This window comes from Bacillus sp. TH13 (genome assembly GCF_016651175.1).
GTDB lineage: Bacteria > Bacillota > Bacilli > Bacillales > Bacillaceae_G > Bacillus_A > Bacillus_A thuringiensis_S.
In genome coordinates this window covers 115,344-576,716 of the sequence record NZ_JAEKEJ010000025.1, presented here as the reverse complement: position 1 = coordinate 576,716, position 461,373 = coordinate 115,344, and the positions used below count along the sequence as shown (strand labels likewise).

The window sequence follows — 461,373 nt, the reverse complement described above, 5'->3', positions numbered from 1 at the left end:
TTAAAAATATTGTGATATACATATCATTAGCAATTGGATGTACAGTATTAACCTTTTTTGCTGTATTTTTACCCGTTGGAGAAGGACTTGTTGTAGCGGCAATTGTACTTGGGATTTATAGATTACGTTTGCGTCAAGCGAAACAACAAAAAGCAGGATGAGGAAGGGGGAGTTTTTATGCGTTCAGTACAAGATGCACTATATAATTGGTTAACAATTAAAACAGTTGCTGAAGCACGTCCAGATGATAGTGCTGCAAAAGAAACGTATTTGTTATTTCAAAATATGATATATGAAGAACATAAATTAAAAAATGTGGAAGTCGAAAAGAACGAGGAGATGTATTTAATTACATATGAAATGAATGGGGAAAGGAAGTCTGCAAGGTTTCCGCTAGAAGCCATTGATTGTTTTTTGGATCAGATGAATCGTGAACCAGAAAAATATAAATAAGTCCTTATCTATATGAGTAAGGACTTATTTACATTTTACCAATCGTCTTCGATTTTTTTATCACGATATAATCGGAAATTACCACTTGCATGACGTTCCATTGTACGTTCTGCAATTCGTTCCGAACATTCCATGCACATATATGTATGAATAGGGCGATTACGCAGTTTTTTTGCCATAGGATTTTCATCATCTAACATATCTTTTTTATCACAAATCATACATTTGACTCTCATTTCGTCACCTCAATACGAATTCTATCAGTATAAGTATATCATGGAAGTATAATTTTTTTGAATAATAGTGGGAAAAAATAATATTTTCGCAATTCAAAAAATAAGTTATGATAAGGATATACCAAGTATGTTTGGAGGTGAAAATATGGCGAATGTAGTAGAGCCTACCTTAACAGAGGATTTAGTACAAACGTTGCGTAAAGAGTGTATTGTTATGATAGCAACGACAGATTTCGAAAAACAAGTTCCTAACGTAAGTGCTATTTCTTGGGTGTATGCAGTGAGTAAAACTAGTATTCGATTTGCAGTAGATCAACGTTCACGTATTGTGGAAAATATACGGCATAATACAGGTGTGGTATTGACTATAATGGCGAATGAATCCGTATTTTCCATAAGTGGTGCAGGTGAAATTTTGACAGATAGAATGGAAGGTATTTCTTTAAAATTAACTGTAATAGAAGTAAATGTGCAAGAAGTGCGTGATGTTATGTTTTATGGAGCGAAACTTGCAATTGAACCAACATATGAAAAAACATATGATCTTCGGGCAGCGAAAAAGCTGGATAACGAAGTGCTAGTAGGGATAAGAGAATTATAAAGATGCTAAATAAGAAATTCGTTTATTCACTTTTGTAATCGGTTATTGTGATTTAACGTTAATAATTATAATAAAAGGTAATATATTGAATAGAAATGAATAAAGAATAAATAAAAGGTTTAATGACTATGATTTTCGATTCTACCTCGTTTACACGGTACATATAATTATAACAATGGTTCGTCCATATTTTATGGATGAAACCCTTGTTCTACAAATTTAAAAGTGGAGTCAGGGGGTAACAGGTTGGATAAAATTTATGTGTTAGATACGAATGTACTTTTGCAGGATCCTTTATCTATTTTTTCATTTGAAACCAATGAAGTAGTGATTCCAGCAGTTGTATTAGAAGAGGTTGATTCGAAAAAACGTTATATGGATGAAGTAGGACGAAACGCTCGTTATGTATCTAAGTTAATAGATAAATTTCGTGAAATAGGAAAGCTGCATGAAAGTATCCCGCTAGAAAACGGCGGAACATTTCGTATTGAATTGAACCATCGTTCATTTGTGCAACTACAAGATATTTTTGTAGAAAAAACAAATGATAATCGAATTTTAGCTGTAGCAAAAAATCTATCTTTAGAAGAACAGGAAAAAGAGGACGGGAAGTCTGTTATTTTAGTAAGTAAAGATGTACTCGTAAGGGTAAAAGCTGATGCAATTGGTTTGAAGGCTGAAGATTATTTAAGTGATCGCGTAATTGAAGTAGAAAATATATATTCTGGCTTTTTAGAAGGATATATATCAAAAGAACAATTGGATTATTTTTATGAGAAAGGTGAATTGCCTCTATCTGAAATTGCGAATCATCCTTTTTATCCAAATCAATTTGTAGTAATGAAAGATGCATTGGGGGGCTCTAGTTCTGCGCTTGGCATCGTGGATCACTTAGGTAAGAAGGTAAAGAAACTTATTTTTCACAATGAACAAGTGTGGGGGATACGACCACGAAACGTGCAGCAAATCATGGGATTAGAATTGTTGCTTCGTGAAGATATTCCGCTTGTAACGTTAACAGGGAAAGCCGGCACAGGAAAAACGTTACTTGCATTAGCTTCGGGACTTATGCAAACAGAAGACTTAGGGTTATATAAAAAATTACTCGTTGCAAGACCGATTGTCCCAGTCGGAAAAGATATCGGTTATTTACCAGGAGAAAAAGAAGAAAAGTTAAGACCATGGATGCAGCCAATTTTTGATAACCTAGAGTATTTATTTAATACGAAAAAGCCAGGAGAGTTAGATGCTATTTTAGCTGGAATGGGTTCGATTGAAGTAGAAGCCCTTACTTATATACGCGGGAGAAGTATTCCAGATCAGTTCATTATCATTGACGAAGCACAAAATTTAACAAAGCATGAAGTGAAAACGATACTAACTAGGGTAGGGGAAAAGAGTAAGATTGTATTGATGGGAGATCCTCAGCAAATTGATCACCCATATTTAGATGAATATAATAATGGCTTAACGTATGTTGTAGAGAAGTTTAAAGAACAGCGCATTAGTGGTCATGTGAAGTTTGTTAAAGGGGAGCGATCTAATTTAGCTCAACTAGCAGCAGATTTATTGTAAAAAGGAGTGAGCTTAAGCTCACTCCTTTTCTTTAAATAATTGTAAATTTACGGATGTTCCGGATTGGATTTTGTTGATTAGATCCATCATTGAAATAGAGATGAACAGGTCCGTCTTCTTTTAATGGTTTTCCTTCTTTTGAAAAGCCTAGTATAGCATTTTTGACAGTTTCTAATGGAAGTGTCATTGTATGATCTACCGTTTCAATTTCAACTTGCGTAGCGTCCTCTAAAATTTCAGCGTTAGCAAGGAATGGATGAAATGGTATACCAAATGTTCCAGTAATCAGCTGTTCTTTTTTATATTTCTTCACACTTTGTTGTATTGGAGGAAAAGCGGCACCATCACGGATTTCGCGATCCCAATGTTCTGAAGTGTTTTTTAAATAAGTTTCTAGTTCAGACGTGTTTTCTCTAGTTTCATCAAAGTAAGTTGTCAAATCTACTTTTCGATCGTCAAAGATCCAAACAGTTGGATCAATAGTGATTGGAAAACGTACTTTTCCGTTAATAAATAAAATTTCGCTCATTGTTGTTCCCCCATTTGTGTTATACTCCCACTTTTCAGTATAATAGTATTAGACACTGTTGTCACAAAAAATGTTTCTATTGCAATTTATGAAAACTATCGCTAATATTAATAGATAGGATAGAGGAGAGTAGGACGGAAACGGAGGGAATCAATTTGGCGTCTGAGACAGTAGCAAATCATCAGGAAAAGGCACTAGCCCTTCTACAAGCGGATGCAGAGAAGATTTTAAGACTTATTAAGGTGCAAATGGACCATCTTACAATGCCGCAATGTCCATTATATGAAGAAGTGTTAGACACACAAATGTTTGGACTATCCCGCGAGGTCGATTTTGCAGTTCGCCTTGGTCTTATTGCAGAAGAACAAGGGAAAGCAATGTTAGGTGAGCTCGAACGTGAGTTATCTGCACTTCATGAAGCGTTTACAAACAAACAACAATAACGGGTTCAAATAAGGGGGCTCAAACTAAATTAGTTTGAGCTTTTTATTTGTATAATAAAGCAGGAAGAATCAATGTACATATGGAATACAACAATAATTAAATTGAAACAGAAAGAGGAAATGAAATGAAAAAAGTATGGAAATCAATGGATTATTCATTATTACTTCCTCTTGTTATCTTATGTGTGCTGGGAGTAATAATGGTATATAGTTCTAGTTCCATTGCTGCGATTTCGAGGCATAACTGGCCGGCAAATTACTTTTTAAAAAACAATTAATAACTTTAGCTATTGGAACGGTATTGTTAGTAATTGTAGCCTCGTTACCTTATAAGTTTTGGAGGAAACGAATAATTTTATCGGCGATGGGGCTAGGGAGTATTGCTTTACTAGCAGCAGCCTTGATTTTTGGTAAGGAAATAAATGGTGCAAAAGGTTGGATATTAGGTATACAGCCCGCTGAATTTGTTAAACTATCGATTATTATAATATTAGCTCGCTTTTTTGCAAGAAGACAAGAGACAAATACACCTGTTTTTAAAGGGTCGGGACTTACACTTGGTTTTGTTGGAATGGCAATGTTTTTAATTTTAAAGCAAAATGATTTAGGTACCGATTTGTTAATTGCAGGAACAGTAGGAATTATGTTTCTTTGTTCAGGAGTACGGATTAATTTATGGATTAAACGAATTGTTTTAACTTCTATAGTATGGATTCCAGCGCTATATTTTCTGGCTAATTATAAATTAAGTGGGTACCAAAAGGCCCGTTTTTCAGTTTTTCTTGATCCATTCAATGATCCTCAGAATGATGGATTCCAATTGGTAAATTCTTTTATTGGAATTGCTTCAGGAGGGCTAAACGGTCGAGGATTAGGAAATAGTGTGCAAAAATATGGATATTTACCAGAACCGCAAACAGATTTTATTATGGCTATTATATCTGAAGAGTTAGGTTTTATTGGTGTAGCTATTATTTTAATTTGCTTGCTACTTATTATTATTCGTTCATTCAGGATTGCTCAAAAATGTAAAGATCCGTTTGGAAGTTTAATTGCAATCGGAATTGCAAGTTTAATGGGAGTACAAACTTTTGTTAATGTTGGTGGTATGTCTGGATTAATACCGCTTACGGGAGTACCTTTACCGTTTATTAGTTATGGCGGGAGTTCCTTAATAGCTAATCTACTTGCGATGGGAATACTACTTAATATTGCTAGTCATGTAAAACGAGAAGAGAAACAGCAGAATGAGGGAATAAAAGAAAGAGAACAAAATGGACCACATCTTGTAGTTGTAAAATAAAAACACATTGTGCTTTAGAGCATGATGTGTTTTTATTTTTAAGTAGTTTTAAATGTGATGTATTAATTTCTCTTTTAGTTAAAAAATGTATCACATTAGTTAAAATGTGATATACAATTAAGTTGTTAGAAAAGGAAGAGGTATGCTATACTATTTTTGTGAAACAAATTGAACAGAAAACTTATCATTTGTTAAAAAATAAGGTATGATGGATAAAAATAAAGTGAAGCTTTCTAAGTATAATATAATGTGGAAAGTGAAGAACTTCACGCTTTTTAAGGTGTGTATATATTTTATCTCTAGAGTGGTAGGAAAGTAGAGGGGGAAAATCATGACAAAGCTGCAACGTATTCAAAAAGTATTGGTAGCTAACCGTGGAGAGATTGCAATTCGTGTGTTTCGAGCTTGTTCGGAACTAGGATTAAAAACAGTTGCAATCTATTCTAAAGAGGATAGTGGTTCTTATCATCGCTATAAAGCCGATGAGTCCTATTTAGTTGGGGAAGGAAAAAAACCAATTGATGCTTATCTAGATATTGAAGGCATTATTGAGATTGCAAAAAGTAATCATGTAGATGCAATCCACCCTGGATATGGTTTCTTGTCAGAAAATATTCAATTCGCGAAACGTTGCGAAGAAGAAGGAATTATCTTTATCGGTCCGAAAAGTAAGCATTTAGATATGTTTGGAGATAAAGTGAAAGCAAGAACACAAGCGCAGCTAGCACAAATCCCAGTTATACCTGGTAGTGATGGTCCAGTAGATTCATTAGAAGAAGTCGAAAAATTTGCTGAAAAGTATGATTACCCGATTATTATTAAAGCGTCCCTTGGTGGTGGCGGTCGTGGTATGCGTATTGTGCGTACTAGTGAGGAATTAGGAGAATCATATAATCGAGCGAAATCAGAAGCGAAAGCAGCCTTTGGTAATGATGAAGTTTACGTCGAAAAATTCGTTGAAAAACCTAAACATATAGAAGTACAAATTTTAGCAGATGAAGAAGGCAATGTTGTTCATTTATACGAGCGTGACTGTTCTGTACAACGTCGTCATCAAAAAGTTGTAGAAATAGCACCGAGTGTATCACTTTCAGATGATTTGCGTCAGCGTATTTGTGATGCTGCTGTGAAGTTAACGAAAAATGTAAACTATTTAAATGCAGGAACAGTAGAATTCCTTGTAAAAGATGATGAGTTTTACTTCATTGAAGTAAATCCACGTGTTCAAGTAGAACATACGATTACAGAAATGATTACAGGAGTAGATATCGTTCAATCACAAATTTTAATAGCTGATGGACATTCATTACATAGCAAAATGGTAGGTGTGCCGAAGCAAGAGGAAGTAGTTGTGCATGGATTTGCAATTCAATCTCGTGTAACAACTGAAGATCCTCTAAATAATTTTATGCCGGATACAGGAAAAATTATGGCGTATCGATCAGGCGGTGGTTTTGGTGTGCGTCTTGATACAGGAAATAGCTTCCAAGGTGCAGTTATTACACCGTACTACGATTCTTTACTTGTAAAAGTTACAACTTGGGCACTTACTTTTGAGCAAGCAGCTGCAAAAATGGAACGTAACTTAAAAGAATTCCGTATTCGTGGTATTAAAACAAATATTCCATTCCTAGAGAATGTAGTAAAACATAAAAACTTTTTATCAGGAGAATATGATACTTCGTTTATTGATGTGTCACCTGAACTATTCTTGTTCCCAAAACGTAAAGACCGCGGAACGAAAATGTTAAATTATATTGGTTCAGTAACAGTAAATGGCTTCCCAGGAGTAGGGAAAAAAGAGAAACCAATTTTTCCAGATGCTCGTATACCGAATGTACTACACTCAGAGCCAATCCAAAATGGCACGAAACAAATTTTGGATGAGCGTGGAGCGGACGGATTAGTAAATTGGGTACAGGATCAAAAACGTGTACTTTTGACGGATACAACATTCCGTGATGCACATCAGTCATTACTTGCAACTCGTATTCGTACAAAAGATTTACATCAAATTGCAGAGCCAACAGCGAGAATGTTACCGAACCTATTCTCAGCGGAAATGTGGGGCGGTGCAACGTTTGATGTTGCGTATCGTTTCTTAAAAGAAGATCCATGGGAACGATTACTAGATCTTCGTGAAAAAATGCCGAACGTGTTATTCCAAATGTTACTTCGTTCTTCAAACGCAGTTGGATACAAAAACTATCCAGATAATTTAATCCAAAAATTTGTGGAATGTTCTGCTCAAGCTGGCATTGATGTATTCCGTATTTTTGATAGTTTAAATTGGGTAGAAGGCATGAGAGTTGCAATTGATGCTGTACGAGATACTGGTAAAATTGCAGAAGCAACAATGTGCTACACAGGAGATATTCATGATCCATTACGTAGTAAATATGATTTGAATTATTATAAAAACTTAGCAAAAGAGTTGGAAGCATCGGGAGCTCACATTTTAGGTATTAAAGATATGGCTGGCTTACTAAAACCAAACGCAGCATATGATTTAGTTTCAGCATTAAAAGAGACGGTATCAATTCCGATTCACCTGCATACGCACGATACGAGTGGAAATGGTATATTAACGTATACGAAGGCAATTGAAGCAGGTGTTGATATTGTCGATGTAGCGGTGAGTTCTATGGCTGGTCAAACGTCACAACCGAGTGCGAACACATTATTCTATGCACTAGGTGGAAATGAAAGACAACCAGATGTTAATATCGATTCTTTAGAAAAGCTATCTCATTATTGGGAAGATGTACGCAAATACTATGCACCGTTTGAAAGTGGTATGAATGCACCTCACACAGAGGTATATATGCATGAAATGCCAGGTGGACAGTATAGTAATCTTCAGCAACAAGCGAAGGCGGTTGGTTTAGGAGATCGCTTCGATGAAGTGAAAGTAATGTACCGTCGTGTGAATGACATGTTTGGAGATATTGTAAAAGTAACACCGTCATCAAAAGTTGTTGGCGATATGGCATTATTTATGGTTCAAAACCACCTGACAGAACAAGATGTTTTAGAGCGTGGACATGCTTTGGACTTCCCGGGATCTGTTGTTGAAATGTTCTCTGGTGATTTAGGTCAACCGTACGGTGGTTTCCCGAAAGAATTGCAAAAGATTATTTTAAAAGGGAAAGAGCCGTTAACAGTAAGACCAGGTGAACTACTAGAGCCAGTAGATTTCGACGCGTTAAAAGAAGAATTATTCCATAAACTTGGACGCGAAGTAACAATTTTTGATGTAGTTGCATATGCATTATATCCAAAAGTATTTATGGACTATGAAAAAGTTGCTGAGCTTTATGGAAATGTATCTGTACTTGATACACCGACGTTCTTCTATGGTATGAGACTCGGTGAAGAAATTGATGTGGAAATTGAACAAGGTAAGACATTGATGGTTAAACTTGTATCAATTGGAGAACCACAGCCGGATGGAAATCGTGTCCTTTACTTGGAATTTAATGGTCAACCACGTGAAATTGTCGTGAAAGACGAGAATGTGAAAGCAACAGTTGCACAACGTGTGAAAGGAAACCGTGAAAATCCAAATCACATTAGTGCAACAATGCCAGGAACGGTAATTAAAGTAGTTGTAAAAGAAGGCGATGAAGTGAAAAAAGGCGATTCTATGGCAATTACAGAGGCGATGAAAATGGAAACGACAGTTCAAGCGCCGTTCAATGGTAAAGTGAAAAAAGTATATGTTAACGATGGTGATGCAATTCAAACGGGTGATTTACTTATTGAATTAGATCACTAAAATAAAGAAAAGAGCTGTGTAAATACAGCTCTTTTCTTTATTGCAAAAAATCCCTTGCCGAATTGGCAAGGGATTTTAGTTTTAAATTATTTTGTTTGTTTAGAAGTTGATCCGGCTTCTTTTGCATTCACTTTACTTCTTGTTCCTAACATAACTAAATAGCATAGTACGGCAAACAAGCAAGAAATGAATAGAGAATGTAACAATGCCATCGCTAAACTAGCGTTTGTAAATACAACTAAAACTCCTACTACAGCTTGAAGTGTAACAAGGATAAATGAAATGATCCATCCCCAATATACTACAGGTTGCTGCTTGTAATGGCGAATAGCGAGAACCATCGCGTATAGTATCCAAGCGAAAATTAACATCGCTGCAACCCTATGGCCCATTTGAACCCATTCATGTAGTTGAGTTGGCATAGGTCTGTTTTTGCTACATAAAGGAAAATCTGGACAAGCTAAGCTAGCTCGTTCGTGACGTACTAAAGCACCTGTGTAGACGACGATATAACTGTAAATTGTTACACCATAAATATGAAATTTCATTTTTTTGTCCATAATAAGTGAACGTGCATCAAATTTTTGGTCAATTTCAAAGATAAGACACGTTAATAAAATGACAGAAGCAAATGAAATTAAGGAAATACCGAAATGGATAGCAAGTACAGCTGGCATTTGTCCCCAAACAACTGCTGCTGCTCCCATTAATGCTTGTGCAACTAAAAATACGAAGGATAAAATTGCTAACGTTTTTGTTTCACGCACATGTTTATAATATTTCCAGGACAAAATACAAAGGAGAGTGACAAGAATTCCAGCTGATCCTGATGTTAATCGGTGGCTAAGTTCAATAATAGTTTCCATTGATAAATTAGATGGAACAAATTCACCGTTACAAAGTGGCCATGATTTACCACAACCTTGACCAGAACCTGTTTTTGTAACTAAAGCGCCTCCTAATAAAACTATTAATAAATCAAGGCTTGTAATGACTGCTAACCATTTAATAAAGCGTTGCAATCTCTTTCACCATCTTTCTGCTATGAAGTTATTGCGAAATATTTTCATTCCATTATGTATAGAATAAAACGCGCTAGTTCCTATGATATATAAAAAATAATAAAATAGCAAAGAAATGGAGGAGGAAGACAAGGGAGAGAAAATAGGTGTGAAAACAGGGTTCGCAAGGAAAAATTTAGGTGAAAAATAGGCTATTTTGAAAAGAAATGGGGAGAATACGTGTTAAATAGGAGAAAATAGTTTATTATAGAATGTAACATCATGTTATGATAAGGACAAGTCAGAATGAAGTTTTTTATATTCGACACAAAAAGTTCATGTTTTCTTCACAAAATGTTCGGGAAATATGATTTAATATATTGGAGTATGGGCGTAGATTAGTAGTAGAATGGGTTAACAATGTTTCTACTGTAATAATATTGCTATATAGAAGCGAATTATTTCATTTGAAATAGGCGCAAAAAGAAAGATGAAAGTTTTAAGAGGGGGTTAGAGTGATGAACCATGCAACAAGTGAGCTGCATGATGAGTCCGCTGTTACAAGTGTACCGGAAACAACTCGGTTACAAGATTTATCAGCACTCGTTAAAATGGGGATTGTAAACTCAAATACACTTACTGTATTTACAGGATTTTGGTTGGCGTTACACTTTAATGGATTAAGTGTGATGGACAATCTGGATAAGCTATTTTTTACAATCGTTGGTTCTGGATTAATTATGGCGGGGGTATGTTGTTTAAATAACTACATCGATAGAGACATCGATCCGTTAATGGAAAGAACAAAGACTCGTCCAACGGTTACTGGAAAGTATAAACCAGGATTTGCACTTACATTTGGACTAGTTATATTACTTCTTGGATTTGTATTCTTATTATTAACAACACCAATGGCAGTTTTAATGGGATTTATTGGTGCTTTCACATATGTTGTCCTATATACTTTATGGACAAAGAGAAAGTATACACTAAATACTGTTGTAGGTAGTATATCTGGAGCAGTTCCACCTTTAATTGGATGGGCAGCAATCGATCCATCTTTAGGTCATCCAATTGCTTGGATGTTATTTTTAATTATGTTTATTTGGCAAATCCCACATTTCCTTGCATTAGCGATGAAACGTGTTGATGAATATCGAAATGCAGGAATTCCAATGCTTCCTGTAGTTCATGGATTTGAAATTACGAAACGCCAAATTATGATTTGGACAGTATGTTTATTACCACTACCATTTTATATGAGTGGACTAGGGATAACATTTATGGTAATTGCAACACTGCTTAACATCGGATGGATCGCTTTAGGATTTTATGGCTTCCGTAAGAAAGATGACATAAAATGGTCCGTGCAAATGTTTGTTTATTCCCTAAATTATTTAACAATCTTATTTGTATCAATGATTGTAGTTACATTCTTCTAAGACAACGACATAATTGGATTTCTTTACGTTGAGATTTACTTTACTTAACTATAAAGTACAATCTAATTCACAAGGAAAGTGGGGGTTGTTTGTATGAAGAAACAGTGGCGACTGCTTTCGTTCGTTTCACTGCTGGCTTTACTGTTAGGGGGATGCGGTAAAGCCTTTCAATCTACTTTAATTCCGCAAGGAGAAGTAGCAAAAATGCAATATGATTTACTTCTACTGGCGAGTGCAATCATGGTAGGAGTAGTACTAGTAGTTACTATTATTTTCTTGTATGTAATTGTGCGTTTCCGACAAAAGAAAGGTCAGGAAGATTATATTCCAGAGCAAGTTGAAGGGAATCACAAACTAGAAATTATATGGACAGTTATTCCGATTATTCTTTTACTAATCTTAGCTGTTCCAACGGTTACATATACATTCAAACTTGCTGATGTAAGTGCGATGGAGAAAAAGAATATTGATAAAGATACTATCGTTGTTGATGTAACAGCGAATCTTTATTGGTGGGAATTTTCTTATAAATCAGAAAAGATAGTAACTTCGCAAGATTTAGTCATCCCCACAGGTAAGAAAGTATATTTAAATTTGAAGGGTGCCGATATTAAACACTCATTTTGGGTTCCATCTTTAGCTGGGAAAATGGATACAAATACAGACAATGTGAACAAAATGTGGTTAAAGGCAGATAAATCGGGCACTTATAATGGTTTTTGTACAGAATTTTGCGGCCCATCACATTCTTTAATGCAATTTAAAGTGAAAGCTTTAGATGAAAGCGAGTACAAAAATTGGCTTGCTGATATGAAGAAGATTGATGGGAAGAAAGAAGTAGCTTCAACAAAGGCGCAAGAGGGCCAAGAAATATTTAATAAAAGCTGTATTGGTTGTCACGCAGTTGGATCTAATGATAGTAGACCACCTTCCGCTCGTATCGCACCAAACTTAGCAAACTTTGCGGATCGCGATATGGTTGCCGGTATTGCCGAAAACAATGAAGAAAACTTAAAAAAATGGCTGAAAGATCCTGAAAATATGAAGCCAGGAAACAAAATGACTGGCAAATATGGCAACTTAACGGATGATCAAATTGATGCATTAAATGCATACTTACAAACGTTAAAAGTTGAAAAGTAAAGAGGGATTATTCGCGAAGGGGAGGTTGAAAACGTGAGTTCTGTAGCAAAAAAACAGGGGATGGGTGCTGTCATATGGGATTATTTAACGACAGTAGACCATAAAAAGATTGCCATTCTCTATTTAATTGCAGGTGGATTGTTTTTTGTAATAGGCGGAATAGAAGCTCTATTTATTCGCCTTCAATTAGCGATTCCTAACAACGCTTTTCTTGTTGGGGATGCTTATAATCAAGTATTGACGATGCACGGTACAACAATGATTTTCCTCGCAGCTATGCCACTCGTGTTTGCATTTATGAACGCCGCTGTACCACTTCAAATTGGTGCACGTGATGTAGCGTTCCCGTTTTTGAATTCACTCGGATTTTGGTTATTTTTCTTTGGTGGAGTATTTTTAAATTTAAGTTGGTTTTTAGGTGGAGCACCTGATGCAGGATGGACATCTTATGCATCTTTAGCTTTAGCCTCTAAAGGTCATGGTGTTGATTTCTATGTACTCGGTTTGCAAATCTCAGGTATTGGTACATTAATTGGAGGTATTAACTTCCTTGTAACCATTATTAATATGCGTGCGCCAGGAATGACGTATATGCGTATGCCGATGTTTACATGGACGACATTTGTAACATCTTCGCTTATATTATTCGCTTTTCCACCGTTAACTGTAGGATTAGGACTTTTAATGTTAGATCGTTTATTTGGAACAAGTTTCTTTAATCCAGCATTGGGCGGGAATACAATTATATGGGAGCATTTATTCTGGATTTTCGGTCATCCAGAAGTATACATTCTTATACTCCCAGCTTTCGGAATATTCTCAGAAATATTCGCGACATTTTCGAAAAAACGATTGTTTGGTTATTCATCGATGGTGTTTGCGACTGTATTAATTGGATTTTTAGGATTTATGGTATGGGCGCATCATATGTTTACTGTTGGACTTGGTCCAGTTGCTAATGCTATTTTCTCAGTTGCAACAATGGCGATTGCGGTTCCGACTGGTATCAAAATATTCAACTGGCTCTTTACAATGTGGGGCGGAAGTATTCGTTTTACGACACCAATGATGTGGGCAGTAGCTTTCATTCCATCATTCGTAATGGGTGGAGTTACAGGGGTTATGCTAGCATCTGCACCAGCTGATTATCAATTTCATGATAACTATTTCGTAGTAGCACATTTTCATTATGTAATCGTTGGCGGTGTTGTATTTGGTTTACTTGCAGGAGCTCATTATTATTGGCCACTGATGTTTAATAAAGTATTAAATGAAACATTAGGAAAGATAACGTTTTGGCTATTCTTTATTGGTTTCCATTTAACGTTCTTTATTCAGCATTTCCTTGGCTTGATTGGTATGCCGCGCCGTTACTACACATATCTTGAAGGGCAAGGGTTGGAAATGGGGAATATGATTAGTTCTATTGGAGCGGTGTTTATGGCTCTTGGGACTATTGTTCTTCTATTCAATGTAATTAAAACGACAGTATCAAAAGAAAAAGCTGGTCGTGATCCGTGGGATGCACGTACATTAGAATGGACAATGCCAGCACCGACACCAGAATATAACTTTAAACAATTACCATTTGTTCGCGGATTAGATCCGTTTTGGATTGAAAAACGTGAAGGTAATAAAGAGATGACAGCAGCGGAACCAGTTGGTGATATTCATATGCCAAATCCTTCGTTTTCACCATTTGTCATTTCTTTCGGATTGTTTATAGCGGCATTTGGTGCAATGTATATGCAGGGTGGAAAAGATAAGTTCTGGTTATTAGTAGCAATTATTGGTTTAATCATTACATTTGGCGCAATGTTCCTACGTTCAGTAATCGATGATCATGGATATCATATTCATAAAGAAGATTTAGATGATAAGGGGGGCAAGGCATAATGCATGTAGATGAAAAATTAACGAATGAAACATTTCCAGCAGAGCCTGAAAAAGCAACCCTTGAAGGGAAAAATAAGTTTGTCGGTTTTTGGTTATTTCTTGGAGGCGAAACAGTGTTGTTCGCTTCCTTATTTGGCACATATTTAGCGTTAAAGAATTCTACAAATGGTGGACCAACATCTCAAGAGATGTTCCAAATGCCACTCGTTTTCATTATGACGATGCTTTTATTAACGAGTAGCTTAACGAGTGTATATGCGATGTATCACATGAAAAACTTTAACTTTAAGAAAATGCAACTTTGGTTACTAGTAACTGTATTGCTAGGTTTAGGGTTTTTAGGGTTTGAGATATATGAGTTTTATCATTATACACATGAATTTAAGCATACTATGAGAAGTAGTGCGTTTGGCTCTGCGTTTTATGCTCTTGTTGGTACACATGGACTCCACGTATTGTTTGGGTTATGTTGGATTTTAACATTAATCTTTAGAAATGCGAAGAGAGGTCTAAATTTATACAATGCACCGAAGTTTTATGTTGCATCGATTTATTGGCACTTTATTGACGTAGTTTGGGTGTTTATTTTCACTGTAGTATATTTAATGGGAATGGTGGGATAAACAATGGCGATAAAGCAAACGAATAATCCTAAAGTTGATCTTGTTTATCGGAAGAGAAAAAGTGCGGAGGAAATGAAGCATCAAGTTATTACGTTTGCATTAATGATTTTTTTAACATTAGTTGCATTTGTAGCGGTGGCGTATCCAAAAACTTTTAGTCCGACTTTCTCTGTTCCATTTATTTTACTATTAGCAGTCGTACAAGTAATTTTTCAATTGTATTATTTTATGCATATGAGTCATAAAGGACATGAAGCAGCAAGTTTCTTTCTATACTCTGGTCTGCTAATAGGGTTAATTACAATTTTAGCATTTATGACAATCGTCTGGATTTGAAAAGTGAAAAATAAGGGAGCTTGTGTTGTCACAGCTCCCTCTTCATATTATGGATAACCTTACGAAGGTAGGTGTGAAAATGAGTAACTTGTGGATATTTGGTTTTCAGGCTTTATGGAGTCCAATCTTTTTAATATTTATGCTGTCGATTCTTATTGGGTACTTCTTAATTGTTGGTCCATATAGAATGCGATTTGAAAATGCGACGAAGGTAAGTAAGAAGCAAATTTTTTATTTTACGACTGGTATTGTTCTTTTGTATTTTGTAAAGGGAGGGCCAATTGATTTAATTGGCCATATTATATTTAGTGCTCATATGTTTGAAATGGCGGTCATGTATATTGCAGTGCCACCGTTACTGTTGCTTGGTATACCGATTTGGTTATATCGTTACATTACTTCTTTTAAGTTCGTTCAAATTATATTAAAGGTATTTGCTAAACCACTTATTGCGTTGTTTGTATTTAACGGCCTGTTTTCTTTTTATCATTTACCAGTTGTTTTTGATACGGTAAAACAAAGTCAAATAGCTCATCCTATTTGTCTCGCTATATTGTTTTTTACAGCAATCATGATGTGGTGGCCGATGTTAAATCCATTACCAGAATATCAAACGTTAAGTGATATAAAGAAACTTGGTTACATGTTTGCTAATGGTATATTATTAACGCCAGCTTGTGCGTTAATCATTTTTGCGACAGCCCCGTTATTTGCAACGTATACGGATCCGGCTGCTTGGATGAAAGCGATGGAACTATGTGTACCAGCGGGCACTTTATCAGATTTAAATATAACGGGACCGGAATTTTTGCACTGGATGCCAGTCGTACAAGACCAGCAAACTGGTGGTATCATAATGAAAATTGTCCAGGAAATAGTGTACGGTACAATTATAGGCTATGTATTCTTTAGATGGGCACGTAGAGAACGTGAAAAGGATAAGGAGCAGTTGCAACAATTGCCGCCGTATTTACAAACTAAGTAAAAAAAGCGTATGGGATTCCATACGCTTTTTCTTTTTAGTTTTACCGTTTATAAAAGATTGAATTTTCTAATTATTTATGTTAAGTTAGTGTAGGCGTGTACTAAAAGTGGATATAAAATTTACTACTAGCTTTCATGCGTAATAATTCCATATGTAGTGCAAGTTTTTTAGAGAGTTACAAATATATATTGTTATCTTTAATAAACACGAACTATTTTAAGGGGGAATTTAAATGGGTAGTAGTGGAAGTATGGTAAAGCCGATTAGTGGTTTTTTGACAGCGCTAATTCAATATCCAGTACCAGTAGTAGAGTCACGTGCAGACATTGATAAACAAATTCAACAAATCATAAAAACAATTCATTCGACCAAATCAGGTTACCCTGGATTAGAATTGATAGTATTTCCTGAATATAGTACACAAGGGCTCAATACAAAAAAATGGACTACAGAAGAATTTTTATGTACAGTGCCTGGGCCAGAAACCGACTTATTTGCTGAGGCATGTAAAGAATCTAAAGTATATGGTGTTTTTTCGATAATGGAAAAAAATCCTGGTGGTGGAGAGCCATATAATACAGCAGTTATTATTGATCCACAAGGTGAAATGATTTTGAAGTATCGTAAGCTAAATCCTTGGGTACCAGTCGAGCCTTGGAAAGCTGGAGATTTAGGCTTACCTGTTTGTGATGGACCTGGAGGAAGTAAATTAGCTGTTTGTATTTGTCATGATGGCATGTTCCCTGAAGTAGCTCGTGAAGCGGCCTATAAAGGTGCAAATGTCTTAATTCGTATTTCTGGATATAGCACACAAGTTAGTGAACAATGGATGCTAACTAATCGTTCAAATGCATGGCAAAATTTAATGTATACATTGTCGGTAAACTTAGCGGGTTATGATGGTGTATTTTATTACTTTGGTGAGGGACAAGTATGTAATTTTGATGGGACTACTTTAGTACAGGGACATCGAAATCCTTGGGAGATTGTTACTGCTGAAGTATATCCAGAACTAGCAGATCAGGCTAGATTAGGGTGGGGATTAGAAAATAATATATATAATTTAGGCTCAAGAGGTTATGTAGCAACTCCTGGTGGGGTGAAAGAAAATCCATATACGTTTGTAAAAGATTTAGCTGAAGGTAAATATAAGGTTCCTTGGGAAGATGAGATTAAAGTAAAAGATGGATCTATTTATGGATATCCAGTAAAAAAAACGATTCATTCTTAGGGAAGGGAAATAAAACAAGCGCATCATATTGATGCGCTTGTTTTCAGAGTGTTGGGAAACCCTTTAGGGTTCCCCACACTCTGGAATCATTTTGATTTTAGCGAATAAAAACAACATAAAATAATAGAGTTTCAAAAAAATAGCCCTCCACCAGACCTTTTTTGGTCAGATGGAGGGCTATTTTTTTCATGTTTTGACAAGTTGCGGTAAGATAAGCCTGCATTTGGACAGACTTCAGCCCCCGAAATCGAGCATATCGATAGCCATGTAGTTCTTTGGCGTCCGCAAAGCTTCGCTCTATAGTTGAACAGCGTACTTTGTACAACTTTTTCCCTGTAACTGTTAGTTTGTTTTTTCTAGCGATATCCTTATATTTCTCCCATATATGATGAGTGATAACTTTTTGTTTTTGTTTCTTTGAAAAACATACCTCACGTAGCGGACAAACAGCGCAGTCTTCTGGGTTGGATTTATAGTGACGATATCCTTCACGATCCGTTGTCGCATACTCTAAAATACACCCCATCGGACAAGCAAATGCATTCATTTCTTCTACATATTTAAATTGGCTTTTTGGTACTTCTTTATTTCGTTTTCCAAATCGGCGATACCCCATCACCATAAATATATTTCTCTCCGATAATTTCTTACAGATATACCCTGTAAAATAGCCTGCATCAAGAGCTACAGCTTCCACTTTAAATCCGAATTTATCAATTTGAGCTTGTAGACGTGCTAAATATGGCTCGGAATCTGCCATATTTCCAGCCGTTACATAAGTATCTGTAATAATATTGTACTTCGCATCAGTCGTACGATGGTCTAAGAAATGAAAACCGTTCGGTTTTCCATCTCTCATTAAAAATCCACTATCTGGATCCGTAGTACTTATACGAGTTTTTTTAGTGGGAGTATCACTTTCCTTTCTAGGTTTTAATTCTTTTTTTCGTGTACCTCACGATCTTCAATTACCGCAGCTTCTAGTTCATCTATATAAAACTTTGCCTTTTCTTTTTTATATTTATGTACAAACTTATTTTTATTAGCATTGGCCTTAATGTGCGTAGAATCTGTCATCAGCGCACGTCCTCCCACCATCCGGTGCTCTGTCGCTTGCCTCACGATCTCATCAAAAATTTCTTCGAAAATATTTGTATGAATAAAGCGAGTACGACGATTCCAACTGATTGTAGAATGATCTGGAATAGTATCTGATAGAGAAAACCCTAAAAACCAACGGTAGGCGATATTCGTTTTAATCTCTTTTTCCAATTGACGCTCCGAACGAATACCGTAAAAATATCCAATAAACATCATTTTAAATAAAACGATAGGATGGATTGACGGACGTCCATTGTTTTCACAGTAATAAGGGCGTAACTTCTCTTCAATAAAATCAAAACTAATTGTCGCTTCGATCGCACGAAGGAAATGATTTTGTGGAACCAACTCTTCTACAGAAACAGATACACGTTCATCACGATGATTTTTTAAAGCACCCATCATAAAAAATCTCTCCTTTACCTCTTTTTATCAGTGTTGACACATAAAAAGAGGTTCAGACACAAAAACAGGCTGTGGAGAAGACTTTCTCCACAGCCTGAAAACAAGCGCATCATATTGATGCGCTTGTTTTTGTTAATCAATAATTTGAAATTCTTTTAACTCTTTTTCGACATTTTGTAGGAGTTGTTCGCTTTTTTGAAGTACGTTCGTTGGGAAAGTCTCATCATCACCATATTCAACGCCGTGAGGATAATAATGTTTTCCTAATAAGGGGGGGAGTAGTTTTACTTCAGCGTGTCTACTGCCGATGTCACCTTCAACAGCAACTCCTTGCACTCGTAAATAATAAATATCCTTTAATATTTCAAATTTATAATCGTATGTAACCCGTTCATAATCCCACTGTCCAGCAAGTACGAAGTGGTTGTTTTCCATGATTTCAGTTAAAAGAGTTAATTCAACGACGGCTCCATTAAATTTCGTATTTGAAAATTGCATATAATACCTCCTTTTTTAATGTTACACCATTATTTTTATAATAGTATGAATAATGAGAAAGTGCAATTCATATTGAGAGAAAAGGGATAATCCAGACTTTTTTCACGAAAATATGATATAGTGAAAAGAGTACGGTACACACAAAAAGAAAGAAAAGGATTTGTGTATATCTCAATTTTATGTTTTGTTCAGGAGGTATATCGTTTGAAGAAATTATTGCGTATCGTAATGATTACATTTTTAATTTTAGCTGTTGATTTATACGGAAAATTACTCGTTTCACAATATATATTAACCCCATCTCAATCAAAGCAAGAAAATAAAATTGTGAAAAAGAAAAAGCAAATTAAGGAAGACTCCTCAGATACTGTTTTAAATATGATTGGTGAAGACTCTGAAAATTTATTGGCGAAGTGGGGAGAACCCTCTCGAATAGAGCCGTCTGCATACGGATATGAATGGTGGGTATACAATCAGGATTTAACTCAGTATGCTCAATTTGGAGTTTCTGAACGTAAAGTTGTAACGGCGTATGCTGCTGGTGAACAAGTTAAGGTTCCACCTTATTATATAAATGAAAAATATGAAGAAGTATATAAAAAAAGTCCGCCTTCGCATGAAATTTCATTAAAAAGAGGGAAAAATAATTATCAATTTGAACTATCTGATACCGAAGTCATGGAACAACCGTTAATACCTGTAGAAGATGGATGGGCGCAATTGTATTTTGATCAATTTACACATGAGCTTGTGGGTGTTCGTTATATGGATGATGAAACATTATTACGCCAAAAACCGTATCAGCTCGTTTATTCAGGTGAATTAATAGCAGAACAACCATTGACTCCAGAAAAAATAAAACAAGTAGAAAATGGGAATATGCAACAAATTTTTGATTTAACAAATATCATTCGAAGTCGTCATAAATTATCATTATTAACATGGGATCAGGAAACAGCAGATGTTGCTGTTGGTCACAGTAAAGATATGAAAGACAATAATTATTTTTCTCATGACTCACCTACATTAGGTACGCTAGGAGATCGTTTGCAACGCGGGAAAGTAGGATTTCAACTTGCTGGTGAGAACATAGCGGCGCAACATAGTGATGGAATTGCGGCAGTGCAAGGTTGGTTAAATAGTGAGGGGCATAGAAAGAATTTATTAAATGAACAATTTACAGGATTAGGTGTTGGTGTATACGATAAATTTTATACACAAAACTTTATTCGAAAATAAAGCGAAACTGTAAGCGGTGGGGTGTTATATCACCTAATTAGTTACTTCGTATTCACTGAATTGTAGGTGGGAATCTGACCGTATGCAAATAGCAGAAAAAAAGGTGCATGAATCGTCTGAAAATAGGCGAACCATGTGCCTTTTTTTTCTTACTATATAGTAGATATACATGGAGAGGTGAGGATTATGCCAACAACAAAAGGACCGTTACATCCATCGGTTCAACAGTTTAAAGAATTTGTAAACCATCACCCTAAAATGGTTCATGAGGTTAGAAGTGGTCACAAAACATGGCAACAATTTTATGAAGAATGGTACTTACTTGGTGAAGAAGATCCAATATGGGCAACTTATAGACCGGATGGAGCGCCTGCGTTTTCTTCGGTAAAAGAAAATAAAAAAGAAAAAGATAATCGAACTGAAGAGGAAAAAACTGCTGATGTGATGGGGCAAATGCTTTCTTTTTTTAAAAAGTTGGACGTGGAACAAATGCAGAACCATTTAGCCAATGTGACGAGTGCTATTGGGAGCGTGCAACAAGTTATTCAGCAATTTCAAGGTAACCGTACGCAGCAAGAACAAAGTACTTCAGAAAATAACCCGTTTTTCTTTCAAAAGGATTAGGGGGAAAGATGATGAGAGCAGAAATTATGGAGTTTATAAAGGCTGATGAGGATTTATCTCGCTATATTAGAGAGCAACCGTACTGGTATAGAAAATTAACACGAAATCCTGAAGAAAAAGAGGCTTTTGAGTTAGCGGCGATGCAACATTTCAAAAAAACAATACCAGATAAAGTGGAAAAGTTTCAAAATCAATTGGCCGTTGCTTCGATTATGATTGATATGTTTCAGTATATGAAGCAACAAAATGCAACCTAATTGGAAGTGAAAAATATGTCCGTCATGCAGAACTTTTGTTACAATAGAGGTTGATTATTTAAAAAGGAGTTGCAGCATGACGGAAATTTGTTTAGTACGACATGGACAAACTGATTGGAATTTTCAAGAAATTATTCAAGGGCGAGAAGATATTCCGCTTAATGAAGTTGGTAAGAAGCAAGCGAGTCAAAGTGCAGCTGCTTTACAAGAAGAAACGTGGGATATCATTATAAGTAGCCCATTAATTAGAGCGCAAGAAACGGCTAGTGAAATCGCAAAGGCGGCTGGATTACAATCGATTTTATTAGATGAGCGATTTGTTGAACGGAATTTTGGAGAAGCTTCAGGGAAGCCAGTTGCGGCTGTTAGAGAGTTGATTGCTGAGGGGAAAGTAGAAGGTATGGAGCAAGATGAAGAGATTGTAGCTCGTTGCTTTGCTGCTTTAGAAGATGTTGCAACAACTCATTTTGGCAAACGTATTATTATTGTTGCTCACTCACACGCGATAAAAGCGATTTTACATGCCATTGAACCAGATGAAATTACATTTAAGACACCATTAAAAAATGCGTGTATTAGTTATGTGAAACAAAATAGTGGGAAATGGGATGTTCTTAAATATAATATAGCGGAACATATTAATGTATAAGTGTGTACGGATATAGTGTGAAAATAGTTTCATTATATCTTTCTTTTGAGTAAGTCACTTCAATTAGTAGTTCTAATCTAAATGTGGTATGATGGATACTCGGAGGTGTCTCTCATGATTGTAGCGACGCTAGAAAGCGTATTAATATTAGATAAGGCAGAGCAGCTTGCAAAAGCGATTATCTGTTCAGATATAGCAGAAGATTATCGTAAGTATTATAGAGAATTACATGAAGATATGGAACTTCAGACGTTAATTCAGCAATTTACAGCGATGAAAGAACGGTATGAGGAAGTACAGCGTTTTGGAAAATACCATCCTGACTATACTACCGTGTCGATGAAAATGAGAGAATTAAAGCGTTCTGTGGACTTACATGATAAGGTTGCAGCTTTTAAAAGAGCAGAAACTGCTTTGCAGAAGTTATTAGACGAAGTTAGTGTAGCAATCGGTTCGGAAGTGTCTTCTTCCATTAAAGTGCCAACAGGAAATCCATTCTTTGATGCTGGTGGTTGTGGTGGAGGTTGTGGTACTGGCGGAGGTTGTGGTTGTAAAAAAACGGGGTGATGTACCCCGTTTTTTAGAAGTTGGAAGAAAACGTATACAGAGTTTGTCCTGTAATGTTATAAATTTCTGATTGGTTTTCATAGAATATAAAATATATGTTTTTAAAAGGAGAAGATGGAGAAGATTATGTTCGGGCAACGACAAAGTATGATTGTTTATTTACATTCATTGAAACATGCCAAGATTTTAAGGAAATATGGTAACATACATTACATATCAAAACGATTAAAATATGCTGTAGTATATTGTGATATGGAACAAATTGAGCATATGATGCATAAGTTGAACAAACTTCCTTTTGTGAAAAAGATAGAACAGTCGTATCGCCCGTATTTAAAAACGGAATTTGAAAATTCCCGTCCTGATCGAGCAAAAGAATACGATTATAGCTAATAGAAAAAATCCCCTGCTAAATTTAGCGGGGGATTTTTCACTTGAAATATAGTGTTATTTCATCGGAGGAATGAAATTATTCATTCGTAAAATACCAATTAAATGATTAAAAAATAGTTCTTTTTCTGGGAAAGTTGTAGATGGTTTTACAGTAAAGGTAGCCACTTTTTTCTCAAGTTGTTCTGCCGTTTCTTCAAATAAAACGACACGTTTACTTTTTTTATTTTCAAATACAGGAATGCCTTCACGACATATGTATAATGGCTGGAAATCACCAGTAGTAGTTGGTTTTAATATTACAACAAGCGAACACACTTTTTTATCGTTTTTTATCGTTTCAAATTGTAACATATGTGCTATACGTTCTTGATTTGTTTTGGCAATTTCAAGTAATTCATATAAATCAGAGTAGCCTTCTCCAAGTTCTATAAAGCGCTGAATCATATTTTTTCCTCCTCTTTCTTTTACTGTACCATTTCACTTTTTAAATGAAAAGCACACAAAGAAAAAAACCCTGCATAGCAGGGCCCTTCTTATACTAGCATGTGCTAGTAAGAAGGCAAAGGGAGAGGAGAAACCGGAGGAAGAACTTATGGGGAAACGTAAGTCTTCTCCGCGGTTGGCAACAACATCGAAGGTGATGTTGTTATAATTATTTATGTCCAATCTAAATGAAGATATACATAATGAAATTAAATTTTATGTTGGGCTTTTTATTTTTCTTTTTTTTATTTTGTGATAGGATAAAAAAGATAAAGTGGAACTAATATACATATTGGATTCACTTTAGTGAATGATGAGATGAATACATAAAAATAACGAGTGGTTATTTGATGCTGAGTTTTCTAATATTTAGGTGAATGTAATTTGTTAACGGTTACCGAAGTAGAAATGGCTTTCAATAATCGCTCGATAGATTGAAATAAAGGTAGTGACAACAGATGAGAGTAGTTTCAGGAAAATGTAAAGGACACCCACTTAAAGCGGTTCCTGGTAATACAACACGTCCAACGACAGATAAAGTAAAAGAATCTATTTTTAATATGATAGGCCCTTATTTTGATGGTGGTATCGCCCTTGATTTATTTGGCGGTAGTGGTGGTCTTGGAATTGAGGCTTTGAGTAGAGGGATCGATAAAGCAATTTTTGTTGATAGGGATAGTAAAGCGATAAAAGTGATTCATCAAAATTTAGAAAGCTGTAGAATACAGGAACAAGCTGAAGTATATCGAAATGATGCGGAACGTGCAGTAAAGGCGCTAATAAAACGTGAAATGTCATTCGATCTTATATTAATAGATCCTCCATATAAAGAGCAAAAAATTGTATCTTTAATTAGTGTAATGGATCAACATGGATTACTACATAGTGATGGATTAATTATGGCAGAGCATGGTAATGATGTGGTTTTACCGAATTCAATAGGCAGGCTTGTGAAAGTACGAGCTGAGAATTATGGGATTACTGCAATATCGATTTATAAGTATGAAGGTGAGGGGACAGAATGACAAGTATAGCTATTTCTTCAGGAAGTTTTGATCCAATTACCCTTGGGCATCTGGATATTATTAAAAGGGGAGCAAAAGTATTTGATGAGGTGTACGTAGTCGTTTTAAACAATTCATCAAAAAAACCATTCTTTTCAGTTGAAGAGCGATTAGAACTAATTCGAGAAGCGACAAAGGATATCCCGAATGTAAAAGTAGATTCGCATAGTGGGCTGTTAGTAGAGTATGCAAAAATGCGTAATGCAAATGCAATATTACGTGGTTTACGAGCAGTTTCTGATTTTGAATATGAGATGCAAATTACTTCTATGAATCGAAAATTAGATGAAAATATTGAAACATTTTTTATTATGACAAACAACCAATATTCATTTTTAAGCTCGAGTATTGTGAAAGAAGTTGCGAGGTATGGAGGAAGTGTAGTAGATCTTGTACCTCCTATTGTGGAGCGTGCTTTAAAAGAAAAGTTTCAAACCCCGTTAAAGTGAACGGGGTTTTTCTTTATACGTGCGCAAAAATAATAAAATAATATATAAGTATAGACAAAATAATGTAAAAATTGGTCCGTAATGTATAAAAGATGTCCAAATTTCATGTAGTATAGAAGGATGCTTGGATAAAAATACAGGAATATCTTTTGGTATAGGTGAGAAAGAACTCACTTTCTCATAAAATGGTGTCCAAAATACAAATGTAAAAATAGGGGCAAGAATACTTTGAATAATTCGTGCGAAAAAATAGGGTTTAAATCGGATATCTGTTTCAGCTAATATGCTAGCAACTTGTGCCTGAATAGAAAGACCGCTAAATGCTAAAATGAAGCTTGTTACCATAGCTTGTTGTAAGAGCGGTGTTTCATTTATTTGACTAATCATTTGGCTTCCGAGTGTCATTTCGAAAATACCTGATAATATAGGTATACTAAAATCTGTACTTAGTTGGAAGAATGATAAAATATGTTGCATAATAAAAGAAAGAGCTGCTGTAATGTGGAATACAGTAATCATTTTATTTAACACAGAGAATAAAATAATAAATCCGCCAATCATAAGTAATGTTTGAATAGAAGAAACGATAGCATCCCCAAGTAATTTACCGATTGGCCTTTTTTCTTGTAAGCGTGTCTCGTGAAGAATTAAAAAAGGATTTTGAAAGCGGCGTTTTTTTGTAGTGTGTGTGTTATTTTTGTAAGCGGTATTATGTCCGTAAAAACGCATAATTAATCCGACGGCAAAGTTACTGAAATAATGGGCAGCCGCTAATATAATTCCTAATTTCGGATTATTAAAAAAACCGATAGACACAGCACCGAAAATAAAAAGTGGATTAGAAGAATTTGTGAAAGAAACGAGGCGCTCCGCTTCAATCTGAGTTAAAAGATTGCTTTTTCGTAGTCTAGCGCTTAATTTGGCGCCTGCAGGGAAACCAGAAGCCATTCCCATGGCCCAAACAAATCCACCTATCCCTGGAACGCGAAAAAGTGGGCGCATGAGTGGTTCTAATATAACGCCAATAAATTTTACAACACCGATACTAATTAGAAGTTCCGCAATGATGAAAAACGGTAGTAGTGAAGGGAATACAACTTCCCACCATATATTTAACCCGCGAATAGAAGCTTGCAAAGCGGCTTGGGGGTGGAGTACAAGAGAAAAGGTTAAAAATAGCGTTGATATGGTAAGGAAAGCGGTTTTCCATTTTTCATACATGTAAGTAAATCCCCCTTTGTCCCAAAAAACGTTCATTTCAGTATACGTGGATACGTAGTGAATTTAGACCATAAGTATGAAAAAGGAATGAAAAAAATTAAAGGGTGAGAAAAATGAAAGAACCAAAGATTGGTTTAGCACTTGGGTCTGGAGGAGCGAAAGGGTTTGCTCATATTGGTGTAATAAAGGTTTTAAGGGAAGCGGGTATCCCTATTCATATGATTGCAGGAAGTAGTATGGGGGCGCTAATAGGTACGTTTTATGCGGCAAGTAGTAACGTTGAAAGATTGTATAAATTGGCATCTGTTTTTAAGCGGAAGTATTATTTAGATTTCACGGTACCAAAAATGGGATTTATTGCTGGAAAACGTGTCAAAGATATGATTAAAATGTTTACATATAATAAAAATTTAGAAGAGTTAGATATCCCGACGGCTGTTGTGGCTACTGACATACTGAAGGGGGAAAAAGTGGTTTTTACAAGTGGGCCAGTTGCAGATGCGGTGAGGGCTAGCATATCTGTTCCTGGAGTGTTTGTACCAGAAAAAATAGATGGACGATTATTAGTGGATGGTGGAGTTATTGATCGCATCCCAGTATCGGTTGTGAAAGAGTTAGGGGCCGATATTGTTATCGCTGTTGATGTATCTCCAATTAAGGTGAATGGAGATGTTACGTCCATTTATGACGTAATCATGCAAAGTATTGAAATTATGCAGCATGAGCTTGTAATGAATCGGCAAATTGCATCGGATTTAATGATGCGACCAGCTGTAGAGCAATTTAGTTCACGTGCTTTTACGAACATTGAAGACATTATTCGAGTTGGAGAAGTAGAAGCGGAAAAACATGTTTCAAATATTTATTTATTAATTGAGCAGTGGAAGGAGAAACATAATGTTTAAGCGTTTTCGGTTTATATATGCAATCTTAATAGGGGTTATATTGGCGATGTTACTTGTTTACGTACGTTTACCGTATTATGTAACAAAACCAGGAATGGCTGCCAAATTAGAGCCTTACGTTCAAGTTGAGGGTGGAACGAAAGAATCTGGTGATTTTATGCTTGTTACGGTTTCAATGGGGCCAGCAAATGTGGTGAATTTAATAGCGGCACAGTTTAATAAATATACACATATTTCGAAAGCGGAAGAAATATTGCAAAAAGGTGAGAGTGATGAAGAATATCAATTTCGCCAAAATTATGCGATGAAAGATTCACAAAATGCAGCAATTTATAATGCATATAAACGTGCAAATCGCTCTGTTTCTTTTGAAAATAAAGGTGTATTAGTTGCTGGTGTGGCAAAAGGAATGCCGTCAGAAGGAAAGCTTAAGCTTGGTGATGTTATTATAGCTGTTGACGGAAAAACATTTGAAAAGACGGAGCAATTTATTGAATATATGACTGGGAAAAAAGAAAGCGATGCTGTAAGTATTGAGTACATGAGAAATGGAAAACAATTGAAAGAAAATTTAAATGTAAAGACGATTCCTAATGGAAATGGACGTGTCGGTATAGGTGTTTCTATCGTTACGGAAAGAGAATTAGTGGTCGATCCGAAAGTGAAAATTAATTCTCATGAAATTGGTGGACCATCCGCAGGTTTAATGTTCACATTAGAAATATATAATCAACTTGTGGAAGAAGACTTAACAAAAGGACATGAAATAGCTGGAACAGGTACAATTAATGAAAAAGGAGAAGTGGGCCCAATTGGTGGTATAAATCAAAAAGTGGTGGCTGCTAGCGATGCCGGGGCTGAAGTGTTCTTTGCGCCAAATGAAAAAGGTGCGGAGAAATCGAACTATAAAGATGCACTTGAGACTGCAAAGGATATTAAAACAAAAATGAAAATTATACCAGTGGATACGCTGGATGATGCGTTAACATATTTAGAAAAGATGGATAAGGAAAAAACTTCTCTGAAATTGAAGTGAACCCGAATAGTGGTACATGAAAAAACACCTCCTGAATTCGCATACTAAGTATGCAAATTCATTGGAGGTGTTTTTCGTTTGAAGACAAGAGTTCATTACCCAGAAGAAACAAAGTGGAAAGTCATTGAAATGAAGAAAGACGGTTATTCAAATCGTGCAATTATGGAGAAACTCGGAATTAAAAATGTTTCCCAAATTAAGACATGGATGAAATGGTATCGTACAGATCAAACGTATCGTTTTCAACAACCTGTAGGAAAACAATATTCTTATGGAAAAGGACCAAAAGAGCTCAGTGAATTAGAACAGCTACGTTTAGAAAATAAACATCTAAAAACAAAATTACTTGTATGGGGAAAGTATCTGGAAATCGAAAGGGGCTGAAACCAGAAACTGTAGTTACTTTATGGAGAAATGTACAAACAAAAATAACGGTAAAAGACTTGTGTAACGTATTAGAATTACCCCGTTCTACATTTTATCGTTGGTTACAACGAACGGAAGATCTGAAAGATGATATAGAAGAAAGAGTAAAGGACGTCTGTCTTAGGCATAAATTCCGGTATGGATATCGAAGAGTGACCGCTACTCTTCGAAAAATGGGACTGTGTGTCAATCATAAAAAAGTATTACGAATCATGAGACAAAATCATATTCTTTCAAAAGTGCGTCGGAAGAAAAAGAAATATATCAATGGTGCGGAACCAATGGTAGCCCCTCATCGATTGGAGCGCCAATTCGATGCATCCAAACCAAATGAAAAGTGGTTTACGGATGTGACGTATCTCTTATTTGGAGAGCGTACCTTGTATTTATCAACGATCATGGATGCCTTTAATCGTGAAATTATTAGTTGTGTCATCAGCGAATCACAAACACTGACATTAGCGATGAAAACATTGAAACAAGCAATGAGAGGGCGAAAAGTAAAAGATGTCCTTCTTCACTCGGATCAAGGAAGTATTTATACAGCAAAAGAATTTCAAGCGTATGCCAAAGAAAACGGCATGATCACCAGCATGTCCCGGAGAGGAAATTGCCATGATAATGCCGTCATGGAAAGCTTCTTTGGTCATTTAAAAAGTGAAGCTTTCTATTCACAAAAGATAACAAAAGTATCCAACACAACTGTGCGAAAGATTGTGCTAGAATACATTCATTACTACAATTGTGTGCGAATTCAAGAAAAATTAAACCACCTATCCCCTAAAGAATTTAGGGAACAAGTGGTTTAGGTGTTTTGATTGGTGTCCCGTTTTCGGGGTTCACTTCAAATAGAGAGGTTTTTTTTATAGGAATTTTGTAGTTGTTTCATCATAGCGAATAGGATGGTGTGTTATATCCTGTTTTAATAGTTGCGTGCGTAACGGTTCGTGCATGATGGAGAAATATACAGAGTTTGCTTTTTTCTCTATATCTAAAGCGGCATGGTCAAATGTTTTTGTATGAGTAAGGATTGGAAGTTCGATTTTTTTCTTGTTTTTTGAAAGATAAGTTTGTCCTTTTTGTGACATGCCTAACAGGCGGATATATGGTGCGTGTTGTTCTATATTTGCGCTACGTATTTCTTCTTTTGTTGTGTTTGTTAAAATGTGTGTACAAGCTCTTTGTAATCTAGTCCATGTATAACGTTTTGTTTTTAATGCTTCCATGAATGAATAGAAGGAGGAACTGTTTTGTATTTTTGATAAAATACGATGCTCTAAACCTTCTTCTATTTCATATATATGTCGTAAGTCCCCTGGAGACATCGTCATGAGTTTATATTTAAAAAATGAAAAGTATTGTTCCCAATTATGTAATATCCCGTAGTTTTGTTTGTAATTTGCTAAAAGCGAAGTGGTTGCCTGTGGGAGAAAAGGTTCGATTGTTGTAAATGATCCTTCTTCGCTAAAGAGTTGTTTTCGGATGCTTGTCGCGCTTGCAATATATTGGTCATTAAATGTTTCATCATGATAATGAGAGGCAAATCTTTGTATAGTCTGAGCTTGTATAGAACTATTTTGTGACAGAATTGCTTTCATATATTGGAAGCCTAAAATATTATTTGGTTGTGACATATCTATGTTGTTTTCGGATGTTAAAATGTGTGAGAAAGCATCTGATGTTGCTTTTGCATAACTATTACCAGCGTCCATGAATTGTTTTACAAGGCAGTTAAAAGTCTCTTCTTCGTTTTTTTGTACGGAGATGGTATTATAAAAATTTTTGATTTGTCCATCCTCACTACCGAAACAAATTTCAGAAACACGTAGGGCATTTAAAATGGAAATAGCACCATGTGCGAAGGTTTCAGCCTTCTGTGTTGCAAAAACGTATGGAAGCTCTACAACAAGGTCTACGCCGTTTGCTAAGGCCATTTTAGTGCGATACCATTTGGAAATGAGTGCGGGCTCACCACGCTGTAAAAAAGGACCACTCATAACGGCAATTATTATATCGGATTGTGTTAACTTTTTTGTCTGTTGCACATGATAAAGATGACCGTTATGAAAAGGGTTATATTCAACAACAATACCACCAGCTTTTATGGTAATCTCTCCTTTCGATGTAGCATCTTTTTGAAAAACGTGATACTCTATATATTATTTACTATGATGACTTCATTATAGTGTAAAGAAAAAACATTGACAAATATAAAATGGCTAGCTATAATTTTGTTTGTTGCCTTGAGGTGATATGATATGAAATGGTCCATCCATCAATTGAATAAATTGAGAAATAAAGGATTGACATTGGATGAGATGGTAGATGTAAGTGAGCTAAAAGAGGTCGAGAAAGATATTCGTGAAATTAATCCTGTGCATGTAATGGGAAGAGTTGATTTTGGCTCCGGTAAGTTTACGTTTCATCTACATATAACTGGAAGCATGGTTTTACCATGTTCTCGCTCTTTAGTAGATGTGACATTACCATTTGACATTAAAACAACTGAGGTGTTCCAAACTTCACAAGAAGAATTTGAAACTGAAGCTGAAATTCATTCTTTAGAAGGAGAAGTACTTGACTTACTGCCCGTAATCAAGGAAAATATACTTTTGGAGATTCCAATGCAAATTTTCAGTGATGATGTTTCTGGTGGAGCACCGACGCAAGGTCAAGACTGGCAAGTGATTTCGGAAGAAGACAAAGAAAAGACTGTTGATCCAAGATTGGCAGGACTTGCAAAGTTTTTTGACAAATAATCGGAAGACTGGTTCAGGCCTTCATATGAAAATAACTATTTCTTTTAAGGAGGTGGGAAGAATGGCTGTACCTTTTAGAAGAACTTCTAAAACAGTAAAAAGAAAGCGTCGTACGCATTTCAAATTATCAGTACCTGGTATGGTAGAGTGCCCAAGCTGTGGTGAAGCGAAATTAGCTCACCGTGTATGTAAAGCATGCGGTACTTACAAAGGTAAAGAAGTAATCAGCAAGTAATTGCGGGAAAATAAACGCAGAAGATATCTTCTGCGTTTATTTTTTTTGTCTTAATCTTTAGTTGTTGTATTCTATCTTTTCTAGTAACTGCATATGCTTAATAAAAAATGCATAGGGAGGACTAGAGAGATGGCGACAACAAGACAAGATGCTTGGACTGATGATGAAGATTTGCTTCTGGCAGAAGTAGTACTCCGGCATATTCGAGAAGGTGGAACACAACTTTCTGCCTTTAAGGAAGTGGGGAAAAATTTATCACGTACACCAGCAGCATGTGGATTTAGATGGAATTCTTACGTAAGAAAGCAATATAAAGAACGTATTGAGGAAGCAAAGCAACTTCGTAAAGTAGAAAATTATGAAGTGAAAGAGACGAAGGTGTTAGAACCTACGTCAATTACGTTGAATGATGTTATTGATTTCTTGCAAAATTATAAAGATGAAAACTCTTTAACGGTGTTGCAACAACAAGTTGAATCATTACAAACAGAAAGAGAGCGTCTTCTGGAGCGATTATCAGTATATGAGGAAGAGTATAGAACATTACTTGATTATATCGATCAAAAAAGAAGTGTAATGGTAGTGGAAAGAAACAATGCTCGCTCGAATGAGAAGTTAGAGAAGCTTAAGAAATAAAAAACAGCTGTTATACAGCTGTTTTTTTATTTATTTCTTAAGCCGATTCTTCGTTTGTAACCGTATTCAAATTTGTTTCTGGATGCCAAATATAAAAATCTCCATCAGTTACTGATACGGGGTTGAAATTTAATTTATCCCAAAAACCAGATGAATGAATACGCGCTATCGTTTTAATAGGAAATTGCATTTGTTTCGCATGATTTACAAGCATTTGCCCGAATCCTTGTTTTTGAAAAGTTGGTAATACTTCAAGTTTATAAAGTTCTAGGTAAGGACCTGTAATTTCGAATGGTTCTCCGCCGTTTCTTTTCATATATAGACTCATACGTGCAATTAGTGATCCGCCATAATAAATACCGTAAAATGGAGATTCACTGTCGTTTTCAATAATGTTTGCTTGCAATTCTTCCAGCATAGATAGTTCTTGGGCTCCGCACCCTTTAAATTTTTTAAATTCATCTAACGTTTTATAATTGATGAGCAAGCGCTCAACTTTTGGGAATCCCATTACATCACATCCTTTTCTTATCTCGTTGAATGCAGAAAAGTAAAAATATTTACAATAATAGTATAACTCATTTTTTTATTTTTATGAAGAAGATAGTATATTTCTTTTATTATTTTTTTGAGTATTTGCTAAACTAAGAGTATAAGTGTATTAATAGGCAGTATATACGTAGTGAAAAATGAAAGTGTATTTGTTTGGCAGAGGACAACGAAATTATAGGGCGTGCTCATGTACTTTAAAAAGATATAAAAAAGGGGGGAGGCAAGGGCGCTTAATGTGAATCCCTTGTGTGAAAATGAAAATTGGAATTGTCGGACCAGGTGCTATTGGTCTATTGTATACATTTTATTTACAAAAAAGTAACCAAAATGTTACGTTGTTTACAAGAACAGCTAAGCAGGCTGAAGAGTTAAATGAAACAGGTGTAACTTGTATTAGAGATGGAACATGTGAAACAGTATATCCATCTGTTTTACCGATAGAAAGTATGGTAGCGCAAAATTTAGATTATATATTTATTGCTGTGAAGCAATATCATATAGATGACATACTACCGTTTGTGGAAGGGGCATCATCATTAATCTTTTTGCAAAACGGAATGTCACATCTTCAAAAGATGCTGAACATAGGGAGTGAAAATATAGCTGTTGGTATTGTAGAACATGGTGCGAAAAAAGAGGGAGGGCATATCGTTCATCATACTGGAGTTGGGGTAACAAAATTTGGAGTGGTTTGTGGTCAATCTATACATTTTGAAAGTGTATTCCATTCTTTTCCTGTTTCTTATTTTCCAGTTCAAATAGAAACGGATTGGAAAGAGATTATGCATAAAAAATTAGTAGTAAATGTATGTATCAATCCGTTGACGGCGTTATTGGGAGTTAAGAATGGTGAATTAATCAAGAATCGTTTTTTTTATCAAATGATGGAGCAAGTGTTTCAGGAGGTCGTATTTCTTATTAGAGGAGAAAAAGAAATGGTATGGAAAATGGTACGCAATGTGTGTGAAGGAACGTCTCGTAATACATCCTCTATGCTAGCGGATGTAAGAGCGAATAGACAGACGGAAATTAATGCGATTGTTGGATATGTATTAGAAGAGGCTAAAAAACAGCAACGACCAGTTCCGACACTTCAATTTTTGTTCGATGCAATAAAAGGTTTAGAAACAAGAGTATAAGTGTTATTCTTTGCTTTTACTTGAAACATTGACTACAATGTGGATTGGTGAGAGAACTGGATACGAAAGGAAGAATTATATGGAGATAAAAGAAATCTCTGTTCCGCAACAAGGTGTTGTAGCGGACTATATGAACGGTAAAAAAGAGATACAGTCATGTTTTGATTATATGTTAACAGAAGATGCTTTTAAACAGCGTTTACATGATTTGCGTGAAAGGGAGTTTTTCCGCCAAGATTTAGTAGCGCATTTATTAGAATATAATACAAAATTACAAGCGGGAGAATCTACACTTCAAAATGTAAAAGCGCTTGGAGATGAAAATACATATGTTGTAATAGCTGGACAACAAGCGGGGTTATTAACTGGACCGCTTTATACAATTCATAAAGTTATTTCAATTTTAAAGCTTGCAAAGGAAAAAGAAGAAAGTTTAGGGGTGAAAGTTGTCCCTGTCTTCTGGATTGCGGGTGAAGACCATGATATGGATGAGATTAACCATACTTTTGTAGCGAAAAATAAAAAGATGAAAAAAACTATTTTTTATGATCGTAATCCGAAAAAGGCGAGTGCTTCTGAGTCTGAACTTTCTGTTGAAGATTGTAGAAATTGGATTGAAGAGATTTTTAAAACATATCCAGAAACAAATTTTACAAAGGATGTATTAAAATTTGTTGATGATGCTTTGGAAAAATCGAATACGTATGTAGATTTCTTTGCTCATCTTATTACGAAAATCTTTGCTAATTCTGGTTTAATCCTTGTTGATTCACATCATCCTGAATTAAGAAAGTTAGAAATTCCATTTTTAAAGCGAATTATAAGTAAGTATAAAGAGGTACAAGAGGGCCTTCGTAATCAGCAGGAAGTAATTAAAGAACTAGGATACAAACCGATTATTGAAACGAAGTCTCATGCAGTGCATATATTCATGGAAATAGATAATGAACGAGTATTGCTTGAAGAGCATCAAGGTAAGTTTGTTGGAAAGGATGGGGCGCATTCATTTTCATACGAAGAGTTGATTGAAGAGATGGAGAGAAATCCGGCACGTTTTAGTAATAATGTTGTAACACGTCCTCTTATGCAAGAGTATGTATTTCCTACGCTCGCATTTATTGGAGGTCCAGGGGAATTAGCTTATTGGAGTGAATTACAACAAGTATTCCATACTGTCGGTTTTCAAATGCCACCTGTCGTTCCTCGTCTTACAATTACTTATGTGGAGAGATATATAGCGACAGATTTATTCGATCTGCAATTGAGAGAAAGTGATCCGTTTTTAAATGATGTAGATAAACTGCGTGAAAACTGGTTGTCTAATCAAATAGAGGAACCGATTGATGATCATTTTGAAAAGGCGAAAAAAGAAATTGCCGATATTCATACATCTTTACAGCAATTTGTAAAGAAAATAGAGCCGGGGTTAGGTGCGTTTGCAGGGAAAAACGAATTGAAAATTAATGAACAAATTGAACTGCTGGAAAGAATGTTGAAAAGAAATGTTGAGAAAAAGTATGAGGTTCAGCTAAATAAATTTCGCCGTATACAATTCGCACTTCGTCCATTAGGTGCGCCGCAAGAACGTGTGTGGAATGTATGTTATTATTTAAATCAGTTTGGTTTGGATTTCGTTGATCGTGTAATGGAAAACCCTTTTTCTTGGGACGGAAAACATCATGTTATAAAACTATAAAATCTTGCTCTTTGGAGCAGGATTTTATTTTTATTCCGTTGAATTTACTGTGAAGTGATTTTTTTCTGAATTATCAATCAAAAAAATAGATATGGTAATTGTGTTGGATACTTAAATATATGACAAAATAGCACAAAATGTAAACGTATTATTCGCTTTTTCGACAGTTTTTTATTTAAATTCCCGCAAAAGATGATAAAATTTAGTATATAATAAAAGAAAATAGCGATTTGTATAGTATGTTGCCTTTATTGGTAAGTTAAATGAGTCGTTTTTTCGTATTATTTCATTCTCTAAGCATGAAAGATGTGTTTAGAGGAAGGGATACATTCAACATAATTAATTGGAAAAAGAGTAGGTGCAACAATGTTTAAACACGTAACAGTGCTTTTAAAGGAAACAGTAGACGGCTTAGATATAAAGCCAGATGGTACATATGTAGATTGTACACTGGGGGGGGGAGGACATAGTTCTTATTTATTATCCCAATTAACTGAAGGTGGAAAATTAATAGCGTTTGATCAAGATGAGATAGCGATTCAAAACGCGAAAGAAAAGTTCTCTTCATACGGTGAACAGTTTATAACAGTAAAGAGTAACTTCCGCTATTTAGCTGAAAAACTGCAGGAAATAGGTATAACAGAAGTAGACGGTATTTTATTTGATTTAGGTGTTTCATCCCCACAATTAGATACACCAGAGCGAGGCTTTAGTTATCATCATGATGCACCGTTAGATATGCGGATGGATCAAGATGCCCCATTAACAGCATATGATGTTGTAAATAGTTGGTCATATGAACAACTTGTAAGGATTTTCTTCCAATACGGTGAAGAGAAATTTTCAAAACAAATTGCAAGAAAAATTGAAGCTTATCGTGAGAATAAAGCTATTGAAACGACAGGAGAATTAGTAGAGCTAATTAAAGAAGGTATTCCGGCTCCTGCTCGTAGAACTGGTGGGCATCCTGCTAAGCGAGTGTTTCAGGCAATTCGTATAGCTGTAAATGATGAATTAAAAGTATTTGAAGAAGCATTGGAATCTGCTATTGAGATGGTTAAGCCAGGTGGAAGAGTTAGTGTTATAACATTCCATTCATTAGAAGATCGCATTTGTAAAACAACGTTTAAGCGAAATAGTACAACGCCACAATTGCCGCCAGGATTACCGATTATTCCTGATGAATTTAAGCCGAAATTAAAGCTTATTACAAGAAAACCGATTTTACCTTCTGATATAGAGCTAGAAGAAAATAATCGTGCGCGTTCTGCGAAGTTGAGAATCGCTGAAAAACGATAAAAGGGAGAGAGAGGTATGACTAATTTAGCTGTAAAGTACAAACAACAAGCGCAAGAAGAGGTGCAAATTCAAACGCCCCCACAGCAGATGGTTAAGCCGAAAGCTAAAGCGAAAATTACAAGAATCGAAAAACTGTTGTATGTAGCGTTTATTGGCTTTTTATTGTATGCCTGTGTCGCGTTTATTGGAAATAAAGCAGGCCTTTATCAAGTTAATGTAGAAGCAGCGACGATAGAAGAAAAAATTGTACAGCAGCAAAAAGAAAATCAAGAATTACAAGCTGAAGTAGAGAAGTTAAGTCGCTATGAACGAATCGCTGAAGTTGCAAAAAAACACGGGCTAGAAATTAATGCGAATAATGTGAAAGGCCTCAAATAAGGCAATAGGTGTGAAGGAACGATGAAGAAGAATATGACTAAATTTCATACCAATAAGGGAGCAGGTTATTTTATGATATTTTTCCTCCTGCTCTTTTTGCTGTTATTAGCCCGATTTTTTTACATACAATCAACAGGAACAGTTCATAATCAAGATTTAGATGAACTTGCTAAACAAAAGCATAGTAAAACAGGAGTTCTTGAAGCGAACAGAGGAACCATTTATGATCAAAACGGTCATGTGTTAGCGCAAGACGCAAATTCTTATAAAATAGTAGCCGCCCTAAAAGGTGCTAACTCTGTTGAGAATAAAGAAGATACTGCAAAGAAAATTGCAGGAGTACTTGGAAAAGGCGAAGAGGATATTTTAGCTTCTTTAAATAAGGAAGGTAGAAGTCAAGTCGAATTTGGAACGTTAGGTAAGGATTTGACGAAAGAAAAGAAGGAACAAATAGAAGCGTTGAAGTTGCCGGGAATATCTTTTATTACAGAAAATGCAAGGGTGTATCCAAACGGTGATTTCGCATCTTATGTTATAGGTCATGCAAAACCAAATGAGAATGGAACCTCGGTAGGTCAATTTGGCATAGAGAAAAGCTTGGATAAATATTTAAGTGCTTCTAACGGAGAAGTAGCATATACAGGTGATCGTAAAGGTGTGTCTCTTGATGGTGGAAAAGTTAATGTAAAGGCACCTAAAAATGGAGATAATGCGTATTTAACAATTGATCAACGTGTCCAAAGTTATTTAGAAGACGCGATGAAAGCAGCAAGTAAGCAATATGAACCAGAAAGTTTAATAGGGATTGTTGCAGATCCGAAAACTGGAAAAATATTAGCGATGTCTACTAAACCTAGTTATGACCCTAATGATCGTCAAATTAAATATTTCTTCAATGACGCAATTGCCAATGCATTTGAACCTGGATCAACAATGAAAATTTTCACGCTAGCGGCAGCTATTAATGAAGGTGTGTACAAAGGGCAAGATTATTATCAGTCTGGGACATATCAAGTCGGAAATAGGAAAATAAAAGATCATAACGGCGGTGCTGGTTGGGGCTCTATCACGTTTGATGAAGGGGTAGAACGTTCTTCAAACGTAGCGTTTGCAATTTTAGGAGATCAAAAACTTGGTCCAGAACGTTTCCGAAAATATATTCATAGTTTTGGATTAGATGAAAAAACGAACATTGATTTATCAGGTGAAGGATCGAATACAATTTTATTTGATCAGCAAATACAACAAGTGACAACAGCTTTTGGACAAGGTTCCACTGTAACACCAATTCAGCTTGTACAAGCTGCAACAGCTATTGCAAATGATGGGAAAATGATGAAACCTTATGCAATTGATAAAATTGTAGATCCGATAACAGGGAAAGTAAAATTAGAACATAAGCCAGAAGAAGTAGGAAAACCTGTTACAAAGGAAACAGCAGCGCAAGTAAGACAGTTATTAGAACGTGTTGTTACATCTCCGAAAGGTACAGGGACAGCTTATAAAATTGATGGATATTCAGTTGGTGGTAAAACAGGTACAGCGCAAATTCCGGATGGAAAAGGCGGCTATATGACAGGAAGACAGAATTATATATTCTCATTCTTAGGTATGGCACCAATGGACGACCCACAACTTGTTGTTTATGTAGCTGTAAAACAGCCGAAATTAAAAGATGATGAGAACGGTGCACAGCCTTTAGCTGATATTTTTAAATATGTAACAAAAAATAGTTTAGAGTATTTAAAGATTAAGCCAAATGAAGTGAAAGATCCGAAAAAACATCTGAAAGAGCAACAAACTACTGTTCCAGATGTAACTGGTAAAACGATGGCTGAAGCGGGGAAAGCAATTGATAAAGCAAAACTTCGTCCAATCGTATTAGGTGAAGGGAAAGTACAGCAACAAGTACCAAAAGCGACTGAACAAACATTGAAAGGCGACCGAGTCTTCTTGGTAGGAGATAAGCCTACAATGCCAAATATACAAGGATGGGCACTGCGTGATGTTATGAATTTAGCGAAGACATTACAGCTTAACTTGAAGCCTTCTGGTACAGGATACGTAACAGAACAAAGTGTGGCGGAAGGAACATTATTACAACCTGGTACAGAATTAGGTGTCACACTCGTACCGCCACTCGAACCACAACAAGAAGCAGAAAAGCCGTAATGGTAAAAGAGAAGAAGTTCTAATTAAATAAGTACAAGCATATATTGGAACAAGCTAGGCGTAAGGGAGGCTTGTTCCGATATGCGTGTATCAAATGTAACAGTTAGAAAACGACTTATTTTTATACTTATATCAGGTATACTTATCTTCACTATTATCGATATTCGTCTTGGATATGTGCAATTTTTTCTTGGGAATATGTTAACGGATCGTGCGAAAGATTCATGGAGTCGTAATATTACTTTTGAACCCGAACGTGGGAAAATTTTAGACCGAAATGGTGTGGAACTTGCCACGAATAAAAGTGCTCCAACTGTCTTTGTTGTACCGAGGCAAATTGAAAAACCAGCAGAGACTGCAGAGGAGTTAGCTGCAGTATTAGGTGTGGAAAAAGATGAGATTTATAAGAGGATTACAAAAAAAGAATCGATTGTAAGGTTAGATAAAGGCGGAAGGAAAATATCACATGACAAAGCGAAAGAGGTACGAGGCTTAAGTTTGAAGGGCGTGTATATCGCAGAGGATTCTATCCGGTACTACCCATTTGGGAATTTTTTATCACATGTATTAGGTTTTGCAGGTAGCGATAACCAAGGTCTTATGGGACTAGAAAAATATTATGATAAGGAGCTAAATGGGGACAAAGGTCATGTGCGTTTTTTTGCAGATGCGAAAGGACAAAGGATGCCTAATGTTGGTGATGATTTCAAAAAACCAGAAGCTGGTTTAAATTTAGGATTAACAATCGATGCGCGTATTACAAGGATTATGGAAAGAGAAATGAATATTGCGGAGTCAACTTATAATCCAGACGGTATGATTGCGATTGCAATGAATCCTAAAAATGGTGAAATTTTAGGTATGTCTAGTCGGCCGAGTTTTGATCCAGCGGATTTTCAAAGTGTCTCTCCAGAAGTGTATAACAGAAATCTACCTGTGTGGAGTACGTATGAGCCTGGTTCAACATTTAAGATCATTACATTAGCTGCAGCATTGAATGAAAATTTAGTAGACTTAGAGAAGGATACGTTTTATGATGATGGAGCAGCTGAAGTCGGTGGAGCTAGATTGAAATGCTGGAAAGCAGGAGGTCATGGCAGTCAAACGTTTTTAGAAGTCGTTCAAAACTCATGTAACCCGGGATTTATTGAACTTGGTGATCGCCTTGGTAAAGACCGATTATTTAAATACATTCGTAATTTTGGTTTTGGGCAGAAGACTGGAATTGACTTGCAAGGTGAAGGCAGTGGGATTTTATTTAATTTAGATAAAGTTGGTCCAGTAGAGCAAGCAACAACTTCATTCGGCCAAGGGGTTTCTGTTACACCAATTCAACAAGTAGCAGCTGTAGCGGCGGCTGTAAATGGTGGAACATTGTATCAGCCGTATATAGCTAAGGAGTTTATTGATCCAAAAAATAATCAAGTTGTTAGTAAAAAGACACCTGTTGAGAAAAGAAAAGTTATTTCCAAGGAAACTTCAGAAAAAGTTCGTTATGCATTAGAGAATGTTGTAGCGAAAGGTTCTGGTAAAGGAGCTTATATTGATGGATATCGTGTAGGTGGAAAAACGGGTACTGCTCAAAAGGTGAAAGATGGTAAATATTTAGAGAATAATTATATTGTATCTTTTATCGGATTTGCTCCAGCGGATGATCCAGAGATTGTTGTGTATGTTGCTGTTGATAATCCAAAAGGGGTTACACAGTTTGGTGGAGTGGTAGCAGCTCCAATTGTCGGGAATATCCTTCGAGATGCGCTTCCTGTTATGGGAGTGAAACCGAGAAAAGAACAAGTTGAGAAAGAATATAAATGGGGCGATACACCAACTGTGGAAGTTCCGAATTTAATTGGAATGAAAAAGAAAGACTTACAAACACAACTCGTCGATTTGCAGCTTGATATAAGTGGAGATGGAGAGAAAGTAATTAAGCAATCACCAGAAGCGGGAGCTAAAGTAAAAGAAGGCTCAAAAATTAGAATTTACTTCGGGAATTAAAGGTAACATAGTACGTTTTATGGTACAATTGGTGGAAGTGAGTTCTTTATAGAACAGTTACTTAATGTGAGACAATAAGTGTCTCATTCATAAATAGGCTAGTAGCACTTACCTCCTTATATAGGAGGTAATGTGTTGCTTACTGAAAAAAAGATAAATAAACAATGTAGAGAGGGTTTAGTGAAATGAAGTTGCATACACTTTTATCATGTTTGCATGATTTTCCAGTTGTTCCAAAAGAAAATCCAGAAATCACATCTATAGAAGCTGATTCACGTAAAGTGAAAGAGGGAAGCTTATTTGTATGTATGAAAGGATATACGGTTGATAGCCATGATTTTGCTAAGCAAGCAGCGGCACAAGGAGCGGCTGCTATTGTTGCGGAAAGACCAATTGATGTTGACGTTCCAGTTGTACTTGTGAAAAATACTTTTCGTTCGTTAGCGGTTTTAGCTGATTATTTTTATGGTCAACCGACACACAAGTTACATTTAATCGGAATTACAGGTACAAATGGAAAGACAACAACATCGCATATTATGGATGAGATTATGCGAGCACATGGTCATAAAACAGGGCTAATTGGAACGATTAATATGAAAATCGGTGATGAAACATTTGAGGTGAAAAATACAACACCAGATGCACTAACACTTCAACAGACGTTTTCAAAAATGGTTGAACAAGGTGTGGACAGCACGGTAATGGAAGTTTCGTCACATGCGTTAGATCTTGGTCGTGTACACGGATGTGATTACGATGTAGCGGTGTTTACGAATTTAACACAAGATCATTTAGACTATCATAAAACGATGGAAGAATATAAACATGCAAAAGGGTTACTATTTGCACAGCTTGGCAATAGTTATAATCATAATCGTGAAAAGTACGCTGTGCTGAATAGCGATGATAATGTAACAGAAGAGTATATGAGAAGTACTGCAGCAACAGTTGTAACATATGGTATTGATACAAGAAGTGACATTATGGCAAAAAATATCGTTATGACGAGTGGCGGGACTACATTTACGCTTGTCACACCATATGAAAGTGTAAATGTTACGATGAAATTAATAGGTAAATTTAATGTATATAACGTACTTGCAGCAACAGCAGCAGGACTTGTTTCGGGTGTGAAATTAGAAACAATCATTGCTGTTATAAAGGAACTAGCTGGGGTTCCAGGACGTTTTGAAGTTGTTGATGGCGGACAAAATTATACAGTTATTGTTGATTACGCGCATACGCCGGATAGTTTAGAAAATGTATTAAAAACTGCAAAACAATTTGCAAAAGGTGATGTGTATTGTATCGTTGGTTGTGGCGGCGATAGGGATCGAACAAAGAGACCGATAATGGCAAGTGTTGCAACGAAATATGCAACTCATGCAATTTATACATCAGATAATCCAAGAAGTGAAGATCCAGCGGCTATTTTAGATGATATGGTACAGGGTGCAAGTGGGAATAATTATGAAGTGATTATTGATAGAAAAGAAGCGATACACCATGCAATCGCTAATGTGAAAGCAGATGATATCATTATTATTGCTGGTAAGGGTCATGAAACGTATCAAATTATTGGTAAAGAAGTTCATCATTTTGATGATCGTGAAGTTGCCAAAGAAGCAATTACAGGGCGTTTAAACAACGAAGAGTAACAACGTGAGAGGAGGACTACATGTGCTTGAGCAAGGTTTATTAGTAACGGCTGGGGTAGCATTCTTAATTTCTGTTGCCCTTTCGCCATTGTTTATTCCATTTTTAAGAAAATTAAAGTTCGGACAGAGTATTCGTGATGAGGGACCAAAGTCACATCAAAAAAAATCAGGGACACCGACAATGGGTGGTATTGTCATATATGTATCTATGATGGTCACTTCACTTATTATGGCGATTAAGTTTAATCATTTAGGTGCAGAAGTTTCGTTATTATTATTAGTGACATTTGGTTATGGATTGATTGGATTTTTAGATGACTACATAAAGGTAGTTAAGAAGAGAAATCTTGGTTTAACATCAAAACAAAAATTAGTAGGTCAGCTTGTTATTGCTATTGCGTTCTTTTTAATTGGAAAAGGGCAAGCATTTCACACATATATCATGATTCCAGGTACGGATGTTAAGTTTGAATTAGGTTGGGCGTATTTTGTACTTGTACTATTTATGCTAATCGGTGGCTCGAATGCGGTTAACTTAACTGATGGTTTAGATGGTTTATTATCAGGAACAGCGGCTATTGCATTTGGAGCATTTAGTATTATTGCAGTAGCACAAGAACAATTTGGAGTTGCGATATTCTGTATGGCAGTTGTCGGAGCAGTACTTGGATTTTTAGTATTCAACGCGAATCCAGCAAAAGTATTTATGGGGGATACAGGTTCCTTAGCTTTAGGTGGAGCTATCGCAGCTGTAGCAATTTTATTAAAACAAGAATTACTACTTGTAATTATTGGTGGAGTATTCGTAATGGAAACTTTATCTGTTATTATTCAAGTTATTTCGTTTAAAACAACAGGAAAACGTGTCTTTAAAATGAGTCCATTACACCACCATTATGAATTATGTGGTTGGTCAGAATGGCGCGTTGTTGTAACGTTTTGGTCTGTAGGATTTTTATTAGCTGTGTTAGGAATTTATATCGGGGTGTGGATGTAATTGAAAACTGTAACTGAATTTCAAAATAAAAATATTCTTGTATTAGGCATTGCAAAGAGTGGTTATGCAGCAGCTACTTTGTTGCAAAAATTAGGGGCGAATGTCATTGTAAATGACGGAAAGCCTTTAGCAGACAATGTACTTGCTGCAGAATTACAAGCAAAAGGAATGGACGTTGTATGCGGTGGCCATCCTTTAGAATTATTAGAGAGAAATATTTCTCTTGTCGTTAAAAATCCAGGAATCCCGTATTCTAATCCAATATTAGTTGCTGCGAAAGAAAAAGAAATTCCAATTGTTACGGAAGTTGAATTAGCATATCGTATTTCAAAAGCACCATTTGTTGGAATTACAGGGTCTAATGGTAAAACGACGACAACAATGCTGACATTTGAAATGTTAAAAGAAGGACAAAAGCATCCTGTTATTGCAGGGAATATAGGAACTGTAGCTTGTGAAGTAGCACAGGATGCAAAAGAAAATGAAGTTGTAGTTACAGAGCTTTCATCGTTCCAATTGATGGGAGTAGAATCGTTCCAACCTAAAATTGCAGCGTTCTTAAACTTATTTGAAGCCCACTTAGATTATCATGGGACGAAGAAGGAATATGGTTTAGCAAAAGCAAATGTCTTTAAAAACCAAACAGAAAACGATTATAGTGTAATAAATGCGGATGATGCAGATGTGATGGAGTTATCTGCGGATACTAAAGGTCAAAAAATCCTGTTTTCGACAACGAAAGAAATTGAAGATGGCGCGTGTATAAAAGATAACGCTCTTTATTTCAAAGGTGAAAAAGTTGTTGAAGTAAGCGATATCGTTTTACCTGGTCAACATAATCTAGAAAATATTTTAGCTGCGATGAGTATTGCGAAATTATTAGGTACTTCTAATGAAGCAATTACGGTCGTGTTAAAACGTTTTACGGGTGTAAAACATCGTTTAGAATATGTAACAACGATTAACAACCGTAAGTTTTATAATGATTCAAAAGCAACGAATATGTTAGCGACTGAGAAAGCACTATCTGCGTTTACACAACCGATTGTGTTACTAGCAGGTGGGCTTGATCGTGGAAATGAATTCGATGATTTAATTCCGTATTTCAAAAATGTAAAAGCGATTGTAACATTTGGACAAACAGCTCCCAAACTAGTAAGAGCGGCAGAAAAAGCGGGATTAGATATAATTGAAAGTGTCGATACTTTAGATGAAGCAGTGGTGAAAGCTTATGCTCATTCTAAAGAAGGTGATGTTGTTCTTCTTTCTCCAGCGTGTGCAAGCTGGGATCAATTTAAAACATTTGAAGAAAGAGGAGACATTTTTATACAAGCTGTGCATAAACTTATATAAAGTAAATCAAAACATCAGTAGGCTAACACCTACTGATGTTTTGTTACATAGGGCAAAAGGTTCTGCCTAAAGAGGTGGTGTTTGTGGGTAATGAAGAAAACGCCTGATTTTATTCTCATCATCGTAACACTTTCATTGTTGACAATCGGAATGATTATGGTTTATAGTGCGAGTGCAGTTTGGGCCTCTTATAAAATGGGGGACTCATTCTTTTTTGCCAAAAGACAATTACTGTTTGCGGGTCTTGGTGTAGTAGCTATGTTTTTTATTATGAAAATTGATTATTGGGTGTGGCGTACGTATTCAAAAGTAATTTTGCTAGTTTGCTTCATTCTTCTTATTCTCGTTCTTATTCCTGGAGTAGGTCTTGTTCGAGGAGGAGCACGAAGTTGGATTGGTATCGGAGCATTTTCGATTCAACCGTCAGAATTTATGAAGTTTGCGATGATTATTTTCTTGGCAAAGTTTTTAGCGGAACGGCAAAAATTGATTACATCTTTTAAACGTGGTTTATTACCGGCTCTTAGTTTTGTGTTTCTTGCTTTTGGGATGATTATGTTACAGCCAGACCTTGGGACAGGAACGGTAATGGTTGGGACATGTATCATTATGATATTTATTTCGGGAGCGAGGGTCTTTCACTTTGCGATGTTTGGTTTGCTTGGTGTAGCAGGGTTTGTAGGGTTAATCGCATCAGCACCGTATCGAATGAAGCGCATTACATCATATTTAGATCCGTGGGCAGATCCGCTTGGAAGTGGATTTCAAATTATCCAATCATTACTCGCAATTGGACCCGGTGGATTATTTGGGCTTGGACTTGGACAAAGTAGACAAAAATTTCTTTATTTACCTGAACCACAAACTGACTTTATATTTGCAATCTTATCCGAGGAATTAGGTTTTATTGGTGGTTCATTTGTGTTATTATTATTTAGTCTATTATTATGGCGCGGGATTCGTATCGCATTAGGAGCGCCAGATTTATATGGTACGTTTTTAGCAGTAGGTATTGTGGCGATGATTGCGATTCAAGTAATGATTAATGTTGGTGTTGTAACAGGACTGATGCCTGTTACGGGTATTACCTTGCCGTTTTTAAGTTATGGTGGATCAAGTTTGACATTAATGTTAATGGCAGTAGGTGTATTATTAAATATAAGTCGCCATTCTCGCTACTAAACCCTGTTTATAAGACAGGGTTTTTCGTATGTGTGTAAAAATGCAATATGTATATAGAAATAAATATAATGGAAATAAGAAAAGAGAAGCGGAGGAGTTAGTAGTGCGTGTATTAGTGAGTGGTGGGGGTACTGGTGGTCATATTTATCCAGCTCTTGCTTTAATTAGAGAAATAAAAAAGTTAAATCCAGAAGCAAGATTTTTATATATTGGTACGGAAAATGGACTAGAGAGTACAATCGTTCCAAAAGCAGGTATACCATTTCAATCTATTGTTATAAGTGGATTTAAACGAAAAATATCATTAGATAATGTGAAGACAGTAATGCGTTTTCTAAAAGGTGTACAGGATAGTAAACGATATATTCGTCGTTTTAATCCGGATATCGTAATTGGAACGGGTGGATATGTATGTGGACCAGTTGTATACGCTGCAGCCAAATTAGGTATTCCAACTATTGTACATGAACAAAATAGTGTACCAGGTGTAACGAACAAATTTTTAAGTCGTTATGTTGATAAAGTTGCTGTTTGTTTTGAAGCAGCTACAGAGCATTTTCCAGAGTCAAAAGTGGTAATGACAGGTAATCCGCGAGCATCAGAGGTAATGGATCAAAATGGAATGAAAGGGAAACGTTCAGTTGGGCTTTCTCTTCCTAAAAAGTCTGTACTTATATTTGGTGGAAGTCGTGGCGCTAGACCGATTAACGATGCCTTCGTTGAAGCAATTGAACAGTTTGGGAACAAAAGCTACGAAATACTATATGTAACAGGTGAAGTACATTATGACAAAGTGATGGAAGCCGTGAAGCAAAAAGGGAACCCGAACAATGTTATTATTAAGCCGTTCATTCATAATATGCCAGAGGTACTAACTGGTGTAGACCTTGTTGTTTCAAGGGCTGGGGCAACAACACTTGCAGAATTAACAGCGTTAGGAAAACCAAGTGTGTTAATACCGAGTCCGTACGTAACAAATAACCATCAGGAAAAGAATGCACGTTCAGTTGTTGATAAAGGAGCGGCAAAAATGTTACTTGAAAAAGATTTAACAGCTGAAACGCTTATTCGTGATATTGATGAGATTTTATTGGATGCACAAACATTACAAAATATGAAGCTAGCTGCTAAGAAACTAGGTATTCCAGATGCAGCAAATAAGCTGTATGAAGTAATGAATAAGCTTGTAAAAAAATAAAGTGAGGTTTTAATCAGTGGGGAGTGATTCTCTCTCGTTGATTATTACCTTTCACTAATCGGATGTTTACTGGCATCCCGATACCGCCTAACTTCTTTGTTACTGCCGAATTTTGATTTAGGAGCTGTACTGCCCGTAAATAGAGGGATAACGTTAGGTGAACGCCCTGCATATTATTGTCATAAGAAGACTTAATATGGGGGAGATTGTCTATGGAACAATTAGTAAATGAGCTTATAGAAGCAGACGTTGGTCGTGTTTTAGTTAACGAGTCGTTAGCACGTTATACAACTATGAAAATAGGTGGACCAGCGGATATTTTAATTGTGCCTAAGCATGTAGCCGGTATTGAAAAAACATTACAGTTAGTAAAGCAATACAAAACGAAGTGGACTGTAATTGGGCGCGGTTCAAACCTTCTTGTATCTGATCAAGGCATAGAAGGTGTTGTTATTCGTTTAGGAGAAGGATTAGATCACTTAGAGGTCGAAAAACATAAGGTAAGAGTTGGTAGTGGATATCCTCTTATTAAATTGTCAACTTTACTTAGTCGTCAAGGGTTAGCTGGATTGGAGTTTGCAAGCGGTATTCCAGGAAGTGTCGGTGGTGCAATATATATGAATGCAGGTGCACATAAATCGGATATATCGAGTGTATTATCGAAGGCTCTCATTCTGTTTGAAGACGGTACAATTGACTGGTTAACGAATAAAGAACTGGAGTTTTCTTATCGGGCATCTGTATTGCAAACGAAACGTCCTGGTATTGTTTTAGAGGCGGAGTTTCAATTACAGGCGGGAAAACGTGAAGAAATTGTACGTAGCATGCAAAATAATAAAGATTACCGCCGTGAAACGCAACCATGGAATCACCCATGTGCAGGAAGTATATTTCGGAATCCAATCCCACATTTTGCAGGCGATTTAGTAGAAAAAGCAGGGCTTCGTGGTTATAGGATTGGTGGAGCTCAAATTTCTCAAATGCATGGCAATTTTATTGTTAATACCGGGGGGGCTTCAGCGCAAGATGTATTGTCCTTAATTGAATTAATAAAACATACAATTAAGGATAAATTTGATGTAGATATGCACACAGAAGTAGAAATCATTGGAAGATAACGGTTATTCGTTCCGCTCATTATCATTTATGTTATAATAAGAAGATAAGAACGGCATGAGGAACATGCCGTTCTTTATGTTACATAGGGGGATCGTACATGAATAATAGTAAAGTGATTAAACTACAAGATCGTGTACCAAAATTGAAAAATCAAAAGAAAAAAAACAAAAAAAATGTTAATCATCGATTGATTTTATACATATCAATTTTATTTTTATTAGTGCTCTTTTTAATTTATTTTCGGTCTCCGCTTAGTAATATAAAAAAGATTAGTGTGTTTGGAAATCACTATATGACGGATGAGCAAGTAATGAAGGATTCAGGCGTGACATATGATACAAGTTATTTCCGAGTGACAGCACATAAAGCTGAAGAAAACTTAACGAAGCGAAAAGAAATTAAAGCAGTAAATGTAAAAAAACGTTTTCCAAACAAGATTGATGTTCATATTGAAGAATATTTAACGATTGGTTATATAAATAAAGAGGGAAAATTACAACCGTTATTAGAGAATGGAAAAACACTTGATGTACTACCTAATGGAAAACTTCCTGTTGCAGCACCGATTTTCGAACCTTTTAAAGAAGAGAAAATGAAGGAGTTAATCGCTGAACTAGAAAAGTTAACACCAGCTATTTTAAAATCTATTTCGGAGATTCGCTATTCTCCAACGAATGCGAATGAAGATCATCTTACTTTATATATGAATGAAGGTTATGAAGTGAGCACTACGATTCAAAATTTCGCAAAACGTATGGAAGCCTATCCGCTTATTTTAAAAACAATTGAGCCAGGTAAGAAGGTATTAATTGACTTAGAAGTAGGTGCATATACGAAAGAATTAGGTGCGGAAGAAAAAAAAGAATAGAATGGTAGTTTTCGTTGCTTATAGCAGAAAAAACAAAACAAACGTTCTATTATATGCATACGAATTTAGAAGAATGGTTCATTTGATGAAAAATATGTAAAAATTCTTAGATTCATACTAGTATTGGTACAAGTTTCACTTTTCTATGAGTACATCTTAGTGTAGACTTATACTTGGCGGTAAACTTTACACTCGAAATAGAATTATTTCAAGATAAGCAGTTATTCATAGTTTACTGCGATATTCTTAATTGAATGCTAAATAAAAATAAGAAAAATATAGGGTTAAAAAAGGGAAACGTATAAAGACGTTGAATATTTTTCTTATAAATAGTAAAGTTGCGATTGTTGTTCCATATATTGAGTTGTATGGTATAAATAAAGAAGGAGGTGCCAAAGAATGAACAGCAATGAAATATATGTTAGTCTTGACATCGGTACATCCAATGTTAAAGTCATCATTGGTGAAATGGTTAATGACAGCTTAAACATTATTGGTGTTGGAAATGTAAAATCAAATGGTTTAAAGAAGGGATCGATAGTTGATATAGACGAGACTGTTCGATCAATTAAAAAAGCAATTGAACAAGCTGAGCGCATGGTGGGAATCCACATTGAGCAAGTTGTAGTAGGTGTCAATGCAAACCAGGTACAGCTACTTCCTTGTCACGGAGTAGTCGCTGTTTCAAATGAAGATCGTGAAATCGGGAATGAAGATGTCTTACGCGTTCTAGATGCAGCACAAGTTGTGTCAATTGCTCCAGAACGTGAGTTTATTGATGTGGTACCTCGACAGTTCATCGTAGACGGTCTTGACGAGATTAACGATCCACGCGGGATGATCGGTGTAAGATTAGAAATGGAAGGTACACTTATTACAGGCTCGAGAACTTTACTACATAACCTACTTCGTTGTGTAGAAAAAGCAGGTCTTGAAATTGTTGATATTTGTCTTCAACCTTTAGCGGCTGCAACAGTTGCTATATCTTCAGATGAAAAAAATAGAGGAGTAGCCCTTGTTGATATGGGGGGAGGATCTACAACTTTATCTATTTTTAAAGACGGAGAGTTACAAGCGACGAGCGTATTACCATTAGGTGGAGACCATATAACGAAGGATATTGCAATTGGGTTGAAAACTTCAACAGAAAATGCAGATCAAATTAAGTTGAAATATGGACATGCTTTTTATGATACAGCATCTGAAGAAGAGATGTTTACGGTTCCTATTATGGGAAGTGATCAAACAGAACAATATTCTCAGTTGGAATTATCGGATATAATAGAGGCTCGTGTAGAGGAAATTTTAATGTTTGTTCAAGATGAAGTGCGTAAGTTAGGAGTAAAGCAAGTGGCTTCTGGTTATGTACTAACTGGCGGAATTGCTTCTATGCCAGGTGTTCTTGATCTTGCATATGATATTTTACATGAAAATGTTCGTGTAGCAACTCCTGATTATATTGGTGTGCGTGAGCCCCAATATACAAGCGGAGTTGGATTAATTAAACATTCTTATCAAAAAGCTAAATTACGTGGGAAAAATGTGCAGGAAAAGCAAGAGCATTTTGAACCAGTACCAGCACCAGCACCAACGCCGGTACAACAGCAACCCGCGAAACAAAAAACTCGTAATCAAAACAATAATAATCAAAATGATGACCGTATGATGTCAAAAGTAAAACGTGTATTCCGTTATTTATGGGATTAAAATTGGACACGAAAAATGAGGTTCTAGGGGGATTTCGACATGTTAGAGTTTGATACTACTCAAGATCAATTAGCGAATATAAAAGTTATCGGTGTCGGCGGTGGCGGAAACAATGCTGTAAACCGTATGATTGAACACGGTGTACAAGGTGTAGACTTTATCGCTGTGAACACTGATGCACAAGCATTAAATCTATCAAAAGCTGAAACAAAAATGCAAATTGGTGGAAAATTAACGCGTGGACTTGGTGCCGGCGCAAATCCTGAAGTAGGGAAAAAAGCTGCAGAAGAAAGTAAAGAACAGATCCAAGAAGCACTTCGTGGTGCGGATATGGTCTTCGTAACTGCTGGTATGGGCGGTGGAACTGGAACTGGTGCAGCTCCAGTTGTTGCTCAAGTTGCAAAAGAATTAGGTGCTTTAACAGTTGGTGTTGTAACACGTCCATTTACTTTTGAAGGACGTAAACGTGCAACGCAAGCAGCATCTGGTATTGCAGCATTTAAAGAAAATGTAGATACTCTTATTGTAATTCCAAACGATCGCTTATTAGAGATCGTTGATAAAAATACGCCAATGTTAGAAGCATTCCGTGAAGCTGATAACGTATTACGTCAAGGTGTTCAAGGTATTTCGGATTTAATTGCAACGCCAGGTTTAATTAACTTAGACTTTGCAGACGTAAAGACAATTATGTCTAATAGAGGTTCTGCTTTAATGGGTATTGGTTCTGGTAACGGGGAAAATCGTGCTGCAGAAGCTGCGAAAAAAGCGATTTCTAGTCCATTACTAGAAACATCTATTGATGGAGCTCAAGGTGTTATCATGAACATTACGGGTGGCGCTAACTTAAGCTTATATGAAGTACAAGAAGCGGCAGATATCGTAGCTTCAGCTTCAGATCCAGAAGTAAATATGATCTTCGGTTCTGTTATTAATGAAGGATTAAAAGATGATATCGTTGTAACTGTAATTGCAACTGGTTTTGATGATAGCATTGCAACTCAACCACCAAAACCAATTATTCGTCCGAATGCGAACCACACGCAACAACAGCAACAATCAGTAGCTCAACCTTCAAAACAACGTGAAGTAAAACGTGAAATGAAGCGTGAAGAGCCAGTTGTACATGAGCGTCATTCAGATTCAGATGATATCGATATTCCAGCATTTTTACGTAACCGTCGTAGACGATAAAAAAAAGGAGCTTTCATGCTCCTTTTTTGTTTTTTAAATGAAAAAGACCTGCTTAGCAGGTCTTTTTTTATTTCGTATATTTCAATATATTTTGTTGGTGAAAATAAGAGTATATCATTCTATGAATTTGTACTTTTATTTTTTACCGACAGATTATGTCTAGAAATCACAAAATAACAAAAAAACACCTCCGCAAATTGACACACTTTCCTATTGGATATGCATTATACTAGTCTCAACTTGAAAAAAGAGGTGAATTGTTTGGTTGTTTACGCCGACGTTGTTTGGTTGTTAAACGCCTGCATTGATTTTCTTTTGCTTTTATTAACAGCTACCGTGTTAAAAAAGAAAATCAAAAGATGGAGGCTTGTGTTAGGGGCATTTATAGGTTCAACTATTGTTATTTTTGCCTTTACTCCTTTTGCTTCTATGATGACACATCCAATTATGAAACTACTGTACTCGTTACTTATTGTGTATACAGCATTTGGGTTTACAACGTTTAGAAATTATGCACAAACTGTTTTTACTTTTTACTTTGTAACCTTTATGGTTGGCGGAGGATTAATTGGAACTCATTTCTTTTTGCAAACGAATGAAATGGTAAATGGATTGGTTCAATCTCAGTCAATTTCTTACGGCGATCCAATTAGTTGGTTATTTGTTATTTTTGGTTTTCCGGTAATTTATTATTTTTCTAAAAAGCGTATTGAAAGCGTAGAGGTCACGAAAATACACTATGACCAAATTGTGAAAGTAAAAATTCAATTGGCCGAAGAAGAACTAGAACTGGCAGGTCTTATTGACAGTGGGAACCAACTTTACGACCCATTAACAAAAACACCCGTTATGATTATGCATGTTTCATCATTAGAACATTGCTTACCATCTTGGTTAACAGAACAAATTTATTCCAAAACAGAAATTCCTCAAATACCAGAAAATGATTCTGGTTGGGCGACAAAATTACGTTTAATTCCTTTCCGTGCAGTAGGAGTAGAAAGTCAATTTTTGTGGGCAATTAAGCCTGACAGTGTGCAAGTTGATCATGAAGATAGTTCTATTGTTGTAAACAAAGTATTAATTGGATTAAATACACAACAACTGTCTACAAATGGGGAGTATCAATGTATTGTGCATCCAAAAATGTTGATTTCACAAAAAATGGTGATTGCTTAATAATGAGAGGCGGGATAATATGATGAAATTAAAATTTTATTTAGTATACCTTTGGTATAAAGTATTGCTGAAATTAGGAATTAAGACCGATGAAATTTATTATATTGGTGGAAGTGAAGCGTTGCCACCACCGTTAACGAAAGAAGAAGAGGAAGTTCTTTTGAATAAATTGCCAAAGGGAGATCAGGCAGCAAGGTCATTACTTATTGAACGTAACTTAAGGCTCGTTGTATATATAGCAAGAAAGTTTGAAAATACAGGGATAAATATTGAAGATTTGATTAGTATAGGAACAATCGGCCTTATTAAAGCGGTAAATACATTTAATCCAGAAAAGAAAATAAAATTAGCAACATATGCATCGCGTTGTATAGAAAATGAAATTTTAATGCATTTACGTCGAAATAACAAAAATCGTTCGGAAGTTTCTTTTGATGAACCGCTAAACATTGATTGGGATGGGAATGAACTGTTGTTGTCTGACGTGTTAGGTACAGATGATGATATTATTACAAAAGATTTAGAAGCTACTGTAGATCGTCACCTTTTAATGAAAGCATTACACCAATTAAATGATCGTGAAAAACAAATTATGGAACTTCGGTTTGGGCTTGCTGGAGGAGAGGAAAAGACGCAAAAAGATGTGGCGGATATGCTTGGGATTTCACAGTCATACATTTCGCGTTTAGAAAAAAGAATTATAAAAAGATTACGAAAAGAATTTAATAAAATGGTGTGAAGAATAAGACCAGCCGTTATGTAGGCTGGTCTTATTCTATTTAGTTGTATTAGGAAAGATAATTTAAATAAAAAATCGTGAAAAAACCACATGCATAAAATCCCCTTCAAAGGAAATACTTTACACTGTACAGCAACTCCCGATAGGAGGGAACACTTTGACGAGAAACAAAGTAGAAATTTGCGGTGTTGATACAGCTAAACTTCCAGTATTAAAAAATGAAGAGATGCGGAAATTATTTCGTGAAATGCAAAGTGGAGAGATAAGCGCAAGAGAAAAATTAGTGAATGGAAACTTACGTCTTGTACTGAGCGTCATCCAAAGATTTAATAACAGAGGAGAATATGTTGACGATTTATTTCAAGTTGGTTGCATCGGACTTATGAAATCAATTGATAATTTTGATTTAGGCCAAAATGTAAAATTTTCAACGTATGCTGTGCCGATGATTATTGGGGAAATACGCAGATATTTGCGTGATAATAATCCGATTCGCGTATCGCGCTCATTGCGAGATATTGCGTATAAAGCTTTGCAAGTAAGAGAAAAGTTGATTGCAGAAAATTCAAAAGAACCAACAGCAATGGATATTGCAAAAGTGCTAGAAGTAACTCATGAAGAGATAGTATTTGCTTTAGATGCGATTCAAGACCCAGTTTCATTATTTGAACCTATTTATAATGATGGAGGAGATCCTATCTTTGTTATGGATCAGTTAAGTGATGAAAAACAAAAGGACGAGCAGTGGGTTGAAGAACTAGCATTGAAAGAAGGAATGAAGCGTTTAAATGATCGAGAGAAAATGATTATTAGAAAACGTTTCTTCCAAGGAAAGACACAGATGGAAGTTGCAGAAGAAATTGGGATTTCCCAAGCTCAAGTATCACGTTTAGAGAAGTCAGCCATTAAACAAATGAATAAGACGATTCAAGGATAAGGTCTCACCAATTATGGTGAGACTTTTTTATATGTAATATGGTTTACGCTCATAGTAGGGGATTAGTGTTCATATAATGAAACTAGCATGGTGTTTCGTATAGGTGACTTCCTGTAAATATGAGAAACAGCTTCCAATTCGTCATATAAGGGAGAGGATAAAAATGGTGATACGAATTTCAGAGTTACAGATGAAGGATGTTATAAATATTTCAGATGGAAAAAGGATTGGGAATATTGGAGATATTGAAATTGATATGAACACAGGGAAAGTTTGTTCTGTTATTATTTCCAAACAGACACGTATGCTAGGTATTTTTGGAAAAGATGTTGAGATTGTAATTCCTTGGAAGGAAATTGTGAAAATTGGGGAAGATGTCATACTTGTAAGAGTAAATCCTGTTAATACTGTAACAGAATCAATACAAACACCGACAATTTCATAAAGAATATTACAAATTCCTCTTTTTTTCTGTTAGGATTATGAAAAAATAAAAGTATGGTAAAATAGACAGGAAGTACCATACTTTTTTCTGTTATTTTAATTAAAAGGAGCCGCTTTATGAGAGAACCATTTAAATATGTGGACGGTATACTGTATTTACAAGCATGGAAAGAACTTGGAAACATTACTGCTGGATTTACGACAAAAGATGGTGGGATAAGTACGGGCTCCTTTCATGCGATGAATTTAGGATTACATGTGAATGATATCGTGGAGAACGTTCATGAAAACAGACGCATTTTAGCAAATAAGTTACAAAAACCATTAGAAAACTGGATTTGCTCTGAACAAGTTCATGATCATCATGTTGAAAAAGTAGGGCAACAGGAAAAGGGAAGTGGCGTCTATTCATATGAGGACGGTATTTCAAAAACAGATGGCATTTATACGAGTAATGAAGATGTTCTGTTAACGTCTTGTTACGCGGATTGTGTTCCGCTCTATTTTTATGCACCATCACATGGTATGATAGGACTTGCGCATGCTGGATGGAAAGGCACTGTACAAGAGATTGCAAAGGAAATGATTCAAAAGTGGAATGCAGAAGGTATTTCAAGTGATGAAATTCATGTTGCAATTGGGCCGTCGATCGGATCTTGTTGTTATGTTGTGGATGATCGTGTATTAACAGCAGCACAGAAAGTAATTAACGGTGCTGTTCCTCATCAAAAAATTTCTGACGGGCAGTACGCAATTAATTTAAAAGAAATTAATCGTATATTATGCGTACAAGCAGGCATAAAAGAAGAGCATATTGTAATGTCATCTCTTTGTACAAGCTGTGAAGAGCAACTATTTTTCTCTCATCGTCGTGATCAAGGTAAGACAGGAAGAATGTTGAGTTTCATAGGTTTTAAGGAGGAAGGAAGCAAGTGACAGTACAAGAAAATTTAGTAATTGTAAACGAAGCTATTAAAGAATCTTGCGCTCGAGCTGGACGTTCGTTGCAAGATATTAAACTTGTTGCAGTGACAAAAACTGTAGGGATTGAAAAAACAAACGAAGTAATTGAAACTGGAATTATCGATTTAGGTGAAAATAGAAATGAAGGTTTCTTACAGAAATATGAGCATTTCGGTTCAAAAGTTAATTGGCATTTTATTGGCTCATTACAAACGAGAAAAGTAAAAGAAATCATTAATGAAATTGATTATTTACATTCGTTAGATCGTCTTTCCCTGGCGAAAGAAATTCAGAAACGTGCTGATAAGAAAGTGAAATGCTTTATTCAAGTGAAAACCTCATCTGAAGAATCGAAGCAAGGATTGGCAATAGAAGAGGTTGTTTCTTTTATTCAAAGTTTGCAAGAATTCGATAAAATTGAAGTGGTTGGACTAATGACGATGGCTCCATTTACAGAAGAAGAGGAAGAAATCAGACGCTGTTTTAAGGAATTACGTATGCTACAAACAGAGGTGCAGGAGCTAGAGTTATTACATGCGCCATGTAAAGAATTATCAATGGGAATGTCCAACGATTACACGATTGCAATTGAAGAAGGGGCTACATATATTCGTTTGGGAACGATTTTAGTAGGAAAAGCGTAAAAGGAAGGAGAATCTTATTATGAGTTGGTCAAAAGTAAAATACTTCTTTTTTGATACACCGGAAGAAAAAGAAGCAGCTCAATATGGTTATGAAAAGGAGCAAACAGACATGAAAAAGCAGCAAGATCCACCAGAACAACAAGATGTTACGTTTCCGAAAGCGCAACCGAAGCAAAATGTTGTAAGTATTGAAACAGCAAAACAATCTTCAAAAGTTGTTTTATTAGAACCACGCACATATTCGGAAGCACAAGGGATTGCGGACCACTTAAAAGGTAGACGAGCTGTTGTAATTAATTTGCAGAGAATGTCTACTGATCAAGCGGTACGTATCGTTGACTTTTTAAGTGGTACTGTATACGCTATAGGCGGGGATATTCAAAAAATAGGACCGAAAACATTTATGTGTACACCTGAAAATGTTGATATTGTTGGTGCAATTTCAGAGTTATTCGGTGAAGAAGAAGAAACAAATATAAAGAGGTGGTAATACGCCATGACAACAGTTTTAATGGTGTTAAGTTCTGCTATCGAGATTTACTCGTGGGCACTGATTATTTACATTCTCCTATCATGGTTTCCTGGTGCAAAGGAATCATCTTTTGGAGAGTTCTTGGCGCGAATTTGTGAACCGTATTTAGAACCATTCCGCAGATTTATTCCGCCGCTGGGTATGATTGATATTTCTCCACTCGTTGCGATTTTTGCGTTAAAACTTGCTAAAAGTGGTTTGTTCAGTTTGTTCAGCTATTTCTTATAGTAAGAGGTTAAATACATGAGCATTTATGAACATTTTAGGCCTGATGAAGAGGTCTTTGTAGATAAAGTGCTAGAGTGGAAGCGAACGGCGGAGTACCATCAAGTGAAATTAACAGATTTCCTTGATCCAAGACAGCAACAAATTGTTTCTATGGTAATTGGACAAGGAGATGTTGCTGTGCAATTTGGTGGTGCAACGCCTAATGCAGAGCGTAAAAGAGCACTCATTTATCCAGACTATCTAGAATTAAATGAAGAAGAATTTCAAGTAGAAGTATTAGAAATTGACTATCCTTCCAAGTTTTATACGCTAGAACATAGGCAAATATTAGGTACATTTATGTCTCTTGGTTTAACGAGAGAAAAATGTGGTGATATTTTGCTGCAAGAAAATCGTGCCCAAATTGTAGTTGCGAAAGAAATCGTATCGTACATTGAGATGAACTTACAAGCAATAGGAAAAGTAAAAGTCTCCTTATCAGCAGTACAAGGAGAACAAATTCTACAGATACATGAAATGTGGGGGGAGAAATCTGGAACGGTTTCTTCACTTCGTTTAGATGTTATGTTAGCTGAAATGTTACATTTATCTAGACAGAAAGTGCAACCTTTCATTAAAAATGGTTTAGTAAAAGTTAATTGGAAAATAGTGGAACAAACTGCTTATGAATGTTATCCAGGAGACGTTTTTTCTGTTAGAGGATATGGACGAAGTAAATTATTTTCTGTAGAAGGTAGAACAAAACGCGACAAATGGAGAATTTTGTATGGTATACTAAAATGATTGGTTTTTTAGAAGGAAATCCTCCTATTTTGTCGAAGAAAAGATATAATTGAAAGAGGAAATTTAGATAACTACTTGGAGGTGGCGTTGTGCCGTTAACACCATTAGATATTCATAACAAAGAATTTGGTCGCGGATTCCGTGGCTATGATGAAGATCAAGTAAATGAGTTTCTTGATCAAATTATCAAAGATTATGAATTGGTCATTCGTGAGAAAAAAGCTTTAGAAGAAAAAGTTGCGCAGTTAGAAGGGAAGTTAGATCATTTCTCTAATATTGAAGATACGTTAAACAAATCTATCGTTGTTGCGCAAGAAGCAGCGGAAGAAGTAAAACGTAATGCGCAAAAAGAAGCGAAATTAATTGTGCGTGAAGCTGAAAAGAATGCTGATCGTATTATTAACGAAGCATTAGTAAAATCAAGAAAAGTTGCTTTTGATATTGAAGAGCTAAAGAAACAAGCGAAAGTATTCCGAACTCGTTTCCGTATGTTATTAGAAACACAGCTTGAAATGTTAAACAACGATGATTGGGATAAACTAATTGAGTTAGAAGACGAAGTAGATGAACTGTTGAAAAAAGAAGAAACAGTGTAAGCTTGACGTTTTTCTCATTATTACATATAATTTTAAACAACATATTTATTAAGAAAAACGAAGATAGGGATAAGTACCTTTTCAAACCTTATATAGCGAACTGAGGACGGTGTAAGCTCAGGATAAGGAGATAGTGGGAATATCACCCTGGAGTTCCGCGCTGAACAAATAGAGTAAGCGTAGGCGTGTATTCGCGTTAAGAATATAAGAGGATTCTATACATATGTATATGATCTACTAGGGTGGTACCGCGGGAGACTTTCTCGTCCCTTTTTGGGATGAGAAAGTCTCTTTTTTATTCCGTTTTTTAAGTATTTCTTTTATACATGTAAGGAGGAATTGAGCATGGAGTACAAAAATACATTACTGATGCCGAAAACAGAGTTCCCAATGCGTGGGAACTTACCAAAACGTGAGCCTGCAATGCAAGAAAAATGGGCTGAAATGAATATTTACGAAAAAGTACAAGAACATACAAAAGGTCGTCCTTTATTTGTATTGCATGATGGGCCTCCATATGCGAATGGTGACATTCATATGGGACATGCATTAAATAAAGTATTAAAAGACTTTATTGTTCGTTATAAATCAATGACTGGTTTTAGTGCGCCATATGTTCCAGGATGGGATACGCACGGTTTACCAATTGAACAAGCTTTAACAAATAAAGGTGTAAAGCGTAAAGAAATGACAGTTGCTGAGTTCCGTAAGTTATGTGCAGAGTATGCATATGAACAAGTAGAACGTCAACGTGAACAATTTAAGCGTCTAGGTGTACGTGCAGATTGGGATAATCCATATATTACTTTAGAGCCCGCTTATGAAGCACAACAAATTAAAGTGTTTGGTGACATGGCGAAAAAAGGTTATATCTATAAAGGTCAAAAACCAGTTTACTGGTCTCCAACGAGTGAATCTGCTTTAGCAGAAGCTGAAATTGAATATCAAGATAAAAAATCAGCATCTATTTACGTAGCATTCCCTGTAAAAGATGGAAAGAACGTATTAGAAGGTGATGAAAAGTACATCATTTGGACAACAACACCTTGGACATTACCTGCAAACTTAGGTATTTCTGTTCACCCAGAGCTTGAATATAGCATTGTAAAAGTAAATGATGAGAAATATATCATTGCTTCTGAGCTGTTTGAGACAGTTGCAAAAACGTTAGAGTGGGAAAATGCTGAAGTTGTGAAAACAGTAAAAGGTAGCGAACTGGAGTACACAGTTGCAAAACATCCATTCTACGATCGTGATTCATTAGTAATGCTAGGAGATCACGTAACAACAGATGCAGGTACAGGTTGTGTTCATACAGCACCAGGACACGGGGAAGATGACTTCGTTGTTGGTAAAAAGTATGGATTAGAAGTACTTTGCCCAGTTGATGATAAAGGTGTATTAACAAATGAAGCACCTGGATTTGAAGGCTTATTCTATGATAAAGCTAACAAGCCAATTACAGAAAAATTAGAAGAAGTAGGCGCGTTACTGAAACTAACATTCATTACGCATTCATACCCACATGATTGGAGAACGAAAAAACCAATTATTTTCCGTGCGACAGCACAGTGGTTTGCATCTATTGAAGCATTCCGTAAAGAATTAATAGAAGCTGTAGCGGAAACAAAATGGGTACCAGCATGGGGAGAAACTCGTCTTCATAATATGGTTCGTGACCGTGGTGACTGGTGTATTTCTCGTCAGCGTGCATGGGGTGTGCCAATTCCGGTATTCTATGCTGAGAATGGTGATCCAATTATTACGGATGAAACAATTAACCATGTAGCAGATTTATTCCGTGAACACGGTTCTAACGTATGGTTTGAGCGTGAAGCGAAAGATCTATTACCAGAAGGATTTACACATCCAGGTAGCCAAAATGGCGAATTCCGTAAAGAAACAGACATCATGGATGTATGGTTCGATTCAGGTTCTTCTCACCAAGCTGTATTAGAAGAGCGCGAAGATTTACAGCGTCCAGCTGATTTATATTTAGAAGGATCTGATCAGTATCGTGGTTGGTTTAACTCTTCATTATCAACAGCAGTTGCTGTAACAGGTAAAGCTCCATATAAAGGCGTACTAAGCCACGGTTTCGTACTAGATGGTGAAGGACGTAAAATGAGTAAGTCGATTGGAAACATCGTCGTACCGAAGAAAATCATGGATCAATTAGGTGGAGACATTTTACGCTTATGGGTATCTTCTGTTGACTATCAATCTGACGTACGTATTTCAGATGATATTTTAAAACAAGTAGCAGAAGTGTATCGTAAAATCCGTAACACATTCCGTTTCTTATTAGGAAACTTAGACGACTTTAAGCCAAGTGAAAATGCAGTAGCTGTAGCTGAGCTTCGTGAAGTAGATCGTTACATGTTAGTGAAATTAAATGACTTAATTACAAAAGTTAAAGAAGCATATGAGACATACGATTTCGCTGCTGTGTATCATGCAATTCATAACTTCTGTACAATTGATTTAAGTTCATTCTACTTAGATTTTGCAAAAGATATTTTATACATTGAAGGTGCAAACCACGAAGATCGTCGTGCAATTCAAACTGTATTATATGAAGTTCTTGTTGCGTTAACGAAACTTGTAACACCAATCTTACCGCATACAGCTGATGAAGTATGGCCATACATTCCAGGCGTAACAGAAGAAAGTGTACAATTAACTGATATGCCAGAAGCTGTACAATTAGATGACGCGGAAGCATTAAAAACAAAATGGGATGCATTTATGACATTACGTGATGACGTGTTAAAAGCACTAGAAGTAGCTCGTAATGAAAAAGTAATCGGTAAGTCATTAAATGCGAGCATTACGCTATATCCAACTGCAGAAATGAAAGCTATGTTAGAGTCTATTAGCGAAGACTTAAAGCAATTATTCATCGTTTCTGAGTATAAACTTGGTGGTATGATGGAAGAAGCGCCAGCAGATGCACCGAAGTATGAACATACAGCGGTTATTGTTGCTCAAGCAACTGGTGAAACATGTGAACGTTGTTGGGTAGTTTCAGAAACAATTGGTAAAGATGCTGAACATGAAACATTATGTGAGCGTTGTGCAACAGTTGTGAAAGAAAACTATGTAAAATAATAAAAAAACTGACTGCTATTTATGCAGTCAGTTTTTTTATTTTGATGATATATCAAAATAACTTTCAGGCTCTTTCCTGTGAAGGAAAAATGTGTGTGAGGTAAGCAAATAAATTTCGGACACACTAACTGTACATTACAGCTAGGAGGAATGTACACGTGAATGAAATCTACATGGAAATAAAAGAAGAATTGCAATTGATGAGAAAAGAGTTGCAAGAGAGACTAGCTAAAGAAGTAATGCACAAATATGATGTCGAGTTCAGCCAAGAGCTTGGATATGAAATTAAGGAAGAGATAAAGAAAAAATTGCTATTACATGATATAAAAGAGGATTTAAAGGATGTAGAACGCGCATTATTTAAAATGGAAATAGACATGTACGGTATTTGTGAAGAGACGGGGAGATTAATTTCGACAAAGCAAATGAAAACAATGCCGACTGCCCGAACAATTCATGAATTTTTCTATGAAAAGGTAAATGTATGAATACGCACAACGATATTATATTACCTTTTTTTAATTTATTTTATTCTTCTATAAAGGTTCATTGTGAAAAGGTAGCAGCTATGCTAAAATTTTGAGGTACACTGTCTTTGTGGGGGAAATGAAAATGATATATTATGTAATAGCGTTATTTGTCATTGCTATCGATCAAATATCGAAGTGGTTAATTGTAAAGAACATGGAATTGGGTACGAGTATTCCGATTATCGACAATGTATTATACATAACATCACATCGAAATAGAGGCGCTGCCTGGGGTATTTTAGAAAATAAAATGTGGTTCTTCTACATTATTACAGTTGTTTTTGTAGTGTTTATCGTATTTTATATGAAAAAGTATGCGAAAACAGACAAGCTTCTAGGTATTTCGTTAGGCCTAATTTTAGGCGGGGCAATTGGTAACTTTATTGATCGTGTATTTAGACAAGAAGTAGTGGATTTCATTCACGTGTATATTTTCTCGTACAACTATCCAGTATTCAATATAGCTGATTCAGCATTATGTATTGGTGTTGTATTAATTATTATTCAAACATTATTAGAAGGCAAGAAAGCGAAGGAGTAATTGAATGAGTGAAGTAGTACAAGTAACAGTTGTAGAAGAGCAAAAAAATGAGCGAATTGATAAATTCGTTGCAGGAATAAATAACGAATGGTCACGTTCACAAGTACAGCAATGGATTAAAGATGATGTTGTGACAGTAAACGGGAAAGCAGTAAAAGTGAATTATAAAGTAAAAGAAGAAGATGAAATTACAGTAACGATTCCTGAGCCGGAAGCGTTAGATATTCAACCAGAAGATATGAATTTAGAAATTTATTATGAAGATGCAGATGTGCTTGTTGTAAATAAACCACGTGGTATGGTTGTACATCCAGCGCCAGGGCATACAAGTGGTACGCTTGTAAACGGCCTTATGCACCATTGTACAGATTTATCAGGTATCAACGGTGTAATGCGTCCAGGTATCGTGCATCGTATTGATAAAGATACATCTGGATTATTAATGGTTGCTAAGAATGATATGGCGCATGAATCACTTGTAAATCAACTTGTAGCAAAAACAGTAACAAGACGTTACAAAGCAATTGTGCACGGTGTTATTCCGCATGATAAGGGGACTATCGATGCACCAATTGGTCGTGATAAGAAAGAGCGTCAAAGTATGACAGTTGATGAAAATGGTAAAAACGCTGTTACTCACTTCCAAGTGTTAGAACGCTTTAAAGACTTTACACTTGTAGAATGTCGCTTAGAAACGGGACGTACGCACCAAATTCGTGTTCATATGAAATATATTGGCTATCCACTTGCGGGAGATCCGAAGTATGGTCCGAAGAAAACGTTAGATATGAATGGACAAGCACTTCATGCAGGCATTTTAGGCTTTGATCATCCTCGTACTGGTGAATATATTCAGTTTGAGGCACCGATTCCAGAAGTATTTGAAGAAGCATTAAATATTTTACGGAAATAGTATTGACAAATCATAAGAAAACTGAGATACTGATAACAGTTAAATAATGATCCTTTAACACAGCCCCGTGAGGTTGAGAAGGTAACGGTTTGAAATACTTAGGGTATGCTGTACCCTTTTTTCAAAAGTCCTCTCGCACACGCTGAGAGGACTTTTTTTATACCATTACTCTCACGCAAGAAAAAAAGCTTGGAGGTGTAGAGCATGCAAGAGAAAGCTGTCGTTTTAGATGACCAAATGATTCGCCGCGCTTTAACACGAATTAGTCATGAAATCGTGGAACGAAATAAAGGTGTCGATAATTGTGTTCTTGTCGGAATTAAAACTCGTGGAATTTTTATTGCACAACGTTTGGCAGAACGAATTGGTCAAATTGAAGGAAAAGAAATGGAAGTTGGAGAGTTAGACATTACGTTATATCGTGATGATTTAACACTGCAATCCAAAAATAAAGAACCACTTGTAAAAGGTTCTGATATCCCTGTAGATATTACGAAGAAAAAAGTTATCCTTGTGGATGACGTGTTATATACAGGAAGAACAGTTCGAGCAGCAATGGATGCTCTTATGGATTTAGGTAGACCATCTCAAATCCAACTGGCGGTTCTTGTTGATAGAGGTCATCGTGAACTACCAATTCGCGCTGATTATGTAGGAAAGAACATTCCAACATCAAGTGAAGAGCGTATCGAAGTTGATTTGCAAGAGACAGATCAACAAGATCGAGTAAGCATATACGATAAGTAAAGCCCTTTTAAATGTAGTCCTGTGAGGCTGCCAAAGGGTCTTGGCTTTCATATGTCAAATTTGGCATACGAAAGTGTAGGACTCTTTGTGCACAGGCACAAAGAGTTTTTTTATTGCAAAGATTTAAACTGAAGGAGGATGTAACAATGGAACAAAAGCCAGTGTTAGACGTTAATGAAGTACCGAAACCGGGAAAATGGTTATTTTTGAGTATACAACATTTGTTCGCGATGTTTGGATCAACAGTGCTTGTTCCGTTTTTAACAGGATTGAATCCATCAGTAGCATTAATATCAAGTGGATTAGGAACGTTAGCGTTTCTTCTTATAACGAAAGGTCAAGTACCTGCCTATCTAGGATCATCATTCGCCTTTATCGCACCGATTATAACAGCGAAAACGGCAGGTGGACCGGGAGCAGCAATGCTTGGTGGTTTGCTAGCAGGGCTTGTGTACATCTTAATCTCACTCGGAATTAAGAAATCAGGATCAGAGTGGATTATGAAATTACTTCCGCCAATCGTAGTTGGGCCGGTAGTAATGGTAATCGGTTTAGCGTTAGCACATACAGCAGTTAACATGGCGATGAACGGTGCGGATGGCAAATATAGCTTTATACACTTTTCAGTAGCATTAGTAACATTAGCAATTACAATTATATGCTCGATATTCGGAAGAGGGTTCTTCAGTATAATACCAGTTTTACTCGGTATTATCGGGGGGTACATCTTCGCATACTTCCAAGGATTAGTCGATTTAAAACCAGTAGCTGAGGCGAAATGGTTTGTTGTACCAGACTTCACAGTACCATTTGTAACATATACTCCGGAGTTTTCATGGAAGATAGTACTCTTGATGGTACCAGTTGCACTAGTAACAATTTCAGAGCATATCGGACATCAAATTGTACTTGGAAATGTTATTAAAAGAGATTTAATTGAAAAACCAGGTTTACATCGCTCAATCTTCGGTGATGGAATAGCAACATTGATTGCATCACTAATAGGTGGACCACCGAATACAACGTATGGTGAAAACATCGGTGTGCTAGCAATTACGAGAGCATACAGTGTATACTTATTCATCGGTTCAGCAGTATTCGCAATCATGTTCGGATTTATCGGTAAGATTTCTGCGCTGATTCATTCGATCCCAACACCAGTTATGGGTGGGGTATCAATCTTACTATTCGGTGTAATTGCATCAAGCGGATTACGCATGATGGTAGATGATAAAACAGATTTAAGTGACAAACGAAACTTAATGATTGCATCAGTAATACTAGTAATCGGTATTGGTGGAGCGGTACTTCACGTAGGAGAATCGTTCCAAGTAGAAGGAATGGCACTAGCAGCAATTGTAGGTGTACTGTTAAATCTACTACTACCGGAAACGAAACAAATAAAACAACCTAAGCAGATTGCTTCATAATAATAACCTTTTAATTCAGTCCTGTGAGACAGAAAAGGGTGGCTTCTTCCTTGCACCCTAGTCTTACATGATTAGGGTATTTTTATACAAACGTTGTTATAAAAATACAAAAGTGGTAACATAAAAATCAGAAAGATGAGGGATGACGATGAGCCATTTGTTAACGATGAGTGAATTATCGGAAGTAGAAATTTCAGAAATCCTAAAAGATGCAGAAGATTTTGCGAATGGAAAAGAGAGCAAAACGACAGAGCAAACTTTTGTTGCAAACTTGTTCTTTGAGAATAGTACGAGAACGAGATTTAGCTTTGAAGTTGCTGAGAAGAGATTAGGACTAGATGTTTTAAACTTTTCAGCTGATGCATCTAGCGTACAAAAAGGAGAAACTTTATACGATACGATAAGAACACTAGAATCAATCGGAACAAAAGCAGTGGTCATCCGCCATGAGCAAGATCGCTACTTCGATGAACTAAAAGATCAGGTGAATATCCCGATCTTAAACGCTGGAGATGGATGTGGAAACCACCCAACGCAGTGCCTACTCGACCTTCTTACAATTAAACAAGAGTTTGGAAGATTTGAAGGTTTGAAGATTGCAATAGTAGGAGATGTTCGTCATAGCCGAGTAGCACGTTCTAATGCAGAAGCATTAACGAAGTTGGGTGCAACAATTTACTTTGCCAGTCCAGAAGAGTGGAAAGATGAAGACAACACATTTGGAACATACAAACCATTAGATGAACTTGTTCCAGAAGTGGATGTAATGATGTTACTCCGTGTACAACATGAGCGTCATGATCATTATGAAACAGACATTATGAAAGAATATCATGAGAAACACGGATTAACAGTAGAAAGAGAAAAGCGTATGAAAGAAGGAAGCATTATTATGCATCCAGCTCCTGTAAACCGTGATGTTGAAATTGCAAGTGAACTTGTTGAGTGTGAGCGTTCACGCATATTTAAACAAATGGAAAATGGGGTTTACGTAAGAATGGCTGTACTAAAACGCGCCTTACCAAATGTATTAGGAGGAATGAAACATGAATTATTTGTTTAAAAATGGTCGTTATATGAATGAAGAAGGAAAAATCGTAGCAACAGATCTTCTCGTACAAGACGGTAAAATCGCTAAGGTAGCAGAAAATATTACGGCAGATAATGCTGAAGTAATCGAAGTGAACGGAAATTTAATCGCACCTGGATTAGTAGATGTACACGTACATCTTCGTGAACCAGGTGGTGAACATAAAGAAACAATTGAAACAGGTACACTAGCAGCGGCAAAAGGTGGATTCACTACAATTTGCTCAATGCCAAATACACGCCCAGTACCAGATTGCAGAGAACATATGGAAGACCTGCAAAAACGTATTAAAGAAAAAGCGCATGTTAACGTACTACCATACGGAGCAATTACAGTACGTCAAGCTGGTTCTGAAATGACAGATTTCGAAACATTAAAAGAACTTGGAGCATTTGCTTTCACAGATGACGGCGTAGGCGTACAAGATGCTAGCATGATGTTAGCGGCTATGAAACGTGCAGCGAAATTAAATATGGCAGTAGTTGCGCACTGTGAAGAGAATACGCTTATTAATAAAGGTTGTGTACATGAAGGGAAGTTTTCTGAGAAACACGGATTAAACGGTATCCCATCAGTATGTGAATCTGTACATATTGCAAGGGATATACTGCTTGCTGAAGCAGCAGATTGTCACTATCACGTATGTCACGTAAGTACAAAAGGTTCTGTACGTGTAATCCGTGATGCGAAACGCGCTGGAATTAAAGTAACAGCAGAAGTAACACCACATCACCTAGTGTTATGTGAAGATGATATCCCATCAGTTGATCCTAACTTTAAAATGAACCCACCGCTTCGTGGAAAAGAAGACCATGCAGCATTAATTGAAGGTTTATTAGATGGAACGATCGATATGATTGCAACTGACCATGCACCGCATACAGCGGAAGAGAAAGCACAAGGAATTGAAAGAGCACCGTTCGGAATTACTGGTTTTGAAACAGCATTCCCGCTTCTATACACAAACCTTGTGAAAAAGGGAGTTATTACGCTAGAACAGTTAATTCAATTCTTAACAGAAAAGCCAGCTGATACATTCGGCTTAGAAGCTGGTCGCCTAAAAGAAGGTAGAACAGCTGATATTACAATCATTGATTTAGAACAAGAAGAAGAGATTGACCCAACAACATTCTTATCAAAAGGAAAAAATACACCATTTGCAGGTTGGAAATGCCAAGGATGGCCGGTAATGACAATCGTTGGTGGTAAGATCGCATGGCAAAAGGAGAGTGCATTAGTATGAAAAGACAACTTATCTTAGAAGATGGAACGGTATTAATTGGAAAAGGTTTCGGAGGCGAAATTGAAAAGTCAGGTGAGGTTGTATTTACAACAGGAATGACTGGATATCAAGAAACATTATCTGATCCATCATATTGCGGTCAAATCGTAACATTCACGTACCCATTAATCGGAAACTACGGCATTAACCGTGACGATTTTGAATCGATTCACCCATCTGTAAATGGCTTAATCGTAAACGAAATTTGTGATCACCCATCAAACTTCCGTAATGAAATTTCGTTAAATGATTACTTAAAAGAAAGAAACATCCCAGGCTTAGCAGGAGTTGATACGAGAAAATTAACGAGAAAAATTCGTCAATACGGTACATTACGTGGACGTCTATGTAACATGGATGCAGATGTAGAATACATCGTGAGCCAATTAAAAGCGACAGTATTTACAGATCACGTGAAACGCGTATCAACGAAAGATCCATACCCAAGCCCAGGCCGTGGACACCGAGTTGTACTTGTAGACTTCGGGATGAAACATGGTATTTTAAGAGAATTAAATAAACGTGATTGTGATGTAATTGTAGTACCTTACAATACAACAGCAGAAGAGATTTTACGCCTTAGCCCAGATGGAATTATGTTAAGTAATGGACCTGGAGACCCGAAAGATGTACCAGAAGCAATTGAAATGTTAAAAGACATTATCGGTAAAGTTCCTTTATTCGGAATTTGCCTAGGACATCAATTGTTCGCTCTAGCATCTGGTGCGAATACAAGTAAGTTAAAATTCGGTCACCGTGGTTTAAATCATCCAGTAAAACATCTTGCAACTGGAAAAGTAGCAATTACATCTCAAAACCATGGATACGCAGTAGAAGAAGAATCAGTTAAAAATACAGAACTTGAAATTACACATGTCGCTTTAAATGATGGAACAGTAGAAGGTCTTCGTCATACGAAGTTCCCAGCATTTACAGTACAATATCATCCAGAAGCTTCAGCAGGACCAGAAGATGCAAATGATTTATTCGAAGATTTCTTAGCGATGATTGAAAACTTCAAGAAAGAAGGGGAAGAGTTATGCCAAAACGCCTAGACATTAACACAATTTTAGTAATCGGATCAGGACCAATTGTAATTGGGCAAGCAGCAGAGTTTGACTACTCTGGTACACAAGCTTGTCAATCTCTTAGAGAAGAAGGTTACAAAGTAATCCTTGTTAACTCTAACCCAGCAACAATTATGACAGATACTGCAACAGCAGATAAAGTATATATAGAACCATTAACACTAGAATTCGTAAGCCGTATCATTCGTAAAGAACGTCCAGATGCGATCTTACCAACATTAGGTGGTCAAACAGGTTTAAACATGGCTGTTGAACTTGCGAAATCAGGCATACTTGAAGAGTGTGGAGTTGAAATTTTAGGAACGAAATTATCAGCAATTGAGCAAGCGGAGGATCGTGATTTATTCCGTACATTAATGCAGGAATTAAATGAACCAATTCCATCTAGTACCATCATTCATACGCTAGAAGAAGCACATGAATTTGTAAAAGAAATTGGATATCCAGTTATTGTTCGCCCAGCATTTACAATGGGGGGAACAGGTGGCGGAATCTGTAGTAATGAAGAAGAACTAATTGAAATCGTATCAGGTGGATTAAAACATAGTCCAGTAACACAATGTTTATTAGAAAAGAGCATTGCTGGTTGTAAGGAAATTGAATATGAAGTAATGCGTGATTCAAATGATAACGCGATTGTAGTATGTAATATGGAAAATATCGATCCAGTTGGAGTTCACACAGGTGATTCTATCGTAGTAGCACCGAGCCAAACATTAAGTGACCGTGAATATCAAATGTTACGAAACACTTCATTACGAATTATTCGTGCATTAGGAATTGAAGGTGGATGTAACGTTCAGCTTGCACTTGATCCACATAGCTTCCAATACTATGTAATCGAAGTAAACCCGCGTGTAAGTCGTTCATCTGCACTAGCATCTAAAGCAACTGGATATCCAATTGCGAAGCTAGCGGCAAAAATTGCAGTCGGTCTAACATTAGATGAAATTATAAATCCAGTAACACAAAAAACATACGCTTGTTTCGAACCAGCATTAGACTATGTTGTTTCAAAAATTCCGCGCTGGCCATTTGATAAGTTTGAATCAGCAAACAGAACACTGGGTACACAAATGAAGGCAACTGGTGAAGTTATGTCAATCGGACGTAACTTAGAGCAATCATTATTAAAAGCGGTTCGTTCTTTAGAACTTGGCGTTTATCACTTAGAGTTAGAGCATTTAAAAGAAATTGATAAAGAAACAATGAAAAAACGCATTATAAAAGCTGATGATGAGCGACTGTTTATTGTAGCAGAAGCAATTCGTCAAGGTGTAACGAAAGAAGAAATCAACGAATGGTGTGAAATGGACTTCTTCTTCTTACAAAAAGTTGAAAACATCGTAAATATGGAACGTGAAGTAAAAGCGAATGTAGGAAATATGGAAGTACTACAAACTGCGAAAGAAATGGGCTTCAGCGATCACTACGTTGCAGCAGCTTGGAATAAAACAGAGCGTGAAATTTACGATATACGTAAAGAAAGCAATATAACTCCTGTTTATAAAATGGTAGATACTTGTGCGGCAGAGTTTGAATCTGCAACACCATACTACTACAGCACATATGGTGACGAGAATGAATCGGTTAGAACAGATCGTAAGAGTGTGGTTGTACTAGGATCTGGTCCAATCCGTATCGGTCAAGGTGTTGAGTTTGACTACGCAACAGTTCACTCTGTATGGGCAATTAAAGAAGCTGGATATGAGGCAATCATTGTTAATAACAATCCAGAAACAGTTTCAACAGACTTCAGTATTTCTGACAAATTATACTTTGAACCATTAACAATTGAAGATGTAATGCACATTATCGATTTAGAAAAGCCAGAAGGTGTTATCGTTCAGTTCGGTGGACAAACGGCAATTAACTTAGCGGCGAAATTAGAAGAACACGGTGTGAAAATTTTAGGAACATCACTTGAAGATTTAGACCGCGCAGAAGATCGTGATAAGTTTGAAGCAGCTCTAACACAGCTTGGTATCCCGCAACCAGTTGGTAAAACAGCAACAACTGTAGAACAAGCAGTAGCAATCGCTGAAGAAATTGGTTATCCAGTATTAGTAAGACCGTCTTACGTACTAGGTGGACGTGCGATGGAAATCGTATATCGTCAAGAAGAATTACTGCACTACATGAAAAATGCAGTTAAAGTTCATGCAGAGCATCCGGTATTAATTGACCGTTACATGGTTGGTAAAGAAATTGAAGTAGATGCAATTTCAGACGGTGAGAATGTATTCATTCCAGGTATTATGGAACATATTGAACGCGCTGGAGTTCACTCTGGTGACTCAATTGGAGTATACCCACCACAAAGCTTATCTGAAAAACTAAAAGAACAAATCATTGAACATACAATTGCACTTGGAAAAGGTTTAAACATTGTTGGATTACTAAATATCCAGTTTGTAGTATTCAAAGATCAAGTGTACGTAATTGAAGTAAACCCACGTGCGAGTCGTACAGTACCGTTCTTAAGTAAAATTACGGGCGTACCGATGGCGAATGTTGCAACGAAAGTTATTTTAGGTCAAGACTTAGTAGAGCAAGGATACGGAACTGGTTATCACCCAGAAGAGAAAGAAGTATATGTAAAAGCACCGGTATTCTCGTTTGCGAAACTACGCTCAGTTGATACAACATTAGGACCTGAAATGAAGTCAACAGGGGAAGTAATGGGTAAAGACTTAACGCTTGAAAAAGCATTATACAAAGGATTAGTTGCTTCTGGAATTAACATCCCAACGCACGGATCAGTAATCATCACAGTAGCCGATAAAGATAAAGAAGAGGCAATGGAAATTGCAAAACGTTTCCACGAAATCGGTTATAACTTATTAGCAACAGCTGGAACAGCACAATCGTTAGCAGAGCAAAATATTCCAGTGCAAGTGGTAAACAAAATTGATTCTGAAGACTATAACTTACTTGATATTATCCGTCAAGGAAAAGCACAGTTTGTAATCAATACATTAACAAAAGGCAAACAACCAGCGCGTGATGGTTTCCGCATTCGCCGTGAATCAGTAGAAAATGGTGTGGCTTGCTTAACATCACTTGATACAACAAGAGCAATCTTACGAGTATTAGAATCTATGACATTCTCAGCTCATTCAATGAAAGAAATTACGCAAACAAAGCGTCACGAGGTGGTACATGCATGATGCAAAAGCAAAATATGATCGTCGTTAACCAAAAAGAAATCGCAAAAAACATTTACGAATTAGTGCTTCAAGGAACGTTAGTACAGCAAATGAACGAACCAGGGCAGTTTGTACACATTAAGGTAGCAGAGGGCATTGCGCCCCTTCTGCGCCGCCCAATTAGTATTTGTAATGTAGATCAAGAGAAGAACGAATTTACAATGCTATATCGTGCCGAAGGACAAGGGACAAAAACATTAGCAACTAGAAAACAAGGTGAAATGGTAGATGTACTAGGACCATTAGGACACGGTTTTCCTGTAGAAGAAGCAGAAGCTGGTCAAACAGCTTTACTAGTAGGCGGGGGAATTGGTGTACCACCACTTTATGAATTATCACAGCGCCTCGTTGCAAAGGGTGTACGTGTGATTCACATCTTAGGTTTTCAAACGAAAGATGTTGTTTTCTATGAAGAAAAATTTGCAGAACTTGGTGATACGTACGTTGCGACAGTAGACGGTACACACGGTACAAAAGGATTTGTCACAGATGTAATTGATAATTACGGAATCGACTTTGACATTCTTTATTCATGTGGCCCGTTAGCGATGCTTCGTGCATTAGAAGGACGTTACAAAAAGAAAAAAGCCTATATTTCATTAGAAGAGCGTATGGGTTGTGGTATTGGAGCTTGTTTCGCATGTGTATGCCACTTACAAGAAGATCCAAGTGGACATTCTTACAAGAAGGTGTGTAGCGACGGACCAGTATTTCCAATCGGGGAGGTTGTACTATGAACAGATTGCAAGTTGAGTTACCAGGATTATCATTAAAAAATCCGATTATACCGGCATCTGGATGCTTTGGGTTTGGTCGTGAATATGCACAGTTTTACGATTTAAGTGTACTAGGATCAATCATGATTAAAGCGACGACAGAACAACCACGTTATGGAAATCCAACGCCTCGTGTTGCTGAAACACCAGGCGGCATGTTAAATGCAATCGGACTTCAAAACCCGGGATTAGACAAAGTAATGAATTCGGAATTACCATGGTTAGAACAATTTGACCTTCCAATTATTGCGAACGTTGCAGGCTCACAGGCTGAGGATTACGTAGCGGTTGCGAAGGAAATTTCTAAAGCGCCTAATGTCCATGCACTAGAATTAAATATTTCTTGTCCAAACGTAAAAACAGGTGGTATCGCCTTTGGTACAAATCCTGAAATTGCTGCTGATTTAACGAAGCGAGTAAAAGAGGTTTCTGAAGTACCTGTATACGTGAAATTGTCACCTAACGTGGCAAACATTGTGGAAATTGCAAAAGCGATTGAAAATGCAGGTGCAGATGGTTTAACGATGATTAATACATTGCTTGGTATGCGTCTAGATTTAAAAACAGCTAAACCAATTTTAGCAAACCGTACAGGCGGATTATCAGGTCCTGCGATTAAGCCAGTAGCAATTCGTATGGTACATGAAGTAAGTCAAGCGGTTAACATTCCAATTATCGGAATGGGCGGTATTGAAACAGCGGAAGATGTAATTGAATTCTTCTACGCTGGCGCAAGCGCAGTTGCAGTAGGTACAGCGAACTTTATCGATCCGTTCGTATGTCCGACAATTATTGAAGAGTTACCAGCATTACTAGATGAATTAGGATTTGATCATATTTCGGAATGTCAAGGAAGGAGCTGGAAGCAAACATGTCACAGTCGTTAATCGTTGCACTAGATTTTCCAGGGAAACAAGAAGTAGAACAATTCTTACACCACTTTGAAGGGGAAGAGTTATTTGTCAAAGTAGGTATGGAGTTATTTTACAAAGAAGGCCCTGCAATTATTACGTACTTAAAAGAAAAAGGACATAAGATTTTCCTAGATTTAAAACTTCATGATATTCCGAATACAGTAAAAAGCGCTATGCGTAGCCTAGCTAGTCTAGATGTTGATATGGTAAATGTTCATGCTGCTGGGGGAAGTAGCATGATGAAAGCTGCGATTGAGGGATTAGAGGAAGGTAAGCAAGAAGGAAAAGAGAGACCGATTTGTATTGCAGTTACACAACTAACAAGCACTTCGGAAGCTATGATGAAAAAAGAGATTGGCATTGAGAAAACGTTAGAAGAAGCGGTTGCTCATTATGCAAAATTAACGAAAGACAGTGGACTTGATGGCATTGTTTGTTCAACACTTGAAGTTCCAAAATTACGTGAAGTATGCGGAAATGAATTTGTAACAGTAACACCGGGCATTCGTCTTGCAAGTGATGATGTTAATGACCAAGTGCGCGTAGCAACACCGAAACGTGCGAGGGAACTTGGCTCAAGCTACATCGTAGTTGGACGCAGTATTACGAAAGCAGAAAATCCGCTTGAAGCGTATAAAACAGTAAAACAACAGTGGGAAGGTGTAACAGTATGAAAAAAGAAATCGCATCGCATTTATTAGAAATTGGAGCAGTATTTTTACAACCGAATGATCCATTCACTTGGTCTTCAGGTATGAAATCACCAATTTATTGTGATAACCGTTTAACCTTATCTTATCCAAAAGTACGTCAAGCGATTGCAGCTGGATTAGAAGAGTTAATTAAAGAGCACTTCCCAACTGTAGAAGTTATTGCAGGAACAGCAACTGCTGGTATTGCGCACGCTGCATGGGTAAGCGATCGTATGGATTTACCAATGTGCTACGTACGTAGTAAAGCAAAAGGCCACGGTAAAGGAAACCAAATTGAAGGAAAAGCTGAAAAAGGTCAAAAAGTAGTAGTAGTAGAAGACTTAATTTCAACTGGTGGTAGTGCAATTACGTGTGTAGAAGCACTTCGCGAAGCTGGTTGTGAAGTATTGGGGATCGTATCAATCTTCACATATGAGCTTGAAGCAGGAAAAACAAAACTAGAAGCAGCTAATGTAGCATCATACTCTTTAAGCGACTACAGTGCATTAACTGAAGTAGCAGCAGAAAAAGGTATGATCGGACAAGCTGAAACGAAAAAATTACAAGAGTGGCGTAAAAATCCAGCTAACGAAGCTTGGATCACAGCGTAACATGAAAAAAAACGACCGCGGGGGAACGCGGTCGTCTTTTATATTATTGTTAAAACTTCATGTAAAGAACAGATAGTAGGAATATCGTACTTGAGTTGTGAGTTATCCCGATTTAACCATATCCCTTGCATCCCAGCTGCTGTACTACTAATCGCATCAGTCTCTAATTGATCGCCAATATAATAGCAATCTTTCATTTCAAGATTCAATTGTAATGCAGTTCTATGAAAAATTTCAGGGTCTGGTTTAGATATACCAAGTTCACTAGAAGTAAATATATATTTGAAATATTGTAGAATGTTTAGGGCAGTTAATTTTTTGACTTGTTGTTCATAGTCACCATTACTAATGATACCTAATGAGTGACCCCCTTGCTGCAAGGTCTGTAATGTATAGTGTACATCTTCAAACGCGGTCCAGTTGTTCTTATATAGTTCTATATATTGCTTGAATCTGTGCTGAGATTCCCAAGGTGATAAGTTTACTCCGTATGCTTTAAATAAATGATACATTCGCATCCCTTGTTGTTCTTCAAAAGATAATTCCTTGGATAAAAATTTGTTGAAATATTTCTCGGATAATTCATGCCATAGCTTCATAGCCTCTAATTCGTTTCCTGAAAAAATATCATTATACTTTTGGAAGAAATGTGAGATACCATTTTTCTCAGCAGTATCGTAATCAAGTAAAGTTCCATCAATATCAAAGAAAATCATATTAAAATCTCCTCGCTAATAACTATTTAGCGTTTTCCGCAACTTCATATCCTCTTACAAATAATAGCGTCATATAAGAAACGATAAATGAAAAGATGCTGTACATACCAACCCAAAAGAAAAATTTTGGAGTAAAGGCGATAACACCTATTATTAAAAAACTAGCAAACGTTACAAGCGGCATTACGTAATATGTTTTCGTCTTGCGTGTTCCAATAACAGAAACGATAAAGATAAGTAACGGACAAATTAATAAGACGAAAATCAATTCATTCATAGGTATGTCCCCTTTTCTAATTGAAGTAATCTGTTTCTCGTAAACGTTTTGAAAAAATTACTCTCCTAATATAATTTCGCTAAGTGATAACGAATCCCTCTTGAAAACCAGTAATTCATGATGAATTTTACAAGAAAAAATGTAAGCAAGAGAACACTTGCTTACGTTATAAAATAAATATCGCAAAGATAGTGGTGACAATTAAACCGATAACAACCGGTAAAAAGTTTCGGCGTGCAAGTTCAAATGGATCTACCTTGCAAATCGCAGCAGCAGGAATAAGCGCCCAAGGAATTAACGTTCCGCCCCCGGTCCATATAGCCGCAATTTGTCCGAGTGCTGTTAATGTAGCTGTTCCATGACCTAAAGCTGTTCCGAAAAGGTTTGCAACCGAACCAGCAAGTGATATACCGGAAAAACCAGATCCATCTAAGCCTGTTATAACACCTACGATAGCTAATGTTCCCGCCGATACGTATTGGTTTAAAGGGACCGTTTGAGATAAGGCAATCCCTAAGTCGTTAATGATTCCATGTGAACCTTTCGGTAAATAGTCTCCAATAATTTTCACAAAGCCGCTATCTCCTAAATAAAAGAGTGCAGCAATTGGAATAACTGGACCAAAGATTTTGAATCCAAATTGGAGCCCTTCTATAAAATAATCGGTCGTTTTATTTAGTCCATTACCTTTGTAGGCGATGAGAGAAATGATGATAATCATAATAACAGTCGTTCCGCCGATCAGTGCAGTTGCATCACTTCCTTGTAGTTTAAATTGAATCATGCAAAGAATATCGATGACATATACGATTGGAATACAAATAGCGAGCCATTTTTTTGTCCGAGGAGATAAGGAAGTGAGCGCTTTAGAAGACCCAGTTGATGGAATAGACTCTTGTATAGATAAGCCTGTATGAAATTCTTTACGTAAGAAGAAAAATGCGACGGAAGTTGTCACAATACCCATAACAATTACAAGAGGAACACTGGCAGAAACAACGCTGGAAATGGGGAGTCCAGCCGCATCTGCAGTTAATTTCGGTGCACCTTGAATAACGAAGTCGCCAGATAAGGCGATGCCGTGTCCGAATAAGTTCATAGCAATGGCAACCCCAATTGGAGGAAGACCGACGCGTACAGCGACGGGGAATAAAATAGCTCCCATTAAGGCGACAGCTGGAGAAGGCCAAAAAAAGAAAGAAATTGTCATCATTAAAAGGCCGATGATCCAGTAGGCAAGTGCAGGGGTACGAATCATCTTTGTAAATGGTGAAATCATCGTATCATTTATGCCAGTATGAACGAGTAGATTGCTCATTGATACGATAATAGAGATGATTAATATAGTTGGTAATAGCTCAGTAATAGCGTAAATGAAACTTTGAAAAATACCGCTAACGGCAAGAGGGATAGAGCTTGTAGCGGTTAATGCTAATAAAAAGATAAAAACGATACAAATAATCGTCGTATCTTTCCGGAGAATAAAAAAGGTAATAATAGTGAGTAAACAAAGAATATAGAGAGCGTGTAATAGCGTTAATTCAACTCCCATAACATTCACATCCTTAGGCATTCGTGTAGTTTATTGTATGAAAACAGTGAAAGTATGTGAGTATAGGAAAAGAAAAAATGAAATTTCATGTACTGTAATGGTAAGGGGGGGATGGATGATAAAATACAATTAATCCTAAAAATGGAATTTCAGGAGAAGGAGAATGAGGGAGAAAATAGGATATTATGGTGTGCTCGTTTGTTTACTATTATCAGTTATTTCAGGGCAATTTCTTAAAAGTGAATGGGTACCAGTTATATTATGTATAGGAGTATTGATTTTTGCTCCTATGTATCGCTGGGATGAATGGAAAGCATATAGCCGAAAAAAGAAAATTGTTTTCAGCATTGAGTTTGTCATTATAATTAGTACGATTCCGTTTTTGTTATGGAAAGGAAATAAGATAATAGATGGAATTGTAATGTTTCAAGGGTGGTTGTTTATTGCGAAATTGCTATATTTGATATGTATTTTAATGTCGGTAGCGGTACTCGCTAAAAAAGTAAACGAAAAGTTATTCGTTAATGAATAGAAGGAAGTGCCACTTTATTCGGTGGCACTTTCTTATTTTACTGAATGAGCTTTTTGCATCTTCTTAATTAAGCGAATTTGTCCGCGATGATTGATTTCATCTTCAAATACGTGAAACCATTTAAAGTGGTTATTTGCTGGTTTGTCATGCCAAAAGTTTGTCTTTTTAAACAGCCATTCATCAGGTAATGATTGAAAACTTTCAATTGTTTTAGAGCGTACTTCTTGTAATGTATGGATGTAAAATTCTATAGAGTTTCCTTTTATTTTCTCGCGTCCAAGGCTCCCTAACTCAATAGCAGGTAACCAATGTTCTAATTCAGTCTCCGTTGGTTCACGGTCTTCAAAAGTATGAATCTGGTAGTAAAATTCAACAGCAGCCATATGATACAATAACATGCCAATTGAATTTGCTTCCTTATCATATAAATAATCAAGTTCTTCAATTGTTAAACCTTCCACTGCTTGCATTGTTGTATAGCGAGCGTAATTCATCATGCAAACAAGCTTTGAAAATTCTACATGTAAACCCTCTAATTTATCAATTACAAAATTCAATTTAAATTCCCCCTCTTTAAATGAATACTCCAGAGAATGAATTCTATGTGCAAAGAAAAAGTTTTGTTTAAACCTTCATAATATTAACAAGGGATTACAATTAGTTCTCTATTTGATTTTGTAATAATGTCATAACCATCTTTGGTGATGACAATATCATCTTCGATTCTACAACCGCCCCAGTTCGGTATGTAAATGCCCGGCTCAACTGTAACAACCATACCTTCTTGTAAAGTTGCCTTACTTTCTTGGGATAGGCGAAGTGGTTCATGTATTTCTAACCCAAGACCGTGCCCGGTAGAGTGGCCAAAGTATTGACCGTATCCATGTTCTGTAATGTAATCCCTCGTTATATCATCGATACTTTTCGCAGTTTCTCCAGGCTTAATCGCTTCAGTCCCACGTTTTAACGCTTCTCGTACAACATTGTATATTTTTTTGAATTCTTCCGAGGGTTCCCCAATTGCTACGGTACGTGTTATATCGGAACAATATCCGTCGTAAAGTGCACCGAAATCTAATGTAACGATATCGCCTCGTTCGATTATTTTATTTGATGCAACTCCATGGGGAAGTGAAGAACGAACGCCTGAGGCTACAATGATTTGGAATGAAGAAGATGTAGCTCCTTTTTTTCGCATGAAAAATTCTAATTCATCTCGAACGTCAGTCTCGCTTATTCCAGGCTTTAGAAATGTAACAATATGGTGAAATGCTTCGTCAGCGATCGTAGCTGCTATTTTCATTGTTTCTATTTCAGATGTGTCTTTAATAAGTCGAATGTTTTCAATGATCTCACACACTGGAACCATTTCTGTATGTATATATTTTTGTAGTTTCTTAAATTGTTGCAAAGTTATATTATTGTCTTCTATACCAAGTTTTTGAATGTTTAATTTTGATACTTGATTTGCAACTTCTTCCTCTAAATTTCCTTTATGCATAATAATTTCTGCTGCTTTTATTTCCGTTTTTGCTTGATCTACGTAACGGAAATCGGTAATGAAAATAGCTTTATGCACAGTAATTAAGACAACGCCTGCGCTACCTGTAAAGTTTGTTGCGTATTGACGGTTTTCTTTTTTTGTAATAAGTAACCCGTCGATTCCGTAATTATGTAGTTGTTTTTGGATGTTAGTTATTCTTACATTCATTTTAATTCCTCCTTTTTACATTAATAAAGCAAGAATTGTGCCAGTATATTTATTTAGAATAAAAGAAAAGAGGATAGCTGTGTGTCAAAAAAACTAGACGAATGTAAAATAAATATATATAAAATTTTTTACAGTAAGTGTTTATGTGACTGAACAATAATGTAAACTTGCAAACAGAAATCCTCTTAATTTAAATATTATATTTTTTGTATAAATAAATTAAAACAATTGGTATAATAAGGGGTTGTTACGGTTTGTTTGTAGGTAAAGGGATGTAACGAAAAAATTGGGTTAAAGAATGTGAGTATATGAAGAAATTAAGTAAAGTAATGTCATTTTGTTTGGCCGCTAGTATGCTTGTTATAACGGGGTGTGAAACAAGTGAACACAAAGTTCAAGTAAATGAAACGATTGAACAGCTTGATGAAGCGCCAGAAGTGACAGAAAAAGAAGCGAAAAAGATTGTAAGAAAGAGTGTAGATGGAATAGCAAATGCGTTTAGTGAGATGGAAAAAGAAAATGGATGGAGCCGAAATAATCCTGGGGATTTAGAGACAGCTAAAAAAGGAGTTAAAGGATTGGTTTCAGAAAAGTTTGTAGAAAATCAGCTTCCTAAGTCGCTTGCAACATTTAATCGATCAAGAGAGACGGATATGCTACCATTCCCTATTAATATTGAACCGAACATGAGATTAACATATTCACAGAAAAAAGATATTTTAACGATTGAGACTATCACACCTTCAAATGATATGGGAAATGAAGCAGAGATATGGGAATTTATTTTCGTTTATAAAGATGGAAAATGGTTAATGGATAAATGGTCATCTCATACACCGAGCGATTTAAAACTTACGAAGGAAGAAGCTAGTGAATTTCTGAAAATTCAAGGCTTTAAGAATGTTGATTTTGTTAAAGAAGAAGACAGCGGTGACAAAAAATATATTTTTAAAGAAAATGCTAGATTAATTGCTGTAGATGCAAAAACATCGGTTATTACATATGATTTAGATGAGCAAAAACAGGAAAAGGTAGCGAAAGAAAATAGTAGTTCAGGTCAAGAAACGGTTAAGGAAGATAGTGTAAGTTCACAAGTTATTTCTAAAGAAGAGAAGGAAACTACAAAAGAATCTTCAACAGCTTCAGGTAAAACTAAGGCTCTAAATGAATTATCTACTCTAGAAAATCAAGAAAAACATACAAATACCATGTCCGCAAGCGATATAGTAAATGAAATAGAAGGAAATTATCAACTGTGGGATAATAAACTAAATGAAATTTACAGTACATTAAGAAGTACGATGTCAGTTGATGCGTTCCAGTCGTTAAAAACGAAACAAATTGCGTGGGTTAAAGAAAAAGAAAGTAAAGTTAAAGTAATTGGTACTGATACAAATAACGGAACGATGAGACGTATAGAAGCTTCAGAAGAGAAATACAAGATGACAAAAGCAAGATGTTATGAATTAGTAAATGGGTATATGAACTAGTGTGAACGAATATAAAAAATGCGTTGCTTATAAGCAACGCATTTTTGTATTTACGCTTTTAATTTCATTACAATATCAGCATCTGGTGTTACATATACGGTTTGCTGATTGTCGTACGTAACAAAACCAAGTTTTGCACCACTCGGTTTTTTGACATGGCGTATTTTGGTGAAATCAACAGGTACAGAGCTAGACTCTTTCGCTTTACTGTAATAGGCAGCAATTTTGGCAGCTTCTAGTAAAGTTTCTTCAGCAGGCTCTAAAGAGCGAATGACAACGTGAGAGCCAGGTATGTCTTTCGTATGTAACCAAATTTCATCACGGCGGGCAAACTTCGTTGTTAAATAATCATTTTGTTTATTGTTTTTACCAACGAAAATCTCTGTGCCATCACTTGCTAAATATTTATCTAATACTGGTTTAGTAGGTTTTTTCTTTGCGTTTTTCGTTTTGCGATTGCGCACATAACCTTCTTCAGCTAATTCCTCACGAATTTCTTCAATATCTTTTGAAGAAGCAGCTTCCATTTGTTGAAGTAAGCTATCAAAATAAAGAATTTCTTCATTTGTTTTTTCGATTTGTTCTTCTACAACAACAACTGAATTTTTCGCTTTTTGGTACTTTTGGAAATAGCGTTGCGCATTGTCAGATGGTGTTTTTAAAGGATCTAATGTGATTTTTACAGTTCCGCCATTTTCGTCGTAATAGTTAACGACTTCAATATCTTTATCCCCTTTTTTCAAAGCGTACATATTGGCTGTAAGTAGTTCTCCAAATAGTTGATATTTATCTGCTTTTCCGGCATCTTGCAGTGTTTTTTCGAGTTTAATGAGTTTTTTCTCGTTTTTATTTTTTTCGTTTTGCATAAAGCGTTCTAAATCATGAGCTTGTTGTTTTACACGATCACGTTCTGCTTTGCCAAAGAAGAAACGATCTAACAATTCGCTCACTGATGAGAATGTTTTTTCTTCTCCTTGCAAGTGTGTAAGAGGGAAAAGATAAAAGAATTCTTTTCCATTTGCAGTAATCATTGCTGGTGTATATGCATGAGATAGTAATGGTGTTTGTATAGAGAAAAATGCTTCTGATAATGCTTTCTCGTTTACCATACCGGCTTTCTTTACTACTTCTTTTGCAAATAATGGGGATATTCCCATGAAAGCCCCGACGAGTTGTTTATCCATATTTCCAGATAGAAAGTCTAGCGGTCTAATAAAATCATCTGCGGTTTCAATTTGCAGAGGATTGATTTTATGTTGGGCTGGTGGCGCGACGTACTCAGCACCAGCATATACAGTTCGGTGACGGTTTACGGCTAATGAAACGTGTTTTAAGCTATCTAAAATCACGTTTGTTTTCGTATCTAATAAGATAATGTTGCTATGTCGTCCCATTATTTCAATTACTAATGTTTTTAATGATTCGTCTCCGATTTCATTACGACTGCGAACTGTAATTTGGATAATCCGTTCTAAGTCGATTTGTTCAATTTTTTCAATAAATCCACCTTCTAAATGTTTGCGAAGAAGCATACAAAACATCGGCGGTATTGCTGGCGAATCGTAGTTTTGATTCGTTAAGTGCATACGAGCATATGTAGGATGAGATGAAAGAATTAGTTTTTTGTTCTTTCCATTCGCTCGAATATGTAATAAAATCTCGTATTTTGAAGGTTGGTATATTTTAGAAATCCTTCCCGTGTAAAGAGAATTTTCAATTTCATGTGTAATCGCTCTTGTAAATAGTCCATCGAATGCCATTAATGAACACTCCTTTCTAACTAAATGTTAATTATAGCATTTTTTTGGACGAGGCTGAATAAGCTTTCAATAGAGTATGTCTGGAATCAGGAGGTCGATGGCAGGATGAACTGGTATGGAATGCGAGCACATGAAGTGGAAGAAAGAACGAATACGAATGTAAAGGTTGGACTTACAGAGAAAGAAGCAGAAGGGCGAATTAAGAAATTTGGTACAAATGAATTAGAAGAAGCAAAAAGGCCTTCTGCACTAATGGTATTTTTAGCGCAATTTAAAGATTTCATGGTACTCGTTTTGTTTGGAGCAACAATTGTTTCTGCGTTTTTAGGTGAATACATTGATTCTATTGCTATTGTTGCCATTGTTATTATCAATGGTATTCTCGGCTTTTTTCAAGAAAGAAAAGCTGAAAAATCATTGGAAGCTTTAAAGGAACTAGCTGCTCCACAAGTTACTGTAATGCGGAATGGAAAGTGGGTAAAAGCACCATCTAAAGCACTTGTTTTAGGTGATATTATTAAGTTTTCCAGTGGTGATCGTATTGGGGCTGATGTGCGTCTTGTTGAGGCATCAAGTTTATATATTGAAGAGTCTGCTTTGACAGGGGAGTCCGTACCTGTGCAAAAGAAGGTAGAAGCATTGCAAGGGCAAGAGCAAGAGGTTGCAATTGGTGATCAAAAAAATATGGCTTTTATGGGGACAATGATTACGCGAGGATCTGGAACAGGTGTCGTTGTAGCAACTGGTATGAATACAGCGATGGGTCAAATTGCAAATATGTTACAAAATGCAGAGCAAATGGAAACACCACTGCAAAGAAGGTTAGAGCAGCTCGGAAAAATATTAATTATTGTGGCTCTTATTTTGACAGCGCTCGTTGTATTAGCTGGGGTGTATCAAGGGAATGAAGTATATCATATGTTTTTAGCTGGTGTGTCTCTGGCTGTTGCGGCTATTCCAGAAGGGTTGCCAGCAATTGTTACAGTAGCTTTATCACTTGGTGTACAGCGTATGATAAAAAAGAGAGCAATTGTACGAAAGTTACCAGCCGTAGAAACGTTAGGTTGTGCTTCCGTTATATGTTCTGATAAAACGGGGACAATGACGCAAAACAAAATGATGGTAACACATATGTGGTCAGGCGGAGAATTGTGGAAAGTGACAGGGCAAGGATATGAACCTAATGGCTCTTTTATGAAAGGTGAAATAGAAGTGAATCCAGCTAAGACAAAAGCACTTTATCAGCTACTTACATTTGGTTCACTATGTAACAATGCAAATATTATTCAAAAGAAAAAGACGTACGTATTAGATGGAGATCCAACAGAGGGAGCGCTTGTAGCTGCAGCAATGAAAGCTGGGATTACACGTGAGGCATTGAAAGGGAAATTTGAAATTATTCGTGAATTTCCATTTGATTCAACTCGAAAAATGATGAGTGTTATTGTACGAGATCGAGAGGGGAAAAAGTTTATTGTTACGAAGGGAGCACCGGACGTTCTTTTGCAAATGAGTCAAACGATTTTATGGGGGGATAAGCAGCAGCCGTTAAGTGAGTTATATAGAAAAGAAGTACAGGCGGCTATTCATAGCTTAGGTAGTCAAGCGCTTCGAACAATTGCAGTTGCGTTTAAACCTTTAAAAGTCACGGATTCTATTGAACATGAAAGAGACGTTGAAAAAGATTTTATGTTGGTTGGGATACAAGGTATGATTGACCCGCCAAGGCCAGAAGTGGCGCAGGCGGTAAAAGAGTGTAAAGAAGCTGGTATTCGAACAGTAATGATTACAGGTGATCATAAAGTGACAGCAATGGCGATTGCTGAACAATTAGGAGTTTTGCCACCAGATGGGCGCGTTGTTGAAGGCGTAGAACTCGCAAATATGGATGTGGAGGAATTAGAAAATGTTGTAGAAGATACGTATGTATTCGCTCGTGTATCACCTGAGCATAAATTAAAAATTGTTAAGGCACTGCAAAATCAAGGACATATAGTAGCCATGACAGGTGATGGAGTGAACGATGCTCCAGCTATAAAAACAGCGGATATTGGGATAGCGATGGGAATTACAGGGACAGATGTTGCGAAAGAGGCCTCTTCACTTGTTTTACTAGACGATAATTTTGCTACAATTAAATCAGCAATTAAAGAAGGAAGAAATATATACGAGAACATACGTAAGTTTATTCGCTACTTATTGGCGTCAAACGTTGGAGAAATTTTAGTCATGTTATTTGCGATGTTACTTGCATTACCACTGCCGATGGTTCCCATTCAAATTTTATGGGTGAACTTAGTTACTGATGGTTTACCAGCGATGGCATTAGGTTTGGATAAGGCAGAAGGAGATGTGATGAAGAGAACGCCGCGCCACCCGAAAGAAGGGGTATTCGCTAGAGGGCTTGCGTGGAAAATAATAAGTCGAGGGTTTTTAATTGGGGCAGTGACGTTAGTAGCATTTATTATTGCGTATAACCAACATCCAAATGAACTGAAATATGCACAAACTGTAGCGTTCGCGACGTTGGTACTTGCTCAGCTTATTCATGTATTTGATTGTCGTAGTGAGCATTCTGTCTTTCACCGTAATCCATTTGGGAACGTGTATTTAGTAGGGGCGGTTATCATTTCGTTACTACTCATGCTAGTGGTTATATATTATCCACCGTTACAACCGATCTTTAGCACAATGCCGATACAAGCAAGAGATTGGTTATTAATTGGAGGTTTGTCATCAATTCCGACTTTCTTACTAGTAGGTTCTTTATTAACAGGGAAAAAGGCGAAAAAGAAAAAGCCAATATTATATAAGAAGGGATTAAACTTGAAATAGTCAATGTTATGAAAATGTGATATAATTTACAGAAGGTAGTAGAGCCTTGTCTCTATTACCTTTTTCATTGAGTTATTTTATGGCTTGGATGTGATAAAAATGATTTCTAGTATGACAGGGTTTGGAAGATCGAAAGTAGAAAGTGATACTTTTCAAATTACAGTAGAAATGAAATCGGTGAACCACCGTTTTTTAGAGATGAGTATTCGACTTCCTAAGCAAATGATGGTATTTGAGGACAAAATTCGTAAAATAATTGCAAAACAAGTTCGACGTGGACGCATTGAAGTGTCTATTAGTATAGCAGGTGAAGGACTTGTTGAAAGAAAATTAAGTGTGAATTGGTCACTTCTTGAGCAGTACCAATCGATGATGGAAGATATAAAAGGGAAATTTCAATTACAAGATTCTATTACACTCGAGCAATTAATGGCAATGCCAGAAGTAACAGCAATTGAAGAAATAGAAAATATAAATGAACATTTTGAGAACAGTTTATATGAGGCTGTTCGTCAAGCTGCTCATATGTTGAAAACGATGAGAGATGGCGAAGGAGAACGATTACATAAAGATATAGCGTATCGTTTACAAGAGATTAGCAATTGTGTAAATGCAATTATTCCACATGCACCAATTGTTACACAAAAATATCGTGAACGATTAGAAAATCGCTTAAAAGAATTACATAATCAAGAGTTAGATGAACAAAGATTGCTAACAGAAGTCGCAATCTTTGCAGAGCGTTGTGATATTCATGAAGAGTTAGTTCGTTTGCAAAGTCATTTAGAGCAATTTCATGAAACATTGCAGATTGAAGAGCCTGTTGGAAGGAAAATGGATTTCATCGTGCAAGAGATGCATAGAGAAATTAATACGATTGGTTCTAAGGCAAATGACTTAACAATTTCAAAATATGTTGTAGAAATGAAAAATAACCTTGAAAAAATTCGTGAACAAGTACAAAATATTGAGTAGCTTTCAAAAAATATATAAAGTTATACGTGGTGGAGAAATCGGATAGACTTACTAGGAGGCGCAAACTATGGCCATGCGGTTTTTAAATATTGGATACGGAAATATTGTATCTGCTCATCGAATTATTGCTATTGTAAGTCCGGAGTCAGCTCCTATTAAACGAACAGTACAGGAAGCACGCGAACATAATGCTTTGCTTGATGCTACGTATGGGAGAAAAACAAGGGCGGTTATTGTTATGGATGATGGGCATGTTGTATTAAGTCCAATTCAACCAGAGACGATTGCACATCGTTTGAATAATAAAGAAGATTTAAGTGAGGAAGGGTAGGTTTTACATATTTATGAGAAGTAGAAGAGGATTGCTCATCGTTCTTTCAGGGCCTTCTGGGGTTGGAAAAGGAACGGTTCGTAAAGAGCTGTTTAGCCATGAGGATACACGTTTTCAGTACTCTATTTCAGTAACGACACGTAAGCCGCGTGAAGGTGAAGTAGATGGTGTGGATTATTTCTTTAAAGAAAGAGAAGAATTTGAGGAAATGATTCGTAATGAAAGATTACTTGAGTGGGCTGAGTTCGTAGGTAATTATTACGGAACACCGATTGACTATGTTGAAAAAACATTACAAGAAGGAAAAGATGTATTCTTAGAAATTGAAGTGCAAGGAGCAATTCAAGTTAAGAAAGCTTTCCCAGAAGGTGTATTTATTTTCTTAGCACCTCCGAGTTTATCTGAACTAAAGAGCCGTATTGTTGGCCGTGGTACAGAGACTGAAGATGTTATTGAAAATCGTTTAACTGTAGCGAAAGAAGAAATCGAGATGATGGACGCTTACGACTATGTAGTAGAAAACGATCAAGTTGAATTAGCTTGTGATAGAATTAAAGCGATTGTGGTTGGCGAACATTGCCGCCGCGAAAGGGTAGCAAAATATTATAAAGAAATGACGGAGGGTCTATAATTATGTTAAATCCATCAATTGACTCATTACTACAAAAAATCGATTCTAAATACACACTAGTAACAGTGGCTGCAAAGCGTGCACGTGAAATGCAACTTGCTAATAACTGTGTTGTAGAGCAACCGGTTTCTCATAAGTGTGTAGGTAAAGCGTTAGAAGAAATCGATGCGGAAGTATTAAGCTACGTACCAAGTGAAGATAAAGTAGCTGAATAAGCCTTTGCCTTCGACAAAATAAAACATAGACTTTATAATTTTCTATGTAACGGTAACAACCTATTTACAAGTAGGTTGTTATTTTTTTACGAAAGGAATGAAATATTGGTACTGACGAGCTGGGAATTCTATTTCAGTATTATAAGTTTGAAAAAGAAAGAGGACGAGTCATATGCTAAAAGGGAAAAAGATACTTCTATGTGTAACAGGAGGCATTGCGGTTTTTAAAGCAGCTGCGTTAACGAGTAAATTGACACAATCTGGCGCGATTGTAAAAGTAATGATGAGTGAGTCGGCAATGAAGTTTGTTACGCCTCTTACATTCCAAGCACTTTCTCGCCATGATGTATATACGGATACATTTGATGAGAAAGACTCGGCTGTTATTGCTCATATTGATTTAGCAGATTGGGCGGATATTGTACTTGTCGCACCTGCTACTGCCAATTGTATTGGAAAGTTAGCTGGTGGTATTGCAGATGATATGATTACAACTACTTTGTTAGCTACTACAGCTCCGGTATGGATTGCGCCTGCTATGAATGTGCATATGTATGAAAATAAAATTGTTCAAAAAAATATGATGACATTGAAAACGCTAGGATATACATTTATTGAGCCTGGTGAAGGCTTTTTAGCATGTGGATATGTAGCGAAGGGACGACTAGAAGAACCTGAAGCGATTATTGCACGGTTAGAGGAAGCTTTCTCAGAACACAAACCATTGCAGGGAAAAAGAATATTAATAACTGCTGGCCCAACACGTGAAAAGGTTGATCCAGTTCGTTTTATGACGAATTTTTCTTCTGGAAAAATGGGGTATGCGATTGCAGAAGTGGCGGCGAATCTAGGCGCTGATGTTATACTCGTTTCAGGACCGACAGCATTAAATCCACCGTTACATGTAACGACAGTGCAAGTGGAATCTGCACAAGATATGTTAGAAGCAGTTCTTCAACATTATCAAAACGTAGACGTTGTCATTAAAACAGCAGCAGTTGCAGATTATCGTCCGAAATATGTTCATGATAATAAAATGAAAAAGCAAAATGGTGATGCTGTCATTGAGCTCGAAAGAACGGTGGATATTTTAAAAACGTTAGGTCAGAAAAAGGATAAACAGTTACTTATCGGTTTTGCTGCTGAAACGACAAATGTAGAGGAATATGCAACGAAAAAACTACGTGAGAAAAATGCAGATATGATTGTCGCTAATGATGTAAAAGCGCAAGGAGCTGGCTTTGGCACGGATACGAATATTGTAACGATGTATAGAAAAGATGGAAAAGTTATTGAGTTGCCACTTTTAATGAAAAAAGAGGTAGCTCGTGAAATATTAAAGCAAATTGAAATGATGTTAGAAGATGATCGTTTATGAAATTTGCAAGTGTAATTGTTGATGTACCTGCCCGTCAGACAGATCGACCATTTGATTACATTATCCCTAAAAAATGGGAAGATATTGTACAGACAGGAATGCGGGTAGTAGTTCCGTTTGGGCCAAGAAAATTGCAAGGTTTTATTATTGGGATTAAAGATTCGGTGGATGTAGAAAGTAAGAAGTTAAAGACAATCCATGAAATATTAGATGTAACACCGGTTTTAAATGATGAATTATTAAAACTTGGATATTGGCTTACAAGTGAAACGTTATGCTACATGATTTCAGCTTTTCAAGTGATGCTTCCAACTGCGATAAAAGCAACGTATAAAAAACGTCTACAACTTTGTAAACAGGAAGAAATAGCACCTGAAATACTATATTTATTTCAGGATAAAGAAGCAATTGATTTTGAAATAATCGAGCAACAGCCACATTTATACCGGACTATTCAACAAGAAATTAAAAATGGTACGGTTGAAGTCGTTTATCAAGTGAAAGATAAAGTACAAAAGAAGAAGCAAAGAGTTGTTCAGCTGGAGTTGCCAGAAGATAAATTAGAATTAGCGGCATTTGAACTGAAAAGTAAAAAACAACAAGATGTACTCTATTATTTTGTGGAAAATCATAAAAGTGTACCGTTGAAAGTAATTACAGAAGAGTTACAAATAACAGATGCTCCAATAAAAGCACTTGTTAAAAAGGGATTCATTTCAGAAAAGTATGTGGAAGTATACCGAAATCCGTATGACGATGATGATTTTGAACAAACGAAACCATTTCCACTTACGGAGGAACAAAAACAAGTTATTACACCGATTTTATCATCAATTACAAATGAAACTTATAATCCATTTTTACTATATGGTGTTACAGGAAGTGGAAAGACAGAAGTATATTTACAATCTATAGCAGCAGTGCTCGAGAAAGGAAAAGAAGCTATCGTTCTTGTTCCTGAAATTGCACTAACACCCCAAATGGTGGATCGTTTTAAAGGTAGGTTTGGCTCGCAAGTTGCAGTTCTTCATAGTGCGTTGTCTGTTGGAGAAAAGTATGACGAGTGGCGTAAGATTTTAAGAAAAGAAGTGAAAGTTGTAGTTGGTGCGCGTTCAGCCGTTTTTGCGCCTTTTGAGAATTTAGGGATTATTATTATTGATGAAGAGCATGAATCAAGTTACAAACAAGAAGATAATCCAAGGTATCATGCAAGAGATGTGGCTGTCTGGAGAGGGCAATATCATAAATGTCCTATCGTTCTTGGTAGTGCGACACCAACACTTGAATCGTTTGCAAGGGCGAAAAAAGGTGTTTATGAACTACTAACAATGGAAAAACGTATGAATGAACAAGCTTTACCAACGGTAGAGATTGTTGATATGCGAGAAGAACTTCGTGACGGGAATCGATCAATGTTTTCTAAGGCGCTGCATGAAAAAATAGCAGATCGATTAGAAAAGAAAGAACAGATGGTACTCTTTTTAAATAGAAGAGGTCATTCTACATTTGTTATGTGCCGTGATTGTGGGTATGTTGTACAATGTCCGCATTGTGATATTTCATTGACATATCATAAAATGAATCATCGTTTAAAATGTCATTATTGTAGTTACGAAGAAAATATGCCAACTGAGTGTCCAGCTTGTCAAAGTACATACATTCGTTTCTTTGGTACAGGTACACAAAAGGTAGAAGAAGAAATTACAAAACTATTTCCAGAGGCGCGAGTCATTCGAATGGATGTAGATACGACAAGTCGAAAAGGAATGCATGAAAAATTATTAAAGGCGTTTGGGGAAGAAAAAGCAGATATATTACTTGGAACACAAATGATTGCTAAAGGATTAGATTTTCCGAAAGTAACGCTTGTTGGGGTTTTAACTGCAGATACGATGCTTCACTTACCTGATTTTCGGGCAAGTGAAAAGACATATCAGTTATTGACGCAAGTAAGTGGACGAGCGGGTAGACATGAATTGCCAGGGGAAGTTGTGATTCAAACGTATACGCCAGAACATTACAGTATAGAGTTAGCGAAGAACCAACAATATGATGTGTTTTTTGACCAAGAAATGCAAATGAGACGAACAAGACAATATCCTCCATATTACTATGTTGTACTCGTAACCGTATCTCATCCTGAATTATTAAAAGCGGTACAAGTGACGGAAAAAATTGCCTCGTATTTACGAACGCATTGCTCGCAGCAAACAATGGTGTTAGGACCAGTTGCTTCAGCAATTCCAAGGATAAAAGATAGATATCGTTATCAATGCATGATAAAATACAAACGGGAACCAAACTTAAAGAACGTGCTCAAAATGGTAAATGAACATTATCAAGCAGAAATGCAAAAAGAGCTACAAATCTCAATTGATTTTAATCCAACAATGTTAATGTAGCGGAGGGAAATATGGCAGTTTTAGAAATAGTAAAGCATCCAAATGAAGTGTTAGAAACACCATGCGAAAGAGTAATTAACTTTGATAAAAAGTTAGTGAAATTGTTGAAAGATATGCATGAAACAATGTTAATTGCGGACGGAGTCGGTTTAGCTGCGCCTCAAGTAGGTGTAAGCTTGCAAGTAGCGGTTGTTGATGTCGATGATGATACTGGGAAAATCGAGTTAATCAATCCATCAATATTAGAAAAACGTGGTGAACAAGTAGGTCCCGAAGGATGTTTAAGTTTCCCGGGACTTTATGGTGAAGTAGAACGTGCCGATTATATTAAAGTAAGAGCGCAAAATCGCCGTGGGAAAGTATTTTTATTAGAAGCGGAAGGATTTTTAGCGCGTGCAATTCAACATGAAATCGATCATTTACACGGTGTTTTATTTACATCGAAAGTGACAAGATATTATGAAGAAAACGAACTAGAATAGGTGTTAAAAGGAGCGGTTTTTAAATGATAAAAGTAGTGTTTATGGGAACACCGGACTTTTCAGTGCCGGTGCTTCGTCGTCTTATTGAAGATGGCTATGAGGTAGTAGGTGTTGTGACGCAACCTGATCGTCCAGTAGGTAGAAAAAAAGTATTAACACCTACACCTGTTAAAGTTGAAGCGGAAAAACATGGTATTCCTGTTATACAGCCGTTGAAAATTCGTGAAAAAGATGAATATGAAAAAGTATTGGCATTAGAGCCAGATTTAATTGTAACAGCTGCATTTGGTCAGATTGTACCAAATGAAATTTTAGAAGCACCAAAGTATGGATGTATTAATGTCCACGCTTCTTTACTTCCTGAACTTCGTGGTGGTGCACCAATTCATTATGCAATTATGGAAGGTAAAGAAAAAACAGGTATTACAATTATGTATATGGTAGAAAAATTGGATGCTGGTGATATCTTAACACAAGTGGAAGTGGAAATTGAAGAGCGTGAAACGACAGGCTTATTATTTGATAAATTAAGTGAAGCAGGAGCACACCTTCTATCTAAAACAGTACCTTTATTAATTCAAGGTAAGCTAGAACCGATTAAGCAAAACGAAGAAGAAGTAACGTTTGCGTACAATATAAAACGTGAGCAAGAGAAAATTGATTGGACAAAAACAGGTGAAGAAGTATACAATCACATTCGCGGATTGAGTCCATGGCCAGTTGCTTATACAACTTTAGCAGGACAAGTTGTTAAAGTATGGTGGGGAGAAAAAGTACCTGTAACTGAACCGGCTGAAGCAGGTACGATTGTTGCAATCGAAGAAGATGGTTTTGTTGTAGCGACTAGTAATGAAACAGGTGTTAAAATTACTGAATTGCAACCTTCTGGTAAAAAGCGTATGAGTTGTTCACAATTTTTACGTGGAACAAAACCTGAAATTGGAACGAAGTTAGGAGAAAATGCATGAGACAAAATGTTCGTGAATTAGCTCTTGATGGTTTAATTCAAGTGGAAAAAAGTGGTGCATATAGCAACTTACTTTTAAATAATCTAATTGAAAAAAGTGCAATTGATAGAAAAGATATTGGTTTATTAACTGAAATTGTATATGGAACGATTCAACGTCGTGACACATTGGATTATTATTTACAGCCTTTTTTAAAAAAGAAAGTTGAGGCGTGGGTAAGAGTATTGCTTCGCTTATCTTTATATCAAATGATTTATTTAGACCGAGTGCCAGAAAGAGCGGCTATTCATGAAGCAGTTGAGATTGCAAAGCGTCGCGGGCATAAAGGAATTGCTGGTATGGTGAACGGTGTATTACGTTCGATTCAGAGAGAAGGTGTACCTTCTGTAGATGAAATCAAGGATCCAGTAGAACGTCTTGCAATTGCGACGAGTCATCCAATTTGGCTTGTACAAGAGTGGACTTCTGCATATGGCTTAGAAACTGCAGAGAAAATGTGTGAAGTAAACATGTTACCTCCTGTACCTACAGCACGTGTGAATGTTGATAAGGTAACGGTAGAAGAAGCGATTGAGTTGTTGGCAAGTGAAGGTATAGAAGCAAAACGTGGTGACTTGTCAGATGATGCAATTCAGATTGAAAGAGGAAATGTAGCGCATACAGAAGCGTTTAAAAAAGGATTTCTTTCTATTCAAGATGAAAGTTCTATGCTTGTAGCACGCGCTTTAGAACCAAATGAGGGAGAGGCAGTTCTTGATAGTTGTGCGGCTCCTGGTGGTAAAACTACGCATATAGCTGAGCGTTTAAAGGGAACTGGTAAAGTAATGTCCCTTGATTTACATGCACACAAAGTACGTTTAATTAAACAGCAAGCAGAGCGACTTGGGCTAGAAAATGTCGAAACAAAAGCGCTAGATGCTAGAAAAGTGCAAGAGCACTTTTCAAATGAAACGTTTGATAAAATATTGGTAGATGCACCGTGTTCTGGATTTGGTGTAATTAGACGTAAGCCTGATATTAAGTTAGGAAAAGATAAGGGCGATAGTGAAAGATTATCGACGATTCAACTTGCGATACTAGAAAAAATAGCACCATTATTAAAACAAGGCGGTCGTCTTGTTTATAGTACGTGCACAATTGAGAAAATAGAAAATGAACAAGTAATAGATAAATTTTTAAAAGAACATCCTGAATTTGAATGGGATACCACGATAAAAGAACGTATGCCAGAAAAATTAAGTCCGTATATTAATGAAGGTCAAGTACAAATTTTACCACATTATTTTGCAACGGATGGCTTTTATATTGCTTGTTTAAGGAAGAAGGTGTAGCATCATGGAAACGACTGTAAGAAAACAAAAGAAAAATGTAGAAACGAAGAAACCATCAATTTACTCTTTACAAATTCATGAAATGCAAGATTGGTTAAAGGAACAAGGAGAACCGAAGTTCCGCGCTGGACAAATTTTTGACTGGCTATATAAAAAACGTGTAAAAAATTATGAGGATATGTCAAACCTTTCTAAAGGATTGCGTGATAAATTGTCGAATTCCTTTGATATTACTACTTTAAACACGTTAGTAAAACAAACGTCTTCGGATGGAACGATTAAATTCTTATTCCAATTATATGACGGGTATTCTATTGAAACGGTATTAATGCGACATGAATATGGAAATTCCATTTGTGTAACAACGCAAGTTGGTTGTCGTATTGGATGTACGTTCTGTGCTTCGACGCTTGGTGGACTAAAACGAAACCTAGAAGCTGGAGAAATCGTAGCGCAAGTAGTAGAAGTTCAGCGTGCGCTTGATGAAACGGAAGAACGTGTAAGTTCTCTTGTTGTTATGGGAATTGGAGAACCATTTGATAATTACGATAATTTAATGGGATTCTTACGTATCACTAACCATGAAAAAGGACTTCATATTGGTGCTAGACATATGACTGTTTCGACGAGTGGAATTATCCCGAAAATTTATAAGTTTGCTGAAGAAGATCTACAAATTAATTTTGCGATTTCATTGCATGCTCCGAACTCAGAATTACGTTCAAAATTAATGCCGATTAACCGTGCTTATAAATTACCGGATTTAATGGAAGCTATTAAATACTATGTAAATAGAACAGGGCGCCGTATTACTTTTGAATATGGATTATTTGGAGGAGAAAATGACCAAGTTGAGCACGCTGAAGAGCTTGCTGCGCTCTTAAAAGGTGTAAAATGTCATGTAAACTTAATCCCGGTAAACTACGTACCTGAACGTGATTATGTACGTACACCACGTGAGCAAATTTTCTTGTTCGAGAAAACGTTAAAAGATCGTGGAGTGAATGTAACGATTCGCCGTGAACAAGGTCATGATATTGATGCAGCCTGCGGTCAGTTGCGTGCGAAGGAGCGCAAAGAAGAGACGAGGTGACGAGATGAAAGCCGTATTTCTATCGGATAAAGGAAAAGTTCGTCAACATAATGAAGATAGTGCAGGAGTTTTTCACAATTTAGATGGAAATGTTTTAGCGGTAGTCGCAGATGGAATGGGAGGTCATCGAGCTGGTGATGTAGCTAGCTCGATGACCATCCAATTATTCCATGATTATTGGAAGCAAACGCATAATATGAATGAACCGAAAAAAGTAGAACAATGGTTACATACTAGTGTTGGGATTATTAATGAGCGTATATATGAATACGCTCAGCAAAATGTAGAATGTAATGGTATGGGAACAACGCTTATAATAGCTGTTTGTACACCAAGTTTTGTGACAATAGGGCATATAGGAGATAGTCGTTGCTATATGGTATCAGAAGGAGAAATGACGCTTGTAACGGAAGATCATTCGCTTGTAAATGAGCTTGTGAGACATGGTGAAATTTCAAAGGAAGATGCAGAGTATCATCCGAAAAAGAATGTGTTATTAAGAGCATTAGGAACAGAAGAAAAAGTTGGATTAGATGTAAAAACGTTGGTGCTTGAGGAAGATGATCAGTTGCTTCTTTGCTCTGATGGGTTATCAAACAAAGTTTCTATAGGTGATATGCAACAAATTTTACAGTTAAATGAACAGCTTGAAGGTAAAGGGCAGCGTCTCATTCAATTGGCGAATGATCGCGGTGGAGAAGATAATATCACACTTGTTCTTATTGATTATGCGGGTTCGACAAACGAAAGTAGGTGAAGTGCAACGTGCTGATTGGAAAACGCTTAAATGACCGTTATAAGCTGCTGAAAATGATTGGTGGTGGCGGAATGGCCAATGTATATTTAGCTCATGATGATATACTTGGCCGAGATGTAGCGGTAAAAATATTAAGACTCGACTACTCAAATAACGAAGAGTTTATTAAACGTTTCCATCGAGAAGCGCAGTCTGTTACAACGTTGTCGCATCCAAATATTGTGAATATGTATGATGTCGGAGAAGAAGATGGTATATATTATCTTGTCATGGAATATGTACCTGGGCAAACATTGAAGCAATACATAATTGAGCGAGGTATGTTACCTATAGGAGAAGCTCTTGATATTATGGAGCAGTTAACATCCGCCATGGCACACGCCCATCATTTTGAAATTGTGCATCGTGATATAAAGCCGCACAATATTTTAATTCGAGCTGATGGAATAATAAAAGTAACAGATTTTGGAATTGCGACAGCTACAAGTGCAACAACAATTACACATACAAATTCAGTACTCGGTTCAGTCCATTATTTATCACCAGAACAGGCACGTGGCGGGATAGCAAATAAACAATCGGATATTTATTCTCTTGGAATAGTTATGTTTGAATTGTTAACAGGAAGACAACCGTTTTCTGGCGAATCTGCTGTTGCTATAGCTTTAAAACATTTACAAAGTGAAATCCCATCACCAAAAAGATGGAATGAAAATATTCCGCAAAGTGTTGAAAATATTATATTAAAGGCAACTGCAAAAGATCCGTTCCATCGATATCAGTCTGCCAATGCGATGAAGCGAGATATTGAAACTGCGTTATATCCAGAGAGGATAAATGAGCAACCATTTTACATACCGGAAGATATGGAAGCGACGAAAGCGATTCCGATTATTCAACAAGAACAATTATTCGCAAATGTAAGTGATGAAACGATTGTTTTAAAAGGGAGTAAGGTGGAGGAACCGATAAGAGCAGAAGCACCTGAGTTAGATAAGAAGAAAAAACGGGGTAACAAGTGGCTTAAAGTTTTAATTTCAACATTTTTATTTTTAGCAATAGGAATAACATTAGCGCTTACGGTTATTCCAGGATTATTTATTCCGAAAGATGTGAAAGTTCCTGACGTGGCTGGTATGAAATATACGACAGCTGTAAATACATTAGTAGAAAAGGGCTTTGAGGTGACGGAGCCTAATATTGTATATACAGATGATGTTGAGGTTGGGGATGTAATAAAAACGGATCCTGTAGCAGGAAGAGTCGTAAAAGAAAACGCTAAAATTACTATCTATCAATCAGGTGGAAAAAAGAAAAGTAAGATGGCGAATTTCACAGGGCAAAACTTTGAGAGTGTAAAGGCTGAGTTAGAAGAAAAATATAAACAAGTTACAGTAAATTATATTGAAAATGATAAGCCGAAAGGTGAAATCGTAGAGCAAATCCCGACGCCTGATCAAATGGTTATAGAAGCGGAGCAAGAACTGAAAATCTGGGTAAGTAAAGGTCCTTATCAAATTAGACCAGGTGATTTTTCGGGGTGGACCGAAAATAGTGTAACTGGTTATTTGAATGAGAGAAAACTAACTTCGGATATAAAACGAGAGCATTCAGATACAGTTGAAAAAGGACTTGTAATTTCTCAATTTCCAAAGCCAGGTACACCATTAAAAGAGGGAGATAAAGTAACTATTATTATCTCTGATGGTCCAAAGCCTAAAGTGACTAAAACGGTAAAAGTGGACAATATTTCTATCCCATATGAGCCTGCTGTAACAGGTGAGAAAAAGCCGCAAACAATAGAAATTTATAAAGAAGATATGCAGCAAAAAATGGATAGACCAATTGAAACGAGAACAATTACTGAATCAGCGACTATTTCTTTAGAATTTGTAATTCAAGAAGGTTCAAAAGGACACTATAAAATTGTACGAGATGGAGTCACGATTATTGACAAAGAAGTACCATATCCAACTCAATAATAGTGAAAATCTACTTATTATTATTGCCTGTTATGCTGTCTACAAAGTGGACGGTATAGCAGGCAAAAATATATGATTCAAAAAGCTAGTAAAGTGATGCAGCTGTAAATATTTTTTTGCATTTAATGGAAGATTTAATGTATATTAGCGAAAGTATATAGGGTAGGTTTTGAAATCGTTATTTGAAAAATTTAAATCCATTCATTTTTAAATTCAGCATCACCTTATACAAAAAAGGAGAATTCTATGCCAGAAGGAAAAATTATAAAAGCTTTAAGTGGGTTTTATTACGTGCAGCATGAAGAAGGGGTTACGCAGTGCCGTGGGCGAGGTGTATTTAGAAAAAATAAAATTACACCACTTGTAGGAGACCAAGTTGTTTTTCAGGCAGATAATCCAACTGAAGGTTATGTGCTTGAAGTGTTTGATCGAAAAAATGAACTTGTTAGACCTCCTATTGCTAATGTTGATCAAGCGATCCTCGTGTTCTCTGCAGTAGAACCAGATTTTAATCCTGGACTGTTAGATCGATTTTTAGTGCTGATTGAATATCATAACATTAAGCCGATTATTTGTATTAGCAAGATGGATTTAGTGGATGAAAAGATGAAAGCAACTGTTGAAGCTTATGCGGAAGATTATCGTGAGATGGGTTATGATGTGTTATTTACTTCTATCAATACGTCAGAAAGTATTGATATATTAAAACCATACTTAGAAAATTGTGTTTCTGTCGTTGCAGGTCAATCTGGTGTTGGGAAATCTTCAATGCTTAATGTGTTACGTCCAGAATTAGAACTGAAAACAAATGATATTTCCTCACATTTAGGGCGCGGGAAGCATACGACAAGGCACGTAGAATTAATTGCAATTGGGAGTGGGCTAGTTGCAGATACACCTGGCTTTAGTTCGCTAGATTTCATAGATATAGAAGTAGAAGATCTTACATATTGTTTTCCAGAGTTGAAAGAAGCGAGTCAATACTGTAAATTTAGAGGGTGTACACATCTTTCTGAACCGAAATGTGCTGTGAAAGCTGCGGTTGAAGAAGGGAAGATTACAGAATATCGTTATAAGAACTATAAACAATTCGTAGAAGAAATTAGAGAGAGAAAGCCGAGGTATTAGTTATGATTAAAATTGCACCATCGATTTTATCAGCAGATTTTTCAAAATTAGGGGAAGAGATTAAAGATGTAGAAAAGGGCGGAGCGGATTACATTCACGTTGATGTAATGGATGGACATTTCGTACCAAATATTACGATTGGACCGTTAATTGTAGAAGCTATCCGTCCGATTACATCATTACCATTAGATGTACATTTAATGATTGAAAATCCTGATAACTATATCCCGACTTTCGCACAAGCGGGAGCAGATATTATTACTGTTCATGTAGAGGCGTGTCCGCATCTACATCGTACAATTCAGTTAATTAAATCTCATGGCATTAAAGCGGGCGTTGTATTAAATCCGCATACGCCAGTTTCAGTGATTGAGCATGTACTAGAAGATATAGATATGGTATTACTTATGACAGTAAACCCTGGATTTGGTGGACAGAAGTTTATCCATTCTGTATTACCGAAAATTAAACAAGTTGCAGACATGGTAAAAGAGCGCAATCTAGAGGTAGAAATAGAAGTTGATGGTGGTGTAAATGCTGAAACAGCAAGACTTTGTGTGGAAGCTGGAGCAAATGTACTTGTAGCTGGGTCAGCAGTATACAATCAAAAAGACCGCGGTGAAGCAATTCGCGTAATTCGTGGGTAGTGATGAACTTTTATCCTAGTAAGGTATTTATAGGATAGGGTAAAAATATGTAAAAAGGCAATCTACCGAATGGCAGATTGCCTTTTTACAATGGAAGGGGAAGAAAAAATGATTATTCATATTTTAGCAGGAGGACCTTCGGAATATTGCGCAGATTTTGCTCGATATGAGAATGAGGAAGTAGTGTGGGCAGCGGTTGATAGGGGAGTATACCGTCTATTAAAGAAAGGGATTACCCCGGCTGTTGCGTTTGGAGATTACGATTCAGTTACTGAAGAAGAATTAGTATGGATGGGAAAGCAAACGAACGAATTACATATTGTTCCGCGGGAAAAAGATCAAACGGATTTAGAAATTGCAATCAACTGGGCATTAGAACAGAAGCCGGCACTAATTCGTATTTTTGGTGCTACTGGTGGAAGGCTTGATCACGGTTTGGCAAATATACAGATGCTTTTAAAAGGGTTAGAAGTAGAGATAGAAATGTGTATTGTGGACAATAAAAATGAAATAACAGTTAAAAAAGTGGGTACACATATAATTGAAGAAAATAAAAATTTTCCTTATGTATCTTTTGTACCAGTTACTGAAATAGTGGAAGGGATTACATTGTTTGGTTTTAAGTATCCTCTTACTAATAAAACAATAGAGTGGGGATCAACACTTTGTATTAGTAACGAACTCGTTGAGGAAAAAGGTACTTTTTCATTTACTTCTGGCATATTAATGTTGATAAGAAGCACTGATTGAAGAAACAATTTTGCTCCTTACATCATATAGTGACCAAGTGGAGTAATGGGGATTAGGAGGGAAACCATGAGATTTTATACAATTAAGTTACCTAAATTTCTTGGTGGAATTGTTCGTGCAATGTTAAATACCTTCAAAAAAGATTAAAAAAGCACCTATCACCGGTGCTTTTTCCATTGTTATAGTAAAAAAAGAGCCTATCGGCTCTTTTTTTTATTATTAAACACGTTCGATTTTGCCAGATTTTAATGCTCTAGCAGAAACGTAAACACGTTGAACTTTTCCGTCGATGCGTACGCGAACTTTTTGAAGGTTAGCGCCCCACTTACGTTTTGTAGCGTTCATTGCGTGAGAACGAGAGTTACCAGAACGAGCTTTTCTTCCAGTAATAGCACAAACACGAGCCATTTATATTTCCCTCCCTTGATACCTTACCATACGTAATTTTTCAATGTTAGTCTTTTATGCGATGCTAAAAACACTACTATAATTTAACACAACTAAAAAGAGAATGCAACACCGTAGAAAAAAGAAATCAAGAAAATTTACTTGACACTATATGTCAATGAAGAAAAGTTGAAATCCACAAAAATTGCTTGACATATTATAGTGGTACATGTTGTATAATAACAATGGACTATTTTGCTCATCATAAAAAAGTGTAATTTAAAACATAAAATATGAGAGTGAAAAGAAAGAACGATGGAATTTTCTTTAAAAAGATTATATGATAGTAACTAAAGTAGTCTAGCTCACTTTCACCATTTATGAAGGGGGAAACGAGATGTCAATTGAAATTAAAACGAAGTACGGTCAAATTGATATTAGTACAGATGTAATTGCAACAATTGCTGGAGGTGCCGCGGTAGATTGCTACGGTATCGTAGGTATGGCATCAAAAAATCAGTTAAAAGATGGATTAACAGACATTTTACGAAAAGAAAACTTCACTAGAGGTGTTATTGTTCGTAAAGATGAAAATGAAGTACATATTGATATGTATATTATTGTGAGCTATGGTACGAAAATTTCAGAAGTGGCACATAATGTGCAAACGAAAGTGAAATATACATTAGATCAAACTGTAGGACTAGCAGTAGATTCTGTAAACATCTACGTACAAGGAGTTAAAGTAATAAACTTGTAATGTGCATTAAGGAGGAAAATCTGTGTCAATTCAAAAAATTGATGGAAAACGTTTATCACAAATGATCATGCAAGGAGCGAATAATTTAACAAACAATGTTCAGCTTGTTGATGCATTAAACGTATTTCCAGTTCCAGATGGCGATACCGGTACAAACATGAACTTATCTATGACTTCAGGTGCGCGTGAAGTGAAAGCAAACCCTTCACAGCATGCTGGTAAAGTCGGTGTAAGTTTAGCCAAAGGATTATTAATGGGAGCTCGTGGTAACTCTGGAGTTATTCTATCTCAGTTGTTCCGTGGTTTTTCTAAATCCATTGAACAAAAAGAAGAGTTAACAACAGTTGATTTTGCTGCAGCACTAGAAGCTGGAGTAGAGGCGGCTTATAAAGCGGTTATGAAACCGATTGAAGGAACGATTTTAACGGTTGCAAGAGAGACGGGTAAATATGCAGTAACAGTTGCGAAAAAACAGCGCGACTTTGTTTTGTTTATGGAAGACGTTGTGAAAGAAGCAAACGCATCGTTAAATCGTACGCCAGATTTATTACCTGTATTAAAACAAGTTGGCGTTGTAGATAGCGGTGGTAAAGGTCTTGTAGTGGTATACGAAGGATTTTTAGCTGACTTAAAAGGAGAAACGATTTCTTCTGATGCACCGACGCAACCATCTATGAATGAGATGGTACGCGCAGAACATCACCGTAGTGTACAAAGCCAATTGAGTACAGAAGATATTAAGTATGGATATTGTACGGAGTTCATGGTGAAATTAGAGGCTGAAAAGGTGAAAGAGCATAATTTCTCTGAACAAAAATTCCGTGAAGATATTAGTGTATATGGTGATTCTCTACTAGTTGTGTCTGATGATGAAATTGTAAAAGTTCATATCCACGCAGAACATCCTGGAGACGCTATGAACTACGGGCAAAAATACGGTAGTTTAATTAAGATAAAAGTAGAAAATATGCGTGAACAGCATACTGCTTTATTAGATGAACCTACTATGGTTCCTGAACAACCAGCTCAATCGAAAGAAAAACAACCATATGGTATCGTAACTGTAGCTATGGGGTCTGGTATTAAAACTTTATTTGAGAGCATCGGCGCAACGAAAGTTATCGAAGGTGGTCAAACGATGAATCCAAGTACGGAGGATATCGTGAAGGCAATTGAAGAAGCGAATGCTGAAAAAATCATTATTTTACCGAATAACGGAAATATTGTAATGGCAGCAGAACAAGCGGCATCAGTTGTAGATCAAGAAGTTATTGTTGTTCGTTCGAAAACGGTTCCTCAAGGTATGGCGGCAATGTTAGCATTTAATCCAGTTGGAACGTTAGAAGAGAATGAAGAAAACATGCAAGAAGCTTTATCTCATGTGAAAACAGGTCAAATTACGTATGCTGTACGTGATACGGAAATTGATGGTGTAGCAATTCAAAAAGACGACTTCATGTGTATTGCAGATGGGAAAATTGTATCTACAAATGCTGAAAAAGTAGGAGCTGCGAAGCAATTACTAGAAACGCTTATTGATGAAGATTCTGAAATCGTAACGATTCTACAAGGTGAAGATGCAACTGACGAAGAAGTAGCTGAGCTAGTTGAATTTGTAGAAGAGAAATTTGAAGATGCAGAAGTAGAAGTGCATGCTGGAAACCAACCAGTGTATTCTTTCATCTTCTCTGTAGAATAAGATAAGATTCGTTTTGAAAATAAATGAATTACTTACTTGCTAATGGATAAGAAGTAGTAATATGAAGTTTATTACTAGTTTTTATTCAAAAGGCTAGCATATTGAAGAGAGAAAAGAGCCTTGCTGCTAATAGTGAGGCTCTTTTTTACTTGTTTTATATAAGGGATTGGAGTAGTTTCTCTTAGAATGCCTATGATAGAATATAGAAGGTGAAAGAGAGCGATTACAGATGCTAATTGATACTCAAATAGAATGCAATAAAGAAAATAATGTGACGGGGTGTGAGAATCTTGAATGATGTTGTACAAGTTCCTGTTACGGATGTAAAGGGGATCGGAGGAGAAACATCTGAGTTACTACATGAGATGGGGATTTATACAGTTTCTCATCTATTAGAACATTTTCCGTACCGTTATGAAGATTATGCGATGAAAGATCTTGCTGAAGTAAAGCATGATGAACGTGTAACGGTTGAGGGGAAGGTTCATAGTGCTCCTTTGCTGCAATATTATGGTAAAAAGAAATCGCGTCTAACAGTTCGGGTTCTCGTCGGTCGTTATTTAATTACGGCGGTATGTTTTAATAGGCCTTACTATAAGCAAAAATTAACGTTAGATGAAACGGTAACGATTACTGGTAAGTGGGATCAACATCGTCAAACAATTGCTGTATCAGAGCTTCATTTTGGGCCGGTTGTACGTCAACAAGAAGTGGAGCCTGTTTATTCAGTAAAGGGGAAACTTACAGTAAAACAGATGCGTCGTTTTATTGCTCAAGCGTTAAAGGAATATGGAGATTCTATAGTCGAAGTGTTACCGGATGGTTTGTTAGGCCGATATAAATTATTACCAAGATATGAAGCACTTAGGGCCTTGCATTTTCCGGTAGGACAGGAAGATTTAAAGCAAGCGCGTCGCCGTTTTGTATATGAGGAATTTTTCTTATTTCAGCTGAAAATGCAAACGCTGAGGAAAATGGAGAGGGAAAATTCAAAAGGGACGAAGAAAGAGATTCCGTCAGTAGAATTACAAGAATTTATCGATGCACTGCCGTTTCCGTTAACGGGTGCGCAGCGCCGAGTTGTAAATGAAATTTTAAAAGATATGACATCTCCTTATCGGATGAACCGACTATTGCAAGGTGACGTTGGTTCTGGGAAAACAGTTGTTGCTGCGATTGGTCTTTATGCATCGAAATTAGCTCATTATCAAGGTGCTTTAATGGTTCCTACAGAAATTTTAGCTGAGCAACATTATCAGTCGCTTGCTGAAACGTTTTCGCATTTTGGTATGAAGGTGGAACTGCTAACAAGTTCTGTTAAAGGTGCGAGACGCCGAGAAATTTTAGCGAAGTTAGAACAAGGAGAAATAGATATTCTTGTTGGAACGCACGCTTTAATTCAAGATGAAGTTATATTTCATAGGTTGGGTCTCGTTATTACAGATGAACAGCATCGATTTGGTGTAGCGCAGCGCCGAGTTTTACGGGAGAAAGGTGAAAGTCCAGATGTATTATTTATGACAGCGACACCAATTCCGCGTACGCTTGCAATTACTGCATTTGGAGAGATGGATGTTTCAATAATCGATGAGATGCCAGCAGGTAGAAAGGTGATTGAAACATACTGGGCAAAACATGATATGTTAGATCGCGTCCTCGGTTTTGTTGAGAAGGAGATAAAAAAAGGAAGACAGGCATACGTTATTTGTCCTCTAATTGAAGAATCTGAGAAACTTGATGTGCAAAATGCTATCGACTTACATAGTATGCTGACGCATCATTACCAAGGGAAATGCCAAGTTGGATTGATGCATGGGAGATTATCGTCTCAGGAAAAAGAAGAGATAATGGGACAGTTTAGTGAAAATAAAGTGCAAATTCTTGTATCGACAACAGTTGTTGAGGTTGGTGTGAACGTACCGAATGCGACTGTGATGGTTATTTATGATGCAGAACGTTTCGGTTTATCGCAGCTTCATCAGCTTAGAGGGCGTGTCGGGCGTGGTAGTGAACAATCATATTGTTTATTAATAGCAGACCCTAAATCAGAAACAGGAAAAGAAAGAATGCGCATAATGACTGAAACAAATGATGGATTTGTATTGTCTGAAAAAGATTTAGAATTACGAGGTCCTGGAGATTTCTTTGGGAGTAAGCAAAGTGGCTTACCAGAATTTAAGGTTGCTGACATGGTACACGATTATCGAGCGTTAGAAACAGCAAGGCAAGATGCGGCGATACTAGTAGAGTCAGAAGCATTTTGGCACAATGATCAATACGCTGCTTTGCGTACGTATCTTGATGGGACAGGTGTGTTCCAAGGAGAGAAGCTCGATTAAAGGGAGTCAACAAAAAAATTGTTGCATTCTACTTTCAATGATTATATACTACTGTTAGTACCTAGTCATAAAAATGGATGGTGCGGTATGAAGAAAAGAAGAAGTAAAAAAGAAAGACAAGAATTATTACAACAAACAATCGAATCAAATCCTTTTATTACGGATGAAGATTTAGCGGAAAAATTTCAAGTGAGTATACAAACAGTACGACTGGATCGTATGGAATTGTCTATTCCTGAATTAAGAGAGAGAATTAAACATGTAGCTACAAAGCAACATGAAGAAGATGTGAAATCTTTACCGTTAGAAGAGGTTGTCGGTGAAATTATTGATATTGAATTAGATAGACATGCAATTTCTATCTTTGAAGTAAAGGTAGAACATGTATTTAAAAGAAATCAAATCGCCCGTGGGCATCATCTGTTTGCGCAAGCAAACTCACTAGCTGTTGCGGTTATTGATGAAGAATTAGCTTTAACTGCAAAGTCTACCATTCGATACATTCGCCCTGTAAAATTAGGAGAGCGTGTTGTTGCAAAAGCGCGCGTTGAAGACGTAGAGAATGATAAGGGACGGACGGTTGTCAAAGTGCGTAGCTTCGTTGGAGAAGAACTTGTTTTTACAGGCACTTTTGAAATGTATCGATCTAGTAATTATAGTGAGGAAGGTAACAACTTATGAAAATCGCAATAGATGCAATGGGCGGAGATCACGCTCCAAAGGCTGTAGTATTAGGGGCAATGAAAGCTATTAAGGAATATTCTGATTTACATATTACGTTAGTAGGGAAAGAAGAGGAAATTCGTCAATACTTAACGAGTGATGAACGAATTACGATTCTTCATACAGACGAAAAAATAGAATCGACAGAGGAACCAGTAAGAGCGGTTCGTCGAAAAAAACAAGCTTCAATGGTACTTGCGGCACAGCAAGTAAAGGATGGAGAAGCAGATGCTTGTATATCCGCAGGTAGTACAGGAGCTTTAATGGCAGCTGGATTATTTGTTGTCGGTCGTATGGAAGGAATTGAGCGACCAGCTTTATCGCCTACAATGCCAACTGTAGATGGAAAAGGTTTTGTTATGTTAGATGTTGGAGCAAATGTTGATGCAAAACCAATTCATTTATATCAATATGCAGTAATGGGATCTATTTATGCTGAGAAGGTAAGAGGAATTGAAAATCCTCGTGTTGGACTATTAAACGTTGGAACAGAGGATGGAAAAGGAAACGAGCTTTCAAAGCAAGTATTTGCAATGCTTAAGGATGCGCCAATTAATTTCGTTGGGAACGTTGAATCGAGAGATTTATTGCAAGGTGTAGCAGATGTTGTTGTATGTGATGGTTTTACAGGGAATGTAGCGTTGAAATCATTAGAGGGAACAGCACTTGCGCTATTCTCTATGTTGAAAGAACAACTAATGAGTTCGTTTACGAGCAAATTAGCAGCGGCGGTATTAAAGCCAAAACTTATGGTATTAAAAGATAAAATGGATTATTCGGAGTATGGGGGAGCTGCATTATTTGGATTGAAAGCACCTGTCATTAAGGCTCACGGTTCTTCTAATGACCAGTCGATATTTAGTGCGATTCGTCAAACGAGAGAAATGGTAGCGAAAGAAGTAATTCCTACGATTTCAAGCGTAATGGAGAAAGAGTCACTCCAATAAGAGGAGGATTTGAAATGGGAAAAATAGCATTTCTTTTTCCGGGCCAAGGTTCACAGGCAGTTGGAATGGGTAAAAAATTAGCAGAGAATAATAAAGAGGTTGCAAAAGTGTTTGCAAAAGCAGATGAGGTGTTGCAAGATTCACTTTCAGAAGTGATTTTTGAAGGGCCGCAGGAAAAGCTTACATTAACAACAAATGCTCAGCCTGCATTATTAACGACGAGTTTTGCTATTTTGACAGCTTTGAAAGAGTATGACATTACACCTAACTTTGTCGCTGGTCATAGTTTAGGTGAATATAGCGCTCTTGTAGCAGCTGGTGCATTAACTTTTGAAGATGCTGTATATGCTGTAAGGAAACGTGGCGAATATATGGAAGAAGCTGTTCCAGACGGGGAAGGTGCGATGGCAGCTATATTAGGTGCTGACCTAGATATGCTGAAACAAGTTACAGAAGAAGTAACAAGTGAAGGATATGCAGTGCAAATCGCTAATATGAATAGTACGAAGCAAATTGTAATTTCTGGAACGAAGCAAGGTGTAGAGGTTGCTTCTCAAAGAGCGAAAGAAAATGGTGCAAAGAGAGCAATTCCACTAAAAGTAAGTGGGCCTTTCCATTCTTCACTTATGAAGCCGGCAGCTGAGAAGTTCCAAAGTGTTTTAAATGAAATTACAATTCATAACACGAATATTCCTGTTATTGCAAATGTTACGGCGGATGTTATTACACGTGGTGCAGACATTCAAGAAAAGTTAATCGAACAGCTTTATTCGCCTGTATTATGGTACCCGTCTATTGAATGTATGGTGAAGCAGGGAGTAGATACATTTATTGAAATTGGACCTGGAAAAGTACTTGCTGGACTTATGAAGTCAATTGATTCATCAGTGAAAGCATATGCGATATATGATGAAGAGACATTAAAAGATACCATTTCAAATTTGAGAGGAGAAAACTGATGTTAAAAGGGAAGGTAGCATTAGTAACTGGCGCTTCACGTGGAATTGGTCGCGCGATTGCGATCGATTTAGCGAAACAAGGGGCAAATGTAGTAGTAAATTATGCAGGTAATGAACAAAAAGCAAATGAAGTAGTAGATGAAATTAAGAAATTAGGTTCTGATGCAATTGCGGTAAGAGCAGATGTTGCAAATGCTGATGATGTTACAAATATGGTGAAACAAACAGTAGATACATTTGGACAAGTTGATATTCTTGTAAATAATGCTGGTGTAACAAAAGATAATTTATTAATGCGTATGAAAGAAGAAGAATGGGATACAGTTATTAATACAAACTTAAAAGGTGTATTCTTATGTACAAAAGCAGTATCTCGCTATATGATGCGTCAACGTCATGGTAGAATTATAAATATCGCTTCGGTTGTTGGTGTTATAGGAAACCCAGGGCAAGCTAATTATGTTGCTGCTAAAGCGGGTGTTATTGGATTAACAAAAACATCTGCAAAAGAGTTAGCAAGTCGAAATATTACAGTGAATGCAATTGCGCCGGGCTTTATTGCGACTGATATGACGGATGTACTAGATGAGAATATTAAAGCCGAAATGTTAAAAGTTATTCCAGCTGCTCAATTTGGTGAAGCGCAAGATATCGCGAATGCTGTAACGTTTTTTGCTTCTGATCAAAGCAAATATGTTACAGGTCAAACGTTAAATGTTGATGGCGGTATGGTAATGTAATAAAAGAATCGATTTCACCTAGTTTTTTTGGTCAATATTTAATATAATATTTGAGGGGAGGTGAATGGAATGGCAGATGTTTTAGAGCGCGTAACAAAAATCATCGTTGATCGTTTAGGAGTAGAAGAGACTGAGGTAGTACCAGCTGCAAGCTTCAAGGAAGATTTAGGAGCAGACTCCCTAGATGTAGTAGAACTTGTAATGCAATTAGAAGATGAATTCGAAATGGAAATTTCTGATGAAGATGCTGAAAAGATTGCTACTGTTGGCGATGCTGTGACTTACATAGAGAGTCATCTATAATGCTTAAGTGAAGTCCCGTTTTTTAGCGGGGCTTTCTGGCTTATATCTGGAGGGACCTATGCCGTACCGAAAATATAGAGAAAAAAAATACGAAACAAAATATCGTGAAGCATTTAAAGTGTTTCAAGAAAAGATAGGTATTACGTTTACAGATGAAAAATTATTGATTCAAGCATTTACGCATTCATCGTATGTGAATGAGCATCGAAAAAAACCGCATGAAGATAATGAGCGTCTTGAATTTCTTGGAGATGCAGTATTGGAACTTACTGTATCGCAGTATCTGTTTCAAAAATATCCGACAATGAGCGAAGGAGAGTTAACAAAACTACGTGCAGCTATTGTATGTGAGCCATCTCTTGTTCGTTTTGCGAACGAATTGTCATTTGGTAGCCTTGTTTTATTAGGAAAAGGTGAAGAAATGACAGGTGGACGTGAACGACCAGCTTTATTAGCGGATGTCTTTGAAGCGTTTATTGGTGCCCTTTATCTTGATCAAGGGTTAGAAACAGTTTGGGAATTCTTAAAAGAAATTGTATATCCGAAAATTAATGAGGGTGCTTTTTCTCATGTGATGGATTATAAGAGTCAGTTACAAGAATTGATTCAGCGTGATGGTAGTGGCAATGTTGAGTATCAAATTTTGCAAGAAAAAGGACCAGCTCACAATCGAGAATTTGTGTCACGTGTTACGTTAAATAACGTAGCTTTAGGTCTTGGTAGTGGTAAGTCGAAAAAAGAAGCAGAGCAACAAGCTGCAGCAGAAGCATTGAAAAAATTAAAAGAACAACTATAAGGAATCCCCCTTTGAATGAGGGGGATTCCTTATGCATAAAATGAAACTTTCTTTTTGTTTGTGAATAAAAGGAAGGGAAATCCGTATGATAGCTCGTTTTTTTATAGATAACAGTTATAGCAACGGAGAATAGGAGGAAGGCCTTTCGTGTTTTTAAAAAGATTAGAAATAGCAGGATTTAAGTCTTTTGCTGAGCGTGTATCTGTTGATTTTGTCCCAGGTGTAACTTCTGTAGTAGGACCTAATGGAAGCGGGAAAAGTAATATTACTGATGCGATTCGCTGGGTACTTGGTGAACAATCTGCAAAATCATTACGTGGTGCAAAGATGGAGGATATTATTTTTGCAGGCAGTGATACGAGGAGAGCGGTTAATGTTGCTGAAGTAACAATAACTTTAAATAATGAAGATCAACGTTTACCAATTGAATACAATGAGGTGTGTGTAACACGTCGTGTATCTCGTTCAGGTGATAGTGATTTTTATATTAATAAACAATCATGTAGATTGAAAGATATTATCGATTTATTTATGGACTCTGGTATGGGAAGAGAAGCTTTTTCAATTATTAGCCAGGGGAAAGTGGAAGAGATTTTAAGTAGTAAGTCAGAAGAGCGTCGAGGTGTATTTGAAGAAGCGGCAGGCGTACTAAAATACAAACTTCGCAAAAAGAAAGCTGAAGGGAAATTAGCAGAAACACAAGAAAACTTAAATCGTGTACAAGATATAATTCATGAATTAAGTAGTCAAGTAGAACCTTTAGAAAGACAAGCTTCTATTGCGAAAGATTATCTTGAGAATAAAGAAGAATTAGAGAAAGTAGAAGCTGCGCTTATTGTACATGAAATTGAAGAATTGCATGAGAAATGGGAAGCGCTTCGAAATCAGTTTGGGCATAATAAAGACGAAGAAGCTAAAATGTCAACGGATTTACAAAAAAGTGAAGAAGAGCTTGAGGAATTACGAGGACAATTACAAGCGGTAGATGAGTCTGTAGATTCGTTGCAAGAAGTACTTCTTCTTTCTAGTAAAGAGCTAGAAAAACTAGAAGGGCAGCGCGAGTTGTTAAAAGAGAGAAAGCAAAATGCTACGACGCATTGTGCGCAACTTGAGCAGTTAATTGTTGAATTAACAGAGAAAGCTAAAAGTTACGATGGTGAAATTGCGTCAAGTACAGAAGCTTTAATGCAATTTGTGAATGAAGTAAAAGAGTTAGAGCAAAAATTGCATGATAATGAGCAACTGCTTGCTACTTTTGCTGACAATTTAGAGGAACAAATTGAGAATTTAAAAGGTGACTATATTGAACTTTTAAATCAACAAGCCAGTCATCGTAATGAATTATCTATGATTGAAGAACAATCTAAACAGCAAACGTCTAAAAACGAGCGGCTGGATGAAGAGAATGCGAAATATGTAGAAATGCGTATGGAAATTACAGCGAAAAAGACGAAACTTGTAGAAAATTACGAACAAGTGAAAGAAAAAGTAGCTGGCATCCTCTCAAACATACAGAAGACAGAAGCGGCGCTCGGGAAATGTAAGACGCAGTATAGTGAAAATGAAACAAAACTGTATCAAGCATATCAATTTGTGCAACAGGCACGTTCTCGAAAAGAAATGCTTGAAGAGATGCAAGAAGATTATTCTGGTTTCTATCAAGGTGTACGTGAAGTATTGAAAGCTAGAGAAAATAGGTTGCAAGGTATCGAGGGTGCTGTTGCGGAACTGTTAAAGGTACCTAAAGAATACGAAGTTGCAATGGAAATCGCTCTAGGTGCAGCGATGCAGCACATTGTTGTACAAACAGAGGAACATGCTCGTAATGCAATTGCATTTTTAAAGCAAAATAAACATGGGCGTGCAACGTTTTTACCGCAAGCTGTTATTAAAAGCAGGTCGTTATCATTTGAGCAATTACGCATTGTAAATCAACACCCATCGTTTGTAGGTGTGGCGGCAGAACTTGTGCAGTACAATAATAAATATGAAAATGTAGTTTCAAATTTATTAGGTACTGTTATTGTTGCGAAAGATTTACGCGGAGCAAATGAGTTGGCGAAACAACTGCAATACCGTTATCGCATTGTAACAATCGAAGGTGACGTAGTGAATCCTGGCGGTTCTATGACTGGTGGAGCGGTAAAACAAGCGAAATCTTCTTTATTAGGACGCCAACGTGAACTGGAAGAGTGGACTCGCAAGTTAACTGATATGGAAGAAAAAACAACGAAGTTAGAAAACTTTGTTAAAGCAGTAAAACAAGAGATTCAAGAAAAAGAAGTGAAAATACGCGAACTAAGGCAAACTGTAGAAGCAGAGCGTGTAGATGAGCAGAAATTAAGAGAAGAGATTAATCGTTTAGAATTAGAAGAACATCGTATTAATGACCGCTTGTCTATTTATGATTTAGAGATTGAAGGTTTTTTACAAGATCGAGTAAAAATACAAGGGCGTAAAGAGGCGTTAGAAGGGACTTTAACGAATCTTCAAGCTGATATCACAGAGTTAGATAGTAAAATTGTAGCTTTAACAAAACAAAAAAGTGAGCAACATTCTTCAAAAGAAAAAGTTCAACAAGAAATGACTGAGTTAAAAGTGCTGGCAGCTGAAAAGCAACAACGCTTATCTAATCAAAAAGAAAAAGTTGAACGATTTACGAAGGAAAAAGAAGAAACGGATGCGACACTTGTAAAAACGAAAGAGGATTTAGCTTTCTTAAAACAAGAAATGACATCTAATTCAAGTGGTGAAGAGCAAATTACGAATATGATTGAAAAGAAAGCGTATGATCGTAATCAAACTTCAGAATTAATTCGCTCTCGTCGCGAACAACGTGTCTCGTTGCAAGAGAGAGTAGAACATTTAGAGCGTAATTTGAAAGAAACGACAGGTAAACATAAATATATTATTGAAATGTTGAAAGATCAAGAAGTGAAAATAAACCGACTTGATGTAGAGTTGGAAAATAGATTACAACATTTACGTGAAACATATACGATTTCATTTGAAGCGGCAAAACTAAAATATACAATGACAATGCCTGCAGAAGATGCGCGTAAGAAAGTAAAATTAATCAAATTATCCATAGAAGAGTTAGGTACAGTGAACCTAGGGGCAATTGATGAATATGAACGCGTAGCGGAGCGTCATACATTCTTACTAGAGCAGAGAGACGACCTAGAAGAAGCGAAAACGACATTGCACCAGCTTATTACCGAAATGGATGAAGAAATGAAAAAACGCTTTTTTACTACGTTTGAAGGCATTAGAATGGAGTTTCAATCGGTATTCTCTGAGTTGTTTGGAGGCGGAAGAGCGGATTTAGTAATGACTAATCCAGAGGATTTACTAAATACGGGTATTGATATTGTAGCACAACCGCCAGGGAAGAAACTGCAGAACTTAGGTTTACTTTCAGGCGGAGAGCGTGCTTTAACGGCAATTGCGCTTTTATTTGGTATTTTAAAAGTGCGCCCAGTACCGTTCTGTGTACTAGATGAGGTAGAGGCGGCCCTTGATGAAGCCAATGTAGCTCGTTTTGCACAGTATTTAAAGAAATTCAGTGATGAGACGCAGTTTATTGTAATTACACATAGAAAAGGTACAATGGAAGAGTCTGATGTGTTGTACGGTGTAACAATGCAAGAATCAGGGGTATCTAAACTTGTTTCGGTGCGTTTAGATGCCGGAGAAGAACTTATTGCAAGTGAATAGGAAGGATGGGAAAGTATGAGTTTTTTTAAAAAACTAAAAGAAAAAATTTCAAAACAAACGGATACAGTTACAGAGAAATTTAAACACGGATTAGAAAAAACTAGAAATTCATTTGCGGATAAAGTGAATGATTTAGTGTATCGTTACCGTAAAGTGGACGAAGATTTCTTCGAAGAGTTAGAAGAAATCTTAATCGGTGCAGACGTTGGCGTTGCAACGGTAATGGAATTAATTGATCAATTGAAAGAAGAAGTACAACGTCGTAACATTCAAGATCCAAAAGAAGTACAAGCTGTTATTTCAGAAAAACTAGTAGGAATTTACAAAGGTGACAGCGATTTTAGTAACGAAATTAATATGCAAGAAGACCAATTAACGGTTGTTTTATTTGTTGGTGTTAACGGTGTAGGAAAAACGACGACAATTGGTAAACTGGCGCATAAGTTTAAATCAGAAGGTAAGTCAGTCCTATTGGCGGCAGGAGACACATTCCGTGCTGGGGCGATTGAACAATTAGAAGTATGGGGCGATCGCGTTGGTGTAGAAGTGATTAAACAAGGATCTGGATCTGATCCAGCGGCGGTTATGTATGACGCTGTACAAGCTGCAAAAGCACGTAAGGTAGATGTATTACTATGTGACACAGCAGGACGCTTGCAAAATAAAGTAAACTTAATGAAAGAGTTAGAGAAGGTGAAGCGTGTAATTGAGCGTGAAGTACCAGGTGCTCCTCATGAAGTATTGCTTGTTATTGATGCAACAACAGGACAAAACGGTTTAAGTCAAGCGAAAACATTCCGTGAAGCAACGAATGTAACTGGTATTGTTTTAACGAAGTTAGATGGAACTGCTAAAGGTGGTATTGTATTAGCGATTCGTAACGAAATGGATGTACCGGTGAAGTTTGTTGGATTAGGAGAGCAAATGGATGACTTGCAGCAGTTTGATCCAGAACAATATGTGTATGGTTTATTTGCGAACTTAGTAGAAACAGAAGAAGCATAAGCGAAAGAAGCGGTATTTCCGCTTCTTTTTCTATAAAAATATATGATGTTAAGAAAAAAACTTGACACTCTTTTGGACTCCATGTAAACTAATTCATGTAAAGGGAAATCACTTAACAAAGGATGATCCAACATGCTCGAAAAAACAACGAGAATGAACTATTTATTTGATTTTTATCAATCGTTGTTAACGCAAAAACAAAGAAGTTATATGTCGCTTTATTATCTAGATGATTTATCTCTTGGTGAAATTGCGGAAGAATTTGATGTAAGTCGCCAAGCCGTGTATGATAACATTAAACGGACTGAAGCGATGCTTGAAGAATATGAAGAAAAATTAGTATTACTTCAAAAGTTTCAAGAGCGACAGCGACTTGTTGCAAAGCTAAAACAGCTAATCAGCGAAGAAGAGCATGTGAATGAAGAAATGAAACAAGTTGTTGAAGCTATCGAAAAATTAGATTAGGAGGGCGGCAATATGGCATTTGAAGGATTAGCCGACCGACTTCAACAGACAATGCAAAAAATCCGCGGCAAAGGAAAAGTTTCTGAAGCCGATGTGAAAGAAATGATGAGAGAAGTTCGTCTAGCTCTTTTAGAAGCAGATGTTAACTTTAAAGTAGTAAAAGATTTTGTGAAGCGTGTGTCTGAACGTGCTGTCGGACAAGATGTAATGAAAAGTTTGACACCTGGACAACAAGTAATTAAAGTTGTACAGGAAGAACTTACAGAACTTATGGGTGGAGAGCAGAGCAAAATTGCTGTTGCTAATAAGCCACCGACTGTTATTATGATGGTTGGTCTGCAAGGTGCGGGTAAAACAACGACGACAGGTAAGCTTGCGAATTTGCTTCGTAAAAAGCATAATCGTAAACCGATGCTTGTTGCAGCGGATATTTACCGTCCAGCAGCGATTAAACAGCTTGAAACATTAGGGAAGCAATTGGACATGCCTGTATTTTCTTTAGGAGATCAAGTAAGTCCTGTTGAAATTGCGAAACAAGCGATTGCAAAAGCAAAAGAAGATCATCATGATTATGTTTTAATCGATACAGCGGGTCGCCTGCATATTGATGAAGAACTAATGGATGAATTAGCGAAAGTGAAAGAAGTTGCGAAACCGGATGAAATTTTCCTTGTTGTCGATGCGATGACGGGACAAGACGCGGTAAATGTTGCACAAAGTTTCCATGAACAGTTAGGTTTAACAGGTGTTGTATTAACGAAATTAGATGGTGATACGCGCGGTGGTGCTGCATTATCTATTAAGGCTGTAACAAACACACCGATTAAATTTGCTGGTATGGGTGAAAAACTAGATGCAATTGAAGCGTTCCATCCAGAGCGTATGGCATCCCGTATTTTAGGGATGGGCGATGTCTTAACATTGATTGAAAAAGCGCAAGCTACAGTTGATGAAGAGAAAGCAAAAGAACTTGAGCAAAAAATGCGTACGCTTTCGTTTACGCTTGACGATTTCCTAGAACAACTTGGACAAGTGCGTCAACTTGGACCGCTTGATGAATTGTTAGGAATGCTTCCTGGTGCAAATAAAATTAAAGGGCTGAAAAATGCGCAAGTTGATGAAAAACAAATTGGGCATATTGAGGCAATTATTCGTTCTATGACTAAATTAGAACGAGAACAACCGGAAATAATCAATGCTAGTCGCAAAAAGCGCATTGCCAAAGGTAGCGGTACAACTGTACAAGAAATCAATCGTCTAATTAAGCAATTCGATGACATGAAAAAAATGATGAAGACGATGACGGGAATGCAAAAAGGCAAGAAAAAAGGACTAGGTGGATTGAAGTTTCCATTCATGTAAGGAAAAAAAGATGGCTCTGTTAAGAAAAAATACTTTACAAAGCAATAGTCTTTTTGCTAATATAATTATCTGTGTGAAATAAATTCGGAGGTGCTTTATAAATGGCAGTTAAAATTCGTTTAAAACGTATGGGAGCTAAAAAAACTCCTTTCTATCGTGTAGTTGTTGCAGATTCTCGTTCTCCTCGTGACGGACGTTTCATTGAGGAAATCGGAACTTACAATCCAGTTGCTCAACCAGCTGAAGTTAAGATCGACGAAGAAGCAGCATTAAAATGGTTAGGAAATGGTGCTAAACCATCTGATACAGTTCGTAACTTATTCTCTAACCAAGGTATCATGGAGAAATTCCACTTATCTAAACAAGGTAAGTAATTGAGGCAATGACTATGAAGAAGTTAGTCGAGACGATTGTCAAGCCTCTTGTCGATCATCCTGAAGATGTAAAAGTTACACAGGAACTTTGCAACGGAGAGATAAAGTATCGATTAACTGTACATCCTGAGGATGTTGGGAAAGTCATTGGAAAGCAAGGGAGAGTTGCGAAAGCGATTCGAATGCTCTTGTATTCAGTGGGACATCATAATGATGAAAAAGTAACACTGGAAATTCAATAAACGTAAAAAGGGCGAGGAGTTATTCCTCTCCCTTTTTTAACATTTAAATAGAGATTGCATGTTCCATCTATGAAATGGAGATGCTTAATTTATATAGAAACCAGGGGGGACATACTATTTATGACAAAGTGGTTTAACGTAGGGAAAATTGTAAATACTCATGGAGTAAGAGGAGAAATCCGTGTGATTTCTCGTACTGATTTTCCAGAAGAGCGATATAAAGTAGGAAACACGCTATACATATCGAATGAGAAAGACACAGACTATCTTCCAGTGAAGGTAACTTCTCATCGCCAACATAAGACATTCGATTTATTAACATTTGAAGGATATAACAATGTAGATGAAGTAGAGAAGTTTAAAGGTTCTTTAATAAAAGTACCGGAAGAGCAGTTAGGTGAACTTTCTGAAGGTGAATACTACTATCACGAAATTATTGGTTGCAGCGTTGTAACGGAAGAAGGAGAAGCGCTAGGGACAATCAAAGAGATTCTCTCTCCTGGTGCAAATGATGTTTGGGTGATTAAACGTCCGAAGGGTCAAGATCTCTTAATTCCTTATATTGATGACGTTGTACTTCAAGTTAATATTGAAAATAAATTAGTAACCATTCATGTAATGGAAGGGTTGCTATAATGAAAATTGATATTTTAACGTTGTTCCCAGACATGTTTACCGGTGTATTTGGATCTTCTATATTAAAGAAGGCGCAAGAAAAAGAAGCGGTAAACCTTCGTGTTGTTAACTTTCGTGATTATACAACAAGTAAGCATAATAGCGTAGACGATTATCCTTACGGCGGAGGAGCTGGTATGGTGCTTACTCCTCAGCCTATTTTTGATGCTGTAGAAGATTTGACGAAAGAGACAGAGCGTAAGTCGAGAGTTGTCTTAATGTGTCCGCAGGGCGAAAGATTTACGCAGAAGAAAGCGGAAGAGCTTGCAGGGGAAGAACATTTGATCTTTGTATGTGGGCATTATGAAGGGTATGACGAACGAATTCGTGAGCATCTCGTAACGGATGAGATTTCTATTGGTGACTATGTATTAACGGGCGGAGAATTAGCTTCTATGGTTATTACTGATAGTGTTGTACGTCTCTTGCCAGGCGTGCTAGGAAATCATGCTTCACAAGTAGAGGATTCGTTTAGTACAGGTTTATTAGAGCATCCTCATTATACACGTCCGGCTGATTTTCGTGGTATGAAGGTACCGGATGTATTAATGTCAGGGAATCATAAAAATATTGATGAATGGCGACATAAGGAATCTTTGCGCCGTACGTATACGCGTAGACCTGATTTGTTAGATGATAGAGATCTATCTAAACAAGAGAAAAAATGGCTTGAGGAAATAAAGCGAGAGCAGTAATAACTTCATATATTTGCTATTGCAACAGGCCTAGTAATATGCTATTATAACATTTGTGCTACTGAAATCAGTAGCCGTATTAACGATGTTCCGCTGTAATTTATTAAGACTTTATAAGAGCATCTGTTTAAAGGAGAGAATTTAATATGCAACAATTAATCGCAGAAATTACAAAAGGCCAATTAAAAACTGACCTTCCTTCATTCCGTCCTGGTGACACTTTACGTGTACACGTAAAAGTTGTTGAGGGAACTCGTGAAAGAATTCAGCTTTTCGAAGGTGTTGTAATTAAACGTCGTGGTGGCGGAATTAGTGAAACATTCACAGTTCGTAAGATTTCTTACGGTGTAGGTGTTGAGCGTACATTCCCAGTTCACACGCCAAGAATCGCGAAAATCGAAGTACTTCGCCGTGGTAAAGTACGTCGTGCTAAGTTATACTACTTACGTAACCTTCGCGGTAAAAAAGCACGTATTAAAGAAATTCGATAAGACATGTATGGGAGCTTGTAAATGCACAAGCTCCCTTTTTCCAATCTATATGAAATTTTGGTATAATACGAACAGCTTACATAACCGTGGAGGGGAAATGCATGAAAAAAGAGAAGAGTTCACTTTGGGAATGGATTAAAGCAATTTTGATTGCTGTTGTATTAGCTGGTGTTATTAGACAGTTTTTCTTTGCGCCAATTCTCGTAGACGGGGTATCGATGGCACCTACTTTACATGATCGTGATCGAATGATTGTGAATAAAATTGGTTATCACATTGGAGATCCAAAACGCTTTGATATTATCGTATTTCGAGCAACAGAAGATAAAGATTACATTAAGCGCATTATAGGCCTACCAGGCGATGAAATAGAGTATCGTAATGATAAGCTGTATGTTAACGGAAAGGCTTATGAGGAGCCGTATTTAGACAAGCAGAAAAAGCAAATTGCTGACGGACCGCTTACATATGATTTTAATCTTGAAGAAATGACAGGCAAGAAAACCGTTCCAAAAGATCAATTATTTGTTTTAGGTGATAATCGTCGTTTTAGTAAAGATAGCCGTTCAATCGGTACGATTTCAATGGATCAAGTAATTGGTAAAGCTAATATGTTATATTGGCCGTTAGAAGACGCACGTATTGTGAAATAAATGAAAAAGAAGGTGGCAACATGGTAATTCAATGGTTTCCAGGGCATATGGCGAAGGCTAGACGCCAAGTAACGGAGAAATTAAAATTAATTGATGTTGTAATTGAACTTGTAGATGCTCGATTACCATTATCATCTCGAAACCCAATGATTGATGAAATCATTACACATAAGCCGAGGCTTGTTGTTTTAAATAAAGCGGATATGGCAGATGACCGTTTAACAAAACAATGGATCGCATATTTTAAAGAAAAAGGCCATATGGCAATTTCGATTAACGCGCAAGCTGGACAAGGTATGAAAGAAATTGCAGCAGCTTGTAAAGTGCTTGTTAAAGAAAAATTTGATAAAATGGTTGCAAAAGGTATTAGACCGAGAGCGATTCGTGCATTAATTGTAGGTATACCAAATGTTGGTAAATCTACATTAATTAATAAATTGGCAAAGAAAAATATTGCTAAAACAGGAGATCGTCCAGGTGTGACAACAGCTCAACAATGGATTAAAGTTGGGAAGGAAATGGAATTGTTAGATACGCCAGGTATTCTGTGGCCTAAATTTGAAGATCAATTAGTGGGTCTTCGCTTAGCGACGACGGGTGCAATTAAAGATTCAATTTTAAATTTACAAGATGTAGCTGTTTACGCATTACGTTTTATGGAGAAACATTATCCAGAACGCTTGAAAGAACGCTATAATTTAAATGAGATTCCAGAAGATATTGTGGAATTATTCGATGCAATTGGAAAAAATAGAGGCTGCTTAATGGGCGGCGGAATGATTGATTATGATAAGACATCTGAGCTTGTACTTCGTGAGCTTCGTGGTGGCAAACTTGGAAAAATGACGTTTGAAACACCGGAAGAGTTTGCAGAGCAAGTAGAAGATGTGGAAAAAATAGAAGAAGTATAAGACGTGCGTTTGTGCGTCTTTTCTTTTTGGATACGTTTAAAAAGGAGTTTGTATAAATGCAAAAAATGACGATAAAAGAAGCGGAAAATGTATTGAAAGAAATTATGAATGAAGAAGATGATCGCTTTCAACTGTTAATGAAAGATGAGCGAAAAGGCGTTCAAAAGCTCGTTTTGAAGTGGTATAAACAAAAAGAGTTAGAACAGAAAGAAAAAGAGAATTTTTTTGAAATGTCCAAGTATGAAAATGCTTTGCGTGAAAAAGGGGTCACATATATCGCGGGTATTGATGAAGTAGGGCGTGGCCCGTTGGCTGGGCCTGTTGTGACGGCAGCTGTCGTCCTTCCAGAGGATTTTTATATTCCAGGGTTAAATGACTCAAAAAAGCTGAGTGAAGCGAAACGTGAGCGTTTTTATGATGAAATAAAAGTACAAGCAATTGCAATTGGCGTAGGAATTGTATCACCGCAAGTTATTGATGACATTAATATTTACCAAGCAACGAAACAAGCGATGTTAGATGCAGTTGCAAATTTATCTTGTACACCCCAACATTTATTAATTGATGCGATGAAGCTTCCTACACCAATTCCGCAAACCTCAATTATTAAAGGTGATGCGAAAAGTATTTCTATTTCAGCTGCATCTATTATTGCGAAAGTAACGAGAGATCGTATGATGAAAGAACTGGGAGAAAAGTATCCTGAATACGGATTTGAGCAACATATGGGATATGGCACAAAGCAACATTTAGAGGCAATTGAAGTGCATGGAGTATTAGATGAACACCGAAAGTCATTCGCGCCAATTAAAGATATGATTCAAAAATAAGCTGTAAATATACAGCTTATTTTTCAGAGTGTTGGGAAACCCTTTAGGGTTCCCCACACTCTGGAATCATTTTGATTTTAGCGAATAAAAACAACATAAAATAATAGAGTTTCAAAAAAATAGCCCTCCACCAGACCTTTTTTGGTCAGATGGAGGGCTATTTTTTTCATGTTTTGACAAGTTGCGGTAAGATAAGCCTGCATTTGGACAGACTTCAGCCCCCGAAATCGAGCATATCGATAGCCATGTAGTTCTTTGGCGTCCGCAAAGCTTCGCTCTATAGTTGAACAGCGTACTTTGTACAACTTTTTCCCTGTAACTGTTAGTTTGTTTTTTCTAGCGATATCCTTATATTTCTCCCATATATGATGAGTGATAACTTTTTGTTTTTGTTTCTTTGAAAAACATACCTCACGTAGCGGACAAACAGCGCAGTCTTCTGGGTTGGATTTATAGTGACGATATCCTTCACGATCCGTTGTCGCATACTCTAAAATACACCCCATCGGACAAGCAAATGCATTCATTTCTTCTACATATTTAAATTGGCTTTTTGGTACTTCTTTATTTCGTTTTCCAAATCGACGATACCCCATCACCATAAATATATTTCTCTCCGATAATTTCTTACAGATATACCCTGTAAAATAGCCTGCATCAAGAGCTACAGCTTCCACTTTAAATCCGAATTTATCAATTTGAGCTTGTAGACGTGCTAAATATGGCTCGGAATCTGCCATATTTCCAGCCGTTACATAAGTATCTGTAATAATATTGTACTTCGCATCAGTCGTACGATGGTCTAAGAAATGAAAACCGTTCGGTTTTCCATCTCTCATTAAAAATCCACTATCTGGATCCGTAGTACTTATACGAGTTTTTTTAGTGGGAGTATCACTTTCCTTTCTAGGTTTTAATTCTTTTTTTCGTGTACCTCACGATCTTCAATTACCGCAGCTTCTAGTTCATCTATATAAAACTTTGCCTTTTCTTTTTTATATTTATGTACAAACTTATTTTTATTAGCATTGGCCTTAATGTGCGTAGAATCTGTCATCAGCGCACGTCCTCCCACCATCCGGTGCTCTGTCGCTTGCCTCACGATCTCATCAAAAATTTCTTCGAAAATATTTGTATGAATAAAGCGAGTACGACGATTCCAACTGATTGTAGAATGATCTGGAATAGTATCTGATAGAGAAAACCCTAAAAACCAACGGTAGGCGATATTCGTTTTAATCTCTTTTTCCAATTGACGCTCCGAACGAATACCGTAAAAATATCCAATAAACATCATTTTAAATAAAACGATAGGATGGATTGACGGACGTCCATTGTTTTCACAGTAATAAGGGCGTAACTTCTCTTCAATAAAATCAAAACTAATTGTCGCTTCGATCGCACGAAGGAAATGATCTTGTGGAACCAACTCTTCTACAGAAACAGATACACGTTCATCACGATGATTTTTTAAAGCACCCATCATAAAAAATCTCTCCTTTACCTCTTTTTATCAGTGTTGACACATAAAAAGAGGTTCAGACACAAAAACAGGCTGTGGAGAAGACTTTCTCCACAGCCTGAAAAATAAGCTGTAAATATACAGCTTATTTTTTATTTTGGCATATAAACATTACTATTTTCGAAAAAGAATAAAGCGATTTCAGTTTTCTGACACTTTATTGTAGACAGCGTGCCAATCATCTTATACAATGGCAATGTAATGTTTTTTAAACATTAAAAAACTTTTCGAGTAAAACAGGAAAACAGGGGAGGATGGGACCATGAATATCCATGAGTACCAAGGTAAGGCAGTCCTTAGAAGCTATGGGGTTAGCGTTCCGAACGGGAAGGTTGCATTTACAGTAGAAGAAGCTGTAGAAGCAGCGAAAGAACTAGGAACAGATGTATGTGTAGTGAAAGCACAAATTCACGCTGGTGGACGCGGCAAAGCTGGCGGAGTAAAAGTTGCAAAAAATTTAGATGAAGTTCGTACATATGCAGAAAGCATTTTAGGAACTACACTTGTGACACATCAAACAGGTCCTGAAGGTAAGGAAGTAAAACGCTTACTTATCGAAGAAGGTTGCGATATTAAAAAAGAATATTATGTAGGTCTAGTTTTAGATCGTGCAACTTCTCAAGTTGTTTTAATGGCGTCTGAAGAAGGCGGAACAGAAATTGAAGAAGTAGCAGAAAAAACACCTGAAAAAATCTTTAAAGAATATATTGATCCAGCAGTAGGCTTACAAGGTTTCCAAGCACGCCGAATTGCATTTAACATCAATATTCCAAAAGAGCTTGTAGGACAAGCTGTGAAGTTTATGATGGGCTTATACCGTGCGTTTATCGAAAAAGATTGCTCTATCGCTGAGATTAACCCACTTGTTACAACAGGTGAAGGTAAAGTTATGGCATTAGATGCAAAATTAAACTTTGATTCTAATGCGTTATATCGCCATAAAGACATTTTAGAGCTTCGTGATCTTGATGAAGAGGATTCAAAAGAAATTGAAGCTTCAAAATACGACTTAAACTACATTCCTTTAGATGGAAATATCGGTTGTATGGTTAATGGTGCAGGTTTAGCGATGGCTACAATGGATATCATTAAACATTACCACGGTGACCCAGCTAACTTCTTAGATGTTGGTGGCGGTGCAACTGCTGAAAAAGTTACAGAAGCATTCAAAATTATCCTTTCTGACAAAAATGTAAAAGGTATCTTCGTTAACATTTTTGGTGGCATTATGAAGTGTGATGTTATTGCAGAAGGTGTTATTGAAGCAACGAAACAAGTAGGTCTTGAGTTACCTTTAGTTGTACGTCTTGAAGGTACAAACGTAGAACTAGGTAAGAAAATTTTAAATGAGTCTGGCTTAAATATTGTTGCAGCAGAATCTATGGCAGACGGTGCACAAAAAATTGTTTCACTAGTGGGCTAATAGAAAGCGGGGGAGAAAAATGAGCGTATTAGTTAATAAAGATACAAAAGTTATTGTTCAAGGTATTACAGGTTCTCAAGGTTTATTCCATACAAAACAAATGATTGAATACGGTACGAAAATTGTCGGTGGTGTAACACCAGGTAAAGGCGGCACTGATATTGAAGGTGTACCAGTATTTGATACAGTAGAAGATGCAGTGAAAGCAACAGGCGCAAACGCTTCAGTTGTATACGTTCCACCCGCTTTTGCGGCAGATGCAATTATGGAAGCAGTTGATGCAGAAATTGATTTAGTAGTATGTATTACTGAAGGAATTCCTGTATTAGATATGGTAAACGTAAAGAGATATATGGCTGGTAAACATACACGTTTACTTGGACCAAACTGCCCAGGTGTAATCACACCAGATGAATGTAAGATTGGTATTATGCCAGGATATATTCATAAAAAAGGTCATGTTGGTATCGTATCTCGCTCTGGTACATTAACGTATGAAGCTGTACATCAGTTAACACAAGAAGGTATTGGCCAATCTACTGCTGTAGGTATCGGCGGAGACCCTGTTAACGGTACAGACTTTATTGATGCGTTAAAAGCATTTAATGAAGATGAAGAAACACATGCTGTAATTATGATTGGTGAAATCGGCGGTACAGCAGAAGAAGAGGCAGCTGAATGGGTAAAAGCTAATATGACAAAACCTGTTGTAGGCTTCATTGGTGGTCAAACAGCGCCTGCTGGCAAACGTATGGGCCATGCTGGTGCAATCATTTCTGGCGGTAAAGGAACTGCTGCTGAAAAGATTAAAACAATGGAAGCTTGTGGCATTAAAGTAGCTGAAACTCCAGCAGTTATGGGAGAAACGCTAATCTCTGTTTTAAAAGAAAAAGGTCTATTTGAGACTTGCAAAAACTATTAATCTGTTGAAAGACACCTTCTTACTTGAGGGTGTCTTTTTGCACTTTTTTCTGTTTACATAATAAAAATTATGGGTAAGGAGAATCAAGATGAAAAGAGAGCGGTTATTACATCTTCATTACTTGCTAGCAGATTATTGGAAAGCGATGGAGAGGCTACTATATGTCGATCCAGAATTAAAGAACATATATACTTTTAACGAAAAACAAATGGAGCACTACACTGGAATATCCTCGAAAAAATCTTCAGAACTAGTGAAATTTCTTCAAAGTTCAAATCTTCCGCAATATATATCTTATTTAGAGAAAAATCGTATCTTTTATATAACGATATGGGATGAAAATTATCCGCAATTATTACGTGAAATACAAGACCCTCCCTTCGTTTTATATGGAAAAGGAGAGAAAGATTTTCTAAATAAAGTAACTAAATTGGCAGTTGTTGGAACGAGAGAACCATCATTATATGGTCATGAGAGCTTGAAATTTATTTTACACCCTTTATTAGAAAGAGAGTGGCTTATTGTCAGTGGGTTTGCAAAAGGGATAGATACAATGTCTCATGAGATTACAGTAAGGCATCATTGCCCCACTATTGCGATATTAGGGCACGGATTGTCGTTTATGTATCCGAAAGAAAATAGACATTTATATGAAATGTGGAAGGAATATATATTGTTATTGACAGAGTATCCTCCGCACTATGCACCGAAAAAATGGTATTTTCCAAAAAGGAACCGGATTATTAGTGGTATAAGTAAAGGTGTTTTAGTTGTAGAAGCGAAATCGAGAAGTGGAACACTTATTACTGCAGACCTTGCGTTAGAGCAAAATAGAGAGGTGTTTGCACTTCCTGGACCTATATTTATAGAGGGGGCATCAGGAACGAATCATCTTATTCAACAAGGAGCAAAATTAGTAAGAAATGCAGAAGATATCTTGGAAGAGATTTTAAATTAACCTTATATTTTTAAATTTTTATTAAACAATTATTGACAAATGGTAGATTGGCACTGTATGGTATATTCATTCTTGATTGACAAAAACAAGAGAAATCAATAAGATTAATGAAGACTTGAATCCACCTCTTAAGGAGGCACTAGCATGTCAGATTACCTCGTGATCGTGGAGTCGCCTTCTAAGGCGAAGACCATTGAGAAATATTTAGGGAAAAAATACAAAGTTGTCGCGTCTATGGGACATGTTCGCGATTTGCCAAAAAGTCAAATGGGGATAGAAGTAAAGAACAACTTCACCCCGAAGTATATTACCATTCGTGGTAAAGGTCCCGTCTTAAAAGATTTAAAATCAGCGGCGAAAAAAGCAAAGAAAGTCTATCTCGCGGCCGATCCAGACCGCGAAGGGGAAGCAATCGCTTGGCATTTAGCGAATACGTTAAATGTGGACGTTGAATCAGATTGTCGGGTTGTGTTTAATGAGATTACGAAAGATGCAATCAAAGAATCATTTAAACATCCTCGTGCAATTAATATGGATTTAGTAGATGCACAACAAGCAAGACGTATACTTGATCGTCTTGTTGGTTACAACATTAGTCCTTTATTATGGAAGAAAGTAAAAAAAGGATTAAGTGCAGGGCGTGTACAATCTGTAGCAGTTCGTTTAATCATCGAACGTGAAAAGGAAATTCAAAGCTTTGAACCTGAAGAATTCTGGACAATTAAAACAGAATTTGTAAAAGGAAAAGACACATTTGAAGCAAGCTTTTACGGTGTAGATGGGGAAAAGGTTCAATTAACGAATGAAACGCAAGTGAATGAAATAATTGAACAGATGAAAGACAATGCGTTTTCAGTTGAAAATGTAACGCGCAAAGAGCGAAAACGTAATCCTGCATTACCGTTTACAACATCTTCCTTGCAACAAGAAGCAGCACGTAAGTTAAACATGCGAGCAAAGAAAACGATGATGCTTGCACAGCAATTGTATGAAGGGATAGATCTTGGAAAACAAGGAACTGTAGGTCTTATTACGTATATGAGAACTGATTCAACACGTATCTCAGAAACAGCTCAAACAGAGGCTCGTACTTACATCACTGAAGCGTATGGTACGGAATACATAGGAACAGAAAAGAAGAAAGAAACGAAAAAGTCAAATGCACAAGATGCACATGAGGCAATTCGTCCTACTTCGGTAATGAGAAAGCCAGAGGAACTAAAAAGTTTCTTAAGTCGTGATCAACTTCGATTATATAAATTGATTTGGGAGCGATTTGTTGCAAGTCAAATGGCGTCTGCTATAATGGATACTGTGACAGCGAGACTCATTAATAACAATGTTCAGTTCCGTGCAAGTGGATCGGTTGTAAAGTTCCCAGGATTTATGAAAGTGTATGTAGAGTCGAAAGATGATGGTGCTGAAGAAAAGGATAAGATGTTGCCGCCTTTAGAAGTAGGGGAAACTGTATTTTCAAAGGATTTAGAACCGAAGCAACATTTTACACAACCTCCTCCGCGCTATACAGAGGCTCGTCTAGTAAGAACACTTGAAGAACTTGGAATTGGAAGACCGTCGACTTATGTACCTACACTTGAAACGATTCAAAAACGTGGATATGTAGGCTTGGATAATAAACGCTTCGTTCCGACTGAACTTGGTGAAATAGTAATTGAACTTATTTTAGAATTTTTCCCGGAAATTATTAACATTGAATTTACTGCCAATATGGAGCAAAGCCTTGATGAAGTGGAAGAAGGAAATGCCAATTGGGTGAAAATTGTTGATGATTTCTACGTAGGATTTGAACCGCGCTTAGAAAAAGCGGAAAAAGAAATGCGTGAAGTGGAAATTAAAGATGAGCCAGCTGGGGAAGACTGTGAATTATGCGGACATCCAATGGTCTTTAAAATGGGTAAATACGGGAAGTTTATGGCTTGTTCGAATTTCCCTGATTGTCGTAATACAAAACCGATTGTGAAAGAAATCGGTGTAACTTGTCCGAAATGTGAAGAAGGACAAATTATTGAGCGTCGTAGTAACAAAAAGAAACGCCTTTTCTATGGATGCGGTACGTATCCAGAATGTGACTTTGTATCTTGGGATAAGCCGATTGGTCGTAAATGTCCGAAGTGTGAAGGCATGCTTGTAGAGAAGAAGTTGAAAAAAGGCGTGCAAGTACAATGTATTTCGTGCGATTATGAAGAAGAACAACAAATGTGAGCGTAACTGCTCACATTTTTTTCGGGAAGAAAAGGAAAGGTGATATATATGACAACACAAGTAGTAAACGTCATTGGCGCAGGTCTTGCAGGAAGTGAAGCGGCTTACCAAATTGCAAAACGTGGTGTCCAAGTTAGATTATATGAAATGAGGCCGGTAAGGCAAACGCCAGCTCATCACACAGATAAATTTGCTGAATTAGTATGTAGTAACTCACTTCGTGCAAACACTTTAACAAATGCAGTTGGAGTTATTAAAGAGGAAATGCGTTTAATGGATTCTGTAATTATTCGTGCGGCAGATGAGTGCTCTGTACCAGCTGGAGGTGCTTTAGCTGTAGACCGTCATGAGTTCGCAGCTAAAGTAACAGAATACGTAAAAAACCATCCGAATGTAACTGTAGTGAACGAAGAGCTTACTGAAATTCCAGAAGGACCAACAATTATTGCAACAGGTCCACTTACATCTCCTGATCTTGCTGCACAATTAAAAGAACTAACAGGTGAAGATTATTTCTATTTCTACGATGCGGCAGCACCAATCGTAGAAAAAGACAGTATTGACATGAATAAAGTATATTTAAAATCGCGTTATGACAAAGGGGAAGCTGCATATTTAAATTGCCCAATGACAGAAGAAGAGTTTGACCGTTTTTATGAGGCTTTAATTGCTGCTGAGACAGTGCCTTTAAAAGAGTTTGAAAAAGAAATTTTCTTTGAAGGTTGTATGCCAGTAGAAGTTATGGCAAGTAGAGGGAGACAGACGCTAGTATTTGGACCTATGAAACCTGTTGGATTGGAAGATCCAAAAACAGGGAAAACGCCATATGCTGTTGTTCAGTTACGTCAAGATGATGCAGCAGGAACTTTATACAATATCGTAGGTTTCCAAACGCATTTAAAGTGGGGACCACAAAAAGAAGTGCTACAGTTAATTCCGGGACTGGAAAATGCAGAGATTGTACGTTATGGTGTAATGCATCGTAATACGTTTATTAATTCACCTAATTTGCTTCGTCCAACATATCAATATAAACAACGTGATGATTTATTCTTCGCTGGTCAAATGACTGGAGTAGAGGGATATGTTGAATCAGCAGCATCAGGATTATTAGCAGGAATTAATGCTGCACGTCTTGTGCAAGGTGAAGAGCCAGTTGTATTACCGTCAGTAACTGCAATGGGCAGCATGGCAAATTACATTACGGCAACGAACGCTAAAAACTTCCAACCGATGAATGCGAACTTCGGTCTATTTGCACCGTTAGAGAAGAAGATCAAAAAGAAAGCGGAACGAAATGAAGCATACGCAACACGCGCTTTAGAAACAATTCAAAATTTTGTAAATATTTAGTTAAATTTCTTGCAAAGGCTACTAAGTTGTGATACGATTTAGTAGCCTTTATTGAGGTGAGTTGTGTGAATGTGAAGAAATTGTTACAATTATTCGTTGGATATTTACAAATTGAAAGAAATTATTCAAAATATACAATTGCAAGTTATCAAAATGATTTAGAACATTTTGTGCAATTTATGGAGCGAGAAGGCATATCCTCTTTTTTAGACGTTACATACGCGGATGTTCGTTTGTACTTAACGACGTTGCACGATGAAAAGTTAGCCCGTAAATCTGTCGCAAGAAAAGTATCAAGCTTACGAAGTTTATATCGTTTTTTGATGCGTGAAGGTTATCGGAAAGATAATCCGTTTGCACTTGCGTCACTCCCCAAAAAAGAATTGTCAATCCCAAAGTTTTTATATGCTGAAGAGTTAGAGGAATTATTTGAAGTTTCTGACACGGGAACACCATTAGGTCAAAGGAATCAAGCTTTATTAGAGTTGATGTATGCGACCGGAATCCGTGTGAGTGAATGTGTCAATTTACAACTTACTGATATTGACTTTGCGGTGGGAACAATTTTAGTAATGGGAAAAGGAAAAAAACAAAGGTATATTCCGTTCGGAAGCTATGCGCAAGATTCTTTAATTACTTATATAGAGAATGGGAGAAAACAGTTAGTTAATAAGACTGACGAAGACTCTCGTATGGTGTTTTTAAATGCGAAAGGTACACCGCTAACAAGTCGTGGAGTACGTTATGTTTTAAATGAACTCATTAAAAAGGCTTCACTGACAATGCGAATAAGTCCCCATATGTTAAGGCATACATTTGCTACACATATGTTAGATGAAGGGGCGGATTTACGTACTGTACAGGAGCTATTAGGTCATGAGAATTTGTCGACCACACAAATTTATACGCATGTCTCTAAAGAAAGATTGCGTTCTGTTTACATGAAGCATCACCCGCGGGCATAAATTGCTTTAAAAGCTATAAAAACAAATAAAGGAGTTTTTTCTATGGGGAATTTCCACGCTACAACGATATTTGCAGTTCATCATAATGGAGAATGTGCAATGGCTGGAGATGGTCAGGTGACAATGGGAAATGCTGTTGTAATGAAACATACAGCTCGTAAAGTTCGCAGACTTTTCCAAGGTAAAGTTTTAGCTGGTTTTGCAGGTTCAGTTGCTGATGCATTTACTCTTTTTGAAATGTTTGAAGGAAAATTAGAAGAGTATAATGGCAACTTGCAGCGTGCTGCTGTTGAAATGGCAAAACAATGGCGTGGCGATAAAATGTTACGTCAACTAGAAGCGATGCTCATTGTCATGGATAAAACAACTATGCTCCTTGTTTCAGGTACAGGAGAAGTGATTGAACCGGATGATGGTATTTTAGCAATTGGATCTGGTGGGAATTATGCACTTTCTGCAGGTCGTGCTTTAAAGCAATATGCAAGTGAACACTTAACAGCGAAACAAATTGCGAAAGCGAGTTTAGAGATTGCTGGCGATATTTGTGTTTATACGAATCACAACATAATTGTTGAAGAATTGTAGAATCGTAAGGGAGGCATTTTATATGCATTTACATTTTACTCCGCGCCAAATTGTGGAAAAATTAGATCAATACATCATCGGTCAAAAAGACGCAAAGAAAGCGGTTGCTGTAGCGTTGAGAAATCGATACCGTCGCAGTAAATTAGCTGAAAATTTACGTGATGAAATAGCACCTAAAAACATTTTGATGATTGGACCGACAGGTGTTGGAAAAACAGAGGTAGCACGACGAATGGCGAAACTCGTTGGAGCACCTTTTATTAAGGTTGAGGCTACAAAATTCACAGAAGTTGGATATGTGGGTAGAGATGTAGAGTCGATGGTACGTGACCTTGTGGAAACATCGGTTCGTATCGTAAAAGAAGAAATGGTAGTGAAAGTTCAAGATAAAGCAGAAGAGCAAGCGAATCAACGTCTTGTTGAAATTTTAGTACCGAGTCCGGAGAAGCAATCTGGATTTAAAAATCCATTAGAGATGCTTTTTGGGGGCGCTCAAAATTCGAGTCAAACGTCTGATACACAAGAAGATGGTGAAATCGAAAAGAAACGTCAAGATGTGGAGAGAAAGCTTGCTGCAGGGCTTCTTGAAGACGAAATTGTATCGATTGAAGTGACTGAGCAACAGTCGTCAATGTTTGATATGTTACAAGGAACTGGCATGGAACAAATGGGAATGAATTTCCAAGATGCGTTAGGGAGTTTTATGCCGAAAAAAACAAAAAAACGTAAACTTTCTGTAAAAGAAGCAAGAAAACTCTTGACAAATGAAGAGGCACAGCGCTTAATTGATATGGATGAAGTTACACAAGAGGCTGTTTATCGTGCTGAACAGCTCGGGATTATTTTTATCGATGAAATTGACAAAATTGCTGGTAAGCAGTCGAATAGCGTAGATGTATCACGTGAAGGTGTGCAACGTGACATTTTGCCAATTGTAGAAGGGTCGAATGTTGCGACAAAATACGGATCAGTAAAAACGGATTATATTTTATTCGTTGCAGCTGGAGCGTTCCATATGTCTAAACCGTCGGATTTAATTCCGGAATTGCAAGGGAGATTTCCGATTCGAGTAGAATTAACAAAATTATCGACAGACGATTTTGTTAAAATATTAATCGAGCCTGACAATGCGTTAATTAAACAATATATGGCATTATTAGCGACTGAAGGTATAGAAATTGAATTTTCAGACGAAGCTATTCGTAAGATTGCTGAGATTGCTTATCAAGTTAATCAGGATACAGATAATATTGGAGCAAGAAGACTTCATACGATTATGGAGAAGCTCCTTGAAGATTTATCGTTTGAAGCATCTGAAATTACGTTAGAGAAAATAACGATAACCCCTCAATACGTTGAGGAGAAATTAGCAACAATTGCTAAAAATAAAGATGTGAGCCAGTTTATTTTGTAATAGTGTCATCAGGTGACTCGCCCTAGTTTCCAAGTGATGAAAAAATATGTGAGTAACATGTAGGAGGAACTTTTGAAATGGAATTATTAGCAAAAACAAGAAAATTAAATGCGTTATTACAGAGCGCAGCAGGGAAGCCTGTAAACTTTAGAGAAATGTCTGACACAATGTGTGAAGTAATCGAAGCAAACGTATTCGTAGTTAGCCGTCGTGGTAAATTACTAGGTTATGCAATTCACCAACAAATCGAAAACGAACGCATGAAGCAAATGCTTGCAGAACGTCAATTCCCAGAAGAATATACACAAAGCTTATTCAACATTACAGAAACATCTTCAAACTTAGATGTGAACAGTGCTTACACAGCATTCCCAGTAGAAAACAGAGAATTATTTGGTCAAGGTTTAACTACAATCGTACCAATCGTTGGTGGTGGTGAGCGTCTAGGTACATTAGTATTAGCTCGTCTAGGTCAAGAGTTCTTAGATGACGATTTAATCCTTGCTGAGTACAGCTCAACTGTTGTAGGTATGGAAATCTTACGTGAAAAAGCAGAAGAAATCGAAGAGGAAGCACGTAGTAAAGCTGTTGTTCAAATGGCGATCAGCTCATTATCTTACAGTGAGTTAGAAGCAATTGAGCACATCTTCGAAGAATTAAATGGAACAGAAGGTTTACTTGTTGCAAGTAAAATTGCTGATCGCGTAGGAATTACTCGCTCTGTAATCGTAAATGCACTACGTAAATTAGAAAGTGCTGGTGTTATTGAGTCTCGCTCTTTAGGTATGAAAGGAACATACATTAAAGTGCTAAACGACAAGTTTCTACAGGAACTTGCTAAATTAAAAACAAACTAATTTATAAAAAACTCTCCTCGATTGAGGAGAGTTTTTTTGTGCAATGGATTGATGGTGCTTGTGAAAAGTGGCATAAGCGTGTTTTCTGGGAAAACTATTAATTGTATTTTGCTTTTTTGCTTAAAAGAAATGAAGGTTGGTAATACTAGAATTCGAGTATGAACAAAGAAAGTTTTACATTGTTCGCATTTTCGACTTGATTGTAATATTTCAGTATGATATAGTAAGCAGTGGTGTCAGTACAAAGTACACACGTTTACTGATTTAAGTGTTGGTGCTACGTTTGTAGTTTCGCTTAGAGATGAAGTAAACGGAGGATATCAAAAACCATTTAGGAGGAACTATATTATGTCAGTAATTTCTATGAAGCAATTGCTTGAAGCTGGTGTTCATTTCGGACATCAAACTCGTCGTTGGAACCCAAAAATGAAGCGTTACATTTTCACAGAGCGTAACGGTATCTACATCATCGACTTACAAAAAACTGTGAAAAAAGTTGAGGAAGCTTACAGAACGATGCGCGACATCGCTGCTGAAGGTGGAGACATTTTATTCGTAGGTACTAAAAAACAAGCACAAGAAGCTATTAAAGAAGAAGCAACTCGTGCTGGTATGTACTTCGTTAACCAACGTTGGTTAGGTGGAACTTTAACAAACTTCCAAACAATCCAAAAGCGTATCAAGCGTCTTAAAGACATCGAAAGAATGCAAGAAGATGGTACTTTCGAAGTACTTCCTAAGAAAGAAGTTGTTCAACTTAAAAAAGAGTTAGAGCGTCTTGAGAAATTCTTAGGCGGTATTAAAGATATGAAAGGTCTTCCAAGTGCATTATTCGTAGTAGACCCTCGTAAAGAGCGTATTGCAGTTGCTGAAGCACGCAAATTACACATTCCAATCATCGGTATCGTTGATACAAACTGTGATCCAGACGAAATCGATCACGTTATCCCAGCAAACGATGATGCAATTCGTGCTGTAAAACTTCTTACATCTAAAATGGCAGACGCGATCCTTGAAGCAAAACAAGGTGAAGAAACTGTTACTGCGTAACAAAGTTGGAAAGGTGATAAGGGGTTCGGCCTTTTATCACCTTTTTTAAGGTATAAACACCTTTATAAAAGGTATAAATACATATTTTAGGAGGATGAAAAGTATGGCAATCACTGCTCAAATGGTAAAAGAATTACGTGAAAAAACTGGCGCAGGTATGATGGACTGCAAAAAAGCTTTAACAGAAACTAACGGCGACATGGAGAAGGCAATTGACTTCTTACGTGAAAAAGGTATTGCGAAAGCTGCTAAAAAAGCAGACCGCATTGCTGCTGAAGGTTTAACTTTCATCGAAACAAACGGTAACGACGCTTTAATCTTAGAATTAAACTCTGAAACTGATTTCGTTGCGAAAAACGAAGGTTTCCAAGCATTAATTAAAGAACTAGCTGCTCACTTATTAGCTAACAAACCTGCTAACGTTGAAGAAGCTATGGCTCAAACAATTGAAGGCGGCAAAACAGTAGAAGAGCACATCAACGAAGCAATCGCTAAAATTGGTGAAAAACTTACACTTCGTCGTTTCGAAATTGTATCAAAAACTGATGCAGATGCATTCGGCGCTTACCTACACATGGGTGGACGTATTGGTGTATTAACAGTTCTTGAAGGTTCTACTGATGAAGCAGCTGCTAAAGATGTGGCAATGCACATTGCAGCAGTTAACCCTAAATACATCGACCGCGATGCTGTAACAGCTGAAGAAGTTGAGCATGAGCGTCAAGTATTAACACAACAAGCATTAAACGAAGGCAAGCCTGAAAAAATCGTTGCAAAAATGGTTGAAGGCCGTCTAGGCAAATTCTTCGAAGAGATTTGCTTACTTGACCAAGCATTCGTTAAAAACCCTGATATGAAAGTTCGTCAGTTCGTTGAGTCTAAAGGTGGAACATTAAAAGGATTCGTTCGCTACGCTGTTGGTGAAGGTATCGAAAAACGCGAAGACAACTTTGCTGAAGAAGTAATGAACCAAGTAAAAGGTAGTAACTAATACAGATTAGGGAACACATTGTGTTCCCTTTTTTAAAATAAAGATGTAAGCAATTGGAGGTTCATTATGAGTAAACCGAAATATAATCGTGTCGTTTTAAAGCTAAGTGGAGAAGCTTTAGCTGGAGAGCAAGGATTTGGAATTAATCCAACTGTTATTAAGTCAGTTGCAGAACAAGTAAAAGAAATTGCAGAACTTGATGTAGAGGTTGCTGTTGTTGTTGGTGGCGGTAACATTTGGCGTGGGAAAATTGGAAGTGAAATGGGCATGGATCGTGCAGGAGCAGATTACATGGGCATGTTAGCTACAGTTATGAATTCATTAGCTCTTCAAGATAGCTTGGAGAATATTGGAATCCAAACTCGTGTACAAACTTCAATTGAGATGCGTCAAGTGGCAGAGCCTTACATTCGCCGTAAAGCAGTTCGTCACTTAGAGAAAAAACGTGTTGTTATCTTTGCAGCAGGTACAGGTAATCCATACTTCTCTACAGATACAACAGCAGCATTACGTGCAGCGGAAATCGAAGCAGACGTTATTTTAATGGCGAAAAATAATGTGGATGGCGTATATAGCGCAGATCCATCTATTGACCCAACGGCTACGAAATACGAAACGCTTACTTACTTAGATGTATTAAAAGAAGGTTTAGGTGTAATGGATTCTACAGCTTCTTCTCTATGTATGGATAATGATATTCCATTAATTGTATTCTCAGTTATGGAAAAAGGTAATATTAAACGTGCCGTTTTAGGCGAAAATATTGGAACAGTTGTAAGGGGGAAATAAATATGGGACAACAAGTATTGAAGTCTTCAAATGAAAAAATGGAAAAAGCAGTTGCTGCTTATTCTCGTGAATTAGCAACAGTTCGCGCTGGTCGTGCAAGCTCGTCTGTATTAGATAAGGTACAAGTTGATTACTATGGTGCACCAACACCAGTTGTGCAATTAGCGAACATTACAGTTCCAGAAGCACGTTTACTTGTAATTCAACCTTATGATAAAACTTCTATCGGTGATATCGAAAAAGCAATTTTAAAAGCAGATTTAGGCTTAAACCCTTCTAATGATGGAACTGTAATTCGTATTGCATTCCCTGCATTAACAGAAGAGCGTCGTCGTGATCTTGTTAAAGTTGTGAAAAAATATGCTGAAGAAGCAAAAGTAGCTGTTCGTAACGTACGTCGTGACGGAAATGATGATCTTAAGAAGCTTGAAAAAGCTGGCGAGATTACAGAAGATGATTTAAGAGGATATACTGAAGATATCCAAAAAGAAACAGATAAATATATTGCAAAAGTTGACGAAATCGCAAAAAACAAAGAAAAAGAAATCATGGAAGTGTAATAGCGATAACTTCGCAAATATGACCCTCTTCTTAAGGGGGTCTTTTTACACTTTTAGGCATACGTCTGCTTGTTGGAGGGTATGAATGATGTTTAAAAACTTTCCTTTTTTTAAAGGTAAAAAGGACACATCGTTTGATCATCTCGTTGAAGAAGTGAAAAAAGGATATATCCCAGAACATATTGCCATCATTATGGATGGGAATGGAAGATGGGCAAAGAGGAGAGCAATGCCTCGTATTGCGGGACATCATGAAGGTATGCAAGTTGTAAAGAAAATTACAAAATTTGCAAGTAAACTTAATGTGAAAGTGTTAACTCTCTATGCTTTTTCAACTGAGAACTGGAAAAGACCGAAAAAGGAAGTTGATTATTTAATGAAGCTTCCAGAAGAATTTCTAGGTACATTTTTACCAGAATTGATTGAAGAAAACGTACAAGTCCGAGTAATAGGGCAAAAAGATCGTCTTCCTACGCATACACGCAGAGCGATGGAGAAAGCCATGGAAGATACGAAAGAGAATACGGGATTAATTCTTAATTTCGCGTTAAACTATGGAAGTCGAGATGAAATCGTTTCTGCTGTGCAACATATGATGAAAGATAACGAGGAAGGAAAAATTCGTTCTGAAGAGGTAAGTGAAGAAATGCTTTCTTCCTACTTAATGACGAGTTCTTTACCTGATCCAGAGTTGTTAATCCGAACAAGCGGAGAGCTACGTATTAGTAATTTCATGTTATGGCAAATTGCGTATTCGGAGTTTTGGTTTACAGACGTGTATTGGCCAGACTTCAAAGAAGAACATTTGCTAAATGCAATTACTGACTTTCAACATAGAGGGCGCAGATTCGGAGGCGTGTAGAAAGAGAGGGTTTGGTAGTGAAACAGAGAATTATTACTGGAGTGGTTGCTGCCGCGCTATTCATTCCCATCGTAATATACGGTGGCGTGCCTTTTACGGTTTTAGTGTATGCACTTGCTTCTATAGGTTTATATGAATTAATTCGCATGAATAAGCTTACGCTTATTTCAGTACCGACAGTTTTAGCTGCAGTATTATTGTGGATTCTTTTAATTCCAAGTAGTGCATCAGAACTGTTTACATGGATTGGATTAGGTAAATTGGAAATCACATTTGTGATTGTTTTATTACTTTTATCATATACAGTCCTTTCTAAGAATACATTTACTTTTGATAATGCTTCATTTTTACTGATGGCAACGACATATGTGGCAATGGGATTCTTATATTTAAATGAAACGAGAATATTAGGAATTAAATATGTGTTTTGCGCATTATTTATTATATGGGCTACTGATTCAGGCGCATATTTCGTAGGAAAAGCATTAGGCAAGAGAAAATTGTGGCCAGAAATTAGTCCAAATAAAACGATTGAAGGTTCATTAGGCGGCATCGTTTGCGGAATTATCGTGGCACTTGTTTACAACACGTTCTTCCCAGTGGAATCGAATGTAGTAATTTTAATTGTGCTGACAATTATCATTTCTATTTTTGGACAAATTGGTGATTTAGTACAATCTGCTTTTAAACGTCATTATGGCGTAAAGGATTCAGGTACAATTTTACCTGGACATGGTGGTATATTAGATCGAACAGATAGTTGGTTATTCGTTTTACCAATTCTCTACTTCTTATTACAATACAATTAATAAATGAACGAGGGGTTGGAGTCATGAAAAACATTAGTTTATTAGGTGCAAGCGGATCAATTGGTACACAAACTTTAGATGTATTACGCTCGCACCCAGACCAATTCCGTCTCGTTGCTTTTTCTGTAGGGAAAAATATTGACTACGCAGTAAAGGTAATTCAAGAATTTTCTCCGCAAATCGTCTCTGTGCAAAGAGAGGAAGATGTTTTAAAATTACAAGCTGTTTCTGGTAATACAAAAATTGTATATGGTAGTGAAGGGCTTTTAGAAGTAGCATTACATCCAGATGCGGAGATTGTAGTAAATGCTGTTGTAGGTAGCGTAGGGTTGTTACCAACACTTCGTGCAATTGAGGCGAAAAAAACAATTGGAATTGCAAATAAAGAAACGTTAGTAACTGCAGGACATCTTGTAATGGAAGCAGCACGAAAACATAATGTTTCGTTACTTCCAGTAGATAGTGAACATTCAGCTATTTTTCAATGCTTGAATGGTGAAAATGAGAAAAGAATTTCTCGTCTTATTATAACGGCTTCTGGTGGAAGTTTCCGTGATAAAACGAGGGATGAATTGCATCATGTGACCGTAGAAGATGCGCTTCGACATCCAAACTGGTCAATGGGTTCGAAAATTACAATTGATTCTGCTACAATGATGAATAAGGGACTAGAAGTAATTGAAGCACATTGGCTTTTTGGTATCCCTTACGAGCAAATCGATGTTGTTTTACATAAAGAAAGTATTATCCATTCTATGGTTGAATTTGAAGATCGTAGTGTAATGGCGCAGCTTGGTTCACCTGATATGCGAGTACCGATTCAATACGCACTTACATATCCTGATAGATTGCCTCTTTCAGACACAAAACAGTTAAACTTATGGGAAATAGGGACGTTGCATTTTGAGAAAATGGACCAAGAAAGATTCCGTTGTCTACGTTTTGCGTATGAAGCTGGAAAAGCAGGTGGAAGTATGCCAGCTGTAATGAACGCAGCGAATGAAGTAGCTGTTGAAGCCTTTTTACAAAAGAGAATTGGTTTCTTAACAGTAGAAGACCTCATTGAAAAAGCAATGAACCATCACAATGTCATTGCACGTCCGAGCTTAGAGGAAATTCTGGAAATTGATGCAGCCACAAGACGGTTTGTGATGGAACAAATTTAGCAAAGGTGGTTATGGAATTGAATACAGCGATTGCCTTTATATTAATTTTCGGTGCACTCGTATTTTTCCATGAGCTAGGGCATCTATATTTCGCAAAAAGAGCAGGTATTTTATGCCGCGAGTTTGCGATTGGTTTTGGTCCGAAAATATTCTCATTTGAAAAGAATGAAACGGTGTATACGATTCGATTACTGCCCCTTGGTGGCTATGTAAGAATGGCTGGCGAGGATGCGGACACAGTTGAGTTAAAGCCTGGGAAAAAGGTTGGCCTTGTATTAAATGAAAAAGACGAAGTTGTGAAATTAGTTTTTGATGGATATGAAAAGTATCCAAATGTTCGTGTCATTGAAGTCGAACAAGCTGATTTGGAGCACAATCTAACAATTTCGGGCTATGAGGAGTACGAGGAAGAGCTTCAAACGTTCCGAGTGAATGAAAAAGCTCGTATTATTACTGCGGGGGAAGAAATTCAAATTGCTCCGTATAATAGACAATTTGGTTCAAAAAAACTAGGGCAACGCGCTTTAACAATCTTTGCGGGTCCTGCAATGAACTTCATTTTAGCATTTGTTATTTTTGTGATTCTTGGATTTGTACAAGGGGTTCCTATTGACAAACCAATGGTCGGAAAAGTGATGGATAATAGTGCAGCACAGCAAGCTGGATTGAAAGAGAATGATACAATTCAAGCGATTGATGGGAAAAACACAAGTACATGGAAAGATGTTGTTGACATTGTACGTGAAAATCCAAATAAAGAAATTACGTTACAAGTAAAGCGTGATAATGAACAGTTTAATGTGAAAGTAACGCCAACACTCGATAAAGAAGGAAAAGACGAAGTTGGTAGGATTGGTGTTTATTCCCCTGTAGAGAAAACAGTAATGGGTTCTATTAAATCAGGATTTGAACAAACATACCAATGGACGAAACTAATTTTTGAATCTCTTGTGAAATTAGTAACTGGTCAATTTTCTATTAATGAGTTGTCAGGTCCAGTAGGAATTTATAATCTAACAGATCAAGTTGTAGATTATGGATTTACGCGTGTACTAAGTTTAGCGGCAGTTTTAAGTATTAACCTTGGTTTATTCAATTTATTACCAGTTCCTGCTTTAGACGGTGGCCGTTTATTCTTCTTCTTAATTGAAGCGTTACGAGGAAAACCAATTGACCGTCAAAAAGAAGGAATGGTTCACTTTATTGGTTTTGCATTATTAATGTTATTAATGTTAGTTGTAACATGGAATGACATTCGTAAGTTTTTCTTGTAAAATAGAATGAAACTTATAATGAAATAGAGTCCGTAGAATAAAATCCCTCACCTAATTCGAGGTGAGGGGTTTTACTGCGTGTAAGAGTAAAATGAAGAGGTGCAAATAAATGAAACAAAGTATGGTATTCAGTCCTACATTACGTGAAGTTCCAGCTGATGCTGAAATTAAGAGTCATCAATTATTACTTCGCGCAGGTTTTATGCGTCAAAATGCTTCTGGTATTTATAGTTTTCTACCATTTGGGTTAAAAGTATTACACAAAGTAGAACGTATCGTTCGAGAAGAAATGGAGCGCGCAGGAGCTGTGGAATTATTGATGCCAGCTATGCAAGCTGCAGAATTATGGCAAGAATCAGGTCGTTGGTATTCTTACGGATCTGAATTAATGCGTATGAAAGATCGTAACGCTCGTGAGTTTGCTTTAGGAGCGACGCATGAAGAAGTAATTACTGATCTTGTACGTGATGAAATAAAATCATATAAAAAATTACCGTTAACATTATATCAAATTCAAACGAAATTCCGCGATGAACAAAGACCTCGTTTCGGTTTATTACGTGGAAGAGAGTTTCTAATGAAAGATGCATACTCTTTCCATGCTACACAAGAGAGCTTAGATGAAGTATACGATTGCTTATACAAAGCATATTCTAACATTTTTGCTCGTTGTGGTTTGAACTTCCGTGCAGTTATTGCTGATTCTGGAGCAATGGGCGGAAAAGATACACATGAATTCATGGTATTATCTGATGTTGGTGAAGATACAATTGCATACTCTGATACATCTGATTATGCAGCGAACATTGAAATGGCTCCTGTTGTAGCTACGTATACGAAGAGTGACGAAGCGGAAATGGCACTTGAAAAGGTTGCAACGCCAGATCAAAAAGCGATTGAAGAAGTATCTGCATTCTTAAACATTGAAGCTGACAAGTGTATTAAGTCTATGGTATTTAAAGTAGATGAGAAATTAGTAGTTGTACTTGTTCGTGGTGATCACGAAGTAAACGATGTAAAAGTGAAAAATGTATACGGCGCTTCAGTTGTTGAGCTTGCTTCTCATGAGGAAGTAAAAGAATTATTAAATTGTGAAGTTGGTTCATTAGGACCGATTGGTGTAACAGGTGATATCGAAATTATCGCTGACCATGCTGTAGCATCAATTGTTAACGGATGTTCAGGAGCGAACGAAGAAGGATTCCATTATGTAAATGTAAATCCAGAACGTGACTTTAAAGTAAGTCAGTATACAGATTTACGCTTTATTCAAGAAGGAGACCAATCTCCAGACGGAAACGGAACAATTCTTTTTGCACGCGGAATTGAAGTTGGTCATGTATTCAAATTAGGAACTCGTTATAGTGAAGCAATGAACGCAACATTCCTAGATGAAAATGGGAAAACACAACCACTTATTATGGGTTGTTACGGTATCGGTGTATCTCGTACAGTGGCAGCAATTGCAGAGCAGTTTAATGATGAGAACGGCTTAGTTTGGCCGAAAGCTGTAGCACCGTTCCATGTGCATGTAATTCCAGTAAATATGAAATCTGATGCACAACGTGAAATGGGTGAAAATATCTACAACTCATTACAAGAAAAAGGCTATGAAGTGTTATTAGACGATCGTGCAGAACGTGCAGGTGTTAAATTTGCAGATGCAGATTTATTCGGCCTTCCAGTTCGCGTTACAGTTGGTAAAAAAGCAGACGAAGGTATTGTAGAAGTGAAAGTACGTGCTACAGGTGAGTCTGAAGAAGTAAAAGTAGAAGAACTTCAAACATATATTGCAAATATTTTAAAATAAGAAGAGGTACCTCGTAATGGGGTACCTTCTCTTTCTTTGTAAACGTATTTTGTAAAAGAGGAAGTGAGAAATCTTTCTTTGTAGTACGTTTCAATTTATAATAGCAAATGGAAGGAGAGTGCTTATGTCTTTAACAAATGAACAACAAGAGCGATTTCAAATTTTGCTCCAGCAGTTGCAAATACCAGACGACCTTATAAATCAATATTTACAAGGCGGTGGTATTGAAAGGCTCGTTATTGATAAAGCGAATAAAAGTTGGCATTTTGATTTACAAGTGCCACGTATTTTGCCTACAGAATTATATGAATTGCTAGAAACAAAGCTTAAGCAATCATTTTCTCATATTGCAAGAACAACATTTGCATTAGAAACAGAGAATAAACAATTTACAGAAGAAGAAGTGAGGGCGTATTGGCCGCTTTGTACGGAACGAATTACATTTTCACCTATGTTTGCTTACTTAAAGAAACAGCTTCCGCAGGTGAATGGAGTGAAGTTGCTAATAAATGTGAATAATGAGCTGGAGTCTACTGCTTTAAAGAAAAACGTTGCGAAACCAGTAGGGGATCAATACGAAGCTTTTGGATTCCCGCGTTTCCAGTTAGACACACATATACAGCAAAATGCAGAAGAAATGCAAAAGTTTCGTGAGCAAACGCAGCAAGAAGACCGCGAGCGTGTTATACAAGCTATGGAAGAAATGGCGAAGAAGCAAGCTGAAGAAAGTAGCGTTGTGTATGAAGGACCGATTACACTCGGGTATCTTATTAAGCCAGATGAAGAGATTACACCGATGCGAGAAATTCAAGATGAAGAAAGAAGAAAAACGGTTCAAGGATATGTCTTCCATGTAGAGACAAAAGAGCTTCGTAGTGGACGTACGTTATTAACTTTAAAAATAACGGATTATACGGATTCTATTATGATCAAAATGTTCTCGCGTGACAAAGAAGATATTCCAATGCTGCAATCCTTGAAAAAAGGAATGTGGGTGAAAGCCCGTGGTTCAGTCCAAAACGATACATTTGTTCGAGATTTAGTAATGATTGCGAATGATATTAATGAAATAACAGGTCCGTCTCGTAAAGATAAAGCGCCAGAAGGCGAAAAACGTGTAGAACTTCATCTTCACACTCCCATGAGCCAAATGGATGCTGTTACTCCTGTTTCTAGGCTTGTTGCCCAAGCTGGTAAATGGGGACATGAAGCTATTGCGGTTACAGACCATGCTGTGGCTCAGTCGTTCCCGGAGGCATATTCTGCGGGGAAAAAGGCTGGAGTTAAAGTTATATACGGTGTAGAAGCGAATTTAGTTAATGATGGTGTACCGATAGCGTATAACGAAGCGCATCGTTTACTTGCAGAGGAAACGTATGTTGTTTTCGACGTTGAGACGACAGGTTTATCAGCTGTATACGATACAGTCATTGAGTTGGCTGCCGTAAAAGTAAAGGGTGGCGAAATCATTGATCGCTTTGAATCTTTCGCAAACCCACATCAACCATTATCAGCGACGATTATTGAATTAACAGGTATTACAGATGATATGTTAACTGATGCACCAGAAGTGGACGAAGTGTTTAAAAAGTTTGAGGAATGGATGGGTGACCATACACTTGTTGCCCATAACGCAAGCTTCGATATGGGATTTATTAACGTAGGTTTTAAAAAGGCTGGGTTAGAAAAAACGAATAACCCCGTTATTGATACGTTAGAACTTGCACGATTCTTATTCCCAGAAATGAAAAATCATCGATTAAATACGATGTGTAAAAAACTTGATATTGAATTAACGCAACATCACCGTGCGATTTATGATACAGAAGCGACGGGATATTTACTTGTGAAAATGTTGAAAGACGTAATTGAAAAGGGATTTGAATATCACGATCAATTAAATGATAGCATGGGGCAAGGGGATGCGTATAAGCGTGGCCGTCCAAGCCATCTGACGTTACTTGCCACATCAGATGTTGGATTGAAAAATTTATATAAACTTGTTTCATATTCTCACCTTAATTACTTTTACCGTGTACCACGAGTACCGAGGTCACTATTAAAAAAATATCGTGAAGGAATTTTAGTAGGAACGGCTTGTGATAAAGGTGAAGTGTTTGAGGCAATGATGCAAAAAGCTCCTGAAGAGGTAGAAGAAATTGCACAGTTCTATGATTACATTGAAGTAATGCCTCCAGAGGTGTTGCGTCATTTAGTAGAGCGTGAACTCGTTCGAGATGAGGGACAATTAAAAACAATTATCTCTAACTTAGTAAAACTAGGCGAGACGTTAGATAAACCAGTTGTTGCTACAGGGAACGTGCATTACTTAGATCCAGAAGATGCAATGTATCGTAAAATTTTAGTCAGTTCGCAGGGCGGAGCCAATCCGTTAAATCGACATTCATTACCGCCAGTACATTTCCGTACAACTGATGAAATGCTAGAGTGTTTTTCATTTTTAGGTGAAGACAAAGCGAAAGAAGTTGTTGTGACGAATACACAAAAGGTTGCGTCATTAATTGGTGATGTTCGTCCAGTAAAAGATGATCTATATACACCGAAAATTGAGGGTGCCGATGATGAAACACGTGATATGAGTTATAAAATGGCACGCAGTATATATGGTGAAGAACTACCAGAAATTGTAGAGGCTCGCTTAGAAAAAGAATTGAAAAGTATTATTGGACATGGATTTGCCGTTATCTATTTAATCTCACATAAGCTTGTGAAAAAATCGTTAGTCGACGGATATCTAGTAGGTTCGCGTGGTTCAGTAGGTTCATCGTTCGTTGCAACGATGATGGAAATTACAGAAGTAAACCCATTACCACCACACTATGTCTGTCCAAAGTGCAAGCAATCTGAATTCTTTAATGATGGTTCCGTAGGCTCTGGTTTCGACTTACCAGATAAAGATTGTCCGACATGTAATGTGGCATATGTGAAAGATGGACATGATATTCCATTCGAAACGTTCCTTGGATTTAAAGGAGATAAGGTACCCGATATCGATTTGAACTTCTCCGGGGAATACCAACCACGTGCCCATAACTATACGAAAGTACTGTTCGGTGAAGACTATGTATACCGTGCTGGAACGATTGGTACAGTTGCGGAAAAAACAGCTTATGGATATGTAAAAGGTTATGCAAATGATCACAATTTAACAATTCGAAATGCAGAGATTGATCGCTTAGTAGCGGGATGTACAGGGGTAAAACGTACAACTGGACAGCATCCAGGTGGTATTATCGTTGTGCCAGATTACATGGATATCTTTGATTTTTCACCAATACAGTTTCCTGCTGATTCAATTGGTGCTGAGTGGAGAACAACGCATTTTGACTTCCACTCGATTCATGATAATTTATTGAAACTTGATATACTAGGACATGATGATCCGACCGTTATTCGTATGTTACAAGATCTAAGTGGTATTGATCCGAAAACAATCCCAACGGATGATCCAGAAGTAATGAAAATTTTCTCTGGTCCAGAAACGTTAGGGGTAACGGAAGAACAAATTAACTGTAAAACAGGTACACTTGGTATCCCAGAATTCGGTACGAAGTTCGTAAGACAGATGTTAGAAGAGACAAAACCAACGACATTCTCAGAATTGGTCCAAATTTCTGGGCTGTCACATGGTACTGACGTATGGCTTGGTAATGCAAATGAGTTAATTTATAACGGTACATGTACGCTGAGTGAAGTTATCGGTTGTCGTGATGACATCATGGTATATTTAATCTATCAAGGTTTAGATCCATCATTAGCCTTCAAAATCATGGAGTCGGTTCGTAAAGGTAAAGGTGTACCGGAAGAATGGGAAGATGACATGAAAGGTAATAATGTGCCAGGTTGGTATATTGATTCATGTAAGAAGATTAAATACATGTTCCCTAAAGCCCATGCGGCTGCTTACGTACTTATGGCTGTGCGTATCGCATACTTTAAAGTACATTTTGCACTTTTATTCTATGCGGCATATTTTACAGTCCGTGCAGATGATTTTGATGTAGAGGCGATGGCGAAAGGTTCAGCATCCATACGTGTAAAAATTGATGAAATTGCTCAAAAAGGATTGGATGCAGCGCCGAAAGAGAAGAGTTTATTAACAGTACTAGAAATGACACTGGAAATGTGTGAGCGTGGATATTCATTCCAAAAGGTCGATTTATACCGCTCGCATGCTACTGAGTTTATTATTGATGGGGATACTTTAATTCCTCCATTTAATGCAGTGCCTGGTCTTGGTACGAACGCAGCCTTAAGTATTGTGGAAGCGCGCAAAAATGGAGACTTCTTATCAAAAGAAGACTTACAGCAGCGAAGTAAGGTTTCGAAAACAATTATTGAGTATTTAGATAGCCAAGGTTGTTTAGGAGATTTGCCGGATCAAAACCAATTATCACTGTTCTAATAGGTAGGAAAAGTCTTTGCAAATCAATATTTGCTATGGTATACTATAAACCGAGATAACCATGTCATGTATATTTTGTGAAAAAGAGAGTGGGGAAACCCACTCTTTCGTGTTACTATCTACATTTTATTCATGTAGATAGTAAAGACATTTCTGTCGTATATACATATTTTGTTACAAGTTTTACTTCTTAAATTTGGTAATACTAAGACAGATATTCCCTGCTTAACGGCAGGGGCTTTTGTTAGCTAACGAGAAAGAATAAGATAGACCGTCTTTGTGAACGGGATCTTTTCTTGTAAATGGTACATGGCGGCAGGAAGGAGGCTGTTTATGGATAAGAAAGTCACAGAAGTTGTAGAAGCATTTGCGCAGCCAATCGTTGAAGAGTTAAATCTTGAACTTGTAGATGTAGAGTATGTGAAAGAAGGACAAGACTGGTTCTTACGCGTATTCATCGATTCTGAAAAGGGAGTCGACATTGAAGAATGCGGTGCGGTAAGTGAACGTTTAAGCGAAGCTTTAGATAAAGAGGATCCAATTCCTCACCTTTATTTTTTGGATGTATCATCTCCTGGAGCAGAACGCCCATTAAAGAAAGAGAAAGACTTCCAGCAAGCGGTAGGAAAACAAGTGGCAATTAAAACATATGAGCCGATTGATGGCGAAAAGATGTTTGAAGGAAAGTTACTTTCCTACGACGGTACTACAATTACACTACTATTAACAATTAAAACACGTAAAAAGGAAATCCAAATTCCAATGGATAAAGTTGCAAATGCGCGACTTGCTGTTACGTTTTAGTAAGAAGGGGGATCTTCATGAGCACTGAGTTGTTAGATGCTTTGCTCGTATTAGAGTCAGAAAAAGGTATTAGTAAAGATATTATTATTGATGCGATTGAAGCAGCGTTAATCTCTGCTTATAAACGCAATTTTAACCAAGCACAAAACGTTCGTGTGAGCTTTAACCCAGAAGTGGGAACAATTCAAGTTTTAGCACGTAAGGACGTTGTTGATAATGTGTTTGATCCACGTCTTGAAATCTCTGTAGAAGAGGCAAGACAAATTAATCCAAACTACCAAGATGGCGACGTACTAGAAATTGAAGTAACGCCAAAAGATTTTGGTCGTATTGCAGCGCAAACTGCAAAACAAGTTGTAACACAACGAGTTCGTGAAGCAGAACGTGGTGTTATTTACTCAGAATTTAGTGATCGTGAAGAAGACATTATGGTTGGTATTGTACAACGTCAAGATGCTCGTTTCATCTACGTAAGCTTAGGCAAAGTAGAAGCTTTATTACCCGTAAGTGAGCAAATGCCAAATGAGCAATATAAGCCACATGATCGTATTCGCGTATTTATTACAAAAGTAGAAAAGACAACAAAAGGACCACAAATTTACGTATCACGTACACATCCTGGTCTTTTAAAACGTTTATTCGAAATGGAAGTTCCAGAAATTTATGATGGAACTGTAGAAATTCGCTCTGTAGCGCGCGAAGCAGGAGATCGTTCTAAAATCTCTGTGCATGCAGAAAACATTGATGTTGATCCAGTTGGTTCTTGCGTAGGACCGAAAGGACAACGTGTACAACGTGTTGTTGATGAACTAAAAGGTGAAAAGATTGACATCGTTCGCTGGTCAAATGACCCAGTTGAATATGTTGCAAATGCTTTAAGCCCATCACAAGTTGTTAAAGTACTTGTAGATGAAGATGAAAAAGCAACAACTGTTGTTGTTCCAGACCACCAGCTATCGTTAGCTATCGGTAAGCGTGGACAAAATGCACGTCTTGCAGCTAAATTAACAGGCTGGAAAATTGATATTAAAAGTGAGTCTGATGCGAAACAACTTGGAATTGTGACAGAAGAAGATAGCGTAATCGCATTCGGATTCGATTCAGTTGAAGACGAAATCGAATAGAGGTGATGAGTATGAGCAATCGAAAAGTTCCGTTACGAAAATGTATTGCGACGCAAGAGATGAAATCAAAACGAGAGCTCGTTCGCATTGTTCGTTCCAAAGAGGGCGAAGTGTCTATTGATTTATCTGGAAAAAAATCAGGACGAGGTGCATATTTGTCAAAAGATAAAGAATGCATTATACAAGCCCAAAAGAAAAACATTTTGGAACATCATCTAAAAGCGAAAATCGACAGTTCTCTGTACGAAGAGCTTCTTGAGCTTGTTGAGAAGGAGTCGAAATAAGTGTCCGATTGGAAATCGTTTTTAGGACTAGCAAATCGCGCTCGAAAAATCATTTCGGGTGAAGAACTCGTTTTAAAAGAAGTACGAAGTGGTAAAGCAAAGCTCGTATTGCTTTCTGAAGATGCGTCAGCGAACACTACTAAACGTATCACTGATAAAACGACGTACTACAACGTACCAATGAAAAAAGTCGAAAATCGACAACAATTAGGGCATGCGATTGGGAGAGACGAGCGAGTCGTTGTAGCTGTGTTAGATGAAGGCTTTGCGAAAAAGCTACGTAGCATGCTCGATACAAATTACCGGGGGTGAAGGTATGAGTAAAATTCGAGTACATGAATATGCAAAAAAAAATAATATCTCAAGTAAAGATCTTATGACAAAACTTAAAGAGATGAATATCGAGGTTTCGAATCATATGACAATGTTAGAAGACGAAGTAGTAAATAAATTAGATAATGAATATAACACTGGAGCGGAAAAACCTTCTGTTGCAGATGAGTTTGAAGTAGAAGAGAAAGTTGTTCGCAGTAAAAAGAACAGCAATAAGAAAAAGAAAAAAGGCAAAGGAAATGAAGACAAACGTCAAGATAACTTTGCTGGAAGACAACAAACACAAATAGTAGAAACACCAGATAAAATTACTTTCTCTGGAAGCCTTACAGTAGGTGAACTTGCTAAAAAGTTAAGCAAAGAGCCATCTGAAATTATTAAAAAGCTCTTCATGCTAGGAATTATGGCGACAATTAACCAAGATTTGGATAAAGATACAATTGAGTTAATCGCTACTGATTACGGTATTGAAGTAGAAGAAGAAATAGTGGTAAGTGAAACTGAGTTTGAAACATTCATGGATGAGCAAGATGATGAAGAAAACTTAAAAGAGCGTCCAGCTGTTGTTACGATTATGGGACACGTTGACCATGGTAAAACAACATTACTTGACTCTATTCGTAATTCAAAAGTAACTGCTGGCGAAGCTGGTGGAATTACTCAGCATATTGGTGCATACCAAGTTGAAGTAAATGATAAGAAAATTACATTCTTAGATACGCCTGGTCACGCGGCATTTACAACGATGCGTGCTCGTGGTGCGCAAGTAACTGATATTACAATCCTTGTTGTTGCAGCTGATGACGGTGTTATGCCACAAACAGTTGAAGCGATTAGCCATGCAAAAGCAGCTGGAGTACCAATTATTGTTGCTGTGAATAAAATGGATAAACCAGCGGCGAATCCTGATCGTGTAATGCAAGAATTAACAGAATATGAATTAGTTCCAGAAGCTTGGGGCGGAGACACAATTTTCGTACCAATTTCTGCAATTCAAGGCGAAGGCATTGACAACTTGCTAGAGATGATCCTTCTTGTAAGTGAAGTAGAAGAATATAAAGCAAACCCAAATCGTTATGCAACGGGTACTGTAATTGAAGCACAACTTGATAAAGGTAAAGGAACTATCGCGACATTATTAGTTCAAAACGGTACGCTTCGAGTTGGAGATCCAATTGTTGTTGGAACTTCATTCGGACGTGTTCGTGCAATGGTAAGTGATATTGGTCGTCGTGTAAAAGTTGCTGGTCCATCAACTCCTGTTGAAATTACAGGTTTAAATGAAGTACCACAGGCTGGAGATCGTTTCATGGCATTCGCTGATGAGAAGAAAGCTCGTCAAATCGGTGAATCACGTGCACAAGAAGCGTTAGTTGCACAACGTGGTGAGAAATCTAAATTAAGCCTTGAAGATTTATTCCAACAAATCCAAGAGAGCGATGTAAAAGAAATCAACTTAATCGTAAAAGCAGACGTACAAGGTTCTGTTGAAGCGATGGCAGCATCACTTCGTAAAATTGATGTTGAAGGCGTAAAAGTTAAAATCATTCACACTGGTGTAGGTGCGATTACAGAATCTGATATTATTTTAGCTTCTGCATCTAATGCAATTGTAATTGGATTTAACGTACGTCCGGATGTGAACGCGAAGCGTACAGCTGAATTAGAGAACGTTGATGTTCGCTTACACCGCATTATCTACAAAGTAATCGAAGAAATTGAATTAGCAATGCAAGGTATGCTTGATCCAGAATTCGAAGAAAAAGTAATCGGTCAAGCGGAAGTTCGTCAAACATTCAAGGTAACAAAAGTTGGAACAATTGCAGGTTGTTACGTAATTGACGGTAAAATTACACGCGATAGTGGCGTTCGTATTATCCGCGATGGTATAGTAATTTTTGAAGGACAACTTGATACGTTAAAACGTTTCAAAGACGACGTAAAAGAAGTTGCACAAAACTATGAGTGTGGTATTACAATTGAGAGATATAATGACCTTAAAGAAGGGGACATCATTGAAGCATATGTTATGGAAGAAGTGAAGCGATGATTGTCGCTTCACTCTCATTCGAGTGTATGATTTACGATGTACATTCTTTAAAAGAGAAACGGGCAATTTTGCAACGAGTGCTAACTCGTGTGAAACAGCGCTATAATGTAGCTGTTTCTGAAGTTGGGCATCAAGATGTATGGCAACGTACAGAAATTGCGATTGTTTCCGTATCCTCAAATCGTGTTATCTGTGAAAAAGAAATGAATCGTGTACTGGAGTACATTGATTCATTTCCTGAAATTGAACGTACGATAACACAATTGGAATGGTATTGAATGAGGTGAAGAGTTATGAAATTACGTGCAAACCGTGTAGGCGAGCAAATGAAAAAAGAATTAGGCGACATCATTAGTCGTAAAATTAAAGACCCACGTATTGGATTTGTTACAGTAACAGATGTACAAGTGAGTGGTGATTTACAAATTGCCAAAGTATATATTTCTGTTTTAGGTGACGAAGAACAGAAAGAAAATACGTTAAAAGGTTTAGCGAAGGCAAAAGGCTTTATTCGTTCAGAAATTGGCCAACGTATTCGTCTTCGTAAAACACCGGAAATTACCTTTGAGTTTGATGAGTCTATCGGATATGGTCATCGAATTGATACACTTTTACATGAAATTAATAAAGACGGTAAACGTGAAGAATAATGGATAGACATTTGTCTATCCATTTTTTCAATGCAAAATAAGTTTTGGATATTTACTACGAAAGAATTATGATGAGGTGAACATATATGGAAGGTGTAGTATTATTACATAAGCCAAAAGGCATGACATCACATGATTGTGTATTTAAATTAAGAAAGGTATTGCGAGAAAAGAGAATTGGCCATACGGGAACATTAGACCCAGATGTAACAGGAGTATTACCAATTTGCGTCGGAAGAGCAACAAAAATTGCACAATTTTTAACAAGTGAAACGAAAACATATGAAGGTGAAGTAACATTAGGATTTTCAACGACAACTGAAGATGCTTCTGGTGAGGTTGTTGAAACGAAAAATGTAGATCGTGCTATTACTCGTAAGGAAGTAGAAAAAGTTCTTGCTGAATTAACAGGCACGATTGAACAAATGCCACCAATGTTCTCGGCTGTAAAAGTAAACGGGAAAAAATTATACGAATATGCAAGAGCAGGACAAGAGGTGGAACGTCCAGTTCGTACAATTACGATTCATGAGTTCGTATTACTTGATGATCGTGAAGTTTTTGAAGGAGAAAATATTTCATTCCGTTTCCGTGTAACGTGTAGTAAAGGAACATATGTAAGAACGTTAGCGGTAATGATCGGGGAGAAACTTGGTTTCCCATCACATATGTCTCATCTTATAAGAACGGCATCTGGTGAATTTTTATTAGAAGATTGCATATCATTTGAAGAAATTGAAGAAAACGTGCAAAATGGAACAGTAGAGTCTATCTTCATTTCAATTGATGAAGCATTAAGTAAGTTTCCAAAAATGGTTGTAGATGAAAAGCAAGCAGAGAAAATTAAAAATGGTATGTTCTTAAAGAATGAATTAGAAATAACAGCACCATTTATTACAGTGTTTGATAAAAATGATCGTTGCTTAGCAATTTATGAACATCATCCGAAACATCCTGGCATGTTAAAGCCGATGAAAGTACTTGTGAATAATCAAGAACTAAAGCTATAATGAATTATTGGAAGGATTATTACAGAAAAAGGTGAATTCAAGCGTGAAACTTATTCATTTAACTCATCCACATGAACAAAATAAATTAGAATTACCACCTACTGTAATGGCATTAGGATTTTTTGATGGCATTCATTTAGGGCATCAATGTGTAATTCGAACTGCGAAAAAAATAGCGGACGACCGAGGATATAAAAGTGCAGTTATGACATTTCATCCTCATCCATCTGTTGTTTTAGGGAAAAAGGATGCGCATGTGGAGTATATTACACCAATGCGCGATAAAGAAAAAATAGTCGAAAGCTTGGGAATCGATATATTATATGTGATTAAATTTGATGAATCATTTGCAGGGTTATTACCGCAACAATTTGTAGATGATTATATTATTGGTTTAAATGTAAAGCATGTAGTAGCAGGGTTTGATTATTCATATGGACGTTTAGGAAAAGGAAAGATGGAGACTTTACCATTTCATGCAAGAGGGGAGTTTACACAGACTGTGATTGAAAAAGTTGAATTTCAAGAAGAGAAAGTAAGTTCTACAGCATTACGAAAGTTAATACGAAATGGCGAAATGGAGCAAATTCCATCTATTTTAGGTAGAGCCTATACTGTAGCGGGAACAGTTATACACGGCGACAAACGTGGGCGTCAAATTGGTTTTCCAACAGCTAATGTAGGTTTAAGTGATGAGTATTTATTGCCACCTGTAGGTGTTTATGCAGTGAGATTAAAAGTTCACGATGAATGGTACGATGGTGTATGTAATATTGGATATAAACCGACTTTTAAAGAAGATGAGCGTCAATTATCAATTGAAGTGCACTTATTTGAATTTAACAAAGATATATACGATCAAAATGTTACAGTAGAGTGGCATATGCGTATAAGAGAAGAGAAAAAATTTAATGGCATTGATGAGTTAGTTGAACAAATCGCAAAAGATAAGAAAACAGCACAAGAATATTTTGCGAGCGAAAAGAATATACTTGCTTTTTCAAATGAAAAGTAGTATTCTATGTTATGTACTTTATGACAACCATTGCTTGGCATTGCGACTCACCGACGCTTGCTAGGTAATTGGGGGTTTAATTAATAGGAGGTGAAATAGGATGGCTTTAACACAAGAGCGTAAAAATGAAATCATTGCACAATTTAGAACTCATGAGACTGATACTGGTTCTCCAGAGGTTCAAATTGCTGTCCTAACGGAGCAAATTAACACTCTAAACGAGCACTTACGTACTCACAAGAAAGATCATCATTCACGTCGTGGTCTATTAAAGATGGTTGGTAAACGTCGTAACTTACTAACTTACCTTCGTAATAGCGATATCACACGTTACCGTGAATTAATCACAAAGCTTGGCTTACGTCGATAGTCAAAAAAGCGGGAATATTCCCGCTTTTTTGTTAGGTAAAAATATATCTTCTACGCTTTATAGCTTACTTAATTTTAGGCAATACTAGAGGTAGAATATTGTGATATACTATCCATTTACATAGAAGAATTGAATACTTTAAATTGAGAGGGGTACTTAAATGAGTCAAGAAAAGCAAGTCTTCTCGATAGATTTAGCTGGTCGCCAGCTAACAGTTGAAACTGGTCAGCTTGCAAAACAAGCGAACGGAGCAGTATTAGTAAGATATGGCGATACAGCGGTTCTATCTACAGCAACTGCATCAAAAGAAGCTAAAAATGTAGATTTTTTCCCACTTACAGTAAACTATGAAGAGCGTTTATATGCAGTCGGAAAAATTCCTGGCGGTTTTATTAAGCGTGAAGGTCGTCCAAGTGAAAAAGCAATTTTGGCAAGTCGTTTAATCGACCGTCCAATTCGTCCGCTATTCGCAGATGGTTTCCGTAACGAAGTACAAGTTGTCAGCATTGTAATGAGTGTTGATCAAGATTGTTCTTCTGAAATGGCAGCTATGCTTGGTTCTTCATTAGCGTTATCGATTTCAGATATTCCATTTGAAGGTCCAATCGCTGGTGCGACAGTTGGTCGTATTAATGGCGAATTCGTTATTAATCCAACAGTAGAACAGCAAGAACAAAGTGATATCCACTTAGTTGTAGCTGGTACGAAAGATGCGATTAACATGGTTGAAGCAGGAGCAGATCAAGTGCCTGAAGAAACAATGTTAGAAGCAATTATGTTTGGTCATGACGAAATTAAACGTTTAATTGCATTCCAAGAAGAGATTGTACAAGCTGTAGGTAAAGAGAAATCAGAAGTGAAACTTTATGAAGTTAACGCTGATCTTAATCAAGCTGTACGTGAAATGGCTGAAGAAGATATGCATTCAGCAATTCAAGTACATGAGAAACATGCACGTGAAGATGCAATTAACGAAGTGAAAAAGCGTGTTATTGAGCATTACGAAGCTGAGGAAGCTGATGCTGACACATTAGGACAAGTAAATGAGATTTTATATAAAATTGTAAAAGAAGAAGTACGTCGTCTTATTACAGTTGAAAAAATTCGACCAGATGGCCGTAAAGGTGACGAAATCCGTCCTTTAGCATCAGAGGTTGGTATTTTATCTCGTACACACGGTTCTGGTTTATTCACACGTGGACAAACACAAGCATTAAGCATTTGTACATTAGGTGCATTAGGCGATGTGCAAATTTTAGATGGTCTTGGTGTAGAAGAATCAAAACGCTTTATGCACCATTACAATTTCCCATCATTTAGTGTTGGTGAAACAAGACCGATGCGTGGACCAGGTCGTCGTGAAATTGGTCACGGTGCACTAGGAGAACGTGCTCTTGAGCCTGTAATTCCATCTGAAAAAGATTTCCCATACACAGTACGTCTTGTATCTGAAGTGTTAGAATCAAATGGTTCTACTTCACAAGCAAGTATTTGTGGTAGTACTTTAGCAATGATGGATGCGGGTGTTCCACTTAAAGCTCCAGTTGCAGGTATTGCAATGGGTCTGGTTAAATCTGGTGAGCATTACACAATTTTATCTGATATTCAAGGTATGGAAGATCATTTAGGTGACATGGACTTTAAAGTAGCGGGTACAGCACAAGGTGTAACTGCACTGCAAATGGACATTAAAATCGATGGTTTATCACGTGAGATTTTAGAAGAGGCATTACAACAAGCGAAAATTGGTCGTGTGCACATTTTAAATCATATGCTATCTGTTATTGCAGAGCCACGTACTGAATTATCAGCTTACGCTCCAAAGATTATTACAATGACAATTAACCCAGATAAAATCCGTGACGTTATTGGACCAAGCGGTAAACAAATCAATAAAATTATTGAAGAAACTGGCGTTAAAATTGACATCGAGCAAGATGGTACAGTATTCATTTCATCAATAAATCAAGAAATGAACGACAAAGCTAAGAAGATTATCGAAGATATCGTTCGCGAAGTACAAGTAGGTGAGATCTACGAAGGAAAAGTGAAACGTGTTGAGAAATTCGGTGCTTTCGTTGAATTATTCAGCGGTAAAGATGGATTAGTTCATATTTCTGAACTTGCACTTGAACGTGTAGGTAAAGTAGAAGACGTTGTGAAAATCGGTGATGTAATTACAGTTAAAGTTATCGAGATTGACAAGCAAGGTCGCGTAAATCTATCTAGAAAAGTATTGCTAAAAGAAGAGCAAGAAAAAGAAGCTGCTAAAGAAGAAGACAAACAAGAGCAGCAATAAGTAAAAGCCAGTTAAACTGGCTTTTTTTGTTATGTAAAAAACATGATGTTCATATATTTTTATGTCGGTATAGGTATAGTTTTCATTATAACGCTCAAATTAACAAAGATAAGAAGAAAATGTTTTTATATAGTTAATTTGGGAGGGTTTATATGAAAGTTCGTATATTGGCATACATATGTATATTTTCTTTATATGTCAGTTTAGGCTCTTATTCTGTTTTTGCACAAGATAACTTGCATGAAGAAATTCAAAAGCATGCAAAACAGTATGAGATTGCACCTCAAAATGCGATGATTGATAAAATATGGAAGGCAACACCTGGATATAATGGAAGACAAGTGGATATTGAAGCATCGTATAATAATATGAAGAAGCTAAAGGAATTTGATCAAAAATATCTTGAATTCAAAGAAGTCTCACCGAGTGTTCATTTGGAAGATTTATCACCAGCTCCAATTTATAGAGGGCATCCAAATAAAAAGATGGTAGGATTAACAATAAATGTGGCATGGGGAAATGAGTATTTGCCACGTATATTAGAGATATTGAAAAAGCATGATGTGAAGGCCACTTTCTTTTTAGAAGGACGTTGGGTGAAAGAAAATTTGCGGTTTGCAAAAATGATTGTCGATGCAAAACAAGAAGTTGGAAATCACTCATACACACACCCTAATATGAAAACGTTATCCTCAGATGAAATACGAGATCAGTTACAAAAAACAAATCGAATGATAGAAGTAGCAACGAATCAAAAAGTAAGATGGTTTGCCCCGCCGAGTGGAAGCTTTCGAGATGAAGTCGTAAAGATTGCAGATGATTTTCAAATGGGAACGATTATGTGGACTGTAGATACGATTGATTGGCAGCGACCTGAGCCAGATGTACTATTGCAGAGAGTAATGAGAAAAATACATCCAGGTGCTATCATATTAATGCATCCTACTTCGTCTACAGCAGAGGCTTTAGATATAATGATTACAAAATTGAAGGAACAAGGATATAAAGTGGGGAATATAACTGAATTACTGGATGAAAAACGTGTGGATTAAATACATTTGCATGACATTCATCCTTAAACTTGTTATCATTAAATAATAGCGTTTTATTTAGAGAAACTGGCAGTAGGAGGAAAGTTTTTGATTAAAAAATATACTTGTAAAAATGGTGTAAGAATAGTTATGGAGAATATACCAACTGTAAGATCGGTTGCAATTGGTATTTGGATCCATGCGGGATCAAGAAATGAAAATGAAAAAAATAATGGGATTTCTCACTTTTTAGAGCATATGTTCTTTAAAGGGACAGAGACACGTAGTGCACGAGAGATTGCAGAATCATTTGATAGCATTGGTGGTCAAGTGAATGCATTTACTTCAAAAGAATATACATGTTACTATGCAAAAGTGCTAGATGAGCATGCTAAATATGCTTTAGATGTATTAGCAGATATGTTCTTTAATTCAACATTTGATGAGGAAGAACTGAAAAAAGAGAAGAATGTCGTATGTGAAGAAATTAAAATGTACGAAGATGCTCCAGATGATATTGTGCATGATATGTTAACGAAAGCAACATATGAAACGCATCCGCTTGGATATCCTATTTTAGGAACAGAAGAAACGCTTGATACGTTTACAGGTGATACGCTACGTCAATATATTAAGGATCATTACACACCTGAAAATGTCGTTGTTTCAGTTGCAGGAAATATTGATGAAGCCTTCTTACAAACGGTAGAGCAATATTTCGGTAGTTATGAAGGAACAACAAACCGTGAACAAGTACATAGCCCAATTTTCCATTTTAATAAGGTAGCACGTAAAAAGGAAACAGAACAAGCTCATTTATGTTTAGGATATAAAGGCTTACAAATGGGACACGAAGATATTTATAACTTAATTGTATTAAATAACGTTTTAGGCGGTAGTATGAGTAGCCGTTTATTCCAAGAAGTACGTGAGCAACGAGGGTTAGCTTACTCAGTATTTTCTTACCACTCTTCTTATGAAGATACAGGCATGTTAACACTGTATGGCGGAACTGGTAGCCAACAATTAGATACACTGTATGACACAATGCAAGAAACATTAGAGACATTGAAAAATACAGGTATTACAGAAAAAGAGCTTATGAATAGTAAAGAGCAATTAAAAGGAAACTTAATGTTAAGTTTAGAAAGTACAAATAGCCGTATGAGCCGTAACGGTAAAAATGAATTGCTTCTTCGTAAGCATCGTTCACTTGATGAGATTATTGAAAGTGTAAACACTGTAACAAAAGAAAATGTGGACGGATTAATTCGCAACATGTTTACTGATGAATTCTCTGCGGCACTTATTAGTCCAGACGGAAAACTTCCAAAAGGAATAAAACTATAATCGATTTTTATAATGCATCTGATAATAACCTTCTCTCTTTTTAAATGAGAGAAGGTTATTTTTTTTATACATATAGAATAGGTACTAATTATAGACAATGCAAATGAAAAATTCAGTAGAGGGAGTGGAGTATGTATGCGATTAAGTGAATTAAGTGGTAAAGAGGTTGTAGATATAGAAAAAGCGGAAAAAATGGGAGTCTTAGGTTATATGGATTTAGAGATTAATGAGAAAGACGGACAAATACAAACACTTATAATACCTGTAGGGAAGTGGGGAGGTTTTAAAAAGGAACCACAAGAAGTAAGGGTGGCATGGAGTCAAATAAAGAAAGTCGGACATGATATGCTTCTTTGTGATAGTATAGATCGTTCAAATTCGGAGTGAAGGATGGCCATTTTGGTCATCTTTTTTTGTATCTACATAGAAACCTGATAAATCATATGTGCATTTGGATTTTCAATCACCATAAACTCGTACATTACATATGATGTGGAGGAAAAAGAAAAAGTAGGCACTTTTCTTATAAATGACGGAAAAAGAAGGTGAATTAGGGAATGTTGACTGAGATGCATATTGCTGTCATAGGAGGAGATGCAAGGCAGCTAGAAGTAATTCGTAAGCTAGTTGAATTGGATGCGAAACTTTCTTTGATAGGGTTTGATCAGTTAGATCATGGTTTCACAGGGGCAGCAAAAGAAAGTATACAAAATTTAGATTTCACTTCTGTAGACGCAATTATTTTGCCGGTTGCAGGTACAAATGCCAAAGGAGAAGTAGATACTATTTTTTCAAATGAAAAAGTTTCAATAACGAAAGAACAAATTGAAAATACACCAGAACACTTTACTATATATTCAGGTATTGGTACACCTTACTTGGAAAATCTCGTATCTACTACGAACCGAAAACTTGTTAAATTATTTGATCGTGATGATGTAGCAATATACAATTCTATTCCAACTGTAGAAGGTACTTTAATGATGGTAATTCAACATACCGACTATACAATTCATGGGTCCAATGTAATGGTTCTAGGATTTGGTAGAACAGGAATGAGTGTTGCGAGAGCATTTCAATCATTAGGAGCCCATGTCAAAGTTGGAGCAAGACGATCTGAACATATTGCACGTATTACAGAAATGATGTTTTCTCCTTTTCATATGCAAGACATAGAGAAAGAAGTAGGAAATATCGATATTGTAATCAATACAATTCCGCACCTCGTTGTAACAGCGAATGTTATTGCAAAAATGCCAGCTCATACGTTAGTGATTGATTTAGCTTCTAAACCAGGCGGTACTGACTTTAGATATGCGGAAAAAAGAGGAGTCAAAGCGTTGCTAGCACCTGGATTACCAGGTATTGTTGCTCCAAAAACGGCTGGGCAAATTTTAGCAAATGTTCTTTCTCAGTTATTAGCAGCAGATGCAATTGCAAAGGAGGAGGAAAAGAAATGAGTTTGAAGGGGAAACGAATTGGTTTCGGATTTACGGGTTCACATTGTACGTATGAGGAAGTTATGCCGCACTTAGAAAAATTAATTGCTGAAGGGGCAGAAGTACGTCCCGTTGTTTCATACACTGTTCAATCAACAAATACTAGATTTGGAGAAGGTGCAGAATGGATTAAGAAGATTGAAGAAATAACAGGTTTTAAAGCAATTAATTCAATTGTTGGAGCAGAGCCACTTGGACCTAAAATTCCATTAGACTGCATGGTAATCGCTCCTTTAACAGGAAATTCTATGAGTAAATTTGCAAATGCAATGACAGACTCTCCAGTACTAATGGCAGCAAAAGCGACGTTAAGAAATGGCAAGCCTGTCGTATTGGCGGTTTCGACGAATGATGCTTTAGGATTAAATGGGGTAAATCTCATGCGCCTAATGGCAACAAAAAACATCTACTTCGTTCCATTCGGTCAAGATGCACCAGAGAAAAAACCGAACTCAATGGTAGCTCGTATGGAGTTACTGGAAGATACAGTATTAGAAGCGCTGCAAGGAAAGCAATTGCAACCGGTGGTCGTAGAAAAATTCAGATATATGAATTAAAAAACGAAAAAAAACGGACAATTTTTGATGAAACCATCATTCTTACTGTAGAATATGATAAAATTAACGTTATTAAGATTAGAAGGGGTATTGTATACTCCTTCTGATTCTAAGTTATAGAAGGATTGGTATCTAGAAAGGGGCATAGTGATGGAAAAGCAAAAAACTTTTCATGTCGCTGTAGTTGGAGCAACCGGCGCAGTTGGTGAACAAATGTTAAACACTTTAGAGAAACGAGAATTTCCAATCGGGAAATTAACGTTACTTTCATCTAAACGATCTGCAGGTAAGAAACTTGTATTTAAAGGCGAAGAATTTACAGTTCAAGAGGCAACTCCTGAAAGCTTTGAAGGAGTAGATATCGCACTATTTAGTGCTGGTGGATCTGTATCGAAACAATTAGCGCCAGAAGCAGCAAAACGCGGTGCGATTGTTGTTGATAATACAAGTGCATTCCGTATGACAGAAAACGTGCCACTTGTTGTACCTGAAGTAAATGAAAACGACTTAAAAGAACATAATGGTATTATTGCAAATCCAAACTGTTCTACAATTCAAATGGTAGTAGCTCTTGAGCCAGTTCGTCAGCAATATGGTTTAAAACGAGTAATCGTTTCCACATATCAAGCTGTATCAGGTGCTGGTGCGGCAGCTATTGAAGAACTTCATGAACAATCACAAGCAATCTTAAATGGCGAAGAAGTTAAGGCAAATGTTCTTCCTGTATCAGGTGATAAGAAGCATTTCCCAATTGCTTTTAATGCGATTCCACAGATTGATAAGTTCCAAGATAATGGATTTACATTTGAAGAAATGAAAATGATTAACGAAACGAAAAAAATTATGCATATGCCTGAATTAGAAGTAGCGGCAACATGTGTACGTTTACCAGTTGTATCAGGACACTCTGAGTCTGTTTACATCGAAGTAGAAAAAGAAGGCGTAATAGTAGCAGAATTAAAGAGCTTACTTGCAAATGCGGAAGGTATTGTTCTGCAAGATAATCCAGAAGAGCAGTTATATCCAATGCCAGCTACTGCAGTAGGTAAAAACGAAGTATTCGTTGGAAGAATCCGTAAAGATTTAAATAACGATAAAGGATTCCATCTTTGGGTCGTATCTGATAACTTATTAAAAGGCGCTGCATGGAATTCTGTTCAAATTGCAGAGCGCTTAGTAAAATTACAATTAGTGTAGACGGCTAAGAGAAGGTGCAAAATATGAAAATAATTGTTCAAAAATTTGGTGGCACATCAGTACGTGATGACAATGGACGTAAGCATGCGCTTCATCATATAAAAAAATCATTAGCTGCTGGTTATAAAGTGGTTACTGTCGTATCTGCTATGGGCCGTAAAGGTGAACCATATGCAACGGATACGTTATTAAGTCTTGTAAATCAAGAGGAATCTACTATTTCTAAACGTGAGCAAGATTTATTATTATCGTGCGGAGAATTAATCTCAGCAATCGTCTTCTCTAACATGTTAAATGAGAATGGTATAAAAGCAGCGGCATTAAATGGTGCACAAGCTGGTTTTGTAACAAATGAGGATTTTACGAATGCTAAGATTATTGAAATGAACTGCGATCGTATACATGAAGAGCTAGAAAATCTAGATGTAATCGTCGTTACAGGATTCCAAGGACAAACGAAAAAAGGTGATACGACAACACTTGGACGCGGAGGTAGTGATACTTCAGCTTCAGCATTAGGTGTTGCACTTCATGCTGAATACATCGATATATTCACTGATGTAGAAGGTGTTATGACTGCGGATCCTCGTATTGTAAAAGATGCACGTCATCTTCAAACTGTAACGTATAACGAAATTTGTAACATGGCTTATCAAGGTGCGAAAGTCGTTCATCCACGTGCAGTTGAAATTGCGATGCATGCAAAAGTTCCACTTCGTGTACGTTCTACGTATTCTGATAGTGAAGGTACGCTTATTTCAGCATATGACGGTGCTACAAGAGGTCGTGATGTAGAAGAACGTCCTGTTACAGGTATCGCCCACGTATCAAACGTAACGCAAATTAAAGTGCTTGCAAAAGAAACGGCATATGATTTGCAACAACATGTGTTTAAAGAGATGGCGAACGAAGGAATAAGTGTTGATTTAATTAATATTTCACCTACTGGTGTAGCATATACGGTGAGTGATAATGTATCAAGTCATGCAGTTAAATTATTAAAGAACCTTGGATATGAGCCAATTGTGACAGAGCATTGTGCGAAAGTATCTATCGTTGGAGCTGGAATGGCAGGATACCCAGGGGTTACTGCGAAAATCGTTACAGCTTTAGCGGAAAAAGGTATTCAAATCCTGCAATCGGCAGATAGTCATACAACAATTTGGGTTCTTGTAAAAGAAACTGATTTAGTGGAGGCTGTAAATGCATTACATAGTGCGTTTGAGCTTTCAAAAGAAAAGCAACTGGAACAATAAGGAGTGAGACCATGATAGATTTTGGGACAATTGCAACCGCGATGGTAACACCGTTTGATATAAACGGGAATATCGATTTTGCAAAGACAACGAAATTGGTAAATTATTTAATTGATAACGGTACAACAGCAATCGTGGTAGGAGGAACGACGGGAGAATCTCCTACATTAACTTCAGAAGAGAAAGTAGCGTTATATCGCCATGTCGTATCTGTTGTCGATAAAAGAGTGCCCGTAATCGCTGGAACAGGTAGCAATAATACGCATGCTTCTATTGACTTAACTAAAAAGGCAACAGAAGTTGGTGTGGATGCAGTAATGCTAGTAGCACCGTATTATAACAAACCGAGTCAAGAAGGAATGTATCAGCATTTTAAAGCAATTGCTGAAAGCACGCCGCTTCCGGTTATGCTATATAACGTTCCAGGACGATCTATTGTACAAATCTCCGTTGATACAGTTGTTCGTTTATCAGAAATAGAAAACATTGTTGCTATTAAAGATGCCGGCGGCGATGTGTTGACAATGACAGAAATCATTGAAAAAACAGCGGACGACTTTGCGGTATACAGCGGTGATGACGGTTTAACGTTACCGGCTATGGCAGTTGGAGCGAAAGGTATCGTTTCGGTAGCATCTCATGTTATGGGAAACGAAATGCAAGAAATGATTACAGCATTTCAAACAGGAGAGTTTAAAAAGGCACAAAAATTACATCAATTACTTGTAAGAGTAACTGATTCATTATTTATGGCGCCAAGTCCAACTCCAGTAAAAACAGCGTTACAAATGGTTGGATTAGATGTAGGTTCTGTACGTTTACCACTTCTTCCATTAACAGAAGAAGAAAGAGTAACGTTACAATCTGTAATGCAATCTATTCCTCGTTAAAAAAATGACCTAGTGTGAAACTAGGTCATTTTTTATTGATATGAAAATGTTTGAATCTGTTTTAAAGTAAATCTGTTGTAAAATGATTTTAGACTTGCCTTTCTCATTTATATATGACCCTATAATATTGAAAACGAGTATATTACGCTACGCGTTCTCTACTTGTTAAAGTATGATATTGTTCTTTCATTAATTTGGTTCCAACCTCTTGTTCTCGATAGTGACTGTCAAATCCCCCTAAAAATTTAACCTTATTAAATCTATATTAGATTTTGTAATTCATAGCTTTTTGTCATGTAATACAATGTTTATAAGAAAAGGATCTTACACTTTTAATTTTGTTGAGAAGTAGTTGCTAGTACAGGAAATACTTTCGGTTATGTTTTTAGAGGAATTGCCTCAAATATGACGTAATCTATAAAAAAGCTTCATTTTATAAATGTTTTTGTGCAATTCAAGAAAAAATCTAGGAAATCCATCAAATGAAAGTAATTTAAAGTGTTTAGGGGATTTTTTCTCAAATAACATGGAGTATAAAAGCAGCGGAAATAAGCCATATACTTTTAGTGCTGTTCCTTTCTTTTACTTTTTCTTTCGCACGATTTAACTTGTGTTCTATTTCTTCTATCAGGTATAATATGGCTAAGTAGCTTAGTACGGGTATGCTTAGCAAAATTGGGAAAAATTATAATTTAATTAAATTTTCATATCATATCGAATAAGATATTTGATTTATATAATGAAAGAGAGGTGAAACCTGGTTTAAAAAATAAACAAGGACATGATATCGCATAACGGTAAGGACATTCGTCTTGGACGGTGAATATATGGTGGTTGTAGAGTTTCCCCTGGTGTCTCTGCAATTTTAGTGAAATCAGTGTTTGCAAGATTTTTAAACCAGGCAACAACATGAAGAGAAAAGAGAATGAGTCTGTTAAAGTATTTGCTCTTGGTGGAGTAGGTGAAATCGGGAAAAACATGTACTGTGTTGAAATTGATTCTGAAATCTTTATTGTGGATGCAGGGTTAATGTTCCCGGGAGATGAAATGTTTGGAATTGATATCGTTATTCCTGATATTACATATTTAGTGGAAAACCAAGAGCGAGTAAAGGGTTTATTTATTACTCACGGTCATGAAGATCATATTGGTGGTATTGTTTACGTACTTCGTAAATTATCTATTCCAGTGTATGCAACGAAATTAACAGTAGGACTTATACAAGAAAAACTTGGCGAAGCGGGTATGTTAGGTCGTGTAGACTTAAAAACAATCGATTCAAATTCAACAGTAGAGTTTAATACTACAACGGTGTCATTCTTCGGAACGACACATAGTATTCCAGATTCTGTTGGTGTTTGTTTCCATACATCAAAAGGTGCAATCGTATATACAGGAGACTTTAAATTCGATCAAACTCCAATTGGAAATAGTGGAGCAGACCTTGGGAAAATGGCTCAAATCGGAAATGAAGGCGTACTTTGCTTATTATCTGATAGTACAAACGCAGAGCGCCCAGGTTATACAGGTTCTGAAAAAGAAGTTGGTGTAGAAATTTCTAAAGTGTTCTACGGCGCAGAAGGTCGTATTATCGTTGCTTCATTTGCATCGAATGTACATCGTATTCAACAAGTATTTGATGCAGCTGCCGAAACAGGGCGAAAAGTAGCGGTAGTAGGACGTAGTATGGTGAAAGTAGTAGACATTGCAAGACGTCTTGGTTATTTAGATGTTCCAGAAGGTATGGTTATTTCATTACAAGAAGTAGACAACTTCCCAGAGAAAAAGGTAGCTATTTTAACGACAGGTAGTCAAGGTGAACCGATGGCTGCTCTATCTAGAATGGCAAAACAAGCACATAAACAAATTTCAATTCGTAAAGGTGATACTGTTATCATTGCTGCTTCGCCAATTCCGGGTAATGAAATATCTGTATCAAAAATTATTGATTTGTTATTTAGAGCTGGAGCTGAAGTTATTTATTACGGCGAAAGAAAAGTTCATGTTTCAGGTCACGGTAGCCAAGAAGAATTAAAATTAATGTTAAATTTAATGAAACCGAAGTACTTTGTACCCGTACATGGTGAGTTCCGTATGCAAAAAGCACATGCGTATTTAGCTGAAGATGTAGGTATTACAAGAGAAAATATCTTTATCGTAGAAAAAGGCGATGTAATTGCTTTTGGTGACGATGAAGCGAACTTAGTCGGTAAAGTACAAGCTGGTAATGTTTTAATTGATGGATTAGGTGTAGGTGACGTTGGTAATATTGTTCTTCGAGATAGAAAGATGTTATCTCAAGATGGAATATTAGTAGTTGTTGTAACGCTTGGTAAAGATGAAAAGAAAATTATCTCTGGTCCAGAAATCATTTCACGTGGTTTCGTATATGTTCGTGAGTCAGAAGCGTTAATTGAACGATCTACAGAGATTGTACGTATGATTGTTGAGCAGTCAATTAAAGAATATTCGATTGAATGGTCAATGTTAAAACAAAATATTCGTGAATTATTAGGACAGTTCTTGTACGAAGAGACAAAGAGAAAACCTATGATTTTACCGATTATTATGGAAGTATAAAAAAGATCACCCTTATGGGTGATCTTTTTTTCTTTTTAACCCTATCGAATGAAATTTATAACTTAAGAAATAATAGTTATATACGAGTGAAAGGGGATGCGAAATGACAGAACGTGATCGATATACAAATGAAGAAAAAGAAACTGAGCCAAAAGAAGCTGGAAAAGAGGCTTCAATAGTAGAAAAAATTCAACAGCTTGGACAGACAAATGTACCACAGATGAATGAATCACGTATTCATTGTTTAACGATTATCGGACAAGTGGAAGGTCATGTTCAATTACCGCCGCAAAATAAAACAACAAAATACGAGCATATCATTCCGCAAATTGTTGCGATTGAACAAAATCCGAAAATTGAAGGTTTGCTTTTAATATTAAATACGGTTGGAGGTGACGTTGAAGCTGGACTAGCAATTTCAGAAATGGTAGCTTCACTTTCAAAACCAACAGTATCTCTAGTTTTAGGTGGGGGACATTCCATCGGTGTACCGATTGCTGTTTCTACTGACTATTCGTTTATTGCGGAAACTGCGACGATGACAATTCATCCAATTCGTTTAACAGGTCTTGTCATAGGTGTGCCACAAACATTTGAGTATTTGGATAAGATGCAAGAAAGAGTCATTCGTTTTGTGACGAAGCACTCGAAAGTAACAGAAGATCGTTTTAAAGAGCTTATGTTTGCGAAAGGAAATTTAACGCGAGATATTGGGACGAATGTAATTGGTGGAGATGCAGTAAAGTACGGTCTTATAGATGATGTTGGTGGTATTGGAAATGCGATTCGAAAATTAAACGAATTAATAGATGTTCGCGCGGAAGGTAGTGCAGAAGGGACAATGTTACAATGATTTTATATACAATTATGCCAGAGCAACTTGTGTATCCGGCCGATTATTCACAGTGTGAAAGTCAAAAAGTTGTAAATATAAATGGTGTGGAATTAATGGTTTCTGAAGAGGAACATGGGTGTTATTCTATTGTACGTGTGCTAAGTACGGACCCACTTCACTATTTAGAGTTTGAGCCCGGTCAGAAAATAACCTTTTAGCAAAAAGAAGGATTTTGTTTAGAAGCTATGGTATAATATAAAAAACAAGACGGTTGAGCAGCCATGAGTAGGCTGCTTTCTTCTGTTTATTTAGCATTTTACAAGAAGTGTAAAAATAGAAGATATAAAGACCTGAAAAATAGAGAAAACAGACATATAAATAGAGCATTTTTAGGGGAGCTTTACTTATATGTAGAACACGAGGTGAAGAAATGGCAAAACAAAAGCAAAGAGGGACGAAGGCAAAGGCAAGACGTACGATAAAGCCAACTTTGTATTATGAAATCGTCGGTTTAACTCTTTTTGCACTTTCAATCATTACGATTTTACAGCTAGGCGTTGTAGGGAAATCGTTTGTGTTATTTTTTCGCTTCTTCTTTGGTGAGTGGTACATAATTGGTGTGTTAGGTGTAATAGCTTTATCGGTTTCCTTTGTTATAAAACGCGGATGGCCGAACCTTTTAAATAAACGATTAATTGGATTTTATTTAATTGTATTGGCAATATTAATGTTTAGTCATATTACATTATTTAACCTTCTTACAAAAGATGGAGCAGTGCAAAATACTTCTGTTATTGTGAGTACGAAAGATAACTTCTTTCTTGAAATGAAAAAAGGGCCAGATAGCGTTCATTTAGGCGGTGGTATGTTTGGTGCGCTTATGTTCGCGACATGTTACTTCCTATTCGACGAAGTAGGAGCCTATATCATTGGAATTATTTTAGTTATTCTCGGGGTACTCTGTATAACAAATAAACATATTGGAGAAGTGTTAGCTCCAGTTGGTAGAATTCTTAGAAGTCAATTTCAAGTGATGCAAGGGGATTATAAAGATTGGAGATCCAAAAGAACGGCTGAACAAACAGAAAAGAAAAAAACAACAAGAAGTACAAGAAGCAAACGTGCTGCAGAACAAGAAGAAGTTATTGAGCCGATGGAAGAAATCCAAATTGATCCGCCAATTATTTCAAATTTCACTGAGAATTATCCTGTAAATGAAGAAGAGGATAAACGAATTGAAGTAGAGCAAGAAGATTTGATCACTTCACCGTTTATTGAAGAGACTCCACCAATTGAAGAATCAAAGAAAAAGCGTGGAGAAAAAATCGTTGAATCGTTAGAGAGTGAAGCGCAAGCACCTCCTATGCAATTTTCAAATGTAGAAAATAAAGATTACAAGCTTCCTTCACTTGATATATTAAAATTTCCAAAGAATAAGCAAGTTACAAATGAAAATGCGGAAATTTATGAGAATGCTCGTAAATTAGAACGTACATTCCAAAGTTTCGGAGTGAAAGCGAAAGTAACAAAAGTGCATAGAGGTCCTGCAGTTACAAAATATGAAGTGTATCCTGATATGGGGGTAAAGGTAAGCAAAATTGTCAGTTTAAGTGATGATTTAGCCCTTGCATTAGCTGCAAAGGACATTCGTATTGAGGCGCCAATTCCCGGGAAATCAGCTGTAGGGATCGAAGTTCCGAACTCAGAAGTTTCGATGGTAACGCTGAGGGAAGTTCTTGATTCTAAGGCTAATAATCATCCGGAAGAGAAGTTGTTAATTGGTCTTGGCCGAGATATTACAGGTGAAGCTGTATTAGCCCGTTTAAATAAAATGCCCCATTTACTCGTAGCTGGTGCGACAGGGAGCGGGAAAAGTGTATGTATTAACGGTATTATTGTTAGTATTTTAATGCGTGCAAAACCACATGAAGTAAAATTAATGATGATTGACCCGAAAATGGTAGAGTTAAATGTATATAACGGTGTGCCTCATTTGTTAACGCCAGTTGTAACTGATCCGAAAAAAGCATCGCAAGCATTGAAAAAAGTTGTGAGTGAGATGGAACGTCGTTATGAATTGTTTGCTCATAGTGGTACACGTAACATTGAAGGATACAATGATTATATAAAAGAGCATAATAGTGAATCAGAAGCGAAACAACCCGAATTACCGTATATTGTAGTAATTGTGGACGAGTTAGCAGATTTAATGATGGTTGCTTCGTCTGATGTAGAGGATGCGATTATGCGTCTAGCGCAAATGGCTCGTGCTGCTGGTATTCATTTAATTATTGCAACGCAACGTCCGTCAGTTGACGTTATTACGGGTGTTATTAAAGCAAATATTCCATCACGTATTGCATTCGCTGTATCTTCTCAAACAGATTCTCGTACAATTCTTGACGGTGGTGGTGCAGAGAAGCTACTAGGTCGTGGCGACATGCTGTTTATACCAATTGGTGCATCGAAACCTGTACGTGTACAAGGCGCATTTTTATCAGATGATGAAGTTGAGAGAGTTGTAGAATATGTTATTGGACAGCAAAAAGCACAATATCAAGAAGATATGATTCCGCAAGATGTTCCTGATACGAAGCAGGAAGTAGAAGATGAATTATATGATGAAGCGGTTCAACTTGTAGTGGAAATGCAAACAGCATCTGTTTCTATGCTACAACGTAGGTTTAGAGTAGGTTATACGCGAGCTGCTCGTCTAATTGATGCAATGGAAATGAATGGTGTAGTAGGTCCATATGAAGGTAGTAAACCGAGAGAAGTACTCATTAATGATGTACAAGAAAAAAGTTCTTAAAAAAAGCCTAATTGTTTTTACAATTAGGCTTTTTTATATAGTGTTTTTGTTATATACTATACTCAGCAATAAAGAAAGGGCTTACATTTATAAGGTCTCTTTAGAATACGAATACTTTGAGTATGTTTTATGTAAATGTTCGATATTTAATGCAGAAAAATGTTGGATTTTGTTGACACGTATGAGAGCAAGTGGTAAGATTACTTCGAAAAGAATCACTGCCTCATATAATCTTGGAGATAAGGTCCATAAGTTTCTACCTGGCAACCATGAATTGCTAGACTATGAGGGGAAAAGTGTGTAACAAAGGATGTAAAGGATCTTTGTGCCGAACTTTTTCTCGAAATGAGGAATGTTTATGGTGCAAAGTTTTTTTTATACAGTAAAGAGTGAAAATTTCATTTTAAAAAATTATTATTATTTATTCGACAATTGCGCTTATTTTTAGTGGTTAGTCATTTGTACTATGTTGTAAGTTGAAAAAAGAGAAAAGAAGTCTTACATCAGAGGTCGAATAATTGAAATGCGGGGGAGTCTTATGTCAGTAAAATCCGATAGTCGTCACCTATATTTACGGGTGATTGATCACATCAAAGAAAAAATTAAAGATGGGGCTTATAAAGAACGACAAAAGTTACCATCAGAGTTTGATTTAGCGAAAGAACTTGGCGTAAGTAGAGCGACTTTAAGGGAAGCGTTACGTATTTTAGAAGAAGAAAATGTTGTCATTCGTAGACATGGTGTAGGGACATTTGTAAATGCAAAGCCATTATTTTCTTCTGGAATAGAACAACTTTCTAGTATTACAGATATGATTTCTAGTGTGGGGAAAACACCAGGAACGATCTTTTTATCATCATCTACTACAACTTTAACAGAAGAGGAAAAAGAGAAGTTTAATAGTGAAGATGGTTTCAATGCAGTAATGATTGAACGCGTGCGTACAGCAGATGGGGAACCTGTTGTATATTGTATCGATAAACTTGCAAAAGAAATATTGCCAGATTTATCGGGTTACAATGAGGAGTCATTATTAACGGTGATACATAATAACACGCATAAGCGCATAACATATGCGGTTGCTCACATTGAGCCAATTGGCTATCACCCTAAAATCTCACCGATTTTAGAATGTGAGCCTGAAACAGCACTGCTTGTATTAAAACAAATGCACTATGATCAAAATGATGAGCCAATCTTATATTCTATCAATTACTTTAGAGCTGATAAGTTTAGCTTCCACGTATTAAGAAAGCGTATGTAGGTAAGTTCCTTTTTAGGGAGGTGACAGCAAGAAGTAAGGGACAGCAGCGAAAGAATAAAAAAATATATATCATTTTTGGAGGGGTTTCTAGTATGAAGAAAAAAGCAGGTCTTTTATTATCATTAACATTAGCAGCAAGTACAGTTTTAGGTGCATGTGGTAACTCGGATAAGGCAAGCAGTGACAAGAAAGACACGAAAGACTTCAAGGTCGGTATGGTAACGGATGTTGGGGGCGTTGATGACAAATCGTTCAACCAATCGTCTTGGGAAGGACTAAAAAAGTTTGGTAAAGATAACGGATTAAAGGAAAAGACAAATTATCGTTACCTACAGTCTGAAAAAGAAGCGGATTATATTCCAAACTTAAAGAAATTTTCAAAAGATAAGTATGATTTATCTTTTGGAATTGGTTATAAATTAGAAGGTGCAATTAAAGAAGTAGCAAAAGAATCTCCAAAACAACAATTTGCAATCGTTGATACTGTAGTAGATGCACCAAACGTAACGAGCATTACATTTAAAGATCATGAAGGATCATTCCTTGTAGGTGCGGTAGCAGCTATGTCAACAAAATCGAATAAAGTAGGATTTGTTGGTGGGATGAAGAGTGATTTAATTAGTAAATTCGAAAATGGATTTAAAGCGGGTGCAAAAGCAGTAAATCCAAACATTGAAATCGTATCTGAATATGCAGAAGCATTCGATAAACCTGAAAAAGGTACAGTTCTTGCATCAGCAATGTATGGTCAAGGCGTAGACGTAATTTATCATGCTGCTGGTGGTACAGGTAACGGTGTATTCACTGAAGCGAAAAACCGTAAGAAAAAAGGTGAAAATGTTTGGGTAATCGGTGTTGACCGTGATCAAAACCAAGAAGGTATGCCTGAAAACGTAACATTAACTTCAATGGTAAAACGTGTAGATATCGCTGTTGAAAAAGTAGCGCAAGAAGCGAAAGACGGTAAGTTAAAAGGCGGTAAAGTAGAAGAGTTTGGCTTAAAAGATGACGGCATTGGTATTTCAAAAACAACTGATAACGTGAAAAAAGTTAACCCTGAAATTTTAACAAAAGTAGAAGAGCTTGAAAAGAAAATTACAGCCGGTGAAATTAAAGTGCCAGCTACAGATAAAGAGTATAAAGAATACGAAGCTTCTCTAAAAAAATAAATAGAGAAATAGCAAAGGTTAGTTCATAGAACTAACCTTTGTATGTATAAAACTTCCAAAATGCTTAATAAGTTAATAGTGTAATAGGGAATGTTCCCTGTTAAAAGGAGGAACACAATGGAATACGTAATTGAGATGAATAATATTACGAAAGTATTCCCAGGCATTGTAGCGAATGATGATATTACGCTGCAAGTAAAGCAGGGTGAGATACATGCTTTACTTGGAGAAAATGGTGCAGGGAAATCCACATTGATGAATGTACTATTTGGTTTGTACCAACCAGAACAAGGTGAAATTAAAATTAAAGGGAAGTCTGTAAATATTACCAATCCGAATGTGGCAAATGACCTTGGTATTGGAATGGTTCATCAGCACTTTATGCTTGTTCATAATTTTACAGTTACAGAGAATATTATTCTCGGAAATGAACCGAGGAAAAAAGGGAAAATTGCTGTTGAGGAAGCTGCTAAAGAAATTCAAAAATTGTCTGAACAATACGGTTTAGCTGTAGATCCATATGCGAAAATACAGGATATTTCAGTGGGTATGCAACAGCGTGTTGAGATTTTGAAAACTCTTTACCGCGGTGCAGAAATTTTAATATTTGATGAACCGACAGCTGTGTTAACACCACAAGAAATTCATGAGCTAATTCAAATTATGAAAAAGCTTGTGCAAGAAGGAAAATCTATTGTTCTTATTACACATAAGTTGAAAGAAATTATGGAAGTTTGCGATCGTTGTACGATTATTCGTAAAGGAAAAGGAATTGGAACGGTTGACGTTGCAAATACGGATGAAAATAAACTTGCAGAATTAATGGTCGGACGTCAAGTGAATTTTAAAACAGAAAAAATAGACGCGAAACCAAAAGAAGAGGTACTTTCAATTGCAAATCTTGTTGTTCACGATGCACGTCAACTACCTGCTGTAAAAGGCCTTGACTTAACTGTTCGTGCGGGGGAAATTGTTGGGATTGCAGGGATTGATGGAAATGGACAAAGTGAATTAATAGAAGCAATTACTGGTTTACGAAAAGTTGAGTCAGGTTCTATTGCAATTAAAGGGAAAGAAATAACAAATTGGCCTGTTAGAAGAATAACAGAAGAAGGAATTGGTCATATTCCAGAAGATCGTCATAAACACGGACTCGTCCTTGATTTTTCTGTTAGAGATAATATAGTTCTGCAAACGTACTATAAGAATCCGTTTTCAAAGAAAGGGATTTTAAATTTCAGCAAAATTACAGAAAAAGCAAAGGCTCTTATTGAACAGTTTGATGTACGTACACCTAGTGAGCAAACTTTAGCACGCGCTCTATCTGGGGGAAATCAACAAAAAGCAATTATTGCACGTGAAGTAGACCGTGATCCAGATTTATTAATCGCAGCACAGCCAACACGTGGTTTAGATGTAGGAGCAATTGAATTTATTCATAAGAGATTAATAGAGCAAAGGGATAAAGGGAAAGGTGTATTACTTTTATCACTAGAGTTAGATGAAATCTTAAATGTTAGCGATCGAATTGCTGTTATTTATGAAGGGAAAATTGTAGCAATAGTTGATGCGAAAGAAACGAATGAACAACAGCTTGGATTGTTAATGGCTGGAGGAACAAAGAAGGAGCAGGTGGGTACAAATGGCTAAAAAACTTTTAACAGAACGAACGATAAATATTTTAGTCCCAGTACTATCCGTTATTTTTGGCTTACTTGTCGGAGCGATTGTAATGTTAGTTAGTGGTTATGATCCAATTGTAGGTTATAGTGCACTTTGGACAGGGATGTTCGGCAGCGCAAGTGCGATTGGTGAAACGCTTCGTACAATGATACCGCTTATTCTTGCTGGTTTATCAGTGGCGTTTGCATTTCGTACAGGTTTATTTAATATCGGGGTAGAGGGTCAATTGCTAGTTGGTTGGCTTGCAGCGGTTTGGTTCGGTTATGCAGTTTCACTACCAGCTTTCCTTCATATTCCATTATCTATTTTATTTGCAGCATTGGTGGGCGGAATTTGGGGCTTCATTCCGGGATATTTAAAAGGGAAGTTTCAAGTGAATGAAGTTATTGTAACCATTATGATGAACTATATCGCGTTGTATGTAACATATGACATTATTAAGCGTTTCTTACATGCGGGTAATGACAAAACGTATGATATTAAAGAGAGTGCGTCACTATCTTCAGACTGGCTTGCTAGCATTACTGATGGTTCGCGTCTTCACTGGGGAATTATTGTAGCAATTTTAATCGCTATTTTAATGTGGTTCTTATTAGATAGAACAACTTTAGGTTACGAATTAAAGTCGGTAGGATTTAATCAGCATGCTTCTCAATATGCAGGTATGAAAGTTTCTCGTAATGTAGTATTCTCCATGACAATTGCTGGTGCATTTGCGGGGATTGGTGGAGCGATGGAAGGATTAGGAACATTCCAGAGTATGACAGCGATGTCTTCGTTTACAGGAGTAGGATTTGATGGGATTGCCGTAGCATTACTTGGAGGGAATAATCCGTTTGGGATAATCCTTTCAGCTTTATTATTTGGTGGTTTGAAAAGTGCTTCCCCTCAAATGAACTTTGAGGCAGATGTACCATCAGAGCTTATTAATGTAATTATTGCATGTATCATCTTCTTTGTTGCATGTAGTTATGTGTTAAGATGGGCGCTTACACGCATGAGCAAGGAGGGGAAATAAATGAGCTTTTTAGATATATTAGCCATTCTTGTGACGGGTACGTTATATACATCGGCACCTATCATTTTCACAGCACTAGGTGGAGTATTTAGTGAACGATCGGGTGTTGTAAATATCGGATTAGAAGGATTAATGCTATTTGGTGCATTTATTGGAGTTGTTACAAACTTATTAATGGGTGATACTTGGGGAACGATGACCCCGTGGATTGCGTTATTATTTGCGGCAATTGGTAGTGGATTATTTGCATTACTTCATGCGGTAGCTTCTATTACATTCCGAGCAGATCAAGTTGTAAGTGGTGTAGCAATTAACTTCTTATCTCTTGGTTTAACGGTATTTGCAATTAAGAAGATTTTTGATAAAGGGCAGACTGACTTTATTCAGTATCGTATTGAAAAGATTGATATTCCAGGCCTTTCGGATATTCCGGTTTTAGGGAAAATATTTTTCTCGAACGTACCAATAACGTCGTATATTGCCATTATTTTAGCATTTGTTGTTTGGTATGTTATTTATAAAACACCGTTCGGTCTTCGTCTACGTGCTGTTGGTGAACACCCAATGGCAGCGGATACGATGGGGATTAACGTATATAAAATGCGCTATATTGGAGTCTGTATTTCAGGAGTGTTTGCTGGAATTGGTGGAGCGATTTTTGCAATGTCAATTTCTAATAACTTCTCAGGGGCAACTATTACAGGACAAGGTTTCTTAGCTTTAGCTGCTATGATTTTTGGAAAGTGGAATCCACTAGGCGCACTAGGTGCAGCTCTATTCTTTGGTTTTGCGCAATCTCTTAGTGTAACGGGCGGAACAATTCCTGTATTAGATCAAATTCCAAGTGTTTTATTAACGATATTACCATATGTATTCACAATATTAGCGCTTGTTGGTTTTGTAGGTCGTTCTGAAGCTCCGAAAGCATTAGGAACTCCTTATGAAAAAGGAAAACGATAAGTATTTTATAAGTATAAAAAAGCTCGCACATTAGTGTGGGCTTTTTTACATAGAATATATTTAATACGGAATTTTACTATGTTCCTTACATATTAAAGTTTTTAGAAAGAAACATATGTAAGCATAATAAGGGAGAAAAGTTGATTTTTTATTTCTAAAAACTGTATATTGAAGAGGAATATTCCTATATACGTAAAGGAGGGCTATAAATGAAACTAATGGAACAACAACTACATGAGTTAGGTGGTTTGCGCGTACATATTATTCCGACTGATAAATATAAAACGAATACCTTTGTATTTCGTTTTAAAGCGCCTTTAAATGAGGAGACGGTGACAGAGCGTGCCCTATTGCCATACGTATTGCAAAGTGCGACAGAAAAATTACCTTCTGTAATTCGTCTTCGTCAATATTTAGAAGAATTATACGGGTCTTCTTTAGCGGTAGATGTAAGTAAAAAAGGGGAAGACCATATTATCTCCATTTATGTAGACATTGCAAATGAAGTTTATTTACATGATGCACCACCGTTATTTGAAAAAGCGCTTTCTATGTTGTCTGATATTGTGTTACATCCAGCAACGGAGGGGAACGGTTTCCTATCTTCTATCGTAGAAAGTGAAAAAAGAGCACTGTTACAGAGAATTGAAGCTACTTATGATGATAAAATGCGTTATGCAAACGAGCGTTTAATTGAAGAAATGTGCAAAGTAGAACCGTATCGTTTAAGTGCAAATGGAAAAAAAGAGAGTGTTACGTCTATTACAAATGAAAGTCTGTATCAATATTATCAAAAGGTGTTAGCGGAAGATGAAATGGATCTATATATTATTGGTGATATTTCAGAAAACGCCGTTGATCTTGTAAGTAAATATTTTTCTATTTCAGCTCGTCCAGTGAGAGAAAGAAATGTACTCCTTCATAGACGAAATAATGAAGAAAAAGAAGTTGTTGAAAAACAAGAATTAAAACAAAGTAAATTACACATCGGTTATCGTACATTTGTCACATATAAAGATGAAGATTATTTTGCATTGCAATTGTTCAATGGATTGTTTGGTGGTTTTTCTCATTCGAAGTTATTCGTAAATGTGCGTGAAAAAAATAGTTTAGCGTACTATGCAGCATCGCGCTTTGAAAGTCATAAAGGTTTATTATTTGTTATGTCAGGAATCGAAGCGAAAAATTATGAAAAAGCAGTTGAGATTATTAAAGAACAAATGCTTGCGATGCAAAACGGAGAGTTTTCTGAAGAAGAAATACATCAAACAAAAAGTGTCATCCAAAATCAAATATTAGAGGCGATTGATACACCGCGTGGATTTGTAGAAATGCTATATCATGGTATTATTTCAGATCGTACACGTCCAGTTGAAGAATGGCTTACAGGTATAGAAAGTGTGACAAAAGAAGAAATTGTAAAAGTTGCTAAAAATATTGAACTAGATACAATTTACTTTTTACAAGGAACGGAGGGAGAGTAAATGGAGAAAATTGTTTATGAGCAATTAAAAGAAACACTCTATTATGAAAAACTTCCTAATGGATTAGATGTATATGTTTTACCGAAACAAGGATTTAATAAAACATTTGCGACGTTTACGACGAAATATGGTTCAGTAGATAATACATTTGTACCATTAGGGAAAGAAGAAATGATTCGTGTGCCTGATGGGATTGCACATTTTCTTGAGCATAAATTATTTGAAAAAGAAGATCACGATGCTTTCCAATTGTTTAGTAAACAAGGAGCATCGGCAAATGCTTTTACATCCTTCACACGAACAGCTTACCTTTTTTCATGTACTTCAAACGTAGAACAAAATTTAAATACATTGCTAAACTTCGTGCAAGAGCCTTATTTCTCTGAAAAAACAGTTGAAAAAGAGAAGGGGATTATTGGGCAAGAAATTCAAATGTATCAAGATAACCCAGATTGGCGTTTGTACTTTGGGTTAATTGATAGCTTGTTTGTAAAACACCCAATTAAAATTGATATTGCAGGGACAATCGAATCTATTAGTAAAATTACGAAAGATTTATTATATGAATGTTATGAAACATTTTATCATCCGAGCAATATGTTATTATTTGTTGTGGGTGCAATTGATCCAGAGAAAACAATGGATTTAGTACGTGAAAATCAAGCGAAAAAAGATTATAAAAATCAGCCAGAAATTGTGCGTTCATTTGAAGAAGAACCAAATGAGGTAAATGAAAAGAAAAAAATTATTTCAATGCCTGTGCAAACACCGAAATGTTTAGTTGGTATTAAAGCGACTAATTTAAAAGAAAAAGGGCAAGCGCTTTTAAAACAAGAAATTGCGCTTACGTTACTCTTAGATTATTTATTTGGAAAAAGTTCTGTTCATTACGAAGCTTTATATAATGAAGGGCTTATTGATGATTCATTCTCGTATGACTATACAGAAGAAAATAACTTCGGTTTTGCAATGGTTGGTGGTGATACGAAACAACCTGATGAATTGGCAGATCGTTTAAAAGATATTTTATTAAAAACAGATTATGATCAATTAGATGCGGCGGCATTAGAACGAGTGAAGAAAAAGAAAATTGGTGGTTTTTTACGCTCGTTGAATTCACCAGAATATATTGCAAATCAATTTACACGATATGCGTTTAATGAATCTAGCCTATTTGATGCGTTGACTGTATTAGAAGGACTAACCGTTCAAGATTTACAAGAAGTAGCAAAATTATTGTTATCAGAAGAAAAAATGAGTGTTTGTCAGGTGTTACCGAAAAAATAACATTTTAAAGATACCCTCATCTTATCATTGAAAAATTGTAAGATGAGGGTATTATTTAGTTGTGTGAAAATTGAACTTGTAGAGATAAGAGAGGGAATTTATGAAAAAGTATGCGTTAGTAACTGGAGGGAGTGGAGGGATTGGCTCTGCTATTTCGAAACAATTAATTCAAGATGGATATACAGTTTATGTTCATTACAATAACAGTGAAGGAAAGGTATTGGAATTGCAGAAAGCATGGGGAGAAGTTATCCCTGTTCAAGCGAATTTGGCTTCTAGTGATGGAGCAGAGCAATTGTGGAGACAAATTGAACATCCTATTGATGTTATTGTATACGCGGCTGGGAAGAGTATTTTTGGACTAGTAACAGATGTAACAAACGAAGAATTGGATTATATGGTAGAACTTCAAGTGAAGAACGTATATAAATTACTTTCAATGGCACTTCCGCCTATGATCGGGAGGAGAAGTGGTAATATTGTAATTGTTTCATCTATATGGGGACAAATAGGGGCTTCTTGTGAAGTGCTTTATTCAATGGTAAAAGGGGCGCAAAATTCATATGTGAAAGCTTTAGCGAAAGAAGTTTCTTTAAGTGGATTACGTGTGAATGCAGTAGCACCAGGAGCAATTGAAACGGAAATGTTAAGTGTTTTTTCTGAAGAAGATAAAATGGGAATTGCTGAAGATATACCATTAGGTAGAATTGGATTACCAGAAGAAGTAGCAAAAACAGTTTCATTCCTCGTATCACCAGGAGCATCTTACATAACTGGACAAATCATCGGAGTGAATGGCGGTTGGCACTGCTAAAAATTTCTTACATAAAAAATGAACAGTTGCACAAATTAAGCATGATTTTATTACTCAATAGTGAGGTGCTTAATTATGTCAGTATTAGATAATTTTGATCAGTGGAAGAGCTTTTTAGGAGATCGTTTAGAGCAAGCGCAAGGAAAAGGTTTAGACGGCGGTGCGGTATCAGATATGGCATTTCGTGTTGGCGACTACCTTGCTAATGAAGTAGAAGGACGCAATGACCAAGAGAAATTATTAGCTGAGCTTTGGAAAGTTGCTGATGAACAGGAGCAACATACAATTGCAAACTTAATGGTTAAGTTTGTACAACATAAGTAAAAGTAGAGAGGAGATTCTCCTCTCTACTTTTTTTGTATAATAATTACACAGGATAGATTATACATTTAGCTTCCCTATTAAGGTGAAATCATATAATATAGTACGTAGGTGTAAAGTAAGCAAGGGGAGTGATCTTGGATGATTGAATGGTATTTTGAATATGAAATACATAAAAACCGACCTGGCTTGCTTGGTGACGTTTCTTCGTTAATCGGTATGCTCGGCATTAATATTGTCACAATTAATGGTGTAGATAATGCACGACGTGGGTTACTTCTTATGTGTGATAATCAAGAGCAAATCTCTAGACTTGAATCAATTTTAAATACGATGGATAACATAACGGTAACGAAATATCGTCCGCCAAAGCTAAGAGATAAGCTAGCGGTTAGGCATGGTAGGTACATACAACGAGATGCAGATGATAAGAAAACATTTCGATTTGTGCGTGATGAATTAGGCTTACTTGTAGACTTTATGGCAGAAATTATGAAAAAAGAAGGCCATAAACTAATTGGGATACGCGGAATGCCTCGTGTCGGAAAAACAGAATCCATTGTTGCTGCAAGTGTTTGTGCAAATAAAAGGTGGTTATTTGTATCATCTACTCTTATTAAGCAAACTGTTCGTAGTCAATTAATTGAAGATGAGTATAGCGATGACAATATTTTCATCCTAGATGGAATTGTGTCAACGAAGCGTGCCAACGAAAGACATTGGCAGCTCGTTCGTGAAATTATGAGATTGCCTGCAACGAAAGTTGTGGAACATCCTGATGTATTTGTGAGTCAGTCAGAATACACATTGGATGATTTTGATTATATTATCGAGTTGCGTAACGATTATGATGAAGAAATTCAATATAATTTAGTAGATGAAATTGAGCAAGGTACGCAAAATAATTTCTCTATGTTTGACTTTTAAAGAAATATTGAGGTGTTAGTAGTGACGGAATTGGGACAAAAGCTGAAAGAAGCAAGAGAAGCGAAAGGCTTGTCTATTGATCAGCTGCATGAGATTACAAAAATTCAAAAGCGCCATTTGGTGGCAATTGAAGAAGGCAATTATGATGTATTGCCAGGAGCTTTTTATGCGCGTGCATTCATTAAACAGTACGCAGATGCGGTTGGATTAAATGGAGAGGAACTGCTTGTAGAGCATCAGAGTACGATACCACAATCTGAAAAGCGTGAAGTTCCACAAGTATCAACGGGACAAAAAACACAAGAAACAATGCAAAAATCTTCATCATGGCCAGTTGCAGATCACATGCCGAAAATCTTAGTTGCGCTGTTAGTAATCGCGGTTGGAGTCGTAATCTGGTTTGTGTTTCAAGCGTTAACTGGAAAAGATGATGAAAAAGTTCCGAGTGCTCAAAGTGAGAAAATTGAAGTTCAAAAAGCGAAAGATTCTCCGTTAGATACGAAGAAAGATGAAGCGAAAGCGGAAGAGCCAAAAAAAGAGGAACCAAAGAAAGAAGAACCAAAGAAAGAGGAGCAGCCAGCACCACCAACTGGACAGCAAGAAGTGAAAGTAGTTGGAACAACTGGTAAGGTATCTACTTTGGAAATTCATAATAATAAAACGTTAGAATTAGAAATTTCAGCGAAGGGTGCAAGTTATGTAGATGTTAAGGATGATGCGGGTAACGAAATTCTAAACACTACAGTACAAAGCGGTCAAACAGAGAAACGCGATGTATCAACATTAAAAGAAGTACGACTTAATATTGGAAGTGCACCGAATGTTGAAATTAAACTGAATGGCCAAGTGCTTGCTTTCCCGTTAGATCCACAAAAAGAATATCACCAAAGATTGGTGATTAAAAACCAAGGGATAGAGCAACCTGCACAATAACAGTCATCGCTTCGATGACTTTTTTTCGATGAACAAATGTTTTTGATATGATGGAGGAATAGCTGTGAATTTACCAAATAAAATTACAATATCTAGAATCTTCTTAATTCCAATTTTTATGGTAATTATGTTAGCGCCCTTTGATTGGGGTTCATACAAAATTGGTGATGTTGATTTGCCAATTCAACATTTAGTAGGGGCACTTATCTTTATCATTGCTTCAGCTACAGATTGGATTGATGGACATTACGCAAGAAAGTATAATCTTGTAACGAATTTAGGAAAGTTTCTTGACCCGTTAGCTGATAAATTACTTGTTTCAGCAGCACTTATTACATTGGTAGAGATGCAATATGTACCGGCTTGGATTGTTATTGTAATTATCAGTCGTGAGTTTGCTGTAACGGGTTTACGTCTTGTACTTGCTGGAACAGGGGAAGTAGTTGCAGCAAATCAGCTAGGGAAAATTAAGACATGGACACAAATTATTGCGATTGCAGCATATTTATTACACGATGTACCTTTAAATTTAATCCATATTCCAGTTGCTGATATCTTCATATGGATTGCATTAATCTTTACTGTTATTTCAGGATGGGATTATTTCTGGAAAAATAGAGCTGCTTTTGTAAACTCAAAATAGAAGTTTATGGGGGAATTGGGATGAATGCTGAGATTATTGCGGTTGGAACTGAATTATTACTTGGACAAATTGCAAATACAAATGCCCAGTTTTTATCTGAAAAGTTAGCTTTAATTGGAATTAACGTGTACTATCATACTGTTGTTGGTGATAATAATAAGCGACTGCAAAAGGCGATTGAAGCTGCGGAAGAACGTGCTGATATACTTATTTTTACAGGTGGATTAGGACCGACAAAAGATGATTTGACGAAAGAAACGATAGCGGCTAGTTTAGATGAAGAGCTTGTGTATGATGAAAAGGCATTAGCCTTAATAAGTAATTACTTTAAGCGTACAGGCCGTGAATTTACGGAGAATAATAAAAAGCAAGCGCTCGTTTTAAATGGAGCAACAGTATTTGCAAATGACCACGGTATGGCGCCTGGTATGGGGATAAATAAGAACGGAAAAGTTTATATTTTATTACCAGGGCCGCCAAAAGAAATGAAACCAATGTATGTAAGTTACGTGGAGCCTTTTTTACGTAATTTTACAACAGGAGAAAACATTTATTCTCGTGTGCTTCGTTTCTTCGGTATTGGGGAGTCCCAATTAGAGGTGAAAGTTCAAGATTTAATTGATGGACAAACAAACCCAACAATCGCCCCGCTAGCAAATGATGGAGAAGTGACATTACGTTTAACCGCTAAGCATCAAAATGTTAGCGAAGCGGAGAAACTAATTCAACATGTGGAAGATTTGATTTTAGAAAGAGTAGGAGAATTTTTCTACGGATATGACCAAGAATTTTTGCATTATAAGGCAATCGAGTTATTGAAGAGAAAAGGGTTAACTTTAGCATGTGCAGAAAGTTTAACAGGTGGTCTTTTTGGAAATCAAGTAACTGAAAATGCTGGTGTTTCTTCTGTATTTAAAGGCGGTGTCATTTGTTATCATAATGATGTGAAGCAACATGTATTACGTGTGCCTGAAGAAGTGTTGCATACTGATGGTGCAGTTAGTAAAGAATGTGCTCGTTATCTTGCTGAAAATGTTAAGGATTTATTAAAAGCGGATATCGGAATTAGTTTCACTGGGGTAGCAGGGCCAGATGCTTCAGAACAGAAAGAGCCAGGAACAGTATTTGTTGGATTGGCGATTAAAGGTGAACAAACTGCAGTCTTTCCTCTTAATTTAAGTGGAAGTCGTCAACAAATTAGAGAACGCTCGACAAAATATGGATTTTATCATTTATATAAAAAGCTAGAAGAGATATAAGTTCTTCTAGCTTTTTTTATAGTTAAATTCCGTATTTATGTAATGGAAAATAAAAAAATCGAATAAATGTTCGATTTTTGTTGGCAAATTGAATTGAAAATAGGTATAATAAGATTAGCAATTCAGTTAAGGAGGAATTTTGAATGAGTGATCGTCAAGCGGCATTAGATATGGCGTTAAAACAAATAGAGAAGCAATTCGGTAAAGGTTCAATTATGAAATTAGGAGAACAAGCGGAACGTAGAATTTCTACAATTTCAAGTGGTTCTTTAGCACTTGATGTGGCACTAGGGGTAGGCGGATACCCACGTGGCCGTATTATCGAAATTTACGGACCTGAAAGTTCAGGTAAAACGACAGTTTCATTACATGCAATTGCAGAAGTGCAACGTCAAGGTGGACAAGCAGCATTCATCGATGCGGAGCACGCAATGGATCCTGTATATGCACAAAAATTAGGCGTTAACATAGATGAATTACTATTATCACAGCCTGATACAGGGGAGCAAGGATTAGAAATCGCGGAAGCACTTGTACGAAGTGGTGCGGTTGACATTATCGTAATTGACTCTGTAGCAGCTCTTGTACCGAAAGCAGAGATTGAAGGCGACATGGGTGACTCACACGTAGGTTTACAAGCACGTTTAATGTCACAAGCACTTCGTAAGCTTTCAGGAGCAATCAACAAATCAAAAACAATTGCAATCTTTATTAACCAAATTCGTGAAAAAGTTGGGGTTATGTTCGGAAATCAACTACAAGTTGCTTAATCGAAAAGATTAAGGAGTTTACCATGGGTTTCCCTTGCTAGTGATAGCATGTTAAAAAACCTTGTGAACCTTATTGCCTAAGGGTGTAACTATCCATATAGTTGCTAACGGTGAAGCCCACCATTATTTAGGGTAATACCGTGCCAAGCTCCATAGTGATATGGGGAAGGTGTAGAGACTACCGAAAAGGACTTTTAGTTAACTGAGTAGGGTACGGCAGATGATAGGCTACTGCTGGAAGTGCAAGGCTCTCTGTAAAGAGATGAAGAGATAGTCCGGACTATAGAGATGGAAAATCTATAGATAGTGCCAGAAACAACTCCAGGTGGTCGTGCGTTGAAATTCTATTCAACTGTCCGTCTTGAAGTGCGTCGTGCGGAGCAATTAAAGCAAGGTAACGACATCGTTGGTAATAAAACAAAAGTAAAAGTAGTGAAAAATAAAGTAGCGCCACCATTCCGTGTTGCTGAAGTTGATATTATGTACGGAGAAGGTATTTCAAGAGAAGGTGAAATCTTGGATATGGCTTCTGAGCTTGATATCGTTCAAAAGAGCGGTGCTTGGTATTCTTATAATGAAGAACGTTTAGGACAAGGTCGTGAAAATTCGAAGCAATTCTTAAAAGAGAATACGGACTTAAGAGAGGAAATTGCCTTCTTTGTTCGTGATCATCACGGAATTGGTGAAGATTCTGGTGTGGAAGACACGGAAGATTCAACTCTTCAAGATTAAAAAATAAAAGACACGGGTCCCGTGTCTTTTATTTTTTTACTTTCTATTAAAGGGGCATCTATCGTAGTGGTTAAAATATTTTTTGACTCAAATGGGATGTGTAAAGAGGAATATTCATACGTTTTAAGGGAATAAAATGGTATTTACTAAGGTTTTCCAGGATAATATGCTATCAATTTTTCAAATTCAGATAACATTCAGGACTGAAGGTAAAGAAAGTAAAAGTAGACAACGCTTGACAATGAAAATTACGATAGATACAATGAGAATGTATATTTTTTCTTATATACGATATACTCTTCTCAAGAAGAGAAGTAATATTCGGAGTAAGGTTTAAATCTTACCGAAATAATAATATGACATTTTAATTGTGAAATGAAGAAAGTCCCTTAAAAAAGCGGGACGACGGTCTTTGCTGTATGTTGTAATTTAATGTACATGCCGACAGTCTTTTTTCATTCATAGCAAGGGGAGGTGAAATCATGAGTAGTACAGTTTGGATACTCATCTCCATTTTGCTTGCAACAACAGTCGGTGCAGTTGTTGGCTTTTTTGTTCGAAAGTCTATTGCTGAAGCGAAGATTAATGGTGCGGCTAATGAAGCGAAACGTATTCTAGACGAAGCGAATCGTGAGGCTGAAGCACTTAAGAAAGAAGCGCTTTTAGAAGCAAAGGATGAAATTCATACACTTCGTACAGAAGCTGAATTAGAAATTCGTGACCGTAGAAGCGAATTACAAAAACAAGAAAATCGTTTAATGCAAAAAGAAGAGAACCTTGATCGTAAAGACGAAACGCTCGATAAACGCGAGCAGCAGTTAGAGAAGAAAGAGGATTCTCTTGTAGCGAGACAACAACAGATTGAAGAGTTGGAAAGCAAAGTGGGAGAGTTAGTTCAAAAGCAACAAACAGAATTAGAGCGCATTTCCAATCTGACACGCGAACAAGCGAAAGCAATTATTCTTGGTAAAGTAGAAAATGAAGTTTCTCATGAAATCGCTGTTATGGTAAAAGAAAGTGAAGTTCGCGCGAAAGAAGAAGCGGATAAGAAAGCAAAAGAGATTTTATCTCTTGCAATGCAAAGATGTGCAGCTGATCATGTTGCTGAAACAACCGTTTCGGTTGTAAATCTTCCAAATGACGAAATGAAGGGACGTATTATCGGGCGTGAAGGTCGTAATATTCGTACGTTAGAAACTTTAACGGGTATTGACTTAATTATCGATGATACACCAGAGGCGGTAATCCTTTCTGGATTCGATCCAATTCGTCGTGAAACAGCTCGTATCGCTCTTGATAAACTAGTACAGGACGGACGTATTCACCCAGCGCGTATTGAAGAGATGGTCGAAAAATCAAGACGCGAAGTGGACGAGTATATTCGCGAAGTCGGAGAGCAAACAACGTTTGAAGTGGGTGTTCACGGATTACACCCAGATTTAATTAAAATTTTAGGTCGTTTAAAATACCGTACAAGTTATGGACAAAACGTCTTAAAACACTCTATGGAAGTTGCATATTTAACTGGACTTATGGCAGCAGAGCTTGGCGAGGATGAAAAACTAGCAAGACGTGCTGGTCTATTACATGATATCGGAAAAGCGATTGACCATGAAGTAGAAGGTAGCCACGTTGAAATTGGTGTTGAACTCGCAACGAAATATAAAGAGCATCCTGTAGTTATAAACAGTATCGCATCTCACCATGGTGACACAGAACCAACTTCTATCATTGCAGTTTTAGTTGCAGCAGCAGATGCTTTATCAGCTGCAAGACCGGGAGCTCGTAGTGAAACGCTTGAAAACTACATTCGTCGTCTTGAAAAGTTAGAAGAGATTTCAGAGTCTTATGAAGGCGTTGAAAAATCATTTGCAATTCAAGCAGGACGTGAAGTTCGTATTTTGGTAAAACCAGATACAATCGATGACTTAGAAGCTCATCGTTTAGCTCGTGATATCCGAAAACGTATTGAAAATGAACTGGATTACCCAGGACATATTAAAGTAACTGTTATTCGTGAAACACGTGCAGTGGAATACGCAAAATAAAGTGGTGAACACCACTTTATTTTTTTGTGTTGGAATTGGATAAAATAAAGACAGTTAGTTATTTAGCATAAAAGTGAAACAAACTTATAATAAACATATTATAAGGAATTTACTTGATGCTATAGCAATAAAAAATGCAGTACATAGAAAGGGTAAGACATATGAGAATATTATTTGTTGGGGATGTAGTAGGATCTCCTGGTAGAGGTATGATTCAACAGTACGTACCGGCATTAAAGAAAAAATATACACCTACAGTAACAATCATTAATGGAGAAAACGCAGCAGGTGGCCGTGGGATTACAGAAAAAATATATCGAAACTTTTTAGAGTGTGGGGCACAAGCAGTTACACTTGGAAACCATGCTTGGGATAATCGTGAAGTATTTGAATTCATCGATGATGCAAAATATCTTGCAAGACCAGCTAACTTCCCAGAAGGAACTCCAGGAAAAGGACTTATCTTTGTGAACTGTAATGGAACAGAAGTTGCAGTTATTAACTTACAGGGGCGTACTTTCCTTCCTCCGATTGATTGTCCATTCCGTAAAGTGGATGAATTAATTAATATTGCGAAAAAACGTACGAATATTATCTTTATTGATTTCCATGCGGAGACTACAAGTGAAAAACAAGCGTTAGGTTGGTATGTAGATGGACGTGCTACAGCAGTAGTAGGTACGCATACGCATGTCCCTACAGCGGATAACCGTATTTTACCAAGCGGAACGGCATATATTACAGATGTTGGGATGACAGGGCCATATGATGGAATATTAGGTATGGACCGAGAAGCAGTATTGAAGAAGTTTTTAACGAACTTACCGGTACGATTTGAAGTAACAAGTGGTAGAACGCAATTAAGTGCAGTGTTAATTGATGTGGATCCAAATACAGGAAAAGCAAAGAAAATTGAGCGCATTTTAATTAATGACGATCAACCATTTTTTGAGTAAATTTCCGTTAAATTTTAGATAAGTTATTATATTTTAATTTTTTAGATAAATTACGAAAATTTAGCAGGAATACGCGCCATTCCTCGTGAATATAAGTTAAAGTGAAATAATTGCTAATACTTTTTAAAGAAACGAGGAGGAAACGCGGAATGGAAATATTAAAAGTTAAAGCAACGTCGGTCCCTAATTCTGTAGCTGGTGCACTTGCAGGTGTTATTCGCGAACGCGGAACAGCAGAAATTCAAGCTATTGGTGCAGGTGCATTGAACCAAGCGGTAAAGGCAGTAGCAATTGCAAGAGGATTTGTAGCGCCTAGTGGTTTGGACCTGATTTGTATCCCAGCGTTTACAGATATTATGATTGATGGCGAAGAGCGTACAGCAATAAAATTAATTGTAGAACCTCGTTAAGTTTAAACAACCTGTTTGCAGTATGCAAACAGGTTGTTTTTATAATGGAGGAATGAAAATGAAAATTTTTGATGCTCATTGTGATGTGCTCTTTCAGTTATGGAGTGCAAAGGGAAAAAAGAATTTTAAAAACGATCCGCAATTACATATTACATTTGAACAGTTAAAAGAAAGAAAAGGAAGTATACAATGTTTTGCTGTATATGTGCCAGAAACAGTGGCGTATGAAAAACGATTTGAAGCGGCATTACAAATGATAGATATTTTTTATAATGAAATTCTATCGCTACCAGGTGTGAGATTTATCCGAACGAAAGAGGATATAAATAGATTAAAACAAGACGAGATTGGCGCGCTATTAACGTTAGAAGGGTGCGAAGCAATTGGTAAAGAAGCGATGAAATTACGTTTGTTTTATCGGTTAGGTGTACGTTCTTTCGGATTAACATGGAACTATGCGAATTTGTTAGCTGATGGGGCGCTAGAGACGCGTGGAGCAGGTTTAACTACTGTTGGTAGACAAGTTGTACAAGAGTTGAATACTTTGCACTTATGGACGGATTTATCACATTTAAATGAGAGAAGTTTTTGGGATGTGATAGAAATTGCAAATAACCCAATTGCATCCCACTCAAATTGTTATAAACTGTGTGAGCATCCACGTAATTTAAATGACGAACAAATTAAAGCGCTTATACAGAGAAATAGCATAATCGGTGTTACTTTTGTACCGCAGTTTCTAATAAGTGAAAGACAAGCAAATATAACAGATATAGTAAAACATATCGAATATATTTGCTCGCTAGGTGGAGAAAACAATATAGGGTTTGGTTCAGATTTTGATGGGATTGTAGATACGGTTGTCAATGTATCTGCCTATGGAGATTATGAAAATGTCATGAATGAGCTTTATAAATACTATGCTGCATCTACTGTAGAAAGATTTTTATATGATAATTTTGTTGAACATATGAGTTTTTAAGTTTTTGGTTTAAAATTCAGAATAATCAAAAATAATTCATTTGATTTTATTGCTTTTTTTAAGACCTAATACTAGAATGAAAAACAAAATAGCTTTATACTAAAGATTCAGGGAAATCAGAAGAGGCATAATTTGCGTCCGTTGTAGTTTATTTGCATAAAAAATGCTAAACTATTACTGTAAAAAAATACACTACAATGAATGCAGCCAAAAGGGGTGTAGGAGATGATTAGTCAACTTTCATGGAAAGTTGGAGGCCAACAAGGTGAAGGAATTGAAAGTACAGGAGAAATCTTCTGTATTGCATTAAACCGATTAGGATATTACCTATACGGTTACCGCCACTTCTCATCACGTATAAAAGGCGGCCATACAAATAATAAAATTCGTGTAAGTACAACAGAAGTACGAGCGATCTCAGATGATTTAGATATTTTAATTGCTTTTGACCAAGAAACAATTGATTTTAACTTCCACGAACTACGTCCAGGTGGAATTGTAGTTGCGGATGCGAAATTTAATCCAACAATACCTGATAATACAGATGTAAATCTATATGTGATACCGTTTACAGATATTGCTTCAGAATTAGGCACATCATTAATGAAAAACATGGTTGCTGTTGGAGCATCAAGTGCAGTATTAGGATTAGACGAAACAGCTTATTTAGATGTTGTTGAAGAAATCTTTGGTCGTAAAGGAGAGCAAGTCGTTCAAAAGAATATGGACGCAATTAAACGCGGCTCTCAATATATGAAAGAATTACTAGGTGAGAAAGTAAACATGATGCAGCTTGAAAAAGCTGATGGTAAAAAACGCATGTTTATGATTGGAAACGATGCAATCGCATTTGGTGCGGTAGCTGGTGGTGCTCGTTTTATGTCAGCATACCCAATCACACCTGCATCAGAAATTATGGAATACTTAATTAAAAAATTACCGAAAGTCGGCGGAACAGTAATCCAAACTGAGGATGAAATCGCAGCTTGTACAATGGCAATCGGTGCAAACTATGCAGGTGTTCGTACATTAACTGCATCTGCTGGTCCTGGTCTTTCATTAATGATGGAAGCAATTGGTTTAGCAGGTATTACAGAAACCCCATTAGTAATTGTTGATACACAACGTGGCGGTCCAAGTACGGGATTACCAACGAAACAAGAACAGTCTGACTTAATGGCGATGATTTACGGTACGCATGGTGAAATTCCAAAAATCGTAATGGCGCCAAGTACAGTTGAAGAAGCTTTCTATGACATTGTAGAAGCATTTAACTTATCTGAAGAATATCAAGTTCCTGTTATTTTCTTAACAGATTTACAGCTTTCGTTAGGAAAACAAACAGTAGAACCACTTAAATTAGATAAAGTGGAAATTCGTCGTGGTAAGCTTGATTTAGAAGCGGAATTACCAGAACGTGAAAATAAAGCATACTTCAAGCGTTATGAAGTAACAGAAGATGGCGTTTCGCCGCGTGTTTTACCGGGTATGAAAAATGGTGTTCACCATGTTACAGGTGTAGAACATGATGAAACTGGGAAACCATCTGAATCAGCAATAAATCGTAAAGATCAAATGGACAAACGTTTCCGTAAAATGGAGAACTTGAAGTTTAATACCCCTGTTTATAAAAATGTTAAGCATGAAGAAGCAGACGTATTGCTTGTTGGATTTAACTCAACTCGTGGTGCAATCGAAGAGGCAATGACGCGTTTAGAACAAGAGGGTATGAAAGTAAACCATGCTCATGTGCGTTTAATTCACCCGTTCCCAACAGCTGAAATCGATCCACTTGTGAAAAAGGCGAAGCGTGTTGTAGTAGTAGAAAACAATGCAACAGGTCAGCTTGCTAACATTATGAAAATGAATCTTGGTAATGGTGAGAAAATTTCTAGTCTTTTAAAATATGATGGAAACCCATTCTTGCCGAAAGAGATTTACAACGAATGCAAAAAAGGGGTTGTATTAAATGGCAACATTTAAGGACTTTCGTAACAGTGTAAAGCCGAACTGGTGCCCAGGTTGCGGAGACTTCTCGGTGCAAGCTGCAATTCAACGTGCGGCAGCTAACGTTGGCTTAAATCCAGATGAACTTGCTGTTATTTCTGGTATCGGCTGTTCAGGCCGTATTTCAGGTTATATTAATTCGTATGGTGTGCATAGTATTCATGGTCGTGCCCTTCCGATTGCACAAGGTGTGAAAATGGCAAATCGTGATTTAACAGTTATCGCTTCAGGTGGTGACGGTGATGGATTTGCGATTGGTATGGGACATACAATCCATTCTATTCGTCGTAATATCGACATTACGTACATCGTAATGGATAACCAAATTTACGGGTTAACAAAAGGGCAAACTTCACCACGTAGTGAAGCTGGGTTTAAAACGAAAAGCACACCACAAGGTTCAATTGAACCATCACTAAATGTAATGGAAATGGCTTTAACAGCTGGTGCGACATTTGTGGCGCAAAGCTTTTCGAGTGATTTAAAAGAATTAACACAAATTATTGAAGCTGGTATTAACCATAAAGGATTTTCATTAATTAACGTATTTAGCCCATGTGTTACTTACAATAAAGTAAATACTTACGATTGGTTTAAAGAGAACTTAACGAAACTAAGCACAGTAGAGGGATATGATCCATCTAATCGCATGATGGCTATGCAAACGTTAATGGAAAATAACGGTTTAGTAACAGGTTTAATTTATCAAAATACTAAGCAACCATCATATCAAGAACTTGTTAAAGGCTATAGTGAAGAGCCTTTAGTGAAATCTGATTTAAATATGGATCAGAAAATGTTTGATGAGCTTGTTGCTGAATTTATGTAATGTAGGAAGAGGAGGTTGCCGATTTGGTAACCTTTTTTTATGTGCAAAAAATATAGGGTAGTTTTATTTACTTAGAAAATTCAGAATGGTAAAATAATATGTAAATCGTTGTATGAAAATGGCAAGTTCATTGCTTATGAAATGTAAGATAATAAAGGGCCTCTGGATTGTTAAAATTGGCGAAACACGTCATACTATGGTAATGTTTATAGGGATAAAGCAATATGCTTTTGGGTAGGACAACAAGAAATAATAAAAAGGGAATGTCTATTTGCGTGGGGAAGACTTCATTCTTATGAATGATTAGATTGATTACTCAAGTTTCAAAGGACAAGTTATCTCCAAGCTATCTAACCATTTTTGAGGTGAGTCTAAGCGCATTAAAATGGACTATAGAGTGTGTATAGTTAAGGGTGAAAGGAGATTACCGATGAACGAGCAACAACGATTAGCAAGTCAACAAGCAAATTCCTCTACGAAAAAAGAAGAGAAAGATTATAGTAAATACTTTGAAAGTGTATATCAACCACCTTCCTTAAAGGATGCGAAAAAGCGAGGGAAAGAAGAAGTTAAAATTGAACGGGATTTTGGCTTACCTGAAGAGTTTCGTAATTTTGGTACAGGAAGAAAGTTCTATATTCGTACATATGGTTGTCAAATGAATGAGCATGATACGGAAGTAATGGCAGGTATTTTCACAACGCTTGGATATGAACCAACTTTTTCAACTGAGGATGCAGATGTAGTTTTATTAAATACTTGTGCGATTCGTGAAAATGCTGAAAATAAAGTGTTTGGTGAACTAGGCCATTTAAAGTCATTAAAACGAAGAAATCCGGACCTTTTAATTGGTGTATGTGGTTGTATGTCTCAAGAAGAATCTGTTGTAAATAAAATTATGCAAAAAAATCAGCATGTAGATATGGTGTTTGGAACGCATAATATTCATAGATTACCGTACATTCTAAAAGATGCGATGTTCTCGAAGGAAACGGTAGTTGAAGTTTGGTCAAAAGAAGGGGACGTAATTGAAAACCTTCCGAAAGTACGCCGTGGTGATATTAAAGCTTGGGTAAATATTATGTATGGCTGTGATAAGTTCTGTACGTATTGTATTGTACCGTATACACGCGGAAAAGAGCGAAGTAGACGTCCAGAAGATATTATCCAAGAGATTCGTCACTTAGCTGCGAATGGTTATAAAGAAATTACATTACTTGGACAGAACGTAAATGCATATGGTAAAGACTTTGAAGATGTAGAATACGGTCTTGGTGATTTAATGGACGAACTTCGTAAAGTTGATATAGCCCGTATTCGTTTTACAACGAGCCATCCACGTGATTTCGATGATCACTTAATTGAAGTACTTGGCAAAGGTGGCAACCTAGTAGAACATATCCATTTACCAGTTCAATCTGGAAGTACAGATATGTTGAAAATTATGGCGCGTAAATATTCGCGTGAGCATTATTTAGAACTTGTAAGAAAAATTAAAGAAGCAATTCCAGATGCAGTATTAACAACAGATATTATCGTTGGTTTCCCAAATGAAACAGATGAGCAATTTGAAGAAACGATGTCGTTATATCGTGAAGTAGGATTTGATACTGCCTTTACATTTATTTATTCTCCTCGCGAAGGTACACCAGCTGCAAAAATGAAAGATAATGTACCGATGGAAGTAAAGAAAGAACGTCTTCAACGCTTAAATACACTAGTAAATACGTTGGCAATTGAAAAGAATAGTCGTTATAAAGGTCAAATTGTAGAAGTGTTAGTTGATGGGGAAAGTAAAAATAATCCGGAAGTACTTGCAGGTTATACTCGTACGAATAAACTTGTAAACTTCGTCGCTTCAAAATCTTTAATTGGTCAGCTTGTGAAAGTAAAAGTAACGGAAGCAAAAACTTGGTCTCTTAACGGGGAATTAGTTGAAGAGCCGATTGAGGTGAAATAATTGATGAAAGCATATTCGAAAGATGAAATTGTTGAACAAGCGAAAGAATTAGCAAAAATGATTTCTGAAACAGAAGAGGTTGATTTTTTTAAGAAAGCAGAGGCGCAAATTCATAAAAATGAAAATGTAAAGCGCGCAATCGATGAAATTAAAGCACTGCAAAAACAAGCAGTAAACTTGCAACATTACGGGAAATGGGAAGCTTTAAAAAAGGTAGAAGCTGAAATTGATGCATTGCAAGATAAGTTAGACAGTATTCCAGTCGTACAAGAATTTAAATCTTCACAAACATACGTAAATGACTTATTACAGTTAGTTGCTAGTACAATTTCTAACAACGTAACAGATGAAATATTAATTTCAACTGGTGGCGATGTACTTAAGGGTGAAACTGGCGCAGCGGTAGAAAGTAAAAAAGGAAATTGTGGTTGTTAAAGAGATGTCATATTGACATCTCTTTTTTTTGTGGATTAAACGTAAGTTCTTCTCAAAAAAAAGAATGACACATTCCGCTATTGTCACGCATATGATTAAGTGAATAGTGATTGAGGAGGGTTACGAATGTCCGAATTTAGAGAGATTATTACAAAAGCAGTGGTTGGAAAAGGACGTAAGTATACAAAGTCAACGCATACATGTGAATCGAATAATGAACCAACAAGTATTTTAGGGTGCTGGGTAATTAACCACTCGTACGAAGCAAGAAAGAATGGGAAGCATGTGGAAATTGAAGGTTTCTATGATGTGAACACTTGGTATTCATTTGATGGAAATACAAAGACTGAAGTTGTAACAGAACGTGTGAACTACACGGACGAAGTAAGCATTGGTTATCGTGATAAAAACTTTTCTGGTGACGATTTAGAAATTATTGCTCGTGTTATTCAGCCACCAAATTGTTTAGAAGCGCTTGTATCACCAAACGGTAATAAAATTGTTGTAACTGTAGAACGTGAATTTGTAACAGAAGTAGTTGGAGAAACGAAAATTTGTGTAAGTGTAAATCCTGAAGGCTGCGTAGAATCAGATGATGATTTTCAAATTGCTGATGATGAATTTGAAGAATTAGATCCGAACTTTATCGTTGATGCAGAAGAAGAGTAATAGAAAGCTAGGGAGAAGTTCTTCCTAGCTTTTTACTTTATATAAGTGGCGCTGAATGAACATGATTCTTTATGAAATATGTTATAATGAAGAAAGACTCCTGAAATAGGAGATATGGATGTTCGTGAAATGCGACATATATGAATATAGATTATTATGTAAGAATTATGGAGGAAAAGTATGACGCAATATACCCCTATGATACAGCAATATTTAAAGGTTAAGGCAGATTATCAAGATGCCTTTTTATTTTTTCGCTTAGGCGATTTTTATGAAATGTTCTTTGAGGATGCTGTAAAAGCAGCTCATGAGCTTGAGATTACATTAACGAGCCGAGATGGTGGCAGTAGTGATCGTATACCGATGTGCGGTGTACCGCATCATGCAGCTAAAAACTATATTGAACAACTTGTTGAAAAAGGATATAAAGTTGCTGTTTGTGAGCAAGTGGAAGATCCAAAAACAGCTAAAGGTGTAGTGCGCCGTGAAGTAGTACAACTAATTACGCCAGGAACGATGATGGAAGGGCGTACAATTGATGAGAAAGAAAACAATTTCTTAGCCGCATTAACACATTTTGAAGATGGATCATATGCTTTAGCTTGTAATGATTTAACGACTGGACAAAATACAGTAACGTTGTTAACTGGTTCAGTAGAAGATATTTTATTGGAAGTGTATGCAACTGGTTCGAAAGAAATTGTTGTAGATTCTTCATTTTCTAAAGATGAATTAAATAAATTAACTGAAACGTTAAAAATGACAATTTCATATGAAGATGCAACGGCAATTCCTGAAGGATTAGAACATCTTGTGAAAAATGTTTCGCAAGCAAAGTTAATTAAAGCGATTGGACGCTTATTTAACTATGTGATAAGAACGCAAAAACGTTCATTAGATCATTTACAACCTGTAGAAATTTATTATACGAATCAATTTATGAAAATTGATGTGCATTCAAAGCGAAATTTAGAGCTGACAGAAACACTTCGAACGAAAGAAAAAACAGGATCATTATTATGGCTATTGGATAAAACAAAAACAGCTATGGGTGGTCGTATGTTAAAACAGTGGATGGAACGTCCACTTATTCAGAAAGAAAAAGTTGAAGAGCGTTTAGAAATGGTTGAAACATTTGTAAATGATTACTTCTTACGTGAAGATTTAAAAGAAAAATTAAAAGAAGTATATGATTTAGAACGTTTAGCAGGAAAAGTTGCATTTGGTAATGTCAATGCAAGGGACTTATTACAGTTAAGACGATCTTTACTTCAAGTACCAGCTATTTTAGAAGCGATTAGTTTGTTAGATAATGCTTATGCAGCAAGGTTAATTCAAGGGGCGGATCCATGTGAGAGCTTAACTGAATTACTAGGAAGAAGTATTCAAGAAAACCCACCGCTTTCTATTAAAGATGGAGATATTATTAAAGACGGTTATAATGACAAGCTTGATCAATATCGTTACGTTAGTAAAAACGGAAAAACGTGGATCGCTGAGCTTGAAAAACGAGAGCGTGATATTACAGGAGTTAAATCGTTAAAAATCGGGTACAACCGTATTTTCGGCTACTACATTGAAGTGACGAAGGCGAATCTTGCAGCACTTCCAGAAGGCCGCTACGAACGAAAACAAACGCTTGCTAATGCTGAACGTTTCATTACAGATGAACTGAAAGAAAAAGAAACGTTAATTTTAGAAGCAGAAGAAAAAATTGTACAACTAGAATACGATTTATTTACAGCGCTTCGTGAAGAAGTAAAAGTATTTATTCCGAAATTACAACATTTAGCAAAAGTAATTAGTGAATTAGACGTACTGCAAAGTTTTGCGACAGTTAGTGAAGAAGAACAGTTTGTAAAACCTGTACTAACAACGAAGCGTGAAATCTTTATTAAGGATGGTCGTCATCCTGTCGTTGAAAAAGTATTGAACGGGAAATTGTATGTACCGAATGATTGTATTATGCCAGAGAAGATGGATGTCTTTTTAATTACAGGACCGAACATGTCTGGTAAAAGTACGTATATGAGACAATTAGCACTTGTAACTGTTATGTCGCAAATCGGTTGTTTCGTACCAGCAACAGAAGCAGTATTACCTGTATTTGATCAAATCTTTACGAGAATTGGTGCAGCAGATGATTTAATTTCAGGTCAAAGTACATTTATGGTTGAAATGTTAGAAGCGAAAAATGCAATTGCAAACGCATCAGAAAGAAGTTTAATTTTATTTGATGAAATTGGACGTGGTACATCTACGTACGATGGTATGGCACTTGCGCAAGCAATCATTGAACATATTCATGACCAAATTGGTGCGAAAACGTTATTCTCTACGCATTATCATGAATTGACGGTGCTAGAAGAAAGTTTAGATCAACTGAAAAATGTACACGTTTCAGCAATTGAAGAGAATGGTAAAGTAGTATTCCTTCATAAAATTCAAGATGGAGCAGCAGATAAAAGTTACGGAATCCACGTTGCGCAACTTGCAGAGCTTCCAGATAGCTTAATTGCCCGTGCGAAAGAAGTGTTAGCACAACTAGAAGGACAAGAAGAAATTATTATTCCAAAGCGTGTAGAAGTGAAAGTGCAGGAGCAAGAAGTTATTCCAGAACCTGTAGTTGTAAAAGAAGAGCCAGTAGAAGTACCAGAGGCGAAAGTAGAGACTGAGGAAGAATCACAACTATCTTTCTTTGGAGGAGAACAGTCTTCGAAGAAACAAGACAAGCTTGCGTTAGATCAAAAAGAAACAGCAGTACTGGCGCAAATTAAAAAAATTGATTTACTTGATATGACGCCTTTAGAAGCGATGAACGAACTGTATCGCTTACAGAAAAAGTTAAAGAAAGGATGAGTAAGTAGATGGGGAAAATTCGCAAACTCGATGACCAACTCTCTAACTTAATTGCGGCAGGAGAAGTAGTAGAGCGTCCTGCTTCAGTCGTAAAAGAACTTGTGGAAAATTCTATCGATGCGAATAGTACATCTATTGAAATCCACTTAGAAGAAGCTGGTTTATCGAAAATTCGCATCATTGATAATGGAGATGGCATTGCAGAAGAAGATTGCATCGTAGCTTTTGAACGACATGCGACAAGTAAAATTAAAGATGAAAACGATCTGTTTCGCATCAGAACACTCGGTTTCCGTGGTGAGGCATTGCCGAGTATCGCCTCAGTTAGTGAATTAGAATTAATCACTAGCACAGGTGATGCACCTGGTACACACCTTATTATTAAAGGTGGAGACATTATAAAACAAGAAAAAACAGCGAGCCGAAAAGGAACAGATATTACAGTACAAAACTTATTCTTTAATACACCAGCTCGTCTAAAATATATGAAAACCATTCATACAGAGCTTGGGAATATTACAGATATTGTGTATCGTATTGCAATGTCACATCCAGAAGTATCGTTAAAGCTGTTTCATAATGAAAAAAAATTGCTTCATACGTCAGGTAATGGTGATGTAAGACAAGTACTTGCATCGATTTACAGCATTCAAGTTGCGAAGAAACTTGTTCCGATTGAAGCTGAATCTTTAGATTTCACAATTACAGGCTATGTAACATTACCAGAAGTAACGAGAGCATCTCGAAATTATATGTCAACAATCGTAAATGGCCGTTACGTTCGAAACTTTGTATTAATGAAAGCAATTCAGCAAGGATATCATACATTACTGCCAGTCGGACGATATCCAATCGGATTTTTATCGATTGAAATGGATCCAATGCTTGTTGACGTTAACGTACATCCTGCGAAATTAGAAGTTCGTTTTAGTAAAGAACAAGAATTGCTAAAGCTTATCGAAGAAACATTGCAAGCTGCATTCAAAAAAATACAGCTCATCCCAGATGCAGGTGTAACAACGAAGAAAAAAGAAAAAGATGAAAGTGTGCAAGAACAATTCCAGTTTGAGCATGCGAAGCCGAAAGAATCATCCATGCCGGACATCGTTTTACCGACTGGTATGGATGAAAAACAAGAAGAACCGCAGGCTGTGAAACAACCAGCACAACATTGGCAACCACCGAAGCAAGAATGGCAACCACCACAGTCGCTAGTAAGAGAAGAGCAAAGTTGGCAAACATCTACTAAACCGATAATGGAAGAACCGATTCGAGAAGAAAAATCGTGGGACAGTAACGAAGAGGATTTTGAACTAGAGGAATTAGAAGTAGAAGTTCAGGAAATAAAAGAGATTGAAATGAACGGTAATGACTTACCACCGCTTTACCCAATTGGACAAATGCATGGAACATATATTTTTGCTCAAAATGATAAAGGCTTATATATGATTGATCAACATGCTGCGCAGGAACGTATCAACTATGAATATTTCCGTGATAAAGTAGGAAGGGTAGCGCAAGAAGTACAAGAACTACTTGTACCGTACCGTATTGACTTATCTCTTACTGAATTTTTACGTGTCGAAGAGCAGCTAGAAGAACTGAAAAAAGTTGGTCTATTCTTAGAACAATTCGGCCATCAATCTTTTATCGTCCGCTCGCACCCAACGTGGTTCCCGAAAGGACAAGAAACAGAAATTATCGATGAAATGATGGAGCAAGTCGTCAAACTAAAAAAAGTTGATATTAAAAAATTACGTGAAGAAGCAGCTATTATGATGAGCTGTAAAGCATCGATTAAAGCGAATCAATATTTAACGAACGATCAAATATTTGCTTTACTTGAAGAACTTCGTACAACAACAAACCCATACACATGTCCGCATGGAAGACCGATTCTTGTGCATCATTCTACTTATGAATTGGAGAAGATGTTTAAGAGGGTTATGTAGAGTGATGTCCAAAGAGAAAAAAGATCGCTACTGAGAAAAAAGATTGCTACTGGAGAGAAAAAAGTCCGCTACCAGTTATTTGAAACGGTTTGAAAATGCCTAGTATTATTGATATGTGTTAAAAGAAAAATAAAATGAATATGTATTGGTAATGTTCTTTTCAATTATTTTGATAAAATATTGAGAGAAATAAAAAGGAGCGATAGTATAAAATGTACACTATAGAATAGACACTTGAAAAAGTCTATTCTATAGGGCATTTCTTGTATAATAAAAGGAAAATCGGAATCTAATAAGAAATTATCTTATGATTGTTTCGCAGTTGTAGCCTTGAAATAAATTTGTATTTACATAACCACCTAATTGTTTATCAAGACAGATAAGTGGACATTTTTTAGTAGCTAATATGTACAAATCAAATTGGCGAATCCTGATATAAACTAAAAAGATATCTATTATTTATATATATTTTGAAAATGTTTGTCCCTTGGTAAAATTAATTATTTTTCCAAGGGGGGTAATTGTATGAGATCTACAGCTGACGTAATCCTTAACATATTTAAGAAAAAGTTAACAGAAATATATAAGACAAATAAGGTCAGACAATCAAATGTTTAATGGCTGTAGTTATAGCGGAATTTTTTGATACAAATAAGAAAAATGATGATTATCTAAGCACCTGTAGGAACAGGAAAATCATTAGCAACGTTAGTGCCGATTTAAATGGAATGGAAAAGAAAAACACCTATTTTCATTAATAGGTGTTTTCTTGCAAAAGTATCTTATAAATTAAAAGAAAGGTATTTCATTATTTTAATTTTATTCTTCTAAACTTCATAATCATGATCACAGTCTCTACAGTGTTTACGTTTGCAACAGAAATTATTACAATCAGGTGAATTTACAGAGACTACGTTAATTTTGTTAATAGCAATACGTGCTAATCCAGGGAAACAATCAAAATCTGAAAGGATTATTACATTGTTACCTTGGAATCCTTGGAATGTTGCACTAGTAGGCGGCTGACAATCGTACTGAATAACAAGACAAGTTCCAGGCGTTAATGCTCTTAAAAATTGTAACAATTCTGGGCTACCGTTATTGTTGTTATTTTGATTCTCTTCTCTTCTAGGCTGCTCTCTATGACTATTACATCTGTTAAAGTCACAACCTCCACCAAAACCAAACCCCATAATATGACCCCCTTTCGTTCGTTAATATATCCTATGCTCGTCTAAAAGGGATTGTGAGGGGATATAAGTCTAGTTTTATATGAATTTTTTATGTAGTTTAAAAATTGGTCTTATATATTATATTTTGTTAATTTTAGTGTGATTCCTACTTTTCTCATAACTTTTGACCAGGAAAGGGAATAGATGAGTGAATTGAAGAATGAAAAATATAGCATAAATAGCATTAAGAAAGAGAGGGATGTTTTTTAGGATCCTCTAATAATTAATTTTTGTAACGTATGAAACAGCTTGTATATTTTAAACATTAGTTCTGTTTTTTATGTAAAAGGGGCCAAGAAATAGCTTGTAGTTTTATTTCTTGGCATGGGTGTTTGGAACATTTGGATGCTGTTCCTTACAGTATTATATGTTTGTACGAAGAAAAGGTTTGTTATTATTATTTAATTTAATAAAGAAAAACACCTATTTTTAATCAATAAATGAATTTATAAATTTGTATTTTTTATATTTTTTTATGTTTATAGGAATGTGATCAAATTTCTCTTTTTATGGTAAATAAAAAAGAGCACACTTATTAGTGTGCTTTTAAATAGAAAGGTAGATTCCTATGAGCGGGGAATCTCCATACAATACTATATGCTTGTATAATTTAAAGGTGAATTTTTTTGAAGTTTAAAAAATAAATAAAGATTAATTAAGGTATGTTATATGTAATTCAAGATTTCTCTGTCAGTCAAATGTATGAAGAAACAAACAAATTTGTCTATATAAAATAACAAAAGATAAAAAAATAAAAAAGAAGCAGACTGCTCAAATACAATTTGAAACAATATTTATAAAGAAGTATTGATAACATATCAAAAAATATATTTAGAGGTTACATGAAAGTAAATTATAGGTGGAGTTTAAGGATTAATAAATCCTTAATATTATCTTATGAATAGTGCGTAAATAAGCTTGTACATTTTGGGAAAAATTTATTTTATTTTTATGTAAAAGGGGCCAAGAAATAGTTTGTAGTTTTATTTCTTGGCATGGGTGTTTGGAACGCTTGGATGCTGTCCCTTACGTTATTGTATGTTTTATTTAATAATTGGTTTGTTATTATTGTTTATTTTAATAAAAAATACAAATGAAAAACACCTATTTTTATTAATAGGTGTTTTTCTTGCAAAAGTAAGCTTATAAATTAAAAGAATTTGTTTTCTGATTTTTTAATTTTTAGAATTCATATTCATCATCACAAAGACTGTGATGATGATCGCAATCTCTACATTTTTTGCGTTTACAGCAGAAACGGCTGCAATCAGGAGAATTTACAGAGACTACGTTAATTTTATTGATTGCAATACGTGCTAATCCAGGGAAACAATCAAAATCTGAAAGGATTATTACATTGTTGCCTTGGAACCCTTGGAATGTTGCACTAGTAGGCGGTTGACAATCGTACTGAATAACAAGACAAGTTCCAGGAGTTAATGTTCTTAAAAATTGTAACAATTCCGGGTTACCGTTATTGTTGTTATTATTTTGATTTTCTTCTCTTCTAGGCTGTTCTCTATGACTATTACATCTGTTAAAGTCACAGCCTCCACCAAAACCAAACCCCATAATATGACCCCCTCTCGTTCGATAGTATATCTTATGCTCGTCTAGAAAGGATGGTGTGAGTATATGAGTCTAGTTTAGCGTGGATTTTTTATCCAAATTAAATAATATAAAATATAGGTTCTGACAAATGTGAAAACTCCCTTACTAAAATTAATAAGATTTCGAAAATATTGATAAATAATTAATTTTGTTTTTTTATAACCAAAAAGCTAATTTGTAGGATACAATAAAAGAGAGATGGGTTTTGTTTTTAGGTATTAAAATGTATATTTAATGAAACAACGTTGTTTGTAAAAAAATAAGGAGCCTCTATGATGGCTCCTTATTTTTTATATACATCCAAACCCTTTATGTACATAAAGGATTTGGATGTATATTTTATTATATGGAATGAGGATATAAAGAGGTTGGGTCGGACTAAAGGTAATCTCCTATACAAAAGTTTACTGTATAAGTTATAATTTGACACCTCCTCGGCTAAAACCACAAACTGACTAACATTAGTGGGATTCTTGCTAATAAAGGCCAAGTCTATTTCTAGTATCGCTGATGTGTAAAAATGCGGTGTACCATCACCACTCCGTATCCAGTGCATATAGCAAATATGGCACATGTTCTATTACCAAACGAGTCAGATTTTGAGTTCTCAAATGTGTTTTAGCATCTTGTGCTTGACAGCTCAATACATTTTACGAAGTAGAAGAATTTGTTACACCAACCTTGTATTCTATTTTCAGAGAAAAAGGTTGTTTTAGAGAGTTTTACTTGTCTATTATGAAAATTATATCATTTCAAATGTTCGACATACAGAACGTACCTTCTGTGTTTTAGTTGTACATCGCATTTGACCTAACTCCCATCCCGCCCCTAAAGGGAGTTAGTGGGCTGTCCCATTTTGAAAATCTGTAAATCAAATATCCAATGCCTATGAGCATTAAAAATATAGTTTTAATTAAAAGTGGAAATTAAGAAGAAAATCTATACTCGATAATTTAAGCAGCATATAAATATTAAGTAACTTTTTATTTACAGTAATATAAGACAAGCTTAGAGAAGGGGGACTATGCATAGAAGAACTTCGTGAATTAAATAATAAGATACAACAATTAAAATTAGATCAAAAAGAGATGCAACATGATATAAGAGTTTTAGAATCAAGGATATTGGTAAATGAAAAGGAGATTTTAACTATCAATAAACAACTAGAAAAAATAAGTGCTAATACTACGTGGGTGTTGCGTTTAATCATAGGTGGATTGTTAACTGTATTACTTAGTATATTAATGAAAGGCTTTTTATAAAAATAGATTAGTATTTAAATTTTGGTTCTGTCTGAAGGTAATGACCGTTTCTTACATGACCTGTCCAATTAGTAAAGAATTGTTTCCATGAGACACTGTTAAAAAATGAATCTATGGATTGAGTTTCAGAATTCCAATCTAAAATTAAGAATGGAGCATTTCCTAGTTGCCAAATACCTCTGTTATTATCAGTTCCTATCTCTCGTATCAATAATAAGGGAAGTCCATATTGATAACCCATAGAAGGTTCGATTTGTGAAAAAGGAGTTCCTTCTCAAAATGGTTCTACAGGTTGAAATGCTCCTACGTTTGTTTTAACTCCTTGGATGAAAAATCTTTGGAAGTTTATTGCTATTAAACCATAGCTGGATAATATCATTCGTCGTATACTTGTCAATGGGGATTCCGGGTATTGATCACTTCGCGGTATAGTACGAGGGAATAAAAGAGCTTGTTCAATTTCTAAGATGAGTCGATCCAAACATTGTTGTAATTGATTTAAAGTATTTACTGTGCTTAAAAATACAGGTATTCGAAAAGCCTGATCAATAGCTTCTTGTAATTTTATAGAATTAAATACTCCTTCGTTAGTGTTTACATAAGGCTTACCATTGGTAGTTTCCATTAGCATAACTCCTTTGTAACATTAAATGATTTTACCAATAATATATGCAAGATTAGAACAAGTGATTGGATAAAGATGGTGTTTATTGTATATAAATAGCAAGATTATATGAAAAATGGATTTAAAGGAGAAGTAAGAAATACATGTAGATAGATTTATTTTGCTCTTAATATTGAGAGGAAGAATTATAGAAATTCTAAATTTAGAAAATTATAATATAAAAGTAAAACAGAGTGATATATATCACTCTGTTTTACTTTTATACCGCGGGTAAATTATAGGTGGAGCTATTGGTGGAGTTTAAGGATTAATAAATCCTTAATATTATCTTATGAATAGTTTGTAAATAAGCTTGTACAATTTGAAAAAAATTATTTTAATTTTTTATAAAAAGTGCCAAGAGATAGTTCGTAGTTTTATCTCTTGGCACGGGTGTTTGGAACGCTTGGATGCTGTCCCTTACATTATTGTATGTTTGTATTTATTAATTGGTTTGTTACTATTGTTTATTTCAATAAAAAATACAAATGAAAAACACCTATTTTTATTAATAGGTGTTTTTCTTGCAAAAAGTAAGCTTATAAATTAAAAGAATTTATTTTCTGATTTATTAACTTTTAGATTTCATATTCATCACAAGGACTGTGATGATCGCATTTTTTACGTTTACAGCAGAAACGGCTGCAATCAGGAGAATTTACAGAGACTACGTTAATTTTATTGATTGCAATACGTGCTAATCCAGGGAAACAATCAAAATCTGAAAGGATTATTACATTGTTACCTTGGAACCCTTGGAATGTTGCACTTGTAGGTGGTTGACAATCGTACTGAATAACAAGACAAGTTCCAGGAGTTAATGTTCTTAAAAATTGTAACAACTCTGGGCTACCGTTATTGTTGTTATTTCGATTTTCTTCTCTTCTAGGCTGTTCTCTATGACTATTACATCTGTTAAAGTCACAGCCTCCACCAAAACCAAACCCCATAATATGACCCCCTTTCGTTCGTTAGTACATCTTATGCTCGTCTAGAAAGGATGGTGTGAGTATATGAGTCTAGTTTAGCGTGGATTTTTTTATTAAAATTCAAAGTTCACCAGACATGGTATTATTTTAGATAATATTTGATATCATTAATTTTTATATAACATGAGGATTTATTTATAAGAGCAAAAAAAGAAGAGGGATATCTTCCCTCTTCACCAATAAAATCAAACATATTTACAATTAAGGAAGGGCATACATTCATCAAGTAATGAAAGGAACAATAATAGTTCACCTAGTGAATTATAACATAAAACAACTTCTGTTTATAGGTAATATTACCATTAATGGAAATATTGTTACAACTTTGTTAAGTACCTTAATATTAAAAGGCTTTATTAATATGTAAATAGAATGTGGGTAGTGTAGGGATAAAATAAAATAAAAGGGGGATTTATATTATGTTTACCAAAAAACAAAGGTTAGTAACGAGTGTAACAGCTTTAACATTAGGATGTGGATTTACTGTCGGATTATCACCAGTTTTTGCAGAATCTAATCAGAATTCTGTCAAGTAGCAAGCCTGTTCATTCTATTCAAAAACAAGAACAAGATCCTTTTACTGGATATGTTATCTCGGTAGACAACAATTATTTGGTAGTTGCTGCCACTTCTACAAAGGATGAAGCACTTGCTTATCAAAATGATTGGTGGGAGTTAGTTTCTCAGAATAAGATCTTAAGAGTGCCTATTTCCAATACCGAACAATACAAATTAGGTGAAAAATTAAATGTATATGCAGTTGGTTGGACTGCATCATTACCACCAATTGCTGTTATGCCTACAATAGAAAAATTAGCTGATTAAATAATTATAGAAAACAAAGGCGTATTTTCTGTGTTTAAATTATCAATTTACCATAGTTTACAATTATGTAAAGATGGAACCAATTTAGTTTTTCTTTAAAACTGACAGCTAATAAAAATTTAAAGAGCATTTTGTTGTAGTTGTTAACAAGAAGAAAGCCAATTTTTAATCTAATTGGCTTCTTTTAAATCTATACTCTTTTTCATTTATTATTTTATCATATCATTAACATTTGTATAGAATTGAAAACGGAAAATTCAGACATGTAGAACCGTTTTGATGAGATGAATTGTAGGTCTAAGTGAAAGAATGTACATTAATTAAAATTTCATGTAAGTAGTTTGCGTAAATATTGAATTAAAAACTGTCATCAGGATAATGTGAGCATCAATAGCCTACTTATGGGCATTGACGGAGATACAAATAACAAAGAGGAATTGAAGTACTGGTAGAATTTATTAAACGAAATGAGGTGAGAGCAACATGAGAGAAGTTGCGAAAAAAGTACAAATGATACGTTTACAGGAGGAGCGTTGTGAGCTTCAAATAGAAGTAGAACAGTATAGTGCCGAACGGTGTAAAATAGAAAGAGAGTGTATCAAATCAGAAAAAAATATAGCTGAAAAACAAACTCAAAAGTTTCAAACGACAGAAGCAACATGGGATATTAAATGTAAAAAAGCAGTACAATTATTTAATCAAGGAGAAGAATATCCAACTATTGCAAAAAAACTGAGGTGCAATGTGAGTAGTTTGTATAGAGAGCTCAAGAAACGTGGCGTATTGCAAATGCCAAAGCAAGTAGCAGCATCTAAATCATTAAAATCATCCGCAATATCAACACAAACAAAAAAATCGAATTTCGAACGATATAAAGAATATTATATGTACAAATAGAAGATTTCATGGCTAGAATTCTATACCTGATTCTTTAGTATTAACAAGGTCAGATTATAAAGGGAACAATGAAAACTTTTTTGTTATAGAAGATAAGGCCTATTGGAACTTATATAAAACACTTTCAGAACATATTTTAGCGGTTTACTGTTGGATTAGCCATATGATACACAGTATTTTAATTAACATTGTTCAAGTCGAAGCAAGACATCCTATAGTGTCTTTTCTTGTTATAAACTCATTTCTCACACTTGTCTCTATTGCTTTTCATAGAATAATTTAGAGGAGGATTATACATGATTACAACTGCTAAATTAGTAAATTGGAGAGAACATGGAGATATGATTATTCTAGAGTGTGAATTAAATGGGAAACACTTTGACATATCGACATATAAAGAACGTTTATACAATGTTCACCTTTTAAAAATGGAGGTATACGTTCGTTTAGATATACATGGTAAATTAATTGGAATAGATATTTAAGCCAATAAAAAATAATTAATAACATCTAATCAATAATATGAATGTAACGGATTTACCGAAAGAATTCTTCTTGCTCAACCGTATGAAGTAAGAAAATAGAGTGTGAAAACTAGGCCATTCGGTCCCTGCGTACAAGATTAACCTTGCCAAAAGAGCTTCTCAGTGTTTCACTTCAAACTTTTTTAAAGCTCTCTAATAAAAACTAACGGGATATTAGTAATAAATTGATAATATCAATAACTTTTTGATCATCTATTCTACAATAAATCCGTTTACCTTTACGTTCACTAGTGATAACCTTACCCTTAGTAAGTTTTTGTACGTGTTGTAAAATTTCATTTTCTGAAATATGTATTGCAGCACTTAAATCAGGAATTGTCAAAGTGCCACTTATAATCAATTCGCGCACAATTAATAAACGAATGGAACTACTCAATAATTCTAAGATTTCAACACTCCTTTCGTAATAATTATAGTTCATATTAAAATTACTAGACATAACACGTAGCCTCCTAAGACTCTTATAAATAGGGGTTAAAATATCTTAACGTAAATACAAGTGATATATTCCTAAAAATTTTTACAAAAATACAATAAATTAAAAATACAAGAACAAACTTAATGTATATTTATTTTTTATCAATACCACTTATGTATAAATATGTTAAAATAATATATGGAAGATTGAAGATATATTTGTGATTTTTAAAAGCGATGTTATTAAAAGTATGGTGGTTCAAGTCGGAGAAAGGCACTCTAGAGTGCCTTTTCTTTATATAAGAAGCATGGAGAGGAATATTTCATAATATATATTTACTAGTGTGGAATTGACATAAAGTTACGATACATATAAAAAAGATGAGCTGTTTAAAATAAAATTGCGATATTTCTAAAAAAGTTATGATAATATCCCTTTAGATTTGTTCCTCCAAAGGGATATTTTTTATTCTAGGGCGTTTATTATTTTTAAAAGAACCATCTCAATTAATTCTTAAAAACATAAGGTAAAGAGAACCCATTAAATCAAATGATGCAAGTATCACAGGTAGCTTTGCTTGGAAAGGAATTGTGTCTTATGATGAAGCAAGGTATAAGATTGTCTTAGAGATACTTACGGATAAAAAATTAAATTGGAAAGTAGGATTCCAATCCTTTAGTTATCCAAGATGGGGTATCTACAATCAAAATGCCCGTGCATTATATAATAGAGAGCCAATACAAAATTGGAGTTCAAATTTTATAACGTTACTTGGGGATGTTGCACACGTAATACTTCATAATCAAGGCCAAGGTGCGGATATAGCAATAGAAGATGCCGGGCACAGGTTGAAGCTTTACGAGAAGCTGATACAATTCCGGAAACATTGCAAAACTATGAGTCAAAAGGAAAGCCAATAACAGTACGATATTAAAAAGTTTCTTGCCGTCTTCCAGCAGAGCAAAAGCATTTTCAGAAAAGTTATTTTGTAAGCATAAAAATAGGAGTGCTTGACCAGAGCACTCCATATCACTAATAAGAATACCTTTAAAAGTATATGAGACCTTTTTTGGGTAAATATGTTTTAAAATAATATCCGTATTCAAATAGGAAAGGTCGCCTGGGAAAGCGATCTTTGACCAAAACGCATAGTAAAAAGTGAGTATCTGGCAGCAATATATCGTATGTATATTTTTAGTGCATGTGCAATTTTAGTGTAAATTTATATATATATATGCGAAAAAAGCATGCACAATCTTTGTGCATGCGTAATAAAAAGCTATGTCCTGTCTATATAAATATATGCTTGTTTTATACAAAATGTGAGTATATTTAAAATAAAGATTTGACGATAAATAATAAGAGCACATTTGTATATGCGCTCTTAGAAAGGTAGGTAGACTATATGACTATTTGATTACCATACAATAATATATGCTTGTCCAGTTAAAATGTGCATAGTATTAGAAGATTTCATAGAAGAGCCTTATATACCTTTAGGTGAAGGAGAAACAAATGAAGTATTTAACCATTTCAAAAAATCTCTTGAACCTAACATCCAGTACTGAGTACATGACAATTATGCCTATGATTGAAGAAGGACCTGGTATGTCAATTTTACTGTAACTTGTTTTAGGTAGATGTTCGTATAATATTATAACAAAATCAATCTTACCACCAGTTGTACGTAAAATATGTATGTTATATAAAGATAAAAGGGGTTTATCGATAGCAAGTAAATATTTTCTTTAATTTGTTATTGGAGGGTATAATAATCATTAAGATTTCTTTTTTTAAACATTTCCAAAACTCATCCCAAAACCCATATTAAATACAGAGCTGCCTATTCACTATCTATTAAAAAATCTAGGTGATACAATAAACGAAAAAATAAGCAGGAGGTTTAGGTATGAAAGAAGTGTTAGATGTTGAAGCATATTTAAAGAAAATGAAGAACCAGAAAATAAATTATGACAAAGTATTAAGAAAAATGATTAAAGATTGGGAAGCAAAGAACGACAGACCAAAAGTATTACTGCATTCATGTTGTGCTCCTTGTAGTACCTCTTCACTGGAATTTCTTGCAGAACATGCAGATGTTACAATCTTCTTCTCAAACTCGAATATCCATCCAAAAAGTGAATATATGCGCCGCTCTAATGAACAAAAGATTTTTGTAGAAAAGTTCAATGACCGTACAGGGCATACAGTAGGGTTTATTGAAGATGACTATCGTTCAAATGTATTTTTTAAAATGGTTAAAAAAAGGTTTAGCAGAAGAGCCAGAAGGTGGACTTCGTTGTGCAGCCTGCTTTGATATGAGATTGGATCGTTCAACTGAGGTAGCACAAGAAAGAGGATTTGATTACTTCGGTAGTGCGATTACTCTTTCTAAAAATAAAAATAGTCAATTAATAAATGAACTTGGAGTTGGTGTGCAACAAAATTATGATTCACGTTATTTACCAAGTGATTTCAAAAAAGGAACGGATATCAATGTTCAATTGAAATGTGTAATGAATATGATGTTTTCCGTCAATGTTATTGTGGATGTTCATTTGCCGCAGAGAAACAAGGCATAGATTTACGATCAGTGAACAAAGATGCAATAAATTATCTAAAAGAAAATAATCTTAGTTTGAAAAAAATATTTAAATGTAACTGAAAAAAAGTAAAAACTCTATTATTTAGAGCTTATTTAAAAATTTATGTAAAACAAGCGGTTGTAGAGTTACATTGTATGGAAAAACTTTAATTTTAGATATAAGGTATGGATATTTTCCATACCTTTTTAATTTTTTTATTTGTAAATGAAGTATAGAGTAACGACTACTCATTTTAATGTATGTAATTTATGAGGAATTTGAAACAGCTCTAACACAATGGCTTGTGTTAGTTGCATAAAAAATAAAGAGCACCCTATAAGGCGCCCTATGACTAATACTGAGGTGACTATGTATATTGTATGTACCTTAGCAAAAAAAGTGAATAAAAGTAACGCTTGTTTTTAAACGCTCATGAAAACGAGAGTACTCTTGCTGGTAAAGAGTACATTACATTATATGTAAGTTTTTTGAGATACGAAACATGTAATAAAAACTCATTTTAAAAAGGGCCTGTTGCGAGAGTACGCCCTTTTAGGAAAAATTAATAGTAAAGTTTACGTTGAGGTCACTTATATAATATTAAATACAATTCATTACTTCTATATGTTGAATGTTGAAAAAATTATATGTACTAAAAAAGCACCTTACACAAGTGCTCTTTTTAGGGAGGGTCATATGAATGAAAAAGCTTTCACCTAATTATTATATGCTTATACTTTTAAGTGGTGACAAGCTAAAAAAAGAAAAAGAGCAGTTAGGGTAGACTAACTGCTCAATACAGAAAAGAAAAGAAAAGAAAAGAAAAGAAAAGAAAAGAGAAGAAAAGAGAAGAAATACTGGGACAAATTAAATGAATTATGGCTTATCGCCTATGTATAGTATGCGTTTATTATTTAGAAATATTCAGATGAATCGAAATGAAAAAAGAGTAATCTTGACCAAGACTAATTCCAGGAATGAATAGTCAAATAAACCGATTACTGTTGTTTAATTTTACTCCTTGGTGATATTTGCTACAGTGCTTATTTAACTTGTATTTACTAATACAAGTTAAATAAGCTTTTTAGAAAGGATAATTGGTTTTCTGTATTTTCAATTATTTTATTGCGAAATACGTGCCTAGAGCGGTATTTGTATTTAATTGTGTTACGATAGTTATATAGTAGCAAGTATTGAAAATATATAAAAATTGGGGGCGTTTTCATGTATAACCTACAAGGAGATACGTATGAACAATTAAAAGTAAAAAAGGGGGACTGCACCATATTTTTAAAGAGTGGAGTTCCGATACGCGGGAAAATTGTTGCAACAGATAAATTTACGGTTCTTATGATGGTTCAGGGTAAGCGACAACTGGTTTACAAACAAGCGATTTCCACAATTATCAGATAACTCTTTTTGTTTTTTGAAGGAGAAAGGCAAAAACAAAAATAAAAAAAGAAGATTGAGATCAATCTTCTTTAAAAAGGAATAGATGACAGAATACTACCCAGCTCTTAATCAATTGTAAGTAAGTACAGAGAGATATTCAACCATTTTTGAATTTTCTCAATATTAATTGTTTCATTATCAAATTATAATATAAGTAATTCTTTTTATTATTATATGTTTGTTCTTTCCTGTTGCAGCATCCTTGTTATAGGGATGCTCTTTTTTGTATTACAAATCCAAAATAAAAAAGATAAGATCAGAGAGTAGGATCTTATCTTTTTCATAAGGAGAAAAAGTCAAAGACTTTCTTAATATTTATAATATTACATCCCTTGCTTAACTTCTATATAAAACTTAGATTTACCATCTGTTTCTATATTGAGAAACAAATTAAAAAGTATGTTATAAATCATTCGAAAATCCAATGCTGCAGCTGAAGCTATGAAAGAAGATTAAGTATTCTTTATTTTATATACTCACTAACTAGTATGAAGAAGCAAAATAGGGGGAAACTATGGAATACTTAACGATAATTTAGGGGGACATGAAATGAAGCATGAAACAAAAATAAAAATTGGAGATTACGTTCAATTTTTATATCGTAAAAATCCGAGTTTACAATTAACAGGATTTGTAGTAAATGTTCTGCAAAATACAATTGTTGTAGATATTACAGAAATGATGGATATTGAAGTAGATGATGTTAGGCAAGTTGTAAGGCATGGTTATTATAATAAAGCGGATCCTAAGCAAATAAAGAATCATATTTCATAAAAAGTGATCCTAAATTCATTTAGAATCACCTTTTTTAATGAAGGAAATCTCTACACTTATTTTATAGTATAAAAATTTTCGTAGTCCTAATTTTCTCCTCTATTTAAAAGAGTATATATCTATAAAGTTCAGGTTAGATTTTTTATCCTTGTGCATTAACAAAGGAATTTAAGATTATATTAATCTAATTATGTATAAAAACCCCTTTTAATACATATTTTTCATCACATTTTTTATTTTCTTTCTAACTTTTCCTTTGCTTTGAGAGGAAGTTTTACTTCCGTAACTTCCTCCCAAGATTCAACAGTTTTTTCCACATCTGAGTAGTATACACGTAGAAATGCATTTTTACGTAAGTTTTTACTTGCCCTAACTTCTAATTGTTTTTCTTCGCCATTATTGTCAAAGGCGGTTAATTTATAAATATATGCCTTTCCTATAGCAAGGCCATCTATAGATTTCTTAACACCTTCTTCGCCATTTTTTGTAATCTGAACATAAAACTGCTTTTTTTCGCTAAAGATTAAATTGTAGCTCACTAACAATGTGATAAACAACACCAAAATGGTAGTTAATATAATAGAGTATTTTATATTACTCACCTCGCTATTTAAATATCAATATTTAATGTAGCTTGTTTATTCTAAAATAAAAATTTAATAACCTTACAGAAACATTACATTTTTGTAAGGTTTAAAAAGAATATATTAGAAATTGCAAAATTGGCTTCTTAAGAAGGATGATTCCCGTGTTTTTCTGTAATTATAAAAGTTCCTATTTATAGAAGTTTTTTATTCGATTATCGATCTTAAAAAGAAAGAACTTAAAAAGAGGTTAAACAGGTATATAGCATAATCGATAACTTGAATATTTAGTAGATACTTAATTAAATCAGTTACATCAATTATCTCAAAAATAAATTCTTATATGTTTATATTAAAATTATATATTAAATTTTAATATTACAAAATTGTAATGTTTATGTAAGGTTTTTAGATTTCTTAATTAGAAGCAAGAGCTTAACCTATACATATAAACAATATGAGGTGAAGTAATTGAAAAGAATTATTATATTTATAAGCATTTTCGCTGTATTTACTAGTTTGCTAGTTGGATGTAGTTTAAATCGTTTTGGAACAGATAAATATTATGTTCATATCACTGTTGATGGAAAAGAAGGAGTTGCAAAATCCATAGAGGGTGAAGTAATGGGGAAGGAATTTACATATAATTTAGTAGGTTTTGATGAAAATGGTAAGGAAAAAGAGTTAGAATTTAAGGCCCAAAAAAATCTTCGTAAACAAGCTTTTCTTCTCGTATACCACTCTGAAGAAAAAGGTGTAAAGTCCTGGGAAGAAGTACAGAAAGAGGACCTACCTGCAAAAGTGAAAGAGAAATTTAATGTAAAATAAACAATAGAAATAGGCATTTAATATCCACATTATACAATATGTATTTTTATATTTATTCAAAATGAGTATTGGAGATAGGACAAAGGTTTTAGAAAAAAATTTGGTTACTTGGAGAACATACAGGAATATAACTAGTATGCAGGTAGAATAGTATTGTATTGCTAAAAAACATGGATAAAAGGATATCTTAGGAGCGATGGCTATGTATAAAATTTTGATTGTTGAGGGGGATGTTAACTTTTCATCTACATTAAAAATATATTTAGAACAGGATAATAGTGAAGTAGTAATTGTTAATAACTTTGAAAAATTGATGGGATATTTATATCCATTTCATCCATATATAGTAATTTTAGGAGCAGAAGATGATTGTTTAATCCCACCTTTTATTTATGGAGTAATAGTAGCAAAAATAAAAAGATATTTGTGTCGTGAATATGATGAATTTGTTTTAAATCCACCAGAACGCTTTATAAAGGTAGAAGAATTAATATTCTACCCAGAAAGGTTAGAGATCCACTTAAAAAAAGGCGAGTTACTTTAACTTATAATGAAACAATTATTACAGAAATCCTTTTTAGTCAATATCCACGCACTGTGACACATAAAGAGTTATCATCTGCAATTCAGAGAAATGAAGGATGAAAGTCGAGTCAAGTCTGTTACTACCACTGTATCTCCGTTACGTAGAAACTCTAACATACGATTTAACTCAAGACGATCTCGCTTGGTTCCTGCTACTTTTTCAAAAAACATACGCTCGCACCCAGCCTCTTTTAGTTGTTGTTCCTGGCGATCTAAATTTTGATCAATTATAGATACTCGCATATATCCAAATTTCATATAATTCCTCCTTTTTTCAGTTTTATTGTATCAAAAATGTTCTAAAATAGATATTGTTACAAATTAATTTTGTTACATATTTTTGTTACACTAAGATTGCTAGCTTGCTTAACTTTATAACTCACTAACAATGACTGTAACAAAAATGGTCGTTTTTGTTACAGTGAAAACGGTGTGATGGTAATAGATTTGTAAATTCTAACTCGTTTTTCATTACCTTGTTCTCTTCAGAAAAAACAAAAACGAATCCACTATATTTGTGGATTCGTTTTGACAATTTAAAAAAGAATGTTTTTAATGGCGAAGAATTGCAATTTATTTTCATATGACCCCTATTTTTCTTTTGGTTTCCATATCCCATGTAGTAAAATATAATTGGATGGGAGTCCAATACATTTTGTGAAAATTGAAGTGGGTATCAATCCGGAGAAAGGCATTCGTTAGGGTGTCTTTTCTTTCTATTCAAAATAATATATACTTATCTCGGTATACTTCATTATCGCGATTAGCTTGGAAAACTAATCGCTTACCATGGACCTTTAGCTCAGATGGTTAGAGCAGACGGCTCATAACCGTCCGGTCGTAGGTTCAAGTCCTACAAGGTCCACTTATTATCAATTCTTATTTTCTCAAAAACTAATAAATAGATATATGACATAATTAATTCGAAGCTGTTGTATTTGTTATGGTTAGCTTGGAAAACTAACAACTTATCGAATTTCATCAATAAAGAAAAGGTGCTCATTTGAGTGCCTTTTCTTTATACCATGGATCAGGAGCAAACCGTTTAGTTGGATAATTAACTTCATAGTAATACATTCATCCCTCCACTAGCAAAACAGGAAAAGCTTATTCTCCCCCCTAATAAAGGTAGAAAAAATCTCCATCCACTTAAAATTTTATAGCGCCCCTAGAACGAAAATTTGTGTTAGCTTGTAACAAAAAAGCACATTTTTTCGTTTTAGGGTTGATCTGTTTTCTTAACTTAATAAAAAAATCCACTTTCTCATGAGGGTAATCACTTAGCGCCCAAAATTCACGTTCTTTACTTTGGACTCTTATAAATATTAAACGAATTTGAATTCGTTAACGATATGATAAGGCTTGTTTTCCCAATGCATCCCAAGATTGAATGAAAGTTTCTTGGTTTACCTTATGCGCTTTTTTCCCGCTTAAAGGATCATTAATATAAATGTACCCATCCTCAAAACCTATAAGTACAACGGCGTGTAAATCCAGAGGAGCTGTGATTTGTTTGTTCCCATGTTTCCAAGACTCCCATCTATCCGGAACTTTGTAATCCCCGGTCGTCCAAACCACTACAGGTTTATCCATTTTGATTTGAGCTAGCACATCATTGAAAGCTTCTCCTGTTAAGTTCACTGTGCGATTTGGAAGATAACGTTCCATCAATTCTTGTAACGGTTGGACGTAGACAGCATATCCCTTAGTTTTACCCGTTATATCTCCAACGAACCCTTCTTTAGGATTCCCCCATTGAATGATGTCTCCGTTTTTATTCATAGACAGCGGGGTAGTATCTTTTTTGATACTGTTAGCTAACTGCATTTTATTCACTTTAATACCAGCGTACTGTAATACCATCGCTAAGCTCGTAACTTCGCATCCGTATTTCAATTCAGGTTTTTGAGATATTAATGGCACGTCTAAAATGACCTTTTCTTGGAGTGAAGGAGCTGGGGATTGAAGTGGTTCATTTTGGAATGTGTTTTTTTTATATTTTTTGTTAATTTAACATTTTCATGTCCAACGTTAGACCCATGCTTTTCAACTGGATATTGTTTTGTAGAACAGCCCGCTAAAATTGAAAGCAGGACATACAAAATTAGAAGTCTTTTCACGTCATTCACCTTCTTTATGTATTTCGATACATGTCATAATATCTCATTAAATATCATTTTTTATGAATTGTGTGCTTTAATTTCTCATAAAAATATTCAATACTAATGTAACTGATAGTAGGGTATAACCGAAATACGTGTAAAAACGAGGCGTAGTAGGGGTTTGTGTAGTAACAGAACAGAAACGGCAATAACCTACATTTTCGCTTCGGCATAGTTGAAAATAGAGTTTTTTCATCAAAAAAATAAATATCTTACTGATTAAAAACTCAATATTTATTAAATTTATCAAAAACAGTTGTTATTGTTAATTTGATTACGATAATAGTTTTGATAACGTAGTATTAATATATTTAAGCTTTATTTAACACAGTTTTTATCATTATCAAAAACCCTGATTTTTGATAACACAATTAAGTCCTATTGCCGTTCTTGTTCCATTACTACACAGACCCCTAGTATATGCAATATGTACCTAATAATAATTTACCCATATGGGTTCAAATGTTTTTATTGAAAATTGTAAGTTCTAGAAGTATCATATACATATTCAAACATTTGAAGGTGTATATGATACTTCTGGATCTTTAATTAAAAATAAGTAGGTGTTTTAATGGGAAATGAAATGCAACAATTTAAAGCTGATTTTTTTAAAGCCTTATCACATCCTTTGCGAATAGGTATTCTAGAACTATTGTCAGAGGGTGAAAGAAGTGTAAATGAAATTCAAACCATCCTTAACAAGGAAGGTTCAGCTGTTTCTCAACAGTTAAGTGTACTACGTTCAAAAAACATTGTTGTTGGTACGAAAGATGGAAAACGAGTTTTATATTCTCTACGAGACCCTATGATTGTGGATTTACTGGTAGTTGCGCGGAAAATTTTTAACAACCATTTAATCGATACGATTTCAATGTTAGAAGAACTAGATGAAACAGAACTTGAAATGATAGTTAAGGAGGGTTAGGTTGAGCATTGAAGTTAAGAAAGAAGATATCATCCAACATGGGATTGAAATTTTCCACTCAATAGGAGCTCATCATGTTTGTAAAGTTTGTATTAAAAGTGGGAATTCTTGTTGTTTTTCATGCCAGCATTTACAAGATGGCGTTGGATGTCAAAAAAGAAATACAGCTTGTACAGCTTGGCTATGTGGGATTCAAGGTTTTTTATTCGATCAAATTGGATTATTAGATGAATGGAATCGTTTTTGGAGTGAAATCCCAGGACAGATGTTTCGTAGAGATATGACTCCAGATAAGGTAAGGATTACATCATTTATTGATACGAAGAAGCTAGATGGTCGAGCCGGAGAACTTCTAGCGGAAAGGTTGAAATCCTACGTACAACAAGGGGAAGATATAGGTAAATTAGAGCGTCATTTAAGCAAAACGTATAGTAAATATTAGGCTGGTGTTTTTCTTTTGTGATAATGAAAATCTCCTGTATAAGGGGAAGAGAAATGCATTTGTAGTCCAGATTTATTATAAAGGGAAAAGAAGGGTTTGAAATGAAAGGATTATTTACAGGAAGGTTTGAAGGATATTCATTGGGACATTTTCAAAAGGATCTTCTGTCAGGAATGATTGTCGGAGTTGTAGCGATACCACTTGCTATGTCTTTTGCAATAGCCTCTGGTGTTAAGCCAGAGTATGGAATTTATACAACATGTATTGCCGGAATACTCATTTCGCTATTGGGTGGTTCAAAGTATCAAATTGGAGGACCTACAGGTGCCTTTGTCCCAATTCTTTTAGGAATTGTCATTACCTATGGATATGAAGATTTACTACTTGCTGGTTTATTAGCTGGAATTATTTTATGTCTTATGGGAGTTTTTAAACTAGGATCTTTAATTAAGTTTATTCCACGTCCTGTAACAATTGGTTTTACGTCAGGTATTGCCGTCATTATCTTTACGGGACAAATTGCTAGTTTTTTAGGTCTAATAGGTATAAAAAAGCATGAGGAATTTATAGCAAACCTGCAGGAAATCTTCACTCATATCGGTACTATCAATATTTACAGTGTTATAACTGCTTTGATTTGCTTTTTTGTTATACTCATAACACCAAAAATTTCACCTAAAGTACCTGGTTCATTAGTAGGTGTTGTAATTTCAACTATCATTGCAACTGTATTTTTCTCAGGTCATGTGCCTACTATTGGTACAGCATATGGCACGATTCCAAATACACTTCCTCAGTTTGATATACCAGAAATCACCTTAGAGCGTATCAAACAGTTGATTGGCCCTGCATTTGTTATTGCAATGTTGGGTGGTATTGAATCTCTTTTATCCGCTGTCGTGGCAGATGGTATGACAAATAGTAAGCACAACAGTAACAAAGAGCTGATTGGTCAGGGCATTGCCAATATTATTACCCCGTTATTTGGAGGGATTCCGGCAACTGGAGCGATTGCCCGCACAGCAACCAATATTAAGAGTGGAGCTACATCTTCGATGTCAGGAATTATTCACGGGGTATTTGTGTTATTCACACTTCTACTATTAGCTCCATACGCTTCGCATATTCCACTTGCTAGTATGGCTCCCATTTTAATGGTGGTAGCTTGGAACATGAGTGAGCAAAAACATTTTATTCACATACTTAAAATGAAGACAGGGGATTCTCTTGTATTACTTGTAACATTTCTACTGACTGTATTTACAAGTTTGACAACAGCTGTGGAAATTGGACTTATTTTAGCTGTTATTTTATTTACAAAACGTATGAGCAACATGCTTGTCATATCTAAAGTGCTTCCTGATCATACAAGGAAGCATGAAAAATTGTTACCACATGTGGTAAATAAAGCTCATGATTGTCCACAAATAAGCATTTACACAATAGAAGGGCCATTATTCTTTGGGGCTGCTCAAACATTTGAACAAAACATTTTAGCGACCATTCATTATAAACCCAAAGTTTTAATTTTGCGTATGGGAAAAGTTCCTTTTATTGATACAACAGGAGAGTCTTACTTTAGGAATATTGTTCAGCATTTTAAAAACCAAGGTGGCGTACTTCTCATTTCAGGAATTCAATCAGAGCTAAAAGCAACACTAGATAAGAATAGATTGTACGCTGAGATTGGAGAAGAAAACTTTTTTGATCATACTGGAGAAGCCATCAACTATGCTTTAGGACATTTGAATACAAAAAAATGTATAGGGTGTAAGCATTTCGCTTTTCATGAATGTATCGAGCTTTCTCAGCAATCTCAGGAAGCAAATACAATAAAGAATAAAGTGAATGCATTAGATTTATAAAAAATTCACTTCACATACAAAGTTTGTTTGATTTGACCTACTCTTTTAATTATTTTATTGAAAAATAGAGAAGGAGAAAGTTTACTTTGGAGAATGCGGAGAAGATTTTTACAAGGTGTGAACAAGAAGGTTTTTCATACATCCAACAAATGATCATCAAACAGCAAGAAGAGAATATCTTCCTTACATTTCAATGTAAAACAGATTGTACGAGTAGTGTTCTTTCCAAAGATGATAAAGAGAATTATGAAGAAAGCGTGTCATTTTTTTCTTGTGTTTCTGGTGGTGTAATTGTATGGGGAATAGATTCAAGTAAAAACACAGATGGTGTGAACAGGGCTGAGAAAATACAACCTATGTCTAATGGAAAGACGTTTTTAACGAAATTAAATGGTTTGTTTTCGAAAGACATTCCAGCTATACAGCCAGATGTTAAAAATATTTACATTCCATTCCCTAAAGAAAAGAACAAAGGGTTTGTAATCACATATGTTCCAGGGAACGATTATTTGTTAAACCTGGATAACTATTACACAAAAACTAGGGGTAGCTTTGTAAAGATGATGGGACAGATTCTTTTAAATGATGTGTTAAAAAATAGAAAACTATGAAAAAATTAATAATAAATCATGGATATAGAGGAGCATAAATAATGTCTGAATTTAAAAATCAAGTATTAACTGTTTTAAAAGAAGTATGTGAAAATGATATCGTAAAAGATAACCCAGATGTGCAATTATTTGAAGAAGGGATTCTAGATTCTTTTGCTACAGTATCTTTATTAGTAGAATTTCAAGAGCGTTTAAATATTGAAGTGTCTATTTCTGACTTTGACCGTGATGAATGGGCAACACCGAACATGATCATTAAGAAACTGAAAGATATGCGATAAAAATAGGTTCTTGAAACATAGATAAGGGTAGCTTCTTAAATTTCAACTTCAGAATTGCTATTCTTATGAAATTATAAAAGGAAAGTTTTAAAAAGCTATATATAGAATGAATGATAAAAAGTGGAGGAAATAAAAATATGTCTAATTTACCTAATTGCCCAAAATGTAATTCAAAGTACACTTACGAAGATGGAAATCTTTTTGTTTGCCCAGAATGTGCCCATGAGTGGACTTTAGAATCAGAAACTGAAAATAGTGAAGATACAAAGGTAATTAAAGATGCAAACGGAAATATCTTAAATGATGGTGATTCTGTAACAGTAATCAAAGATCTTAAAGTAAAAGGAACTTCATCGGTTGTGAAAATCGGTACAAAAGTAAAAAGTATCCGTTTAGTGGATGGAGACCATGATATTGATTGTAAAATTGATGGTTTTGGAGCTATGAAATTAAAATCTGAATTTGTTAAAAAGGTTTAAATGTGGGTTTAATGCAACAGAGTTAATTTGAAAGCCAGTGAATGTACAGCATTTTTAAGGTGGAAATTAAACAACGTTTTAATAGAAAGACCTCATTCATGATAAGTATTCTTGAATGAGGTCTTTCTATCTTTTTGAACTTATCTCATCCATACCCGTGTATTTTGGGAAGATATATGGTCTATATAGTAATAACATATACAGCGCTTTAGAGAAATGTTTGTGGCGATTATATTCCTGAATTTTTCGACTAAAAATAGTATGATGAAATTAATCTAACATAAAAAGGAGTATAAAGATAATTATGACAAAGACACCTGAACCAAATTGGCAACCAATTAGTGCCCTGTCGATGATTGCGAATATGATTGATAACCAACTAGAGGATACAAATGAACAATACACACAGTTATTAGAAGTTAATCAACAACCATGTGTATTAGATGACTACACAGTATGTCGTATTATTCAATTGCATACCGATCAACTCGAATTTATACCAATATATATAAAGCAACTTGAAAAATGGCAAATAGAAGTACACCTTACACTTACTCAGCAAAATGAAATTACACGACTTCAAAAACAAGTAGAGCAATGGGAAAATGTTTCAACTGATATCTTACATTTAGCAAGTATACTAAAAGAGAAAACCATCGAAAAAATACTATCAAAAAGTGACTTAGAACTAGGTATATACAATCTTCAAAAGTATTATAATTCAAAACGTTATTATTAAATTGATTAGGTTTTTTTCTCAAGTTGAGATTAATCGTAAATCTAAAAAATAAACTTGAAAGTTGGTGAATCTATGTACACTCCTGGTCACATTTCTCGTGAAGATGAAGTCGAATTTCTTAGAGGGCAATCAGAATTACTTCATAGAATTCATGATGAATCCTATGAAGTAATTAGGTAGCCATCAAAAGGTGGGAATTTTTGAGGACGGAAGCATTCATATTATACATTAAGCCAGGGATTTTTATCGCTGGCTTAAATCTATGCGAAATTCATATTGGGTACTTTTTGTAAGCTATGTTCATATTCTTTGACTCGTCTATAAAATGTAGTATTTTTTCATTCCTACTTTATATAGAGACTATTAGCAAAAATGCTTTTTATAAGTATCTCTTCTCTCTTTGAACGTACAGACGTACGTTCAAAGAGAGATATTCAAGAGTTGGAATGTTATTGTCGTTTTTGTTCCTTTACTACGCAAACTCCAATTTATACAACACTCTATTCAGTATCTAATTGGTATATTTTGTATTATTCCCCTTTTTCGGGGGATGGGCAAAAACACCCAAAAAAGAGAAAATACGTTAAATTCTCATAGGTAACTATCTTATATTAATTACATAATCTAGTGTGATATAATGATATAAAGATATTGTATTTAAAAGGGGGATTCAAATTGGTTAAAAACTTACCTTTACTAATAGTGATTTTACTACTAGGTATCAGTTCTTCTACATTAAGCACGAACGGATACTTTTCACCAGTTATAGAATGGTCTTTAATGATTATAAGTATTATTTTGAACATTACTGCAGTGATAGGTTTATCATTACACGTCCTTGTATATCAACCTATGAAAAGATTTGATAAAAATTTAAAAGAGACCTTCAAATAAAATAATTATATTTGAGGTAACACCACATCGCTATCGAGCTAAAAAAATGTATCCATAAAAAGAAAAAAACGCTATTCTTTCTGTAGAATCATAGGAAAGGATGGCGTTTTTTATGTCTGTTTCTGTGTCTGATGAATTACAACTATTTGCTCAAGAGATTCAACGTTTTTTATCTCCAAATACCTTACGGAATCTTGCTCGAGATGTTGGTTTCGTACAACGAACCAGTAAGTACCAAGCAAAAGATTTAGTCGCTTTATGTGTATGGATGAACCAAAATATCGCTACGACGTCTTTAACTCAGTTATCTAGCTGTTTAGAAGCCTCGACAGAAGTGCTCATCAGTCCCGAGGGACTGAACCAACGATTTAATAAAGCAGCCGTCCAATTTTTACAACACATACTAGCTGAACTACTAAGTCGAAAATTGACCTCATCTATACCGATTTCTTCTCCATATACTTCTGTTTTTAAGCGTATTCGTATTTTAGATTCAACTGCATTTCAACTCCCTGATGTATTTTCATCGGTTTATCCAGGTGCAGGAGGATGTAGCCATACAGCGGGGATAAAAATTCAACTTGAGTATGATTTGTTAAGTGGACAGTTCCTTCATATTCATACAGGTCCAGGTAAACAACATGATCGTACTTACGGCTCTCTGTGTGTCCCAACTGTGACGGCAAATGATTTATGTATCCGAGTTTAGGTTATTTTCATTTGAAAGATCTTCAACATATACAAGATAAAGAGGCCTACTATATCTCTCGTATCAAGTCGAATACACGTATGTATCAAAAAAATCCTAACCCTGATTATTTTCAAGATGGAAGAATTAAGAAAGGTACAGAGTATATACAGTTAGATATGGAGATGTTACTGAACTCTCTTCAACCAGGACAAACATGTGAAATAGCTAATGCTTATGTAGGAATGACTGATAAAGTGCCAGCTCGTGTAATTGTTCATCGATTAACAAAACAACAGCAACAAAAACGATTACAAGATCAAGCTGTAAGAGAAAAAAAGAAAGGAATGAAGTATTCTTCTCGTAGTAAACGACTCAGTGGTATCAATGTATATATGACAAACACCCCTACAGATATTGTCCCGATGGGACAGGTACATGACTGGTATTCTTTGCGTTGGCAAATCGAAATTTTATTTAAAACGTGGAAGTCATTCTTTCAAATTCATCATTGTAAAAAGATAAAACCAGAACGATTGGAGTGCTATTTATATGGTCAGTTGATTGCCATTCTACTCTGTTCTTCTATCATGTTTCAAATGCGCCAATTGCTCCTCATGAAGAAAAAACGAGAGCTTAGTGAGTATAAAGCCATATATATGATTAAAGACTATTTTCTTCTATTCCAAACTATACAAAAAAACACCCAAGAGCTATCAAAGGTGTTACTTCGTCTGTTCAATCTCCTACAGCAAAACGGGCGGAAATCTCATCGATATGAGAAAAAAACGGTCTTTGATATATTAGGTGTCGTTTACAATTCCATGTCTGATAATCAAGCCGCTTAATTCAAAAAAGTGAAACCCATTAGGGTTTATTTCGTATGCAAATCTTTCAATCACCTAAACTTACCCCTTAGAAAAAAGAAACAATCTCGCCTAAAATTGACTTTGCATAAGCTTAGCTTGATAGCGATGTGGCGGTATCCCATTTATCAAAAATAATAGGAAACAGAAATAAAAGATTTAGAAATATATTATCATATTGGAAATCTCTCGGGTTGTTAGAATGTCGGTGTACTAAGTTTATAAATTAGTTTCAACAGTAGAAAGTTATAGGAATACAAATAAACTAAGGTGCCTGTCCTTAGTTTATTTGAGCCTATCTTGTATGAATAGGTAAAAAGTGAGTTTTTAAATATAGGGACAAGTACAGTGTTAATAGGATTATATGTAAGTATAATTGCTATGAAGAGAAGAATTTTTTTAGTAAAGTAAAAGAATCTCCATATAAAAAAGGATGTTTTTACCAGACGCTAGTTAGAAAAATGAATTCACCAAAGGAACTGAGTTTGGATTACTTAGTCCCTTTTTTAGTGTTATAAAAGATGATGGGATTTGTCAAAAGGTATTCATGGAAAGAAAATTGTAACGGTAACGAAGGAAGAATCTCAGTAATTATACAGTTCCTTCTTGTGATAAACCATTTTTTGTATTACTATACTTATAAATGATAATGATTATCAATATCAGGAGGGATTTTATGAAAGTACTAATTTCTGGTGGTGGTATTGCGGGACTAACTTTAGCAAATTGTCTTTTATCTAATGGTTTTTCTCCAACTATTGTTGAAAAGGCTCACTCATTTCGTTCGATTGGATCTGTAATTAGCTTAAGAGGAGATGCGATATTTGTTCTAGATAAATTAGGATTATTAGAACAGGTAAAAAAACACGGAGTCACAGTAGAAATGAGACAATTTGTTGATACAGAGGGACAAGAACTGCGAAAAATTGATTTTAGAAAATTTCATATACAACAGGGGGGGGCAATAAGTATACATCGTTTTATATTGCATCAAATTCTTTATGAGTCTATACGAGATTCTATTGATGTGAATTTTAATACAACAATTCGTTCATTCCATCAAAATAGTGATAACGTAGAAGTCACCTTCCATGATGGAAGGAAAAAATCTTTTGATTTAGTCATCGGTGCAGATGGGATTCATTCAGTTACACGTAATTTACTAATGAAAGACGAATATATGAAGCAGCTTGATATAGGTTTTTCCGTATTTACTATACCAAAGCCAGTTCTTATCCCTGAGAAATTGAAGCAAAATCAAACTTTAGAGACTCTGTTACCAGGATGCTATATTCATTGCGGGATGGATGATACTTATATCTGGGGAATGTTTATATATAAGAATAAATATCGAGAACTGTTCCATGATAAAAATAATAAAGAATTCTTATTAGAGTTGTGTAAAGACATTGAGTGGGGGATATGCGAAGTTATCGAAAGTATAAATAATGTAAATCTCATCTTTCAAGATCGAATGACACTTGTCCAGTTACCACAATGGAGTGATGGACGTATAGCGTTATTAGGTGATGCGGCTCATGCTATGACCTTTATGTCTGGAACTGGCGGTGGAAAATCTATGTTAGGAGCATACAAATTGACTCAAGAGTTAATACATTGTCCTTCTCACAAAGAAGCTTTCTATAACTATGAATCTTACTTAAAATATGAAATTGAAAAAATACAAAAAAAGTCTATCAAAGCAGCGAATTTCTCTTCATCTGACAGTCATGTAATGAAATATTTCAAGGTTGCAATGTTAAAACATTTTCCAACCGTATTTATGAATAGCATATTAAAAAAAATATTTATTGTAAAACCACAAAATTACTAAGATTTATGACAGATCAAACAAATTCCCGAATTAAAGTTTAGTAACGTTTAGAACACTTAATCTATAATTTTTTAAGAAAATCACCTACTAGTAAGTTAACTATCTTTTGAAATTAATCTAATTTTAGATATATCCTCAATCGAATAATGTTTCCTGAAATTCAATTGGCTGTCCCGCTCCAAATAAAAGAAAAAAACTTGCAGTAAAATTCTGCAAGTTTTTTTCTTTAAAAATATGAGCTACCTGTACTACAATCCTACAGTACCACATCTAATCTGGTTCCAGTAGTTAATTCGATAGTATTAGTAGCATCAGTTGAAAAAACATTGTTAGCCTGACTGGATTCCTTTTCCTTACCAGCACGAAACTTGTTTAGCATCTCCATAATAATCCACAAAGGTACACCTTTATCTTTTAACATCTTCCATAAAACCATTTCAGTAAATTTCGGACTTGTTTGTTTTATTTCTTTTTCTGATGACCGAATATCAAATTTTATAGCGACATCATTAGTATCTTTTTTCCCTGTGAAGAAGGGGAATCTTGACTGTTTTTTACTGTATCCAGATTTGAATACATTGTAGATTGATTTCCCCTATGTATATTTAAACTAATTTCCATTCCTTACACCTATTTTCTTTATATTTTTATATATAAATACTATTAGTTAAAAGGGACTTTTTAAATACAATTTTATGGAACTACTACTATCAAAATTCATTAAAATATAAACTTTTAATAGATATTCCTATAAGTATTTTAGTAATTGAATAATTTCCTTCTTAAACTCTGGACTTGCTAATTTTAATAGCTTAGGGACTTCTCTAAAGTGTTTTACAAGGGCTTTATTGATTTTATTAGAGTACTGCTTTTTATCACCTGTAAGCAGGTCTACAATGTCGTTTTTTAACGAAGTACTCACTTTCCCCCATAAAAATTCTGATTCCGTCTTGTGTTTATCAATAAATATTTTTACTTGATTAATAAAAGGATTATTTTTATGCTGAATAGCATCTTGTAACTGTGCAATTGTTATCACTTCTGCTTGAAGAGATTGGTTCATAGGAGCTGGATTAGCAGTCTCGGCAGCACTTACATTTGTTGCGAAAACTCCAATACCACTACATCCAATCATACTAGCCAAAGCAATTCCTGTACATTGTTTTACAAATGATTTTGGTTTTCTTGCGTTCATAATAAATCTGCCTCCTATATTATTATTTTTCCTTACAGGTAAACGTTACCATGTTTATTAGTAGTTTGGGTATATCAAATGTTACAATATAGTTAAATATTGGGATTTAAAATTTTAAGATAATAAGTTTAAACTGGAATTAATAAATAGATCCAATTGGACCTGGTGATTTGGAAAGTAAGTCTTTTTTCTAAAATTGGATATGCATTAGGAGATAACGTCAAACTAAGGGGGAAATGATAGGGGGCTAAATGCTGATGCAAGTATCACAGGTATCTTTGTTTAAAAAGAGATTGTGTCTTTTGATTAAGCAGGTTATAAGACCGTCTTAGAAAGACAATATAAAATTGAAGTTCAAATTTTATAACATTACTTGGGGATGTTGCACATGTAATACTTGATAATCAGAATATAGCAATAGAAGATGCCGGGTACTGGTTGAAGCTTTACGAGAAGCTGATACAATTACGGAAACATTGCAAAACTATGAGTAAAAAGGAAAGCCAATAACAGTGCGATATCAAAAAGTTTCTTGACGTTTTCCATCACAACAGGGCGAAAGCATTTTCAGAGAAGTTATTTTGTAAGCATAAAAATAGGAGTGCTTGACCAGAGCACTCCATAACGCTAATAACAACACCTATAAAATTATATGAGTCCTTTGAGTAAATAGGTTTTTAACATAAAATCCATGTTTAAACTGGAAAAAATCGTCCGGGAAAGCAATTTTTCACAAAGACTCATATCAAAAAGTTAAAATGTGACTGCAATATATTGTATGTATATTTTTATTGCGTGTGCAATTTCTGCGTAAATTTTTATTATATATGCGAAAAAAAACATGCACAATTTTTGTGCATGCATAATAAAAAACTATGTCTTGTTTATCTAAATATATGCTTGTTTTATACAAGATGTGAGTATATTGAAAATAAAATTTTGATAATAAATAATAAGAGTGCATTTATATATACGCTCTTAGAAAGGTAGGTAGGCTATATGACGATTTGATTACCATACAATTTTAATTAATTCATGTTCTTTAATTCTTCTATACATTTTTGAACAAGTGTGACTGCTTGACTCATAGTAGGGCCACAGCCAAATGCTGCCGTTACACCAATGCTTTCTAGGATTTCTTGATCAGAAGTTCCTTGATCCACACATCTCTTTGTATGATAAATAATACAATACTCATCCTGAGAATAAAGACTAATGCCTAATGCAATCAATTGTTTTTGCTTTTTTGATAGCGCACCATCTCTAAAGCATTCTTCCGTAAATGAATTAAATTGTTCAGTAAGTTTTGGCATCTTCTCAGCAAATACTCCCAAACCATATTTGTACTAAAGTAGTGCATCTTCTGTTGAATTGCTACCTTTATGTTCCATTTTATATTCAACTCCATATCTATCATGTATTAAACACAGATTGGTATGGGCCTAAACAGGTTTGATTACTCATAATTGGTAATAGAAAGGTTAAAAAGAAAATTGAATTATATTTTTCTTCAATCTCTATTGTTGTATTGAATCCAAAATATTTATCCATGAAAACTCCACATAATTTTACTAAAAAGAAAAATACTAATACTTGTTTCAATGCTTTAATTCAAAGCATTGAAACAAATTTACTAACTACGATACAAGGAGGCATCACTGTGGACATTCGTGAAGGATTAATTCCAACAGCTCTAGGTACAGCAGTGACAGCAGCAGGTTATGCTCTTAAACAAACTCGTGGAACTAATAAAATGATTGCAAATACAGTATTTGGTTTTGGTTTAGCACACGTTGTTTTAGGTGTAATCGATCTTGTTGAACATCGTCGTTAGAACGAAAGGCAAGCATTGATATATGCTTGCCTTTTTGGGAGTACATTTATTATTCATTTTTCAAAATATGTTTGTATGACGTAATCATTATCAATGTAATTAAATAGTTACACTACAAGGAAATTAGAAAGTAAAACCGTGAGCATTGAATTTTATGAAATGAGATGGTGATGGAATGGAATTTTCTTCTGAAAGTAATACGTATCATGCTGGTGACATTGTCTATATTTTTTACCGAAATCCTCATACTCAAGACGTAGCTAACATACAAGCTGCAGCAGTTGTAAATAATCCTGAAAGGCCTAATGAATTAGCACTATTTCTTTACGAAACATATTATCCACTAACAAATGAGATGGCTGTGTACGCTACAGAAAATGAGGCAAACCAAGCGTACACTTACTATTATGGTGATATTTCAGAGGGGATGTTGGAATGAATACGCCATTTATGCCTAAACTTGTATATTTTGAACCTAAAGCACTAGCTTATCCTTTAGGGAAAGAGCTTTTTGAGAAGTTTTCAAAGATGGATGTTGAAATTTTACATACTACTTCCCATAATCAAGTAAGAGATCTGCCAGGCGATAACGATTTTCAAAAATATCGAGTGGCAAAATCTACGCTTGTTGTTGGTGTTAGAAAAACATTGAAATTCGATACTTCCAAGCCTTCAGCGGAGTACGCAATTCCTTTTGCAACGGGATGTATGGGACATTGTCATTATTGTTATTTACAAACAACGATGGGAAGTAAGCCTTATATACGAACGTATGTAAATGTTGAAGAAATTTTAGATGCTGCGGACAAATATATGAAAGAGCGTGCACCTGAAGTAACAAGATTTGAAGCGTCGTGTACTTCAGATATTGTAGGAATAGATTATTTAACGCATACCCTTAAACGGGCCATTGAGCATTTTGGAGAATCTGAATATGGAAAATTGAGATTTGTTACGAAATTCCACCATGTAGATCATTTACTTGATGCTAAACATAATGGAAAAACAAGATTTCGCTTTAGTGTAAACGCTGATTATGTAATTAAAAGCTTTGAACCAGGGACTTCTCCCTTAGCGAAACGAATTGAGGCAGCAGGAAAAGTAGCAAGAGCAGGATATCCACTCGGTTTCATTGTAGCACCTATTTATCTTCATGAAGGTTGGCAGGATGGATACTATCATATGTTTGAACGCCTGAATGCTGAATTACCTCTTGATGCACGAGATGATATTACATTTGAATTTATTCAACATCGTTTTACAAAGCCGGCTAAGAGAGTGATTGAAAAAAACTACCCGATGACAAAGTTAGAATTAGATGAAGAGAAAAGAAGATATAAATGGGGGAAATATGGAATTGGAAAATACATTTATCAAAAAGAAGAAGAAGAGGATATAAAAAATCATCTGTATTCCTATATGAAGCAGTTCTTTCCTAATGCAAAATTAGAATATTTTACATAGAAAGATCGTTGTTCTTTTTTATATTTTCACTTTTCAATATGAGGTTTGACCAAAAAATACTTTCCAGGGTTTTCTATTTAAGCATGAGTTTCATTTAAAAACATATTTACTCGAAGTACTCATATGCTTCTATAGATGTTGTTATTAACATATGGAGTGCTCTGATTAAGCATTCATATTGTACACATTACTAAATGGGCTCGCCATATCATTTCAGGAGAATTTTACATTTAGACATATTCTTGATACAAAATAACCGATTCCTAAATCGTACAAGGAATCGGTTATTTATTTTATATTAGATGCTATTACCTATTGGGCTAATTTTTCAACAGTAGGCATAAAGGCAATTGGTGGTAATGATGCAGTCCAACCAACTGCATATACATTTAATTTTTCACCTAATTTGTATTGTTCGGTATTGGAAATAGGCACTCTTAAGATCTTATTCTGAGAAACTAACTCCCACCAATCATTTTGATAAGCAAGTGCTTCATCCTTTGTAGAAGTGGCAGCAACTACCAAATAATTGTTGTCTACCGAGATAACATATCCAGTAAAAGGATCTTGTTCTTGTTTTTGAATAGAATGAACAGGCTTGCTACTTACAGAATTCTGATTAGATTCTGCAAAAACTGGTGATAATCCGACAGTAAATCCACATCCTAATGTTAAAGCTGTTACACTCGTTACTAACCTTTGTTTTTTGGTAAACATAATATAAATCCCCCTTTTATTTTATTTTATCCCTACACTACCCACATTCTATTTACATATTAATAAAGCCTTTTAATATTAAGGTACTTAACAAAGTTGTAACAATATTTCCATTAATGGTAATATTACCTATAAACAGAAGTTGTTTTATGTTATAATTCACTAGGTGAACTATTATTGTTCCTTTCATTACTTGATGAATGTATGCCCTTCCTTAATTGTAAATATGTTTGATTTTATTGGTGAAGAGGGAAGATATCCCTCTTCTTTTTTGTTCTTTATGAATAATTCTTTTTCCTTGTTATATATTCTATTCTTTATCTATTTTCAACAGGTGAAAATAGATAAAGAATAGAATATATAAAAGAATTTTGGGCTAATACTGCTGAACAAATATTATTGGGTACCGCTACAGGATTCAGTAATAATTTTCGATTATCAGCTTATGATGGAGTAGATGTTAACCAAGAAGAAAAGGGTTAGAGGGAAAAAATTTAGTTTTGATGGATAACAAGTGTGAAAAGCTATATAAATTGGTACAGGGCAATCTTAATTCAAGTTTTAATAAAACCCTAGATCCTTAAAGGGGGATATCCATAATGGTATTTATAATTGTGCTACTTTTCATAAGGATAATGTTACTTATATCTAATCTTTTTAAGCTATTATTTATGATAGGTCAGGAGGATAAGCGTATGTCTAATGATTTTAATATGGGGTATATTCATTATGAAGGGAGTGTTAAAATTTTAGAAATGTTGGGTAACTCAAACCGTTTATTGATTGTTTGTGAATTGATTAAAAACGGTGTTATGACAGTTTCTCAACTTAGTGCCACAACACAAATTGCAGAATATAAAGTTTTACAACATTTAAAAAAATTAACGATTAGTAAGATTGTCATGAGTGAACGGAAGGGTACAAAGATTTATGCCAGCGTAGAAGAACAAAAAATTATTGATATTATCTTTTTATTAGGATTATTACATAAATAATTTATTATAATTTTAAAAGAATCAAACGGATTATACAAATGGGGGAGACACCCTAAGGTGCTTTCCTCCGACTTGAACCATGTTCATTTAATATAAATTTATACGCATTATCTCTTTGTTATAAATGTAAACACATCCTATAAAACAGAATCAGCTATATACATCAGATTGTTAGTATTCAAAATACAAGAGATTTGAGATCAAAATTAGAGTGATGTCATATCTTCTATAATGATTGATATGCTACATCTTTCAAAAGAATCTGCTTTATAGAATGTATCCACATTTTATATTTTACTACATGTAATATTTATAGGGTGTATTTTTCGTGAATATGTATAATTGCATAAAATTTACAAGGAAAAGAGAGTATACTTTGGTATTGTGTAATAAAGATATAGCCCACCTACGGAAATAGGTGGGCTTGTTTAAGTAATCTAGTGTGGAGGTGCCGGAAGGGTATTAATTATAGCGCCAAACTTTGTGCATATTTTTTTACATCTTCCATAGTTTTAAATATTAACACATCAAAAACTCCTTTTTCATTTCCACATATGACAACAAAACCATCTGTTGCTTCCAGAACTCTACCAACGCCACTATCTGTAAGCGTAATGCTAGTGAGATATTTTACGTTAAGTTTTTCTTCTTTTTGGATGTAAGTAGTTATGGGTGTTCCTACAGGAAATGTTTCGGTGATATCTTTTGTTGTATATGTTCCATCTACAGATTGAGTTTTAACTGCGATGGAATCAGTTTGATGGGCACATCCTGTTGAACATATTAAAAGAATTCCAATAATAATACTTGCACAAGCTTTTTTTACCATTCACAAAATCCTCCTATAACTGTTCGTATTGTCAACCCATTTAGGATAACAAATTGTATATAAGAAGTTTGTTGGTTTATAGGAGTCGTAAATCAACAAAGATACAAATATTTTGGCAGTTTGTGTTTCAAACAAAAGAAAGGACACCTTAAGGTGCCCTTTCTCCTATTTTAACCACTTTTCTTAGTAACCGAATCCTCCACCGCCGCCCCAACAACTACATCCTATAATGATTAATAGGATGAATAGAACAATCAGTAAAGCAAATCCGCCACCAAAGTCACCGCAAGAACCGCCGTAACTCATAATTTTTCCCCCTTTAATTAGGAGACTCAATAATAGGTCAATGTGCGTTTTAACAGGTTCACTTTATCTTATGTTTTTAAGAATTAATTGAGCAGGTCCATTTGAAAATAAAGAAAAGACACTGCCATCAAAGTGTGTCTCTCTACTTGACCTACATAAGACTTTTCTTACAGTACAAATATATCTGGGTTCTCATTCGATTTTATTTCATAAAAACTATTTATATGGTTTTATGAATTTATTGTAAATTTTATGGGAAAAGACACCCTAAGGTGCCTTCCTGCGATTTGAACCATCAGCAATATGGTATTGGATGCCAATCCGATTATTATTTTACCACATTAAGTAACTTCAGTTATTGAGAAATAAAGAAAAACACTTTTTCGAGTGCCTATGTTATGCAGATACAGCAGCTTTATCTTTACGGAAAATACCCATTAATAATACTCCTGGTAATGGGTAAACAATGGAGATACAGATAAATCCGCTAATAGCTTCAAATGCATCTCCCATACCACCGAGCATTAAAGCGATAAAAGCACAAATAATGAATTTCAAAGAATATCAAACAGCAGTTACAAGAACATTTGCAACAGGAAGAACATACGAGCAGAATCCTACAAACTACGCTATGGAATTATGCGGAGAAGTAGGAGAAGTAGGAGAAGTTATGACCATATCAAGAAGGCGGTATATCATGGACACAATTTAAATGAGGACGAGGTAGAAAAGGAGTTAGGTGATGTAATTTGGTGCCTGGTGACATTAGCGGAAACACAACATTTTGATTTAAATGAAATCGCAGAGAAGAGGTTTCATAAGTTAATGAAGCGATTGTATTTTATAAATTCAACAAAATAGTTATTTGAAAGAAAGGGAGAATAAAATATCTAATACTAGTTATCGATACTAAGTATATAACAAACACATGAATTTTATGGTTTCTGTTCCTAGAAAAGAAGATGAATATGCAGAGAGGTTTGCTAAAAATGTATCGGTGGAATCTATTGTTATTTTTTGAATGTAATTGTGAAATAATCCAAATAAGCTAAATAAAGCTTAATAAAATTTTTATTTAAAAGGGAACGGAAAATGAATAAGTCAGGGTATGCAATTGAATATACAGAGTGTCGATTATGTGAAATCAAAAAAGGTGAACCTAAGAACAGTATAAATGTGAAAACATCAACTAATGTCAAAATAAAATCCTTATTTAAAAGGAAAAAGAACGCCCGGGAAAGCGCTCTTTGACCAAGACTCATATCATATTGAGATGTAATAATGTGACAGCAATATATCTTATGTATGTTTTGAGTGTATGTGCAAATTTTAAATAAAAAAGTTATTAAGTAGAAAGTATTAAAAAAACCACATTAGATAGGGTGGGTCCTTTTATAAGAATCAAGCGTAATAGAGATTGCCTATATATTACCCAAAATGGAGTTAGTCTTCTATATGATAGTTGTTGAGAAAAATTTGCGCACAAAAAAGAGCACTTGTATACAGTGCTCTTAAAAAGAAGGCCCTATGAGTGAAAGAAAGCTATGTAAATAATATATATGCTCGTTTAATTAAATGGTGACAAGGTCATAAAAACTCATTTTGCACAACAAAGTAATTACCTAGCTGCTTGTTGTACAAAAAATTAAACTTATACGTAAAATGGCAGGTAATTGACTAAGTTACCTGCCGTGATCCTAAACAGTCTGGAGTGGAGCCATAGGAAGCTGACTCGTAGATAGTATGTGTAATGTAAAAAAGATTAGTCGTAAATGAAAATGAACAATTATTTTATAAGGACTGGCATTCTTTTAGTTTCAAATCTTTCAAAGTCTATAGGACAATATGCAAACGTTGCGATAGGCTCTGAAGTTTCATTTGTTAAAAAAGTATGATTAATTACTTGGCCAGAAGAAGAATAAAATGTAATTTTAGTTTTTGATATAGGAGGAAGCGTTATAACTAGCGGTTTACTTGACATATTAATCAACTCCTAAATTATTTGATGCTATAAGAACTTAAAATGTATTCAATAAATATGTATGAACTCAATTTACAAAGTTAGTACTTTGTAAATTGAGAAATTCAACAAAATAGTTATTTGAGACAAAAATGCATAAAAAAAGAGCACCTTATATAGGCGCCAGAATAAAAATCACTCCATGATCAAGATAATTACTTACTACATTTGATTTATATGTTTCGAATAAAAAAGCAGAACAAAATCCTTATTTAAACATAAAAAGAGCACCATACATAAGTGCTCTTTAAGATAGGAGGTAACACTTTAAGTTGGATACTTAGGTTAAAAGGATATGGCATAGAGGAGAAATAAGACCTAAAATTTATTGTCAGCTTAATACAGAAGATCCGTTAAAAAAGGTTAACTGCTCAGCCCTCAGAGAAATAGAAAAGAATATTACAGAGTTCACTGTGAAATCAAGCTACATCAGCCTATTTATAGTATCGGGCATAATTTAGAATTTTATTGGGACAAACACAAAAAAGGCAGCTAGCAAAAGCTAACTGCTCATCTCTCGACCAAGAGAGCTAGAGTGGGAAGAATTTAAACTGATTTTTTAAATTCTTCCATAGTATCGGAAAAAATTAGAATTTTATTCAAGGTGGAATAAAGGATGGGTATTTATTAGGAAAAGATAGTCAAGGAGTATTTCAAGAAGTAAGAGCCGGAATACAAAAAAGCTAACTGCTCTCCTAAAGAAAATTTAAGAAGAAATTTCAAAAATTAAGTGTGTATATAGTATGGATGAAATTTAAGGATTTATAAAAAGAGGTATAGAAAATGCGTGCTAATTGGGAACATGCACTTAAGAAATTGGAGCAGAAACAAAACAAAAGAGCACTTTTGAACAGCGCTCTTCCTCGGAGTAATTAATCAAATGTACAGATAATCGAAAGCCCAATAGAGGTATATTGAAAATTCTTCTATACAAAGTATGTATCCCTAAATAAAAAGGTGATGAAAAATAAAAAGGGCAGTTAACAAAAGCTGGCTGCTCCAGTAAGAGATGAAACGTTAGATGTAATTATAGTAAGAGCGGAATATCAAATTTTATTCAGGGTGTGGTATAGGTAAATGAATAAATTTAGGCTGTTCCAACTTGGCTTTGGTCTGCAACATCAGCATCAAATGTGTTTGTCGCGCTAACACCATTAAAAGTATTTACGACAAAGCCAACATTGGAAGAGCCAGATCCATTATAAGCTTTCGTATTTTCTTTCGGAGATACATTATAAAAATCCCCTAGATTAAAAGCACCATTACTGTTTTGAACGACAAGATTTCCAACAACAGAAGGCACAGTACTCACCTGCTTCCCTAGAAGGTATTTAAATTAGCATATGGCGTATTCGTCTAGAGGTTCATTTGAATCTAAGATTACAAAGTTATTGCTTGTGAGGAGTTTAATAAAATAACCTTTCGGCGACACGTTTCCTTATAAGTGTGTAAACACAAAGTCATTAGGCAAATGGAAGTAACGAATTTCTTGAAATGACTATATGAAAGTAGGTGTTTTCTTATTTGAAAAGGGTACTATTTTTTAGTTTTTTTGTAAATCTTGTTATATATAGAAAAAATGAGAAATGAGCTCAATGAAAGTATACTAATTACAAATAGACAATTTGAAAATGCATGTACATAATCTGTAAAAGAGGCCTTTTCTAAAGTTGTTTTTAAACTATTAGAGAAGATGATACTTATGCCTACAACCGCTAAAGAATTAGCTAAATACATAAAGGTTGTGAACAGTCCTGAGGCAACTCCAACATAATTATGAGATATTTTGTTTAAAATGGTGTTCGCTAAAGGTGTTGTAGCAAATCCCAGTCCAAGTCCATAGACAAATAAAAGTAATATATACTCTACAGTAAATAGATTATGTGCATCCATTACAAGTAATCTAATGAGTATGAATGTACAGATACTCATTATCAATGCACCAATTTTTAATACAATTAAACCAAAATGATTCACTATTTTAGAAGATGAAATTGAAGTAATAAAGAAGCCGAGACCAATTGGTAAGAAAATTAAGCTCATATCTGTCGTGCGATAATGTAAGCCAAAGTGTAAAAAGTAGTTGAGGATAAAGAAAAATGAAAACATACTCATATAAATTGTCAGTACTGAACTAATTCCAATTACAAATAACCAATTTTTAAATACAGATAAATCTATAAGCGGTAATTGATCATTTTTTTGTTTATGTCTTTCAATAAGAATAAAGAAAATAAATACAAGAAATGAAATGATAGATATAATTAAATTCGAAGAATTCCAACCATATTTTTGTACTTCAGATAACGGATAAATAAACAATAAGATACTTAACATTAATAAAATTGCACCAGCCCAATCAATATGTTGAGATTGTTCTCCTCTAGATTCAGGAACAATAGGCAGTAATAAGAGTACTAGAATACCCAATGGTACATTACATAAGAATATCATACGCCAACTACTATTAAAGAGGTTCCAGTCGACTAATAATCCCCCTAATATTAACCCAAAGGTGAAAGCAATTCCAATGACAGCACCATATAGACCGAAAGCCAGATTCTTTTCTTTTGTTGGAAAAATAATTTGAATGATTGACAAAATTTGTGGCTGGATAAAAGCTGCTGACAATCCTTGTATAATTCGAATAATAATCAGAAACAATGGATGTGAACTAATTCCACCAACAAAAGCTGTAACTGTAAAAACAAATACACCAATTAATAAAATTTTTCTTCTTCCGTATACATCACCAAGTTTACCACCAATTATTAGGGCTGATGCCAGTCCAATCGAGTATCCAGAAAATATTAATTGTGCTTGTGAGAAATTAATGTGCAGTTCAGATTGCATAATGGGTAGTGCGATCTGAATCATATAGGTATTTAAAGAGATTAGCAGTGTTGGAAGCAAGATAATCGCTAAATAAAACCATCTAAGTGAAGAATACGCTCTTGTTTTTTTTAAGTGAATCATATTTATAGATACAGCTCCTTTATATAACTAATATTTGTTTAATATAAAATCAAAAACTTTTTTCTAAACAACCATTTGACTGACAACTAGTCAAATGATTAAATAATGGAAGGAGGTGATAGAAACTATGGCCAGAGTAACAAAAAGTGCATCAGAAAGACGAAATGAAATATTAGATGTTACAGAATCCCTTTTCAAACAAAAAGGTTATGAAAAAACCTCAACAACAGATATTACTCAAACACTAGGTGTAGCACAAGGCACATTGTATTATCATTTCAAATCAAAGGAAGCCTTAGCTAATGCATTGATTAATCGCCAACTAAAAAGTATAAAAAAACAATTTATTGAAGTGATTTATAATGATTCTCTTTCTACTTACGAAAAAATTGCATGGGTCTTTGTGTATGAACTTGATGATCCAACAGGGCATATTGAGATTTTTAAATATTTGCAACACGATAATAATGCGATTCTTCGTCAAATATTACATATACAGACGATTTGTCAATTTACGCCAATTTTAACGGATTTAATTATCCAAGGTAATAGAGAGGGAGTTTTTCATGTTAATAATCCAACACTTACAGCAGAATTTTTCCTTTCAACGATTCACCATTGGGTAGATTCATCATTATTCAAATGGACTCCAGAAGAACGAATTGCAAGGGTTGTATCCATTCAACCAACATTTGAACATTTATTTGGTGTTTCAAGTGGGAAGTTTAACCTACAACTTTTAAGGGAAACCGCGCAAGCTAAGTTTAGTTATTGAAGAGGCTTAATGTAATTGATAATAAGTATCAATTACATTATATATTTTTGACTGACAGTCTGTCAAAAGTTTTATTTATTAGTTAGGCAGTATGAAGATGAGTAATATTATGGTAGACAAAATGTTTGTTTTTAGAAGGCATCACCCTACATAGTTATAGGAAACAATAGTTCTTTATTGAATAACAAAGTTGCTATAAAAAATCATTATAGATATGTACGCAGTTATTTATAAATTATTCTTTAATGTATTTAAATTATATAATTTAAGCAATCTCTTTATAAAACTCACCCATTTTCTTGCCCTAAAACAATGCTAGGTATAGTAGTATCCATTTGTACGTCCTTGTAAAAAGAGAAGGTGTAGAAAGGCATGAAAATATGAACTAATTTTATAGTATAAAATATTGAATTATCTACAGCAGTTGTTCATTTAATACCCATATTCCTGTCTCACTATGTGGACAAGAATATGGGTATTTCTAAAAACAGACACCAAAATTAATACTTTTTATTAAAAAAGTATTAATAACTCTACCTACAGATATAGGGCATCAAAAAAATCATCTTTCAGATAGAGGTTCTAAAATAATAGAGATGATACAATCCTCCAGTAAGTAAATAAACAATGAATTTATGGAGGTTTTTAAATTGAATACTCAAACTTGGATGATGATTGGTGCATTTTTAGCAATTGTATTATTAACACAAATCGGAAGGAAGGAATTCACAATTAGGAGAGCTACACTACCATTTATTCTTTGTGGTATTACTGTTTATTTATTCGTTGAGGAGATACCTACTTCTGGTTCAAATATAACTGCACTTATAATAATGACAGTGGTCGGCATGATTATGGGAGGATTAATGCTTTTTACAGTAAAAGTAGAATATGGTTCTGACAATAAAGCGTACGTAACTGCGGGAATCCCCTATTTATGCTTGTGGGTTGTTGGACTTGGATGGCGTGTCGTATTAGCTTATATAGCGGAAGACTGGTATCCACAACAATTTATAGATTTCATGGTATCAAATCACTTAGATTTTAATGTTATAGCTCCTGCTTTCGTATTGTTTACGATCGCTATGGTAGTTATTCGTACTCTTGGAATAGTGATAAAAATACAAAGATATAGAACAAATCTAAAAGCAAATTAAAAAGTCGATTAAGGAATACAACTAAAACTAAAACTTCCTTTGTATAATGAAGTAGGAAAAATAAACACAATATAATAACTATTTCATTATTCTTTTATTTCACATTTTAGATAATCTACATTAAAGAAATCTTACTCAAATATGAACTATTATAATTAGAAGTTGTAAAATTACAGTCTATAAATCAAAAAATGGATATCCATCTATAACCAGGGAATATTGAAACTAAAAGTAAGGTTGCGAGGGAATAAGTACATGGAAAAAGCATTTTTAAAAATTATTGATAGTCATGCAGGAAATGCAATTGGAAGCATCTTATTATGCGTGTTTTTTTATAAAGGTTTTGCACCTTATGGTACGTTTGCAATATGGGTCTGTAGTGTTTTTGTCTCAATTTATCTATGGATGTTGTATTCACTAAAATCTTGGTGGGTTGCTGGGAAGTATGTTTTATTTGCGAGTATATTAATAAGTTTGTCATGTGTACTATACTTTTCTCATCCGAGCTTTCCAAATTATGCATTATGGCCACTCTTAGTTTTTCTTGCCGCTGCAGAACCCAAGTGGGCACGAGCAACAACAATTTTAGCTATTATAACGGGGATAGTTATTATTCTACTTTTACATGCCAATACGTTTCCTTATCAAGAAACCTTAATTATTATCGGCCTCTATGTTTCCATTCGAAGTACATCCAAGCTAAAAGAAGCATATCAAAACAATCAAAAACAACTAAAAGAATTAGACGAAGCACATGCTGAACTACAGGAAACAACGGTACTTTCTATGCAATATGCAGCTTTTTCAGAAAGAACAAAATTAGCAAGAGAGATTCATGATGGACTTGGACACCAAATGACATCACTTATTATTCAATTACAAGCCCTTAAGATTATGTTAAGAAAGAACCCCGCTGCTGCTCAGGATCATGTTGAAGAACTTTTAAAGGTGGCACGAAAAGGAATGGACAAGTGATGAAAAAGATCTTGGGCTTACTTCATTAAAAGGATTGATTTCACAGGTTCAAGCGAATTCTTTATTACAAATTGAGTTCATTCAAGCTGGAAGTATAACAGAATGGACGATGAAGGAAAGTACAATTCTGTACCGAATTCTACAAGAGTCTTTAACAAATGTCCTGCGACATTCTTATGCAGATTCTGTTATTGTAAATGTAACAGAAATAGATGGAGTAGTGACACTTACAATTGATGATAATGGCATATATACAGGGGATAAGCCATTAAAATATGGTTTTGGACTCAATGGTATGATAAAACGCTGTCAATCGGTTGGAGGTAATTGTTCCTTTTCTTTTAATAAACCAAAAGGACTCCGGGTTGAAGCCACAATTCCAATTCAGAAAAATGGAGGAGAAGTATGACGGAAAAGATTCGTATTGTGCTAGCAGATGATGAGCCGTTTGTTTGAAAAGGCCTCTGTTATATTATTGAAATGCAAGACGATATGGAGATAGTTGGGGAATGCAAAGACGGTAAGGAAGCAATTAAAATAGCTTTAGAAACTACACCGGATATGGTAATTATGGACATTCAAATGCCTGACATATCAGGCATTACGGCTACTAAAAACATTATGAGTATATTACCAAACACAAAAGTTGTCTTATTGACAACTTTTGATGTACAACAATATGTCCTAGACGGTATTCGAGCTGGCGCGGTGGGGTATATATTAAAAGATACTGAAACAGAGGAAATGCTAGATAGTATACGTGCTACGAATCGAGGGGCAATGATTTATAACAGTACGACAGCAAATCAAGCCTTTACACAATTTATAAAGCAAGAGGATAATTGTATTTTGGCCGACGAAGAATTTGAATATAAGGACGCTTTAACTAAGCGAGAGGTTGATGTTTTACAATTATTAGCTTACGGGAAACAAAACCATGAAATAGCTAAAATCCTTTTTGTTTCTGAAGGGACAGTCAAAACTCATACCCACAATATTTTTCAGAAATTGGATGTAACAGATCGAACACAAGCAGCAGTAATGGCAATCCGAAAAAAATTGTAAAATGATATCTGCTTTATGTATTAAAAAATAAACTTTCACATAGTGTAGTACTGCTAATTGAAATTTAACAAATTATAATTAAAAAGTAAGAAGAATGATACTATACTTAAAAGCAAAAAGTTTAATGCATTCAGAAAGCTAAGTATCGCTAATTATAAGTTGTGTTAGCAAAAAAATAGCTAGAACATTGGAAGTTAATCAGCGCTCTAGCTATTTATGTTTATTTAGATTCAAGAATAAGTATGTTTATTGTATGTAGAAAAAATGAATTTGGATACTAATTTATAACGTACAATATTGAATTACCCATACATTTAGTACTTATTTTCCTATTCAAGGGGTATTGACGCATGCCCATCAACTTAAGAAATTTTAATACCGTTAAGTACAAAAAAACGTTATCATTTCTAAACAGGCTAGATTAGAAATGATAACGTTTTTTATTGTATGGATACTAATTTATATTAATCTTTCTGATGATGTGATGGTATATCATGCTAATTAATAAAATGAAAAAGAGACATTAACAATACAAGGATCTCTTTAAATTAGAGATTCTGTAACTTAATTAGACCTAATTCTAGATCTAAATCTTTTTGTCTCTTTTTTAAAACGTTTTCTGCCTGAAGCCCATATACCTAAGGAACTACATAAACCAACCATTAGCATTATCCATGTAGACAAATAATCACCATTAGCTATTAGTTTATTAAAAAAGAAGCCAATAAAACCTATATATGCTACAGGGAGAATTCCACCTAAATAAGGGGTTTTTCGAGATGATAAAAAGATTTGAGTAACTATTATAACAACAATAACTAGTATTCCAACTACAGGTTTCATAATTAAACATCCCTTTCTTTTTTATATTTTTCTATGATAATTTTAGCGACATCTAAACTAATTCGTTCATCAATAACAAATCCCTTAATCATATTTACAAACTCTACATCGTCTTCTTTACTGTGTACTTCAATCTTTTTTATTAGCCTATCTAATTTGGCACGTACTGTTGGATAAGAAACATCATATAAGTTAGACATATTTTTTAAAGAACCAGAATTCAATATAAACTTTCTAATAAATTCTAAAGACTCTTTAACCAATGAGAGAATCCATGAAGGAATTTCTTCTCTTTCCATAAAAAATCACAGATTAATGGGATATCATATATTTCATAAAAAAAGGAGCTTTTATGCAAATAGAGTATCAAGTTTTGCATTCTTTTAGGGATAGTATCCCACATCCATCAACTCAGGAATATTTACTATACTCAAGTATAAAAAAACGTTATTCTTTCTAAACAAGCTAGATTATTAGAAAGGATGACATTTTTATGAATCTTTCGATTCGAAGCGAGCTACAATTATTTGCTGAAGAATTACATCAACATCTTACCCCATCATTTTTAGAAAAACTTGCTAGAGAACTAGCTTTTATACAACGAAAGCGTAAATTTTCAGGACGTGATTTAGCTATTATTTGTGTCTGGATTAGTCAACGTGTAGCGAGTGATTCCTTAGTTCGACTGTGTAGTCAACTTCATGCTGTTACAGGAACTCTTATGAGTCCAGAAGGACTAAATAAACGCTTCAATAAGAAGGCTGTTTGCTTTTTAAAACATATTTTCTCTATATTATTAAAAAATAAAATTTGTGAAATACCAGTGATTCCAAGCTCTTCAATTACCTATTTTCGACGGATTCGTATTTTAGATGCGACGATTTTTCAAGTGCCAAAACATTTAGCTAGTGTGTATCCTGGATCAGGTGGTTGTGCACAAACAGCAGGTATAAAGATTCAATTAGAATATGATTTACATAATGGACAGTTTTTAAATTTTCAAGTTGAACCGGGGAAGAACAATGATAAGGCCTTTGGAACAGAATGTTTAGCGACATTACGACCTGGCGATCTATGTATTCGGGATTTAGGCTATTATTCACTGGATGATTTAGATCAAATGGACCAACGTGGTGTGTATTATATATCCAGGCTTAAACTAAATAATATGGTGTATATCAAAAATGAGTTTCCCGAATACTTTCGAAATGGGACCGTAAAAAAACAGTCTCAGTACATCAAAGTTGATTTAGAACACATTATGAATACCTTAAAACCAGGACAGGTTTATGAAATAACAGATGCTTATATCGGAAAGGATAAAAAACTATTTACACGAGTTATTATATATAGATTAACTGAAAAACAACTTCGAGAGCGTAAGAAAAAACAATTGTATACGGAAAGTAAAAAGGGTATTACGTACTCAGAGAAAAGCAAACGATTAACTGGTATGAACATTTATGTTACCAATACACCTTTGGAATAGGTTCCGATGGAACAAATACATGATTTTTATTCCCTCCGCTGGCAGATTGAAATTATCTTTAAAACTTGGAAATCCTTATTTCAAATTCATGATTGGCACAATATCAAACGAGAGCGATTAGAATGCCACATTTATGGAAAACTCATCGCTATTTTTCTATGTTCTTCTACTATGTTTAAGATGCGACAATTAATTTTAAGAAAGAAGAAAAGAGAATTAAGCGAATATAAAGCCATTGGAATGATTCAAGACCATCTATACATTCTTTATCAAGCTATACAGCAAAACACCCGAGAAATAACAAAAATTTTAATCCACCTGTTCCATCTTCTACAGAAGAATGGACGGAAATCTCACAGATATGAGAAGAAAACTGTCTTTGATATTATGGGTGTTGCCTATGAGTATAATGGATTGAGAAAACAAAAGAAAATTGCATAATTAAAAAATTAAAACCCGTTAGGGTTTATTTGGTATACGCATTTTTAAGAATATACTTTTATTTTAAGAATGTTTTAACCCGGCTGAACAAAAGTTCAATTTGTTTACACTCTTAAGTTGATGGGCATGCGGCAGGATCCCTAATAAAAAAATGAAACCCGTTAGGGTTTGTTTGATATGCATAATTTCCAATAATCTATACTAGTTTTTTAGAAAAAGAAGAAGAGTTTTTCTGAAACTAACCTTTCCTAACCTTAGCTTGATAGCGATGGGGAACATTCACATGTTAAGTAAAAAAGTTGCTTCTTTTGGTCTAGCGACTATAGTTCTTATGAGTGGAACAGCTAATGTAGCATCTGCAATGGAGCAAAGTTTAACTCTCGATTATCCTATTTCTACTATTCAATCTACAAAAAAAACGGATACATCTTTAGATAAACTGATGTCTTTTAAAGACAAAGAAAAAGAAGCAAAAAATTATGGGAAGAATCTTCCTAATCATAGAAATAAAATTGTAGTAACACCAAAAGCAAATGAGGCTTTTAATAACTATGAGCAAAATGGAACAAGGATTAATCAAGCTTTAAGAGAAGGGAAAGTAGATGGATATCCTAAAGAGTATGTAAAAGTAGCAAAAGAATACGCTTCAGAAATGGATAAAGTATTTAAACAGAACACTGCTAGTGTACCAGATACAATTATGGTATATAGATATACAGATGAGCAACAGTTTGGAATTGCACCGGGGACATTTTTTCCAAAAGATCCAAAAAACCCAAAAGAAACTATAGTTAATAAAGAATCAATTGAAAAATTCAAGAAAAAATTTGAAGGAAAAACTGTTAAAAACAAAGGTTTTACAAGTACTTCACTAGCTATTCTTAATAAATATCTAGGAGAAAAGGCAAAAACAATTCGTATGGATATTGAAGTTCCAAAAGGAACACATGCTGTATATATGGGAAATGAATATGCGGAATTAATATTACCAAGAAATACTTCATTAAAAATTAAAAAAGTTTCAGGAATTGTTGAAAAAGGAAAACTGATTGTAAAAGTTGATGCAAGTGTGGTAAATCAATAGTTTAAGTCCATATTTCTTCGCTATAGCTGATTGACTACCCTCACCATTAAAAAAATTTCTACAGCTTGTATCTTTAATTCATATGAATAAGTATGAAATGTAGACCCTTTTTTATCCATAATAAAATCCCCTCCAAGTAGAAGTGTAACATCCATGTTTGTTCATGTTCTTTTTACACTGTCTACCTTAAGGGGATGATATTACTCATAATTGGGGTAAATGTCTTTTTTATAATAATGTCTAATTAATTTCTTACAGTAGCTCTTGATACATTGGATGTATAATTATCATTTTATAAAGTTGTAGGAAGTTATAATTATAAAACTGTAATTTAAATTTCTAAGTATATAAACCTGTTTTTTTATGTGTTTTCCCCGATAAATTCTTGAATTGCATCTTTATACTTTTGATAATCTATTTTTATTGAAGCCCCATGATTCGCCATTGATGGAAAATAAATTTTATAATTTGAGTTATTCTTGTTATTTTTTTTACTTTCTATTAATGCACTTGTTGTTTGCTCAAATGGCACTAATGTATCTGATTGACCATGAATAAATAAAACAGGCAATTTTGTAGTACTCATAGCTTTTCGTGCAGACACATATTTAAATACTTCACTATCCTCTTTAGAAAGAGCATATCTCTGGTTGAAAACATGTAACAATTGATTGAATACATAGTTAATATCATTTTCTTTAATCGAGAAATTTACATCCAACCCCAATAATGAACGTTTAATTTCAAACTTACCACCATTGTTTTCTAACTGTTTTAAGATTGATTTATTCAGATTACGAATAGGTATATTCAAATCTGAATAACCACAATCCTCGATTAATAGTTTAACATTAGACGGTAGAGATTCGCCTGAAACCATCATCATAGTTGCAGCTCCCATTGATCCACCATGCAAATATATTTCAGAATCATTTCCTACCTTTTGAATGGTTTGATTAATCCAACCATTTTCATTCGTATAATCATACTTTTCCTGCAGGCCAAAAGAAATATAATCACCTTGACTTTTTCCATGAGCTCTAGCATCTGGAAGAAGTACATTATAGCCTAAATCATAATACATTTTAGCCCAAGCTCCATATTGATCTCCGCTCAGCCCAAAACCGTGAGCAATTATTACTGTCTTTTTTGTGTCGTTCTCGTTTTTTAAATAGTATGCGTTTAATTTAATCGAATGCTTAACTTTTTTTGTTGATAAGCCATCCGGGCTATTATAAGTTTCAGTAGTTTCCTGTTCCCAATTCTCCACTTTTCCTAGTTCGATTTGTTTTTTAAACCAATTTTGATTTTCATTGAATATTTTATAGTCTTTACCTTCTTCTGAAGTTGCAACTCCCTTTTCTGCCTTTGGCAAAAATTGTTGCTTTGTTTCGCCTCCATTCTTTGAAAAAAGAATATCACTTATCTTATTAGAAGCTACAAAAAGAGCATATTTTTTTAATCCAAATACCAATGAAAACAACAAAATTCCTATACAACCTATAATTATTAAACCTTTTTTCAAAAAAACACCCTTTCATTATTTCATGGATTTATTAATGGAATGTAAACAATGCGATACGAATGTTTTATTTTCGGATTTTTGTCAACATTATAATGTTGACAAAAATAAACTTACGCTGTTTCCTTCCACTAATATTGTTTTTTCATTCTTTTATTAAATATAAATTAATGAGTGATTATTCAGCTTGAGTTACCGTCCTATTCTGTCTAATATTTTCGTTTATTTCTTACAAAATAAGAGTATCATCTTCATTTTCCAAAGACCTCTATCTCAGGTTTATTTTTTTTTTGGTTCTCTCTACCTATAGATAGAGACTTAAATTCAACCACCATGATAAAATCGGTTTGAGCCCATTTATCTTTATACAACATCTTAATAGTCCATGAGAGATGCAAAAGGAAGGAGAATGATACCAAATTGAACAAAGCATTAGAACAAATAATACTTCAAAAAGTATTCAAGGTAATAATATCCATCGCTGGTTTTGTCTTTTACTATCGATATTTTTCTACTCAAGGGCAACTATCCCTAATGATATGTATTTGTTATATTATAATTTATTTATTTATGCTCTGGATCCCAAAAGATTGGTGGAGCCCTTCTAAATATATGCTTATATCCAGCCTACTTATTGGAACAGTTTTAGTAATTCATTTACTTAACATGGAGTTTGAAGGTGCTAAGTTACTTTGGCCACTCGTTTGTTTATTAGCGATTTCTCCAGTGAAATTTATTGTCACGACATCGCTACAAGCGTTGCTTGCTATTGGCGTGATTTTGGAGATTTCATGGATAAACAACTTTCCATATGCAAATTTATTTGGCCTAGGCGGGTTATATGTAGGAATACGAGGACAGAGCTTATTAAGGGAAGCTTATCAAATTAATCAAGAACAATTTATAGAATTAGAGCAAATACATGAAGAATTAATGGCTACTCATGCTGAACTTCAAGAGGCCACGTTACAATCAATGAAATATGCTGCTCTTACTGAGCGGACACGGATTGCAAGAGATATTCATGATGGTTTAGGTCATCAGATGACATCTCTCGTTGTTCAATTACAAGCATTAGAACTCATGTTGCCAAATGATCCACAAACTGCAACAAAGACAGTTAATCAGTTATTGAAAATTGCACGTTCAGGAATGGAGGAAATTCGTGTAACTGTTCACGAGTGGGCAAGTGACGAAAAAGGTCTTGGTATTATTGCAATTAGAGGTTTTATTTCTCAAACAGCTTCCAACTCAAAAATCAAGTTCCATCTAAAAGAAGAAGGGGGATTCTCCGAATGGAATGAAGATATTAGTATTACCATCTTCCGAGTTCTTCAAGAAGCTATTACAAATGTCATTCGACATTCCGGAGCTAATGAGGTAGAGATATGTATACAAGAAAATGATCAAAAAATCTCTCTAGTTGTTTCCGATAATGGCCGATTTATAAATACATCTTCATTCAAAGATGGTTTTGGCGTAAAAGGAATGATAGAACGTTGTCAATCGATAGGGGGCACCTGTACCTTTTCAGCTAGTAAAGAAGGGGGGTTAAAAATAAAAATTATAATCCCTTTATACCAAATTGAATCTATTTAATAAAGATAAATAGGAGGTTTCAAAGACATGGAGAATATGAAGAAAATTCGAATTGTGTTAGCTGATGATGAGCAACTCATCAGGCAAGGACTTAGCTATATTTTGAATAGCCAACCTGATATGGAAGTTGTTGGTGAAGCAAATAATGGGGAGGAGGCTTTACAGGTCGCTTTACAAAGTATACCAGATGTCGTACTGATGGATGTGCAAATGCCAAAAGTGACCGGTATAGAAGCAACACGAAAGATTGTTCAATCTCTGCCTAATACAAAAGTTATATTATTGACAACTTTTGATATACAAGACTATGTATTCGATGGAATAAGGGCTGGCGCAGCTGGGTATCTGCTAAAAGATACCCAAACTCAAATGCTGCTAAATGGGATAGGTTCTATATATAGAGGGGCTACCTTATACAATAGTACAACAGCGAAACAAGCGCTTGAAAAGATTGTAAACCCTATTACTAATATAGAAACCGATCAATCCTTCGTTTCACCCTCAATAGAACCTTTAACAGATCGTGAAATCGAAATTTTACAGCTTATGGCATATGGAAAGAAAAATAAAGAAATAGCAAATGTATTGTTCATCTCAGAAGGAACCGTTAAAACCCACGTACATAACATTATTCAAAAGCTTGGTGTAGGGGACAGAACTCAAGCTGTAGTTCTGGGAATTCGAATACAGTTGGTACGATGACATCATTTCTTAGGTAAACAGGATTGATAGCATTTATTAACGAGTAATCAATTGTTATTGTTATATGGAGCGAAAAGTGGAAGCAGCTACTCCTTGTCGTTCACATATATTCTAGACATCATATAAAATTTGAAAAAAATCCTGTATTTAAAATACAGGATTTTACTTTTCGTATTGAATTAAATGAACATGTTAGTTGAAATAACATGTGTTTATTATATTTTTTCTTTCTTTCCAATATAAAGTTGGCTTTGAAAAAATAGTAGATTAATGGTTTTAATAAATAGTGTGTTGATCTCGATATTGTTTTGGAGTCATTTCTGTGTATTTTTTGAAAATCTTAGTGAAGTAACTTTGATTATTAAAATTGAGAAAAGTACTGACATCTAATAAAGAATAGTTAGTTAAAGTTAACAGTTTTTTTGCCTCTTCCACTTTTTCTCGATGAATATACTCACTTAGAGTCATTCCCACCTCATTTTTAAATAGTGTAGATAAATACATAGAATTCTTATTGGTAATACATGCCAGTTGTTTAAGGGATATTTCTTGATATATGTTTTTGGAAATATAATTCTGGCAAGTAATAATAGGTTTTGAATAATTTTTTCCTCTATATGTTTTTACATGTTCAGTGAAAGCACAAAAAGCTTTTTCCACTAAAACTAATATGGAGTTTATATCATTTAATTTTTCAAGGTTTTGAATGTAAAACTCACTAAGTGAAAATGCTACCTCTGAAGGCAACCCTCCATCTATTGCATATCTAGTAGCTATAGCAATAGCAGCAATTGCTTGATTTTTTCGATTTCTTAGCTCGTTCGTAACGCAAAATTTTGTAATTGTTTTACGAGGAAATGAACCCCAATATTTTAGTAGTTCTTCTTTGTTCCCTGCTTTAATCGCTTCATACATTTTTGTTGAAGCTGATATCTCATTACGTACATAATCATTTTGATGACAAAGTGAAATATAAATATCAGGCTTCTCCATCTCACAGGTTATTCTTTTAAAAGATTTATTTCTTTCTATAACGGTGTTAGCATCTATTTTTTTAAAATAAATCATGTAGTACAGTAAAGTACTGACATGAATTAACTTTGATTCTTTTATGGTTGGTAATGAATAATAATAATTCATTATCATATGTTTATTTGCAATAACATGGCTATCATTTATGATTCTATCTATCATTTTTTCTAATGGTTTTGAGTATATACAAGGTCCGATGATAAAAGTTCCTTTAATGTTCTCCTGATTATTTAAGTGTAATAAGATGAAACTTTCAAGATAATTATTTGTTCGAATAATCGTAAAATTAAAAGGGTCATCATCTAAATAAAGTCCATTTAGATGTTCTTCCTTAGAGGAATAAAAGGGGTTAGGGATATCACGATATATATATTCATGAAGGATATTTTTGCTCTTATCTAAAAAACGAACAGGTATTTCAAACGTTTGAAATAGCAACAGGCAAATATATTTCGTATCAACTGAATGGGCAGATATTACCATGTTATGCACCTCTTAAAGTCATAATGAATTTTTGAATTATTGTATGCAATTTACGTATTGATTAAAATTACTAACTTAATATCACATAATTACTAAATTTAAGTAAAGATAGTTGTATTTTTATAATAATCTTATCAAAAATAAACTGGAATTTCATGTAATATTTGTATCGAAAAGCATGTAATAATGCATAATCAGAGCTACATATGCTAATTCATGCTTATCTAATCAAAAATCATTTTATTAGGAGTGATGAATATGAGTAGTAATACTATGGTACCTTATAATGTCTTGAGCGGTGTAGATATGCCACATATATCTGGAACCAAGTGGAATAAAGAAATGTTTATCAATGCACTTGATAATACTTCTTCTCTTTTAACTCTTATCGAAAAAGGAATTAATGATGGTGATGATGTCTTAGGGTTGCTTAGTTTTATTGGGTTAACTGCTTTAGAAGCTATACCGGTTGTAGGTGGAGTACTTTCTAGCTTAGTATCTATGCTATTCTTCCCTACAAAATCAAGTATAGATTTCCAAAAAATATGGGAGCATTTAGAAAAAGCTATTAATCAAATAGTTGATAAAAAAATAGAAGAAGCATTGATGTCTCAACTTATACAAGAAATAGCTGGTTTAGCCAATGTGTTAAAAGAATATAGAGATGCATACGATTCATATAATGGTAAAAAAGTTTTTGACATACCAGATCGGCTGACACCCGAAGAATATTTAGTACAGGTATTTACTTCAGCAAATCTACTATTCATACAAAGAATACCGACATTTCAAAATCCTAAATATGATGTATTATTCCTTCCATTCTTTGTTCACGTTGCAGAAATGCACATTCTTCTAATTAGGGATGCAGCAATTCATGGATTAGAATGGGGAATGGATGAAGAAATACATCAAAAATTCAAAAGGAATTTAAAAGAAATAATAGATGAATATACTAGTTATTTGCTGAAAACATATAATAAGGGATTAAAAGAAGTGTCAGAAAGTGAACTGAATGATAAAGATTTTCCAACAACTAACAATAAAAATCACTATATTAATACAGTTAGATGGAATGTAATCAATCAATATAAAAGGGGAATGACTTTAACTGTATTTGATTTTGCTTACAAATGGAAGTATTATCAGGAAATATATCAAAATAACATAGAATTAAATCCATTTAGAACAATTTATTCAGATATTGCAGGTTCGGTATATCCTTATGAAAAAACTACAAATGAAATTGATACTATCATTAAAGACCATAATCTTAAATATCGTGGAATCTTTAAAAGATTGCAAGTTAATCATGCAGAGAGACTTGATAGTATTCAAAGTAGCTATATCCAAAATAATGAAATAATTGATAGTGAAAGAACTGGTGGAACTGGTGGAAGGGAATCTGTTCTTGATATAGAATCTCCGGTAAAAAATCCTCTTATCCAAGTGAATATGTGGTCTGAATTAGTACCTATTTCTTTAGGATTCAAATTTTATAATGAAAAAGAGAAAAATATTGGAGGAGGATCATGGTGGCCTAATCCACACAAATTTGGTGCATATCAATATGTAGGGAATAAGGTATCATCCATCATGGGATTTGGTAAAAATGCAACTGGTGGATTCAACTCTTTAGATGCAATGGTAGTTGGTTTTAAACGAGACGATTATACACCTGAAAATAGATTTGTTGGTGTAAGCAAAAATGATGAGCCTATAACTAAAGTAATTGATGTAGGGAATTACCATCACAGTAAGTTTGAATCAAATATAACAATGATTGATGAACCTATGTTTGGAGATGGAGTTTTACAATTTGAAAATTATTCTAATAATCTTAATCAGGATAGTTATGTGACATATCAAATTCATACGGAGACAGCGGATACTTACGAATTACATGCAGTTATTGGTGCTGAGAAACAAAAAGACGAAGTAGTATTAAAGGTATCCATCAATGGAAATCACTCAGAAAATATTACTACTGATTTCTTTGATAACGGTGATATATGGGATGGAATGTCTTTGAATGATGGCTTCGTTTATAAAAGAGTATTAATAGGAAGGTTTCAATTTAAAAAAGGCTTGAATAACATTACTATTTATAATGGTGTTCTTCAAACTTCAGCTAGTATAAAAATTTGGAATTTAGCTGCACTCGAGTTAACAATTCCGGATAATACCGAGTGGAAGTTTCAAAATGGTGATTTTTCGAAGGGATTAAAAGGTTGGACAGTTGAAGAGGGGAGCCCAAGTGCTGGTAATCAATATTTAAATATGTATCAAAATAGTAAGGTTTCTCAAACAATAAAAGTTAATCCGAATACTACTTATGAGTTATCGTATGATAGTACCACACCAAGCTCAAATAATTTTGGTGGCTATGGTACTCTTTACTTAGACTTTTTATCTATGGATGGATCCAAACAATCAGGCGTAGCACACCCAATTGAACAACAGGGTAATTCGTGGGCTAGAAAAACGTATAAATTCACAACTCCATCTGATATTGAAAAATTGAAATTGACTATTGCTAATGAAGCATCTAACCAGGGCTTTAACATTGATAATATAGCTGTAACAGAAGGGTAAAATAATGTGCGTTCAAAAAAGAAAATGCGCGAAAATAAAATTTTGGGTTCTGTTGCAAAGTTTAAAAAGGCATACACAGGTTGGTAAATGAGGACCAATGTTTAGGAAGTAGCTAGTAATTGTTGAAGTTCATTGTACGTTGAAAAGGTGGAGTCTCTTTGAGGACTTCACCTTTTCTTATATATCGTACGTGAAGTATGAAGAAGATTTTGAAACCCTTCGGATTTGACAAAACGTCTCTTTACCTGCCTATGATCCTGTTCAATAAGATTGTTTAAATGTTTGATTATACAATGGATTGTAGTTTGATAAAATCCTTGTTTTCTTAATTTGTTAAATGCGCAAAGTAATGCCGGCGCTTTGTTTTCCATTAAGATAAGCTATATTTAAATATGTTTACAAAAGAATAAAATTAAGTTAAAAAAGTGAATTTAGTCAATACGAGTTTTTCTTTTACATATTAAAATGGAATTACTCTTTCAATGTATACTGACCCCTTCACAAATCGTGAAGGGATTTTTTATTTAACAAATGAGTTTTACAAAAGATACAAAATGTTAAACTCATAAAACCCAGTGATACGATGCACACATACTGATATCACTGGGTTTTTATTTGGCTATTTAACGACTTGTTTTACAAATTATAAAATGATGTAGACTTAGTTTTACTTTTTACAGATGAATCTTCCTAAAAAGTAATCAGTGTTTATAAAGGTACGCCTTTTGAAATGGATATATTTGGTTATTAAATCACTATTAAAATAGGCCACTTTATACGTCTGGTTAACAGTTAAATTAAAAGAGTTAATTATATTGTTGGATTTCTCAATCGGAGTTATTATTAGAAATAACTATCTTTTAATAAAAAGACATTTACTTATAAATTGGAGTAAGTGACTTTTTAAAATACAAGTGATTAATTAAAATAATACCAGTATCCATAATATGCGTGTATTGATATATAAACTATTTCTTAATGCAAAAAAATTAGATATAACAGAAGTTAGCGTTTATAAAATAGTATCCATTTTCTTGTCTTTGTACATGTAGAAAGACATAAAAGTCTAAACTAAAAACTTATGAAGAATCGTTGATAAATAGCCATTATTATAAATTTTGTAGGTACTTTCATGTCTTAATAACAGGACATGAAAGTCTAAAACTTTTGAACATAGGACAAGAAACTCTAAACTATTTAGCCAGTAACATCTTTAACTTACATTATTATAATGAATGAAAATAATGAGAAAATCATACCTTTTGTCTAATTGTACGTATGAATATTCTGATAAAATAGAATTAAATAAATTTAAAGTTAGGGTGAAGCGTAATGTGGGATAGTCATTTTTAGTATTTTTATTCCCAGGGATAATAGGTATGATTCATGTGTTATTAGGTATGAAGATTTTTGGTTTTATCTTAATTGATCCATATTATCATATTTGATTACCAATCTTAATTTTTCTAGTTATCTATTCAATCTATTACTTTATTACAGTTCAATTATATAAAAGAATTGTTCTTCCGAAATAAAAGCAATAAGAACATATTTGTTAACTAAAAATCACTTAATATCAAAGAGTTAGTATGGAAAATCTTTTACAAAGTCCTAAAACAAATTGTTAATGTTTTGGGTCTTTGTTATTTAAAGGTATTGACTTCATTCTAGTTTAGTTAAATTAAATGATGAAAATTTTAATTTAGAATGTTAGGTCTCAATTACTAACCAAAATTAAAAGTTTAGACTTTCTTGTCTAAATAGTTTGGAGTTTCATGTCTTTGTACAACAACAGGGGAGGTCTACTTCACATTTTTAATATGGTCGCCAAATACCAATTTAACGAATAGTTCTGTTGCGTTAGTTGAAGGCCCAAAATTATATATTTCAAAAATAAGAGATACTAAACCTTTATTCTTATGAAATCTCCTAAAAATACTTATGGGAATGGTATTTTTAGGAGATTTACTAGAAGTAAACTATCTTATTGGTTGAAACATCTTGAATCCAAAAAATATAAAAAAGTTATTCTATCTAACATATTCAGACAGGATAACTTTTTTATGTGCAATGGTATTAAAGATTTTCTAAGTAAGGAGCGAGTTGGAACTTTTTATAGTAATCTTTAGATAACTTGAGATGTTTATTGTAAGTGAATATTTAGAGTATGTATTCAAAAATATTTTGCATTTATTACTTAAAGTTGCCATTCTCTACAAATTCAGAGAAATTATGAAGGAACCTTAGGATAAATTGCAATTCATTAACGTTTTTTTGATGAAGTAGAGAAGTAATGATACTAAGAGATTCATCTCTTTGAGGATTATCGATTAAATTGATATTACCAAAGTTTAAAACTAAATCAGGTGAAACCTCTAGACCATCAGCAATTTTTTGTAGGGTAAGCATGGAAATATTCCTTTCTCCACGTTCAACTCCACCAATGTAAGCCTGTTGTAGATTAATTCGTTCAGCTAATTCTTCTTGTGTCAATCCTCTTTTTTTTCGTAAAAAGCGGACGTTTTCCCCAATTAATTTTAAGAAATCAGACAAGTGTATCACCTCTCTATCAGATTAGAGAAGTGTACAAATGAATGTAAGAACACCGTAGTGCCTAAAATGTTTATAATGGTACTTATAAGTATTTTATTTTTAGTTGTTTGGTTTAAATGAGGAATGAAAATAATAAAGTTAAATGGTTCATGTAATAATTAAATTACCGTATCAAGCCGTACCATACCAAACACCACCGAACCGAACCCAGCCGGGATGTACCATACCAAGCCTAACCTTATTAAGTGACCTGTCTCTTCAGCAATAGGGAGGTCATATCCTATTGAACAGCCTTAACTGTTTCGACACAATCATGTTTTTCAGAGAGTGTTAATATAGCGTGAAATTCATAGTGACTTTGCTTAAATATAAATTTGTTTATCTACTATGTATGTAAGGATTCTTAATTAAAATTAAGCAGAATAAATTGTTTAATTTTATATCCGTATCAAATCGTACCATACATCTAGTTTGGTTTTATAAAATACACTACATTATTTGAATTCATATATTGTTACTGTTTCATTGGGGACTATAAAAGAATGCTGTTTTACCTTTTTAATAGTGAATCTTCTTCCCAAACATATTGACGCCAATTCGCTGTTATAACTCCATTTTTTAAAGCTTTTGCAATCATGCCTTGATGAAAGTAATCCGCACGTAGAACGTGACATTGTCTGCAAAGTGTACGTAAATTTTGAAGTTTATTGTTTCCCCTTAGTCCACTAACAATATGGTCTATATGGCATTCGTTTAATAAGACTGGCTTTTTACAACGTATACATTGTCTATTATCTCTGTTCCATACAATTGGTCTTATATTTGTCCTCCAAGTTTCATAAGGGGTTCTTTTCTTAGGCATGTGCTTTTTCCTGAATGATGCTAAAATCAGTGACATGGAATCGACCAAATCCAACCTTTCTTGCATCTCCTAATCCGGCGTACGCACCAGCATCTTGACAAATAGCTCTCATTTGTTCACGGTTAATTAAGGTTCCTTCCCAAATTATACTGAACTCAGTTTCCCAACCGGATGAAATAGCTAGACGATAACGTATATTTTTTACACCTCTTCTTGAAACGGGACGTACATCAATATATACATCTCTTTTATCATCCCTTGTAATTTCATCAATAGGAGGAAGAAACCTGTTAATAAATATCTTGTTATCTAGTACTTGGAGGGTTGAAGATACTTCTGGTTCTAAAGTTCCTCTGCCTTTAGATATAAACTTCCCTCCTGCACGTAAACAAGAGAAAATATAAATAGGATCTAAATAAAGTTGACCTTGCGGGGTAGCTTGAAAAGTTTTTTTCCATTCTTCAGGGTTGTTTCCTGGAACTCCCCACTTCTCTTGTTTTGTTATAGGAATTGCATCCTCGGTAAATCTGTTAAATAAAAGTGGTCTAGTTCCTGAAATCTTTACATTGGCACAAATTATTGACATTTAAGTAACCTCCTAAAATAGAACTCATAAGTATTAATTTACATTTTTTATTTTTTTAAACATTGGAATCAAATATAAAATAATTTTTTTAAAAAGAAAAATCTGAATTTTAATTAAAATTCAGGTGATTATTATGTATAATTTTCTTATAGGAATTTAATAAGTTATGAAAGAAGGGAAAAGAGATGGTGGTTTATTTTCCAACACCATATGTAAATGAATTGCTATATGGTGTTATGCTTAGGTACCATGTCCATTTAGCTAGTATGTCAAGAATGCGAACTATGTTAGAGTTATTTAGTGATGATAAAAAAAGCTCTATAATTGACTTCCCTAATAATTTAGACTGCTTATTGGGAGGAATCCCTAATAAACCTACCAACCTTACTACAGAATATTTCATTCAAAATCATACAACCATCCCATTTTATAAACCGTTTTTAACATCTATAAAATATACACGAGTAATAGAGACTATGAAAAAAAATATGAAAAGTAATATGGTGAAAAAATATTTAAGTGAGAAAAATGATAATAAAAGAGAAAAAAACATTTACTTTTGTAGAAATTGTATTGTCGAACAAAAACAGGAATATGGTGAATTTTATATTAATAGAATTCATCAAGTTCCTGGTGTTTTTGTATGTACAAAACATAAGGAGTTTTTAGTGATATATGTATATAAATTACATGCTCAACATGGATTATCAGTTATTGATGAGGGAGACTTAGAAGAACAAAAATTAAATTTACTAGAGAAAGAACAGGTTATGAATTGGTTGTTTCGGATTGCTGAGGATATTGAATGGTTGATGAACTCAAATTTACAACCTCAATCTTGTGAATTTTATTTTGAAAAATATAAGGCTTTGATGGATATAAAGGGAATAAGTTATCCAATGAGTGAAAAAAGGAACAAATTAAAGGAAGGGTTATTGTGTTTTTTCCTTTAGAAATATTTACATTACTGAAGTTTGATATTCAAAAAGAAGGCTACCCTAATTGGATGAGATATTTATTTTCACATGAGATTCAATATTTACATCCATTAATGCATTTATTGTTGATTTACTACTTATGTGGAAGTATTAAGGATTTCTTTGAAAAAAATACACTTTTGAACCTTTTGGAGCAGGGCCTTGGATATGTATGAATCCATTTTCGGATCACTATTTAGAGCAGTGTATTCAAGAAGTTGATTATAGTATAGAGAAAACAAAGTTAGTATTAAAAGCCGATTTTAAATGTAAATGTGGATTTACTTATCGATTATTTTCTCCTGAAAATAACCCATTAGTTGTAAAACAGTTTAGCAGGCGAATTATAAGTTTAGGTCCTGTCTGGGGAGAGGAAGTAAAAAAACTTATAGAAAAAGGAGTTCCGTACAAAGTATTAATAGAACGAAGTGGTATGGGCAGAGAAACATTTAATAAAAAGTTAAGTGACTTTGAAAATAAAAATACTGAGTCAAGATATAAAAAGCGTTCGAGAAACATAATAGAAAATTATGATGAAGCAAGAGAAGAAAATCGTTTGCAGTGGATGGAACAAATTAAATTGTACCCTGATTATTCTAGAGGGGAATTATATAATCTGAATTCAGCGTTATATCGTTGGATGATGAAATATGATGGGGAGTGGACAGAAGATCATGCACCCAGGGCAATCAAGAATACACGCTGGAATAAATATGAGAACAGAGACAGAATTATGTTAGAGAAAGCAAAAAAATTAATAAATGAGTGGCACCAATATGAAAAGGAAAACAAGGCATTAAAAAGAATTACAATTAGTTCTATAAAAAAGGCTATGGGCGGAGCATGGACAAATTTATATGAAACCGCTAATTTGTATCCGCTTACCATTAGTTATGTAAAAAGCGTAACGGAATCAGTCTTTGAATTTCGTAAACGTAGGATTCTTTTTATTTACAGACCGAATTTGAAAATAAAGAAGTTACTTATAGTAAGTTAAGATATAGAGTTGGACTGAATAATAAGATTAATAAAGAACTTGAAGAGTTTATTTATCAACAAGTTACACTACATAATGAAAATTTGAAAAGTGATTTGTAGGTAAATAGAAGATAATTAAAGAATAAGTTTATGTCAAGAAAATTGGAGGGAATATGAAAAATCGGAGATGGACTTATAAAAAAATGAAAAATAATTTAAAAGAAGGTCGAGGGATGGGACAGCTAGCTGCATATATCCCTTGGATAAAAGTATATGACTTTCCATCAAAAGGAATGATAATTCGAGCACATGGAAATAAAACAGAAAGAATACACCATTTACTCTCTAATGTAGAGTATGCTTATTTTTTACTCCTGGATTCTCAACCAAGAGTAATAGATATTAGAGAACAATTCCCATTGTTTGATTTAGAGCTGGCAATACATATAGCAAATGAACTTGGTGTCAAATATCCTACGGATTCTACTACCAATACCCCCCATATACTAACAACAGATTTTATGATCACAATTAAAGATTCAGATAACAATTTAATAGATATAGCTAGAACCATTAAATTAACTAACGAATTAAGTAAAAGAAGAGTTTGTGAGAAGTTTGAAATTGAGAGGTTATACTGGAAAAATAAGAATGTAGATTGGAAAATTGTAACTGAAAAGAGCTTCTCGGTTACACTGACTAATAACTTAACAATGTTGTTTAATGCTTATAGTGTGTTAGAGAGTCTATTTGAGGAACCACATTTACAAGAATTACTTCAACAATTGTATATAACCTTATTAAATTCAATTAACAGATTAAGAGATGAACTTCATCGATTTGATAGATTAAATAATCTTGAAATAGGAACTGCAATTTCATTATTTTATTATTTAGTTCTTCAGCGTTTAGTTCATATTGATGTTTTTGAAAAAATTGATTTATATACGATAAATTGTTCTTCATTACTATTGAAAGAGTGGATATTGATATGAGTGAACTATTTGTAAATATGGTATTAAAAGAAATCGATGCAGAAATGGAGAGTCAATATTTTCGGCTGTTATGGATTGATAGTACATACGAACATTTAGTTTGGTTTAATTTAGTAGAGAAAAATCTCTTCCTATTTTTATAAAAGTAAAAAAAGTGTTAGAAATGCTAAAATCAGGTCAATTAATAGAAGTTATAGAACATCCTTATATCGTGAATAGTTTTGAGTATGAATTGGATAGCTTGTCGAAGGAGAAAAGGGAAGAACGCTGGAAGATGATTAAGGATTTAGTATCGAGAGAAAATATGCCATTTGTATTTGAAAAAGCAAAAAGAGGAGAAATGATAAATGAACTAATAGAAAAAGGATATGTGAAAAGCACTATTTATAGATGGTTAAGAAGATATTGGAGATATGGTCAAAATAAAAACGTACTAATAGGTAATTACGAAATGTGTGGAGGTAAAGGCAAGGATAAAAAATTAGGAGAGACAAAGGTAGGTACACCAAGGAAGAGAAAACTGGTACGAGGGAATGGACAAAATGTTACAGAAGATATAAAGGTGAAAATAAAAGCAGCTTACACAAAATATTATGTCAATGGTAATAGTACTTTTGAGCAAGCCTATATAGGATTTTTAGATGATTATTTTTCGACTACTATTATAGTTGGTAGTGAAGAAAGAAGAATACTTAGAAATGATATTGTTCAATTAAGTTTGAATCAATTTGTATACTGGGGTAAAAAATTAACCGACAAGCTATATGTGACGAAAGCTAGAATGGGAGAGAGAAATTACAATTTAGGTCAAAGGTATTTAGGAGACAAATCTAATAACCATGTTTTTGGCCCTGGGAGTGTCTTTCAAATAGATTCTACTCCGATAGATGTATATTTAGTGTCTGCATTAAACCCGAATGCTATTATACGTCGCGCCACTCTTTATTTTGTATTGGATGTATTTAGTAGAATGATTACTGGTTTTCATGTGGACACTAGGCCAGCTTCTTTAGAGTTAGCAAAATTAGCATTCTATTCGGTAGCATGTAATAAGCAAATATTTTGTAGAGACCTTGGGATAAATATTGGTTCAGAAGAATGGATTGCTGAGCATAAGCCTCAGGCCATTGTTGCAGATCGTGGAGAATTAAAAAGTAAAGGTATTGAACCATTAATTGAACTTTTGGGTCTTAATACGAAAAATACCCCCAGTTATAGGGCGGACCTGAAAGGTATTGTTGAAAGAGCTTTAGGATTAGTGCAGCAGAAAGCTAAGCCGTTTTTTCCTGGTTATATTGATAAAAATTTTGGTACAAGAGGTAGTAAAGATGTACGATTAGATGCGGTATTAACTATTGATGATTTTCGAAAATATATTATTGAGTATATACGTAATTATAATCAAAGTACACTTGAGAATTATGAAATGACCGCTGATTTAATAAGAGATGGAGTGTCTCCAATTCCAAATGAATTATGGAAATGGGGGATTCAAAACTCTTCTGGACTATTGTCAAAAATACCTCATAATGAACTGAAATATATGTGTATGACTAGTATAAAAGGAAGGATTACTAAGGAAGGGCTTAAAGTAAGGAATTTAATATATGATTCGGAAGAAGAAAATGTAAAGCAGTGGTTTGCTCTAGCTAGAAAGAAGACAAGGACCATAGAAATTGTATATGATGCAAGAAATATGACTTATATGTATTATCGAAATCCTGAAACGAGAAAATTTATAGTATTTGAAATGGACTCAAGAAGCCCATATTATGGAAAATCATTAATGGAAATAGAAGCTATCCAAGAGTATGAAAAATATTTAAAAGATCGACATTATACAGAGGATTTAGAAAGAGAATTGACTTTTTCCAAACGGGTGCAAAATATGGTAAATGATGCAAAAAGAAAGACAAATGGGGGTTTTGGATTTAAAACCTGAAAGTAACACCGCTAGACTGAAAAATATAAATGAGAATACATTACAAGAAAGTTATAATAGATTGCCGCAAGAGGGAATGTACCTTGATGAAATTGAAGAACATAAACAAATCAAAAGGTTGTTGAATACAGAAGAACAAAAATCTGATTATGATAATCAAGAATTAGAAGAAATTGAAGAGTATGAGCAAAATGATATGGAGCTATTTCTGGAAGTATTGAAAGAAAGGGAGGATGGAAGTGGAAGAATGTAAGGATGTAGATAAAAAGCTTTCTTTACACGTAGATGATGCTGATTGGCATGATGCTGTTTATATAGAACAAAAAATAGAAGAGTACAAAGGGAACCCTTTTCTTGAAACCCTTTCACCTGTTTTGGATTCTAAAGAAATGATTAAAGGCTTATTGCATTATCCGGCGTATAGTGATGAAGAACGGAAAGAATTAAGGCATTATAGGATACATTATCTTAGAAGGCTTAATAAATTTTTTCAGCCGTTCTTTAGACATTCAATTTTATATGAAATGTTTGATTGTGCTTTAAGGCAAAGTTATTTACAAAGGAACCCTTTAGATAGAAAGGAAAAGGTTCATTTAAATGATATATATCATTCTATGTTAGATGGTGAATTTACTTATAATTTAGAAAAAACAGTTGCAAGTGAAGGTTTTTTAGTTATCGGGATATCTGGAGGTGGAAAATCGAGAAGTATAAATAGATTGTTGTCGATGTACCCACAAGTTATTCAACATAAAGAATATGAGGGGCAATTTTTTTTACGTACGCAAGTGGTGTATTTAAAAATTGATTGTCCGCATGATGGCACATTAAAAGGATTAGCTGCAGCATTTTTTAGTGAATTAGATAGAATATTAGGTACTAACTATGCTGTAACGAAGATGAGAGGTGGACGTGCCAATGTTACTCAGCTAATGTTGGCGATAGAAAATCTAATTATCATACATGCTATTGGGATATTAATAGTGGATGAAATTCAACATTTAAGTATTGCAAAAAGTCAAGGCGAAGAAATGATGATGAATTTTTTTGTTACATTAACAAATCGCAGTAAAATACCAATTATTTTTGTTGGGACACCAAAAACAGAAACTTTATTTGGTAAGGCGTTAAGACAAACGCGGAGAATGTGCGGACAAGGATATTTGACTTGGAGCAATTTAGAGAAGGATAGTAGTGAATGGAAACTATTTGTTGAAGTGATTTGGAAATACCAGTGGACAAAGGAAATAACGCCATTAACGGATGAACTACGTGATGCATTTTATGAATCTTGCCAAGGAATCATTGCTGTAGCAATAAAGTCGTATATCCTTACTCAAATGGAAACGATGAAAAAGAAGAAGGAAATTATTACACCAAGAATGTTTCAAGAAGCCTCTAAAAAACATTTACGAATATTAAAACCTATGTTATCGGCAATTAAGTCTGGGAATAAAGCCGAAATGAAAAAATACGAAGATATATTAATAACTTTTATAAATGAAAAATCAGAAGGTATTATAGATAATGAGATTGAAGCGCTTAATATGGAGTATCATTTAGAAAAACAAAAAGAACAAATGCAACAAAAAGATACTAAAGAAGTATTAGAGTTAAAGCTAATAGATAAAATTCAAGCAATTGGATTTGGGTATAAAGAGGTAAAAAAGGCTGTTGGAGATGTATTGCGAGCTTACGAAAAAAATATGAGTGAAGAATTTTTAGCGCAACAAGCAATTCAATATATATTTATGAAGAATAATCCTCAAAAAGATAGATTAGTAGTAGAGCAGGAAACTACTAAATTAATGGTTGAAGAACTAGAAAAAGCTAATCTTCCAAGTGACAAAAAGTCTTCAAAAAAGAGAAAGGCTAAGATTACAGATTATAGTAAAGATGAGACATATGTAATTAATGTAAAAGATGATATTATCTCGAGTGAATAATTTAAATGTGGGGGAGATAGATGAAATACTTCCCGAAACCGTATGAGAATGAATCTTTATATAGTATCGTTGCAAGGTTTCATACTCATATGGGTAATGAAACTGTTAAAGAAAGTTATAAGAATTTATTTGGAAAAGATAATAAAACTGTGCATATTGAGTTTCCGACAGATATTAATAATATTGCGAGTAATGAATTAATTTCTTCCTATTATAACGTTGAATATTTTATAAAATATCATACTACATTCCCTTATTATGGAGTATTTCTTAACGAAGCTGAAAAATGTTCTTTCATGGAAGAATTGGCAAGTGGAGTTGGAGTTAAACATATTTTTAAATTAGGTTTAATAAGTGGTGATTTAAAATTAAAAGAAAATCTATTTTTTGCCCATTATGTTCCAAGGAACAAGAAGGGGGATTTGGGGAAGCATATTGGAATAGACTACATCAGATCCAAGGATATATGGTCTGTACAAAGCATTTGGTTCTTCTAGAAGAAGCTCCTTTGAAGAATAGACGAAGTCTAGTTTCTGTATCTACATATATGAAAAGCTGGACTTCAAATATACTTTTTTTAGAACAAGAAGATTGGAGAGTTAAAATAGCAAATCAGATTGAATGGTTATTTGAAACTACAGCTAATGTAACACCAGGGTTTATTAAGAGACAGTATAATGAAAGATTAAAACAACAAGGATATATTAGTTATGATGGACATACATTAAAACATCAAAAGCTAATGAATGACATAAGATCTTTCTATTCGGAAGACGCATTAGAAAAAATAGGATTTAAATTTAAGGTAAACGCTTCTCAAAGTTGGATTTCTGGTGCTGTTAAAGGGAAATCTGTGCATCCTTTACGTCATATACTACTCATATTATTTTTATGTAATACATTGCAAGAGTTCTTTGAACAGGATTATGAATATCGTCCTTTTGGAATGGGCCCGTGGAAGTGTATAAATCCGGTTTTTAGTCATGAGGAAGCCTACTATATTACAAATGTGGAAATCAGTCATAGTCAATATACAAAAAGAGCAGTGGGATTATTTAAGTGTGATTGTGGTTTTCAATATTTATGTAATGAACCGATGGAAAATAAAGAATTTGATAAAGAGAACTTTAAGGTAAAAAGAATTCATCAATTTGGAGAAGTATGGGATAATGCCTTAGCCAAGATGGTAAAGGAAAAACAGCCATTAAATTATATTTCTCAACGGTTGGATGTTTCAACGAAGAAAATTAAAATAGAAGCTAAGAGGTTAAAGCTAAATGGCTATTGGTCAAATAAAGGGTTATATGTAAAAAAAGAAGTATTTGAAAATCAAAGAGATTATTACACTGAAATAAAAGAATTTCAAAAGATCAATCCCATGACTACACGTAAGCAAATCTCAGAAGAAAGATCAGCAGCGTATCGTTGGTTAATAAAAAATGACAGAGTATGGTTTGAAGAAAACATGCCTCTCGCATTGCCGACAGGTAATAAAAATAGAGTGGATTGGTCAGAACGGGATGAGCAGCTATTAAAAGATATTCAGCAGTTAATAACAGATTGGGATAATAACATAGAAAAGCCAGTTAGAATAACAGAGACATCAATTGCAATAAACCTATTAAATAAACTAACTTTATATGGGAAGTACCGTGAGAATTATCCAAAAACCATGCAATATGTTTCGTCAATTGTGGAAACATATGAACAATACTATAAGCGATGTGTTAAAAAAGCGATTGATATATGGGGGAATAATTTTACTAGTGTTAATCAATTAATTAAAGCTGCACAAATCAGTTACGGAGCGTATTATCAAATTAAAGAATATGTAGAGAAGAATACTAATATTAAGTCATGAGTTCATTGGATCTGTAGCATATGAATTTATGACTTAATTTGTGTTTTGAAACCTATTAATGAATATGAAATTAAGAAGGTGAGATATAAAAGGTATATCAATTAGAATGCAGGCGTTCAGGTAATCAATTTGAATTAGTTAAACCCAAGGGACAAAAGAACTTTTAATGAGTTGTATTTTCTCCAAACTAAAGGTGCTGTTTAGATTAGTGGACAAAGATACTTCTATTGATTAATAATTTGTTTGATTAATAGATCGAATATTTTTATTGTTTTGTTATTATTACGTTTATATAATATAATTTTTATAGGAGGTGCAGATATGTTTTATCAAACACAGCATCAAAAGAAAACATCAGCGGATAAGACAGCGATAGGATTTGATTATCAATTTTTATATTTTGTATTATTGTTATTACGTTTAAAACCATCTCAAAGAATTGGCTATGAAGTAAAAGACGATATTCATATCGAACTAGAAGAAAAAGAAATATATATTCAATTAAAACATTCTATGAAATTAGACAGTGAAAACAACACAAAGAATTTAACAGATTTAGATATGGACTTATGGAAGACAATATTTAATTGGACCATGATAATTAATGAGATTGATATAAGTATGCAAAATGAATTTCTTAATAAAATAGAATTTATGTTAGTTACAAACAAAAATAATAACAAAAAATAAAGTTTATGAAAATATAAATAAGTTTCAAACAGAAAAATTAAATATAGATGAGTTTCAAGATTTTTTAAAGCAACTGTGTGAAAAGACCAAATCAGCTGAAATAAAAAAATACATATTGAAATCCTTATCTATAGAAAAAGATGTTTTAGGGAAATTTCTTAATTTAATAGTTATAGTATTTGATGAAGATCAAATTATTGAGAAACTAGAAAAAGAAATTCTATCTAAATATGTGGATGAAAGAAAGGTTGGTGATGTTTTAAAGAGTATTATAGGAGAATTTAAAGTTTGGCACTATGATAGTGTAAAAAAAATGAAAAAAGGATACTAACTTTTGAAGATATAAATCAAAGAGTAAAAAATTTTTTCATTTATATATATAATAAAAGATTATAGCATAATTCAAGATTTTGAAAGGCTTTTTAAAAAGATAAAGGATATTGTACTTCCAATTTTAGCTACAAGTATTGTGATTTTTTGCTCTTGTTTTCTGTTAACAGTTTACGCTTCTGGTAAAAATCCTTTTTGGGGAGCTATGCGTATGTACTCTTTTATATTTTTTATGTTTTTTCTATGTTTATCTTTGTTTAGTAAACGGGAGAATATAAAATCTAGAATATATTTATTCGCATTAGCGGCTTTATCTACACCACTTTTATTCTTAGAAAATATCTACTGTTTAGTTGTGGTAGTAATAGGTATTACTGGAATAACTCTTATGCAAAAATATAGAAATGAATAAAAAGAATGATTTTGCAAATAACGTTCATAAATATAAAGTTTAGGATAGTGAATAATGCAGGAATTTGATATTTAAAATGAGATTTCCTTATATTTAATTATTTATAAATATATTCAAATGTAATGTAGAACTTCATTTTTATATGCATAATTCAAAGGGTGTTAATTAAATTATATATAATTAATTTAGTCCAGTATGAAAAAAGAAAAAGTGGGGTTTACACCATATCTATAGGTGTGCCTAGCTATACATAGCTTATTGGGTTCTGATGCAAAGAATATCTAAAATTTTGACATACTATTACTCTAAAAAAGGTGTGCAATTGGTGTGGAAATAAATAGTAGTAGTCGATTTTTGCGATATATCAATATTTAACAAATGGATGTGTCATATAATTTTGATGAACACTATATATTAAAAAACAAGAGAAAGTATATAAATATTTTTGTGAAATTATTAACAAAAAGAGAAAAATGTATGCGACTAATTAAAAAAATCTCGTCTTTATGCGATTTGCTAGTAGCGAAGTTTTTTCTCTTTTGACAAGTGAATAAATTACATTTCAAAAGGGGGCAACATTTACTGTTGCTCCCTTTTAATATGTAGATTTAATTGTTAAACGAGAATATGGTGAAGTAATTTTGCAGTTTATTTCTTGGCTGCGTTAGCTTACATTTATCTATGTATAAAAAAGCGCTGTATACAGCACTTTTTAAAAGGTGCATGAATTGTATAATGAAGATTTTTACATTATTAAAGACATAACTATGCATGGCCCAATATTGATTCGTATTTGGTTAATTGTCATAAGGATCTATACGATTATTTATTTTTATTATTATTAATTTTTTCCGTATATAACACCTGTTCTTTATAGTGTTTTTTAATTGGGAAAGTATGTGTACCAGAGCCGTTTTTGAATTTTTTATCAATGGGGTTCTTTAGAGGGATTGTTGTAGTTTCTGTAAATTCATATGGGTAGTTGATTTTAGATTTATCTTCAAACATGAAAATGCCTCCTTTTAGGATTTCCTGAATTCTTTACTATAACATGATATGCATATAGATTTTTTTGGACTAGTTATTTATAGAGGTTAATGGAATTTAATTATGTAACTACTGAAGTATTTTAAAGGAAAACAATTCGAGAAAGATATTGTATGAATAGCCGCTCACTATTATTGTTGTTTTAAGTTATTATGGTGTATTTGAAATTCACGTACCATATCGGTCTATCTAACAAGTACTATGTGACGATCTCTTTTATATATAGTTGAAGTTAATTTTGCATATATATTCGTTATAAATTGTTTTTATAATATGATTCATATAGGTTTTTCTTGATAATATAATGCAAGAGATTATAGTCTTATTAGGTTATTAGGAACATTTAATGCTGTTTCATAACTGAAAGGGAATTGAAAAAACTGAAACTTTTCTCATAAAAATTCAATCTAACTTGAAAAATGAAAGGAAAATGAAATTTTCCAAAAGATATTCTTTGTTAAGATAAAAAGCATACATACAAAAAGTATTGACATATCTTAAAAATGTATTTTCAAGATATAGTGGGGGAAAAGATGAGATTAGAAAAACAATTAATAAAAAAGATGTATTATGAAACATTCCTAATGGAGAATGAAACAAAACCAACTCTTGACGTACTTGGACAAGCTTATGTAAACGAAGAAAAAATGAGATTTCTGATGGGTCTTATATTCGTTTTGCACAAGGTGAATTTTATTATCGTCATCAAGATTTTGAAGCAGCTATTTTTAAATGGGAGAAGGTTAGTAATGAATTAGCACCATGGGCACAAAAAAATATTGCGGATGCTTATTTCGAACTTAATCAATTATCATATGCTGAAAATATTTATACTTCCATTACTACTGATAATAAAATATTGATGACCGAAATTAGACTACAATTACTTTCTCTTTACATTGAGCAAAATAATTTTGACTCAGCTTTCGGTGTTATTAAAGAAGCAGTTTCTTTAAATCCTGATTATCCGAATGTCACAAAAATTGCCCGTTCCTTTTATGAGGAACAGCAAGATTTTGATAGTGCAGTAGAGCTTGCTGTGAATGAGTTAATTCGCATAGAATCGTATCCTTGGTTTGAGGTGTTAAAAGGATATATCGATAAAGGGTTTACTAAACATATTTCACCAGACTATTTTTATGATGCATTAGCTACATTAAATAATGTAGATCAAGTACAATTTACGCAAATGGTTTCATCACTCTGGAACAGTTATAAAAATGAAAAAAATTACTTATTGTGGCTTAACACAATAAATGAATTTTTCTTACATATTGAAATACATTCGTCCGATATATGGAACAAAGTTTCTGCTCTTTACGAAGAAACGTACTTTGCATTAATTCAAGGTCAATATAGGCTTAGACAATTAAACGATATCATACCAAATCTGTTAGCAAATTGGTTAAAGGTGGTCAATCCATCTTATGCTGTATTTCCATCTGCAGCTGTATTGGCATGGGATGAGATTTTCCCTTCCAAAATAGATTCAGCAAATATAGAACATGCGGAAAACTTACTGTCACATTCTATTAATCATGTAAATGGCTTAGAGTACAGCTTACACCTTTTTGAATCTATTACACAATGGGCACAAAAGCACAATATAGAAATAGGTCACCGATTTAAATGGCTAGTTGACGAGCTCGCAGATTTAAGAACAAATCGTATTTTAGTAACGGGAACTTCAGGAAACGGAAAAACTACATTTATTAACTCTATATTAGGAGAAAATATATTAGAAAAATCAATTTCAAATGTAGTAGTTTTAAAAAATGATGCTCATATAGAAATAAACGCTATAACAGACTCAGCAATTACAACAACGGAAGATGTCTCTGATTACCATAATATGATGTCTCAGCACTATCAAACATATAGAGATAGAGCATGTGTTGAATTTAAATTACCATGCAGATTTTTAAATGATAATAAACTTACATTTGTAGTGACACCGGGCTTTAATAGGAATAACGACACTAGAGATGAGATATTCGAATATTTAAATTCTGTAGACAAATTACTGTTCGTATTGAATGCGGATTCACCTTTTACTGATAAAGAACGTGACATTCTATTAAGTATTCAAGAACATACACCAAATTTACAAATTCATTTCTTATTAAATAAAATCGATAACATTTACAGTGAAGCAGAAGTAAAAAGGGTATTACATGATACGGCAGCGAGAATAAACACATATTTCCCGCATGCGAGAATTTTCCCTTATTCTTCGTTATATACAAGTAGTCAACAATTAAATGATTTAACTGAGTTTATTCATTTTAACTTTAATCATAAACATATAGATGCAGAACGTACTGAAAAGTTATTATATTTCATTCGAAAAACAATTACATATCTTTTGGATAAACGTGTTGAGAAAGAAAACAATCTAGTGGATGCTATTAATTGGAATGAAGATATGCTAGTGAAACTAAACGGTAGCATTAATAACCTTACTGCATTTGAGAGGGAAAAAATTCATCTCATTACACAATCATATCGTTCAATGAAAACTGAAATTACAAATGATCTTACTGAAAATATTCCGAAGATATTAAAGAGCTGTTCTAATTTAATTAGTGAAGAAAGTGATTTCGGGCACATGGATACGGAACTAAATAAAGCAATGAATAAAAGAGTGCATAAATATTTAGAACAAACTGTATTACCTAATCTTGCTCTTTCTATGCAAAATTGGATTGCAACTTCTAATAATGAGCTTCTTCAAAGTCAAACGTATTTAGAAGAACTTAGTGAAGGGCTTAATTCACTATTTGGAGAAAATAGAATACAGTTAGAATGTGACTTTAAAGTGCTTGATGACTGGCGCAGGGATACTGACAGAATGACGACTAGAATACAAATGGATGAAGTAAATATTTTACGTCGATTTACGCCAGCACAATTTTTACTGAAAAGTGCCGGTAAATTATTTGGAGTTCTTCCTAAAAATAAATCTATGCTATATAACAAATACAAACAGTATGTAGAAAATGAAGATTATACTGAAGTAACGGCTTCTATTATGAAGAAATTTTTCTTGCAATTTGAGCTGTTTGAAAACACACAAGAGCGAGATATAAATATATTCTTTAGGAATCCATTTAACTCCTTGAAGCAAGCTGTAGAAAACACGCATTTAGAAATAAAAGAAAAACAAGAGATATTACATAAGATGAAATCAAACCCTGAAATCTATCATGATTCTATCATGCTCTTTAAATTGAGAATGCGTCAATGTGAAGTGATTTTAAATATAGGTGATGATAATACCTATACGGATGTAGCTTTAGAAACAAGTGTAGAATAAAAGTAAAATACATCAGATTTTTCATATGAAATTGCATGATGTGTTATAAGAAAGTAAAAGGGAGCAACTGTAATAAGTTGCTCCTTTTTCATATATAGATTATTTTTCAGTTTCTTTAATTTTAGTTTGCACTTCGCCAGTTTTAATTTTATTGCTTTCTGAGAAGCGTAATAAATCGCCTTCAATAATTTTGTCAGACATTAGTAATTCATTTTGTGCACGTTTAATGAGGGCTTGAGCTTCTTTTTTTGGTAAATCTACAATTTCACCTGTTATACGGTCGTAGAAAGTGTTGTTTTTGTATGCATACTTATCTGTAACGAAGCTACCATCGCGTAAAACAACAAAGCCAGTATATTCATCTGAAAACATATCATGGCCAAAACGGATATCATTCGTAGAATCAACACCTAATAAATTTAGAATAGTAGGTTTCATATCGATTTGTCCCGTAGGCTTTGAAATAGTTTGACCTTCTGTTTGTCCAGGAATATGAATATATAAAGGTGTACGTTGTAAATTTAAAGTATCAAATTCTGTTATTTGATCTTTTTCTAAAAACTGCGCCATTGCACGATTATGTTTTTCGGAAATGCCATAATGATCACCGTATAACACAATAATAGAATCATCATACATTCCCTCGGCCTTTAAACGCTCAATAAATTTTTTAATTGATTCGTCTAAGTAACGTGCAGTTACGATGTAACGATCAAATACGCCATTACCAGAGTTGTATGGTTCAATGAATTTTGTATCTTCATCATACGTAAACGGATAATGGTTTGTTAAAGTAAGGAAACGAGCATAGAATGGTTGATCAACAGTTTTTAATATATCTACTGATTGATCAAAGTATTCGATATCTTTTAATCCCCAATTTAAATTTGTTTCTGGCGTAATTTTGTAATCAAGCTCATTATAGTAACGATCATAACCAAGAGCAGAGTACATAATATTACGATTCCAAAATGTTGCGTTATTCGCATGGAATACAGAAGTGAAATAACCTTGCTGACGTAAAATTTCTGGAGTCGCAGTATAATCATTGTTACCGTGTGTGAAGAATACAGCCCCTCGATTTAATGGATACAACGACGTATCGATTAGAAATTCAGAATCGGATGTTTTCCCTTGACCAGTTTGATGGAAAAAGTTATCAAAGTAATAACTTTCATTTATGAATTCATTTAGGAATGGTGTAACTTCTTGCCCATTGACTGATGCGCCTATTAAGAAGGTCTGCAAGGATTCAAGAGTGACGACAATTACGTTTTTTCCTTTCGCTGCACCAAACATATTAGGGTTTGGCTCGCTTTGGTTTGCTTTTACGTAGTTTTCAGTTTCTTGTAATTTACTACTATCAGCAAGTGCTTTTTGTGACCCAGCTTTTACTTGCAGTGTTAAGTCATATACTTGGTGAGTATATAAGCCTAAATTTTTGACAAGCATTACCCGGTCGAATGATCTCGTTAATAATTCAGGGCGCTCTTTTTCTGCAAGATGTAGATTCGCAAAGAATACACCAATCGTTAAAAGAAAGTATAACAAGCGTGTAGAATGAGTTACACGTTCTGTTTTAAAGACCAATGATTTCTTTTTTAATAAAATAAAGAAGAAAACAATGTCTACGAATGCGAGTATAATTTTGTAGTTTAATATTTCTATAATACTGCCGCCTAATTGGCCAAAGTTTGAGGTTTGTCCAAGTACTGGTAATGTAACGAAATCACTATAAAAATCATAGAACATTACATTTCCAACAAGCACGATCGTTAATAAGAAATTAATACATAGCGCTATATAATTTCGCTTTTCACCAGTTGCAAATAATGCTAATCCAACAAATGCTAATGATGCGGCTAGAGGGCTAATAAACAAAATAAGCTCTTGCGTTGATGACTCAATTTTTAAATCAAAACTGAATCGCGTAATAAGATATGTTTTTAACCATACTGCTAAAGCCATTATTATAACAAAGCTTATATTTTGTATTTGTAAATTTATTTTATTCTTCATTTTTACACCTTCTTTATACAATTTATTTAATTGAAGTTATATATTATGTTTTTATAACTATTAAAGTGTAATGAACCATTTAGACTCTGTTTTCTAAAGGGAATAATTTGAAGTATTCATATACATACAATGGGGATTTTTAAAGCGTAGTAGCATAAATATAACTCTTTTTGAGAAACGGGCAGAACAAGTCATTGTTGTAGTGAAATTGACTTATAGACATCCTACCATATTAAACACTATGATGATGTTACAAAATATCGAACAAATGAAAGTGAAAATGGATAGAGACTTTTAAAACTGTTGACATTCAATTTATTAAAATTGAATGCCAATCGTTTTAAATATACAGTTATGTTATATATGTATTTTGTAAAATTCCGATTCTTTGTCAGTTAATCATTAGCCGGGAAGGATAGGAGGGGTTATTAAAACACTTTTACTATATATAAGTAAAAGTGTTTTGAAATTGAAAATATTTGACTGACATCTTAATGATAGAAATAAATGTCAGATAAGTACTTTCCAACATACAGACCACTTGCAGCTGCTTGAGATAATGAATGCGTAACGCCTGAACAATCTCCAATTAAAAATAGCCCATGTATACTAGTTTCAAAATGATTATTAATTTTTATCGTAGGAGCATAGAACTTTCCGTCAATTCCATATAGTAAAGTATGTTGATCAATAGGCTCTTGTATAAATTGTTCTAAACGTAATAAAAATTCTTTCAGCCCTTCAATATACAATTGAGGAATTTCTTGATTCAAATCTCCATAATCCCCCTGTAGTGTAGGCTGTATACGATTATGTTCCATGCTGTTTTCCGCCGTAGGTTGTTTCTTTAGTAAGTCCTCTAAGCGCTGTATAACAATCCGATCTCGTCCTTGGTTAATGCCTTTAATAATTGAACTTGCGTATACATTTGCTTCTTTGAGAGTTGGAAAATGGCGAGGAATAAATAAAGTGAAATTTAAGTTAGAAGTGCCAGTTCCTTGCTCTCGAAAATTTTGACCGTCAGGCATAACTAAACCTTCTTCGTACTTTCGAATGATGCGTCCTTTTGGATTCATACAGTAAGTAGTTGCTGTGAAATGCTCACCTTGATAAGAAAGTTTTGTTTCAAAAGTATCTTTTAATATAGAACGTAATTGATGTTCTTTCATTTCTACTCTAATTCCTAAATCTACACGTGTTTGCTCTTGAGAAATATTTAGGGAACTGCACATTTCTTTTAACCAATCGGCCCCAGAGCGCCCAGTTGCAAATACTAGTTGCTTAGTTTGAACTGTTCCTTGATTTGTCTCTATTGTAAAATGATCTTCCTGTTTCAGAATATGTTGTACATCTATATGAAATTGGATCTTTATTTTTTTCAGTAAAAATTCATAGAGCTGCTGAAAAATATTACTGGAAAGTGTAGTACCAAGATGTCTTACTTCTGTTGTTAGCATTTGTAAACCAGACGCTTGAGCTCTTTTAGTGAGACTTGAATTTTCAGTAGAATATTTTGAAACCGAACTTCCACCAAACTGACATAGAATTTCATCTACTTCAGCCATGAGTTGTATAAAGCCCTCTTTACCGACTTTTTGCTCAAGTTCTCCGCCAAATCCGTTTGTATAATTAAATTTCCCTTCAGATTTTCCTAAACCACCAAACCCGAAATATTTATCACATGTAGTACAATTACACACTTTTTCTTCGTCTAAAGGACAATGGCGATCTTCTAGCGCTTTACCTTTATCAAGAATTAAAACTTTTTTGTTACTTTTAGCTAGTGAATAAGCCATAAAAATGCTACTTACTCCAGCGCCGATAATTGTAACATCATACATATTCTTTCACCTGCTAACGAATAGTTTGTTTTTTATTTTTCTAGTGTATAACAATTTTATGAAGTTAAGAAATAGCTTTTATTAATAAAGTGAGAGTTTTTGAACTTGATGCTTTATTAATTTCTCCGAGTGGTGGAGTAAATACAAAAATTTTTATTTGAAAGAAGAAATAGTTTAAAAAATCACTATGTCATATGATTAATAACATCTTACATAGAAAAAAACAGACCTTTTAAGTGAAGAGGTCTGTTAATGATTTTAAATCTTATTTAGCAAACACATGGTTACCAATTACTGCTACTGTTTGACGTGTCGTAATCCACTTGTCTGTTGATGTTTTTGGATTGTAGAAATAAAGCCAGTCAGAATGTACTCCATTTGTGGAGATAGCCTCTTCTACAGCCATTTTTGCCTCTACGCTTGCAGGCTGATTAATTCTTCCATCTGTAACAGGAGTAAATGCATATCCGTATTTAATAGGTTCATAAATAACGCCTGTTATTGTATTTGGAAAACCTTTTGCATTTACACGATTTAGTATAACTTTCGCTACTGCTACTTTTCCTTTATAGGATTCGCCACCTGCTTCAGCAGTAACTAAGCGTGCCATTAAGTCTTTTTCTTTTTGTGAAATGATTGAGTTGATTTTTAAATGTTGTCCTGTATAAAGCTTGTTTCCGACTGTATTGTTAATTTGTTTTATAGATTGGACGGTTACATTGTAACGCTTTGCTATCGTTTCTAATGAATCTCCCGGTTGTACTTGATAAATAATTTGTCCAGAAATGTTCGCAGGCTTGGCGTTTTGAGGAACAGTGATTTCATTTGATTTCACGGAACCTGGAATATGTAACTGTTCGCCAATAAAGGCTTGATCGTTTCCTTTATTATTAGCCTGTTTAATGGATTGTATTGAAACTCCGTATTGTTTACTAATGCCCCAAAGTGTATCGTTCTTTTTTACTGTATGAATGGTAGAAGCTTCAGCTGTACTTTGACTACATACGAATGTAATTGCAGCCGCAGATAAAGGGATTATATGTTTGATTTTTAGTAATTTCATTGTAAATCCTCCTAAGAAAAAATTAAGGTGAAACTATTAAGTAATGTAGTTTTAAATGTGTATACGCGTAATATATTAATGTAAGTATATTAGCACGTATAAAATAAATAATCACTATAAGTTTCATATTCGTGTAGAGTCCGAATATGAAATATTGCATATGAAAATACATTGAAGTTCATATTTCTGATTACTATAATCTATTTAGTAGAAAGGGAATACGTTATAGGTGAAAACATTATAGATTAATATAATGATTAATGATTATTAATAGGAGGATTGATGTAATGAAAATATTTCAAAAAATGTGTGCGTCAACTGTAATCATTACAACACTTTTAGGAACAGGAGGCACTGTCAATAGTGTACATGCTGATTCTATAGAACAGCAGAGTAAATTAGGGATAGAACAAGAAACAGATAAGCAAATCATTGTAAAATTTAAAGCGGATTTGGATTTCCCATATGAAGATGGTATTGAAAAACAAATACAATCTCAAACGAATGATAAAGTAATAAAAGATTTTTTGACAGAATATCCAGATGTAACATTTACTCGTTTATTCACATCTGTAAGCCCGGAACAAATACAAAACCTTGAAGTGAAAGCGCCTAATCATGTATCTACAAGTTTATTAAACTACTATATTCTTCAAAATCAAAATAGTGGATATGAAGAAGGAATAATAGATAAGTTAAAGGCATCTTCTTTAATAGAAGATGCGTATATGAAGAAACAAGAGAAAATAATGCCACCTGAAGTGCAATCATCAAGTGTAGCTCTTAATCCTAATAACAATCCTAGATTTAAAAAACAAGGTTATCTTGAAGCAGCCCCATACGGTATTAATGCGTCTTTCGCCTGGGGAATTCAAGGCGGTAATGGAAATGGTATCACTTTTGTTGATATGGAATACGGATGGCTAATAAATCATGAGGATTTATTACATCAAAATATTGAATTAATGTCTGGAAGAAATATAGATCAGCATGTCGGTCATGGGACGTCTGTACTAGGAATTGTATCCTCTGAGGACAATGAAGTCGGGAATATTGGGATTGCGCCAAAAGCGAAAGCAAAGGTTATCTCTCAAATAAGAGATAACGGACAGTATAATACAGCTGATGCAATATTAAGTGCTGTAAATCAGTTAGAAGCTGGGGATGTTTTATTGTTAGAGGCGCAAGCATCTTTCGATGGATATGGTGATAAATATTTACCTGTTGAAGTACAACCAGATATCTTTGATGCAATTCGTGCTGGTACAGATAAGGGGATTGTAATTATAGAGGCCGGAGCAAATGGGTGGAATGATTTAGATCAGTTCAAAGATAGAAAGGGTAAGCAAGTCTTAAATCGTAATAGTAAAGATTTTAAAGATTCGGGTGCAATTATGGTAGGAGCTGGCTCTTCATCTTTCCCTCATGAACGTATGTGGTTTTCGAATTATGGAAGCCGTATTGATGTGTACGGATGGGGAGAAAATGTAGATACAACTACAGCTGAGCAAAGTAGAAGTGCCGTAAATCTTTATACTTCAAGCTTTAGCGGAACATCTAGTGCTTCGCCAATTATTGCTGGGGCAGCGACTTTAGTACAAAGCATTGCTAAAGAAAATTTAGGACAACCATATAGACCAAGTGAACTAAGAGCAATATTAAGCAACCAGAGCACAGGAACAAAATCTAAAGATCCATATGCAGATAAAATTGGTGTTTTACCAGATATGAAGTCTATACTAGTAAACTTAGGCTATGAACAAAGAAAACCAAACGGTGGGAATGAATTACAAGTAACAGAAAATGAACCAAATAATGAGCCTAGACAGGCAAATAAAGTTAACTTTCATACACCGGTGAAAGGAACGCTACATAATAGTGATAGAGTAGATGTATTTACTTTCCAAATTGACTCGCCGGAAAATATTAATATTTCTCTAATAAATGAACAAAATATCGGAATGACATGGGTACTTCATCATGAATCAGATTTAAATAACTATGTAGCATATGGTGAAAATGAAGGAAATGTAGTTAAAGGAATTTATAATGCAAAGCCAGGTAAATATTATTTATACGTCTATAAATATGAGAATAAAGATGGTTCATATGTATTGAACATAAAATAAGCCAAAGGAACTTCAGATGAAGTTCCTTTAAATTTTTCTAATTTAGTATATGTGAATGATTTTTTAACTTTACTTCTATGCAATATTTCATATTGATGAAATGTTATTTATTTTTTATGAACTAGCTTATATTATATTCAATAAGTTTGATATAAAAACAGAAAAAGAGAGGGATAATAATGAGCAATAAGAAGTTAATTTTGAAATTATTCATATGTAGTACAATATTTATCACATTTGTATTTGCTTTACATGATAAGCAAGTAGTTGCAGCTAGCTCTATTAATGAGCTTGAAAATTGGTCAAAATGGATGCAACCTATACCTGATAATATCCCGTTAGCACGAATTTCAATTCCAGGAACACACGATAGTGGGACGTTCAAGTTGCAAAATCCGATTAAGCAAGTGTGGGGAATGACGCAAGAATATGATTTTCGCTATCAAATGGACCATGGAGCTCGCATTTTTGATATAAGAGGACGTTTAACAGATGATAATACGATAGTTCTTCATCATGGGCCATTATATCTTTATGTAACACTGCATGAATTCATAAATGAAGCAAAACAATTTTTAAAAGATAACCCGAGTGAAACAATTATTATGTCTTTAAAAAAAGAGTATGAGAATATGAAAGGGGCAGAAGGTTCATTTAGTAGTACGTTTGAAAAAAATTATTTTGTTGATCCTATCTTTTTAAAAACAGAAGGAAATATAAAACTTGGAGATGCTCGTGGGAAAATTGTCCTACTAAAAAGATATAGTGGTAGTAGTGAATCTGGAGGATATAATAATTTTTATTGGCCAGATAATGAGACATTTACCACAACTGTAAACCAAAATGTAAATATAACAGTACAAGATAAATATAAAGTGAGTTATGATGAGAAAATAAAATCTATTAAAGATACAATCAATGAAACGATGAACAATAGCGAGGATTTAAATCATCTATATATTAATTTTACAAGCTTGTCTTCTGGTGGTACAGCATGGAATAGTCCATATTATTATGCGTCTTATATAAATCCCGAGATCGCGGCATATATTAAACAAGAGAATCCAAAAAGAGTTGGTTGGGTTATCCAAGATTATGTTAGTGATAAGTGGTCACCGATTCTCTATCAAGAAGTTATAAGAACTAATAAGTCGCTTTAATTTTTATCATAATTTCATAGAAACAATATAACTCTATTAAAAGTCTTGTGGAATTCCCATAAGACTTTTTAGTATTTGATAGTATGAGAATCAAGTTCTTCGAATATAATTATAAGATTAATAAAAAAATGTCGATAAATGTCGATAATTATTGTAATATAAAACAAGTAAATATAATATATAGATGGAGTGATTTTGTTGTCTTTTATTAAAAATAGTAAAATTGGAACGAAATTAAATGTGTTAGTCATTATATCGAGTTTGGCTTGTATCATGTTATCTTCACTCGGGTTTTTAGGACTTCAAAAAGGTGAAAATGCATCTTCTAGTATGTATGAAGAAAGACTATTACCAATTGAATGGATAGGAATTGTAGAATCGAATTTTTACCATGTTAATATGAATTTTATGGAGATTATGATATCGAAAGATGAAAAAAGAATGAAAGAACTCATAATAGAAATGGATAAGACTAGAAAAGAAAATGATGAGCTGTTAAAACAATTTGAAACTAGAATTAGTTCTCATAAAGAAAAAGATTTGTATAATGCGTTTCAAAGTCAATTTAAAGATTTAAGAGTACAAATGAAAAAAGCACAGGATTTGGGACTGACTAATAATGAAGAAGCCTATAGCTATTATTTAAAAGAAATTGATCCTAATATGAAAAAAACAATTCAGTCTATTCGTGAACTTATTTTATATAATAATAATGCTGCTGAACAGCTACAAAAAGAGAATGTTAATAGTGTGAAAAATACAATTATAACATTTGTAATTATTTCATTTGTTGGAATCATAATAATCATTTTTATTGGTTTTATAACAAAAAATGCTATAAAAAAACCAATTGTATTATTACAAAAAGATATGGAACGAGTATCTGCTGGAGATTTAACAATTCGAACTTCTTATAAATCCGAGAACGAATTAGGCCATATTGTACAATCCTTTAATAGTATGTTAGATAACTTGCAACAATTAGTCGGTCAGGTGAAGGTTACGGCGAAAGAAGTGATTGTTTCAACTGAAAATATGCTACAAGAGACGAAAACGGCAGCACATATATCAAACGAGGTTGTTCGAACTACTTCTGAAATAAATAAAGAAATAGAGGGACAAGTGACTAGTATTCAAGAAAGTTCAACTTCAATGGAAGAAATTGCAACTGGTGTTCAAACAGTAGCTGAATCTTCAGCGATGGTTGCTGAAGTTGCTGTTGCAACAATAGACCAAGCAAATTCTGGTAGTGAAGTTATAAAACAATCTATTCGTCAAATGAATAGCGTGAATGAAGTTGTCGAAGAAACTTCTAAGGTCATTGATAGACTTGTTACGCGTACACAACAAATTGAAGAAGCGTTAGATGTTATTACTAATATTGCGGAACAAACGAATTTACTTGCTTTAAATGCTGCAATTGAGGCAGCACGTGCTGGAGAAAATGGAAAAGGATTTGCAGTAGTTGCAGCTGAAGTAAGAGGTCTAGCTGAGAAATCTAAAACATCTGTAAATGATATAAATAATTTAATACGTTTTATACATCAAGATACAGAGGATACAGTTCATGTAATGAAAAAAGGTCAACAACAGGCTAGTGGTGGTAAAGAAGCGGCGCATAAGGCAGAACTCGCATTTTCATCTATTATGCAAGATATTAATAGAATAACGACCCAAATTCAAGAAGTGTCTGCTGCCACAGAAGAAATGTCTGCTGGGACAGAAGAAGTAAATGCCTCTTTGTCAATAGTTTCTGAAACTGCAACACAAGTCGCACAAGAAACGAATCGAACGGTACAATCAATTCAAGCACAAGCCACATTGATTCAAGAAATAACGACGAAATCTAATGAAATGAAAAAGAAAGTCGAAAATTTAGAAATGCTAATTTCACAATTCATTATTGAAGAATAAGTCTATTAACATTTATCCCGCTATTTGCCGGGCAGTAAGACCTCTACCTCAAAATTCAGCGGAAGCAAAGAAGTTAGGTGGGGGCCCTGCTGCCCGTAAAAGCTCGATTGGTGAGGGCTGATTAAAGTTTCACTTTATCATTAGTATAAACTTTAAGATATTCAACATAGTGCTGTGTTGTACAATTTGAAAAAGGACCTTCATAGGTTCTTTTTTTATAAATGGTGTGAACGATACTTTTCATTATGAAAAGATCAAACTTTTAAATCGGATTAATTTCAAGTGAAAAATGAATATAATTAACCTTGCGAAAAAGCAACTGGTCCTAAGTGATCAGCTGCTTTTTATTTTTAAAGTGGATGAGCAAAAAAACGCGAAAGTGGTTGGTCCGCTTTTTACAAACATCTATTATGATAAGAGAAGAAAGGTAGTATGTTATCAGCGTTTTAAAGAGGAAGGTTTTTATGTAAGTTCTTTAATTAAAATAGATGGGTCTTAGAGAGGTGAAAAGACAATGAGTTTTGCAATTTCACTAGTCGTTATTATTGTAATTGTATCGCTATTTGGGACTGTACTAGTTGCAAGAAACGTGGAGGAGAATTACGGCAAGTCTACAAAAAGAAATGTGAAAAACTTATCTGCAATCTATATTCTTCTTCTTTTTGTTCTACTGGTTGGGGTAACATGGTATGTGGTAATGATTTGATAGTTTGTGAAAGAACTGAAATGAGAGTATGAAGTTGGAATTTCAGAAGCTATTGAGTAATCAGAAAGAGAACTATTTTGGATATATCCATTTACGGATAAGAAAATGTGACTAATTAATACTATTTTTACGGTGAATACTGTTAGTAAAAAATGAGAATAGTTCGTTTTGAAAGGAGGGAACTAGATGGAATGGAAACCAAATCGTGCAGATAAGACACCTGTATATAAACAAATTGCTGATTATATTGAAAGAGGCATTTCTTCAGGTGAATTTCCTTCTGATAGTAAGTTACCTTCTGAGCGTATATTGGCAAAGGAATTACAGGTGAACCGGAGTACAATAGTAGCTGCGTATGAAGAATTAAAATCACTTGGAGTAGTAGAACGACAAAAGGGAAGCGGAACACGGGTCAATACAGACATATGGGGTGTCTCACATAAACGAATACCAAACTGGGGTAGGTACGTGGAGGACGGATCATTCTTACCTAACGTACCACTCGTTCAACAAATTCGAACGGAAACACAAAAAGATGATTTAATTAATTTAGCAAGTGGTGAACTGTCACCAGAATTAATTCCAAGTGATAGATTTCGAACAATTTTGTCGGAGAAAACATTTATGGAAAACCTCGGTTATGACCATCCACTTGGAAATGAGATGTTGAGAAAAACAATTTCAGCACATGTTCAGCAATATAAACAAATTGAAGCAGATTCAAGCTCTATTCTTATTACGTCTGGAGCACAACAGGCGCTTAATCTTATCGTTCAATGTTTATTAAAACCTGGCGATGCGATCGCGATTGAAGATCCTTCGTATTGTTTTTCGCTTCCAATGTTTAAATCGGCCGGTTTAAACATATTTCATTTACCTGTTGATGAGCATGGAATGAATCCAGATGACTTAATCGATTTGCACAAAAAGCATCGCATTCGTATGGTATTTTTGAATCCAGATTATCAGAATCCAACGGGTACTGTGCTTTCATTAGCGAGACGTAAAAAGATTTTAGAACTGTCTTCTGAGTTCGGTATACCAATTGTAGAAGATGATCCGTATAGTTTAATTTCTTTTAATGGAGAAGTGAACCCGACATTAAAATCAATGGACCAAAATGGAAATGTTCTTTATATAAGTTCATTATCAAAAATTGTTGCATCAGGATTACGTATTGGATGGATAATTGGTCCTACACGCGTAATTGAGCGTTTAGCAGATGCAAAGCAACAAGTTGATTTTGGTCATAGTGTATTTACGCAGTGGGTAGCAAATCAATTTTTAGAATCAAAGGATTTTCATACACATATTACGACACTTCGTGGACAATTGAAGCAAAGAAGAGATGAATTAATTGCAGAGCTTGAAGGAACATTGGGAGGCCGAGTTGAATGTTTCGTGCCAGAGGGTGGAATACATGTATGGTGTAAAGTGAAAGGAAAGTTTGATGAATATCACTTATTAGGTGAATCTATACGGAATGGTGTCGCATTTGTTCCGGGCAGTGTTTTAGGTTCGAAAAATGAATATATACGATTTACGTTTGGTAGAGCGAATATAGAACAAATTCAACTTGGAATTAAACGGTTTGCCGACACGCTAAATGAGATTTCATAATATGGATGTGTGATAGTGAAATGAGGGAAATAAATGAAGTACGTGACGCTTTTACTTCAAGTAGGCGTGCTATATGTATTTAGCTTAGTGGGTACGTGGATTCAGGAAATATTCCATCTATCAATACCGGGAAGTTTAATAGGGATGTTAATACTGTTCCTGCTCCTTTCCACTCGCGTTTTACCGTTAAAATGGTTTGAGTTAGGTGCGGAAAAGTTAATCGTGTTTTTACCGTTATTTTTAATCCCTTCGACAACAGGGCTGATGGAATACGGGTCGTTTCTTTTAAGTAAGGGGAGTATTATATTCCTTTTAGTAGTTGCAAGTACTATAGTAACTTTGATTATTTCAGGTTATATAAGTCAATTATTAGTAACATCAAAAAAATAAAATCGACAAGGTGCACGATTCAAATGGTCTTAATTATTATTACTGTAGCAATTTATTTCTTGGCGACAAAGCTATATAAAAAATTTACGTTTGCATTTACGTTACCGGTGTTAACAGTTACGGCAATTATGATTTGTTTATTTTTGCTTTTTGGTATTTCTCATCATGAGTATAGGGAAAATGGGGGAGACATTCTTTCAAGCTTATTGAGCCCTGCAATTGTAGCATTGGCCATACCTCTATTTAAAGAGCGAAAGATACTTATGAAAAATTTTTTATCGATACTTATCGGAGTAGTGATAGGTATAGTGGCTGTGACGAGCATGAATGTAGTGATTGGCGGAATTTTAAATATAGATAAGGAACTTATATTAACTACTTTACCACAGTTAGCAACGATGCCTATTGCCCTTTCATTGGCGGATCAAATTGGTGGTATTCCATCTATGACTTCTAGTTTTGTAGTTGTTGCAGGGATAACAGGTGCTATTGTCGGACCGACAGTACTTAAGTTTTTCAGTATAACAAGTACGATTGGAAAAGGAGTTGGAATGGGCTGTGCATCACATATTATCGGTGTGAGTCGTTTAGTGAAGGAAGGCGAGAAAGAAGCGACTATCGGTTCGGTAACGATGATTGTAACTGGAATACTCATTAGTATACTAATACCGTATGGAACGAAATTTATTTTTTAAATGTAATGGAGATGATAACGATGACAACATGGTTTATAGTTACATTATTTGTTTTTGGAGCTATTAAAGTATTAGTTTCTAGTATGCCCACTTCTGTTGTAGAATCAATTATTAGTAAATTTGAATTGCATCAAAAGCTTGAGACAGAAAATACTTCTATATCGATAGATGGAAAAAATATAGAGGGAGAAATGAAACTACAAGTTATTCATGAATTTAATGAGGCTTTGTTTTTAGATAAACATTATTTCCCGCCGCACGGAGAAGGGACACCAATAGTCATTGATACGAAGAAAGGGAATAAAGAGATTAGGTTTTCTCTATATAGCTATGAGGAACATATTGATGTCATTAAGCAATATAAGAAGAAAGTCGTTGCCTATCGTTTACGCTCTAAAAGCCTACAAACACTGGCACCATTAGCAATAATGGAAGAGTATGCTTAAGAAGGGACCTATAATGGTCTCTTTATTTTTTTATCCAATTATATATGTTCCAAATAAAAGAATGGAAAATCATATAACCAAATAAAGAATATGTATGGTTCCAATTCGTACTATGTACAAATAAACCTAAACTTTCAGCAATCTGTTCAAAAAGGCTAGCACAAATACCAATTGAAATAATAAATAGAATTCTAGAAACTTTAGATAATTTTTTTGAAATGTGTATAAAGATAACTGTTAAAATCGGCAGTACTAATAATGTAAAAGCTATATTAACCGAAAATATGGATGAGAAGGGCCTAGCTGGAAAGGAATATATTTGTTTATGAACAAAAAAAGCATCTAAACAAGTGCCAATAATAGAAGAGAGAAAGATTGTAACTACTAATGCTAGAAACTCATTCTTCTTCTCGGAGGAGGACATTTTTCTTTGCGAGAATTGCGAGTTCAATTTTTTCGAGTGTTTTGCAGTAGTCTTCTGTAATTTGTCCATTTATATTTTCCTCCTTATTAACTAAGTAATGTACAACTTGCCAATCGGTAAACCAATCTTCACTGTCAACTTCCTCATGCTTCATATCTCGCCATGCATAGATGAGTGCAGGACTGTATATGCGATAAGCGTCATTTCGTAACTGGCATTTCTTTATTCGGCGCTTATAAAACTCACGGGAAAAAGATTCATTTACACTTGAAAATAAATGGGGCCAGTAATCTTTCCTTGATCCCGTATGCGGATGGTGTTGGGCCCAGCTTATTATTTGAGATAAAACATGTGTATCTCGAAATAATAATGAATACAATCTTTTTCCAATTAATATCCGTTCATGTAAGGAAGTGAAATGTTTCATTGTATCACCAAATAGTAATACTTTTTGCTTCTTATCATTTTCGTAGAATGGGAAAAGGATATGATTAAACTGAAAGAAATCAAAGAGTTTAAATCCAATACTATTTAGTACAGTCTTTTTAAATTGTACATTTTGAATCACTCTTTTTTCTAAGTAGTTTTGTTCATTAATAATAGTTGCAATCGCTAATGTTTTTTTGTTGCCTGTTTTCCAAAAATCGTTCCACATCGTTTCCATAAATGTAGAAACATTTAGGTGAGGGAGAAGGTGAAATAACTTTTGTGATCTCTTTACACTTTGTTCGTAAAGTAAAAATTGAGGGTATACATCTTGGAAAATAAGCCAATTCCCTCTTTCTAAAAAAGAAAAAAATATGAATTGATCTTTCTCTGATAAAATTCTCGTATATAAATCGCCCTTTAAATCAGTCATATTCCAACCGCCGTTACGTGATACCATATGTCCAAGCAGTGCCCAATGTATTTCTGGATATTGAATATAAAATTGGTAGTATGCGCGTGTTCTTGTAACATTATTTTTATTTAGCTGTTCTGTTTGTATTTTTATTTTGTTGATGATGAGTTGCTCTTCTTTCGTTAATTTATACACGGTATCAGAAGGAATAAGCTTGCTTTTTTGTTTCAATTCATTTTTTACATCGAATAGGGAGAGAGGCAGTGCTTTGGAAGGTCCGTTATATGTATGATTTGAATTGCTTCGGTCCATTCCGTTACCTCCCTTTTTCATAAATTTAAACATGATTATTGGCTATGAATCATTCTATTTATTTTATTACGAGTATAAGAAATAAATGAGCGGTGTTTTTTTACAAGGAATTTATTTATCATGCAAACAGTATAAAAAATCTTACTGTTGTGAGGTGAAATGAAAAACAGAAACTATGTTTAATAGTTTCTCAGGCTGTGGAGAAAGTCTTCTCAACAGCCTGTTTTTGTGTCTGAACCTCTTTTTATGTGTCAACACTGATAAAAAGAGGTAAAGGAGAGATTTTTTATGATGGGTGCTTTAAAAAATCATCGTGATGAACGTGTATCTGTTTCTGTAGAAGAGTTGGTTCCACAAGATCATTTCCTTCGTGCGATCGAAGCGACAATTAGTTTTGATTTTATTGAAGAGAAGTTACGCCCTTATTACTGTGAAAACAATGGACGTCCTTCAATCCATCCTATCGTTTTATTTAAAATGATGTTTATTGGATATTTTTACGGTATTCGTTCGGAGCGTCAATTGGAAAAAGAGATTAAAACGAATATCGCCTACCGTTGGTTTTTAGGGTTTTCTCTATCAGATACTATTCCAGATCATTCTACAATCAGTTGGAATCGTCGTACTCGCTTTATTCATACAAATATTTTCGAAGAAATTTTTGATGAGATCGTGAGGCAAGCGACAGAGCACCGGATGGTGGGAGGACGTGCGCTGATGACAGATTCTACGCACATTAAGGCCAATGCTAATAAAAATAAGTTTGTACATAAATATAAAAAAGAAAAGGCAAAGTTTTATATAGATGAACTAGAAGCTGCGGTAATTGAAGATCGTGAGGTACACGAAAAAAGAATTAAAACCCAGAAAGGAAAGTGATACTCCCACTAAAAAAACTCGTATAAGTACTACGGATCCAGATAGTGGATTTTTAATGAGAGATGGAAAACCGAACGGTTTTCATTTCTTAGACCATCGTACGACTGATGCGAAGTACAATATTATTACAGATACTTATGTAACGGCTGGAAATATGGCAGATTCCGAGCCATATTTAGCGCGTCTACAAGCTCAAATTGATAAATTCGGATTTAAAGTGGAAGCTGTAGCTCTTGATGCAGGCTATTTTACAGGGTATATCTGTAAGAAATTATCGGAGAGAAATATATTTATGGTGATGGGGTATCGCCGATTTGGAAAACGAAATAAAGAAGTACCAAAAAGCCAATTTAAATATGTAGAAGAAATGAATGCATTTGCTTGTCCGATGGGGTGTATTTTAGAGTATGCGACAACGGATCGTGAAGGATATCGTCACTATAAATCCAACCCAGAAGACTGCGCTGTTTGTCCGCTACGTGAGGTATGTTTTTCAAAGAAACAAAAACAAAAAGTTATCACTCATCATATATGGGAGAAATATAAGGATATCGCTAGAAAAAACAAACTAACAGTTACAGGGAAAAAGTTGTACAAAGTACGCTGTTCAACTATAGAGCGAAGCTTTGCGGATGCCAAAGAACTACATGGCTATCGATATGCTCGATTTCGGGGGCTGAAGTCTGTCCAAATGCAGGCTTATCTCACCGCAACTTGTCAAAACATGAAAAAAATAGCCCTCCATCTGACCAAAAAAGGTCTGGTGGAGGGCTATTTTTTTGAAACTCTATTATTTTATGTTGTTTTTATTCGCTAAAATCAAAATGATTCCAGAGTGTGGGGAACCCTAAAGGGTTTCCCAACACTCTGAGAAACTATGTTTAATAGTTTCTGTTTTTTTATTTTGTCAATTAAATGTAACAAACTACGATTATGATTTGAATCAATTGAAAATAATTCAATAAATACTATTTAAATTGAGATGTTTGGTAGGAGGAAAAGGAATGTTAAATAAAATAATTTTAATTACTGGTGGTACAGGTTCGTGGGGGCATGAACTTATAAAACAACTATTAGAAAAATCACCGAAAGAAATTAGAATTTTTTCAAGAAATGAAACGGTTCAGTTTGAAATGCAGCAACAGTTTATAAATGATGATAGGTTAAAATTTATAATTGGAGATATTCGTGATAAAGATCAACTAGTCTATGCTTGCCAAGGTGTACATTATGTATTCCATCTTGCAGCTTTAAAACACGTTCCAGTATGTGAGTATTATCCTTATGAAGCTATAAAAACTAACATACATGGTACGCAAAATGTAATTGAAGCCTCTATACAGATGCAAGTTGAAAAAGTTATATATGTTTCAACGGATAAAGCAGCTGATCCATCAAATACGTATGGGATGACAAAAGCAATTGGTGAAAAATTAATGGTTCATGCGAATATACAAACGAAGAAAACAAAATTCATTTGTGTTCGTGGTGGAAATGTTTTAGGGACGAGTGGAAGTGTAGTACCGCTTTTTAAACAACAAATTAAAAAATCTTCACAAGTAGGGATTACCGATGCGAATATGACTAGATTTTTCTTAACAGTTGAAGATGCTGTTGGAATGTTATTTAAAGCCGTATATCAAGGTAGAGGCGGGGAAATCTTTGTTATGAAAATGCCGGCATGTAAAATAACAGATTTAGCGGAAATATTAATTGAAGATTCGGAAAAAGAAAACATTAAGGTAAAAAAGGTAGGGATAAGACCGGGTGAAAAATTAAGTGAAATGCTTCTATCTGAGGTAGAGAGTAAAACAAGTATAAGTTTTGATCAAAATTATTTTGTGGTACTACCGACTATTCCTATAGAAGGACTTCAAGAATATTATTCTAGCTATCCGCTAGTGGATGTGAAGAGTTTTAGTTCTCAACAAGACTTGCTTGCAAAACATGAGGTGAAACAAATGCTATTAAAAGGAGGGTTTTTGCGATGAAAAAAAATGCGAGCCTTTTAATAACTGGTGCAAATGGTTTCACAGGACGCCATGCTTGCCAATATTTTTTAGAGCAGGGCTTTTATGTAATTCCTATGTTTCAAAATCGTGCACATAGAGAAAAAATTAGAAATGGTATTACTTGTAATTTAACTAATAAGAGCGAAGTAATGAAGGTAATGAAACAAATAAAGCCAGACTACGTATTGCATTTAGCAGGAAGGAATTCGGTTATAGAATCTTGGACAGCTGCTCTTGAGTATATAGAGATTAATGTAATAGGAACGTTATATTTATTAGAAGCAATTAAGCAAGAAGCCTCGCATTGTAGAACATTAGTTATAGGATCTGCTTTGCAAGCAGATAGTATGAACGAAATAAAAATTTCAAATCCATATAGTTTAAGTAAAACGATGCAAGTCATTATTGCAGAGGCTTGGGGAGGATTAATGGATTCAAATATTATCATTGCAAAGCCCTCAAACTTAATTGGTCCAGGGGAATCGAATGGCATTTGTTCGATTCTCGCAAAGAAAATGATAGATATAGAATCAGGTAGAAGTAAAGCCATTATTGAAGTAAACAGTTTAAAAGATAGTAGAGATTTTCTAGATGTACGTGATGCGGTTAAAGCGTATCATGTGTTATTACGAGATGGAATAAATGGAAAACAATATAATATCGGATCAGGAGTAAAACGATCTTTATTAGATGTACTAGAACAATATAAAAAATTAACACAGCTAAATTTTTTTATAGAGGAAACAGAGAAAAGTGGGAGCGACTCAAATGAGAGTTTAGCAATAGAGGAAATAAAAAGGTTAGGTTGGATCCCAGAAATTGAATTTCATCAATCATTAAAAGATGTACTTGAGTATGCGAAGTGTAGTGACATCTGCATTCAATGAAAAGCAAAAAAGGGTGTAAGAAATATATGAATGGTTATGAAGTAATAGATAATCAAAATACGCTATTTCTTTCAATTGTTGATACGCTGGACTGGAGAGATGAAGAAGCGCATGTATTGCGTCTTTATGAGGCAATACATAAATATCAAGCGTATGTAGAAGAAAAAAGGGTTAATCGAATAAATTCAGCATTAGAGACCGAAACTAGGTATGTGATTCAAATCTTTGCTCAATATGAGTGTAGTGAGTATGGAAATGATTTTTATGAACTCATTAAAGATCTTTTACAAGATATAGAGGTGGAGTTAAAGATTTATATAAAAAATAATAAGTTTATTTACATTTAAAAGGTAAATATAAAGCTAGATTTTTAATAATAAAGGTGGGTATAAGTTATGAGCAAAACGATTCTTTTTACTGGGGGCGGTACAGCCGGACACGTTATGATTAATATTGTATTAATTCCTAAATTTATAGAGCAAGGATGGAGAGTCGAGTATATTGGATCCAAAAATGGAATTGAAAAATCATTAGTGCAAAATGTTAAATACAATAGTGTTTCAACGGGCAAGCTTAGGAGATATTGGGATTGGGAGAATTTTAAAGATCCTTTTAAAATTATAAGCGGTTGTTTACAAAGTTATAAATTAATTAAGAAAACAAAGCCTGACGTTATCTTTTCAGCAGGAGGATTTGTTTCAGTTCCTGTAGCTATAGGAGCATGGTTAAATCGTGTGCCTATAATTATACGTGAACCAGATAGCACATTAGGACTTGCCAATAAAATAGCATTACCTTTTGCTACAAAGCTATGCACAACATTTCCTCAGACAGGAGAAAATGTAAGTAATGAGAAGAAGGTTTATGTAGGACCGATTGTAAGGGAAGAAATTGAGAAGGGTAACGTATTACGAGGAAGAAGATATTGTGAATTTCAGCAAGATAAACCAGTATTATTAATTATGGGTGGGAGTCAGGGTGCTAAGTGGATAAATGATATGGTAAGGAAATGTTTAGATACAATACTATTAAACTTTAATATTATTCATATATGTGGTAAAGGGAAGGTAGACCCATCTATTGGCATGGAGGGGTATATGCAATTTGAATATATAGGCGACGAGTTGCCGCATATACTAAATATGGCAAGTGTTGTAGTTTCCAGAGCGGGTTCTACTGCTATTTCTGAATTGTTATTTTTGAAGAAACCGATGTTGCTTATCCCGTTAACTAACAGTTCCAGTAGGGGAGATCAAGTTTTAAATGCTGAATATTTTTCACGGCAAGGATATGCGGAAGTTATACTCCAAGACAGAGTAAGTACGAATACATTTATACATGCAGTAAATAAGTTGTATACAAATAAGGAGAAATATATTCAAAACATGAATGGGTATAAGAAAACAAATGATGAGGGGATTCATCAATTAATAGATATAATAAATGAAGTGGTGAAGTAATAGAAATATAGTAAAAAGGAAAGAAGGTATCTTCTTTCCTTTTTACTATATTTGTTCCAATTCATTATTATTTATTCTAATTAGCTTGTACTATGGGTGAATGCCGTTTTCTAATAGCTCAGTAAATGCATTAATATGAATAGGTTTACTGTAATAATAACCTTGAATAAACTGACATTTATTTTTTTGAAGGAAATTTACGTGCTCTTTCGTTTCTACACCTTCAGCAATGACAGACATTCCTAGTGTATTTGCTAATGTGATAATCGTTTTAATAATTTCCATTCCATCATCACATGTTTCAGACATTGTAATAAATTCTCTCGGGATTTTTAACGTATCAATTGGATATAAAGGTAAGTAGGCTAGCGAAGAATAACCTGTACCAAAGTCGTCGATTGAAATGTGAATCCCTAAACTTTTTAGTGTACGCAGTTTTATCAATGTTTCTCGTTCATCCATCATCGCAATTCGCTCTGTTAATTCAAGATCAAGAGAGCTTGCTGGTAAACCTGTATTTGTTAAAGTAGAAGAAATAGATTTTACAAAATCCTCTTGTTCAAATTCTTTAGCAGATAAATTTACACCTATTTTTAAATGTGAATATCCGAGTGCGTGCCAACGTTTCATTTGCTTACAAGCCTGCTCTAATGTCCATTTTCCTATTGAAATAATTTGTAGTGTTTCTTCTGCAATCGGAATAAACTCGTATGGAGAAATAATACCTAATTCAGGATGATTCCACCTAATTAAAGCTTCTGCACCGATAATTTTATTAGATTTACTATCAACTTGAGGTTGATACAAAAGGAACAATTCTTCATTTTGTAGTGCGTTTGGTAAATCTTTTTCTAATCGTAATCGTCTTTCAATTTTTTTAGCGATTACATCGTCATAAATAGAGACAGAATTAAGCTCTTTTGCTTTTGCATCATACATTGCAACATTAGCGTTTTTCAGAAGTGTAGCGGTATCGATTCCGGAATGTGGATAAATAGCGATGCCGATACTCAGTGATAAAGTTAATTTATGCTCATGTATGATGAATGATTTTTTCATGCATTCAAATAATTGGTTGCATAATTGGAATAAGTAATCTTCGTCAGTATAGTTTTCAATTATGATTGTAAATTCATCGCCACCGATTCTTGAAAGATGAGTATGTGATGGAAGACATGATTGGAATCGCTTTGCTACTTCTTCTAATATGTAATCTCCTGACGAATGTCCAAGTGTATCGTTAATTGCTTTAAAGCGATCTAAATCTAAATATAATAAGGCAAACTCGCTTTCTGTTATTTTAGTATTTTTTATAACTCTCTTTAATTTCTTATGGAAAAAGGCGCGGTTCCCAATTTTCGTTACAGTGTCATGGAACGCTAAATATTTTATTTCTTCTTGCTGTTTTTTTAGTGCAGTAATATCTTTCACCATAATATAGCTTCCTGAAATTTGTCCGTCTATTATAATAGGAATGATTGTAACGTATAAAAAATAAGTAAAGCCATCTTTATATTGAGAACTAAGTTGTAAGGATGCCGATTCTTGTTGTTTCACTTTCTCTAATGCCAATGCTAGCTTATGCTTATCTTCATCTAAAATAATCGAAAAACAAGTTTCACCGAGTAACTCATCTGTTGGTGCTCCAAGTAGTACACTCCCAGCCTTATTTACATTTAAGAATATTCCATTTAAATCAATGGTGAAAATAGGGTCAGGATGATATTCATATAATGATTTGAATTTTTGTTGTTTTTGAGAAAGAGCCTCTGATTTATGAACTAAATCAGAAGTCCGTAAAGTAACTTTTTCTTCAAGTTGGGCATTAAATGCCTGCAAACGTTTTGTTAAGGAATTGTTTTGCATACGTACGATAGAATGACGAATGAGTACGAAAATAAAAGTAATACAATTTCCTGTAATGAGAGTTGAAGATGATGTTTGTTCTTTTAATGTAAACCCGATTAGTATTGCAACAGCAAGATAGGGAAATACAACTAAAGCTTTTTTTCCTATTATAGGGTTTACAATGAAATAATTTTTATGGCTATTATGATCTTCTGAAATAGAGCCAGCTATTGCAATAAGTAATATAGGTATTCTATATAAAAGACGTAATAATGTTATCGTTTCAGTTGATAAATGGTTATTTAAGTAAAAATAAATATAGTTAAAAGTTGCAGAACTTATTAATACAAAAATAAAGATATAAATTTTCCGTTTGGAATTAAAAATTGTTGGACGGAAAAAGAGACTAACACCTAGCAGTAGAAATAATAAATCTGCAATTGGGTATAAAAATGAAAGGAAAACATCTCCTAGTGAAAGAGCGAATATATTTAAATTTGGCTGATTAAATAAATACCATTCTAATGTAAATATGGAAGTAAGCACTATGCATATATCACAAATAAAGAATGCTTTTTCCCATTTATTGCATTCCTTTAAAATTTTATAGCAGAAAGCGATAAGACAGAAAAGTAGAAAAAACATGTAAAATACATCAGAAATAGTAAAACGATCTATTGGAATTTCGAAGAAGCTATCCTGATATGTATATACTATTTTCCCTAATAAAAAACTACCAATTGCTATTGTAATACATATCCAAAATGGATTTGAACTGACTTTTTTAGAATATATAGAGTAAATCAGTGATACAAATGTAATGGCTTCAACGATAAGTGAAGCGAAGCGTACATCTGAATTTGAAAAATAAGTAGGGAACAGATAGAAAAACATAAAATAGATTGAATAGCATATTAACGTCCCAATTAATATACATAATTGTAAATTTTTATTTAATTTCAATGAAATCACCTTCTTTAATTATGCACTATGTTCGTTATATCTATACATAATAATATTATTTAAGAATTGTATCAGATTTCCTTATAAAAATCATGTTTATAAGGAAAGTGTTAAAGAGTGTAAGTATTCTTAAAGTTGAAAAAATATTACAGTTGATAGTATAGACTGTATCAAGACTTTAAATAGAAATTGTATATTTAGTCATCCTTTGAATTGTAAAGTTTTTTTATTGATTTGTAAGTGGAGATGCAAAATTGCATATAAAATGATGAGGATCTTTTTTAGGTGAGCTTTTTATTTTTTAATCTGAAAATGTTGAGAAAGGATGTAAAATAAGAACGTGTATTCTTACAGAGTAGATAGTATTGCCACTAAATAGGGAGGTTTTTTTATGATATATCGAATTAAAGATGCAGAAATATACTATGAAATTGTGGGAGAGGGTAAACCGGTCATTATCATACATGGCTGCTCCCCTGACCATAGGTTAATGATGAAATGTATGGAATCAGTATTTCAGAAATATGAAGGTTATAAGCGAATATATATTGATTTACCTGGTATGGGAAAATCGAATGCTCCAAATTGGATAAATAGTTCAGATCGTATAGTAGAGGTGCTTATCACATTTATTGAGGAAATCATTTCTACTGAAAAATTTTTATTGGTAGGAGAATCATATGGAGGCTATTTAGCCAAAGGTATACTTACAAAGATGTTTGAGAGAGTTAGCGGATTACTATTAGTATGTCCTGTTGTTGTAGCGGAGCCAGAAAAAAGGATTCTTCCAGATAAACAGGTAATTGTACAAGATGAGGAATTTTTAAATACGCTTACTTCCACGGAAAGAGAGGGATTTTGTGAGTTAGCTGTAATAGCAAATCAATATACATATACGCGATTTAAAGAAGAAATTAAGCCTGGGTTAGATGTTGCTAATTATGAATTTATTGAAAGGTTGCAAAAGAATTACTCTCTTACTATGGATTTTCAGCGTGAAAAATATGAAAAACCCGTTCTTTTACTGACTGGAAGACAAGATATAGCAGTAGGTTATCAAAATATTATAGAAATTATTGAAGAATATCCAAGGGCAACATTAGCAGTGTTAGATATGGCAGGGCATAATTTGCAGATTGAACAGCCTGAATTATTTGAAAGTTTAGTAGGAGAATGGATTAGACGAACAAATCAGCACGTTTTATAAAGTATTTTAGTATTACGCTTAAGTGTTGAAATGGGATAAATGAACGTGATTTATTAACTAATAAACAATTTTAAGGAGAAATTATGAGCACATATATTTATATGGTTAGACATGGTGAATCACCAAAACTAGAAGGAAATGAAAGAATGCGCGGGTTAACTGAGAAGGGACATATGGATGCCCGTAGAGTAACTGATATATTAAAAGCGGAGAGAATTGATACTTTTATTTCCAGTCCCTATAATCGGGCTATGTTAACGATAGAGGAGTCAGCTAATTTCCATGAAAAAGAAATAGTAATATATGAAAATCTTAAAGAGTGTATGTTTTCAAGTGAGGATCAGGTTATATCAGACAAAGAGGTGTATCCACTTGTACAGAAGATGTTCTCTAATCCGGACTTTGCACGAACGGAAGGAGAGTCATATGCAGATTGCCAGAGAAGAGTAGTGAAGGTATTAAAAGAAATCTTAATAGATTTTCAAGGACGCAAAATTGTAATTGGTACACATGGGCTTGTCATGACATTAATGATGAACTATTTTGATAAACAATATGGTTTTGAATTTTTAATGAATACGTCAAAACCGGATATATATAAGATGGAGTTTAAAGAAGAACAATTAATGAATGTAGAGAGATTATGGAAAGCGGAATAAAATTAGTTGCATGGATTTTGTTGTAAAAGCTACTTTTATAGCAAAGTCTTTTTTGTTTGAATAGAAAGCATCTTTATCAACTATTTTTAGAATGTTAAATCAATAAGTAATTATTCAGTATTTGAATAAATTATGGGGGAATTGGTTTGGGGAAACAATTTTAAATGTGTCAAAACTCCAAACGTTGGATTTATATTCAATACGTGAAAAAGATGTAGAATTTTGTCTTACTGTCCCCGTTTACTTTTCATTTCATTACATATAGGCTTTGTGGTGTAAAGGAGAAAATCGCCTTTACACAAAATTTATAAGGAGGACATTGTGATGAAAAAGATTAAAAAGTTTGTGGGAGTAGCTTTAGCAGGTACGATTGGATTAAGTGGGCTACTGTTTTTAGAACCAAGTGTAAGCGTTGCGGAAGCACAGCAAGTGAAAGTGGAAAATTTCAATACAATTGATGTAACAATGAACCTAAATGAATTGTATGTATTAAGTGGCAGAAGCATTGATATTCTTTCTGGAGATAAAGAAGCAATTCAGTTAAATAAATACACAATTAGTTTTAATAAACCTGGGAAGTATGTGATTAAAGTAAATGGCTGTATTCATGATGATGTATATACTTTTATTGTGAATGAGTAGTATATATTCTTAAATTGCGAGATAAAAACAGAAACACCCTATTTGCGGTGAGAGTCGTAAATAGGGTGAATTTATTTGTATTAAGCTGTACTTTAAATATGTTCACTAATTTTCTTTTTGTTATGTAAAGTATGTAAAAGTGTTTGAAACATCTTAAATGATTGCTGAAAGATTGGACTTTGAATAAAGGTGTACAGAAAAGTTACGATGAAAACAGGACCTCCTAGCATAAATCCAATAACTAGTACAATACATTCTACTATGATTCTAGCACGGCTAATAGAAAGTCCTGTTTTGTCGGAAATAGTAAGCATGAATCCATCACGGGGTCCAGCGCCAACCCCAGCCGCAACGTACATCCCTCCCCCGATACCTGTAATGGCAATACCAGAAAATAAAATGAGTAAGTTTATCCATAAATAATTACTAGCGTCTGGAAGCATGTTTGATTGTAAGAAAAAGTCCATAATGGGACCGATAAGTAGTGCATTCAAAAATGTACCCACATTTATATATTTTCGATCTACTAGTAAAGATATTAGAACGAGACATAACCCACATATGACACTCCACGTACCAATGCTCCATCCAAACTTTTGGTAGAGAGCCATATTTAAAACTTCCCAAGGGTGCAAGCCTAGAAATTTTACTTTGACTGCAAGAGCATTTCCAAGGCCAAAGAAAATTAATCCTAAGAAAAAAAGAAAATAGCGAAAGAGAGTTAACCTCATCTTTAAAACCTCCCATATTTTATAATTATGTATGTTACCTGTTACGGTTTTAATGTACAAATATTATGTCTTTTTATCATTCGTTTAAAAAGGTTAACAATGTAAATGAAATATACATCTTCACAGTCAAAAAAGTTAAAATATTTCTTTTTAAGGATTATAATGGAGAGAGAAACATAAAAGGGAGTGAATGAACTTGAAGCAAGAACTTATTGAAAGATTTACGAGATATGTGAAAATTGATACGCAATCAAATGAAGAAAGCCATACAGTACCAACAACACCAGGACAAATTGAGTTTGGTAAGTTATTAGTGGAAGAGCTAAAAGAAATTGGGTTAGCAGAAGTAACGATGGATGATAATGGCTATGTAATGGCAACACTTCCAGCTAATACGGACAAGGATGTTCCTGTGATCGGATTTTTAGCTCATTTAGATACGGCAACAGACTTTACGGGGAAAAACGTCAAACCACAAATTCATGAAAATTTTGATGGTAATGCAATTACGTTAAATGAAGAGCTAAATGTTGTGTTAACACCAGAGCAGTTCCCAGAATTACCATCATATAAAGGACATACCATTATTACAACTGATGGTACAACACTTCTAGGAGCAGATGATAAAGCTGGTCTTACAGAAATTATGGTTGCAATGAACCATTTAATACATAATCCGCAAATTAAGCACGGGAAAATAAGAGTAGCATTTACACCAGATGAAGAAATTGGTCGTGGGCCAGCGCATTTTGATGTAGAGGCGTTTGGTGCATCATTTGCTTATACGATGGATGGAGGTCCATTAGGTGGTTTAGAGTATGAAAGTTTTAATGCTGCAGGTGCTAAGTTAACGTTTAACGGAACGAATACACATCCTGGAACAGCGAAAAATAAAATGCGCAATGCAACTAAACTGGCTATGGAGTTTAACGGGTATTTACCAGTAGAAGAGGCACCAGAGTATACTGAAGGATACGAAGGGTTCTACCATTTACTCTCTTTAAATGGTGATGTTGAGCAAAGTAAAGTATATTATATTATTCGAGATTTTGATCGTGAAAATTTTGAAACACGTAAAAATACCATTGAAAATATTGTGAAACAAATGCAAGAGAAGTATGGGAAAGATGCAGTCGTTTTAGAAATGAATGATCAATACTATAACATGCTTGAAAAAATTGAACCGGTAAGAGAAATTGTTGATATTGCATATGAAGCAATGAAAAGTTTAGACATTGAACCAAATATTCATCCGATTCGCGGAGGAACAGATGGATCACAATTATCATATATGGGATTACCGACGCCGAATATTTTCACTGGTGGTGAAAACTATCACGGTAAATTTGAGTATGTTTCGGTAGATACTATGGAAAAAGCTGTTCAAGTTATTGTAGAAATTGCAAGACGTTTTGAGGAGCAAGCTTAAAAAAGAACCAAGTAGTACGAATGTGCTACTTGGTTCTTTTAATATAGTACTCGCCACAAATAAAAAGTCGCATAAGATTCCCAATTAGCCCAGTTTGCCGCAAAATCTTTTATTTCATTTTTAGTCGGTTTATTTTCGGATCCTGTTATAAATTTAATTGCATTATGGAGACCAACATCATCAATTGGAAAAGCTGAAGGAAATCTTAAACAACGCATTAAAACATAGTTGGCAGTCCATGGTCCTATACCATGGATAGCAGTTAATTGTTTCTCAGCAACCTTTACATCTTGTGTTTGCAGTAAATCCTCTTTTGATAGTTTTCTCTCTGTAATAAGCTTCGCAATACCGATTAAATATTCACATTTTCTAGTCGTCATTTTTAATTGTTGGAGATCTTCTATATGTAGATTTGCAATTGTTTCAGGTGATGGGAATATCCAATGTTTTCTACCGTCCCATTCTACATAACTTCCAAATTGCTCAACTAATCTTCTTTTTAGTGTATAAGCATATGTTAGGTTAATTTGTTGACCGATAATTCCCCAGGAAAGTGCCTCAAATAAGTCTGGAATACCTAAATTACGAAGGCCATAATATTGTTCAATTGGTCCTTGAAGGAGTAAATCATGTTTAGCTAATGTATAAAAAGGGGCTAAATCAGTAGTTAAATCAAACCATTCTTTTACATAGTTAGCTACAGCATCGCTTACCCATCTTTCATGAGTATATAACTCTCCTAAAAAACGTATTTGAACATTGCCATCAGTATTCAAACTAATTTCAACTAAAGGATTTACATCTTGCACAGGGATAACTTTATAAATTTTGTTGTCTTCAATATGGAACATACATTCATTGTTAGAACGTAATAGATAACGTAAATTTTCTTGGAAACAAAATTCTTTCGGAACTGCTACAGATAATGCGCTATTATATTCTGCTGTCATATGAATTCCACCTGCACCTCTTCTAATGCAAGCAATTTTTTCTTCATTTCTAATCCACCCCTAAATCCGGTTAGTTTCCCATTCTTCCCAATAACGCGGTGACAAGGAATTGTAATAAGAAGAGGGTTAGCAGCAATAGCGGAAGCAACGGCGCGCACAGCTTTAGGTTTTTGAATTCTTTCAGCAATTTCTGTATAAGAATATGTCTCTCCATAAGGAATTTCACGTACCGTATTCCAAACAGATAATTGAAAATTAGTTCCATAAGCATCGATAGGGAATGTAAAAGTTTCTCGCTTGTTTTCTAAATACTCGATAATTTCTTTCGTATATATTTGCAAGTAATCTGGACTATGGATCAATATATGTTGGGGCAGTTTTTTTCTAGCCCATATATTTAATTCTTCAAAGTTTTCTTCTTGTGATCCAATGAAACATAGTCCATTTTCAGTTGCAGCAATATGAAATCGCCAATTTTTATGTGTAAGTAGCGTCCAATATATATAATTATTTTTGTAGGAATTCATTATCGTATCCCTCTTTCATTTCGTTCTTTTTTCGATATTCAGTAGGAGTAAATCCGGTTTTCTTTTTAAATAAAGTTGCGAAATACTCTGGGTTTTCTATCCCGACAGCAGCACTAATTTCTTTAATAGATTGATTTGTGTGTAAAAGGTATTCGGTTGCTTTAAGAACCCTGAATTGTTGTATATATTCTATAGGAGTTAGCCCTATTATTCTTTTGAAAGTACGCTGTAAATGAAAAGGGCTACCGTGACACATTTCCGCAAGCATGTCGAGAGTTAAGGATTCGTCATAATGCTTTTCGATATAGTCTTTAATTTGTTCTACCCACTCTTCATTAGGTAAAGTGATCCCGTTTGGCTTACAACGTTTGCACGGGCGAAAGTTTTCACTTAATGCTTGTTCTACATGATGAAAAATTCGTACATTGTTTCTATTCGGTATTCTTGATTTGCATGATGGCCTGCAAAAGATTCCAGTTGATTTCACAGCATAAAAGAATTTGCTATCATAGGAAGAATCATTATGAATAATTGCTTGCCAATACTCATTTGTTAATGTAACTCTTTCGTTGTGCAAAGAACATCACCTCTGAAATTAGTATAACCTGAATAAAGTGCGTATGTATGTATTCATAAATGTAAGAGCAAGATTACAAAGGTGAAAATATGATTGTTTTTCTATTTTTTGATAGCATGAAATTTGGAAATAAACATCAAGAGGAGGGCTAAAAGTGAAGTTAATTTCATGGAATGTAAATGGTTTGCGAGCAGTTATCGCAAAAGGTGGATTTTTGGAATATCTTGAGGAATCAAGTGCTGATATATTTTGTCTACAAGAGATTAAATTACAAGAAGGGCAAATTGATTTAAATCTAGAGGGATATTATACATACTGGAATTATGCTGTGAAAAAAGGATATTCAGGAACGGCTATTTTTTCGAAAAAAGAACCGCTTTCAGTTACATATGGTTTAGGCATTGAAGAGCATGATCAAGAAGGGCGACTTATTACTTTAGAATTCGAAGATTTTTACATGATAACGTTATATACACCAAATTCAAAACGTGGATTAGAACGATTAGATTACAGAATGAAATGGGAAGATGATTTCAGGTCCTATATCAAACGATTAGATGAGAAAAAAACAGTTATTTTTTGTGGAGACTTAAATGTTGCTCATAAAGAAATCGATTTGAAAAATCCAAAAAGTAATCGTAAAAACCCTGGATTCTCTGATGAGGAACGAAAGAAATTTACATGTATTTTAGAAGAAGGATTTGTTGATACGTATCGTTATCTTTATCCTAATCAAGAAGGTGCATATTCGTGGTGGTCGTATCGGATGGGAGCGAGAGCAAAAAATATTGGATGGCGTTTAGATTATTTTGTTGTTTCGGAAAGAATGAAAGACCAAATAACAGAAGTGAAAATTAATAGTGAAGTAATGGGATCAGACCATTGTCCAGTTGAATTATATATAAATTTCTAAAAAAAGAAGTATCTCTCTAATATTAGGTGGATACTTCTTTTTTATTCAGTTTGTTAAAATTTTTCAAATCATTCTTGAAATAATTTCATATTAAATATATACTTAGTAACGATAATCATTATCAGTGAAAAGGATTATCAAGTGATAAAGGTGTAAAAGAATTATAGTCTAGGGGAAGTGAACGAGAATGAGTTCTGGATAAAATTATTAATCTAATGAAATATATATATGGGACAAGATTCATATAGTTAAATTTTATTGAGAATATAGTTTGAAAATTCGAGAGGAGACATATAAAGATGAACAAGAAATTATTTACTTTAGGAATGGTTACAGTTTTAAGTGTAGGTTTAGCGGCATGTAATAGTGCGGATAAAACTTCAGGCGAGCAAAAACAACAGACAAAAGCTACGGAAACGAAAAAAGATGAAAAGCGAAAAATTACATATTTAGGTAAAGAATATACAGTGCCAGCAAAAGTAGATAAAATTGCGACAGCTAGTTTAGAGTCAATGGAAGATGCGGCAGTACTTGGAATTAAACCAGTTGGTGCCATTACTGTGGGTGGTAAATTACCGAAGTATCTTGAGAAAGATTTAGAAGGTGCGAAATCTGTTGGTGAGAAAATGGAACCAAATTTCGAAACATTACTTCAATTAAAACCAGACGTTATTACATCAAGTACGAAATTCCCAGCAGAAACAGCTGAAAAGTTTACGAAAGTAGCTCCTACATTCCCGGTATCACACGTTTCAACAAATTGGGAAGATAACTTAAAGTTAATGGGAGAATTAACTGGTAAAAAAGATAAAGCAGAAAAAATTATTAAAGACTACAATTCGGACGCTGAAAAAGCAAAAGCAAAACTAGGAGATAAGTTAAAAGATAAAAAAGTACTTGTCATTAGACTAAGAGCAAATGACTTATTCCTATACCCAGAAGGAGTATACTTTAACCCCGTAATTTATAAAGATCTTGGACTAACTGCTCCAGAACAACTTAAAACGGTAAAAGCACAAGAAAAAATTTCTTTAGAAAAATTAGCTGAAGTTAATCCTGATTATATCTTCTTACAATACGAGGCAAGTGAAAATAATAAACCGAAAGTGCTAGAAGACATTGAAAATAATCCAATTTGGCAAAGTATGAACGCTGCGAAGGAAAAGAAAGTATTTGTAAATGTTGTAGACCCAATGGCACAAGGTGGTACAGCTTGGAGTAAAACAGCATTCTTAAAAGAAGCAGTGAAAGATTTATCTAAATAATACAATAAGTAAGGTGCGTTGAATGATATGCAGAAAACAAATGCAGTACCAGTAACTATATTATGTATAGCACCCATACTCATCTTATTTACAGTTATACTTTCGATTTTGTATGGGGCAAAAAGTATTGACGCTGAAACAGTGTGGAACGCATTATTTCATTTTGATTCAAGCGATGTAAATCATAATATTATTATTACTTCACGTTTACCAAGGGTAGTTGCAGCTCTTTTAGTCGGAGCATTTCTAGCCATATCAGGAGCACTTATGCAGGGGATGACAAGAAACTATCTTGCATCCCCTTCTATTATGGGTGTGACGGATGGCGCTGCCTTTGTTATTACACTTAGCATGATTTTTCTTCCGGGAATGTCATCAATTGGTATGGTTTTATGTTCAATGATTGGTTCTGCACTAGGAGCCGGTATCGTGTTTGGTTTTGGTTCGCTCCTTCAAAATGGCTTATCACCAGTTAGGTTAGCGATTATAGGAACAGTTATTGGAACATTTTTAAGCAGTGTATCGGCTGCAATGGCTTCGTATTTTCAAATTTCTCAAAATGTTAGTTTTTGGTTTAATGCAAAGTTAGATCAAGTAGATCCTAATATCATTCAAATCACGATACCGTTTGGGATAATTGGAATAATTTTAGCACTGTTAATATCAAAATCTATTACCATTCTTTCATTAGGCGAAGAGGTTTCTATTAATTTAGGGCAGCGTACAAAACTAGTTAAAGCGATGGCAATTTTATCAGTTATCTTTTTAACAGGAACAGCAGTTGCTTTAGTGGGGAAAGTTGGTTTTGTAGGTTTAATTATTCCGCACATTACCCGCTTTATAATTGGGGTAGATTATAAGTGGATTTTGCCATGTGCAGGTGTTATTGGTGGCGTTTTCTTAGCGTTATGTGACGTTTTGAGTAGATTTGTAAACTATCCATTTGAAACACCTATTGGAGTCGTTACCTCCTTAATTGGAATTCCTTTCTTCCTTTATTTAATCCGTACTAGAGGAGGAGAGAGACATGCTTAAAAGTTCAAGTCAACGTTTCGGAATGACGATGGGGATTATTATATTTTTAATTTTTGTTGCTATTTATATTAGTTTAACGAACGGTACGTTTGATATTACGATTACGGATGTATTTAAAACACTTTTTAGAATTGATCCAGTACCAGAACATGATCTAGTTATCTTTGATTTTCGTCTTCCACGCATCGTAATTGCTGGGTTAGTAGGATTAGGCCTCGGCGTTGCAGGTGCTGTTATTCAAGGGATTACGAGAAATGGATTGGCAGACCCAGGTATTTTAGGCGTAAATGCAGGAGCAGGAACAGCGATCGTCATTTTTATGTTTTTCTTTCAAGGACAATTAAAAAGCACAGACTGGGTTTCTATTATGATGATGCCAATGTTTGGTTTAGTAGGCGGATTAGGTGCAGCTATCATCATTTATCTGTTTTCTTGGAAAAACGGTAAATTAGATTCGCAGCGACTTTTATTAACAGGGATTGCAATTGGATCAGGATTTGGAGCCTTTTCTATGTACTTATCACTCAAAATGAAGTCAACTGATTTTGAAATGGCCGCAGTGTGGGTGTCTGGAAGCATATATAGTGCGAACTGGAAGTATATTGTGGCTATGTTACCATGGCTTATTATCTTAATTCCGCTTATACAAAAGAAAGCTTATTTATTAGATTTATTTCAATTGGAAGAAACGAGTATTACAAGTTTAGGTGTTTCAGTAGAAAGAGAGAAATCGATTTTACTATTAAGTAGTATCGGGCTTGTGAGCGCATGTGTTGCTGTTTCAGGGAGTATCGGTTTTATTGGCTTAATGGCACCGCATATAGCGAAAAGGCTTGTCGGTATTCAACATAAGTATATAATTCCTACGTGCGGCGTAATCGGAATGTTTCTTGTAATTGCTTCAGACTTTATTGCGAAAACAGTTTTCACACCTGTAGAGCTACCTGTTGGAATCGTTATTTCTATTGTCGGTGTACCGTATTTCTTATATTTACTTTATATGGCGAAAGCGTAAGAGGAGGAATAAAAGTGAGTATTTTAAGTGCAAAAAATTTAGAAACAAGTTATGAAAAGCTTACAGTGTTTCGCGATTTAAATGTGGAAATACAAGAAGGAAAAGTAACGACAATTATAGGCCCAAACGGTTGCGGTAAATCGACATTGTTAAAAACAATGGGAAGAATTTTAAAACAAAAAAGTGGAAAAGTATATTTGCAAGGGCAAGATTTATATACAATTCCAACGAAAGAAATTGCGAAGCGGTTAGCTTTACTCCCGCAAACTCCAATTGCACCAGGTGAACTTAAAGTGGAAGAATTAATTTCTTATGGACGCTATCCACATCGCAATAACGTAAATAAGTTAACGACAAAAGATAAAGAAATGATTGATTGGGCATTAGATATAACGAAAACTTCTGAATTTCGAACGAGACAAATTGCAAATTTATCAGGCGGTCAAAGACAAAAGGTATGGCTAGCGATGGCATTAGCACAAGAGACAGAAGTGTTGCTATTAGATGAGCCAACTACATACCTTGATATGTCTCATCAATTAGATGTATTACAAATTGTGGAGAAGTTAAATAAAGAACATAATTGTACGGTTGTTATGGTATTACATGATATTAACCATGCATCAAGGTTTTCAGATGAAATTATTGCAATGAAGGAAGGCGAAATTGTTACAACTGGTAGCCCAGAAGAAATCATTACAAATGAAGTGTTAAAAGAAGTATTTCATATTGATGCGCGTGTCATGATTGATCCGTATAATGGGGCTCCTGTTTGTTTCGGTTACGATAGCGTTGTATCTCAAGAAGAAAAAATCGAAATATATGTAACAAGTTAAAAGGGGGGGATAGGGTGAATACTACAATTGAAAAACAGCAGATTATAACATCTAATACAGAGCAGTGGAAAATGTATTCAAAATTAGAAGGTAAGGAATATCAAATTCATATTTCAAAGCCGAGGCAACCAGCACCGGATTCAGGATATCCTGTCATTTACGTATTAGATGGCAATGCCTTTTTTCAAACATTTCATGAAGCAGTTAAAATACAATCAGTAAGATCGGAAAAAACCGGTGTTTCACCAGCTATTATAGTAGGAGTGGGTTATCCAATTGAAGGCGCATTTTCAGGGGAAGAAAGATGCTATGATTTTACGCCTAGCGTAATTTCAAAAGATGCCCCTTTAAAACCAGGCGGTAAACCGTGGCCTAAAACAGGAGGAGCACATAATTTCTTTACTTTTATTGAAGAAGAATTGAAGCCGCAAATTGAAAAGAATTTTGAGATTGATAAAAGTAAGCAAACGTTATTTGGACATTCTTTAGGTGGACTATTTGCTTTGCATATACTATTTACAAACTTAAATGCTTTTCAAAATTATTTTATTAGTAGTCCATCTATATGGTGGAATAATAAATCCGTACTTGAAAAAGAAGAGAACCTTATACATGAATTAAACAATGCTAAGTTTGAAACAGGAGTGTTCCTTACAGTTGGGTCACTAGAACGAGAGCATATGGTTGTAGGTGCAAATGAATTATCAGAGCGCCTTCTCCAAGTAACCCACGATAAACTTAAATTTAAGTTTTATGAAGCTGAAGGGGAGAATCATGCATCTGTTGTGCCGACGTCTTTAAGTAAAGGGTTGAGGTTTATTAGTTACGTATAGGAAAGAAGGTAAGCAATTGCTTACCTTTTTTTCCTTATTGTTTAAAGGCAACGTATCCATCAATTAAAAAACTAGTGAAAAAGCGAGTCATTTGAGTAAAGCCACATTCCTTCATGATAGTTAATAAATTAGCTATGAAAGCTTATAGTTTTACAATGCGTGAGAAGCAAGTAATACGTAAAATTCTTACAGGTATGTCGACAAAGGAATTAGCCGAAGAACTTTGTATATCTATATACACGGTACAAGATCATTTAAAATCCATTTTTGAAAAGACTGGGGTAAGTAGCAGAAATGAACTTGTGTGGGAAGTATTTTCGAAGTTTTGCTTTGATGCCACTGAATGAAAATAAAACAAGTCTACAAAGATCACATGAAGTACGGTGGATGAGTTGTAGAATTGAGCTTAAAAAGGTTATGGATGAAACATTCCATAACCTTTTTTAATATGTAGAATTGTCCTTTTTGAAAGTTTTGTTTCAACTTTTCGTCTAAAGAGACAAAAAGTTGTCACAAATCGGTCACAATTAGCATAAACATAAAATAGACGAAATGAACTTATTTCCAAAAAGGCTTGGTTTATTCCAATCATGATTCTTAGAGCTGAAAAAGCATGGATTAAAAGTTCACTATATTCCCAAGGAGGTAGATCGTATGAAAACTATTCTTGCTATCGCTGGACTTATTTGGGTTCTATCGCATGGCATCCCAATTTATGAAGGAGAACAAATTCGCAGTGCTCTAAATAAAAATTTTAATGAATATCATATCATTGATCGGCAAGATAATGTTGTGACAGTTCGAGTAAATGACTGTTTTCATACGGTAACCGTTGAAGGAACTTCAGTAGTGAATGATACAAAAGTATGTGATCAGCAATAATTATATATGGAGAGAAAAAATTCTCGAATTAAATATCTGAAAATTAAAATTTAAACATTATAGACGAAGAATAAGCGGGGGCGGGTAATCCCCGCTTATTCTTGTTTCACTTTATTGAATTTTGATGAGAGATATCATGATTTTTTTGACAAAAAGGAAAGGGTATACTGAAAATTGAGATTAAGAAGCTAATGAGTTGTTAAGAATAATCATAAAGTGTAAATATACTCTTATGGGGTATCATGCGTAGATATTTAATGCTATAATTGGTATACTCATAAAAACAATTGTTTTATTGGATGAAGAGAAACTTTAAGAAGGTGATAATATGGATCATAAAGAGCATGAAGCAGTAACACATAGATCAGAAAAAGAAAAAGAACAGATTATAAATAGATTAAAGAGAATTGAAGGACAGGTTCGCGGTATTCAAAACATGATTGAAAATGATCGTTATTGCGTAGATATTTTAGTGCAAATTTCAGCGATTAATGCAGCGATGAAAAAAGTAGGAATGGGCGTTCTCAAAAATCATACGAGTCATTGTGTTTCAGGAGCTATTAAAAATGGAAATGGTGACGAAGCAATTGAAGAATTAATGACAGTATTTGAACGTTTTTCAAAAGCGTAAAAACAAGCTAGTATTTAACTGGCTTGTTTTTTTGTTTACCCTTATATTGGATTTTGGTGTATTGTAGTGAAAAAGTGTGTGTAAAATAAACTTTTAGAAAATAATTGAAAAATCATGATATAAAACCATTGATTACCTTAGGGGGTATGGTAAGATGTAATTGTGATTAACAAACAATGAATAAACAAGAGGAGGATTTTAAATGGAACAGTTAACATTACAAGTTGAAGGTATGTCTTGTGGACATTGTGTAAATGCTATCGAAAGCAGTGTGAAAGAGCTAAACGGTGTTGAACAAGTGAAGGTTCAATTAGCAGAAGGAACTGTTGAAGTTACTATCGACTCGTCTGCTGTAACATTAAAAGATATCGTTGCTGTAATCGAAGATCAAGGATACGATGTTCAATAATTATTTTTAGATATGGAAATAAATCGTACTTTAAATGGAGTACGATTTATTTTGCTAATAATTATACCTCATAAGGGTATATAGAGGTGAGAGACATGGATGAAAAAAAAGAGGCCAATCTTCAAATATCAGGAATGACATGTGCGGCATGTGCAAATAGAATTGAAAAAGGTCTAAAAAGAGTAGAAGGTGTTCATGAGGCAAATGTAAATTTTGCGCTTGAAAAAACAAAAATAATGTACGATCCAACTAAAACAAATCCGCAACAATTTAAAGAAAAAGTTGAATCATTAGGATATGGAATTGTAAGTGATAAAGCTGAATTTACTGTTTCAGGAATGACATGTGCAGCATGTGCAAATAGAGTTGAAAAGCGTTTAAATAAGTTAGATGGTGTGAACAAGGCGACAGTAAATTTTGCTTTAGAATCAGCCACAGTAGACTTTAATCCTGATGAAGTTAATGTAAATGAAATGAAGAGCGCGATTACGAAGCTAGGATATAAATTAGAAGTGAAACCAGATGATCAAGATGCATCAACTGATCATCGATTACAAGAAATTGAAAGACAAAAGAAGAAGTTTATTATTTCGTTTATTTTATCTTTCCCATTATTATGGGCAATGGTTAGTCATTTCTCATTTACGTCGTTTATTTATTTACCAGATATGTTAATGAACCCTTGGGTGCAACTAGCACTTGCAACTCCTGTTCAATTTATCATTGGTGGACAGTTTTATGTTGGGGCTTATAAAGCGTTACGTAATAAAAGTGCTAATATGGATGTTCTCGTGGCGCTTGGAACGTCTGCCGCTTATTTCTATAGTGTATATTTAAGTATTCAATCTATTGGTTCTTCGGAACATATGACAGATTTATATTTTGAAACGAGTGCGGTACTTATTACATTAATTATTTTAGGTAAATTATTTGAAGCGAAAGCAAAAGGGCGCTCATCAGAAGCGATTAAAAAATTGATGGGTTTACAAGCGAAGACAGCTACAGTAGTGCGAGATGGAACAGAAATAAAAATTTTGATTGAAGAAGTAGTAGCTGGTGATATCGTCTATGTAAAGCCTGGTGAAAAAATACCAGTAGATGGTGAGATTGTAGAAGGTAAGTCAGCGATTGATGAATCGATGTTAACGGGTGAAAGTATTCCTGTTGATAAGTCAATTGGGGATGTAGTAATAGGTTCGACAATGAATAAAAATGGTTTTTTAAAAGTGAAAGCAACTAAAGTAGGCAGAGATACTGCATTAGCTCAAATTATTAAAGTAGTAGAAGAGGCACAAGGTTCAAAAGCTCCTATTCAAAGGGTAGCAGATCAAATTTCAGGTATTTTCGTACCGGTTGTAGTTGTGATTGCGATTATCACATTTGCAGTATGGATGATATTTGTTACACCTGGTGATTTTGGCGGAGCACTTGAGAAAATGATAGCCGTACTTGTTATCGCATGTCCATGTGCATTAGGTCTTGCAACGCCTACATCTATTATGGCAGGATCAGGAAGATCGGCTGAGTATGGTATTTTATTTAAAGGTGGAGAGCATTTAGAAGCAACGCACTGGTTAGATACGGTTATTTTAGATAAAACGGGTACAGTGACAAATGGGAAGCCGGTGTTAACAGATGTAATTGTGGCAGATGGATTCAATGAAAATGAACTGCTTAGATTAGTAGGGGCAGCAGAAAGAAATTCTGAACATCCACTTGCAGAAGCGATTGTAGAAGGCATTAAAGAAAAGAAAATTGATATCCCAAGTTCAGAAATGTTTGAAGCAATTCCAGGATTCGGTATCGAATCAGTTGTAGAAGGAAAACAATTATTAATTGGCACACGTCGATTAATGAAGAAATTCAATATTGATATTGAAGAAGTTTCAAAATCAATGGAAGCGCTAGAACGAGAAGGAAAAACAGCAATGCTCATTGCAATCGATAAAGAATATGCTGGTATAGTTGCCGTTGCAGATACTGTAAAAGATACTTCAAAAGCAGCTATCACAAGGCTTAAGAAAATGGGTCTAGACATTGTTATGATTACAGGAGATAATACACAAACTGCTCAGGCGATTGCAAAGCAAGTTGGTATTGATCACGTAATTGCAGAAGTATTGCCAGAAGGAAAAGCAGAAGAAGTGAAAAAACTGCAAGGAAATGGTAAGAAAGTAGCGATGGTTGGAGATGGGATAAATGATGCTCCTGCTCTTGCTACAGCAAACATTGGTATGGCAATTGGAACGGGAACGGATGTAGCGATGGAAGCAGCGGATATAACGTTAATCCGCGGTGACTTAAATAGTATTGCTGATGCGATCTTTATGAGTAAAATGACGATAAGAAATATTAAACAAAATTTATTCTGGGCATTAGCTTATAATGCGTTAGGAATTCCAATTGCGGCATTAGGCTTCTTAGCCCCTTGGGTTGCTGGAGCAGCGATGGCATTTAGTTCTGTATCCGTTGTATTAAATGCATTACGATTACAAAGAGTTAAATTAAAATCTTAAAAAACTACATTAAGTAATTGAATAGAATTAAAAAACAATACTTTGAATAAGTATTGTTTTTTGTTCGTATAGAAATTAAAACGATATAATAAAGAAGAATTATTAAATCTTATGTAGTAGAAAAGTTAAGAGGTAGTTTGGTAAGGAGACTTATATATGTTAAAAGATATTATAATTAGAACATTTCAGAAAGAAGATTTAAATCAAGTATTACAATTGTTCTATGAAACAGTTCATACGGTTAATGCAAAAGATTATAATGAGTTACAGCTACAGGCATGGGCACCAGATCGACTAGAGGGAGAAAGCTGGTTACAGTCTTTAGAGAAGAATATTAGTTATGTAGCGGATTATAACGGTGTGATAGTGGGATTTGGGGATTATAATGATGAGCATTACGTAGATCGTTTATTTACACATAAAGATTATCAAGGAAAAAGGATAGCTTCCTACATACTACAGAAGTTAGAAAAAGAAGTAAACTTGGGGCATGGGGAGATATATACAGAGGCGAGTATTACAGCAAAACCTTTCTTTGAAAGTAAAGGTTTTATTTGCATAAAGGAACAAAAGAAACAGCATAATGGTCAGATTTTTATTAATTATGTAATGAAAAAATAGCCCTCTCGTAAACGAGAAGGCTATTTTTTTCATTATTTTACAGCTTCTTTAAGTTCTTTACCAGCTTTGAAAGCAGGTACTTTAGAAGCTGCGATTTGCATTTCTTCACCAGTTTGTGGGTTACGGCCTGTACGAGCAGCTCTTTCGCGAACTTCGAATGTACCGAATCCGATAAGTTGTACTTTCTCACCAGCAGCTAAAGTGTTAGTGATTGATTCTACTACAGTTTGTACAACTACAGTAGCTTCTTTTTGAGAAATCTCAGCATTTTGTGCTACGTTTTTAATTAATTCTGTTTTGTTCATGTTTTTCACCTCATATGTAAATAATGCTATTTAAGTTGTTATTATAACGTATAAAACATTCGAGAACAAGTGTACGTACATATATTCGTAAAAAAAATGAAATTTGTAATATTTTTGAGAGCTACTTTATAGACATTCCATTTAAGCGGACAGAGATTTGTTCTTCATTTCAGTCTTCTCTTGATGAGCAGGTAGTTTCTTATTATAAGATATGAAGTAAGGTAGTGCTACAAATAACATACCTCCTACTAAATTTCCAAAGAAAACAAAAATAAAGTTTGGAAAATATTCAGCCCAAGTGAAATGACCGGCAAAAATGGCGGCTGGGATGACAAACATATTGGCTACAACGTGTTGAAATCCAATCGCAACAAAAGTCATAACCGGGAACCAAATACCGATAATCTTTCCGATAAATTCTTTACTTCCCATACTGAGCCAAACAGCTAAACAAACGAGCCAATTACATCCGATTGCAGAAATAAATGCTTGCAATGGTGTATCTTGTAGTTTCGCTTGAGCGATAGAAATAGTTTTTGCTAAAAAAGCTCCTTCAGTTAAGCCAACGATATGACCGAAAAAGTAGGCTACAAATACAGCCCCTATGAAATTGCTAAATGTAACAATAACTAAATTTCGTATGAAATAAAATAAAGTAATTTTCTTTTGAAGCCAGGCCATAGAAACTGTCATCATGTTACCAGTTACTAGTTCACCGCCTGCAAGAATAACGAGAATAAGACCAACAGGGAATACAGCAGCGCCTAGAAAACTAGAAAATGATCCCCAATATTTTGGCATTGTCCCAATAACATGGATATCAAGTAAATACCCTAATGCGATAAAAGCACCACCAAAAAAACCAAGAATTAGCATAGGGAGCAATGATAAATGAGCTTTTTTCCTTCCTGAATTGGCAGCAAGTTCCGTAATTTCTTCTGGTGTAAATACAGACATGAATAATCCCTCCGTAATAAAATGATGGAATGAATAGAAAAAATTTCGAAAATCTATGTATTATAAAAATATGTTATGACTTCTGTATAAAATTGTCAAAGTGAATAGAGAGGGAATTACATTCATGTGATAACATTGTTCATGTTGTCACATGAATGTAACAATAAGGATTTAAAGTGTTTCTAGAGGTGAAAACATGAATACGAATCATGTAAAAAAAGAACGGAAAAAATCAATCGTAAAGATATTTATTATTAGTTTTATAAGTATATTAATGATACCAGTAAGTTTGTATTATTATGCGACAGAAATAGAACGAAAATTAGTAACAGTTACGTGGAATGAAATAGAAGCTTCTGCAATTCCTAAAGAATTTAATAATAAAAAAATATTACAGTTTTCAGATGTACATTTAGGACCAGAGTTTACACTGAAACAACTTGAACATTTAGTGGAGAAGATGAATGAATTACATCCAGATATAGTAGTTTTTACCGGAGATTTAATAGATAAATTTGGGTCTTATAGTGCGGAAAGAGAAGAAGCGAAGGCTATTTTGCAGAAAATTTACGCTCCCTTAGGGAAATATGCTGTGTTTGGGAATCATGATAGGGGCGGGGGCGGTAGTTTATTTTACAAAAAATATATGGAGGAAGCTGGTTTTTCTGTATTAGTAAATGAAGTGCAGAAAATTAAGGTGGAAAACGGCAAATATATTACAATATCAGGTTTGGATGATTTTCTATTAGGGAAGCCGCAAATAGATTCAACTTTAAAAAACTTGAAACAAAATGATTTCAACATGTTATTAGTACATGAGCCGGATGTTGTAACCAAAATAAATCGTTACCCAGTTGATCTTCAACTGTCAGGACATAGTCACGGAGGGCAAGTCCAAATTCCTTTTGTAGGTCCGTTAATTACTACCAAACTAGCTGAGAACTATGTTGAAGGTATGTATGAAGTAGAGGGGAAGAGTAAGCCGTTATATTTATATGTAAATCGTGGCATTGGGACTACTAGGATGCCTGTTAGATTTTGGAGTGTACCTGAACTTTCAGTTTTTGTGTTGAAGCAAAATAGTGACTAGAATAGTAGGAGGACTTTTAGAGAAAGTTCTCTTTTTTTATTGATTAAATACTGAATGTTATGTAAGTTTTATTTAAAATGTTAAATAAAGAAAGGGGAATTTCTATGATAGAAACATGGCATAAAGAATTGGAAAGTTTATATAACCAAATAGTTTCATGGCGAAGAGATTTTCATCAATATCCAGAGCTATCGTTTCAAGAAATAGAAACGCCGAGAAAAATAGCTGAAATCTTAAAAAGTTTTCATATTAATGTGAAAACAAATATCGGGGGTAGAGGGGTAATCGGCGTAATTGAAGGTGGAAGACCTGGGAAGCCGATAGCGCTACGTGCTGATTTTGATGAACAAGCAATGTTAATTGGTGGTAAATTACTTTTAAGTCTTGTGAATAGTTATGTAAGAGATGAAAAAGAATCTTTTCATCATGTAGAAGTGAAAAAGTAATTTACATAAATAAAAAACAACAATAGGTTATTTAACCTATTGTTGTTTTTTATTATTTTTGCAAGGGAATCGCATCAAAATATGTTCTATAGTTATTAGAGAATTCAAAGTTGTTTTTTGCATCCCAATTAATAGACCAAGACATTAGGCCGCGGAATGCAGGGTAGCCACTCTGATTTGAAAGCTTATACTTTCCTCCGAAAGGAATTCCTTTAATGATATAATCTAAAGCTTTTTTCATTTCAGTTGGAGAAATATATCCGCCACTTGGAGCGGCCGCTGGTGCTGCAGGAAGTCCAATCATGACTTGATCCGAACGAAGAGCTGGGAAAATGTTATTTGGATTACCACCTACAGGAAAACCATGTAAGAGCATATCTGCCATAGCGACTTCGTAGTCTGCAGTACCTTGATTGTAGTTATTACCGTCCATTCCAATCCCGCTACCAGCATTGTAGTGTTGAGCATGAATGTATGTTAGTTTGTCTTTCACTCCGTAAATAATTGGTAAATATGCACCCCATATGCTTCCATATGCGCTATAACCGCCTTGAACATAAGCTGTTTCAGGAGCCATGCTTAATAGAAAATTTGGACCATAATGATCTGAGATTGTCCGAATAGCTGAAATAAGATTTACGATTTGAGGAGTCGTTGGATTTTTGAAATTAGTGTCATTACCGTTTAAGTAAATTCCTGATTCAAGGTCAATATCTATTCCATCAAAACCGTATTTATCAATTAGAGATTGTATGGAATTAATAAAACGTTGCTTAGCGGCATTATCAGGAAGTAAAACGACCCCATTTTGTCCACCTATTGAAAGAACTACTTTCTTTCCTTTGCTTTTTAAATAAGCAATATCTGATTTGAATTCTGCATCCGTACCATACACAGGAGAAAATTCAACAGTGGAACGATCACCACCAGTTTCACCGAAAGATACATTGAGTACATCCCATTTTGGTGAAACGTCTCTTAATTTAATAATGCCAGTACCGTTATCAAAGTTATGCCAGTATCCAACAAGTAATTTTGATCCTAAATTGTTTGCTGCTTGTGTTTGAAAAGGGGATAGCGGTAGCAGTAAGAACATTACTAAAATACAACAAAAAAATTTGAACTTGTTTAACATATCAACACTCCTATACAAAAAGTTGTCTAGATGTATAATCTTGTTTATTTGATAATATCTGAAAATTCTTTCTTTTGTAAGAGGGCTATAATTTTCTCAACAATTGTGTGTGGGAAAGTATTAAACCTAATGAAATAATTTTTGAAGGAAGCTGAATTGCAATTGTTAAATTCAGAATATTTTGATATATTTTAAAGTATAGAACAAAATCTTTCACACAGTACTCTTACATAAATTTCAAAATTTAGTTTGGAAGGGGATGTACAAGAGTTGGATAAAAATCTAAAGAAAGACCTTAAAATACGCCACATTACAATGATCTCAATTGGCGGCGTAATAGGAGCTGGTTTGTTTATTGGAAGTGGTGCAGTTGTACATTCGGCAGGACCAGGTTCTATCGTTTCATATGCATTAGCAGGACTTCTAGTCATTTTCGTCATGAGAATGCTAGGAGAAATGGCAGCTGTTAATCCGACAAGTGGTTCATTTGCAACGTATGCAAGAGAAGCAATTGGTCCATGGGCGGGTTATACAATAGGCTGGTTATACTGGTTTTTCTGGGTAATTGTTATTGCAATAGAAGCCACAGCAGGTGCTGGTATTATCCAATATTGGATTCCACAAATACCGCTATGGTTATTAAGTTTAATATTAACAATTTTATTAACGTTGACGAACGTTTTTTCGGTGAAATCATTTGGAGAGTTTGAATATTGGTTTTCTTTTATTAAAGTAATAAGTATTGTTTTGTTCCTTTGCCTAGGTCTTGCTGTTATTTTAGGATTTGTTCCAGGAACAGAAGCACCCGGCACTTCGAATTTAATTGGACAAGGTGGATTTATGCCAAACGGTATAAGTTCGGTATTGCTTGGAATTACTGTTGTTATATTTTCATTTATGGGATCAGAGATTGTAGCAGTAGCGGCTGGTGAATCTGCAGAACCTGTAAAAGCAGTAAAAACAGCAACAAACAGTGTGATTTGGCGTATTCTTGTATTTTTTATTGGGTCTATAGCGGTAGTTGTTACGCTACTGCCATGGAATTCAGCAAACATATTAAAAAGTCCATTTGTAGCTGTACTTGAACATATAGGAATACCAGCGGCAGCACAAATTATGAATTTTATCGTTTTAACAGCTGTACTTTCTTGCTTAAATTCAGGTTTATATACAAACTCAAGAATGCTTTTTTCAATGGCAGAAAGAGGAGATGCGCCAAAGTCATTTTTAAAATTGAACAGTAGTGGTGTTCCTGTTCGAGCGGTTTTATTTGGAACTTTCTTCGCTTATATTGGAGTTGTTTTTAGTTACATTTCTCCAGATAAAGTCTTTTTGTTTTTAGTGAATGCATCTGGCGGGATTGCGTTACTAGTTTATCTCGTTATTGCAGTTTCGCATTTAAAGATGCGTAAAAAAATGGGGAAAGTGGAACAACAAAATTTGAAAGTGAAAATGTGGCTTTTTCCGTATGTAACGTATGTTACAATTGCCGCTATTATAGTGGTTTTAGTTGCGATGCTCGCAATTGATTCTTTACGTTCACAAGCACTTTTAACAATGTTTGTTACTGTTCTTATCATACTTTCGTATTTTATTTTTAATAGAAATAAAAATAGCACAGTTTTGAATCCTAAAAGTAAGAATGAGGAATCTGTTCGATTCTAATTTTCTTGTTTTCGAAGAGAGTTACACCCAATCATTGCTATAAAAGAATCATATATAATCATAGAAACAAGTAATTACTATTGTCATAGTGGATATAAACTTTTTTCTTGACTTTTTATACGAAGGCGAGCAGAATGGTAAAAAAGGAAGGGGGGATGATGATGGAAGAGTACGTATTAGAGCTGTATAACCTGTTATATACGACAGAATGGCAAGATATTGTTTCGTTTCTAGGAATAGTATTTTGCATGAAAATTGTAATTGTATATATGGAAGAGCAAGGTATGTTCTATTCCTTCTCATCTCCGTTCGATGTGCAGCGCGAGCCGTTGCTAAACTATGCCAATATGAATTACGAACAATTTCCTTTTGTAGTTTTCTTTATGATTCGATTTATAACAGCAATTGTAAAGAAGAAGGAAAGTGATGATGAAGAGTGCCACGCAACTTGTAAGGTAGCTAACGTTTTTTAAGCTAAATACAAGGAGGAGATTTATATGTGGTTTCGATTTCTTATGATTGGTTTCTTTTCATTAACAGCAATTTCATTAATGGGATATCAAGTGTCTGAAATTTTTCAAGCATATAGCGATACATTTTTTAATAAAAATTAATCGCGTTGCTATTTGAATAATAAAGCGATAAAATCCTTCTTAAGAAGTTTTATTAAGAAGGATTTTTTTCTTTGTCTTGTCTTGCTGTGTCAAACTATTGTCACATTTACACTGTGAATAATATGTTAAAATAGTGAGGTTATGTATACATACTTGAAGGAAGAGGGAGTGACCATTTTGGTGGATCAATCAACAAATCAGAAAAGCTATGCTCCTATTGTGATAACGCTTTCTGTAATTGTAAATGCGATTATTTTATTTTTGTTCTTTGGACCTGTTGGCTATGAAGGAGAAGTCCATTTTGATGTAACAATTTTACCAATGTTAAATGCGATTTTTAATAGCTTTACGTTCGTATTCTTATTAGCAGCTTTATACTCTATTATTAAAAAGAATGTGAAAATGCACCGTGGTTTTATCCTCGCAGCATTTACAACGACGTTGCTATTTTGTGTTTCTTATTTATCGTATCATTACTTGGCGCCAGCAACACATTTTGGCGGAGAAGGGTTCATTAAATATGTGTACTTCATTATTTTAATTACGCATATTATCCTTGCAGCAATTATCGTACCACTTGCATTGTTTGCGCTTGTATTTGGTTTTACAAATCAATTAACACGTCACCGTAAAATTGTACGTTGGACGATGCCGATTTGGTTATATGTAAGTTTATCTGGTGTTATTGTTTACTTAATGATCTCACCTTATTACCAATAAAAAATCTCAGCCTGTAGGCTGGGATTTTTTTATTAAGCAAATATTTTTGTGAAATGAAAAAAATATGGTATACAAAAGTATAGTTGCTTTTCATATAGAAGGGATGGTAAAGAAATATGCAAAATTTTGTATTTCGTAATCCAACGAAACTTATTTTCGGTAAAGGTCAATTAGAACAGTTAAAAACTGAAATTCCACAGTTCGGTAAAAAAGTTCTTCTCGTATACGGGGAGGCAGCATTAAAAGAAACGGTATTTATGATAATGTAATTTCTATTTTAAAGGATATAAATGCAGAAGTATTTGAATTGACAGGTGTTGAACCGAATCCACGTGTATCAACTGTAAAGAAAGGGATTCAAATTTGTAAAGAAAATGGTGTTGAATTTATTTTAGCAGTTGGTGGAGGAAGTGTGATCGATTGTACGAAGGCAATTGCAGCTGGTAGTAAGTACGATGGAGATGTATGGGATATTGTAACGAAAAAAACATTTGCTAATGAGGCATTACCATTTGGTACTGTACTTACTCTTGCAGCAACAGGATCTGAAATGAATGCAGGCTCGGTAATTACAAACTGGGAAACGAATGAAAAGTATGGATGGGGTAGCCCGGTTACTTTCCCGCAGTTTTCGATTTTAGATCCAGTTCATACTACTTCTGTACCGAAAGATCAAACAATTTACGGTATGGTAGATATTATGTCGCACGTATTAGAACAATATTTCCATCATGGAACGAATACAGAACTACAAGATCGTTATTGTGAAGCTGTTTTAAAAACAGTAATTGAGACAGCTCCTAAGCTTTTAAGTGATTTAGAAAATTATGAGCATAGAGAAACTATTTTATATTGTGGTACTATGGCGTTAAACGGCATTTTAGCGATGGGAGTAAAAGGAGATTGGGCGACTCATAATATTGAGCATGCAGTTTCTGCTGTTCATGATATACCACACGGGGGTGGCCTTGCGATTTTATTCCCGAACTGGATGAAACATGTTGTAGAGGAAAATGTAAGTCGTTTTAAACAGTTCGCTATTCGTGTATTTGATATAGAAACAGATGGCAAAACAGATAAAGAAGTGGCGTTAGAAGGAATTGAGGCACTACGTCAATTTTGGACTTCAATTGAAGCGCCAGCAACATTAGCTGATTACGGTATTGGAGAAAATGAAATTGATATAATGGCTAATAAAGCGATGGTGTATGGTGAATTTGGTAACTTTAAAAAATTAAATAAAGATGATGTTCTAAGTATATATAAAGCTTCTTTATAAGTGAATTTAGAAAAGAAACCTATTTGATTGTTTGATCGAATAGGTTTCTTTTTTGCTGTTTATAAACGTTTATGAATGTTTGTGATTATTTTTGATTGTTTATGGTTGATTTTTGTGACCGTTTTCATTATACTGTAATCAAAGAAGAGGTGAATAAAATGTTAACTCCTGAACGTCATCAAATGATATTGCAACTTGTAAAAGAACAGAAAGTTGTAAAATTACAGCAATTAGTTGAAAGAACAGAAAGCTCTGAGTCGACAATTCGCCGTGATTTAGCACAATTGGAAAAGCAAAGGTTATTAAAAAGAGTTCATGGTGGTGCCGCTGTTTTAACAGGAAAAGGGCAAGAACCAACGATGGTTGAAAAATCATCCAAAAACATTCAAATAAAACAACAAATTGCTAATTATGCGGCTAGCGTTGTTGAACAAGATGATTGTATTTATTTAGATGCAGGGAGTACAACATTTGAAATGATTCCATTTTTAATAAATAAAGATGTTACTGTCGTTACGAATGGACTTATGCATATTGAAGCTTTAGTTGAAAATAATATTCGTGCGTATTTACTAGGCGGAATGATGAAGAGTAGGACGAAAGCTTTAATCGGTGCTATGGCACAGGAAAGTATGCAGAAGTATCGCTTTGATAAATGTTTTTTAGGTGCAAATGGTGTACATGAACAGCTTGGCTTTACAACGCCAGATCCAGAAGAAGCGCTCTTAAAACAAATGGCATTAACATTAGCAAACGAAGGATATTTCTTAATTGATGAAAGTAAGTTTTCAGAAGTTGCGTTTGCGAAAATTGCAAATGTTGAAGATGCAAATATTATTACAAACCATTTAGAAATTGATTTAGAAAAATATAAAAAACAAACCAATGTAATTGAGGCTGATAAACAATGATCTATACAGTTACTTTAAACCCATCTATTGATTATGTAGTGCAAGTTCCTTCTTTTGATTTAGGAACAATAAATCGAGCGGAGAAAGATATGAAGTTTCCTGGAGGAAAAGGAATTAATGTTTCTCGTGTTCTTCAGCGTTTAGGTGTTAAAAATATAGCACTTGGATTTACTGGTGGATTTACTGGTCAATTTATTAAAGAGGTATTACATGATGAAGGTGTAACAACAAACTTCGTCCAAGTAGATGAAGATACTCGCATTAATGTGAAAATAAAAGGGAAAGAAGAAACAGAATTAAATGGCCAAGGTCCTATTGTAACAAAAGAGCAGTTCGAACGGTTAATGAAAAAAATTGAGAGTATGCAACCTGGAGATTGTGTTGTACTCGCTGGGAGTGTACCGGTCTCTATTCCAAGTACTTTTTACGAATCAATTGCTGCGTTTGGATCTGAAAAAGGTATTCGTGTAGTAGTAGATGCAAGTGGAAGTGCACTGCAACATGTAATTAAAAATAAGCCATTTTTAATTAAGCCAAACCATCATGAACTTGGTGAGTTGTTTGGAGTGGAGCTTTCAACAGTAGAGGACGTTTTACCTTATGGAAGAAAATTAATTGAACAAGGTGTAAAACACGTTATCGTATCGATGGCTGGAGAGGGAGCTTTATTATTTACGGCAGAAGGTATATATGAAGCGACTGTTCCAAAAGGTGTTGTAATTAATTCAGTTGGGGCCGGAGATTCTCTTGTTGCAGGATTTGTAGGCAAATATGAACAGACAAAGGATATTGAAAAGGCATTTCAATACGGCGTTGCAACAGGGAGTGCAACAGCATTTTCAGCTGATTTATGTGAGAAGGAAAAAGTAGAAGAATTATTGTCGCAAGTAATTGTAGCTAAGCGATAGGGGGAAGCAACATATGAAAATTACAGAATTATTAAAAAGGGATACAGTCATTATGGATTTGACAGCTTCAAATAAAGAAGCTGTCATAGATGAACTAGTTGAGAAATTAAACGGGGCAAATCGTTTAAATAGTAAAACGGAATTTAAAGAAGCTATTTTAAAGCGGGAGTCCCAAAGTACGACTGGAATAGGGGAAGGTATTGCAATACCTCATGCGAAGACAAAGGCTGTTAAACAACCATCGATTTGTTTTGGTAGAAGTGTAAGCGGTATCAATTATGAGTCGCTTGATGGACAGCCAGCACACTTATTCTTTATGATTGCTGCAAGTGAAGGAGCGAATAATACTCATTTAGAAACGTTGTCTCGTTTATCGACATTATTAATGGATGAAGGGTTTCGCAAGCAACTATTAGAAGCGAAGGATGAAAGTGAGCTTCTTCAACTATTTGATGAAAAAGAGAATGAAAAAGAAGAAGAGATTGAAGTTGCACAACCAGAAGGAAATGAACCGTACGTACTTGCTGTTACAGCTTGCCCAACTGGAATCGCTCACACATATATGGCGGCGGATAGCTTAAAAGCAAAAGCGGCAGAGTTAGGAGTAGCGATTAAAGTTGAAACAAACGGATCAACAGGTATTAAAAACGGTTTAACGAAAGAGGATATTGAACGTGCAACAGCTATTATTGTTGCGGCAGATAAACAAGTAGAAATGAATCGTTTTGCTGGTAAACATGTCATTCAAGTGCCAGTTGCTGATGGGATTAGAAAAACGGAAAATCTGCTTAAACGAGCTGTCAAACAAGATGCACCAATCTTTAAAGGTGTAAAAGAGGATGGGAAATCAGAAAGTATTGAGAGAGAAAAAGGATTAGGAATTTATAAGCATTTAATGAGCGGTGTAAGTAATATGCTTCCATTCGTTGTTGGTGGCGGGATTTTAATAGCGCTAGCATTTTCGTTTGGTGGTATAAAGGCGGAAGGTCCTTTAGCTGAATTGTTCATGTCAATTGGTGGAGGAAAAACAGGTGCGTTTTTATTCCTTGTACCAATTTTAGCTGGATTTATTGCAAGCTCTATTGCTGATCGTCCTGGTTTTATGCCTGGTGTTGTAGGTGGATTTTTAGCGGCGAATGCGAATGCTGGATTTTTAGGTGGATTAATTGCTGGTTTCTTAGCTGGATATGTTGTTTTAGGGTTAAAAAGATTATTTTCAGGACTACCAGTACAATTAGAAGGAATTAAACCTGTTTTGTTATATCCAGTCTTTGGATTATTGATTACAGGAGTTGTAATGCAAAAAGTAGTAATTCCGCCTGTAGTAGCATTAAATGAAATGTTGACAGGGTGGTTAAATGGTTTAAATGGTACGAATGCTATATTACTAGGTCTTATTTTAGGTGGTATGATGGCAATTGATATGGGTGGTCCAATTAATAAAGCAGCATTTACGTTTGGTATTGCTGCAATAGAAGCACAGAATTTTGGAGTACACTCAGCAGTTATGGCTGGTGGTATGGTACCGCCACTTGCGATTGCATTCGCAACTACATTCTTTAAATCAAAGTTTACAGAAGCGGAACGTAAATCAGGTTTAACAAATTATATTATGGGAGCATCGTTCATTACAGAAGGTGCGATTCCGTTTGCAGCTGCAGATCCGGTTCGAGTAATCGTAAGTTGTGTTGTTGGTTCAAGTATTGCAGGTGCGTTATCTATGTTATTCCAAGTTACATTACCGGCACCGCATGGTGGATTATTTGTAATAGCGTTAGTAAATAAACCGTTACTATATATTTTGTCTATATTAATTGGAACGATTGTCTCGGCTATTATGCTAGGTGTTTGGAAAAAGAAAGTTCAATAACAAATGAAAAGAGAGCAGCTTTTAGTAGCTGCTCTCTTTTCATTACAAAAAAATAGGTTAACAATGGAATATTGATGCTTTTTGGTAAAAGATGTAATGAATTGTGAATTTTTTGTAACAAAAAAGTAACACTGTAATTTTTTCTGGAAAAAAGTTCTTGTGCTCGTATATGGAAAATGTATGAAAACCATTGGAGATTGTATTAGAAATACATTTTATTAATATGGAAATTTATGTTACAACTCATTAATCGTATATTACGAATGCTTTGTAATTGTGTGATTTCTAAAAATTCTAAAAATCTGTTGCTATAATGAAAATACGAAAACAAAGCAAATGGAGGCTATTCATGAAAAAATTATTAAGTATAGCAACAGCAGCAGTTTTTGGTCTTGGGATTTTTGCAGGTTCTGCTAAAGCGGAAACAATTGTAACAACAGACGTATTAAATGTTAGAGAAAACCCAAATGTAGAGTCAAAGCTTGTAGGTAAAGTGTTAAGTGGGAATACACTAGATGTTATAAATACAGAAAATGGATGGACAAAAATTAAGTTAAACGGTAAGGAAGCGTTTGTAAGTGCTGAGTTTACAAGGAGCACATATTATGTAACGGCGGGCGTATTAAATGTTCGTGCTGGAGCGAATACTGATTCTGAAATTTTAGGTAAACTTAATAAAGATGATGTGATTGAAACGACGAATCAAGTTCAAAATGAATGGTTACAATTCGACTACAATGGAAAAGTCGGATATGTTCACGTGCCATTTTTAACAGGAACGGCACCTGTAATTGAAAAGAAAGAAGTTGTAGCTCAAGAAGAAGCGCCGGCTAGAACAAATACGCCTGTTAAAAATAATACAGCAGTTAAGAATAAAGAGTCTGTTAAGAGTAACGATTCTATTAAGAAGGTAGAATCAAGTAAACCTGTGGTAAAAGAAAAGCCGGCTGCCAAACCAGTTGCGAAATCTACTGAAACAAGTGCGCCTACTGGTGGTCGTGAAATTACAGTAGAAGCGACGGCATATACAGCAGATCCGAGTGAGAATGGTTCGTATGGTGGTCGTGTATTAACTGCAATGGGGCATGATTTAACAGCAAATCCAAATATGAAAGTAATTGCTGTTGATCCGAAAGTAATTCCGCTTGGATCAAAAGTATGGGTAGAAGGATATGGAGAAGCGATTGCTGGAGACACTGGTGGTGCGATTAAAGGAAATCGTATTGATGTATTAGTCGGTTCAGATGGTAGTGCTAATAGCTGGGGGCGCAAATCTGTAAAAGTGAAAGTTATACAATAGGTTATTGATATTAATATAAAAAGCGGTTGCTTGAAATTATGTAAGCAGCCGCTTTTTATGGATTATTGAAATGGATAAATAGTTTTACCTGTAATAATTTTATATGCACTGCAAAATTGCGTTTGTATATATTCTGTATTTTTATTTTCTGGATGTAATGTTGTTTCATGGAGAGTAGAATGAAAGGCCCGTAGTAAACAATTTAGGGCAAAGTATAATTCCTCTTGTGAACAATTTTGTTCTTTTGTAGAAGTAGCTAAAATGAGGTCTTTTGTCAAAGATGAAAAATTGATGGTGGATTGTTTCATAGTTAACTCATCCTCTCGAAACTATTTTTATCATGTATATGCAGAATTGGACAAACTATGTTCTTTTTTATGTGTAATTTCATGTACCGAAATGAAAGAACTTGCAATCATGCCGTTAAAATTGGTAAGATTGGATATAATCAATAGATGGAGTATATTACATAAAGAGAGTTGAATGATATGGGAGAAGTGCAACGTGAAAAAGTTGCTGTCATCATTGGACCAACTGCTGTTGGAAAGACGAAGTTAAGTATCGATCTTGCCAAAGCGTTGAACGGTGAAATTATTAGTGGTGATTCCATGCAAATCTATCGAACGATGGATATTGGAACTGCAAAGGTAACACAAGCAGAGATGGACGGAATTCCACATTATATGGTCGATATAAAAAATCCGGAAGATTCATTTTCTGTCGCGGAATTTCAAGAACGTGTTCGCAAGCATATTCGAGAAATTACAGAACGTGGTAAATTACCAATTATAGTTGGTGGGACCGGTCTTTATATACAATCTGTTTTATTCGATTATCAGTTTACAGATGATGCTGGTGATGTGATATACCGAGAGCAAATGGAAAAGTTAGCTTTAGAACGCGGTGTGGAATATGTACATAAAAAATTGCAAGAAGTAGATCCGGAAAGTGCGGAGCGTATTCATGCAAATAATGTACGACGTGTCATTCGAGCGTTAGAAATTTTCCACACGACGGGTGAAAAAATGAGTGACCAAATTGAGAAACAAGAAAAAGAGTTACTCTATGATGTTTCATTAATTGGCTTGACAATGGATCGAGAAATGCTATACGATCGCATTAACTTACGAGTGGATTTGATGATGGAACAAGGCCTATTAGAGGAAGTAGAAGGTCTGTATAATAGAGGGATACGAGATTGTCAATCTATTCAAGCGATTGGATATAAAGAAATCTATGATTATTTTGAGAATCGAGCCCCTTTAGAAGATGCGGTATCACAATTAAAGACGAATTCGCGTCGCTATGCAAAGCGTCAATTAACGTGGTTCCGTAATAAAATGGATGTCACGTGGTTTGATGTTACAGACGGTGAAAAAACGTCAGAAATTTTACGATACATAGAAGGAAAGTTACAAGTAAAGTCGAATAATAGTAAGTAGAGAAAAAGAGGAGGATTCGACATGAAGCAATCAATCAATATTCAAGATCAGTTTTTAAATCAACTCCGTAAAGAAAATACGTTTGTTACGCTGTACTTATTAAATGGTTTCCAGCTTCGTGGGCTAATTAAAGGATTTGATAATTTTACAGTCCTGCTGGAAACAGAAGGTAAGCAACAGCTTATTTATAAACATGCAATTTCTACATTTGTACCACAAAAAAATGTTTCAATTGAATTAGAATAGTAATGAATTATTGTACATAACAAAAAAGAGCGAGTTTCCTCGCTCTTTTTTTATTTGTCATAAACAATATATAGTGAAATTTAAGCGATTCTAAATACAGTAAGGCGGATGTTAGTATTTCCTGTCGCAGGGATTGTAATCTCATTAAGAGTAGATTGGACAGAAATTCTTGCACCAGCTGCTAATGTTTCAATTGTAGTAAATGAAAGTGAGTCGCCTATTAAATTTGAAGAGAAGTTATCAGTTGCGACAGCTCCATTAATTGAAATTCCTACTCCAAGTGGAGCGCATCCTGGCGCAGTTGTAGAAATGGATACGCTAATTACATAAATGCCACCGTTGATAACAGTAACTGTATCTGTGCCGTTGAAGATAATATTGTTTACGTTAATTGCAGTACTAAAAATAAAGTTATTAAATTGCAGTACTGTTTGCTGAATATTGTTTGTTACAACAATTGTTGCTACAGGGAAGCTAGGTCCAGTAGGCCCAGTAGGTCCGGTAGGCCCACCAGAAGGTCCAGTAGGTCCAGTAACTCCTATACCAGTAGCGCCGGTAGCACCCGTTGGTCCTTGAATGCCTTGAGATCCAGTGGCACCTGTGTTACCTTGAACGCCCTGAGGTCCGGTAGCGCCCGTGTTACCTTGAACACCCTGAGGTCCAGTGGCACCAGTAGCACCTGTGTTACCTTGAACACCTTGAGGTCCAGTAGCACCAGTGGCACCTGTGTTACCTTGAACGCCTTGAGGTCCAGTAGCACCTGTGTTACCTTGAACACCCTGAGGTCCAGTAGCACCTGTGTTACCTTGAACGCCCTGAGGTCCAGTAGCACCCGTGTTACCTTGAACACCCTGAGGTCCAGTGGCACCAGTAGCACCTGTGTTACCTTGAATACCCTGAGGTCCAGTAGCACCCGTGTTACCTTGAACACCCTGAGGTCCGGTAGCGCCCGTGTTACCCTGAGCACCTTGAGGTCCAGTGGCACCAGTAGCACCTGTGTTACCTTGAGGTCCCTGAGGTCCAGTAGGTCCAGGAGGCCCGCCAGAAGGTCCAGTAGGTCCGGTAACTCCTATACCAGTAGCACCGGTAGCACCCGTGTTACCTTGAACACCCTGAGGTCCAGTGGCACCGGTAGCACCTGTGTTACCTTGAACACCTTGAGGTCCAGTGGCACCTGTGTTACCTTGAACGCCTTGAGGTCCAGTAGCACCTGTGTTACCTTGAACACCCTGAGGTCCAGTGGCACCCGTGTTACCTTGAACACCCTGAGGTCCAGTGGCACCAGTAGCACCTGTGTTACCTTGAGCACCTTGAGGTCCAGTGGCACCTGTGTTACCTTGAACGCCTTGAGGTCCAGTAGCACCGGTAGCACCTGTGTTACCTTGAACACCTTGAGGTCCAGTGGCACCAGTGGCACCTGTGTTACCTTGAACACCCTGAGGTCCAGTGGCACCAGTAGCGCCTGTGTTACCTTGAACACCCTGAGGTCCAGTGGCACCAGTAGCGCCTGTGTTACCTTGAACACCCTGAGGTCCAGTGGCACCAGTAGCACCTGTGTTACCTTGAGCACCTTGAGGTCCAGTGGCACCTGTGTTACCTTGAACGCCTTGAGGTCCAGTAGCACCGGTAGCACCTGTGTTACCTTGAACACCTTGAGGTCCAGTGGCACCAGTGGCACCTGTGTTACCTTGAACACCTTGAGGTCCAGTGGCACCAGTAGCGCCTGTGTTACCTTGAACACCTTGAGGTCCAGTGGCACCTGTGTTACCTTGAACGCCTTGAGGTCCAGTAGCACCGGTAGCACCTGTGTTACCTTGAACACCTTGAGGTCCAGTGGCACCAGTGGCACCTGTGTTACCTTGAACACCCTGAGGTCCAGTAGCACCTGTGTTACCTTGAACGCCTTGAGGTCCAGTAGCACCTGTGTTACCTTGAACGCCCTGAGGTCCAGTAGCACCCGTGTTACCTTGAACACCCTGAGGTCCAGTAGCACCTGTGTTACCTTGAGCACCTTGAGGTCCAGTGGCACCAGTAGCACCCGTGTTACCTTGAGGTCCCTGAGGTCCAGTGGCACCAGTAGCACCCGTGTTACCTTGAACGCCTTGAGGTCCAGTAGCACCGGTAGCACCTGTGTTACCTTGAACACCCTGAGGTCCAGTAGCACCTGTGTTACCTTGAACGCCTTGAGGTCCAGTAGCACCGGTAGCACCTGTGTTACCTTGAACACCTTGAGGTCCAGTGGCACCAGTAGCGCCCGTGTTACCTTGAACACCTTGAGGTCCAGTAGCGCCTGTGTTGCCTTGAGGTCCAGTGGCACCAGTAGCGCCTGTGTTACCTTGAACACCTTGAGGTCCAGTGGCACCGGTAGCGCCAGTAGCGCCCGTGTTACCTTGAGGTCCAGTAGCACCAGTAGCACCTGTGTTGCCTTGAGGTCCAGTGGCACCAGTAGCACCTGTGTTGCCTTGAGGTCCAGTGGCACCAGTAGCACCTGTGTTGCCTTGAGGTCCAGTGGCACCAGTAGCACCTGTGTTGCCTTGAGGTCCAGTGGCACCAGTAGCACCTGTGTTGCCTTGAGGTCCAGTGGCACCAGTAGCGCCCGTGTTACCTTGAGGTCCAGTAGCACCAGTAGCACCTGTGTTGCCTTGAGGTCCAGTGGCACCAGTAGCGCCTGTGTTACCTTGAACACCTTGAGGTCCAGTGGCACCGGTAGCGCCAGTAGCGCCCGTGTTACCTTGAGGTCCAGTAGCACCAGTAGCACCTGTGTTACCTTGAGCACCTTGAGGTCCAGTGGCACCAGTAGCGCCCGTGTTACCTCGAGGTCCAGTGGCACCGGTAGCGCCAGTAGCGCCCGTGTTACCTCGAGGCCCAGTAGCGCCGGTAACACCCGTGTTACCTTGAGGCCCGGTAGCGCCAGTAGCGCCTGCTGGTCCAGTAGGTCCGGTAGGTCCTTGAATGAACGAAGCAGAATTAACTAGAGCAGTTTGTAATGCTGCTATTAATTTAAGGAGCTCTTGAAGTGTGCAAGGGTCAATTCGGAATAATTTTGTAATGTATAGTAAATAGTTAATGAGATTTTGAAGCTCAATAAATACAGCGCTTGCTACAAAGGTTGGATTTCTTAATATAGTTATTAAGTTTTTAATAATAGCTAACCCTTGTGCTTTCAGGGAGGAAGTAGCGTCTAGTGAACAAATGAATTTACTTAGTAGGTTCAATGTATCGATTAGATCTTCAATATTTTGGGGAGATGGATTTGCGAAAAGTTTTGGGATTATTTTTGTTAAATCAATAATAATCGCACGAAATGTTCTAAGTTGAGCTTTAGTAATTGGGATTGATGGAGTATTTGGAATTCGTCCGGCGCTACTTGGAAAGCATGGTTTGGAGAATTTGTTTTGATTGTCGTTATAACGAGACATTAAATCTCTCCTTTCTCATGAAAATGTGAACGAAACTCATCATAGTAGATGCAGAAATTAGTTAAATGGTCATAATAAAATCGTTTGTTTAAAGAAAAAATAGAAAAAACGCCTTACAATAAGGCGTTTTTTCTATTTTCTGCGTATTGATAATATCGCTTTAATGAAATTTTTGATTTGAATCCAGCGAGTTTTATAATTTCTGATTCAGGAGTTTCTTTTTTTATTAAGTTTAAAATATAGGTGTTACGAAAATGTTGTCCTGAAATTCCTTTACGTAAATTGGCTCTAGCCACTTCGAGGCGAATCATTTTTTGTATAGCAATTTCCGTTAATGCCTTTGGTGCATCATTTTCATATACCCACCTGTATGTTCCACGGTTAAAATCGAATGCGACAAACAATGGGTCATCACTATGGTATTTAGGGCGAACTGGTTCTGGGATGCTTTTGTAATAATTATATAGTTGTTTTTTGTCTTCTTTTGCTAATGTAATTGTTCTTTCTACACCTGCGGTTGCTGGGATTGACAATGTGTTAGTTTCAAAGTGAACGTGATGCATTGTTAATGCTGTAAGTTCCTGTAAGGATAAACCGTAGTCAATCAATAGATTTAAAATAGCAATATTGCGATCCATTAATAAGGGGCGCACGGGAAGTTGTTTTTCTGAAAGTCCTTCTAATGAAGTGACTATATACTTTAACCTTTTTTCTTCATCAGGTGAAATGAAATCTTCGTTACGAAGTGTACGGTCTGGTTGGATAGATATTTCCATATTCTTCAATGGATTAGGAATGTTTAGAAAATGATGCATTCTATTTAGTACAATAAATACACGATGCATCGTTTTTTCTGAGTAATGTCGATTCGTTTTTAAATCGGAAAAGTAATCTTCGTAGTCTTTTGTACAAAGTGTAGCCCATATATTACTGGAAGGAAGCTTTTTGTTTTTTTCTAACCAATGTCCGAAGTCTTCAACGTCATAAACATAACGTTTAATAGTTGAGGGTTTTCGGCCTTTATTCAATAAAAAAATAGAAAAGGCTTGTATTGTATCATGGAATTCCGTTGTCTCCATAGTCCCACCACCTTAATTATTTCTTATATTATAGCAAACTTTTCTGAAAATAGGCATTTACAAGGGGGACAGGAATAATAATATTTGGTGAGTGGATAAAATGAGGTGATTGTATGGAACAATCGATGCGAAAGAAAAACAACAATCAAATTAATATTGTGTTAAACCATCGAAAGAAAATTTCTTTGCCAGCCACAGAAAATAAAACGGTAATTTCAAATGAAACTGCAATTAAACATGAAATGCTGCAGAGAATTGAAGAAGAGATGGGGAAGCTTGTTGGGATGGATGATATAAAAAAGATAATAAAAGAAATATATGCTTGGATTTATGTGAATAAAAAAAGACAAGAGAAGGGATTGAAGTCAGAGAAGCAAGTACTTCATATGCTGTTTAAAGGGAATCCAGGTACAGGGAAGACAACTGTTGCTAGAATGATAGGGAAATTGCTGTTTGAGATGAATATTCTATCGAAAGGCCACTTGGTTGAAGCTGAACGTGCTGATCTTGTAGGAGAGTACATCGGTCATACAGCTCAAAAAACAAGAGACTTAATAAAAAAAGCAATGGGAGGTATTTTGTTTATTGATGAGGCGTATTCTTTAGCTCGAGGAGGAGAGAAGGACTTTGGAAAAGAAGCAATTGATACGCTTGTAAAACATATGGAAGATAAACAACATGGTTTTGTATTGATTTTAGCTGGATATTCAAGAGAGATGAATCACTTTCTTTCATTAAATCCAGGGCTGCAATCTCGTTTTCCATTTATTATTGAATTTGCGGATTACTCGGTAAATCAGCTATTGGAAATTGGGAAGAGAATGTATGAAGATCGTGAATATCAGTTATCAAAAGAAGCTGAATGGAAATTTAGGGATCATTTACATGCGGTGAAGTATTCGTCGCAAATTACATCGTTTAGTAATGGACGGTATGTACGGAATATTGTTGAAAAATCAATTCGTACACAGGCGATGCGGTTGTTGCAAGAAGATGCGTATGATAAAAATGATTTAATTGGAATATCGAGTATGGATTTGATGCTCGAAGAGGAGACGCACAGTACATAAACTGTGCGTCGATTTTTGTGTATAAGTTCGTTTACTCTTTTTTTGCTTTTTCTTTGTGTGCTTTATGGAAGCGTTCCATTTTAGCGCTCTTTTCGTGTGCTGAATTAGGATCGTGTCCAAATTGATTTACTGAGCTTTTTTGAGCTCCTTTATTAACGTGGTTTGTCATTTGTATTCACCTCACTTTAAAAATTAGTATAAACATTATATAAAGAAAAAATCGTTAGAAAAGAAAAACCTCTTTACGATAAGTAAAGAGGTTAGATTGCTATTTATGCATTGAACGTTCTTTCGTTTCGATACGTCTGTGCGGTAAATGCCATTTGTAATGAATAGAAACCATGCGGAAGCAAACAATTAAAATGAATAAAATGTAAAGAGCCCAATCGCTAACAATAATTTGAGCGCCAATTAAGAAACCTGCTAAAATTGTCCAAAAGGCATATACTTCAGCACGAAGAACGAGAGGTTTTCTGCGGGCTAAAAGATCGCGAATGATACCGCCGCCGATACCAGTTAAAACAGCTGCTACAATTGTGGCGCTAATTGGTAAATTTAATTTTTGGGCATATAATGCTCCTTGTACAGCAAATGCTGATAAGCCGATAGCGTCAGTGATATTTTCCCACTTTTTCCAATGTCTAATTAACTTATTTGGAAAAAGAAAAATAATAGTCATTGATAAAAGTGCGATTTGGAATAACATGTCTTGTTGCCAAAACGCGACAATCGGATAACCGATTAATAGATTACGAAGGGCACCTCCCCCAAATGCGGTTGCCATTCCTAAAATATACACCCCGAAAATATCATAATCCTCTTCCATTGCAACAATGGCTCCGCTTAGTGCGAAAGCAATTGTGCCTATGATGCTAAAAATCTCCCATGCCATGAATTTTCTCCCCCGCTAACTAGATGAAATGTGCTTCCTCTGCTATTATATTAGAAGGTTTAAATTTCGAAAAGGATGAGTGAACATATTTGATGGAAGAAAAAGAAAAAGTCATATTAGTAGGCTGTCAATTGCCACAAGATGATGATGAAAAATTTATGCATTCCATGAAAGAGCTTGCATCACTAGCGAAGACTGCACGAGCAAAATTGTTAGTGTCAACAACGCAAAAACGACCAAAGTTTCATCCGGCAACTTACATAGGTAAAGGGAAATTAGAAGAGCTTACAATGTTAACTGAAGAATTAGAGCCGGATGTTATTGTATTTAATAATGAATTAACGCCGAGTCAAATTCGGAATTTATCCTCAGTATTAGATGCGAGAGTAATTGATCGAACGCAACTAATACTGGATATTTTTGCGCAACGTGCGAAGTCGAGGGAAGGTAAGCTTCAAGTAGAATTAGCTCAGTTGCAATATACAATGCCGCGTCTTATGGGGCAAGGATTGTCCTTATCGCGTCTTGGTGGTGGTATTGGAACAAGAGGACCGGGTGAGACGAAATTAGAGACGGATCGTCGTCATATTCGATCGCGTATTGATGAAATAAAGAAACAACTCGCAGTTGTTGTAGAACATCGAAAAAGATATCGTGAGAGAAGAAAAGATAATAAAGTATTTCAAGTTTCATTAATAGGGTATACAAATGCAGGGAAATCGACACTGTTTAATAGATTAACGGAAGCTGATACATTTGAAGAAAACCTTCTGTTTGCAACATTAGACCCAACGACGAGGAAGATGCCGTTACCTTCTGGTTATACAGTATTACTAACTGATACTGTTGGTTTTATACAAGATTTACCCACTTCATTAATCGCTGCTTTTCGTTCAACACTGGAAGAGGCGGGGGAAGCAGATGTCATTTTACATGTAGTTGATTCCTCGGATCCTAACTACATAGGGTATGAAAAAACAGTAAAACGATTATTATCAGAACTTGAAATTAACCATATTCCTATTATTACGTTATATAATAAAAAAGATGAATTATATCAAAACTTTATTCCGTTTCCGAAAAGTGATTTCTTAATGACTAGTGCTTTTGAAGAAAGTGATTTATTGCGTATAAAAGAAGCGATAGAAACGCAGATGAAGAAAGAAATGGATCGTTATCGAGTGGAAATCCCTCCGAGTGAAGGTAAGTTGTTAACGCTTTTAAAGACGGAAACGCTATTAGCAAAGATGGAGTTTCTAGAAGATAAATTTGTATATGATTGTGCAGGGTATATTTTTGCTCATTCATCGCTTAATGTGCAATTAAAGAGATTTTTAGTGGAAGAAGGAGAAAATAAAAATGTTTGATCGTTTGAAAAATGGAGAAAAAATTGCTCCAATCGTAAAAGAAGTAGAGAGTCAGATTACAGAAGTACATAAACGTGTGGATGAAGTAATTGAAAGCAATCAGTTTCGTGTATTAGAAAGTTTTCGTAAACATAAAATTAGTGACTCGCATTTTATCCCGACAACAGGTTATGGTTATGATGATATTGGCCGTGATACGTTAGAAAAAGTGTATGCTGATGTATTTGGGGCGGAAGCTGGACTTGTTCGTCCGCAAATTATTTCAGGTACTCACGCTATCTCTACAGCGTTATTTGGTATTTTACGCCCGGGAGATGAGTTATTGTATATCACTGGGAAACCGTATGATACGTTAGAGGAAATTGTTGGTGTACGCGGGAAAGGTGTAGGTTCATTTAAAGAATACAATATCGGTTACAATGCAGTTCCGCTAACTGAAGCTGGGCTTGTTGATTTTGAGTCTGTTGCAGCAGCGATTCATAATAATACGAAAATGATCGGTATTCAGCGCTCGAAAGGTTATGCTACTCGTCCATCGTTTACTATTTCTCAAATTAAAGAGATGATCGCGTTTGTTAAAGAAATTAAACCTGATGTTGTTGTGTTTGTAGATAACTGTTATGGCGAGTTTATTGAAGAGCAAGAGCCATGTCATGTTGGTGCAGATTTAATGGCGGGTTCGCTTATTAAAAACCCGGGGGGCGGAATTGTTAAAACTGGTGGTTATATTGTCGGTAAAGAACAATATGTTGAAGCGTGTGCATATCGTTTAACATCTCCGGGAATTGGTGCGGAAGCTGGAGCGTCTTTATACAGTCTGCAAGAAATGTATCAAGGGTTCTTTTTAGCGCCACATGTTGCGGGACAAGCGCTGAAAGGTGCGGTTTTTACAGCTGCGTTTTTAGAAAAGTTAGGAATGAATACGTCACCAGCGTGGAATGTACCGAGAACAGACTTAATTCAATCTGTTCAATTTGATGATAAAGACCGTATGATCGCCTTCTGCCAAGCGATTCAATATGCATCTCCAATTAATTCGCATTTTACTCCGTATGCAAACTATATGCCAGGTTATGAAGATGATGTGATCATGGCGGCGGGAACGTTTATTCAAGGTGCAAGTATTGAATTGTCTGCTGATGGTCCAATTAGACCGCCATATGTTGCGTATGTGCAAGGTGGCTTAACGTATTCGCATGTTAAAATTGCGATTTGTTCTGCGATTGACGAATTAATTGAAAAGAATTTATTAACAATTTCTTAAAGGGAAGCTGTCGATTTCGGCAGCTTTTTTTCGTATGAAAGTAATGATTTGTACGATTTAAAAAAAGAATGAAAAAAATTATAAAAAATCATGTAAGAAAAGCTAACATCTATTGACACTAAACATAACATGGTATAAAATGAGAAGCAGTTAAGGCGAAGGAGGAACTGAAAAATGAAAGAAGATAGACGTTCTGCCCCGCTGTTTCCTATTGGTATTGTTATGGATTTAACACAATTGTCTGCACGTCAAATTCGCTACTATGAAGAGCATAATCTTGTTTCTCCAACCCGTACAAAGGGGAATCGTAGATTATTTTCATTTAACGATGTAGATAAGTTGTTAGAGATTAAAGATTTGTTAGATCAAGGCTTGAATATGGCTGGTATTAAGCAAGTATTACTAATGAAAGAAAATCAAACAGAAGCAGTGAAAGTAAAAGAAGAAACGAAAGAAATTTCAAAAACTGAGCTTCGCAAAATACTTCGAGATGAACTACAGCATACAGGTAGATTCAATCGAACTTCATTGCGACAAGGTGACATTTCAAGATTTTTTCACTAAAGATAACTGATTCTGAAGGCGATTAGAGGGACTAAGGAGGAATTTATAATGTCTAGATACACAAAAGAAGATATTTTCCGTTTGGCGAAAGAAGAGAATGTAAAGTATATCCGTTTACAATTTACGGATCTTTTAGGGGTAATTAAAAACGTAGAGATTCCAGTGAGACAATTAACGAAAGCTCTTGATAACAAAATGATGTTTGATGGATCTTCGATTGAAGGTTTCGTACGTATTGAAGAATCTGATATGTATTTATATCCTGATTTAGACACTTGGGTAATTTTCCCTTGGACAGCTGAAAAAGGTAAAGTAGCTCGACTAATCTGTGATATTTACAATGCAGATGGCACTCCATTTGATGGAGACCCACGTAACAACTTAAAACGTGTGTTAAAAGAAATGGAAGCTTTAGGGTTTTCAGACTTCAATCTTGGACCAGAGCCAGAATTCTTCCTATTTAAGGTTGATGAAAAAGGAAATCCAACATTAGAACTAAACGATAACGGTGGATACTTCGACCTTGCGCCGATGGATCTAGGGGAAAACTGTCGTCGTGATATCGTTCTTGAACTTGAAGAAATGGGATTTGAAATTGAAGCATCTCACCATGAGGTTGCTCCAGGGCAGCACGAAATTGACTTTAAATATGCAAATGCAATTCGCTCATGTGATGACATTCAAACATTCAAACTTGTTGTAAAAACAATTGCTCGTAAACATGGTTTACACGCAACATTTATGCCAAAACCACTATACGGTGTGAATGGTTCAGGTATGCACTGTAACTTATCATTATTTAAAAATGGTGAGAATGTATTCTTTGATGCAAACGGTGACTTACAATTAAGCGATGATGCTCGTCACTTCATCGCAGGTATTTTGAAACATGCACCAGCATTTACAGCGATAGCAAACCCAACTGTAAACTCATACAAACGTCTAGTACCTGGATATGAAGCGCCTTGTTACGTAGCATGGTCTGCACAAAACCGTAGTCCGTTAGTACGTATCCCTGCATCTCGTGGTATTAGTACACGCGTAGAAGTACGTAGTGTTGACCCAGCTGCAAACCCATATTTAGTAATGGCTACATTATTAGCTGCAGGTCTTGATGGAATTAAAAACAAATTAACTCCACCAGCAGCAGTAGATCGTAACATCTATGTAATGACAAAAGAAGAGCGCGAAGAAGCAGGTATCGTTGACTTACCAGCAACATTAGCGCAAGCATTAGTTACATTACAATCTAATGAAGTAGTATGCGGTGCACTAGGAGAACACTTACTTGAGCACTTCATCGAAGCGAAAGAGATTGAGTGGGATATCTTTAGAACACAAGTTCACCAATGGGAACGCGATCAATATATGTCTCTATACTAAGAGGGTTGAACCCTTGATACAACTCGTATCAAGGGTTTTTTAATTTCTAATTTTTACACTTTTATGTGGTTGCAAAATGAAAAAAGCCACATAAAAGCCACGAATTAATAACAAGTAGTGATATCATAGAAAAACATTATCAGATAAACGTAAGTTTTATATAATTTGTGAAATAAAAAAGCCTTGATACTACGGTATCAGGGCTTTTTTAGTGAAGTTATTGGATATATTAACTACTAGATAATGGATTGTTTTTGGTTATTTTGAATCATGTTACTAAGAAAATCTTTTCAAAAGAATTGATTTTATCTTTTTTTAATCACTTGTGCTATAACTTAATAATTCTTTACTGCCTGTACAACGCGACCAATTATTTTTACATCTTCAGCTGAAAGGTCGTAAGTTTTTGGTTCGTGGATAGGGTCGTTACTCAATGGTATTAAAGTAATGATGCTTCCGGATTTTGAAATCTTTTTCACGGTAGCATCATAACCATTGACTTTTACAACAGCAATTTGTCCGTTTTCAACATAAGGAGTTTCCTCTACTAAAACATAAGAACCATCAGGGAATTCGAGATTCATGCTAGTGCCTTTTACAGTAAGATAAAAATACTTTTTACGCTTGTTTAAAAATGTACTCAGCATGGGTAAATAGCCTTCGATATTTTCTTCAGCGAATATTGGTGTACCAGCTGCTACAGAACCAATGATAGGAATATGAATAATGTTTGATTGATCTTTTTGGATGGTTTCATAAATAGAAACTTCTTCTTTAACAGTATTGTCCTCTTGAGTTGCGAGTCTTTCTAAATCATCAGTAGTGATTCCTAATCCCTTACAAACTTTTATGACATTATCAACAGACGCTTTACCAATCCCTCTTGATAACATGGATTGCAGTGTTGTGGGGGGGAGACCTATTTTTTCGGCGAAGGCTCTTTTGCTATAGCCAGCTTCTTTTATTAAGCGTGTTACAACCTCTGCTTTTTTCATTACTTTCACCATCTTTCTTATTAAAATGTATACGATATTGCGTATTTCTGTATATATCATAACCTAACTAAAATTGTTAGTAAATAGAAAAGTATGCGAAAATGAGTATTAAAATGCGTTTTTTGTTGACTAAATACGAAATTGAGTTTATATTTAAATGGAAATGAACGCAATATCGTACAAAAAAACAGGTGGTGAGTCAATGTATCCGAATTTGCGTGCAGAGATGGCGAGAAAAAGAATTATGATTACACAAATTTCTTCGCATCTGAAACTTCGCCACGCAACAGTGAGCGACAAAATAAATGGTAAATTTCGTTTTTATTATGATGAAGCTTTTGAAATTAAGAAAACTTTTTTCCAGAACATAGTTTGGAATATCTTTTTGAATTTGAAGAAAATGAAGCGAATTGAAATCGGAGGAGATTTACTTAAAATGTAACCCTATAATCGAATTATTGAATGATGATTTAATAAGAGGGTTCATATCAAAGTATTTAATTTAAATTCCGATAACTAGTTAATTTGTAAAAAGAAAGTAACGAATTATGCGTAGTGCGAAATTATCTCAATGCAATAAAGATAGTCCAAAATTAGTAGTGAGGAGGAGATGAGGATGGGGCAATTAACTGACTCATCAGTACATAGTTCATTAGTATTTGAAGTTAATGGCAAAGTAGTAACGGATAGTTTGGTAATTGCGAAGATATTCAAAAAAAATCACTTCGACGTTTTGAAGGAAGTTCGAAAACAAATTGTATATGTAGGTGAAGAGTTTGGAGGAGAAAATTTTCACGAGTCCACTTATTTTAATTCAAAGAACAGGCGAATCCCTAAATATGATTTAACAGAAGAAGCATTCACGTTACTTGTTATGGGATATACCAGTAGAGAAGCGGTTGGAATGAAAATTAAATTTATGAAAGAGTTCAAACGAATGAAGCAATATATACAAAATCAACAAAATGTGCCAAAGGATCCAATGGGGGTTTTAAAGTTAACATTTGCTGCGTTAGAAGGACATACTCAGGAGATACAAGAGATAAAGTCTGAGGTGAAGGGTTTGCGAGAAAATACGCCGCTTTATGCTATCGAGTGTGAAGAGATAACAAGGGCTGTAAAAAGGTTAGGTGTTATGTTATTGGGAGGTAAAAATTCAAATTCTTATCAGGATATCGGCCTTAGAAGGAAGTTATATAGAGATATTTATAGTCAGTTACATCGGGAATTTGGTGTGAATAGTTATAAAGCTATTAAACGTTATCATTTGGATAGAGCAATACAAATTATTAATGAAGAATATTCAATTCCAACTGTTTTAAATGAAGAAATTACAGTTAAAAACTCACAAATAAATATGGCAGACATTCAGTAGGAGGAAAGAACATGCAAAGAAAGATTTTAGTAATTACTAGCAGTTTAGCAGGGTTACCAACTGTCAGTGAATTTAAAACAAAAGAAGATGCAAAAGAGCAGGTTAGAAAGCTTATTCAAAAAGGAATGAGTCAAAATGTGATTCGTATAACACAAGAAATTCCAATGAATATCGAAATTCAAGTGGATGTTGAATTTGAGGAATAAGAGAGGTTTAGAAGAAAATAGATATGGATAGCATGATTGTTTTGAATGAATGCATAAGAAAAGAATCCGTTGCAGCGGATTCTATAAGAAAAAATATCTCTAGATAAGTATAACATTGAATAGCGTTTTTGAGAATTTATGAGGTGGCTAGTATGGGGATTATTCGAGTGAAAAAAGATAGTAATTATTCCGTTATAAATAATACTGGTTTAAAAGATGAAAGGTTGTCATGGAAAGCGAAAGGAATCTTAGCCTATGCGCTTACATTACCAGACGATTGGACTTTTCATATTAGCGAATTAGCTCGACATGCTAAGGATGGAGAAGATTCGCTCCGTACAGGTTTTAAGGAATTAAAAGAATTAGGTTATGTAAAACGTTATCCTGTTCGTGATGGGAATACGAAAAAAATTACAAGGTGGGATACGGAAATTTACGAAACGCCACAAAGGAACATGCCACAAGTGGAAAACCAAGATGTGGTAAAGCCATATGAGGAAAATCAGAAACTACTAAATACTAATAGACTAACTACTAATAAACGAAATACTAATGATTATGATGATATGGATAAATTAGAATCTCGTGTATTCATCAATGAGAGGGTTAAAGTAAGTTGTAACTTTATTAAGGGGAGGGGCATTCCGTTAAGTGAAATTGCAATTGCAGAGTTGGGGAGTTTTTGTAATTTGTTTAGTGATGAGTTAATTCAGCATGCAATTAATAAAGCCGTTGATGAGAATGCGCCAAGATGGAACTACATTAAGGCTATATTGAGGAATTGGAAGGAGCAAGAAGTTAAAACATTAGTTGATGTGGCCATACTAGATAGACGTTTTGAAATGAGCAAGAAAAAGAAATATAACGGGACAGGTAGGAAGTATTCAAATAGAAAAGAGATTGTACCCGATTGGTTATATAAAGATGATGAATCAACAAATCTAGAAGAGGAAAGAAAAACTGTGCAGTCTATTGATGAAGAGCGTGAGAGATTACAAGAAGTGTTAAATAAATATAGGTCATAAGAAAAAACGTTAGATGATTTTGTTATTTTGAAATATATTACCTTAATAAAAAATAATACATTTATATTCTTTAAAGATTCCCGATGCATAGTGAACAGTATTATAAAGATATTAGTGAATGTTTGGATCAAGTATGAACCATTTGTAATTTCAGTTTATTTCTTAAAGTTCTATGGGAACTGTTAGAAGTTTTTTCAAAAGGATTCAGGAATTAATTACAATATCTGAATTCTAAAGATGTAAGGAACTTATCAATAGAGGGTAAAAAATGTTAGGAAAGGGTTGTGTTTATAAAATGAAAGATAATTTACAAGTAATAAAGATTGAAAAAGTTAATAAGCATATTCATTCTATTAAATTAGTATTAAGAGACTTTGTAAAAAGAACGGAAGTGGGTGAATCGGTAAGTGTTCGAATGGCTCAAAGATTATAAGAAGTTAGAAGAAGAAATTACTTATTTAGAATACAACTTAGATAAATCAAAAGCCGAATTGAAGCGTTGGATTAGTGGTGATTTGCAAAATGTACGATTAACCGCTGAATCGGAAGGGGCTAAGGTAGAAGGACGAATTGAAGTAATTGAATATGAATTAGCTTATAAGATGAATGAAGAGTATGATTTAAAGCTTTTAATTAATAAATTTACAGGACTGGATCATCAAATACTTAAAATGAAATATGTTGATGGAATGACTTTAGAACAAATAGCGTTTGAATTACATTATAGTACAGGCTATATTCGCCGAAAACATGCTGAAATAAGAAAGATTGTCAAGTTTTTAGATGGGTTTTAATGTTACCTTTTTGTAGGATACATGCAGTGTACAGAAAGTATTGAAAAAGTGATTTATAGTAGTAATATAAGATTTCGACGAAAGGGCAACTATTTTTATGGTTGCTCTTTTTGTTGTGAAAGAAGGTGAGTAACGTGAAGTGATTTTATAGATAAATGGGCATTTGGCTCCCGGTTATATTTAGTAAAGTAGTAGGTTTACAGGCGAAAATAATAGCAAATAAGGAGATGTTTAATGATGAATTTATTAGCTGCTTCAGTCAAAACAAAGAATTTGCCACAACAAGTGTTACGTTGGCAATCAATGGTAGAAAGTGAATGTTCCGCACAAGGAGTACCTGAGTTAGTTCCTTACGTACTTGGAATTATTATGGTGGAAAGTGGAGGGAACTCTGAAACAACACCCGATATTATGCAGTCCAGTGAATCACAAGGTTGGCCAATGAATACAATTAAAAATCCTAAGGATTCAATTTATTACGGAGTAAAGCATTTAAAGGGAGCTTTTGATGATGCAAAGAAAAATGGTATTACAGATTTAAGTGCCATTGTTCAATCGTATAATTTTGGACGAGCTTACCTTCGCTGGTTAGCTTCTAACAATAAACAGCATTCATTACCGGTAGCAGATTTGTATTCTAAAACAGTTGTTGCGCCATCACTCGGAAATACAACTGGTGCTATGGTGAAATATAGTCACCCTATCGCTGTTGCCTACAATGGAGGTTATCGATATAAAAACGGGGGGAATTTCTTCTACTCTGAAATTGTTAAACAATATGTAGATTTTGATGGAGGAACTGGTGGTGGTGACAATAAGCCGTTACAACCAAAAGGACTGGGAATTGCAACGTCTAAATACCCAGAAGGATGGGGCATCAATTTATATAGTGGCCCTGGAAAAGATGCTTGGTTCACAGGTCATGTCATTAATACAAAAATGCCATATTTAATTATAGATGCTGCTTGGTATGGCGGGAATGAAAATATGCTTTGCTTAGGTTGGGAAGCCTGGGCGAAAGAAGAACACTTTGAAGTGCAGTGGTTCCATGCTTACTCAAAATATCCAGCAGGTTATGGTATTAACACATATGATGGTCCAAATGGAAATTATAAAGGAAATGTGGATGGATCTTATCCATATGGTGTTTTTGCGAGAAAAGATGGTTACATTGATATTGGACAAAACACATGGGTAAAAGAAGAACATTTTAATGTAAGGTAATAACAAAGGTTTTTTATTATTTGATTTTAAATTATAAATTTTAATATATAGAAAAAATATAAAAGGGTGCTTTTTTAAGTGCCTTTTTATATTACGTATGAATAGAAAGGAAGATTATTATGGCAAAATTTATTTATCCAACAGATACAACGAGAGTAACAAGTGGCTTTCGGGGGAGCAGACCAGATCATCATGGGATAGATCTTGCTGAATCGGGCTATCATCCAATTTATGCAGCAGCTAGCGGACGAGTTAGTCGTTCTTATATTTCATCCAGTTATGGTGAATGTATTATGATTGTGCACACTATTGATGGGGTTACATGGGAAACAGTATATGCCCATATGCGTAGCGGTTCTCGAACGGTGAAAGAAGGTGATTATGTTACGCAAGGACAAACTATTGGAGTTATGGGTAGCACAGGAGAAGTTACTGGTCAACATCTACATTTTGAATTGCATAAAGGGTCTTGGAACATCAATAAGAGTAATGCTGTGAATCCATTAGACTACTTAGGAAAAGGAGACGGTGGTGGTACAACTGACCCTTCTGATAAACCACTACAACCAAAAGGGCTGGGAATTGCAATGTCTAAATACCCAGAAGGATGGGGCATCAATTTATATAGTGGTCCTGGAAAAGATGCTTGGTTTACAGGTCATGTCATTAATACAAAAATGCCATATTTAATTATAGATGCTGCTTGGTATGGCGGGAATGAAAATATGCTTTGCTTAGGTTGGGAAGCCTGGGCAAAAGAAGAACACTTTGAAGTGCAGTGGTTCCATGCTTATTCAAAATATCCAGCAGGTTATGGTATTAACACATATGATGGTCCAAATGGAAATTATAAAGGAAATGTGGATGGATCTTATCCATATGGCGTTTTCGCGAGAAAAGATGGTTACATTGATATTGGACAAAACACATGGGTAAAAGAAGAGCATTTTAATGTAAGATAATATCTTTAAATCAGCATGTATTAAGTAGGATGAAAAAACTTGTTATCATACCTCTTGAGATGAGAATAGTATCTGTAAAATGCTGGGTGGAATATAGGGTGCGATTTTTGAAAGAGCAACTGATGTAAAAAGTTGCTCTTTTTCTTTTTTTGAATGTGAGGACCATAACCCATTATATAGAATATGGCCTGTCTGAGTATTTAGTTTCTAGATGTACTTAATAATTCAGTGGAATTTTAAATGATAAAAAATAAAAAAAGGAGATAATCAGTAATGGAAATTAGAAAAAAATTAGTGGATCCAAGTAAATATGGTATAAAGTGTCCCAATACAATGACACCAGAATTCATCACAGTACATAATACGTACAATGATGCATCAGCAGAAAATGAGATATCGTATATGATTGGGAATAATAATTCAGTGTCGTTTCATGTTGCAGTAGATGACAAAGAAGCAGTACAAGGTATTCCGTTTGATCGTAATGCTTGGCATGCAGGTGATGGTAACGGAAATGGTAATCGTAAATCTATCGGAGTGGAAATTTGCTATTCTCTAAGCGGTGGGGATAGATATTACAAGGCGGAAGATAATGCAGCAATTGTTATTGCTCAGTTAATGAAACAATTCAATATACCGATTAGTAATGTACGTACACATAAATCGTGGAGTGGAAAGCATTGCCCACACCGAATGCTCGATGAAGGAAGAGTGGATCAATTCATTGAGAAGATAAACAAAGCATTTAATGAAGGTAATAATAAACCACTACAACCAAAAGGACTGGGAATTGCAACATCTAAATACCCAGAAGGATGGGGTATCAATTTATATAGTGGTCCTGGAAAAGATGCTTGGTTCACAGGTCATGTCATTAATACGAAAATGCCATATTTAATTATAGATGCTGCTTGGTATGGTGGGAATGAAAATATGTTGTGTCTAGGTTGGGAAGCGTGGGCGAAAGAAGAACACTTTGAAGTAGAGTGGTTCCATGCTTACTCAAAATATCCCGCAGGTTATGGCATTAACACATATGATGGTCCAAATGGAAATTATAAAGGAAATGTGGATGGATCTTATCCATATGGCGTTTTCGCGAGAAAAGATGGTTACATTGATATTGGGCAAAACACATGGGTAAAAGAAGAACATTTTAATGTGAGATAAGGATATGAGAGTAGGATCACTCGTGTGATTCTCTTTAATTTTTGAAAAGGAGATGAGAACGATGGAAGAACAAATCTTCAATTCAATGATTCAACAAGGAGCATTCGCAGCTTTATTTGTATGGATGCTGTTTACTACGCAAAAAAAGAATGAACAGCGCGAAGAACAATATCAAAAAGTCATTGAAAAAAATCAACAGGTCATTGAAGAACAAGCAAAAGCATTTAGTTCGTTGTCGAAGGATTTATCAGATGTTAAGCAAAAAATCTTGGGAAATGGGGATGAAAAATAAAATATGATATTAAAGTATTTGTCGCGTATGCAGGTTCTCAAATAGGAATGCGATTAATATATAATAATGAGAAAAAAGCCCTAATACCGATAAGTATTGGGGCTTTTTCTCATTAGCTATAGTGAATAAGGTTGTGGTGGATTCTTCAAGAGGAAAGAGTGAATGAAGTCTAATGTTAATGTAAATGAAATGAAACCTTGAATGATACTTAGTTATAACGCAGTCTTATTCAGGGGTTCGTTAGTTCATTTTCTAAATTTAGGGAATAAATATAGCTTAGTACCTTGCAATAAACAATACTAAGTGGTATATTATGGATAAAACAGGTACCGTGTATTGAACAGTACTAAGATAGGAAAGGAGGATGGCACTTGAACGTTCAGTTTAAAAAAGGTGTGCTTGAACTTTGTGTATTAGCACTTGTAAAACGTAAAGATAGTTACGGTTATGAACTTGTTCAGCAAATTTCTAATAAATTTTTAATATCGGAAGGGTCAGTATATCCTTTGTTACGTCGTTTGACGAAAGAAGGGTATTTTCAAACGTATTTAAAGGAATCTACGGAAGGGCCACCTCGTAAATATTATCAATTAACAGAGCAAGGGGAGACGCAATTTCATTTGTTAGTAACAGAATGGCGTGATTTTGCGAAAGGGGTACAAGAAATTATTGAAGGGGTGGAATGGGATGGGTAAAGAAGGGTTTCTTAAAGAATTATCAAGTTATCTTAGAAAGTTACCAGAGGAAGAGAGGCAAGATATTTTATTGGATTATGAAGAGCACTTTCAGTTTGGACTAGAAGAGGGGAAAACTGAATCAGAAATAATTCAGGGCCTTGGTTCTCCGAAAGTAATCGCAAAAGAATTACTTGCGATGTATCGCTTCGATGAAATGAAAAAAAATCCATCGACTTCAAATGTGACAAGAGCTGTTATGGCAGCGATTGGACTTAGTTTGTTTAATTTTATTATTGTGTTAGGCCCGTTAGTCGCAATTGTTGCTTTTATATTTTCTTTTTGGATCGGTGGTATTGCTAGTGTAGTAACACCATTTTTCGTTATTGGAAAAGTATTTATGGGTACTTTTATATGGTTGGATCTTTTCGTTAGTATAACGTTTGTTGGAGTAGGTTTATTTTTATGTATTATCGCTTTTTATAGTACAAAGTGGTTTAAGAGATTGTGTGTACGATATGTAATATGGAACTTCAAAATGATAAAAGGAGAGTAAATGATGAAAAAACTATTTTTAATCGCTATCGCTTGTATCATTATTGGAGTAATAGGAATTTCCCAAACATATGAAAAAGCAGTACAAACTGCTGAAAAAGGCGATAAAGAAGATGTAATTAAAAACGAAACATTAAAAAATATAGAAGTTAAGTTAGATGCCGGAGATATTGTTATCCAAAAATCTCCTGATTCTTCTTTTTATGTAAAGCAATCAGGAGATGTACGTAAACAAGAGATTCGTATTGCAGAAGATGGTGACACATTAAAAATTATTGGGGAAAGAGAAAAAGGTGCTTCATTTGATTTTTCTTTTTATGATTTTAGGTTTCAAACGTCTAAATTGACTCTCCTTGTGCCCGAACGCTCTTATCAAGATGTAAAAGTAAATTCATCTGCTGGACAAATTGAAATGAGTGATGTGAAAAGTGATAGCGTAAGTGTTAGAACACTTGCTGGAGAAGTAGAGTTGAAACAAGTAACGGCTAAGGATGTGGAGGGATCGACAAAAGCTGGTGAGGTGAACTTTAAGAAGGTATTAGGGAAAGTGACCGCAAAAACAACAAGTGGGGAAATAAATATTCAAGATCATGATTCTAAGTATAATCTAGAAGCAAGTTCAACTGCGGGAGATATAGATATTACTTTATCGGAAAAACCACAAGATGCGGTAATTACTGGGCAAAGTGCTGCCGGAGATGTAACAATTTTTAATGAAGAAAATAATAACGTAACAATTGGCAATGGTAGTAAAAAGATTAGCGGTAAAACGGCTGCGGGAGATGTGACGATTGAAACTCGTTAATAAGAAATAGAATGTATGGAAATCTATCAAAATACAAAAAAAGAAGATAATTACCGTATATAAATAAGGTAATTATCTTCTTTTTATTATTTTTAATGTAAATCACGATATACGCCAATTACTTTCCCGATAACTGACACTTGTTTTAAAATGATAGGTTCTAATGAAGAGTTTTCTGGTTGTAGACGGAAATGGTCTTTTTCTTTATAGAAACGTTTAACAGTTGCTTCGTTATCTTCTGTTAAAGCGACTACAATTTCACCATTATATGCAGACTGTTGTTGGCGAACAACAACTAAATCTCCATCGAAAATACCAGCTTCAATCATACTATCTCCAGAAATACGTAACATGAACACTTGGTCTGCTCCAGCAACAATACTAGCTGGAAGTGGGAAATGTTCCTCTACGCTTTCGACTGCTGTAATTGGTAAACCAGCAGTAACTTTTCCGACAATTGGAACTTGAATAACAGATTGTGTTTCCGTATCCATTCGGTCTTCACCTAAAATTTCAATAGCACGTGGTTTTGTTGGATCGCGTCGAATGTATCCTTTTTCTTCTAATCGTGATAAATGTCCGTGCACTGTAGAACTAGAAGCGAGGCCGACTGCTTGACCAATTTCACGTACGGAAGGTGGATATCCTTTTTCTTGTACTTTTAGCTTAATAAAGTCGAGAATGTCTTGCTGGCGTTTCGTTAACTTTTCCATGTTTTCTAACACCTCGTTTTCTTTCATTTTTCTTATTAATAAGTATAACATGTGAAAAAACATTCTACAAACATAAGTTCGAACAAATGGCGGATTTATGTTACACTATAGGGAAATAATAGGGAGAAAGAGGGGTTCAAAATGAATGCAATTATTTATGCACGTGTAAGTACAACGAAAGAAGCGCAAGAAACATCATTATTACGTCAAAAAGATGAATTATTGCATTTAGCTGAGCACTATCAAATGAATGTTACTAAGGTGATTGAAGAGCAGGCTAGTGGATATACAATTGAACGTGACGGTATATTAGAGGTGTTGGATACAATTCGAGACGAACAAATCGATGTGTTACTTATACAAGATGAAACGCGCCTTGGTAGAGGAAATGCGAAGATTGCATTAATGCATTGTTTACATAAAGAAGGCATAAAAGTATATACGCATACACATAATGGTGAATTACAATTGTCGGATTCTGATTCGATGGTATTAGATATTATTGGTATTGTTGAAGAATATCAAAGAAAGATTCATAATTTGAAAATTAAACGAGGTATGCAACGTGCAGTAGAAAAAGGTTATCGTCCAGAAAATAATTTAAAAAATCGTCATTTAAGTGTAGGAAGAGAGAAAAAAGAAGTGCCAATTGAGGAAATTGTACGTTTGCGAAAAAGTGAACTCACGTTTGAAGAAATTGCAGCAACATTACGTGGATTTGGTCATAATGTTTCAAAGGCGACTGTACATCGTAGATATGTAGAGTATACGAAGCAATTGCTTGATAAAGAAGAGTAACTATTGTATGATAATAATCAGTTTTGATTAGAAGGGGGATTCGAGATGATTAATCACGAACTCGTTGAACGCATTAACTTCTTAGCGAAAAAAGCAAAAGCTGAAGGTTTAACTGAAGAAGAGCAACGTGAGCGTCAATCGCTACGTGAACAATATTTAAAAGGATTTCGTCAAAATATGTTAAACGAACTTAAAGGTATTAAAGTTGTTAACGAAGAAGGTACAGATGTTACACCGACGAAATTAAAAGCTTTAAAAAAGCAAGATAATGCAAAATTAAATTAAAAGATGGGCGAAGCCCATCTTTTTTATTTGTAAAAATCGTCATTTAATAACTTTCCAGTTGTTATTAACTGTTGCTTCTATCGTTCTATGTTCCAATATATAATTAGCGATAAGTTCAGACATATCTGTGGGTATATCTTTTACTACCGGTTTGCTTTGAAACATAAAGAAATTTCCCCCGCCACTTGCACGATAATTATTCATTACAACGTCATATTCTTCATTCATATTAAGAGGAGCACTGTTATGCTGTAAAGATTCTACTCTTTCACCAATTGGTTTTGAAATGTTTAATACGTATGAAATCCCTTCCCACATATCATAATTATAATGTTGTGGCTTTGGTTCTATGTAGGTAGGACTTACGGTGATGGATCCATCTGTTTTTAATGTGAAATAAGAAGCAGAGAGTTCAAGAGCATTTTTTATATCTGCTCCAGTTATTCTAATTACTTTTAATGTGTTTGGATAAATATAATTAGAAACGATATCACGCATTGTTACATGTTCAGGGAAACCTGGAGATGTATTATGGAACAAACTTGTACAAGAAATTGATACATTAGCTATATCCATCTGTATTTTATTTATGAATTCGATAAAAGGATGATCATGCAAACGAGTTTGCATAGCATCAGAAATTTGCATGTCCCCCTGAATGATTCCAATAGGTTGATCAAGCCACCTTTGTGTTTTCTCTTCGTAATCGGCTACCAATGAAAGTACATCTTGGTCCGCCTCAACTCCTTGTACAGATAATAATTCAGAACAACTCTCTTTTTTCACCCATTTATGTTTCGTTTTTTCGAATGTTACTTTTACTTTTCCGACTGAGTGTCCATTGCATCCGGTCTGTAAAATTGTTACACCGTTAGCCATTGTGTGAGAAATTTCTCGGTGTTGATGACCTGTTAGTAAAAGATCTATGCCTTCAATTTCATGGCACATTGCATATCCTTGGTTTTCACCTGTTAACACTTCAGTCGGTTCCCCGGTTTGTAAATCTCTTTCAAATCCACCGTGATAGGCTACGACTAATAAATCGGGTTTCTCATATTCGCGAATATAAGAAACCCATTTTTTTGTAGTCTTTAATGCATCTTCAAATAGTAAATCTTTAATGTGATGGGCCTGTTCCCAATTTGGGATGTAATGTGTTGTTACCCCTAAAATAGCAATTTTTATATTGGATTCAATCTGTTTGATTAAATAAGGTTTTCCGAAATAGGGTTTTTTTATGTTTTTATCTAAAATGTTTGCTGATAGGTACGGGAAGTTCGCAGTAGTCACAGCATTATTTAATATATCCATCCCGTAATTAAATTCATGATTGCCGATAATTGCAGCGTCATACTGTAAGTAATTCGCTAATAAGGACATTGGATTTTTTTTGTTTTTTTCGTATGTAACGTAATGATAAGTAAATGGTGTTCCTTGAATAAAGTCGCCATTATCAATTAAAAGAACGTTTGTATTTTGGGAACGTTCTTTTTTTATAAGAGTAGAAATTTTAGCTAAACCAAGTTCTGCTGGGGAGTTATCTTGGTAGTGAATGGGATAAACAGTGCCATGTATATCGCTTGTTAATAAGATGTTTAAAGTTACAGTTTGATTTTGTTCCAATATGACTCACCTTTTCTATTGTTATCTTCCAATTAATCATATCAAATATGTGAAGTGAATTTTGATGTGAATGTATAGAATGTGTAAAGATTCTGTAAATAACCAATTGTGTATCAAAATATGTGATATATTTCTTCATGTTTACGGAAGGTTATTTTATAACAAGAAAAATGGAGGCATTAATATGTTGAAAAAAGTTTTTGCAATGAGTACAACAGTTGCACTAGCGGCGGGATTATTAAGTGGCTGCGGGACGAAAGAGTCAAGTGCAAGTAAAAATGAAGATACGAAAAAAGGTTATGTACCAAAGACCTTAAATGTTCAATTTGTTCCTTCTCAAAATGCGGATACGTTAGAGGCAAAGGCAAAACCATTGGAAAAGCTATTAAGCGATAAATTAAATATTCCGGTAAAAGTTAGTATTTCAACTAACTACAATACAATTGTAGAAGCGATGGCATCTAAACAAGTAGATGTAGGATTTTTACCGCCAACAGCGTACGTATTAGCACATGAAAAGAAGGCTGCAAATGTAATTTTGCAAGCACAACGTTTTGGAGTAGAGGATGAAACAGGAGCTCCTACAAAAGATTTAGTAGACTATTATAAATCTGAGTTTGTTGTTAAAAAAGACTCTAATATAAATAGTGTAAAAGATTTAAAAGGTAAAAAAATTGGTTATCAAGATGTAACATCATCAGCAGGATATGTATGGCCTGCAGCTGTTCTATTAAAAGAGGGAATTGATCCGCTAAAGGATGTGAAACCTGTTACATTAAAAGGCCATGATCAGTCACTTATTGCACTTTTAAATGGTGATGTAGATGCAGCTGTTGTATTCCAAGATGCTCGTAACATTGTAAAAAAAGATTATCCGAATATATTTGATCAAACGAAAATAGTGAAATTTACTGAGAAAATTCCGAACGATACAATTTCTGTACGTTCTGATTTAGATGCAGAGTGGAGCAAGAAATTACAAGATGCTTTCATTGAAATTGGAAAAAATGAGGAAGGCCGTAAAATCATTAAAGAAGTATATTCTCATGAAGGATATATTAAATCTGATGATAGTAAATTTGATATTGTTCGTGAATATGGAAAGACAGTGAAGACGCAATAATACATAGTGAAATGGCGGCTAGCTGGAAGGTGTGAGATTTCAGTTAGTTTGCCGTTTTTTAGTTATTGATAATACATTGAAAGTAGGTAAGATGTGTGATAGAGTTTCGAAATGTTTCCAAAATGTATCCGAATGGAACAAAGGGATTGAATAATATAAATTTAAAGATTCAAAAAGGTGAGTTTATTGTAATGGTCGGATTATCCGGAGCTGGAAAATCTACACTTCTCAGATCCGTAAATCGTCTTCATGAGATTACCGAAGGAGAAATCATTATTGAAGGTGAGTCTATTACTGCTGCGAAAGGAAAAGGATTAAGGCATATGCGCCGGGATATCGGTATGATCTTCCAAAGTTTTAACCTTGTAAAGCGATCAACAGTATTAAAAAATGTATTAGCTGGTCGTGTTGGATATCATTCCACATTACGTACAACGTTAGGTTTGTTTCCGAAAGAAGATGTGGAGCTCGCATTTCAAGCGTTAAAAAGAGTGAATATTTTAGAAAAAGCATATGCACGTGCTGATGAATTATCAGGAGGACAACAGCAACGTGTATCGATAGCTAGAGCATTGGCACAAGAAGCAAAAATCATATTGGCAGATGAGCCTGTTGCATCGTTAGATCCACTTACGACAAAGCAAGTGCTAGATGATTTGAAAAAAATTAATGAAGATTTTGGAATCACGACAATTGTAAATTTACATTCTATTGATTTGGCTAGACAATATGCGACACGCATTATCGGATTACATGCAGGAGAAATTGTTTTTGACGGTTTAGTAGAAGAAGCAACGGATGAAAAATTTGCTGAAATTTATGGGGACGTTGCTCAGAAAAGCGAATTATTAGAGGTGGCAGTAAAATGAATGACGTGACGATATATTCAAATGAAATACCGAAGCCGCCGAGTAAATTGAAACATATGTTAACGTTTATTTTAGTTATTTTAATGCTGTGGAGTAGTAGTGTACAAGTAGATGCATCATTTTCAAAACTGGTAGACGGTTTTCCTAATATGGTAGATCTATTGAAAGAAATGGTGCCACCTGATTGGAGTTATTTTCAAGTTATTACAACAGCGATGTTAGATACAATACGTATGGCGATTATTGGGACGACCTTAGGAGCGATTTTAGCTATTCCACTTGCATTGTTTGCAGCAAGTAATGTGTTTACTAACACATTTTTATACAGTCTAGCTCGAATGATTTTAAATTTTATACGAACGATACCAGATTTATTATTGGCGGCTATTTTCGTAGCGATTTTTGGAATTGGGCCACTTCCAGGTATTTTGGCTCTTACTTTTTTTTCAATTGGACTTGTAGCGAAATTGTTGTATGAATCAATTGAATCAATTGACCCTGGCCCATTAGAAGCGATGACAGCTGTAGGGGCTACTAAGGTGCAATGGATTGTTTATGGAGTCATTCCACAAGTAAAAGCACACTTTGTTTCCTATGTACTATATACATTTGAGGTGAATGTACGTGCAGCGGCTGTCCTAGGTTTAGTAGGAGCAGGTGGTATTGGACTATATTATGATCGTACACTTGGATTTTTACAATATCAACAAACTGCATCTATTATCATCTATACTCTTGTTGTTGTATTGGTAATTGATTATGTAAGTACATTGTTGCGGGAGAAATTATAATGAGTAAAACGACTATAATCGTACCAAAACCGAAGAAACCGAGTATATATCGCTGGGTTATTTTTATAGCAATTACATTTGTTTATGTTTGGGCCTTTTCAGGAGTACCACTAGAGGGAATAAAGGAAACGGCGGAAGAAATCACGAAAGCAATTATGACAGGGATATTGAATCCAGACTGGTCGTATGTATCTTTGCCAGATGGTGAAGATTTATTACATGGATTAATTGATACGTTGGCAATTGCAATATTAGGTACATTTATTTCTGCATTTTTATCTGTTCCGTTTGCCTTTTGGGCGGCAACGAATATGAGTAGTGGAAAATTAACTTCAGGATTTGGGAAATTTGTACTTAGTTTTGTTCGTACGTTTCCTGAATTAGTTATGGCTCTTTTATTTATAAAAGCTGTTGGACCAGGCTCTTTTGCAGGAGTATTAGCTCTAGGATTACATTCTATTGGAATGTTAGCGAAACTATATTCAGAAGGAATTGAAAACATAGATAAAGGACCGACGGAAGCGTTACTAGCAACAGGGGCAAATCGATTTCAAATACTTTGGTATGCAGTGTTACCACAAGTGTTACCGGATTTTCTATCGTATACGTTATACAGATTTGAAATTAATGTAAGGTCCGCTGCGATATTAGGTGTTATTGGAGCAGGGGGATTGGTACACCGTTAATTTTTGCGCTGAGTTCACGGAATTGGTCTCGTGTTGGGATTATTTTATTAGGTATCATTTTAATGGTAATTATAATTGATTTGATTTCAAGTTCGATTCGGAAACGGATTGTTTAACTTATTTGAAAAGCATCGAAGTTAGATGCTTTTTTATGTTTTTAAAAACATAATGAAAAAAGTAAGTATAGAAAAGAAATTTGTATAAATATACAGATAATTCCCTTTCTTTTTAAAATAAAAATAATGAAAAAGTATGTCATATTGAATACCCATACATTCCCGGAAACATTGATTTTTTTATAAAAAATCAAAAAAATATCAACATATTTGTCGATACATGTTGTATAATCTTGCGTGGGAAGCTATCATATAAATGTATAAAACGTTTACTAATATAAGCGAAGGGAAGAATAGCATGTCACATTCAATCGAACAACTTTCTATCAACACGATTCGCACATTATCCATCGATGCGATTGAAAAAGCAAACTCTGGTCACCCAGGAATGCCAATGGGTGCAGCACCAATGGCTTATACATTATGGACTCAATTTATGAAACACAATCCAAATAACCCAACGTGGTTTAACCGTGATCGTTTCGTATTATCTGCAGGTCATGGTTCAATGTTATTATACAGCCTACTTCACCTATCTGGTTATGATGTAACAATGGATGACTTAAAGAACTTCCGTCAATGGGGAAGCAAAACTCCAGGACATCCTGAGTACGGTCATACAGCTGGTGTAGATGCAACGACTGGTCCACTTGGACAAGGTATTGCAACTGCTGTAGGTATGGCAATGGCTGAAAGACATTTAGCTGCTAAATATAACCGTGATGCGTATAATGTAGTAGATCATTATACATACGCTATTTGTGGTGATGGAGATTTAATGGAAGGCGTTTCTGCTGAAGCATCTTCATTAGCTGCTCATTTACAATTAGGTCGCCTTGTTGTGCTTTATGATTCAAACGATATTTCATTAGATGGCGATTTAAATCGTTCATTCTCTGAAAGTGTAGAAGATCGTTACAAAGCATACGGATGGCAAGTAATCCGTGTTGAGGATGGAAACGATATTGAAGCAATTGCGAAAGCAATTGAAGAAGCGAAAGCTGACGAAAAACGCCCAACGCTAATTGAAGTAAGAACGACAATTGGTTTCGGTTCTCCAAACAAATCAGGAAAATCAGCTTCACATGGTTCTCCACTTGGTGTAGAAGAAACAAAATTAACGAAAGAAGCATATGCTTGGACTGCTGCGCAAGATTTCCACGTAGCAGAAGAGGTGTACGACAACTTCCGTAAAGCAGTACAAGATGTTGGTGAAACTACGCAAGCAGAGTGGAACACTATGCTAGGTGAATATGCACAAGCATACCCAGAATTAGCAAACGAATTCCAAGCAGCAATGAACGGTCAACTTCCAGAAGGTTGGGAGCAAAACTTACCAACTTATGAATTAGGATCAAAAGCAGCAACTCGTAATTCTTCTGGTGCTGTAATTAATGCAATTGCAGAATCTGTACCATCATTCTTCGGTGGATCTGCTGACCTTGCTGGTTCTAACAAAACATACATGAATAACGAAAAAGACTTTACAAGAGACGATTACAGCGGTAAAAACATTTGGTACGGTGTACGTGAGTTCGCAATGGGTGCAGCAATGAACGGTATTGCACTACATGGCGGTTTAAAAACTTACGGTGGTACGTTCTTCGTATTCTCTGATTACTTACGTCCAGCAATTCGCCTTGCAGCATTAATGCAATTGCCAGTAACGTATGTATTCACACATGACAGTATCGCTGTTGGTGAAGATGGTCCAACACATGAACCAGTCGAGCAATTAGCAGCGCTTCGTGCAATGCCGAACGTTTCTGTTATCCGTCCAGCTGATGGTAACGAATCTGTTGCAGCTTGGAGACTGGCTTTAGAATCTACAAACAAACCAACTGCTTTAGTATTAACTCGTCAAGACCTTCCAACATTAGAAGGTGCAAAAGATGATACCTATGAAAAAGTAGCAAAAGGTGCATATGTAGTTTCTGCAAGCAAGAAAGAAACGGCTGATGTTATCTTACTTGCAACTGGATCTGAAGTAAGCCTAGCTGTTGAAGCTCAAAAAGCATTAGCAACAGACGGCGTTGACGCAGCTGTTGTCAGCATGCCATCTATGGATCGTTTTGAAGCTCAAACTGCAGAGTACAAAGAATCTGTATTACCAAAAGCAGTAACAAAACGTTTCGCAATTGAAATGGGTGCTACATTCGGATGGCACCGTTACGTAGGTCTTGAAGGAGATGTGTTAGGTATCGATACATTCGGTGCTTCTGCTCCTGGTGAGAAGATTATGGAAGAGTATGGATTTACTGTAGAGAACGTTGTTCGTAAAGTAAAAGAAATGCTTTAATGATTTCAGAAAAATCTCTCCGGCATGGAGAGATTTTTCTATGTAAATGAGTTTTTTCGACAGAAAAAGTTTTTTATCTCTCCGCAGTCAGACAATCATTGCAAATTTTCTTATATATAATGAAGAGAAAAGGTTGTCCAGATTGGGAGGGGAAAAATGAAAACGTATGAATTGTATTTAATTCAAGAGGATATTGCGAAATCTTATTTTGGTCGTGAATATTTGTTTTTTGATTTATTTGCTCGATTTTCAGAATCTGGGTCCCTTTCGGAGAAAAAAGTGTTATATAAACAAATGATGTATATAACGAAACCATTGCAAGTAATGAAAATTCATCATAAATTAGAACAAGCTTTGCGCGTTCTTGGTAAATATGATAGAACACATCATACACATACACTTTATACGGGAGCGGAGTACGGTGAAATAATGGTGAAACCGCACTATATTCGTATGAATACCTCTGGAAATGTCTCTATGGAAACGACTTTCTTTGAGGTGTTAAGAAAGTGTGAATTAACATTTTTAGCTATGGATTATGAAAATACAAAGTACGGATGGCTGAATCCTCTAAAACAAGTACGAACATATGTGTAAAAAATGTCGAATTGTATCTTGTCTTATTGAAAAGGTTTTAGTACACTGTAAGGTAGACAACATGAAGGAGGAAAATATATGCCAATTTGGTTAGGTATTCTAGTGGGCGTAGTAGCACTAGTAGCAGGCGTGGCGTTAGGATTTTTCATTGCCCGCAAATACATGATGAATTACTTACAAAAAAATCCACCAATTAACGAACAAATGTTAAAAATGATGATGATGCAAATGGGACAAAAACCTTCCCAAAAGAAAATCAATCAAATGATGAGCGCGATGAACAAGCAACAAATGAAATAAGCGCTAAAAGACACTCACTAAGAGTGTCTTTCTTTTTGTTAGTTACAGTTTTTGAAACTTTTAAAAATTCTGTATTTTTGGTAAACTGAAAACATCGCTCATTTTAAGGGAGGAGGAAAAAAATGAAAGTGTTTATGAATTTAGCGTGGTTTTTCAAACAAGAAAAACGAGCGTACATAACCGGAATTATTTTATTATTTGGCGTTGCACTTTTAGAACTTGTAGCACCAAAAGTAATTGGAATCGTTGTAGATGAAATTAATGATGGAACATTGACGACCAATAAGTTACTAAATTGGGTTGTACTATTAGTAATTGTAGGTATTACGATGTACATATTACGTTACATATGGCGTATTATGATTTTCGGGTCTTCGTTAAAATTAGCTCGCCAATTACGAAAAAATTTATATGAACATTTTACAAAGATGAGTCCATCTTTCTATCATTCAAATCGAACAGGTGATTTAATGGCACATGCGACCAATGATATTCAAGCGATCCAGCAAACTGCTGGAGCGGGTGTTTTAACGCTTGTTGATTCATTAGCTGTTGGGGGATGTGTACTCGTAGCGATGGGTTTTACAATTAGTTGGAAGTTAACATTGTTAAGTTTAATTCCGATGCCGATTGTAGCCATTTCGACAAATTATTATGGAACGTTATTACATAAAAGGTTTCATAAAGCACAGCAATCGTTTTCGGAAATTAATGATAAAGTGCAAGAGAGTATCAGTGGAATGAAAGTGATTCGATCGCTTGGACAAGAGAAAGAAGATTTGCAGGCGTTTCGAAAAAAATCAGAAGATGTTGTGCATAAAAATGTGTTAGTTGCACGTATTGATTCGTTATTTGATCCGACAATCGCTCTTATCGTTGGATTTTCTTTTTTAATTGCAGTATGTTACGGATCGGTATTAGTTGTAAGAGGTGAATTAACAGTAGGTGATCTCGTTACATTTACGACATATTTAGGTACCCTCGTTTGGCCAATGTTAGCGTTTGGATGGTTGTTCAATATTATGGAGCGTGGGCGTGCTTCATATGACCGTGTAGAAAAAATTCTTTCACAAAAATCAGATGTAGTAAATAGAGAAGATGCTGTACATACGATAGCGAGCGGTAATGTTTCGTTTGCCGTTGATTCATTTTCGTATAAGAAAAATGAACTGTTACATTTAAACGATATTCACTTTGATTTGAAGAAGGGCGAAACGCTAGGAGTTGTAGGACGTACAGGTGCAGGGAAAACGACTTTATTAAAATGTTTAATCCGTGAGTATGATCATTTTAATGGTGAATTAAAAGTTGGGGGGCGAGATATTCGAGATTTAACACTTCATGGTGTCCGTTCTGCTATTTCATATGTGCCACAAGATCATTTTTTATTTTCAGCAAGTATTGGTGAGAATATTGCTTTTGGAAAGGCGGATGCTACATATAATGAAATTACCCAAGCTGCAGATATTGCTTGTATTCATAATGATATCCTCCAATTTTCAGAAGGATATGAAACAGTAGTAGGGGAAAGAGGCGTTTCGTTATCTGGTGGTCAAAAACAGCGAATCTCTATTGCTCGTGCTTTATTAACAAATGCTGAAATTTTAATTTTGGATGATTGTTTATCAGCGGTAGATGCAAAAACAGAAGAGACAATTTTAAGTGCCTTAAAGAGGGAAAGAGCAGGGAAAACGACGATTATTACTGCACACCGATTAAGTGCAATTCAGCATGCCAATCTTATTCTTGTTGTTGATGAAGGTAGAATTGTACAAAGAGGTACACATGAGGAATTAATGAAGGAAAACGGCTGGTATAAGGAAATGTATGAAAGCCAGCAATTAGAAGCTTTAGTCGAGAAAGGAGGCGTATGATGGTAGAGAAGAAGCGAAGTGATTTAAGTAGATTGCTTTCTTATATGAAGCCATATAAAGGGTTGCTATCTTTAGCATTTATCTTTTTAGTTGGTGCGACAGTAACGGAAATGATGGGGCCTTTTTTAATTAAACAATTCCTCGATGAACACCTAGTACCGCGGGATTTTGAACGATCAGCGCTCGTTACTTTATTTGTAATTTACATAGTTGCTCATTTATTAAAAGTATTATTTACGTATTTAAATCTATTGTACTTTCAGAACATTGCTTTTAAGATTGTTCAAGATATGCGAGTTGAAGTATATGAACATGTTCAAAAACTGTCATTAAGTTTCTTTGACCGTACGCCAATTGGTACGCTCGTATCGCGCATAACGAATGATACGGAAGCGATTAAAGATTTTTATGTGAGTGTATTATCAACATTTGTGAAAAATGTAGTCTTTTTAGTAGGTATTTTAATAGCGATGTTTTTATTAGATGTAAAATTAGCGTTATTTTCTCTCGTATTAATTCCGATAATGTTTGCGATTATGGTATTATATCGCCGGAAAAGTGCAGCTTTTTATTTAGAAGTACGTAATCAACTAAGCGTGTTAAATGCAAAGTTGAACGAGTCCATACAAGGAATGAATATTGTTCAAGTGTTCAGACAAGAAAAACGTATGAGAAAAGAGTTTGAAGAAGTGAATAATAAACATTATAGTGCAGGACGACGTACGTTGAAGTTAGACGCATTACTTTTACGACCAGCTACAGATTTAGTACATATTGTAGCTATTGCGTTAGTACTAGGTTTATTTGGGATTGATGCTTTAAAGAGCCCTGTTGAAGTAGGAGTTTTATATGCTTTTGTTAACTATATACATCGTTTCTTCCAACCTGTAAATGAGATGATGATGAAATTGTCCTTTTTCCAACAGGCACTTGTTTCATCATCACGTGTATTTCATTTAATGGATGAAAAAGATTTAGCACCAGTTCAAAAAGGAAATGAGAATCCTCAAGTAGTGGATGGAGAGATTGAATTTAAAAATGTTACTTTTTCATATGATGGAAAGCGTGACGTTTTAAAAAATGTATCATTTCACGTGAAACAAGGGCAAACGGTTGCTTTTGTTGGGCATACTGGTAGCGGAAAAAGTACGATTATGAATTTGTTAATGCGATTTTATAATATTAAGTCTGGAAATATTGTAATAGACGGTGTAGGTTTAGAAAAATTTGAAGAACGAGAAATTAGAAAGAAAATAGGACTCGTATTGCAAGATGCATTTTTATTTGCTGGAAATGTAAAGCAAAATATTCGTATGTATAATGAAGAAATTACGGATGAAGAAGTAAAAGAAGCTGCTCGATTTGTTCAAGCGAATACGTTTATTGAAAAGTTACCAAATCAGTATGAAACAGAAGTAGTAGAAAGAGGAGCAGCATTTTCAAGCGGTCAACGGCAATTAATTGCTTTTGCTAGAACGATTGCAACGAATCCGAAAGTATTAGTATTAGATGAAGCAACAGCTAATATCGATACAGAAACAGAAGAGGCTATTCAAACAGCGTTGCAACAAATGCGAAAAGGTAGAACGACGATAGCTATTGCGCATAGGTTATCTACAATTCAAGATGCAGATCAAATTTTTGTGATGCATGATGGAGAGATAGTAGAAAGAGGAACACATCAAGAATTACTGAGTGAGCAAGGTTTGTATTATAATATGTACTTGTTACAAAATAAAGGGAGTTTGCAAAAGGCCTTGTAAATACAAGGTCTTTTATATTTTGTATACAAAATATATTTACTCTTTGTTTCTGTAGCATAAATGTCGTGTCCTCTTATGAAACTTGTACATATTGTATGTATACGAAGTAAAAAAATTGATAGGAGATTTTATATGCAAAACAGATCAAATTCAAATGTTACGTTTATTGATGTGTCTCATTGGGAAGGGAATATTGATTGGAATGCAGTGAAGGCATCTGGAATTCCAGCAGCGTATGCAAAAGCGACAGAAGGTGTAAATTACATTGATCCTACTTTTACTAAAAATGTACAAGCAGCCCGAAATGCGAATGTATTAATTGGTGCATACCATTTTGCACGCCCAGAACAAAATGATGCAATTTCAGAGGCGAAATATTTTGTGAGTATATTACAAAATAACCAGACAGACTTAATGCCAGTTCTGGATTTAGAATCACCAAAAGATCCGAGTGATAGTAATTTAACTGGTAGCGCTATATCCAATTGGGCAAGGAGCTTCATAAATTATGTGAAACAGGCTACTGGAAAAGATGTAATGTTATATACAGGAGTTTGGTATATTAACGAGTTCGGAATTAGCGGATTAAGCGATATTCCGCTTTGGATTGCTAGATACTCGAGTACACCTCCTGCTGATGCTGGTGGATGGACAGCGTGGACAGCATGGCAGTACACAGATTCTGGACAAATTTCAGGTGTAGGAAATTGTGATGTATCAGCTGCAGTTTCATTAGAAGCTTTACAAGGGAATGGATCAAGTGGTGGAGGTAATGTTTCTTCGCCTAATAATGCAACTCCAGTGTACGGAGTTGCTATAATTAATGGAGATAATGTGAATTTGAGAAGTGGACCATCTTTGCAGTCTAGTGTAATTCGCCAATTGAATCGTGGCGAAACATATGAAGTTTGGGGAGAACAAGATGGATGGCTTTGTTTAGGGACAAATCAGTGGGTATATAATGATCCGAGTTATATTCAGTATAAACATTATGTGGCGACTATTACTGGTGATAATGTAAATTTGCGTGATGCTCCATCATTAAAAGGAAATGTTATAAGACAGTTACATCATGGTGAATCGTATCGAGTATGGAGTAAGCAAGATGGATGGCTTTGCTTAGGGACAAATCAATGGGTATACTACGATCCAAGTTATATTCAGTATGGTGTACAATAGAGTGAAAATAAAAGGTGCCCCGTCAGAGGTGCCTTTTATTAAAAATATACAACTTTTACAAAGTCTATATCGAAACCATAGTATACTATAGTAGATATATTTATAAAAAATAATCGAAAATGAAATAAAGGGGTAAAAATATGAATTATGTGCTAATAGGTGCGGTTTTAATATTATTAGCTGTAGTATTTGTGCTGTTTTATAAAAATAAACAGTTAGAATCAGAGAGTCAGCAAGTAGAATTTGAAAAGAAACAAGCTATTGAAACGTATAAAAATGAAATTGCAGCTACGGTGATAGAGCATACAGAACAACAAAATAATTTAAAAAATATGGAACAGAAAAAATACAATGATTTACAAGTAAGTGCAAATAGAGAAATTGAAAATATGCGTATGATGAAAAATCAATTAGCTATGCAGCATAGTAAAGAACGTAGTGAAATGCAAAATAAACATAATAATGAAATACATATGTTTCAAAAATTAATTGCAAATTTACGAGAATATACTAAAAACGGCGCTGAAATGAATACGTACGAGACATTACATTATATGAAACGGGGATTTATAGAGCAAGGCATCATATTAGATGCTGAATTTCAAATCATGCCGAATGTTTTTATTAAAAATAATAGTGAAATAAATGATAATCGAATCCATCATCTCATCTTGTGCAAAACTGGTATTTATCTACTTGAGACGAAAGAATGGGGAGAGAAATTAATTCATGGTTTAACGAAAGAAAATGCTGGTATATATTCATTTATGATTGATGAAATGGGTAAGTATCAACAAGAAGTTGAAAAAGAAGAGACATTTGAATATATAGTAGGTAAAGATTCGTCAACTATACAAGTGAAAAATGAAGGGAATCCAGTATATAAGGCGAAGAAACTATCTCAAATTTTATACAGTTGTTTGAAAGAAATGCAGGCTAATAGTATAAAAGAAAAGGTAAAACCAGTTGTATATTTTTATAATAAAAATGGAAAAGCAATAGTAGACCTTTCTAGTGAGGAAACACCTAGATTAAAAGATCGGGAGCAAATTGTAACGTTCTTCAGAAATGAAATCTTAGCAGGGAAAGTAGTATATACAGTGCAAGAATTAGAACAGATTCGAGAAATGATTAGCCGGATGAATTATATAGTGAGTTAAAAGGAGAGATCTTTCTGAACGCTATGCTACGTGGCATTTTGTATGTCTATTTTTGTTTGTATATAGTAATGTACATTGTATTTATATTCGTCATTGATATGGTCCATATACGCTTAAGTGTAAGGAGCATTTTTGTAGTATTTATACCATTTGTTTTATTAGTCATGATTCAAAGGGCTATTTTATATGTTTCTAAAAATCGTAATGAAGAAAAGAAGCAAATGTTGGGGGTTTTAATAGTAGCACTCATACCATTAATAGTGTGCACTGTACAACTAAGTGTAAATGAATATACATCAAAGTTTAATCAAAATAGATGGTTAAATCATGCAGATAAGCGGGTACATATGGTAGATGATCTATTACAAAAATATAAATTAATAGGGAAATCAAATGAAAAAATTACACAATTGTTAGGAGCTCCAACGGAAACGAGAAGTGGGGAAGAAGGGGTTATCACTTTGTATTATCTTGGGACTGAACGTGGCTTTATTCCAATAGATAGCGAACAGCTTGTTTTACAATTTGATAGAGATGGTAAAGTCATGGAATATACGGTGCATAAAGATTAAAGAAACGTAGAGGGAAGCTATATGTTATAGCTTCTTTTTTATTTTTCAATATGTCACGGAAGGTGGAGAAGGTTTTTGAATGGAATAAGGAATGAAAGCGGAGGTGATGCATATATATAGATGCATTGGGTGATTATTCGCCCGATTGGTGAGGGTTAATAATCAATAAGTACGGACAAAAACCCCACTGATTAAAGTTTCACTTTATCATATTGTATAAATGAAAAGGAGGTAAGACGGTGAAAGCAATCCCGACTGATGTCCTGAGTAAAGAATTGATGGAAAGAGAAGGAGTTATCTCTATTACAGTAAAGGAATTTGAAAAGATAGAAGTAGCTGGAGTGGTGGTCGCTGGTCCAGCAGTTATTTTGATCAATCAAGATTAAGTACATATCATTGAAATAAAAAGCATCCGTCTAGGATGCTTTTTATTTGTATGTAAGGATAAATATGATGGATAATTGTGTTACTGGAGGGAAAGTCTGTGGCAATTATTATAACAACGTTAGTAATGGGTATTTTATTAGGATTTGTTGGAGCTGGAGGAGCTGGGTTTATTATTGCGATACTCACTTTAGTATTCCAAATTCCTATTCATGTTGCTCTTGCAACATCTTTAACTGCAATGGCATTTACGACATTATCAGGTGTTGTAAGTCATTACCGTGAAGGCAATGTTGCACTTATTATAGGCGGGATTGTTGGGGGATTTGGCGCAATTGGCTCTTATATTGGTTCTAAATTTGGTTCACTTATACCAGCACATCTTCTTCATTGGTTTACAGCTGGGATGTTATTTTTATCGGCAATTTTTATGTTTATTAAATTAATTATGTTCCAAAACAAAGAACAGTCGTCTTTATATAAACATAAAGAGTTTTCCGTGAACTACTTGTTGAAATGTGTATGCCTTGGATTAGTTACTGGAATGATGGCTGGTTCATTTGGGATTGGTTCTGCACCGTTTATTCAACTTGGATTAATGGTTCTATTGGGACTTACGATTCAGCAATCTGTAGGGACAACAATGCTTGTTATATTACCGATTGCAATTGGAGGCGGGCTAGGATATAGTTCGGAAGGATATTTAGATTATATATTGTTATTGCAAGTATTGATTGGGACCATGTTAGGGGCATACATTGGCGCGAAGTTTACAAATTATGCACCGCGAACGCTTTTGAGGTTTTCGATGATTATGACACCGGTTTTAGCTGGATGTATGCTATTGATGGAATAAAGTGAAATTATAATCAGTAGGGGGTTACTACCTATAAATAGCGGGATAAAATTAATATAGCAAACTATTAATATATTTTACGAATGAATTATATAGGTAATTCATATTTCCCATATAAAAGGATTTGTTTTAATATTATGAGTGTAAAGTTCGAGTATTCGAAGTACTACTTGAATTATATCCCTATCCCTTTTCTAAAAATGCGAACAAGTTTTGCCCTATTCTATTCAATAGTTAATTGCATAGAAATATATTGTTCGATGACCATTATGGAACGTACATAATGGGAAAATCCCGATCCTTAAAGAGGATGCCCCTAATCTTCATGTGAAAATATGATCGGATATGAAAGCTGACCAATTTATGGTCAGCTTTCTTTTTGTTCGAAAATTATTTCTTCTTTAATCTCTGTTTGCAATAATACAGTTTTTCCGAAGCGACGTTTGCATTCCGCGCGCACTTTTTCAAGGGCTAGTAGCTGAGTAGTGGCGGGAACTGTGACAATAGCTTGGCGAGGTTTTCGATTTTCTTCACAAAAGACACATTCCACAACATAATTAGAAATCATATTTTCATCCTTCCAGTTTTAATTTCTAAGAAGGGATTGTCTATGAAGTTGATGTAACTTTTCGTCATTGTTTTATTATTTTCCTCTTTTTTTCAAGGGGAAAATAATAAAGAAGGCGAATTTTAGTAGGGGAGGGATGTTTATGGAGAGATGGATAGGTAGTGCAGCGGTATGTGTAAATGAAAAAAATGAAGTTTTAATGGTATTGCAGGGCAAAGAGGGAGAAGAAAAAAGGTGGTCTGTCCCAAGTGGAGGACTTGAAAAGGGAGAGACACTAGAAGAATGTTGTATCAGGGAAGTTTGGGAAGAAACAGGTTACAATGTGGAAGTTGTAAATAAAATATATGAAAAAGAGGGTATTACATACGGAATTCCAGTGTATGTCCATTATTATTTTGTTAAACAAATAGGCGGTAATATGAAAATCCAAGATCCTGATGAGTTAATACATGAAATTGCTTGGAAAGGGATATATGAAGTTGAACAATTGTGTTTAGCTTTTCCAGAGGATTATGAATTGCTGTGCCAATATATAAATAAAGAAGCAAGCATGTAAATACTTGCTTCTTTAATGTATCCAAGACAAGAAAAGCGGAACGATAACTAAACTAGCGCCTGCTGTTAAAAGCATGGATAAACTTGCAATTGTTCCTTCCACAGGACCGATTTCGAATGCTTTTGATGTACCGGTTCCGTTTGCGCTTGTTCCTAACATAATACCTTTTGCAATTGCTGTTTTAATACGGCAAATACGTATGAGAGAAGGGCCGAGCAATGCTCCTGTTAAGGCAGTTAAAACGACAAATACAGCAGTTAATTGTGACATACCACCAATCATTTCTGAAATAGCCATTGCGATTGGTGTTGTTACGATATGTGGCGCTAAACTATGTTCTAGTGATGAATCAATTTGAAAATAATTTGCTAGTAGTGCTGAAGTAATGACTGATAAAAACGAACCGACAATGACATTAAGTAAGATAGCCATTCCATGTTTCTTTAATAAATCAAAGTATTTATAGATTGGCCATGCAAAAGCAACTGTTGCGGGTTTTAATAATTCAGTTAACCAGTGACCACCAGATTCATATGTTTCATAAGGTGTATCTAATCCGAGCAATAAAGCAATTAAAATAATGGGACAGACGAGAAGAGGAGAAAGTAGACTCCAATTCCAGCGTTGATACATTTTTTTTGATAGCCAATATGTGAATAGTGTTAATAGTAAACAAAGAAATCCGATCATTGCGTTGATCCTTTCCGCTTTAGTAGCAATTCTGTTAAAAGTCCTGTAACTAAGGTAACGCAAAGAGTGCTAATCATAATAATTAAAATGAGATCGATTCCATATTGTGTTAGTGTATCTCTGTAACGTATGACAGCGACTGCAGAAGGGATGAAAAATAAAATAAGTTCTTTTAATAAAAAATCTGCTCCGTCCTGTATCCATTCTTTTTTAACTAGGTTAAATTTTAATGAAATTAATAATAAAAAAATACCGATTATACTTCCTGGAACTGGGAGGTGTGCCTGTTTTACAATCCATTCACCTGTCCAAGCGAAACAAAATAGTAATAAAATTTGTCCGCTTAACTTCCACCATTTCATACAGTAACCACCTCTTTCTTTTTTTACATAAAAATTGTAAAAAAGAATTAACAATTTCTACTATACGTTCATTCAAAATATTTGTCTAATATATAAATTGTATGTTATTAATATATTAGACATATTAATCGAAAGTGAAAAGGGTGTCCAAAAATGGAATTACGGCATTTGCAATATTTTGTTGTTGTGGCAGAAGAGTTACACTTTGGACGGGCGGCTGCTCGTTTACAAATGACACAACCACCACTTAGTCAACAAATACAGCAATTAGAAAAAGAAATGGGAGTTACATTATTTTCAAGAACGAAAAGAAAGGTTGAACTAACAGAAGCAGGAGAAATGTTTTTAAAAGAAGTAAAAAAGGCGTTTGAACAAATTGAAAAAGCAGTAGAAGTTGCACAAAGTGCGCAAAGGGGAGAAGTAGGATCACTTTCAATTGGTTTTGTAGGTGCGGCGATATATGATATTTTACCATCAATTGTTAGGGAATATAGAAAGAAATTTCCGAGAGTGTCTGTTGCATTACATGAATTGTCAACACCAGATCAAGTTCATGCACTTCATGATAACCGTATTGATATTGGCTTTTTACGTCCACCAATTCCAACGCAATTATTAGAATTAGAGCCGATCCAAAGGTTATCTTGCACCTTATGTTTACCAAAGGCACATCCGCTTGCAGAGAAAGATGAAATACATATAGAAGATTTACGAGATGAGCCGTTTGTATTTATTACGAGACCAGTATGGCCAGCTTTGTATGATACAATTTTATCTCTTTGCAGAGAAGTTGGATTTAGTCCGCGTATTGTACAAGAAGCAACAGAGTATCAAACAGTTATGGGGCTTGTAGCAGCAGGAATTGGAATTACAGTAATACCGGTGTCGGCAAATAAGTTATATAAAACAGAAGTTGTATATAAAGAGTTATATGATTCTAATTTTGTTGCAGAAATGTCAGTGGCTTACAAAAAAATGAATAGTAATCCAGAGCTGCTAGAGTTTTTAAAAATTGCAAGAGAGAAGAAAAGAATAGAAGTAGAAGACGAGTAATAGTAGTAACAGAAAATGGATTTAATTCAGATCCATAAAAGTACACCTTATTAAACAATAAAGCGGAAATGCAACTTAAGTTGCATCTCCGCTTTATTGTTCTTTTTTTAGCTCGATACTAAATAGATAAACGTGTTCATTTTCTTTTAAGAGTAGATCAATACCTGTTTCTTCATCAATGGTAGGAATGCTTACAGTTTCTTTACTGGTTTGGATTACAGCAGCTAAAACTGTTTTTTGATTGTATTTTAAATTTTTTATGAATTGGATTGTAGTAGTTGCAGAGCTATTTACGCTTGGTGGCGCTTCTTCAGGAACAAGTGTTGAACCACCATTAATATTAATATACCATTGCCCTTTTTCTTGTACATCTTCATTAGAGTGGGGGTATGGCGATATGAAAGAGAGTTTTATTTTCTTGTCTAGAAAATGTGAGGTAGCAATGTAAGCAATTTCTTTTGTTTTTTTACCATTGTTATAATAATCAATTGTAGCATTTATTTCATCTTTATCATTTTTAAGCGTAATGTTATAAAACATGCTATTTCCTTCTTGAAAAGGAGTCATTTGTAAAATAGAAGCTTGCTCTTTTGCTAATTTGTATGGCTCAACAATGGCAACTTCATTGTTTTTTAGTTGGCTACAACTTGTGAGTAATAATAAAGACAAGATTGATAGTAATTTTATACGCATGCAATCTCCTCCTTTTTACAATTATATTCTAAATGTGATTTTTTTATCATTTCGTTTTCTAGGACTAAAGACTTAGAAGAAATTCCGATTGTAGTGCGATGTTTAAAATGTCATATTTTTATACACTAGTAGTATAGAATGCGTATGTAATAAGGTAGGGGAAGAATTTTATGTCTTTATGTCGGTTAGCGAGAAAAAATATTAGAACATTTGCTACCAAAAGGATGAAGCAATTTATTTGGATTGCTATGAGTACTATGATTTTGTTTTTTATGATATCGTTACAATTTAATGAAGGAGCCATTTGGAAAGTAGGGGATACATTTGTATTTCAAATGTATTTTTACACACTGTTTATTGTACTAATTTTCATATGTATTTTTACTACATATAAAATGATGTCCTCCCTTTTGCTAGTGAGGAGAGAGGAGTTTACATCTTATGTAGCAGAAAATATGAAAAGAAAAGAAGTACTATGTTTATTATGTCAGGAGCAATTATTCATTTATGGAGCAGCATTTGTTTTCGGATTAATTAATGGGATGCTATTTTTGAAATTATTCACGGTTATCTTTATGAAAATCGCAGGGATACAAGGAGTAAATAGTGCGCCAATTACAATATATGCAGTTGTAATTATTAGTATAATTATGATGACTGTCGTTTTAATAACGATGATGCAATGTTATCGATTTGTTCGAAGTTTAAAAGATGAAAATTCGTTGCGATTAAAAGAAAGGGCATGAGAAATCATGCTTTTTTCTATTTTACACATAAAAATAATCATGTTACAGTGAAAAGACCTGACAAAGAATGGGAAGGAAAGGTTGTATAGAATGACAAATGAACAATCAATTGTAAAAGTCGATCGGTTAACGAAGCGAATTGGCTCAAAGACACTTGTACAAAATATTAGTTTTGAAGTGAAAAAAGGCGAGGTTGTCGGTTTACTCGGACCAAACGGTGCTGGAAAAACGACTTTAATGAGAATGATGGTTGGTATGATCCGTATGACAGAAGGTGAAGTATGGATTGATGGTCAATCTGTGAAACAGCAATTTGAAAAAACCGCTGCGAAAATTGGGGCGGTAATTGAGACACCCGAATTTTATCCTTTTTTGAGCGGGTATGAAAATTTAACATATTTCGGACGAATGAATGGTAATGTGACCGAAGAACGTATCGATGAAGTAGTGAAATTGTTAGGAATGGGACAAGTAATTAATCGTAAAGTAAAAGCATATTCACTTGGCATGAGACAACGTTTAGGAATCGCTCAGGCGCTTATTCACGATCCGGATGTGTTGGTACTAGATGAACCGACGAATGGATTAGACCCTAGTGGAATACATGAAATGAGAATGTACATAAAAAAAATTGCACATGAACAAGGAAAAGCTGTACTTGTATCGAGTCACTTACTTTCAGAAGTTGAATTAATGTGTGACAGAGTTATCATTATTCAGCACGGGGAATATGTGGCTACGCAAAACATTCAGCATAGTCAAAGTGAAGAGATGGAGACAATCCGTATACGTGTAGATGATGCGAATAAAGCAGCGGAAATGTTAGGGCATGATGTTTTAGTAAAAGATAATGAATTAATTATTCACGTAAAAGATGAAGAAATCCCAAATGTTATTCGTACATTGCTTGAGAAAAACATTCAAGTGTATCGTGTATATGAAGAAAGAAAAACGTTAGAAGAGCAATTTTTAGAATTAACAGGGGGAAAAGATATTGTTTAATTTAGTATATAACGAACTGTATAAAATATTTAAGCGGAAGCGAACGATTATTCCATTTGCAGTTATTGCAGTATTAATAATCGGATTAGGATGGGTTACGGTAAAGTATTTTGAACCGGAAACAAAAGGATGGAAAGTAGATTATACAGAACGTACTGTAGAAATTGAGAAAAAGCTTGGCATGAAAAAAGAAGCTATTTTAGCAGAAAAATCAGGGGATGAGCTTGTAAAAGAATACCAGCTTAAAATGAAGCATTTAGATACGGATACAGCACCGGCAAGCAGTTCTCCATTTTCTTTCATGAGAGATACAGGTTTTATCGTATTTCCAATTTTGCTCCCATTTATCCTCGTGTATGCAAGTACAATTTTTGCGAATGAATATAGCTGGGGAACATATAAATTTTTAACAATCCGTCCGGCGAGTCGATTTAAAATTTTAACAGCAAAGTTTTTAGCAATCGTTATATTTGCAGCTTTATTATTTATATTTAATATGATTTTCTCCGCTTTATGTGGACTTGTTATTTATAAATTCCAACAGCCTGCATGGAGTGAGTTTATTTTCCAAGATGGAAATATTATAAAACAAAATATTTTTGTAGAAGCAAGTAAATATTATGTTTTATCGTGGTTACCAACGGTTGTGTACGCATCGTTTGCATTTATGATTTCTGTGTTAACGAGATCTAGTGGAGGTGCAATTGGTATTTCGCTATTCCTTGCTTTATCAGGCAATATTGCTTTATTAGCAGCCACTAGATATAACTGGGCGAAATATTTATTGCCAGCAAACACAGATTTATATAGTATTTCAAAGAATGGAAGTTTTATTGATGGAGTAACATTCCCATTTGCATCATGTATGTTACTACTTTATTTGTTCGTATTTTTATGTATTTCATATACTGTGTTTTTAAAACGCGATTTAACTTAATTAGAAAAGCCGTTCAGGGTGCTGAGATGCACTTTGAACGGCTTTTTTTATGAGAATTGTTTAAGTGCTCTTTCGGCTAGTAAAGCAAAGTATTCTGCACTTATAGGCAGTGCCTCTTCATTAATTGTAAAAGCAGGATGATGCCATTCATGTGTACCGCTCGTTCCCATAAAGACGAATGAACCTGGTATTTCCTGTTGGTAAAATGAAAAATCTTCTCCAGCCATTGACGGACTAGGCGAGATGATATTAAGATTCATCTTTGTGGCAACTTGAGTAGATAAGTCTGTAAGAGTTTTATCGTTGTGAACAGCAGGAGGACCTGAAAAAAAACGGAATTCCGTTTTTACACCTAATGCATCAGATACACCTTTAATAATACGCTCCATGAGTGCTGGAATCTTTTCACGTGTTTCAGCTTGGAACGTGCGAATCGTTCCTTCTAACGTAGCTTTTTCAGGAATCACGTTCCACGTATTTCCTGCATGAATATTTGTAACACTAACAACCGCATTATGAGATGAACTTATATTTCGGCTTACAATTGTTTGCAGTGCCATCACAATTTGAGAGGATGCGACAATAGGATCTACGCCAGCATCTGGTACAGCCGCGTGTGTACCAACCCCGTGAATTTCAATTTCAAATCGATCAACTCCGGCCATCAGTGGACCATCTTTAATGCCAATTGTACCTACTGGTAAATCAGGTTTATTATGCATGCCGAAAATCGCTTGCACATTACGTAAATGTCCAGCATCAATAACTTTGCAAGCGCCATTACTACTTTCTTCAGCTGGTTGGAATATGAAGCGAACCGTTCCATTTAGGGAAGATTCTCTTTCTTTTAATAAGAAAGCAGTACCTAAAATAGCAGCTGTATGAAAATCGTGTCCACAAGCATGCATTTTCCCTCGTACTTTAGATGCATAGGACAAATGTGTTTCTTCTTGAATAGGAAGGGCATCAATATCAGCACGAACTGCTACAATTGGTCCGTTTTTATTACCAGACACTTCAGCGATAATTCCTGTTTCTAAATTGGAATCAATGATAGTAATGTTTTTTTCTTCTAACCAATTTTTTATGGCTTTTGTTGTTTCGAACTCTTCATATGATAGTTCTGGATACTCATGTAAATGTCGACGGATGGAAATAAGTTTTTCTTTTAGTTGATTTGAAATAGATACCATGTAGTATGCCTTCTTTCTTCAGCAAAATCTTTACCATAAGTATACAACAATAAAAGAGAGGATTTTCAAATGAAAATCCTCTCTCGTTCATGCTGCGACTTTTTTATGCGTATGATGTTTACGATAACGTCCACGCATTGCGTATGCAATTTGCGGGATTGCAATCCCGATTAAAATAAGTGATACACCGAACCATTGTGAAGATAGTACAGCCTCTTTTAAAACGAATACTGACATAATTGTTGTAACTGGTAGTTCCGCTGCACCAAGAATAGTTGCTAAGCCAGAACCGATTTTTGGAATACCGATTGTAAAGGCAATAGATGGAATTACGATACTAAATGTTCCTAATCCTAAACCGTATTTCCAAAGACCTTGAGAAATGGCACCATTAAAAATAAATGTTGGTGGGAATACAATCATGACTAAAGTTAAGGCACCAGTCATTAAGAGAACACCGCGCGGTAATGAAGGTACTTCAACAGCAACTTTTCCGCTTACGAAAATGTATGTTGCGAATGTAACAGCAGATAATAAACCTAAAATAATCCCAGTCGTATCGAAAGCACCTGCTGATTGTTCAAGTAAACCACTTGATAAAAATGTCCCTACAAGTAAGAAAATAACAGAAATAACTTTTTCTCTTGAAGGTAATGCTTTTGTTGCGACTGCTTCAATGATAATTCCGACCCAAACGAATTGGAATAAAAGAATAATTGCAATAGAAGCTGGTACAGTTTTTAATGAAGCATAATAAAAAATTCCGGTAAAACTTGCAGATGTTCCTGCAACGAATAAAAGTAATGCTTGCTTTAAAGGAACGCGATGTCTAGAAAATAGAAGTGTAATAGCAAGCAAAATAATCCAACCGAACAAATATTGGCTGCCAATTACCTCTCCAAGTGAAAATCCTTCTGCATATGCAAGCTTAACAAAAATAGCTAAAATTCCATAACTACACGCTCCTAATAAAACTAAAAGAGAATAACGAAGCATGAAAAATTCCTCCCATCTATATGAAGTTGTTCCGTATCGAAAATATATAACTAGAGGGAAGTATACAAAATTAGAAATAAAGGGTCAAATGAAAGAAAAGTATGACATTTTATAGAATAATAATAAAAGTATGATATTTATGCATAATCTTGAAATTATTAATAGTAGAAGTATTATAAAATCAACTTTGCATTGTATAGAGACAGCATTTGAAAAAAATATTTTTTAAACCAATATGTATATAGACGTACTAGTAGCGTGCTAATTATTTGAGAAACTATGTTACCTTTGTTATGGTAATAACAATTAAAGGAGTTTCATAATCCATTTGAGTTTTTTCTATATAATAGAAGGAAATGAAAACGTTTTATTAGAAACTGTGAGGAAGTGCGGTTTTTCTTATTGCCACGTTGTAAAAGTGATTTCACGAATTGTTCATAGTATTTTTATGTGTTTTTGTTACAATATTTAGGGAGAGGAGTGGAATGATGCAAGATATTAGTATTTTTTTAGCGTTTGGCGCCGGGTTCTTATCATTTATTTCCCCATGTTGCTTACCGCTTTATCCGGCATTTTTATCGTACATAACAGGTATGTCGGTTTCTGAATTGAAAGAAGAAAATGCAATGCTTCGCAAAAGAAGTATGATACATACAGCGTTTTTCTTACTTGGATTTTCAATTATATTTATTGCAATTGGATTTGGTACAAGTTTTATTGGAGGAATCTTTACTGACTATAAAGATTTAATCAGACAGTTAGGTGGTATCTTTATCATCGTGTTCGGCTTAATTATTGTCGGGGTGTTTAAGCCGAAATTTTTAATGCAAGACCGTAAATTTACATTTAAAAATCGTCCAAGTGGCTATTTTGGATCAGTACTAATTGGATTAGCTTTTGCAGCAGGGTGGACGCCATGTACCGGACCAATTCTAGTGTCCGTAATTGGATTAGCAGCAACAAACCCAGAATCAGCAATGATTTACATGATTGCTTACATACTTGGATTTGCTATCCCGTTTTTCGTACTGTCATTCTTTATTACGAAAATGTCTTGGATTAAAAGAAATAGTATGGCCTTCATGAAAGTCGGAGGATATATTATGATTGTTATGGGTGTTTTCCTATACTTTAACTGGATGACGAAAATTATCGTATATTTCTCAAGTTTATTTGGTGGTTTTACCGGTTTTTAGTATTATTCTGCGAAAATGTTGGAAATACTAACGGAAAAGCATATAATGAAAGTATATTTTGCATATAGCCACAAAAAAGGATGAGAAAATATGAACATAGTTCTTTTATCAAGTATCGTTGCTGTTTGTATGGCTGTCGGTGCGATGTTTATTCGTTTAAAAGCAGCTAAGAAACCTGCAACATTGAAAAAAATTATACTTCCGCCATTTTTTATGAGCACGGGCGCATTGATGTATGTTTTTCCTGAATTTCGATTAACCCCAGCAGAAATGTTAGAAGCAATTGGTGTCGGTTTGATTTTCTCTATTTTTCTTATTAAAACATCTAAATTTGAAATTAGAGGACAAGAGATTTATTTGAAGCGTTCAAAAGCCTTTGTTTTTATATTAATTGGATTACTTGTAGTGCGGATTGTATTTAAAACATACTTAAGCCAATCTCTTGATTTAGGACAACTTAGTGGCATGTTCTTCTTACTTGCGTTTGCGATGATTGTGTCATGGAGAATTGCAATGTACCGTTCCTTTACGAAATTACAGAAGGAAATGGAAAAAGAAGATGGTTTTTATAATGAAAAAGATATGAAGCTAACTTAAAAACTGTATATGTACCAAATAAAAAGACAGCGTCAAAGGCGCTGTCTTTTTTATCGAAAATAATATGAAGTTACTTTGCGAGTAAAGATCGATAGTTAGAATAATCAATCTTTTTTTCTTGTAGTTTTTTAATTAAAAATTTATGATCACGCTTTGGTGTGGCGATGATATATCCTTTAATAATTAAGTCTTGTGTAATTTGAGAGGCATTTTCTTGTAATGCAAGTTCCCCGATTTTTCCAGCGATCTTTGATTTTGCAACATCGCGAAATAGTTCTGGAACAGGACTTACAAGCTCTTCTAACAATTGTTTTTGTTCGTCAGCCCATAAATGTCTCGTTTTATTTATGTAGTGTTCTTCCCAATCCAAAATGGACATGCCGTCTTCTTTTGGTAATCGTTTTAAAAATTTTCTGAACATAAAGTATCCACCGATAGACATAAGCCCTAATAAAATAACCGTCCATAATACAATGAACCAACTGAACCATCCTTCGAGCAAGCATATCCCCCCTTAATGATAGCGGTTTTCTTTTATTCATATTATATACAGTGAGATTCATAGAAAGCAAGAACGCTTGGTCATTTTGACCAAGCGTTATAGTTTAAACGAAGTATAGTTGTTCAACACATAAATTATTATTATCGTCTTCAACATACTCAATAATAAGTGTGCCAACTTTACGATCTTTATCTTCAGTTGTGAAAATAGAGTAAGAAGTAAAACGTGTTTTTGATAGGCCGCTTATATGTGTAGGTAAAGAAATGTAGTCGTTATCGCGGAAGAATTCCATCAGTTCAATATCCTCAAATTCTTTTCGGTCAACTTGTTTGTTTGTATAGCGGCGTTGAAGTTGTTTTAAAGACTCATTCCAAGAAATTGCTTTTGTGTCGTATACCATTGTTCTATCTCCTTACTGTATGTAATCATTAAGAACATATGTTCTAATCTAGTATACTCTTTTTATTAGAAAAGGGAAAGCAAAAAATAATGTAAGCTTGGATTTCCAAGCTTACATTATTGATGCGTCCGTCATAATCTCTATTTTTCATTATAAGTTAGATAAGAATAAGAAACAAGATGATATATATAATGTTGAGAGTTTTCAAGATTCTGTATATTGTAGATGTACTAAAGTGTAAGGGAATGAGAGGCGTGGCATACGTAATTTCACTGCAAGGGCCGATGGCTAGCGGAAAAACAACATTAGCAAAAAGGTTAGAAAAGAGAGGGTTTCAAGTTATATATGAAAATCCATATCCAATTGTAGAGAAGCGAAAAAAATTGAATTTAGATATGAATTCAAAAGTAGGGTTTATTATGAATCAAAAAATGTTTATGGAAGCAAAAATAAAGGAGTTTCAAAATGTGAAAGATTCAGTCGAAATTTTTGATCGCGGACCAGAAGACATTGAGTTTTTTACACTCTTTTATCCAACGATTATAGAGGAAGAGTGGGATATAGAAGCTGAATTGAAAGGTGAATTATATAAATTAAGAGAATGCCGTTCGGATGCGATTTTTTACTTAGATGTTACGAAGAAGAATGTATATGATAGAAAAAATAATGATAGAACAAGAAACAGAAGTACGTTTGAGGAGCAATTTCAATTAGTAGAAACTGAAAAAGACTGGTATAAACAATTTCCGGTAACTTATGTGGACACGAATAGATTAACAGTGGACGATCTAGAGGTATATTTTATGGACTGGTTAAAGGAGAGAGGGCTATGAAAAAAATACTTTTATTTGTATACCCAACATTTGCAGAGTTTGAAATAACGGTAGCTACAGCATTGCTGAAAAATAAATTTGAAATCATTACAGCGAGTGTAACAAAAGAATTGATTATAAGTGAAACAGGTTTGCAAGTGCAACCACATATAGAATTAAGGGAAGTGCGTGTAGAAGAATATGAGGGGATTATTATTCCAGGCGGAGATGCGATACATATGAAGGATGCGGAAGGACTCTTTTCAGTCATCCGTCAATTTCACGAGCAAGAAAAATTAGTAGCTGCTATTTGTGCTGGACCGTATGCGCTAGCAAAAGCAGGCTTATTCAAAGAAATCTCGTATACAGTGACCATAGATTATCAAAAGCTTGATTGTTTTCCAGTAGAAAATTTTGTGTATAAAGAAGTTGTGCAACACTCAAATATTATTACAGCACAGGGGCATGCTTTTGTGCCATTCGGAATAGCGGTTGCCTCTTATTTTGGAGTAGCGAACGAACATAATACAAACTTTTATGGTGGTAAGGGTAATGTAATGATGGAGAATTTGTTATGAGAAAACGTGAAACAGCTAGCGAATGCTAGCTGTTTATTTTTGACATCGATAAATTGCTAACGTTTTCGGATCGCGCCATATACCGTTATGAAGTGATAATTCATTTTCTACTTCTTCTTCTTCTTTTAGCCATTCCTTCATTTCCGTGTGAAGATATGTATTATCAGGTATATTTAGCGACGGAAACATGCTAGAAATATAGTTTACTATTGGGGTAGCATGATGAAAAACGAGCGCATTATGAATAACTGTTTCTCCAACCGTTGGAAAAACGGATTGTAATATCTCTTTACCATTTTCTAAACAAAATGGAGTGACTGATGATGTTGTTTTCGGTAAATCAAATGCGTCTAACATGCGGTTACACATTTCAACTATACGAGGTAATGTAACGCTAGAATTTGTTGTAGCTAAAAGTGAGCCACTGGGACGAATTACTTTATGGAATCCTTGAATTGTTTTTTCAACATCTTTCATGTGATATAACATATGTCTTGCGATTATTAGGTCATAATAATTTGTTTCGAAAGGGAGTTTACTAGCATCCCCTCGTTTCCATTCTATTAATTTATTCGTCTTAGCAGCTTCAGCAAGCATAGCTTCGGATTGATCCAACCCGGTTAATGGGCCTTTATGACCATTTGTTTGTAAAAGGGAAAGGAATTTTCCGCTAGCGCACCCAACCTCTAATATGCTTTCTTCCCCTTGAAGTTGTAAATGTTCAATAACGATTTCATCTAAATTCACTTGTTTTTCTTCGTAATGTTTATGCGTATCGATACGTGTTTGTAAATTGTTACTGACGCTATATTGCCTTTTTACATCATTCATTTTTTCATATTCCACTTTCGTACAAAATTGTTGGATCGCATGTGTTAATACATCCGTTTTCTTTAAACCTTCGTAATGGAGTGCTGATTCAAACCTTTCAAGTAATTTTTCTTCAATTCGAAAATGAATATCTTTTCGCTTCGTCATTGAAATCTCGCCCCTTTGTATCTGTTAGTGAGACTATAGCACGCCTGAAAAATTTGTGTAAATCATTTGTGTACACAAATGGAGGAGATTAAAAAAATGTTTGAATGTGAGTTTAAACTATTGACGATTTAACCGTTTTCATATATTCTTAAATTAAGTAATATTCAAATAATTCAAAAGAAATGAGAGAGTCACATGCTTCTTCAAGGAACACATCGAATTGGTCGTATGGCCATGCTGTTGGCACTTGCGGATGAGAATGAAAGTCCTGTATTATCCATTCCAAAAGGTTGGAAGTATTGTACGGGGAAAGTGGGTTCGATGAATTCGCAAAAGGTTGTCGCAGCAATGGAAACAGCGGCTAAAAGCAACCAAGTTATTGAAACAGACGTTTACAGAGAAACACATGCACTTTATCATGCAATTATGGAAGCTTTGTACGGAGTGACGAGAGGTCAAATTCAGTTAGCAGACGTTCTTCGTACAGTAGGACTTCGTTTTGCGATTGTGCGCGGTACACCATACGACGGAAAAAAAGAAGGCGAATGGGTTGCTGTTGCGCTTTATGGAACGATTGGTGCACCTGTAAAAGGATCTGAGCATGAGGCGATTGGTTTAGGAATTAATCACATATGATTTGCCCATAGTCTATTAGTTAGAAGGGGGCCTTACTTTTTTAGGACAAAAGTCTGTCTTAAAAAGATAAGGTCCCCTTTTGCCTTTTTAAGGAGGAAAAATGATGATTACGTTAACAGGACATACATTGACAGTTGAAGAAATGAAGAGGTTATTACTGGAAGGGGAAGGTGTAACAGCTTGTCCAACTAGTATGCAAAAGGTGGCAGAGTGCCGCGAAGTAGTTGAGAAAATTGTAGAGGATGGAAAAGTCGTTTACGGTATTACAACTGGATTTGGAAAGTTTAGTGACGTGCTTATTCAAAAAGATGATGTAAAGGCACTTCAACACAATTTAATTCAGTCACATGCATGCGGGATAGGCGATCCATTCCCTGAAGAAGTATCACGCGGTATGTTAATTTTACGAGCGAACACGATGCTTAAAGGAGTATCAGGCGTAAGGCCGCTTGTTGTAAACATGCTTCTTGAATTTGTAAATCGCAAAATTCATCCAGTCGTTCCGCAACAAGGTTCACTTGGTGCGAGTGGAGATTTAGCGCCTTTATCTCATCTTGCGCTCGTATTATTAGGTGAAGGTGAAGTGTTCTATAAAGGGAAAAGAGTCCACGCAATGGTTGCTCTTACAGAAGAAGGTCTTGAGCCGATTGAACTTGAAGCAAAAGAAGGGCTTGCATTAATCAATGGTACGCAGGCGATGACAGCACAAGGAGTTCTTTCTTATATAGAAGCAGAAGCAACGGCGTATCAAGCTGAATTAATTGCTTCGATGACAATGGAAGGGTTACAAGGCATTATTGATGCATTTGATGAAAATGTTCATAAAGCACGTGGTTATAAAGAGCAAGTGGAAGTAGCGAGCAGAATTCGTGACATCCTTCATGATAGTAAGTTAACGACAAAACAAGGAGAACTACGTGTACAGGATGCCTATTCACTTCGTTGTATCCCGCAAGTACACGGTGCTTCTTGGCAAGTTTTAAATTATGTGAAAGAAAAGTTGGAAATTGAAATGAATGCAGCGACAGATAACCCACTTATTTTTGATGGCGGAGAAAAAGTAATTTCAGGTGGTAACTTCCACGGTCAACCAATTGCATTTGCGATGGACTTCTTAAAAGTAGGGATGGCAGAACTTGCAAATATTTCAGAGCGTCGTATTGAGCGTTTAGTAAATCCGCAATTAAATGATTTACCTCCATTTTTAAGTCCAGAACCAGGACTTCAGTCTGGTGCAATGATTATGCAGTATGCAGCAGCATCACTTGTTTCTGAAAATAAAACGTTAGCACATCCAGCGAGTGTAGATTCAATCCCGTCGTCAGCTAACCAAGAAGATCATGTAAGTATGGGAACAATTGCTTCACGCCATGCACATCAAATTATTCAAAATGCAAGACGTGTTCTTTCAATTGAGATGATTTGTGCGATGCAAGCGGCAGAATATCGCGGAATTGAAAATATGAGTACAGTGACGAAGAGCTTCTACCATCAAGGGCGTCAGCAAGTACCTTCTATTACAAATGACCGCATATTCTCAACGGATATTGAAAATATTGCACATTGGTTAAAAACGAATTATTCGATAAAAGAAAGATTAGATGTAAACGCAGCACTATAAAATGAGAAAAGGGAGAGATTGAAATGGAAAAAGTACAACAAACAATTCGCGCGCCAAGAGGTACAGAGTTACAAACGAAAGGTTGGGTGCAAGAAGCAGCACTTCGAATGTTAATGAACAATTTAGATCCTGAAGTTGCTGAAAAACCAGAAGAACTAGTTGTATATGGCGGAATTGGCCGTGCGGCTCGTAACTGGGAAAGCTACCATGCAATTGTTGATTCATTAAAAACGTTAGAAAGCGATGAAACGTTACTTGTTCAATCAGGAAAACCAGTTGCCGTTTTTAAATCACATGAAGATGCACCGCGCGTTCTGTTAGCGAACTCAAACTTAGTACCAAAATGGGCGAATTGGGATCACTTCCGAGAACTAGAGAAAAAAGGTCTTATGATGTACGGACAAATGACAGCTGGTAGCTGGATTTACATTGGAACACAAGGGATTCTACAAGGAACATATGAAACATTTGGTGAAGCAGCTCGTCAACATTTCGATGGTTCATTAAAAGGTACATTAACACTTACTGCTGGTTTAGGTGGTATGGGTGGTGCACAACCTCTTGCTGTAACGATGAACGGCGGTGTTGTCATTGCTATTGATGTAGATAAGCGTAGTATCGATCGTCGTATTGAAAAGAGATATTGTGACATGTATACAGAATCATTAGAAGAAGCATTAACTGTTGCGAACGAGTATAAAGAGAAGAAAGAACCAATTTCAATTGGCTTGTTAGGAAATGCGGCAGAGATTTTACCAGAACTAGTGAAGCGTAATATTACGCCAGATTTAGTTACGGACCAAACATCTGCTCATGATCCATTAAATGGTTATATTCCAGTAGGTTACACATTAGAAGAAGCAGCGAAACTTCGTGAAGAAGATCCAGAACGTTATGTACAATTATCAAAAGAAAGTATGACAAAGCACGTAGAAGCAATGCTTGCGATGCAAGAAAAAGGCGCAATTACATTTGATTATGGAAATAACATTCGCCAAGTTGCATTCGATGAAGGTTTGAAAAATGCTTTCGATTTCCCAGGATTCGTTCCAGCATTTATTCGTCCATTATTCTGCGAAGGAAAAGGACCATTCCGCTGGGTGGCACTTTCTGGTGACCCTGAAGATATTTATAAAACAGACGAAGTAATTTTACGTGAGTTTGCTGATAATGAGCATTTATGTAACTGGATTCGTATGGCACGTCAGCAAGTCGAGTTTCAAGGACTTCCATCACGTATTTGTTGGTTAGGTTACGGTGAGCGTGCGAAATTTGGTCGCATCATTAATGAAATGGTTGCAAATGGTGAATTATCAGCACCGATTGTTATTGGTCGTGATCATTTAGATTGCGGATCAGTAGCATCTCCAAACCGTGAAACAGAAGCGATGAAAGACGGTAGTGATGCAGTAGCAGACTGGCCAATTTTAAATGCATTAATTAATAGTGTAAATGGTGCGAGCTGGGTATCTGTTCACCATGGTGGTGGCGTTGGTATGGGTTATTCACTTCATGCTGGAATGGTTATCGTTGCAGATGGAACAGAAGCAGCAGCAAAACGTATTGAGCGCGTATTAACTTCTGATCCTGGTATGGGTGTTGTTCGTCACGTTGATGCAGGATATGACTTAGCTGTGGAAACTGCGAAAGAAAAAGGCGTTAACATTCCGATGATGAAATAAGGAGGAGAAAACATGCTGGACACTTTACTAATAAATATCGGTCAATTACTAACAATGGATCAAGAAGATGGCTTGTTAAGACGGGAAGCGATGAACACGCTTCCTGTTATCGAAAATGGTGTGGTTGGAATTGAAAATGGTGTTATCACTTTCGTTGGAACAGCGGAAGAAGCGAAAGGACTTCAGGCGAAAGAAGTTATTGATTGCGGCGGGAAAATGGTTTCTCCTGGTCTTGTCGATCCGCATACTCACCTTGTATTTGGTGGATCTCGTGAAAATGAAATCGCACTAAAATTACAAGGAGTTCCGTACTTAGAAATTTTAGAACAAGGCGGAGGTATTCTTTCAACTGTAAATGCAACGAAACAGGCGTCGAAAGAAGAACTTGTTCAAAAAGCCAAATTCCATTTAGACCGTATGCTATCTTTCGGAGTTACAACTGTAGAAGCAAAGAGTGGTTACGGATTAGATGATGAGACGGAATGGAAACAATTAGAGGCAACAGCACAATTACAAAAAGAGCATCCAGTCGATTTAGTTTCCACATTTTTAGGCGCTCATGCAGTTCCTAAAGAGTATAAAGGTAGATCGAAAGAATTTTTACAGTGGATGTTAGACTTATTGCCAGAAATGAAAGAGAAACAATTAGCTGAATTCGTTGATATTTTCTGCGAAACAGGTGTGTTCTCTGTCGAAGAATCAAAAGAGTTTTTATTAAAAGCGAAAGAACTTGGCCTTGATGTGAAAATTCATGCAGATGAAATCGACCCACTTGGTGGTGCGGAAGCAGCTGCTGAAATTGGTGCAGCATCAGCCGACCATTTAGTTGGCGCTTCTGATAAAGGAATTGAAATGCTTGCAAACTCTAATACAGTAGCCACTTTATTACCGGGAACAACTTTCTATTTAAATAAAGAAAGCTTTGCCCGCGGCCGAAAAATGATTGATGAAGGTGTTGCAGTTGCGTTAGCTACAGACTTTAACCCAGGTAGCTGTCCAACTGAAAATATTCAGCTTATTATGAGCATTGCGATGCTAAAACTGAAAATGACACCAGAAGAGGTTTGGAATGCCGTAACGGTTAACTCATCATATGCCATTAACCGTGGTGATGTAGCTGGGAAAATTAGAGTCGGTCGTAAGGCAGATTTAGTTTTATGGGATGCTTATAATTATGCTTACGTACCGTATCATTACGGCGTAAGTCATGTAAATACAGTATGGAAGAATGGTAATATTGCATATATAAGAGGTGAACAATCGTGGAGCACGGCCACTATTTAAAGAAGAATGCAAAGTTTATCGATCGTGAAGTGACGAAATGGAGTGAGATGATTAAAGATTGGGAGGAAGGTGTAGAAATATTCGGTGCTGCCTTAATTGGAGCACCCCTTTCTAAACCATCTATTAGTCATTCAGGAGCAAGCTTTGCTCCAAAAACAATTCGTGCGATGTTAGATGCATATAGTACGTACGCAATTACAGAAGAACACGATATGAAAGAAAGTGTCTTATATGATTGCGGCGATATTACGATGCATGTAACGGATATAAAAGAAAGTCATAACAGAATTACAAAAACAGTTGGTCATATTACGAAAGCAAATCCGAACATGATACCAATCGTTCTTGGTGGTGATCACTCGATTAGTTTTCCTAGTATAACAGGATTTGCAAACAGTAAAGGAAAGGTCGGTATTATTCAATTTGATGCCCATCATGATTTACGTAATTTAGATGATGGTGGTCCGTCAAATGGTACACCGTTCCGTAGTTTACTAGAAAATGGTATCATTACAGGAAAACAACTTGTTCAAATTGGAATTCGTAATTTTTCTAACGCACGTGCGTACCATGAATATGCAATAGAGCATGGTGTAACAGTGTATACAATGAAAGACGTACGAGAGCGAGAAATAAAAGATATTATCATGGAAAGTATTGAAGTATTAAGAAAACAAGGTGTGACTTCTATTTATATTTCTCTTGATATGGATGTACTAGACCAAGCGTTTGCACCAGGTTGTCCAGCAATTGGCCCTGGCGGAATGGACAGTATGTCTTTACTTGATGCGATTGAATTCCTTGGTAAAGAACCGCTCGTTCAAGGAATGGATATAGTAGAGATTGATCCAACTCTTGATTTTAGGGATATGACGAGCCGAGTAGCTGCGCAAGTAATTATGAGTTTTCTTTTAGCGAGGGAAACAATTAGTAAGCGGGTTAGTATATAGACGGAAGAGTAGATCTTTATCTATGCCTTATCAAAAACACATTACTACTCAAATGTAGTGATGTGTTTTTATATTAAAAGAGAATGTGTGTGGAACCGTTAATAAAATTGCGGGTTGTTATAGTGTATTGTGTAAAATTAATTTCTTGCTTCTGAAGTGTTGACGTGTAAAATAATTTTATGATAAAATAAAAATTTTGCTAAAAAACTAAAAACATGTTAAACTTGAGAAGGTTACCATATATGGAGGTGGATTATTTGTTTCAAATTGGCGATAACATTGTTTATCCAATGCAGGGAGCAGGTATAATTAAAGCCATAGAAGAGAAGGAAATCTCAGGAGAAAAACAACAGTATTATGTTATAAAAATGTCGGCTAGTAATATGGAACTAATGATTCCAGCAGGGAGAATATCGAATTCGAATATACGACCAGTTACGGATATAACCGCATTAGTACACATAATGGATATTTTTCAACATGGGGAGTCAGATAGATTACTTACGTGGAAACAAAGGTATAAATTGAACACGGATAAAATAAAGACGGGTAAAATGCAAGAAGGTGCTGAAGTTGTGCGTGATTTAATGCGTATACAGAAAGAAAAAGCACTTAATGCAAGCGAAAAGAAGATGTTAGATAACGCATATGAATTTTTGATTAGTGAACTGGGATTAATTGAAGGTATCACAGAAAATCAGATAAAAAGCTTTTGTTAAGGTTCATTACAAATAATGTATTATATCCCAAAAAAGATCTTGAATTTTTTGGGAACATAGTTATAGAAAATTTATCATTTCAAAGACATTCAACTCTTTCACACCACTTTTAGAGCATTACCCCTATTGTTATTACTACAATCAAATCCATTTTTATTTTTTAATTTCATTTATGAATGTTCGAAGTTTAATTGAATACTCCGATAAAATAGTTACTTGATTTTTGCAATCCTGATTCACACTGGCACGGACGAGGAGCCGTAAGGATGAAAGAGAGGTAGGGCTTTCATTGTTTTAGGTATATAAGTTATTATTTTTAGAAGAATACTGAACTATATTCACTTCTATTGATAAGGTATTTTTTATATTAAAGAGATAAATGAATTGACAACCATATATGTTCAACAAAAAAGGTTTCCTTTTAAGGAAACCTTTTTACAGGCTGTGGAGAAAGTCTTCTCCACAGCCTGTTTTTGTGTCTGAACCTCTTTTTATGTGTCAACACTGATAAAAAGAGGTAAAGGAGAGATTTTTTATGATGGGTGCTTTAAAAAATCATCGTGATGAACGTGTATCTGTTTCTGTAGAAGAGTTGGTTCCACAAGATCATTTCCTTCGTGCGATCGAAGCGACAATTAGTTTTGATTTTATTGAAGAGAAGTTACGCCCTTATTACTGTGAAAACAATGGACGTCCGTCAATCCATCCTATCGTTTTATTTAAAATGATGTTTATTGGATATTTTTACGGTATTCGTTCGGAGCGTCAATTGGAAAAAGAGATTAAAACGAATATCGCCTACCGTTGGTTTTTAGGGTTTTCTCTATCAGATACTATTCCGGATCATTCTACAATCAGTTGGAATCGTCGTACTCGCTTTATTCATACAAATATTTTCGAAGAAATTTTTGATGAGATCGTGAGGCAAGCGACAGAGCACCGGATGGTGGGAGGACGTGCGCTGATGACAGATTCTACGCACATTAAGGCCAATGCTAATAAAAATAAGTTTGTACATAAATATAAAAAAGAAAAGGCAAAGTTTTATATAGATGAACTAGAAGCTGCGGTAATTGAAGATCGTGAGGTACACGAAAAAAAGAATTAAAACCCAGAAAGGAAAGTGATACTCCCACTAAAAAAACTCGTATAAGTACTACGGATCCAGATAGTGGATTTTTAATGAGAGATGGAAAACCGAACGGTTTTCATTTCTTAGACCATCGTACGACTGATGCGAAGTACAATATTATTACAGATACTTATGTAACGGCTGGAAATATGGCAGATTCCGAGCCATATTTAGCGCGTCTACAAGCTCAAATTGATAAATTCGGATTTAAAGTGGAAGCTGTAGCTCTTGATGCAGGCTATTTTACAGGGTATATCTGTAAGAAATTATCGGAGAGAAATATATTTATGGTGATGGGGTATCGCCGATTTGGAAAACGAAATAAAGAAGTACCAAAAAGCCAATTTAAATATGTAGAAGAAATGAATGCATTTGCTTGTCCGATGGGGTGTATTTTAGAGTATGCGACAACGGATCGTGAAGGATATCGTCACTATAAATCCAACCCAGAAGACTGCGCTGTTTGTCCGCTACGTGAGGTATGTTTTTCAAAGAAACAAAAACAAAAAGTTATCACTCATCATATATGGGAGAAATATAAGGATATCGCTAGAAAAAACAAACTAACAGTTACAGGGAAAAAGTTGTACAAAGTACGCTGTTCAACTATAGAGCGAAGCTTTGCGGACGCCAAAGAACTACATGGCTATCGATATGCTCGATTTCGGGGGCTGAAGTCTGTCCAAATGCAGGCTTATCTCACCGCAACTTGTCAAAACATGAAAAAATAGCCCTCCATCTGACCAAAAAAGGTCTGGTGGAGGGCTATTTTTTTGAAACTCTATTATTTTATGTTGTTTTTATTCGCTAAAATCAAAATGATTCCAGAGTGTGGGGAACCCTAAAGGGTTTCCCAACACTCTGAAAAAAGGTTTCCTTCTAAGGAAACCTTTTTAATATTATTTATAGCATTTTGTTTTTTTGATATTCGAATTTTTTATTGTAAAGTCGTAAAAATTGACGTTACTATCTAAAAGTAAGTATGATGCGATTATAGTAAGATTTTTTAGGGGGAAGAAAGATGACAAGTTCAAGTAATAAAGCAGCGAGTATTTATGAAGGAACAAATGTAAACGCTGGGGGATCTTTTGAAAACGTTGAAGAAACAAAGTTGTTTGATCCAATTCAAATTGGAGCTTGGTCTCTTCGTAATCGTATAGCAATGGCACCAATGACAAGATGCTTTGCAGATAATGAGACTGGAGCAGTGGGTGCTGATGTAGTGGAATACTATAGAAAGCGTGCTGCTGACGGAGTTGGATTAATTATTACAGAAGGAATTGTCATTAGTCCAAGAGCGAAAGGGAATCCAGGAGTACCAGGAATTTATACACAAGAACAAATCGATTCTTGGAAACCTGTTACAGAGGCAGTACATAAAGAAGGCGGGACGATTATTGCTCAAATATGGCATGTTGGGCGTATGAGTCATCATGAAATAATTGGTGGCCAAATGCCGCAAGCACCATCTGCTATCGCTGCAGAGGGAAATGTTCCACGTTTTCGTAAACCGTTTGATACGCCAGAAGCAATGACGTTAGAAGAAATACAAGAAGTGATTGGTCAATACGCACAAGCTGCGAAAAATGCAATCGAAGCTGGATTTGATGGAGTAGAAATTCACGGTGCACACGGATATTTAATTGATCAATTTACGTATGAGTCTGCGAATAAGCGAACAGATAAATATGGCGGTAATTTAAAACAAAGGTTAACGTTTATGAAAGAAGTAACGGCTGCTGTAATAGAAGCTGTTGGAGCTAATAAAACACTTCTTCGCTTCTCTGCTTTCAAAGGTGATAATCCTACTTATATGTGGGAAAACCCTGAGCTTGCAATTGAAACGTTCGTAAATATGTTCAAAGAAGTTGGATTAACGATGATCCATCCTTCAACGATGAATTATACGCAAGAGATTGCTGACGGAAAGAATTTTCATCAATTAGTAAGAAAATATTGGGATGGTACGATTGTTGGAGTTGGTAATTTAAATCCGAAAGAGGCCGAAAAAGCGTTGCAAGAAGGAACGATTGATGTAGCGGCATTCGGAAGACCGTTAATTGCAAATCCAGACTTTGTTCATCGAATTAAACATGCTGAAAGTTTAGTTGAATATGATGCAAAAGAGCATCTTGCTACGTTAGTATGAATAAAGATAAAAGGAGAGCACATCGAGTGTTCTCCTTTTATTATGGGATTTCATAGGGGGAAGCGGGATGAGTGAAACGCTACTCGTTATTATTAGTATATTATTATTTTTAATGTTGCTTTTAATCGTCTTTTTTATCATTACATTTTTTATAAAAAAACGAACACATCATTCTATTTTAAAATTACATCCGTACTTAGGAAGAATGCGCTACTTACTGGAAAAGATAGGGCCTGAATTTCGGCAATATTGGTTTGATCATGATACGGATGGAAAGCCTTTCTCACGTTATGATTTTCAAAGTGTTATGTTTTTAGCGAAATACCGCTCTGAAATACTTGGTTTTGGATCAAAACGAGATTTTGAAGCTTCTGGCTATTATATTGCTAATACATTATTTCCGATATTAACTGAGGAATTAAGTGTGAATTTCACGCAAGAGCGAGAAGGTAGAAAGTACGTGATTCATAAAGAAGGATTATTTTCAAGAAAAGAAAAATTGACAGCGGATACAACGAATCTTTGGCTGTATGAAGAAGATGATGCAATTATAGTCGGTGAGAACCGTAAATATCCGTGGAAGCTACATGGCATGTTTGGTGCATCTGCGACTTCTTACGGCGCGATTGGAGAAAATTATATTTTAGCGAGTGGTTTTGGAGCAAAAATGGCAGGCGGATCGTGGATTAATACTGGTGAAGGCGGCGTTATTCCAGAACATTTACATACAGGAGCAAATATCGTTGCGCAAATTGGTCCAGGGTTATTTGGATACCGTGATGAGGACGGTGATTTTTCAATGGGAAAATTCATGGAGAAAGCGAAAGAAAGTAATATTAGAGCATTCGAATTGAAATTTGGGCAAGGTGCTAAAATACGTGGTGGTCATCTAGAGGGACAAAAAGTAAATGAGAAAATTGCTTCTGTTCGCAACGTCCGAAAGGGAGAGACGATTAATTCACCGAATCGATTTTCATTTTTAAAGAATGCAACGGATACACTTTGTTTTATTCAACAGTTGCAAGAAAGAGGCGGTAAACCAGTTGGAATGAAAATTGTAATTGGTCAGCAGGAGCCTTTGGAAGATTTAATAAAAACAATGAAAGAACTAAACATTTACCCAGATTTTATTACAATAGACGGTTCAGAAGGCGGGTCAGGAGCAACTTATAAATCGATGGCAGATTGTATGGGACTGCCGCTTATTCCAGCATTACTTACATTTATCGATACAGCAAACCATTATGGTGTCCGTAACAAGTTTAAAGTATTTGCATCGGGTAAATTAATCACACCAGATAAAGTGGCAATTGCTTTAGCGATTGGGGCGGATGCTGTAAGTTCAGCCCGCGGATTTATGATGGCAAGCGGCTGTATTATGGCCCTTCAATGTAATTCTGGCCAATGTCCATCTGGTGTGGCCACGACGAATCCGCATTATCAAAAAGCGTTAGATCCGTATGAGAAGAAGTGGCGAGTCATGAATTATATTATTAGTATGAGATATAGTTTATTTTCATTAGCAGCGGCAGCGGGAGTGAAGAGCCCGCGCCATTTAACTAGAGAGCATATTGTGTTTAAAGACGAGATGGGGAGAGTAGTTCCTCTTTCGGAATTGTTTCCTATAGTAAATTAAATCTAAAAGTATATTTGATATGTAAGATTTTTCAGAGGAATAATCGTATTGTTTGGAAAAATTAGGAGTATAATAGGGGAGTATTTTTAAAAATGACTATTTTTAGGGAGAGATTCACGTGCAGCAAGGTTCGTACAGTATTACAATTTTTTTACTCGTCATAGGGCTCGTTATATTTAGACGCATGCGTTCTATGAATCGACCAATTAAAAATAAAGGAAGACGATTACTATTGCCATTATTCTTCTTATTACCAGGTTTTTCTTTATATGCTGCACCGATACAACTTGTTGGTTGGCAAATTGGTATAGCTGCTGGGATCGGTCTGTTATTGTCAATTCCACTTATTATTTTAAGTGGGTATGAAGTTAGAGAAGATGGTCAAATTTATGCGAAAAAAAGTATCGCTTTTATTGCTACATTTTTAGTTATCGTTCTTTTACGTGCTTATTTTAGAAGACATTTACAAGGTTTAGATCCAAAGTCAATTGGCATTCTTTTCTACACTCTTGCGGTTTGTTATATAGTACCCTGGCGTATTGGATGCTATATGAAATTTCGTAAAGTATATGTAGAGAAAGAGAAAATTGAGATGTCAATAAGCTAAAAGTCATACATTTGTATGGCTTTTTCTTTTAAAATTTATCGGGTAAACGAATGAAAATAAGGTGTGAAAAAACATCGTTTTATTTTTTGAATATTTTTGCTTTAATTTCTTAGAAAATCATTGTAATCCACTGGGATAAAGGCGTTTATAAAGGTTTTCACATGTAATGAAAAGTGCTCGTTCACTTGAAAGAACAAAAAATGTTTGTTAAGGTAGGGAACCATAAGCGAAAACAAGAAAATAGAAAAAGTCATTTTTCGAAATTTTGAATGGCTTATGGAATAAGGGAGAGATTTGGTGAAGATTGAAATTATGGTTTCGCTTGCTATTTATATGGCAGGTATGTTGTATATCGGATATTGGTCTTATAAGAAGACATCCGATTTATCAGATTATATGTTAGGCGGAAGGGGACTTGGTCCAGCAGTTACAGCTTTATCAGCTGGTGCTTCTGACATGAGTGGTTGGATGCTAATGGGATTACCTGGTGCGATGTATGCAACAGGATTATCAAGTGTATGGATTGCGATAGGTTTATTAATAGGTGCTTATGCAAACTATTTAATCATTGCCCCACGTTTACGAACTTATACAGAAGTGGCAAATGATTCAATTACGATTCCAGATTTTTTAGAGAACCGGTTTAAAGATCGTACGAAAATACTTCGTTTTGTCTCCGCTATCGTCATTTTAGTATTTTTCACATTTTATGCGTCGGCTGGTTTAGTTTCAGGTGGACGTTTGTTTGAAAATTCTTTTAACCTTGATTATAAAATTGGTTTATTTGTAACAGTGGGTGTCGTTGTTGCGTATACACTATTCGGTGGCTTTCTAGCTGTAAGCTGGACGGACTTTGTGCAAGGTTGTATTATGTTTATTGCGCTTGTACTAGTGCCAATTGTTGCTTTTACGGATGTCGGTGGTGTAACAGAAACATTTAATACGATTAAGCAAGTCGATGCATCGCATTTAGATATGTTTAAAGGGACCACGATACTTGGTATTATTTCATTTTTAGCATGGGGACTTGGGTATTTTGGTCAACCACATATTATCGTCCGCTTTATGGCAATTACCTCTATTAAAGATTTAAAGACTTCTCGTAGAATCGGTATCGGTTGGATGACGATTTCAATTATAGGTGCAATGCTTACTGGTCTAATTGGTATCGCTTATTATGCTAAAAATAATGCGACATTACAAGACCCAGAAATGGTCTTTGTAACATTCTCAAATATTTTATTCCATCCGTACATTACAGGATTTTTATTATCAGCTATTTTGGCTTCGATTATGAGTAGTATTTCCTCACAATTACTTGTTATTTCAAGTGCAGTAACGGAAGACTTTTATAAAACATTTTTCCGTCGTAACGCAAGTGACAAAGAACTTGTATTTATCGGTAGATTATCAGTATTAGTAGTAGCTATGATTGCAGTTGTTTTAGCGTATCATCCAAGTGATACAATTTTAACACTTGTAGGTTATGCTTGGGCTGGATTTGGTTCAGCATTCGGACCAGCTATTTTATTAAGTTTATATTGGAAAAGGACGAACAAGTGGGGCGTTCTTGCAGGTATGATTGTTGGTGCAGTAGTTGTTATAGCATGGGTACAAATTCCAAGTTTAAAAGCAATTATGTATGAAATGGTACCTGGATTCTTCTGTAGTTTATTAACTGTTATCGTTATAAGTTTATTAACGAAAGAACCCGTTAAGGCAGTTCATCGTGAATTTAATGAGATGGAGGCAGTACTGGAAGAAGAAACGAAATGATTTGCAAAAAGAGTAAACGATGAATAGCGTTTACTCTTTTTACATGTAAAATGAAAGTAAGGACTTATTGACAATAAAAAATAAGTAACTTATAATAAATCTTGATTTCGAGATAAATAACATTCATAATAAAAATTTATGATGGTTATAAATCGAACAAATATTTTTTAGAATTTATCTTGAATTCAAGATAAATTAGTTGGTTAGGCGCAGATACGTAATTTTATAATTAATATCTCGAATTCAAGATAAAATTGCAATGACAGATTTTACTTTGTAGTATGGACAAAATGAATAATGAATTTAAATGTAAAACAATTTTTATAATGAAATAAAAAAGGAGTGGAAGAAATGGAAAAGAAAACAATGGGAATCCATCACATTACAGCGATTGTAGGGCATCCGCAAGAAAATGTAGATTTTTATGCTGGGGTATTAGGGTTACGTTTAGTGAAACAAACAGTGAATTTTGATGATCCAGGAACGTACCATCTTTATTTTGGAAATGAAGGAGGAAAACCTGGAACAATTATTACGTTTTTCCCATGGGCAGGTGCTCGTCAAGGTATTATTGGGGATGGTCAAGTAGGAATTACGTCTTACGTTATACCAAAAGGTGCAATGGAGTTTTGGGAAAATAGATTAGAAAAATTTGATGTTTCGTATACAAAAATGACTCGTTTTGGAGAGCAGTATTTAGAATTTGATGATCCGCATGGTTTGCATATAGAATTAGTTGAAAGAGAAGAAGGTGAATTAAATAATTGGAGTTTTGGAGAAGTTACACCAGAAGTAGCAATTAAAGGTTTTGGAGGTGCTGTTCTTTTATCTACACAGCCTCAAAAAACAGCTGAATTGTTAGAACATATTATGGGTCTTGAGAAAATTGGAGAAGAGGGTGAATTTGTTCGATTCCGTTCTTCTGCTGACATTGGGAATATTATTGATTTGAAATTATCAACAATCGGTCGTGGCCAAATGGGCGTTGGCACAGTTCATCATATCGCCTGGAGAGCGAGTGACGATGCTGATCAGCTAGACTGGAAAGAGCATGTATCGCGTTTTGGATATCACGTAACTCCTGTACAAGATCGAAATTATTTTAACGCGATTTATTTTAGAGAACATGGTGAAATCTTATTTGAAATTGCAACAGATCCTCCTGGTTTCGCTCATGATGAATCGTTAGAGTCGATGGGTGAGGAATTAAAGTTACCGGAACAATATGCACAACATAGAAAACAGATTGAACAAACGCTTTTACCATTTGAAGTGAGAAATTTAGATTAAAGTGATTGAAGGGGGAACAGAATTATGATGAAACATGTTTTTCAAAAAGGAAAAGATACGTCAAAACCAGTGTTGTTATTACTTCATGGCACAGGTGGTAATGAATTAGATTTACTACCACTTGCAGAAATAGTTGATCCGGAATCGGCGGTATTAAGTGTTAGAGGAAATGTGCTAGAGAATGGGATGCCGCGTTTCTTCCGCCGATTAGCAGAGGGCATTTTTGATGAAGAGGATTTAATTTTTCGTACGAAGGAATTAAATGAATTTTTAGATGAAGCGGCTAAAGAATATAAATTCGATAGAAATAACATTGTAGCTATCGGTTATTCGAATGGTGCAAATATCGCAGCAAGCTTATTATTCCATTACGAAAATGCATTGAAAGGTGCTGTGCTTCATCACCCAATGGTACCTAGAAGAGGAATGCAATTAGCAAATTTAGCAGGGAAATCTGTGTTTATTGCAGCTGGGACAAATGACCCAATTTGTTCATCAGCAGAATCAGAGGAATTGAAGGTACTATTAGAAAATGCAAATGCGAATGTAACAATGCATTGGGAAAATCGAGGGCATCAATTAACGATGGGTGAAGTAGAAAAAGCAAAAGAGTGGTATGACAAAGCATTTTAAAAAAGAAGCATCTGCTAACGATTAGCAGATGCTTCTTTTTTATTTAAGACTGGATTGCAAGATGAGATGAAGAAAGTGGTAGCTCAATATCAACAATCGTACCTTTATTTAATTCGCTTGAAATGTGTAATCTACCATGATGTTCTTCAATTATTTTGTAACACATCATTAATCCTAGTCCTGTACCTTTTTCTTTTAAACTATAAAAAGGTTCGCCTAGACGGGAGATACGATCTTCTGGAATGCCGCAACCTTCATCGATAATTCGTATTAAGATGAAATTATCCTCTAATGGTTTTGTTTGGATGAAAATATTTCCGCCATTTGGCATCGCTTCTATCGCATTTTTTAATATGTTTATAAAAACTTGTTTTAATTGGTTACCGTCACATTGAATATCATATACGTAATCAAAATGATCCATGATGATATGAACGCTATGCATAATTGCAGTCGGTAAAATAAATGTAACTACCTCTTCAATTAAAGTTTGTATGTTACAAGTTTGGATAGATAATACTTGTGGCTTAGACATCGCCATAAATTGACTCGTGATGGATTCCATTTGTGAAATCTCACTTAACATAACATCGATATACCATTGTTGCTCCTCACTTATTTCAGGGAGGAGCAACGTTAGAAAACCTTTTAGAGAAGTGAGTGGATTTCGAATTTCATGGGCAATTCCAGCTGTCAGTTGTCCGACTACTGCGAGCTTCTCAGATTTTCGTAGTAACTTTTCAGTTTCTTTTAGCTCAGTAACATCTCTCCCCATTACGATAAGACCTTTGCGAGAACCGTCAGGATGATAAAGCGGAACTTTTGATATACTTAAGATTAGATCGAAATCATCTCTATGTATAATAAATTCCTCGCCATGAAGAATTTGTCTTTGTTGCCATGCTAGTTCATCGATTTCTTCACAATGTAAAAAAGCTTCTCGGTATGCTTCATTATATTGAATGAGTTCGCTATCTTTTTTCCCGTGGTAAGGTACATGATGGAAATTGAAGCAAGAAAGTGCGTAGTCATTTGCCTCAAGCCAGCGCCCTTCATGATCTTTAAATATAACAAACGCAGGCATGGAGTTTACTAATGTACGTAATCTCTTCTCACTTTCTTTTAGCATATTCTCAATTCTTTCTGATTTTTCAAGCGGCTTCATAATAGCATATACGCCAGTAAGACGATTTTGAACAAAAATAGGAACTAGTTTTGTCACAACATCTAATAAGAATCCATTTTTATGATAAATAGATAAGATATATTCTTGTTGATTATCCGCTTCAGTATTCTTTATATTTTGTAATACTTGCTCAGAAATATGGGCTTCTAAAATAGAGGTAATATTTTTCTGTTCTAATTCTAAAGAAGTGTAACCTAATATTCTTTCGGCAGAAGGATTTATATGTAGGATAACTCCTTCTAAATTTAATGAAATAATACTATCAGGATTGTGTTCGAACAGAGATGCGTACATTTCTGTTAATGAACGATCTTGTATATGGTTTCGTAAACGTCTAGAAATGTTCGGATGACGTTTTTTTTGAGTTGGTGAATATTTTTTACGACTCATAATAGTTCCTCCGTACAAATAGCATCTAAAAAGATTTGTCTATTCATAACTATAATATAGGTATAACCTATATTTCTATAAAAAATAAAGTTACAGAATTGAATTTATTTTCTTTTTTTACTAAAAACATATAATGCAGTAATAAGAGAAGCTTATATCGTTTTATTATTTCTTTGTAAGTTACATTGAAATGCTTTCGTTATAACATAAGGGTAGAGGAGGGGATGGAACATGAAAAATTATATTAGAGGGATTGATCACGTGCAAGTAGCTGCACCTGTAGGGTGTGAAGAAGAGGCGCGTGATTTTTATGGGAATACGATTGGTATGGAAGAAATTCCAAAGCCAGAAGAGTTGGAAAAACGAGGTGGATGTTGGTTTAAATGTGGAAATCAAGAAATCCATATTGGTGTCGAGCGGAACTTTACACCACATAAAAAGGCTCATCCAGCTTTTTATGTGAATGAAATTAATGAATTTAAGCAAACACTTATAGAGCAAGGTGTTAAAGTGATTGATGATTATGCACGGCCAGATGTAATTCGATTTTACGTGTCAGATCCATTTGGAAACCGAATTGAGTTTATTCAAAATAAAGACTAGGTGGATTCCCACCTAGTCTTTAACTTCTTCTGAAAAGTCCTAACACTTCTACAGTTTCTGTAATATTCACGAATGCATTCGGGTCGATTTCAGAAATTGTTAGTTTCATACTTGCTAATTCTTCACGAGAAACGACCGTCATAAGTACACGCTTTTTCTCGCTTGAATAAGCACCTTCGCCATCAAGTAACGTTATTCCACGTACAACAGTTGAAAGAAGTTGTTTTTTCATTTTTTCTGCTTCATTTGTTACAATCATAAGTGTAACTTTACGATGTTTTGTATGAACAGCATCAATTACTTTACCAGTTACATAAATTGAAAGTAAGCTTGTAAGTGCAACATCCCAGGTGAAGAAGAATCCTGCGATTATTACAACGACTGTATTTAAAACAATAAGGAATCCGCCAAGTTTAATGTCTCGCTTACGGGATAAAAGCATACCGATAATATCAAATCCACCAGTGGATCCATTACAGTTAAAAACAAGACCAATACCAGCTCCGGCGATGACACCTCCGAAGATAGAAGATAACAATGGATCTGTTGCTACGACTTTTACTGGAACGTAGTATAATGCAACAGATAATACAACTACAGAGACAACTGTGTTAAAAATTACTTTTTTTCCAAGACCTATGTACCCTAAAATAAGGATAGGTAAGTTTAATACAAAGTTAATAATGCCTGTGTTTACAGGGGTTACAATCCCTAAAATAATAGCAATTCCGCCAATTCCACTACTTAAAATTTTGTGGGGGATAAGGAAAAGATTAAAGGCAACCGCAATAATAATAGAACCGATAATAACACCAAGGAATCTGACCATTTCTTTCCCGTCCTTCACTGAAAAATTCATATTATTTCAAGATTATATATGATATTGAAAGTTTTGGGTAAAAACAGTTTATTTAGGTAAATTAGATTAATCAAAAGAATTTGAGTATTTTATCGTTTGAAAGGGGATACAGTTTTGAAGATAAAAACATATCAACAGAAAAGCCCGTTGAAGCAAGAATGTGAGGATTCTTATTTTTGTAATGAGAATAAAAGGATGTATGGTGTGTGTGATGGTGCAACACCCCTCGTTCCGTTTCAGGATGAAAAGGGACATAATGGAGCATACATCGCTTCGCATTTATTTGCAAGTTATTTTACTTCATTACGAGAGAATCATAGTTTACGATTTGCAGTTGCAAAAGCAAATGAAGCATTGCAAAGCAAAATGTTGGAATATAAAGTAGATACGAGAAAGAAAGAGCATTTGTGGTGTACATGTATTGCGGCAGTTCAAATAGATGGTGAGACAATTGAATATGCGCAGCTTGGGGATTGTATGATTGTCGCAACTTTTCAAAATGGAACGATGCAAGTATTAACGAAAGACACAGTTGAAGGAATTAGTAAACGAGCAAAAAGGAAGAGGGAAGAGGATCGTAAAAAAGGGTTATCTGTACCAGAAGAATATGTTTTTCAAGATGTGCGAGAACAGTTAAAATACAATCGTTATCTTGCAAATATGCCAAATGGTTATTCAGTTGCAAATGGAATGAAAGAAGCGATACATTATTTACAACATGGTGAATTACATATAGATGAAGTGAGTGGGATTTTTATTTGTTCAGACGGGTTATTCCACCCAGATTGGCCACTAGAACAAACTGTTGCATATATAAGAAAGAATAGTATAAACGAATATGTAGCAATCATTGAAGAGCTAGAAGTGGAAAAGAGAATAAGGCCAGATGATAAAACGATTATTATGATTGATTTTTAAGAGGAGGCAGTTTAAATGGAAATTAAATATGTCAATCTAACATTTCAAGATGAATTAGTTCCTTTAGAAAAAGTAAATCAACTGATTATCCACCATACAGCTGAAGATGGATGGGACGTGTATAAAACGCATGAATTTCATCAAACTGTAAGAGGGTGGAGCGGGATTGGTTACAACTATTTTATCGAAAAGGACGGAACTGTAGTGGAAGGGCGAGGTTTACATATTGGTGCGCACGCGAAAGATCATAACCGTCATACAATTGGAATATGTATGACGGGAAATTTCGATAAATACGATCCTACTCCTGCACAAGTGAATGCATTATATTCTTTATGCAAAATGTTTATGAAACAATTTGCTATAAAGAAAGAAAATATACTCGGTCATAGAGAGTTAGAAGGAGTTACAAAAAGCTGTCCTGGTAATCGTTTTTCTATGGTAGAGTTAAGGAAGATATTATCTTAAATATAGAGGAGTAACAACGATGATGAATATAAAAATACCAAATGATAAAAAAGAAGAGCTTGTAGCGCAAATTCAGCAATTTTTCATGGAAGAAGATTTAGATGAAATTGGACGTTTCCAAGCAGAGCGTTTAATAGAAGAAATGATTAAATTAGTTGGACCATTTGCATACAATCAAGCAATTGGAGATGCAAGAAAGCTTGTAAGTGAGAAATTAACGAATATCGAAGAAGATTTATATGTGCTAGAGAAGAATGAAGGAAAATAAAAAAAGAGCCGAGGGGCTCTTTTTTTATTTGAGTGATAGCAAAAAAAACATGGAGAAAACACGGAAAGGACATTGAAAATACACCTTTTATTTTTAGAATATTCTTAGTTTTAAAATACTTCAGAAAGGAAGATTGTAATGAGATTAACGCCAAGAGAAATTGATAAACTGTTAGTAGTTGTTGCGGCTGATTTAGCTTATCGACGAAAGGAGAGGGGACTTAAGTTAAACTATCCAGAAAGTATCGCTATTATTACGTATGAAATTTTGGAAGGAGCAAGAGATGGTAAAAATGTAGCGGAATTAATGGAGCTTGGAAAAAACATTTTAAGTGCTGAAGATGTTATGGATGGTATTGCAGACATGATATCAGATATTCAAGTTGAGGCAACTTTTCCTGATGGAACAAAATTAGTAACTATTCATCAACCAATTCATTAAAGGAAGTGAATGTTATGATTCCAGGGCAATATATCCTTGCGAAAGAAGACATAGTATGTAATGGAAATAAAAAAGCAATGAAAGTCAAAGTGATAAATCAGGGAGATAGACCCATTCAAATTGGATCTCATTACCACTTTTATGAAGTGAATGAGGCGTTAAAATTCAATCGCAGTGTAGCAATTGGACAACATTTAAATATTCCAGCAGGTACAGCGGTAAGATTTGAGCCTGGAGATGAAAAAACGATTGAATTAGTTCCATATTCAGGGGAACAAGAAGTATATGGGTTTAAAAATAAAGTGGATGGCGATATTCAATCTTACACAAAAAGAGGGAGATAGCATGAGTTTTAAGATGTCACGTAGACAATATGCTGATTTATATGGTCCAACTACAGGAGATTCTATTCGTTTAGCGGATACACAATTATTTGCACACATTGATCGAAATTCTACTGTATATGGTGATGAAGCTGTCTTTGGTGGAGGAAAATCAATTAGGGATGGTATGGGACAAAATTCACAACTTACAAGAGAACAGGGGGTTGTGGATGTTGTTATTACGAATGCGATTATTATTGATTATACAGGAGTATATAAAGCGGATATTGGTATAAAAGACGGAAAGATTTCAGCAATTGGTAAGAGTGGTAATCCTTCAGTTATGGATAATATTGATATCATCATTGGAACATCAACGGAAGTAATTTCTGGTGAGCGGAAAATCGTTACAGCTGGAGGTATTGATACACATGTGCATTTCATATCACCACAACAAATTGATACGGCATTGGCTTCAGGCATAACAACTTTAATTGGTGGGGGAACAGGACCGGCAGAAGGGACTAAGGCAACTACAATAACACCTGGATCTTGGAATTTAAGAAAAATGCTAGAAGCAGCAGAAGCTTTTCCTATAAATCTTGGATTTTTAGGGAAAGGAAATAGTTCAAGTTTACCTGCCCTGGAAGAACAAATATTTGCAGGGGCTATCGGATTGAAAATCCATGAAGATTGGGGAGCAACTTCGTCAGCAATTAATCACTCGTTACAGATTGCTGATAAATATGATATTCAAGTCGCTATTCATACGGATACGTTAAACGAATGTGGGTTTGTGGAAGAAACGATAAAAGCTATTGATAATCGTGTTATTCATACGTACCACACTGAAGGAGCTGGAGGTGGGCATGCACCAGATATTATAAAGATTGCTGCGCTGAATAATATTTTACCATCATCAACGAACCCGACCTTGCCATATACAGTGAATACGCTGGATGAACATTTAGATATGCTCATGGTATGTCATCATTTGAAAGCGAATATTCCGGAAGATGTAATGTTTGCAGATTCAAGAATTCGAAAAGAAACAATTGCGGCAGAGGATATTTTGCAAGATCTAGGGGTTTTCAGCATGATTAGCTCTGACTCACAGGCGATGGGAAGGGTTGGGGAGGTCATTATTCGCAATTGGCAAACCGCCGATAAAATGAAAAAGCAGATTGGTAGTTTAGAGGGAGATAAAGAATATAACGATAATAATAGAATTCAACGCTATATAGCGAAGTATACAATTAATCCAGCTATTACACACGGGATTTCAGAATATGTTGGCTCTATTGAAGTAGGAAAGTATGCAGACCTTGTAATATGGGATCCACAATTTTTCGGTGTTAAGCCAGATATGGTTTTGAAAAACGGGATGGTAGTGATGGCATTAATGGGAGACGAGAATGCTTCGATTCCTACCCCACAACCATATTATGAAAAAAAGATGTTTGGTGCATATGGAAAAGCAGTACAGTCAAGTTCGATTACATTTGTATCGAAAGTAGCCTATGAGAATAATATTAAAGAAAAATTAGGTTTAGATAAAGTTGTATTACCTGTTAAAAATACGAGAGAGATTTCTAAGCAAGATATGAAGCTGAATAATGCAACACCAGAAATTGAAGTAGATCCACAGACATATGAAGTTAAAGTTGATGGACAAGTAATCACGTGTGAAGCAGTAGATGTATTGCCTATGGCTCAAAGATATTTTTTATTTTGATATAACGGGGGAGATAAAATGATTATTGAAAAAATTAATAACAACGTATGCAATATGAATGATTTTTCAAATACAAAAAAACATCTTGATAAAATATTGATTTCTAGTGATCTTTTACTGAAGAGAGTTCAGAAATTGTATTCAGAATCTGGTTTTGAAATTGGGGTGTCTTTAGATAGTGGAGAAACATTAAAGAATGGTGATATTTTATATGAAGATGAAAATCGAATTGTATATATTGAAGTATTACCAGAAGAGGTAATTGTAATTACTCCAACATCAATAAAAGAAATGGGAATTATTGCTCATAACTTAGGGAATAGACATTTACCAGCACAATTCGATGAAGGGTGCATGATTTTAGCGAACGACTACTTAGTAGAAGATTTACTTAAAAAGGAAGGTGTTCCTTATCAAAAAGAAAATAGAGTATTACCAAAACCGTTCAAGCATGCTTCGCACAAACATATTTAACCTACTTAACCTACTCCAAATTAGTGATTCGAACTTCCCAACAGGAAGTTTTAGTCACTCTTTTGGATTAGAAACGTTTATTCAAGAGGGACAAGTTACAAATAAAGCCGAATTTTTCAAATGGGTTAATCGATATGTAAAAGTCCAATTAACATACACGGACGGCTTAATTTGCAAATATACTTACGAAGCCATTCAGAATAATGAGGGAGAACAAATTACATTTTTAGATGATTTAATAACAGCACAAACATTGCCTTTTGAATGTAGAAAAGCAAATAGAATGATTAGTAAAAGTACTTCTAAATTATTGTCTGAATTGTTCTCGTTTGTAAATTTAAATATATATAAAGAAAATATTATGGGTAATAAATTACAAGGTCATCCGAGTATCGTATACGGAATATTAGGGGCGGAATTGAAAATGACAATAGAAGAAACGCTCTTAGTTTTCTTATACTCAAGTGTTGGAAGTATAATTCAAAACGGTGTGAGAGCCATTCCTCTTGGACAAACAGATGGTCAAAAACTATTACAAGAATGCCATGAATTGATCTGCGAATCTATTGATAGAATTCAAATACTTTCATTAGAGGATTTTGGATTGAATGATCCTGAATTCGAAATAAATCAAATGCAACATGAAGATGTAAATGTAAGGGTCTTCATGTCATAGGGAGGAAGAATAAAATGATAAAGCCTATTAAAATTGGTATCGGTGGTCCGGTAGGTGCTGGGAAAACCATGTTAGTTGAAAAGTTAACAAAACATCTAAATACAGATTATGAAATTGCAGCAATTACAAACGATATTTATACGAAAGAAGATGCAAAGATTTTATTGAAAACAGGTGTTTTACCAGAAGATAGAATTATTGGTGTAGAGACAGGAGGGTGCCCGCATACAGCAATTCGAGAGGACGCTTCTATGAATTTTGAAGCAATTGAAGAACTCATGATTAGACATAATAATTTAGATGTTATTTTTATTGAAAGTGGGGGGATAATTTAGCTGCCACATTTAGTCCGGAGCTAGTGGATTTTTCAATTTATATTATTGATGTGGCACAGGGAGAAAAGATTCCGCGTAAAGGTGGACAAGGGATGATCAAATCTGATGTATTTGTAATTAATAAAACGGATTTGGCACCTTATGTAGGAGCTGATCTTGGAGTTATGGAGCAGGATACGAAAAATTACCGACATAATAAACCATACTTTTTTACAAATTTAAAGGATGAGGAAGGCTTACAAGAATTAATAAATTGGATGAGACAAAACATTATGTTAGAAGGACTGAAAAAATGAAATCCCCTACAGGTGTTTTAAACATTGATGTGATGGAAAAGAGACATAAAACCGTACCTATTAAGGTTTATCATAAAGATGCCTTAAAAGTAACGCAGCCAATATATTTGGATGAGTATGGTAGAGCATATTACTATATTATGAATTCTGGTGGAGGCTATTTAAAAGGAGATTTCTATTCTATAAATATAAATGTTCGTAAAGATGCGAAAACATATATAACAAGCCAGTCAGCAACGAAAGTTTACAAGACTCCAAATAGTTATGCTTTGCAAAAATTAAATGTTTATATTGGTGAGAATGCTGTTATGGAGTATTTACCAGACCCGTTAATTATGTACAAGGATGCAGCATATAAGCAAAAAACAAATATATATATGCAAAATAATTCTACATTGATTCTATGTGATTCAGTTACGCCTGGTTGGTCGCCAAATATGGAGAAGTTCACATACCAATATTTTGATTCATTAACAAAAATATATATGGAAAATAAACTTGTAGTATACGATCATCTATTGCTAAACCCTTTCAAAGAGTCGTTAGATCAAATGGGAATATTAAATCAATATTCCCATTATGGTACTTTTATAGTTATTAATGAGAACATTACAAATGATTTAATTGCAGCATTGAAAACATCGCTTTCTAACACTAACAATATGAAAATTGGAATATCTTCTACACCATGTAAAGGCTTTGTCATACGCATACTTAGTCATAATACAGAAGATATGGAGTCTATATTTTTTCAGTGTCATCGTTTTGTTAGAGAGAATTGTCTACATGAAGAATTAACATCCTATCGAAAATATTAAGTAGGAGAAGGGGATACTATGACTAATGTGGGATTATTGTTTGTCGGTGCAGTTCTATTTATGAATTCACTAGCAGCTTTTAAACTCATTGATAGCAAAAGTGTAGGGTGCTTCAATTTATTTGTAGGGGCATTACAAACTTTGACACCATTATATTTATTATTTACAGGAAGTCAATCCGATGAGTGGACTATCCTATCTAATGGAACGATTTTTTTATTTGGTTTTACTTATTTATATGTTGGTCTTACGAATATATTAAAACTTGATTCTTCAGGTGTAGGTTACTATTCTCTTTGGGTTGCTATCATTGCAACGGTTATGGGAATTGTGAATCAATTACATGAGAGTGGTAGTCTGCAAAGTACAATAATTTGGTTCTTTTGGGCATTCCTTTGGTTTTTATTTTTCCTACAAGATGGATTGAAAAAGAAGATTCATATTTATGTAGGTATTGTTTGCTTCGTTGAATCTTGGATTACTGCAACAGTACCAGCTCTGTTAACACTTACAAATCATACCGGCGTGTTAAATAATTTTGTAATTATTTTAGCGACTATTATAACGATTGTAGTTTTTATTATGGCACTTTTCTTTTTCAAGAGTATTCAATTTAAAGTAGAAAGGGTTAGTAACTATGTGGAAAAGTGAACTGAAAAAGGCAACTAACTTTTTTGTTATTATTATATTTCTTCATGTGCTTGGAATTTTCTTATTATTACCGGCACTGTATAACGGTAATAGCATAATCGGAATGGCTATTATTGCATATTCTTTAGGATTGCGTCATGCGTTTGATAGTGATCATATTGTCGCAATTGATAATACTGTTCGGAAATTAATTGAAAAAGGTAAAAACTCACAGGGGGTGGGATTTTACTTCTCATTAGGACACTCTACGGTAGTATTTGTGATGATTGTATTAATTGCTTTAATTGGAAAAACAGCAAAACATGGAATGGAGAGCTTTTCAACTATAGGCGGTATTATGGGTACAATCGTTTCTAGTACATTCCTTATCATTATCGGTCTTACCAATCTGTTGTACCTTATTAAAGTGTTGCGAAGCCACGAGGACAAACAGCCAGAAAATTTAGGGTTTATATACCGTTTCACACAGCGCTTATTTACGTTTATTGATAGTCAGAAGCAATTGTATATGATTGGTTTTTTATTTGGACTTGGTTTTGATACAGCGAGTGAAATTGGATTAATTGCTCTTTCTACAGTAACTGCAACAAGTCAATCTATTCCACTTGTAAGTATATTTGCTTTCCCCATTTTGTTTGCTGCAGGAATGTCATTGATGGATACATTAGATAGTACATTCATGAATACGAATTATAAGTGGGCAATGGAAAATAGTCGAATAAGAAATTCATATAATGTATTAATTACCTCAATATCTGTTATTACGGCTTTTTTAATAGGGGGATATCAACTATTATCTTTGCTTATTGAAAGCTATAATTTACAGGGACCGTTTTGGAATCTCATACAGGTAGTTAATTTTGATTATCTGGGTATATGTCTTGTTGTATTCTTTATTATTTCTCTTATTGTTTTTGTTGTATGGAATAGAAATGCTTTTAAAGAACCGCTTACAAAGAGTATAGAGAAATAAAAATATATCATATGTTATTTGGTTCATTATGTATATAAAGTAAAATAAAAACACGTGAGATGAAAATTCATCTCACGTGTTTTTTATTATTTATGTTCCTTATATTCATGTGCTTTTTCTTTCACATTACCAACTGTATCTTTAGCAGTGCCTTTCACCTTATCCCATTTTCCTTCAGCTTGTAATTTCTTATTGTCAGTTACTTTCCCAACAACTTCTTTTACTTCACCTTTTACCTTATCAATGGCACCTTCTACTTTTTCTTTTAAACCGTGTTCATGCTTAGTCATACATTTCTCCTCCTTGTAGTTTGATTAGAATTCTCTTTTCATAGTGCAAGTTGAATGATGTATCTAGTAATAGCGTAACAAATCTAGTTTGAATATTCAAATGATTAATAGGATAGAAAAGGAATTGTCATAAAATGTTTAAAAATGTAACGGAAGGAGAAAGAAAGTAAATTATAATATGTCTTTTGCAGTCCATATTGATTTTGTATAAGCAATTTTCATATGGGCACGTTCCATGTTATTTTGACTGCCACTACCAAAACGAGCTTGTCCAACTATTAAATGACAGTTTGTCGCTATAGCTTTTTCTATTCGTTTTTGAATTAATGCAGTATGACAGCCTTTACGCTGAAATTCTGGCAAAGTAGCAGAAGCAGCTAATGAAGCAATCCCATTATTTATGTACAGGACACCAATGCCTGCAGGAGTATTTTGAACTTCAGCTATGAAAAAATACCATCCTGGTTCATTGTAAAGAATTTCATTATTTTGGCGCACGCTATCTTTTGTAAAGGATGGCATATTAAATCCACGTACATATATGTCTGCAAAAATATCAAATTCATTTTCTTTTAGTTTGCGTACTGAAATGTTAGAAGGAAGAAGGGATGAATCTTCTTTCGGTTTATTAAATAAAGCGGTATGGAAGCTAGATTGATAAAACCCTTTTTGAGATAAGTATTGAAATAATTCAGTTGTACCTTGTGCTGGGGTAATTTCAAAACGACAAGGGATTTGTAGTGATTCATAATAAGAAATGATTGCATCAATCGCATCTGCATTTGTAATACCTTTTACCGTATTAAAAGCAGGACCAGCAATTATTTTTGATGAAAAGGCAATGGCACTACCGAATTTTTTCATTTGCACTTGCATTGGGTTTCCGCTCATTGTTTGTAGTCTTTCTAATCTAGAAGAGAGCATATCAATTTCTGCATTTTCAATTTCTGTTGCTATATCGAGTGTCATAATAGTAGTCATAAAATTCCTCCGTTAATAAATATATTTCATAGTACATATACGATTTTTGTTTTGAGATTCCTGTTGAAATGTGAGAGAATAAGAGGTTTTTTGGAAGGGAAATGGAAGTGAACTGTCGAAGGGAGTGGAAACAGATTAAAGGTGGTGCTCTCATGAAACAAAAAGCCGTGCAGACATGCTCTAATTGTGGTTCTCAAAACATAGGAGAAGGTGAGTTTGTCGGATATGCACAAATACGGAAAAAGGAAACGATGTTCACATCTTCACCGGTGGATGCTTATATTTGTACAGATTGCGGGAATATTCTTTTATTAAAAGTACGACATTATGAAAAGTTTAAGCAGAAGCCGTTATGATTATTGAGTAGTGGTTTTATTGGGGTAGTTAATAAGAGTAATATTTTACATATATATGAGTATGCCTCAGGTAAAGAGATGAAAACATATACTGTACATAGTTCGTTATATGACACATAAAAATATATAGAAGAAATTGTGAGGCAATAGGAGGAAGAAAAAACAGCTCCTCTTGGAATATTTCATATTTAAAACTCCTTTAAATGAATAAAGGAGTTTTTTGATTTTTTTATAACAATAATTACCTTTAATTGTTATAATTGGTTATTAAGAGAGGGTGGTTTATTAACGACATAATCATAGAAGAAAAATAGCTAAATCGTATATGAAAACCGCTATATAACACAATTGCAACCGTAAGTTGACAAATTGCAACCGCAGGAAGATAGAGATAAGGGCAATGTTTACATACAATTTAGTTAAGAAAACGAAGGGGGACACACATATGGGATTTGGTGAGAAGCTTTTTAAATTAAGAAAAGAAAAGGGTCTTTCTCAAGAAGCATTAGCCGAGAAATTAAACACAACAAGGCAAGCGGTTAGTAAATGGGAAAACGGTCAAGGTTTTCCTGAAACTGAAAAGTTAATAATGATTGGAAATGTATTTGAAGTATCACTTGACTATTTATTAAAAGAAACTGCTGAGCAAAGTAACGAAAAGGAAAATGGTTATTATGTAAGTAAGGAAATGGCGGAAGGGTATGTAGTGTATGGGCAAAAAATTTCTAAATATATTGCGTTAGGGTTTAGTTTGCTTATTTTATCTACAATACCGTACTTGTTATTTAAAGAAAATGCAACAATGTCTACGTTTCTTGTCATTATCATTGCGGTGCTTGGGATTGGAGCAATGATGGCACCTGTAACGATAGAAGAGAGTCGATACAATGTATTGAAAAAGGAAGAACTACTATTTGATCAAAACTTTCTAAAAGAATTGACCAAAAGATATGTGACTATTAAGAAGAAGTATGCTGTAGTAATAATCGTTGGATTTTGTTTTATAGCAGCAGGAGCGCTACCTTTTTTATTTGAGAAAAAGCATATCACTTCAGGAGAATTAGTACAGTATCACCCTTATTGTGTTGTACTTATTGCTATCGGAGTTTATCTTTTTGTTCGTGTGTTAGGAGTATTAGAGGCGTATCGAATTTTAGTAGAAAATAAAGAATATAGTAATCGTCTTATTTTTAAACTGAAAAAGAAAATGAGAGAAAAAGTGGATAATTTGTAATAGGAGAAAACATATTTTTATTAAAAGTTAAGATAGGAGTGTAATAATGTCAAATCTTTTAGAAATTGAAAATTTAAGTAAATCATTTGGAAACAAAGTTGTTTTAAGAGATGTTTCCTTCAATGTACCGTCTGGGTCAATCGTTGGGTTCATTGGTGATAATGGAGCAGGGAAATCAACAACCTTTAAAACAGTACTAGAATTAATTTCTAAAGATAGCGGTACAGTAAAAATATTCGGTGAAGAAAATATAAATAAAGATATTAAGATTAAGGAAAAGATAGGAGTCGTATTTGATGCTATGAATCTACCGGCTCATCTTACAATAAAGCAACTACATAAGGTTTTTGAAAAGATGTTTGAATCTTGGGACCAAGATAATTTTTATAGATTAGTTAATACTTTCTCTTTACCTACTAATGAGAAAGTAGGTAAATTCTCGCGTGGGATGTCAATGAAACTAACTATAGCTGTTGCGCTGTCTCATAATGCCGAATTATTAATCCTAGATGAAGCGACCGGGGGGCTTGATCCTTCATCTAGGGAGGGCGTGTTAGAGGAATTAAAAAGTTTTGTGAGCAAAAGTAATGGTGGTATATTACTTTCTTCTCATATTATGAGTGATGTAGAAAAAATAGCCAGCCATCTTATCATTGTGAAAGATGGAGAGATTTTATTGAACGAGGAAAAGGATAAAGTTTTGAAAAGTTACTCCATTGTAGATGTTGATGAGGAACAACTAGCTTTAATTAACAAAGATATAGTTGTAGCCAGAAGGAGCCATGGTTCTTATTTCAATGTACTCGTATCAGATGTACATAAATTACCAAGTGGTATTGCTCATAGAACCATCTCAATAGAAGAAATGAGTGTCTTATTAACGAGGAGTGAAAAATAAATGAGAGGTTTATTATTGACAAACTATTACCTAGTGTATCGAACTTTCTTTATGTTCATGGGAATAGCGATATTGGGAGCCGGATTCGTTTTTTATTTTGGTGATGCTTCAATGTACCGTTTAATCGCTACGTTCATTATCTTATTTGCTGCAATTCCTGCACTTGAAGTTATTAAATATGAGAGTAAGTCAGGTTATGAAAAGTATGTACTTACTTTACCAGTTACTAGAAGTAATATTGTGGAAAGCCACTACTTTTTCTATTTTTTAGTTGTAATTATTGGCACTTTATTATCATATGGCATATTTTATGTATATGGTTTAGTTTCAGGCACACCAATTGATGATGGTATATTTAAGAGTGTTTCTTTAGGGACTTTCATCATTCTTAATGCCGGAGCAATAGCCTATCCACTTCTCTATGTTTTTGGAGCAGAAAAATCTGATGCTATTACAATTGGAGGCGCATGCGGGGGGCTTGTTATTTATTTTGGATTACAAAGTGTAATTGGGTATCTAATAGAACAATTTCCTATATCAAATTTAAATGAATCTGTATACGTTTCAATTCTATATATAATATTTGGCGTTATCATATATACCTTTTCTTTTTTTATTTCGGTATTTATATATCGTAAGAAGGAATTTTAGTATATTTTCTCATAGTATTTTCTGAATTATTTCCAAAGAAATAATTCAGAAAATACAGAAAAATGTCGTAATTATTTACAGAAGTCTGTTATAATAAACGAAAAAATGAAAACGCTTTAAAGGGGGATAAAACCATATGATGATGAATGTACCGCTAACAATTAGTTCTATGATGGAAAGAGCAGAAAAACTGTTTTCAAAGAAAGAAATTGTTTCACGGACACATGATACAGTTACGACATTAACGTATAAGCAGTTAGGTGAAAGGACGAGAAGGCTTTCTAGTTCGTTAAAAAAATTAGGAGTTAAAGAAGGCGAGCGTATAGGAACGTTAGCGTGGAATCATCATCGACATGTGGAAGCATATTTTGCTATTCCTGGTATTGCTTCCGTTTTACACACAATTAATATTCGTTTATCTCCTCAACATATTTCATACATTATTCAACATGCAGAAGATCGCATTCTACTTATTGATGAAGATCTCGTACCACTCGTTGAAAATATTCAATCACAATTATCAACTGTACAAGCCTACATTATTATGACTGATAAAGATGAACTTCCCAATACTACGCTAGAACCTGTATATCATTATGAAAAGCTATTAGAAGAAGGCGATCCAACTTTCCAATTTGTAAAAGATATTGATGAAAATACACCTGCTGGTATGTGTTATACGTCAGCGACTACAGGAAACCCAAAAGGTGTTGTATATACGCATCGTAGTACTGTATTACACTGTATGGCACTCGGCTTAGCGGATACAGCTGCTTTATCGGAAAGTGATGCGGCGATGGCAATTGTACCGATGTTCCATGTGAACGCTTGGGGGCTTCCTTTTGCAGCTACTTGGTTTGGAACTAAACAAGTTCTGCCAGGACCAATGTTTACTCCAAAAATTTTATTAGAGATGATTCAAGCTGAAAAAGTAACGATAGCAGCAGGTGTGCCGACAATTTGGCTCGGTGTATTACAAGAATTAGAAAATAATAGTTACGATTTATCTAGTATAACGAGAATATTATGCGGTGGTGCTGCTGCACCGAAAAGCGTTATTAAAGCATTTGAACAAAAATATAATGTTCCTTTCGTACATGCATATGGTATGACTGAAACAAGCCCACTCGTAACACTTGCACGTTTAAAAAGTTATGAAACAGAATTATCATATGAAGAGCAATTAGAAATCCGCTCAAAACAAGGATATCTTGTCCCTGGTGTCGAGATGAAAGTAGTCGGTACAAACGGTGAAGTGAAGTGGGATGGTACTGAGATGGGAGAGTTATGTTTACGAGCACCTTGGATCGCTGAAAGCTATTATAACGATGATCGTACTGTCGAAGGATTCCGAGACGGTTGGTTATATACTGGTGATGTTGTTACAGTTGATGAGGAAGGCTGCGTGAAAATTGTTGACCGTACGAAAGATGTTATTAAAAGCGGAGGTGAGTGGATTTCTTCAGTTGATCTTGAAAATGCATTAATGGCACATGATGCTATATTTGAAGCAGCTGTCGTTGCGGTTCCTCATCCGCAGTGGCAAGAGCGACCAATTGCCTGCGTCGTTCAAAAGAAAAATAGTACAGTAACAAAAGAAGAAATATATGAGTTTTTAAAACCACAGTTTGCGAAGTGGTGGTTACCAGACGATATTGTATTTATGGAAGAAATACCGAAAACATCTGTTGGGAAGTTTTTAAAACAGGCGCTTCGGAAAGAACTTGAGCATTTGCATAAAGAGAAATAATTGAAAAAATATTTGTAAACCTATATTTAAAATAAGTTGACAAAGACTAAATAGAAAGATAATATAACTCCTATAATATGTTACCCGAAAAGTTTTTTAAGTTTACAAATAGGAGAAGCAAATATGAATACAAAAAACTTAGTTTTCGTCGCTTTATTTAGTTCTATTATGGGAGTGTTAGGGTTAATACCTCCAATTGCTCTTGCTATTACACCAGTTCCAATTACATTACAATCACTTGGTGTTATGCTTGCTGGTGGATTGTTAGGATCACGTCTTGGTGCGTTAAGTCAGCTTATTTTCTTACTTATTGTAGGAGTTGGAGCACCATTACTTGCTGGTGGACGCGGTGGCCTTGGTGTATTTCTTGGACCAAGTGCAGGATATTTACTTGGTTACATCATTGGGGCGTTTGTTATTGGTTATTTAATTGAGCGTTTACGTGAAGTTTCTATTATAAAAGTATTATGTATTAATATAATTGGTGGTATTTTCGTAGTTTATGTATTTGGTATTACTGTACAAGCATTCTTAATGGATGTTTCTGTATGGGAGACAATGAAAGTGAGTGCTGTGTTTTTACCAGGGGATTGTATAAAAGCAATTATTGCGGCAGTTCTCGTAACAAAATTACATCGTTCATTGAAACATATTATTACGCCCGCTTTAAAGAATGGAAAATATACAAATGTGGGATGATAAAGGGAAGAAACACGTACATTGCGTGTTTCTTTTTATTATTTTTGTAAAGAAAGGACGTCTCATATGAGTGTTACAAAAGAATACAAAAAGCATGCTTCTTTACAACCAAATAAAATAGCGATAAAGGAAAATGATAGAGTTTTAACATATAAAGAGTGGTTCGAATCAGTTTGTAAAGTAGCAAGCTGGTTAAATGAAAAAAAATCGAAGAATAAAACGATAGCAATCCTATTAGAAAATCGTATAGAGTTTTTACAACTATTTTCTGGTGCCGCTATGGCCGGGTGGGTTTGTGTTCCGTTAGATATAAAGTGGAAACAAGATGAGCTCAGAGAAAGAATTGAAATCAGTAATCCGGATATGATTGTGACAGAACGATATAAGGTAAATGATTTATTGCATGAAGAAGGAAGAGTAATTGAAATTGATGAGTGGAAAAGAATGATAGAGAAATATCTTCCTACACATTCCACTGTAGAAAGTTTACAAAATGCTCCCTTTTATATGGGATTTACATCAGGATCAACTGGAAAAGCAAAAGCATTTTTACGTGCACAGCAATCGTGGGTTCATAGTTTTGATTGTAATGTACATGACTTTCATATGAAAATGGAGGATTCGATTTTAATAGCTGGGACGCTCGTTCATTCTCTTTTCTTATACGGGGCAATAAGTGCATTATATGTAGGGCAAACGGTGCACATTATGAGAAAGTTCATTCCGAATCAAGTATTAGATAAGTTAGAAACTGAAAATATATCAGTTATGTATATAGTTCCGACAATGCTTGAATCTTTATATAAAGAAAATAGATTAATAGAAAATAAAATGAAAATTATTTCATCAGGAGCGAAATGGGAAGCTGAAGCGAAAGAAAAAATAAAGAATATATTTCCTTATGCGAAAAGATATGAATTTTATGGTGCATCAGAGTTAAGTTTTGTAACAGCACTAGTCGATGCAGAAAGCGAAAGAAGGCCAAATTCAGTAGGAAAACCTTGTCATAATGTGCAAGTTCGAATATGTAATGAAGTAGGCGAAGAAGTACAAAAAGGTGAAATAGGAACTGTTTATGTGAAAAGTGATCAGTTTTTTATGGGATACATAATAGATGGGATTTTAACACGGGAGTTGAATGCAGATGGCTGGATGACAGTGCGAGATGTAGGCTATGAAGATGAAGAAGGCTTTATATATATTGTTGGTAGAGAGAAGAATATGATTTTATTTGGAGGAATCAATATTTATCCAGAAGAAATAGAAAGTGTATTACATGAACACCCAGCTGTTGATGAAATAGTTGTAATTGGTGTGAAAGATAGTTACTGGGGTGAAAAGCCCGTCGCGATCGTAAAAGGAAGTGCTACGAAACAACAATTAAAGAGTTTTTGCTTACAACGATTATCCTCGTTTAAAATACCGAAAGAATGGCATTTTGTAGATGGAATACCTTATACAAATAGTGGGAAAATCGCTCGTATGGAAGCAAAAAGTATGATTGAAAACCGGGAGAAAACATATGAATAAGGCAGTTATTGTAGAGGCGAAAAGAACACCTATCGGTAAGAAGAATGGGATATTAAAAGAGTATGAAGTTCAGCAATTAGCAACGCCGCTTCTTACGTTTTTAAGTAAAGGGATTGAGAGGGAAATAGATGATGTCATATTAGGTAATGTTGTTGGGCCAGGAGGGAATGTTGCGAGACTATCTGCTTTAGAGGCGGGACTTGGCTATCATATTCCTGGTGTAACGATTGATCGGCAATGTGGTGCTGGTTTAGAAGCAATTCGAACTGCGTGTCATCTCATTCAAGGCGGGGCAGGTAAGTGCTATATCGCCGGGGGAGTAGAGAGTACAAGTACGTCACCTTTTCAAAAAAGAGCACGATTTTCACCTGAAATAATTGGTGATCCTGACATGGGAGTAGCGGCTGAATATGTTGCGGGGCGTTATAACATAACGAGAGAAATGCAAGACGAGTACGCTTGTCTTAGTTATAAGCGGACACTGCAAGCGTTAGAAAAAGGATATATACATGATGAAATATTTTCTTTTAATGGATTATTAGATGAATCTATAAAGCCAGAAATGAATTATGAACGAATCATTAAAAGAACAAAGCCCGCATTTTTAAAAAATGGTACAGTAACGGCAGGTAATTCATGTGGTGTAAATGATGGGGCATGTGCTGTTCTTGTAATGGAAGAGGGACAAGCTCGGAAATTAGGTTATAAACCTGTCCTTCGTTTCGTTCGTAGTGCTGTAGTGGGAGTGGATCCCAAACTTCCAGGGACTGGTCCGATATTTGCGGTGAACAAATTATTAAACGAAATGAATGTAAAAGTAGAGGACATTGATTATTTTGAAATAAATGAAGCATTCGCCTCAAAAGTTGTTGCTTGCGCAAAAGAGTTACAAATTCCGTATGAAAAAGTAAATGTAAATGGTGGGGCAATTGCGCTCGGTCATCCGTACGGTGCATCTGGGGCTATGCTTGTAACACGTTTGTTTTATCAGGCACAAAGAGAGTCTATGAAATATGGAATTGCTACATTAGGAATTGGAGGCGGGATAGGGATTGCGCTATTATTTGAGAAAGTAGAAGACTAGCGAGGTAACTAGTTTTCTACTTTTTGAGGAACATAAATGTTGCTACCAGGCTTCGCTTTCATTTCGTTCCAAGCAGCAATCGCATCAGCTTTTGCTTTCCCTTTATTATTTGGATCTTCGAAAAAGTCATGAGTAAAGCGATTGTATTCAAATTGTGCACCGATAGTTGTTTTGTATGTAGGGTCTTTTTTTCGTTCGTTTTCTTCATGCCAAAAAGCTACCGCGTCTTCATATGTTTTTCCAACATTCTCTTTGAAAAATTTTTGAAGAGCTACTGTAAAGCGGAAGTTTGTTCCGATTTTTTCTTTGAAAAAAGCACGAACATCTTCGCTACAGCGGTGATTGTTAGTAATAATCGTTTGAAGAGAAAGGTCTTTATACGATAGGGAATCTTTAGTAACCTTTTGAACAGAGCTGTTTTTTAAGACTTTCCCCGTAGTTAAATAATGTGAGATACAATCGGTTATTTCAATCTTAGAGCCGCTAGCTGGCAACCCATTCTCACGACAAAATGTTTGGAGTTCTGCTTTTAACCAATAATAGTTTTGGAAATCTTCAAGTGATATAGACTTTGTTAAAGGTGGACGCATGAATGTAACAACTACTTTCTTCCATAATTTTCTTCAATTATAAAACGTATGTTCTTTTTATGGAAGGGTTAATTTGTAAATATAATGGGAAGAGGAGATTACATATGGAAAATGTAATGCAAGTTCGTGTTACGGGAATTTTAATTGAAGGTGAAAAATTATTGCTAGTAAAGCAAAAAGTTGCTAATAGGAATTGGTCTTTACCTGGAGGAAGAGTGGAGAATGGTGAAATGTTAGAAGAGGCGATGATTAGAGAAATGAGAGAAGAAACGGGATTAGAAGTTAAAATTAAGAAGCTACTCTATGTTTGTGATAAACCGGATGCCAGTCCATCTTTATTACATATTACATTTCTACTTGAAAAGCTTACAGGAGAAATTATGTTACCCTCTAATGAATTTGATCATAATCCAATTCATGATGTGCAAATGGTGCCGATTAAAGATTTAAGTCATTATGGTTTTTCGGAAACTTTTATAACTCTTATAAGTGAAGGTTTTTCAAGTGCAGGGAGTTACCAAGGATTGAAACAAAATATTGGTTTGTAAGTATAGAGTAAGGATAGCTGTTAGCTATCCTTACTAAAAATGCTTTACACCGCCGACTGTAAAGAAGAAACAAGCTGATTTAAAAATTCATCTCCGCTCATAATTGCTTTCCCGCCACCGCGAGCACTCTTCTTATTTCCGCCACCTTTTCCTTCGATTGTAGGAAGAGCGTCTTTTAAAAGAGCATTCATATCGAGTGATACTGATTTTCCGCAAGCGAGAATACATTGTAGTTTGTCATCATTTTCGATGACGAAATACGTAATTGCATGCTCTTGTTGTTCTGTAATAATAGCGGAAAGCTTTGCGATTTCTTGCATAGAACGATTTGTAAATACTTTAGAAATAAGTATGTCAGCATGAATTTTTATAGGCTGTAGAAGTAGTTCATTTGCCTCTGCAAATAATAATTTTTCATTCATTGTTTGTATTGCTTTTTCGTTTTCTTTTTGAGAAGTAAGCAGTTGCGCCACTTTTGCTGGAATATCAGTTTCGCTACTGTTTAATTGTTTAGAAACATCTTTCATAATTTGTTGCTGTTGTCCCATTAATTTAAGTGTACGCCAACCAGCGATAAACGTTAAGCGTATACCACCTTTATTGCGCTCCCATCCTAGTACTTGAATAGGACCAACTTCACCAGTTCGTTTCGGATGCGTTCCACCACAGCCGTTGTAGTCAAAGTTTTCGATAATAACAACCCGTATATTTTCTGTCATATTCGGTTCTTTACGAAGTGGCAACGTTTTCGCTTCTTCTAAGTTCATCCACTGGATGCGGATTGGATGGTTTTCAAAAACAATTTTGTTTGCAATTTGTATTGCTTTTTCAACCATTTCTGCATGAAGATTTTCTGTTTCTAAATCAATTGTTACTGTTTCTTTACCAAGATGGAATCCAATTGTAGGCATGTTAAAATGGTCCCAAAAAGCAGCAGATAAAATGTGCTGAGCTGCATGTTGTTGCATATGATCAAAACGGCGCTCCAAATTGATTTTACCTTCTACGTCTTCTGTATGTAATTGTTCTGCAATGTAGTGACGAATTTCTCCGTTTATCTCTTCTACATTGATTACATTGATATCATTTAATGTACCAGTATCATATGGTTGTCCGCCACCTGTCGGATAAAATGCTGTTTCATTCAAAACAACGTATAAGTTACCGTCTTTATCATAATCTTGCTTTATAATTTTAGTAGTAAAGTCTTGCTTATAAGCGTCAGTGTAATATAATTTGTGCTCCAATTTTCTTTCTCCTCTCGCATTAACTAGTTTCATTGTAATGCAATTGAAATTAGTTTCCTAATATTTCAGAAGAAAGAAACTATTTTTAGAATTTTCTTGCTATAATAAGGGAAAGAAAATGCGGGGGTGGAATAAATATGTTATATGAAAACGGTGTAGATAAACTGCTTAGTTTAAGTAGAAATATTTCCGAATTATATCGAGAATTAAACGAAATGACCCGGATTTTAACGGATTGTAATCGAGAAAGTGTGAAGTTTGATCGATTATATGTAAAAGAGTTACTTTGGAAGAAAGAAGATGTAATAGAGAAATATGACCAGCTACTTGTACAACTTTGTATTAACGAATGCTTTGATCTAAAAAGTGTCATTACAGGGGAATATAAGTATACATATGAAGAAGTAGAAAACATAGTTTTACAATTTAATGAAAAGTATAATGTCGCAATCTTAATTAAAGATGTGTGTAAAGAATTACAGTTCACATATGGAATTGATATGGACATAACGAGAACAACTCGGGTATCAACAGCTCAAGTATAGAAAAAGGAAAAGAAAGCAGATCCTTTGCTTTCTTTTTTTTGTGAAAATAGAGAGAGTAGGTTTAACGATGAAGGGGAAGTTACAGCATATTCATCCGCTTGGAATGAGTATTATTTTAGGGACATTGTTTGCTAGGTTTGCAACTTCAATGAGTATCCCTTTTTTAGCGATTTATTTAACGACTGTTAAAGGTGTGTCAGCTGGAATGACTGGTGCTATTATAGGAACGAGTGCACTTGTTGGTGTTTTTGCTAGTTTTATCGGAGGGAATTTATCAGATCGATTTGGCCGGAAAACGATTATGCTCTGGTCCATGATCGTTTGGATTTTTGTGTTTATAGGTTTTTCACTTGCGGATCATGTTTTAAGTTTCTTTTTATTAAACGCTTTAAATGGATTATGTAGGTCGTTTTTTGAGCCAACATCAAGAGCATTATTATCAGATTTAACAAAGCCTGAGTATCGGTTACTCGTCTATAACTTACGATACGGTGCAATAAATGTTGGAGTTGCAATTGGACCAATTGTTGGATTACAGATTGGAAGTGCAAAATCAACAATTCCTTTTTTAGTAGCAGCTGGGGTATATATTCTATATACAGCTATATTAGCGTTCCAATTTAAGAAGTATCCAATGGAAAAAAAGAAAGTGAGTACAGAAAAACCTGTTACAATGCTAAATGCAATGCGTATATTGCGAAAAGATATAGTATTTTTAGTTGCTTTAGTCGGTATTATTTTGAGTAATTGCGGTTTTTCACATTTAACGACGACAGTATCTCAATATTTTGCAAATGCACATATATTTGAGGATGGAGTGAAGCTATTCTCATATATGCTCGCTTTAAATGCAATTGTTGTAGTGATCATCCAATACCCTGTTATTCAAATGTGCAAAAAGTATACTCCGTTAACATCAATTATGGTGGGGACTTTATTTGTGAGCGGAGGATTATTTGGCTTTGGAATAGTAGAATCTATGCTAAGTGCTGCCGTTTGTACAATTATTTTTACAATTGGAGAAGTCTTAATGTTTTCGATGACCGATGTATTTATTGATGATATTGCTATTGCGCATCTAAAAGGAACATACTTCGGTGCGATGGGCTTTTCGGGAATTGGAGCAGTAATAGGTCCGTGGTTTGGAGGAGTACTTCTCGATTACTACGGCTACCAAAATGGGTTTGTAGTATTTTCAGCACTAGCTATATTTTCAACTGTGGCATTTCCTGTGCTTTTAGTTACAAAAGGTTTATCGAAAAAAAGATATGATAGAAATTCTAATATAGAAATGCATGCGAAATAACATAAGCCCCAGTAACCACTGGGGCTTAGTTTGTATTATATTAACTCTTAATTTGAAAAAAGAACTTTCTTTTCATGCTTATCAGCAACTTCATTTTTGGAAATATGAATGGCTAAAAATCCGTTTTCTAAGCAGGCTAGCATCTTTTTATAAATGATAGTAGTAGGTAAAGGGATTGTTCGTTTTAAGGAAATGTTTTTATGAAGTATGCATATAGCTAGGCCTGTCTCTAACTTTTTAATGAGTACATTTTGTTCAGTGACATTTTGTACATCTGTTTCCAAAATATATTCTTCTTCGGTTTCGCAAAGGTCGATGTGAATTTGATTTGGAAAGCTAAAGTTACTATAAGAATCGGAACAAAATTGATCCATCCATTCTTCGAAACCATCAACATGAAAAAGACAATTCTTCTTTTTCTTGCCCATGTAAGACACCCTCCGTAAAATATCAATTCATATCATGTTATGCATGAATGAAACAGAGGTGAAGAATAAATGATGAAATACAAACATTTTATGTTGAATGTGCACGGTATGTGAATATTTTTTATTACATATCATGATGTGCATGTTTTTTTTGGCGTGAATGGTTACGGTTTTTTACTTTATGAGATCCGCTTAATGGCTCAGGTTGTCCTTTTTTTTCTTTAGATTCACGATTATTTTTGCTCATTGTATGTGACACCTCCTCTTTCTTTTTAGAATGAGAGAAGTTGACGATTTTATACGAGAATGTTTTTAGAAAAAAAGGTAAAGATAAAGGGGACTAACTATTATAGAAAGGGGATTATATAATGCCATATCATAAAGATAAGCAACAAGCCTTTCAAGCGGCACAGCAAGGAGTTACACAAGCAGAAAATGCATTTAATAATATTGTGAAAAATGACCCTAACTACGGTCATGATTTAAAAGAGTTACGCCAAGAGGTTCAGGAAGCATATGAACAAATTCAAAATGCACTAGAGGTAGCTTCAGAAACACAACGTCCACAACTTGAGCAATATGAAAATAATCTCCAAAATATAATGCGAAATGTAGATCAATTAGAAAAGTAAATGAGGTTGTTGTCTATTCGACAACCTTGCTGCTTTAGTGAACGTTATGCTAAAACAGAAAATTTTTCTATTAGTTTTTTCTTTGCTATGTGCAGTACATATATTTCAAGTGGAAAAAGTGGAAGCGAAAATGTTGCTCAGAAAAGAGTTAGAACCAACTGGTTATGTAACATGGGAAGTACCTAATAATGAAAAAATTATTGCAATTACATTTGATGATGGGCCAGATCCAACGTATACACCACAAGTTTTAGATTTATTACGTCAATATAAGGCTGAAGCGACATTTTTTATGATTGGATTTCGAGTTCAGCGCAATCCATATTTAGTGAAGCAAGTGTTAAAAGAGGGACATGAAATTGGAAATCATACGATGAATCATTTGTATGCGAGTAATTCGTCAGATGAAAAATTAGAAAATGATATTTTAGATGGAAAGAAATTTTTTGAAAAATGGGTGAAAGAACCTTTGCTATTCCGTCCTCCTGGTGGATATATTAACGATGCTGTATTTAAAACAGCGAAAGAAGCTGGTTATCAAACTGTTCTATGGTCATGGCATCAAGATCCACGTGATTGGGCAAATCCAGGGGTTGAATCCATTGTAAATCATGTAGTGAAAAATGCTAAAAGTGGCGATATTGTATTGTTACATGATGGAGGAAATGATCGTAGTCAAACGGTAGCAGCGCTAGCAAAAATTTTACCTGAGTTGAAAAAGCAGGGCTATCGATTTGTAACGGTTTCGGAATTATTACGTTATAAACATTAGAAAAAATCCCAAAAGGAAATAGACCTTTTGGGATTTTTCTTTACTGGTTCTTTTTACGTTTCTTGTTATTTTGTCGCTCTGCTGGAGTTAAAGGCTCGTTTGCAAATTCTTCATTGTAACCAGTTCCTTGTCCTTGTGCAGATGCAGCATTCATTCCTGAAATAGTATGATTTGCTTTTCTTTTACCCATTTTACTTCACCTCTATAACATTTTTTGTATGTTGAATGATGAGCAGTTCATAGTATGTATGAACTGTAAGTAAACCGCTGATAGAGCACTTTACTTTATGATAATAGTATTCATAAGGAGCATGAAAGCTATTCAAATTTAGAAACATAAAGAAAACTTATGATAATCTATAAGTTTCTTATTATTTACTTATTTAGAAAGTTGTAATAAGATATTATCGTAAGGTATTGAAAAGTTTGTCTACATTTTATATTCAGACAACTTAGTCACGTTTAACAGGGGGGAAACATAATGGTCAAACATAATCCATTTCAATCACGTGCAACTTTTGAAGTAGATGGAAAAACGTATCATTATTATGATTTGAAAGCGCTTGAAAATGCAGGGGTTGGCAACGTATCTCAATTACCATATTCCGTGAAAGTTTTACTTGAATCAGTACTTCGTCAAGTAGACGGACGTGTAATCACAGAAGAGCATGTTACAAATTTAGCGAAATGGGGAACGAAAGATGTGCAAGATATCGATGTTCCATTTAAACCATCTCGTGTAATTTTACAAGATTTCACTGGTGTTCCAGCTGTTGTTGATTTGGCTTCGCTTCGTAAAGCAATGGCAGACATGGGTGGGGATCCTGACAAAATTAATCCTGAAATTACTGTAGACCTTGTAATTGACCACTCTGTACAGGTTGATAGAGCGGGTACGGCAGACGCGCTTGCATTCAACATGGACTTAGAGTTTAAACGTAATGAAGAACGTTATAAATTTTTAAGCTGGGCACAAAAATCATTTGATAACTACCGTGCAGTTCCACCAGCTACAGGCATTGTACACCAAGTAAACCTTGAATATTTAGCACCAGTTGTTCATGCTGTGAAAAATGCTGAAGGTGACTTAGTTGCATACCCAGATTCATTAGTTGGAACAGACTCACATACAACAATGATTAACGGTATCGGCGTTCTTGGATGGGGCGTTGGTGGTATTGAAGCAGAAGCAGGAATGCTTGGACAGCCTTCATACTTCCCAGTACCTGAAGTAATCGGTGTGAAATTAACTGGCACACTTCCAAGTGGTACTACAGCAACAGACGTTGCATTAAAAGTAACACAAGTATTACGTCAAAAAGGTGTAGTTGGTAAATTTGTTGAGTTCTTTGGTAATGGACTAAAGAGCATGCCTTTAGCTGACCGTGCAACAATTTCAAATATGGCACCAGAATACGGCGCAACTTGTGGATTCTTCCCAATCGATGATATTTCATTAGAATACTTACGTTTAACAGGTAGAGATGAAGAGCAAATTCGTATTGTTGAAGAATACTGTAAAGCGAACGGTTTATTCTATACAGCAGACAGTAAAGATCCAATCTACACTGATCTTGTTGAAATTGATTTAAATACAATCGAATCTAACCTTTCTGGACCGAAACGCCCACAAGATTTAATTCCACTTTCAGATATGAAAGATGCGTTCCACAAAGCTGTTTTAGCACCAGTTGGAACACAAGGACTTGGATTTAATGAGCAAGAGTTCGATAAAGAAGTGAAGGTTACATTAGAAGATAAAGAAGTAACGATGAAAACAGGTGCAATTGCAATCGCTGCAATTACAAGCTGTACAAATACATCAAACCCATACGTATTAATCGGGGCAGGTCTAGTTGCGAAGAAAGCAATTGAAAAAGGACTTGTAGTACCTGAGTACGTAAAAACATCATTAGCACCAGGATCTAAAGTTGTTACTGAGTACTTAGATAAATCCGGTTTAACAACATATTTAGATCAATTAGGTTTCCAAACAGTTGGTTACGGCTGTACGACTTGTATCGGTAACTCTGGTCCATTAGCGCCAGAATTAGAAGAATCAATCGCAGCAAACGACTTACTAGTAACATCTGTTTTATCTGGTAACCGTAACTTTGAAGGTCGTATTCATCCTCTTGTAAAAGCAAACTACTTAGCATCACCACCACTTGTTGTGGCATATGCACTTGCAGGTACTGTTGATATTGACCTGAAAAATGATGAAATCGGTAAAGATACAAATGGCAATGCTGTTTACTTCAATGATATTTGGCCATCAGCTAAAGAAATTGAAGATGTAGTTCAAAGCGTTGTTACATCTGAACTGTTCAAGAAAGAATATGCACAAGTATTTAACAGCAATGAGCGTTGGAATGAAATCCAAACTTCAAACGAAGCTTTATATACTTGGGATAATGATTCAACATACATTCAAAACCCACCATTCTTTGAAGGTTTATCTAAAGAGCCAGGTGAAGTTGAAACGTTATCAGGTTTACGCATAGTTGGTAAATTTGGTGATTCTGTAACAACAGACCATATTTCACCAGCAGGTTCAATTGGTAAGCACACACCAGCTGGACGCTACTTATTAGAAAACGGCGTACAACCAGTTGACTTTAACTCTTACGGTTCTCGTCGTGGTAACCATGAAGTTATGATGCGTGGTACATTTGCAAACATCCGTATTAAAAACCAAATCGCACCAGGAACAGAAGGCGGATATACAACATATTGGCCAACTGGTGAAGTAACATCTATCTATGATGCTGCTATGAAATATAAAGAAGATGGAACAGGTCTTCTAGTTGTTGCTGGTAAAGATTACGGTATGGGAAGTTCTCGTGACTGGGCTGCGAAAGGTACTAACTTATTAGGTATTAAAGCAGTAATCGCAGAAAGCTTCGAACGTATTCACCGCAGTAACTTAGTATTAATGGGTGTATTACCACTTCAATTTAAAGAGGGCGAAAGTGCTGAAACATTAGGTCTTGTTGGTAACGAGTCATTTGAAATTCAAATCGACAAATCAGTTAGACCACGCGATCTTGTAAAAGTAGTTGCAACTGATTTAGATGGCAACGAAAAACAATTTGAAGTAGTAGCTCGTTTCGATAGTGAAGTTGAAATTGATTACTACCGTCACGGTGGTATTCTGCAAATGGTTCTTCGTGAGAAAATTGAAGAGTCAAAAGTGTCGAACTAAATAATTGAAATGAAAAATAAGGAAGCTAACAATAGTTAGCTTCCTTATTTTATGGAAAGGGATGAAACCATATGGTTTCATCCCTTTCTTTTTACTATAAAAATGGAGGGAACATCATGAAAGAATATAAAAGAATATAAAAGAATATTGTTACCATTACGACAGGAGAAAATATTAGTTATAGCAGCCATTTGTAGTGGAATTATAGCTGCTATTTTAAACTTGTCGCGTCCAATCTTCATGGGGGTAATTGTAGACAATCTTATTCAAAGGGAGTTAAAAAGTGCCTATTTATATACAGCTTTGTTTGCGGGTAGTCGCTTTTTAATGTGGACGAACAATCTTCTATTTGATTATATAAGTTCAAAAGCGAGTCAACATATATTACAAACGAAACATATAGAATTATTGCGTCACTATTTCTCATTACCGTTTGAAGAGAGTGAGAAGATCAAGCAAGGGGAGTTAGAAACTTGGGTCGTATCTGATATTCCGAACTTGGTCAGATTATATGGCTCTATATTAATAGAGTATATACACGCTATTGCCCAATTTATTGGAGCTTTCATAGCACTACAACATATAGATATACAGTTTATATTGTGGGTAACTCCGTTTTTATTTTTAAGTGCAATTGTTCCAATACTGATGGGAGAAAAGGTAAGGGATATTGCAAGCATTGCTCAAAACAATCAATCGAGTGTTGTAGAGATGGTGTCACAGTTTGTAAAGGGTATACAAGATCTACGTAGTTTACAAAAAGAAAAATGGGCCATTCGCTTATTTAAAGGAGTAACGGCACAATCTTATAAATCGGAAGTAAAGAAGACGATGATGCAACATAGCATTGGAGTAGTTGGAACAGTGATTGAAACAGGAGCATATATTGTTGTTCTCATTGTAGGCGCGCAAAAAATAATGAGGGGAGAAATAGAAGTTGGTTCACTTGTGGCAGTGTTAGCGACAATTGAGATGCTATTTTTCCCTGTCCGTTATGTGGGTGATTTGTTAATGATGACACAAGTAGCAGTCGCTTCGGCAAATAGAGTTTTTTGTTTTTTAGATAAACGAGCGGCAGATAGTAATGTAGAAAGAGCAATGGGGATGAGGATAGCAAATGTTTCATTTCAGGAGAATGATGGAGAGAAATTTAGAATTCATAATATTGATTTGCACATTCGTCCTGGTGAACTCGTTATTATTGTGGGAGAAAGCGGTGCAGGAAAAACAACGCTTTTAAAGTTAATAACGAGTTTGTATAAACCATCTAATGGTAGCATTGCTTATTATGGGAATGAAGCTCGTATGACTACAGTGTGGCAAGAACCACGTTTTTTCCGAACGACGGTAAATGAGAATATGTATTTCGGGGGAGAGGGTTTAGGAAATCAGTTAGAAAAAAACATGGAACTTGTAAATGTGAAGCGGCTTATTAGAGGATTAGCAGAAGGGATTCAAACTGTACTACATAAAAGCGGTGAAGAGTTTTCGGGAGGAGAAAGAAAACGTCTCGCACTATTACGAGTGATTGTTTCAAACCCAAATCTTATTATTTTAGATGAACCGACTGCAGGGTTAGATCCGGACAATCAAGAATTGATTTGGAATATGATTGAAGGGCTAGGAAGAGATGTAACGAGAGTTGTGACTACGCATGATGTGAAGAGGGCAATGAGAGCAGATCGAGTTGTTGTAATGAAGAATGGAGTTATTATGGAATGTGGCGATCCTAAAGAGTTATTAAATTGTAATTCATTGTTTAAAGAAATGCTAATAAAAAGATAAGAGCTATGTAGTGCTCTTATCTTTATTCAGTATTATTAAGTTGGTCCGTGTAGGACTCAGTATCGTTAGCGCTAAACTCTTTGACTAGAGTAAGTTGATTTGTATCTGGATTATATTTGAAAATCTTAATTGTATGTTCACTACTTAGTGATGGATTATATTCTTGAATAGCGAATGTATTTTCCGCAATTTGTGTCATATTACTGGTGGGAATATTTTCTATGGAATCATGATTTGTAGAAATTTCAACGACTTTTTCACTGTTGAAAAATAAAAGAACGATTACTAAAACAACTAAGGATATTCGTATATAACGAAGTTCTTTACTTATAGGATGTTCTCCCAACATAATCATCCTTTCTATAACTACTGTATAGTAGTGGTAGTAGTCGTCGTGAAGAAAGTAAGAACACCAAGGCCAGCTAATAGGATAAATGAGATTAAAGCGATATAGAGGCAAATACGTCCCACTCGCCTTTTTTCAGGATCTTTACTGAAGAGCGAGATGATCCAAGTGATAATGCCGATTGGGGAAAATATAAAACTAAGAATATATAATAGTATTTTTTCAAATAAATTCATAAAAACATCCTCCTTTTTGACATTTCTATATGTGCCGTTTTCTTCTTATTAAAGCTGCCGTTATGTAGGAAAGTACAGAATAAACAGTACTAGAAACGATCCAAGCATCAAAGCTTTGTAAAGCTAGGTGTATGTCAAATTCAGAGACGATAATGAAAAATATAAAAGGGACAGTAAAAGAAATAATAATAGCAGCCAATTTAAATTTGTATAGCAAACTGCTCAAACAAATACATAGTAATAGTAAAGTGAACGGGTTGATTAGCAATTGTAAAATACATATCACCTCGCCGGTTTCATATGTATTTCTAATTATATGGTAAAAAGGAAAATATTTCATGCGAATTACGAATATTTTGATTATTTAGACTGTGAATATTTCCAAGCTTGTCCGTATAAGCTAAAATAAGGTATAGAGTATTTTAGTGATTAAGTTATAAGAAGATAAATACGTTAGGGTGATATAACATGTGGCGGAAGCTTACGATTATTGTAGTGTTACTTTGTTTAGCGGGATATGCAGCTTATGAACAGTTTGGTAAAAAAGAGCAGGTGGTACAAGGGGAGCAAGAACAAAGTGAAGCTGCTATGAAAGAGATGATTGCAAGTAATGGTATTGAAATAGGGAAGAGTGCGCCAGACTTCGAATTAACGAAGTTAGATGGAACGAATGTAAAGCTATCAGATTTAAAAGGAAAGAAAGTGATTTTAAACTTTTGGGCAACGTGGTGTGGACCTTGCCAACAAGAAATGCCGGATATGGAGGCTTTCTATAAAGAACATAAAGAAAACGTAGAAATTTTAGCAATCAACTATACGCCTTCAGAAAAAGGTGGGGGGGAAGAAAAGGTAAGCAATTTTGCTAAAGAAAAAGGAATTACTTTTCCTATTTTATTGGACAAGAACATTGATGTGACAACAGCGTATAAAGTAATTACGATTCCAACTTCGTATTTTATAGATACAAAAGGTGTCATTCAAGATAAGTTTATTGGGCCGATGACGCAAAAAGAGATGGAGAAAAGGGTTGCTAAATTAAAATAATGGTGAAAAGGTAGAGGTGGAGAGTTCCCATTTCTGCCTTTTCTTTTTCAAGTAGTAATAACTTCATGATATGATGTAAGAAATATAATCGTTTAGAGATAAAGGAGTGTATGGAGTGGGGAATGTATCCTTACCGTTAGATTATGTTGTAATTGATTTTGAAACAACAGGATTTAACCCTTATAATGATAAAATTATTCAAGTTGCAGCGGTGAAATATCGTAATCATGAACTGGTAGATCAATTTGTTTCATACGTGAATCCAGAGCGGCCAATTCCGGACCGAATAACGAGTTTAACAGGCATTACTAATTATCGTGTTTCAGATGCACCGACGATTGAAGAAGTGTTACCTTTATTTTTAGCATTTTTACATACAAATGTTATTGTGGCCCATAATGCTTCTTTTGATATGCGTTTTTTGAAAAGTAATGTAAATATGCTGGGGCTGCCTGAACCTAAAAATAAAGTAATTGATACTGTATTTTTAGCGAAGAAATACATGAAGCATGCGCCTAATCATAAACTTGAAACGTTAAAACGAATCCTTGGAATTCGTTTAAGTTCTCATAATGCATTTGACGATTGCATTACGTGTGCTGCTGTTTATCAAAAGTGTGCAGCTATTGAAGAAAAAGGGAACCGAAAAGTAAATAAGGCTGTGCTTGATGAAACTGCGGTATACGAAGCGGTGAAAGAAATGCTTGTATGTAATAAACGTAATGTAGAATGGCTACGTTGTATGAACGTAGGAAGTTATTTAGATATAAAAGCTTTTTATCCAGTTATGAGAGTAAAGGTAAAAGGGCGAAAAAAATATGTATTAACAGAGATATTAGAAGATGGTGTGAAAGAAATATGTACAAGCTTAAAATGCGAACCAGCGTTAAAAAGTGAAGTTGGTAATACGAGAATTATGCTTAATAGCTTAGAGGATGTTATGAAATTAGAAAGTTATATTTTAGAACAGTATGATTTTGTATTACAGGCGCTTCATGATTATAAAGAAAATGAAATGAATGCAGATGAAAAGTTGAAAGAGTATTTAAACGTTATGGTATAAAAACTCCGTGTGCAATATATTGTACACGGAGTTTTTTTAGGAGTACTAAAACATAAAATTTTCTTACAAATCTGATTAAAGAGTTTTTCGTTTGCTCATACTATGTAATAAGAAAGCGAAGGAGAGAGGGTGAACAACATGAGAAGAAGTCGCCGTAAATCGTTTGAAGAACTTGTAAATGAAAATAAACAACAATTATTAAGCGATCGTGATGCAATTGATCGCATTGAAGAGCGCATTGAAAAACGTTATGAAATGAAACTTTTTAAGCAAGCTGAATAATTCTTAACACTAGTACGATACTAGTGTTAAGGAGGCGATAGTAATGGGTAATCCGAAAAAAAATTCAAAAGACTTTGCACCAAATCATATTGGAACACAATCGAAAAAAGCTGGTGGAAATAAAGGAAAGCAAATGCAAGATCAAACAGGTAAACAACCGATTGTTGATAACGGTTAAAAAGGAGAATGTTATCATTCTTCTTTTTTGTGAGGAAATGAAAGATGAGTTTTTAGCAGTAATATGAAAAAAAGGGCTGACTTTTGTCAGCCCTTTTTCGTAATCGTAAAATTTTCAACGAGTAAACGCCAATTTTGTGGGAATGGTAAACCGATTTTCCAGTAACTAATACCACCTATACCTTGTTCTTTCATTAAATTGAATTTACTTTGAACAGACCGTGAATCTTCAAACCAAACTTCGTGTTGCACGCCGTTTTCATCAAAATAATTAAAATGAGGAGCTTGGGCTGTGAAATCATAACGAATAGGAACATTATATTTACGAGCTAGTGCAACAGCTGCGACGGAGCTAATTGCTTTTGCGGGCGGATTTCCTTGTTTAAATGGAAGTTTCCAATCAAACCCGTATAAATTTTGCCCCATCATAATTTTTTGTGGAGGCATTTGAGATTTTGCATATTGAAGTACTTCTTTCACCGGACCGATAGGAGAAATCGCCATCGGTGGCCCGCCTTGCCATCCCCAGTCATAGGTCATAATGACGACGAAATCAACAATTTGCCCTTGCGCTTTATAATCGTGAGCTTCGAAAAATTTTCCCTTTTGATTTGAACTTGTTTTCGGTACGAGAGTTGTGCTCAATGTGTACCCGCTAGGTAAGCGTGTTTTTACATTTCGTAAAAAGCGATTATACGCCTCGCGGTCTTCAGGTGCTACACTCTCGAAATCGAAATGAATGTCTCGCATGCCATATTTTTCAGCTGTTTGCAAAATGTTAGTAATAAATTTGTTTTGAATCGTTGCGTCGCGTAAAATAACCGATGTTAGATCGGCACTGAAATTACCATTTTCAATATTTGTAATAACGAGCATAGGGATTGTTTTACCTTGCGTTGCAATATTAGCGATTTTAGCTGTTTCAGTAGGTTCTTTTAATGTGCCATCTCTTTTTGCTTCAAAACTAAAATAAGCTAAGTATGTTAAAAATGGATTGATGGCACGTGTAGCATTAACTAAACTCTCTTTAATCGGTATAGTTGAAGGTTGTAAATAAGCGATGGATTCTACAGCTCGTTTTGTGCCTTTTGGTACATATAATTGTTGTCCGACATGGAGAATAGATTTTAAAGATAAATTATTAACTTTAGCTAAACTAGCGAGGGGGACATTATATGTTTGAGAAATTCGATATAGGCTGTCACCAGGCTGTACATAATAATTATTTCCTTTCGTATTAACGATAAGTGCCTGACCAACAACGAGCGTTTCAGCTGGATTTAGTCCATTGTCTTTTACTATTTCGTCAGGTGTTGATCCATATTTTGATGCCAAGCTATATACGCTATCACCACTACGGACAGTTACAATTTGAATCATATGCTGGCTCCTTTCAGTAAAAGATTCACTGTTTTTATTTTATTTTTGATGTTACTGTATTATGATTAAATGTATGCAAGGTAGCAGAAGTGAAAGAAGGCGAATACATATGTTTGTAGCAGAACATGAAGTTGAAATCCGTTATGCGGAAACAGATCAAATGGGTGTTGTTTACCATTCAAACTACTTAGTGTGGCTTGAGTTAGGTCGCACGAAACTTATACAAGATTTAGGTTTTTCATATGTTGAAATGGAGAAAGAAGGAATTATTTCTCCTGTGTTAGATTTACAAATTTCATATCGTAAAGCGATGCGTTATGGAGAAAAGGCAATCGTAAAAACATGGGTAGATACTGTGAGCCCACTTCGCGTTGTATATGGATATGAAATATATAATGGTGATGGTGATCTTTGTATTACTGCAAGTACGACGAATATTTGTGCGAAAAAAGAAGGGTTCCGCCCTGTATCATTTAAAAAGTTATATCCTGAGTGGTATGCGAAATATGAGGAAATTAAGAAAAAATAAAAAAGCGTGGCAGAAGCCGCGCTTTTTTATTTTTCATAATTAAATTGTGGGAAGTCGTCACCTTCGTCAAGTGTAACAGATAAATTATGTCCATCGAAGAACCATTCATCATCGCCTTCAATAAAGAAATTAATACCTTCTTCTTGAATTTGAACAGCAGGGTGTGCAGGATCATCTTTACGAATACCTAAAGAAAGTCCTTTTTGCACAGTACTGCAACCACCGTATTGTACGAAAAAGCGTAGTGTTTCATTTAATTGTAAGTTTAATTCATTTTTATACCATTGTGCTGCTTCTTTTGTTACGGAAAGATTCATGTATAGTTCCTCCAAGTTATGTTGCTTTTTCTTTAGTATAAAAAATAACGCAAAAAGACGCTATTAATATGCTTCACGTTTTCTTTTTGCGTTATGTGGGTTACGATCTTATTTTTGCTTTTTTGAAAAGTTTGCTTTTGGTTCAGTTTTATTTATAATTCGTCCGATATTTGCACGGTGTTTATAAATAACCATACCTGCTAATAAACACATCGCAATAATGAAGATTTTATCCCCGCTAACAATGGATGCAATAACAGCAACAACTGCTGTTACCATAGAAGAAAGTGATACGTATCTTGTTGTAAATAAAAGGGTGAAAAATACAACAGCCAATATTGCAAAAACAACTGGTGAATAGCATAATAGCACCCCAGCAGAAGTTGCAACTGCTTTACCACCACGGAATTTCGCGAAAATCGGGTAGACATGTCCAAGAACAGCCGCTAACCCGAACCATAGTGGGTGAATATCTAATCCGAAAATCATTGGTAGACTTGTTGCTAATGTCCCTTTTAAAATGTCAGCAATTGTAACGGTAAAACCTGCTTTTTTCCCTAATGTACGGAATGTGTTTGTTCCGCCTAGATTACCGCTCCCATGCTCACGAATATCGATTCCGTAGCCAATTTTTCCAACAACTAGTGCAAATGGAATCGAGCCAAGCAAGTAGGCAACGATAAATAAAAGATATGTAGTAACCATAAGTTCAGTCTCCTTTATTCAAATGTGTTGATAAAGGGTAAAAAGAGTTTTTCCCGTATATTGTACCATACATTTGTAAAGAGCACATTTCTTTTTTGTAAATGAAAAATTCATTATTTCGTGAAAAAAATTTCACAGTAATGTTACATTTCTCACAGAAACAGCAAGACTATATGTAGTAACATTTTAATCAAAAGACAACAACATATTGGTGGAGGGTTATAAATGTTACAAAATAATACACGTGGAGAAGAATTAATGAAAGTGTTCGAGACGATAGTCCACGGCAATGAACAAGATTTAATGCAAGAAAATGCAAATGTAGACGGCCGCTCTCCAATGGGTGTAATGGGAACGTTCGCATCTGAGAGTGCAAAATATTATGCTGTTGAGAATTTATTGTCAGATCAAGTGAAAAAAGCGATAAATGAAAATATATTATATCCACATGATTTAGATTTTTATGCGACAGGAACGACGACTTGTTCGCAAATTCCGTTAGCGCAAATGCTTGCTAACGGTTTTCATACTGGACATGGACATATGAGACAACCACAAGACATTAAAAGTGCATTGGCTCTTTCGTCTATTATTTTTCAAGCGAATCAAAATATGCAGCATGGCGGTCAATCGTTTGCACTCTTTGATATTGATTTAGCGCCTTATGTACGAAAAACAATTGAGAGACATAAAAAACGATTACAATCATATCCACTTACGAAAGAACAAATAGAAGAATTCGCATGGAAAGAAACGGAAAATGATACGTATCAAGCGTGTGAGGCTTTCGTTCATAATTCGAATAGTATGCATAGTAGGGGCGGAGGACAAGTACCGTTTATTTCTATTAATTACGGAACAGATACATCAAAAGAAGGAAGAATGTTAATTAAACAACTATTAAAAGCGACACAAGCTGGACTTGGTAAAGGCGAGACACCGATTTTTCCGATTCAAATTTTCAAGATGAAAAAAGGTGTAAATTTTGAAGAAAGTGATCCGAATTACGATTTATTTGAATTAGCATTAGAGACAACTGCAGAGCGATTATTCCCTAACTTTTCATTTTTAGATGCTCCGTTTAATGCAGTGCATTATGATGGAAGACCAGAAAGTGAAGTATGTTACATGGGATGTCGTACCCGTGTTATGTCTAATATACATGGAGAAGAAACAGCGATTGGTAGAGGGAATTTATCATTTACGTCTATTAATTTAGTGAAATTAGCGTTAATTAGTGGTTCAAAAGAAGCATTTTTTGAAGCGCTAAACTACTATTTAGATTTAGGAATTAAGCAGCTATTAGAAAGATTTGTGTATCAATGTACGAAGCGAGCAAGAGATTTTCAGTTTTTATATTCACAAGGTGTATGGCGTGGTGGAGAAACGTTGCAGCCTGAAGACTCCGTAGCTTCGATTTTAAAACAAGGGACGTTAAGTATTGGTTTTATCGGTCTTGCGGAATGTTTAGTAGCTTTAACAGGAAAGCATCATGGGGAAGATGAAGAATCATGGAAACTTGGGTATGAAATTATTTCCTTTATGAGAGATAGAATGGATAAAGCGACAGAAGAACATCAACTGAATTTCTCGATAATTGCAACTCCAGCAGAAGGATTATCAGGAAAGTTTGTGAAAAAAGATAGAGAAGAATTTGGCGTGATTAGCGGTATAACGAACCATAATTACTATACCAATTCATTCCATATTCCAGTTTATTATAACATTCAAGCGATAAATAAAATCCGTTTAGAAGGCCCGTTCCATGCTCTCTGTAATGGAGGACACATTACGTATATTGAACTAGACGGAGCAGCGATGCATAACAAAAAGGCATTAAAACAAATTGTACAAGCCATGGCAGAACATGGCGTTGGATACGGTTCAATTAATCATCCTGTTGACCGTTGTAAGTGCTGTAGTTATCACGGGGTTATTGGAAATGAATGTCCAAGTTGCGGGAATGAAGATGAGGCTAATATAGAAAGAATTCGCCGTATAACAGGCTATCTTGTAGGAGATATGTCGAAGTGGAATAGTGCGAAACGTAGTGAAGAGATAGATCGGGTGAAACATAAATGAAAGTGCTGAATATTATTCATGATAGTGTAGTAGATGGAGAAGGATTGCGGACAGTCGTGTTTTTTGCGGGCTGTCCGCATCGTTGTGTCGGTTGCCACAATCCAAAATCGTGGAATATTTGCAACGGGACGGAAATGACAGTAGAAGAAATTGTGAAAGAGATTGCAAGTAATCCATTAACTGATGTAACATTTTCAGGTGGAGATCCATTTTTTCAAGCTGCTGAAGTGAAAAAGGTAGCAAAAATCGTGAAAGATTTGAAAAAAAACCTATGGATGTATACAGGTTATACGTTAGAAGAGATACAGAGTTCTCAAAATAATGATATGATAGAGTTGTTACATTATGGGGATGTTTTAGTCGATGGAAGGTTTGAAATTGAGAAAAAAGATTTAACACTTCCATTTCGCGGAAGCTCCAATCAACGTATTATTCGATTGAAAGAGTAAAAAGGCGGGATAGATTATATGAATAAAACAGTATTGCTTGTTGAAGATGAAAGAAGATTACGTGAAATTGTTAGTGATTATTTTCGTAATGAAGGCTTTGAAGTAATCGAAGCAGAAGATGGAAAAAAAGCGTTAGAGTTATTTGCAGAGCATGAAATTGATTTAATTATGTTAGATATTATGTTACCGGAAATAGATGGATGGTCTGTTTGTAGACGAATTAGAAAAGAATCAGCAGTACCAATTATTATGTTGACAGCGCGTTCGGATGAGGATGATACATTGCTAGGTTTCGAATTAGGTGCAGACGAGTATGTAACGAAACCATTTAGCCCGAAAGTGTTAGTAGCTCGTGCAAAGACGTTATTGAAACGTGCGGATGGCGCGGTAGGAGTAGCGGAAGAAAATGCTATGTCTTTAGCTGGAATAGAAGTGAATCGTCTATCTAGAACTGTTTTAGTAGATGGAGAAGAAATTATATTGACACATAAAGAATTTGAACTTCTCGTTTATTTAATGGAGAACAAAGGAATCGTATTATCACGTCAACATTTATTAGACCAGTTATGGGGATATGACTATTACGGTGATGACCGAACGGTTGATACCCATATTAAAAAACTTCGAAATAAGTTAGGAGATAAAGCGAAGCATATCAGTACTGTTATTCGAGTTGGTTATAAATTTGAAGAATAATCTAGAACGATTTGTGTAATTTAGCCTAGGAAAATGGCGATTTTATACTCTCTTTTGAAGGTAGAATGTACAAAAAATACTTTTCTTGTCTACAATGTTAGATAGGAGTATTTTTTTAATTGGATTTCACGATGAGTTCACAAGAAGGACACAAAACGTGACTATACTGAAAATACGAATTCACCAGAGAGGGGAAATAAAACATGGGATATTACGACGGACCAAATTTAAATGAAGAGCATAGTGAAACGAGAGAAGTGAGAAAATCAGGTAGTAAAAAAGGCTATTTCTTCACAGGTTTAGTGGGAGCTGTAGTCGGAGCGGTTTCGATTAGTTTTGCAGCACCATATATGCCATGGGCTCAAAATAATGGAGCACCAGTATCATCATTTAGTTCGGATTCAAAAGTAGAAGGTACTGTAGTTCCTGTTGTAAATAAAGCGAAAAATGAAACTGATTTACCTGGTATGATTGAAGGAGCGAAAGATGTTGTTGTAGGTGTTATTAATATGCAACAAAGCGTTGATCCATTTGCAATGCAACCGACAGGTCAAGAACAACAAGCTGGTTCAGGATCAGGTGTTATTTATAAAAAAGCAGGAAATAAAGCATATATTGTAACAAACAACCACGTAGTAGATGGAGCGAATAAACTTGCTGTAAAACTAAGTGATGGTAAAAAGGTAGATGCAAAGTTAGTAGGGAAAGATCCTTGGTTAGACTTAGCTGTTGTTGAAATTGATGGGGCTAATGTGAATAAAGTTGCAACTTTAGGTGACTCAAGTAAACTTCGTGCGGGTGAAAAAGCGATTGCAATCGGTAACCCACTTGGATTTGACGGAAGTGTAACGGAAGGTATAATCAGTAGTAAAGAACGTGAAATCCCAGTTGATATTGATGGGGATAAACGCCCAGATTGGCAAGCACAAGTTATTCAAACAGATGCAGCGATTAACCCTGGTAACAGTGGTGGTGCATTATTTAACCAAAACGGTGAAATAATTGGGATTAATTCAAGTAAAATTGCACAACAAGAAGTTGAAGGAATTGGATTTGCTATTCCAATTAATATTGCAAAGCCCGTTATTGAATCTCTTGAAAAAGATGGAGTAGTAAAACGTCCAGCTCTTGGAGTAGGTGTTGTTTCGTTAGAAGATGTGCAAGCTTATGCAGTCAATCAATTGAAAGTACCGAAAGAAGTAACTAATGGTGTTGTATTAGGTAAAATTTACCCAATATCACCAGCTGAAAAAGCTGGTTTAGAGCAATATGATATTGTAGTAGCATTAGATGATCAAAAAGTAGAAAATTCACTTCAATTCCGTAAATATTTATATGAAAAGAAAAAAGTAGGCGAGAAAGTAGAAGTTACATTCTACCGTAACGGTCAAAAAATGACGAAAACAGCTACTTTAGCAGATAATTCAGCTACAAAGAATCAATAATCGAAATAAAAGAAAGTCTCTTTCATATTGAAAGAGACTTTCTTTATCGGCTATACTAAAGGAATAGGAGGGATTAATTATGACAATTGAAAACCCAACTCGTACGGAAATTGGTGAAGTGTTAAAGAAAAGCAAAACAATTGCGGTTGTTGGATTATCAGATAAGCCAGAACGTACATCGTATATGGTTTCAAAAGCAATGCAAGATGCTGGATACCGCATTATTCCAGTTAATCCAACAGTAAATGAGGTGCTTGGAGAAAAGGCAGTTTCTTCACTAAAGGATATTAAGGAACACGTTGACATTGTAAATGTATTTCGTCGCTCAGAGTTTTTAAAGGATGTTGCAAAAGAATTTGTCGAGATTGATGCAGATGTTTTTTGGGCACAATTAGGAGTACAAGATGAAGATACATATAAACTTTTAAAAGAAAAAGACTATACTGTAATAATGGATCGTTGTATTAAAGTAGAACATGCGATGACAAAATAGTATAGACTTAAAGTTAGAAAGATTGATTCAGCCCTCATTATAGATAAGTAGGGCCGATGAACGAGGTGTTCATCATGAGATTTTTTAAAGGCTGTTTTTGGGGATTGTTATTTGTAATCCCATTTTGGATTTTGATCATTTGGATCATAATAAAGGTTTGGAATGTGTAATCTTGGAATACATATCCATTTCTCGTTGACAAACGATTATTTTTCTGAAATAGTAGCCTAGAGGAATCCTTGTGAGAAAACAAGGATTTTTCTATTGAAAATGGTGTATAAAAGAGATAAGATAACTTGCCAAAACTATAGTCGAGGCGTTATTCTATAATAGAAACATATGTTCTGATTTTGGATTAGGAAAGGGGCAAGGAGTTTGGCGAAGCATCAGTTCCAATATAATGAAGATGCGATTCAAGTGTTAGAAGGACTTGAAGCCGTTCGAAAACGCCCGGGTATGTATATCGGGAGTACGGATAGCCGTGGATTGCATCATTTAGTATATGAAATAGTAGATAACTCCGTTGACGAGGCGTTAGCGGGATTTGGCGACGAAATTTCTGTCGTAATACATAAAGATAATAGTATTAGCGTTATAGATAAAGGGCGAGGAATGCCTACGGGAATGCATAAACTTGGGAAACCTACACCTGAAGTTATTTTAACTGTACTTCATGCAGGTGGTAAGTTTGGCCAAGGTGGCTATAAAACGAGTGGTGGTTTACACGGCGTTGGGGCATCAGTTGTAAACGCCTTGTCAGAATGGTTAGTAGTAACAATTAAACGTGATGGTAACATTTATGAACAACGCTTTGAAAATGGTGGCATTCCTGCAACAACGTTAGAGAAAATCGGGAAAACAAAAGAGTCTGGTACAACAATGCATTTCAAACCAGATACAACGATTTTTAGTACGACAAATTACAATTATGAAACATTATGTGAGAGATTACGTGAATCTGCATTCTTATTAAAAGGAATGAAAATCTCGATAAAAGACGAACGTAATGATTTAGAAGATATATTTCATTATGAAACAGGAATTGAAGCTTTCGTTTCATATTTAAACGAAGAAAAAGATTCAATTCACCCAGTTGTATATTTCACTGGTGAACAAAACGGGATTGAAGCAGAACTAGCATTCCAGTTTAATGATGGTTACTCAGAAAATATTCTTTCGTTTGTAAATAACGTACGTACAAAAGATGGTGGAACACACGAAGCTGGATTTAAAACAGCAATGACGCGTGTGTTCAATGAGTATGCTCGTAAAGTTTCATTATTAAAAGAAAAAGATAAAAATTTAGAAGGTACAGATATTCGTGAAGGTGTAGCGGCTATCGTTTCTGTACGTGTACCAGAAGAAGTACTTCAGTTTGAAGGACAAACGAAAGGGAAACTTGGTACAAGTGAAGCTCGTTCTTCTATTGATGCCATTGTATCAGAGCATCTAGCTTACTTTTTAGAGGAAAACCCGGATGTAGCTACACTTCTTGTGAGAAAGGCAGTTAAAGCAGCGCAAGCACGTGAGGCTGCTCGTAAAGCGAGAGAAGAAGCACGTAGTGGTAAGAAGAAGAAAAAATCAGAAGGTACGTTAAGTGGGAAGTTAACACCTGCACAATCACGTAATCCTCAGAAAAACGAATTGTATTTAGTAGAGGGTGACTCTGCCGGTGGTTCAGCGAAACAAGGACGAGACCGTCGTTTCCAGGCCGTATTACCGTTACGTGGTAAAGTAATTAATACAGAGAAAGCAAAGCTTGCTGATATCTTTAAAAATGAAGAGATTAATACAATCATTTATGCGATTGGCGGCGGTGTAGGAAATGAATTTGATGTTGAAGATATTAACTACGATAAAGTTGTAATTATGACCGATGCCGATACGGATGGAGCTCATATTCAAGTATTGTTATTAACGTTCTTCTACAGATATATGAAGCCACTTATCGAAGCTGGTAAAGTGTTTATCGCACTTCCTCCTTTATACAAAGTAAGTAAAGGAAAAGGTAAGAGTGAGGTAATTGAATACGCTTGGTCAGATGAGGAATTAGACGGTGTAACGAAAAAAGTTGGAAAAGGCTATATGTTACAACGTTATAAAGGGCTTGGTGAAATGAATGCGGATCAATTATGGGAAACAACAATGAATCCTGAAACGCGTACATTAATTCGCGTGAAAATTGATGATGCAGCAAGAGCAGAGCGTCGTGTTACAACGTTAATGGGCGATAAAGTAGAACCGCGCCGTAAATGGATTGAACGTAATGTACAGTTTGGTATGCAAGAAGAAGGAAATATTTTAGAAAATGAAATGATTATGGAGACGGAGGTGGAATAACATGCAAGCAGAGAAGTTTCATGACCTCCCGCTTGAAGACGTGTTAGGTGACCGCTTTGCACGTTATAGTAAATATATTATTCAAGATCGTGCACTTCCAGATGCACGTGATGGCTTAAAGCCAGTACAAAGACGTATTTTATATTCTATGTATGTAGAAGGTAATGTACATGATAAAGCGTTTCGTAAATCAGCTAAAACAGTAGGTAACGTTATTGGTAATTATCATCCACATGGAGATTCCTCTGTATATGAGGCAATGGTACGCTTAAGCCAAACTTGGAAAGTACGTAATGTTTTAGTTGAAATGCATGGTAATAACGGTAGTGTTGATGGGGACCCAGCGGCAGCGATGCGTTATACGGAAGCTCGTTTATCACCAATCGCATCTGAATTATTACGTGATCTTGATAAAGAAACAGTTGAATTTGTGTCAAACTTTGATGATACGAGTGAAGAACCGGTTGTATTACCAGCAGCGTTCCCGAATTTATTAGTGAACGGATCTACAGGGATTTCCGCTGGTTATGCAACAGAAATTCCTCCGCATCATCTTGGAGAAGTTATTGACGCTACAATGATGCGTATTGATAAGCCAAATAGTACTGTTGATGATTTATTAACAGTTATGAAAGGACCAGATTTCCCAACAGGCGGTATTATTCAGGGGATTGATGGTATTAAAAAGGCGTATGAAACAGGTAAAGGTAAAATTATTATTCGTGGAAAAGCGGAAGTTGAAACAGTGCGTGGTGGGAAACAACAAATTGTAATCACTGAAATTCCTTACGAAGTGAATAAGGCAAACCTTGTAAAGAAAATGGATGAATTACGTCTAGATAAAAAGTTAGATGGCATTGCTGAAGTGCGTGATGAGACAGATCGTACTGGTTTGCGAATTGTTGTTGAATTAAAGAAAGAAGCAAACGCCGAAGGTATTTTAAATTATTTATATAAAAATACAGATTTGCAAATTCCATATAACTTTAATATGGTAGCAATCAATAATCGCCGTCCAACACTTATGACATTACCGAAAATTTTGGATGCTTATATTGGACATCAAAAAGAGGTTATTACGAGACGTTCGCAATATGAATTAAGAAAAGCAGAAAATCGTCAACATATTGTAGAAGGTTTAAAGAAAGCATTATCGATTTTAGACCAAGTAATCGAGACAATTCGAGCTTCAAAAGATAAGCGTAATGCGAAAGATAATTTAAGTGCAAAATTTGGCTTTACAGAAGCACAGGCGGAAGCAATTGTTTCCTTGCAATTATATCGCTTAACGAATACAGACATTACGGCGTTACAAGAAGAAGCAGATGAGCTTAATAAGAAAATTCTAGAGCTACAGTCAATTTTACAAAGTGAAAAAAGATTACTTCAAGTCATTAAAACTGATTTGAAGAGAGTTAAGAAAACATATAGTGATGATCGTCGCGCTATTATTGAAGAACAAATTGAAGAAATTAAAATAGACGTAGAAGTGATGATTCCACAAGAAGATGTCATCGTTACTGTAACGAAAGAAGGATATGTGAAACGTACTGGATGGCGCTCACATAATGCATCAAATGGCAAAGACTTCGGTATGAAAGAGGGTGACATCTTACTTGAACGATTCGATACGAATACGACTGAAACAGTTCTTTTATTCACAAGTAAAGGAAACTATATATATCTTCCAGTATACGAAATGCCAGATATTCGTTGGAAAGATTTAGGTCAGCACGTTGCAAATATCGTTTCACTCGACCGAGATGAAACAATCATTTGGGCAACGGTTGTACCGAACTTTGAGGAAGAAAAACGATTTATCGTATTTGTAACACGAAATGGTATGATAAAGAAAACAGAATTAAATCAATATAAAGTTCAGCGTTATTCAAGGGCATTCGTTGCTGTAAACTTGAAAAAAGATGATGAAGTTGTCGATATATTTGCGACAGATGGAACGAGTGATATCGTTCTTGCTACACACGGTGCATATGCACTTATTTTCCATGAAGATGAAGTAAGTCCAGTCGGTGTAAGAGCTGCTGGTGTGAAAGCAATTAATTTAAAAGAAGATGACTATGTCGCTTCTGGTAAACCGTTAAATGGTGACAAAGATCAACTTATTCTCGTAACACAGCGCGGTGCTGTAAAACGTCTAAAAGCATCAGAAATTGAAAAATCAACGAGGGCGAAACGAGGTCTTGTTATTTTCAAAGAATTAAAACGTAATCCGTACCGCATTGTCGGTATTGAAATTGTTCGGGACGATGAACTAGTTTACATGAAGACAGAGAAAAACATTGTAGAAGAGATTGATCCGAAAGCGTATCGAAATAAAGATCGGTATAGTAATGGTAGCCTAGTGCTAGATGTTAATGATACTGGTGAAGTAGTAGAAACGTGGACGAAAAAACGACCGGAGTAAAAAAGCATCTTGCTATTATTCATAGCAAGATGCTTTTTTCTAGGCAATTTATTATGTAAATAATAATAATCTTGTTATAATAACTGAATGAAATCGTTCTCATAAAGTGAAACTTTAATCAATGGGGAGTTTCTTCATCCCCACTGATTATTAGTTGAACCAATCGGGCTTTAACAAGCAGTTGATTCCTCACCTAATTCCTTAGCTTTCGCTAAATTTTGAGTTAGGAATCTTACTGCCCGTTAAAGCGGGACAAATGGAGGGGCAACATGAAAAAAATAGGTGTAGGGATTGTAGGATTTGGTTTTTCTAGTACGACATTTCATATCCCACTATTACAAACGATAGAAGAATATGATATTCGTGCTGTATTATCCTCAAAAGAAGAGGTAGTAAAAGAAACATTACCAAACGCTAATGTTGTTAGTACAATTGATGAATTGGTGAAGCGAGCTGATGTTGATTTAGTTGTTATTACATCACCTAATACAACTCATTTTCCATATGTAAAAGAAGCAATTTTAAACGGTAAGCATGCTGTTGTAGAAAAACCATTTGTTGTTTCAATTGAAGAAGGGGAAGAGCTTATTTCATTAGCAGAGCAGCATAATGTAACGTTAAGCGTATATCATAATCGTCGTTTTGATAATGATTTCTTAACAATTAAGAAATTGTTAGGAGAAAACAGAGTAGGGAATGTATACGCATATGAATCGAATTTTGATCGTTTCCGTCCACATGTACGTGATCGATGGAGAGAAAAAAATCTACCAGGCTCCGGTATATTATACGATTTAGGATCGCATTTAATTGACCAAGCGTTATCAATATTCGGGAAACCAGATGAGATAAGTGCAGATGTAATAAAACAACGACCAGGTGCAGAGGTGGATGATTATTTCCACATAGTACTTCATTACGGAGCTAAACGTGTCATTTTACGTAGTAGCAGTTATGTGAAGAAAGCTGGACCGCATTTTATAGTGCATGGAGAGAAAGGTTCTATCGTGAAGTACGGTATGGATTCGCAGGAAGAGCAATTAAAAAATGGAATGAAGCCAGGTGATAACGGTTATGGAGTAGACGATGAAGAGAATTTTGCTACTTTAGAAACAGAAGGAAGCTTAGATCGTATTCCAACAGAAATCGGTTGTTATGACAATTATTATAAAGGGGTACGAGATAGTATATTAAATGGTGAGAAACTACCTGTAACAGCACAAGAAGGTTTAGATGTTATTAAACTGATTCAATTAGCGATTGAAAGTAGTGAAAAGGGTAGAGTCATTTCTATAAAATAAAAAGACACGAAATTCGTGTCTTTTTTATTAGGAATATGTGAATATGATTAATTATTTAGTCTAGTCGTTTATCATACATTAATTGGATTTGTATGCCATAAGGATCTTCAATAATACCATATGCTTCACTAAATATATTTTTTTCTAGCGGAGAGATTATTTTCACATGCTTATCGGAAATTAAATTATTATAAAACCTTTGTATTTCTTCTAAATTAGCGCTTTGAATGCAAAGTGACATGTTATTTCCAACGTTATAACGTTCATTAGACTTCATTGTATCTTCTGCTATCATTAGCTTTGTATTCCCAATTTGTAAAACAGAGTGAGCAATATGATCTTTATTTTCACTTGTAATTTTAAAAGAACTATCTCTTTTCGCCAGTTCTTCATACGTAACAATCATTAACTTTTTGGCTTCTAAATGACGTGTATAAAAGTTAATCACCTCCTTTGCTTGCCCATTCATTGAAAGAAAAATAGCTATTTCTAATGTCATAAATATATAACTCCTTTATTAGTTGATAATTATAATATAGATTAAAAAGGTTTCAATACATGACACCTTTTTTGGAGGGAAATATGAAAAAAACTGAACGAATAAATGATATGCTTATTTTCTTAAATAATAAAAGATATTTTAATTTAAAAGATTTAATGGCTAGATATGATATTTCTAAAAGTACCGCGTTGCGAGATATTCAATCATTGGAAGAAATAGGTGTACCCATATATTCTGAACTAGGTAGAAATGGAAGTTATAAAATTATAGAAAATAGTGTGTTATCGCCAATTTATTTTAGTGTGGATGAAATGTATGCGTTATACTTTTCAATTCTTACGCTAAATGGATACAAGACAAAACCATTTAATGTAGAAAGTATTGCGCTTGAAAATAAATTTAAACATGTATTACCTGATAATGTGAGTAAAAATATTTCAATCATGGAACGAACGCTTTCCTTTGAAGTAACAAATCATAGTAATTTTAGTCCGTTCTTAAAAGAAATTTTACAGGGAATTTTTGCTGAGCGAGTTTATCATTTAACATATTTAAAAAAAGGTGAGGAGCAAGCATTGGTTGCCCAATTTATTCGAGTAGAATCTAAATTTGGCCAGTGGTATGCTAAAATCTTTAATTTTGAGACAAATAATGTTCAAATAATTAGATGTGATAAAATTCTTTCTATTGTGGAAACGAGCAATATTAATCCAAAAAATCTTGAAGAATTATTAAGTTATCTTACTACTTTTCACAGAAAGCCTGATGCAATTGATTTTAGCGTCATTGTTAATCAAAAAGGAAAGGACATTTTTGATAAAGAGAATTATCCTTCCATGAGGATGCAAAAGCAAAATGAAAATTACATTATAACAGGCTATTTTAACAAGCAAGAATTTGATTTTATTTCAAATTATTTTCTGAATTTCGGTGAAACGATTATCTCAATTCAGCCTGTTATGCTAAAAGAGTTAATCTATAATAAGGTGTTATCTATAAAGCAGCATTTAACTTCTTTAAGATAAAGTTAGTTTTAGTCATTTTTTGATATGAAAAAGCCCTTGCGATTTAAATATCCAAAGGGCTTTTTGGTGATTCTATTTGTTCTTTAGAAAAATTATTTTTCTGGGACGGAGAGTCCATAAAAGAACATCGTAACGATATCTTGTATATGTTTTTCACGATCTCCTTCAAGAAGTTGTGCCCCAAAATCATCACCTAATTTAGTAAACATTTGAATGTAAAGTAACATCATTTCTTTAGTAAGGTGTGGATTAATTTCGTTTTTGCGCTGAGCTTGTTCTAATATTTCTAAATACCAGGGCAGGATTTTTTCATTTTGATAACTATAAATAAACTTACGGAGTTCTTCGTCCCTTTGCATCATTTGTAATAACATATCAGGTTGAAATAACCCGCCAGTATTCATTTTTCTTACAATCATTTTTTGCATCATATCATGAAAAGGTAATTTTTCTTCTGCAAGCTCTTTATAATATTGAAATTCAGATATGATAAATTCTTGTATAAGCTCCCTAAATAAAGCATCTTTACTTCCGAAATGATTATAAATTGTAACTTGAGAAACGTTTGCTTCTTTTGCGATATGTTCTATTTTCACTTCATTAAATCCACGTTCTGAAAATAATACGAATGCTGCTTCTTTAATGGCACGCTTTTTCTTTTCTTTTACTCTTTCAAAGCCGTTCAATGCAATCACCTCACTTAAAATATACAAGAAAAAATAATGGAAAACAATAATTTTGAAATATGGACTAATAAATATTTCAAAAAGTTGTTGCGAATATGAAAGATGAGGAGTACAATATTTTTGAAATATCACATATTAAATATTTCAAAAAATGAGGTGGAATTATGATTTCAGTTCAAGATGTCACAAAACAGTTTTCGAATGGAAAAGGTTTGTTTCATATTACATTTGATGTAAAAAAGGGAGAAGTATTTGGTTATTTAGGACCGAATGGTGCCGGGAAATCAACGACGATTCGTAATTTAATGGGATTTATAAAACCGACAGCTGGTAAAGCGACAATTTTTGGATTAGATTGTTGGAATGAAGCAGCGAAAATTCAAAGGGAAGTTGGTTATTTACCGGGTGAAATTTCTTTTATTGAAGGAATGAACGGATTAGAGTTTTTAAAATTAATGCAAGGAATGCGTGGGTTAAAGGATACGAAAAGACGAGATGAACTGATAGAGCGCCTGCAATTTGATGTGAAAACACCGATTCGCAAAATGTCTAAAGGAATGAAGCAAAAAGTAGGGATAGTCGCTGCATTTATGCACGATCCAGAGGTGTTAATTTTAGATGAACCAACATCTGGACTTGATCCACTTATGCAACAAGTATTTATAGATTTAATATTAGAGGAAAAGCAAAGAGGAAAAACAATCCTAATGTCATCACATATTTTTACTGAAATTGAGAGAACTTGTGACAGAGTAGCTATTATTAAAGATGGTCGACTCGTAACGGTTGAAAATATTCACGATTTACAAGGAATGAGAAGACAGGTGATAGATGTAACAGTATCATCACAAGAAGAGATTGAGTCCCTTACAAAGTGTAATTTGCAATTTGAAGCGGTAAAAGGCAGAGAGGCATCTATCATTGTACAAGGAAATTATCAAACTGTTTTACAAACACTTTCAAACTATAATGTAACGGCACTTCAAACGAGAGCGATGGATTTAGAACATTTATTTATGCATTATTACGATAAGAAAGAAGGGGTAACGCATGAATAAGCAATTGTTTTTAGCTAGTTTGAAAGAAACACAAAAAAGTATTTTGAGTTATGCGTCTGGCGCGGCTTTATATTTGTGGTTATTAATTTGGATATTCCCGTCAATGGTATCAGCGAAAGGGCTAAATGAATTAATAGCTGCCATGCCTGATAGTGTGAAAAAAATCGTTGGTATGGAAAGTCCGATTCAAAACGTAATGGATTTTCTAGCGGGCGAATACTATAGTCTATTGTTTATTATCATTTTAACAATTTTTTGCGTAACAGTTGCGACACATTTAATTGCTCGTCATGTAGATAAAGGAGCAATGGCATACTTGCTAGCAACACCTGTATCTAGAGTGCAAATTGCTATTACACAAGCTACTGTTCTCATATTGGGACTTCTGATTATTGTATCTGTTACGTATGTAGCTGGGTTAGTAGGTGCAGAATGGTTTTTACAAGATAATAACTTAAATAAAGAATTATTTTTGAAGATAAATGTAGTCGGAGGGCTCATATTTTTAGTCGTTAGTGCGTATTCATTTTTCTTTTCTTGTATATGTAATGACGAAAGAAAAGCACTAAGTTATTCAGCGAGTTTAACTATCTTATTTTTCGTATTGGATATGGTAGGGAAGTTAAGTGATAAGTTAGAATGGATGAAAAACCTATCATTATTCACGCTGTTTCGTCCGAAAGAAATTGCTGAAGGAGCGTATAATATATGGCCGGTAAGTATAGGGTTAATTGCCGGAGCACTTTGTATTTTCATAGTAGCAATTGTAGTGTTTAAGAAGAGGGATTTACCGTTATAAAGTAGAAAGTCCACTAGAAAGTGGGCTTTTTTATTTGTAAATTAAAACTAGTATGTTTATCGCATAACACTTATAAAGGATATTTATCTTTTTAATTACAAAAATATTCAAAAAAATGAACCTTTTTCTAGGTTCATACGTCTAATACATGTAAAGTTAAATTGGAAGTGATGAAGTGAGGATGAAACAGGAGGAGCAATGGTGAAAGTAATCCCTTTATATAAAATGATTATAAAAGAAGAAACGGATGTTTCTTTGGCGAAAAAAGGTGATCATGAAGCCTTTATAGCGCTTATACATACAGAAAAAGTGAAGATGTATCGAATAGCAAAGGCGATGTTACGTGATGAGACAAATATAGAGGATGCGATACAGACAACAATTTTAAAGGCCTATGAAAATATAAAAAAATTAAAAAAAGAAGAATTTTTTCAAACTTGGTTAATTCGAATACTAATAAATGAGTGTAACAATATTATTAGAGCGTATAAAAATGTAATTGTGACAGAAGAGAATGATTACAATATGAGTGCGTGTGATCAGTATGAAGATATAGATTTGTGTAATGCGATTCAATCGTTACATGAAGAATTAAGAGCTGTTACGGTGCTTTATTATTATGAAGATATGAATCAAGAGAGTATAGCAAAGCTGTTAGAAATACCGAAAGGAACAGTGAAATCAAGATTGTCACGCGCGAGGGAACAACTACAAAAACAATTAAAGATGGAATAGGGGGGGGAAGGGTGGATAATGAAAAATTATTTGATGAGAAATTAAAAAAGAGAATAAAAGATGAAAATGTTATAGTACCTCCAGAGTTAAATGAAAAGATTAATGGCACACTACATAATCTTCAGGTAAAAAAGAAGAGTTACAAAATTCATATGATGATAATTAGTGCAGCGGTTTGTATACTTTCAGTGGTATCTATGTCTGAGTTTTCTATCCAAAGTTTTGCGCAAAACGGTGGAGTATTTGAATATGTAAAGAAAAAAGCGCTTTCTGATTATGAAAATGAAGAAGAAATAAAATCGAATGTACATTATCCAGATAAAGAAAAGATTCATCAAAAGATGCTAGATTCTATTGATTATTTTAAAAATATTTCAGGACAATTTGAGGAATATTCTAGCTCATCAAGAATTGCTACAACATATAAGTATGCGATTGATACGGAAAAACAAAGAGGTATCTCTTCGAAAGAAGATAAACTAGCGAAAAAACGAACAATTATATATAACGAGGGCAAGAAAAAAGAGTTTGATGATGAGAAGTATACCTATAAAGAGACAAAATGGAACCCGAAAGAAAGAAACAATGAACTATTAAAATTAAATCCTACGGAAAGGTTATTGAGAAAATCAGGTGAAAAAAAGCGATATGATGATGAATATGTAGGACTAGCTAAATATAGTATTCAATCAGAATTCGCAGATTTGTTAATTCGATATAAAGATTGGAATTATAAAGAAACGAAATATCTTGGATTAGATTGTTACAAAATTGAAGGAGTCATCAATATAGAGATGCCTGTTAGCACCTCTGAAGATATAAGAGGGAAATTCGAAATGGTTGTGGAGAAAAATACAGGGATTATATTGAAATTTCTTAGTTTTCAAGAAGGCTTGATTCAATATTCACTTACGACTGAATGGATACAAATAGATAAGGGATTGAAAGAAAGTATGTTTCAAAAGGATAGCGCTAAATATGAAAGAATGAAAAACATATTGGATGAATAGAAACAGGAGGAGAGTAAATGGGGAATCATTCATCTTTAAGAGAAGAGAAAAATAAGCAAAAATATAAAAAGAAAACGATAATAAGTTTACTACTAGCGGTATTGCTATTTGGTGGAATTGGCTATGGAGCCTATGTATATATGAAAACTTCTAGTCTCGTACAAAAATCTAATTTGAATTTAGCACGAGGTGAAAAATCTAATTTACGTGAGAAATCTGTAAAGCCAATTGCAAATCATGTTTCACTTTTAATTATGGGAATTGATGAAAATCAAGAACGACAAAAGGAGTATAATGGTGCATTTCATACAGATGCATTATTGTTAGCGACTTTTAATAAAGACGATAAAACAGTGAAATTAACGAGCATACCGCGTGATACATATACATATGTTCCAGTTGAAAAGAAAAAAGATAAAATCACCCATGCATATGGAAGTGGTTTCGTTAAAAATGGTAAAGATGGAGGACCACAAGCTTCTGTAGAAGCGGTAGAAAAATTGTTACAGGTTCCTGTTGATTATTTTGTGAAATTTAATTTTGGTTCCTTTACTAAAATTGTTGATGGGTTAGATGGTATTGAAGTAGATGTCCCAGTTGAATTTACGGAGCAAAATAGTAAAGATGAACCTGATGCGATTCATTTGAAAAAAGGATTGCAAAAATTAAATGGGGAAGAAGCACTTGCACTAGCAAGAACGCGCCATATTGATAGTGATGCAATGAGAGGTCAGAGGCAACAACTTGTTATCGAATCGATTTTAAGTAAATTAAAAAGTGTAGGCTCGATTACGAAGCTAGAAAAAATGGTTGAGGCGGTTGACGGCGATTTTAAAACAAACTTAGTAATGGATGATATTTTATCTTTTTATAAATACGGTTTAAACGGTTCAGTTGAAAAAATACAACTAGCTGGTGATGATTTATATTTACCTAATGGTCCAAATGGGCAACGTGTATATTATTATAATCCTAATAAAAAAGATCTACAGAGTTTGAGTAATACTCTTAGAACACATCTAGGGTTAAGTGAAAAGCAAATTGAGGAGAATTGAAGCAGGCGAAACGTCTGCTTTTTTATTATGTTAAATAGTATGTCGTTTACTCTTGAATGTTATATACTATTTTAAAATTAGAGATAATAGTGTAACCTAATGTTAAGGTTCAAGTTAGATAGCAAGGGGGCTATTACATAGAATAAATGGTATTAATTATAATAGTTTGGGAGAAATGAAAAAACAGGGGAGTATTAAAAATGAGAATTGTAAAGAATTTAACATTCCAAGTTATCGTGGCAATTATTTGTGGTATTGCAGTAGGAGCAATTTGGCCGAGTGTTGGACAACAAATGAAGCCAATTGGTGAAACATTCATCAATATGATTAAAATGGTTATTGCACCGATTATCTTTTTAACGATTGTGCTCGGTATTGCAAGTATGGGAAGTATGAAAAAGGTAGGCCGTGTTGGTGGGAAGGCACTATTATATTTTGAAATTGTTACAACAGCGGCTTTAATTATTGGTATCATCGTAGCGAATGTTGTACGTCCAGGAGATGGATTAGATCCCTCAAAACTAAAAGGCGGAGATGTTTCACAATATGTACAAAGCGGGCAAGAAATGAAATGGATGGATTTCTTTTTACATATTGTGCCGTCTAACATGTTTGAAGCATTTGCAAAAGGTGATATTTTACAAGTGTTATTTTTCTCCATTTTATTCGGCGCAGGGTTAACGATGTTAGGGAAAAATGGACAACCGATTATTGACTTTTTTGAAAGATTATCGAAAGTATTTTTTAATATTTTATCCATTGTTATGAAGTTAGCACCGGTTGGAGCATTCGGCGGAATGGCATTTACAATTGGTAAATATGGTTTAAGTACACTCATACCACTTGGTAAATTAATGATTTGTGTATATGCGACAATGGCATTATTTGTTTTTATTGTTTTAAATTTTATTTGTAAACTGTATAAATTTAGTTTGTGGAAATATTTAGCGCATATTAAAGAAGAATTACTCATTGTTCTAGGGACATCATCATCAGAATCAGTACTGCCGCGAATGATGACAAAGATGGAAGACTTCGGATGTTCGAAGCCGGTAGTAGGTTTAGTCATTCCGACGGGATATTCTTTTAACTTAGATGGAACAACGATTTATTTATCGATGGCTACTATATTTTTAGCTCAAGTCTTTCACGTCGATCTTTCACTAGGTCAACAATTAACTATAATAGCTATTTTGTTAGTTACATCTAAAGGAGCAGCAGCAGTAACAGGTGGAGGATTTATTGTATTAGCATCTACGTTGTCTGCAATGAATGTTATCCCGTTAGAAGGGTTAGCGCTATTACTTGGTGTAGATCGTTTCATGTCAGAGGCACGTGCTATCGTTAATTTAATTGGTAACGGTATTGCGACTGTAGTTGTTGCAAAAAGTGAAAATGAATTTGATGATGAGAAGTATACGAGAGTAATAGAGGAGATGAAAAGAGAAAAAATAGCCGGGTAAAAAAGTCAGCTTTGCTGACTTTTTATTTTTGTAGAAAAGAGGTTTGTTACGATATACATTATTTATTAACAATAATTTACAAGTGTTTTATAGTGGAGGGATATAAAGACTATTAAATCAATACATAGAATTCCATGAGGTATAGTGTTTCGAAAGGTTATGGAATTTTTATGAATATTACTGTAAAAAAATAATTTTTTAAAAATTTTTAATAATAACACTTTACAAAACTCAAAAAATTAGTAGAATAATAGTTAATAAGAATCTTCTGATAAATATATAAAGAAAAACAGAATTATCAGAAAATTCTTAAGTGAGAGCGTTAAGAATTAGGGAGGGTACAGAAAGTGAAAAAGAAAAAAATGAAAAAACTAACAGCAGTTGTAGCACCAGTTTTAGCAATGAGTATGGCATTAACAGCATGTTCTACATCAGGTGGAGATAAGAAGACAAGTACAAATTCTAGCTCTGGCGGAGATAGCAAATCAGAGGGGAAATTAGCAGCGAAACAAGTGTTCAATAAAACAGAAAATCAGGAAATTCCAACAATGGATACTTCAAAGAGTACAGATACTTTGGGTTCTCAAATTTTAGGGA

General features: G+C 35.0%; 438 protein-coding genes, 1 tRNA gene, 24 pseudogenes, 1 riboswitch and 1 other annotated feature (2 of these 465 running past the window's edge). Of the genes and pseudogenes, 372 read left to right on the top strand and 91 right to left on the bottom strand.

From position 1 onward, the window contains the following. Nucleotides 1-161 carry the 3' portion of a YlaH-like family protein gene (locus tag JFU02_RS11085; protein WP_000893662.1) on the top strand. It extends 142 nt beyond the left edge of the window, so 161 of the gene's 303 nt are visible here — the last part of the coding sequence; its start codon lies beyond the left edge, outside the window; the stop codon is at nt 159-161. 16 nt (nt 162-177) lie between these two features. Then, nucleotides 178-453: a hypothetical protein gene (locus JFU02_RS11080; RefSeq protein WP_001258140.1), complete on the top strand. Its 276-nt coding sequence runs from the start codon at nt 178-180 to the stop codon at nt 451-453. Between the two features lie 35 nt (nt 454-488). Here the strand turns inward: JFU02_RS11080 and JFU02_RS11075 are convergent, their stop codons facing one another. Further along, complete coding sequence (locus JFU02_RS11075; protein ID WP_002082250.1) at nt 489-689, bottom strand: YlaI family protein; 201 nt, start codon at nt 687-689, stop codon at nt 489-491. Between the two features lie 145 nt (nt 690-834). Between JFU02_RS11075 and JFU02_RS11070 the strand changes: the two genes are divergently transcribed. Both JFU02_RS11070 and JFU02_RS11065 read left to right on the top strand, forming a co-directional pair. Then, nucleotides 835-1,290 carry a pyridoxamine 5'-phosphate oxidase family protein gene (locus JFU02_RS11070; protein WP_000024597.1) on the top strand — a complete coding sequence of 152 codons (456 nt, stop codon included), beginning with the start codon at nt 835-837 and terminating at the stop codon, nt 1,288-1,290. Nucleotides 1,291-1,536: 246 nt separating this feature from the next. Beyond that, a complete protein-coding gene (locus tag JFU02_RS11065) occupies nt 1,537-2,865 on the top strand; it encodes a PhoH family protein (protein ID WP_000358083.1) in 1,329 nt (442 codons plus the stop codon). Nucleotides 2,866-2,896: 31 nt separating this feature from the next. On the opposite strand, the gene JFU02_RS11060 is transcribed toward JFU02_RS11065, so the two are convergent. Beyond that, nucleotides 2,897-3,394, bottom strand: coding sequence for a molybdopterin-binding protein (locus JFU02_RS11060; RefSeq protein WP_001289809.1), 498 nt, complete (start codon nt 3,392-3,394; stop codon nt 2,897-2,899). Nucleotides 3,395-3,549: 155 nt separating this feature from the next. Between JFU02_RS11060 and JFU02_RS11055 the strand changes: the two genes are divergently transcribed. The 3 genes and pseudogenes from JFU02_RS11055 to pyc all read left to right on the top strand — a co-directional run bounded on the left by JFU02_RS11055 (nt 3,550) and on the right by pyc (nt 8,918). Further along, entirely contained in the window at nt 3,550-3,837 is a 288-nt protein-coding gene (locus JFU02_RS11055) for an Fpa/YlaN family protein (RefSeq protein ID WP_000135694.1), read from the top strand. A gap of 125 nt (nt 3,838-3,962) precedes the next feature. After that, nucleotides 3,963-5,140 (top strand): annotated as a pseudogene (locus JFU02_RS11050) (FtsW/RodA/SpoVE family cell cycle protein). Nucleotides 5,141-5,471: 331 nt separating this feature from the next. Further along, nucleotides 5,472-8,918: a pyruvate carboxylase gene (pyc, locus tag JFU02_RS11045; protein WP_000164059.1), complete on the top strand. Its 3,447-nt coding sequence runs from the start codon at nt 5,472-5,474 to the stop codon at nt 8,916-8,918. 86 nt (nt 8,919-9,004) lie between these two features. Here pyc and ctaA read toward each other — a convergent pair whose 3' ends face one another. Further along, on the bottom strand, nt 9,005-9,940 hold the full coding sequence (gene ctaA, locus JFU02_RS11040) for a heme A synthase (RefSeq protein WP_086407630.1): 936 nt from the start codon (nt 9,938-9,940) through the stop codon (nt 9,005-9,007). Nucleotides 9,941-10,437: 497 nt separating this feature from the next. On the opposite strand from ctaA, the gene ctaB reads away from it, so the two are divergent. The 7 genes from ctaB (at nt 10,438) to JFU02_RS11005 (ending at nt 17,575) form a co-directional block, all read left to right on the top strand. Beyond that, on the top strand, nt 10,438-11,361 hold the full coding sequence (gene ctaB, locus JFU02_RS11035; protein ID WP_001015060.1) for a protoheme IX farnesyltransferase: 924 nt from the start codon (nt 10,438-10,440) through the stop codon (nt 11,359-11,361). A 93-nt stretch (nt 11,362-11,454) separates the two neighbouring features. Next, nucleotides 11,455-12,504, top strand: coding sequence for a cytochrome c oxidase subunit II (gene coxB / locus JFU02_RS11030; protein ID WP_000745273.1), 1,050 nt, complete (start codon nt 11,455-11,457; stop codon nt 12,502-12,504). Nucleotides 12,505-12,564: 60 nt separating this feature from the next. Continuing rightward, nucleotides 12,565-14,400, top strand: a complete 1,836-nt coding sequence (gene ctaD, locus JFU02_RS11025) for a cytochrome c oxidase subunit I (protein ID WP_153577875.1) — start codon at nt 12,565-12,567, stop codon at nt 14,398-14,400. Continuing rightward, a complete protein-coding gene (gene ctaE / locus JFU02_RS11020; RefSeq protein ID WP_000557861.1) occupies nt 14,400-15,023 on the top strand; it encodes a cytochrome c oxidase subunit III in 624 nt (207 codons plus the stop codon). Before ctaD ends, ctaE begins: the two co-directional genes overlap by 1 nt. A 3-nt stretch (nt 15,024-15,026) precedes the next feature. Then, on the top strand, nt 15,027-15,359 hold the full coding sequence (ctaF, locus tag JFU02_RS11015; protein ID WP_000985703.1) for a cytochrome c oxidase subunit IVB: 333 nt from the start codon (nt 15,027-15,029) through the stop codon (nt 15,357-15,359). A gap of 79 nt (nt 15,360-15,438) precedes the next feature. Continuing rightward, nucleotides 15,439-16,344, top strand: coding sequence for a cytochrome c oxidase assembly factor CtaG (gene ctaG / locus JFU02_RS11010; protein WP_061666433.1), 906 nt, complete (start codon nt 15,439-15,441; stop codon nt 16,342-16,344). Nucleotides 16,345-16,576: 232 nt separating this feature from the next. Next, nucleotides 16,577-17,575, top strand: a complete 999-nt coding sequence (locus tag JFU02_RS11005; protein ID WP_000535808.1) for a formamidase — start codon at nt 16,577-16,579, stop codon at nt 17,573-17,575. Between the two features lie 97 nt (nt 17,576-17,672). On the opposite strand, the gene JFU02_RS11000 is transcribed toward JFU02_RS11005, so the two are convergent. Together JFU02_RS11000 and JFU02_RS10995 are read right to left on the bottom strand one after the other, a co-directional pair. Beyond that, nucleotides 17,673-19,081, bottom strand: a protein-coding gene (locus tag JFU02_RS11000) for an IS1182 family transposase (protein WP_201071021.1) whose coding sequence is annotated in 2 segments (ribosomal slippage) — nt 17,673-18,523 and nt 18,523-19,081 — 1,410 coding nt in all. Because the reading frame shifts where the segments join, the coding sequence is not laid out codon by codon here. 132 nt (nt 19,082-19,213) lie between these two features. Next, nucleotides 19,214-19,579: a YugN family protein gene (locus JFU02_RS10995; RefSeq protein ID WP_098867536.1), complete on the bottom strand. Its 366-nt coding sequence runs from the start codon at nt 19,577-19,579 to the stop codon at nt 19,214-19,216. A 204-nt stretch (nt 19,580-19,783) separates the two neighbouring features. Here JFU02_RS10995 and JFU02_RS10990 point away from each other — a divergent pair, with 204 nt between their 5' ends. The 6 genes from JFU02_RS10990 (at nt 19,784) to JFU02_RS10965 (ending at nt 23,308) form a co-directional block, all read left to right on the top strand. Continuing rightward, nucleotides 19,784-20,818: a CAP domain-containing protein gene (locus tag JFU02_RS10990; protein WP_000735373.1), complete on the top strand. Its 1,035-nt coding sequence runs from the start codon at nt 19,784-19,786 to the stop codon at nt 20,816-20,818. A gap of 186 nt (nt 20,819-21,004) precedes the next feature. After that, nucleotides 21,005-21,442 (top strand): YlbD family protein, encoded by a 438-nt coding sequence (locus JFU02_RS10985; RefSeq protein WP_001143346.1) that lies wholly within the window; start codon nt 21,005-21,007, stop codon nt 21,440-21,442. Nucleotides 21,443-21,453: 11 nt separating this feature from the next. Beyond that, nucleotides 21,454-21,699: a YlbE-like family protein gene (locus JFU02_RS10980; protein ID WP_001200990.1), complete on the top strand. Its 246-nt coding sequence runs from the start codon at nt 21,454-21,456 to the stop codon at nt 21,697-21,699. 76 nt (nt 21,700-21,775) lie between these two features. Further along, complete coding sequence (locus JFU02_RS10975; protein WP_000134948.1) at nt 21,776-22,348, top strand: histidine phosphatase family protein; 573 nt, start codon at nt 21,776-21,778, stop codon at nt 22,346-22,348. A gap of 114 nt (nt 22,349-22,462) precedes the next feature. Beyond that, nucleotides 22,463-22,915 carry a YlbF/YmcA family competence regulator gene (locus JFU02_RS10970; RefSeq protein ID WP_000634366.1) on the top strand — a complete coding sequence of 151 codons (453 nt, stop codon included), beginning with the start codon at nt 22,463-22,465 and terminating at the stop codon, nt 22,913-22,915. Nucleotides 22,916-23,041: 126 nt separating this feature from the next. Further along, nucleotides 23,042-23,308: a YlbG family protein gene (locus tag JFU02_RS10965; protein WP_002082261.1), complete on the top strand. Its 267-nt coding sequence runs from the start codon at nt 23,042-23,044 to the stop codon at nt 23,306-23,308. A 54-nt stretch (nt 23,309-23,362) separates the two neighbouring features. On the opposite strand, the gene JFU02_RS10960 is transcribed toward JFU02_RS10965, so the two are convergent. After that, nucleotides 23,363-23,752: a DUF7147 family protein gene (locus tag JFU02_RS10960; RefSeq protein ID WP_201071019.1), complete on the bottom strand. Its 390-nt coding sequence runs from the start codon at nt 23,750-23,752 to the stop codon at nt 23,363-23,365. A gap of 497 nt (nt 23,753-24,249) precedes the next feature. Between JFU02_RS10960 and rsmD the strand changes: the two genes are divergently transcribed. Beyond that, nucleotides 24,250-24,816, top strand: coding sequence for a 16S rRNA (guanine(966)-N(2))-methyltransferase RsmD (gene rsmD / locus JFU02_RS10955; RefSeq protein ID WP_001266977.1), 567 nt, complete (start codon nt 24,250-24,252; stop codon nt 24,814-24,816). Beyond that, nucleotides 24,813-25,304, top strand: coding sequence for a pantetheine-phosphate adenylyltransferase (gene coaD, locus JFU02_RS10950; RefSeq protein WP_000200601.1), 492 nt, complete (start codon nt 24,813-24,815; stop codon nt 25,302-25,304). The genes rsmD and coaD overlap by 4 nt, the downstream gene beginning before the upstream one ends. On the opposite strand, the gene ylbJ is transcribed toward coaD, so the two are convergent. Continuing rightward, nucleotides 25,296-26,525, bottom strand: a complete 1,230-nt coding sequence (ylbJ, locus tag JFU02_RS10945) for a sporulation integral membrane protein YlbJ (RefSeq protein WP_000273087.1) — start codon at nt 26,523-26,525, stop codon at nt 25,296-25,298. The two genes, coaD and ylbJ, sit on opposite strands and share 9 nt — an antisense overlap. Nucleotides 26,526-26,638: 113 nt before the next feature. On the opposite strand from ylbJ, the gene JFU02_RS10940 reads away from it, so the two are divergent. The 3 genes from JFU02_RS10940 to JFU02_RS10930 all read left to right on the top strand — a co-directional run bounded on the left by JFU02_RS10940 (nt 26,639) and on the right by JFU02_RS10930 (nt 29,701). Next, nucleotides 26,639-27,430, top strand: a complete 792-nt coding sequence (locus JFU02_RS10940) for a patatin-like phospholipase family protein (RefSeq protein WP_000662590.1) — start codon at nt 26,639-26,641, stop codon at nt 27,428-27,430. Then, nucleotides 27,423-28,466: a SepM family pheromone-processing serine protease gene (locus JFU02_RS10935; protein ID WP_098673338.1), complete on the top strand. Its 1,044-nt coding sequence runs from the start codon at nt 27,423-27,425 to the stop codon at nt 28,464-28,466. The genes JFU02_RS10940 and JFU02_RS10935 overlap by 8 nt, the downstream gene beginning before the upstream one ends. Before the next feature lie 78 nt (nt 28,467-28,544). Further along, nucleotides 28,545-29,701, top strand: a protein-coding gene (locus JFU02_RS10930; protein ID WP_097821174.1) for an IS3-like element ISBt2 family transposase whose coding sequence is annotated in 2 segments (ribosomal slippage) — nt 28,545-28,797 and nt 28,797-29,701 — 1,158 coding nt in all. Because the reading frame shifts where the segments join, the coding sequence is not laid out codon by codon here. A 54-nt stretch (nt 29,702-29,755) separates the two neighbouring features. Here the strand turns inward: JFU02_RS10930 and JFU02_RS10925 are convergent. Next, nucleotides 29,756-30,937 carry a nucleotidyltransferase gene (locus JFU02_RS10925; protein ID WP_240528954.1) on the bottom strand — a complete coding sequence of 394 codons (1,182 nt, stop codon included), beginning with the start codon at nt 30,935-30,937 and terminating at the stop codon, nt 29,756-29,758. 213 nt (nt 30,938-31,150) lie between these two features. Here JFU02_RS10925 and JFU02_RS10920 point away from each other — a divergent pair, with 213 nt between their 5' ends. The 3 genes from JFU02_RS10920 to JFU02_RS10910 all read left to right on the top strand — a co-directional run bounded on the left by JFU02_RS10920 (nt 31,151) and on the right by JFU02_RS10910 (nt 32,522). After that, nucleotides 31,151-31,651 (top strand): YceD family protein, encoded by a 501-nt coding sequence (locus JFU02_RS10920; protein ID WP_000872137.1) that lies wholly within the window; start codon nt 31,151-31,153, stop codon nt 31,649-31,651. Nucleotides 31,652-31,712: 61 nt separating this feature from the next. Continuing rightward, the gene (rpmF, locus tag JFU02_RS10915) at nt 31,713-31,886 is read left to right on the top strand and encodes a 50S ribosomal protein L32 (protein WP_001984764.1); all 174 of its coding nucleotides are present in this window, start codon (nt 31,713-31,715) and stop codon (nt 31,884-31,886) included. Between the two features lie 129 nt (nt 31,887-32,015). After that, nucleotides 32,016-32,522 carry an RsfA family transcriptional regulator gene (locus JFU02_RS10910; RefSeq protein ID WP_000246470.1) on the top strand — a complete coding sequence of 169 codons (507 nt, stop codon included), beginning with the start codon at nt 32,016-32,018 and terminating at the stop codon, nt 32,520-32,522. A gap of 37 nt (nt 32,523-32,559) precedes the next feature. Here JFU02_RS10910 and JFU02_RS10905 read toward each other — a convergent pair whose 3' ends face one another. Further along, on the bottom strand, nt 32,560-33,033 hold the full coding sequence (locus JFU02_RS10905; RefSeq protein WP_000506697.1) for an N-acetyltransferase: 474 nt from the start codon (nt 33,031-33,033) through the stop codon (nt 32,560-32,562). A gap of 295 nt (nt 33,034-33,328) precedes the next feature. Here JFU02_RS10905 and panE point away from each other — a divergent pair, with 295 nt between their 5' ends. From panE to pyrE, 39 genes are all read left to right on the top strand, one after another. After that, nucleotides 33,329-34,213: a 2-dehydropantoate 2-reductase gene (gene panE / locus JFU02_RS10900; RefSeq protein WP_042973393.1), complete on the top strand. Its 885-nt coding sequence runs from the start codon at nt 33,329-33,331 to the stop codon at nt 34,211-34,213. A gap of 79 nt (nt 34,214-34,292) precedes the next feature. Next, nucleotides 34,293-35,909, top strand: coding sequence for a bacillithiol biosynthesis cysteine-adding enzyme BshC (gene bshC, locus JFU02_RS10895; RefSeq protein WP_086407627.1), 1,617 nt, complete (start codon nt 34,293-34,295; stop codon nt 35,907-35,909). 366 nt (nt 35,910-36,275) lie between these two features. After that, the gene (gene rsmH, locus JFU02_RS10890) at nt 36,276-37,208 is read left to right on the top strand and encodes a 16S rRNA (cytosine(1402)-N(4))-methyltransferase RsmH (protein ID WP_000472508.1); all 933 of its coding nucleotides are present in this window, start codon (nt 36,276-36,278) and stop codon (nt 37,206-37,208) included. 15 nt (nt 37,209-37,223) lie between these two features. Further along, complete coding sequence (gene ftsL, locus JFU02_RS10885; RefSeq protein WP_098285934.1) at nt 37,224-37,586, top strand: cell division protein FtsL; 363 nt, start codon at nt 37,224-37,226, stop codon at nt 37,584-37,586. A gap of 21 nt (nt 37,587-37,607) precedes the next feature. Next, nucleotides 37,608-39,758: a penicillin-binding protein gene (locus tag JFU02_RS10880; protein WP_086407626.1), complete on the top strand. Its 2,151-nt coding sequence runs from the start codon at nt 37,608-37,610 to the stop codon at nt 39,756-39,758. 81 nt (nt 39,759-39,839) lie between these two features. Further along, nucleotides 39,840-41,756, top strand: coding sequence for a stage V sporulation protein D (locus tag JFU02_RS10875; protein WP_001266221.1), 1,917 nt, complete (start codon nt 39,840-39,842; stop codon nt 41,754-41,756). Nucleotides 41,757-41,941: 185 nt separating this feature from the next. Next, nucleotides 41,942-43,417 (top strand): UDP-N-acetylmuramoyl-L-alanyl-D-glutamate--2,6-diaminopimelate ligase, encoded by a 1,476-nt coding sequence (gene murE, locus JFU02_RS10870; protein WP_000766288.1) that lies wholly within the window; start codon nt 41,942-41,944, stop codon nt 43,415-43,417. Between the two features lie 22 nt (nt 43,418-43,439). Further along, nucleotides 43,440-44,414, top strand: a complete 975-nt coding sequence (mraY, locus tag JFU02_RS10865) for a phospho-N-acetylmuramoyl-pentapeptide-transferase (protein WP_000893058.1) — start codon at nt 43,440-43,442, stop codon at nt 44,412-44,414. Further along, nucleotides 44,415-45,767 carry a UDP-N-acetylmuramoyl-L-alanine--D-glutamate ligase gene (murD, locus tag JFU02_RS10860; RefSeq protein WP_000860097.1) on the top strand — a complete coding sequence of 451 codons (1,353 nt, stop codon included), beginning with the start codon at nt 44,415-44,417 and terminating at the stop codon, nt 45,765-45,767. A gap of 90 nt (nt 45,768-45,857) precedes the next feature. After that, on the top strand, nt 45,858-46,949 hold the full coding sequence (spoVE, locus tag JFU02_RS10855; protein WP_000753521.1) for a stage V sporulation protein E: 1,092 nt from the start codon (nt 45,858-45,860) through the stop codon (nt 46,947-46,949). Between the two features lie 103 nt (nt 46,950-47,052). After that, the gene (gene murG / locus JFU02_RS10850; protein WP_014894899.1) at nt 47,053-48,147 is read left to right on the top strand and encodes an undecaprenyldiphospho-muramoylpentapeptide beta-N-acetylglucosaminyltransferase; all 1,095 of its coding nucleotides are present in this window, start codon (nt 47,053-47,055) and stop codon (nt 48,145-48,147) included. A 212-nt stretch (nt 48,148-48,359) separates the two neighbouring features. Further along, complete coding sequence (gene murB / locus JFU02_RS10845; protein WP_097888323.1) at nt 48,360-49,265, top strand: UDP-N-acetylmuramate dehydrogenase; 906 nt, start codon at nt 48,360-48,362, stop codon at nt 49,263-49,265. A gap of 98 nt (nt 49,266-49,363) precedes the next feature. Then, nucleotides 49,364-50,134 carry a cell division protein DivIB gene (divIB, locus tag JFU02_RS10840; protein ID WP_001065791.1) on the top strand — a complete coding sequence of 257 codons (771 nt, stop codon included), beginning with the start codon at nt 49,364-49,366 and terminating at the stop codon, nt 50,132-50,134. Nucleotides 50,135-50,533: 399 nt separating this feature from the next. Next, nucleotides 50,534-51,841 (top strand): cell division protein FtsA, encoded by a 1,308-nt coding sequence (ftsA, locus tag JFU02_RS10835; RefSeq protein ID WP_001087557.1) that lies wholly within the window; start codon nt 50,534-50,536, stop codon nt 51,839-51,841. 39 nt (nt 51,842-51,880) lie between these two features. After that, nucleotides 51,881-53,035 (top strand): cell division protein FtsZ, encoded by a 1,155-nt coding sequence (ftsZ, locus tag JFU02_RS10830; RefSeq protein ID WP_000888985.1) that lies wholly within the window; start codon nt 51,881-51,883, stop codon nt 53,033-53,035. A 261-nt stretch (nt 53,036-53,296) separates the two neighbouring features. Continuing rightward, nucleotides 53,297-54,214, top strand: coding sequence for a sigma-E processing peptidase SpoIIGA (spoIIGA, locus tag JFU02_RS10825; RefSeq protein WP_141526891.1), 918 nt, complete (start codon nt 53,297-53,299; stop codon nt 54,212-54,214). A gap of 19 nt (nt 54,215-54,233) precedes the next feature. After that, complete coding sequence (gene sigE, locus JFU02_RS10820; protein WP_000976948.1) at nt 54,234-54,953, top strand: RNA polymerase sporulation sigma factor SigE; 720 nt, start codon at nt 54,234-54,236, stop codon at nt 54,951-54,953. 157 nt (nt 54,954-55,110) lie between these two features. Beyond that, nucleotides 55,111-55,890, top strand: coding sequence for an RNA polymerase sporulation sigma factor SigG (sigG, locus tag JFU02_RS10815; RefSeq protein WP_000197755.1), 780 nt, complete (start codon nt 55,111-55,113; stop codon nt 55,888-55,890). A gap of 163 nt (nt 55,891-56,053) precedes the next feature. Next, complete coding sequence (locus tag JFU02_RS10810) at nt 56,054-56,335, top strand: YlmC/YmxH family sporulation protein (protein ID WP_000236748.1); 282 nt, start codon at nt 56,054-56,056, stop codon at nt 56,333-56,335. Between the two features lie 116 nt (nt 56,336-56,451). Then, nucleotides 56,452-57,270 carry a peptidoglycan editing factor PgeF gene (gene pgeF, locus JFU02_RS10805; protein ID WP_001209012.1) on the top strand — a complete coding sequence of 273 codons (819 nt, stop codon included), beginning with the start codon at nt 56,452-56,454 and terminating at the stop codon, nt 57,268-57,270. Next, the gene (locus JFU02_RS10800; RefSeq protein WP_000218008.1) at nt 57,267-57,941 is read left to right on the top strand and encodes a YggS family pyridoxal phosphate-dependent enzyme; all 675 of its coding nucleotides are present in this window, start codon (nt 57,267-57,269) and stop codon (nt 57,939-57,941) included. Before pgeF ends, JFU02_RS10800 begins: the two co-directional genes overlap by 4 nt. A 19-nt stretch (nt 57,942-57,960) precedes the next feature. After that, the gene (locus JFU02_RS10795) at nt 57,961-58,431 is read left to right on the top strand and encodes a cell division protein SepF (RefSeq protein ID WP_000119129.1); all 471 of its coding nucleotides are present in this window, start codon (nt 57,961-57,963) and stop codon (nt 58,429-58,431) included. Nucleotides 58,432-58,437: 6 nt separating this feature from the next. Beyond that, on the top strand, nt 58,438-58,701 hold the full coding sequence (locus JFU02_RS10790; RefSeq protein ID WP_000214324.1) for a YggT family protein: 264 nt from the start codon (nt 58,438-58,440) through the stop codon (nt 58,699-58,701). A 15-nt stretch (nt 58,702-58,716) separates the two neighbouring features. Next, a complete protein-coding gene (locus JFU02_RS10785; protein WP_061666360.1) occupies nt 58,717-59,484 on the top strand; it encodes a YlmH family RNA-binding protein in 768 nt (255 codons plus the stop codon). Nucleotides 59,485-59,573: 89 nt separating this feature from the next. Further along, nucleotides 59,574-60,080: a septum site-determining protein DivIVA gene (divIVA, locus tag JFU02_RS10780; protein WP_001131611.1), complete on the top strand. Its 507-nt coding sequence runs from the start codon at nt 59,574-59,576 to the stop codon at nt 60,078-60,080. A gap of 51 nt (nt 60,081-60,131) precedes the next feature. After that, nucleotides 60,132-60,354, top strand: a binding site (T-box leader). Between the two features lie 71 nt (nt 60,355-60,425). Then, nucleotides 60,426-63,191, top strand: coding sequence for an isoleucine--tRNA ligase (gene ileS2 / locus JFU02_RS10775; protein ID WP_086407624.1), 2,766 nt, complete (start codon nt 60,426-60,428; stop codon nt 63,189-63,191). A 158-nt stretch (nt 63,192-63,349) separates the two neighbouring features. Beyond that, nucleotides 63,350-63,679: a TraR/DksA C4-type zinc finger protein gene (locus JFU02_RS10770; protein WP_001002956.1), complete on the top strand. Its 330-nt coding sequence runs from the start codon at nt 63,350-63,352 to the stop codon at nt 63,677-63,679. A 124-nt stretch (nt 63,680-63,803) separates the two neighbouring features. Beyond that, nucleotides 63,804-64,262, top strand: a complete 459-nt coding sequence (gene lspA / locus JFU02_RS10765; protein WP_000642180.1) for a lipoprotein signal peptidase LspA — start codon at nt 63,804-63,806, stop codon at nt 64,260-64,262. A gap of 4 nt (nt 64,263-64,266) precedes the next feature. Next, on the top strand, nt 64,267-65,175 hold the full coding sequence (locus tag JFU02_RS10760) for an RluA family pseudouridine synthase (protein WP_061666362.1): 909 nt from the start codon (nt 64,267-64,269) through the stop codon (nt 65,173-65,175). 204 nt (nt 65,176-65,379) lie between these two features. Beyond that, on the top strand, nt 65,380-65,922 hold the full coding sequence (gene pyrR / locus JFU02_RS10755) for a bifunctional pyrimidine operon transcriptional regulator/uracil phosphoribosyltransferase (RefSeq protein WP_001156491.1): 543 nt from the start codon (nt 65,380-65,382) through the stop codon (nt 65,920-65,922). A 146-nt stretch (nt 65,923-66,068) separates the two neighbouring features. After that, nucleotides 66,069-67,352: a uracil permease gene (gene uraA / locus JFU02_RS10750; protein WP_000435924.1), complete on the top strand. Its 1,284-nt coding sequence runs from the start codon at nt 66,069-66,071 to the stop codon at nt 67,350-67,352. Nucleotides 67,353-67,500: 148 nt separating this feature from the next. Then, nucleotides 67,501-68,415, top strand: a complete 915-nt coding sequence (pyrB, locus tag JFU02_RS10745) for an aspartate carbamoyltransferase (protein ID WP_000018849.1) — start codon at nt 67,501-67,503, stop codon at nt 68,413-68,415. After that, complete coding sequence (gene pyrC, locus JFU02_RS10740) at nt 68,399-69,685, top strand: dihydroorotase (protein WP_001108388.1); 1,287 nt, start codon at nt 68,399-68,401, stop codon at nt 69,683-69,685. Before pyrB ends, pyrC begins: the two co-directional genes overlap by 17 nt. Further along, nucleotides 69,682-70,779, top strand: coding sequence for a carbamoyl phosphate synthase small subunit (locus JFU02_RS10735; protein WP_000828674.1), 1,098 nt, complete (start codon nt 69,682-69,684; stop codon nt 70,777-70,779). The genes pyrC and JFU02_RS10735 overlap by 4 nt, the downstream gene beginning before the upstream one ends. Beyond that, nucleotides 70,764-73,982: a carbamoyl-phosphate synthase large subunit gene (carB, locus tag JFU02_RS10730; protein WP_061666364.1), complete on the top strand. Its 3,219-nt coding sequence runs from the start codon at nt 70,764-70,766 to the stop codon at nt 73,980-73,982. The genes JFU02_RS10735 and carB overlap by 16 nt, the downstream gene beginning before the upstream one ends. Beyond that, the gene (pyrK, locus tag JFU02_RS10725) at nt 73,979-74,758 is read left to right on the top strand and encodes a dihydroorotate oxidase B electron transfer subunit (protein WP_000983360.1); all 780 of its coding nucleotides are present in this window, start codon (nt 73,979-73,981) and stop codon (nt 74,756-74,758) included. The genes carB and pyrK overlap by 4 nt, the downstream gene beginning before the upstream one ends. Continuing rightward, nucleotides 74,755-75,684 (top strand): dihydroorotate oxidase B catalytic subunit, encoded by a 930-nt coding sequence (gene pyrD, locus JFU02_RS10720; RefSeq protein ID WP_001081049.1) that lies wholly within the window; start codon nt 74,755-74,757, stop codon nt 75,682-75,684. The genes pyrK and pyrD overlap by 4 nt, the downstream gene beginning before the upstream one ends. Then, nucleotides 75,669-76,385 (top strand): orotidine-5'-phosphate decarboxylase, encoded by a 717-nt coding sequence (pyrF, locus tag JFU02_RS10715; protein WP_098323872.1) that lies wholly within the window; start codon nt 75,669-75,671, stop codon nt 76,383-76,385. Before pyrD ends, pyrF begins: the two co-directional genes overlap by 16 nt. Beyond that, nucleotides 76,382-77,014: an orotate phosphoribosyltransferase gene (gene pyrE, locus JFU02_RS10710; protein WP_000711453.1), complete on the top strand. Its 633-nt coding sequence runs from the start codon at nt 76,382-76,384 to the stop codon at nt 77,012-77,014. The genes pyrF and pyrE overlap by 4 nt, the downstream gene beginning before the upstream one ends. 38 nt (nt 77,015-77,052) lie before the next feature. On the opposite strand, the gene JFU02_RS10705 is transcribed toward pyrE, so the two are convergent. The 3 genes from JFU02_RS10705 to JFU02_RS10695 form a co-directional block, all read right to left on the bottom strand. Continuing rightward, nucleotides 77,053-77,730 (bottom strand): HAD family hydrolase, encoded by a 678-nt coding sequence (locus JFU02_RS10705; RefSeq protein WP_000575785.1) that lies wholly within the window; start codon nt 77,728-77,730, stop codon nt 77,053-77,055. 22 nt (nt 77,731-77,752) lie between these two features. Then, nucleotides 77,753-78,007 carry a YbeF family protein gene (locus JFU02_RS10700; RefSeq protein ID WP_001003940.1) on the bottom strand — a complete coding sequence of 85 codons (255 nt, stop codon included), beginning with the start codon at nt 78,005-78,007 and terminating at the stop codon, nt 77,753-77,755. Nucleotides 78,008-78,173: 166 nt separating this feature from the next. Further along, nucleotides 78,174-79,559, bottom strand: a complete 1,386-nt coding sequence (locus JFU02_RS10695) for a hypothetical protein (RefSeq protein ID WP_000537888.1) — start codon at nt 79,557-79,559, stop codon at nt 78,174-78,176. A gap of 163 nt (nt 79,560-79,722) precedes the next feature. Here JFU02_RS10695 and JFU02_RS10690 point away from each other — a divergent pair, with 163 nt between their 5' ends. Further along, complete coding sequence (locus tag JFU02_RS10690; protein WP_061666366.1) at nt 79,723-80,091, top strand: YoqO family protein; 369 nt, start codon at nt 79,723-79,725, stop codon at nt 80,089-80,091. A gap of 32 nt (nt 80,092-80,123) precedes the next feature. Here the strand turns inward: JFU02_RS10690 and JFU02_RS10685 are convergent, their stop codons facing one another. Further along, the gene (locus tag JFU02_RS10685; protein WP_086407623.1) at nt 80,124-80,648 is read right to left on the bottom strand and encodes a DinB family protein; all 525 of its coding nucleotides are present in this window, start codon (nt 80,646-80,648) and stop codon (nt 80,124-80,126) included. Between the two features lie 83 nt (nt 80,649-80,731). Then, nucleotides 80,732-81,802: a M24 family metallopeptidase gene (locus tag JFU02_RS10680; protein WP_001102866.1), complete on the bottom strand. Its 1,071-nt coding sequence runs from the start codon at nt 81,800-81,802 to the stop codon at nt 80,732-80,734. Nucleotides 81,803-82,110: 308 nt separating this feature from the next. Here JFU02_RS10680 and JFU02_RS10675 point away from each other — a divergent pair, with 308 nt between their 5' ends. Further along, nucleotides 82,111-83,292, top strand: a complete 1,182-nt coding sequence (locus JFU02_RS10675; RefSeq protein WP_000736522.1) for a lysozyme inhibitor LprI family protein — start codon at nt 82,111-82,113, stop codon at nt 83,290-83,292. Between the two features lie 50 nt (nt 83,293-83,342). On the opposite strand, the gene JFU02_RS10670 is transcribed toward JFU02_RS10675, so the two are convergent. Then, nucleotides 83,343-85,052, bottom strand: a complete 1,710-nt coding sequence (locus JFU02_RS10670; RefSeq protein WP_061666368.1) for an Rqc2 family fibronectin-binding protein — start codon at nt 85,050-85,052, stop codon at nt 83,343-83,345. A 105-nt stretch (nt 85,053-85,157) separates the two neighbouring features. Between JFU02_RS10670 and JFU02_RS10665 the strand changes: the two genes are divergently transcribed. The 17 genes from JFU02_RS10665 to spoVM all read left to right on the top strand — a co-directional run bounded on the left by JFU02_RS10665 (nt 85,158) and on the right by spoVM (nt 103,104). Continuing rightward, nucleotides 85,158-87,887: a calcium-translocating P-type ATPase, SERCA-type gene (locus tag JFU02_RS10665; protein ID WP_001104762.1), complete on the top strand. Its 2,730-nt coding sequence runs from the start codon at nt 85,158-85,160 to the stop codon at nt 87,885-87,887. A 99-nt stretch (nt 87,888-87,986) separates the two neighbouring features. Beyond that, nucleotides 87,987-88,862: a YicC/YloC family endoribonuclease gene (locus JFU02_RS10660; protein WP_000625863.1), complete on the top strand. Its 876-nt coding sequence runs from the start codon at nt 87,987-87,989 to the stop codon at nt 88,860-88,862. A 67-nt stretch (nt 88,863-88,929) separates the two neighbouring features. After that, nucleotides 88,930-89,193, top strand: coding sequence for an extracellular matrix/biofilm regulator RemA (remA, locus tag JFU02_RS10655; protein WP_001251456.1), 264 nt, complete (start codon nt 88,930-88,932; stop codon nt 89,191-89,193). A 13-nt stretch (nt 89,194-89,206) separates the two neighbouring features. Then, entirely contained in the window at nt 89,207-89,824 is a 618-nt protein-coding gene (gmk, locus tag JFU02_RS10650) for a guanylate kinase (RefSeq protein WP_001257742.1), read from the top strand. A 2-nt stretch (nt 89,825-89,826) separates the two neighbouring features. After that, nucleotides 89,827-90,039 carry a DNA-directed RNA polymerase subunit omega gene (gene rpoZ, locus JFU02_RS10645; RefSeq protein WP_000933962.1) on the top strand — a complete coding sequence of 71 codons (213 nt, stop codon included), beginning with the start codon at nt 89,827-89,829 and terminating at the stop codon, nt 90,037-90,039. A gap of 172 nt (nt 90,040-90,211) precedes the next feature. Then, nucleotides 90,212-91,417 carry a bifunctional phosphopantothenoylcysteine decarboxylase/phosphopantothenate--cysteine ligase CoaBC gene (gene coaBC, locus JFU02_RS10640; protein WP_000911743.1) on the top strand — a complete coding sequence of 402 codons (1,206 nt, stop codon included), beginning with the start codon at nt 90,212-90,214 and terminating at the stop codon, nt 91,415-91,417. Then, on the top strand, nt 91,414-93,819 hold the full coding sequence (gene priA / locus JFU02_RS10635) for a primosomal protein N' (protein WP_061666369.1): 2,406 nt from the start codon (nt 91,414-91,416) through the stop codon (nt 93,817-93,819). Before coaBC ends, priA begins: the two co-directional genes overlap by 4 nt. Nucleotides 93,820-93,830: 11 nt before the next feature. Further along, a complete protein-coding gene (def, locus tag JFU02_RS10630; protein ID WP_000279470.1) occupies nt 93,831-94,301 on the top strand; it encodes a peptide deformylase in 471 nt (156 codons plus the stop codon). Between the two features lie 23 nt (nt 94,302-94,324). After that, the gene (gene fmt / locus JFU02_RS10625; protein WP_201071017.1) at nt 94,325-95,269 is read left to right on the top strand and encodes a methionyl-tRNA formyltransferase; all 945 of its coding nucleotides are present in this window, start codon (nt 94,325-94,327) and stop codon (nt 95,267-95,269) included. Continuing rightward, complete coding sequence (rsmB, locus tag JFU02_RS10620) at nt 95,266-96,600, top strand: 16S rRNA (cytosine(967)-C(5))-methyltransferase RsmB (protein ID WP_098516543.1); 1,335 nt, start codon at nt 95,266-95,268, stop codon at nt 96,598-96,600. Before fmt ends, rsmB begins: the two co-directional genes overlap by 4 nt. A gap of 4 nt (nt 96,601-96,604) precedes the next feature. Then, entirely contained in the window at nt 96,605-97,693 is a 1,089-nt protein-coding gene (gene rlmN / locus JFU02_RS10615; RefSeq protein WP_000450547.1) for a dual-specificity RNA methyltransferase RlmN, read from the top strand. Between the two features lie 4 nt (nt 97,694-97,697). Then, entirely contained in the window at nt 97,698-98,450 is a 753-nt protein-coding gene (locus tag JFU02_RS10610; protein WP_000648711.1) for a Stp1/IreP family PP2C-type Ser/Thr phosphatase, read from the top strand. 8 nt (nt 98,451-98,458) lie between these two features. Further along, complete coding sequence (gene pknB / locus JFU02_RS10605; RefSeq protein WP_086407621.1) at nt 98,459-100,432, top strand: Stk1 family PASTA domain-containing Ser/Thr kinase; 1,974 nt, start codon at nt 98,459-98,461, stop codon at nt 100,430-100,432. Nucleotides 100,433-100,678: 246 nt separating this feature from the next. Beyond that, the gene (rsgA, locus tag JFU02_RS10600) at nt 100,679-101,560 is read left to right on the top strand and encodes a ribosome small subunit-dependent GTPase A (protein WP_001113931.1); all 882 of its coding nucleotides are present in this window, start codon (nt 100,679-100,681) and stop codon (nt 101,558-101,560) included. A 2-nt stretch (nt 101,561-101,562) separates the two neighbouring features. Then, a complete protein-coding gene (rpe, locus tag JFU02_RS10595; RefSeq protein WP_000589974.1) occupies nt 101,563-102,207 on the top strand; it encodes a ribulose-phosphate 3-epimerase in 645 nt (214 codons plus the stop codon). Between the two features lie 69 nt (nt 102,208-102,276). Further along, a complete protein-coding gene (locus tag JFU02_RS10590; RefSeq protein ID WP_141526892.1) occupies nt 102,277-102,957 on the top strand; it encodes a thiamine diphosphokinase in 681 nt (226 codons plus the stop codon). 66 nt (nt 102,958-103,023) lie between these two features. After that, nucleotides 103,024-103,104: a stage V sporulation protein SpoVM gene (gene spoVM, locus JFU02_RS10585; RefSeq protein ID WP_001213599.1), complete on the top strand. Its 81-nt coding sequence runs from the start codon at nt 103,024-103,026 to the stop codon at nt 103,102-103,104. 72 nt (nt 103,105-103,176) lie between these two features. Here spoVM and rpmB read toward each other — a convergent pair whose 3' ends face one another. Next, nucleotides 103,177-103,365 (bottom strand): 50S ribosomal protein L28, encoded by a 189-nt coding sequence (gene rpmB / locus JFU02_RS10580; protein ID WP_000124776.1) that lies wholly within the window; start codon nt 103,363-103,365, stop codon nt 103,177-103,179. A 376-nt stretch (nt 103,366-103,741) separates the two neighbouring features. Between rpmB and JFU02_RS10575 the strand changes: the two genes are divergently transcribed. The 21 genes from JFU02_RS10575 to JFU02_RS10475 all read left to right on the top strand — a co-directional run bounded on the left by JFU02_RS10575 (nt 103,742) and on the right by JFU02_RS10475 (nt 124,030). Continuing rightward, nucleotides 103,742-104,104, top strand: coding sequence for an Asp23/Gls24 family envelope stress response protein (locus tag JFU02_RS10575; protein ID WP_000021110.1), 363 nt, complete (start codon nt 103,742-103,744; stop codon nt 104,102-104,104). A 22-nt stretch (nt 104,105-104,126) separates the two neighbouring features. After that, a complete protein-coding gene (locus tag JFU02_RS10570) occupies nt 104,127-105,803 on the top strand; it encodes a DAK2 domain-containing protein (protein WP_086407619.1) in 1,677 nt (558 codons plus the stop codon). Nucleotides 105,804-106,093: 290 nt separating this feature from the next. After that, nucleotides 106,094-108,142: an ATP-dependent DNA helicase RecG gene (recG, locus tag JFU02_RS10565; RefSeq protein ID WP_001000825.1), complete on the top strand. Its 2,049-nt coding sequence runs from the start codon at nt 106,094-106,096 to the stop codon at nt 108,140-108,142. 87 nt (nt 108,143-108,229) lie between these two features. Next, nucleotides 108,230-108,823 (top strand): transcription factor FapR, encoded by a 594-nt coding sequence (gene fapR, locus JFU02_RS10560; protein ID WP_000747349.1) that lies wholly within the window; start codon nt 108,230-108,232, stop codon nt 108,821-108,823. Further along, on the top strand, nt 108,820-109,812 hold the full coding sequence (gene plsX, locus JFU02_RS10555) for a phosphate acyltransferase PlsX (RefSeq protein WP_000684095.1): 993 nt from the start codon (nt 108,820-108,822) through the stop codon (nt 109,810-109,812). The genes fapR and plsX overlap by 4 nt, the downstream gene beginning before the upstream one ends. Before the next feature lie 14 nt (nt 109,813-109,826). After that, complete coding sequence (gene fabD, locus JFU02_RS10550; protein WP_098867533.1) at nt 109,827-110,771, top strand: ACP S-malonyltransferase; 945 nt, start codon at nt 109,827-109,829, stop codon at nt 110,769-110,771. Continuing rightward, the gene (gene fabG / locus JFU02_RS10545; protein WP_000911774.1) at nt 110,771-111,511 is read left to right on the top strand and encodes a 3-oxoacyl-[acyl-carrier-protein] reductase; all 741 of its coding nucleotides are present in this window, start codon (nt 110,771-110,773) and stop codon (nt 111,509-111,511) included. Before fabD ends, fabG begins: the two co-directional genes overlap by 1 nt. Nucleotides 111,512-111,580: 69 nt before the next feature. Continuing rightward, a complete protein-coding gene (gene acpP / locus JFU02_RS10540) occupies nt 111,581-111,814 on the top strand; it encodes an acyl carrier protein (protein WP_000786062.1) in 234 nt (77 codons plus the stop codon). 58 nt (nt 111,815-111,872) lie between these two features. After that, complete coding sequence (rncS, locus tag JFU02_RS10535; RefSeq protein WP_001146875.1) at nt 111,873-112,610, top strand: ribonuclease III; 738 nt, start codon at nt 111,873-111,875, stop codon at nt 112,608-112,610. A gap of 147 nt (nt 112,611-112,757) precedes the next feature. Continuing rightward, nucleotides 112,758-116,327, top strand: a complete 3,570-nt coding sequence (gene smc / locus JFU02_RS10530; protein ID WP_086407618.1) for a chromosome segregation protein SMC — start codon at nt 112,758-112,760, stop codon at nt 116,325-116,327. Nucleotides 116,328-116,342: 15 nt separating this feature from the next. Continuing rightward, on the top strand, nt 116,343-117,332 hold the full coding sequence (gene ftsY, locus JFU02_RS10525) for a signal recognition particle-docking protein FtsY (protein ID WP_000007641.1): 990 nt from the start codon (nt 116,343-116,345) through the stop codon (nt 117,330-117,332). 132 nt (nt 117,333-117,464) lie between these two features. Further along, nucleotides 117,465-117,797, top strand: a complete 333-nt coding sequence (locus JFU02_RS10520) for a putative DNA-binding protein (protein ID WP_000891062.1) — start codon at nt 117,465-117,467, stop codon at nt 117,795-117,797. A gap of 12 nt (nt 117,798-117,809) precedes the next feature. Further along, nucleotides 117,810-119,159, top strand: coding sequence for a signal recognition particle protein (gene ffh / locus JFU02_RS10515; RefSeq protein ID WP_000863460.1), 1,350 nt, complete (start codon nt 117,810-117,812; stop codon nt 119,157-119,159). A gap of 101 nt (nt 119,160-119,260) precedes the next feature. Then, the gene (gene rpsP / locus JFU02_RS10510; protein ID WP_000268748.1) at nt 119,261-119,533 is read left to right on the top strand and encodes a 30S ribosomal protein S16; all 273 of its coding nucleotides are present in this window, start codon (nt 119,261-119,263) and stop codon (nt 119,531-119,533) included. Nucleotides 119,534-119,547: 14 nt separating this feature from the next. Then, entirely contained in the window at nt 119,548-119,775 is a 228-nt protein-coding gene (locus JFU02_RS10505) for a KH domain-containing protein (RefSeq protein ID WP_000737393.1), read from the top strand. Between the two features lie 120 nt (nt 119,776-119,895). Continuing rightward, nucleotides 119,896-120,411, top strand: coding sequence for a ribosome maturation factor RimM (rimM, locus tag JFU02_RS10500; RefSeq protein WP_000170273.1), 516 nt, complete (start codon nt 119,896-119,898; stop codon nt 120,409-120,411). After that, nucleotides 120,411-121,145 (top strand): tRNA (guanosine(37)-N1)-methyltransferase TrmD, encoded by a 735-nt coding sequence (gene trmD, locus JFU02_RS10495; RefSeq protein WP_086407617.1) that lies wholly within the window; start codon nt 120,411-120,413, stop codon nt 121,143-121,145. The genes rimM and trmD overlap by 1 nt, the downstream gene beginning before the upstream one ends. Before the next feature lie 146 nt (nt 121,146-121,291). After that, entirely contained in the window at nt 121,292-121,636 is a 345-nt protein-coding gene (gene rplS, locus JFU02_RS10490) for a 50S ribosomal protein L19 (RefSeq protein ID WP_001186516.1), read from the top strand. Nucleotides 121,637-121,737: 101 nt separating this feature from the next. After that, nucleotides 121,738-122,289 (top strand): signal peptidase I, encoded by a 552-nt coding sequence (gene lepB, locus JFU02_RS10485; protein ID WP_000711853.1) that lies wholly within the window; start codon nt 121,738-121,740, stop codon nt 122,287-122,289. A 20-nt stretch (nt 122,290-122,309) separates the two neighbouring features. Further along, a complete protein-coding gene (gene ylqF / locus JFU02_RS10480) occupies nt 122,310-123,200 on the top strand; it encodes a ribosome biogenesis GTPase YlqF (RefSeq protein WP_000236702.1) in 891 nt (296 codons plus the stop codon). 56 nt (nt 123,201-123,256) lie between these two features. Beyond that, nucleotides 123,257-124,030, top strand: a complete 774-nt coding sequence (locus JFU02_RS10475) for a ribonuclease HII (protein WP_001171121.1) — start codon at nt 123,257-123,259, stop codon at nt 124,028-124,030. 77 nt (nt 124,031-124,107) lie between these two features. Here the strand turns inward: JFU02_RS10475 and JFU02_RS10470 are convergent. Further along, a protein-coding gene (locus tag JFU02_RS10470; RefSeq protein ID WP_097821175.1) for an IS1182-like element ISBth7 family transposase occupies nt 124,108-125,516 on the bottom strand; the annotation gives its coding sequence in 2 pieces (ribosomal slippage) (nt 124,108-124,958 and nt 124,958-125,516; 1,410 coding nt in all). Nucleotides 125,517-125,814: 298 nt separating this feature from the next. Here JFU02_RS10470 and sucC point away from each other — a divergent pair. The 68 genes and pseudogenes from sucC (at nt 125,815) to mutL (ending at nt 204,306) form a co-directional block, all read left to right on the top strand. Beyond that, nucleotides 125,815-126,975 (top strand): ADP-forming succinate--CoA ligase subunit beta, encoded by a 1,161-nt coding sequence (gene sucC / locus JFU02_RS10465; protein WP_001020791.1) that lies wholly within the window; start codon nt 125,815-125,817, stop codon nt 126,973-126,975. A 19-nt stretch (nt 126,976-126,994) separates the two neighbouring features. After that, nucleotides 126,995-127,897 (top strand): succinate--CoA ligase subunit alpha, encoded by a 903-nt coding sequence (gene sucD / locus JFU02_RS10460; protein ID WP_000115178.1) that lies wholly within the window; start codon nt 126,995-126,997, stop codon nt 127,895-127,897. A gap of 88 nt (nt 127,898-127,985) precedes the next feature. Further along, complete coding sequence (dprA, locus tag JFU02_RS10455) at nt 127,986-128,855, top strand: DNA-processing protein DprA (protein WP_000818045.1); 870 nt, start codon at nt 127,986-127,988, stop codon at nt 128,853-128,855. A 144-nt stretch (nt 128,856-128,999) separates the two neighbouring features. Beyond that, nucleotides 129,000-131,078, top strand: a complete 2,079-nt coding sequence (topA, locus tag JFU02_RS10450; protein WP_001286957.1) for a type I DNA topoisomerase — start codon at nt 129,000-129,002, stop codon at nt 131,076-131,078. Between the two features lie 48 nt (nt 131,079-131,126). Next, complete coding sequence (trmFO, locus tag JFU02_RS10445) at nt 131,127-132,431, top strand: FADH(2)-oxidizing methylenetetrahydrofolate--tRNA-(uracil(54)-C(5))-methyltransferase TrmFO (RefSeq protein ID WP_000213006.1); 1,305 nt, start codon at nt 131,127-131,129, stop codon at nt 132,429-132,431. A gap of 65 nt (nt 132,432-132,496) precedes the next feature. Further along, a complete protein-coding gene (gene xerC, locus JFU02_RS10440) occupies nt 132,497-133,396 on the top strand; it encodes a tyrosine recombinase XerC (protein ID WP_001101245.1) in 900 nt (299 codons plus the stop codon). 42 nt (nt 133,397-133,438) lie between these two features. Then, entirely contained in the window at nt 133,439-133,981 is a 543-nt protein-coding gene (hslV, locus tag JFU02_RS10435) for an ATP-dependent protease proteolytic subunit HslV (protein WP_000526274.1), read from the top strand. A gap of 22 nt (nt 133,982-134,003) precedes the next feature. Then, the gene (gene hslU, locus JFU02_RS10430) at nt 134,004-135,395 is read left to right on the top strand and encodes an ATP-dependent protease ATPase subunit HslU (RefSeq protein ID WP_000550084.1); all 1,392 of its coding nucleotides are present in this window, start codon (nt 134,004-134,006) and stop codon (nt 135,393-135,395) included. 77 nt (nt 135,396-135,472) lie between these two features. Next, nucleotides 135,473-136,252, top strand: coding sequence for a GTP-sensing pleiotropic transcriptional regulator CodY (codY, locus tag JFU02_RS10425; RefSeq protein WP_000421290.1), 780 nt, complete (start codon nt 135,473-135,475; stop codon nt 136,250-136,252). A 348-nt stretch (nt 136,253-136,600) separates the two neighbouring features. Next, the gene (gene rpsB / locus JFU02_RS10420; protein ID WP_000111485.1) at nt 136,601-137,302 is read left to right on the top strand and encodes a 30S ribosomal protein S2; all 702 of its coding nucleotides are present in this window, start codon (nt 136,601-136,603) and stop codon (nt 137,300-137,302) included. A 103-nt stretch (nt 137,303-137,405) separates the two neighbouring features. Continuing rightward, the gene (gene tsf / locus JFU02_RS10415; RefSeq protein ID WP_001018575.1) at nt 137,406-138,293 is read left to right on the top strand and encodes a translation elongation factor Ts; all 888 of its coding nucleotides are present in this window, start codon (nt 137,406-137,408) and stop codon (nt 138,291-138,293) included. Nucleotides 138,294-138,359: 66 nt separating this feature from the next. Continuing rightward, nucleotides 138,360-139,082, top strand: a complete 723-nt coding sequence (gene pyrH / locus JFU02_RS10410) for a UMP kinase (protein ID WP_000042669.1) — start codon at nt 138,360-138,362, stop codon at nt 139,080-139,082. Between the two features lie 2 nt (nt 139,083-139,084). Then, nucleotides 139,085-139,642: a ribosome recycling factor gene (gene frr / locus JFU02_RS10405; RefSeq protein ID WP_000531505.1), complete on the top strand. Its 558-nt coding sequence runs from the start codon at nt 139,085-139,087 to the stop codon at nt 139,640-139,642. An 85-nt stretch (nt 139,643-139,727) separates the two neighbouring features. Next, nucleotides 139,728-140,504 carry an isoprenyl transferase gene (gene uppS / locus JFU02_RS10400; protein WP_000971296.1) on the top strand — a complete coding sequence of 259 codons (777 nt, stop codon included), beginning with the start codon at nt 139,728-139,730 and terminating at the stop codon, nt 140,502-140,504. A 17-nt stretch (nt 140,505-140,521) separates the two neighbouring features. Beyond that, nucleotides 140,522-141,313 carry a phosphatidate cytidylyltransferase gene (gene cdsA / locus JFU02_RS10395; protein WP_098867597.1) on the top strand — a complete coding sequence of 264 codons (792 nt, stop codon included), beginning with the start codon at nt 140,522-140,524 and terminating at the stop codon, nt 141,311-141,313. Nucleotides 141,314-141,336: 23 nt separating this feature from the next. Beyond that, on the top strand, nt 141,337-142,479 hold the full coding sequence (gene dxr / locus JFU02_RS10390; protein WP_000790358.1) for a 1-deoxy-D-xylulose-5-phosphate reductoisomerase: 1,143 nt from the start codon (nt 141,337-141,339) through the stop codon (nt 142,477-142,479). 17 nt (nt 142,480-142,496) lie between these two features. Next, complete coding sequence (rseP, locus tag JFU02_RS10385; protein ID WP_001090242.1) at nt 142,497-143,753, top strand: RIP metalloprotease RseP; 1,257 nt, start codon at nt 142,497-142,499, stop codon at nt 143,751-143,753. A gap of 109 nt (nt 143,754-143,862) precedes the next feature. Further along, nucleotides 143,863-145,563 (top strand): proline--tRNA ligase, encoded by a 1,701-nt coding sequence (locus JFU02_RS10380; protein WP_086407616.1) that lies wholly within the window; start codon nt 143,863-143,865, stop codon nt 145,561-145,563. Between the two features lie 124 nt (nt 145,564-145,687). Continuing rightward, complete coding sequence (locus tag JFU02_RS10375) at nt 145,688-149,989, top strand: PolC-type DNA polymerase III (protein ID WP_000059996.1); 4,302 nt, start codon at nt 145,688-145,690, stop codon at nt 149,987-149,989. Between the two features lie 333 nt (nt 149,990-150,322). After that, entirely contained in the window at nt 150,323-150,793 is a 471-nt protein-coding gene (rimP, locus tag JFU02_RS10370; RefSeq protein WP_000359095.1) for a ribosome maturation factor RimP, read from the top strand. Nucleotides 150,794-150,810: 17 nt separating this feature from the next. Further along, entirely contained in the window at nt 150,811-151,917 is a 1,107-nt protein-coding gene (gene nusA / locus JFU02_RS10365; RefSeq protein WP_000102598.1) for a transcription termination factor NusA, read from the top strand. A gap of 11 nt (nt 151,918-151,928) precedes the next feature. Further along, on the top strand, nt 151,929-152,201 hold the full coding sequence (gene rnpM / locus JFU02_RS10360) for an RNase P modulator RnpM (RefSeq protein ID WP_000071123.1): 273 nt from the start codon (nt 151,929-151,931) through the stop codon (nt 152,199-152,201). Beyond that, nucleotides 152,202-152,513, top strand: a complete 312-nt coding sequence (locus JFU02_RS10355; protein ID WP_001286522.1) for a YlxQ family RNA-binding protein — start codon at nt 152,202-152,204, stop codon at nt 152,511-152,513. It abuts the gene before it with no gap. A gap of 4 nt (nt 152,514-152,517) precedes the next feature. Next, on the top strand, nt 152,518-154,584 hold the full coding sequence (infB, locus tag JFU02_RS10350) for a translation initiation factor IF-2 (RefSeq protein ID WP_000036346.1): 2,067 nt from the start codon (nt 152,518-152,520) through the stop codon (nt 154,582-154,584). Then, nucleotides 154,581-154,862 carry a DUF503 domain-containing protein gene (locus tag JFU02_RS10345; protein WP_000634349.1) on the top strand — a complete coding sequence of 94 codons (282 nt, stop codon included), beginning with the start codon at nt 154,581-154,583 and terminating at the stop codon, nt 154,860-154,862. The genes infB and JFU02_RS10345 overlap by 4 nt, the downstream gene beginning before the upstream one ends. A 15-nt stretch (nt 154,863-154,877) precedes the next feature. Further along, complete coding sequence (gene rbfA / locus JFU02_RS10340; protein WP_000776437.1) at nt 154,878-155,234, top strand: 30S ribosome-binding factor RbfA; 357 nt, start codon at nt 154,878-154,880, stop codon at nt 155,232-155,234. A gap of 86 nt (nt 155,235-155,320) precedes the next feature. Further along, entirely contained in the window at nt 155,321-156,244 is a 924-nt protein-coding gene (truB, locus tag JFU02_RS10335; protein WP_000399366.1) for a tRNA pseudouridine(55) synthase TruB, read from the top strand. Nucleotides 156,245-156,287: 43 nt separating this feature from the next. Continuing rightward, complete coding sequence (gene ribF, locus JFU02_RS10330; RefSeq protein WP_000766703.1) at nt 156,288-157,259, top strand: bifunctional riboflavin kinase/FAD synthetase; 972 nt, start codon at nt 156,288-156,290, stop codon at nt 157,257-157,259. A 100-nt stretch (nt 157,260-157,359) separates the two neighbouring features. Continuing rightward, nucleotides 157,360-157,629 (top strand): 30S ribosomal protein S15, encoded by a 270-nt coding sequence (gene rpsO / locus JFU02_RS10325; RefSeq protein WP_001229392.1) that lies wholly within the window; start codon nt 157,360-157,362, stop codon nt 157,627-157,629. A gap of 160 nt (nt 157,630-157,789) precedes the next feature. Beyond that, nucleotides 157,790-159,928, top strand: coding sequence for a polyribonucleotide nucleotidyltransferase (gene pnp, locus JFU02_RS10320; RefSeq protein ID WP_000076753.1), 2,139 nt, complete (start codon nt 157,790-157,792; stop codon nt 159,926-159,928). Between the two features lie 152 nt (nt 159,929-160,080). Continuing rightward, nucleotides 160,081-160,980, top strand: a complete 900-nt coding sequence (locus tag JFU02_RS10315) for a polysaccharide deacetylase family protein (protein ID WP_000868223.1) — start codon at nt 160,081-160,083, stop codon at nt 160,978-160,980. Between the two features lie 87 nt (nt 160,981-161,067). Next, nucleotides 161,068-162,309: a M16 family metallopeptidase gene (locus JFU02_RS10310; protein WP_000592988.1), complete on the top strand. Its 1,242-nt coding sequence runs from the start codon at nt 161,068-161,070 to the stop codon at nt 162,307-162,309. Between the two features lie 135 nt (nt 162,310-162,444). Beyond that, complete coding sequence (locus JFU02_RS10305) at nt 162,445-162,696, top strand: YlmC/YmxH family sporulation protein (protein ID WP_001239759.1); 252 nt, start codon at nt 162,445-162,447, stop codon at nt 162,694-162,696. Nucleotides 162,697-162,866: 170 nt separating this feature from the next. Beyond that, complete coding sequence (gene dpaA, locus JFU02_RS10300) at nt 162,867-163,769, top strand: dipicolinic acid synthetase subunit A (protein WP_000954735.1); 903 nt, start codon at nt 162,867-162,869, stop codon at nt 163,767-163,769. Beyond that, entirely contained in the window at nt 163,766-164,365 is a 600-nt protein-coding gene (gene dpaB, locus JFU02_RS10295; RefSeq protein WP_000053596.1) for a dipicolinate synthase subunit B, read from the top strand. Before dpaA ends, dpaB begins: the two co-directional genes overlap by 4 nt. A gap of 150 nt (nt 164,366-164,515) precedes the next feature. Beyond that, a complete protein-coding gene (gene asd, locus JFU02_RS10290) occupies nt 164,516-165,562 on the top strand; it encodes an aspartate-semialdehyde dehydrogenase (protein ID WP_201071015.1) in 1,047 nt (348 codons plus the stop codon). 23 nt (nt 165,563-165,585) lie between these two features. Continuing rightward, on the top strand, nt 165,586-166,818 hold the full coding sequence (gene dapG / locus JFU02_RS10285; RefSeq protein ID WP_061666405.1) for an aspartate kinase: 1,233 nt from the start codon (nt 165,586-165,588) through the stop codon (nt 166,816-166,818). Nucleotides 166,819-166,829: 11 nt separating this feature from the next. Then, entirely contained in the window at nt 166,830-167,708 is an 879-nt protein-coding gene (gene dapA, locus JFU02_RS10280) for a 4-hydroxy-tetrahydrodipicolinate synthase (protein ID WP_098472072.1), read from the top strand. 909 nt (nt 167,709-168,617) lie between these two features. Continuing rightward, nucleotides 168,618-170,288, top strand: coding sequence for a ribonuclease J (locus JFU02_RS10275; RefSeq protein WP_000823083.1), 1,671 nt, complete (start codon nt 168,618-168,620; stop codon nt 170,286-170,288). Nucleotides 170,289-170,391: 103 nt separating this feature from the next. After that, the gene (gene tepA, locus JFU02_RS10270; RefSeq protein ID WP_000139825.1) at nt 170,392-171,141 is read left to right on the top strand and encodes a translocation-enhancing protein TepA; all 750 of its coding nucleotides are present in this window, start codon (nt 170,392-170,394) and stop codon (nt 171,139-171,141) included. Further along, on the top strand, nt 171,138-171,341 hold the full coding sequence (locus tag JFU02_RS10265) for a YlzJ-like family protein (RefSeq protein ID WP_000605020.1): 204 nt from the start codon (nt 171,138-171,140) through the stop codon (nt 171,339-171,341). The genes tepA and JFU02_RS10265 overlap by 4 nt, the downstream gene beginning before the upstream one ends. A 212-nt stretch (nt 171,342-171,553) precedes the next feature. Further along, complete coding sequence (locus JFU02_RS10260) at nt 171,554-173,935, top strand: DNA translocase FtsK (protein ID WP_086407585.1); 2,382 nt, start codon at nt 171,554-171,556, stop codon at nt 173,933-173,935. A gap of 203 nt (nt 173,936-174,138) precedes the next feature. Continuing rightward, a riboswitch (purine riboswitch) is annotated at nt 174,139-174,240 on the top strand. A gap of 233 nt (nt 174,241-174,473) precedes the next feature. After that, nucleotides 174,474-175,199 (top strand): GntR family transcriptional regulator, encoded by a 726-nt coding sequence (locus JFU02_RS10255; protein WP_000114182.1) that lies wholly within the window; start codon nt 174,474-174,476, stop codon nt 175,197-175,199. Nucleotides 175,200-175,291: 92 nt separating this feature from the next. Then, nucleotides 175,292-176,368: a BMP family lipoprotein gene (locus JFU02_RS10250; RefSeq protein WP_000725768.1), complete on the top strand. Its 1,077-nt coding sequence runs from the start codon at nt 175,292-175,294 to the stop codon at nt 176,366-176,368. 117 nt (nt 176,369-176,485) lie between these two features. Continuing rightward, nucleotides 176,486-178,018, top strand: a complete 1,533-nt coding sequence (locus JFU02_RS10245; protein ID WP_000456928.1) for an ABC transporter ATP-binding protein — start codon at nt 176,486-176,488, stop codon at nt 178,016-178,018. Then, nucleotides 178,011-179,069 carry an ABC transporter permease gene (locus JFU02_RS10240; RefSeq protein ID WP_001085254.1) on the top strand — a complete coding sequence of 353 codons (1,059 nt, stop codon included), beginning with the start codon at nt 178,011-178,013 and terminating at the stop codon, nt 179,067-179,069. Before JFU02_RS10245 ends, JFU02_RS10240 begins: the two co-directional genes overlap by 8 nt. Then, nucleotides 179,070-180,029, top strand: a complete 960-nt coding sequence (locus JFU02_RS10235) for an ABC transporter permease (protein ID WP_000008857.1) — start codon at nt 179,070-179,072, stop codon at nt 180,027-180,029. 209 nt (nt 180,030-180,238) lie between these two features. Next, nucleotides 180,239-181,513: an EF-P 5-aminopentanol modification-associated protein YfmF gene (yfmF, locus tag JFU02_RS10230; RefSeq protein ID WP_000772420.1), complete on the top strand. Its 1,275-nt coding sequence runs from the start codon at nt 180,239-180,241 to the stop codon at nt 181,511-181,513. Continuing rightward, nucleotides 181,514-182,800, top strand: a complete 1,287-nt coding sequence (yfmH, locus tag JFU02_RS10225; RefSeq protein WP_000411973.1) for an EF-P 5-aminopentanol modification-associated protein YfmH — start codon at nt 181,514-181,516, stop codon at nt 182,798-182,800. A 100-nt stretch (nt 182,801-182,900) separates the two neighbouring features. Next, complete coding sequence (gene ymfI / locus JFU02_RS10220; protein ID WP_000759627.1) at nt 182,901-183,614, top strand: elongation factor P 5-aminopentanone reductase; 714 nt, start codon at nt 182,901-182,903, stop codon at nt 183,612-183,614. 75 nt (nt 183,615-183,689) lie between these two features. Then, entirely contained in the window at nt 183,690-183,938 is a 249-nt protein-coding gene (locus JFU02_RS10215; RefSeq protein ID WP_000114444.1) for a DUF3243 domain-containing protein, read from the top strand. A 138-nt stretch (nt 183,939-184,076) separates the two neighbouring features. Beyond that, nucleotides 184,077-184,862 carry a DUF3388 domain-containing protein gene (locus JFU02_RS10210; protein WP_000574107.1) on the top strand — a complete coding sequence of 262 codons (786 nt, stop codon included), beginning with the start codon at nt 184,077-184,079 and terminating at the stop codon, nt 184,860-184,862. A 21-nt stretch (nt 184,863-184,883) separates the two neighbouring features. Then, nucleotides 184,884-185,795: a helix-turn-helix domain-containing protein gene (locus tag JFU02_RS10205; protein ID WP_000137462.1), complete on the top strand. Its 912-nt coding sequence runs from the start codon at nt 184,884-184,886 to the stop codon at nt 185,793-185,795. A 64-nt stretch (nt 185,796-185,859) separates the two neighbouring features. Continuing rightward, nucleotides 185,860-186,438, top strand: coding sequence for a CDP-diacylglycerol--glycerol-3-phosphate 3-phosphatidyltransferase (gene pgsA / locus JFU02_RS10200; RefSeq protein WP_001052967.1), 579 nt, complete (start codon nt 185,860-185,862; stop codon nt 186,436-186,438). A 20-nt stretch (nt 186,439-186,458) separates the two neighbouring features. Next, nucleotides 186,459-187,697, top strand: coding sequence for a competence/damage-inducible protein A (locus JFU02_RS10195; protein WP_000990682.1), 1,239 nt, complete (start codon nt 186,459-186,461; stop codon nt 187,695-187,697). A gap of 143 nt (nt 187,698-187,840) precedes the next feature. After that, nucleotides 187,841-188,449: pseudogene (gene recA, locus JFU02_RS10190) on the top strand (recombinase RecA); the annotation flags it as partial. Between the two features lie 327 nt (nt 188,450-188,776). Beyond that, nucleotides 188,777-189,199, top strand: a pseudogene (locus tag JFU02_RS10185) (recombinase RecA family protein); the annotation flags it as partial. A 482-nt stretch (nt 189,200-189,681) separates the two neighbouring features. Then, entirely contained in the window at nt 189,682-191,247 is a 1,566-nt protein-coding gene (gene rny / locus JFU02_RS10180) for a ribonuclease Y (RefSeq protein ID WP_000099769.1), read from the top strand. Between the two features lie 161 nt (nt 191,248-191,408). Further along, complete coding sequence (locus JFU02_RS10175) at nt 191,409-192,203, top strand: TIGR00282 family metallophosphoesterase (protein WP_001221092.1); 795 nt, start codon at nt 191,409-191,411, stop codon at nt 192,201-192,203. Nucleotides 192,204-192,352: 149 nt separating this feature from the next. Then, complete coding sequence (gene spoVS / locus JFU02_RS10170; RefSeq protein WP_000404341.1) at nt 192,353-192,613, top strand: stage V sporulation protein SpoVS; 261 nt, start codon at nt 192,353-192,355, stop codon at nt 192,611-192,613. A gap of 22 nt (nt 192,614-192,635) precedes the next feature. Continuing rightward, complete coding sequence (locus tag JFU02_RS10165) at nt 192,636-193,595, top strand: dipeptidase (RefSeq protein WP_003307701.1); 960 nt, start codon at nt 192,636-192,638, stop codon at nt 193,593-193,595. A gap of 225 nt (nt 193,596-193,820) precedes the next feature. After that, nucleotides 193,821-195,578, top strand: a complete 1,758-nt coding sequence (locus tag JFU02_RS10160) for a 2-oxoacid:acceptor oxidoreductase subunit alpha (protein ID WP_000625417.1) — start codon at nt 193,821-193,823, stop codon at nt 195,576-195,578. Continuing rightward, nucleotides 195,565-196,431, top strand: a complete 867-nt coding sequence (locus JFU02_RS10155) for a 2-oxoacid:ferredoxin oxidoreductase subunit beta (RefSeq protein ID WP_000190155.1) — start codon at nt 195,565-195,567, stop codon at nt 196,429-196,431. The genes JFU02_RS10160 and JFU02_RS10155 overlap by 14 nt, the downstream gene beginning before the upstream one ends. Nucleotides 196,432-196,861: 430 nt before the next feature. Next, a complete protein-coding gene (gene miaB / locus JFU02_RS10150; protein WP_001005392.1) occupies nt 196,862-198,391 on the top strand; it encodes a tRNA (N6-isopentenyl adenosine(37)-C2)-methylthiotransferase MiaB in 1,530 nt (509 codons plus the stop codon). A gap of 3 nt (nt 198,392-198,394) precedes the next feature. Beyond that, the gene (locus tag JFU02_RS10145; RefSeq protein WP_000649387.1) at nt 198,395-198,826 is read left to right on the top strand and encodes a YlbF/YmcA family competence regulator; all 432 of its coding nucleotides are present in this window, start codon (nt 198,395-198,397) and stop codon (nt 198,824-198,826) included. A gap of 126 nt (nt 198,827-198,952) precedes the next feature. Continuing rightward, a complete protein-coding gene (cotE, locus tag JFU02_RS10140) occupies nt 198,953-199,495 on the top strand; it encodes an outer spore coat protein CotE (protein WP_001288799.1) in 543 nt (180 codons plus the stop codon). 180 nt (nt 199,496-199,675) lie between these two features. After that, nucleotides 199,676-202,354 carry a DNA mismatch repair protein MutS gene (gene mutS, locus JFU02_RS10135; RefSeq protein ID WP_000195992.1) on the top strand — a complete coding sequence of 893 codons (2,679 nt, stop codon included), beginning with the start codon at nt 199,676-199,678 and terminating at the stop codon, nt 202,352-202,354. Nucleotides 202,355-202,362: 8 nt separating this feature from the next. Further along, nucleotides 202,363-204,306, top strand: coding sequence for a DNA mismatch repair endonuclease MutL (gene mutL, locus JFU02_RS10130; protein WP_061666407.1), 1,944 nt, complete (start codon nt 202,363-202,365; stop codon nt 204,304-204,306). A gap of 827 nt (nt 204,307-205,133) precedes the next feature. On the opposite strand, the gene JFU02_RS10125 is transcribed toward mutL, so the two are convergent. Together JFU02_RS10125 and JFU02_RS10120 are read right to left on the bottom strand one after the other, a co-directional pair. Continuing rightward, nucleotides 205,134-205,499 (bottom strand): hypothetical protein, encoded by a 366-nt coding sequence (locus JFU02_RS10125; RefSeq protein ID WP_201071012.1) that lies wholly within the window; start codon nt 205,497-205,499, stop codon nt 205,134-205,136. 1,221 nt (nt 205,500-206,720) lie between these two features. Then, nucleotides 206,721-207,110 (bottom strand): hypothetical protein, encoded by a 390-nt coding sequence (locus tag JFU02_RS10120; protein WP_201071010.1) that lies wholly within the window; start codon nt 207,108-207,110, stop codon nt 206,721-206,723. Between the two features lie 1,067 nt (nt 207,111-208,177). On the opposite strand from JFU02_RS10120, the gene JFU02_RS10115 reads away from it, so the two are divergent. Continuing rightward, on the top strand, nt 208,178-208,411 hold the full coding sequence (locus JFU02_RS10115; RefSeq protein ID WP_201072144.1) for a hemolysin XhlA family protein: 234 nt from the start codon (nt 208,178-208,180) through the stop codon (nt 208,409-208,411). 274 nt (nt 208,412-208,685) lie between these two features. On the opposite strand, the gene JFU02_RS32125 is transcribed toward JFU02_RS10115, so the two are convergent. Both JFU02_RS32125 and JFU02_RS10105 read right to left on the bottom strand, forming a co-directional pair. Beyond that, complete coding sequence (locus tag JFU02_RS32125; RefSeq protein ID WP_242488082.1) at nt 208,686-209,036, bottom strand: hypothetical protein; 351 nt, start codon at nt 209,034-209,036, stop codon at nt 208,686-208,688. Nucleotides 209,037-209,653: 617 nt separating this feature from the next. After that, on the bottom strand, nt 209,654-210,025 hold the full coding sequence (locus tag JFU02_RS10105; RefSeq protein ID WP_201071008.1) for a hypothetical protein: 372 nt from the start codon (nt 210,023-210,025) through the stop codon (nt 209,654-209,656). A 458-nt stretch (nt 210,026-210,483) separates the two neighbouring features. On the opposite strand from JFU02_RS10105, the pseudogene JFU02_RS10100 reads away from it, so the two are divergent. From JFU02_RS10100 to JFU02_RS10090, 3 genes and pseudogenes are all read left to right on the top strand, one after another. Beyond that, nucleotides 210,484-210,889, top strand: a pseudogene (locus JFU02_RS10100) (DUF3221 domain-containing protein). Nucleotides 210,890-211,372: 483 nt separating this feature from the next. Beyond that, a complete protein-coding gene (locus JFU02_RS10095; protein ID WP_201071007.1) occupies nt 211,373-211,786 on the top strand; it encodes a hypothetical protein in 414 nt (137 codons plus the stop codon). A gap of 296 nt (nt 211,787-212,082) precedes the next feature. Continuing rightward, a complete protein-coding gene (locus tag JFU02_RS10090) occupies nt 212,083-212,271 on the top strand; it encodes a hypothetical protein (RefSeq protein ID WP_201071005.1) in 189 nt (62 codons plus the stop codon). A 202-nt stretch (nt 212,272-212,473) separates the two neighbouring features. Here the strand turns inward: JFU02_RS10090 and JFU02_RS10085 are convergent, their stop codons facing one another. Then, the gene (locus JFU02_RS10085) at nt 212,474-212,770 is read right to left on the bottom strand and encodes an ArsR/SmtB family transcription factor (protein WP_201071003.1); all 297 of its coding nucleotides are present in this window, start codon (nt 212,768-212,770) and stop codon (nt 212,474-212,476) included. 530 nt (nt 212,771-213,300) lie between these two features. Here JFU02_RS10085 and JFU02_RS32120 point away from each other — a divergent pair. The 5 genes and pseudogenes from JFU02_RS32120 to JFU02_RS10065 form a co-directional block, all read left to right on the top strand. Next, a pseudogene (locus JFU02_RS32120) lies at nt 213,301-213,459 on the top strand (leukocidin family pore-forming toxin); the annotation flags it as partial. A gap of 1,199 nt (nt 213,460-214,658) precedes the next feature. Then, on the top strand, nt 214,659-215,066 hold the full coding sequence (locus JFU02_RS32740) for an epoxyqueuosine reductase QueH (protein WP_481748753.1): 408 nt from the start codon (nt 214,659-214,661) through the stop codon (nt 215,064-215,066). Beyond that, entirely contained in the window at nt 214,975-215,331 is a 357-nt protein-coding gene (locus JFU02_RS32735; RefSeq protein ID WP_481748752.1) for an epoxyqueuosine reductase QueH, read from the top strand. Before JFU02_RS32740 ends, JFU02_RS32735 begins: the two co-directional genes overlap by 92 nt. 1,227 nt (nt 215,332-216,558) lie before the next feature. Further along, complete coding sequence (gene hfq, locus JFU02_RS10070; protein WP_201071001.1) at nt 216,559-216,747, top strand: RNA chaperone Hfq; 189 nt, start codon at nt 216,559-216,561, stop codon at nt 216,745-216,747. Between the two features lie 588 nt (nt 216,748-217,335). After that, the gene (locus tag JFU02_RS10065) at nt 217,336-217,560 is read left to right on the top strand and encodes a DUF2187 family protein (RefSeq protein ID WP_201070987.1); all 225 of its coding nucleotides are present in this window, start codon (nt 217,336-217,338) and stop codon (nt 217,558-217,560) included. Nucleotides 217,561-217,793: 233 nt separating this feature from the next. Here the strand turns inward: JFU02_RS10065 and JFU02_RS10060 are convergent, their stop codons facing one another. Further along, entirely contained in the window at nt 217,794-218,162 is a 369-nt protein-coding gene (locus JFU02_RS10060) for a YxeA family protein (protein ID WP_201070984.1), read from the bottom strand. Between the two features lie 453 nt (nt 218,163-218,615). Here JFU02_RS10060 and JFU02_RS10055 point away from each other — a divergent pair, with 453 nt between their 5' ends. After that, a complete protein-coding gene (locus JFU02_RS10055) occupies nt 218,616-218,972 on the top strand; it encodes a YxeA family protein (protein WP_201070981.1) in 357 nt (118 codons plus the stop codon). A 202-nt stretch (nt 218,973-219,174) separates the two neighbouring features. Further along, nucleotides 219,175-219,516: a response regulator transcription factor gene (locus tag JFU02_RS10050; protein ID WP_201070978.1), complete on the top strand. Its 342-nt coding sequence runs from the start codon at nt 219,175-219,177 to the stop codon at nt 219,514-219,516. Nucleotides 219,517-219,614: 98 nt separating this feature from the next. On the opposite strand, the pseudogene JFU02_RS10045 reads toward JFU02_RS10050, so the two are convergent. Next, nucleotides 219,615-219,815 (bottom strand): annotated as a pseudogene (locus JFU02_RS10045) (recombinase family protein); the annotation flags it as partial. A gap of 533 nt (nt 219,816-220,348) precedes the next feature. Here JFU02_RS10045 and JFU02_RS10040 point away from each other — a divergent pair. Beyond that, nucleotides 220,349-220,422: transfer RNA gene (locus tag JFU02_RS10040), tRNA-Ile, on the top strand. 479 nt (nt 220,423-220,901) lie between these two features. On the opposite strand, the pseudogene JFU02_RS10035 reads toward JFU02_RS10040, so the two are convergent. Next, nucleotides 220,902-221,677 (bottom strand): annotated as a pseudogene (locus JFU02_RS10035) (C39 family peptidase). 613 nt (nt 221,678-222,290) lie between these two features. Between JFU02_RS10035 and JFU02_RS10030 the strand changes: the two are divergent. From JFU02_RS10030 to JFU02_RS09985, 10 genes and pseudogenes are all read left to right on the top strand, one after another. Further along, nucleotides 222,291-222,644 (top strand): ArsR/SmtB family transcription factor, encoded by a 354-nt coding sequence (locus tag JFU02_RS10030; protein ID WP_201070976.1) that lies wholly within the window; start codon nt 222,291-222,293, stop codon nt 222,642-222,644. Nucleotide 222,645: 1 nt separating this feature from the next. Next, complete coding sequence (locus JFU02_RS10025) at nt 222,646-223,086, top strand: hypothetical protein (protein ID WP_061656829.1); 441 nt, start codon at nt 222,646-222,648, stop codon at nt 223,084-223,086. Between the two features lie 101 nt (nt 223,087-223,187). After that, entirely contained in the window at nt 223,188-224,951 is a 1,764-nt protein-coding gene (locus tag JFU02_RS10020) for a SulP family inorganic anion transporter (protein ID WP_201070973.1), read from the top strand. An 86-nt stretch (nt 224,952-225,037) separates the two neighbouring features. Next, complete coding sequence (locus JFU02_RS10015) at nt 225,038-225,562, top strand: hypothetical protein (RefSeq protein WP_201070970.1); 525 nt, start codon at nt 225,038-225,040, stop codon at nt 225,560-225,562. A 41-nt stretch (nt 225,563-225,603) separates the two neighbouring features. Beyond that, entirely contained in the window at nt 225,604-225,843 is a 240-nt protein-coding gene (gene dltC / locus JFU02_RS10010; RefSeq protein ID WP_201070967.1) for a D-alanine--poly(phosphoribitol) ligase subunit DltC, read from the top strand. Between the two features lie 137 nt (nt 225,844-225,980). Next, complete coding sequence (locus tag JFU02_RS10005; RefSeq protein WP_201070958.1) at nt 225,981-226,322, top strand: zinc ribbon domain-containing protein YjdM; 342 nt, start codon at nt 225,981-225,983, stop codon at nt 226,320-226,322. A 304-nt stretch (nt 226,323-226,626) separates the two neighbouring features. Continuing rightward, on the top strand, nt 226,627-227,061 hold the full coding sequence (locus JFU02_RS10000; RefSeq protein ID WP_201070956.1) for a hypothetical protein: 435 nt from the start codon (nt 226,627-226,629) through the stop codon (nt 227,059-227,061). A 675-nt stretch (nt 227,062-227,736) separates the two neighbouring features. Further along, the gene (locus JFU02_RS09995; RefSeq protein WP_000240399.1) at nt 227,737-227,955 is read left to right on the top strand and encodes a hypothetical protein; all 219 of its coding nucleotides are present in this window, start codon (nt 227,737-227,739) and stop codon (nt 227,953-227,955) included. Nucleotides 227,956-228,067: 112 nt separating this feature from the next. Further along, nucleotides 228,068-229,491, top strand: a pseudogene (locus JFU02_RS09990) (IS4 family transposase). Between the two features lie 694 nt (nt 229,492-230,185). Next, the gene (locus JFU02_RS09985) at nt 230,186-231,343 is read left to right on the top strand and encodes an FAD-dependent monooxygenase (protein WP_201070954.1); all 1,158 of its coding nucleotides are present in this window, start codon (nt 230,186-230,188) and stop codon (nt 231,341-231,343) included. Between the two features lie 256 nt (nt 231,344-231,599). Here the strand turns inward: JFU02_RS09985 and JFU02_RS09980 are convergent. The 3 genes and pseudogenes from JFU02_RS09980 to JFU02_RS09970 form a co-directional block, all read right to left on the bottom strand. Then, nucleotides 231,600-231,964, bottom strand: a pseudogene (locus JFU02_RS09980) (DUF3914 domain-containing protein). 127 nt (nt 231,965-232,091) lie between these two features. Beyond that, complete coding sequence (locus JFU02_RS09975) at nt 232,092-232,538, bottom strand: hypothetical protein (protein WP_201070945.1); 447 nt, start codon at nt 232,536-232,538, stop codon at nt 232,092-232,094. Nucleotides 232,539-233,566: 1,028 nt separating this feature from the next. Further along, nucleotides 233,567-233,872 (bottom strand): carboxymuconolactone decarboxylase family protein, encoded by a 306-nt coding sequence (locus JFU02_RS09970; RefSeq protein WP_242488080.1) that lies wholly within the window; start codon nt 233,870-233,872, stop codon nt 233,567-233,569. Between the two features lie 326 nt (nt 233,873-234,198). Between JFU02_RS09970 and JFU02_RS32115 the strand changes: the two genes are divergently transcribed. The 3 genes from JFU02_RS32115 to splB all read left to right on the top strand — a co-directional run bounded on the left by JFU02_RS32115 (nt 234,199) and on the right by splB (nt 235,836). Continuing rightward, on the top strand, nt 234,199-234,372 hold the full coding sequence (locus JFU02_RS32115; RefSeq protein WP_000354585.1) for a hypothetical protein: 174 nt from the start codon (nt 234,199-234,201) through the stop codon (nt 234,370-234,372). A 175-nt stretch (nt 234,373-234,547) separates the two neighbouring features. Then, the gene (locus tag JFU02_RS09960) at nt 234,548-234,811 is read left to right on the top strand and encodes a transcriptional regulator SplA domain-containing protein (RefSeq protein ID WP_201070942.1); all 264 of its coding nucleotides are present in this window, start codon (nt 234,548-234,550) and stop codon (nt 234,809-234,811) included. Further along, nucleotides 234,808-235,836, top strand: coding sequence for a spore photoproduct lyase (splB, locus tag JFU02_RS09955; RefSeq protein WP_201070940.1), 1,029 nt, complete (start codon nt 234,808-234,810; stop codon nt 235,834-235,836). The genes JFU02_RS09960 and splB overlap by 4 nt, the downstream gene beginning before the upstream one ends. Before the next feature lie 312 nt (nt 235,837-236,148). Here the strand turns inward: splB and JFU02_RS09950 are convergent, their stop codons facing one another. Continuing rightward, nucleotides 236,149-236,553, bottom strand: coding sequence for a DUF3221 domain-containing protein (locus JFU02_RS09950; protein WP_201070929.1), 405 nt, complete (start codon nt 236,551-236,553; stop codon nt 236,149-236,151). 695 nt (nt 236,554-237,248) lie between these two features. Here JFU02_RS09950 and JFU02_RS09945 point away from each other — a divergent pair. Next, nucleotides 237,249-237,548, top strand: coding sequence for a metalloregulator ArsR/SmtB family transcription factor (locus tag JFU02_RS09945; protein WP_201070926.1), 300 nt, complete (start codon nt 237,249-237,251; stop codon nt 237,546-237,548). Nucleotides 237,549-238,014: 466 nt separating this feature from the next. On the opposite strand, the gene JFU02_RS09940 is transcribed toward JFU02_RS09945, so the two are convergent. The 3 genes from JFU02_RS09940 to JFU02_RS09930 all read right to left on the bottom strand — a co-directional run bounded on the left by JFU02_RS09940 (nt 238,015) and on the right by JFU02_RS09930 (nt 239,241). Then, complete coding sequence (locus JFU02_RS09940) at nt 238,015-238,377, bottom strand: hypothetical protein (RefSeq protein ID WP_201070923.1); 363 nt, start codon at nt 238,375-238,377, stop codon at nt 238,015-238,017. 183 nt (nt 238,378-238,560) lie between these two features. Next, nucleotides 238,561-238,683, bottom strand: coding sequence for a YjcZ family sporulation protein (locus JFU02_RS09935; protein ID WP_144489937.1), 123 nt, complete (start codon nt 238,681-238,683; stop codon nt 238,561-238,563). Between the two features lie 396 nt (nt 238,684-239,079). Continuing rightward, nucleotides 239,080-239,241 carry a hypothetical protein gene (locus JFU02_RS09930; RefSeq protein WP_201070920.1) on the bottom strand — a complete coding sequence of 54 codons (162 nt, stop codon included), beginning with the start codon at nt 239,239-239,241 and terminating at the stop codon, nt 239,080-239,082. On the opposite strand from JFU02_RS09930, the gene JFU02_RS32110 reads away from it, so the two are divergent. Next, the gene (locus tag JFU02_RS32110) at nt 239,231-239,395 is read left to right on the top strand and encodes a nucleoside triphosphate pyrophosphohydrolase family protein (protein ID WP_242488112.1); all 165 of its coding nucleotides are present in this window, start codon (nt 239,231-239,233) and stop codon (nt 239,393-239,395) included. The genes JFU02_RS09930 and JFU02_RS32110 overlap by 11 nt on opposite strands. Then, nucleotides 239,323-239,544: a MazG nucleotide pyrophosphohydrolase domain-containing protein gene (locus JFU02_RS09925; RefSeq protein ID WP_242488079.1), complete on the top strand. Its 222-nt coding sequence runs from the start codon at nt 239,323-239,325 to the stop codon at nt 239,542-239,544. The genes JFU02_RS32110 and JFU02_RS09925 overlap by 73 nt, the downstream gene beginning before the upstream one ends. Before the next feature lie 925 nt (nt 239,545-240,469). On the opposite strand, the gene JFU02_RS09920 is transcribed toward JFU02_RS09925, so the two are convergent. The 3 genes from JFU02_RS09920 to JFU02_RS09910 form a co-directional block, all read right to left on the bottom strand. Then, the gene (locus tag JFU02_RS09920; protein ID WP_000095757.1) at nt 240,470-240,664 is read right to left on the bottom strand and encodes a hypothetical protein; all 195 of its coding nucleotides are present in this window, start codon (nt 240,662-240,664) and stop codon (nt 240,470-240,472) included. A 1,126-nt stretch (nt 240,665-241,790) separates the two neighbouring features. Continuing rightward, nucleotides 241,791-242,006: a spore germination protein gene (locus JFU02_RS09915; protein WP_201070917.1), complete on the bottom strand. Its 216-nt coding sequence runs from the start codon at nt 242,004-242,006 to the stop codon at nt 241,791-241,793. Nucleotides 242,007-242,239: 233 nt separating this feature from the next. Further along, nucleotides 242,240-243,679 (bottom strand): MFS transporter, encoded by a 1,440-nt coding sequence (locus JFU02_RS09910; protein ID WP_201070914.1) that lies wholly within the window; start codon nt 243,677-243,679, stop codon nt 242,240-242,242. Nucleotides 243,680-243,806: 127 nt separating this feature from the next. On the opposite strand from JFU02_RS09910, the gene JFU02_RS09905 reads away from it, so the two are divergent. From JFU02_RS09905 to JFU02_RS09890, 4 genes and pseudogenes are all read left to right on the top strand, one after another. Continuing rightward, entirely contained in the window at nt 243,807-244,454 is a 648-nt protein-coding gene (locus JFU02_RS09905; RefSeq protein WP_201070910.1) for a TetR/AcrR family transcriptional regulator, read from the top strand. A 650-nt stretch (nt 244,455-245,104) separates the two neighbouring features. Beyond that, on the top strand, nt 245,105-245,611 hold the full coding sequence (locus JFU02_RS09900) for a hypothetical protein (protein ID WP_001097209.1): 507 nt from the start codon (nt 245,105-245,107) through the stop codon (nt 245,609-245,611). Nucleotides 245,612-245,866: 255 nt separating this feature from the next. Next, nucleotides 245,867-246,995, top strand: a pseudogene (locus JFU02_RS09895) (sensor histidine kinase). Nucleotides 246,996-247,066: 71 nt separating this feature from the next. After that, entirely contained in the window at nt 247,067-247,651 is a 585-nt protein-coding gene (locus JFU02_RS09890; RefSeq protein ID WP_242488078.1) for a LuxR C-terminal-related transcriptional regulator, read from the top strand. A 548-nt stretch (nt 247,652-248,199) separates the two neighbouring features. Here JFU02_RS09890 and JFU02_RS09885 read toward each other — a convergent pair. Continuing rightward, nucleotides 248,200-248,494 (bottom strand): annotated as a pseudogene (locus JFU02_RS09885) (hypothetical protein). 2 nt (nt 248,495-248,496) lie between these two features. Continuing rightward, nucleotides 248,497-248,793 (bottom strand): DUF2089 family protein, encoded by a 297-nt coding sequence (locus JFU02_RS09880; RefSeq protein WP_201070907.1) that lies wholly within the window; start codon nt 248,791-248,793, stop codon nt 248,497-248,499. A 194-nt stretch (nt 248,794-248,987) separates the two neighbouring features. On the opposite strand from JFU02_RS09880, the pseudogene JFU02_RS09875 reads away from it, so the two are divergent. Then, a pseudogene (locus tag JFU02_RS09875) lies at nt 248,988-250,424 on the top strand (IS4 family transposase). Between the two features lie 283 nt (nt 250,425-250,707). Then, on the top strand, nt 250,708-251,508 hold the full coding sequence (locus JFU02_RS09870) for an ADP-ribosyltransferase (RefSeq protein WP_201070904.1): 801 nt from the start codon (nt 250,708-250,710) through the stop codon (nt 251,506-251,508). Nucleotides 251,509-251,869: 361 nt separating this feature from the next. Here the strand turns inward: JFU02_RS09870 and JFU02_RS09865 are convergent, their stop codons facing one another. After that, a complete protein-coding gene (locus JFU02_RS09865) occupies nt 251,870-253,033 on the bottom strand; it encodes an alpha/beta hydrolase (RefSeq protein WP_201070902.1) in 1,164 nt (387 codons plus the stop codon). 417 nt (nt 253,034-253,450) lie between these two features. Here JFU02_RS09865 and JFU02_RS09860 point away from each other — a divergent pair, with 417 nt between their 5' ends. After that, entirely contained in the window at nt 253,451-254,629 is a 1,179-nt protein-coding gene (locus JFU02_RS09860; RefSeq protein WP_201070899.1) for a sensor histidine kinase, read from the top strand. 27 nt (nt 254,630-254,656) lie between these two features. Beyond that, nucleotides 254,657-255,331: a response regulator transcription factor gene (locus tag JFU02_RS09855; RefSeq protein WP_064472753.1), complete on the top strand. Its 675-nt coding sequence runs from the start codon at nt 254,657-254,659 to the stop codon at nt 255,329-255,331. 276 nt (nt 255,332-255,607) lie between these two features. Here the strand turns inward: JFU02_RS09855 and JFU02_RS09850 are convergent, their stop codons facing one another. Then, on the bottom strand, nt 255,608-256,846 hold the full coding sequence (locus JFU02_RS09850) for an AraC family transcriptional regulator (RefSeq protein WP_201070896.1): 1,239 nt from the start codon (nt 256,844-256,846) through the stop codon (nt 255,608-255,610). A 258-nt stretch (nt 256,847-257,104) separates the two neighbouring features. Here JFU02_RS09850 and JFU02_RS09845 point away from each other — a divergent pair, with 258 nt between their 5' ends. Continuing rightward, a complete protein-coding gene (locus tag JFU02_RS09845; protein WP_201070888.1) occupies nt 257,105-259,441 on the top strand; it encodes an insecticidal delta-endotoxin Cry8Ea1 family protein in 2,337 nt (778 codons plus the stop codon). Nucleotides 259,442-259,542: 101 nt separating this feature from the next. Here JFU02_RS09845 and JFU02_RS09840 read toward each other — a convergent pair. Further along, nucleotides 259,543-259,818, bottom strand: a pseudogene (locus tag JFU02_RS09840) (DDE-type integrase/transposase/recombinase); the annotation flags it as partial. Nucleotides 259,819-260,787: 969 nt separating this feature from the next. Between JFU02_RS09840 and JFU02_RS09835 the strand changes: the two are divergent. Further along, nucleotides 260,788-260,976: pseudogene (locus JFU02_RS09835) on the top strand (ABC transporter permease); the annotation flags it as partial. A 658-nt stretch (nt 260,977-261,634) separates the two neighbouring features. On the opposite strand, the gene JFU02_RS09830 reads toward JFU02_RS09835, so the two are convergent. From JFU02_RS09830 to JFU02_RS09820, 3 genes are all read right to left on the bottom strand, one after another. Further along, a complete protein-coding gene (locus tag JFU02_RS09830; protein ID WP_201070883.1) occupies nt 261,635-261,994 on the bottom strand; it encodes a helix-turn-helix domain-containing protein in 360 nt (119 codons plus the stop codon). A gap of 550 nt (nt 261,995-262,544) precedes the next feature. After that, entirely contained in the window at nt 262,545-262,856 is a 312-nt protein-coding gene (locus JFU02_RS09825) for an HNH endonuclease (protein WP_201070880.1), read from the bottom strand. Continuing rightward, nucleotides 262,849-263,442: a hypothetical protein gene (locus JFU02_RS09820; protein ID WP_000022210.1), complete on the bottom strand. Its 594-nt coding sequence runs from the start codon at nt 263,440-263,442 to the stop codon at nt 262,849-262,851. The genes JFU02_RS09825 and JFU02_RS09820 overlap by 8 nt, the downstream gene beginning before the upstream one ends. A 185-nt stretch (nt 263,443-263,627) precedes the next feature. On the opposite strand from JFU02_RS09820, the gene JFU02_RS09815 reads away from it, so the two are divergent. The 11 genes and pseudogenes from JFU02_RS09815 (at nt 263,628) to JFU02_RS09765 (ending at nt 273,162) form a co-directional block, all read left to right on the top strand. Then, on the top strand, nt 263,628-264,395 hold the full coding sequence (locus JFU02_RS09815; RefSeq protein WP_201070877.1) for a TniQ family protein: 768 nt from the start codon (nt 263,628-263,630) through the stop codon (nt 264,393-264,395). A 175-nt stretch (nt 264,396-264,570) separates the two neighbouring features. Beyond that, a pseudogene (locus tag JFU02_RS09810) lies at nt 264,571-265,416 on the top strand (TnsD family Tn7-like transposition protein); the annotation flags it as partial. A gap of 154 nt (nt 265,417-265,570) precedes the next feature. After that, entirely contained in the window at nt 265,571-266,392 is an 822-nt protein-coding gene (locus JFU02_RS09805; protein ID WP_000797481.1) for a heteromeric transposase endonuclease subunit TnsA, read from the top strand. Continuing rightward, nucleotides 266,389-266,535 carry a hypothetical protein gene (locus JFU02_RS09800; protein WP_201070871.1) on the top strand — a complete coding sequence of 49 codons (147 nt, stop codon included), beginning with the start codon at nt 266,389-266,391 and terminating at the stop codon, nt 266,533-266,535. The genes JFU02_RS09805 and JFU02_RS09800 overlap by 4 nt, the downstream gene beginning before the upstream one ends. Nucleotides 266,536-266,546: 11 nt before the next feature. Next, nucleotides 266,547-268,334 carry a DDE-type integrase/transposase/recombinase gene (locus tag JFU02_RS09795; RefSeq protein ID WP_201070868.1) on the top strand — a complete coding sequence of 596 codons (1,788 nt, stop codon included), beginning with the start codon at nt 266,547-266,549 and terminating at the stop codon, nt 268,332-268,334. Next, complete coding sequence (locus tag JFU02_RS09790) at nt 268,288-268,587, top strand: hypothetical protein (RefSeq protein ID WP_201070866.1); 300 nt, start codon at nt 268,288-268,290, stop codon at nt 268,585-268,587. The genes JFU02_RS09795 and JFU02_RS09790 overlap by 47 nt, the downstream gene beginning before the upstream one ends. After that, the gene (locus tag JFU02_RS09785; RefSeq protein ID WP_201070864.1) at nt 268,574-270,280 is read left to right on the top strand and encodes an AAA family ATPase; all 1,707 of its coding nucleotides are present in this window, start codon (nt 268,574-268,576) and stop codon (nt 270,278-270,280) included. Before JFU02_RS09790 ends, JFU02_RS09785 begins: the two co-directional genes overlap by 14 nt. Before the next feature lie 89 nt (nt 270,281-270,369). Further along, entirely contained in the window at nt 270,370-270,777 is a 408-nt protein-coding gene (locus JFU02_RS09780) for a hypothetical protein (protein ID WP_201070862.1), read from the top strand. A gap of 11 nt (nt 270,778-270,788) precedes the next feature. Next, nucleotides 270,789-272,141 carry a TnsD family Tn7-like transposition protein gene (locus JFU02_RS09775; protein WP_201070860.1) on the top strand — a complete coding sequence of 451 codons (1,353 nt, stop codon included), beginning with the start codon at nt 270,789-270,791 and terminating at the stop codon, nt 272,139-272,141. 321 nt (nt 272,142-272,462) lie between these two features. Further along, nucleotides 272,463-272,831 (top strand): hypothetical protein, encoded by a 369-nt coding sequence (locus JFU02_RS09770; RefSeq protein ID WP_201070858.1) that lies wholly within the window; start codon nt 272,463-272,465, stop codon nt 272,829-272,831. A 115-nt stretch (nt 272,832-272,946) separates the two neighbouring features. Continuing rightward, the gene (locus JFU02_RS09765) at nt 272,947-273,162 is read left to right on the top strand and encodes a hypothetical protein (RefSeq protein ID WP_201070856.1); all 216 of its coding nucleotides are present in this window, start codon (nt 272,947-272,949) and stop codon (nt 273,160-273,162) included. Nucleotides 273,163-274,395: 1,233 nt separating this feature from the next. Here the strand turns inward: JFU02_RS09765 and JFU02_RS09760 are convergent. Beyond that, nucleotides 274,396-274,581 carry a hypothetical protein gene (locus JFU02_RS09760; RefSeq protein WP_000461126.1) on the bottom strand — a complete coding sequence of 62 codons (186 nt, stop codon included), beginning with the start codon at nt 274,579-274,581 and terminating at the stop codon, nt 274,396-274,398. 572 nt (nt 274,582-275,153) lie between these two features. On the opposite strand from JFU02_RS09760, the pseudogene JFU02_RS09755 reads away from it, so the two are divergent. Continuing rightward, a pseudogene (locus JFU02_RS09755) lies at nt 275,154-277,936 on the top strand (dynamin family protein). Between the two features lie 99 nt (nt 277,937-278,035). Here the strand turns inward: JFU02_RS09755 and JFU02_RS09750 are convergent. From JFU02_RS09750 to JFU02_RS09740, 3 genes are all read right to left on the bottom strand, one after another. Further along, entirely contained in the window at nt 278,036-279,955 is a 1,920-nt protein-coding gene (locus JFU02_RS09750) for an LTA synthase family protein (RefSeq protein WP_086407578.1), read from the bottom strand. 491 nt (nt 279,956-280,446) lie between these two features. Next, entirely contained in the window at nt 280,447-281,796 is a 1,350-nt protein-coding gene (locus tag JFU02_RS09745) for an NAD(P)/FAD-dependent oxidoreductase (protein WP_086407577.1), read from the bottom strand. A gap of 265 nt (nt 281,797-282,061) precedes the next feature. Then, nucleotides 282,062-282,859, bottom strand: coding sequence for a cell wall hydrolase (locus tag JFU02_RS09740; RefSeq protein WP_000771011.1), 798 nt, complete (start codon nt 282,857-282,859; stop codon nt 282,062-282,064). Nucleotides 282,860-283,146: 287 nt separating this feature from the next. On the opposite strand from JFU02_RS09740, the gene JFU02_RS09735 reads away from it, so the two are divergent. The 8 genes from JFU02_RS09735 (at nt 283,147) to JFU02_RS09700 (ending at nt 291,919) form a co-directional block, all read left to right on the top strand. Continuing rightward, on the top strand, nt 283,147-284,988 hold the full coding sequence (locus JFU02_RS09735; RefSeq protein ID WP_061666412.1) for a S8 family peptidase: 1,842 nt from the start codon (nt 283,147-283,149) through the stop codon (nt 284,986-284,988). Nucleotides 284,989-285,167: 179 nt separating this feature from the next. Then, entirely contained in the window at nt 285,168-286,148 is a 981-nt protein-coding gene (gene plcA / locus JFU02_RS09730; protein WP_000066286.1) for a phosphatidylinositol diacylglycerol-lyase, read from the top strand. A gap of 198 nt (nt 286,149-286,346) precedes the next feature. Continuing rightward, nucleotides 286,347-288,062, top strand: coding sequence for a methyl-accepting chemotaxis protein (locus JFU02_RS09725; protein ID WP_061666413.1), 1,716 nt, complete (start codon nt 286,347-286,349; stop codon nt 288,060-288,062). A gap of 514 nt (nt 288,063-288,576) precedes the next feature. After that, nucleotides 288,577-288,768: a hypothetical protein gene (locus tag JFU02_RS09720; RefSeq protein WP_000006462.1), complete on the top strand. Its 192-nt coding sequence runs from the start codon at nt 288,577-288,579 to the stop codon at nt 288,766-288,768. A 186-nt stretch (nt 288,769-288,954) separates the two neighbouring features. Next, nucleotides 288,955-290,388 (top strand): MocR-like pyridoxine biosynthesis transcription factor PdxR, encoded by a 1,434-nt coding sequence (gene pdxR, locus JFU02_RS09715; protein ID WP_000454958.1) that lies wholly within the window; start codon nt 288,955-288,957, stop codon nt 290,386-290,388. A gap of 33 nt (nt 290,389-290,421) precedes the next feature. Then, a complete protein-coding gene (locus JFU02_RS09710) occupies nt 290,422-290,778 on the top strand; it encodes a CidA/LrgA family holin-like protein (protein ID WP_061666415.1) in 357 nt (118 codons plus the stop codon). 23 nt (nt 290,779-290,801) lie between these two features. Next, complete coding sequence (locus tag JFU02_RS09705) at nt 290,802-291,473, top strand: LrgB family protein (RefSeq protein ID WP_000242947.1); 672 nt, start codon at nt 290,802-290,804, stop codon at nt 291,471-291,473. Between the two features lie 20 nt (nt 291,474-291,493). After that, the gene (locus JFU02_RS09700) at nt 291,494-291,919 is read left to right on the top strand and encodes a YfmQ family protein (RefSeq protein ID WP_000214642.1); all 426 of its coding nucleotides are present in this window, start codon (nt 291,494-291,496) and stop codon (nt 291,917-291,919) included. Nucleotides 291,920-291,941: 22 nt separating this feature from the next. On the opposite strand, the gene JFU02_RS09695 is transcribed toward JFU02_RS09700, so the two are convergent. Together JFU02_RS09695 and JFU02_RS09690 are read right to left on the bottom strand one after the other, a co-directional pair. Beyond that, on the bottom strand, nt 291,942-292,343 hold the full coding sequence (locus tag JFU02_RS09695) for a CBO0543 family protein (protein ID WP_140338025.1): 402 nt from the start codon (nt 292,341-292,343) through the stop codon (nt 291,942-291,944). Next, nucleotides 292,318-293,496 (bottom strand): DUF2515 domain-containing protein, encoded by a 1,179-nt coding sequence (locus tag JFU02_RS09690; protein ID WP_000376167.1) that lies wholly within the window; start codon nt 293,494-293,496, stop codon nt 292,318-292,320. The genes JFU02_RS09695 and JFU02_RS09690 overlap by 26 nt, the downstream gene beginning before the upstream one ends. 288 nt (nt 293,497-293,784) lie before the next feature. Between JFU02_RS09690 and JFU02_RS09685 the strand changes: the two genes are divergently transcribed. The 5 genes from JFU02_RS09685 to JFU02_RS09665 all read left to right on the top strand — a co-directional run bounded on the left by JFU02_RS09685 (nt 293,785) and on the right by JFU02_RS09665 (nt 298,734). Further along, a protein-coding gene (locus JFU02_RS09685) for an IS1182 family transposase (RefSeq protein WP_201070550.1) occupies nt 293,785-295,192 on the top strand; the annotation gives its coding sequence in 2 pieces (ribosomal slippage) (nt 293,785-294,344 and nt 294,343-295,192; 1,410 coding nt in all). A 187-nt stretch (nt 295,193-295,379) separates the two neighbouring features. Next, nucleotides 295,380-296,366 (top strand): UDP-N-acetylglucosamine 4,6-dehydratase family protein, encoded by a 987-nt coding sequence (locus tag JFU02_RS09680; RefSeq protein WP_061666416.1) that lies wholly within the window; start codon nt 295,380-295,382, stop codon nt 296,364-296,366. Beyond that, nucleotides 296,363-297,274 carry an SDR family oxidoreductase gene (locus tag JFU02_RS09675; RefSeq protein WP_061666417.1) on the top strand — a complete coding sequence of 304 codons (912 nt, stop codon included), beginning with the start codon at nt 296,363-296,365 and terminating at the stop codon, nt 297,272-297,274. The genes JFU02_RS09680 and JFU02_RS09675 overlap by 4 nt, the downstream gene beginning before the upstream one ends. Further along, nucleotides 297,271-297,621 carry a DUF6572 domain-containing protein gene (locus JFU02_RS09670; RefSeq protein WP_080546863.1) on the top strand — a complete coding sequence of 117 codons (351 nt, stop codon included), beginning with the start codon at nt 297,271-297,273 and terminating at the stop codon, nt 297,619-297,621. Before JFU02_RS09675 ends, JFU02_RS09670 begins: the two co-directional genes overlap by 4 nt. Nucleotides 297,622-297,669: 48 nt before the next feature. Then, the gene (locus JFU02_RS09665) at nt 297,670-298,734 is read left to right on the top strand and encodes an undecaprenyldiphospho-muramoylpentapeptide beta-N-acetylglucosaminyltransferase (RefSeq protein ID WP_000047568.1); all 1,065 of its coding nucleotides are present in this window, start codon (nt 297,670-297,672) and stop codon (nt 298,732-298,734) included. 90 nt (nt 298,735-298,824) lie between these two features. On the opposite strand, the gene JFU02_RS09660 is transcribed toward JFU02_RS09665, so the two are convergent. After that, a complete protein-coding gene (locus JFU02_RS09660; protein ID WP_000773569.1) occupies nt 298,825-301,545 on the bottom strand; it encodes a sensor domain-containing protein in 2,721 nt (906 codons plus the stop codon). Between the two features lie 391 nt (nt 301,546-301,936). On the opposite strand from JFU02_RS09660, the gene JFU02_RS09655 reads away from it, so the two are divergent. From JFU02_RS09655 to JFU02_RS09645, 3 genes are all read left to right on the top strand, one after another. Then, the gene (locus tag JFU02_RS09655) at nt 301,937-302,752 is read left to right on the top strand and encodes an alpha/beta fold hydrolase (protein WP_061666418.1); all 816 of its coding nucleotides are present in this window, start codon (nt 301,937-301,939) and stop codon (nt 302,750-302,752) included. Nucleotides 302,753-302,835: 83 nt separating this feature from the next. Next, entirely contained in the window at nt 302,836-303,411 is a 576-nt protein-coding gene (locus JFU02_RS09650) for a histidine phosphatase family protein (RefSeq protein WP_000109171.1), read from the top strand. 324 nt (nt 303,412-303,735) lie between these two features. Beyond that, the gene (locus JFU02_RS09645) at nt 303,736-304,053 is read left to right on the top strand and encodes a hypothetical protein (RefSeq protein ID WP_000721347.1); all 318 of its coding nucleotides are present in this window, start codon (nt 303,736-303,738) and stop codon (nt 304,051-304,053) included. 92 nt (nt 304,054-304,145) lie between these two features. Here the strand turns inward: JFU02_RS09645 and JFU02_RS09640 are convergent, their stop codons facing one another. Further along, nucleotides 304,146-304,784: a YczE/YyaS/YitT family protein gene (locus tag JFU02_RS09640; protein WP_001241253.1), complete on the bottom strand. Its 639-nt coding sequence runs from the start codon at nt 304,782-304,784 to the stop codon at nt 304,146-304,148. Between the two features lie 196 nt (nt 304,785-304,980). Between JFU02_RS09640 and pepT the strand changes: the two genes are divergently transcribed. After that, entirely contained in the window at nt 304,981-306,213 is a 1,233-nt protein-coding gene (pepT, locus tag JFU02_RS09635) for a peptidase T (RefSeq protein WP_201070854.1), read from the top strand. 38 nt (nt 306,214-306,251) lie between these two features. Here pepT and JFU02_RS09630 read toward each other — a convergent pair whose 3' ends face one another. The 3 genes from JFU02_RS09630 to JFU02_RS09620 are packed head-to-tail and all read right to left on the bottom strand — an operon-like array spanning nt 306,252 to nt 308,267. Further along, nucleotides 306,252-307,163: a DNA-3-methyladenine glycosylase family protein gene (locus JFU02_RS09630; RefSeq protein WP_061666419.1), complete on the bottom strand. Its 912-nt coding sequence runs from the start codon at nt 307,161-307,163 to the stop codon at nt 306,252-306,254. Beyond that, nucleotides 307,160-307,690, bottom strand: coding sequence for a methylated-DNA--[protein]-cysteine S-methyltransferase (locus JFU02_RS09625; protein ID WP_001089846.1), 531 nt, complete (start codon nt 307,688-307,690; stop codon nt 307,160-307,162). The genes JFU02_RS09630 and JFU02_RS09625 overlap by 4 nt, the downstream gene beginning before the upstream one ends. Further along, nucleotides 307,671-308,267, bottom strand: a complete 597-nt coding sequence (locus JFU02_RS09620) for a bifunctional transcriptional activator/DNA repair enzyme AdaA (RefSeq protein WP_201070851.1) — start codon at nt 308,265-308,267, stop codon at nt 307,671-307,673. Before JFU02_RS09620 ends, JFU02_RS09625 begins: the two co-directional genes overlap by 20 nt. Before the next feature lie 154 nt (nt 308,268-308,421). Between JFU02_RS09620 and JFU02_RS09615 the strand changes: the two genes are divergently transcribed. From JFU02_RS09615 to JFU02_RS09590, 6 genes are all read left to right on the top strand, one after another. Further along, nucleotides 308,422-309,180: an exodeoxyribonuclease III gene (locus JFU02_RS09615; protein WP_201070848.1), complete on the top strand. Its 759-nt coding sequence runs from the start codon at nt 308,422-308,424 to the stop codon at nt 309,178-309,180. Between the two features lie 299 nt (nt 309,181-309,479). Then, on the top strand, nt 309,480-310,445 hold the full coding sequence (locus JFU02_RS09610) for an iron-hydroxamate ABC transporter substrate-binding protein (RefSeq protein ID WP_001035497.1): 966 nt from the start codon (nt 309,480-309,482) through the stop codon (nt 310,443-310,445). A gap of 27 nt (nt 310,446-310,472) precedes the next feature. Further along, complete coding sequence (locus tag JFU02_RS09605) at nt 310,473-311,480, top strand: FecCD family ABC transporter permease (protein WP_201070846.1); 1,008 nt, start codon at nt 310,473-310,475, stop codon at nt 311,478-311,480. Beyond that, nucleotides 311,473-312,495 carry a FecCD family ABC transporter permease gene (locus JFU02_RS09600; protein WP_000920437.1) on the top strand — a complete coding sequence of 341 codons (1,023 nt, stop codon included), beginning with the start codon at nt 311,473-311,475 and terminating at the stop codon, nt 312,493-312,495. Before JFU02_RS09605 ends, JFU02_RS09600 begins: the two co-directional genes overlap by 8 nt. Before the next feature lie 14 nt (nt 312,496-312,509). After that, complete coding sequence (locus tag JFU02_RS09595) at nt 312,510-313,331, top strand: ABC transporter ATP-binding protein (RefSeq protein WP_098535870.1); 822 nt, start codon at nt 312,510-312,512, stop codon at nt 313,329-313,331. Between the two features lie 14 nt (nt 313,332-313,345). After that, nucleotides 313,346-314,164 (top strand): alpha/beta hydrolase, encoded by an 819-nt coding sequence (locus JFU02_RS09590; protein WP_098318164.1) that lies wholly within the window; start codon nt 313,346-313,348, stop codon nt 314,162-314,164. Between the two features lie 34 nt (nt 314,165-314,198). On the opposite strand, the pseudogene JFU02_RS09585 reads toward JFU02_RS09590, so the two are convergent. Continuing rightward, a pseudogene (locus tag JFU02_RS09585) lies at nt 314,199-314,294 on the bottom strand (class I SAM-dependent methyltransferase); the annotation flags it as partial. Here JFU02_RS09585 and JFU02_RS09580 point away from each other — a divergent pair. The 6 genes and pseudogenes from JFU02_RS09580 to JFU02_RS09555 form a co-directional block, all read left to right on the top strand. Next, nucleotides 314,293-314,511, top strand: a pseudogene (locus JFU02_RS09580) (helix-turn-helix transcriptional regulator); the annotation flags it as partial. The pseudogenes JFU02_RS09585 and JFU02_RS09580 sit on opposite strands and share 2 nt — an antisense overlap. 307 nt (nt 314,512-314,818) lie before the next feature. Continuing rightward, a complete protein-coding gene (locus JFU02_RS09575; protein ID WP_000849103.1) occupies nt 314,819-315,046 on the top strand; it encodes a hypothetical protein in 228 nt (75 codons plus the stop codon). 328 nt (nt 315,047-315,374) lie between these two features. After that, nucleotides 315,375-315,677 (top strand): metal-sensing transcriptional repressor, encoded by a 303-nt coding sequence (locus JFU02_RS09570; protein WP_000349637.1) that lies wholly within the window; start codon nt 315,375-315,377, stop codon nt 315,675-315,677. 202 nt (nt 315,678-315,879) lie between these two features. Further along, a complete protein-coding gene (gene copZ / locus JFU02_RS09565) occupies nt 315,880-316,086 on the top strand; it encodes a copper chaperone CopZ (RefSeq protein ID WP_000436973.1) in 207 nt (68 codons plus the stop codon). A 95-nt stretch (nt 316,087-316,181) separates the two neighbouring features. Then, nucleotides 316,182-318,602, top strand: coding sequence for a heavy metal translocating P-type ATPase (locus JFU02_RS09560; protein ID WP_098318163.1), 2,421 nt, complete (start codon nt 316,182-316,184; stop codon nt 318,600-318,602). A gap of 156 nt (nt 318,603-318,758) precedes the next feature. Next, on the top strand, nt 318,759-319,223 hold the full coding sequence (locus JFU02_RS09555) for a GNAT family N-acetyltransferase (protein ID WP_201070844.1): 465 nt from the start codon (nt 318,759-318,761) through the stop codon (nt 319,221-319,223). A gap of 32 nt (nt 319,224-319,255) precedes the next feature. Here JFU02_RS09555 and JFU02_RS09550 read toward each other — a convergent pair whose 3' ends face one another. Next, nucleotides 319,256-319,528, bottom strand: coding sequence for an HU family DNA-binding protein (locus JFU02_RS09550; RefSeq protein WP_001043904.1), 273 nt, complete (start codon nt 319,526-319,528; stop codon nt 319,256-319,258). Between the two features lie 141 nt (nt 319,529-319,669). Further along, on the bottom strand, nt 319,670-320,485 hold the full coding sequence (locus tag JFU02_RS09545) for a formate/nitrite transporter family protein (protein ID WP_098535872.1): 816 nt from the start codon (nt 320,483-320,485) through the stop codon (nt 319,670-319,672). A 196-nt stretch (nt 320,486-320,681) separates the two neighbouring features. Here JFU02_RS09545 and JFU02_RS09540 point away from each other — a divergent pair, with 196 nt between their 5' ends. Continuing rightward, nucleotides 320,682-321,575: a metallophosphoesterase gene (locus JFU02_RS09540; protein ID WP_061666424.1), complete on the top strand. Its 894-nt coding sequence runs from the start codon at nt 320,682-320,684 to the stop codon at nt 321,573-321,575. 104 nt (nt 321,576-321,679) lie between these two features. Next, nucleotides 321,680-321,919, top strand: a pseudogene (locus tag JFU02_RS31815) (amidohydrolase); the annotation flags it as partial. A gap of 154 nt (nt 321,920-322,073) precedes the next feature. Here JFU02_RS31815 and JFU02_RS09530 read toward each other — a convergent pair. Continuing rightward, a complete protein-coding gene (locus JFU02_RS09530) occupies nt 322,074-323,156 on the bottom strand; it encodes a chitinase (RefSeq protein WP_201070842.1) in 1,083 nt (360 codons plus the stop codon). 270 nt (nt 323,157-323,426) lie between these two features. On the opposite strand from JFU02_RS09530, the gene gabP reads away from it, so the two are divergent. From gabP to entD, 8 genes and pseudogenes are all read left to right on the top strand, one after another. Further along, complete coding sequence (gene gabP, locus JFU02_RS09525) at nt 323,427-324,821, top strand: GABA permease (protein WP_061666426.1); 1,395 nt, start codon at nt 323,427-323,429, stop codon at nt 324,819-324,821. 134 nt (nt 324,822-324,955) lie between these two features. After that, nucleotides 324,956-325,294 carry a hypothetical protein gene (locus JFU02_RS09520; RefSeq protein ID WP_201070840.1) on the top strand — a complete coding sequence of 113 codons (339 nt, stop codon included), beginning with the start codon at nt 324,956-324,958 and terminating at the stop codon, nt 325,292-325,294. Nucleotides 325,295-325,612: 318 nt separating this feature from the next. Then, complete coding sequence (locus JFU02_RS09515; protein WP_000228316.1) at nt 325,613-326,155, top strand: DUF420 domain-containing protein; 543 nt, start codon at nt 325,613-325,615, stop codon at nt 326,153-326,155. 116 nt (nt 326,156-326,271) lie between these two features. Next, nucleotides 326,272-327,434, top strand: a pseudogene (locus JFU02_RS09510) (iron-containing alcohol dehydrogenase). Between the two features lie 158 nt (nt 327,435-327,592). Continuing rightward, nucleotides 327,593-328,345 (top strand): DeoR/GlpR family DNA-binding transcription regulator, encoded by a 753-nt coding sequence (locus tag JFU02_RS09505; protein WP_000957287.1) that lies wholly within the window; start codon nt 327,593-327,595, stop codon nt 328,343-328,345. Beyond that, the gene (gene pfkB / locus JFU02_RS09500; protein ID WP_000640855.1) at nt 328,342-329,253 is read left to right on the top strand and encodes a 1-phosphofructokinase; all 912 of its coding nucleotides are present in this window, start codon (nt 328,342-328,344) and stop codon (nt 329,251-329,253) included. Before JFU02_RS09505 ends, pfkB begins: the two co-directional genes overlap by 4 nt. A 13-nt stretch (nt 329,254-329,266) precedes the next feature. Continuing rightward, a complete protein-coding gene (locus tag JFU02_RS09495) occupies nt 329,267-331,123 on the top strand; it encodes a PTS fructose transporter subunit IIABC (RefSeq protein ID WP_061666427.1) in 1,857 nt (618 codons plus the stop codon). A 349-nt stretch (nt 331,124-331,472) separates the two neighbouring features. Next, complete coding sequence (gene entD / locus JFU02_RS09490; RefSeq protein ID WP_061666428.1) at nt 331,473-332,423, top strand: cell wall-binding protein EntD; 951 nt, start codon at nt 331,473-331,475, stop codon at nt 332,421-332,423. Between the two features lie 62 nt (nt 332,424-332,485). On the opposite strand, the gene JFU02_RS09485 is transcribed toward entD, so the two are convergent. Next, entirely contained in the window at nt 332,486-332,731 is a 246-nt protein-coding gene (locus tag JFU02_RS09485) for a hypothetical protein (RefSeq protein WP_000814429.1), read from the bottom strand. 180 nt (nt 332,732-332,911) lie between these two features. On the opposite strand from JFU02_RS09485, the gene miaA reads away from it, so the two are divergent. Next, entirely contained in the window at nt 332,912-333,865 is a 954-nt protein-coding gene (gene miaA / locus JFU02_RS09480) for a tRNA (adenosine(37)-N6)-dimethylallyltransferase MiaA (protein ID WP_000504953.1), read from the top strand. Between the two features lie 21 nt (nt 333,866-333,886). Continuing rightward, nucleotides 333,887-334,111, top strand: coding sequence for an RNA chaperone Hfq (gene hfq / locus JFU02_RS09475; protein ID WP_000813896.1), 225 nt, complete (start codon nt 333,887-333,889; stop codon nt 334,109-334,111). 80 nt (nt 334,112-334,191) lie between these two features. On the opposite strand, the gene JFU02_RS09470 is transcribed toward hfq (JFU02_RS09475), so the two are convergent. After that, entirely contained in the window at nt 334,192-337,530 is a 3,339-nt protein-coding gene (locus tag JFU02_RS09470; RefSeq protein WP_201070838.1) for a Gly-Xaa-Xaa repeat protein, read from the bottom strand. A gap of 113 nt (nt 337,531-337,643) precedes the next feature. Beyond that, the gene (locus tag JFU02_RS09465) at nt 337,644-338,609 is read right to left on the bottom strand and encodes a tyrosine-type recombinase/integrase (protein ID WP_000450326.1); all 966 of its coding nucleotides are present in this window, start codon (nt 338,607-338,609) and stop codon (nt 337,644-337,646) included. Nucleotides 338,610-338,722: 113 nt separating this feature from the next. Between JFU02_RS09465 and spoVK the strand changes: the two genes are divergently transcribed. Further along, a complete protein-coding gene (gene spoVK / locus JFU02_RS09460; RefSeq protein WP_000438195.1) occupies nt 338,723-339,679 on the top strand; it encodes a stage V sporulation protein K in 957 nt (318 codons plus the stop codon). A gap of 31 nt (nt 339,680-339,710) precedes the next feature. Here the strand turns inward: spoVK and JFU02_RS09455 are convergent, their stop codons facing one another. Both JFU02_RS09455 and JFU02_RS09450 read right to left on the bottom strand, forming a co-directional pair. Beyond that, entirely contained in the window at nt 339,711-339,848 is a 138-nt protein-coding gene (locus JFU02_RS09455) for a hypothetical protein (protein WP_000181504.1), read from the bottom strand. 99 nt (nt 339,849-339,947) lie between these two features. Next, nucleotides 339,948-340,571 (bottom strand): trimeric intracellular cation channel family protein, encoded by a 624-nt coding sequence (locus JFU02_RS09450; RefSeq protein WP_000312267.1) that lies wholly within the window; start codon nt 340,569-340,571, stop codon nt 339,948-339,950. A gap of 92 nt (nt 340,572-340,663) precedes the next feature. Here JFU02_RS09450 and hflX point away from each other — a divergent pair, with 92 nt between their 5' ends. From hflX to glnA, 4 genes are all read left to right on the top strand, one after another. Further along, nucleotides 340,664-341,938 (top strand): GTPase HflX, encoded by a 1,275-nt coding sequence (gene hflX, locus JFU02_RS09445; RefSeq protein ID WP_116366071.1) that lies wholly within the window; start codon nt 340,664-340,666, stop codon nt 341,936-341,938. Then, nucleotides 341,931-343,202 carry a methionine gamma-lyase family protein gene (locus tag JFU02_RS09440; protein WP_201070837.1) on the top strand — a complete coding sequence of 424 codons (1,272 nt, stop codon included), beginning with the start codon at nt 341,931-341,933 and terminating at the stop codon, nt 343,200-343,202. The genes hflX and JFU02_RS09440 overlap by 8 nt, the downstream gene beginning before the upstream one ends. 174 nt (nt 343,203-343,376) lie before the next feature. After that, a complete protein-coding gene (gene glnR / locus JFU02_RS09435) occupies nt 343,377-343,766 on the top strand; it encodes a transcriptional repressor GlnR (RefSeq protein WP_000656783.1) in 390 nt (129 codons plus the stop codon). 48 nt (nt 343,767-343,814) lie between these two features. Beyond that, nucleotides 343,815-345,149: a type I glutamate--ammonia ligase gene (gene glnA, locus JFU02_RS09430; RefSeq protein WP_000092763.1), complete on the top strand. Its 1,335-nt coding sequence runs from the start codon at nt 343,815-343,817 to the stop codon at nt 345,147-345,149. Nucleotides 345,150-345,484: 335 nt separating this feature from the next. Here glnA and JFU02_RS09425 read toward each other — a convergent pair whose 3' ends face one another. Beyond that, a complete protein-coding gene (locus JFU02_RS09425; RefSeq protein WP_042972619.1) occupies nt 345,485-346,144 on the bottom strand; it encodes a LexA family protein in 660 nt (219 codons plus the stop codon). 202 nt (nt 346,145-346,346) lie between these two features. Between JFU02_RS09425 and JFU02_RS09420 the strand changes: the two are divergent. The 13 genes and pseudogenes from JFU02_RS09420 to JFU02_RS09360 all read left to right on the top strand — a co-directional run bounded on the left by JFU02_RS09420 (nt 346,347) and on the right by JFU02_RS09360 (nt 355,226). Further along, a pseudogene (locus JFU02_RS09420) lies at nt 346,347-346,558 on the top strand (hypothetical protein). 202 nt (nt 346,559-346,760) lie between these two features. Then, a complete protein-coding gene (locus JFU02_RS09415) occupies nt 346,761-347,519 on the top strand; it encodes an ORF6C domain-containing protein (protein ID WP_000531299.1) in 759 nt (252 codons plus the stop codon). 11 nt (nt 347,520-347,530) lie between these two features. Beyond that, on the top strand, nt 347,531-347,725 hold the full coding sequence (locus JFU02_RS09410) for a hypothetical protein (protein ID WP_001189064.1): 195 nt from the start codon (nt 347,531-347,533) through the stop codon (nt 347,723-347,725). 152 nt (nt 347,726-347,877) lie between these two features. Further along, on the top strand, nt 347,878-348,750 hold the full coding sequence (locus JFU02_RS09405; protein WP_000511423.1) for a DnaD domain protein: 873 nt from the start codon (nt 347,878-347,880) through the stop codon (nt 348,748-348,750). A 268-nt stretch (nt 348,751-349,018) separates the two neighbouring features. After that, nucleotides 349,019-349,183, top strand: a complete 165-nt coding sequence (locus tag JFU02_RS09400) for a hypothetical protein (RefSeq protein WP_000900737.1) — start codon at nt 349,019-349,021, stop codon at nt 349,181-349,183. After that, on the top strand, nt 349,158-349,544 hold the full coding sequence (locus tag JFU02_RS09395) for a hypothetical protein (protein ID WP_000464433.1): 387 nt from the start codon (nt 349,158-349,160) through the stop codon (nt 349,542-349,544). Before JFU02_RS09400 ends, JFU02_RS09395 begins: the two co-directional genes overlap by 26 nt. 237 nt (nt 349,545-349,781) lie before the next feature. Beyond that, entirely contained in the window at nt 349,782-350,768 is a 987-nt protein-coding gene (locus tag JFU02_RS09390) for a lysozyme family protein (protein WP_176520058.1), read from the top strand. A gap of 119 nt (nt 350,769-350,887) precedes the next feature. After that, nucleotides 350,888-351,730 (top strand): M23 family metallopeptidase, encoded by an 843-nt coding sequence (locus tag JFU02_RS09385; RefSeq protein ID WP_086407567.1) that lies wholly within the window; start codon nt 350,888-350,890, stop codon nt 351,728-351,730. 273 nt (nt 351,731-352,003) lie between these two features. Beyond that, on the top strand, nt 352,004-352,900 hold the full coding sequence (locus JFU02_RS09380; RefSeq protein WP_061667546.1) for a peptidoglycan recognition protein family protein: 897 nt from the start codon (nt 352,004-352,006) through the stop codon (nt 352,898-352,900). 61 nt (nt 352,901-352,961) lie between these two features. Next, complete coding sequence (locus JFU02_RS09375; protein WP_000392443.1) at nt 352,962-353,192, top strand: BhlA/UviB family holin-like peptide; 231 nt, start codon at nt 352,962-352,964, stop codon at nt 353,190-353,192. Nucleotides 353,193-353,563: 371 nt separating this feature from the next. Next, entirely contained in the window at nt 353,564-353,887 is a 324-nt protein-coding gene (locus tag JFU02_RS09370; RefSeq protein WP_097960086.1) for a PadR family transcriptional regulator, read from the top strand. Next, nucleotides 353,880-354,422, top strand: coding sequence for a DUF1700 domain-containing protein (locus tag JFU02_RS09365; protein ID WP_097960087.1), 543 nt, complete (start codon nt 353,880-353,882; stop codon nt 354,420-354,422). Before JFU02_RS09370 ends, JFU02_RS09365 begins: the two co-directional genes overlap by 8 nt. Beyond that, entirely contained in the window at nt 354,423-355,226 is an 804-nt protein-coding gene (locus JFU02_RS09360; protein WP_097960088.1) for a DUF4097 family beta strand repeat-containing protein, read from the top strand. It begins immediately after the preceding gene. A gap of 92 nt (nt 355,227-355,318) precedes the next feature. On the opposite strand, the gene lexA is transcribed toward JFU02_RS09360, so the two are convergent. Next, nucleotides 355,319-355,939: a transcriptional repressor LexA gene (gene lexA / locus JFU02_RS09355; protein WP_000413738.1), complete on the bottom strand. Its 621-nt coding sequence runs from the start codon at nt 355,937-355,939 to the stop codon at nt 355,319-355,321. A 141-nt stretch (nt 355,940-356,080) separates the two neighbouring features. Here lexA and JFU02_RS09350 point away from each other — a divergent pair, with 141 nt between their 5' ends. After that, nucleotides 356,081-356,737, top strand: coding sequence for a YneB family resolvase-like protein (locus tag JFU02_RS09350; protein ID WP_201070835.1), 657 nt, complete (start codon nt 356,081-356,083; stop codon nt 356,735-356,737). A gap of 45 nt (nt 356,738-356,782) precedes the next feature. Beyond that, the gene (locus JFU02_RS09345; RefSeq protein ID WP_000607015.1) at nt 356,783-357,022 is read left to right on the top strand and encodes a DUF896 domain-containing protein; all 240 of its coding nucleotides are present in this window, start codon (nt 356,783-356,785) and stop codon (nt 357,020-357,022) included. Between the two features lie 39 nt (nt 357,023-357,061). Here JFU02_RS09345 and JFU02_RS09340 read toward each other — a convergent pair whose 3' ends face one another. Then, the gene (locus JFU02_RS09340; protein ID WP_097960089.1) at nt 357,062-358,645 is read right to left on the bottom strand and encodes a bifunctional metallophosphatase/5'-nucleotidase; all 1,584 of its coding nucleotides are present in this window, start codon (nt 358,643-358,645) and stop codon (nt 357,062-357,064) included. Between the two features lie 184 nt (nt 358,646-358,829). Here JFU02_RS09340 and JFU02_RS09335 point away from each other — a divergent pair, with 184 nt between their 5' ends. The 14 genes and pseudogenes from JFU02_RS09335 to JFU02_RS09270 all read left to right on the top strand — a co-directional run bounded on the left by JFU02_RS09335 (nt 358,830) and on the right by JFU02_RS09270 (nt 373,214). Then, nucleotides 358,830-359,768, top strand: coding sequence for a phosphate/phosphite/phosphonate ABC transporter substrate-binding protein (locus JFU02_RS09335; RefSeq protein WP_086407566.1), 939 nt, complete (start codon nt 358,830-358,832; stop codon nt 359,766-359,768). Between the two features lie 95 nt (nt 359,769-359,863). Further along, nucleotides 359,864-360,637, top strand: a complete 774-nt coding sequence (phnC, locus tag JFU02_RS09330; protein WP_086407565.1) for a phosphonate ABC transporter ATP-binding protein — start codon at nt 359,864-359,866, stop codon at nt 360,635-360,637. Next, nucleotides 360,634-361,428 (top strand): phosphonate ABC transporter, permease protein PhnE, encoded by a 795-nt coding sequence (gene phnE, locus JFU02_RS09325; RefSeq protein ID WP_001000775.1) that lies wholly within the window; start codon nt 360,634-360,636, stop codon nt 361,426-361,428. The genes phnC and phnE (JFU02_RS09325) overlap by 4 nt, the downstream gene beginning before the upstream one ends. Then, a pseudogene (gene phnE, locus JFU02_RS09320) lies at nt 361,428-362,230 on the top strand (phosphonate ABC transporter, permease protein PhnE). Before phnE (JFU02_RS09325) ends, phnE (JFU02_RS09320) begins: the two are co-directional and overlap by 1 nt. A 298-nt stretch (nt 362,231-362,528) precedes the next feature. Then, nucleotides 362,529-364,529 carry a transketolase gene (gene tkt / locus JFU02_RS09315; RefSeq protein ID WP_000019765.1) on the top strand — a complete coding sequence of 667 codons (2,001 nt, stop codon included), beginning with the start codon at nt 362,529-362,531 and terminating at the stop codon, nt 364,527-364,529. Between the two features lie 156 nt (nt 364,530-364,685). Further along, entirely contained in the window at nt 364,686-365,126 is a 441-nt protein-coding gene (sirA, locus tag JFU02_RS09310) for a sporulation inhibitor of replication protein SirA (RefSeq protein WP_000860652.1), read from the top strand. Between the two features lie 78 nt (nt 365,127-365,204). Further along, the gene (locus JFU02_RS09305) at nt 365,205-365,426 is read left to right on the top strand and encodes a YneF family protein (protein WP_001123317.1); all 222 of its coding nucleotides are present in this window, start codon (nt 365,205-365,207) and stop codon (nt 365,424-365,426) included. Nucleotides 365,427-365,548: 122 nt separating this feature from the next. Further along, nucleotides 365,549-367,300, top strand: a complete 1,752-nt coding sequence (locus JFU02_RS09300) for an ABC transporter ATP-binding protein (protein WP_201070832.1) — start codon at nt 365,549-365,551, stop codon at nt 367,298-367,300. Further along, on the top strand, nt 367,300-369,063 hold the full coding sequence (locus tag JFU02_RS09295) for an ABC transporter ATP-binding protein (protein ID WP_097821042.1): 1,764 nt from the start codon (nt 367,300-367,302) through the stop codon (nt 369,061-369,063). The genes JFU02_RS09300 and JFU02_RS09295 overlap by 1 nt, the downstream gene beginning before the upstream one ends. 132 nt (nt 369,064-369,195) lie before the next feature. Then, entirely contained in the window at nt 369,196-370,242 is a 1,047-nt protein-coding gene (locus tag JFU02_RS09290) for a GH25 family lysozyme (RefSeq protein ID WP_201070817.1), read from the top strand. A gap of 140 nt (nt 370,243-370,382) precedes the next feature. Further along, nucleotides 370,383-371,402, top strand: coding sequence for an NERD domain-containing protein (locus tag JFU02_RS09285; RefSeq protein ID WP_001110281.1), 1,020 nt, complete (start codon nt 370,383-370,385; stop codon nt 371,400-371,402). Between the two features lie 23 nt (nt 371,403-371,425). Further along, a complete protein-coding gene (locus tag JFU02_RS09280) occupies nt 371,426-371,974 on the top strand; it encodes a hypothetical protein (RefSeq protein WP_086407561.1) in 549 nt (182 codons plus the stop codon). Between the two features lie 239 nt (nt 371,975-372,213). Then, entirely contained in the window at nt 372,214-372,360 is a 147-nt protein-coding gene (locus JFU02_RS09275) for a BC1881 family protein (RefSeq protein WP_000644411.1), read from the top strand. A gap of 98 nt (nt 372,361-372,458) precedes the next feature. Beyond that, nucleotides 372,459-373,214, top strand: a complete 756-nt coding sequence (locus JFU02_RS09270; RefSeq protein WP_201070814.1) for a TSUP family transporter — start codon at nt 372,459-372,461, stop codon at nt 373,212-373,214. A 367-nt stretch (nt 373,215-373,581) separates the two neighbouring features. On the opposite strand, the gene JFU02_RS09265 is transcribed toward JFU02_RS09270, so the two are convergent. Further along, the gene (locus JFU02_RS09265; RefSeq protein ID WP_000625226.1) at nt 373,582-373,782 is read right to left on the bottom strand and encodes a DUF3903 domain-containing protein; all 201 of its coding nucleotides are present in this window, start codon (nt 373,780-373,782) and stop codon (nt 373,582-373,584) included. Nucleotides 373,783-373,924: 142 nt separating this feature from the next. Between JFU02_RS09265 and JFU02_RS09260 the strand changes: the two genes are divergently transcribed. Then, nucleotides 373,925-374,338 (top strand): NUDIX hydrolase, encoded by a 414-nt coding sequence (locus JFU02_RS09260; protein WP_000442974.1) that lies wholly within the window; start codon nt 373,925-373,927, stop codon nt 374,336-374,338. A 12-nt stretch (nt 374,339-374,350) separates the two neighbouring features. On the opposite strand, the gene JFU02_RS09255 is transcribed toward JFU02_RS09260, so the two are convergent. Together JFU02_RS09255 and JFU02_RS09250 are read right to left on the bottom strand one after the other, a co-directional pair. Continuing rightward, the gene (locus JFU02_RS09255) at nt 374,351-375,028 is read right to left on the bottom strand and encodes an LrgB family protein (RefSeq protein ID WP_000578965.1); all 678 of its coding nucleotides are present in this window, start codon (nt 375,026-375,028) and stop codon (nt 374,351-374,353) included. After that, nucleotides 375,025-375,390 (bottom strand): CidA/LrgA family holin-like protein, encoded by a 366-nt coding sequence (locus JFU02_RS09250; RefSeq protein ID WP_000872375.1) that lies wholly within the window; start codon nt 375,388-375,390, stop codon nt 375,025-375,027. Before JFU02_RS09250 ends, JFU02_RS09255 begins: the two co-directional genes overlap by 4 nt. 153 nt (nt 375,391-375,543) lie before the next feature. Between JFU02_RS09250 and alsR the strand changes: the two genes are divergently transcribed. Further along, nucleotides 375,544-376,443 carry an acetoin biosynthesis transcriptional regulator AlsR gene (alsR, locus tag JFU02_RS09245; RefSeq protein WP_000423234.1) on the top strand — a complete coding sequence of 300 codons (900 nt, stop codon included), beginning with the start codon at nt 375,544-375,546 and terminating at the stop codon, nt 376,441-376,443. 93 nt (nt 376,444-376,536) lie between these two features. Here the strand turns inward: alsR and JFU02_RS09240 are convergent, their stop codons facing one another. Continuing rightward, complete coding sequence (locus JFU02_RS09240) at nt 376,537-377,136, bottom strand: histidine kinase (protein ID WP_201070810.1); 600 nt, start codon at nt 377,134-377,136, stop codon at nt 376,537-376,539. Nucleotides 377,137-377,306: 170 nt separating this feature from the next. Between JFU02_RS09240 and JFU02_RS09235 the strand changes: the two genes are divergently transcribed. The 3 genes from JFU02_RS09235 to JFU02_RS09225 all read left to right on the top strand — a co-directional run bounded on the left by JFU02_RS09235 (nt 377,307) and on the right by JFU02_RS09225 (nt 379,821). Next, the gene (locus tag JFU02_RS09235) at nt 377,307-377,882 is read left to right on the top strand and encodes an FtsX-like permease family protein (protein ID WP_000050613.1); all 576 of its coding nucleotides are present in this window, start codon (nt 377,307-377,309) and stop codon (nt 377,880-377,882) included. A gap of 90 nt (nt 377,883-377,972) precedes the next feature. After that, nucleotides 377,973-378,884 (top strand): ABC transporter ATP-binding protein, encoded by a 912-nt coding sequence (locus tag JFU02_RS09230; RefSeq protein ID WP_000180625.1) that lies wholly within the window; start codon nt 377,973-377,975, stop codon nt 378,882-378,884. After that, entirely contained in the window at nt 378,877-379,821 is a 945-nt protein-coding gene (locus JFU02_RS09225) for an ABC transporter permease (RefSeq protein WP_000482756.1), read from the top strand. Before JFU02_RS09230 ends, JFU02_RS09225 begins: the two co-directional genes overlap by 8 nt. Nucleotides 379,822-379,868: 47 nt before the next feature. On the opposite strand, the gene JFU02_RS09220 is transcribed toward JFU02_RS09225, so the two are convergent. Both JFU02_RS09220 and JFU02_RS09215 read right to left on the bottom strand, forming a co-directional pair. Further along, nucleotides 379,869-381,014, bottom strand: coding sequence for a M20 peptidase aminoacylase family protein (locus JFU02_RS09220; protein WP_086407558.1), 1,146 nt, complete (start codon nt 381,012-381,014; stop codon nt 379,869-379,871). Nucleotides 381,015-381,101: 87 nt separating this feature from the next. Continuing rightward, nucleotides 381,102-382,010 (bottom strand): EamA family transporter, encoded by a 909-nt coding sequence (locus JFU02_RS09215; protein WP_000947037.1) that lies wholly within the window; start codon nt 382,008-382,010, stop codon nt 381,102-381,104. A 322-nt stretch (nt 382,011-382,332) separates the two neighbouring features. On the opposite strand from JFU02_RS09215, the gene JFU02_RS32610 reads away from it, so the two are divergent. The 3 genes from JFU02_RS32610 to JFU02_RS09205 all read left to right on the top strand — a co-directional run bounded on the left by JFU02_RS32610 (nt 382,333) and on the right by JFU02_RS09205 (nt 383,803). Next, nucleotides 382,333-382,482 carry a peptidase T gene (locus JFU02_RS32610; RefSeq protein WP_080546855.1) on the top strand — a complete coding sequence of 50 codons (150 nt, stop codon included), beginning with the start codon at nt 382,333-382,335 and terminating at the stop codon, nt 382,480-382,482. Nucleotides 382,483-382,498: 16 nt separating this feature from the next. Beyond that, a complete protein-coding gene (gene ccdA, locus JFU02_RS09210) occupies nt 382,499-383,206 on the top strand; it encodes a cytochrome c-type biogenesis protein CcdA (RefSeq protein ID WP_001152676.1) in 708 nt (235 codons plus the stop codon). A gap of 90 nt (nt 383,207-383,296) precedes the next feature. Further along, nucleotides 383,297-383,803: a CcdC family protein gene (locus JFU02_RS09205; RefSeq protein ID WP_001028440.1), complete on the top strand. Its 507-nt coding sequence runs from the start codon at nt 383,297-383,299 to the stop codon at nt 383,801-383,803. Nucleotides 383,804-383,873: 70 nt separating this feature from the next. Here JFU02_RS09205 and JFU02_RS09200 read toward each other — a convergent pair whose 3' ends face one another. Both JFU02_RS09200 and JFU02_RS09195 read right to left on the bottom strand, forming a co-directional pair. Continuing rightward, a complete protein-coding gene (locus JFU02_RS09200) occupies nt 383,874-384,305 on the bottom strand; it encodes a DUF2621 domain-containing protein (RefSeq protein ID WP_000889373.1) in 432 nt (143 codons plus the stop codon). 103 nt (nt 384,306-384,408) lie between these two features. After that, the gene (locus JFU02_RS09195; protein WP_000262400.1) at nt 384,409-384,705 is read right to left on the bottom strand and encodes a hypothetical protein; all 297 of its coding nucleotides are present in this window, start codon (nt 384,703-384,705) and stop codon (nt 384,409-384,411) included. A 245-nt stretch (nt 384,706-384,950) separates the two neighbouring features. Here JFU02_RS09195 and JFU02_RS09190 point away from each other — a divergent pair, with 245 nt between their 5' ends. Next, nucleotides 384,951-385,538, top strand: coding sequence for an AAA family ATPase (locus tag JFU02_RS09190; RefSeq protein WP_103945866.1), 588 nt, complete (start codon nt 384,951-384,953; stop codon nt 385,536-385,538). After that, a complete protein-coding gene (locus JFU02_RS09185) occupies nt 385,535-386,095 on the top strand; it encodes a DJ-1/PfpI family protein (protein WP_061667844.1) in 561 nt (186 codons plus the stop codon). Before JFU02_RS09190 ends, JFU02_RS09185 begins: the two co-directional genes overlap by 4 nt. A gap of 33 nt (nt 386,096-386,128) precedes the next feature. Here JFU02_RS09185 and JFU02_RS09180 read toward each other — a convergent pair whose 3' ends face one another. Next, nucleotides 386,129-387,073, bottom strand: coding sequence for a class I SAM-dependent methyltransferase (locus tag JFU02_RS09180; RefSeq protein ID WP_201070807.1), 945 nt, complete (start codon nt 387,071-387,073; stop codon nt 386,129-386,131). Nucleotides 387,074-387,268: 195 nt separating this feature from the next. Between JFU02_RS09180 and hutP the strand changes: the two genes are divergently transcribed. From hutP to JFU02_RS09115, 13 genes and pseudogenes are all read left to right on the top strand, one after another. Continuing rightward, the gene (gene hutP / locus JFU02_RS09175; RefSeq protein WP_000926516.1) at nt 387,269-387,709 is read left to right on the top strand and encodes a hut operon transcriptional regulator HutP; all 441 of its coding nucleotides are present in this window, start codon (nt 387,269-387,271) and stop codon (nt 387,707-387,709) included. Nucleotides 387,710-387,812: 103 nt separating this feature from the next. Further along, a complete protein-coding gene (hutH, locus tag JFU02_RS09170) occupies nt 387,813-389,330 on the top strand; it encodes a histidine ammonia-lyase (protein ID WP_000631877.1) in 1,518 nt (505 codons plus the stop codon). Nucleotides 389,331-389,353: 23 nt separating this feature from the next. After that, nucleotides 389,354-391,012 carry a urocanate hydratase gene (hutU, locus tag JFU02_RS09165; RefSeq protein ID WP_000416935.1) on the top strand — a complete coding sequence of 553 codons (1,659 nt, stop codon included), beginning with the start codon at nt 389,354-389,356 and terminating at the stop codon, nt 391,010-391,012. Between the two features lie 12 nt (nt 391,013-391,024). Further along, nucleotides 391,025-392,296: an imidazolonepropionase gene (gene hutI / locus JFU02_RS09160; RefSeq protein WP_201070804.1), complete on the top strand. Its 1,272-nt coding sequence runs from the start codon at nt 391,025-391,027 to the stop codon at nt 392,294-392,296. Next, nucleotides 392,275-393,246, top strand: coding sequence for a formimidoylglutamase (hutG, locus tag JFU02_RS09155; RefSeq protein WP_061667846.1), 972 nt, complete (start codon nt 392,275-392,277; stop codon nt 393,244-393,246). Before hutI ends, hutG begins: the two co-directional genes overlap by 22 nt. A gap of 257 nt (nt 393,247-393,503) precedes the next feature. Further along, entirely contained in the window at nt 393,504-393,965 is a 462-nt protein-coding gene (locus JFU02_RS09150; protein ID WP_170264802.1) for a CarD family transcriptional regulator, read from the top strand. Between the two features lie 535 nt (nt 393,966-394,500). Further along, a pseudogene (locus JFU02_RS09145) lies at nt 394,501-395,908 on the top strand (IS1182 family transposase). A gap of 210 nt (nt 395,909-396,118) precedes the next feature. Next, a complete protein-coding gene (locus JFU02_RS09140) occupies nt 396,119-397,246 on the top strand; it encodes an alkene reductase (protein ID WP_000204596.1) in 1,128 nt (375 codons plus the stop codon). A 67-nt stretch (nt 397,247-397,313) separates the two neighbouring features. Further along, nucleotides 397,314-398,882: an FMN-binding glutamate synthase family protein gene (locus JFU02_RS09135; protein ID WP_086407555.1), complete on the top strand. Its 1,569-nt coding sequence runs from the start codon at nt 397,314-397,316 to the stop codon at nt 398,880-398,882. Between the two features lie 118 nt (nt 398,883-399,000). Further along, entirely contained in the window at nt 399,001-399,489 is a 489-nt protein-coding gene (locus tag JFU02_RS09130) for a cytochrome c biogenesis protein CcdC (protein ID WP_001183916.1), read from the top strand. A 297-nt stretch (nt 399,490-399,786) separates the two neighbouring features. Continuing rightward, nucleotides 399,787-401,265 carry a sodium/proline symporter PutP gene (gene putP, locus JFU02_RS09125; protein ID WP_061665797.1) on the top strand — a complete coding sequence of 493 codons (1,479 nt, stop codon included), beginning with the start codon at nt 399,787-399,789 and terminating at the stop codon, nt 401,263-401,265. A 351-nt stretch (nt 401,266-401,616) separates the two neighbouring features. Further along, on the top strand, nt 401,617-402,555 hold the full coding sequence (locus tag JFU02_RS09120; RefSeq protein ID WP_061665796.1) for a ring-cleaving dioxygenase: 939 nt from the start codon (nt 401,617-401,619) through the stop codon (nt 402,553-402,555). A 24-nt stretch (nt 402,556-402,579) separates the two neighbouring features. Continuing rightward, nucleotides 402,580-403,188, top strand: a complete 609-nt coding sequence (locus JFU02_RS09115; RefSeq protein ID WP_000975491.1) for an alpha/beta hydrolase — start codon at nt 402,580-402,582, stop codon at nt 403,186-403,188. Between the two features lie 43 nt (nt 403,189-403,231). On the opposite strand, the gene JFU02_RS09110 is transcribed toward JFU02_RS09115, so the two are convergent. Continuing rightward, on the bottom strand, nt 403,232-404,764 hold the full coding sequence (locus tag JFU02_RS09110) for a BA3702 family sensor histidine kinase (protein WP_061665794.1): 1,533 nt from the start codon (nt 404,762-404,764) through the stop codon (nt 403,232-403,234). A gap of 231 nt (nt 404,765-404,995) precedes the next feature. On the opposite strand from JFU02_RS09110, the gene JFU02_RS09105 reads away from it, so the two are divergent. Continuing rightward, nucleotides 404,996-405,367: a VOC family protein gene (locus JFU02_RS09105; protein WP_000800782.1), complete on the top strand. Its 372-nt coding sequence runs from the start codon at nt 404,996-404,998 to the stop codon at nt 405,365-405,367. 19 nt (nt 405,368-405,386) lie between these two features. On the opposite strand, the gene JFU02_RS09100 is transcribed toward JFU02_RS09105, so the two are convergent. Next, entirely contained in the window at nt 405,387-406,196 is an 810-nt protein-coding gene (locus JFU02_RS09100) for a YitT family protein (protein WP_000251348.1), read from the bottom strand. Between the two features lie 126 nt (nt 406,197-406,322). On the opposite strand from JFU02_RS09100, the gene JFU02_RS09095 reads away from it, so the two are divergent. From JFU02_RS09095 to JFU02_RS09040, 12 genes and pseudogenes are all read left to right on the top strand, one after another. Next, complete coding sequence (locus JFU02_RS09095; protein WP_061665793.1) at nt 406,323-407,144, top strand: protein phosphatase 2C domain-containing protein; 822 nt, start codon at nt 406,323-406,325, stop codon at nt 407,142-407,144. Between the two features lie 15 nt (nt 407,145-407,159). After that, on the top strand, nt 407,160-407,612 hold the full coding sequence (locus JFU02_RS09090; protein WP_000404192.1) for a peptidoglycan recognition protein family protein: 453 nt from the start codon (nt 407,160-407,162) through the stop codon (nt 407,610-407,612). A gap of 19 nt (nt 407,613-407,631) precedes the next feature. Continuing rightward, entirely contained in the window at nt 407,632-407,880 is a 249-nt protein-coding gene (locus JFU02_RS09085; protein WP_000981064.1) for a DUF2164 domain-containing protein, read from the top strand. Nucleotides 407,881-408,018: 138 nt separating this feature from the next. Next, on the top strand, nt 408,019-408,321 hold the full coding sequence (locus JFU02_RS09080; protein ID WP_001241327.1) for an urease subunit gamma: 303 nt from the start codon (nt 408,019-408,021) through the stop codon (nt 408,319-408,321). A 14-nt stretch (nt 408,322-408,335) separates the two neighbouring features. Continuing rightward, the gene (locus JFU02_RS09075) at nt 408,336-408,665 is read left to right on the top strand and encodes an urease subunit beta (RefSeq protein ID WP_000612160.1); all 330 of its coding nucleotides are present in this window, start codon (nt 408,336-408,338) and stop codon (nt 408,663-408,665) included. A gap of 1 nt (nt 408,666) precedes the next feature. Further along, nucleotides 408,667-410,379: an urease subunit alpha gene (gene ureC, locus JFU02_RS09070; protein ID WP_000008666.1), complete on the top strand. Its 1,713-nt coding sequence runs from the start codon at nt 408,667-408,669 to the stop codon at nt 410,377-410,379. A gap of 18 nt (nt 410,380-410,397) precedes the next feature. After that, nucleotides 410,398-410,853, top strand: a complete 456-nt coding sequence (locus tag JFU02_RS09065) for an urease accessory protein UreE (RefSeq protein ID WP_000582804.1) — start codon at nt 410,398-410,400, stop codon at nt 410,851-410,853. Continuing rightward, complete coding sequence (locus JFU02_RS09060) at nt 410,831-411,529, top strand: urease accessory protein UreF (protein WP_000946572.1); 699 nt, start codon at nt 410,831-410,833, stop codon at nt 411,527-411,529. Before JFU02_RS09065 ends, JFU02_RS09060 begins: the two co-directional genes overlap by 23 nt. 14 nt (nt 411,530-411,543) lie before the next feature. After that, nucleotides 411,544-412,160 (top strand): annotated as a pseudogene (gene ureG, locus JFU02_RS09055) (urease accessory protein UreG). Beyond that, nucleotides 412,157-412,978, top strand: a complete 822-nt coding sequence (locus JFU02_RS09050; RefSeq protein ID WP_000841918.1) for an urease accessory protein UreD — start codon at nt 412,157-412,159, stop codon at nt 412,976-412,978. The pseudogene ureG and the gene JFU02_RS09050 overlap by 4 nt, the downstream one beginning before the upstream one ends. A gap of 18 nt (nt 412,979-412,996) precedes the next feature. Beyond that, nucleotides 412,997-413,629, top strand: a complete 633-nt coding sequence (locus JFU02_RS09045; protein WP_000185991.1) for an AmiS/UreI family transporter — start codon at nt 412,997-412,999, stop codon at nt 413,627-413,629. Continuing rightward, complete coding sequence (locus tag JFU02_RS09040; protein WP_097960578.1) at nt 413,616-414,602, top strand: HoxN/HupN/NixA family nickel/cobalt transporter; 987 nt, start codon at nt 413,616-413,618, stop codon at nt 414,600-414,602. The genes JFU02_RS09045 and JFU02_RS09040 overlap by 14 nt, the downstream gene beginning before the upstream one ends. A gap of 86 nt (nt 414,603-414,688) precedes the next feature. On the opposite strand, the gene JFU02_RS09035 is transcribed toward JFU02_RS09040, so the two are convergent. Both JFU02_RS09035 and JFU02_RS09030 read right to left on the bottom strand, forming a co-directional pair. Next, nucleotides 414,689-414,892: a CsbD family protein gene (locus JFU02_RS09035; protein ID WP_000160424.1), complete on the bottom strand. Its 204-nt coding sequence runs from the start codon at nt 414,890-414,892 to the stop codon at nt 414,689-414,691. A 171-nt stretch (nt 414,893-415,063) separates the two neighbouring features. After that, a complete protein-coding gene (locus JFU02_RS09030; protein ID WP_097821039.1) occupies nt 415,064-415,873 on the bottom strand; it encodes a GNAT family N-acetyltransferase in 810 nt (269 codons plus the stop codon). Between the two features lie 152 nt (nt 415,874-416,025). Here JFU02_RS09030 and JFU02_RS09025 point away from each other — a divergent pair, with 152 nt between their 5' ends. The 8 genes from JFU02_RS09025 to JFU02_RS08990 all read left to right on the top strand — a co-directional run bounded on the left by JFU02_RS09025 (nt 416,026) and on the right by JFU02_RS08990 (nt 424,075). Then, nucleotides 416,026-416,229 (top strand): hypothetical protein, encoded by a 204-nt coding sequence (locus JFU02_RS09025; protein ID WP_000810192.1) that lies wholly within the window; start codon nt 416,026-416,028, stop codon nt 416,227-416,229. A 445-nt stretch (nt 416,230-416,674) separates the two neighbouring features. Beyond that, nucleotides 416,675-417,463 (top strand): helix-turn-helix domain-containing protein, encoded by a 789-nt coding sequence (locus JFU02_RS09020; protein WP_000505610.1) that lies wholly within the window; start codon nt 416,675-416,677, stop codon nt 417,461-417,463. 46 nt (nt 417,464-417,509) lie between these two features. Next, entirely contained in the window at nt 417,510-418,361 is an 852-nt protein-coding gene (locus tag JFU02_RS09015; RefSeq protein WP_061665789.1) for an ABC transporter ATP-binding protein, read from the top strand. Further along, on the top strand, nt 418,362-419,012 hold the full coding sequence (locus JFU02_RS09010; RefSeq protein WP_001214694.1) for an ABC-2 transporter permease: 651 nt from the start codon (nt 418,362-418,364) through the stop codon (nt 419,010-419,012). Nucleotides 419,013-419,148: 136 nt separating this feature from the next. After that, on the top strand, nt 419,149-420,762 hold the full coding sequence (locus tag JFU02_RS09005) for a long-chain fatty acid--CoA ligase (RefSeq protein WP_061665787.1): 1,614 nt from the start codon (nt 419,149-419,151) through the stop codon (nt 420,760-420,762). A gap of 123 nt (nt 420,763-420,885) precedes the next feature. Continuing rightward, nucleotides 420,886-421,461 (top strand): biotin transporter BioY, encoded by a 576-nt coding sequence (locus JFU02_RS09000; protein WP_086407552.1) that lies wholly within the window; start codon nt 420,886-420,888, stop codon nt 421,459-421,461. A gap of 66 nt (nt 421,462-421,527) precedes the next feature. Then, nucleotides 421,528-422,991, top strand: coding sequence for an acyl-CoA synthetase (locus JFU02_RS08995; protein ID WP_086407551.1), 1,464 nt, complete (start codon nt 421,528-421,530; stop codon nt 422,989-422,991). After that, complete coding sequence (locus tag JFU02_RS08990) at nt 422,984-424,075, top strand: acetyl-CoA C-acyltransferase (RefSeq protein ID WP_086407550.1); 1,092 nt, start codon at nt 422,984-422,986, stop codon at nt 424,073-424,075. The genes JFU02_RS08995 and JFU02_RS08990 overlap by 8 nt, the downstream gene beginning before the upstream one ends. An 8-nt stretch (nt 424,076-424,083) precedes the next feature. On the opposite strand, the gene JFU02_RS08985 is transcribed toward JFU02_RS08990, so the two are convergent. Next, complete coding sequence (locus JFU02_RS08985) at nt 424,084-424,665, bottom strand: DUF6434 domain-containing protein (RefSeq protein ID WP_061665785.1); 582 nt, start codon at nt 424,663-424,665, stop codon at nt 424,084-424,086. Nucleotides 424,666-424,769: 104 nt separating this feature from the next. On the opposite strand from JFU02_RS08985, the gene JFU02_RS08980 reads away from it, so the two are divergent. After that, on the top strand, nt 424,770-425,213 hold the full coding sequence (locus tag JFU02_RS08980; protein ID WP_086407549.1) for an NUDIX hydrolase: 444 nt from the start codon (nt 424,770-424,772) through the stop codon (nt 425,211-425,213). A gap of 44 nt (nt 425,214-425,257) precedes the next feature. Here the strand turns inward: JFU02_RS08980 and JFU02_RS08975 are convergent, their stop codons facing one another. Then, entirely contained in the window at nt 425,258-426,460 is a 1,203-nt protein-coding gene (locus JFU02_RS08975) for an alanyl-tRNA editing protein (RefSeq protein ID WP_201070795.1), read from the bottom strand. A 137-nt stretch (nt 426,461-426,597) separates the two neighbouring features. On the opposite strand from JFU02_RS08975, the gene JFU02_RS08970 reads away from it, so the two are divergent. After that, a complete protein-coding gene (locus JFU02_RS08970; RefSeq protein WP_000965149.1) occupies nt 426,598-427,005 on the top strand; it encodes a hypothetical protein in 408 nt (135 codons plus the stop codon). 67 nt (nt 427,006-427,072) lie between these two features. Then, nucleotides 427,073-428,311, top strand: a complete 1,239-nt coding sequence (locus JFU02_RS08965) for an MDR family MFS transporter (RefSeq protein WP_086407547.1) — start codon at nt 427,073-427,075, stop codon at nt 428,309-428,311. Between the two features lie 47 nt (nt 428,312-428,358). On the opposite strand, the gene JFU02_RS08960 is transcribed toward JFU02_RS08965, so the two are convergent. Further along, nucleotides 428,359-428,739, bottom strand: a complete 381-nt coding sequence (locus JFU02_RS08960) for an Hsp20/alpha crystallin family protein (protein ID WP_000516757.1) — start codon at nt 428,737-428,739, stop codon at nt 428,359-428,361. Between the two features lie 124 nt (nt 428,740-428,863). Beyond that, nucleotides 428,864-428,986 carry a small acid-soluble spore protein P gene (locus JFU02_RS08955; RefSeq protein ID WP_000042142.1) on the bottom strand — a complete coding sequence of 41 codons (123 nt, stop codon included), beginning with the start codon at nt 428,984-428,986 and terminating at the stop codon, nt 428,864-428,866. A gap of 121 nt (nt 428,987-429,107) precedes the next feature. Here JFU02_RS08955 and JFU02_RS08950 point away from each other — a divergent pair, with 121 nt between their 5' ends. Together JFU02_RS08950 and pdaB are read left to right on the top strand one after the other, a co-directional pair. Next, nucleotides 429,108-429,371, top strand: a complete 264-nt coding sequence (locus JFU02_RS08950) for a hypothetical protein (protein ID WP_001146295.1) — start codon at nt 429,108-429,110, stop codon at nt 429,369-429,371. A gap of 46 nt (nt 429,372-429,417) precedes the next feature. Next, complete coding sequence (gene pdaB, locus JFU02_RS08945) at nt 429,418-430,143, top strand: polysaccharide deacetylase family sporulation protein PdaB (protein WP_061665781.1); 726 nt, start codon at nt 429,418-429,420, stop codon at nt 430,141-430,143. A gap of 40 nt (nt 430,144-430,183) precedes the next feature. On the opposite strand, the gene sspO is transcribed toward pdaB, so the two are convergent. Beyond that, complete coding sequence (sspO, locus tag JFU02_RS08940; RefSeq protein ID WP_000518057.1) at nt 430,184-430,333, bottom strand: acid-soluble spore protein SspO; 150 nt, start codon at nt 430,331-430,333, stop codon at nt 430,184-430,186. A 291-nt stretch (nt 430,334-430,624) separates the two neighbouring features. Here sspO and acnA point away from each other — a divergent pair, with 291 nt between their 5' ends. After that, nucleotides 430,625-433,348 (top strand): aconitate hydratase AcnA, encoded by a 2,724-nt coding sequence (gene acnA / locus JFU02_RS08935; RefSeq protein ID WP_000238554.1) that lies wholly within the window; start codon nt 430,625-430,627, stop codon nt 433,346-433,348. A gap of 126 nt (nt 433,349-433,474) precedes the next feature. After that, nucleotides 433,475-435,133 (top strand): ABC transporter ATP-binding protein, encoded by a 1,659-nt coding sequence (locus JFU02_RS08930; protein ID WP_000666384.1) that lies wholly within the window; start codon nt 433,475-433,477, stop codon nt 435,131-435,133. A gap of 22 nt (nt 435,134-435,155) precedes the next feature. On the opposite strand, the gene JFU02_RS08925 is transcribed toward JFU02_RS08930, so the two are convergent. Together JFU02_RS08925 and JFU02_RS08920 are read right to left on the bottom strand one after the other, a co-directional pair. Next, entirely contained in the window at nt 435,156-435,488 is a 333-nt protein-coding gene (locus JFU02_RS08925) for a YmzC family protein (protein WP_080546860.1), read from the bottom strand. 11 nt (nt 435,489-435,499) lie between these two features. Then, a complete protein-coding gene (locus JFU02_RS08920; RefSeq protein ID WP_001047913.1) occupies nt 435,500-435,715 on the bottom strand; it encodes a hypothetical protein in 216 nt (71 codons plus the stop codon). Between the two features lie 468 nt (nt 435,716-436,183). Between JFU02_RS08920 and JFU02_RS08915 the strand changes: the two genes are divergently transcribed. From JFU02_RS08915 to sspN, 4 genes are all read left to right on the top strand, one after another. Then, nucleotides 436,184-436,759: a TlpA family protein disulfide reductase gene (locus JFU02_RS08915; RefSeq protein WP_000269065.1), complete on the top strand. Its 576-nt coding sequence runs from the start codon at nt 436,184-436,186 to the stop codon at nt 436,757-436,759. A gap of 115 nt (nt 436,760-436,874) precedes the next feature. Then, nucleotides 436,875-437,822, top strand: coding sequence for a 3'-5' exonuclease (locus tag JFU02_RS08910; protein ID WP_000528752.1), 948 nt, complete (start codon nt 436,875-436,877; stop codon nt 437,820-437,822). 138 nt (nt 437,823-437,960) lie between these two features. Beyond that, complete coding sequence (locus JFU02_RS08905) at nt 437,961-438,104, top strand: FbpB family small basic protein (RefSeq protein ID WP_001254699.1); 144 nt, start codon at nt 437,961-437,963, stop codon at nt 438,102-438,104. 43 nt (nt 438,105-438,147) lie between these two features. Next, nucleotides 438,148-438,282: an acid-soluble spore protein SspN gene (sspN, locus tag JFU02_RS08900; RefSeq protein WP_000527987.1), complete on the top strand. Its 135-nt coding sequence runs from the start codon at nt 438,148-438,150 to the stop codon at nt 438,280-438,282. A gap of 86 nt (nt 438,283-438,368) precedes the next feature. Here the strand turns inward: sspN and JFU02_RS08895 are convergent, their stop codons facing one another. Next, on the bottom strand, nt 438,369-439,661 hold the full coding sequence (locus JFU02_RS08895; RefSeq protein ID WP_000614855.1) for a glycoside hydrolase family 18 protein: 1,293 nt from the start codon (nt 439,659-439,661) through the stop codon (nt 438,369-438,371). Nucleotides 439,662-439,770: 109 nt separating this feature from the next. On the opposite strand from JFU02_RS08895, the gene JFU02_RS08890 reads away from it, so the two are divergent. Further along, entirely contained in the window at nt 439,771-440,190 is a 420-nt protein-coding gene (locus JFU02_RS08890) for an acyl-CoA thioesterase (protein WP_000495808.1), read from the top strand. A 26-nt stretch (nt 440,191-440,216) separates the two neighbouring features. Here JFU02_RS08890 and JFU02_RS08885 read toward each other — a convergent pair whose 3' ends face one another. Continuing rightward, entirely contained in the window at nt 440,217-440,507 is a 291-nt protein-coding gene (locus tag JFU02_RS08885; protein WP_001054441.1) for a HesB/YadR/YfhF family protein, read from the bottom strand. 108 nt (nt 440,508-440,615) lie between these two features. Further along, nucleotides 440,616-441,212 (bottom strand): glycerol-3-phosphate 1-O-acyltransferase PlsY, encoded by a 597-nt coding sequence (gene plsY, locus JFU02_RS08880; RefSeq protein WP_000258974.1) that lies wholly within the window; start codon nt 441,210-441,212, stop codon nt 440,616-440,618. A gap of 225 nt (nt 441,213-441,437) precedes the next feature. Here plsY and JFU02_RS08875 point away from each other — a divergent pair, with 225 nt between their 5' ends. The 8 genes from JFU02_RS08875 to JFU02_RS08840 all read left to right on the top strand — a co-directional run bounded on the left by JFU02_RS08875 (nt 441,438) and on the right by JFU02_RS08840 (nt 452,443). Then, on the top strand, nt 441,438-443,294 hold the full coding sequence (locus JFU02_RS08875) for an anaerobic ribonucleoside triphosphate reductase (RefSeq protein WP_061665778.1): 1,857 nt from the start codon (nt 441,438-441,440) through the stop codon (nt 443,292-443,294). After that, a complete protein-coding gene (nrdG, locus tag JFU02_RS08870; protein WP_000866404.1) occupies nt 443,291-443,743 on the top strand; it encodes an anaerobic ribonucleoside-triphosphate reductase activating protein in 453 nt (150 codons plus the stop codon). Before JFU02_RS08875 ends, nrdG begins: the two co-directional genes overlap by 4 nt. 18 nt (nt 443,744-443,761) lie before the next feature. Then, nucleotides 443,762-444,439 carry a response regulator transcription factor gene (locus tag JFU02_RS08865; RefSeq protein ID WP_001044680.1) on the top strand — a complete coding sequence of 226 codons (678 nt, stop codon included), beginning with the start codon at nt 443,762-443,764 and terminating at the stop codon, nt 444,437-444,439. Between the two features lie 203 nt (nt 444,440-444,642). Beyond that, the gene (locus tag JFU02_RS08860; protein ID WP_000542642.1) at nt 444,643-445,884 is read left to right on the top strand and encodes a S1C family serine protease; all 1,242 of its coding nucleotides are present in this window, start codon (nt 444,643-444,645) and stop codon (nt 445,882-445,884) included. A gap of 79 nt (nt 445,885-445,963) precedes the next feature. Then, nucleotides 445,964-446,377, top strand: coding sequence for a CoA-binding protein (locus JFU02_RS08855; protein WP_086407546.1), 414 nt, complete (start codon nt 445,964-445,966; stop codon nt 446,375-446,377). Between the two features lie 375 nt (nt 446,378-446,752). Beyond that, a complete protein-coding gene (gene parE, locus JFU02_RS08850) occupies nt 446,753-448,717 on the top strand; it encodes a DNA topoisomerase IV subunit B (protein ID WP_001062191.1) in 1,965 nt (654 codons plus the stop codon). A 1-nt stretch (nt 448,718) separates the two neighbouring features. Beyond that, on the top strand, nt 448,719-451,142 hold the full coding sequence (gene parC, locus JFU02_RS08845) for a DNA topoisomerase IV subunit A (RefSeq protein ID WP_001147467.1): 2,424 nt from the start codon (nt 448,719-448,721) through the stop codon (nt 451,140-451,142). Between the two features lie 269 nt (nt 451,143-451,411). After that, nucleotides 451,412-452,443 (top strand): oxidoreductase, encoded by a 1,032-nt coding sequence (locus tag JFU02_RS08840; RefSeq protein ID WP_061665776.1) that lies wholly within the window; start codon nt 451,412-451,414, stop codon nt 452,441-452,443. A 55-nt stretch (nt 452,444-452,498) separates the two neighbouring features. Here JFU02_RS08840 and JFU02_RS08835 read toward each other — a convergent pair whose 3' ends face one another. Next, nucleotides 452,499-452,942 (bottom strand): VOC family protein, encoded by a 444-nt coding sequence (locus JFU02_RS08835; protein WP_061665775.1) that lies wholly within the window; start codon nt 452,940-452,942, stop codon nt 452,499-452,501. Between the two features lie 59 nt (nt 452,943-453,001). On the opposite strand from JFU02_RS08835, the gene JFU02_RS08830 reads away from it, so the two are divergent. Next, on the top strand, nt 453,002-453,970 hold the full coding sequence (locus JFU02_RS08830; protein WP_098285295.1) for a helix-turn-helix transcriptional regulator: 969 nt from the start codon (nt 453,002-453,004) through the stop codon (nt 453,968-453,970). 92 nt (nt 453,971-454,062) lie between these two features. Here JFU02_RS08830 and JFU02_RS08825 read toward each other — a convergent pair whose 3' ends face one another. Beyond that, entirely contained in the window at nt 454,063-454,665 is a 603-nt protein-coding gene (locus JFU02_RS08825; protein WP_003291871.1) for a TetR/AcrR family transcriptional regulator, read from the bottom strand. Nucleotides 454,666-454,820: 155 nt separating this feature from the next. Here JFU02_RS08825 and JFU02_RS08820 point away from each other — a divergent pair, with 155 nt between their 5' ends. From JFU02_RS08820 to JFU02_RS08790, 7 genes are all read left to right on the top strand, one after another. Then, nucleotides 454,821-455,714 carry an ABC transporter ATP-binding protein gene (locus tag JFU02_RS08820; protein ID WP_061665774.1) on the top strand — a complete coding sequence of 298 codons (894 nt, stop codon included), beginning with the start codon at nt 454,821-454,823 and terminating at the stop codon, nt 455,712-455,714. Next, nucleotides 455,707-456,513 (top strand): ABC transporter permease subunit, encoded by an 807-nt coding sequence (locus tag JFU02_RS08815; protein ID WP_001041433.1) that lies wholly within the window; start codon nt 455,707-455,709, stop codon nt 456,511-456,513. Before JFU02_RS08820 ends, JFU02_RS08815 begins: the two co-directional genes overlap by 8 nt. 201 nt (nt 456,514-456,714) lie before the next feature. After that, complete coding sequence (locus JFU02_RS08810; protein ID WP_086407652.1) at nt 456,715-457,248, top strand: RNA polymerase sigma factor; 534 nt, start codon at nt 456,715-456,717, stop codon at nt 457,246-457,248. A gap of 11 nt (nt 457,249-457,259) precedes the next feature. Next, nucleotides 457,260-458,258, top strand: coding sequence for an anti-sigma factor (locus tag JFU02_RS08805; protein WP_086407544.1), 999 nt, complete (start codon nt 457,260-457,262; stop codon nt 458,256-458,258). Between the two features lie 17 nt (nt 458,259-458,275). Continuing rightward, nucleotides 458,276-459,313 (top strand): LCP family protein, encoded by a 1,038-nt coding sequence (locus tag JFU02_RS08800; protein ID WP_000526732.1) that lies wholly within the window; start codon nt 458,276-458,278, stop codon nt 459,311-459,313. A gap of 200 nt (nt 459,314-459,513) precedes the next feature. Beyond that, on the top strand, nt 459,514-460,776 hold the full coding sequence (locus JFU02_RS08795) for a dicarboxylate/amino acid:cation symporter (protein ID WP_001223627.1): 1,263 nt from the start codon (nt 459,514-459,516) through the stop codon (nt 460,774-460,776). A gap of 347 nt (nt 460,777-461,123) precedes the next feature. Then, a protein-coding gene (locus JFU02_RS08790; RefSeq protein WP_000727527.1) for a peptide ABC transporter substrate-binding protein crosses the window boundary here: on the top strand, nt 461,124-461,373 show its 5' end (the start). Its footprint extends 1,454 nt past the window's final position; the window shows 250 of its 1,704 coding nt (coding positions 1-250); it begins with the start codon at nt 461,124-461,126; its stop codon lies beyond the right edge, outside the window.

Excerpts from the sequence above, each read along its gene's own strand:
- JFU02_RS09630 (WP_061666419.1), bottom strand. The coding sequence starts at position 307,163 with ATGACAGCAGAATATAATAGCGCATTATCTGTAGCAGTTCCGAAAGAA.
- JFU02_RS09075 (WP_000612160.1), top strand. The coding sequence starts at position 408,336 with ATGATTCCAGGGCAATATATCCTTGCGAAAGAAGACATAGTATGTAAT.
- JFU02_RS09335 (WP_086407566.1), top strand. The coding sequence starts at position 358,830 with ATGTTGAAAAAAGTTTTTGCAATGAGTACAACAGTTGCACTAGCGGCG.
- ureC (WP_000008666.1), top strand. The coding sequence starts at position 408,667 with ATGAGTTTTAAGATGTCACGTAGACAATATGCTGATTTATATGGTCCA.
- JFU02_RS09195 (WP_000262400.1), bottom strand. The coding sequence starts at position 384,705 with ATGGTATACGACACAAAAGCAATTTCTTGGAATGAGTCTTTAAAACAA.
- pfkB (WP_000640855.1), top strand. The coding sequence starts at position 328,342 with ATGATCTATACAGTTACTTTAAACCCATCTATTGATTATGTAGTGCAA.
- rpsB (WP_000111485.1), top strand. The coding sequence starts at position 136,601 with ATGTCAGTAATTTCTATGAAGCAATTGCTTGAAGCTGGTGTTCATTTC.
- JFU02_RS10935 (WP_098673338.1), top strand. The coding sequence starts at position 27,423 with ATGTTTAAGCGTTTTCGGTTTATATATGCAATCTTAATAGGGGTTATA.
- JFU02_RS32110 (WP_242488112.1), top strand. The coding sequence starts at position 239,231 with ATGAATTTCAAAGAATATCAAACAGCAGTTACAAGAACATTTGCAACA.
- JFU02_RS09305 (WP_001123317.1), top strand. The coding sequence starts at position 365,205 with ATGCCAATTTGGTTAGGTATTCTAGTGGGCGTAGTAGCACTAGTAGCA.
- JFU02_RS09090 (WP_000404192.1), top strand. The coding sequence starts at position 407,160 with ATGGAAATTAAATATGTCAATCTAACATTTCAAGATGAATTAGTTCCT.
- JFU02_RS09295 (WP_097821042.1), top strand. The coding sequence starts at position 367,300 with ATGGTAGAGAAGAAGCGAAGTGATTTAAGTAGATTGCTTTCTTATATG.
- JFU02_RS09450 (WP_000312267.1), bottom strand. The coding sequence starts at position 340,571 with ATGGCATGGGAGATTTTTAGCATCATAGGCACAATTGCTTTCGCACTA.
- JFU02_RS10345 (WP_000634349.1), top strand. The coding sequence starts at position 154,581 with ATGATTGTCGCTTCACTCTCATTCGAGTGTATGATTTACGATGTACAT.
- JFU02_RS09045 (WP_000185991.1), top strand. The coding sequence starts at position 412,997 with ATGACTAATGTGGGATTATTGTTTGTCGGTGCAGTTCTATTTATGAAT.
- JFU02_RS08920 (WP_001047913.1), bottom strand. The coding sequence starts at position 435,715 with ATGAATTTATTTGAAAAAATACTATTATATATTCTTAGTTTTATATTT.
- JFU02_RS09235 (WP_000050613.1), top strand. The coding sequence starts at position 377,307 with ATGTCTTTATGTCGGTTAGCGAGAAAAAATATTAGAACATTTGCTACC.
- JFU02_RS10475 (WP_001171121.1), top strand. The coding sequence starts at position 123,257 with ATGCAAAAAATGACGATAAAAGAAGCGGAAAATGTATTGAAAGAAATT.
- JFU02_RS08990 (WP_086407550.1), top strand. The coding sequence starts at position 422,984 with ATGAATAAGGCAGTTATTGTAGAGGCGAAAAGAACACCTATCGGTAAG.
- JFU02_RS10675 (WP_000736522.1), top strand. The coding sequence starts at position 82,111 with ATGAAGAAATTAAGTAAAGTAATGTCATTTTGTTTGGCCGCTAGTATG.
- divIB (WP_001065791.1), top strand. The coding sequence starts at position 49,364 with ATGAATAATAGTAAAGTGATTAAACTACAAGATCGTGTACCAAAATTG.
- rnpM (WP_000071123.1), top strand. The coding sequence starts at position 151,929 with ATGAGCAATCGAAAAGTTCCGTTACGAAAATGTATTGCGACGCAAGAG.
- JFU02_RS08980 (WP_086407549.1), top strand. The coding sequence starts at position 424,770 with ATGGAAAATGTAATGCAAGTTCGTGTTACGGGAATTTTAATTGAAGGT.
- hslU (WP_000550084.1), top strand. The coding sequence starts at position 134,004 with ATGCATTTACATTTTACTCCGCGCCAAATTGTGGAAAAATTAGATCAA.
- pdaB (WP_061665781.1), top strand. The coding sequence starts at position 429,418 with ATGCTAAAACAGAAAATTTTTCTATTAGTTTTTTCTTTGCTATGTGCA.
- JFU02_RS10910 (WP_000246470.1), top strand. The coding sequence starts at position 32,016 with ATGGCGACAACAAGACAAGATGCTTGGACTGATGATGAAGATTTGCTT.
- JFU02_RS09100 (WP_000251348.1), bottom strand. The coding sequence starts at position 406,196 with ATGGTCAGATTCCTTGGTGTTATTATCGGTTCTATTATTATTGCGGTT.
- JFU02_RS09520 (WP_201070840.1), top strand. The coding sequence starts at position 324,956 with ATGGTAAAAAAGGAAGGGGGGATGATGATGGAAGAGTACGTATTAGAG.
- JFU02_RS09550 (WP_001043904.1), bottom strand. The coding sequence starts at position 319,528 with ATGAACAAAACAGAATTAATTAAAAACGTAGCACAAAATGCTGAGATT.
- JFU02_RS10995 (WP_098867536.1), bottom strand. The coding sequence starts at position 19,579 with ATGCAATTTTCAAATACGAAATTTAATGGAGCCGTCGTTGAATTAACT.
- phnE (WP_001000775.1), top strand. The coding sequence starts at position 360,634 with ATGAATGACGTGACGATATATTCAAATGAAATACCGAAGCCGCCGAGT.
- JFU02_RS10065 (WP_201070987.1), top strand. The coding sequence starts at position 217,336 with ATGAAGCATGAAACAAAAATAAAAATTGGAGATTACGTTCAATTTTTA.
- JFU02_RS10790 (WP_000214324.1), top strand. The coding sequence starts at position 58,438 with ATGACAACAGTTTTAATGGTGTTAAGTTCTGCTATCGAGATTTACTCG.
- ileS2 (WP_086407624.1), top strand. The coding sequence starts at position 60,426 with ATGGAGTACAAAAATACATTACTGATGCCGAAAACAGAGTTCCCAATG.
- ctaE (WP_000557861.1), top strand. The coding sequence starts at position 14,400 with ATGCATGTAGATGAAAAATTAACGAATGAAACATTTCCAGCAGAGCCT.
- JFU02_RS08865 (WP_001044680.1), top strand. The coding sequence starts at position 443,762 with ATGAATAAAACAGTATTGCTTGTTGAAGATGAAAGAAGATTACGTGAA.
- acnA (WP_000238554.1), top strand. The coding sequence starts at position 430,625 with ATGGTCAAACATAATCCATTTCAATCACGTGCAACTTTTGAAGTAGAT.
- JFU02_RS09240 (WP_201070810.1), bottom strand. The coding sequence starts at position 377,136 with ATGCGTATAAAATTACTATCAATCTTGTCTTTATTATTACTCACAAGT.
- hflX (WP_116366071.1), top strand. The coding sequence starts at position 340,664 with ATGGAAGAAAAAGAAAAAGTCATATTAGTAGGCTGTCAATTGCCACAA.
- spoVK (WP_000438195.1), top strand. The coding sequence starts at position 338,723 with ATGGAACAATCGATGCGAAAGAAAAACAACAATCAAATTAATATTGTG.
- ftsA (WP_001087557.1), top strand. The coding sequence starts at position 50,534 with ATGAACAGCAATGAAATATATGTTAGTCTTGACATCGGTACATCCAAT.
- JFU02_RS10210 (WP_000574107.1), top strand. The coding sequence starts at position 184,077 with ATGATTGAATGGTATTTTGAATATGAAATACATAAAAACCGACCTGGC.
- coaD (WP_000200601.1), top strand. The coding sequence starts at position 24,813 with ATGACAAGTATAGCTATTTCTTCAGGAAGTTTTGATCCAATTACCCTT.
- JFU02_RS09545 (WP_098535872.1), bottom strand. The coding sequence starts at position 320,485 with ATGTCTGTATTTACACCAGAAGAAATTACGGAACTTGCTGCCAATTCA.
- rbfA (WP_000776437.1), top strand. The coding sequence starts at position 154,878 with ATGAAATTACGTGCAAACCGTGTAGGCGAGCAAATGAAAAAAGAATTA.
- JFU02_RS10000 (WP_201070956.1), top strand. The coding sequence starts at position 226,627 with ATGACAAAGACACCTGAACCAAATTGGCAACCAATTAGTGCCCTGTCG.
- JFU02_RS11005 (WP_000535808.1), top strand. The coding sequence starts at position 16,577 with ATGGGTAGTAGTGGAAGTATGGTAAAGCCGATTAGTGGTTTTTTGACA.
- mutS (WP_000195992.1), top strand. The coding sequence starts at position 199,676 with ATGACGCAATATACCCCTATGATACAGCAATATTTAAAGGTTAAGGCA.
- JFU02_RS09905 (WP_201070910.1), top strand. The coding sequence starts at position 243,807 with ATGGCCAGAGTAACAAAAAGTGCATCAGAAAGACGAAATGAAATATTA.
- spoVM (WP_001213599.1), top strand. The coding sequence starts at position 103,024 with ATGAGATTTTATACAATTAAGTTACCTAAATTTCTTGGTGGAATTGTT.
- JFU02_RS09670 (WP_080546863.1), top strand. The coding sequence starts at position 297,271 with ATGAAAAGCAAAAAAGGGTGTAAGAAATATATGAATGGTTATGAAGTA.
- JFU02_RS09870 (WP_201070904.1), top strand. The coding sequence starts at position 250,708 with ATGTTAAGTAAAAAAGTTGCTTCTTTTGGTCTAGCGACTATAGTTCTT.
- JFU02_RS09890 (WP_242488078.1), top strand. The coding sequence starts at position 247,067 with ATGCAAGACGATATGGAGATAGTTGGGGAATGCAAAGACGGTAAGGAA.
- sigE (WP_000976948.1), top strand. The coding sequence starts at position 54,234 with ATGATGAAATTAAAATTTTATTTAGTATACCTTTGGTATAAAGTATTG.
- JFU02_RS09345 (WP_000607015.1), top strand. The coding sequence starts at position 356,783 with ATGATTAATCACGAACTCGTTGAACGCATTAACTTCTTAGCGAAAAAA.
- JFU02_RS09280 (WP_086407561.1), top strand. The coding sequence starts at position 371,426 with ATGCTACGTGGCATTTTGTATGTCTATTTTTGTTTGTATATAGTAATG.
- JFU02_RS08950 (WP_001146295.1), top strand. The coding sequence starts at position 429,108 with ATGCCATATCATAAAGATAAGCAACAAGCCTTTCAAGCGGCACAGCAA.
- JFU02_RS10785 (WP_061666360.1), top strand. The coding sequence starts at position 58,717 with ATGAGCATTTATGAACATTTTAGGCCTGATGAAGAGGTCTTTGTAGAT.
- JFU02_RS09265 (WP_000625226.1), bottom strand. The coding sequence starts at position 373,782 with ATGATTTCTAATTATGTTGTGGAATGTGTCTTTTGTGAAGAAAATCGA.
- trmFO (WP_000213006.1), top strand. The coding sequence starts at position 131,127 with ATGACAACACAAGTAGTAAACGTCATTGGCGCAGGTCTTGCAGGAAGT.
- dltC (WP_201070967.1), top strand. The coding sequence starts at position 225,604 with ATGTCTGAATTTAAAAATCAAGTATTAACTGTTTTAAAAGAAGTATGT.
- JFU02_RS09390 (WP_176520058.1), top strand. The coding sequence starts at position 349,782 with ATGAATTTATTAGCTGCTTCAGTCAAAACAAAGAATTTGCCACAACAA.
- JFU02_RS10695 (WP_000537888.1), bottom strand. The coding sequence starts at position 79,559 with ATGGGAGTTGAATTAACGCTATTACACGCTCTCTATATTCTTTGTTTA.
- rsmB (WP_098516543.1), top strand. The coding sequence starts at position 95,266 with ATGAGACAAAATGTTCGTGAATTAGCTCTTGATGGTTTAATTCAAGTG.
- JFU02_RS10975 (WP_000134948.1), top strand. The coding sequence starts at position 21,776 with ATGACGGAAATTTGTTTAGTACGACATGGACAAACTGATTGGAATTTT.
- JFU02_RS10240 (WP_001085254.1), top strand. The coding sequence starts at position 178,011 with ATGGCTAAAAAACTTTTAACAGAACGAACGATAAATATTTTAGTCCCA.
- JFU02_RS10735 (WP_000828674.1), top strand. The coding sequence starts at position 69,682 with ATGAAAAGACAACTTATCTTAGAAGATGGAACGGTATTAATTGGAAAA.
- miaB (WP_001005392.1), top strand. The coding sequence starts at position 196,862 with ATGAACGAGCAACAACGATTAGCAAGTCAACAAGCAAATTCCTCTACG.
- plcA (WP_000066286.1), top strand. The coding sequence starts at position 285,168 with ATGAGCAATAAGAAGTTAATTTTGAAATTATTCATATGTAGTACAATA.
- JFU02_RS09640 (WP_001241253.1), bottom strand. The coding sequence starts at position 304,784 with ATGAGGTTAACTCTCTTTCGCTATTTTCTTTTTTTCTTAGGATTAATT.
- JFU02_RS32735 (WP_481748752.1), top strand. The coding sequence starts at position 214,975 with ATGACTATCGTTCAAATGTATTTTTTAAAATGGTTAAAAAAAGGTTTA.
- JFU02_RS09360 (WP_097960088.1), top strand. The coding sequence starts at position 354,423 with ATGATGAAAAAACTATTTTTAATCGCTATCGCTTGTATCATTATTGGA.
- ylbJ (WP_000273087.1), bottom strand. The coding sequence starts at position 26,525 with ATGTATGAAAAATGGAAAACCGCTTTCCTTACCATATCAACGCTATTT.
- JFU02_RS09935 (WP_144489937.1), bottom strand. The coding sequence starts at position 238,683 with ATGAGTTACGGCGGTTCTTGCGGTGACTTTGGTGGCGGATTTGCTTTA.
- JFU02_RS08965 (WP_086407547.1), top strand. The coding sequence starts at position 427,073 with ATGAAGGGGAAGTTACAGCATATTCATCCGCTTGGAATGAGTATTATT.
- codY (WP_000421290.1), top strand. The coding sequence starts at position 135,473 with ATGGAATTATTAGCAAAAACAAGAAAATTAAATGCGTTATTACAGAGC.
- bshC (WP_086407627.1), top strand. The coding sequence starts at position 34,293 with ATGGAGATAAAAGAAATCTCTGTTCCGCAACAAGGTGTTGTAGCGGAC.
- JFU02_RS09010 (WP_001214694.1), top strand. The coding sequence starts at position 418,362 with ATGAGAGGTTTATTATTGACAAACTATTACCTAGTGTATCGAACTTTC.
- trmD (WP_086407617.1), top strand. The coding sequence starts at position 120,411 with ATGAAAATTGATATTTTAACGTTGTTCCCAGACATGTTTACCGGTGTA.
- JFU02_RS09575 (WP_000849103.1), top strand. The coding sequence starts at position 314,819 with ATGAAAACTATTCTTGCTATCGCTGGACTTATTTGGGTTCTATCGCAT.
- JFU02_RS09080 (WP_001241327.1), top strand. The coding sequence starts at position 408,019 with ATGAGATTAACGCCAAGAGAAATTGATAAACTGTTAGTAGTTGTTGCG.
- JFU02_RS09555 (WP_201070844.1), top strand. The coding sequence starts at position 318,759 with ATGTTAAAAGATATTATAATTAGAACATTTCAGAAAGAAGATTTAAAT.
- sspO (WP_000518057.1), bottom strand. The coding sequence starts at position 430,333 with ATGGGTAAAAGAAAAGCAAATCATACTATTTCAGGAATGAATGCTGCA.
- JFU02_RS09675 (WP_061666417.1), top strand. The coding sequence starts at position 296,363 with ATGAAAAAAAATGCGAGCCTTTTAATAACTGGTGCAAATGGTTTCACA.
- JFU02_RS09540 (WP_061666424.1), top strand. The coding sequence starts at position 320,682 with ATGAATACGAATCATGTAAAAAAAGAACGGAAAAAATCAATCGTAAAG.
- JFU02_RS09650 (WP_000109171.1), top strand. The coding sequence starts at position 302,836 with ATGAGCACATATATTTATATGGTTAGACATGGTGAATCACCAAAACTA.
- JFU02_RS32125 (WP_242488082.1), bottom strand. The coding sequence starts at position 209,036 with ATGGAAACTACCAATGGTAAGCCTTATGTAAACACTAACGAAGGAGTA.
- JFU02_RS09180 (WP_201070807.1), bottom strand. The coding sequence starts at position 387,073 with ATGACGAAGCGAAAAGATATTCATTTTCGAATTGAAGAAAAATTACTT.
- JFU02_RS09945 (WP_201070926.1), top strand. The coding sequence starts at position 237,249 with ATGTCTAATGATTTTAATATGGGGTATATTCATTATGAAGGGAGTGTT.
- JFU02_RS10305 (WP_001239759.1), top strand. The coding sequence starts at position 162,445 with ATGCGATTAAGTGAATTAAGTGGTAAAGAGGTTGTAGATATAGAAAAA.
- ftsZ (WP_000888985.1), top strand. The coding sequence starts at position 51,881 with ATGTTAGAGTTTGATACTACTCAAGATCAATTAGCGAATATAAAAGTT.
- JFU02_RS08925 (WP_080546860.1), bottom strand. The coding sequence starts at position 435,488 with ATGATTATGTTGGGAGAACATCCTATAAGTAAAGAACTTCGTTATATA.
- JFU02_RS10670 (WP_061666368.1), bottom strand. The coding sequence starts at position 85,052 with ATGGCATTCGATGGACTATTTACAAGAGCGATTACACATGAAATTGAA.
- JFU02_RS08815 (WP_001041433.1), top strand. The coding sequence starts at position 455,707 with ATGAATAAGCAATTGTTTTTAGCTAGTTTGAAAGAAACACAAAAAAGT.
- JFU02_RS09440 (WP_201070837.1), top strand. The coding sequence starts at position 341,931 with ATGTTTGATCGTTTGAAAAATGGAGAAAAAATTGCTCCAATCGTAAAA.
- JFU02_RS10705 (WP_000575785.1), bottom strand. The coding sequence starts at position 77,730 with ATGATTTTCTTTGATATTGATGGAACTTTACTTGATTACGATACTGCT.
- JFU02_RS09665 (WP_000047568.1), top strand. The coding sequence starts at position 297,670 with ATGAGCAAAACGATTCTTTTTACTGGGGGCGGTACAGCCGGACACGTT.
- JFU02_RS09740 (WP_000771011.1), bottom strand. The coding sequence starts at position 282,859 with ATGAAATTACTAAAAATCAAACATATAATCCCTTTATCTGCGGCTGCA.
- JFU02_RS09690 (WP_000376167.1), bottom strand. The coding sequence starts at position 293,496 with ATGGACCGAAGCAATTCAAATCATACATATAACGGACCTTCCAAAGCA.
- JFU02_RS10195 (WP_000990682.1), top strand. The coding sequence starts at position 186,459 with ATGAATGCTGAGATTATTGCGGTTGGAACTGAATTATTACTTGGACAA.
- JFU02_RS10050 (WP_201070978.1), top strand. The coding sequence starts at position 219,175 with ATGTATAAAATTTTGATTGTTGAGGGGGATGTTAACTTTTCATCTACA.
- rsmD (WP_001266977.1), top strand. The coding sequence starts at position 24,250 with ATGAGAGTAGTTTCAGGAAAATGTAAAGGACACCCACTTAAAGCGGTT.
- JFU02_RS09290 (WP_201070817.1), top strand. The coding sequence starts at position 369,196 with ATGCAAAACAGATCAAATTCAAATGTTACGTTTATTGATGTGTCTCAT.
- truB (WP_000399366.1), top strand. The coding sequence starts at position 155,321 with ATGGAAGGTGTAGTATTATTACATAAGCCAAAAGGCATGACATCACAT.
- JFU02_RS09065 (WP_000582804.1), top strand. The coding sequence starts at position 410,398 with ATGATTATTGAAAAAATTAATAACAACGTATGCAATATGAATGATTTT.
- JFU02_RS09750 (WP_086407578.1), bottom strand. The coding sequence starts at position 279,955 with ATGAAGAATAAAATAAATTTACAAATACAAAATATAAGCTTTGTTATA.
- JFU02_RS09745 (WP_086407577.1), bottom strand. The coding sequence starts at position 281,796 with ATGTATGATGTTACAATTATCGGCGCTGGAGTAAGTAGCATTTTTATG.
- JFU02_RS09505 (WP_000957287.1), top strand. The coding sequence starts at position 327,593 with ATGTTAACTCCTGAACGTCATCAAATGATATTGCAACTTGTAAAAGAA.
- JFU02_RS09560 (WP_098318163.1), top strand. The coding sequence starts at position 316,182 with ATGGATGAAAAAAAAGAGGCCAATCTTCAAATATCAGGAATGACATGT.
- coaBC (WP_000911743.1), top strand. The coding sequence starts at position 90,212 with ATGCTAAAAGGGAAAAAGATACTTCTATGTGTAACAGGAGGCATTGCG.
- JFU02_RS09495 (WP_061666427.1), top strand. The coding sequence starts at position 329,267 with ATGAAAATTACAGAATTATTAAAAAGGGATACAGTCATTATGGATTTG.
- JFU02_RS10175 (WP_001221092.1), top strand. The coding sequence starts at position 191,409 with ATGAGAATATTATTTGTTGGGGATGTAGTAGGATCTCCTGGTAGAGGT.
- JFU02_RS09255 (WP_000578965.1), bottom strand. The coding sequence starts at position 375,028 with ATGATCGGATTTCTTTGTTTACTATTAACACTATTCACATATTGGCTA.
- JFU02_RS10880 (WP_086407626.1), top strand. The coding sequence starts at position 37,608 with ATGAAGAAGAATATGACTAAATTTCATACCAATAAGGGAGCAGGTTAT.
- ctaB (WP_001015060.1), top strand. The coding sequence starts at position 10,438 with ATGAACCATGCAACAAGTGAGCTGCATGATGAGTCCGCTGTTACAAGT.
- JFU02_RS08970 (WP_000965149.1), top strand. The coding sequence starts at position 426,598 with ATGTTATATGAAAACGGTGTAGATAAACTGCTTAGTTTAAGTAGAAAT.
- JFU02_RS08895 (WP_000614855.1), bottom strand. The coding sequence starts at position 439,661 with ATGATTCAAATTGTAACTGTCCGTAGTGGTGATAGCGTATATAGCTTG.
- JFU02_RS09300 (WP_201070832.1), top strand. The coding sequence starts at position 365,549 with ATGAAAGTGTTTATGAATTTAGCGTGGTTTTTCAAACAAGAAAAACGA.
- JFU02_RS32740 (WP_481748753.1), top strand. The coding sequence starts at position 214,659 with ATGAAAGAAGTGTTAGATGTTGAAGCATATTTAAAGAAAATGAAGAAC.
- tepA (WP_000139825.1), top strand. The coding sequence starts at position 170,392 with ATGACAGAACGTGATCGATATACAAATGAAGAAAAAGAAACTGAGCCA.
- JFU02_RS08985 (WP_061665785.1), bottom strand. The coding sequence starts at position 424,665 with ATGCGTCCACCTTTAACAAAGTCTATATCACTTGAAGATTTCCAAAAC.
- fabD (WP_098867533.1), top strand. The coding sequence starts at position 109,827 with ATGGGAAAAATAGCATTTCTTTTTCCGGGCCAAGGTTCACAGGCAGTT.
- lspA (WP_000642180.1), top strand. The coding sequence starts at position 63,804 with ATGATATATTATGTAATAGCGTTATTTGTCATTGCTATCGATCAAATA.
- uraA (WP_000435924.1), top strand. The coding sequence starts at position 66,069 with ATGGAACAAAAGCCAGTGTTAGACGTTAATGAAGTACCGAAACCGGGA.
- JFU02_RS09700 (WP_000214642.1), top strand. The coding sequence starts at position 291,494 with ATGACAACATGGTTTATAGTTACATTATTTGTTTTTGGAGCTATTAAA.
- JFU02_RS09405 (WP_000511423.1), top strand. The coding sequence starts at position 347,878 with ATGGGGATTATTCGAGTGAAAAAAGATAGTAATTATTCCGTTATAAAT.
- ftsL (WP_098285934.1), top strand. The coding sequence starts at position 37,224 with ATGACTAATTTAGCTGTAAAGTACAAACAACAAGCGCAAGAAGAGGTG.
- JFU02_RS09465 (WP_000450326.1), bottom strand. The coding sequence starts at position 338,609 with ATGGAGACAACGGAATTCCATGATACAATACAAGCCTTTTCTATTTTT.
- JFU02_RS09790 (WP_201070866.1), top strand. The coding sequence starts at position 268,288 with ATGATGCAAAAAGAAAGACAAATGGGGGTTTTGGATTTAAAACCTGAA.
- JFU02_RS09220 (WP_086407558.1), bottom strand. The coding sequence starts at position 381,014 with ATGGTATCTATTTCAAATCAACTAAAAGAAAAACTTATTTCCATCCGT.
- pyrH (WP_000042669.1), top strand. The coding sequence starts at position 138,360 with ATGAGTAAACCGAAATATAATCGTGTCGTTTTAAAGCTAAGTGGAGAA.
- JFU02_RS09285 (WP_001110281.1), top strand. The coding sequence starts at position 370,383 with ATGAATTATGTGCTAATAGGTGCGGTTTTAATATTATTAGCTGTAGTA.
- JFU02_RS08960 (WP_000516757.1), bottom strand. The coding sequence starts at position 428,739 with ATGGGCAAGAAAAAGAAGAATTGTCTTTTTCATGTTGATGGTTTCGAA.
- rpmB (WP_000124776.1), bottom strand. The coding sequence starts at position 103,365 with ATGGCTCGTGTTTGTGCTATTACTGGAAGAAAAGCTCGTTCTGGTAAC.
- copZ (WP_000436973.1), top strand. The coding sequence starts at position 315,880 with ATGGAACAGTTAACATTACAAGTTGAAGGTATGTCTTGTGGACATTGT.
- priA (WP_061666369.1), top strand. The coding sequence starts at position 91,414 with ATGAAATTTGCAAGTGTAATTGTTGATGTACCTGCCCGTCAGACAGAT.
- ffh (WP_000863460.1), top strand. The coding sequence starts at position 117,810 with ATGGCATTTGAAGGATTAGCCGACCGACTTCAACAGACAATGCAAAAA.
- JFU02_RS09815 (WP_201070877.1), top strand. The coding sequence starts at position 263,628 with ATGGTGGTTTATTTTCCAACACCATATGTAAATGAATTGCTATATGGT.
- JFU02_RS09015 (WP_061665789.1), top strand. The coding sequence starts at position 417,510 with ATGTCAAATCTTTTAGAAATTGAAAATTTAAGTAAATCATTTGGAAAC.
- JFU02_RS10120 (WP_201071010.1), bottom strand. The coding sequence starts at position 207,110 with ATGGGGTTTGGTTTTGGTGGAGGCTGTGACTTTAACAGATGTAATAGT.
- JFU02_RS09260 (WP_000442974.1), top strand. The coding sequence starts at position 373,925 with ATGGAGAGATGGATAGGTAGTGCAGCGGTATGTGTAAATGAAAAAAAT.
- JFU02_RS09735 (WP_061666412.1), top strand. The coding sequence starts at position 283,147 with ATGAAAATATTTCAAAAAATGTGTGCGTCAACTGTAATCATTACAACA.
- JFU02_RS10575 (WP_000021110.1), top strand. The coding sequence starts at position 103,742 with ATGTCAATTGAAATTAAAACGAAGTACGGTCAAATTGATATTAGTACA.
- ftsY (WP_000007641.1), top strand. The coding sequence starts at position 116,343 with ATGAGTTTTTTTAAAAAACTAAAAGAAAAAATTTCAAAACAAACGGAT.
- JFU02_RS09085 (WP_000981064.1), top strand. The coding sequence starts at position 407,632 with ATGATGAATATAAAAATACCAAATGATAAAAAAGAAGAGCTTGTAGCG.
- JFU02_RS09920 (WP_000095757.1), bottom strand. The coding sequence starts at position 240,664 with ATGTCAAGTAAACCGCTAGTTATAACGCTTCCTCCTATATCAAAAACT.
- JFU02_RS09625 (WP_001089846.1), bottom strand. The coding sequence starts at position 307,690 with ATGAATTCCTACAAAAATAATTATATATATTGGACGCTACTTACACAT.
- JFU02_RS10215 (WP_000114444.1), top strand. The coding sequence starts at position 183,690 with ATGTCAGTATTAGATAATTTTGATCAGTGGAAGAGCTTTTTAGGAGAT.
- JFU02_RS09975 (WP_201070945.1), bottom strand. The coding sequence starts at position 232,538 with ATGAACGCAAGAAAACCAAAATCATTTGTAAAACAATGTACAGGAATT.
- JFU02_RS09530 (WP_201070842.1), bottom strand. The coding sequence starts at position 323,156 with ATGTTAAACAAGTTCAAATTTTTTTGTTGTATTTTAGTAATGTTCTTA.
- JFU02_RS09215 (WP_000947037.1), bottom strand. The coding sequence starts at position 382,010 with ATGCTTCGTTATTCTCTTTTAGTTTTATTAGGAGCGTGTAGTTATGGA.
- JFU02_RS09060 (WP_000946572.1), top strand. The coding sequence starts at position 410,831 with ATGCTTCGCACAAACATATTTAACCTACTTAACCTACTCCAAATTAGT.
- rpsP (WP_000268748.1), top strand. The coding sequence starts at position 119,261 with ATGGCAGTTAAAATTCGTTTAAAACGTATGGGAGCTAAAAAAACTCCT.
- JFU02_RS09030 (WP_097821039.1), bottom strand. The coding sequence starts at position 415,873 with ATGACTACTATTATGACACTCGATATAGCAACAGAAATTGAAAATGCA.
- carB (WP_061666364.1), top strand. The coding sequence starts at position 70,764 with ATGCCAAAACGCCTAGACATTAACACAATTTTAGTAATCGGATCAGGA.
- JFU02_RS10660 (WP_000625863.1), top strand. The coding sequence starts at position 87,987 with ATGATTTCTAGTATGACAGGGTTTGGAAGATCGAAAGTAGAAAGTGAT.
- infB (WP_000036346.1), top strand. The coding sequence starts at position 152,518 with ATGAGTAAAATTCGAGTACATGAATATGCAAAAAAAAATAATATCTCA.
- JFU02_RS10085 (WP_201071003.1), bottom strand. The coding sequence starts at position 212,770 with ATGTCTAGTAATTTTAATATGAACTATAATTATTACGAAAGGAGTGTT.
- rlmN (WP_000450547.1), top strand. The coding sequence starts at position 96,605 with ATGGAAACGACTGTAAGAAAACAAAAGAAAAATGTAGAAACGAAGAAA.
- JFU02_RS09925 (WP_242488079.1), top strand. The coding sequence starts at position 239,323 with ATGCGGAGAAGTAGGAGAAGTAGGAGAAGTTATGACCATATCAAGAAG.
- JFU02_RS10375 (WP_000059996.1), top strand. The coding sequence starts at position 145,688 with ATGTCTTTAACAAATGAACAACAAGAGCGATTTCAAATTTTGCTCCAG.
- JFU02_RS10090 (WP_201071005.1), top strand. The coding sequence starts at position 212,083 with ATGATTACAACTGCTAAATTAGTAAATTGGAGAGAACATGGAGATATG.
- pdxR (WP_000454958.1), top strand. The coding sequence starts at position 288,955 with ATGGAATGGAAACCAAATCGTGCAGATAAGACACCTGTATATAAACAA.
- JFU02_RS09190 (WP_103945866.1), top strand. The coding sequence starts at position 384,951 with ATGAGAGGCGTGGCATACGTAATTTCACTGCAAGGGCCGATGGCTAGC.
- JFU02_RS09110 (WP_061665794.1), bottom strand. The coding sequence starts at position 404,764 with ATGAGTCGTAAAAAATATTCACCAACTCAAAAAAAACGTCATCCGAAC.
- asd (WP_201071015.1), top strand. The coding sequence starts at position 164,516 with ATGGAAAAGCAAAAAACTTTTCATGTCGCTGTAGTTGGAGCAACCGGC.
- JFU02_RS09695 (WP_140338025.1), bottom strand. The coding sequence starts at position 292,343 with ATGTCCTCCTCCGAGAAGAAGAATGAGTTTCTAGCATTAGTAGTTACA.
- JFU02_RS09710 (WP_061666415.1), top strand. The coding sequence starts at position 290,422 with ATGAAGTACGTGACGCTTTTACTTCAAGTAGGCGTGCTATATGTATTT.
- JFU02_RS10700 (WP_001003940.1), bottom strand. The coding sequence starts at position 78,007 with ATGAATGAATTGATTTTCGTCTTATTAATTTGTCCGTTACTTATCTTT.
- dpaB (WP_000053596.1), top strand. The coding sequence starts at position 163,766 with ATGAGTTTGAAGGGGAAACGAATTGGTTTCGGATTTACGGGTTCACAT.
- hutH (WP_000631877.1), top strand. The coding sequence starts at position 387,813 with ATGATTACGTTAACAGGACATACATTGACAGTTGAAGAAATGAAGAGG.
- JFU02_RS10380 (WP_086407616.1), top strand. The coding sequence starts at position 143,863 with ATGAAACAAAGTATGGTATTCAGTCCTACATTACGTGAAGTTCCAGCT.
- JFU02_RS09770 (WP_201070858.1), top strand. The coding sequence starts at position 272,463 with ATGTTTTATCAAACACAGCATCAAAAGAAAACATCAGCGGATAAGACA.
- JFU02_RS09375 (WP_000392443.1), top strand. The coding sequence starts at position 352,962 with ATGGAAGAACAAATCTTCAATTCAATGATTCAACAAGGAGCATTCGCA.
- JFU02_RS09040 (WP_097960578.1), top strand. The coding sequence starts at position 413,616 with ATGTGGAAAAGTGAACTGAAAAAGGCAACTAACTTTTTTGTTATTATT.
- miaA (WP_000504953.1), top strand. The coding sequence starts at position 332,912 with ATGGGAGAAGTGCAACGTGAAAAAGTTGCTGTCATCATTGGACCAACT.
- parC (WP_001147467.1), top strand. The coding sequence starts at position 448,719 with ATGCAAGCAGAGAAGTTTCATGACCTCCCGCTTGAAGACGTGTTAGGT.
- pyrC (WP_001108388.1), top strand. The coding sequence starts at position 68,399 with ATGAATTATTTGTTTAAAAATGGTCGTTATATGAATGAAGAAGGAAAA.
- ctaD (WP_153577875.1), top strand. The coding sequence starts at position 12,565 with ATGGGTGCTGTCATATGGGATTATTTAACGACAGTAGACCATAAAAAG.
- JFU02_RS10030 (WP_201070976.1), top strand. The coding sequence starts at position 222,291 with ATGGGAAATGAAATGCAACAATTTAAAGCTGATTTTTTTAAAGCCTTA.
- JFU02_RS10275 (WP_000823083.1), top strand. The coding sequence starts at position 168,618 with ATGAAGAGAAAAGAGAATGAGTCTGTTAAAGTATTTGCTCTTGGTGGA.
- JFU02_RS10920 (WP_000872137.1), top strand. The coding sequence starts at position 31,151 with ATGAAATGGTCCATCCATCAATTGAATAAATTGAGAAATAAAGGATTG.
- JFU02_RS09880 (WP_201070907.1), bottom strand. The coding sequence starts at position 248,793 with ATGGAAAGAGAAGAAATTCCTTCATGGATTCTCTCATTGGTTAAAGAG.
- gmk (WP_001257742.1), top strand. The coding sequence starts at position 89,207 with ATGAGAAGTAGAAGAGGATTGCTCATCGTTCTTTCAGGGCCTTCTGGG.
- JFU02_RS09760 (WP_000461126.1), bottom strand. The coding sequence starts at position 274,581 with ATGTTTGAAGATAAATCTAAAATCAACTACCCATATGAATTTACAGAA.
- murE (WP_000766288.1), top strand. The coding sequence starts at position 41,942 with ATGAAGTTGCATACACTTTTATCATGTTTGCATGATTTTCCAGTTGTT.
- JFU02_RS09940 (WP_201070923.1), bottom strand. The coding sequence starts at position 238,377 with ATGGTAAAAAAAGCTTGTGCAAGTATTATTATTGGAATTCTTTTAATA.
- ylqF (WP_000236702.1), top strand. The coding sequence starts at position 122,310 with ATGGTAATTCAATGGTTTCCAGGGCATATGGCGAAGGCTAGACGCCAA.
- lepB (WP_000711853.1), top strand. The coding sequence starts at position 121,738 with ATGAAAAAAGAGAAGAGTTCACTTTGGGAATGGATTAAAGCAATTTTG.
- pyc (WP_000164059.1), top strand. The coding sequence starts at position 5,472 with ATGACAAAGCTGCAACGTATTCAAAAAGTATTGGTAGCTAACCGTGGA.
- JFU02_RS09570 (WP_000349637.1), top strand. The coding sequence starts at position 315,375 with ATGGATCATAAAGAGCATGAAGCAGTAACACATAGATCAGAAAAAGAA.
- uppS (WP_000971296.1), top strand. The coding sequence starts at position 139,728 with ATGATGTTTAAAAACTTTCCTTTTTTTAAAGGTAAAAAGGACACATCG.
- JFU02_RS08820 (WP_061665774.1), top strand. The coding sequence starts at position 454,821 with ATGATTTCAGTTCAAGATGTCACAAAACAGTTTTCGAATGGAAAAGGT.
- JFU02_RS10505 (WP_000737393.1), top strand. The coding sequence starts at position 119,548 with ATGAAGAAGTTAGTCGAGACGATTGTCAAGCCTCTTGTCGATCATCCT.
- remA (WP_001251456.1), top strand. The coding sequence starts at position 88,930 with ATGGCCATGCGGTTTTTAAATATTGGATACGGAAATATTGTATCTGCT.
- coxB (WP_000745273.1), top strand. The coding sequence starts at position 11,455 with ATGAAGAAACAGTGGCGACTGCTTTCGTTCGTTTCACTGCTGGCTTTA.
- JFU02_RS09645 (WP_000721347.1), top strand. The coding sequence starts at position 303,736 with ATGAAAAAGATTAAAAAGTTTGTGGGAGTAGCTTTAGCAGGTACGATT.
- JFU02_RS09385 (WP_086407567.1), top strand. The coding sequence starts at position 350,888 with ATGGCAAAATTTATTTATCCAACAGATACAACGAGAGTAACAAGTGGC.
- JFU02_RS08915 (WP_000269065.1), top strand. The coding sequence starts at position 436,184 with ATGTGGCGGAAGCTTACGATTATTGTAGTGTTACTTTGTTTAGCGGGA.
- spoVS (WP_000404341.1), top strand. The coding sequence starts at position 192,353 with ATGGAAATATTAAAAGTTAAAGCAACGTCGGTCCCTAATTCTGTAGCT.
- mutL (WP_061666407.1), top strand. The coding sequence starts at position 202,363 with ATGGGGAAAATTCGCAAACTCGATGACCAACTCTCTAACTTAATTGCG.
- JFU02_RS10160 (WP_000625417.1), top strand. The coding sequence starts at position 193,821 with ATGATTAGTCAACTTTCATGGAAAGTTGGAGGCCAACAAGGTGAAGGA.
- JFU02_RS10760 (WP_061666362.1), top strand. The coding sequence starts at position 64,267 with ATGAGTGAAGTAGTACAAGTAACAGTTGTAGAAGAGCAAAAAAATGAG.
- rpoZ (WP_000933962.1), top strand. The coding sequence starts at position 89,827 with ATGTTAAATCCATCAATTGACTCATTACTACAAAAAATCGATTCTAAA.
- hutP (WP_000926516.1), top strand. The coding sequence starts at position 387,269 with ATGCTTCTTCAAGGAACACATCGAATTGGTCGTATGGCCATGCTGTTG.
- JFU02_RS08955 (WP_000042142.1), bottom strand. The coding sequence starts at position 428,986 with ATGAGCAAAAATAATCGTGAATCTAAAGAAAAAAAAGGACAACCTGAG.
- JFU02_RS10665 (WP_001104762.1), top strand. The coding sequence starts at position 85,158 with ATGAACTGGTATGGAATGCGAGCACATGAAGTGGAAGAAAGAACGAAT.
- JFU02_RS09805 (WP_000797481.1), top strand. The coding sequence starts at position 265,571 with ATGAAAAATCGGAGATGGACTTATAAAAAAATGAAAAATAATTTAAAA.
- yfmH (WP_000411973.1), top strand. The coding sequence starts at position 181,514 with ATGGAGAAAATTGTTTATGAGCAATTAAAAGAAACACTCTATTATGAA.
- JFU02_RS09455 (WP_000181504.1), bottom strand. The coding sequence starts at position 339,848 with ATGACAAACCACGTTAATAAAGGAGCTCAAAAAAGCTCAGTAAATCAA.
- JFU02_RS10145 (WP_000649387.1), top strand. The coding sequence starts at position 198,395 with ATGAAAGCATATTCGAAAGATGAAATTGTTGAACAAGCGAAAGAATTA.
- ccdA (WP_001152676.1), top strand. The coding sequence starts at position 382,499 with ATGCAAGATATTAGTATTTTTTTAGCGTTTGGCGCCGGGTTCTTATCA.
- murB (WP_097888323.1), top strand. The coding sequence starts at position 48,360 with ATGGAACAATTAGTAAATGAGCTTATAGAAGCAGACGTTGGTCGTGTT.
- pyrE (WP_000711453.1), top strand. The coding sequence starts at position 76,382 with ATGAAAAAAGAAATCGCATCGCATTTATTAGAAATTGGAGCAGTATTT.
- JFU02_RS09230 (WP_000180625.1), top strand. The coding sequence starts at position 377,973 with ATGACAAATGAACAATCAATTGTAAAAGTCGATCGGTTAACGAAGCGA.
- JFU02_RS08800 (WP_000526732.1), top strand. The coding sequence starts at position 458,276 with ATGGGGAATCATTCATCTTTAAGAGAAGAGAAAAATAAGCAAAAATAT.
- topA (WP_001286957.1), top strand. The coding sequence starts at position 129,000 with ATGTCAGATTACCTCGTGATCGTGGAGTCGCCTTCTAAGGCGAAGACC.
- rncS (WP_001146875.1), top strand. The coding sequence starts at position 111,873 with ATGCCGTACCGAAAATATAGAGAAAAAAAATACGAAACAAAATATCGT.
- JFU02_RS10905 (WP_000506697.1), bottom strand. The coding sequence starts at position 33,033 with ATGGGATTCCCAAAAGTTGAGCGCTTGCTCATCAATTATAAAACGTTA.
- acpP (WP_000786062.1), top strand. The coding sequence starts at position 111,581 with ATGGCAGATGTTTTAGAGCGCGTAACAAAAATCATCGTTGATCGTTTA.
- alsR (WP_000423234.1), top strand. The coding sequence starts at position 375,544 with ATGGAATTACGGCATTTGCAATATTTTGTTGTTGTGGCAGAAGAGTTA.
- JFU02_RS09205 (WP_001028440.1), top strand. The coding sequence starts at position 383,297 with ATGAACATAGTTCTTTTATCAAGTATCGTTGCTGTTTGTATGGCTGTC.
- fapR (WP_000747349.1), top strand. The coding sequence starts at position 108,230 with ATGAAGAAAAGAAGAAGTAAAAAAGAAAGACAAGAATTATTACAACAA.
- JFU02_RS09485 (WP_000814429.1), bottom strand. The coding sequence starts at position 332,731 with ATGAAACAATCCACCATCAATTTTTCATCTTTGACAAAAGACCTCATT.
- rimM (WP_000170273.1), top strand. The coding sequence starts at position 119,896 with ATGACAAAGTGGTTTAACGTAGGGAAAATTGTAAATACTCATGGAGTA.
- JFU02_RS10235 (WP_000008857.1), top strand. The coding sequence starts at position 179,070 with ATGAGCTTTTTAGATATATTAGCCATTCTTGTGACGGGTACGTTATAT.
- nrdG (WP_000866404.1), top strand. The coding sequence starts at position 443,291 with ATGAAAGTGCTGAATATTATTCATGATAGTGTAGTAGATGGAGAAGGA.
- JFU02_RS10875 (WP_001266221.1), top strand. The coding sequence starts at position 39,840 with ATGCGTGTATCAAATGTAACAGTTAGAAAACGACTTATTTTTATACTT.
- JFU02_RS09250 (WP_000872375.1), bottom strand. The coding sequence starts at position 375,390 with ATGAAATGGTGGAAGTTAAGCGGACAAATTTTATTACTATTTTGTTTC.
- JFU02_RS09425 (WP_042972619.1), bottom strand. The coding sequence starts at position 346,144 with ATGAAAAAAGCAGAGGTTGTAACACGCTTAATAAAAGAAGCTGGCTAT.
- JFU02_RS10255 (WP_000114182.1), top strand. The coding sequence starts at position 174,474 with ATGTCAGTAAAATCCGATAGTCGTCACCTATATTTACGGGTGATTGAT.
- JFU02_RS09380 (WP_061667546.1), top strand. The coding sequence starts at position 352,004 with ATGGAAATTAGAAAAAAATTAGTGGATCCAAGTAAATATGGTATAAAG.
- JFU02_RS10960 (WP_201071019.1), bottom strand. The coding sequence starts at position 23,752 with ATGATTCAGCGCTTTATAGAACTTGGAGAAGGCTACTCTGATTTATAT.
- pyrD (WP_001081049.1), top strand. The coding sequence starts at position 74,755 with ATGAACAGATTGCAAGTTGAGTTACCAGGATTATCATTAAAAAATCCG.
- JFU02_RS09855 (WP_064472753.1), top strand. The coding sequence starts at position 254,657 with ATGGAGAATATGAAGAAAATTCGAATTGTGTTAGCTGATGATGAGCAA.
- tsf (WP_001018575.1), top strand. The coding sequence starts at position 137,406 with ATGGCAATCACTGCTCAAATGGTAAAAGAATTACGTGAAAAAACTGGC.
- fmt (WP_201071017.1), top strand. The coding sequence starts at position 94,325 with ATGATAAAAGTAGTGTTTATGGGAACACCGGACTTTTCAGTGCCGGTG.
- JFU02_RS08995 (WP_086407551.1), top strand. The coding sequence starts at position 421,528 with ATGAGTGTTACAAAAGAATACAAAAAGCATGCTTCTTTACAACCAAAT.
- JFU02_RS10005 (WP_201070958.1), top strand. The coding sequence starts at position 225,981 with ATGTCTAATTTACCTAATTGCCCAAAATGTAATTCAAAGTACACTTAC.
- fabG (WP_000911774.1), top strand. The coding sequence starts at position 110,771 with ATGTTAAAAGGGAAGGTAGCATTAGTAACTGGCGCTTCACGTGGAATT.
- sspN (WP_000527987.1), top strand. The coding sequence starts at position 438,148 with ATGGGTAATCCGAAAAAAAATTCAAAAGACTTTGCACCAAATCATATT.
- splB (WP_201070940.1), top strand. The coding sequence starts at position 234,808 with ATGAATACGCCATTTATGCCTAAACTTGTATATTTTGAACCTAAAGCA.
- JFU02_RS10690 (WP_061666366.1), top strand. The coding sequence starts at position 79,723 with ATGAGGGAGAAAATAGGATATTATGGTGTGCTCGTTTGTTTACTATTA.
- JFU02_RS09910 (WP_201070914.1), bottom strand. The coding sequence starts at position 243,679 with ATGATTCACTTAAAAAAAACAAGAGCGTATTCTTCACTTAGATGGTTT.
- JFU02_RS09105 (WP_000800782.1), top strand. The coding sequence starts at position 404,996 with ATGAAAAATTATATTAGAGGGATTGATCACGTGCAAGTAGCTGCACCT.
- JFU02_RS10610 (WP_000648711.1), top strand. The coding sequence starts at position 97,698 with ATGAAAGCCGTATTTCTATCGGATAAAGGAAAAGTTCGTCAACATAAT.
- pnp (WP_000076753.1), top strand. The coding sequence starts at position 157,790 with ATGAGTCAAGAAAAGCAAGTCTTCTCGATAGATTTAGCTGGTCGCCAG.
- JFU02_RS10985 (WP_001143346.1), top strand. The coding sequence starts at position 21,005 with ATGCCAACAACAAAAGGACCGTTACATCCATCGGTTCAACAGTTTAAA.
- lexA (WP_000413738.1), bottom strand. The coding sequence starts at position 355,939 with ATGGAAAAGTTAACGAAACGCCAGCAAGACATTCTCGACTTTATTAAG.
- dxr (WP_000790358.1), top strand. The coding sequence starts at position 141,337 with ATGAAAAACATTAGTTTATTAGGTGCAAGCGGATCAATTGGTACACAA.
- JFU02_RS08905 (WP_001254699.1), top strand. The coding sequence starts at position 437,961 with ATGAGAAGAAGTCGCCGTAAATCGTTTGAAGAACTTGTAAATGAAAAT.
- JFU02_RS09185 (WP_061667844.1), top strand. The coding sequence starts at position 385,535 with ATGAAAAAAATACTTTTATTTGTATACCCAACATTTGCAGAGTTTGAA.
- JFU02_RS09610 (WP_001035497.1), top strand. The coding sequence starts at position 309,480 with ATGAACAAGAAATTATTTACTTTAGGAATGGTTACAGTTTTAAGTGTA.
- JFU02_RS09950 (WP_201070929.1), bottom strand. The coding sequence starts at position 236,553 with ATGTTTACCAAAAAACAAAGGTTAGTAACGAGTGTAACAGCTTTAACA.
- pyrF (WP_098323872.1), top strand. The coding sequence starts at position 75,669 with ATGTCACAGTCGTTAATCGTTGCACTAGATTTTCCAGGGAAACAAGAA.
- hfq (WP_000813896.1), top strand. The coding sequence starts at position 333,887 with ATGAAGCAATCAATCAATATTCAAGATCAGTTTTTAAATCAACTCCGT.
- def (WP_000279470.1), top strand. The coding sequence starts at position 93,831 with ATGGCAGTTTTAGAAATAGTAAAGCATCCAAATGAAGTGTTAGAAACA.
- sirA (WP_000860652.1), top strand. The coding sequence starts at position 364,686 with ATGAAAACGTATGAATTGTATTTAATTCAAGAGGATATTGCGAAATCT.
- JFU02_RS09000 (WP_086407552.1), top strand. The coding sequence starts at position 420,886 with ATGAATACAAAAAACTTAGTTTTCGTCGCTTTATTTAGTTCTATTATG.
- pyrB (WP_000018849.1), top strand. The coding sequence starts at position 67,501 with ATGAGCCATTTGTTAACGATGAGTGAATTATCGGAAGTAGAAATTTCA.
- JFU02_RS11060 (WP_001289809.1), bottom strand. The coding sequence starts at position 3,394 with ATGAGCGAAATTTTATTTATTAACGGAAAAGTACGTTTTCCAATCACT.
- JFU02_RS10795 (WP_000119129.1), top strand. The coding sequence starts at position 57,961 with ATGAGTTGGTCAAAAGTAAAATACTTCTTTTTTGATACACCGGAAGAA.
- JFU02_RS10590 (WP_141526892.1), top strand. The coding sequence starts at position 102,277 with ATGGCAGATTGCCTTTTTACAATGGAAGGGGAAGAAAAAATGATTATT.
- ctaG (WP_061666433.1), top strand. The coding sequence starts at position 15,439 with ATGAGTAACTTGTGGATATTTGGTTTTCAGGCTTTATGGAGTCCAATC.
- JFU02_RS09135 (WP_086407555.1), top strand. The coding sequence starts at position 397,314 with ATGAGTGAAACGCTACTCGTTATTATTAGTATATTATTATTTTTAATG.
- JFU02_RS11070 (WP_000024597.1), top strand. The coding sequence starts at position 835 with ATGGCGAATGTAGTAGAGCCTACCTTAACAGAGGATTTAGTACAAACG.
- hslV (WP_000526274.1), top strand. The coding sequence starts at position 133,439 with ATGGGGAATTTCCACGCTACAACGATATTTGCAGTTCATCATAATGGA.
- rpsO (WP_001229392.1), top strand. The coding sequence starts at position 157,360 with ATGGCTTTAACACAAGAGCGTAAAAATGAAATCATTGCACAATTTAGA.
- JFU02_RS09050 (WP_000841918.1), top strand. The coding sequence starts at position 412,157 with ATGAAATCCCCTACAGGTGTTTTAAACATTGATGTGATGGAAAAGAGA.
- JFU02_RS09600 (WP_000920437.1), top strand. The coding sequence starts at position 311,473 with ATGCTTAAAAGTTCAAGTCAACGTTTCGGAATGACGATGGGGATTATT.
- JFU02_RS08875 (WP_061665778.1), top strand. The coding sequence starts at position 441,438 with ATGTTACAAAATAATACACGTGGAGAAGAATTAATGAAAGTGTTCGAG.
- JFU02_RS10245 (WP_000456928.1), top strand. The coding sequence starts at position 176,486 with ATGGAATACGTAATTGAGATGAATAATATTACGAAAGTATTCCCAGGC.
- JFU02_RS09960 (WP_201070942.1), top strand. The coding sequence starts at position 234,548 with ATGGAATTTTCTTCTGAAAGTAATACGTATCATGCTGGTGACATTGTC.
- JFU02_RS10105 (WP_201071008.1), bottom strand. The coding sequence starts at position 210,025 with ATGGGGTTTGGTTTTGGTGGAGGCTGTGACTTTAACAGATGTAATAGT.
- JFU02_RS10810 (WP_000236748.1), top strand. The coding sequence starts at position 56,054 with ATGGTGATACGAATTTCAGAGTTACAGATGAAGGATGTTATAAATATT.
- JFU02_RS09605 (WP_201070846.1), top strand. The coding sequence starts at position 310,473 with ATGCAGAAAACAAATGCAGTACCAGTAACTATATTATGTATAGCACCC.
- spoVE (WP_000753521.1), top strand. The coding sequence starts at position 45,858 with ATGAAGAAAACGCCTGATTTTATTCTCATCATCGTAACACTTTCATTG.
- ymfI (WP_000759627.1), top strand. The coding sequence starts at position 182,901 with ATGAAAAAGTATGCGTTAGTAACTGGAGGGAGTGGAGGGATTGGCTCT.
- rny (WP_000099769.1), top strand. The coding sequence starts at position 189,682 with ATGAGTAGTACAGTTTGGATACTCATCTCCATTTTGCTTGCAACAACA.
- JFU02_RS08840 (WP_061665776.1), top strand. The coding sequence starts at position 451,412 with ATGAAAAAAATAGGTGTAGGGATTGTAGGATTTGGTTTTTCTAGTACG.
- JFU02_RS10980 (WP_001200990.1), top strand. The coding sequence starts at position 21,454 with ATGAGAGCAGAAATTATGGAGTTTATAAAGGCTGATGAGGATTTATCT.
- JFU02_RS08890 (WP_000495808.1), top strand. The coding sequence starts at position 439,771 with ATGTTTGTAGCAGAACATGAAGTTGAAATCCGTTATGCGGAAACAGAT.
- JFU02_RS10520 (WP_000891062.1), top strand. The coding sequence starts at position 117,465 with ATGCTCGAAAAAACAACGAGAATGAACTATTTATTTGATTTTTATCAA.
- JFU02_RS09800 (WP_201070871.1), top strand. The coding sequence starts at position 266,389 with ATGAGTGAACTATTTGTAAATATGGTATTAAAAGAAATCGATGCAGAA.
- JFU02_RS09825 (WP_201070880.1), bottom strand. The coding sequence starts at position 262,856 with ATGCCTAAGAAAAGAACCCCTTATGAAACTTGGAGGACAAATATAAGA.
- JFU02_RS09985 (WP_201070954.1), top strand. The coding sequence starts at position 230,186 with ATGAAAGTACTAATTTCTGGTGGTGGTATTGCGGGACTAACTTTAGCA.
- JFU02_RS10965 (WP_002082261.1), top strand. The coding sequence starts at position 23,042 with ATGTTCGGGCAACGACAAAGTATGATTGTTTATTTACATTCATTGAAA.
- JFU02_RS10680 (WP_001102866.1), bottom strand. The coding sequence starts at position 81,802 with ATGAATGTAAGAATAACTAACATCCAAAAACAACTACATAATTACGGA.
- JFU02_RS10250 (WP_000725768.1), top strand. The coding sequence starts at position 175,292 with ATGAAGAAAAAAGCAGGTCTTTTATTATCATTAACATTAGCAGCAAGT.
- JFU02_RS09655 (WP_061666418.1), top strand. The coding sequence starts at position 301,937 with ATGATATATCGAATTAAAGATGCAGAAATATACTATGAAATTGTGGGA.
- JFU02_RS10265 (WP_000605020.1), top strand. The coding sequence starts at position 171,138 with ATGATTTTATATACAATTATGCCAGAGCAACTTGTGTATCCGGCCGAT.
- JFU02_RS09120 (WP_061665796.1), top strand. The coding sequence starts at position 401,617 with ATGGAAAAGAAAACAATGGGAATCCATCACATTACAGCGATTGTAGGG.
- JFU02_RS10125 (WP_201071012.1), bottom strand. The coding sequence starts at position 205,499 with ATGGGGTTTGGTTTTGGTGGAGGTTGTGACTTTAACAGATGTAATAGT.
- JFU02_RS08795 (WP_001223627.1), top strand. The coding sequence starts at position 459,514 with ATGAGAATTGTAAAGAATTTAACATTCCAAGTTATCGTGGCAATTATT.
- JFU02_RS10155 (WP_000190155.1), top strand. The coding sequence starts at position 195,565 with ATGGCAACATTTAAGGACTTTCGTAACAGTGTAAAGCCGAACTGGTGC.
- panE (WP_042973393.1), top strand. The coding sequence starts at position 33,329 with ATGAAAATTGGAATTGTCGGACCAGGTGCTATTGGTCTATTGTATACA.
- sucC (WP_001020791.1), top strand. The coding sequence starts at position 125,815 with ATGAATATCCATGAGTACCAAGGTAAGGCAGTCCTTAGAAGCTATGGG.
- JFU02_RS08830 (WP_098285295.1), top strand. The coding sequence starts at position 453,002 with ATGACACCTTTTTTGGAGGGAAATATGAAAAAAACTGAACGAATAAAT.
- hfq (WP_201071001.1), top strand. The coding sequence starts at position 216,559 with ATGTATAACCTACAAGGAGATACGTATGAACAATTAAAAGTAAAAAAG.
- JFU02_RS08835 (WP_061665775.1), bottom strand. The coding sequence starts at position 452,942 with ATGACATTAGAAATAGCTATTTTTCTTTCAATGAATGGGCAAGCAAAG.
- JFU02_RS09470 (WP_201070838.1), bottom strand. The coding sequence starts at position 337,530 with ATGTCTCGTTATAACGACAATCAAAACAAATTCTCCAAACCATGCTTT.
- JFU02_RS10095 (WP_201071007.1), top strand. The coding sequence starts at position 211,373 with ATGAGAGAAGTTGCGAAAAAAGTACAAATGATACGTTTACAGGAGGAG.
- rpe (WP_000589974.1), top strand. The coding sequence starts at position 101,563 with ATGATTAAAATTGCACCATCGATTTTATCAGCAGATTTTTCAAAATTA.
- pyrR (WP_001156491.1), top strand. The coding sequence starts at position 65,380 with ATGCAAGAGAAAGCTGTCGTTTTAGATGACCAAATGATTCGCCGCGCT.
- plsX (WP_000684095.1), top strand. The coding sequence starts at position 108,820 with ATGAAAATCGCAATAGATGCAATGGGCGGAGATCACGCTCCAAAGGCT.
- JFU02_RS10260 (WP_086407585.1), top strand. The coding sequence starts at position 171,554 with ATGGCAAAACAAAAGCAAAGAGGGACGAAGGCAAAGGCAAGACGTACG.
- JFU02_RS10940 (WP_000662590.1), top strand. The coding sequence starts at position 26,639 with ATGAAAGAACCAAAGATTGGTTTAGCACTTGGGTCTGGAGGAGCGAAA.
- JFU02_RS09400 (WP_000900737.1), top strand. The coding sequence starts at position 349,019 with ATGTTAGGAAAGGGTTGTGTTTATAAAATGAAAGATAATTTACAAGTA.
- rsmH (WP_000472508.1), top strand. The coding sequence starts at position 36,276 with ATGTTTAAACACGTAACAGTGCTTTTAAAGGAAACAGTAGACGGCTTA.
- JFU02_RS10315 (WP_000868223.1), top strand. The coding sequence starts at position 160,081 with ATGAAAGTTCGTATATTGGCATACATATGTATATTTTCTTTATATGTC.
- JFU02_RS09780 (WP_201070862.1), top strand. The coding sequence starts at position 270,370 with ATGGGTAATGAAACTGTTAAAGAAAGTTATAAGAATTTATTTGGAAAA.
- JFU02_RS09680 (WP_061666416.1), top strand. The coding sequence starts at position 295,380 with ATGTTAAATAAAATAATTTTAATTACTGGTGGTACAGGTTCGTGGGGG.
- glnA (WP_000092763.1), top strand. The coding sequence starts at position 343,815 with ATGTCTAGATACACAAAAGAAGATATTTTCCGTTTGGCGAAAGAAGAG.
- rplS (WP_001186516.1), top strand. The coding sequence starts at position 121,292 with ATGCAACAATTAATCGCAGAAATTACAAAAGGCCAATTAAAAACTGAC.
- pgeF (WP_001209012.1), top strand. The coding sequence starts at position 56,452 with ATGAGAGAACCATTTAAATATGTGGACGGTATACTGTATTTACAAGCA.
- dapG (WP_061666405.1), top strand. The coding sequence starts at position 165,586 with ATGAAAATAATTGTTCAAAAATTTGGTGGCACATCAGTACGTGATGAC.
- entD (WP_061666428.1), top strand. The coding sequence starts at position 331,473 with ATGAAAAAATTATTAAGTATAGCAACAGCAGCAGTTTTTGGTCTTGGG.
- JFU02_RS10165 (WP_003307701.1), top strand. The coding sequence starts at position 192,636 with ATGCAAACAGGTTGTTTTTATAATGGAGGAATGAAAATGAAAATTTTT.
- nusA (WP_000102598.1), top strand. The coding sequence starts at position 150,811 with ATGAGCACTGAGTTGTTAGATGCTTTGCTCGTATTAGAGTCAGAAAAA.
- JFU02_RS09025 (WP_000810192.1), top strand. The coding sequence starts at position 416,026 with ATGAAACAAAAAGCCGTGCAGACATGCTCTAATTGTGGTTCTCAAAAC.
- JFU02_RS09365 (WP_097960087.1), top strand. The coding sequence starts at position 353,880 with ATGGGTAAAGAAGGGTTTCTTAAAGAATTATCAAGTTATCTTAGAAAG.
- rpmF (WP_001984764.1), top strand. The coding sequence starts at position 31,713 with ATGGCTGTACCTTTTAGAAGAACTTCTAAAACAGTAAAAAGAAAGCGT.
- JFU02_RS09820 (WP_000022210.1), bottom strand. The coding sequence starts at position 263,442 with ATGTCAATAATTTGTGCCAATGTAAAGATTTCAGGAACTAGACCACTT.
- yfmF (WP_000772420.1), top strand. The coding sequence starts at position 180,239 with ATGAAACTAATGGAACAACAACTACATGAGTTAGGTGGTTTGCGCGTA.
- frr (WP_000531505.1), top strand. The coding sequence starts at position 139,085 with ATGGGACAACAAGTATTGAAGTCTTCAAATGAAAAAATGGAAAAAGCA.
- JFU02_RS10020 (WP_201070973.1), top strand. The coding sequence starts at position 223,188 with ATGAAAGGATTATTTACAGGAAGGTTTGAAGGATATTCATTGGGACAT.
- JFU02_RS09140 (WP_000204596.1), top strand. The coding sequence starts at position 396,119 with ATGACAAGTTCAAGTAATAAAGCAGCGAGTATTTATGAAGGAACAAAT.
- JFU02_RS09720 (WP_000006462.1), top strand. The coding sequence starts at position 288,577 with ATGAGTTTTGCAATTTCACTAGTCGTTATTATTGTAATTGTATCGCTA.
- JFU02_RS09850 (WP_201070896.1), bottom strand. The coding sequence starts at position 256,846 with ATGGTAATATCTGCCCATTCAGTTGATACGAAATATATTTGCCTGTTG.
- JFU02_RS09410 (WP_001189064.1), top strand. The coding sequence starts at position 347,531 with ATGCAAAGAAAGATTTTAGTAATTACTAGCAGTTTAGCAGGGTTACCA.
- JFU02_RS11075 (WP_002082250.1), bottom strand. The coding sequence starts at position 689 with ATGAGAGTCAAATGTATGATTTGTGATAAAAAAGATATGTTAGATGAT.
- sucD (WP_000115178.1), top strand. The coding sequence starts at position 126,995 with ATGAGCGTATTAGTTAATAAAGATACAAAAGTTATTGTTCAAGGTATT.
- JFU02_RS09035 (WP_000160424.1), bottom strand. The coding sequence starts at position 414,892 with ATGACTAAGCATGAACACGGTTTAAAAGAAAAAGTAGAAGGTGCCATT.
- JFU02_RS09415 (WP_000531299.1), top strand. The coding sequence starts at position 346,761 with ATGGGGCAATTAACTGACTCATCAGTACATAGTTCATTAGTATTTGAA.
- rsgA (WP_001113931.1), top strand. The coding sequence starts at position 100,679 with ATGCCAGAAGGAAAAATTATAAAAGCTTTAAGTGGGTTTTATTACGTG.
- glnR (WP_000656783.1), top strand. The coding sequence starts at position 343,377 with ATGAAAGAAGATAGACGTTCTGCCCCGCTGTTTCCTATTGGTATTGTT.
- ctaF (WP_000985703.1), top strand. The coding sequence starts at position 15,027 with ATGGCGATAAAGCAAACGAATAATCCTAAAGTTGATCTTGTTTATCGG.
- tkt (WP_000019765.1), top strand. The coding sequence starts at position 362,529 with ATGTCACATTCAATCGAACAACTTTCTATCAACACGATTCGCACATTA.
- pyrK (WP_000983360.1), top strand. The coding sequence starts at position 73,979 with ATGATGCAAAAGCAAAATATGATCGTCGTTAACCAAAAAGAAATCGCA.
- JFU02_RS08860 (WP_000542642.1), top strand. The coding sequence starts at position 444,643 with ATGGGATATTACGACGGACCAAATTTAAATGAAGAGCATAGTGAAACG.
- JFU02_RS09845 (WP_201070888.1), top strand. The coding sequence starts at position 257,105 with ATGAGTAGTAATACTATGGTACCTTATAATGTCTTGAGCGGTGTAGAT.
- JFU02_RS10970 (WP_000634366.1), top strand. The coding sequence starts at position 22,463 with ATGATTGTAGCGACGCTAGAAAGCGTATTAATATTAGATAAGGCAGAG.
- JFU02_RS11080 (WP_001258140.1), top strand. The coding sequence starts at position 178 with ATGCGTTCAGTACAAGATGCACTATATAATTGGTTAACAATTAAAACA.
- plsY (WP_000258974.1), bottom strand. The coding sequence starts at position 441,212 with ATGGTTACTACATATCTTTTATTTATCGTTGCCTACTTGCTTGGCTCG.
- JFU02_RS08855 (WP_086407546.1), top strand. The coding sequence starts at position 445,964 with ATGACAATTGAAAACCCAACTCGTACGGAAATTGGTGAAGTGTTAAAG.
- JFU02_RS09350 (WP_201070835.1), top strand. The coding sequence starts at position 356,081 with ATGAATGCAATTATTTATGCACGTGTAAGTACAACGAAAGAAGCGCAA.
- JFU02_RS09005 (WP_061665787.1), top strand. The coding sequence starts at position 419,149 with ATGATGATGAATGTACCGCTAACAATTAGTTCTATGATGGAAAGAGCA.
- dpaA (WP_000954735.1), top strand. The coding sequence starts at position 162,867 with ATGTTGACTGAGATGCATATTGCTGTCATAGGAGGAGATGCAAGGCAG.
- dprA (WP_000818045.1), top strand. The coding sequence starts at position 127,986 with ATGAAAAGAGAGCGGTTATTACATCTTCATTACTTGCTAGCAGATTAT.
- JFU02_RS09705 (WP_000242947.1), top strand. The coding sequence starts at position 290,802 with ATGGTCTTAATTATTATTACTGTAGCAATTTATTTCTTGGCGACAAAG.
- JFU02_RS08885 (WP_001054441.1), bottom strand. The coding sequence starts at position 440,507 with ATGAATCTTTCCGTAACAAAAGAAGCAGCACAATGGTATAAAAATGAA.
- JFU02_RS09115 (WP_000975491.1), top strand. The coding sequence starts at position 402,580 with ATGATGAAACATGTTTTTCAAAAAGGAAAAGATACGTCAAAACCAGTG.
- cotE (WP_001288799.1), top strand. The coding sequence starts at position 198,953 with ATGTCCGAATTTAGAGAGATTATTACAAAAGCAGTGGTTGGAAAAGGA.
- hutI (WP_201070804.1), top strand. The coding sequence starts at position 391,025 with ATGCTGGACACTTTACTAATAAATATCGGTCAATTACTAACAATGGAT.
- rimP (WP_000359095.1), top strand. The coding sequence starts at position 150,323 with ATGGATAAGAAAGTCACAGAAGTTGTAGAAGCATTTGCGCAGCCAATC.
- JFU02_RS09020 (WP_000505610.1), top strand. The coding sequence starts at position 416,675 with ATGGGATTTGGTGAGAAGCTTTTTAAATTAAGAAAAGAAAAGGGTCTT.
- hutU (WP_000416935.1), top strand. The coding sequence starts at position 389,354 with ATGGAAAAAGTACAACAAACAATTCGCGCGCCAAGAGGTACAGAGTTA.
- dapA (WP_098472072.1), top strand. The coding sequence starts at position 166,830 with ATGATAGATTTTGGGACAATTGCAACCGCGATGGTAACACCGTTTGAT.